Source organism: Stenotrophomonas sp. LM091, assembly GCF_001806305.1.
Lineage (GTDB): Bacteria > Pseudomonadota > Gammaproteobacteria > Xanthomonadales > Xanthomonadaceae > Stenotrophomonas > Stenotrophomonas bentonitica_A.
Map to the genome: position 1 here is coordinate 286788 of NZ_CP017483.1, position 460295 is coordinate 747082.

At 65.6% G+C, this 460295-nt stretch carries 399 protein-coding genes, 12 tRNA genes, 9 pseudogenes and 1 riboswitch (2 of these 421 cut by a window edge); of the genes and pseudogenes, 208 read left to right on the top strand and 212 right to left on the bottom strand.

Features of this window, described 5'->3' with window-relative positions; translation table 11 throughout:
• Positions 1-151, bottom strand: the 5' portion of a protein-coding gene (locus tag BIZ42_RS01220) for a VOC family protein (RefSeq protein WP_019185079.1). It extends 284 nt beyond the left edge of the window; the window shows 151 of its 435 coding nt (coding positions 1-151); the start codon lies at positions 149-151; its stop codon lies beyond the left edge, outside the window.
• Complete coding sequence (locus BIZ42_RS01225; RefSeq protein WP_019185078.1) at positions 148-606, bottom strand: MgtC/SapB family protein; 459 nt, start codon at positions 604-606, stop codon at positions 148-150. The genes BIZ42_RS01220 and BIZ42_RS01225 overlap by 4 nt, the downstream gene beginning before the upstream one ends.
• A gap of 387 nt (positions 607-993) precedes the next feature.
• Here BIZ42_RS01225 and BIZ42_RS01230 point away from each other — a divergent pair, with 387 nt between their 5' ends.
• Positions 994-1293: a hypothetical protein gene (locus BIZ42_RS01230; RefSeq protein ID WP_070425302.1), complete on the top strand. Its 300-nt coding sequence runs from the start codon at positions 994-996 to the stop codon at positions 1291-1293.
• Positions 1294-1343: 50 nt separating this feature from the next.
• On the opposite strand, the gene BIZ42_RS01235 is transcribed toward BIZ42_RS01230, so the two are convergent.
• Positions 1344-2102 carry an SDR family NAD(P)-dependent oxidoreductase gene (locus BIZ42_RS01235; protein ID WP_070425303.1) on the bottom strand — a complete coding sequence of 253 codons (759 nt, stop codon included), beginning with the start codon at positions 2100-2102 and terminating at the stop codon, positions 1344-1346.
• Positions 2103-2310: 208 nt separating this feature from the next.
• Between BIZ42_RS01235 and BIZ42_RS01240 the strand changes: the two genes are divergently transcribed.
• Both BIZ42_RS01240 and BIZ42_RS01245 read left to right on the top strand, forming a co-directional pair.
• Complete coding sequence (locus BIZ42_RS01240) at positions 2311-3405, top strand: alkene reductase (protein WP_070425304.1); 1095 nt, start codon at positions 2311-2313, stop codon at positions 3403-3405.
• 811 nt (positions 3406-4216) lie between these two features.
• Positions 4217-4666: an SMI1/KNR4 family protein gene (locus BIZ42_RS01245; RefSeq protein ID WP_237393546.1), complete on the top strand. Its 450-nt coding sequence runs from the start codon at positions 4217-4219 to the stop codon at positions 4664-4666.
• Between the two features lie 226 nt (positions 4667-4892).
• Here BIZ42_RS01245 and BIZ42_RS01250 read toward each other — a convergent pair whose 3' ends face one another.
• From BIZ42_RS01250 to BIZ42_RS01260, 3 genes are all read right to left on the bottom strand, one after another.
• On the bottom strand, positions 4893-6788 hold the full coding sequence (locus tag BIZ42_RS01250; protein ID WP_070425306.1) for a CocE/NonD family hydrolase: 1896 nt from the start codon (positions 6786-6788) through the stop codon (positions 4893-4895).
• 99 nt (positions 6789-6887) lie between these two features.
• Positions 6888-7283 carry a DUF4440 domain-containing protein gene (locus BIZ42_RS01255; RefSeq protein ID WP_070425307.1) on the bottom strand — a complete coding sequence of 132 codons (396 nt, stop codon included), beginning with the start codon at positions 7281-7283 and terminating at the stop codon, positions 6888-6890.
• Positions 7280-8635 (bottom strand): MFS transporter, encoded by a 1356-nt coding sequence (locus BIZ42_RS01260; protein WP_070425308.1) that lies wholly within the window; start codon positions 8633-8635, stop codon positions 7280-7282. Before BIZ42_RS01260 ends, BIZ42_RS01255 begins: the two co-directional genes overlap by 4 nt.
• A gap of 106 nt (positions 8636-8741) precedes the next feature.
• Between BIZ42_RS01260 and BIZ42_RS01265 the strand changes: the two genes are divergently transcribed.
• The gene (locus BIZ42_RS01265) at positions 8742-9638 is read left to right on the top strand and encodes a LysR family transcriptional regulator (protein WP_070425309.1); all 897 of its coding nucleotides are present in this window, start codon (positions 8742-8744) and stop codon (positions 9636-9638) included.
• Between the two features lie 38 nt (positions 9639-9676).
• Here the strand turns inward: BIZ42_RS01265 and BIZ42_RS01270 are convergent, their stop codons facing one another.
• Both BIZ42_RS01270 and BIZ42_RS01275 read right to left on the bottom strand, forming a co-directional pair.
• Positions 9677-12496: a glycoside hydrolase family 3 C-terminal domain-containing protein gene (locus BIZ42_RS01270; protein ID WP_083279757.1), complete on the bottom strand. Its 2820-nt coding sequence runs from the start codon at positions 12494-12496 to the stop codon at positions 9677-9679.
• 268 nt (positions 12497-12764) lie between these two features.
• A complete protein-coding gene (locus BIZ42_RS01275) occupies positions 12765-13208 on the bottom strand; it encodes a helix-turn-helix domain-containing protein (protein ID WP_070425310.1) in 444 nt (147 codons plus the stop codon).
• A 75-nt stretch (positions 13209-13283) separates the two neighbouring features.
• Between BIZ42_RS01275 and BIZ42_RS01280 the strand changes: the two genes are divergently transcribed.
• From BIZ42_RS01280 to BIZ42_RS01305, 6 genes are all read left to right on the top strand, one after another.
• A complete protein-coding gene (locus tag BIZ42_RS01280) occupies positions 13284-14624 on the top strand; it encodes an MFS transporter (protein ID WP_172838022.1) in 1341 nt (446 codons plus the stop codon).
• Positions 14546-14980, top strand: a complete 435-nt coding sequence (locus tag BIZ42_RS01285; RefSeq protein ID WP_070425312.1) for a glyoxalase — start codon at positions 14546-14548, stop codon at positions 14978-14980. The genes BIZ42_RS01280 and BIZ42_RS01285 overlap by 79 nt, the downstream gene beginning before the upstream one ends.
• Before the next feature lie 256 nt (positions 14981-15236).
• Positions 15237-15854 (top strand): translesion DNA synthesis-associated protein ImuA, encoded by a 618-nt coding sequence (gene imuA, locus BIZ42_RS01290; RefSeq protein WP_070425313.1) that lies wholly within the window; start codon positions 15237-15239, stop codon positions 15852-15854.
• 9 nt (positions 15855-15863) lie between these two features.
• Positions 15864-17279: a DNA polymerase Y family protein gene (locus BIZ42_RS01295; RefSeq protein WP_070425314.1), complete on the top strand. Its 1416-nt coding sequence runs from the start codon at positions 15864-15866 to the stop codon at positions 17277-17279.
• Positions 17276-20377: an error-prone DNA polymerase gene (locus BIZ42_RS01300; RefSeq protein WP_070425315.1), complete on the top strand. Its 3102-nt coding sequence runs from the start codon at positions 17276-17278 to the stop codon at positions 20375-20377. The genes BIZ42_RS01295 and BIZ42_RS01300 overlap by 4 nt, the downstream gene beginning before the upstream one ends.
• Positions 20378-20487: 110 nt before the next feature.
• Positions 20488-20994: a hypothetical protein gene (locus BIZ42_RS01305; protein WP_019185064.1), complete on the top strand. Its 507-nt coding sequence runs from the start codon at positions 20488-20490 to the stop codon at positions 20992-20994.
• Here BIZ42_RS01305 and ptsJ read toward each other — a convergent pair.
• Positions 20961-22289 carry a transcriptional regulator PtsJ gene (gene ptsJ / locus BIZ42_RS01310; RefSeq protein ID WP_070425316.1) on the bottom strand — a complete coding sequence of 443 codons (1329 nt, stop codon included), beginning with the start codon at positions 22287-22289 and terminating at the stop codon, positions 20961-20963. The genes BIZ42_RS01305 and ptsJ overlap by 34 nt on opposite strands.
• Positions 22290-22377: 88 nt before the next feature.
• Here ptsJ and BIZ42_RS01315 point away from each other — a divergent pair, with 88 nt between their 5' ends.
• Both BIZ42_RS01315 and BIZ42_RS01320 read left to right on the top strand, forming a co-directional pair.
• The gene (locus tag BIZ42_RS01315; protein ID WP_070425317.1) at positions 22378-23145 is read left to right on the top strand and encodes a YggS family pyridoxal phosphate-dependent enzyme; all 768 of its coding nucleotides are present in this window, start codon (positions 22378-22380) and stop codon (positions 23143-23145) included.
• Complete coding sequence (locus BIZ42_RS01320; protein ID WP_070425318.1) at positions 23142-23378, top strand: hypothetical protein; 237 nt, start codon at positions 23142-23144, stop codon at positions 23376-23378. Before BIZ42_RS01315 ends, BIZ42_RS01320 begins: the two co-directional genes overlap by 4 nt.
• Before the next feature lie 271 nt (positions 23379-23649).
• Here the strand turns inward: BIZ42_RS01320 and BIZ42_RS01325 are convergent.
• Positions 23650-23970: pseudogene (locus tag BIZ42_RS01325) on the bottom strand (AraC family transcriptional regulator); the annotation flags it as partial.
• Position 23971: 1 nt separating this feature from the next.
• On the opposite strand from BIZ42_RS01325, the pseudogene BIZ42_RS01330 reads away from it, so the two are divergent.
• Positions 23972-24415, top strand: a pseudogene (locus BIZ42_RS01330) (aldo/keto reductase); the annotation flags it as partial.
• A 199-nt stretch (positions 24416-24614) separates the two neighbouring features.
• Here BIZ42_RS01330 and BIZ42_RS01335 read toward each other — a convergent pair.
• The 4 genes from BIZ42_RS01335 to BIZ42_RS01350 form a co-directional block, all read right to left on the bottom strand.
• Positions 24615-25601 (bottom strand): MDR family oxidoreductase, encoded by a 987-nt coding sequence (locus BIZ42_RS01335; RefSeq protein WP_070425319.1) that lies wholly within the window; start codon positions 25599-25601, stop codon positions 24615-24617.
• 407 nt (positions 25602-26008) lie between these two features.
• A complete protein-coding gene (locus BIZ42_RS01340; protein ID WP_070425320.1) occupies positions 26009-26596 on the bottom strand; it encodes a hypothetical protein in 588 nt (195 codons plus the stop codon).
• A 113-nt stretch (positions 26597-26709) separates the two neighbouring features.
• Positions 26710-27525, bottom strand: a complete 816-nt coding sequence (locus BIZ42_RS01345; RefSeq protein ID WP_070425321.1) for a trypsin-like serine protease — start codon at positions 27523-27525, stop codon at positions 26710-26712.
• Positions 27526-27595: 70 nt separating this feature from the next.
• A complete protein-coding gene (locus BIZ42_RS01350; protein WP_216636704.1) occupies positions 27596-28015 on the bottom strand; it encodes a MarR family winged helix-turn-helix transcriptional regulator in 420 nt (139 codons plus the stop codon).
• A 114-nt stretch (positions 28016-28129) separates the two neighbouring features.
• Here BIZ42_RS01350 and BIZ42_RS01355 point away from each other — a divergent pair, with 114 nt between their 5' ends.
• Complete coding sequence (locus tag BIZ42_RS01355) at positions 28130-29614, top strand: FAD-dependent oxidoreductase (RefSeq protein ID WP_070425323.1); 1485 nt, start codon at positions 28130-28132, stop codon at positions 29612-29614.
• A 7-nt stretch (positions 29615-29621) separates the two neighbouring features.
• Here BIZ42_RS01355 and BIZ42_RS01360 read toward each other — a convergent pair whose 3' ends face one another.
• From BIZ42_RS01360 to BIZ42_RS01375, 4 genes are all read right to left on the bottom strand, one after another.
• A complete protein-coding gene (locus BIZ42_RS01360) occupies positions 29622-30302 on the bottom strand; it encodes a L,D-transpeptidase (protein WP_070427411.1) in 681 nt (226 codons plus the stop codon).
• Between the two features lie 156 nt (positions 30303-30458).
• Positions 30459-30728, bottom strand: a complete 270-nt coding sequence (locus BIZ42_RS01365) for a membrane protein (RefSeq protein WP_019185050.1) — start codon at positions 30726-30728, stop codon at positions 30459-30461.
• Between the two features lie 346 nt (positions 30729-31074).
• On the bottom strand, positions 31075-32349 hold the full coding sequence (locus tag BIZ42_RS01370; protein ID WP_070425324.1) for a hypothetical protein: 1275 nt from the start codon (positions 32347-32349) through the stop codon (positions 31075-31077).
• Between the two features lie 301 nt (positions 32350-32650).
• Positions 32651-33028 carry a glycine zipper 2TM domain-containing protein gene (locus BIZ42_RS01375; protein ID WP_070425325.1) on the bottom strand — a complete coding sequence of 126 codons (378 nt, stop codon included), beginning with the start codon at positions 33026-33028 and terminating at the stop codon, positions 32651-32653.
• Positions 33029-33253: 225 nt separating this feature from the next.
• On the opposite strand from BIZ42_RS01375, the gene BIZ42_RS01380 reads away from it, so the two are divergent.
• The 4 genes from BIZ42_RS01380 (at position 33254) to BIZ42_RS01395 (ending at position 37219) form a co-directional block, all read left to right on the top strand.
• Positions 33254-33631: an H-NS family nucleoid-associated regulatory protein gene (locus BIZ42_RS01380; protein WP_070425326.1), complete on the top strand. Its 378-nt coding sequence runs from the start codon at positions 33254-33256 to the stop codon at positions 33629-33631.
• A 10-nt stretch (positions 33632-33641) separates the two neighbouring features.
• Positions 33642-33998: a VOC family protein gene (locus tag BIZ42_RS01385; protein ID WP_070425327.1), complete on the top strand. Its 357-nt coding sequence runs from the start codon at positions 33642-33644 to the stop codon at positions 33996-33998.
• Positions 33999-34044: 46 nt separating this feature from the next.
• A complete protein-coding gene (locus BIZ42_RS01390; protein ID WP_070425328.1) occupies positions 34045-34974 on the top strand; it encodes a hypothetical protein in 930 nt (309 codons plus the stop codon).
• A 190-nt stretch (positions 34975-35164) separates the two neighbouring features.
• Entirely contained in the window at positions 35165-37219 is a 2055-nt protein-coding gene (locus BIZ42_RS01395) for a TonB-dependent receptor (protein WP_083279758.1), read from the top strand.
• A gap of 48 nt (positions 37220-37267) precedes the next feature.
• On the opposite strand, the gene pnuC is transcribed toward BIZ42_RS01395, so the two are convergent.
• The 5 genes from pnuC to BIZ42_RS01420 all read right to left on the bottom strand — a co-directional run bounded on the left by pnuC (position 37268) and on the right by BIZ42_RS01420 (position 44130).
• Positions 37268-37864, bottom strand: coding sequence for a nicotinamide riboside transporter PnuC (gene pnuC / locus BIZ42_RS01400; protein WP_083279759.1), 597 nt, complete (start codon positions 37862-37864; stop codon positions 37268-37270).
• Positions 37861-40026 carry a TonB-dependent siderophore receptor gene (locus tag BIZ42_RS01405; RefSeq protein ID WP_070425329.1) on the bottom strand — a complete coding sequence of 722 codons (2166 nt, stop codon included), beginning with the start codon at positions 40024-40026 and terminating at the stop codon, positions 37861-37863. Before BIZ42_RS01405 ends, pnuC begins: the two co-directional genes overlap by 4 nt.
• A gap of 67 nt (positions 40027-40093) precedes the next feature.
• A riboswitch (TPP riboswitch) is annotated at positions 40094-40189 on the bottom strand.
• Between the two features lie 40 nt (positions 40190-40229).
• Positions 40230-41366 (bottom strand): phosphotransferase, encoded by a 1137-nt coding sequence (locus BIZ42_RS01410; RefSeq protein WP_070425330.1) that lies wholly within the window; start codon positions 41364-41366, stop codon positions 40230-40232.
• Between the two features lie 103 nt (positions 41367-41469).
• Complete coding sequence (locus tag BIZ42_RS01415) at positions 41470-43668, bottom strand: hypothetical protein (protein ID WP_070425331.1); 2199 nt, start codon at positions 43666-43668, stop codon at positions 41470-41472.
• 72 nt (positions 43669-43740) lie between these two features.
• Positions 43741-44130 (bottom strand): RidA family protein, encoded by a 390-nt coding sequence (locus tag BIZ42_RS01420; protein ID WP_019185037.1) that lies wholly within the window; start codon positions 44128-44130, stop codon positions 43741-43743.
• Positions 44131-44270: 140 nt separating this feature from the next.
• On the opposite strand from BIZ42_RS01420, the gene BIZ42_RS01425 reads away from it, so the two are divergent.
• Positions 44271-45188 (top strand): LysR family transcriptional regulator, encoded by a 918-nt coding sequence (locus tag BIZ42_RS01425; RefSeq protein WP_070425332.1) that lies wholly within the window; start codon positions 44271-44273, stop codon positions 45186-45188.
• A gap of 35 nt (positions 45189-45223) precedes the next feature.
• On the opposite strand, the gene BIZ42_RS01430 is transcribed toward BIZ42_RS01425, so the two are convergent.
• Positions 45224-45601 (bottom strand): hypothetical protein, encoded by a 378-nt coding sequence (locus tag BIZ42_RS01430; RefSeq protein WP_070425333.1) that lies wholly within the window; start codon positions 45599-45601, stop codon positions 45224-45226.
• Between the two features lie 184 nt (positions 45602-45785).
• Here BIZ42_RS01430 and BIZ42_RS01435 point away from each other — a divergent pair, with 184 nt between their 5' ends.
• The gene (locus tag BIZ42_RS01435; RefSeq protein ID WP_070425334.1) at positions 45786-46910 is read left to right on the top strand and encodes a histidine kinase; all 1125 of its coding nucleotides are present in this window, start codon (positions 45786-45788) and stop codon (positions 46908-46910) included.
• Positions 46907-47683 carry a response regulator gene (locus tag BIZ42_RS01440; protein WP_070425335.1) on the top strand — a complete coding sequence of 259 codons (777 nt, stop codon included), beginning with the start codon at positions 46907-46909 and terminating at the stop codon, positions 47681-47683. The genes BIZ42_RS01435 and BIZ42_RS01440 overlap by 4 nt, the downstream gene beginning before the upstream one ends.
• A 29-nt stretch (positions 47684-47712) precedes the next feature.
• Here BIZ42_RS01440 and map read toward each other — a convergent pair.
• From map to BIZ42_RS01485, 9 genes and pseudogenes are all read right to left on the bottom strand, one after another.
• Positions 47713-48479 (bottom strand): annotated as a pseudogene (map, locus tag BIZ42_RS01445) (type I methionyl aminopeptidase).
• Positions 48476-48688, bottom strand: a complete 213-nt coding sequence (locus tag BIZ42_RS01450) for a ParD-like family protein (RefSeq protein ID WP_019185031.1) — start codon at positions 48686-48688, stop codon at positions 48476-48478. The pseudogene map and the gene BIZ42_RS01450 overlap by 4 nt, the downstream one beginning before the upstream one ends.
• Positions 48689-48825: 137 nt before the next feature.
• Complete coding sequence (locus tag BIZ42_RS01455; RefSeq protein WP_070425336.1) at positions 48826-49728, bottom strand: cation diffusion facilitator family transporter; 903 nt, start codon at positions 49726-49728, stop codon at positions 48826-48828.
• A 28-nt stretch (positions 49729-49756) separates the two neighbouring features.
• On the bottom strand, positions 49757-52045 hold the full coding sequence (locus BIZ42_RS01460) for an Orn/Lys/Arg decarboxylase N-terminal domain-containing protein (RefSeq protein ID WP_046272549.1): 2289 nt from the start codon (positions 52043-52045) through the stop codon (positions 49757-49759).
• A gap of 21 nt (positions 52046-52066) precedes the next feature.
• Positions 52067-53416: an arginine/agmatine antiporter gene (gene adiC / locus BIZ42_RS01465; protein WP_019185028.1), complete on the bottom strand. Its 1350-nt coding sequence runs from the start codon at positions 53414-53416 to the stop codon at positions 52067-52069.
• Positions 53417-53467: 51 nt separating this feature from the next.
• A complete protein-coding gene (locus BIZ42_RS01470; RefSeq protein WP_070425337.1) occupies positions 53468-54901 on the bottom strand; it encodes a DcaP family trimeric outer membrane transporter in 1434 nt (477 codons plus the stop codon).
• 473 nt (positions 54902-55374) lie between these two features.
• Positions 55375-56196 carry a thiol:disulfide interchange protein DsbG gene (gene dsbG, locus BIZ42_RS01475; RefSeq protein ID WP_019185026.1) on the bottom strand — a complete coding sequence of 274 codons (822 nt, stop codon included), beginning with the start codon at positions 56194-56196 and terminating at the stop codon, positions 55375-55377.
• Positions 56197-56237: 41 nt separating this feature from the next.
• Positions 56238-57038, bottom strand: a complete 801-nt coding sequence (locus tag BIZ42_RS01480; protein ID WP_083279760.1) for a TlpA disulfide reductase family protein — start codon at positions 57036-57038, stop codon at positions 56238-56240.
• Between the two features lie 114 nt (positions 57039-57152).
• Complete coding sequence (locus BIZ42_RS01485) at positions 57153-58217, bottom strand: helix-turn-helix domain-containing protein (protein WP_083279761.1); 1065 nt, start codon at positions 58215-58217, stop codon at positions 57153-57155.
• A gap of 211 nt (positions 58218-58428) precedes the next feature.
• Between BIZ42_RS01485 and BIZ42_RS01490 the strand changes: the two genes are divergently transcribed.
• The 10 genes from BIZ42_RS01490 (at position 58429) to BIZ42_RS01535 (ending at position 62437) form a co-directional block, all read left to right on the top strand.
• On the top strand, positions 58429-58827 hold the full coding sequence (locus tag BIZ42_RS01490; RefSeq protein WP_070425338.1) for a heavy metal-responsive transcriptional regulator: 399 nt from the start codon (positions 58429-58431) through the stop codon (positions 58825-58827).
• Complete coding sequence (locus BIZ42_RS01495; protein WP_083279762.1) at positions 58824-61157, top strand: heavy metal translocating P-type ATPase; 2334 nt, start codon at positions 58824-58826, stop codon at positions 61155-61157. The genes BIZ42_RS01490 and BIZ42_RS01495 overlap by 4 nt, the downstream gene beginning before the upstream one ends.
• Before the next feature lie 82 nt (positions 61158-61239).
• Positions 61240-61315 (top strand) — tRNA-Ala (locus tag BIZ42_RS01500).
• A gap of 53 nt (positions 61316-61368) precedes the next feature.
• Positions 61369-61444 (top strand) — tRNA-Glu (locus BIZ42_RS01505).
• A 144-nt stretch (positions 61445-61588) separates the two neighbouring features.
• Positions 61589-61664: transfer RNA gene (locus tag BIZ42_RS01510), tRNA-Ala, on the top strand.
• A gap of 52 nt (positions 61665-61716) precedes the next feature.
• Positions 61717-61792: transfer RNA gene (locus BIZ42_RS01515), tRNA-Glu, on the top strand.
• 139 nt (positions 61793-61931) lie between these two features.
• A tRNA-Ala gene (locus tag BIZ42_RS01520) sits at positions 61932-62007 on the top strand.
• Positions 62008-62056: 49 nt separating this feature from the next.
• Positions 62057-62132, top strand: a tRNA-Glu gene (locus BIZ42_RS01525).
• 104 nt (positions 62133-62236) lie between these two features.
• Positions 62237-62312: transfer RNA gene (locus BIZ42_RS01530), tRNA-Ala, on the top strand.
• A gap of 49 nt (positions 62313-62361) precedes the next feature.
• Positions 62362-62437 (top strand) — tRNA-Glu (locus BIZ42_RS01535).
• Between the two features lie 50 nt (positions 62438-62487).
• Here BIZ42_RS01535 and BIZ42_RS01540 read toward each other — a convergent pair.
• Positions 62488-62904: a GNAT family N-acetyltransferase gene (locus BIZ42_RS01540; protein ID WP_019185021.1), complete on the bottom strand. Its 417-nt coding sequence runs from the start codon at positions 62902-62904 to the stop codon at positions 62488-62490.
• Positions 62905-63018: 114 nt separating this feature from the next.
• Here BIZ42_RS01540 and BIZ42_RS01545 point away from each other — a divergent pair, with 114 nt between their 5' ends.
• Positions 63019-63975: an SOS response-associated peptidase family protein gene (locus tag BIZ42_RS01545; protein WP_070425339.1), complete on the top strand. Its 957-nt coding sequence runs from the start codon at positions 63019-63021 to the stop codon at positions 63973-63975.
• 7 nt (positions 63976-63982) lie between these two features.
• On the opposite strand, the gene BIZ42_RS01550 is transcribed toward BIZ42_RS01545, so the two are convergent.
• Complete coding sequence (locus BIZ42_RS01550) at positions 63983-64363, bottom strand: response regulator (protein ID WP_070425340.1); 381 nt, start codon at positions 64361-64363, stop codon at positions 63983-63985.
• Between the two features lie 124 nt (positions 64364-64487).
• Here BIZ42_RS01550 and BIZ42_RS01555 point away from each other — a divergent pair.
• A tRNA-Leu gene (locus tag BIZ42_RS01555) sits at positions 64488-64574 on the top strand.
• Positions 64575-64721: 147 nt separating this feature from the next.
• On the opposite strand, the gene BIZ42_RS01560 is transcribed toward BIZ42_RS01555, so the two are convergent.
• The 7 genes from BIZ42_RS01560 to BIZ42_RS01590 form a co-directional block, all read right to left on the bottom strand.
• Entirely contained in the window at positions 64722-66578 is a 1857-nt protein-coding gene (locus tag BIZ42_RS01560) for a methyl-accepting chemotaxis protein (RefSeq protein WP_269466042.1), read from the bottom strand.
• Between the two features lie 279 nt (positions 66579-66857).
• Complete coding sequence (locus BIZ42_RS01565; protein ID WP_070425342.1) at positions 66858-69065, bottom strand: PAS domain S-box protein; 2208 nt, start codon at positions 69063-69065, stop codon at positions 66858-66860.
• A gap of 251 nt (positions 69066-69316) precedes the next feature.
• Positions 69317-71692, bottom strand: coding sequence for a Tex family protein (locus BIZ42_RS01570; protein ID WP_070425343.1), 2376 nt, complete (start codon positions 71690-71692; stop codon positions 69317-69319).
• A gap of 206 nt (positions 71693-71898) precedes the next feature.
• Complete coding sequence (locus BIZ42_RS01575; protein WP_019184137.1) at positions 71899-72114, bottom strand: hypothetical protein; 216 nt, start codon at positions 72112-72114, stop codon at positions 71899-71901.
• Positions 72115-72246: 132 nt separating this feature from the next.
• Entirely contained in the window at positions 72247-72681 is a 435-nt protein-coding gene (locus tag BIZ42_RS01580) for a hypothetical protein (protein WP_051010514.1), read from the bottom strand.
• Between the two features lie 32 nt (positions 72682-72713).
• Complete coding sequence (locus tag BIZ42_RS01585; RefSeq protein WP_070425344.1) at positions 72714-72917, bottom strand: PspC domain-containing protein; 204 nt, start codon at positions 72915-72917, stop codon at positions 72714-72716.
• A 47-nt stretch (positions 72918-72964) separates the two neighbouring features.
• On the bottom strand, positions 72965-73360 hold the full coding sequence (locus BIZ42_RS01590) for a YfeK family protein (protein ID WP_046273405.1): 396 nt from the start codon (positions 73358-73360) through the stop codon (positions 72965-72967).
• A 61-nt stretch (positions 73361-73421) separates the two neighbouring features.
• On the opposite strand from BIZ42_RS01590, the gene BIZ42_RS01595 reads away from it, so the two are divergent.
• Positions 73422-73916 (top strand): DUF4822 domain-containing protein, encoded by a 495-nt coding sequence (locus BIZ42_RS01595; RefSeq protein ID WP_070425345.1) that lies wholly within the window; start codon positions 73422-73424, stop codon positions 73914-73916.
• Positions 73917-73919: 3 nt separating this feature from the next.
• Here BIZ42_RS01595 and phaC read toward each other — a convergent pair whose 3' ends face one another.
• The 3 genes from phaC to BIZ42_RS01610 are packed head-to-tail and all read right to left on the bottom strand — an operon-like array spanning position 73920 to position 76802.
• Positions 73920-74987: a class III poly(R)-hydroxyalkanoic acid synthase subunit PhaC gene (gene phaC / locus BIZ42_RS01600; protein ID WP_070425346.1), complete on the bottom strand. Its 1068-nt coding sequence runs from the start codon at positions 74985-74987 to the stop codon at positions 73920-73922.
• Positions 74984-76135 carry a class III poly(R)-hydroxyalkanoic acid synthase subunit PhaE gene (gene phaE / locus BIZ42_RS01605; RefSeq protein WP_070425347.1) on the bottom strand — a complete coding sequence of 384 codons (1152 nt, stop codon included), beginning with the start codon at positions 76133-76135 and terminating at the stop codon, positions 74984-74986. Before phaE ends, phaC begins: the two co-directional genes overlap by 4 nt.
• 52 nt (positions 76136-76187) lie before the next feature.
• Positions 76188-76802 carry a CDP-alcohol phosphatidyltransferase family protein gene (locus tag BIZ42_RS01610; protein WP_019184144.1) on the bottom strand — a complete coding sequence of 205 codons (615 nt, stop codon included), beginning with the start codon at positions 76800-76802 and terminating at the stop codon, positions 76188-76190.
• Positions 76803-77179: 377 nt separating this feature from the next.
• On the opposite strand from BIZ42_RS01610, the gene BIZ42_RS01615 reads away from it, so the two are divergent.
• Positions 77180-77833: a methyltransferase domain-containing protein gene (locus BIZ42_RS01615; protein WP_070425348.1), complete on the top strand. Its 654-nt coding sequence runs from the start codon at positions 77180-77182 to the stop codon at positions 77831-77833.
• 25 nt (positions 77834-77858) lie between these two features.
• Here the strand turns inward: BIZ42_RS01615 and BIZ42_RS01620 are convergent, their stop codons facing one another.
• The 3 genes from BIZ42_RS01620 to BIZ42_RS01630 form a co-directional block, all read right to left on the bottom strand.
• The gene (locus BIZ42_RS01620; protein ID WP_026069931.1) at positions 77859-78347 is read right to left on the bottom strand and encodes an 8-oxo-dGTP diphosphatase; all 489 of its coding nucleotides are present in this window, start codon (positions 78345-78347) and stop codon (positions 77859-77861) included.
• 57 nt (positions 78348-78404) lie between these two features.
• Positions 78405-78914, bottom strand: a complete 510-nt coding sequence (locus tag BIZ42_RS01625) for a DUF1249 domain-containing protein (RefSeq protein WP_019184147.1) — start codon at positions 78912-78914, stop codon at positions 78405-78407.
• Positions 78915-79058: 144 nt separating this feature from the next.
• Positions 79059-79880, bottom strand: coding sequence for a pyruvate, water dikinase regulatory protein (locus BIZ42_RS01630; protein WP_019184148.1), 822 nt, complete (start codon positions 79878-79880; stop codon positions 79059-79061).
• 143 nt (positions 79881-80023) lie between these two features.
• Between BIZ42_RS01630 and ppsA the strand changes: the two genes are divergently transcribed.
• Together ppsA and BIZ42_RS01640 are read left to right on the top strand one after the other, a co-directional pair.
• Entirely contained in the window at positions 80024-82402 is a 2379-nt protein-coding gene (gene ppsA / locus BIZ42_RS01635) for a phosphoenolpyruvate synthase (RefSeq protein ID WP_070425349.1), read from the top strand.
• A 192-nt stretch (positions 82403-82594) separates the two neighbouring features.
• Entirely contained in the window at positions 82595-83098 is a 504-nt protein-coding gene (locus BIZ42_RS01640; RefSeq protein ID WP_083279763.1) for a transposase, read from the top strand.
• Positions 83099-83473: 375 nt separating this feature from the next.
• On the opposite strand, the gene BIZ42_RS01645 is transcribed toward BIZ42_RS01640, so the two are convergent.
• The 5 genes from BIZ42_RS01645 to mntR form a co-directional block, all read right to left on the bottom strand.
• The gene (locus BIZ42_RS01645) at positions 83474-84586 is read right to left on the bottom strand and encodes an alkene reductase (RefSeq protein ID WP_070425350.1); all 1113 of its coding nucleotides are present in this window, start codon (positions 84584-84586) and stop codon (positions 83474-83476) included.
• A gap of 117 nt (positions 84587-84703) precedes the next feature.
• Positions 84704-85573, bottom strand: a complete 870-nt coding sequence (locus BIZ42_RS01650; protein WP_046273417.1) for an EcsC family protein — start codon at positions 85571-85573, stop codon at positions 84704-84706.
• Positions 85574-85678: 105 nt separating this feature from the next.
• The gene (orn, locus tag BIZ42_RS01655) at positions 85679-86248 is read right to left on the bottom strand and encodes an oligoribonuclease (protein ID WP_019184153.1); all 570 of its coding nucleotides are present in this window, start codon (positions 86246-86248) and stop codon (positions 85679-85681) included.
• Positions 86249-86347: 99 nt separating this feature from the next.
• Positions 86348-86872: a tRNA adenosine(34) deaminase TadA gene (gene tadA, locus BIZ42_RS01660; protein WP_070425351.1), complete on the bottom strand. Its 525-nt coding sequence runs from the start codon at positions 86870-86872 to the stop codon at positions 86348-86350.
• Positions 86865-87323, bottom strand: a complete 459-nt coding sequence (gene mntR / locus BIZ42_RS01665) for a manganese-binding transcriptional regulator MntR (protein ID WP_019184155.1) — start codon at positions 87321-87323, stop codon at positions 86865-86867. The genes tadA and mntR overlap by 8 nt, the downstream gene beginning before the upstream one ends.
• 240 nt (positions 87324-87563) lie before the next feature.
• On the opposite strand from mntR, the gene BIZ42_RS01670 reads away from it, so the two are divergent.
• From BIZ42_RS01670 to BIZ42_RS01680, 3 genes are all read left to right on the top strand, one after another.
• Complete coding sequence (locus tag BIZ42_RS01670; RefSeq protein ID WP_070425352.1) at positions 87564-88178, top strand: TlpA disulfide reductase family protein; 615 nt, start codon at positions 87564-87566, stop codon at positions 88176-88178.
• Positions 88179-88300: 122 nt separating this feature from the next.
• The gene (locus BIZ42_RS01675; RefSeq protein WP_019184157.1) at positions 88301-88480 is read left to right on the top strand and encodes a hypothetical protein; all 180 of its coding nucleotides are present in this window, start codon (positions 88301-88303) and stop codon (positions 88478-88480) included.
• Between the two features lie 60 nt (positions 88481-88540).
• Positions 88541-88723, top strand: coding sequence for a hypothetical protein (locus tag BIZ42_RS01680; protein WP_019184158.1), 183 nt, complete (start codon positions 88541-88543; stop codon positions 88721-88723).
• Positions 88724-88769: 46 nt separating this feature from the next.
• Here BIZ42_RS01680 and BIZ42_RS01685 read toward each other — a convergent pair whose 3' ends face one another.
• Genes BIZ42_RS01685 through BIZ42_RS01700 form a run of 4 tightly spaced genes read right to left on the bottom strand, consistent with a single transcriptional unit; the run spans position 88770 to position 94403 of the window.
• Positions 88770-89888: a hybrid sensor histidine kinase/response regulator gene (locus tag BIZ42_RS01685; RefSeq protein ID WP_070425353.1), complete on the bottom strand. Its 1119-nt coding sequence runs from the start codon at positions 89886-89888 to the stop codon at positions 88770-88772.
• A complete protein-coding gene (locus tag BIZ42_RS01690) occupies positions 89885-90469 on the bottom strand; it encodes a chemotaxis protein CheB (protein ID WP_070425354.1) in 585 nt (194 codons plus the stop codon). The genes BIZ42_RS01685 and BIZ42_RS01690 overlap by 4 nt, the downstream gene beginning before the upstream one ends.
• Positions 90469-91317, bottom strand: coding sequence for a CheR family methyltransferase (locus BIZ42_RS01695; RefSeq protein ID WP_172838023.1), 849 nt, complete (start codon positions 91315-91317; stop codon positions 90469-90471). Before BIZ42_RS01695 ends, BIZ42_RS01690 begins: the two co-directional genes overlap by 1 nt.
• Complete coding sequence (locus tag BIZ42_RS01700; protein WP_070425355.1) at positions 91290-94403, bottom strand: response regulator; 3114 nt, start codon at positions 94401-94403, stop codon at positions 91290-91292. Before BIZ42_RS01700 ends, BIZ42_RS01695 begins: the two co-directional genes overlap by 28 nt.
• Positions 94404-94556: 153 nt before the next feature.
• On the opposite strand from BIZ42_RS01700, the gene BIZ42_RS01705 reads away from it, so the two are divergent.
• The 4 genes from BIZ42_RS01705 to BIZ42_RS01720 all read left to right on the top strand — a co-directional run bounded on the left by BIZ42_RS01705 (position 94557) and on the right by BIZ42_RS01720 (position 98281).
• Positions 94557-95714: an ATP-binding protein gene (locus tag BIZ42_RS01705; RefSeq protein ID WP_070425356.1), complete on the top strand. Its 1158-nt coding sequence runs from the start codon at positions 94557-94559 to the stop codon at positions 95712-95714.
• Positions 95707-96075 (top strand): response regulator, encoded by a 369-nt coding sequence (locus BIZ42_RS01710; protein WP_019184164.1) that lies wholly within the window; start codon positions 95707-95709, stop codon positions 96073-96075. Before BIZ42_RS01705 ends, BIZ42_RS01710 begins: the two co-directional genes overlap by 8 nt.
• 112 nt (positions 96076-96187) lie before the next feature.
• On the top strand, positions 96188-97972 hold the full coding sequence (locus BIZ42_RS01715; protein ID WP_070425357.1) for an EAL domain-containing protein: 1785 nt from the start codon (positions 96188-96190) through the stop codon (positions 97970-97972).
• A gap of 69 nt (positions 97973-98041) precedes the next feature.
• A complete protein-coding gene (locus tag BIZ42_RS01720) occupies positions 98042-98281 on the top strand; it encodes a DUF1653 domain-containing protein (protein ID WP_070425358.1) in 240 nt (79 codons plus the stop codon).
• A 28-nt stretch (positions 98282-98309) separates the two neighbouring features.
• Here BIZ42_RS01720 and BIZ42_RS01725 read toward each other — a convergent pair whose 3' ends face one another.
• Positions 98310-99305, bottom strand: a complete 996-nt coding sequence (locus tag BIZ42_RS01725) for a GAF domain-containing protein (protein WP_237393547.1) — start codon at positions 99303-99305, stop codon at positions 98310-98312.
• A gap of 211 nt (positions 99306-99516) precedes the next feature.
• On the opposite strand from BIZ42_RS01725, the gene BIZ42_RS01730 reads away from it, so the two are divergent.
• The 3 genes from BIZ42_RS01730 (at position 99517) to BIZ42_RS01740 (ending at position 104014) form a co-directional block, all read left to right on the top strand.
• Positions 99517-99744: a hypothetical protein gene (locus tag BIZ42_RS01730; RefSeq protein ID WP_046273396.1), complete on the top strand. Its 228-nt coding sequence runs from the start codon at positions 99517-99519 to the stop codon at positions 99742-99744.
• Positions 99745-99907: 163 nt separating this feature from the next.
• Positions 99908-101122 carry an MFS transporter gene (locus BIZ42_RS01735; protein WP_070425360.1) on the top strand — a complete coding sequence of 405 codons (1215 nt, stop codon included), beginning with the start codon at positions 99908-99910 and terminating at the stop codon, positions 101120-101122.
• Between the two features lie 144 nt (positions 101123-101266).
• Positions 101267-104014, top strand: coding sequence for a UvrD-helicase domain-containing protein (locus BIZ42_RS01740; protein ID WP_070425361.1), 2748 nt, complete (start codon positions 101267-101269; stop codon positions 104012-104014).
• Positions 104015-104030: 16 nt separating this feature from the next.
• On the opposite strand, the gene BIZ42_RS01745 is transcribed toward BIZ42_RS01740, so the two are convergent.
• From BIZ42_RS01745 to BIZ42_RS01785, 9 genes are all read right to left on the bottom strand, one after another.
• On the bottom strand, positions 104031-104819 hold the full coding sequence (locus BIZ42_RS01745; RefSeq protein ID WP_070425362.1) for a CHAD domain-containing protein: 789 nt from the start codon (positions 104817-104819) through the stop codon (positions 104031-104033).
• Positions 104820-104874: 55 nt separating this feature from the next.
• Positions 104875-106815: a response regulator gene (locus BIZ42_RS01750; RefSeq protein ID WP_070425363.1), complete on the bottom strand. Its 1941-nt coding sequence runs from the start codon at positions 106813-106815 to the stop codon at positions 104875-104877.
• On the bottom strand, positions 106802-107662 hold the full coding sequence (locus BIZ42_RS01755) for an ATP-binding protein (protein ID WP_019184172.1): 861 nt from the start codon (positions 107660-107662) through the stop codon (positions 106802-106804). Before BIZ42_RS01755 ends, BIZ42_RS01750 begins: the two co-directional genes overlap by 14 nt.
• Positions 107659-108675: an ATP-binding protein gene (locus tag BIZ42_RS01760; RefSeq protein WP_070425364.1), complete on the bottom strand. Its 1017-nt coding sequence runs from the start codon at positions 108673-108675 to the stop codon at positions 107659-107661. The genes BIZ42_RS01755 and BIZ42_RS01760 overlap by 4 nt, the downstream gene beginning before the upstream one ends.
• Complete coding sequence (locus BIZ42_RS01765) at positions 108666-109067, bottom strand: anti-sigma regulatory factor (RefSeq protein ID WP_019184174.1); 402 nt, start codon at positions 109065-109067, stop codon at positions 108666-108668. The genes BIZ42_RS01760 and BIZ42_RS01765 overlap by 10 nt, the downstream gene beginning before the upstream one ends.
• Positions 109064-109435: an STAS domain-containing protein gene (locus tag BIZ42_RS01770; RefSeq protein WP_019184175.1), complete on the bottom strand. Its 372-nt coding sequence runs from the start codon at positions 109433-109435 to the stop codon at positions 109064-109066. Before BIZ42_RS01770 ends, BIZ42_RS01765 begins: the two co-directional genes overlap by 4 nt.
• A 1-nt stretch (position 109436) precedes the next feature.
• Complete coding sequence (locus BIZ42_RS01775; RefSeq protein ID WP_070425365.1) at positions 109437-110297, bottom strand: STAS domain-containing protein; 861 nt, start codon at positions 110295-110297, stop codon at positions 109437-109439.
• A gap of 355 nt (positions 110298-110652) precedes the next feature.
• Positions 110653-111693 (bottom strand): hypothetical protein, encoded by a 1041-nt coding sequence (locus tag BIZ42_RS01780; RefSeq protein ID WP_019184177.1) that lies wholly within the window; start codon positions 111691-111693, stop codon positions 110653-110655.
• 117 nt (positions 111694-111810) lie between these two features.
• Positions 111811-112419, bottom strand: a complete 609-nt coding sequence (locus tag BIZ42_RS01785; protein ID WP_070425366.1) for a hypothetical protein — start codon at positions 112417-112419, stop codon at positions 111811-111813.
• A 311-nt stretch (positions 112420-112730) separates the two neighbouring features.
• On the opposite strand from BIZ42_RS01785, the gene BIZ42_RS01790 reads away from it, so the two are divergent.
• The 11 genes and pseudogenes from BIZ42_RS01790 (at position 112731) to BIZ42_RS01840 (ending at position 125286) form a co-directional block, all read left to right on the top strand.
• Complete coding sequence (locus BIZ42_RS01790) at positions 112731-114071, top strand: TlpA disulfide reductase family protein (protein ID WP_070425367.1); 1341 nt, start codon at positions 112731-112733, stop codon at positions 114069-114071.
• Positions 114072-114188: 117 nt separating this feature from the next.
• Positions 114189-114770, top strand: a complete 582-nt coding sequence (locus BIZ42_RS01795) for a YceI family protein (protein WP_019184180.1) — start codon at positions 114189-114191, stop codon at positions 114768-114770.
• Positions 114767-115216 (top strand): protein-disulfide reductase DsbD domain-containing protein, encoded by a 450-nt coding sequence (locus BIZ42_RS01800; RefSeq protein ID WP_172838024.1) that lies wholly within the window; start codon positions 114767-114769, stop codon positions 115214-115216. The genes BIZ42_RS01795 and BIZ42_RS01800 overlap by 4 nt, the downstream gene beginning before the upstream one ends.
• 14 nt (positions 115217-115230) lie before the next feature.
• Positions 115231-116232 (top strand): cytochrome c peroxidase, encoded by a 1002-nt coding sequence (locus tag BIZ42_RS01805; protein ID WP_070425368.1) that lies wholly within the window; start codon positions 115231-115233, stop codon positions 116230-116232.
• Positions 116229-116765 (top strand): TlpA disulfide reductase family protein, encoded by a 537-nt coding sequence (locus tag BIZ42_RS01810; protein ID WP_070425369.1) that lies wholly within the window; start codon positions 116229-116231, stop codon positions 116763-116765. Before BIZ42_RS01805 ends, BIZ42_RS01810 begins: the two co-directional genes overlap by 4 nt.
• A 137-nt stretch (positions 116766-116902) precedes the next feature.
• Positions 116903-118021 (top strand): TonB-dependent receptor plug domain-containing protein, encoded by a 1119-nt coding sequence (locus tag BIZ42_RS19845; protein WP_070425370.1) that lies wholly within the window; start codon positions 116903-116905, stop codon positions 118019-118021.
• Positions 117982-119460, top strand: a pseudogene (locus BIZ42_RS19850) (TonB-dependent receptor); the annotation flags it as partial. The gene BIZ42_RS19845 and the pseudogene BIZ42_RS19850, both read left to right, overlap by 40 nt.
• A 176-nt stretch (positions 119461-119636) precedes the next feature.
• Positions 119637-121874, top strand: coding sequence for an ATP-binding protein (locus BIZ42_RS01825; RefSeq protein WP_070425372.1), 2238 nt, complete (start codon positions 119637-119639; stop codon positions 121872-121874).
• Positions 121871-122344 (top strand): response regulator, encoded by a 474-nt coding sequence (locus BIZ42_RS01830; protein ID WP_019184186.1) that lies wholly within the window; start codon positions 121871-121873, stop codon positions 122342-122344. The genes BIZ42_RS01825 and BIZ42_RS01830 overlap by 4 nt, the downstream gene beginning before the upstream one ends.
• Complete coding sequence (locus tag BIZ42_RS01835) at positions 122337-124766, top strand: hybrid sensor histidine kinase/response regulator (RefSeq protein WP_070425373.1); 2430 nt, start codon at positions 122337-122339, stop codon at positions 124764-124766. Before BIZ42_RS01830 ends, BIZ42_RS01835 begins: the two co-directional genes overlap by 8 nt.
• Before the next feature lie 139 nt (positions 124767-124905).
• Complete coding sequence (locus tag BIZ42_RS01840; protein ID WP_070427419.1) at positions 124906-125286, top strand: response regulator; 381 nt, start codon at positions 124906-124908, stop codon at positions 125284-125286.
• Between the two features lie 15 nt (positions 125287-125301).
• Here the strand turns inward: BIZ42_RS01840 and BIZ42_RS01845 are convergent, their stop codons facing one another.
• Positions 125302-128184 (bottom strand): PAS domain-containing protein, encoded by a 2883-nt coding sequence (locus BIZ42_RS01845; protein ID WP_070425374.1) that lies wholly within the window; start codon positions 128182-128184, stop codon positions 125302-125304.
• A 370-nt stretch (positions 128185-128554) separates the two neighbouring features.
• On the opposite strand from BIZ42_RS01845, the gene BIZ42_RS01850 reads away from it, so the two are divergent.
• The 3 genes from BIZ42_RS01850 to BIZ42_RS01860 all read left to right on the top strand — a co-directional run bounded on the left by BIZ42_RS01850 (position 128555) and on the right by BIZ42_RS01860 (position 130659).
• Positions 128555-129514, top strand: a complete 960-nt coding sequence (locus tag BIZ42_RS01850) for a cation diffusion facilitator family transporter (RefSeq protein ID WP_046273381.1) — start codon at positions 128555-128557, stop codon at positions 129512-129514.
• An 85-nt stretch (positions 129515-129599) separates the two neighbouring features.
• Positions 129600-130340 (top strand): SOS response-associated peptidase, encoded by a 741-nt coding sequence (locus BIZ42_RS01855; protein ID WP_070425375.1) that lies wholly within the window; start codon positions 129600-129602, stop codon positions 130338-130340.
• A gap of 148 nt (positions 130341-130488) precedes the next feature.
• Positions 130489-130659 carry a CsbD family protein gene (locus BIZ42_RS01860; RefSeq protein WP_019184192.1) on the top strand — a complete coding sequence of 57 codons (171 nt, stop codon included), beginning with the start codon at positions 130489-130491 and terminating at the stop codon, positions 130657-130659.
• Between the two features lie 214 nt (positions 130660-130873).
• On the opposite strand, the gene BIZ42_RS01865 is transcribed toward BIZ42_RS01860, so the two are convergent.
• A complete protein-coding gene (locus tag BIZ42_RS01865) occupies positions 130874-131797 on the bottom strand; it encodes an NAD(P)/FAD-dependent oxidoreductase (protein WP_070425376.1) in 924 nt (307 codons plus the stop codon).
• A 130-nt stretch (positions 131798-131927) separates the two neighbouring features.
• Between BIZ42_RS01865 and BIZ42_RS01870 the strand changes: the two genes are divergently transcribed.
• Positions 131928-132974, top strand: a complete 1047-nt coding sequence (locus BIZ42_RS01870; protein ID WP_237393548.1) for a DUF6624 domain-containing protein — start codon at positions 131928-131930, stop codon at positions 132972-132974.
• Between the two features lie 137 nt (positions 132975-133111).
• A complete protein-coding gene (locus tag BIZ42_RS01875) occupies positions 133112-135466 on the top strand; it encodes an arylsulfatase (protein ID WP_070425378.1) in 2355 nt (784 codons plus the stop codon).
• 323 nt (positions 135467-135789) lie between these two features.
• On the opposite strand, the gene BIZ42_RS01880 is transcribed toward BIZ42_RS01875, so the two are convergent.
• The 6 genes from BIZ42_RS01880 to BIZ42_RS01905 form a co-directional block, all read right to left on the bottom strand.
• On the bottom strand, positions 135790-136206 hold the full coding sequence (locus BIZ42_RS01880; protein ID WP_070425379.1) for a hypothetical protein: 417 nt from the start codon (positions 136204-136206) through the stop codon (positions 135790-135792).
• A gap of 162 nt (positions 136207-136368) precedes the next feature.
• Positions 136369-137646 carry a beta-ketoacyl-ACP synthase II gene (gene fabF / locus BIZ42_RS01885; protein ID WP_070425380.1) on the bottom strand — a complete coding sequence of 426 codons (1278 nt, stop codon included), beginning with the start codon at positions 137644-137646 and terminating at the stop codon, positions 136369-136371.
• A gap of 36 nt (positions 137647-137682) precedes the next feature.
• Positions 137683-140748: an efflux RND transporter permease subunit gene (locus BIZ42_RS01890; protein WP_070425381.1), complete on the bottom strand. Its 3066-nt coding sequence runs from the start codon at positions 140746-140748 to the stop codon at positions 137683-137685.
• A complete protein-coding gene (locus BIZ42_RS01895; protein ID WP_070425382.1) occupies positions 140745-141857 on the bottom strand; it encodes an efflux RND transporter periplasmic adaptor subunit in 1113 nt (370 codons plus the stop codon). The genes BIZ42_RS01890 and BIZ42_RS01895 overlap by 4 nt, the downstream gene beginning before the upstream one ends.
• Before the next feature lie 65 nt (positions 141858-141922).
• Positions 141923-142492: a TetR/AcrR family transcriptional regulator gene (locus BIZ42_RS01900; RefSeq protein ID WP_237393549.1), complete on the bottom strand. Its 570-nt coding sequence runs from the start codon at positions 142490-142492 to the stop codon at positions 141923-141925.
• Between the two features lie 146 nt (positions 142493-142638).
• A complete protein-coding gene (locus BIZ42_RS01905) occupies positions 142639-143220 on the bottom strand; it encodes a TetR family transcriptional regulator (protein ID WP_070425384.1) in 582 nt (193 codons plus the stop codon).
• A 233-nt stretch (positions 143221-143453) separates the two neighbouring features.
• Here BIZ42_RS01905 and BIZ42_RS01910 point away from each other — a divergent pair, with 233 nt between their 5' ends.
• The 4 genes from BIZ42_RS01910 (at position 143454) to BIZ42_RS01925 (ending at position 148083) form a co-directional block, all read left to right on the top strand.
• Positions 143454-144236, top strand: a complete 783-nt coding sequence (locus BIZ42_RS01910; RefSeq protein WP_070425385.1) for an SDR family oxidoreductase — start codon at positions 143454-143456, stop codon at positions 144234-144236.
• On the top strand, positions 144233-145231 hold the full coding sequence (locus BIZ42_RS01915; RefSeq protein WP_070425386.1) for an NADP-dependent oxidoreductase: 999 nt from the start codon (positions 144233-144235) through the stop codon (positions 145229-145231). Before BIZ42_RS01910 ends, BIZ42_RS01915 begins: the two co-directional genes overlap by 4 nt.
• Positions 145232-145398: 167 nt before the next feature.
• Positions 145399-147537, top strand: a complete 2139-nt coding sequence (locus BIZ42_RS01920; RefSeq protein WP_070425387.1) for a TonB-dependent siderophore receptor — start codon at positions 145399-145401, stop codon at positions 147535-147537.
• Between the two features lie 183 nt (positions 147538-147720).
• Entirely contained in the window at positions 147721-148083 is a 363-nt protein-coding gene (locus tag BIZ42_RS01925; RefSeq protein ID WP_070425388.1) for a hypothetical protein, read from the top strand.
• 5 nt (positions 148084-148088) lie between these two features.
• Here the strand turns inward: BIZ42_RS01925 and BIZ42_RS01930 are convergent, their stop codons facing one another.
• Both BIZ42_RS01930 and BIZ42_RS01935 read right to left on the bottom strand, forming a co-directional pair.
• Entirely contained in the window at positions 148089-148772 is a 684-nt protein-coding gene (locus BIZ42_RS01930; protein WP_070427420.1) for a thermonuclease family protein, read from the bottom strand.
• Positions 148773-148911: 139 nt separating this feature from the next.
• On the bottom strand, positions 148912-150156 hold the full coding sequence (locus BIZ42_RS01935) for an MFS transporter (RefSeq protein ID WP_070425389.1): 1245 nt from the start codon (positions 150154-150156) through the stop codon (positions 148912-148914).
• Positions 150157-150260: 104 nt separating this feature from the next.
• Between BIZ42_RS01935 and BIZ42_RS01940 the strand changes: the two genes are divergently transcribed.
• Together BIZ42_RS01940 and BIZ42_RS19490 are read left to right on the top strand one after the other, a co-directional pair.
• Positions 150261-151226, top strand: coding sequence for an AraC family transcriptional regulator (locus BIZ42_RS01940; RefSeq protein WP_070425390.1), 966 nt, complete (start codon positions 150261-150263; stop codon positions 151224-151226).
• Between the two features lie 448 nt (positions 151227-151674).
• Positions 151675-152124, top strand: coding sequence for a hypothetical protein (locus tag BIZ42_RS19490; protein ID WP_156785664.1), 450 nt, complete (start codon positions 151675-151677; stop codon positions 152122-152124).
• Between the two features lie 777 nt (positions 152125-152901).
• Here BIZ42_RS19490 and BIZ42_RS01945 read toward each other — a convergent pair.
• Positions 152902-153303 carry a tautomerase family protein gene (locus tag BIZ42_RS01945; RefSeq protein WP_070425391.1) on the bottom strand — a complete coding sequence of 134 codons (402 nt, stop codon included), beginning with the start codon at positions 153301-153303 and terminating at the stop codon, positions 152902-152904.
• A gap of 246 nt (positions 153304-153549) precedes the next feature.
• On the opposite strand from BIZ42_RS01945, the gene BIZ42_RS01950 reads away from it, so the two are divergent.
• Positions 153550-153945: an H-NS family nucleoid-associated regulatory protein gene (locus BIZ42_RS01950; protein ID WP_019184213.1), complete on the top strand. Its 396-nt coding sequence runs from the start codon at positions 153550-153552 to the stop codon at positions 153943-153945.
• Between the two features lie 58 nt (positions 153946-154003).
• On the opposite strand, the gene BIZ42_RS01955 is transcribed toward BIZ42_RS01950, so the two are convergent.
• Complete coding sequence (locus BIZ42_RS01955) at positions 154004-155629, bottom strand: MobA/MobL family protein (RefSeq protein WP_172838025.1); 1626 nt, start codon at positions 155627-155629, stop codon at positions 154004-154006.
• A gap of 468 nt (positions 155630-156097) precedes the next feature.
• On the opposite strand from BIZ42_RS01955, the gene BIZ42_RS01960 reads away from it, so the two are divergent.
• The 5 genes from BIZ42_RS01960 (at position 156098) to BIZ42_RS19495 (ending at position 165507) form a co-directional block, all read left to right on the top strand.
• Complete coding sequence (locus tag BIZ42_RS01960; RefSeq protein WP_070425393.1) at positions 156098-158311, top strand: AAA family ATPase; 2214 nt, start codon at positions 156098-156100, stop codon at positions 158309-158311.
• Positions 158312-159315: 1004 nt separating this feature from the next.
• Positions 159316-161448 carry a TerB N-terminal domain-containing protein gene (locus BIZ42_RS01965; protein ID WP_083279766.1) on the top strand — a complete coding sequence of 711 codons (2133 nt, stop codon included), beginning with the start codon at positions 159316-159318 and terminating at the stop codon, positions 161446-161448.
• The gene (locus BIZ42_RS01970) at positions 161445-162743 is read left to right on the top strand and encodes an ATP-binding protein (RefSeq protein ID WP_019184217.1); all 1299 of its coding nucleotides are present in this window, start codon (positions 161445-161447) and stop codon (positions 162741-162743) included. The genes BIZ42_RS01965 and BIZ42_RS01970 overlap by 4 nt, the downstream gene beginning before the upstream one ends.
• Positions 162744-162747: 4 nt before the next feature.
• Positions 162748-164925, top strand: a complete 2178-nt coding sequence (locus tag BIZ42_RS01975; protein ID WP_070425395.1) for a DEAD/DEAH box helicase — start codon at positions 162748-162750, stop codon at positions 164923-164925.
• 240 nt (positions 164926-165165) lie between these two features.
• Entirely contained in the window at positions 165166-165507 is a 342-nt protein-coding gene (locus tag BIZ42_RS19495) for a hypothetical protein (RefSeq protein WP_156785665.1), read from the top strand.
• Positions 165508-165713: 206 nt separating this feature from the next.
• Here the strand turns inward: BIZ42_RS19495 and BIZ42_RS01980 are convergent, their stop codons facing one another.
• Positions 165714-166049 carry a helix-turn-helix transcriptional regulator gene (locus BIZ42_RS01980; protein ID WP_070425396.1) on the bottom strand — a complete coding sequence of 112 codons (336 nt, stop codon included), beginning with the start codon at positions 166047-166049 and terminating at the stop codon, positions 165714-165716.
• A 127-nt stretch (positions 166050-166176) separates the two neighbouring features.
• Between BIZ42_RS01980 and BIZ42_RS01985 the strand changes: the two genes are divergently transcribed.
• Positions 166177-166488: a hypothetical protein gene (locus BIZ42_RS01985; RefSeq protein WP_070425397.1), complete on the top strand. Its 312-nt coding sequence runs from the start codon at positions 166177-166179 to the stop codon at positions 166486-166488.
• Between the two features lie 43 nt (positions 166489-166531).
• A complete protein-coding gene (locus BIZ42_RS01990) occupies positions 166532-166924 on the top strand; it encodes a hypothetical protein (protein ID WP_070425398.1) in 393 nt (130 codons plus the stop codon).
• Positions 166925-167145: 221 nt separating this feature from the next.
• Here the strand turns inward: BIZ42_RS01990 and BIZ42_RS01995 are convergent, their stop codons facing one another.
• The 3 genes from BIZ42_RS01995 to BIZ42_RS02005 form a co-directional block, all read right to left on the bottom strand.
• Positions 167146-168039, bottom strand: coding sequence for a MobA/MobL family protein (locus tag BIZ42_RS01995; RefSeq protein WP_083279768.1), 894 nt, complete (start codon positions 168037-168039; stop codon positions 167146-167148).
• A gap of 331 nt (positions 168040-168370) precedes the next feature.
• Positions 168371-169240 carry an ImmA/IrrE family metallo-endopeptidase gene (locus BIZ42_RS02000; protein ID WP_070425399.1) on the bottom strand — a complete coding sequence of 290 codons (870 nt, stop codon included), beginning with the start codon at positions 169238-169240 and terminating at the stop codon, positions 168371-168373.
• 2 nt (positions 169241-169242) lie between these two features.
• A complete protein-coding gene (locus BIZ42_RS02005; RefSeq protein WP_070425400.1) occupies positions 169243-169635 on the bottom strand; it encodes a helix-turn-helix transcriptional regulator in 393 nt (130 codons plus the stop codon).
• Positions 169636-169893: 258 nt separating this feature from the next.
• On the opposite strand from BIZ42_RS02005, the gene BIZ42_RS02010 reads away from it, so the two are divergent.
• Genes BIZ42_RS02010 through BIZ42_RS19190 form a run of 5 tightly spaced genes read left to right on the top strand, consistent with a single transcriptional unit; the run spans position 169894 to position 174349 of the window.
• Positions 169894-170118 (top strand): DUF2188 domain-containing protein, encoded by a 225-nt coding sequence (locus tag BIZ42_RS02010; protein WP_070425401.1) that lies wholly within the window; start codon positions 169894-169896, stop codon positions 170116-170118.
• Between the two features lie 5 nt (positions 170119-170123).
• Entirely contained in the window at positions 170124-171131 is a 1008-nt protein-coding gene (locus tag BIZ42_RS02015) for a CBASS cGAMP-activated phospholipase (protein ID WP_070425402.1), read from the top strand.
• Positions 171125-172291, top strand: coding sequence for a cyclic GMP-AMP synthase DncV-like nucleotidyltransferase (locus BIZ42_RS02020; protein ID WP_237393550.1), 1167 nt, complete (start codon positions 171125-171127; stop codon positions 172289-172291). Before BIZ42_RS02015 ends, BIZ42_RS02020 begins: the two co-directional genes overlap by 7 nt.
• Entirely contained in the window at positions 172260-173885 is a 1626-nt protein-coding gene (locus BIZ42_RS02025; protein ID WP_070425403.1) for a ThiF family adenylyltransferase, read from the top strand. The genes BIZ42_RS02020 and BIZ42_RS02025 overlap by 32 nt, the downstream gene beginning before the upstream one ends.
• Positions 173873-174349, top strand: a complete 477-nt coding sequence (locus tag BIZ42_RS19190) for a Mov34/MPN/PAD-1 family protein (RefSeq protein WP_083279769.1) — start codon at positions 173873-173875, stop codon at positions 174347-174349. Before BIZ42_RS02025 ends, BIZ42_RS19190 begins: the two co-directional genes overlap by 13 nt.
• A 125-nt stretch (positions 174350-174474) precedes the next feature.
• Here BIZ42_RS19190 and BIZ42_RS02030 read toward each other — a convergent pair whose 3' ends face one another.
• Entirely contained in the window at positions 174475-175338 is an 864-nt protein-coding gene (locus BIZ42_RS02030) for an OST-HTH/LOTUS domain-containing protein (RefSeq protein WP_156785666.1), read from the bottom strand.
• 273 nt (positions 175339-175611) lie between these two features.
• Positions 175612-176523: a PDZ domain-containing protein gene (locus BIZ42_RS02035; RefSeq protein ID WP_070425404.1), complete on the bottom strand. Its 912-nt coding sequence runs from the start codon at positions 176521-176523 to the stop codon at positions 175612-175614.
• Between the two features lie 297 nt (positions 176524-176820).
• On the opposite strand from BIZ42_RS02035, the gene BIZ42_RS19500 reads away from it, so the two are divergent.
• The 3 genes from BIZ42_RS19500 to BIZ42_RS02055 all read left to right on the top strand — a co-directional run bounded on the left by BIZ42_RS19500 (position 176821) and on the right by BIZ42_RS02055 (position 181045).
• Entirely contained in the window at positions 176821-177477 is a 657-nt protein-coding gene (locus tag BIZ42_RS19500) for a hypothetical protein (protein ID WP_156785667.1), read from the top strand.
• A 333-nt stretch (positions 177478-177810) separates the two neighbouring features.
• Positions 177811-178287 (top strand): hypothetical protein, encoded by a 477-nt coding sequence (locus BIZ42_RS02045; protein WP_019184237.1) that lies wholly within the window; start codon positions 177811-177813, stop codon positions 178285-178287.
• A 1366-nt stretch (positions 178288-179653) separates the two neighbouring features.
• Positions 179654-181045, top strand: coding sequence for a site-specific integrase (locus BIZ42_RS02055; protein ID WP_237393551.1), 1392 nt, complete (start codon positions 179654-179656; stop codon positions 181043-181045).
• 392 nt (positions 181046-181437) lie between these two features.
• Here BIZ42_RS02055 and BIZ42_RS19505 read toward each other — a convergent pair whose 3' ends face one another.
• Complete coding sequence (locus tag BIZ42_RS19505) at positions 181438-181665, bottom strand: hypothetical protein (RefSeq protein WP_156785668.1); 228 nt, start codon at positions 181663-181665, stop codon at positions 181438-181440.
• 25 nt (positions 181666-181690) lie between these two features.
• Between BIZ42_RS19505 and BIZ42_RS02065 the strand changes: the two genes are divergently transcribed.
• The gene (locus BIZ42_RS02065) at positions 181691-182452 is read left to right on the top strand and encodes a hypothetical protein (RefSeq protein WP_070425405.1); all 762 of its coding nucleotides are present in this window, start codon (positions 181691-181693) and stop codon (positions 182450-182452) included.
• A gap of 257 nt (positions 182453-182709) precedes the next feature.
• Here the strand turns inward: BIZ42_RS02065 and BIZ42_RS02070 are convergent, their stop codons facing one another.
• Both BIZ42_RS02070 and BIZ42_RS19195 read right to left on the bottom strand, forming a co-directional pair.
• Complete coding sequence (locus BIZ42_RS02070; RefSeq protein WP_019184244.1) at positions 182710-183213, bottom strand: LysR substrate-binding domain-containing protein; 504 nt, start codon at positions 183211-183213, stop codon at positions 182710-182712.
• A gap of 31 nt (positions 183214-183244) precedes the next feature.
• Complete coding sequence (locus tag BIZ42_RS19195; RefSeq protein WP_083279770.1) at positions 183245-183946, bottom strand: glycosyltransferase; 702 nt, start codon at positions 183944-183946, stop codon at positions 183245-183247.
• 181 nt (positions 183947-184127) lie between these two features.
• Between BIZ42_RS19195 and BIZ42_RS19665 the strand changes: the two genes are divergently transcribed.
• The 11 genes and pseudogenes from BIZ42_RS19665 (at position 184128) to BIZ42_RS02120 (ending at position 192692) form a co-directional block, all read left to right on the top strand.
• Complete coding sequence (locus BIZ42_RS19665; RefSeq protein WP_019184245.1) at positions 184128-184292, top strand: hypothetical protein; 165 nt, start codon at positions 184128-184130, stop codon at positions 184290-184292.
• 40 nt (positions 184293-184332) lie between these two features.
• Positions 184333-184818: a hypothetical protein gene (locus tag BIZ42_RS02075; protein ID WP_019184246.1), complete on the top strand. Its 486-nt coding sequence runs from the start codon at positions 184333-184335 to the stop codon at positions 184816-184818.
• Positions 184815-185200 (top strand): annotated as a pseudogene (locus BIZ42_RS02080) (sensory rhodopsin transducer). The gene BIZ42_RS02075 and the pseudogene BIZ42_RS02080 overlap by 4 nt, the downstream one beginning before the upstream one ends.
• Before the next feature lie 107 nt (positions 185201-185307).
• The gene (locus BIZ42_RS02085) at positions 185308-186174 is read left to right on the top strand and encodes an SDR family oxidoreductase (RefSeq protein ID WP_019184247.1); all 867 of its coding nucleotides are present in this window, start codon (positions 185308-185310) and stop codon (positions 186172-186174) included.
• A 32-nt stretch (positions 186175-186206) separates the two neighbouring features.
• Positions 186207-187106 (top strand): SDR family oxidoreductase, encoded by a 900-nt coding sequence (locus tag BIZ42_RS02090; RefSeq protein WP_026069950.1) that lies wholly within the window; start codon positions 186207-186209, stop codon positions 187104-187106.
• Positions 187103-188926, top strand: a complete 1824-nt coding sequence (locus BIZ42_RS02095; RefSeq protein WP_019184249.1) for a glycoside hydrolase family 15 protein — start codon at positions 187103-187105, stop codon at positions 188924-188926. Before BIZ42_RS02090 ends, BIZ42_RS02095 begins: the two co-directional genes overlap by 4 nt.
• 1101 nt (positions 188927-190027) lie before the next feature.
• Entirely contained in the window at positions 190028-190450 is a 423-nt protein-coding gene (locus BIZ42_RS02105) for a low affinity iron permease family protein (protein WP_019184251.1), read from the top strand.
• An 83-nt stretch (positions 190451-190533) separates the two neighbouring features.
• Complete coding sequence (locus tag BIZ42_RS02110) at positions 190534-191031, top strand: ferritin-like domain-containing protein (RefSeq protein ID WP_019184252.1); 498 nt, start codon at positions 190534-190536, stop codon at positions 191029-191031.
• Between the two features lie 9 nt (positions 191032-191040).
• A complete protein-coding gene (locus BIZ42_RS19200; protein WP_080114867.1) occupies positions 191041-191382 on the top strand; it encodes a hypothetical protein in 342 nt (113 codons plus the stop codon).
• 107 nt (positions 191383-191489) lie between these two features.
• Positions 191490-192128 (top strand): DUF6766 family protein, encoded by a 639-nt coding sequence (locus tag BIZ42_RS02115; protein ID WP_026069952.1) that lies wholly within the window; start codon positions 191490-191492, stop codon positions 192126-192128.
• Positions 192129-192143: 15 nt separating this feature from the next.
• Positions 192144-192692 carry an isochorismatase family cysteine hydrolase gene (locus BIZ42_RS02120; RefSeq protein ID WP_070425406.1) on the top strand — a complete coding sequence of 183 codons (549 nt, stop codon included), beginning with the start codon at positions 192144-192146 and terminating at the stop codon, positions 192690-192692.
• Positions 192693-192790: 98 nt separating this feature from the next.
• Here the strand turns inward: BIZ42_RS02120 and BIZ42_RS02125 are convergent, their stop codons facing one another.
• The 7 genes from BIZ42_RS02125 to BIZ42_RS02160 all read right to left on the bottom strand — a co-directional run bounded on the left by BIZ42_RS02125 (position 192791) and on the right by BIZ42_RS02160 (position 199989).
• Positions 192791-193693: a manganese catalase family protein gene (locus BIZ42_RS02125; RefSeq protein WP_019184255.1), complete on the bottom strand. Its 903-nt coding sequence runs from the start codon at positions 193691-193693 to the stop codon at positions 192791-192793.
• A 486-nt stretch (positions 193694-194179) separates the two neighbouring features.
• Positions 194180-194989 carry an OBAP family protein gene (locus tag BIZ42_RS02130; RefSeq protein WP_237393552.1) on the bottom strand — a complete coding sequence of 270 codons (810 nt, stop codon included), beginning with the start codon at positions 194987-194989 and terminating at the stop codon, positions 194180-194182.
• 40 nt (positions 194990-195029) lie between these two features.
• Positions 195030-197603, bottom strand: a complete 2574-nt coding sequence (gene ligD / locus BIZ42_RS02135) for a DNA ligase D (RefSeq protein ID WP_019184257.1) — start codon at positions 197601-197603, stop codon at positions 195030-195032.
• A gap of 13 nt (positions 197604-197616) precedes the next feature.
• Entirely contained in the window at positions 197617-197793 is a 177-nt protein-coding gene (locus BIZ42_RS02140; protein WP_070427424.1) for a DUF3606 domain-containing protein, read from the bottom strand.
• A 57-nt stretch (positions 197794-197850) separates the two neighbouring features.
• On the bottom strand, positions 197851-198141 hold the full coding sequence (locus BIZ42_RS02145; RefSeq protein ID WP_019184259.1) for a hypothetical protein: 291 nt from the start codon (positions 198139-198141) through the stop codon (positions 197851-197853).
• 884 nt (positions 198142-199025) lie between these two features.
• On the bottom strand, positions 199026-199535 hold the full coding sequence (locus tag BIZ42_RS02155; protein WP_070425409.1) for a ferritin-like domain-containing protein: 510 nt from the start codon (positions 199533-199535) through the stop codon (positions 199026-199028).
• Positions 199536-199635: 100 nt separating this feature from the next.
• On the bottom strand, positions 199636-199989 hold the full coding sequence (locus tag BIZ42_RS02160) for a response regulator (RefSeq protein WP_019184262.1): 354 nt from the start codon (positions 199987-199989) through the stop codon (positions 199636-199638).
• 184 nt (positions 199990-200173) lie between these two features.
• Here BIZ42_RS02160 and BIZ42_RS02165 point away from each other — a divergent pair, with 184 nt between their 5' ends.
• The 3 genes from BIZ42_RS02165 to BIZ42_RS02185 all read left to right on the top strand — a co-directional run bounded on the left by BIZ42_RS02165 (position 200174) and on the right by BIZ42_RS02185 (position 203448).
• On the top strand, positions 200174-201316 hold the full coding sequence (locus BIZ42_RS02165; RefSeq protein ID WP_070425410.1) for a PAS domain-containing sensor histidine kinase: 1143 nt from the start codon (positions 200174-200176) through the stop codon (positions 201314-201316).
• A gap of 1 nt (position 201317) precedes the next feature.
• Positions 201318-201674 carry a response regulator gene (locus BIZ42_RS02170; protein WP_070425411.1) on the top strand — a complete coding sequence of 119 codons (357 nt, stop codon included), beginning with the start codon at positions 201318-201320 and terminating at the stop codon, positions 201672-201674.
• A gap of 1126 nt (positions 201675-202800) precedes the next feature.
• Positions 202801-203448: a hypothetical protein gene (locus tag BIZ42_RS02185; RefSeq protein WP_156785669.1), complete on the top strand. Its 648-nt coding sequence runs from the start codon at positions 202801-202803 to the stop codon at positions 203446-203448.
• 541 nt (positions 203449-203989) lie between these two features.
• On the opposite strand, the gene BIZ42_RS02195 is transcribed toward BIZ42_RS02185, so the two are convergent.
• Complete coding sequence (locus tag BIZ42_RS02195) at positions 203990-204604, bottom strand: hypothetical protein (RefSeq protein ID WP_019184269.1); 615 nt, start codon at positions 204602-204604, stop codon at positions 203990-203992.
• A gap of 363 nt (positions 204605-204967) precedes the next feature.
• Between BIZ42_RS02195 and BIZ42_RS02200 the strand changes: the two genes are divergently transcribed.
• Positions 204968-205918 carry a DUF6216 family protein gene (locus tag BIZ42_RS02200; RefSeq protein ID WP_156785670.1) on the top strand — a complete coding sequence of 317 codons (951 nt, stop codon included), beginning with the start codon at positions 204968-204970 and terminating at the stop codon, positions 205916-205918.
• 187 nt (positions 205919-206105) lie between these two features.
• Here BIZ42_RS02200 and BIZ42_RS02205 read toward each other — a convergent pair whose 3' ends face one another.
• From BIZ42_RS02205 to BIZ42_RS02220, 4 genes are all read right to left on the bottom strand, one after another.
• On the bottom strand, positions 206106-206768 hold the full coding sequence (locus BIZ42_RS02205; protein WP_156785671.1) for a hypothetical protein: 663 nt from the start codon (positions 206766-206768) through the stop codon (positions 206106-206108).
• A 159-nt stretch (positions 206769-206927) separates the two neighbouring features.
• Complete coding sequence (locus BIZ42_RS02210; protein ID WP_019184273.1) at positions 206928-207161, bottom strand: hypothetical protein; 234 nt, start codon at positions 207159-207161, stop codon at positions 206928-206930.
• Positions 207162-207249: 88 nt separating this feature from the next.
• The gene (locus BIZ42_RS02215; RefSeq protein ID WP_026069955.1) at positions 207250-207918 is read right to left on the bottom strand and encodes a hypothetical protein; all 669 of its coding nucleotides are present in this window, start codon (positions 207916-207918) and stop codon (positions 207250-207252) included.
• Between the two features lie 336 nt (positions 207919-208254).
• Positions 208255-208557 (bottom strand): metalloregulator ArsR/SmtB family transcription factor, encoded by a 303-nt coding sequence (locus tag BIZ42_RS02220; RefSeq protein WP_019184275.1) that lies wholly within the window; start codon positions 208555-208557, stop codon positions 208255-208257.
• A gap of 322 nt (positions 208558-208879) precedes the next feature.
• Here BIZ42_RS02220 and BIZ42_RS19205 point away from each other — a divergent pair, with 322 nt between their 5' ends.
• Positions 208880-209320 (top strand): YeeE/YedE thiosulfate transporter family protein, encoded by a 441-nt coding sequence (locus BIZ42_RS19205; RefSeq protein WP_026069956.1) that lies wholly within the window; start codon positions 208880-208882, stop codon positions 209318-209320.
• Positions 209317-209742, top strand: coding sequence for a YeeE/YedE family protein (locus BIZ42_RS02225; protein ID WP_026069957.1), 426 nt, complete (start codon positions 209317-209319; stop codon positions 209740-209742). The genes BIZ42_RS19205 and BIZ42_RS02225 overlap by 4 nt, the downstream gene beginning before the upstream one ends.
• A gap of 140 nt (positions 209743-209882) precedes the next feature.
• Here BIZ42_RS02225 and BIZ42_RS02230 read toward each other — a convergent pair whose 3' ends face one another.
• Positions 209883-210866 (bottom strand): helix-turn-helix domain-containing protein, encoded by a 984-nt coding sequence (locus BIZ42_RS02230; protein ID WP_070425415.1) that lies wholly within the window; start codon positions 210864-210866, stop codon positions 209883-209885.
• A 95-nt stretch (positions 210867-210961) separates the two neighbouring features.
• On the opposite strand from BIZ42_RS02230, the gene BIZ42_RS02235 reads away from it, so the two are divergent.
• Together BIZ42_RS02235 and BIZ42_RS02240 are read left to right on the top strand one after the other, a co-directional pair.
• Positions 210962-211831 carry an MBL fold metallo-hydrolase gene (locus tag BIZ42_RS02235; protein ID WP_197576223.1) on the top strand — a complete coding sequence of 290 codons (870 nt, stop codon included), beginning with the start codon at positions 210962-210964 and terminating at the stop codon, positions 211829-211831.
• A gap of 11 nt (positions 211832-211842) precedes the next feature.
• Positions 211843-212331 carry a cysteine hydrolase family protein gene (locus tag BIZ42_RS02240; RefSeq protein WP_019184279.1) on the top strand — a complete coding sequence of 163 codons (489 nt, stop codon included), beginning with the start codon at positions 211843-211845 and terminating at the stop codon, positions 212329-212331.
• Between the two features lie 76 nt (positions 212332-212407).
• Here the strand turns inward: BIZ42_RS02240 and BIZ42_RS02245 are convergent, their stop codons facing one another.
• Positions 212408-213283, bottom strand: a complete 876-nt coding sequence (locus tag BIZ42_RS02245; RefSeq protein WP_172838026.1) for an AraC family transcriptional regulator — start codon at positions 213281-213283, stop codon at positions 212408-212410.
• Positions 213284-213487: 204 nt separating this feature from the next.
• On the opposite strand from BIZ42_RS02245, the gene BIZ42_RS02250 reads away from it, so the two are divergent.
• Complete coding sequence (locus BIZ42_RS02250; protein ID WP_070425417.1) at positions 213488-214345, top strand: NmrA family NAD(P)-binding protein; 858 nt, start codon at positions 213488-213490, stop codon at positions 214343-214345.
• Between the two features lie 345 nt (positions 214346-214690).
• Here the strand turns inward: BIZ42_RS02250 and BIZ42_RS02255 are convergent, their stop codons facing one another.
• From BIZ42_RS02255 to BIZ42_RS02285, 7 genes are all read right to left on the bottom strand, one after another.
• A complete protein-coding gene (locus BIZ42_RS02255) occupies positions 214691-216133 on the bottom strand; it encodes a dihydrolipoyl dehydrogenase (RefSeq protein WP_070425418.1) in 1443 nt (480 codons plus the stop codon).
• Positions 216134-216248: 115 nt separating this feature from the next.
• Entirely contained in the window at positions 216249-216614 is a 366-nt protein-coding gene (locus BIZ42_RS19210; RefSeq protein ID WP_083279772.1) for a thioredoxin family protein, read from the bottom strand.
• Between the two features lie 57 nt (positions 216615-216671).
• Positions 216672-217001, bottom strand: coding sequence for a thioredoxin (gene trxA / locus BIZ42_RS02265; RefSeq protein ID WP_070425419.1), 330 nt, complete (start codon positions 216999-217001; stop codon positions 216672-216674).
• A gap of 40 nt (positions 217002-217041) precedes the next feature.
• Positions 217042-218163, bottom strand: coding sequence for an alkene reductase (locus BIZ42_RS02270; protein ID WP_070425420.1), 1122 nt, complete (start codon positions 218161-218163; stop codon positions 217042-217044).
• Between the two features lie 83 nt (positions 218164-218246).
• Positions 218247-218801: an OsmC family protein gene (locus BIZ42_RS02275; RefSeq protein WP_070425421.1), complete on the bottom strand. Its 555-nt coding sequence runs from the start codon at positions 218799-218801 to the stop codon at positions 218247-218249.
• A 117-nt stretch (positions 218802-218918) separates the two neighbouring features.
• The gene (locus tag BIZ42_RS02280) at positions 218919-219602 is read right to left on the bottom strand and encodes a DsbA family oxidoreductase (RefSeq protein WP_070425422.1); all 684 of its coding nucleotides are present in this window, start codon (positions 219600-219602) and stop codon (positions 218919-218921) included.
• Between the two features lie 105 nt (positions 219603-219707).
• Positions 219708-220271, bottom strand: coding sequence for a TetR/AcrR family transcriptional regulator (locus tag BIZ42_RS02285; RefSeq protein WP_019184288.1), 564 nt, complete (start codon positions 220269-220271; stop codon positions 219708-219710).
• Positions 220272-220518: 247 nt separating this feature from the next.
• Between BIZ42_RS02285 and BIZ42_RS02290 the strand changes: the two genes are divergently transcribed.
• The 4 genes from BIZ42_RS02290 (at position 220519) to BIZ42_RS02305 (ending at position 225451) form a co-directional block, all read left to right on the top strand.
• On the top strand, positions 220519-221007 hold the full coding sequence (locus BIZ42_RS02290) for a DUF2946 family protein (RefSeq protein ID WP_335743729.1): 489 nt from the start codon (positions 220519-220521) through the stop codon (positions 221005-221007).
• Between the two features lie 186 nt (positions 221008-221193).
• Positions 221194-223233, top strand: a complete 2040-nt coding sequence (locus tag BIZ42_RS02295; RefSeq protein WP_237393553.1) for a TonB-dependent receptor — start codon at positions 221194-221196, stop codon at positions 223231-223233.
• Position 223234: 1 nt separating this feature from the next.
• Positions 223235-224665, top strand: a complete 1431-nt coding sequence (locus BIZ42_RS02300; RefSeq protein ID WP_070425423.1) for a PepSY domain-containing protein — start codon at positions 223235-223237, stop codon at positions 224663-224665.
• A 78-nt stretch (positions 224666-224743) separates the two neighbouring features.
• Positions 224744-225451, top strand: a complete 708-nt coding sequence (locus BIZ42_RS02305; protein ID WP_070425424.1) for a superoxide dismutase — start codon at positions 224744-224746, stop codon at positions 225449-225451.
• A gap of 480 nt (positions 225452-225931) precedes the next feature.
• Here the strand turns inward: BIZ42_RS02305 and BIZ42_RS02310 are convergent, their stop codons facing one another.
• The 6 genes from BIZ42_RS02310 to BIZ42_RS02335 all read right to left on the bottom strand — a co-directional run bounded on the left by BIZ42_RS02310 (position 225932) and on the right by BIZ42_RS02335 (position 231038).
• Positions 225932-227014 (bottom strand): ankyrin repeat domain-containing protein, encoded by a 1083-nt coding sequence (locus BIZ42_RS02310; protein WP_070425425.1) that lies wholly within the window; start codon positions 227012-227014, stop codon positions 225932-225934.
• Between the two features lie 360 nt (positions 227015-227374).
• Entirely contained in the window at positions 227375-227914 is a 540-nt protein-coding gene (locus tag BIZ42_RS02315; protein WP_019184295.1) for a hypothetical protein, read from the bottom strand.
• 30 nt (positions 227915-227944) lie between these two features.
• A complete protein-coding gene (locus BIZ42_RS02320; protein WP_019184296.1) occupies positions 227945-228193 on the bottom strand; it encodes a tyrosine-type recombinase/integrase in 249 nt (82 codons plus the stop codon).
• Positions 228194-228254: 61 nt separating this feature from the next.
• Positions 228255-229715 carry a site-specific integrase gene (locus BIZ42_RS02325; RefSeq protein ID WP_019184297.1) on the bottom strand — a complete coding sequence of 487 codons (1461 nt, stop codon included), beginning with the start codon at positions 229713-229715 and terminating at the stop codon, positions 228255-228257.
• 87 nt (positions 229716-229802) lie between these two features.
• Positions 229803-229892: transfer RNA gene (locus tag BIZ42_RS02330), tRNA-Ser, on the bottom strand.
• A gap of 153 nt (positions 229893-230045) precedes the next feature.
• Positions 230046-231038, bottom strand: a complete 993-nt coding sequence (locus BIZ42_RS02335) for a LysR family transcriptional regulator (RefSeq protein WP_070425426.1) — start codon at positions 231036-231038, stop codon at positions 230046-230048.
• Positions 231039-231164: 126 nt separating this feature from the next.
• On the opposite strand from BIZ42_RS02335, the gene BIZ42_RS02340 reads away from it, so the two are divergent.
• A complete protein-coding gene (locus BIZ42_RS02340; RefSeq protein WP_070425427.1) occupies positions 231165-231746 on the top strand; it encodes an NAD(P)H-dependent oxidoreductase in 582 nt (193 codons plus the stop codon).
• 101 nt (positions 231747-231847) lie between these two features.
• Here BIZ42_RS02340 and BIZ42_RS19215 read toward each other — a convergent pair whose 3' ends face one another.
• Positions 231848-232441: a hypothetical protein gene (locus BIZ42_RS19215; protein ID WP_172838027.1), complete on the bottom strand. Its 594-nt coding sequence runs from the start codon at positions 232439-232441 to the stop codon at positions 231848-231850.
• Positions 232442-232821: 380 nt separating this feature from the next.
• On the opposite strand from BIZ42_RS19215, the gene BIZ42_RS02350 reads away from it, so the two are divergent.
• Positions 232822-233181, top strand: a complete 360-nt coding sequence (locus BIZ42_RS02350; RefSeq protein ID WP_070425428.1) for an SH3 domain-containing protein — start codon at positions 232822-232824, stop codon at positions 233179-233181.
• A 127-nt stretch (positions 233182-233308) separates the two neighbouring features.
• Here BIZ42_RS02350 and serS read toward each other — a convergent pair whose 3' ends face one another.
• Positions 233309-234589, bottom strand: a complete 1281-nt coding sequence (gene serS, locus BIZ42_RS02355; protein WP_046273366.1) for a serine--tRNA ligase — start codon at positions 234587-234589, stop codon at positions 233309-233311.
• Positions 234590-234701: 112 nt separating this feature from the next.
• Between serS and BIZ42_RS02360 the strand changes: the two genes are divergently transcribed.
• Entirely contained in the window at positions 234702-235334 is a 633-nt protein-coding gene (locus tag BIZ42_RS02360) for an energy transducer TonB (protein WP_070425429.1), read from the top strand.
• 148 nt (positions 235335-235482) lie between these two features.
• Positions 235483-236061, top strand: a complete 579-nt coding sequence (locus BIZ42_RS02365; protein WP_070425430.1) for an energy transducer TonB — start codon at positions 235483-235485, stop codon at positions 236059-236061.
• Between the two features lie 160 nt (positions 236062-236221).
• Here the strand turns inward: BIZ42_RS02365 and aroA are convergent, their stop codons facing one another.
• From aroA to BIZ42_RS02385, 4 genes are all read right to left on the bottom strand, one after another.
• Positions 236222-237535 carry a 3-phosphoshikimate 1-carboxyvinyltransferase gene (gene aroA, locus BIZ42_RS02370; RefSeq protein ID WP_070425431.1) on the bottom strand — a complete coding sequence of 438 codons (1314 nt, stop codon included), beginning with the start codon at positions 237533-237535 and terminating at the stop codon, positions 236222-236224.
• Between the two features lie 117 nt (positions 237536-237652).
• Positions 237653-238861, bottom strand: coding sequence for a prephenate dehydratase (pheA, locus tag BIZ42_RS02375; RefSeq protein WP_156785672.1), 1209 nt, complete (start codon positions 238859-238861; stop codon positions 237653-237655).
• 39 nt (positions 238862-238900) lie between these two features.
• On the bottom strand, positions 238901-239986 hold the full coding sequence (serC, locus tag BIZ42_RS02380; RefSeq protein ID WP_019184307.1) for a 3-phosphoserine/phosphohydroxythreonine transaminase: 1086 nt from the start codon (positions 239984-239986) through the stop codon (positions 238901-238903).
• Between the two features lie 136 nt (positions 239987-240122).
• Positions 240123-240923 (bottom strand): FHA domain-containing protein, encoded by an 801-nt coding sequence (locus BIZ42_RS02385; RefSeq protein WP_070425432.1) that lies wholly within the window; start codon positions 240921-240923, stop codon positions 240123-240125.
• Positions 240924-241044: 121 nt separating this feature from the next.
• Here BIZ42_RS02385 and BIZ42_RS02390 point away from each other — a divergent pair, with 121 nt between their 5' ends.
• The 3 genes from BIZ42_RS02390 to BIZ42_RS02400 all read left to right on the top strand — a co-directional run bounded on the left by BIZ42_RS02390 (position 241045) and on the right by BIZ42_RS02400 (position 243220).
• The gene (locus BIZ42_RS02390; RefSeq protein WP_019184309.1) at positions 241045-241320 is read left to right on the top strand and encodes a polyhydroxyalkanoic acid system family protein; all 276 of its coding nucleotides are present in this window, start codon (positions 241045-241047) and stop codon (positions 241318-241320) included.
• A gap of 99 nt (positions 241321-241419) precedes the next feature.
• Positions 241420-241914: a phasin family protein gene (locus BIZ42_RS02395; RefSeq protein ID WP_070425433.1), complete on the top strand. Its 495-nt coding sequence runs from the start codon at positions 241420-241422 to the stop codon at positions 241912-241914.
• A gap of 274 nt (positions 241915-242188) precedes the next feature.
• Complete coding sequence (locus BIZ42_RS02400; RefSeq protein WP_070425434.1) at positions 242189-243220, top strand: restriction endonuclease; 1032 nt, start codon at positions 242189-242191, stop codon at positions 243218-243220.
• Between the two features lie 3 nt (positions 243221-243223).
• Here BIZ42_RS02400 and hutC read toward each other — a convergent pair whose 3' ends face one another.
• Entirely contained in the window at positions 243224-243952 is a 729-nt protein-coding gene (gene hutC / locus BIZ42_RS02405; protein ID WP_070425435.1) for a histidine utilization repressor, read from the bottom strand.
• A gap of 27 nt (positions 243953-243979) precedes the next feature.
• Complete coding sequence (locus BIZ42_RS02410) at positions 243980-245356, bottom strand: formimidoylglutamate deiminase (RefSeq protein WP_070425436.1); 1377 nt, start codon at positions 245354-245356, stop codon at positions 243980-243982.
• Positions 245357-245419: 63 nt separating this feature from the next.
• On the opposite strand from BIZ42_RS02410, the gene hutI reads away from it, so the two are divergent.
• From hutI to BIZ42_RS02435, 5 genes are all read left to right on the top strand, one after another.
• Positions 245420-246619 (top strand): imidazolonepropionase, encoded by a 1200-nt coding sequence (gene hutI, locus BIZ42_RS02415; protein ID WP_070425437.1) that lies wholly within the window; start codon positions 245420-245422, stop codon positions 246617-246619.
• A 23-nt stretch (positions 246620-246642) separates the two neighbouring features.
• Positions 246643-248184 carry a histidine ammonia-lyase gene (gene hutH / locus BIZ42_RS02420; protein WP_070425438.1) on the top strand — a complete coding sequence of 514 codons (1542 nt, stop codon included), beginning with the start codon at positions 246643-246645 and terminating at the stop codon, positions 248182-248184.
• Positions 248181-249014 (top strand): N-formylglutamate deformylase, encoded by an 834-nt coding sequence (gene hutG, locus BIZ42_RS02425; RefSeq protein ID WP_070425439.1) that lies wholly within the window; start codon positions 248181-248183, stop codon positions 249012-249014. The genes hutH and hutG overlap by 4 nt, the downstream gene beginning before the upstream one ends.
• On the top strand, positions 249011-250678 hold the full coding sequence (gene hutU / locus BIZ42_RS02430; protein WP_070425440.1) for a urocanate hydratase: 1668 nt from the start codon (positions 249011-249013) through the stop codon (positions 250676-250678). The genes hutG and hutU overlap by 4 nt, the downstream gene beginning before the upstream one ends.
• Positions 250679-250962: 284 nt before the next feature.
• Positions 250963-253080: a TonB-dependent receptor gene (locus BIZ42_RS02435; protein ID WP_070425441.1), complete on the top strand. Its 2118-nt coding sequence runs from the start codon at positions 250963-250965 to the stop codon at positions 253078-253080.
• Positions 253081-253122: 42 nt separating this feature from the next.
• Here BIZ42_RS02435 and BIZ42_RS02440 read toward each other — a convergent pair whose 3' ends face one another.
• Positions 253123-253863, bottom strand: coding sequence for an SGNH/GDSL hydrolase family protein (locus BIZ42_RS02440; protein ID WP_083279920.1), 741 nt, complete (start codon positions 253861-253863; stop codon positions 253123-253125).
• 79 nt (positions 253864-253942) lie between these two features.
• A complete protein-coding gene (locus BIZ42_RS02445) occupies positions 253943-254518 on the bottom strand; it encodes a TetR/AcrR family transcriptional regulator (protein ID WP_070425443.1) in 576 nt (191 codons plus the stop codon).
• A gap of 81 nt (positions 254519-254599) precedes the next feature.
• On the opposite strand from BIZ42_RS02445, the gene BIZ42_RS02450 reads away from it, so the two are divergent.
• Positions 254600-255139 (top strand): thioesterase family protein, encoded by a 540-nt coding sequence (locus BIZ42_RS02450; RefSeq protein ID WP_070425444.1) that lies wholly within the window; start codon positions 254600-254602, stop codon positions 255137-255139.
• Positions 255140-255172: 33 nt separating this feature from the next.
• On the opposite strand, the gene BIZ42_RS02455 is transcribed toward BIZ42_RS02450, so the two are convergent.
• The 5 genes from BIZ42_RS02455 to BIZ42_RS02475 all read right to left on the bottom strand — a co-directional run bounded on the left by BIZ42_RS02455 (position 255173) and on the right by BIZ42_RS02475 (position 261688).
• Positions 255173-255844, bottom strand: coding sequence for an HAD family hydrolase (locus BIZ42_RS02455; protein ID WP_070425445.1), 672 nt, complete (start codon positions 255842-255844; stop codon positions 255173-255175).
• Positions 255845-255859: 15 nt separating this feature from the next.
• Complete coding sequence (locus tag BIZ42_RS02460) at positions 255860-256192, bottom strand: hypothetical protein (RefSeq protein ID WP_156785673.1); 333 nt, start codon at positions 256190-256192, stop codon at positions 255860-255862.
• Positions 256193-256240: 48 nt separating this feature from the next.
• Positions 256241-258538: a patatin-like phospholipase family protein gene (locus BIZ42_RS02465; protein ID WP_172838028.1), complete on the bottom strand. Its 2298-nt coding sequence runs from the start codon at positions 258536-258538 to the stop codon at positions 256241-256243.
• A gap of 95 nt (positions 258539-258633) precedes the next feature.
• Positions 258634-259080, bottom strand: coding sequence for a hypothetical protein (locus BIZ42_RS19670; protein ID WP_070425448.1), 447 nt, complete (start codon positions 259078-259080; stop codon positions 258634-258636).
• Positions 259081-259216: 136 nt separating this feature from the next.
• The gene (locus BIZ42_RS02475) at positions 259217-261688 is read right to left on the bottom strand and encodes a prolyl oligopeptidase family serine peptidase (protein ID WP_070425449.1); all 2472 of its coding nucleotides are present in this window, start codon (positions 261686-261688) and stop codon (positions 259217-259219) included.
• Between the two features lie 185 nt (positions 261689-261873).
• On the opposite strand from BIZ42_RS02475, the gene BIZ42_RS02480 reads away from it, so the two are divergent.
• Together BIZ42_RS02480 and BIZ42_RS02485 are read left to right on the top strand one after the other, a co-directional pair.
• Positions 261874-262650, top strand: a complete 777-nt coding sequence (locus BIZ42_RS02480; RefSeq protein ID WP_070425450.1) for a HipA family kinase — start codon at positions 261874-261876, stop codon at positions 262648-262650.
• A complete protein-coding gene (locus BIZ42_RS02485; RefSeq protein ID WP_070425451.1) occupies positions 262628-263020 on the top strand; it encodes a DUF3037 domain-containing protein in 393 nt (130 codons plus the stop codon). Before BIZ42_RS02480 ends, BIZ42_RS02485 begins: the two co-directional genes overlap by 23 nt.
• A 29-nt stretch (positions 263021-263049) precedes the next feature.
• On the opposite strand, the gene BIZ42_RS19220 is transcribed toward BIZ42_RS02485, so the two are convergent.
• From BIZ42_RS19220 to ligA, 8 genes are all read right to left on the bottom strand, one after another.
• Positions 263050-263499: a transposase gene (locus BIZ42_RS19220; protein WP_083279776.1), complete on the bottom strand. Its 450-nt coding sequence runs from the start codon at positions 263497-263499 to the stop codon at positions 263050-263052.
• Positions 263500-263656: 157 nt separating this feature from the next.
• Entirely contained in the window at positions 263657-266149 is a 2493-nt protein-coding gene (locus tag BIZ42_RS02495; protein ID WP_070425453.1) for a membrane-bound PQQ-dependent dehydrogenase, glucose/quinate/shikimate family, read from the bottom strand.
• A 200-nt stretch (positions 266150-266349) separates the two neighbouring features.
• Positions 266350-269049 carry a DNA gyrase subunit A gene (gene gyrA / locus BIZ42_RS02500; protein ID WP_070425454.1) on the bottom strand — a complete coding sequence of 900 codons (2700 nt, stop codon included), beginning with the start codon at positions 269047-269049 and terminating at the stop codon, positions 266350-266352.
• Between the two features lie 217 nt (positions 269050-269266).
• On the bottom strand, positions 269267-270328 hold the full coding sequence (mtnA, locus tag BIZ42_RS02505; RefSeq protein ID WP_019184338.1) for an S-methyl-5-thioribose-1-phosphate isomerase: 1062 nt from the start codon (positions 270326-270328) through the stop codon (positions 269267-269269).
• A 43-nt stretch (positions 270329-270371) separates the two neighbouring features.
• Positions 270372-271094 carry a DUF3011 domain-containing protein gene (locus BIZ42_RS02510; protein ID WP_019184339.1) on the bottom strand — a complete coding sequence of 241 codons (723 nt, stop codon included), beginning with the start codon at positions 271092-271094 and terminating at the stop codon, positions 270372-270374.
• Between the two features lie 110 nt (positions 271095-271204).
• On the bottom strand, positions 271205-272149 hold the full coding sequence (gene epmA, locus BIZ42_RS02515) for an EF-P lysine aminoacylase EpmA (protein WP_070425455.1): 945 nt from the start codon (positions 272147-272149) through the stop codon (positions 271205-271207).
• Positions 272146-272631 (bottom strand): GNAT family N-acetyltransferase, encoded by a 486-nt coding sequence (locus BIZ42_RS02520; protein WP_070425456.1) that lies wholly within the window; start codon positions 272629-272631, stop codon positions 272146-272148. The genes epmA and BIZ42_RS02520 overlap by 4 nt, the downstream gene beginning before the upstream one ends.
• Positions 272632-272645: 14 nt before the next feature.
• The gene (ligA, locus tag BIZ42_RS02525; protein WP_070425457.1) at positions 272646-275108 is read right to left on the bottom strand and encodes an NAD-dependent DNA ligase LigA; all 2463 of its coding nucleotides are present in this window, start codon (positions 275106-275108) and stop codon (positions 272646-272648) included.
• 126 nt (positions 275109-275234) lie between these two features.
• Here ligA and BIZ42_RS02530 point away from each other — a divergent pair, with 126 nt between their 5' ends.
• Positions 275235-276356 (top strand): pyridoxal phosphate-dependent aminotransferase, encoded by a 1122-nt coding sequence (locus tag BIZ42_RS02530; RefSeq protein WP_070425458.1) that lies wholly within the window; start codon positions 275235-275237, stop codon positions 276354-276356.
• A 28-nt stretch (positions 276357-276384) separates the two neighbouring features.
• Here the strand turns inward: BIZ42_RS02530 and zipA are convergent, their stop codons facing one another.
• The 6 genes from zipA to BIZ42_RS02560 form a co-directional block, all read right to left on the bottom strand.
• Entirely contained in the window at positions 276385-277122 is a 738-nt protein-coding gene (gene zipA, locus BIZ42_RS02535; protein ID WP_019184344.1) for a cell division protein ZipA, read from the bottom strand.
• Between the two features lie 47 nt (positions 277123-277169).
• Positions 277170-280673, bottom strand: coding sequence for a chromosome segregation protein SMC (gene smc, locus BIZ42_RS02540; protein WP_070425459.1), 3504 nt, complete (start codon positions 280671-280673; stop codon positions 277170-277172).
• Positions 280674-280978: 305 nt separating this feature from the next.
• A complete protein-coding gene (gene rplI / locus BIZ42_RS02545) occupies positions 280979-281431 on the bottom strand; it encodes a 50S ribosomal protein L9 (protein ID WP_019184347.1) in 453 nt (150 codons plus the stop codon).
• Between the two features lie 155 nt (positions 281432-281586).
• The gene (rpsR, locus tag BIZ42_RS02550) at positions 281587-281817 is read right to left on the bottom strand and encodes a 30S ribosomal protein S18 (protein WP_002804494.1); all 231 of its coding nucleotides are present in this window, start codon (positions 281815-281817) and stop codon (positions 281587-281589) included.
• An 11-nt stretch (positions 281818-281828) separates the two neighbouring features.
• Positions 281829-282269, bottom strand: a complete 441-nt coding sequence (rpsF, locus tag BIZ42_RS02555; RefSeq protein ID WP_019184348.1) for a 30S ribosomal protein S6 — start codon at positions 282267-282269, stop codon at positions 281829-281831.
• Positions 282270-282436: 167 nt separating this feature from the next.
• Positions 282437-282775 carry an iron-sulfur cluster assembly accessory protein gene (locus BIZ42_RS02560; RefSeq protein WP_019184349.1) on the bottom strand — a complete coding sequence of 113 codons (339 nt, stop codon included), beginning with the start codon at positions 282773-282775 and terminating at the stop codon, positions 282437-282439.
• Between the two features lie 129 nt (positions 282776-282904).
• On the opposite strand from BIZ42_RS02560, the gene asnS reads away from it, so the two are divergent.
• The 11 genes from asnS to BIZ42_RS02615 all read left to right on the top strand — a co-directional run bounded on the left by asnS (position 282905) and on the right by BIZ42_RS02615 (position 292586).
• A complete protein-coding gene (asnS, locus tag BIZ42_RS02565; protein WP_070425460.1) occupies positions 282905-284299 on the top strand; it encodes an asparagine--tRNA ligase in 1395 nt (464 codons plus the stop codon).
• A gap of 23 nt (positions 284300-284322) precedes the next feature.
• Positions 284323-284628, top strand: a complete 306-nt coding sequence (locus BIZ42_RS02570; protein ID WP_019184351.1) for a hypothetical protein — start codon at positions 284323-284325, stop codon at positions 284626-284628.
• Positions 284625-284939, top strand: a complete 315-nt coding sequence (locus BIZ42_RS02575; protein WP_070425461.1) for a hypothetical protein — start codon at positions 284625-284627, stop codon at positions 284937-284939. The genes BIZ42_RS02570 and BIZ42_RS02575 overlap by 4 nt, the downstream gene beginning before the upstream one ends.
• Before the next feature lie 6 nt (positions 284940-284945).
• Positions 284946-285584 (top strand): FMN-binding negative transcriptional regulator, encoded by a 639-nt coding sequence (locus BIZ42_RS02580; RefSeq protein WP_070425462.1) that lies wholly within the window; start codon positions 284946-284948, stop codon positions 285582-285584.
• Between the two features lie 74 nt (positions 285585-285658).
• Positions 285659-286321 carry a carbonate dehydratase gene (gene can, locus BIZ42_RS02585; protein WP_019184354.1) on the top strand — a complete coding sequence of 221 codons (663 nt, stop codon included), beginning with the start codon at positions 285659-285661 and terminating at the stop codon, positions 286319-286321.
• 24 nt (positions 286322-286345) lie between these two features.
• Positions 286346-286873, top strand: coding sequence for a 3-hydroxyanthranilate 3,4-dioxygenase (locus tag BIZ42_RS02590; RefSeq protein ID WP_070425463.1), 528 nt, complete (start codon positions 286346-286348; stop codon positions 286871-286873).
• Between the two features lie 272 nt (positions 286874-287145).
• Positions 287146-288423 carry a kynureninase gene (gene kynU, locus BIZ42_RS02595; protein WP_070425464.1) on the top strand — a complete coding sequence of 426 codons (1278 nt, stop codon included), beginning with the start codon at positions 287146-287148 and terminating at the stop codon, positions 288421-288423.
• 30 nt (positions 288424-288453) lie between these two features.
• A complete protein-coding gene (locus tag BIZ42_RS02600; protein ID WP_070425465.1) occupies positions 288454-289821 on the top strand; it encodes an NAD(P)/FAD-dependent oxidoreductase in 1368 nt (455 codons plus the stop codon).
• Positions 289821-291260 carry an exodeoxyribonuclease I gene (gene sbcB / locus BIZ42_RS02605; RefSeq protein WP_070425466.1) on the top strand — a complete coding sequence of 480 codons (1440 nt, stop codon included), beginning with the start codon at positions 289821-289823 and terminating at the stop codon, positions 291258-291260. The genes BIZ42_RS02600 and sbcB overlap by 1 nt, the downstream gene beginning before the upstream one ends.
• Positions 291257-291943, top strand: a complete 687-nt coding sequence (locus tag BIZ42_RS02610) for a DUF2461 domain-containing protein (RefSeq protein ID WP_019184359.1) — start codon at positions 291257-291259, stop codon at positions 291941-291943. The genes sbcB and BIZ42_RS02610 overlap by 4 nt, the downstream gene beginning before the upstream one ends.
• 61 nt (positions 291944-292004) lie before the next feature.
• Positions 292005-292586, top strand: a complete 582-nt coding sequence (locus tag BIZ42_RS02615; RefSeq protein WP_070425467.1) for a DUF2939 domain-containing protein — start codon at positions 292005-292007, stop codon at positions 292584-292586.
• Between the two features lie 74 nt (positions 292587-292660).
• Here BIZ42_RS02615 and BIZ42_RS02620 read toward each other — a convergent pair whose 3' ends face one another.
• The 3 genes and pseudogenes from BIZ42_RS02620 to BIZ42_RS02630 form a co-directional block, all read right to left on the bottom strand.
• On the bottom strand, positions 292661-293608 hold the full coding sequence (locus BIZ42_RS02620) for a 5'-nucleotidase (RefSeq protein WP_026069966.1): 948 nt from the start codon (positions 293606-293608) through the stop codon (positions 292661-292663).
• Positions 293609-293687: 79 nt separating this feature from the next.
• On the bottom strand, positions 293688-294458 hold the full coding sequence (locus tag BIZ42_RS02625; RefSeq protein WP_019184362.1) for an NAD kinase: 771 nt from the start codon (positions 294456-294458) through the stop codon (positions 293688-293690).
• 262 nt (positions 294459-294720) lie between these two features.
• Positions 294721-299613, bottom strand: a pseudogene (locus tag BIZ42_RS02630) (NAD-glutamate dehydrogenase domain-containing protein); the annotation flags it as partial.
• A gap of 377 nt (positions 299614-299990) precedes the next feature.
• Here BIZ42_RS02630 and BIZ42_RS02635 point away from each other — a divergent pair.
• From BIZ42_RS02635 to BIZ42_RS02645, 3 genes are read left to right on the top strand one after another with little or no spacing between them, the layout of a single operon-like run.
• A complete protein-coding gene (locus tag BIZ42_RS02635) occupies positions 299991-300620 on the top strand; it encodes a TetR/AcrR family transcriptional regulator (RefSeq protein ID WP_019184364.1) in 630 nt (209 codons plus the stop codon).
• Positions 300620-301897 carry an efflux RND transporter periplasmic adaptor subunit gene (locus BIZ42_RS02640; RefSeq protein WP_070425469.1) on the top strand — a complete coding sequence of 426 codons (1278 nt, stop codon included), beginning with the start codon at positions 300620-300622 and terminating at the stop codon, positions 301895-301897. Before BIZ42_RS02635 ends, BIZ42_RS02640 begins: the two co-directional genes overlap by 1 nt.
• A 15-nt stretch (positions 301898-301912) precedes the next feature.
• Positions 301913-305086 carry a multidrug efflux RND transporter permease subunit gene (locus BIZ42_RS02645; RefSeq protein ID WP_046274306.1) on the top strand — a complete coding sequence of 1058 codons (3174 nt, stop codon included), beginning with the start codon at positions 301913-301915 and terminating at the stop codon, positions 305084-305086.
• A gap of 232 nt (positions 305087-305318) precedes the next feature.
• On the opposite strand, the gene BIZ42_RS02650 is transcribed toward BIZ42_RS02645, so the two are convergent.
• The gene (locus tag BIZ42_RS02650) at positions 305319-305612 is read right to left on the bottom strand and encodes a hypothetical protein (protein ID WP_070425470.1); all 294 of its coding nucleotides are present in this window, start codon (positions 305610-305612) and stop codon (positions 305319-305321) included.
• Positions 305613-305749: 137 nt separating this feature from the next.
• Positions 305750-306898, bottom strand: a complete 1149-nt coding sequence (locus BIZ42_RS02655; RefSeq protein WP_070425471.1) for an acyl-CoA dehydrogenase family protein — start codon at positions 306896-306898, stop codon at positions 305750-305752.
• A gap of 148 nt (positions 306899-307046) precedes the next feature.
• Here BIZ42_RS02655 and BIZ42_RS02660 point away from each other — a divergent pair, with 148 nt between their 5' ends.
• The 5 genes from BIZ42_RS02660 to BIZ42_RS02680 all read left to right on the top strand — a co-directional run bounded on the left by BIZ42_RS02660 (position 307047) and on the right by BIZ42_RS02680 (position 314579).
• Positions 307047-307976, top strand: a complete 930-nt coding sequence (locus tag BIZ42_RS02660) for a metalloregulator ArsR/SmtB family transcription factor (protein WP_046274305.1) — start codon at positions 307047-307049, stop codon at positions 307974-307976.
• 9 nt (positions 307977-307985) lie between these two features.
• A complete protein-coding gene (locus BIZ42_RS02665; RefSeq protein ID WP_070425472.1) occupies positions 307986-309092 on the top strand; it encodes a homocysteine S-methyltransferase family protein in 1107 nt (368 codons plus the stop codon).
• 6 nt (positions 309093-309098) lie between these two features.
• The gene (gene metH / locus BIZ42_RS02670; protein WP_257785243.1) at positions 309099-311840 is read left to right on the top strand and encodes a methionine synthase; all 2742 of its coding nucleotides are present in this window, start codon (positions 309099-309101) and stop codon (positions 311838-311840) included.
• A 90-nt stretch (positions 311841-311930) separates the two neighbouring features.
• Positions 311931-313136 (top strand): MFS transporter, encoded by a 1206-nt coding sequence (locus tag BIZ42_RS02675; protein WP_070425474.1) that lies wholly within the window; start codon positions 311931-311933, stop codon positions 313134-313136.
• Between the two features lie 72 nt (positions 313137-313208).
• On the top strand, positions 313209-314579 hold the full coding sequence (locus BIZ42_RS02680; RefSeq protein ID WP_070425475.1) for an amidohydrolase family protein: 1371 nt from the start codon (positions 313209-313211) through the stop codon (positions 314577-314579).
• 16 nt (positions 314580-314595) lie between these two features.
• On the opposite strand, the gene BIZ42_RS02685 is transcribed toward BIZ42_RS02680, so the two are convergent.
• The 6 genes and pseudogenes from BIZ42_RS02685 to BIZ42_RS02710 all read right to left on the bottom strand — a co-directional run bounded on the left by BIZ42_RS02685 (position 314596) and on the right by BIZ42_RS02710 (position 320726).
• Positions 314596-316680, bottom strand: a complete 2085-nt coding sequence (locus BIZ42_RS02685; RefSeq protein WP_070425476.1) for an acyltransferase family protein — start codon at positions 316678-316680, stop codon at positions 314596-314598.
• Between the two features lie 67 nt (positions 316681-316747).
• Positions 316748-317439: pseudogene (locus BIZ42_RS02690) on the bottom strand (DUF2058 family protein).
• Between the two features lie 9 nt (positions 317440-317448).
• Positions 317449-317688 carry a SlyX family protein gene (locus tag BIZ42_RS02695; RefSeq protein ID WP_019185948.1) on the bottom strand — a complete coding sequence of 80 codons (240 nt, stop codon included), beginning with the start codon at positions 317686-317688 and terminating at the stop codon, positions 317449-317451.
• Entirely contained in the window at positions 317681-319030 is a 1350-nt protein-coding gene (locus tag BIZ42_RS02700) for a UDP-glucose/GDP-mannose dehydrogenase family protein (RefSeq protein WP_070425477.1), read from the bottom strand. The genes BIZ42_RS02695 and BIZ42_RS02700 overlap by 8 nt, the downstream gene beginning before the upstream one ends.
• A gap of 22 nt (positions 319031-319052) precedes the next feature.
• Entirely contained in the window at positions 319053-320033 is a 981-nt protein-coding gene (locus tag BIZ42_RS02705; protein WP_019185946.1) for an FKBP-type peptidyl-prolyl cis-trans isomerase, read from the bottom strand.
• An 84-nt stretch (positions 320034-320117) separates the two neighbouring features.
• Positions 320118-320726, bottom strand: coding sequence for a glutathione peroxidase (locus BIZ42_RS02710; RefSeq protein WP_070425478.1), 609 nt, complete (start codon positions 320724-320726; stop codon positions 320118-320120).
• 465 nt (positions 320727-321191) lie between these two features.
• On the opposite strand from BIZ42_RS02710, the gene BIZ42_RS02715 reads away from it, so the two are divergent.
• The 7 genes from BIZ42_RS02715 (at position 321192) to BIZ42_RS02745 (ending at position 325776) form a co-directional block, all read left to right on the top strand.
• Positions 321192-321446, top strand: a complete 255-nt coding sequence (locus BIZ42_RS02715; protein WP_026070209.1) for a hypothetical protein — start codon at positions 321192-321194, stop codon at positions 321444-321446.
• 2 nt (positions 321447-321448) lie between these two features.
• Positions 321449-321811, top strand: coding sequence for a GntR family transcriptional regulator (locus BIZ42_RS02720; protein ID WP_019185943.1), 363 nt, complete (start codon positions 321449-321451; stop codon positions 321809-321811).
• Complete coding sequence (locus BIZ42_RS02725; RefSeq protein WP_070425479.1) at positions 321808-322683, top strand: ABC transporter ATP-binding protein; 876 nt, start codon at positions 321808-321810, stop codon at positions 322681-322683. Before BIZ42_RS02720 ends, BIZ42_RS02725 begins: the two co-directional genes overlap by 4 nt.
• Entirely contained in the window at positions 322680-323708 is a 1029-nt protein-coding gene (locus tag BIZ42_RS02730) for a hypothetical protein (protein WP_019185941.1), read from the top strand. The genes BIZ42_RS02725 and BIZ42_RS02730 overlap by 4 nt, the downstream gene beginning before the upstream one ends.
• A 28-nt stretch (positions 323709-323736) precedes the next feature.
• Positions 323737-324618 carry a DUF4097 family beta strand repeat-containing protein gene (locus BIZ42_RS02735; RefSeq protein WP_070425480.1) on the top strand — a complete coding sequence of 294 codons (882 nt, stop codon included), beginning with the start codon at positions 323737-323739 and terminating at the stop codon, positions 324616-324618.
• A gap of 28 nt (positions 324619-324646) precedes the next feature.
• Positions 324647-325255, top strand: a complete 609-nt coding sequence (locus tag BIZ42_RS02740; RefSeq protein WP_019185939.1) for a DUF2884 family protein — start codon at positions 324647-324649, stop codon at positions 325253-325255.
• A 95-nt stretch (positions 325256-325350) separates the two neighbouring features.
• Positions 325351-325776 (top strand): hypothetical protein, encoded by a 426-nt coding sequence (locus BIZ42_RS02745; RefSeq protein ID WP_046273903.1) that lies wholly within the window; start codon positions 325351-325353, stop codon positions 325774-325776.
• Between the two features lie 167 nt (positions 325777-325943).
• Here the strand turns inward: BIZ42_RS02745 and BIZ42_RS02750 are convergent, their stop codons facing one another.
• A complete protein-coding gene (locus tag BIZ42_RS02750) occupies positions 325944-327356 on the bottom strand; it encodes a class II fumarate hydratase (protein ID WP_046273902.1) in 1413 nt (470 codons plus the stop codon).
• Between the two features lie 295 nt (positions 327357-327651).
• On the opposite strand from BIZ42_RS02750, the gene BIZ42_RS02755 reads away from it, so the two are divergent.
• The 7 genes from BIZ42_RS02755 to lpdA all read left to right on the top strand — a co-directional run bounded on the left by BIZ42_RS02755 (position 327652) and on the right by lpdA (position 338606).
• Positions 327652-328974: a hemolysin family protein gene (locus BIZ42_RS02755; RefSeq protein WP_070425481.1), complete on the top strand. Its 1323-nt coding sequence runs from the start codon at positions 327652-327654 to the stop codon at positions 328972-328974.
• Between the two features lie 37 nt (positions 328975-329011).
• The gene (gene purB / locus BIZ42_RS02760) at positions 329012-330379 is read left to right on the top strand and encodes an adenylosuccinate lyase (RefSeq protein ID WP_026070207.1); all 1368 of its coding nucleotides are present in this window, start codon (positions 329012-329014) and stop codon (positions 330377-330379) included.
• 63 nt (positions 330380-330442) lie between these two features.
• Entirely contained in the window at positions 330443-331846 is a 1404-nt protein-coding gene (locus BIZ42_RS02765) for a cupin domain-containing protein (RefSeq protein WP_070425482.1), read from the top strand.
• An 11-nt stretch (positions 331847-331857) separates the two neighbouring features.
• Positions 331858-332766 (top strand): GNAT family N-acetyltransferase, encoded by a 909-nt coding sequence (locus tag BIZ42_RS02770; RefSeq protein WP_070425483.1) that lies wholly within the window; start codon positions 331858-331860, stop codon positions 332764-332766.
• Between the two features lie 184 nt (positions 332767-332950).
• Entirely contained in the window at positions 332951-335782 is a 2832-nt protein-coding gene (locus tag BIZ42_RS02775) for a 2-oxoglutarate dehydrogenase E1 component (protein ID WP_070425484.1), read from the top strand.
• A gap of 43 nt (positions 335783-335825) precedes the next feature.
• Positions 335826-337034: a dihydrolipoyllysine-residue succinyltransferase gene (sucB, locus tag BIZ42_RS02780; RefSeq protein WP_070425485.1), complete on the top strand. Its 1209-nt coding sequence runs from the start codon at positions 335826-335828 to the stop codon at positions 337032-337034.
• Between the two features lie 135 nt (positions 337035-337169).
• Positions 337170-338606 (top strand): dihydrolipoyl dehydrogenase, encoded by a 1437-nt coding sequence (gene lpdA / locus BIZ42_RS02785; RefSeq protein WP_070425486.1) that lies wholly within the window; start codon positions 337170-337172, stop codon positions 338604-338606.
• A 248-nt stretch (positions 338607-338854) separates the two neighbouring features.
• Here the strand turns inward: lpdA and BIZ42_RS02790 are convergent, their stop codons facing one another.
• The 8 genes from BIZ42_RS02790 to BIZ42_RS02825 all read right to left on the bottom strand — a co-directional run bounded on the left by BIZ42_RS02790 (position 338855) and on the right by BIZ42_RS02825 (position 353327).
• Complete coding sequence (locus BIZ42_RS02790) at positions 338855-339070, bottom strand: hypothetical protein (protein WP_019185929.1); 216 nt, start codon at positions 339068-339070, stop codon at positions 338855-338857.
• Between the two features lie 162 nt (positions 339071-339232).
• Positions 339233-344881, bottom strand: a complete 5649-nt coding sequence (locus BIZ42_RS02795) for an autotransporter domain-containing protein (protein WP_156785675.1) — start codon at positions 344879-344881, stop codon at positions 339233-339235.
• Positions 344882-345112: 231 nt separating this feature from the next.
• Positions 345113-346537, bottom strand: coding sequence for a replicative DNA helicase (locus BIZ42_RS02800; RefSeq protein WP_019185928.1), 1425 nt, complete (start codon positions 346535-346537; stop codon positions 345113-345115).
• 214 nt (positions 346538-346751) lie between these two features.
• On the bottom strand, positions 346752-347312 hold the full coding sequence (locus BIZ42_RS02805) for an NADPH-dependent FMN reductase (RefSeq protein WP_070425488.1): 561 nt from the start codon (positions 347310-347312) through the stop codon (positions 346752-346754).
• A 165-nt stretch (positions 347313-347477) separates the two neighbouring features.
• On the bottom strand, positions 347478-349421 hold the full coding sequence (gene asnB, locus BIZ42_RS02810) for an asparagine synthase (glutamine-hydrolyzing) (RefSeq protein ID WP_070425489.1): 1944 nt from the start codon (positions 349419-349421) through the stop codon (positions 347478-347480).
• A gap of 3 nt (positions 349422-349424) precedes the next feature.
• Positions 349425-351704: a thiamine pyrophosphate-dependent enzyme gene (locus BIZ42_RS02815; RefSeq protein WP_070425490.1), complete on the bottom strand. Its 2280-nt coding sequence runs from the start codon at positions 351702-351704 to the stop codon at positions 349425-349427.
• A gap of 109 nt (positions 351705-351813) precedes the next feature.
• The gene (locus BIZ42_RS02820; RefSeq protein ID WP_046274182.1) at positions 351814-352365 is read right to left on the bottom strand and encodes a GNAT family N-acetyltransferase; all 552 of its coding nucleotides are present in this window, start codon (positions 352363-352365) and stop codon (positions 351814-351816) included.
• Between the two features lie 131 nt (positions 352366-352496).
• Positions 352497-353327, bottom strand: a complete 831-nt coding sequence (locus BIZ42_RS02825) for a glycine zipper 2TM domain-containing protein (protein ID WP_019185923.1) — start codon at positions 353325-353327, stop codon at positions 352497-352499.
• A 159-nt stretch (positions 353328-353486) separates the two neighbouring features.
• Here BIZ42_RS02825 and BIZ42_RS02830 point away from each other — a divergent pair, with 159 nt between their 5' ends.
• Both BIZ42_RS02830 and BIZ42_RS02835 read left to right on the top strand, forming a co-directional pair.
• On the top strand, positions 353487-353711 hold the full coding sequence (locus BIZ42_RS02830; RefSeq protein WP_046274184.1) for a DUF6116 family protein: 225 nt from the start codon (positions 353487-353489) through the stop codon (positions 353709-353711).
• Positions 353708-354469, top strand: coding sequence for a TatD family hydrolase (locus BIZ42_RS02835; protein ID WP_070425491.1), 762 nt, complete (start codon positions 353708-353710; stop codon positions 354467-354469). The genes BIZ42_RS02830 and BIZ42_RS02835 overlap by 4 nt, the downstream gene beginning before the upstream one ends.
• A gap of 19 nt (positions 354470-354488) precedes the next feature.
• Here the strand turns inward: BIZ42_RS02835 and BIZ42_RS02840 are convergent, their stop codons facing one another.
• Positions 354489-355301: a tRNA threonylcarbamoyladenosine dehydratase gene (locus BIZ42_RS02840; protein WP_070425492.1), complete on the bottom strand. Its 813-nt coding sequence runs from the start codon at positions 355299-355301 to the stop codon at positions 354489-354491.
• 96 nt (positions 355302-355397) lie between these two features.
• Between BIZ42_RS02840 and BIZ42_RS02845 the strand changes: the two genes are divergently transcribed.
• Both BIZ42_RS02845 and BIZ42_RS02850 read left to right on the top strand, forming a co-directional pair.
• A complete protein-coding gene (locus tag BIZ42_RS02845) occupies positions 355398-355838 on the top strand; it encodes a cytochrome c (protein ID WP_019185919.1) in 441 nt (146 codons plus the stop codon).
• A 118-nt stretch (positions 355839-355956) separates the two neighbouring features.
• The gene (locus BIZ42_RS02850) at positions 355957-356442 is read left to right on the top strand and encodes a glycine zipper 2TM domain-containing protein (protein WP_019185918.1); all 486 of its coding nucleotides are present in this window, start codon (positions 355957-355959) and stop codon (positions 356440-356442) included.
• 85 nt (positions 356443-356527) lie between these two features.
• Here the strand turns inward: BIZ42_RS02850 and BIZ42_RS02855 are convergent, their stop codons facing one another.
• Positions 356528-356731, bottom strand: a complete 204-nt coding sequence (locus BIZ42_RS02855) for a cold-shock protein (RefSeq protein WP_019185917.1) — start codon at positions 356729-356731, stop codon at positions 356528-356530.
• Positions 356732-356963: 232 nt separating this feature from the next.
• On the opposite strand from BIZ42_RS02855, the gene BIZ42_RS02860 reads away from it, so the two are divergent.
• From BIZ42_RS02860 to arsC, 3 genes are all read left to right on the top strand, one after another.
• The gene (locus BIZ42_RS02860; RefSeq protein WP_070425493.1) at positions 356964-357449 is read left to right on the top strand and encodes a DUF456 domain-containing protein; all 486 of its coding nucleotides are present in this window, start codon (positions 356964-356966) and stop codon (positions 357447-357449) included.
• Between the two features lie 153 nt (positions 357450-357602).
• Positions 357603-358769 (top strand): phospholipase A, encoded by a 1167-nt coding sequence (locus BIZ42_RS02865; protein ID WP_070425494.1) that lies wholly within the window; start codon positions 357603-357605, stop codon positions 358767-358769.
• Positions 358769-359122, top strand: coding sequence for an arsenate reductase (glutaredoxin) (arsC, locus tag BIZ42_RS02870; RefSeq protein WP_070425495.1), 354 nt, complete (start codon positions 358769-358771; stop codon positions 359120-359122). The genes BIZ42_RS02865 and arsC overlap by 1 nt, the downstream gene beginning before the upstream one ends.
• 9 nt (positions 359123-359131) lie before the next feature.
• Here the strand turns inward: arsC and BIZ42_RS02875 are convergent, their stop codons facing one another.
• Complete coding sequence (locus BIZ42_RS02875; RefSeq protein ID WP_156785677.1) at positions 359132-359485, bottom strand: hypothetical protein; 354 nt, start codon at positions 359483-359485, stop codon at positions 359132-359134.
• 177 nt (positions 359486-359662) lie between these two features.
• Between BIZ42_RS02875 and BIZ42_RS02880 the strand changes: the two genes are divergently transcribed.
• The gene (locus BIZ42_RS02880) at positions 359663-360772 is read left to right on the top strand and encodes a sterol desaturase family protein (RefSeq protein WP_070425497.1); all 1110 of its coding nucleotides are present in this window, start codon (positions 359663-359665) and stop codon (positions 360770-360772) included.
• Positions 360773-360778: 6 nt separating this feature from the next.
• Here BIZ42_RS02880 and BIZ42_RS02885 read toward each other — a convergent pair whose 3' ends face one another.
• Positions 360779-361414, bottom strand: coding sequence for a glutathione S-transferase family protein (locus BIZ42_RS02885; protein WP_070425498.1), 636 nt, complete (start codon positions 361412-361414; stop codon positions 360779-360781).
• Positions 361415-361563: 149 nt separating this feature from the next.
• The gene (locus BIZ42_RS02890) at positions 361564-363081 is read right to left on the bottom strand and encodes a fumarate hydratase (RefSeq protein ID WP_070425499.1); all 1518 of its coding nucleotides are present in this window, start codon (positions 363079-363081) and stop codon (positions 361564-361566) included.
• Positions 363082-363235: 154 nt separating this feature from the next.
• Between BIZ42_RS02890 and BIZ42_RS02895 the strand changes: the two genes are divergently transcribed.
• The 5 genes from BIZ42_RS02895 to BIZ42_RS02915 all read left to right on the top strand — a co-directional run bounded on the left by BIZ42_RS02895 (position 363236) and on the right by BIZ42_RS02915 (position 368297).
• Entirely contained in the window at positions 363236-364132 is an 897-nt protein-coding gene (locus tag BIZ42_RS02895; RefSeq protein ID WP_070425500.1) for an RNA polymerase sigma-70 factor, read from the top strand.
• A 35-nt stretch (positions 364133-364167) separates the two neighbouring features.
• A complete protein-coding gene (locus BIZ42_RS02900; RefSeq protein ID WP_026070203.1) occupies positions 364168-364611 on the top strand; it encodes a carboxymuconolactone decarboxylase family protein in 444 nt (147 codons plus the stop codon).
• Positions 364612-364801: 190 nt separating this feature from the next.
• The gene (locus tag BIZ42_RS02905; RefSeq protein ID WP_070425501.1) at positions 364802-366673 is read left to right on the top strand and encodes an ABC transporter ATP-binding protein; all 1872 of its coding nucleotides are present in this window, start codon (positions 364802-364804) and stop codon (positions 366671-366673) included.
• A gap of 95 nt (positions 366674-366768) precedes the next feature.
• Positions 366769-367548 (top strand): ferredoxin--NADP reductase, encoded by a 780-nt coding sequence (locus BIZ42_RS02910; RefSeq protein WP_046274192.1) that lies wholly within the window; start codon positions 366769-366771, stop codon positions 367546-367548.
• Positions 367549-367751: 203 nt separating this feature from the next.
• Positions 367752-368297 (top strand): TlpA disulfide reductase family protein, encoded by a 546-nt coding sequence (locus BIZ42_RS02915; protein WP_070425502.1) that lies wholly within the window; start codon positions 367752-367754, stop codon positions 368295-368297.
• 120 nt (positions 368298-368417) lie between these two features.
• On the opposite strand, the gene BIZ42_RS02920 is transcribed toward BIZ42_RS02915, so the two are convergent.
• Positions 368418-368900, bottom strand: coding sequence for a glutathione peroxidase (locus BIZ42_RS02920; RefSeq protein ID WP_070425503.1), 483 nt, complete (start codon positions 368898-368900; stop codon positions 368418-368420).
• Between the two features lie 258 nt (positions 368901-369158).
• On the opposite strand from BIZ42_RS02920, the gene BIZ42_RS02925 reads away from it, so the two are divergent.
• Entirely contained in the window at positions 369159-371330 is a 2172-nt protein-coding gene (locus BIZ42_RS02925; protein WP_070425504.1) for a M3 family metallopeptidase, read from the top strand.
• Between the two features lie 75 nt (positions 371331-371405).
• Here the strand turns inward: BIZ42_RS02925 and cfa are convergent, their stop codons facing one another.
• The 3 genes from cfa to BIZ42_RS02940 form a co-directional block, all read right to left on the bottom strand.
• On the bottom strand, positions 371406-372524 hold the full coding sequence (cfa, locus tag BIZ42_RS02930; protein ID WP_070425505.1) for a cyclopropane fatty acyl phospholipid synthase: 1119 nt from the start codon (positions 372522-372524) through the stop codon (positions 371406-371408).
• A 14-nt stretch (positions 372525-372538) separates the two neighbouring features.
• Positions 372539-373393, bottom strand: a complete 855-nt coding sequence (locus BIZ42_RS02935) for a DUF3298 and DUF4163 domain-containing protein (RefSeq protein ID WP_019182901.1) — start codon at positions 373391-373393, stop codon at positions 372539-372541.
• A gap of 65 nt (positions 373394-373458) precedes the next feature.
• On the bottom strand, positions 373459-373761 hold the full coding sequence (locus BIZ42_RS02940) for a GNAT family N-acetyltransferase (protein WP_019182900.1): 303 nt from the start codon (positions 373759-373761) through the stop codon (positions 373459-373461).
• A gap of 213 nt (positions 373762-373974) precedes the next feature.
• On the opposite strand from BIZ42_RS02940, the gene BIZ42_RS02945 reads away from it, so the two are divergent.
• Positions 373975-374154 (top strand): hypothetical protein, encoded by a 180-nt coding sequence (locus BIZ42_RS02945; RefSeq protein ID WP_019182899.1) that lies wholly within the window; start codon positions 373975-373977, stop codon positions 374152-374154.
• Positions 374155-374303: 149 nt separating this feature from the next.
• On the opposite strand, the gene BIZ42_RS02950 is transcribed toward BIZ42_RS02945, so the two are convergent.
• Together BIZ42_RS02950 and BIZ42_RS02955 are read right to left on the bottom strand one after the other, a co-directional pair.
• Positions 374304-374927: a rhomboid family intramembrane serine protease gene (locus tag BIZ42_RS02950; RefSeq protein WP_019182898.1), complete on the bottom strand. Its 624-nt coding sequence runs from the start codon at positions 374925-374927 to the stop codon at positions 374304-374306.
• Positions 374928-374934: 7 nt separating this feature from the next.
• Positions 374935-376497, bottom strand: coding sequence for an oligopeptide:H+ symporter (locus BIZ42_RS02955; RefSeq protein ID WP_070425506.1), 1563 nt, complete (start codon positions 376495-376497; stop codon positions 374935-374937).
• 177 nt (positions 376498-376674) lie between these two features.
• Between BIZ42_RS02955 and BIZ42_RS02960 the strand changes: the two genes are divergently transcribed.
• Positions 376675-377523: an endonuclease/exonuclease/phosphatase family protein gene (locus BIZ42_RS02960; protein WP_019182896.1), complete on the top strand. Its 849-nt coding sequence runs from the start codon at positions 376675-376677 to the stop codon at positions 377521-377523.
• A gap of 80 nt (positions 377524-377603) precedes the next feature.
• Here the strand turns inward: BIZ42_RS02960 and BIZ42_RS02965 are convergent, their stop codons facing one another.
• On the bottom strand, positions 377604-378215 hold the full coding sequence (locus tag BIZ42_RS02965; RefSeq protein WP_070425507.1) for a superoxide dismutase: 612 nt from the start codon (positions 378213-378215) through the stop codon (positions 377604-377606).
• A gap of 266 nt (positions 378216-378481) precedes the next feature.
• Between BIZ42_RS02965 and BIZ42_RS02970 the strand changes: the two genes are divergently transcribed.
• Both BIZ42_RS02970 and BIZ42_RS02975 read left to right on the top strand, forming a co-directional pair.
• The gene (locus BIZ42_RS02970) at positions 378482-378946 is read left to right on the top strand and encodes a ribonuclease domain-containing protein (RefSeq protein WP_019182894.1); all 465 of its coding nucleotides are present in this window, start codon (positions 378482-378484) and stop codon (positions 378944-378946) included.
• A complete protein-coding gene (locus BIZ42_RS02975; protein WP_070425508.1) occupies positions 378943-379389 on the top strand; it encodes a barstar family protein in 447 nt (148 codons plus the stop codon). The genes BIZ42_RS02970 and BIZ42_RS02975 overlap by 4 nt, the downstream gene beginning before the upstream one ends.
• Before the next feature lie 108 nt (positions 379390-379497).
• Here BIZ42_RS02975 and BIZ42_RS02980 read toward each other — a convergent pair whose 3' ends face one another.
• Together BIZ42_RS02980 and BIZ42_RS02985 are read right to left on the bottom strand one after the other, a co-directional pair.
• Positions 379498-381240: a hypothetical protein gene (locus BIZ42_RS02980; protein ID WP_070425509.1), complete on the bottom strand. Its 1743-nt coding sequence runs from the start codon at positions 381238-381240 to the stop codon at positions 379498-379500.
• A gap of 9 nt (positions 381241-381249) precedes the next feature.
• A complete protein-coding gene (locus BIZ42_RS02985; RefSeq protein WP_019182890.1) occupies positions 381250-381849 on the bottom strand; it encodes an NfuA family Fe-S biogenesis protein in 600 nt (199 codons plus the stop codon).
• A 90-nt stretch (positions 381850-381939) separates the two neighbouring features.
• On the opposite strand from BIZ42_RS02985, the gene BIZ42_RS02990 reads away from it, so the two are divergent.
• From BIZ42_RS02990 to zupT, 3 genes are all read left to right on the top strand, one after another.
• A complete protein-coding gene (locus BIZ42_RS02990) occupies positions 381940-382281 on the top strand; it encodes a 4a-hydroxytetrahydrobiopterin dehydratase (protein ID WP_019182889.1) in 342 nt (113 codons plus the stop codon).
• A gap of 4 nt (positions 382282-382285) precedes the next feature.
• On the top strand, positions 382286-382705 hold the full coding sequence (locus tag BIZ42_RS02995) for an energy transducer TonB (protein WP_019182888.1): 420 nt from the start codon (positions 382286-382288) through the stop codon (positions 382703-382705).
• A gap of 185 nt (positions 382706-382890) precedes the next feature.
• Complete coding sequence (zupT, locus tag BIZ42_RS03000; RefSeq protein WP_070425510.1) at positions 382891-383700, top strand: zinc transporter ZupT; 810 nt, start codon at positions 382891-382893, stop codon at positions 383698-383700.
• A gap of 218 nt (positions 383701-383918) precedes the next feature.
• On the opposite strand, the gene BIZ42_RS03005 is transcribed toward zupT, so the two are convergent.
• Positions 383919-384857 (bottom strand): RluA family pseudouridine synthase, encoded by a 939-nt coding sequence (locus BIZ42_RS03005; protein WP_019182886.1) that lies wholly within the window; start codon positions 384855-384857, stop codon positions 383919-383921.
• Positions 384858-385299: 442 nt separating this feature from the next.
• On the opposite strand from BIZ42_RS03005, the gene BIZ42_RS03010 reads away from it, so the two are divergent.
• On the top strand, positions 385300-388758 hold the full coding sequence (locus tag BIZ42_RS03010; protein ID WP_070425511.1) for an Rne/Rng family ribonuclease: 3459 nt from the start codon (positions 385300-385302) through the stop codon (positions 388756-388758).
• A 277-nt stretch (positions 388759-389035) separates the two neighbouring features.
• Here the strand turns inward: BIZ42_RS03010 and BIZ42_RS03015 are convergent, their stop codons facing one another.
• The 10 genes from BIZ42_RS03015 to BIZ42_RS03060 all read right to left on the bottom strand — a co-directional run bounded on the left by BIZ42_RS03015 (position 389036) and on the right by BIZ42_RS03060 (position 402895).
• On the bottom strand, positions 389036-389845 hold the full coding sequence (locus BIZ42_RS03015) for an endonuclease/exonuclease/phosphatase family protein (protein ID WP_237393581.1): 810 nt from the start codon (positions 389843-389845) through the stop codon (positions 389036-389038).
• Between the two features lie 68 nt (positions 389846-389913).
• Positions 389914-393096, bottom strand: a complete 3183-nt coding sequence (locus BIZ42_RS03020) for a discoidin domain-containing protein (protein ID WP_070425513.1) — start codon at positions 393094-393096, stop codon at positions 389914-389916.
• Complete coding sequence (locus BIZ42_RS03025) at positions 393093-393929, bottom strand: carbohydrate ABC transporter permease (protein ID WP_019182882.1); 837 nt, start codon at positions 393927-393929, stop codon at positions 393093-393095. The genes BIZ42_RS03020 and BIZ42_RS03025 overlap by 4 nt, the downstream gene beginning before the upstream one ends.
• The gene (locus BIZ42_RS03030; RefSeq protein WP_019182881.1) at positions 393926-394807 is read right to left on the bottom strand and encodes a sugar ABC transporter permease; all 882 of its coding nucleotides are present in this window, start codon (positions 394805-394807) and stop codon (positions 393926-393928) included. Before BIZ42_RS03030 ends, BIZ42_RS03025 begins: the two co-directional genes overlap by 4 nt.
• Positions 394804-396120: a sugar ABC transporter substrate-binding protein gene (locus BIZ42_RS03035; protein ID WP_046274201.1), complete on the bottom strand. Its 1317-nt coding sequence runs from the start codon at positions 396118-396120 to the stop codon at positions 394804-394806. The genes BIZ42_RS03030 and BIZ42_RS03035 overlap by 4 nt, the downstream gene beginning before the upstream one ends.
• A 33-nt stretch (positions 396121-396153) precedes the next feature.
• Positions 396154-397767 carry a glucoamylase family protein gene (locus BIZ42_RS03040; RefSeq protein WP_019182879.1) on the bottom strand — a complete coding sequence of 538 codons (1614 nt, stop codon included), beginning with the start codon at positions 397765-397767 and terminating at the stop codon, positions 396154-396156.
• Between the two features lie 226 nt (positions 397768-397993).
• The gene (locus BIZ42_RS03045) at positions 397994-401053 is read right to left on the bottom strand and encodes a TonB-dependent receptor (protein WP_019182878.1); all 3060 of its coding nucleotides are present in this window, start codon (positions 401051-401053) and stop codon (positions 397994-397996) included.
• Positions 401054-401143: 90 nt separating this feature from the next.
• On the bottom strand, positions 401144-402181 hold the full coding sequence (locus tag BIZ42_RS03050; protein ID WP_019182877.1) for a LacI family DNA-binding transcriptional regulator: 1038 nt from the start codon (positions 402179-402181) through the stop codon (positions 401144-401146).
• Positions 402182-402329: 148 nt separating this feature from the next.
• Complete coding sequence (locus BIZ42_RS03055) at positions 402330-402599, bottom strand: BolA family protein (RefSeq protein WP_019182876.1); 270 nt, start codon at positions 402597-402599, stop codon at positions 402330-402332.
• A complete protein-coding gene (locus BIZ42_RS03060) occupies positions 402596-402895 on the bottom strand; it encodes a YciI family protein (RefSeq protein WP_070425514.1) in 300 nt (99 codons plus the stop codon). The genes BIZ42_RS03055 and BIZ42_RS03060 overlap by 4 nt, the downstream gene beginning before the upstream one ends.
• Positions 402896-403115: 220 nt before the next feature.
• Between BIZ42_RS03060 and BIZ42_RS03065 the strand changes: the two genes are divergently transcribed.
• The 3 genes from BIZ42_RS03065 (at position 403116) to BIZ42_RS03075 (ending at position 406970) form a co-directional block, all read left to right on the top strand.
• Positions 403116-404147: a ScpA family protein gene (locus BIZ42_RS03065; RefSeq protein WP_026069732.1), complete on the top strand. Its 1032-nt coding sequence runs from the start codon at positions 403116-403118 to the stop codon at positions 404145-404147.
• 15 nt (positions 404148-404162) lie between these two features.
• On the top strand, positions 404163-405209 hold the full coding sequence (gene scpB, locus BIZ42_RS03070) for an SMC-Scp complex subunit ScpB (RefSeq protein ID WP_070425515.1): 1047 nt from the start codon (positions 404163-404165) through the stop codon (positions 405207-405209).
• Between the two features lie 78 nt (positions 405210-405287).
• On the top strand, positions 405288-406970 hold the full coding sequence (locus BIZ42_RS03075; RefSeq protein ID WP_237393582.1) for a pseudouridine synthase: 1683 nt from the start codon (positions 405288-405290) through the stop codon (positions 406968-406970).
• A gap of 151 nt (positions 406971-407121) precedes the next feature.
• Here BIZ42_RS03075 and BIZ42_RS03080 read toward each other — a convergent pair whose 3' ends face one another.
• From BIZ42_RS03080 to BIZ42_RS03090, 3 genes are all read right to left on the bottom strand, one after another.
• Positions 407122-407556 (bottom strand): hypothetical protein, encoded by a 435-nt coding sequence (locus BIZ42_RS03080; RefSeq protein WP_019182871.1) that lies wholly within the window; start codon positions 407554-407556, stop codon positions 407122-407124.
• Between the two features lie 230 nt (positions 407557-407786).
• Positions 407787-408593 (bottom strand): amidohydrolase, encoded by an 807-nt coding sequence (locus tag BIZ42_RS03085; protein WP_070427427.1) that lies wholly within the window; start codon positions 408591-408593, stop codon positions 407787-407789.
• 17 nt (positions 408594-408610) lie between these two features.
• The gene (locus BIZ42_RS03090) at positions 408611-409759 is read right to left on the bottom strand and encodes a pyridoxal phosphate-dependent aminotransferase (protein ID WP_070425517.1); all 1149 of its coding nucleotides are present in this window, start codon (positions 409757-409759) and stop codon (positions 408611-408613) included.
• 102 nt (positions 409760-409861) lie between these two features.
• On the opposite strand from BIZ42_RS03090, the gene ccmA reads away from it, so the two are divergent.
• The 11 genes from ccmA (at position 409862) to BIZ42_RS03145 (ending at position 418516) form a co-directional block, all read left to right on the top strand.
• Positions 409862-410491 carry a heme ABC exporter ATP-binding protein CcmA gene (gene ccmA, locus BIZ42_RS03095; protein WP_070425518.1) on the top strand — a complete coding sequence of 210 codons (630 nt, stop codon included), beginning with the start codon at positions 409862-409864 and terminating at the stop codon, positions 410489-410491.
• Positions 410488-411183 (top strand): heme exporter protein CcmB, encoded by a 696-nt coding sequence (gene ccmB / locus BIZ42_RS03100; RefSeq protein WP_019182867.1) that lies wholly within the window; start codon positions 410488-410490, stop codon positions 411181-411183. Before ccmA ends, ccmB begins: the two co-directional genes overlap by 4 nt.
• A gap of 123 nt (positions 411184-411306) precedes the next feature.
• Positions 411307-412071 carry a heme ABC transporter permease CcmC gene (gene ccmC / locus BIZ42_RS03105; RefSeq protein ID WP_070425519.1) on the top strand — a complete coding sequence of 255 codons (765 nt, stop codon included), beginning with the start codon at positions 411307-411309 and terminating at the stop codon, positions 412069-412071.
• Positions 412068-412253 (top strand): heme exporter protein CcmD, encoded by a 186-nt coding sequence (gene ccmD / locus BIZ42_RS03110; protein ID WP_070425520.1) that lies wholly within the window; start codon positions 412068-412070, stop codon positions 412251-412253. Before ccmC ends, ccmD begins: the two co-directional genes overlap by 4 nt.
• On the top strand, positions 412250-412711 hold the full coding sequence (gene ccmE, locus BIZ42_RS03115) for a cytochrome c maturation protein CcmE (RefSeq protein WP_019182864.1): 462 nt from the start codon (positions 412250-412252) through the stop codon (positions 412709-412711). Before ccmD ends, ccmE begins: the two co-directional genes overlap by 4 nt.
• Positions 412712-414625 carry a heme lyase CcmF/NrfE family subunit gene (locus BIZ42_RS03120; protein WP_070425521.1) on the top strand — a complete coding sequence of 638 codons (1914 nt, stop codon included), beginning with the start codon at positions 412712-412714 and terminating at the stop codon, positions 414623-414625.
• Between the two features lie 9 nt (positions 414626-414634).
• Positions 414635-415246, top strand: coding sequence for a DsbE family thiol:disulfide interchange protein (locus tag BIZ42_RS03125; RefSeq protein ID WP_070425522.1), 612 nt, complete (start codon positions 414635-414637; stop codon positions 415244-415246).
• A 64-nt stretch (positions 415247-415310) separates the two neighbouring features.
• Positions 415311-415697, top strand: coding sequence for a cytochrome c-type biogenesis protein (locus tag BIZ42_RS03130; RefSeq protein ID WP_070427428.1), 387 nt, complete (start codon positions 415311-415313; stop codon positions 415695-415697).
• Positions 415691-416707 carry a tetratricopeptide repeat protein gene (locus BIZ42_RS03135; RefSeq protein ID WP_070427429.1) on the top strand — a complete coding sequence of 339 codons (1017 nt, stop codon included), beginning with the start codon at positions 415691-415693 and terminating at the stop codon, positions 416705-416707. The genes BIZ42_RS03130 and BIZ42_RS03135 overlap by 7 nt, the downstream gene beginning before the upstream one ends.
• Positions 416708-416780: 73 nt before the next feature.
• Positions 416781-417893, top strand: a complete 1113-nt coding sequence (locus tag BIZ42_RS03140; protein ID WP_070425523.1) for a homoserine O-acetyltransferase — start codon at positions 416781-416783, stop codon at positions 417891-417893.
• Between the two features lie 8 nt (positions 417894-417901).
• On the top strand, positions 417902-418516 hold the full coding sequence (locus tag BIZ42_RS03145) for a cold shock and DUF1294 domain-containing protein (protein WP_070425524.1): 615 nt from the start codon (positions 417902-417904) through the stop codon (positions 418514-418516).
• A gap of 53 nt (positions 418517-418569) precedes the next feature.
• Here BIZ42_RS03145 and cydC read toward each other — a convergent pair.
• Together cydC and cydD are read right to left on the bottom strand one after the other, a co-directional pair.
• Positions 418570-420242: pseudogene (gene cydC, locus BIZ42_RS03150) on the bottom strand (thiol reductant ABC exporter subunit CydC).
• Positions 420239-421969, bottom strand: a complete 1731-nt coding sequence (gene cydD, locus BIZ42_RS03155; RefSeq protein WP_070425525.1) for a thiol reductant ABC exporter subunit CydD — start codon at positions 421967-421969, stop codon at positions 420239-420241. Before cydD ends, cydC begins: the two are co-directional and overlap by 4 nt.
• Before the next feature lie 226 nt (positions 421970-422195).
• Here cydD and BIZ42_RS03160 point away from each other — a divergent pair, with 226 nt between their 5' ends.
• The 5 genes from BIZ42_RS03160 to BIZ42_RS03180 all read left to right on the top strand — a co-directional run bounded on the left by BIZ42_RS03160 (position 422196) and on the right by BIZ42_RS03180 (position 425440).
• Entirely contained in the window at positions 422196-423785 is a 1590-nt protein-coding gene (locus BIZ42_RS03160) for a cytochrome ubiquinol oxidase subunit I (protein WP_019182854.1), read from the top strand.
• Positions 423786-423800: 15 nt separating this feature from the next.
• Positions 423801-424955: a cytochrome d ubiquinol oxidase subunit II gene (cydB, locus tag BIZ42_RS03165; RefSeq protein WP_070425526.1), complete on the top strand. Its 1155-nt coding sequence runs from the start codon at positions 423801-423803 to the stop codon at positions 424953-424955.
• Between the two features lie 30 nt (positions 424956-424985).
• Positions 424986-425099 (top strand): cytochrome bd-I oxidase subunit CydX, encoded by a 114-nt coding sequence (gene cydX, locus BIZ42_RS03170; protein ID WP_019182852.1) that lies wholly within the window; start codon positions 424986-424988, stop codon positions 425097-425099.
• Positions 425100-425147: 48 nt separating this feature from the next.
• Positions 425148-425224 (top strand) — tRNA-Pro (locus tag BIZ42_RS03175).
• Positions 425225-425363: 139 nt separating this feature from the next.
• Positions 425364-425440, top strand: a tRNA-Pro gene (locus tag BIZ42_RS03180).
• 30 nt (positions 425441-425470) lie between these two features.
• Here the strand turns inward: BIZ42_RS03180 and BIZ42_RS03185 are convergent.
• The 7 genes from BIZ42_RS03185 to BIZ42_RS03215 form a co-directional block, all read right to left on the bottom strand.
• Positions 425471-425791, bottom strand: coding sequence for a hypothetical protein (locus BIZ42_RS03185; protein WP_172838029.1), 321 nt, complete (start codon positions 425789-425791; stop codon positions 425471-425473).
• Between the two features lie 67 nt (positions 425792-425858).
• Positions 425859-426380 (bottom strand): hypothetical protein, encoded by a 522-nt coding sequence (locus BIZ42_RS03190; protein ID WP_156785679.1) that lies wholly within the window; start codon positions 426378-426380, stop codon positions 425859-425861.
• Between the two features lie 61 nt (positions 426381-426441).
• Positions 426442-426846 carry a hypothetical protein gene (locus tag BIZ42_RS03195; protein ID WP_156785680.1) on the bottom strand — a complete coding sequence of 135 codons (405 nt, stop codon included), beginning with the start codon at positions 426844-426846 and terminating at the stop codon, positions 426442-426444.
• Positions 426847-426860: 14 nt separating this feature from the next.
• Complete coding sequence (locus BIZ42_RS03200) at positions 426861-427262, bottom strand: hypothetical protein (RefSeq protein ID WP_216636705.1); 402 nt, start codon at positions 427260-427262, stop codon at positions 426861-426863.
• 16 nt (positions 427263-427278) lie between these two features.
• Complete coding sequence (locus BIZ42_RS03205; protein WP_156785681.1) at positions 427279-434118, bottom strand: hemagglutinin repeat-containing protein; 6840 nt, start codon at positions 434116-434118, stop codon at positions 427279-427281.
• Positions 434070-436259 carry a filamentous hemagglutinin N-terminal domain-containing protein gene (locus BIZ42_RS03210; protein WP_070425532.1) on the bottom strand — a complete coding sequence of 730 codons (2190 nt, stop codon included), beginning with the start codon at positions 436257-436259 and terminating at the stop codon, positions 434070-434072. Before BIZ42_RS03210 ends, BIZ42_RS03205 begins: the two co-directional genes overlap by 49 nt.
• A 55-nt stretch (positions 436260-436314) precedes the next feature.
• Positions 436315-438033, bottom strand: coding sequence for a ShlB/FhaC/HecB family hemolysin secretion/activation protein (locus BIZ42_RS03215; protein ID WP_070425533.1), 1719 nt, complete (start codon positions 438031-438033; stop codon positions 436315-436317).
• Between the two features lie 513 nt (positions 438034-438546).
• Here BIZ42_RS03215 and BIZ42_RS03220 point away from each other — a divergent pair.
• The 5 genes from BIZ42_RS03220 (at position 438547) to pgaD (ending at position 445784) form a co-directional block, all read left to right on the top strand.
• On the top strand, positions 438547-439758 hold the full coding sequence (locus BIZ42_RS03220; protein ID WP_070427430.1) for an MFS transporter: 1212 nt from the start codon (positions 438547-438549) through the stop codon (positions 439756-439758).
• 346 nt (positions 439759-440104) lie between these two features.
• Entirely contained in the window at positions 440105-442141 is a 2037-nt protein-coding gene (gene pgaA, locus BIZ42_RS03225; RefSeq protein ID WP_070425534.1) for a poly-beta-1,6 N-acetyl-D-glucosamine export porin PgaA, read from the top strand.
• A 10-nt stretch (positions 442142-442151) separates the two neighbouring features.
• Complete coding sequence (gene pgaB / locus BIZ42_RS03230; RefSeq protein ID WP_070425535.1) at positions 442152-444047, top strand: poly-beta-1,6-N-acetyl-D-glucosamine N-deacetylase PgaB; 1896 nt, start codon at positions 442152-442154, stop codon at positions 444045-444047.
• A gap of 7 nt (positions 444048-444054) precedes the next feature.
• Positions 444055-445302, top strand: coding sequence for a poly-beta-1,6-N-acetyl-D-glucosamine synthase (gene pgaC, locus BIZ42_RS03235; protein WP_046273191.1), 1248 nt, complete (start codon positions 444055-444057; stop codon positions 445300-445302).
• Positions 445299-445784 carry a poly-beta-1,6-N-acetyl-D-glucosamine biosynthesis protein PgaD gene (pgaD, locus tag BIZ42_RS03240; RefSeq protein WP_019182843.1) on the top strand — a complete coding sequence of 162 codons (486 nt, stop codon included), beginning with the start codon at positions 445299-445301 and terminating at the stop codon, positions 445782-445784. Before pgaC ends, pgaD begins: the two co-directional genes overlap by 4 nt.
• A 96-nt stretch (positions 445785-445880) precedes the next feature.
• Here the strand turns inward: pgaD and BIZ42_RS03245 are convergent, their stop codons facing one another.
• The 11 genes from BIZ42_RS03245 to BIZ42_RS03295 form a co-directional block, all read right to left on the bottom strand.
• On the bottom strand, positions 445881-447143 hold the full coding sequence (locus BIZ42_RS03245) for a glutamate-5-semialdehyde dehydrogenase (protein WP_070425536.1): 1263 nt from the start codon (positions 447141-447143) through the stop codon (positions 445881-445883).
• Between the two features lie 115 nt (positions 447144-447258).
• Positions 447259-448407 carry a glutamate 5-kinase gene (gene proB, locus BIZ42_RS03250; RefSeq protein ID WP_070425537.1) on the bottom strand — a complete coding sequence of 383 codons (1149 nt, stop codon included), beginning with the start codon at positions 448405-448407 and terminating at the stop codon, positions 447259-447261.
• A 13-nt stretch (positions 448408-448420) separates the two neighbouring features.
• Positions 448421-448681: a YciI family protein gene (locus BIZ42_RS03255; RefSeq protein ID WP_046273195.1), complete on the bottom strand. Its 261-nt coding sequence runs from the start codon at positions 448679-448681 to the stop codon at positions 448421-448423.
• A 70-nt stretch (positions 448682-448751) separates the two neighbouring features.
• Complete coding sequence (gene argH / locus BIZ42_RS03260) at positions 448752-450047, bottom strand: argininosuccinate lyase (protein WP_070425538.1); 1296 nt, start codon at positions 450045-450047, stop codon at positions 448752-448754.
• A 73-nt stretch (positions 450048-450120) separates the two neighbouring features.
• Complete coding sequence (argC, locus tag BIZ42_RS03265) at positions 450121-451074, bottom strand: N-acetyl-gamma-glutamyl-phosphate reductase (RefSeq protein WP_070425539.1); 954 nt, start codon at positions 451072-451074, stop codon at positions 450121-450123.
• The gene (locus BIZ42_RS03270) at positions 451071-451670 is read right to left on the bottom strand and encodes a GNAT family protein (RefSeq protein WP_019182837.1); all 600 of its coding nucleotides are present in this window, start codon (positions 451668-451670) and stop codon (positions 451071-451073) included. The genes argC and BIZ42_RS03270 overlap by 4 nt, the downstream gene beginning before the upstream one ends.
• Before the next feature lie 5 nt (positions 451671-451675).
• Positions 451676-453001 carry an acetylglutamate kinase gene (locus BIZ42_RS03275; protein ID WP_046273198.1) on the bottom strand — a complete coding sequence of 442 codons (1326 nt, stop codon included), beginning with the start codon at positions 452999-453001 and terminating at the stop codon, positions 451676-451678.
• A gap of 73 nt (positions 453002-453074) precedes the next feature.
• On the bottom strand, positions 453075-454163 hold the full coding sequence (locus BIZ42_RS03280) for an acetylornithine deacetylase (protein ID WP_070425540.1): 1089 nt from the start codon (positions 454161-454163) through the stop codon (positions 453075-453077).
• Positions 454164-454317: 154 nt separating this feature from the next.
• Entirely contained in the window at positions 454318-455511 is a 1194-nt protein-coding gene (locus tag BIZ42_RS03285; RefSeq protein WP_070425541.1) for an argininosuccinate synthase, read from the bottom strand.
• A gap of 131 nt (positions 455512-455642) precedes the next feature.
• The gene (locus BIZ42_RS03290; protein ID WP_019182833.1) at positions 455643-456653 is read right to left on the bottom strand and encodes an N-acetylornithine carbamoyltransferase; all 1011 of its coding nucleotides are present in this window, start codon (positions 456651-456653) and stop codon (positions 455643-455645) included.
• Positions 456654-457013: 360 nt separating this feature from the next.
• The gene (locus tag BIZ42_RS03295) at positions 457014-457586 is read right to left on the bottom strand and encodes a hypothetical protein (RefSeq protein WP_070425542.1); all 573 of its coding nucleotides are present in this window, start codon (positions 457584-457586) and stop codon (positions 457014-457016) included.
• 255 nt (positions 457587-457841) lie between these two features.
• Here BIZ42_RS03295 and cysS point away from each other — a divergent pair, with 255 nt between their 5' ends.
• The 3 genes and pseudogenes from cysS to BIZ42_RS03310 all read left to right on the top strand — a co-directional run.
• A complete protein-coding gene (cysS, locus tag BIZ42_RS03300) occupies positions 457842-459209 on the top strand; it encodes a cysteine--tRNA ligase (protein ID WP_070425543.1) in 1368 nt (455 codons plus the stop codon).
• Between the two features lie 149 nt (positions 459210-459358).
• Complete coding sequence (locus tag BIZ42_RS03305) at positions 459359-459799, top strand: SufE family protein (protein ID WP_019182830.1); 441 nt, start codon at positions 459359-459361, stop codon at positions 459797-459799.
• Positions 459796-460295: pseudogene (locus BIZ42_RS03310) on the top strand (MFS transporter) (it continues 753 nt past the right edge of the window). The gene BIZ42_RS03305 and the pseudogene BIZ42_RS03310 overlap by 4 nt, the downstream one beginning before the upstream one ends.

Here is a 460295-nt window from a genome sequence, read left to right on the forward strand (position 1 = left end):
CATGCAGATGCACCATGCCCAGCGACGGCCGTTCGCGGGCGACGGTGCAGCCCAGAACGTCACAGTAGAAGCGCACCGCGCGGGGCAGATCCTGCACACGCAGCACCACATGGTCGATGCGCTGGATCTCGAAGGGACGTTCGCTGCTCATGACGACTCCAGTTTTCTGGCGATACGGCTGAATACCACCAGCACGATCAGGCACAACACACTCACCCCGACAGCGATCACATACTCGCCGATGCCAACCGCGATACCGATCGCGGCGGACATGATGAGTGAACTGGCGGTGGTAAGGCCGCTGACCTGGTCATCGCGCGAGCCCCGCAGGATCGTGCCGGCGGCAACGAAGCCGACACAGGCCACCACCGCCTCGATCAGACGCACCGGATCGACCTGCAGCAGGTCACGGTAGCGTTCCTCCTGGAAGTGTTCGGCAATGCTGTCGCCCAAGCCGACAATCAGTGCGGCTGCACCGGCGATCAGCATGTGCGTGCGCAGTCCGGCGGCGTGCTTGCCCATCTCGCGTTCGATGCCGAGCGTGGCGCCCAGCAGCATGGCCACGGCAATCCGCAGCAGGATCGATAGATCTTGTTCCAGTCCCATTCAACGCGCCCTCAACTGTTCGCACCAGATTTGCGCTGTTGACGTAGCAATGTCGTGAAGAGCGATGTGACGCGCATGTGTACGCAGCGCGCTCCAGTTGAGCACGTGACAGGAAACCGCTATGAGGCAAGGAAAATGAAGATACTACCGACAAAGGTCCTTTCTCTTGCGGACACCAGCCCTTGCGCTCGTGCAAGGTCTGGTTGAACCTTGCCGCATGCCTCCCACTCGCCCCTCTCGCCTTATTACCAACCCGGGTCCTCCATCAGTGCGCTTCGAGGTTCTTCGGCTGGAAGAAGGCCCCTGCACCCTTTCGAATTGGGTGATTTCCGGCTGACGGTCAACGGTCGTTCAATCGACTCATCTGCATCGCCCCGCTTGGCTCACATGATCCATCTCTCTCTTTGCGACTTGATCGAAGGGCTGTTGCGCATGGCTGACGGCATCGACGCGTTCGTCCTGAATGGTGTGGATTCCTCGTTCCGATTGGATATTCGGCGCCGTCGATACGGGGTGTCGGTCTTCGACGAAAAGACCCGACTCGACGACACGCCCCTGGCCAGTTTGATTGAAGCCGTGCGTCGAGGATTGGAGGCGCATTTTCGCGATGCGCCGATCGAAGACCCCGAGGCGCCTGTAATCGATGAACTACTTCGCTTGCGGCAGGCACTGAACAGACTTGACTAGATATGGCCATGCCCGGGGTTTCTTTCCCAGGCATGGGCCTACAGGTGGGCTTACTGGGCCAGGTATCCGCCATCGATCGCGTAGTAAGTGCCGGTTGCAAAACCGGCATCCGCGCTGGCCAGCCAGGCCACCAGTGCGGCGACTTCTTCCGGCTTGCCGAGGCGTCCCAGCGCATGCTTGCTTTCCAGCGCCTGCTTCACCTTCGGGTCCATCTTGTCCAGCAACGGGGTGGCGATGAAGCCCGGGCCCACCGCATTGATGCGGATCTTGTCCGCCGCGTGTTCCCACGCCGCCGTCTGGGTCAGGCCGACCACGCCATGCTTGGCCGCAACATAGGCCGCCGAATTGTTGAAACCGACCTGGCCCAGGATGGAGGCCATGTTGATGATGCTGCCGCCCTTGCCCGCGCTGCGCATCGCCTGGATCTGCGCCCGCTGGCACACGAATACGCTGTTGAGATTGACGTCGATGACGTTCCTCCAGCCATCCACGGGGTAATCGCCACTGGCCGCCGACGGCCCGCCGATACCCGCGTTGTTCACTGCGATGTCCAGCCCACCGAGTTCCTGCACGGTCTGCTTCACGGCTGCTTCCACCGCGTGCTCGTCGGTGACGTTCAAGGCGATGCCGATCGATTTCACCCCTTTGCTGCGCAGCGCCTCGGCGGTCTTCTCGACGGCGTCGGCCTTGAGATCCCACACCGCCACCGCCGCGCCGGAATCGGCCAGCAGTTCGGCCACGGCCAGGCCGATACCGGAGACGCCGCCGGTGACGATGGCGACCTTTCCCTTGAGCTGATAATCAATCATCGCGTTGTTCCTCGGGTTGGAATAAGGCTGCGGGCACTGCCTGCCCATGCCTCGACCATACGCCGCGAAAACGTTACAGAACGTGCACAGCGTGCTCCGCAACAATCCTTCCCATCGCTGCAACGCACCTGCCCCTATGCTCGGGGTCGTACGCCCACATCCTTTCTTTCATCCGCCGCTGGCGGTCGCCCTCCCCCAAGGTAAGCCCATGACAGATTCCACTGACGGCCAATTGTTCTCCCCCACCCGTCTGGGGGCCATCGACGTCGCCAACCGCGTCGCGATGGCACCGCTGACCCGCAACCGCGCCATCAAGGACCGCATTCCCAATCCTCTGGCCATCCAGTACTACGAACAGCGCGCCAGCGCCGGGCTGATCATCGCCGAGGCCACCCAGATCAGCCCGTTGGGCCAGGGCTATCTGGATACGCCCGGCATCTACAGCCAGGACCAGATCGATGCCTGGAAAAAGGTCACCGACGCCGTGCACGCGCGCGGTGGCAAGATCGTGCTGCAGCTGTGGCACGTCGGCCGCATCTCGCACACCAGCCTGCTGCCCGAGGGCGAGGTACCGGTGGCGCCGAGTGCCCTGCGCGCCGATGCGAAGACCTTCACCGCCAAGGGCTTTGAGGATGTCTCCGAGCCGCGCGCCCTGCGCCTGGACGAGATTCCCGGCCTGATCCAGGACTATCGCCAGGCTGCACGCAACGCCATCACGGCCGGCTTCGATGGTGTGGAAGTGCATGCTGCCAACGGCTATCTGATCGACCAGTTCCTGCGTGATGGCAGCAACCAGCGCACCGACGAATACGGTGGCAGCATCGAAAACCGCACCCGCCTGCTGGATGAAGTGGTCAGCGCGATCGTTTCGGAAATCGGTGCAGAACGCACCGGCGTACGTCTCTCGCCGGTGACGCCAGCCAACGACGCTGCCGACTCCAACCCGCAGCCGTTGTTCGAACGCGCCGTGGAGCGTCTGGATGCCATCGGCCCGCTCGCTTTCATCCATGTGATCGAAGGCGCGACCGGCGGCCCGCGCGACAACATCGCCTTCGACTACGCCGCGCTGCGCGCCAAGTTCAAGGGCGCATGGATCGCCAACAACGGTTACGACCAGGCGCGTGCCGAAGCGGCGGTCGCCTCCGGCTATGCCGACATGGTCGCCTTCGGTCGTCCCTTCATCGCCAATCCCGATCTGGTCGAGCGCTTCCGTCTGGGCGTGGCGTTGTCCGAGCTGGACAAGGACACGCTGTACGGCGGTGGCGCGCATGGCTACACCGATTATCCAAGCGTTTCAGGCTGATCGGCTCGCTGATTGGTGGAAAGATGTCCATGCGCCTCCGGCCATTACCGGCGGCGCATCGCATTTTCACCTGCGCGCCACCTTCCAACGACAACGGCTCAGCTACCACCAGCATCCTTTTCATCGAGTGCATCGGACAAGGCGAAACCGCACGCTGTCGCCTGTCCATGAACGATGCAATGCAGACAGCACGCTACGCCCGGCACGCGCTGCATCTGGAGCCAGGGCCAGACCGTGATCGGTGCGTACATACGCGTCACCGGAAGATCGTGCTTCACTGAACCTATGGCATGTCGGCTGCGCCCTACATACAAGCCGACTGCCCGATGGGAAAGCCTCGTTCGCGCCGAGTGCGAAGCGTGCCAACGCGAAGGCCTTCACCGCCGAGGGTTCTGTGAACGTCTGCGAGCCGCGCTCAACGCGGTGCAGGTGTCGTGGTCGCCACTTACATCGGGTCGCACTCGACGTCAGACTTGTACTAAACCCGATTGAAATTCGATGGCTCTAAGCAGCATTCACCTTCCATTTCTCGATGGAAGGTTGCCCTGAATAGATCTTGTGAATCTGATCAGGCACTCGACTCACGCTAGGCGCCCGGTATGTACTTGGAAACAGCTCGGATCGAGGCACGGCCAGTGTCTATCGAATCGCTCGCACTCATCAAAACCAAGAAATTGTTTTTGGCCCCATGGATCATGTGTCGCAACTTACCGTCATAGCTCAGCCCCCAAAATATGCCACCAGTCCTCCGCCTGCCCAACGGCACCGCCGGATATGAAGCTCGCCTTTCAACATGTGCAGACTCACACCCATGCCGCAGTGTGTCGATGACCTAATCTACGTTATTCGGCCATATTGGCACCCCTCGCACAACCGCCCGTCCCAAGGGTTGGGGCCACTTGAAGAGGCATTGGGGCGGGCATTGCCGACTGACCTCAAGGCGTTCCTGCTGTGGTCTGGCGGCGGCCAAGGGTGCTTTCCTGAGGGGTACATGCAGTTGTGGGAGCCTGCCGCGATCGTCCCACTCAATCAGGGCTACCAGGTGCAAAGATACCTGGGGCCGGACGTGGTTGGATTTGGCACCGACGGGGGCCCGACCCTACTGGCCCTCGACTACCGAACCGGGCTCAGCCCTACGATCGCAGCCGTGGATCTCGGCGACTTGGATACTTCATGCATGAAGGAGGTCGCGCCGGATTTTTCAACATTACTGCGCAAATATCTTTCTGGCGACATCACGAACCGGAATCTATTCCCTTGATCCGGTCGCTGCCTGCCGTCTGGACCGACGCAATGATGACCATGGCATTGCGTGTTCTCCTACTCTCTTGATGTCTTTTTGAGTGATGCACTGGCTGCCCGCTAGTACGTCATGGTGCCTTTACCTCTTGTCAACTTTTGCTTGTTGCCTGCATTTGCTGCTGCGGGTTGGAGACCCCACACTGTAGAGCCTCGCCGTTCTGGAGGTGGGTAATGCCGGTCAGGACTCAGTACACCGGCAACGAGATGAAGCTGGCCTGCTGCGGCGAATGCCAGACCTGCTGCGTTGCCTTCTGGTAATCGCCCGGCTTGGCCAGGTAGATGTTCGGCACGAACGTCTGCGGGTTGCGGTCGTACAGCGGGAACAGACTCGACTGCACCTGCACCATCACCCGGTGGCCCGGCTGGAATACATGGTTCGCGGTCGGCAGGCCGAATTTGTAATCCAGCACCTGGTTGCTCGCGATCGCCTTCGGGTCGCTGAAGCTTTCGCGATACCGGCCACGGAAGATCGCCATCGAGACCGACAGCTCGTAGCCGCCCATCTCCGGCGTCGACGGGGTCTGGTCGGGATACACATCGATCAGTTTCACCACCCAGTCGCTGTCGCTGCCACTCGTGGCTGCCTGCAGATTGACCTGCGGTGCGCCACCGATCCGCAGCGGCTCGGTCAGCGGCTCGCTGACAAAGGTGAGCACGTCCGGGCGACCATCCACGAAACGCTGGTCCTTCACCAGCCAACTCGTCCACATATCGCGGTCAGCAAACCGCACCGGGCGCGGTACGAACGGCACCGGCTTGGCCGGATCGGATACATATGCCTCGAACGTGGCCTCCCCCGCCTGTGGTGCTTCAAAGGACAGCCTGCCGCCCGCGCGCAGGTACAGCGGCCGGGACTGCGCCGCGCTGCGCGGCCACTGCTGCAGCTTGTCCCAGTGGTTCTCCCCGGTGTTGTAGATCAACACCGGCGGTGTCTGCGCCTTGGGCGCGCCATCGACCAGGTACTGATCGAAGAACGGCTTGAGTACATCGCGGCGGAACTGCAGCGCGGTGTCGCCCTCGAACTTCAATGCGCCCAGGCTGCTGCCGTCATAGTTGACCTGGCTGTGCCGCCACGGCCCCATCACCAGATAGTTCAGCGTGTTGCCGGTGTCACGCGGCTCCATCGCCGCATAGCTGTGCACCGCGCCCCACATGTCTTCCTGGTCCCACAGGCCCTGCAGCCACATCGTGGGGACCTTCAGTTCGGTTCTGGCCATGCGCGCGTCCAGCGCCTGTTCCTGCCAGAACGCATCGTAGCTGGGGTGCTCGATCAGCTTGTGCCACCACGGCAACTGGTCCAGCCCGTTGGCCCTGGCGTAGTCACCGGCCGAGCCGGCGCGCAGGAAGGTGGTGTAATCGTCGTAGCCCACGCTGGGAATCGCCGGGCCCTTGCCGCGCTTGGCCAACTGGCCGGTGAAGTAGCCGAAATTGACCAGCCGGAACGCGCCGTAGTTGAGCCAGTCGTCGCCCATCCAGCCATCGATCATCGGGCTCTGCGGCGCGGCCACCTTCAACGCCGGGTGCGGGTTGGTCAGTGCCATCACCACGGTGAAGCCCTCGTAGGACGAGCCCAGCATGCCCACCTTGCCGTTGCTTTCTGGCACGTGCTTGACCAGCCAATCGATGGTGTCCCAGGCATCGGTGGCGTGGTCGACCTTGGTGTTGTTGAGCGGCCCGCGTAGCGGCCGGGTCATCACGTAATCGCCCTCGGAGCCGTACTTGCCGCGGATGTCCTGGAACACGCGGATGTAGCCGCCATCCACGAACACTTCATCGCCCTGCGGCAGGATGTCACGCATGTTCGGCGAATCCATGCGCTTGGCACGATTGGCCGCATCGTAGGGCGTGCGGGTCAGCAGGATCGGCGCATTCCTGGCGCCCTTGGGTACCACGATCACCGTATAGAGCTTCGTGCCATCACGCATCGGCACCATCACCACGCGCTTGTCGTAGTTGTCCTGCGCCGTGGGGGTCACGAAGCCCTTGGCCGGAATGTCCGGGGTCATCGGCGAGGTCTGCGCCGACACACTGGCGGCGACCATCAGACTCAACAGCGCAACTGGCAATACACGCACACGCATGGGCTCTCTCCCGGCAGTGAAGGCAACGTCCGGAGCCTAGCGCTGCCCGGCCCGCACCGGTAGATGCCGATTGGCCTGGCGCAGGGCCTTCGTCCCCATTCAGCCGCCAACCACCGTTTCGTGCAAAGCCTGCCAGCGCAGCATGCCGTCGGTGCCGCCAACAAGAATGGCCAAGGACTCGCGCCGATTGCCGGTGCCCTGTGCGTCGCTCTGGCCTTCCCGATAGCGCACCGCGCATGCGCCCGTGCCCAGCGGCAGGTACGTCATTGCATCGATGGTGATGCGCAATCCCGGCCGGCTGCCATGCGCGGCAGCGAAGAAGCCGGCCAGCGTGGATTTGTCCAGGCGGACACCACGGATGCCGACCATGCTGAAGTCCTCGCTGAAACGGGCCAGCAGGGTATCGAGCGCCGCCACCGGCGAGCGGCCGGTGAACCAGTCTTCGATCAGCACATGCAGGTCGTGGATCTCATTGAAGGCAAAGGTGTCATTCATGGGGAGGTTCTCAAGGAAAGGGCGGACGCCGGCAGGCGCCACAAGGGAAGGAGCGGCAGCAGGCTCATGGCCGCCGCCAGCACCAGGGTGAGTGCAAAGGCGTGATCCCACGTCACCGAAGAGAGCACCGCCAGCACACAGGCCAGCACCGCGGCGGCCAGGCAGAAGCTGAGTTGGCGGTTGAGATTCCACAGCGCGCTGCCCGGCAGCAGCTCCGCATCGGCCAGCCTCTGGAAGGCGAGCGTCTGGGCGCTGCTGCTGCACAGGCTGCCACCCAGGCCCATCAGCGCGAAGGCCAGCACGGGAAGCCAGGGCTGCTGGGCCTGCACGGCGATCAGCAGCACGATACCGACGGCCTGGCATCCCATCCCGGCACTCAGCAGTGGGCGCGCCCCGATGCGCGGCAGCCAGTGCCGTGCCGTGGCGATCGCACAGGCCGAGGCGATCGCCCACGGCAGCATGAAGCCACCGATGGCGGCGGCGCCGTAGCCTTGCCCATGCAGCAGCAACGTCGCCACCAGCTGGGTGCCGATGAAGGTCCCGGGCACCAGCAGGTAGACCGTCATCGCCAGCCGCAGCGACGCATGCCGCAGCAACGACCACTGCAGGACCGGATGATCCGTCCGGCGCGCACTGCGGGCATACAGCGCCAGCACCAGGGTGGCGACCACCAACAGGCACGCGCCCAGCATCCGTTGCCCCGGCGCTGCGAGCAGGCCCAGCGCGACCAGCAACGCGCTCAGGCCCACGGAGCCCAGCAGCAGCCCACGCCGGTCCAATGCCGGCACGGCCACCGGTGCACCCGGGCGCACCCACGCGGCCGCCAGCGCGAAGGCCAGCACGGCCAGCGGCACACTGACCAGCAGCACGCCGCGCCACGAGCCCCACTCCACCAGCAGGCCGCCCAGCGTCGGTGACAGCGCCGGCACCAGCAGTGCGACCGCCATGATGCGGGCGGTCAGTCGCGTACGATCGGCCGGCGGGCATTCGCGGTAGGCCATCGCCTGCCCCACCGGAATCAACAGCCCACCGCCCAGCCCCTGCAGCAGGCGCCACGCGATCAGCCACTCGATGCTCGGCGCGGTGCCTGCCAGCACGGCGCCCACGGTAAACAGGGCCAGCGAGAGGCACAGCACCCGGCGTTCGCCCAGGCGCGCGGCCAGCCAACCGCCCAGTGGAATCACCAGCGTCAGGCCCAGCATGTAGCCATTGCCGATCCACGCCAGCTGCGGTACGGAGGCCTGCAGCTCCGCGGCGATGGCCGGATAGGCCACGGTGCCGATGAACATGTTCACCAGATCCAGCGAGAATCCCAGCAGGTACAGCGTTTCCACTCTGGCCCGGTATGTCATGGCGCGCTCCGATGTCGAGGCGGCAGCATGCGCGTTGGCGGCGGCTGGATAAACGGGCAACCGGATGCAAGACTGTCAAACCATTTTTGACAGTCAGAGCGCCCCCATGGTCAGCCTGGACCGCTTCGAGACCTTCAAGGCGATTGTCGATGCCGGCAGTCTGACCGCTGCCGCACAGCGCCTCGGCCAGAGCCGCGCCGTGGTGAGCTTCAACCTCAAGCGGCTGGAACAGGAACTGGGCGTGACCCTGCTGGTACGCAATACCCGCAGCCTGGCCCTGACCGAGGCCGGTGAACGCTTCTACCAGCACTGCACGGCGCTGTTGGCCACTGCCGAGCTCGCCATCGAGGAAGCACGCAGCGAACAGCTGCAGCTGCGCGGCACGCTGCGGCTGACCACTACGCCGGAATATGCGATCGCGAGGGTCGTGCCGGTGCTGGAGTCGTTCCGCGCCCTGCATCCCGAGCTGCGCCTGCACCTGTCCACCTCACCGGCGCCGGCGGACCTGATTCCCGAGCGGTTCGATCTGGCCATCCGCTTGGGGCGCCTGCAGGATTCGCAGCTGCGCGCGACCCTGCTGGACGAACACGCACTGTGCGCGGTCGTCTCGCCATCGTTGTTGGCCACGCTGCCCGATGAGGCCGCGCGTGATGATCCGGACTGGGTCCGCACGCTGCCAAGGCTGGGCTATCCGCGCCTGGCGGATCTCCCACTGGTGGCGCCCGATGGCAGCGACCAGCTGTTTGCCTGCAACCCCGCCCATGCGGTGGTCACGGTTGACAACGCCTCCACCCTGCGGGCGTTCGCGCTGGCCGGGGCCGGCGCGACCGTGTTGCCGCACTGGTTGATCGATGACGATCTGGCGCAGGGCCGGCTGCTGCCGATCCTGCGCCGTCATCGCTTCCCGCGCCAGGGAGTGTATGCGGTGTTTCCCAACACCGCCCAGCCCTCGCGCCGGGTCCGGCTGCTGCTGTCGCACCTGCGCGAGCACCTGCCGGGGTGACCGGAGGCACGACCCACGGTCGTGCCCTGCCCGTCAGCTCAGCGGACCACCTGCCCGGCCAGCTCCAGCGGCACGCGCTGCACCGGTGCATTGGCCGCGCGCGAGAGCTGCACTTCGTACTGCCCACCGGCGATCTTCCACTGCTTGTCGGCGGTGTCGAAGCTGGCCAGCGTCTTCGGCTCGGCCTCGATGCGGATCCGGCGGCTTTCGCCCGGCTGCAGCGTCACCTTCTGGAAGCCGATCAGGCGGATCGGGGTGGTGCTGCCCTGCGGCAGCTGCAGGTACAGCTGCGGCACATCCGCACCGGCGACCTTGCCGGTGTTGCGCACGTCCACGCTGGCGACCACGCGCTGGCCTTCCACCACCACCGTCAGGTTGTCGTAGCCGAAGCTGGTGTAGGACAGGCCATGGCCGAACGCGTACTGCGGGGTCAGGCCCTTGGCGGCAAACCACTTGTAACCGACGTTGGCGCCTTCGATGTCGTAGTCGATGGTGTCATCCGGCTTGTTCTTCGGGTTGAAGCCCAGGCCGTTGACGTGCGGGCGCGGCAGCTGGCTGACATCCACCGGCCAGGTCACCGGCAGGCGGCCGGACGGATTGACCTTGCCGGTCAGCAGCGCGGCGATGCCTTCACCACCGCGGATACCCGGATACCAGGCCTGCAGGATGGCCGGCACCTGCTGCAGCCACGGCAGCTCGACCGGGCCATTGGTTTCCAGCACCACCACCGTCTTCGGGTTGGCCTTGGCCACCCCGGCGATCAGCGCGTCCTGGTTGTCCGGCAACTGCATGTGCGGCAGATCGACCGACTCGGCCGACCACTGCGTGGCGAACACGATGGCGACATCGGCCGCAGCAGCAGCGCGCGCGGCGGCCGCGACATCGCGGCCATCCACGTAATCGATGCGGGCATCCGGACGCTCGGCGCGCAGCGCTTCCAGCGGCGAGGACGGGTGGAAGATCACCGGGCCCGGCCAGGTGGTCGGCATCACGCCCGGCACCGCATTGGTGCCGCGGGCCGTCCAGCCCACCATCGAGGAACCACCACCGCCGATCACGCCCTTGTCGGCATGCCCACCGATGATGACGATGCGCTGCACATCCTTGCCCAGCGGCAGCAGGTCATCGGCATTGCGCAGCAGCACGCTGCCTTCTTCAACGGTGCGCTGTGCGGCCAGGAAGCCGGCCTCGTCATCGATCGGCTCGTGCACCGGCGGCAGGTCGAAGTTGCCGTGCGCGAACATGGTGCGCAGGATGCGGCCGACCATGTCGTCCAGGCGCGCCTGCGGCACGACGCCACCGGCCACGGCCAGGCGCAGCGGCTCATCGAAGTAGACCGCCTTGTCGAACACTTCACCGGCCGACTGCTGGTCCAGGCCGGCCAGCGCCGCCTTCGAGCCGCTGTGCACGCCGCCCCAGTCGGACATCACGAAACCGGGGAACTTCCATTCCTGCTTGAGCACCTCGTTCATGAGGTAATCGTGTTCGCAGCCGTAGGTGCCGTTGATGCGGTTGTACGAGCACATCGCCGAACCCGGCTTGCCGATGTCCATGGCGATTTCAAACGCCAGCAGGTCCGATTCGCGCATCGCCTGCTCGCCGATCTCGGCGCTGTGGAAATTGCGCGAGGTCTCCATGTCGTTCAGCGCGAAGTGCTTCATCGTGGAGATCACGTGCTGGCTCTGCACGCCGCGGATCGACTCACCGACCAGCACGCCGGCCAGCAGCGGATCTTCACCGGCGTATTCGAAGTTGCGGCCGTTGCGCGGGTCGCGCTGCAGGTTGACGCTGCCGGCCAGCAGGATGTTGAAGCGCTGCTGCCAGGCTTCGCGACCCATGGTGGCACCGCCGGCGAAGGCGATGTCCGGGTTCCAGCTCGATGCGGTGGACGGGCCCGACGGCATCGCCGTGGCATGGTCACCCTTGCGCAGGCCACCCGGGTTGGTCACGCCGACGCCGGCATCGGCCGACTGCTGCGCCGGAATGCCCAGGCGCGGCACGCCCGGCACGAAGCCGGCCGAACCGACCGCACCTTCGGGCAGCGGGCCGCCGTCCTTGCCCAGCCCGAAGTAGCTGTGCAGCATCTGGAACTTCTCGTCCACGGTCATCTGCGCGACCAGTGCCTTGGCACGGGCATCGGCGTTCAGGCCGGTGTCCATCCATGGCGTATCGCCACCGACCGGCGCGGTGTAGCCCAGGGTCAGCAGCGTGGCCGCGGTGGTGCCCTTCTTTCCGTCATGGGTGCGCAGCTTGATGGCGGCCGAGGTCGCCGACTGGAAGCCGTCGCTGAAGTAGCTTTCGTTGGCTTCCAGCGCGACACGCGACGGATCGAAGCCGGCGGTGGTGGCCGCATCGGCACTCACCGCGCCCAGCAGCACGGCCGGTGCGCCCAGGCGTGAGCCGGTGACCAGCGGCGGCAGCGCGGCGGCATCGGCGGCACTGGTGTACAGCGCGACCACATGGCGGCCATCGTTGAGGCGCAGGTAATTCAGCGACGGCTGTTCGGTGCCCGACTCGGCCTCGATCGGCAGGCGGGTCAGCACGACACTGCCGGTCTGCTGCGCGGCGGCCGGATCGGCGGTCACGAAACGATAGTGATAGCCCAGCGCATCGGCCAGACCCTGCAGCGGATCCACGCGGTCGGCGCGGCGCTCCACGTTGCGCACCGTCACGGCATCGACCTGCAGCTGTTCCAGCTGTGCGGCGACCACGGCCGCATCCAGCTCACCCGGGGTCTGTTCCAAGGTCAATACGGTGAACGCGTCGGTGGCGGCGGCCGGGGCAGCGGCCCAGGCGGAAGCGCTCAGCGAGAGCGCGATGGCGGCCGTCAGGGCCAGGGGCTTTGAAATCGTTTTCATGAGCGGACGAAACACCTTTGCTTGCGCAATAAATCCAGGGAGTCTTGCCGCAGAAGGGTGCAGCGCCATATCGGCGGGAACCACGCGCAGGGGCGCGGAACCGTTTACAACGCAAGGCGATGACGGCTACGTCCAGGCCCCTCCGCCCGTCGTGACAGCCGCACCACCCGGGAGGCCCTTGCCGGCACCTCACCCCGGAAGAGTGTCCGAGCGTGTTCATGCCTGTCAACAGGATGCTTACATTTGAGACAGCGAAACCCGGCCCGAATCAGGGCGACGGCGGCTTGATCACGTGGGTGTCGGCAGCCGCCACCACCTGCCCGTGCTGGTCACGCGGCTGCATCAGCGCCAAGGGCAGGCCATCGCTGTCGGCCTGCAGCACCGAGCGCGGCTCGCCCGGCGCGAACAGGAAGGCCTCGCCCCACTGCCGCAGCGCCACCACCAGCGGGAACAGCGCGCGGCCGCGTTCGGTGAGCACGTATTGCTGGTAGCTGCGCCCCTCCTCCAGCGGCTGCTGCGCCAGCACATCGGCCTCCAGCAAGGCCTGCAGGCGCTGGCTGAGCATGCTGCGCGACATCCCGAGGCGGCGCTGGAAATCACTGAAGCGCCCGACCCCATCGAACGCCTCGCGCACGATCAGCAGCGACCAGCGGTCGCCGACCAGGTCCAGCGCGCGCCCGACCGGGCAGGGTGTCATCGACTCGGTGGCCATCAGGATTCTCCGCTCACAGTTTCATTTTAGAACCACATCCTGCAGAATCAACTGGTTCTATTTTGAGACTTACTGATGGCGACCAGCGCATCCGGCACTGCCCCCTCCCCGCTCCCCTCGTCCCTGCTGATGCTGTTCGCCTGCGCGGCCGGCCTGAGCGTGGCCAATGTCTATTACGCCCAGCCCCTGCTGGACGCCCTGGCTGCCGACCTGCAGATCAGCACCGGCCACATCGGCACGGTGATCGCGGCGACCCAACTCGGTTCGGTCGCCGCCTTGTTATGGATCGTGCCGCTGGGCGACCGCATGGACCGCCGCCGCCTGATGGCGGTCCAGACCGGCGGCCTGGTGCTGGCGCTGCTGGCCGTCGCGCTGGCCACGCAGGCCTGGAGCCTGCTGCTGGGGATGCTGGCGGTGGGCCTGCTCGGCACCGCGATGACCCAGGGGCTGATTGCCTACGCCGCCGCCGCGGCGGGCGAGCACGAGCGTGGCCGGGTGGTCGGCGCCGCACAGGCAGGCGTGGTGGTCGGGTTGCTGCTGGCACGGGTGGTGGCCGGGGCGGTGGCCGATCTGGGCGGTTGGCGCGCGGTGTACCTGCTCTCGGCAGTGCTGATGATCGTGACCGGCACCCTGTTGTGGGCACGGCTGCCGCGATTGCCTGTGTCGGCCGCACACAGCGCGCGGACCGGCGTGTTCGCGCTGCTGCGGCAGCAGCCGGTGCTGCGCCAGCGCGGCGTGCTGGGCCTGCTGCTGTTCACCGTGTTCGGGGTGTTCTGGAGCAGCATGAGCCTGCCACTCAGCGCGCCACCCTATGCCCTCAGCCACACCGCCATCGGCGCTTTCGCGTTGGTCGGCCTGCTCGGTGCGTTGGCCGCGGCCCGCAGCGGGCACTGGAGTGACCGGGGCCATGCCGGGCGGGTCACCACCGGGGCCCTGTGGCTGATGCTGCTGAGCTGGGCGCCGATCGCGGCGATGTCCCATCACCTGGGCTGGCTGGTGCTGGGCGTGCTGCTGCTCGATCTGGCCGTGCAGGCGCTGCACGTCACCAACCAGAGCCGGATCCTGGCCGCCGCACCGCACGCGCAGGCACAGGGGATCGCCGCTTACATGCTGTTCTACGCGGCAGGCAGCGGGCTGGGCGCGTTGGCCGGCAGTGCGCTGTATGCCGCCTTCGGCTGGCCCGGGGTGTGCATGGCCGGCGCTGCCGTCTCGCTGCTGGCACTGCTGGCGTGGTGGGCGATGCGGGGTTATCACACCATCACCGGTGGTCATGAGCCCAGCCCGGTTCCCGGTGGATCGCGGATCGATAATGACCGCTCACGTCCCGGAGCGACCGCATGCCCCCACACCGCCACTTCGATCAACTCTGGCGCGACCGCAACGACACCTCCCGGCAACGCAGCCCGCGGGTGCTGATCCGGGTGTTCGTCGGCCCGGGCGAACTGGAAGCGCGGGTGGCGTTCTACGAGCAGTTGCAGGGCGTGGTGGCCGATGCGGGTTTCCCGTTCCCCGAGGCCGGCCTGCGCCTGGCGATGGTCGGGGCGTTCCTGCTGATCGAAGGCGCGCCGGACAAGCTGGCCCCGTTCACTTCCACCACCGGCACGCTGCTGGTGGATGACGTGCAGCCGTACTACGACCGGCTGGTGGCGGCCGGGGCGCAGATCATCTTCCCGCTGCAGGTCGTACCGACCGGCGCGGCCTTCAACGCCGTGCATCCGGACGGTACCGTGGTCGAGTACGTGCACCACCGGCCTGATCCGCAGGGGCGCTAAGACCCCGCTCGGTGTACATCGACAGGGCGCCCAGCCCCCCTCCCGTGTAGATCCACGCCATGCGTGGATGCTCTCGCTGAAGCATTCAGCACCCTCAACCGGTTCGGAATCCGGCTGTCGAATTCGTTAGCATTTTTACTAATTGCGGGTAGGATTGTCGGTCTCAGCCTTTGACACGCGTGCTGCCGATACTCGCCGCCATGCCCTTGTTTCCCGCCCGTTTCCGCCTGCTCCAGCCCTGCCGGGAGGCCCGCTGATGGGCGCCGTGCTGGCCCTGGACCGGCTGCTGGAAACCCGCCGGGTCTGGCGGGGGCAGCCGCGTACGGCGGTCCCCGAGCTAGCGCCGCACCCGACCGGCCACCCGGCACTGGATGCCCGCCTGCCCGGTGGTGGCTGGCCGCCCTCGGCCCTGTCGGAAGTGCTGCTGGCCTCGCCCGGGGTCGGTGAGCTGGCGCTGGTCTGGCCGACCCTGGCGCGGTTGAGCCAGCAACAGCAGACCGTGGTGCTGATCGCCCCGCCGCACCTGCCGCATGCCCCGGCCTGGGCACGCGCCGGGTTGGCACTGAGCCAGGTGCAGGTGGTCCAGGCCAGCCCGCGCGATGCGTTGTGGGCGGCCGAACAATGCCTGCGCTCGGCAGCCTGCGCGGCAGTGCTGTGCTGGCCGCAGCAGGCCGATGACCGCGCGCTGCGCCGGCTGCAGGTGGCCGCTGAAACCGGCCAGTGCCTGGGCTTTTCCTTCCGCGATGCCCGGCATGCGCGCAATCCCTCCCCGGCCGCGCTGCGCCTGCAGCTCGACGATGGCCAGGTGCGGGTGCTCAAGTGCCGTGGCGGGCTGGCACCGGCGCAGCCGCTGCCGCTGGCCGTGGCCCATTGAGCCGCCGCCGTGGATTGGGCCTGCCTGCTGCTGCCGCACCTGGCGCTGGATGCCGCCCTGCGCCAGCAACCCGATCCGGACGCGCCACTGGTGCTGGTCACCGGCCCGGCGCAGCGGCGCGTGCTGCACGCGGTCAGCCCCTCGGCCCGGCAGCGCGGGCTGCGCCGCGGCATGCTGCTCTCGGCCGCGCAGGTGCTGACCCGCGACATGCTCATCGTGGAGTACGACCCACGCGCCGAGCAGGCCACCCGCCACCTGCTGGCCAGCTGGCTGTACGGCATCAGCTCACAGGTCAGCCTGGATTTCCCGCATGCGATGGCGCTGGAAATCCGGGCCAGCCGCGCGCTGTTCGGTGATTGGCCGAAGGTCGAGCAGCGGCTCACCCGTGGCCTGACCGAACTGGGTTTCCGGCATCGGCTGGTGGCCGCACCGAATCCGCATGCCGCCAGCGTGCTGGCTCGCGTGCATGGGCGGCTCGGCGTGGCTGCACCCCAGCTGGACGCGGCCCTGGCCCAGGTGCCGATCGAACGCAGCGGGTTGCCGGCCGAGGCGGTCACGGTGCTCGCGCGCTCGGGCCTGCGCACGCTGGGCGCCGCGTTCGGCCTGCCGCGCGAGAGCCTGGCCCGGCGCTTTCCAGCGCAGGTCCTTGCGCATCTGGATGCACTGCGCGGTATCAGCACGCCACCGCTGCGCTATTTCCAGCCACCGGACCGCTTCGATGCGCGCATCGAGTTCGAGTACGAGGTCGAGTCCACCCAGGCGATGCTGTTCCCGCTGCGGCGCCTGACCGCCGACCTGGCCGCGTTCCTGTGCTCGCGCGATGGCGGCGTGCTGCAGTTCGATCTGTGGTTCGAACACGAAAACCACCCCGACACACGGCTCTCGATCGGCCTGCTCGCCCCCGAACGCGAACCGGCAATGCTGTTCGAACTGGCCCGCAACCGCGTCGATCATCTGCAGTTGCCCGCCGGCAGCCGTGGCCTGCGCCTGCAGGCCGAGCAGCTGCCGCCGTTCGTCCCGGCCGCACGCGATCTGTTCGACCCGCGCCCGCAGCAGGCGATGCCATGGGAGCAGTTGCGCGAACGCCTGCGTGCCCGGCTCGGCGATGATGCCGTGCAGGGGCTGGGGCTGCGCGCCGACCATCGGCCCGAACGCGCGACCGGCGATGCCAAGGGCGCCCCCAAAGCACCGCCGCCGCCGCTGCCAATGCGCCCGGGCTGGTTGCTGGCCCAGCCGCAGGCGCTGCAGGATCCACACCTGCGCATCCTGTCCGGACCGGAACGGATCGAATCGGGGTGGTGGGATGCCGGGGACATCCGCCGCGACTATTACGTGGTGGAAACCACGCAGGGCCAACGCGGGTGGGCGTATACCGCCGCCGATGCACGCAGCGGGCCGTTCATGCTGCACGGCTGGTTCGCATGAGCGCGCCCCTGCCCGACTACGCCGAGCTGCATTGCCTGTCGGCCTTCAGTTTCCAGCGTGGCGCGTCCATCGCCGAGGAGTTGTTCGCGCGTGCCAAGGGCCAGGGCTACCGCGCGCTGGCGATCACCGATGAGTGCTCGCTGGCCGGCATCGTGCGCGCCTGGCAGGCCGCGCAGAAGCACGCGCTGCCCCTGATCACCGGCGCCGAATTCCAACTGGAAGACGGCCCGAAACTGGTGCTGCTGTGCACCGACCAGGGCAGCTACGCCGCGCTGTGCCAGCTGATCACCACCTGCCGCCGGCGTGCACCCAAGGGCGAGTACCGCTGCCTGCGCAGCGACATCGAGCAGTTGCACGCCGGCCTGCTGTGCCTGTGGCCGGCGCCTGCCCCGGCCATCGAGGATGCGCAGTGGCTGCAGGCCTGCTTCCCGCAGCGGCTGTGGCTGGCGGTTGAACTACACCGCGAGGCCGACGACCGCGCGCGCCTGCAGCGCCTGCGTCGTTTCGGCCGTGACCAGGGCATTCCATTGGTGGCCAGCGGCGATGTGCACATGCATGTGCGCCGCCGCCGCGCGCTGCAGGACACCCTCACCGCGATCGGCCACCACTGCACGCTAGGCGAAGCCGGCTGGCGGTTGTTCCCCAACGGCGAGCGCCACCTGCGCACCCGCCAGGCCCTGGCCACGCTCTACCCACCCGAACTGCTGGCCGAAACCCTGCGCATCGCCGAGCGCTGCCACTTCGATCTCAAGCAACTGCAGTACACCTACCCACGCGAACTGGTGCCGGCCGGCCACGACCCGGCCAGCTGGCTGCGGGTGCTGGTGGAAGAAGGCATGCAATGGCGATGGCCAGCGGGCGAGACGCCCCGGCAGCGCCACCAGATCGAACACGAGCTGGCGCTGATCCATACCAAGCAGTACGAGTCCTATTTCCTGACCGTGCACGACATCGTGCGCTTCGCGCGCGGCCAGCAGATCCTGTGCCAGGGCCGCGGCTCGGCCGCCAATTCCTCGGTGTGCTACGTGCTGGGCGTGACCGAGATCGATCCCAGTGAGATGGAGCTGCTGTTCGAACGGTTCATCTCCGCCGAGCGCGACGAGCCGCCGGACATCGACATCGACTTCGAACACGAACGCCGCGAGGAAGTGCTGCAGTACGTGTTCAACCGCTACGGCCGCGAGCGTGCGGCACTGACCGCCGTGGCGATCAGCTACCGTGGCCGCAGCGCGGTGCGCGATGTGGCGCGGGTGCTGGGCCTGCCGCCGGACCAGGTCAACGAACTGGCCGCCTGCCTAGACCGCTGGAGCAGCCACGAGCCGCTGCCCGAGGCATTGCGCGAACGCGGCTTCGATCCGGAGACGCCGTTGATGCGGCGCGTGGTGGCGCTGACCAGTGAACTGGTCGACTTCCCGCGCCACCTGTCCCAGCACCCGGGCGGTTTCGTGATCTCCGAACATCCGCTGTCCACGATGGTGCCTGTGGAGAACGCGGCCATGGCCGACCGCACCGTGATCCAGTGGGACAAGGACGACCTGGACGTCACCGGCCTGATGAAGGTCGACTGCCTGGCGCTGGGCATGCTCACCGCGGTGCGCAAATGCCTGGCGATGCTGGAAACGCATGGCGGACCGCCGATGACCATGGCGAAGATTCCGCAGGGCGATGCGCCCACCTACGACATGATCTGCCGCGCCGATACCCTGGGCGTGTTCCAGATCGAGTCGCGCGCGCAGATGGCGATGCTGCCGCGCATGCAGCCACGCTGTTTCTACGATCTGGTGATCGAAGTGGCGATCGTGCGCCCGGGCCCGATCCAGGGCGACATGGTCCACCCGTATCTGAATCGACGGAAGCGGCTGAAGGAAGAAGGCATCGAAGAGATCGACTACCCGCCCGCCCTGGAGAAGGTATTCAAGCGCACCCTCGGCGTGCCGCTGTTCCAGGAACAGGTGATGCAGCTGGCCGTCGCCGCCGCCGGCTTCAGCCCCGGGCAGGCCGACGCACTGCGCCGCTCGATGGCGGCGTGGAAACGCCACGGTGGGCTTGAGCCCCACCGCGACAAGCTGCTTGCCGGCATGGCCGCCAATGGCTACAGCCGCGACTATGGCGAGCGCCTGTTCGACCAGATCAAGGGCTTCGGCAGTTATGGCTTTCCGGAAAGCCACGCGGCCAGTTTCGCGCTGATCACCTATGTCAGCTGCTGGCTCAAGTGCCACCACCCTTCCGCGTTTGCCGCCAGCCTGATCAACAGCCAGCCCTTGGGCTTCTACACCCCGGACCAGATCCTGCAGGACGCGCGCCGCCATGGCGTGCCGGTGCTGCCGGTGGATGTGCGCTACAGCGCATGGGACTGCACGCTGGTGCCTCCCGCCTCGCCGGGCCGGCCGTTCGGCATCCGGCTGGGGCTGCGCCTGATCGATGGCTTCAGCGAAGATGTCGCCACCGGCGTGGTGCAGGCACGCACCCGCGCGCCCTTCGACAGCGTCGCCGACCTGAGCCAGCGCGCCCGGCTGGACCGTCGCCATCAAGGCCTGCTGGCCGATGCCGGCGCACTCAAGGGCTTGAGCGGCCATCGCCATCGCGCGCGCTGGGAAGTCTCCGGCGTGGAGAAGCCGCTGCCGCTGTTCGAGACCGCCCGTGCCACCACCGAAGCCGCCGTGCCACTGCCGCTGCCCAGCGCCTTCCAGGACATGCAGGCCGACTACAACACCACCGGCACCACGCTGGGCCGGCACATGGTCTCCTTCATCCGCAGCCAGCTGCGTCAGCGCCGTTGCCACCGTTCCGACGAACTGGCCGCATTGCCACATGGGCGCAGCGTGCGCTTTGCCGGGCTGGTACGCATGCGCCAGCGCCCGCAGACCGCCAGCGGGGTCACCTTCCTCACCCTGGAAGACGAATGCGGCATGGTCAACGCGGTGGTCTGGCGCAAGATCGCCGACCGGCAGCACCGCGTGCTGGTCGAAGCCCGGATGATGCAGATCGATGGCCGCCTGGAACGCGTGGACGGCGTGCAGCACCTGATCGTGCGCCAGATGCACAACATCGATACGCTGATCGATGGGGTGCGTACCCACAGCCGCGATTTCCGCTGAGCCATCCCGTGACCGGGTTCACGGTCTGGTGGTAATTCCAGAATTTTCCGACTGGTGCCGTCAACGGCCTATCCGCTATGGTCGCAACCTTCCAAGGATCCGGAGAACCCATGTCGCGCGCCCTGACGCTTACCACGCTGGTCGTCTCCAGCCTTGCCCTGGCCGTCTCCGGCTGGACCGCGCTGCGCCTGCACCAGAGCCAGTCCGATGAGCGCGTCATCACCGCACGCGGCCTGGTGATCCGCGATGCCAGCGGCCAGGCGCGGGTGATCCTCGGCGCACCGGTGCCCGATCCACTCACCAAAGGGGTCACCCAGGGGCCGCGCGCCTCACCGCTGTCGGGCCTGATCCTGCTGGGTGCCGACGGTTCCGAGCGTGGCGGCTACGGCACCGCCGATGTCGGTGACGAGGCCATCCTCACCCTGGACGATGCCAGCGGCACCACCGAAGTGTTCAAGGTCACCGCCAATCCGGACCGCGGCGCGACCCTGGTGGTCAAACACCAGAACAGCACCGGCGCGATGCTGACCTCCTGGCAGGGCAAGCCGGAACTGATCTTCCTCAACGAGGACGAACAGTCGCACTACGTCAGCCCCAACGCTGCCGCTGCCCCCTGAACCCCGGCGGCCAGCGCCTCGCGCAGATCCCGGGCGAAGCGCCTTGCGTCGGTCGCGGTCAGCGTGGCGGTGGTGATTCGCACCCCGTGCACCGGCGTGTGGACCGAGAACACTTCGCCGCCGCGCACCTGCCAGCCCCGCTGGGCCAGGGCCATCACCAGCGGCTGGCTGTCACACTGCAGCGGCAGCCACAGGTTCAACCCATCCATCTGCGCGCCCACCGCGATGCCTTCGGCCCGCAGCGCCTGCCGCAGCACCTCCCGGCGCGCCACGTAATCATCCCCGGCCCGTTTCATCCGCGCTGCCACCCGGCCAGACCCCAGCGCCGCGGCCGCCGCGTCCTGCAGAAGATGGCTGACCCAACCGGTACCCGGTGCCATCCGCAGGCGTAACCGGGCTGCGGTTTCGGCATCACAGCCAATCAACGCCAGGCGCAGGTCCGGCCCCAATGACTTGGACAGCGAGCGCAGCAACGCCCAACGCCGGGTCGTTGGCGGAATCACCGCGTGATACGGCTGCCGGGACAACAATGCGAAATGGTCATCGACCAGCACCAGCACCTGTGGGTAGCGCTCCAGCACCTGGCGCAGCGCGCGCGCACGTCGCCGGCTGAGGCTGGCGCCGGTGGGATTGTGCGCACGCGGGGTCAGCAGCACCGCCCGCGCGCCGGCGGCCAGCGCCTGTTCCAGCGCCTGGGCCTGCATGCCCTCGTCGTCGATCGCCACCGCCACCGCGTCGTAGCCGGCCGCACGCATCGTATTGAGGCTGCCGAGGAAACACGGGTTCTCGACCGCCACGGGATCACCGGCCAGCAACCAGCAGGCCAGCACACGTTCGATCGCATCGACCGCGCCGTGCGCCAGCTCCAGCGCATAGCCGGCCGGACAATCCGCGGCCAGCTGCTGATGCGCCAGTTCAGCCAGCACCGGATCGATCGTCGCTGCGCCATACAGGCGTGGCGGCCGCGCCGGCAACAACGCACGCAGGTCCGGCAGGCAGCGCGGATCCGGATTGCCACTGGCCAGATCGTGCAGTGCCGAGCCCGCCTGCGTGCCCTCCTGCGCCCCAGGGCTGGGCCGTGCACTGACCAGGGTGCCGCGCCGGCCCTGGGTCTGGGCCAGACCGGCCGCGTCCAGTCGCTTGTAGGCCGACGCGACCGTGTTGCGGTTGATCCCCAGTGCGAGCGCCAGATCGCGGACCGGGGGCAGCAGTTGCCCGGGCACCAGCGCGCCACTGAGGATCTGCTGGCGGATGCTCTCGAACACCGCACTGGCGGTCTGGCCGGTGATTTTCATTTTGTCCTATGCCAATATGCTCATCGTCACGGGACAGTGTTGCACGTGCGCTGCCGCCTTGCAGCCGTCCCCGCTTCCGGAGCTCCCCATGCCCATCGCTGCCCCCACCTGGCCCCAGGCCACCACTGTCGACGAGATCCGCCACAATTTGCAGGCGGTCCGCGAACGCATCGCCCGCGCCTGCGCGCTGGCCGGCCGCGATCCGGCCAGCGTACGGCTGCTGCCGGTCAGCAAGACCGTCGATGAAGCCCGCCTGCGCATGGCGTGGGACGCCGGCTGCCATGAGCTCGGCGAGAACAAGGTGCAGGAAGCCCAGCGCAAGGCCGCGGCCATGGCCGACCTGCCCGGCCTGCGCTGGTCGGTGATCGGCCACCTGCAGACCAACAAGGCGCGCGACGTGGCGCGCTTCGCCAGTGAGTTCCAGGCGCTGGACAGCCTGCGCGTGGCACAGGCACTGGATCAGCGGCTGGAACTGGAGCAGCGCACGCTGGACGTGTTCGTGCAGGTCAACACCTCCGGCGAGGACAGCAAGTACGGCCTGGACCCGATCGAGGTCGCCGATTTCGTGCAGCAGCTGCCGGCGTTCTCCAACCTGCGCGTACGCGGGTTGATGACGCTGGCAGTGTTCTCGCCCGATCCGGAACAGGTACGGCCATGCTTCGCGAGACTGCGCGACCTGCGCGAGCGGCTGCGCCCCACGCTGCCGGCGGGCATCAGCCTGGAGGAACTCTCCATGGGCATGTCAGGCGACGTCGAGATCGCCATCGAAGAAGGGGCTACCGTCGTGCGCGTCGGCCAGGCCATCTTCGGTGCGCGCTCCACCCCGGACAGACTCTACTGGCCGAGCCCGGCATGAGCCACTATCGCTTGATCATCCATTGCCACGATCTACGCTGGGGCCAGTTCGACAGCGAGGGCCCGCAGGCCCGCGAGCACCTCATCGCGCTGGCCGCCCGACTTCCCGATTCGGACGGTTTCCGTCTGCATTGGCAACAGGCGATCGGGGAGCAACGGCTGCTGCACAGTGGGCCGGACGGACTGAAGGTGCTCAGCAGCGAGCCGGTGTACCGGGACATGCCTGCGCCCTGAACGGCCGCCCCCCGGGTTCACTCCAGGGCACCCATCGCACGCCGATGCGCCGGCCGACACCGGATGTGCCATGCTCGCCCCGTTGCAACCCACCTGGAGAGCGTCATCATGGCCAAAGGCCTGAACCAACAGAAAGAGCAGAAAAAGAAACCTGCCAAGACCGCCAAGGAAAAGAAGGCGGAAAAGAACGAAAAGAAGACCACCCGCGGTTTCGCACCGGTCTGACGGCGGCCGCCCGCAGTTGCGCGGGCATCATGGGAGTGCGGCCACACTACGGTGTCCCGCATCTCCTCCCCTCCGCCAACCGCAGCCGCTGGGCATCGGTCGCCGGGGGCAGGCCGAACAGCCGTGAGTAGTCCCGGCTGAACTGCGAAGGGCTTTCATAGCCCACGTTGAAGCCGGCCCCGGCCGCATCCAGGCCATCACTGACCATCAGTCGCCGCGCCTCCTGCATCCGCAGCTGCGTCCTGAAATCCAGCGGACTCATCGCCGTGACCGCCTTGAAGTGCGCATGGAAACTGGAACGGCTCATGCCCGCGATCCCGGCGATCTCTTCGATCCGGCAGGCCTCCCGGAAGTGCGTGCGGATCCACGTGCTGCCCTGGTCCCCGCTCGGCGGTGGCATCCTGACCGGCAAGTACAGCCACGCCGATCTCTCCGACGAGAACAGTGCGGACGTGGCGAGCAGTCGCAAGGGCGTGATCGCATCAATCGGCCATCTCAACGAACGCTCGCTGGCGATTGCCACGGTAGTGGGCGAGGTGGCCGAGGAGCTGGGCGTGACGCGCTCGCAGGTGGCCATTGCCTGGACGCTGGTCAATCCGGCCGTGGTCTCGCCGATCATCGGCGCCCGTACCGTCGCGCAGGCCGAAGACAACCTCGGCGCGCTGGAGATCGTCCTCAGCGAGGCGCATCTGGCCCGGTTGGATGAGGCCAGTGCACCGGCACCGATCTTCCCCGCCCGCTTCATCGGCCGGCCGATGGCCCAGCAGTTGATCTTCGGCACCGCCACGCTCCGCGGGGAGATCCGCCGATGACCCGGCTGCCGCTACGCTGATCGCCCTGGACGGCAAGCCGTATCACAACGACTACGTCTGGATCTTCCGCATGCGCGATGACACGGCGGTCGAGGGGAAGATGTCCTCCGCCGGATCCCCGCCAAGAAGGCACCCTGACGCCGCCGCACTTTCGCCGGTATGCCGGTTACCCGCGGTGGCTACCGTGGGCATTCACGCCTCAGGCGTTGACGTCGACCACGGTGCGGCCCTGCACCCGCCCCTGCAGCACCTGGCCGGCCAGCGCCGGCACCTCGGCAAGACTGATCATCTGCGTGGTGCGGGCGAGCTTGCCCAGATCCAGATCCGCCGCCAGGCGCGTCCACGCCTGTTCGCGTGCGGAATACGGCGCGTTCACCGAATCGATACCGGCCAGGGTCACATTGCGCAGAATGAAGGGCAGCACGGAGCCCGGCAGATCGGCCCCCTGGGCCAATCCGAAGGCGGCGACCACGCCGCGATAGCGGGTCTGCGCCAGCACGTTGGCCAGCGTATGGCTGCCCACCGCGTCGATCGCACCGGCCCAGCGTTCCTTGGCGATCGGCGCGCCCGGCTCGGACAGCGTCGCGCGGTCAAGAATCTCGGCGGCGCCCAGTTCCTTGAGGTAGGCGGACTCCTCCAGCCGGCCGGTCGATGCCACCACTCGATAGCCAAGTGTGGACAGCAGCGCGATGGCGATGGAGCCGGCACCGCCGTTGGCACCGGTCACCAGGATGTCCCCCTGGTCCGGTGATACACCGCCATGCTCCAGCGCCAGCACCGACAGCATCGCGGTGTAGCCGGCCGTACCGATCGCCATCGCATCGCGGCTGGTGAACGCCTCGGGGATCTTCACCAGCCACTCGCCGGGCACGCGTGCCTTCTGCGCATAGCCGCCGTGGTGGGTCTGGCTCAACCCCCAGCCGTTGACCAGCACACGGTCACCAGCGGCGTAACCGGGATGGCTGGAGGTCTCGACCACACCGGCCAGATCGATACCGGGGATCAGCGGGAAGGTACGGATCACGGGTGAGCGACCGCTCAGCGCGAGGGCATCCTTGTAGTTCACCGTGGAGTACTCCACGGACACGGTGACGTCGCCGGGCATCAGGTCCTGCTCGGTCAGCTGGACGACACCGGCGCTGATGGCATCGCCGGTCTTGGTGGCAAGGAGGGCGTTGAAGGACATGGGATCTCCGTTTGCGGTGCATGAGGGACAGTGCAGACCAGACCAGTGTGCGCACCTGGCCGTACCGTGGCGTTAAATCGCTGGGATCACTCCACAGTACAGAGCAGGGGCTCCACCCGGAGATCGGCAGGAAGATGGCCGGCATGTCGGGCACCACACCGGAGAACATGGAGCTGTTCCTGATGACCTGCATCAGCAGTACGGCGGTGCCGAAGGCCTACCTGAAGTCCATCGGCGTCAACTAGGCGGAGATCGATCAGCTGAAGGTACGGTTGGATCAGGTGGGCTGACCGCAAAGCATGACGCAGGCGCCGGGGGACGCCCGGCGCCTGCTCGATCCGAGGTGAGCCAGCAGCTCTCGATCCCGGTCGAGCACGCGGCGCTGCGTGAGCATGAGCGATGACGGCCTATTGCGCCAGCGGCTCACCCAACGGGCGCTGCTGCCGCTCGTCCTGATCGAACGTGATGTAACGGCGGTGGATGCGCTTGGCATCCATGTCCCAGCGATACGTCTCCACCCCGCCGTTGCCTGTACCGTCGGACAGAAGACCGACAATGCCGCGGGTCAGGTTGTCCGTGAGCAGTACCTGGGAAGCACCGTCGGCATTCACGCGCAGGCTCAGGCGATCACGCAGGTGATCCTCGCCCTTCCCCACCGGGGCATCGAAGGCAAGAGCTACCAGGCCATCTTCGTGGGTTGCCATCCCACCGCGTTCATCGCCTTTGGCGTCGTACAGCCACACACCGGCCGTGCGCGATCGCCTTCCGGCATCAACTGCATCCTGGCCCACCTCAACACGCATTACGCCTTGGTCATCCAGCACAACGACGCGATGGGCACGGAGTTCATCAACGGTGAGTGTTCCGCGCGGCGGCATCGACAATGCGATGACTGCCACCGCCAGGGCTGCAACAAGCAGTCCAAGGGCGATAGTCAACAGAGTGAGGCGGCGTACGGACGTGCGAAGCACCTCCAGCGGTTCTACAACGTCCATGTGCGTGGTGCTCCTTTGCTGATGTCCTTCCTTGGATCATAGCCCTGGCATCGCCGCTGACCTTGCGCCACGCGGTGATACCTGGTCGGCCAGGTACCCTCTTCCAACGCCATCTAAGGCTGCCCGGCCATCACACGTTGAATCCAGTCCCGATAGTGACTCACGCGCACATTGCAGGTCACCTGCCCATAGCGCCCGGGTCGGGCCGTCAGCACATTGCCCTGGACGACTTTCCACGACCCCTGCCCGGCCAGCAGCCACTGGCCATCGTGCTCGACGAGCACGGGGCCACCGCTGTCACCGTTGCCCAGCGCGCCCTCGAGCGGCAGCGCTTCTGGTGGTGCATCGAAGACATAGCAGAGCCAGCGGTCGTAGGCACTGGTGATCCGGTTGATTGCACGCCGGAGCTCAGTGCGATTGGGGCCGTTGGGAGAGTGCCCGGTAGCACCGGTACCCGTCGCGCCCTTCCCCAGGATCTTTGCCACCTGACCGGCCTCGTCGCTGCCGCTGTAAAGCACAACAGGCGCGACGTCGGTGACGGGCGTCTTCAACTTGATCAGGGCAACATCATCGCCCGAGGCCAGAAACACCACGATCAGCATCGCCTCGCCACTGGCCATGGCCTGGTCGATCAACGTCTGCGGCAGCGTGCGATAGCCGGGATGGGTGACGACGCGCTCGACGTCCCGGGCACTTCCATTGATCACCACCTGCTTGAGGTCGGCATGCATCGGCAGCGTGTGCGCGGCGGTGAGCACCCACTGCGGTGCGATCAGCGCACCGTGGCCTTCGCCGGGCATGTCCACGAGGGCGGGAAATTCGGTGGCGGGAACGCGGTACCGCGCATCGTCCACGTCGTCGCGGATGACGATGGCATGGGCGGTCGAGGACGCGACCGTGAGCAGGGCAAGAAGCAGGAATCCTTTCACGTGTGATGCCTTGAGGGTCTGACAGGGGCGTCCAAGCGACGGGCGGTGGCCTGAAGTCTGCGCTGCGTCGTTACGGCTCCCGCTCACGGGCTTCCAGCGCGCTGGCGAACTTTGCCATCAAACGCACCAGCTCCGATACCTCCTGCGCGGGCCACGACGCGAAGATCTCACGACCGATCCGCTCGCGTGCGGCGTCCAGCCGATCGGTCATCTCCTTGCCCTTCGGGGCGATGGTCGCCTCCCGGATACGACGGTCCTGGGGGTTGCCGCGACGCGTGACCAGCTCCATCGCCGCGAGCTTGGCGACCTGCCGGCTGATGGTGGTGTAGTCGCGGCCCAGCCGATCGGCCAGGTCCACCACGCCGATGGGGCCGACCCGCTCGATCACCACCAGCAGGCGGAACAGGGCCTGGTCCAGCGTCACCCCGGCCTCCTGGATGAGCCGCTCATCGTTGCGCGGCCGGTTCATCACGCTGGCGAGGCTGACCATGGAGAGGTGAAGCGACCTTAGCTCGGCCGAATTATGTGTATCTTGCACCTTCTTTTTCGCAGGCATAGCATCCTCTCCAAGTAAGTGCATATTACACACATATGGAGCGGCGACATGGGGACGACCCCTGAAGTAGTGATCTGCGGTGCCGGCGCTGCCGGCCTCAGCCTGGCCATCGAACTGGCCCGCCGCGGCGTGACATTCCGCCTGGTGGAGCAGCGGGAACAGCCCTTCCATGGCTCACGTGGCAAGGGCATCCAGCCGCGTAGCCAGGAAATCTTCGAGGACATGGGCATCATTGACAGACTGTTCGCCGCCGGCGGCCTCTATCCAGTCTCGCGGTCGCACCATGCCGATGGCACCGGCACGGACGCCGCGGTCATCGAGGCCGCCCCGGCAACACCGGCCGAACCCTATCGGCGGCCGCTGATGGTGCCGCAGTTCCTGACCGAGGCCGTGATGCGCGATCGCCTCGCCGAGCTGGGCCACCGGGTCCAGTTCGGGCACGCAGTGATCGGGTTGGAACTGGACGCCAACGGCGTAAGCGTCCGCCTTGCCACGTCAACGGGCGAGCAGACCGTGCGCACGCGCTACCTGGTCGGCGCGGACGGCGGTCGGAGTTTCGTACGCCAGGCACTGGACATCGGCTTCCCGGGCAAAACACTGGGCGTGCGAGCGGTGGTGGCCGACATCGTGCTGCACGGTCTGCCGCGCGATGCCTGGCACAACTTCAACGAAGACGACCCGCAGCGGCGGATCTCGCTGTGCCCGCTGATGGGAACGGCGCTGTTCCAGCTGCAGGCCCCCGTACCGCTCGACGGTGACGTGGACCTTTCCGTCGACGGGCTGGCGGACATGGTGCGCGTGCGTACCGGCCGCAATGATCTCGCGGTGCTCGATGTCTGTTGGGCCTCGGCGTACCGGATGAACGCGCGATTGGCCGACCGGTACCGCGACGGCCGCGTGTTCCTCATCGGCGACGCCGCCCACACGCATCCGCCCACGGGCGGCCAGGGCCTGAACACCAGCGCGCAGGACGCCTACAACCTCGGTTGGAAACTGGCGACGGTGTTGAAGGGTGCGCCGCAGGCCCTGCTGGATACCTACGAGCAAGAGCGCCGCCCCATTGCAGCCTCGATGCTCGGGCTTGCCACGACGCTGCTCGCCCAGGCCCGGCGCGGCGACAACCGCCGCGGGCGCGAGGTCCAGCAGCTCGATCTCGCCTATGCTGAATCGTCACTCACGCTGCCTGCCGAGGCCCGCAGCGGACGCATTGCGCCGGGCAACCGGGCGCCGGATGCGCCGCTGCAGGGCGCGGGTGGACAGCGCGTGCGCCTGTTCGAGGTGCTGCGCGGAACGCATTGGACATTGCTGGGTCACGAAGCGGACCGCGGCGCAGCACCGTCGAGAAAGGGGTTGCATGTCCATATCATCGGCCACCGCGGCGACCTGCGCGATGCGGAGGGGCACTTCGTCGAAACCTATGGCGTGCAACCGGGCGACTGGCTGCTGATCCGGCCCGACGGCTACGTCGCCGCTGTCGTCGACACGCCGCACCTGGCGGCGCTGCTGGCGCATTTTGAACGCCATGCGCCGTGACGACGCATTACTTGCCGGCAGAACCCGCGCGGGCTCCCTCATCGCCCTGGGTCGCCTCGCGACTCTTCGCGAACTCCGGGAAGGTTTCGGCTATCGAGGCCTTGTCGGGCAGCACGTAGAACACCCCGCCCCGCTGGAACGTGGATTCAATGATCTGCGCGTAGAACGCCGGCGAGACATTGATGCAGCCATGGGTGACGCGATTGTCGTCCGGTGACGCCGATGCCAGGCGCTCGGCCCGTCGCTCTTTCGGGACACCTGTCGCTGTGGGGTGGATGGAGACGGCGGAATCGTAGTCGACCCACAGGACGCGGCCCGCGTCGATGGACGGCCCAAAGCCCCCCACGAAGCGCCCGGCGGGCGTCGTGCGATCCCGGCCTGGAATTTCGCGAAGGGCGAGTCCGGCGATGCCGGGCGCGATATGGTCGCCGGTGGCCGAGCCGAACAGCCCGGGGGCGGCGCCGCGAAGTTTGCCTTCGCCGTCGAAGACCAGGATCTGCGCAGCGGCCTTGTCCATGATGGCGAACGGATAGCCCTGGCTGTCCTTGGTGGCGACAACCCAGCCGGCCAGGTCAATGACGGTGTTGGAGACTTCCTGGCCCGGCGGAAGTTCATCGACGGCGGCGGCCGGTTTCGCGACAGCCTCGTCGGCATTGGCCACGCCAATGCTCGCGAACGCCAGCGCCAGGGTCAGCGCCCCGCGAAGGGCCAGGACGGCAGGAGATGAGTGCTTACGGATGGGACACTTCCTTGCAAAAGACATTGCACGACCAACGGGGACCAGTGGCCTGCACAGGCCACCGGTCGCCGATTCAGACGTTGCACACAAACGGTGCAGAAGCGATCAACCGCGCGGCTTGCGGCGGGGCGCCTGTTCGAGCTGCTGGACGCGACCTTCGATCTGATCCAGACGCTGGTTGGCCTGCTGCGCCGACTGGTTGGCCGACTCGGCACTCTGGGCGGCGCCCTGCACCTTCGTATCGAGTTGATCCAGGCGGGAGTTGATGGTGGCGAACTCGTCTTTATACGTAGCGCAGGCACTCAGGCCCACAGTCGCGATCAACGCCACTGTCAGCGTACGCGCCGTTGTCAGTTGCTGTTTTGTCAGGAACATTGCACTGCCTCCTTCGTATGGGGTGTTCGGACGATAGCGGCCTCATCGCCAGAGCCATGACCGGGGTTCAGTTGAAGCCGAAAGACGTAGAGGGAACGTGAAGAAACTGAACGCTTCCGATCAGGGTTCGCCGCTGAGCTGCACGTCCATCGCAACGCGTTTCAGGTGCGACAACATGGCAAAGGCAAGGCCACGCCACTGCTCCGCACGCATCGCCTGCCGCCCGTTCCAGCAGAGCCGCCAACGCCGCGTGGTCGTCGTGACTGTCACGCAATCCGGCGTTGCCAACGGCATGTGCACGCCCTACCTCGCCGGCAGGGTCGTACGAATTTGACTGTCCGATACGTCACTCACCCGCGTCGCCCGGATCGCCCACGCCCGATCCCCACCCCTTCGTCAAACCCCACCCGTCGCCGCCCCGCTCCAGGCGCCATCCTTCGCCGAGTACGAGCGTCCAGCCTGGTCCCGTCCATCTGGAACCCGCGCCGTCCACTACGCCGCCGCTCACGCTGAGCAACGCCCAATCCCTGGACAGAAGCCCCCCGGATACTGCCGTCAACTCGCCCCACTCATCCCGCACCGTCAGCGGCGTATAGACCGTCCCGGCATCATCGAGCGGGAACAGCGAGCGGGGATCGAAGGAGATCGACGGGTTGCGCAGGGGCAGACGAACCGCATCGTTGCCGAGGAAACGCTCGCGATAGCCGGCACTGCGTCGCTCCCGCTCTTTTGCTCGCTCGCGTTCCTCTGCGCGCACCTCATCGGCGCCATAGCCGGCATCGTTCTGTGCGATGCCGGCCCCACGCCATGCGACGCCCAGCGCATCCGCCAGCAGCGCAGGCAACGTCGTGCCCGCAGACACCGCGCGGCGCCACGCTGGCGACCATCGGTCGAGCAGCAGTCCGTACGCGGGCCCGGTCACGTACGCCGTCGAACGCACGAAACTCTGCGACGCATCCGCCTTGGCGAGTGCACCTACGGCGGCAGCTGTCGCATCGCCACCGTGGGTGGCCGCAGCGATCGCGCGTCCCGTGTACTCGGCCAGGCCTTCATTGCGCTCCACCTTCGCTTCTTCCTCCAGCGCGCGCGTCGGCGGTGCCGCGGAATCCGCACGCAGAGCCCTGTAGCCCAGCGCTGCTGCCGCATGCTGGCGCGCTTGGTGCTCGTCGCGCGTGGAAAGTGCCTGCGCCAGCGCGCGCATCTCCAGCCGCAACGCCGTGCGACCGGCCTCCCCATCCAGGTGTGCCGTGTCGCCCTCGGCGGCAGGCAGACCGAGGGCCGCCTGCACGCAGTGCCACTGCTCGTGCCAGAACAGCGTCGCCAATCCGTCCCGGTCGCCGGGAAGCGGCAGAAGCAGCAGGACGGCAGGGGCGCCATCGATCGTGATGCAGGTGTTGGCGGGCGGCTGGTCATTCCGCAGTACGACAGGCAGCGCGGCCCCTGTGGCGGAGTCTCTGCGCCAACTGCTCCCGGAGGCACGGTCATGCACGATCACCGGCGCGTCCAGCGGCATGCGCCACAGCGCCTGTGCGGCCTGCGTGGAGGCGGGTGCGTCCGCCACGGTGGCGATGCGGGCCAGCGCCTCCTCCACGCCCGCCGGCGGACGCTGGGTCGCAGCCATGCATGGCATCAGCCAGAGACCGGCGACGCTGGCTGCAACGGCGGCAGCAGCGCTGTATCGCCGTGCAAGGCGCCGCTGCTGCCGCGCCCGTTCCGCTGTGGACTTCCCTGCCCTCATCTCCGGCCTCTCCCTGACAGCACCCGCGCTGCGTCAGATCCGGACGGTAACCCACGCCAGCCCGCGATGTCATGACGTGCCGCTGGCGCGCTATCTCATGGCGCGCGCCGCGCAGCCACCCAGCGGGCGCCCAGGCGCCGGATACGCAGGCTTGGCGCGCCGGGCCCGGGCGACACCGCGGGGATCAGCGCCAGCCGCGATTGTGGTTGCGGCGGTCCTGGTTCCAGCGACGCTGGTCATGGCGGCGATCGTGATGGCTGGTGCGCCCGTAGCGGTGGCCACGGTCATAGCGACGATCACGGTCGTAGCGATGATTGCGGTTGTCGCGACGGTCCTTGGTGGTCACGTTGCCGATGGCGCCACCGGCCACTGCTCCGCCGGCGGTCATCAGCGGATCACCGTTGGACAGCACGTGCCCGGCTACGCCGCCCACGACGGCGCCGACCAGCGTGTTCTTGTCCTTGCGCGACATCGCATCCGCATTGCCTGCCGCGGTCACGCCAGCGGTCAACGCCACTGCCAGGGCCAGGCCGCGGAAGCTGAAAAGGGTCGAGGTGATCATGGTGGGTTGCTCCTGGGAAACGGTGTTGAATCGAATCTGGTCGCCGAAGGTTGCCGGAACATTGCGTACCCACGGATGAACCAACCCCCTGTTCAGGTTTCGTGGGCAGGGCGTGTTACGCCATCGGCCGCTTCACGTACGCATTTGTTATGGTGCCCTCCGTCAGCCCCTCCTCCCTGGAATCCCATGCCCCGTACGCCTTCCACCGCCCCCTCCGCAGCAACGATGAATATCCGCCTGGCAGCGGCGGTCGCGCGGTCGGGACTGGACGAGCAGGCGCTGCTCAAGGCGGCGACCAAAGAGGCCTATGAGCGGGTGACTGTACTGCTGACCACCAGCTATGCCGATTTCAGCCCCGAGCAGCAGCGCCGGATCCGGGCGCTGCTGGACACCGCGCCTGCGGCCAGGCGCGGGAAAGCCCCCAAGGCCGCCAAGGCCCCGAAGGAAGATCTGCCGCCCCGTTTCTGGTTGCCGCACAGCGGCGCCACCTGGTCGGGCCGCGGGCGCGTGCCGAATGCTTTCCTGTCCTGGGAAGGCACGGTCGCGCATACCGAATGGAAGAAGACCCACCCCGATCAGCGCTTCCCGTCCTATCCAGGCTGAGGCCGCACGCATGCCCCAGACCGTCATTCCGCAACTGCGCATGACCGATGCCGCGATCAGCGTGCCGTTCTACCAGCGGCTCGGGTTCGCGATCGACTGGGAACATCGCTTCGCACCGGACATGCCGCTGTTCGTGCAGATCAGCCGTGAGGGCCAGCAGATGTTCCTCAGCGAACACACCGGCGACTGCGAGCCGGGAGGCGCCGTGTATTTTCATGTGCCTGACGTGGACGCATTGCATGCCGCGTTCGTTGCGGCCGGCGCGCCAGTCTTCCGACCGCCGGCCGATGTGCCGTGGGGCGGGCGCGAAATGATAGTGATCGACCCGGACCACAACCGGCTGCGCTTCGCCACGCAGGGTGACTGATCGAAGCGACTATGATGGTCGCCATTGAACGAAGCAGTGGTTGCAGATGAGTCGCGGAATCAAGATGCGCAAGGCGGTGGGCACGCACGGCACCCTGCACCGGGTGGGCGACCTGCAGAAGCGTCATGACGCGCAACAGACCCTGCCAACCCTGCTGTGCGATGGGTGCAACGTGCCGGTGAGATTCGTTCCCGAGCATAGCAGGCCCGGCGTGGACCGCGCCCCGCCCCTCCATTTGCCCGCCTACCTCGCCTTGAACAAAGGCACCGGGCATCTGCCCGGGTGTCGCTACAACGCGCCCGCCCATCTGCAGGCCCTGTTTGCCGCCGGAGCCGATCCCGAGTTTCTGACGACCCTGGATGATGGGACGCACGAGCTTCGCCTGCTCATCCTCCAACACGCCCTGAAACGCGGCAGTGCGGGCCCGGCGCTGCTGCCGGCAGACGCACCGCTGGACGGTTACCTGCGCACCCTCACCGACCTGCTCACGCTGCAGGCGATGTGCGAGGACGACACGCTGCTGGCCGCGCAGCTGACCCTGCGCCTGGGCAAGAAGCGGGTGGACTGGACGAATTTCCTCTACCGGCAGGAGCGCTACGACGCGGCATGGGAGCGGCTTGGCGCCGCCTCCAGCGAGCTGCCGATGGCACTGCTCGGGACCGTGCGGTCACATCGCACGCCGCAGCCCGGTGACCCCCATGGCGTCACCTTCCTCAACTGTGCTCCGAAGTATCAGCACACCGGTGTGACCGACCGCCGGGATTTCTACGAAGTCAGCGTCGGGCACCCCGATGCCACGTGGCTGAAGTCCTTCCCGGTAGGGGCGGAGATCGTGATGTTCGGGTTGTGGCGCCAAGGCAGGAGCAGCACCGCCTCCCGGCCGCATCCGACCGATCCGCGCCGCACGATCACCAGCGTCACTCATAAGCTGGCCTTGCGGCCGAGCGTTGCCCGGCAATTGACCCTGGTGGAGTGATTCGCTCGGTGGGCATGGTTTTCCTGTGATAGACAGCGCGCAACGCTAACGACATCCGATGTTGAGGAGATGTATCACTACATTTCAAATGCGAATGGTTCGTGATACGATTGTTAAGATTTCTTGAAACCCCACACGGACGTCCCCAGCCATCGCCAGCGGGCTCCCATAGCCACGGAGTATTTTCGCGATGTCGCACCCCTCCCCCTCTCCCCGTCGTTCCGCCGCCACCCTGGCCATTGCCATTGGCCTGGTGCTGACCGCCCAGGCGCATGCCGATGCTTCGGCGGACGCCGCCGCCTCGCCCCGCCAGATGGATACGGTCGTGGTCACCGCCACCGGCGCCCAGCAGTGGATCAAGGACGCCCCGGCCAGCATCAGCGTGATCACCCGCGAGGAGATCGAACGCAAGCCGGTCAGCAGCATCGGCCAGCTGCTGAGCACCGTCCCCGGCGTGACCGGTGGCTATGCGCTGTCCGGCGCGCAGTCCAAGATCCGCCTGCGCGGCCTGCCCGAGCAGTACACGTTGATCCTCATTGACGGCCGCCGCCAAGGCAATTCCTCCGGCGTGAACTACCGCGATGACCTGGGTCCGCAGGATCTGAACTGGCTCTCGCCGGACATGATCGAGCGCATCGAGGTGGTGCGCGGGCCGATGTCCTCGCTGTACGGCTCGGACGCGATGGGCGGCGTGATCAACATCATCACCCGCAAGATCGCCAACGAATGGGGTGGCTCGGTCACCTTCAACTACAGCAAGCCGGATTCCCCGACCCGCGGTGACACCACCCAGATGGGCGCGCTGTTCAGTGGCCCGCTGACCGAGAATCTGGGCCTGCGCGTCGGTGCCAACGTGACCAATCGGGAATCGGACACCGGGCGGCGGCAAACGCCGGGCAACAAGGCCGAGAACGCCAATGCCCTGCTCAACTGGCGCATCAACGATGACCACACCGTTGGCTTCGAAGCCTCGCGCGGCGAGCAGCGAAACAGCGGCGCTGGGGACGTCGGCGCCTGGGGCCTGTCCAAGCTGGTGCAGACCGGCTATGTGGTCATGCACGATGGTCGCTACGGCGATGCCGCCACGTCCAAGACGACGCTGGTGCAGAACGATTACGAAGACAAGGGCAGCGCTGTCGGCAACCACTCCAAGGAGACGGTGTTCGATACCGCGTTCACCCGCAGCTTCCATTGGGGGTTCGAGCAGAGCTTGAACGTGGGCGGCCAGTGGAAGCGCGAGGAGCTCAAGAACGGCGATACCATCGGGACGGTGCCGGTGACCTGGACCGGCACGGGCCGGATCAGCCCGGTCAGTGAAGCCGATTCCTGGGCGCTGTTCGCCGAAGACCACATCACCCTGCACGAGCGTTTCATCCTGACCGTGGGCCTGCGCTGGGACAACACCGACAACTACGACGACAACCTCAGCCCACGCGTTTACGGCGTCTGGCACCCGTCCGATGACTGGACCGTGCGTGGTGGTGTCTCGCAGGGCTTCCGTGCACCGACGTTGAAGCAGGGCACGGCCGGCGCGGCGACGCAGTCCGGTGGCAACGGCTGCACCGCCCTGACCGCCGAAGGCTGGACCAACCGCTCGGTCAGCGCCGATGGCACCACCGGCTGCTACATGGCCGGCAATCCGAACCTGGAACCGGAAACCAGCACCAACTACGAGCTGGGCGTCGGCTTCGACAAGAACGGCTGGTCGGCCTCGGCCACCTACTTCCTCACCGATTTCGACGACAAGATCCAGCAGGTTCCGCTGCGCGAGATTCCGGGCCAGACCACCAGCTTCGTCAACGGATTCTGGTGGACGGTCGCGCAGAACATCCAGAAGGCCCGCACCCGCGGCGTCGAAGCCAGCGTCACGGTGCCCCTGCATGAGCGACTGAACTGGATCACCAATGCCACCCGCATGCTGGAGTCGAAGAACCGCACCACCGGTGCGAGCCTGCTGGTGGTGCCCAAGCTGACCGCCAACACCTCGCTGGACTGGCAGGTGTCCGATGCGTGGTCGCTGAACCTGAGCGCGCAGCACATCGGCGAGCAGCTGGTGTCCTCCACCAGCGCCACCTTCGCCAAGGCGTACACCACCTGGGATCTGGTCACGGGCTACGACGTCAATGAGCACCTGACCGTGCGTGCCGGCGTGCTCAACCTCGGCGATGTCTCCACCATCGAGGAAGGCAACAACTACGACGGCGGTGCACGCACCTTCTTCGTGGGTGCCACGGCGCGGTTCTGACCGCGCCGGGTCGAGTGCAGACCTGAAGCAACGAAGGGCGGCGCGGACTTAACCGCGCCGCCCTTCTGCGTTGTGGAGCACCGCCTCGTTGCGCGCTGCCGTCCACGCGCGCAGCCCCATCACCGCCAACCCGACAAAGACCAGATACAGCACGGCGGTCACGTGCAGTGACTTGACCATGTACATCCCGACGTAGACGACATCGACCAGGATCCACAGCCACCACGCCGCCGTGTGCCGGCGCGCCTGCCACCACTGGGCGACCAGGCTCAGCGCGGCCAGCATCGCATCCAGCCACGGCAGCGCTGCGTTGGTGTAGACATGCATCGCCGCGCCGAGGGCGAGGCCGAACACCACGCCGATGGCCAGATCACGCCACACGGCGACCCGCGCCAACGGCACGATCGCGACCCGCCCATCGTCCTCGACCTGGCCACGCCAGCGCACCCAGCCGTAGACCAGGAAACCACCGAACACGATCTGCAGCAGCGTGTCCGAGTACAGCCTGGCTTCGACAAAGACCAGTGCATACAGCGCGACCGAGATCAGCCCCACCGGCCAGGCAAGGGGGACCCGTCGCGTCATCAGCCACACGCCCAGCATGCTGACGATGGCGGCCGACCATTCCAGGATGGCCGGGTTCATAGCGCGAAGGTGACCGACAGCCGGGCCTGACGCGGCGCGCCCGGGAACAGGTAGTAGTCGCCCGAGCTGCTGCCGGTGTCACGCCAGTAGAAGCGGTTGAACAGATTGTCCACCGAGAGGTTCCAGGTCACCGGATGCTCACCCACGCGGTGTTTGAAGCGCAGCCCGGCGTCGAACACGCTGTAGGCCGGTGCGCTGATGCGGCCGTCGGCGGTGGCCACGTTGGAGGAGGCATAGCGCCAGCCGCCGGTCAGCCCCAGGCCGGTCACGAACGGCAGCTGGTACTCCGCATGCACGGTCGCGCGCGTCTTCGGCACGTTGATCAGCTGATGCCCCTCGTAATCCGGCGTGCCCGCATCGCGCGCGCGGGCCCGCAGGACGCTCGCACTGGCGGCCAGCGACAGGCGCGCGGTCAGCTGCCCCTGTGCGGTGAGTTCCAGCCCGGTATGGGTCTGCTGCCCTTCTTCGACGAAGGTGTAGCCCGCGTCGCTGTCGTCCGGCCTGGCGTACTGGAACGGCTGCGAGGTGCGGAACAGTGCCGCACCCAGCGTCAGCGCATCGCTGGGCACGTACTTGATGCCCACTTCGGTCTGGCGCGACAGCACGGACGGCAGGAACGCACCGTCGTTGGAGGTCCAGAACGGCGCTTCCTGGCCAAGCGAGATGCCCCGCACGTAGCTGACGTACGCATTGACCTCATCGGTCGCCTTCCAGACCAGCGCGGTCTGCGGCAGGAACCGCGACAGGCGGCTCTGCCGCTCGGGATTGCCACGCTTGTCGTAGGCCCGCTCGTCCAGCCGGACGAAGCGGCCACCGGCCAACCACTGCCAATCGCCGAAGCTCATCCGGTCCAGCGCGAACACCGCCGTCTGCGCACTGTCCAGGCGCCGCGCGGACGGACCCGGCATCAGCGGCGACGGGTCGAACTGCGGCACCTGTGCATCATGGATGTTGGCCGTGCCGACGTACTCGTTGACGTTGCGGCGCTTGTCCACGGTGCGCTCGAATCGATCCGCGCCAATACTCAGTTCGTGCCGGATCTCGCCGGTGGCGAAACTGCCACGCAGCTCGCCACGGAATTCCAGGTTGCGGCGGGTGTCGTCCGGGCTGCGGTAATCGTAGATGTCGTAATCGCCGTTGGGCGCAAAGTAGTTGCCCGGCACACTGCCATCCGCACAGCCGGCAGCGTAGTAGCAGCCGTAGGCGAAGGCGACGTTGTCGTCGATCACCGAACGGCTGTAGCTGGCGGACATGCGCGACTGCCAGTTCGGACTGAAATCGAAGGTATGCAGCGCGGTCAGGTTGGTGCTGTCGATGCCGACCGGCCGCTGCCAAGCCTGATAGCCCAGCAGGTGCTTGCGGTCCACGCCTCGCGGCAGTTCGGTGGCCCCCAGCAGCTGATAGCCCGAGGCCGAGCGCTGCGCGCTGGTCTGGTAGTTGGCATCCACCTCCAGTTTGCCGCGCTCGCCGATCAGCCAGTCGGTGGCCAGCGAATAGAAGTTGCGGCGACCGTCGGCATGATCGATGTAGGAATCGCTGTCTTCCCAGGCGGCATTGAAGCGGACCCCGAAACGGGGCGAGAGCCAGTGGCCCAGATCCACGGCGGTGTAGCGCGAGCCTTCCGAGTCGCTGCCGAGGGTGACAGTGCGGACCTCGGCCGGGCGCTTGCCCACGTAGTTGATGATGCCACCCGGGGCCATCACACCGGCGGCGAGGCCGGCCTCGCCCTTGAGGATTTCCACCGCCTGGATGTTCTCCAGCGCCAGCCGCTGCTCACCGGTGATGGCCAGCCCGTTGAAGCGATAGCCGGTGCCGGTATCCAGCGGGAAGCCGCGGATCGCGATGTTCTGGTAGTAACCAACCGGCGCGTAGCTGTCGCCCAGCGACGCATCATTGCTGGCCAGCTCGGACAGCGTCCGGACCTGGCGGCTGTCCAGCAGGTCGCGATCGAGCACGTTCACCGAGGCCGGCGTGCTTTTCCAGTCGCCGGCGCCGAAGCTGCCGGTCTGCGTGGCGGTGGCTGCCGGCTGATGCGCCTGCACGCGCACGGCGGCCAGTTCCGTCGGCGAGCGCTCGGGCGCCTCGGCGAGTTCATTGGCATGAAGGGGCAGCGCGGCGCAGAGGGCGGCGGACAACAACGTAGGGCGGAAGCAGCGGTTCATTCGATTCGTCATCAGCTGGAGGAGACGAAGCGAAGGCGCGCACGCGCACCGACCCATCACGGCGGTATGCCTGCTGCTCAAAGCTCCCTACGCCGGTGCAAACCGAATCAGGTTCCAAGGGACTCTCTCAGCCTGGTTTCGCCAGGCACCCCCGCTTCTGTGACTATTTCACTACAAATGGTACGGATTTGCGAGCCCGCCCCTCAGGCGGCCGCGTGCAGCGCCTTCAACAGGCCCTGCCCGGCCGCGCTGCTGAACCAGTCAGCGTGGCCCAGCAGGAAGGTGTGGTAGGCCACGTCGGCATTGGCAGGTGAGTGCGTCACGCCCTGGAAGTACTCCACTTCCGACAGCGCGAAATCGAGCTGCACGATGGGCAGCAGATCCGCCAGCAGATGCACGCGCTCGGCCGACAGCGGCACGATCTCGCGGTAGCCGGCCAGCAGCGCCAGCGCGATATCCACGCGCACGGCCGCCTCGCCGCTTTCCAGCGCCAGCCAGGCAATGGCGTTGCGTTCGATGGCGGTCGCAAGGTCGAACAAGGCACTGGTCGGTGAGGCAAGACCCAGATCAAGCACGGTATCGACCACGGTGGCACCTCCTTGCTGGCGCCAGAGCAGATTGGAAACATGCCAGTCGTTGTGCGCCCACAGGCGCGGCTCGGCCTGCAGGCGCGCGGCCAGGCCGGCGTGCCACGGCGCAACGGCCCGCCGCAGATCACCCTGCCAGTCCTGCCGCGCGAGATAGGCAGCCAACCCGGGACGACCCGGAAGATCGGCCTGGATGGCGGCGATGGGGTCGGCGGCACGGATCAGATCATCGCGTGCGACCAGCAGATGGGTGCTGCGCTGGGGCGCGTGATAGCGGGCCGACGCGCTGTGCAGCTTGGCCAGCATCCGCCCGGCTTGGCACGCCTGCGCGGTATCGGTCAGCGGCGTCCAGGAAGGTGCGTCGCGGTACAGATCCTGGCCCTGGCCCACGCTATGCAGCTCGTAGGTCCAACCCTCGTGCTCCACCGCCGTGGCGCCATCGCGGTCACGCAACACCTCGACCACCGGCACGCCGTGATCGGCCAGATGCTGGATGAAGCGATGCTCCTCGGCCAGGCTGGCTGCCGTGCGGACGCTGCCATGGTGGCGCTTGACGAACACCCGCTCCCCGTCGGTCTCGACGATGGCGGCGGCGGACATCGGCCGCGGGCTGTGCCACAGCAACCGGCCAGCGCCGGCCAGCGGTGCGAAGCGCTCGCGCAGCCAGCTGACCTCGCGTTCGGTGATGGCGGGCCAGTCGGCGGCCACCTCATCGTTGTTGAGGCCTTGGACGCGGTGGGTGCTGTTGCTCATGGAATGACGGATCGATGACGGGCAAAGTGCGCGCTGTCACCAGACAGTGGGCGCGGCGAGGATAGCAAGCCGGGCCCGGCAAGGGGGAAGCAGATGCCTGCCCTCAGCGCTTGCTGTCGCTCGCCTTTGCTGCGGCCGGCGTGGCCGGCAGCAGGCGAGGCTGCTCGGCATACCAGTCACGCGCACCGGCGAGGTGCCACTTGCGCTGCTCGCCCTGCAGCTCGATGCCGGCGCCCAGCACACCCCAGCGCAGATACAGGTCACCCCGGCGCTTGCCATGACTCAGATCCAGCCGCGCCTGCAGGGACAGCCGCTCATTCTCGGCCTGCAGGTCCTCCACGATCAGCTCGCCACTGCGCCAGCGCAGCTGGCCACTGGCCTGCACCTCGCCGGAATCCAGCATCCCCAGCACCCAGCGCGGGTACTCGCTGCGCTGGGCGAATACCCCGAGCAACGGCCCGGCATCGCGCAGGCGCAGGTCGGCCAGCCCATCCACCTGGAATGGCGCCGCCGCATCGATGTGGCCGCTGCGGATCGCCACCTTGCCCCACCAGCGGCCGTCACTCTTTTCATCGCCTACATGGATGTTGCGCAGCTCCACGGTGGTGCCGCCCAGATCGAACTGGCGGCTGTCGAAATCAGCACGCTGCAGGCGCGCCTGCAGCTGCGCGTCACCGCGCATTGCAATACCGGCGACGCTCAGCCGGGCACCGGTGCCGCGCAGATCGGCACTGCCCTTGCCGACCCGCCCGGAGGCATCCAGTGAGACATCCCCACTGAGCAGGCCGGTCCCGCCGAGCAGGCGCACGTTGTCATTGCCGAGGTAACGGTTGTAGGCGGTCAGGTCCGGTACCCGCGCATCGGTGAAGCGGAGCTGCGCGCGCATGCCGTCGCTCAGCTGCTTCAGGCGCGCATCACCGCGCAGGCTCAACGCAAGCTGCCGCCCATCGAACAACAGCGCCTTGGGTGCATTGGTCGGCGCGGCCTGGAAGCGCGGGATCTGCACCTTCAGTTCGGCCTGCGCAGGCGTGCCCTCGACAATCCGGCCCTGTGCCTGGGCATCGCCCCGCATGCGGACGCCGGCGACTTCGGCCACCGCCGCCACCTGCGGAATATCCACTGTGCTGCCCGGTGCGAGCTCGCCGTCGGCAAGGATGACGTCTGCCTTGAGCAGACCGCCACCGTCGAGATGGAACCACGGCTTTTTCACGAACAGATCGCTGATCCAGTTCAGCGACTGGAACTGCCATGCGCCCTGGACCTTGCCGGACAACCGCGGCAGCAGCTCGGCAGGCGCCTGGAACGGAATCTTCCGGCCGGTCACGCGGAGATCGGCGTTGAGCTCACTGCCCGTCTCCGGGTCACGCGGCAGCCGCGCCTGCACCCGCATGTCCTGCGCCACGTCCAGCTGCAGCGACAGCAGGCCGCGGTCATCTGCGTGTACGCCGGCGTGCAATGGCAGCCGCCAGACCAGACGGCTACCGGGACGCAGCGCCCCCTGCTCCAACGTCACATCGGCAGTGAGGCGCGCATTGGAGACCGCGCTGCCGACCTTGACGTGCGGGCCGCCGGTGTCGATGCGCAGCCCCTGGCTGCGCGCGTCGATCTGCAGCTGCGCCCAGGTGATCCCGAGCTTCTGCAGGCCCGGCGCGTCGTCACGGTAATGCCGCGGGAAGTGGAACCGTGCCGCGATATGGGCATCGTCCAGCACGTTCACGCCATCGAAGCTGACCTGGGCGTCATCGAAGCCGGCGGTGGAGTCGAACAGCTCCGAAGGCCCGCCTTTGAGCTGCTTGAGGAACCCGACATTCCCGTGCCCCTGGCCGACGATCAGCAGCTTGCCGAAGCGCCCACTACGGATCGTGTCACTGTGGATCGCATCGAAACGCAGGGTCCAGCCACGGTCGCCGCGCGGCGGCGGTGGAATGGCGTTCTCGACCCGCTCGACCTCCGCTTCCACGCCCGTCGCGTCGATCCGCGGAATACGCACTTCCTTGCGCAACAGCGCCGGCAGGTCGATCCACGCACTGGCCCGATCGGCACGGAACACGTACTGGGTACGATTGGCCTGGCCGCGCATGCGGATGTTCCAGACCACGGCCTGCCCCGGCATCAAGGTCACCGCCGGGCCGGTCTGCATCGTGAATTTTTCAGGTTTGCGGTTGGTCACCGCATCGAACAGCGGCGTGTTGAGGAATACGTTGCCCGCCAGCAGGTACAGCGCATACAGCGCCAGCAGAGAGAGCAACGCCACGCGCCACGGCCGGGGCCAGCGCTGGACGCGCTCGGGAATCAGGGGCATGTGGATCCGCGACAGGAAGCAGGATGACGGCCCACTATCGGCAACGCGCAGCCGTCACCGCGTGAAGGCGTGCTAAGGCAGCTTTGCGATCACCTTGATCTCCACGTCGAATCCGTACAACCAGGTCACCCCGATGCCGGTCAGCGTCGGGTACGGCGCCTCGCCCCAGTAATCGGGCACGATCGCCCAGACCCGTTCGAAGATCTTTTCGGGATTGACCAGGAACACGGTGACGTCCACCACATCCTCGAACGTGCAACCTGCGGCGCCGAGCACGGCGTTGAGGTTCTCGAACGCGCGCCGCACCTGGGCCTCGAGGTCGGGTTCGGGCGAGCCATCCTCGCGGCTGCCGACCTGGCCGGACACGAACAGGAAGCCATTGGAGCGTACGGCCGGCGAATAGCGGTTGCGCTCGTACAGCGCCTGGCGGCCCGGCGGGAAAACGACGTCACGTGTTGCCATGAACCACCTCTGCCTTGGGCCGATACCGGCCCATCAAGAATGAAAGGCCACGGTAGACCGGCAGGGGCACCGGATAAACGCGGTCTGCTGCCCAACATTATTTGTAGAATCCAAACAATCATCCTCCCCGTGGAAAGCAGATGGACCGGTTCGATGCGATGCAGGCCTTTGCCCGGGTCGTGGAAACGGGCAGCTTCACCAAGGCGGCCGAGACACTGCACATGAGCCGCACCACGGTCACGCAACTGGTGCAGCAACTGGAAGCGCGGCTGCGGGTGCGCCTGCTGAACCGCACCACCCGGCAGGTGAATGTCACCGCCGATGGCGCGGCCTATTACGCGCGGGTGATCCGCCTGCTGGCCGACATCGACGACGCTGAAACCAGCCTGTCGACCGCGGCGGCGGCGCCTCGCGGGCGCCTGCGGGTGGACGTGCCCGCCCCATTCGCGCGGCTGGTGCTGGTGCCGGCCCTGCCCGACTTCCTTGCCCGTTATCCGGAGATCCAGCTCGATCTGGGCGTCAGCGATCGCCACGTCGACCTGATCGATGAAAACGTGGACTGCGTGATCCGGGGTGGACGGATCACGGATCAATCGCTGGTCGCGCGCCATATCGGCGATCTGCCAGCCGGCATCCACGCCTCGCCCGCCTACCTGCAGCAAGCGGGCATCCCCGCGCATCCGCGGGACCTGGAGCGGACCCCGCATCGCGTGGTCGGCTACCTGCGCTCGCGCAGTGGCACGGTTCTGCCTTACACCCTCCAGCGCGGCGAAGAACAGGTCATCGTGAAGGGACACCACCTGCTCGCGCTCGATGATGGCAATGCGTATCTCGCTGCGGGCGTGGCGGGCCTGGGCGCGCTGTGGCTCCCCGACTACATGGCCGCCCCCCATGTGGCCGCGGGCGAGCTGGTACGGCTGTTCCCGGAGTGGCGCATCGAGGTGATGCCGCTGCACCTGGCGTTCCCCCCGAACCGGCATGTCAGTGCCAAGCTGCGGGTGTTCATCGACTGGGTCGCGACGCTGGTGGAGCAGCACATGCCGCCCATGCGTCCGTAAGCGCGGGCGGCTGATGGCACTCGCCGCGCCCCCTGCTATCGGCCACGCGGTGGCGTCCGTGGTTCCTGCGCGACCGCACGATCACCCGGTGTCTTCTTCAGCGGTGCGATGACCAGTGTGTCGCCCCTGCAGACATCCACATCGCGGTAGACCACCCGTCGACCGTTGCGGAACGCGACACGAAGATCGAACCGGCAGCCTTCGTCGGCGAGGCGGACCGTAGTGCCGGCGCCCCCACCCGGCAGGGCGTCGATCGACCGCGGAACGAAGGCCTCGGTCCCGGCAGGCGCGACGTCCAGGGCCACGACACTGTCATGGGCCCGGTTGAGCAGGCCGAGGTAGCGTACCTCCGCGCCGTGCGCGGTACCGGCGAGCATCAGCGAAACGGTCAGGAAGGGGCGGATCAACGTCATGGCAGCGTCTCCAGGCGGGTGATGGACCCTTGCATCACACGCTCGCGCGCTCTGGCCGCCAACCGATCCGGGACGAATCGTCGCCACGACCAGGCCAATCGTAATGGGCCGTCATGGCGCTTCCCGCGCTCCCGCCGCCTGCCTAAGATGAGCGTCGCCAGAAACGCCTGGCCCGGAATCGACCATGTACATTCGCCTCGGCAGCACCCGGATCCGCTTGTCCCGCTACCTCGCCCTGTGGACGGTGGTGGCCGTGGTGTTCGCCCTGCAGACCTCGATCAACGCCGGCCTGCCGAACAGCCAACAACCTCTCTGGGATCTCCTGCGCTGGTCGCTGATCCAGTGGTACACCTGGGCTGCCCTGTCGCCCACGGTCTTCCGCCTCGCCGAGCGCTTTCCGGTACGCGGCAGCGGGCGCCTGCACGGGCTCGGCGCACAGGGGGTGGCCAGCGTCGGCATGACGTTCATCGCAATGATCGTGGGCGCGCTGGTCTCTACCTTGTTCGAGCCCAGCGGTTTCTTCGAGCAGCTTGGCTACTTCCTGGAGCAGCACTTCGCCATCGGGCTGCTGACCTACTGGACCCTGTTCGCGATCCAGCAGGCCCTTCACTTCCACGCCGAGAAAGCGCGCCGTGAACTGGAAGCCAGCCAGTTGGCCACCGAACTGGCGCAGTCGCGGTTGCGCTCGCTGAAATCGCAGCTGCAGCCGCACTTCCTGTTCAACACGCTGCACGCGATCATTACCCTGCTGGACGAGGACAAGGTTTCGGCCGAGGACATGCTGCTGCGCCTGAGCGAGCTGCTGCGCGCGTTCCTGGAGGACTACGACGGCCAGGAAATCAGCCTGCGCCAGGAGCTGGACCTGATCGAGCTGTACCTGGGCATCCAGCGCACCCGATTCAAGGACCGGCTGACCACCCGCACCTACATCGGCCCGGAGACGCTGGACTGCGCGGTGCCCAGCCTGATCCTGCAGCCGTTGGTGGAGAATGCCCTGCGCCATGGCATCGGCCAGCGCGTGGGTAACGACACCATCGAGATCGAGGCCCGGCGCGACGGCGATGCGCTGTGCATCGAGGTGCGCAACCGCAACAGCACTCTGTCGGTCGAGCCGGCCGCATCGGCCGGACATGGCATCGGCATGTCCAACACACGCCTGCGTCTGATGGAACTGTACGGCGATGCCGCCGAGGTGAGGCTGGACATGATGTGGCCGGGAGGTGTGGTGTGCCGCATCCGCGTTCCGTTCCGGGAACTGGAGAGCGCCGACGATGCACCGGAATTCTTCCCGGGCACTGCGCCGGCATGAGCCTCACCGTTCTCGTGGTCGATGATGAGCCGATCGCGCGGCATGCGGTCATCCGGTTGCTGCGCGATGATCCTGAGCTTGAGATCGTCGGTGAATGCGGCGATGGCGTATCGGCGGTCAACGCCATCCGCAACCAATCCCCGGACCTGGTCTTCCTGGACATCCAGATGCCCGCGATCACCGGCCTGGACGTGGTTGCCACCATCGGTGCCGAGCGGATGCCGGCCACCGTGTTCGTCACCGCCTACGAGCAGTACGCCGTGAAGGCCTTCGAAGCCAATGCCGTGGACTATCTGATCAAACCGTTCAGCCGGGAGCGCTTCGCCGCCACCCTGCAGCGGGCCAAGGCGCGGCTGTCGGCGGTCCGCGGGGTGGGCGCGCAGGCCTCGACGCAGATCCTGCAGGCGCTGGACGCATTGCGGCAACGTGACGCGTACCTGCAGCGCATCCCGGTGCGCGTGGAGGAGCATGTGGTACTGGTGGCAGTGGATGACATCGTCTGGATCAAGGCCGCGCGCAACACGGTCGAGATCCACCTGGTCGACCGCGTGCATGAGCTGCGCGAGACCATGGCCACCCTCGCTGCCCGGCTGGACCCGCGGCACTTCGCCCGCGTGCACCGCTCGGCGATCGTCAATGTGCGCCGGGTCAAGGCGATCCATCCGTGGTTCAACGGCCACCACGTCGTGACCATGGACACCGGCCAGCAGCTGCGCATGAGCCGCTATCAGAACGAGGCGTTTCTCAAGCTGGTGTCCACACGCAGCGAATGAAGCTGCCGGGCATGGCCCGGCGGCCCGCCTCAGTCGGGCATCCGCTCGCCCGTGCGCAGGGTCAGCACCTCCACCCCGTCGGCGGTCACCAGCACGGTGTGCTCGGCCTGCGCCGAGAGCTTGCCGTCACGGGTGGTCACGGTCCAGCCGTCGTCGCTCATGTCGATGGCGGCACGGCCCTGGTTGATCATCGGCTCGATGGTGAAGGTCATGCCCTCTTCCAGCTCCAGCCCGTCGCCGCGGCGCCCGTAATGCAGCACCTGCGGCTCTTCGTGCATCTGCTGGCCGATGCCATGGCCGCAGAATTCGCGCACCACGCTGTAGCCGTGCGCCTTGGCATGCTGCTGGATCGCGAAACCGATGTCGCCCAGCGTCGCACCCGGGCGCACCACCCCGATCCCCTTCCACATCGCCTCGCGGGTCACCCGCACCAGCCGCTTGGCCGCGTAATCGACCTCACCGATCAGATAGGTCTTGCTGGAATCGGCGATGTACCCCCCTTTTCCAGCGTGATGTCGAGATTGACGATGCTCCCGCTGCGCAGGATGGCATCGGCCGAGGGCACTCCATGGCAGACCACGTTGTCGATGGACGAATTGAGCACGTAGGCGAAGCCATACTGGCCCTTGCTCGCCGGGCGCGCCTGCAGCTCATCGACGATGAAGCGCTCGACCCAGTCGTTCACCTGCAGCGTGCTCATGCCTTCCAGCGGCAGCGTGTCCAGCGCTTCGAACACCTGGGCCAGCAGGCGCCCGGAGGTGCGCATCAAGGCCTGTTCTTCAGCGGTCTTGATCATGCTTCGGCCACCCGCAGTGCGCCGGGTTCAACCCCTGCAGCACGCAGTTCACGGTTGACGATCTCCTGGTAGGTCGAGCCGGGATTCATTTCGCACAGCATGCCGATCTTGATCCAGAAACCGGCCTGGGCATTGATCGAGCGGCCCGAGACGCCGCTGGCGCGGCGCAGGTTGTCGTGCAGTTCGTCGTCGATGTTCACGATGCCCATTGGCAACCCCTCTCATACGGTATATACACATCATATACGTTTCGTATAGTGCTGTGCAGGCCCGCCCAGGGGTCGTCACCGGCCGTCTTCGCGCCACTGCGATGCTGGGCGGTCGTGTGTGCGCGGTCAGGGATCGATCAGGTCCAGGCCGGATCGGCGGTGAAATCGATGGTCAACCAGAACTCACTGCCGCGCGCATCCAGGCGCTCGGCGATCTCATCACGCAGCCGGTCCACATTGCCGATGTTGCCGATCACCGTCTCCGGGTGGGTGAGGATGTGGATCTCCACGAATCGCATGCGGCCCATCTTGGCCACGTGGCTGGTGAAATCCAGATAGCCGTGCTCGGCGACGAAGTCCTTCATCACCGCCTGCACGCGCGCATGCAGCGTATCAGGCGCCACCTGCAGCACTTCGCGCATGGCCTTCCATGCACTGCGCAACGGTACGGGTAGTACCGCCACGCTGATCGCGGCCAGCACCAGCGGATCCAGATAGGGTATCCAGTGCGCATGCTCGCCATCGCGCAGCAACAGCGCGATCGCAAACGCCAGCACCACCGCCAGGCTCATCATGCCGCTGAGCAGCCAGGCCCGCACGTCCAGCCACAGCAGCGCCGAGTGCAGCTGCATCGCGCGGGTGCGCACGAAGGCCGCCATCGCCAGGTTGCTCACGCACAGCAGGGCCGCCCACAGCAGCGCAGGCCCGGCCTTGACCTCATGCCCGCCCGTGGTCAGCCCGATCACCGAGTTGGCCAGCGCATAGATGCAGGCCAGCGACAGGATCGCCCCGCCAAGCGCCTCCACCATCGGCTCCAGGTGCCAGTAGCCATACTGGAAGCGCGGGCTCTCTTCCCGCGCCACCAGCCGCAGTACCGACAGCGCCACCAGGGTCAGTGCCACGTCCACCAGGCTGTAGACGCCATCGAACAGGATGGCCTGCGATCCCACCAGCAGGCCACCGATGAAGCCGATGGCGCTGACCGCCATCGTCACCCCGATGGAGAATTTGAGGACCCGCTGCTCGCGTGCTGTATCCATCGCTGGCCGAGGGTCCTGCGCGCAGGCGTCAGACCTTCAGCACCTCCACCTTGTAGCTCGGCGCATCGCCGTCGGTGTCGATGATAAGCCCGTGCACATCCGACTCGAAGCCCGGGAAGCGCGCGTTCTGCTCACGGGCGATCCGCAGCGACTGGATGATCGGCTCATCGCTGGCGCCGAATCGCTCGCCCGGCATGATGGTCGGGATGCCCGGCGGATACGGCACCAGCATGGTGCCGGCGATGCGGCCGCTGATCTGTTCGATGTCGACCCGTTCGATCTGGCCGCGGACCAGATGGTCATAGGCTTCGGCGGGCGTCATCACCGGCTCGGGCAGATCCACGTACATGGCGCGCATCACTTCGGCCACGCCGAACTCGCCGTTGAAGGCATGCAGCGCATCGCAGAGGTCACGCAGGCCCCACCCGGCGTAGGCGATCGGGAACTCGGCCGCCAGCTGCGGCAGTGCGCGGGTCAGCGGCGCATTGCTGTCGTAGAGCTCCTTGAAGGCCATCAGCTCGGTGACCAGGGTGCTCCATTTACCCTTGGTGATGCCCATCGAGAACAGGAACAGCACCGAGTACAGGTTGGTCTTCTCCACCGTGATGCCGCGGGTCCACAGGAACTTGCTCAGCACTGCGGCCGGAATGCCGCGCTGGCCCATCTCGCCATCCATCGAGAGCCCCGGCGTGAGCAGGGTCACCTTGATCGGGTCGATCAGCACGTAGTCGTCCACCAGGCCATCGAAGCCATGCCAGTGCGCGTCCGGCTGCAGGTACCACTCGCTGCGCTTGGCCACCATCGGGGCCGGCGCATCGCCCTTGGCCAGCGAACGCTCCAGCTTGTCCGGCTGCCACACGCTGAACCACCAGTCGTCGCGGCCCAGATCCTCGCGCACATGCAGCATCGCGCGGCGGAAGGCAATCGCCTCGTCGTGCATCTCCTGCACCAGCGACTCGCCCGCGGCGCCCTCCATCATCTTGGAGGCCACATCGCACGCGGCGATCACGCCGTAATGCGGGCTGGTGGTGGTGTGCATCATGAAGGCTTCGTTGAAGCGTTCGGCATCCAGCGCCTGGGTCGCGGCGTTGCGCACGTGGATCATCGAGGCCTGCGAGAAGGCGGCCAGCAGCTTGTGCGTGGAGTGCGTGGTGAAGATGATCGCATCCTGCTCGCGCGGCTTGCCCTTGGCCATGCCGTAATGGTTCTCATAGAACGGATGGAACGCGGCATAGGCATACCAGGCCTCGTCGAAATGTAGGAAATCGACCGCGCTGCCGATTTCCTCGGCGATCTTTTCGGCGTTGTAGCACAGCCCGTCATAGGTTGAATTGGTGACCACCGCGATGCGCGGCTTGGAGCCGGCCTTGTAGGCCTTGCTGGCCAGCGGGTTGGCGGCGATGGCCTGCTGCAGCGACTCGGGCGTGAACTGGTCCAGGCTGATCGGGCCGATGATGCCGTGCGCGTTGCGGCTGGGGGTGAAGTACACCGGGACGCCGCCGGTCATGATCAGCGCGTGCAGCAGCGACTTGTGGCAGTTGCGGTCGACAAAGACCACGTCGCCCCGCCCCACGGTCCCGTGCCAGACGATCTTGTTGGCGGTCGAGGTGCCATTGGTGACGAAGAAGGTGTGGTCGGCGCCGAAGTTGCGCGCCGCCTCGTTCTCGGCCTCCTTGATCGGGCCGGTGTGGTCGAGCAGCGAGCCCAGCTCCGGCACCGAGATCGACAGGTCGCTGCGCAGCGTGTTCTCGCCGTAGAACTGGTGGAACGCACGGCCGACCGGTGATTTGGTGAACGCCACGCCGCCGGCATGGCCAGGCGTGTGCCAGGAGTAATTGGACTCGGCGGTGTGGTGGATCAGCGCCTTGAAGAACGGCGGCAGCAGATTGGCCATGTAGTCTTCGGCCGCCCGCATCACCTGCCGCGAGATGAAGCTCTTGGTGTCTTCGAACAGGAAGATGTAGCCGTGCACGAACTTGAGCAGTTTGCTCGGCACCTTCTCGATGGTGCGGCGCTCGCCGTACAGGAACACCGGCAGGTTGGCGCGGCGTGCGGTCTGCTCGCGCAGGAAGCCCAGCAGGCGCTGGAACTGCTCCGGGTTCTCCTCGGTGCCGTCGATGGAGATCAGCACCGCCGAGGCGGCCACGTAGGTGCGCGCGCCGGCCTGGGCATCGGCCAGGGTCAGGCCGCACAGCACGCGCTGGTCATTCTTGCGCAGCTCGTCCACCAGCGCACGGATCAGGATGCCGCCGATGCGCGGGGATTCGTAGTCGTCGTCGATGACGATGATCGGGTAATCAAGGGACTTGAAGTACACAGGGATTCTCCTGGGGCAATATCACGAAAGCGTCGTGCGGACGGCGGCGTCGAGCGCGGGCAGCTGGCCGCGCTGGCGGCGGCGCTCCTCGCTGAAGAACGGGTAGAACACCGTGATGAACAGCACGAACAGGAAGGCGTACTGCACGATGTTGCCGGCCGACCCGAAGATCGCCCACAGGCAGTACACGACGGTAACGCTGGTCAGCAGCCAGAACGCGCCGGTGTGCACCAGCGTGTGCGAGCGCTCGACCACGAAGTAGCAGGCCACGCAGGAGTAGATGTACGGCAGCAGGGTCAGCACCACCGCCGCCGAGGTGATCACATCGAACTGGGCCGAGGCGGTCTTGGAGGTGGAGGTGACCAGCACCGCCAGGGTCATCAGCACCGCCACGATCAGCACGCCCTTGACCGGCACGTCGTCCTTGTTGGTCTTGCTGAAGATGCTCGGGAACAGGCCGTCATCGGAGGCCGCCTTGGCACTCTGCGCGGTCAGCAGGATCCAGCCACCGAGCGAGCCGGCCGCGCCCACGAAGGCGCACAGGCTCACCAGCGCCCCGCCCCAGCCACCCACCGCATTGGCCGCGGCCAGCGCAAACGGCGCATCGGAAACCTGCAGGTCGCCATTGGGCACCATGCCCATGATCACCGAGGAGCTGGCGATGTAGGCGATCGCAGCCAGGAACACGCCACCCAGCGTCGCGCGGGCCACGTTCTTCTCCGGGTTTTCGACCACGCCGGCGGTCACCGAGGCCGATTCCACGCCGATGAAGGCCCACAGGGTCAACGCGGCGGCACTGGAGATCGCGCCGAAGTTGGACTCCCCGGAAACGTTGTAGGCGCCCTTGAAGATGGTCGGGTCGAAGAAGAACCAGCCGAAGATCGCGATGCCCAGGATCGGCACCAGCGCAAAGCTGGTGGTCACCGTCTGCAGCTTGCTCACGAACGAGGGGCCGATCACGTTGGCGAAGCTCAACGCCCAGACCAGCGCCAGCACCGCGATGCAGCGCGGCAACGGCTCGGACAGGATCGGGAAGAAGTAGCTGAAGTAGCCGACTGCCGCGATCGGGATGGCAACGTTGCCGATCCAGTTGGCGAACCAGTAGATGGTGTTGGTCTGGAAACCCATGTAAGGGCCGAACCAGTCCCTGGCGTAGGCATAGGGACCACCGGCCTTGGGCGCCAGCTTGCCGAGCTTGGCAAACACGAAGGCCAGCAGCAGCGCGCCGGCGGTGGTGATCAGCCAACCCCAGATCGAGGCCGTGCCGATCTTGGCCAGGCTGGAGGGCAACAGGAACACCCCCGACCCCATCATGTTGCCGGCCACCAGGAAGGTGGCACCGACCACCCCGATTTTCTTCGCTTTTGCCATGACGCTTGCTCCTTTGCCAGGCAGGGACCCGGTCATGCCGGGCGTTGGGAGTTACTTGATGAAGTTGTATTGCAGGCTGCCCTGCAGCCGCATCGTGTCGCCGCGTTGTCCACTCTGCTGTTCCAGCTGCCCGTAGAGCAGCTCCATGCCCATCGTCCAGGACGGGGCCGGGCTCCAGAGCAGGTTGAAGACGCCGTAGCGGCTCTGGCGGAACGCATCGGCGGCCAGCGCATCGTTGCGTCCACTGGTGAGCTGGCCGTAGATCAGGTTCGAGCGCCACAGCGGCGACCAGTAATGGGTGTAACCAACGAAGCCGCCATACAGCGACAACGCCTGCAGCCGCCCGTCTGCGCTCACCACCGCGTCCATGCCCGAACCGGTCAGGTCGGCCGTATAACGGGCCAGGCCCTTGCCGCCGAGCATGCCGAACAACAGCAGGTCCTGTTCGCCCACCGCGGCCGAGCCGCTGAGCTGCAGGCCACCCGCAAAGCGCCGGCCATCGCCGGCATCACCGTCGTACCCGAGGCTGCGTGCGACCGCACCCAGCTGCAGATGGCCCCAGTCACGCTCCATGCGCGCGGTTACGGTGACGTCCGGCAGCTGGTCCACCGGCATGATCCCCTCGGCGGGGTTGCTCAACTGGGTATCCGGATCCTCGGCCGCCACGGTTAGAGTGTTCCCCTTGCCCATTGCGAAGCTGTGGTGGATGCCGGCCACGAGCAGGTACCCCGCCCCACCCGGCCCGGCGAAATCCAGGGTGTCGGGCAGGCTGTCGGCATCCATGAACGTGGAATAGCCATAACCGGCGTAGGTATTGCCCAGTTGCCCGTAGGCGTGGCGCAGGCGGAACTGATAACTGTCGCTGCTGCCGAAGAAGTCGTTTTCCAGATAGAAGCGCAGGTTGCCATGCGTGGTCGGGCGCCGCGCTTCGAAGCTGAAGCGGGTCTGCTTGGCATGCAGCGTGAAATTGGATACATCCCGGTGCGCACTGCCGACCGGAATCGACGAGGTGACGAACTGTTCCTGGTCACCGGCTGCGCGCGAATCGGCGATCGCGTCGAGCTTGGCGTAGCCGCCGATGCGGATCAGGGTATCGGTATTGGGGATCGCGAAGAAGCCTTTCAGCTCGGGATCGGTCGGCCCGGCGGCGCTGTCCGGGCGGGAGGCGGCGCTGGAGGGATCGGCAACGGAATCGCGTTGCGGCAGAATCGCCTGGCCCATGCCCGGCACCTGGGCCTGGGCCGTCAGGGGCGCTGGCAAGGGGGCGGGCGTGACGCCCGTACCGGAGGCAGTCGCCGCCGCGATGGCCGGCGAGGCAGGTGGAGGCTGCCCGGATTCGATCGCCTGCAGTCGTTTCTCCATCTGCTCCAGCGTCTGCCGCAGCGTCTGGATATCCTGCCGCAACGCGGCGGCCGAATCCTGCGCGTACACCGGCGCCGCAGCGAGTGCTGCCGCGCATGCGACCGTCAATACAGACAAACGCATCACGTCCTCCTTGAACCGTACACAGTTCCACGTGTCGATTCCGGCAGGCGTCCATGACGCTGCAGGCAACCGGCACGCAGCCCGGCACTGCAATGCGCGCGACCTCCGCCTGCGCGTGGTCCGGTGGCGGTCAAGCCGGCGGACGCATCGCGTGCGTGGGTACGCTCGCACGGGATCCCCTCATCCCTGATGACAGCCACGCATGTGCGTGTCAGCCAGCGCCCTGAGTAACAATCGCAAAGTGAGAACGCCGTGAATGTTGTCAGGCAGTTTTCTGACTGGGCAGTCGCGCGTCCGGTGCGTGTGGGGCAATCCATGAAATAGCGCATCGGGGCAGCTTAGCGACCGCCCCGTTTTCAGCCTTGATCCAAATCAAGCCGAATGCGTCAACGCATCCGGGCCAGGCCGCACGACGCCCAAACCAAGCGCGCCGGGCAGAGCCCGGCGCGGTGTGCAGTGATACCCGGTTCGGCTCAGCGCGGGCCGAGCACCACGGTCATGTCATCGCCCTGGGGCATGCCGGAACGGCGCTGCACCATGCCTTGGGCATCCTTGAACAGAATACCCGGCGTACCCTGGAAGCCCAGCTCGATCATCAGTACCTGATTGGCATCGAGCTTGTTGGCGACCTCGGCGGTCAGCGAAGCCGCCGGCTTGATCCCGCCGCGATCGAACAGCCGTTCGTTCTCCAGCAGCGCGGCGCTGGGGTTGGGCGCGGTGAGGATCGCGGCCGCCTTGGCCGGACTGTCCTCACGGATCACGCCGACCATCACGTGGCGCAGCTGCACCTTGCCGGCGTCAACCCACGGCCGCGCCGCTTCCCAGAAACGATGGCAATACGGGCAGTTCGCATCGCTGAAGGTGTAGACCACGCGCGGCGCATCGGCGCGGCCGTCACGGACCCACGCGCTTTCATCCAGCTTCTTCCAGCTGCGCTCGGACATCGGCTTGGCCACCAGCTTTTCCAATGGTGCCGCCCCCACATCCTCGCCGTTGGCATCGAACAGGCTGCCGACCACGACGTGTTTTCCGTCCGCGGTGACGTAGGCCGCCGCGGGCTGCTGCCCACCGACCACGCCGGCAAAGCCGCGCAGGCCACCGGGCGCGTCGAACTCGCCGATCACCTCGAAGCCGTGCTTCTCGATGCCTTTCAGCACCGCCGGGCGATCGGCACCGCCCTTGGCCGGCGCGGCATCAGCGGCGCTGGGCGTCTGCGCCTGGCTGCACCCGGCCAGGGCCATCAACAGCGAGACCGCCAGCACGGTGCCCAATGGGCGCGAGGACTTCAACTTCATGGTGACTCCTGGATTCAAGGAACATGACAACGCGACCACCCTTACAGGCTGTCGAGCTTGGATTGCAGGCCGGCGGCACTGAGTTCGCCCAGATGGATCTGCTGCAGCCGACCCTGGCCATCGAAGAACAGGGTAGTCGGATAGGCGTGCACCTGCAGCCGCTCGGCGGTGAGCGCAGCCTCGTCAAGCAGCACGTTGTCCAGCGTCAGCTGCTCGGCGGCGATGAAACCCTCGACCTCTTCGCGGGTTTCACCCTGGTTGACGAACAGGAAGCGGATGTCCGGGTGGCGCTGCTGCGCGCGAGCCAGCACCGGCATCTCGCGCCGGCAGGGGCCACACCAGCTCGCCCAGAGATTGACCACCACCGGGGTGCCCTGCGTATCGGCCAATGCGATCGACTCACCCTGCAGCGAAGTCAGGCTGATCGCCGGCAGCGTTACCCGCGATTGCTGCAGCCAGCCAGCACCCGCCGACAGTACCGCCCAGCTCAGCACGCCGGCCAGGGCGGCGGCCACGACCGGCCGCCGCAGCGACGGCCAGCGGCGCAGGCGCCAGGCGCCCCATCCCAGCCCCGCCACCATCGCCGGCCACACCAGGAAGCCGCCATCGCCAATGCGCAGTACGCCCCAGGGATCCTGCGCATAGTCGCCCAGGTGCCAGATCACGAACGCCGCACGTCCGGCCAACAGCCCCAGCAGCAGCATGTCTACCACCAGCGACCGCGGACGCGGCACGCCTTCGATGGCGGGAGCACGCACCACACTGGCCACCAGCATCGCGATGGCCAGACCCACCAACACCCATACGACCGCAAGCGGTACCGGGCCTACACTGCTGATCATTGCTTTTCTCCGCCGCCGCCCGTGATCTTCCACGCGGCGACGGCTGTTGCATCGGGCCCGCCGGCATGGTCCCAGCAAGCCGACAGGGGATCAAGCACGCGACAGTCGTGCGATTCAGGCAGCCGGACGAATCGATTCAAGCACCCGGGCGACCGGGCGTGAGTGCGCCCGCTCACGCTGCTGGGCAGCGAGCTGGCGGCGATAACGTGCCGGAGTCAGCCCGACAATACGCAGGAACAGCCGGCGGAACGCGCTCTGGTCCGAGTACCCCACTGCCCATGCAACCTGGTCCACGACGCCGCCGGCCTGCAGCAGCAGCTGCGCCTTGGCGATGCGCAGGCGCTGGCAATACTCGATCGGGCGCATCCCGGTGGCTTTCAGGAACCGACGCTGCAGCGTGCGCGGTTCCAGCCCGGCCTGCACGCAGATGTCGTCGAGCCCCACACCCCGGGCAGCGATGCCATGCAGCCAGCGCTGTGCTTTGAGGATGCTGCGATCGCCGTGGGCGAAGTTGGGGCTGAAGCGTTCCAGATCATCCAGTTCCGTGCGTGGAATCATCAGCTGCAACTGCTGGATGACGGTATTCATCACACTCTGCCCATAGACCCGTGCGATCAGGCGCAGGCTCAGATACTTCCATGCGTCCGGTCCGGCGGCGGTCAGCAGATCGCCATCGTCGACCAAGGTCCGTTCACACGGCTGCCAGCTGGGCACCATCGTGCGCAGCGCCTGGCAACGGGCCGGATCGGGCACGCTGACCGGGCGGCCGGCCAGGATGCCCGCCGCGGCCAGCAGCAGGCCACCCTCGTCGCAGGCCGCGAGCAGGCTGCAGCCATCGTGGCATTCGCGCAGCCACGCCAGCAGGCGTTCATCCGGCGGTGCCATGGACCAGCTCGATTCGCTGCCGGGGATGACGATGATCGCCGGCAGTGCATCGCCGAACAGTTCGGCGCCAGCAACGCGCTGCATGCCCCGGCTGGACATCGTCCATCGCGTCACCAGCATCCGTGCGCCGGTGCGGCGCCCCGCGGCCACTGTGCGGTTGCAGCGCTGGGCAAGTTCGGACAGCACCGGTGCGGCGGCGCGCAGGCTGCCGGGGAATTCAACGACCGCCACTTCCATCAGGGTCGGCGCGTCCGGCCGGCGGTCCGGCTGCAGCGTATTGCGGGGTGCGTCCATGGCCATTCTCCTTGAACAATGCCTGCCGACACGGGGCCGGGCAGAACAGGTCTGTACATAAGATGGCCTGAGGCTACGGGCGTCCCGCGAGGACGACCATGCAACTAATTGCAAATTTCACGCGCGATGAATCTTCATTTGGGTTCCAGCAAGGCTTGACCCTTGACCAGACTCCAGGGTCCACAATGACCGGGTCATCCACGAGGTGCTCATGAACATTGGACAGCTCGCGCGCCAGGCAGGCGTGCCCATCGATACGGTGCGCTACTACGAGCGGCAGCAGCTGCTGCCCACCGCTCGCCGCAGCGCCGGCGGCTACCGCGTCTTCAGCGAGGCCGACCTGACCCGGCTGCAGTTCATCCGCCGCGCCAAGGCGTTGGGTTTCAGCCTGGATGAAGTCGCCGACCTGCTCGGCTTCAGCGATCAGCGCGGCCAGGACATGGCACAGATCCGCGACAGTGCAGTGAACAAACTCGCCGGTATCGAACAGCGCATCAACGAGCTGCAGCGTATGCACCGGGCGCTCAAGCACCTGGTCGAGGCCTGCCCCGGGCACGGCGACAACGCGCAGTGCCCGATCCTGTCGGCGTTGACGGACATCCGCAAATGACGCACGCCCACGATCACCCCGGCGCCACGGCGACCGATGCCGGCACCGTCACGGATCCTGTCTGCGGGATGATGGTCGACCCGGCCACCACGCCCCACCATGCCCGCCATGACGGCAACGACTACGCGTTCTGCAGCGATGGCTGCCGACGCAGGTTCATTGCCGACCCGCAACGCTATCTGGCCGCACCTGCCGGCGTCGTCAAACCAGCCCCCGCCGGCACGCGGTACACCTGCCCGATGCACCCGGAGATCGTGCAGGACGGTCCCGGCAACTGTCCTCTGTGCGGCATGGCGCTGGAACCGGCGATGCCCAGCCTTGAGGATGAGGAAAACCCCGAGCTGACCGATTTCCGGCGGCGCTTCTGGTGGAGCCTGCCGCTGAGCGTGGCAACGATGGCCCTGGCGATGCTGGCGATGACGCCGGTACTGCACGGGCTCTCACCGGATCTGCGGGTGTGGATCGAGCTGGCACTGGCCACGCCGGTCGTGCTGTGGGCCGGCTGGCCCTTCCTGCAGCGCTGGGCGCAGTCGATCCGCAACCGCAGCCCGAACATGTGGACCCTGATCGGCACCGGCGTGCTGGCCGCCTTTGGCTACAGCGTGGTGGCCACCGTTGCGCCCGGGCTGTTCCCGCCGTCGTTCCAGCAGCACGGACATGTCGGCGTCTATTTCGAAGCGGCTGCGATGATCATCTCGCTCACGCTGCTCGGCCAGTTGATGGAGTTGCGTGCACGGGCGAAGACGTCGGCCGCGATCAAGTCCCTGCTCGGCCTGGCGCCGAAAACCGCGCGCGTGCTGCGCGAGGATGGCCACGAAGAGGACGTGGAGATCGCAGCGCTCCAGCCCGGCGACCGCGTGCGCGTGCGCCCGGGTGAGAAAGTGCCCGTGGATGGCACCGTGATGGAGGGCCGCTCCTCGATCGACGAATCGATGCTCACCGGCGAACCCGTTCCGGTGGGCAAGACCGTCGGCGACAGCGTGATCGGCGCGACGCTCAACGGCACCGGCAGCCTGGTGGTGCGCGCCGACCGGCTCGGCGATGACAGCATGCTGGCGCAGATCGTGCAGCTGGTCGCGCAGGCACAGCGCTCGCGGGCACCGATGCAACGCATGGCCGACACCGTGGCGTACTGGTTCGTGCTGGCGGTGTTGTCGGTCGCGGTACTGACATTCTTCGGCTGGGGCCTGTTCGGCCCGGCGCCATCATGGACGCACGCGGTGCTGAGCGCGGTGGCGGTGCTGATCATCGCCTGCCCGTGTGCGCTGGGCCTGGCCACACCGATGACGATCATGGTCGCCACCGGCCGTGCCGCGCAGCATGGTGTCCTGTTCCGTGATGCCGAAGCGATCGAAGCCCTGCGCCAGGTCGATACGCTGGTGGTGGACAAGACCGGCACGCTGACCGAAGGCCGTCCCGCATTCCGCGATGTGCAGGCCGTGCCCCCCTTCCATGCGGACCAGATCCTGCAGTGGGCCGCCAGCCTGGACCAGGGCAGCGAGCATCCGCTTGCCGCCGCGATCGTTGCCGAAGCGAAGGCGCGCAGGATGACGTTGACCGCCGTGGCGGACTTCGACTCACTGACCGGCATGGGTGTGCAGGGCGTGGTCGCTGGCAAGGCGCTGCTGCTTGGCAATACCGCACTGATGGACGAACACGGCATCGCCCTGGATGCGTTGCGCGAAGGTGCAGCGCAGCTGCGCAGTACCGCGGCAAGCGTGATGTACCTGGCCGTGGATGGACAGCTCGGTGGACTGCTCGCCGTCGCCGATCCAATCAAGGCCTCCACCGCCGAAGCGATCACGCACCTGCACCGCGATGGGCTGCGCATCGTGATGGCCACCGGCGATGGCACCGACACCGCTGAAGCGGTCGCGCGGGAACTCGGCCTGGATGAGGTGCATGGCGAAATGCGCCCCGCCGACAAAGCCGCGCTGATCCGCACGCTGCAGGCGCAGGGTCGCACGGTCGCGATGGCCGGTGACGGCATCAACGATGCGCCTGCGCTGGCAAGCGCCGATGTCGGGATCGCGATGGGCAATGGCACCGACGTGGCGATGTCCAGTGCGCAGGTCACCCTCGTCAAAGGCGACCTGCGCGGCATCCTGCGTGCGCGCCAGCTCTCCACCGCCAGCGTGCGCAACATGCGGCAGAACCTGGGGTTTGCGTTTCTCTACAACGCACTTGGCATTCCGGTTGCGGCCGGTGTGCTGTATCCCTTGGGCATCGTGATGTCGCCCATGTTGGCGGCGCTGGCGATGAGTCTGAGTTCGGTGTCGGTGATCAGCAACGCGTTGCGCCTGCGCCATCAGCGGCTGCCAGGCGGATGAGTCGCAACGAATGACGAAATTTTCTTCACTTTTTTCTTGCCAATCCAAAACGTCGTCGCTATGATTTCGCTCCTCACGACGTGGGGCCATAGCTCAGCTGGGAGAGCGCCTGCATGGCATGCAGGAGGTCGGCGGTTCGATCCCGCCTGGCTCCACCAATCCGATCATTAGGCCGATCAGATTGCAGTGACAAAATTTGAAGTTTTCGTGCGTCCCCATCGTCTAGAGGCCTAGGACATCACCCTTTCACGGTGGCGACCGGGGTTCGAATCCCCGTGGGGACGCCAGTTTCAAACAGACAGCCCTGACTTCGGTCGGGGCTTTTTGTTTTCAGTGGTGGGTTTTTTCCGCATGCATTCTTTCTTCGGTATTTCAGAAAAAAGACTTGGCGAACGCTTCACGGCCGCGTAGAATTCCGCCTCCAGCATCGTGGGGCCATAGCTCAGCTGGGAGAGCGCCTGCATGGCATGCAGGAGGTCGGCGGTTCGATCCCGCCTGGCTCCACCACTCCGGACATTAGGCCGTTCGGGTGTGCTGAACAATTTGATGAGTTTCATGCGTCCCCATCGTCTAGAGGCCTAGGACATCACCCTTTCACGGTGGCGACCGGGGTTCGAATCCCCGTGGGGACGCCACTCATCAGAAGAACACCGAGGCCCGGCATGCCGGGTCTTTTTGTTCACCGCCATCTGCGGTTGCGTTGTCCGGAAGTGCTCAAAAAGACTTCCACAAACGTGAACAGGCAGATATACTAAGCGGCTTGCGGTACAACGTGGGGCCATAGCTCAGCTGGGAGAGCGCCTGCATGGCATGCAGGAGGTCGGCGGTTCGATCCCGCCTGGCTCCACCACTTCTCCGGACACAGGCCGTCCGATAGAAGCCAAAATTCGGTTTAACGCGTCCCCATCGTCTAGAGGCCTAGGACATCACCCTTTCACGGTGGCGACCGGGGTTCGAATCCCCGTGGGGACGCCAGCTTCAAACAGACAGCCCTGACTTCGGTCGGGGCTTTTTGTTTCATGAGCCTCTTCCCATCCGGCACATCCGCCGCTATGATAGGCGGCTCGCAGCACAACTGTGGGGCCATAGCTCAGCTGGGAGAGCGCCTGCATGGCATGCAGGAGGTCGGCGGTTCGATCCCGCCTGGCTCCACCACTTCTCCGGACACAGGCCGTCCGATGGAAGCCAAAATTCGGTTTAACGCGTCCCCATCGTCTAGAGGCCTAGGACATCACCCTTTCACGGTGGCGACCGGGGTTCGAATCCCCGTGGGGACGCCAGCTTCAAGCAAACAGCCCTGACTTCGGTCGGGGCTGTTTGTTTATGGGCCCTACGCTACGACCTTCGCCATCCCCACCGAGCGCGGCGCGGTCAAGGTAAAACCGAACTGCGCATACAGCCGATGCGCCTGCCCATCGGCGATCAGGCTCACATAGGCGCCGATGGCATTCGTGCGCAGCCAGGCATCGAGCTGGGCCATCACGGCCTTGCCCAGGCCCTGCCCCTGGCGATCCGGGACCACGGCGATATCCACCACCTGCAGGAAGCAGCCGCCATCACCGATGATCCGGCCCATCGCCAACAGGCGGTCTCCTTCGCGCAGGCTCACACCGAAGACGGTATTGGGCAGGCCACGCGCCGCCGCCTCGGCGGTTTTCGGGCTCAGCCCGGCCAGCACGCGCAGGGCACGGTATTCCTCCACGCTGGGTGGCAGGGGGATGCAATGAACACCAGCAGGCAGCGACATGACGCGGATCCGGCAATGAATGGACACTCAGCATGCCCGAACGGATTCGCAGTATCTGCGACCCATCGGCCTATCCTGTCCCCTCCGCCCTCCCTGCGCGCTGCCGTCCCCGCCATGTGCTATTCCGCCCAGATCCGCGCCGACTACACCAAGCTGGTCCGTGAGTACGGCGCCATGATGTCGCTGGACGAGTTCGCCCAGCTTTACGCGCACGACGCCGGCAAGCAGCGCCCCAAAACGCCCAAGGCAATGGACGATGGCTTTGCCGGCGCCCGCACCGCGCAGGGCCAGGAGATCGTGGCCCGGATCCAGCAATGGCATGCCGAGGAAATGCAGGCACTGGATGAGGAGGTGCGCGTGCAGGGCGCACGCCTGCGCGTGGCCGAGGAGCAGTTGGCCGCACGCCCCACGCAGAAGGCACGCAACGAGGTGCGCGTGGCCGGCAACCGGATCGAACGCGCGCAGACGCGCCTGGCCGATCTGCAGCGCGCCGGCCTGGTGCCGCGCGACAGCCGCATTTTTCCGGGGGTCTACGCCCCGGTGATCGTGTCCGAACAGGGCCAGCGCGTGATCAAACCGATGCGCTACCAGTGCCGGCTGCCGGACAAACCCGCGCGCAACGACGTGCTCTATCCCGGCACCTACAACGCTCGCCGTGACAGCCTGGAGGCCTACTGGAAATCCGCGTTCGGCCACCAGCATGGCGTGGTGGTGGTGCAGTCGTTCTACGAACACGTGCCGCGTCACGCACTGGAGCAGCGCCCGCTGTCGCCGGGCGAGAAAGCCGAGAACGTCGTGCTCCAATTCAGCCCACAGCCGCCGCGCGATCTGCTGATCGCCTGCCTGTGGTCGGAATGGGAAGGCCCGGAAGGCCGGCTGTTGTCGTTCGCCGCGATCACCGACGAGCCGCCCACGGAGGTGGCGCGTACCGGCCATGACCGCTGTATCGTGCCGATCCGGCGCGAACATCTCGATGCCTGGTTGAACCCCGACCCGGCAGACCTGGCCGCGCTGTACCGGATCCTGGACGACCGCGAACCGGTATCACTGGCGCACGCCGAAGCGGCGTGACGCCCACTCAGCCGGTAACCGAGTCCCCTGCCCGTGCGCGCCCCAGCGCGGCGTTCAATTCGGCCGTCAGGTAAGGCTTGGTCAGGATGATGCCCGAGCGGAAGGCCTCGGGCAGATGCTCGGTGGCCATGCCGGTGGCCAGCACGAAGGGGATCTGGCGGGCCGCCAGGGCCGCAGCCACCGCCTCACTGGTCTCGTTGTTGGCCAGGCGGTAATCCAGCAGCACCACCTGGGGCCGGGTCTCGCCGAGCAGGCGCAGCGCCTCCGGCACCGACGCGGCCAACCCCACCACCACGGCGCCGGACTGTGCCAGCTGCATCTGCAGCAGCGCCGCACTCATTTCGTCGTTCTCGACCACCAGCACCCGAAGATCCTGCAGCGCGCTCATGACGACTCCCTGTATGGTTCAGCGCGATGAGTATAGCGTCCTGTGTAGGTGAAACCCTGACGCCGACTTAAGCATTCAGGTCTGCACAAACCTCCACATCTTGTATACACTACGCGGCCAGCCAGCCGAAGTGGCGGAATCGGTAGACGCAGCGGACTCAAAATCCGCCGCCCTTAAAAGCGTGTGGGTTCGAGTCCCACCTTCGGCACCATGGAAAACCAGAACGCCCCGGATCGACGGATCCGGGGCGTTTTTCGTTGTGCGGCGGCTCGACAGCGCCGCGGCCACTACTCCGCCGGCGCAATCGGCGGCAGGGTCTGTTTGCCGCGGCGCGCGGTCGGCGGTTCCCGCACGGCAGTCAGACCAGACGCAGTGCGGGCTGGCCAGCAGTGGGATTGAGGTGTGCCGCGCGAGGCGCACCTGTCCCCGCCACCCGGAACGCCGCCACCGTCTGCAGCAGCCGGGTGGACTGCTCTTCCATGCTGCGGGCAGCCGCCGACGCCTCCTCCACCAGCGCGGCGTTCTGCTGCGTGCTCTCGTCGATGTGCTCGACCACCTGGTTGATCTGCTCGATGCCCTCGCTCTGCTGCTGGGCGGCGGTGCTGATATCGGCCATCAGATCGCTCACGCGCTTCACGCTGACCACGATCTCGTCCATGGTGCGCCCCGCGCTCTCGACCTGACGCGTGCCCGCCCCGACTTTCTCGACCGAGTCGCCGATCAGCTGCTTGATCTCCTTGGCGGCCTCGGCCGAACGCTGCGACAGCGAGCGGATTTCCGAGGCGACCACGGCAAACCCGCGGCCATGTTCACCCGCGCGCGCCGCCTCCACTGCCGCATTGAGCGCCAGGATGTTGGTCTGGAACGCGATGCCGTCGATCACCCCGATGATGTCGACGATACGGCGCGAGGAGTCGTTGATCAGCGACATGGTCGAAACCACCTCGTGCACCACCTGCCCACCCTGCGCCGCCACCTCGACCGCGCCACCGGCCAGCTGATTGGCCTGGCGGGCATTGTCGGCGGTGCGGCGCACGGTGGTGGTCAGTCCCTTCATCGACACGGCGGTTTCCTCCAGCGAGGCCGCCTGTTGTTCAGTGCGCACGGACAGGTCGCTGTTGCCTTCGGCGATCTCGCTGGCGCCCACCGCGATGGTGTCCGCGGCCAGTTTGATCTGGGCGATGATGCCGGCCATCGTCTCGACCAGCGCATTGATGCCCTCGCACAGTTCGGCGATCGGGCCGGTCTTGTCCTGGGTGGCGATATGGCCGGTCAGATCGCCGGCCTGCGCTGCGGCCACCACTTCGCGTGTCTGCGCCACGGCCTGCTGCAGCGCCAGGGTGTCACGCACCTGCGCGGTGATATCGGTGGCGTACTTGACCACTTTGAACGGGCGTCCGTTCATGTCATAGATCGGGTTGTACGAGGCCTGGATCCAGACCTCGCGCCCGCCTTTGCCCAGGCGCCTGTACTGGCCGGCATCGTACTCGCCACGGCCCAGTTTCGCCCAGAACGCGCGGTACTCCGCGCTCTGACGATGCTCGGGGTCGGCGAACATCGAATGATGCTGCCCGCGGACCTCCTCCAATGCGTAGCCCATGGCAGCGAGGAAGTTCTCGTTGGCGGCCAGAATGCGACCTTCAAGATCGAACTCGATCACCGCCTGTGATTTGTTGATGGCCGCCAGTTGCCCGGCGAAGTCGGCCGCCTGGAATTTCTGCGCGGTGATGTCGGTCGCGAACTTGACCACCTTGTACGGCCGCCCGTTGCTGTCGAACACCGGGTTGTAGGACGCCTGGATCCAGATCTCGCGGCCACCCTTGCCGATCCGCCGGTACTGGCCCGCATCGAACTCACCGCGGCCCAGGTTGGCCCAGAAGTCGCGGTACTCCCGGCTCTGCGCGTACTCGGCATCGACGAACATCGCGTGATGCTTGCCCTGGATCTCCTCCAGGGTGTAGCCCAGCGTCTGCAGGAAGTTGTCGTTGGCATGGACAATGGTGCCATCGAGATGGAACTCGATCACCGCCTGGACCCGATGCAGGGCCTTGACCTGGTGCTCCAGCTCGGCCTGCCGCTGCAGGGCGGCCGATGCCGCAGCGCCTTGGGCGGCGCGTCGGGAAATGAACAATGCCGTGAGCGAACGCCACAACGAGCCGGCGTCGGCGTCGTTGCCACGACCTGGCACATGCGTGTGCAAGCCTGAAGTAATCATCTCTAGACCTCGGTGTCCTGTTAGCGAATAGGTCAGCGCCGGGCGGTGGCCCGGTGGCGGTATTCCGTTGGCTGGGACTCACGAAGACCGCCAGTGGGGATGACGTTGCTTCGATGGACTTCAAACACCGGGCAAGCCGGTGAACATGAACCATGAACAAGGTGTACGGCCAGATATCCACGTGAGCAGACAGGCAGCAACTGCGAGTCATATAACGGCGCGTGTTCTGAAAGCTTTAGGGCCAGCGTCCCCGCCCTGTGATGCAGACTGGCCCGGCGCCTACTCGCCGCTTTCGCTGGCATCGAGGGCGTCCAGCGGGTCGACCGCACCCAGCGCCTGGGCTTCGACCTGCACGTTGTCGCGCCCCATCGCCTTGGCCCGGTAGCACTGGGCGTCGGCGGCGGCCACGGCATCATCCACGCTCATGCCCCCGAACAGGGGGGCGATGCCGATGCTGGCCCCCACGCTCAACCGGCGCTGATCCCAGGGGATGGACAACCCGCGCATCGCCTCGAGCAGGTCGCTGGCGATGCGGCGGGCACGCTTGAGCGAACAGCCGGCCAGGATCACCGCGAACTCGTCGCCGCCCAGCCGCGCCACGATGTCCGAATCGCGCACGCCGTGCCGCAGCACGCTGGCCACCGCCCACAGCACGGCATCGCCGGCCAGATGGCCGTGGGTATCGTTGACCGGCTTGAAATGGTCCAGGTCGATGTACATCAACGAGGCCGACTGCCCGGTCCGCGCGACCCGGGTGATGGCCTGTTGCAGGTGCGCCTCGAAACCGCGCCGGTTGCTCAGTTCGGTCAGCGGGTCGATCTCGGCCAGATGCCGGGCTTCGCGCTGGCGGGCGCGCTGCTGGGTGACATCACGGATCACCCAGACCGCGCCGCTGACCTGCCCCTGCTCATCGCGCAGCCAGGCACGGGTAAGGTCGACCGGCAGCAGGTGGGCACCGACCGACAGCAACAGGTCCGAATGCAGATCGACCGCGTTGCTGTCCGGGTCGAGCAGCACGGCCACATCCAGCGGTGAGCGCGGCGCGTACTCGGTGGTGAGTTCCATCACCTCCTGCAGCTGGCTGCCGGCCAGGGCCTCGGCGCCCTCCCCGGCCAGCGCGCGCGTGGCCGCGGCATTGGCGTACTGGATGCCCCCATGTAGATCCAGGGTGAGCACCATGTCGGCCACCGCATCCAGGGTGACGCGGGTGCGCTGCTCGGATTCGCGCAGCTGCTGGCCGCTGAGCCGCTGCGCGGTCACGTCCTGGATCTGCGAAACGAAATGCAGCGGCTCGCCATTCTCGGTGCGCACCAGCGAGACCGACAGCCGCCCCCAGACCAGGTTGCCGGCCTTGCCCAGATAGCGCTTCTCCATGTGGTAGTGCTCGCGACGGCCGGCCAGCAGGTCACCGAGCAGGGCCAGGTCGGTGTGCAGGTCATCCGGATGCGTCAGTGTCTGGAAGTCGATCTGCAGCAGTTCGGCACGGGTGTAACCGAGGATGCCGCACAGCGAATCGTTGACGTCCAGCCAACGCCCTTCCAGCGAGACCAGGGCCATGCCCAGCGCCGCCGAAGAGAACGCCCCGGCAAACTTCTCGGCCGCGACGAAGGCCTGCTCGCGCACCTGCAGCAGCGGGGTGAGATCGACCGCCATGCCGACATAGCCGATCCGGCTGCCCCCCGCGCCGTCCAGTGGGCTGATCGACAACCGCACCTGGCGCCGCTCGCCGTCCTTGCGCAGGAAGGTCCATTGGTGCGACCACGTGCCTTGGGCAGCGTGCACGGTCAGTGCCTCGAAAATGGTCGGCATCCGCCCCTCCGCATCCATCTGGGGCTGCAGGTAGGCACGCATCTCGTCCGGATCATGGAACAGACCGGGGTTGACCCGCCCGATCACCTCCTCGGGCCGGTAACCCAGCAGCTTCTGGGCGCCGGTATTGAACAGGTTGACCACTCCATCGACATCGGTGGCGATCACCGCAACCTCATCGGATGCATCCACCACCGCCTGCAGGCGCTGGCGCATGTTGGCCGCGTCCTGCCGGGCCTGCTGCAGATCGGTGACGTCGGCATGGGCACCGGCCATCCACAGCGGGTGGCCCTGCGCATCGCGTTCGTAGACGCGGCCACGGTCCTGCACCCAGATCCAGTGGCCCTGCTTGTGGCGCATCCGGCACAGGCTGTCGTAGTGCGGCGAGCGGCCCTCCAGATGCGCGCTGAGCAGCGCGTTGGATTGGGCCAGATCGTCGGGATGCACCAGCCGGAAGAAGGTCTCGGGCGTGATCGGGGCGAGTTCCTCGCGGGTGTAGCCCACGATCTCTGCCCAGCGCTCGTTGACCCGCATCTGCCCGCCCGGGATGTTCCATTCCCAGGTGCCGGCCGCGGTGCCTTCGATGATCATTTCCAGCCGATGGCGCTGCTCGGCCATCTCACGCAGCGCTTCGGCCGCTTCGGCAGCGTCGGAGGTGCCGGTCGATGACTGGCTCATGGGCGCCCTCCGCGCCGGCAGGCCGCGCACAGCCCTGCCGCAGCGCGGTGATCGGCGCTGCGGCCCGCCCGGTTGCCCGGTCCTGCCTGGTCGTCTGTCATCTGGGCTCCCCGCCGTCCACCCACCCTACGGGCATTCAACGGGAAGTGTGCGTAAACATGCGTCAAACCAGAAGTGCCCACGGCCACCCAGACCCCCGAAAACGCCAAAGGCCGCCCGAAGGCGGCCCCTGGCAGGCAACGGCAGCAGGCTCAGCCGCCGCGCTTGGCCCGGGCGAAGGCATCGGCCAGCGCATTGTTGGCCGGCGGTGCCGCGCTGCCCGGACGGGGGCCGGACGGGCCGCTGCGGTTGCCGTTGCGCGGGCCATTGCCCGCCCCACCGTCGCGGCGGCCGCCACCGGCCGGGCGCGCGTCGCGCTCGCCCGGGGCCTTGGCCGGGGCCGGGGTGTCATCCAGGCGGCGGGTCAGCGCGATGCGCTTGCGCGCCACGTCGACCTCCAGCACCTTCACCTTGACGATGTCACCGGCCTTGACCACGTCACGCGGGTCCTTGACGTAGGTATCCGACAGGGCGGAGATGTGGATCAGCCCATCCTGGTGCACGCCGATGTCCACGAAGGCACCGAACGCAGCCACGTTGCTGACCACGCCTTCCAGGACCATGCCGACCTTGAGGTCCTTCAGTTCCTCGACACCGTCGGCGAAGCGGGCCGCCTTGAACTCCGGACGTGGATCGCGGCCGGGCTTCTCCAGCTCTTTCAGGATGTCGCGCACGGTCGGCACACCGAAGGTCTCGTCGGTGAACTGCTCGGCCTTGAGCCCGCGCAGGAAGCTGCCGTCGCCGATCAGTGCCTTGATCGGGCGTGCGGTGGCCGCCACGATGCGCTCCACCACCGGGTAGGCTTCCGGGTGCACCGAAGACGCATCCAGTGGCTGGTCGCCATCGGCGATGCGCAGGAAGCCGGCACACTGCTCGAAGGTCTTCTCGCCCAGGCGCGGCACGTTCAGCAGGTCCTTGCGGCGCTTGAAAGGACCGTTGTCGTCGCGATGCCGCACGATGTTCTCGGCCACGGTGGATGACAGCCCGGACACGCGCGAGAGCAGCGCGGCCGAGGCGGTATTGACGTGCACGCCGACCGCGTTGACGCAGTCCTCCACGCGCGCATCCAGCGCGCGCGCCAGGCGATACTGGTCCACGTCGTGCTGGTACTGGCCCACGCCGATCGCCTTGGGTTCGATCTTCACCAGCTCGGCCAGCGGATCCTGCAGGCGACGGGCGATCGACACCGCGCCGCGGATGGACACGTCCAGGTTCGGAAATTCCCTGGCCGCGAACTCCGAGGCCGAGTACACCGAGGCACCGGCCTCGCTGACCACGATCTTCTGCAGTTTGGTATCGCCCAGCGCCTTGATCACCTCACCGGCCAGCTTGTCGGTCTCACGGCTGGCCGTGCCGTTGCCGATCGCGATCAGTTCCACGTTGTGCTGCACGCACAGCTGCTTGATCGTGTGCAGCGACTGGTCCCACTGGCGGCGCGGCTCGTGCGGGTAGATGGTGTCGGTGGCGACCAGCTTGCCGGTGGCATCGACCACGGCGATCTTGCAGCCAGTGCGGATGCCCGGGTCGAGGCCGAGCACGGCCTTCGGGCCGGCCGGGGCGGACAGCAGCAGGTCCTTGAGGTTGTCACCGAACACCGAGATCGCCTCGGCCTCGGCTTTTTCGCGGGCCTGGTTGAACAGGTCCAGCAGCAGGTGCATGTGCAGCTTGGCGCGCCAGGTCAGGCGGCAGGCGTCCAGCAGCCAACGGTCGCCCGGGCGGCCGGCATCGCGGATGCCCGCGTTGTGCGCGACGCGGCCCTCGGCGTACAGATTGCCGGCCTCGGCATCGCTGCCCGGGTCCAGCTCCAGGAACAGGATTTCCTCGCGGCGTGCGCGGAACAGCGCCAGCAGGCGGTGCGACGGGATCTTCGCCAGCGATTCGGAATGTTCGAAGTAGTCGCGGTACTTGGCGCCCTGCTCTTCCTTGCCCTCGGCGACACGCGCGCGGATCACGCCGTTCTCGCCCAGCCAGGTGCGCAGCTCGCCGACGAGTGCGGCATCCTCGCCCCAGCGCTCCATCAGGATCGCGCGGGCGCCTTCCAGCGCTGCCTTGACGTCGGCCACGCCCTTGTCGGTATCGACGAAGGTCGCGCCGAAGACCTGCGGATCCAGACCCGGATCCGCCAGCAGGCCGTCGGCCAAGGGCTCCAGGCCGGCCTCACGCGCGATCTGGGCACGGGTGCGGCGCTTGGGCTTGTACGGCAGATAGAGATCTTCCAGGCGCGACTTGGTGTCCGCGCCGAGGATCTCGTTGCGCAGCTCATCGGTGAGCTTGCCCTGTTCGTCGATGCTGGACAGCACCGCGGCGCGGCGGTCTTCCAGTTCACGCAGGTAGGTCAGGCGCGTTTCGAGATTGCGCAGCTGGGTGTCGTCCAGGCCGCCAGTGACTTCCTTTCGGTAGCGGGCGATGAACGGAACGCTGGCGCCTTCGTCCAACAGGGCGATGGCGGCCAGGGCCTGGGCGGTCTGGGCACCGATCTCATCGGCGATGGTCTGGGCGATCTGCTGCGCGAGCTTGATGTCAGGCATTGCTTCCGGCCGGAGCCGCTTTGCGGAAAGAACCCATTCTGGCGATGCCGGGCGGCCGGGGAAAGCCGTTGACAGTCCGGTGCGAACCTGTCGCCCCGTGGCGGTGACCACACGTGGGGTCCTGCGTTCACGCCGGCATCCTTGCGTGGGGCCGGGATGCCGGCGCGGGCGCCCTTGATCAACGGGCGCCTTGGCGGTGCTGCGGGTTACCGGTAATGCACGGCAGCGCGTTGATGGACGATCTCATCGCGCATCGACTCCAGCGCCATCACCCGCACCTTGCCTACGCCCTGCAGTTCCATGAACCGCTCGGTGTAGATCTCAGGGCCCTGCTCGGTATCGGCCTGGGATTTGCTGAAGCCATGCGGCACCAGGCCCTTGTCGCCATCCTTGCTACCACCGACATAAAGAACGATTGCCATGTGATGTGTTCCTCCAGAAAAACGGTTGCTCATACAACGCTGCAAGCTTACCCCGTCAAACCTGACTGATTCGTCATGCAGGCTAATAACGTTTTTTTGCATGCAGATGACGTCGCGTTGCCGACGTTTTTATTACACGGATTTAACGCGGAAATAACGCCACCGTGGCCACCACCCGCGGCCCTGCAGCGCGTACACATCGGCCGCGCGCTCGAACGGGTTGCGTGCACTGACCCCACCGCACAGCAGGTACACCGGCAGATACAGCGGCCCCAGCACCAGGTACTGGTAGACGTGCGCGCGCTCGTGGTCGTGCAGGCCGATCACAGGCTCGGTGGCGTGACCGGCCTGGTGCGCGTAGGTCCGGCACGGCACGTCGAGCACCGGCCCGGTATGCAGTATCACGTTGCCCAGCGTGATCGCCCCGCCCGGCCCCCAGGGAAATTCACGGAACACGACCGCGCAGTCGCGCCCGTTCCAGGACGGCCGTGCGCCAGCCAGCATCGCCGTGGTGCCCGCGGCGAGACCGATCAGGGTATTGGGCGAGGTCCACACCGCGCCCAGCATCTGTAGTGCCCGCAGCAGCACCGGCGACAGGCTCAATCGGCCTCGTTGGGGATCAGCAGCCACAGGATCAGATAGACCAGGATGCCCGGAAACGCGGCCGAACCGATCGAGATCAGCACGAACAGCACCCGGACCAGGGTGACGTTCCAGCCGAAACGATGTGCAATGCCGCCCATGACGCCGGCGATCATGCGGTCGTTGAGCGAGCGGGACAGCGGGCGCGGCGATGTGTTCATGCACGGGGTCTCGAGCCGGTAGATGCCGACTCTAGCGCGAACCATGTCTACGGGGTGCGTTGGCGCAGGGCCGCCAACCGCGCGGTGAACCAGACCGCCGCGGTCTGCTCCGGCTGGCCCGGGCAGGCGATCCGGTACGGCTTGCCGCTCATGCTGCTCTGGCTGGCGGCGCGCTCGATGAACTGCTCGGCGGTGTCCACCTTGTCCTTCCTGAGCAGGTAGTCGTACTTGCGCTGCAGATGGGCGCGTGCCTCGGCGGCGTCGTGCCAGCTGCCGTTGCGCTGGAAGCGGCAGCTGGAGCCATCCAGTGCGCCGATCAGACCGGCGATCTCGCGGCGGGCGGCCTCGCCCGGCGCCGCCTGGGCTGTGCCGCCCAGCAGCAAGGCGACCAGCCCGATCAGGATGCCGGGGACCACGGACGTGCGTTTTCGCGATTGTTGCATGGTGCCTCCTGAGTGCAGGCCACTAATGTAGCGTCCTCGCCTTCGTGCACGGGAACCTTTCATGCCATACCCGATCCTGCCCAGCCTGCTGCTCCTGTTTGCACAGGCGTCCACCGTGCCGGCCTGTCCGGGCGCCTCCGAGCAGGCGAGGCAGTTGGCCGAGCGCACCTGGATCACCACTGCCGTGTATGAAGGCGATGATCGCAGCCGCAACCAGGTCGCACGCTACCCCGGCGTGGTCGGCATTTCGCTCTGGGACGCGTGCACTAATCGCTTCGAGTACTTCGATCCGGCCACCGGCCGCTCGCGCGCCGAACACGGCGGTGCAGGATGGTTTTTCTTCACCGGCGACCGTCGCCATCAGCACACCGTGCCGGATGCCGGCACGCCGCTACGCCGTCGTGTGGAGGTTCTGACCGCGTCGGAATTCACCTATTCCCGACAGGTGCCGCACGGCATGCGTGAGGGCGCGCCCTTGGTCACGGTACATGTCGTGCACACACCTTACGCAGGCCCGTGGCAGGTCCAGGCCACTGCATCAGCCGCCTCACCATGAAGTTCAGCTGCGCTGCTGCAACCAGTCTGTAATCGTGCCGGGCACCTCGCGCTGGGCGCGGCCGGACACGTAGATGCCGATATGGCCGCCACGGAAACTGCTTTCGGTGTAGTCGGGGCTGCCGATCCGGCCGCGCAGCGCGCGTGATGCGTCCGGTGGCACCAGGTGGTCCTGTTCGGCGTAGATGTTCAGTACCGGCAACGTCACCTGCTGGAGGTCGACATGTTCCTCGCCGATGCGTACGCCATCGTGCATGAGCCCGTTGCCCTGGTAGAACTGCTTGATGAAATCGCGGAACGCTTCGCCCGCAAGATCCGGCGAATCGAAGATCCACTTTTCCATGCGCAGGAAATCCTCCAGCGCGTCCTTGTCATCGAGGATGTCGAGCAGGCCGACGTACTTCTGCACGTTGAGCCGGAACGGCTTGAGCATCAGGTAACTGGCGTTCATCAGATCGGCCGGGATGTTGCCCAGCGTGTCCACCAGCAGATCCACGTCCACTTGCCGTGCCCAGTGCGAGAGCATGTTGTCCGGGGTGTGGAAATCGACCGGGGTGACCATCGTGATCAGGTTGGCCAGCTTGGCCTGGCGCAGCGCGGCGTAGCACAGCGCGAACACGCCCCCCTGGCAGATGCCGAGCATGTTGATCGGCTCACCGCCATTGTGCGCCTGCAGGTGGTCCACCGCGCCATCGACGAACCGCAGCAGGTAATCCTCCAGCGTCTGGTAGCGCTCGGAGCGGTCCGGATAGCCCCAATCCAGTACATACACATCGTGGCCGAGCGCCAGCAGTTTCTGCACCAGCGAGCGGTCTGTCTGCAGGTCGACCATGTATGGCCGGTTGACCAGCGCATAGACGATCAGCAGCGGCGTCCGCCGTACCGGCGCCTGGCCGCCGACAAACCGGTACAGGGCGACCTTGCCATCGCGCCACACTTCCTCGCGGGAGGTGACGCCGTACTCGACATCCTCCACCGAGGGCAGCAGCGTCAGGCCATCCATCAGCTTGCGCTGCATGGCCAGGGTTTCCTGCAGCAGGTCTTCGGCGTTGAAGCCCAGGGGACCTTTCATGCGCTGCGTTTCCGGGGTTTGGCGGTGGCCTTCACCGGTTGGGTGGCCGTAGCGGTTTTCGCGGTTTTCGCGGCTTTAGCCGTCTTGGGTGCCTTGCTCTGTTCTGGTGCCGCCTTCTTCGGGGCTGCCTGCTTCGCGGCTGCCTGCTTCGGAGCGGACTTCTTCGGAGCGGACTTCTCCGGCGCTGCTTTCTTCGGAGCTGACGTCGTCGGAGCTGCCTTCTTCGAGGCGGCCGGCCGGGTGGCGGGCCTGCCATCGCCTGCGCCGCCGGCCATGCGCCGCACCACACGCTCCAACTCGGCGATGCGGCGGTGTGCCGCATCCATTTCCGTGCGTGTCGGCAGACCGAAGCCCTCGGTCAGCCGTTCGATTTCCTGCTGGGTTGCCGCGCGCAGCCGCATCTGGGCGTTACCGAGCGCGGCGTAGACCGCCTGGAACGGTTCGGACAGCGCGACCTTCGCGTAGGCCTCTTCGGCCGCGTCGATCCACAGATCGAACATCGCGCGTGCACTGGTCAACTGATTGCCCGGCTGTTCGTGTTCGGCCAGGCGCTGCTCGAACAGGGTGAACGCATCGTCCAGCGCCTGCTTGATCTGCTCCACGTAATCGCGCGAGTGCGCCTGGTAGTCCTGCTGCGCCCGCAGCAGTGCCTGCCAGCGGGCCTGATGCTCGCGGCCGGGGCCGAACGCCGGGCTCTGCAGCCACGGGCCGAGCTGGCGCTGCAGGGTTTCCAGCAGCTGCAGCAGGTCCGGGCCTTCGGCCTGGGTATGACCACGGGCGCCCTGCAGCATCCACTGCAGCAGCCCGTCGCCCTGCCCCAGCACCGCCGTGCGCCACGCCTGCGCGACTTCGGCGCTGGTGGTGTCGCGGCCGGCGAACTGGGCCGCCACCTGCTGCATGGTGCCGTACCAGCCACCGGCCTGTTCACGGAAACGGTGCACGGCTTCGTCGGCCGGCCCACTGGCGGCGTTGGGCATCATCTGCGCCCACCAGTCGATCGCCTGCTGCCAGTTTCCCTGGCCTTCGGGGCCGGCCGCCTGGCCCGGCGGCGCTGCGGCGTGCCGCAGGGCATCGCCCCACGCACTGAAATACTGCCGCGCAAGGGCCTCTACGTCGCCTGCGCTGCTGCCGCTGCCCGCCGTGGTCATGACCGTCCTCCCGTCTCGGGAAACGATGATAGCAATGCCGCGTCGTCGCGCCTCACGGCTTGGGAATGCGCAGGGTCTTGCTGATCATCAGCGAACCGGACAGCGCGAACAGCAGCACCAGCGGGTGCAGTTGCCACGGCCCGAGCTGCCACTGGCCCAGCCACAAGTCAGGCCCGGTCGCACCGACGCTGGCCGCCACCGCCAGCACCACCACCAGCGCCAGGCTGGTCGGAATCGGGGTGCCCTCGAAGTACGGCACCTTGTCGCCTTCGCCGGCCAGCGCCTCGGCGGTCACGTTGTAGCGTGCCAGGCGGCTGACACCGCAGCAGACGAAGTAGCTCAGCACCAGCCAGTCCCAGCCGCCCTGCATGCCACAGGCGTAGGCCAGCGCGGCCGGCGCCACGCCGAAGGAAATGATGTCCGACAGTGAATCCAGCTCGCGGCCCAGCGTGGAGCTGGACTTGCGCCAGCGGGCGATGCGCCCGTCCAGGGCATCGAAAATGAAGGCCAGCGGGATCAGGGCCATCCCGAACAGCAGATAGCTGCGCTCGCCGTCCTGCAGGTAGCGCATGGCGGCGAAGACCGCCCCGGTGCCGCAGAACGCGTTGGCCAGGGTGAACCAGTCGGCCAGGTGGAACTCGCGCAACATCGAGAAGTGACGTTTCATGAAAGATCGGGTGGCGGCAATCGGAAGAGAGTACCGCGAGCGGCCCGCGCCCGGACAGCCCACCCTACGCTGCCGTACCCCGGCCTTGCCGCGCCGTTCACGCCAGCACGACCTGCGGTGAATTTTTGGCCACCCATCTTGACAGCGAGCACCGGCGGGGGCCGACGCGGCTTATCCACAAACTTGCCCACGAGTCATCCACACCCCCTGTGGACAACTCAGTCTCATTGGCCGCGACGCTGGTGATTTGTTGGTCACCGTTCCTCATCGCCAGATGGAAATCGGCCTTCACGCGGCCGCCCATCGAGCGTCCCGGTCGGCTAAGCTGGCCGATGGACTCCGCCGCCGCCAGGTCCTGCCGCCCACCGACAGGAGTCTTGCGCGTGCTTTCCCCCGATGATCTGGCGACCCAGTTGCGCCACCCGCATGGGATCCACGCGCTTGCGGTGGCCCAGTCGATGAACCGCAGCAACGGTGATCTCAACCGCGCCGCCCTGGCGCTGCTGTCGGTCACTGCCGGCGAGCAGGTGCTGGAGATCGGCCCCGGCAATGCCGCCTTTGCGCCCGCGCTGCTGCGGGCGCCGCACAGTCGTTACCTGGGCGTGGATGTCTCCGCGGCGATGGTGGCCGCCGGCAATGCACTGCTGGCCGGGCACGGTCTACAGGATCGGGCCGAGCTCCACCTCGGCGACGCCCATGCCCTGCCGCTGGATGAAGCCTGCATCGATGCGGCACTGGCGGTGAACACCCTGTATTTCTGGGAGGAACTGAAACTCCCGTTCGCCGAGTTGGCGCGCGTGCTGCGCCCCGGTGGCCGGCTCTGCCTGGCCTTCGGCGATGCGGCGTTCATGCGCACCCTGCCGTTTGCCGCACATGGCTTCCACCTGCACGAACTGGCCGAGGTCGAGCAGGCCCTGCGCAGCGCCGGGCTGACCGTGCAGGCCTGGCGTGCCCATCACGAAACCGGGCGCAGCAACGACGGGCGCGAAGTGAACAAACACTTCCATCTGCTGCTCGTACGGCGGTTGTAGTGCCGGCCGCTGGCCGGCAACCACGCTACAGCCGGGTGTAACTCCACGACTGCATGGCGCCGTCGCGGTACGGCATCACGCCGTGGAAGGCGCGCGGCTCGTCGTCGAAGACCAGCGGCAGGAAGCTGCGGTCGCCCTCCCACAGCGGCAGGCTGTCGATCTTGTCCACGTCCACCCACTCCAGCGTGCCTTCCGGATTGGAGGTCAGCGGCGTGCCGGTGAAGTCGTCGATGACGAACACGAAGCCGAACCAGTCCTCACCGTTCCTGCCGAAACCCGGCCAGCTGATCGTGCCGCGCAGGCGCATGGTCCCGCACTCGATGCCGGCCTCCTCGCGGATTTCGCGGCGCATGCAGGCGGCAGCGTCTTCATCGCGCTCCATCTTGCCGCCCAGCCCGTTGTACTTGCCCAGGTGCAGGTCACCGGGGCGGGCATTGCGGTGGATCATCAGCACTTGCTTGCCGTCGGCGGACAGCACGTAGCCCAAGGTGGCCACGATGGGGGTATAGGGCATTGCGCACACGCTCGGGAACACAGACCCCCGATTATGCGTGATCCGCCAGGCCGCGGCTCACGGCACCAGGCTGGTGCGGCGCGCGTCGGCCGGTGCGGCCACCTCGCCATCGCGGCGCAGCGTGGCCACGCCGTGGCCGCGTTCGGCCAGGTATTCCAGCCATTTGCCGAGGAAGGTGTTCATCCGCATGCGGTGGCTGATCAGCTCGGCCGGCGGCGGGTACATCCCCACCACGTCCTGCCAGCGGCGGCCGACGTAGCAATGGGTGGTCTCGGCCTGCCGGGCATCACGGTACAGGCGCACATAGGCCGACGGGTCCGGCTGCCCGGTGACCGGGTCGGCGAAGTCGTAGGTCAGGCGCAGCTCGACCGTATAGCGGTGGCACTCGATGACATCCAGGCGCACATCCAGCCCATCGCCGATCGAGGAGACGTAGCTGCCGGGCACCAGTTCGGAGGGTGCGAACAGGCGCACCAGGTGCTGGTAGTTTTCCGCATACAGGCCCATCAGCCAGCTCAGGCGGCTGAGCCGGGGAATGCGTTCGATACGGGGCGATGCCTGGGCCATGGGTCGATCCTACACGTTGATCTCCCAACGTGGGGGCGGCACCACGCCGGCCAAAGGGGCGGCCCGCAACCGGTTCACGGACGCAGGGCAGCCCCGGCCCGGGACGAAGCAAGCGCGTCCCTGCTGTTCGAGGGGGCGCGCCGATCAATACATCTCGCGCTGCAGCCCCAGCGTGCCCAGCACCTTGCTCGAGATCTCCTCGATCGAGGTATGGGTGGTGCTCAGGGTCGGGATGCGCTCCATCCGGAACATGGTCTCGGCGGCGGCGACCTCGCGGCGGCAGGTCTCCAGGTTGGCGTAGCGCGAGTTCGGGCGACGCTCCTGGCGGATCTGCTGCAGGCGGTCCGGGTCGATGGTCAGCCCAAACAGCTTTTTCCGGTACGGGCGCAGGCGTGGCGGCAGGCGATCCTGCTCCAGGTCCTCGTCGGTCAGCGGGTAATTGGCCGCGCGAACCCCGTAATGCAGGGCCAGGTAGATGCAGGTCGGGGTCTTGCCGGCCCGGGAGACGGCCACCAGGATCACGTCGGCATCGTCGTAGTTGATGGCGATGCCGTCGTCATGGGTCAGCGCGAAATTCATCGCGTTGATGCGGCGGTGGTAGGTCTCGAAGTCCACCATGCCGTGCGCCTGGCCGACCCGGGAATGCCGGTTGACGGCCAGTTCCCGCTCCAGCGGCTCGATGAAGGGCGCGAACACATCCAGCATCAATCCGCCGCTTTCGGCCAGGATGATGCTCAGCCCGCTGTCCACGCAGGAACTGACCACGATGGGCCGGACCTGGTACCGCTCGCCCGCTGCACGGATCCTTTCACAGGCTTCGCGCGCTTTTTCCGGATCATCGATGAACGACATCCGGTCGGTGATGAAGCTGAACCCGGAGAACTGGGTCAGGAGGCTATGCCCAATGGTTTCAGCGGTGATACCGGTTCCATCGGACACGTAGAACACCGGTCTGATCGTCGACATACGGCTTTTACCCCCTCCGAAGCTTAAAAAGGCTGTCGATACAAGCTTGTGCCGACAGCGGTCTGCCCGGCATCATATCGGCTTCTTCCTACGGACGTGGCCATCCAGCCCGCCTCGGGCGATGGCCAAACGGAGCATCGCGCTTGAACGAGAACATCCTGTGGTTGCACGAACTGCGCCTGGCCGACCTGGCCCGCGTAGGCGGCAAGAATTCGTCGCTTGGCGAAATGATCGGCAACCTGGCCGGTCTGGGGGTGTCTGTCCCCGGCGGTTATGCAACCACCTCTGAAGCCTTCAAGGACTTCATCGCCCATAACGATCTGTCCAAGCGCATCTTCGACAAGCTGGCCACGCTGGACGTGGAAGATGTCGGTGCCCTGACCCTGGCCGGCAAGGAAATCCGCGGCTGGGTGATCGATGCCCCGCTCCACCCGGAACTGGACCAGGACATCCGCAGCGCCTACGCCAAGCTGTGCAGTGAAAACGGCGGCGGCGATGTCGCCGTCGCGGTGCGCTCCTCGGCCACCGCCGAAGATCTGCCCGATGCCTCCTTCGCCGGCCAGCAGGAGACCTTCCTCAACGTGACCGGCGCCGACGATGTCGTGCACAAGGTCAAGGAAGTGTTCGCCTCGCTGTACAACGACCGCGCGATCGCCTACCGCGTCCACCACGGCTTCAAGCACGAGGATGTGTTCCTGTCCGCCGGCGTGCAGCTGATGGTGCGCTCGGGCGTGGGTTCCTCCGGCGTGCTGTTCACCCTGGACACCGAGTCCGGCTTCCGCGACGTGGTGTTCGTCACCTCTTCGTTCGGCCTCGGCGAAATGGTCGTGCAGGGCGCGGTCAACCCCGACGAGTTCTACGTCTACAAGCCCACGCTGAGCGCCGGCAAGCCGGCGATCCTGCGCCGCTCGCTCGGCAGCAAGGCGATCCGCATGGTGTATTCGGATGTCCCCGGTGAGCGCGTGCGCATCGAAGACACCCCGTCCGAACTGCGCAGCACGTTCTCCATCAGCGACGAGGACGTGCAGGAACTGTCCAAGCAGGCGCTGGTCATCGAAAAGCATTACGGCCGCCCGATGGATATCGAGTGGGCCAAGGACGGTGTCAGCGGCAAGCTGTTCATCGTGCAGGCGCGCCCGGAGACGGTGAAGTCGCGTGGCCATGCCACCCAGATCGAACGCTTCGCGCTGAACCAGAAGGACGGCAAGGTGCTGGCCGAAGGCCGCGCCGTGGGCGCCAAGATCGGTGCCGGTACCGCCCGCGTGGTGCGCACCCTGGACGACATGGCCCGCGTGCAGCCGGGCGACGTGCTGATCGCCGACATGACCGATCCCGATTGGGAGCCGGTGATGAAGCGCGCCTCGGCCATCGTGACTAACCGTGGTGGCCGCACCTGCCACGCGGCGATCATCGCCCGCGAGCTGGGCGTGCCGGCCGTGGTCGGCTCGGGCAACGCCACCCAGGTGATCCAGGACGGCCAGGAAGTGACCGTCAGCTGCGCCGAGGGCGACACCGGCTTCATCTATGAGGGCAAGCTCGAGTTCGAGCGCACCACCACGGACCTGGGCAACATGCCGCCGGCGCCGCTGAAGATCATGATGAACGTGGCCAACCCGGAACGCGCCTTCGACTTCGGCCAGCTGCCGAACGCCGGCATCGGCCTGGCCCGTCTGGAAATGATCATCGCCAGCCACATCGGCATCCACCCCAACGCCCTGCTGGAGTACGACCGCCAGGACGCGGCGACCAAGAAGAAGATCGACGAGAAGATCGCTGGTTACGCGGATCCGGTCAGCTTCTACGTCGGCCGCCTGGCCGAAGGCATCGCCACCCTGACCGCTTCAGTGGCCCCGAACCCGGTGATCGTGCGCCTGTCGGACTTCAAGTCCAACGAGTACGCCAACCTGATCGGCGGCAGCAACTACGAGCCGCACGAAGAGAACCCGATGATCGGCTTCCGCGGCGCCAGCCGTTACGTCGATCCGAGCTTCTCGGCCGCGTTCGCACTGGAGTGCAAGGCCGTGCTGCGCGTGCGCAACGAGATGGGCCTGGACAACCTGTGGGTCATGATCCCGTTCGTGCGCACCCTGGAAGAAGGTCGCAAGGTCGTCGAGGTGCTGGAACAGAACGGCCTCAAGCAGGGCGAGAACGGCCTGAAGATCATCATGATGTGCGAAGTGCCGTCCAACGCGCTGCTCGCCGATGAGTTCCTGGAGATCTTCGACGGCTTCTCGATCGGCTCCAACGACCTGACCCAGCTGACCCTGGGCCTGGATCGCGACTCCTCGATCGTGGCGCACCTGTTCGACGAGCGGAACCCGGCGGTGAAGAAGCTGCTGTCGATGGCGATCAAGTCCGCACGGGCCAAGGGCAAGTATGTGGGCATCTGCGGGCAGGGCCCGTCCGATCATCCGGACCTGGCCGAATGGCTGATGCAGGAAGGCATCGAGTCGGTGTCGCTGAACCCGGACACCGTGGTCGACACCTGGCTGCGCCTGGCCAAGCTCAAGGCCAAGGGCTGATCCTCCCCGCCTTGAGATGACGAACAAAACCCCGCGCAAGCGGGGTTTTGTTTTGTGCAACATCGGTAGAGCCGACCGTTGGTCGGCTGCTCCGTTGGTCGGCTGCTCCGTTGGTCGGCCGCTCCATCGGCCGGCTACACCATCGGTCGGCTGTACCCGCCCATCCCCCACACTCCAACGGCACATCGCCTGATGGGCGCCCCGCGCACCGATGGGCATCCTGACGGCATGCCCAGCCCACGCCTTCGTCACGGCCGCCACTCCTGCATCGGCACCGTGTACGCGCTGACGACCATCACGCATGCGCGTGTACCCCATTTCCACCAGCCCGACCTGGCCAGGCATGTCATGCAGGTGCTGCATGCCATGGAAGACGAGCATCGGGTCTGCAACCTTGCGTGGGTGGTCATGCCAGACCACGTGCATTGGCTGATGCAGCTCCGGCAGGGCTCCCTGGGCGCATGCCTGCAGCGCTTCAAATCGCGCAGCAGCCTGCTCATCAATCGCCAATCCGCCCGCAACGGCCCTGTCTGGCAAGCCGGTTATTACGACCACGCACTACGCAAGGACGAAGACCTGCGACGCCAAGCCACCTACATCCTCGCCAACCCGGTCCGTGCCGGCCTGGCGGAGGTGATCGGTGCGTATCCCTTCTCGTGGTGCAGATGGCCCACCGAAGACCATCCGCCCGGGTAGAGCCGACCGTTGGTCGGCTGCCGCGCATCGCGTGGCGGATCACGTGTGCATGGCGCCGGATGGGTGGGCAGCTGACCAACGGTCAGCTCTACCGACCATGGATCGTGGGCCTAAGCGCCGGTAGAGCCGACTGTTAGTCGGCTGGTAGAGCCGACCGTTGGTCGGCTGCCGCGCACCGCGCGGCGGATCACGTGTGCGCGGCGCCGGAGGGGAGAGCAGCTGACCAACGGTCAGCTCTACCGACCATGGATCGTGGGCCTAAGCGCCGGTAGTGCCGACCGTTGATCGGCTGCCACGCATCGCGCGGCGGATCACGTATGCATGGCGTCGGATGGGAGGGCAGCCGACCAACGGTCGGCTCTACGCATTGCGCGTTCAGGCCTCTGCGGTTTCCGCCACCGGGTAGTCGGTGAACCCTTCCGCGCCGCCGCCGAAGAACGTGGCCTTGTCCGGGGGATTCAGCGGCAGGCCCTGCTGCAGACGCTCCGGCAGGTCCGGGTTGGCGATGAACGGCCGGCCGAAGGCGATCAGGTCGGCCCACCCCCTGGCCAGCGCCTCCTCGGCGCGTTCCACGGTGTACTTGCCGGCGTAGATCAGCGTGCCGCGATAGATCATGCGCAGTGCCTCCTTGAAGGCTACCGGCATGACCGGGGCGTCTTCCCAGTCGGCTTCGGCGATGTGCAGGTAGCCCACGCCGATCTCGTCCAGCAGATGCGCCGCGGCCAGGTAGGTCGCCTGCGGGGTGTCGTCCACCGCGCCCTGCAGCGTGGTCAGCGGCGCCAGGCGCACACCGACGCGCTCGGCCCCGATCTCCGCGGCCACCGCCGCGGTCACCTCGCGCAGGAAGCGCAGGCGGTTCTGCAGCGAGCCGCCGTAGCCGTCGGTACGCTGGTTGGCCTGCGAGTCGATGAACTGGTTGATCAGATAGCCGTTGGCACCGTGCAGTTCGATGCCATCAAAACCTGCGGCGATCGCATTGCGCGCGGCCGTCGCGTAATCGCGCACGATGCCGGCGATCTCTTCGGTGGACAGGGCCCGCGGCATCGAGTGCTGGACCATCTCCCCGACGCCGCTCTGCGGGCCCCGGCCCTCCGGATCGACGAACACCTTGACCCCTTCGGCCAACAGCGCCGACGAGGACACCGGCGCGGCGCCGCCTGGCTGCAGGGCCACGTGCGAGACGCGGCCAACGTGCCAGAGCTGGGCGACGATGCGGCCGCCGGCGGCATGTACCGCCTCCGTCACGCCGCGCCAGCCGGCAACCTGGGCCTCATCGTGGATGCCCGGGGTCCAGGCATAGCCCTGCCCCTGCTGGCTGATCTGGGTCCCCTCGCTGACGATCAGGCCGGCCGAGGCACGCTGGGCGTAGTAAGTGGCCATCAGCGGCGTGGCGACATTGCCCTCACCGGCCCGCGAACGGGTCATCGGCGGCATCACGATACGGTTGGGCAGCGTCAGCGCGCCGCGGGTATAGGGAGAGAACAGCATGGCAATCCTTGATCGGGGGAGCCGCCGACGCGGTGATGCCGGCAAGGATGGGGACAGGGCCGCCGGCCCAACAGGCCTGCGGCGGCAAAACAGTTGTGCCGCCGATGCAACGATCGCTCAGTTGCGCTCGGCGGCCAGCAGGGAATAGGCGGCCCGCACGGTCTCGTAACCGTAGCTGCGCTCCAGCCGGCGCACGATGAAGTGCCCGCGCGCCACGTCCTGGTAGTAGTCGGTGAACATGGTATTGAGCGTGGCGCCAGCCACCGCCCCGACGATCGGGACCGCCTGCGCGGCAAACTTCTCGGTGACCACCACGCCGAAGCGCGCCGCCACTTTCTCCACGATCTTGGCCAGCCATTTGCCGGCTTCTTTCGGGGTCAGGCCGATCATCACCGGGCTGCCGCCGACCGCGCGCCCGGCCAGCTCGGCCGACAAGTGGCGCATCACCTCGGCAGTGAAGCCACGCGTGATGTAGTAGCCCGTCTCGCTGGCATCATCCTTGCCGGAGTTGCCACCCAGCGCGAACACCTCCAGGCAGGCATGCCGCGTGCTCATCTCGCGCAGGTCGAAGCCCTCGCTGCGGGCGACATCGGCCACCGAGCGCATCATGATCGTGGTGGACACGGGCAGTTCGATGAACAGCGTGGTGAAGCCGAACGCACCACCTACCGCGCCCGATGTCGCCGCCGCCAGCTTGTGCCAACGCGTGGAGGCGGCCTTGCCGGGCGTGTTGTCCATGCTCCACAACGCGGCCTGGGCGGATTTGAACAGGGCCGCCTCGACCGCGCCGTGGATGCGGCGCGATACCGAATCAGGCAACCGCTTGACCGCGAACTCCAGTGGCGAGCCGATCAGGTTGGCCATCTTGGCCGTCAGCGTGGGCGATTCCAGCAGCTCCACCGCACGTTGCAGGTCACGCCAATCCTGCGAGGTCGGCAGGATCGAGGACGGCAGCGGCGGCGGTTGCGGCGAGGTGATGGCATTCATGGCCGCGATCATAGCGCCGCCGATGTTCATCGCTCGTCGCCTCGCCTGCCGTCAGCTGAACGATCCGGCACAGGCCGGCGTGCCGTGCCGACCCTGCTCGCTGGATCAGGCCGGCAGGCCCGACAGCGCCCCCATGAACTGGCGGTAATGGCGCAGTTCTTCAATGGAATCGTGGACGTCGCTCAGCGCGGTATGGCTGGCGGTCTTGCCGACGCCCGCCGCGACGCTCGGGGCCCAGCGCTTGGCCAGTTCCTTGATCGTGGACACGTCCAGATTGCGGTAATGGAAGTACTTCTCCAGGCGCGGCATTTCACGGTGCAGGAAGCGACGGTCCTGGCAGATCGAGTTGCCGCACATCGGCGAGGCACCGGCCTTGATCCACTGCTGCAGGAACGCGATGGTCTGCGCTTCGGCCTGGCCCAGGGTCACCGTGCTGTCGACCACGCGCTGCCACAGGCCCGAGCGGCGGTGCTGGTTGCGGTTCCATTCGTCCATCGCCTCCAGCCGCTCCACCGGGTGATGGATGGCGAACTCCGGACCTTCGGCCAGCACCTTCAACTGCGCATCGGTCACCACCGTGGCGATCTCGATGATCGCATCGTTATCGGTGTCCAGACCGGTCATTTCCAGATCGATCCAGATCAGTCGCTCGCCTTCTGCGCCGTTGTCGGCCATGTGTTCGCCTTGTGCTGGGCCGCCGCTTGCGCCGCGACCGGGATGGAGGAGGCGCCCATGATACCGCCAACGCGTCACGGCCCTGTCGCTGCAGCGGCGTTATTCCAGCAGCAGCGGCGGCTTGCCGCGCTTGGCGCGGAAGTAGTTGGTCAACCGGGTGCTGGCATCCTTGGCCAGCACGCCCCCGTGGATTTCCACGCGATGGTTGTGGCGCGGGTCGCCGATCAGGTCGAACACGCTGCCGCAGGCGCCAGTCTTGGGATCGGTGGCCGCGTACACCAGCCGCGCCACGCGTGCGTGCACGATCGCCATCGCACACATCGCGCATGGCTCCAGCGTGACGTAGAGCGTGCTGCCGATCAGCCGGTGGTTGGTGATCGCCCTGCCCGCTTGCCGCATCGCGACGATCTCCGCATGTGCGCTGGGGTCGTGGTCGGCGATGTTGAGGTTCCAGCCTTCTCCGAGCACGCTGCCATCGGCACCGACCAGCACCGCGCCGACCGGGATCTCGTTGAACTCACGCTCGGCCCGCTCGGCCAGCCCCAGCGCGTGGCGCATCCAGTATTCGTCCTGGTCGTGCACCGGCACGCCCAGCGGCGGTGGCGGCGCGAGGCGCTCAACCATGGCCGTTGGCCTTGCGTACGAACGCGTCGAACGCGGCCAGGGTGGCCTCGCTCACGTGATGTTCGATCCCTTCGGCATCGCGGCGCGCCGAATCGGCATCCACGCCCAGCGCCAGCAGGAACTGCTCCACGGTCTGGTGGCGGGCGCGCATCTCCACCGCCAGCTGCTCGCCGGCCGGGGTCAGGAACACGCCGCGGTACGGGCGCTGGATCGCCCAGCCCTCCTTGACCAGGCGTTTGAGCGCCTTGGCCACCGTCGGCTGCGCAACCCCCAGCCGCGTCGCGATATCCACCTGCCGGGCCTCACGGCCATCGGCGATCAGGTCCGCGATCAGCTCCACGTAATCCTCGACCAGCTCGGACCGGCGCGCTTCACGCACCTGCACGAAGCCCTCGACATGCACCTGGGCGTCGATCAGGGGCGAGACGGCTTTACGGGTCGAGGACGGCATGGTGGCTCCAGCAATGGCCGCTGGCGAAGGGCTTCGGCGCCCGGACAGTTTACCTCACGGGGGTTTGCGACTGATCCGGGCGGCCCGGCGGGCGCCGCGCGCGCCGATCTTTCGATAGGCAACGACCAGAATGAAACCTATGTCTCATTCACAGGATCTTGTATTTGACAAATGATTTTTGTTGCCGGATACATACACCACCTACTCAGCCATGGACCCGGCCGAAGGCCAAGGAGCAGCATGGACGCATCCGCATTCCGGAAGTACGGCAGCCTCGCTCTCATCGTTGTCCTGGCCGTGCTGATGACCGCGTTGGCGGTGCAGAACCGGCAGCTCCGCCAGGAGCAGGCGCTGCTGGTGAGCAAGGTCGAACAGATCTCCAAGGCCGCCCACGGCCTTCCCGAGGGCGCCCAGCCCGAGGCCCTCACCACCACGGCACTCGACGGCCAGGCGGTTACCCTTGCCGGCCCGGCCAGCGGTCGCCAGGTCCTGTACTTCTTCTCCCCTGCCTGCAGGTTCTGCCTGGCCTCGGTGCCGCAGATCCAGGCGCTGGACGCGGCCGGTCGCAACAACGGCAACCGCGCCTTCGAGATGGTCGGCATCAGCCTGCCGCCCCACGAAACCGCTGCCGATTACGCGCGCCAGCATGGTTTCGCGTTTCCGGTGGTGAACGATACCGATGACCGGCTCCGGCAGCGCTACACCGCGACCATGGTGCCGATGGTGGTCGTCATCCAGGACGGCAAGGTGATCTACCGCCATGTCGGCCAGCTCAAGGAGCGCTCGGTGGATGCCATCACCGGCGCATTCGTGATCAACGCCGCCCGCAACCAGGCGCCCGCGCCGGCAGGCTGAAGCCATCCCACGTCGCCGCCAAGGCGACATGACCAGGTCCCTCCGCACCCGCTCGCCGGGGCGGATCGACAGTTCCGTCCGTGTTCCCGTTGCATCCGCGTCACCACAACAGGAGAAGCACCATGAAGTCCAGGAAGTTCCTTTCGGTCTTTGGCGGTATCGCTGTTGTCTGCGCCCTGGCGTTCGCATCGAGCCAGGCAGTGGCGACGTCCAGCCAGCCCAAGCAGCTGGATGGCTGTCCCTACAAGCCCGGCTGCACCTATGGCGGGCACAGCGAGATCCGGTGCTGCCAGCCGGTGTAACGCGTGACTGCGTGGCAACACGCGCCCCGTCCGCCTCATCCACAGAAGGAAAGACAGACCATGAAGTCGAAAACGCGGTTGTTGTCAGCCCTCAGCGGCGTCACCCTGATCTGCGCGTTGGCCTTCGCATCCAGCCAGGCGCTGGCCACCTCCAGCCAGCCCAAGCCGCTGGCCGGCTGTGAAGACCAGCCGGGCTGCACCTATGGTGGGCACGGGCTGTATCTGTGCTGCGAGCCGCTGTAAGCACGTCCACCATCCCGGCCCTGCGCCGGGATGGTTCTATCCGGCCTCAGCGCGCCCGACGCTGCAGCGCGGTCTCGAAGATCACCGCGCCCTCGATGTTGTGGGCCACCAGCGTGCCGCCATGCGCACGGGCGAACTCGCTGGCGATGAACAGCCCCAGCCCCAGCCCGCGACTGTCGTGGAAACTGGCCTTGAACGGCTCGAACAACCGCGGCAGCAATGCCTCCGGAATCTGACCGGCATTGCGCACCTGCAGCCGCAGTGGCGCGCTGCGCTCGCCTTCCAGCCGCACCACCACCGGCGCATCACCCCCATGCAGCACCGCGTTGCCGATCAGGTTGGACAGCAACTGCGCGAGGCGATCGGGATCGCCCTGCAGCTGGGCATCGCCCTGTACCTGCAGCTCGATGGTCGCCTGCGGGTGCGCACGGCTGATCTCGGCCACCACCGCCGAGGCCAGTTCAGCCAGGTCGCACTCGGTGCTGTGCAGGCGCAGGCCGCCGGTACGGATCCTGGAGAAATCCAGCAGCTGCTCGACCATCCGCACCATGCGCTGTGCGCTGTTTTCCAGATGGACCAGGGTCCGCTGGACCTGGCTGTCATCGGGCAGATCCAGCGACAGCTTGTCGGCACACAGCAGGATCGCCGCCAACGGCGTACGCAGGTCGTGCGTCAACACCGCCATCATCGTTTCATTGAGCTTGAGCGCGTGCTCCAGCGCCTCGTTGCGCGCCTTGAGCAGCTGCTTCTGCTGGTAAAGCTCGATGAACACATTGACCTTGCTCATGATCACCTGCGGCTCGATCGGCTTGTGCAGGAAATCCACGGCGCCGGATTCGTAGCCCTTGAAGGCCCGCACCGGATCATTCGGCGAAGCGGTGAGGAAGATGATCGGCACATCGCGGCTGCGTTGCGAGCCGCGCATCAGCTCGGCCAGCGAGAAGCCGTCGATCTCGGGCATGTGCACATCCAGCAGGGCCAGCGCGACTTCATGCTCCAGCAGCAGCTCGAGTGCTTCAGCACCGGACAGCGCACACAGGATCTCCAGACCCGGGCGACGCAACAGCGCTTCCATCGCGACCAGGTTCTGCGGGATGTCATCGACAATCAGCAGCTTCACGCAATCGGTGGTGGCAGTCGACCCGGCGGGCTCGATCAGGTTCATCGGGTAAGGCCTTTCATACGCGTGCAGATGGAGGTGAGCGGGAGCACCGCGTCGGCGCCGGCGTGTGCCAGGGCCGATGCGGGCATCATCGAGGAATAGGCCTCCTCAGGGCATTGGATCCAGGCTTCGCCACCGGCCTGGCGGACCGCGGCGACACCGTCGCTGCCGTCACTGCTGGCGCCGGTCAGCAGGATCGCCAACACGCCGCCGCCGAACACATCGGCGGCGCTTTCAAACAGGGGATCGATCGCCGGGCGCGAGAACAGCACCGGTGGATCGACCGACAGTGCCAGCGTGTCACGGTCCTCCACCAGCAGGTGGTAATCCGGCGGCGCGAACGTCACCGTACCGGCCCGCAGCGGTTGTTTGTCCTCGGCCTCGCGCACCGGCAGCGGGCAACCGGCATCGAGCAGGTCGGCAATGCGGCTGGGGCGGTCGCGCGGCAGGTGCAGCACCACCAGCACCGGCAGCGCCAGCGTGGCCGGCAGCGCCGACAGCAACGCCTGCAGCGCACTGACGCCACCGGCCGAAGCGCCGATGACCACCAGGTCGAACCGGCTGCGCTGGGAGGCCGTGCTCATCAGGCCAGCTTCCGGTACAGGCGCTGGTCGCGCGCGCAGGCTTCGAACAGATCCGCGTGCGCGCCGAACTGCAGCGACTCCTTGCTGCCCAGGCCCAGGAAGCCGCGATGGACCAGGGCCTCATGGAACAGGCCGATGGCGCGATCCTGCAGTGGCCGCTGGAAATAGATCAGCACGTTGCGGCAGGACACCAGGTGGACTTCGGAGAACACCGTATCGGTGGCCAGGCTGTGGTCGGCGAACACGATGTTGCGCTTGAGGCGGCGATCGAACACCACGCTGCCGTAGCCGCTGCTGTAGTAATCCGAGAGCGAGCCGGTGCCGCCGGCCGCCAGGTAATTGCGGCTGAACTGCGCCAGCCGGTCCAGCGCGAAGGCCCCGGATTCGGCCGCCTGCAACGCTTCGGGATTGATGTCGGTGGCGTAGATGATCGCCCGGTCCAGCAGGCCTTCCTCGTGCAGCAGGATCGCCAGCGACCACACTTCTTCGCCGGTGCTGCACCCGGCGATCCACAGTTTGATCGAGGGATAGGTGCGCAGCACCGGCACGGCATGCTCGCGCAGCACCCGGAAGTACGGCGGGTCACGGAACATCTCCGAGACCTGCACGGTGAAGTACTGCATCGCCTGGGCGAAGGTGTCCGGCTCGTGCAGCAGGCGGTGCTGCAGCGCGCCCATGGTCGGGCAGTCGAACCGGGCCATGGCATGGCGCATGCGCCGCCGCAGCGATGCCAGCGCATAGTCACGGAAGTCGTAGTGGTAGCGCTGGTACACCGCCTCCAGCAACACCTTCAGCTCCAGATCGAACAGCTCCGCTTCATTCATCGGCGCGAGCACCACACGCGGCACAGCGACACCAGCTTGTCCACGTCGATCGGCTTGGCGATGTAATCGTTGGCACCGGCCTGCAGGCAATGCTCGCGGTCATCGGGCATCGCCTTGGCGGTCAGCGCGATGATCGGCAGGTCGCGCCAGCGGTTGTCGGCGCGGATCTCGCGCATGGCGGTCAGCCCGTCCATCTCCGGCATCATGATGTCCATCAGCACCAGGTCGATTTCCGGGCGCAGCTTCTCCAGCGCCTCGCGGCCGTTGCGGGCGATATCCAGGGTGACGCCGAGCGGCTCCAGCACGCTGGACAGCGCGAAGATGTTGCGCACATCGTCCTCGGCCAGCAGCACGGTACGGCCATCGAGCACCGCATCGCGGCGACGCGCTTCGCGCAGCAGGCGCTGCTGGTCGGTCGGCAGCGAGGCCTCCACGCTGTGCAGGAACAGGGTCACCTCATCGAGCAGGCGCTCGGGCGAGCGCGCGCCCTTGATGATGATGCTCTTGGAATAGCGGCGCAGGCGCTGTTCTTCATCGCGGGTCAGTGCGCGGCCGGTGTAGACGATCACCGGCGGGAACGCGACCGCATCATTGCCGGCCATGCGCTCGAGCAGGTCATAGCCGGTGCCGTCCGGCAGCGCGAGGTCGGTGACCATGCAATCGAAGGTGGACCCGGCCAGTTCGGCCATCGCCTCGGTGATGGTGCCCACCGCGGTGATTTCCAGCTGGTCACGGCCAAGCAGCAGCTGCAGGTTCGAACGCAGCTCGCTGTCGTCCTCCACGATCAGCAGGCGGCGCATGTCGCGCTGGCTGGTGGCTTCCAGCTGCTGGATCGCTCCGACCAGGCGCTCGCGCGTGGCCGGCTTGATCACATACCCGATCGCGCCCAGCTCCATCGCCACCTGCGAGCGCTCCAGCCCGGAGACCACGTGGACCGGGATATGGCGCGTGGCCGGGTCGCGCTTGAGGCGCTCGAGCACGCTCAGGCCGGAGACGTCGGGCAGGCCGATATCCAGCAGGATGCCGTTCGGGCGCAGCTCGGCAGCCAGGCTCAACGCCTCTTCGGCGGTACCGGCCACTACGCAGTCGAAGTCCAGTTCGTGCGCCATCGAGACCAGGGCGCTGGCGAATGCAGTGTCATCCTCGACCACCAGGATCATCCGGCCGGCGCGGCTGCGGCGGCCGCGGTCATCGACCACCTTGTCCTGGGCCGGCGCCGGCGCGGCGGTGGGTTCGCCATGCGCCCGCCCCAGCGGTGCGGAAGCCGGCCGGGACGGCGCCGCTACGGCGGCCGGGCGCACGTCATGCACCACGTGCTGGGTGTTGCCCGTGCCGCCACCGGCCAACAGCGGCAGTTCGAGCGTGAAGCAGCTGCCGCGGCCCGGCTCGCTGGAGACGGTGATGCTGCCGCCCATGCGTGCAGCCAGGTCGCGCGAGATCGACAGCCCCAGCCCGGTGCCACCGTAACGGCGGCGGGTGCTGCCGTCGGCCTGGCGGAACGCCTCGAAGATGACCGCGGTCTGCTCTTCGGGAATGCCGATGCCGGTATCGGAGACGGCGAACTGGATCCGCCCTGCCCCCGCACTGCGCACCTTCAGCGAGACGCTGCCGTGCTCGGTGAACTTGACCGCATTGGCCAGCAGGTTCTTGAGGATCTGCTGCAGGCGCTGGCTGTCGGCCAGCAGCTGGGTCGGCGCCTCCGGGGCAGCGCTGATCTCCAGGGCCAGGCCCTTCTGCAAGGCCATCGGCTCGAACGTTTCCTTCAGGCGCTGCAGCACGCTGGACACGGCCAGGTTCTCTTCAACCAGCTCCACGTGGCCGGCCTCGATCCGAGACAGGTCGAGGATGTCGTTGATCAACGCCAGCAGATCGTTGTTGGACGAGTGGATCGCCTGGGCGTACTTGACCTGCTCGGCGGTCAGCGTGCCGTCCTTGTTGTCGGCCAGCAGCTTGGCCAGGATCAGTGCGCTGTTGAGCGGCGTGCGCAGCTCGTGGGACATGTTGGCCAGGAACTCGGATTTGTAGCGTGAACTGGCTTCCAGCTCGTTGCTGTTCTGGACCAGCTGCGCCTGGGCCAGCAGCAGCGCCTGCTGGCGCGACTCCAGCTCGTGGGTGCGCTCTTCGAGCTGCACGTTGGTCTGCTCCAGCTCGGCCTGCTGCTGCTCCAGGTTGGCCTGGGAATGCAGCAGGCTGCGGCTCTGCTCTTCCAGCTCTTCGTTGGCCACCCGCAGCTCTTCCTGCTGGGTCTGCAGCTCCTCGCTCTGGCGCTGGGTCTCTTCCAGCAGCTCCACCAGCTGCGCATTGAGCAGCGACGCCCGCAGGGCGATGCCGATCGGCTCGGCGCACTGCAGCAGCAGCGCCATTTCCAGGCTGCGCGCAGGCGACACACCGGCACGGCCCAGCTCGATCACGCCGATCACCACGCCATCGGCCGTGATCGGCCCCAACAGGCGCTGGTGAACGGTGGTGCGGCCCAGTGGGGTATCGATATCCAGCGGGCTGTCACTGTCCTCCAGGCGACGCGCGCGGCCTTCGCGGATGATCTCGCCCCATTGCCCGGCATGTGCCGGCAGAGTCTCGGGCAGCTGCGACGGCAGCGCGGAACCGCCGACCAGCACCAACCGCTCGCCCTGCAGGCGGTACATCGCGCCGACATCGGCATTGAGCTGCGCGCACAGGGCGCGCATGGCCTGGTCAGCCAGCTCGCGCGGGGTGGGATCGCCCTGCAGGCTGGTGCCGACCACGTTCTCTCCGGCCTGCAGCCACAGCGCATCGGCCGCTTCACGGCGCGCACCGATGGCCTTCATCACGGTCAGCGCCATCATCAGGAACGCGACGCCACCGATGCTGCGATTGACGAAGGAAAACGCCGAATTGCTGCTCGCCGGCGCCACGTTGTAGCCCACCGCAAGCAAGATGCACGAGCCGATCGCCACCAGCAGCGGCACTTCCATGCGACGCTGGAACAGCGTGATTCCGACTGCCATGAAGTAGGTCAGCCAGACCGCATAGCCCAGCGGCACCACCATCTCCGTGCCCAGCGTGGCGGCCATCAAGGCGGCCGACGCAAGCCAGATCCAACGGTCACGGGAGGTAGGCGCAGAATTCATGCCGTGTTCCAGCTCAAAAGGGGCCTGATGGTACCCGAAGCGGTAAACGGGTGTTAAGCGCCAGAAGTCAGCGTGACTGCGGCACGTTCTTGACATTTTCTTCACATCATGGCCCCTACGGTTCGGTCCCTTATCGGGGAGTCGATAACCGTCGTGGTCCAGGCCGTATCCAGCGTTGCACCGCTTGCCGACGAAAGCCGGCAGCTCAAGCTGTTGATCGACAACGTGAGCGATCACGCGATCTATCTGCTCGATACGCAGGGCAACATCTGCAGCTGGAACCGTGGCTGCGAGCGGGTCAAGGGCTACACCGCCGAGGCCGTGATCGGCAAGCATGTCGGCCTGTTCTATACCCCCGAGGATCAACAGCTGGGCGTGCCCCAGCAGGCGCTGGCGTATGCGCGTGACCATGGCCGCTTCGTCGGCGAGGGCTGGCGGGTGCGCTGCACTGGCGAGCGGTTCCGTGCCGGCGAAGTGGTCGAGCCGGTCCGCGAAGACGGCTGCCTGCTCGGGTTCGTCAAGGTTACCCAGGATGTCACCGAGCGCTACCAGGCCCAGCGCCTGCTGCAGGATGCGCAGCGCGCGCATGTCCAGCAACGGCAGCTGGACAACGTGGGCCGGCTGACCCGCGGCCTGGCCCATGAATTCAACAACCTGCTGACCACCATCGGCAACGCACTGGACCTGATCGCCCTGCGCCCCGGCGCCGACGACCGCACCCAGGAGCTGGTGGACCTGGCCCAGGCCGCCGCCGACCGGGGCTCGCTGCTGACCCGCCAGCTGCTGGCGTTCTCGGCCGATCAGACCTTGGTGCGCGAGCCGGTGGTCGTGCAGGAGTTCCTGCTCGATGCCCTGCCCGTCCTGCGCCGCGCCTGCCCGGCTGGCATCGAGGTGCAGCTGGAATTGACGGCGGACCTGCCACCGATCGTCACCGATGGCGTACAGTTGCACAGCGCCGTGTTGAATCTGGTGCTCAATAGTGCCGAAGCGATGCCCCAGGGCGGCACGGTCACGATCACGGCCGAGGTCGAACAGCGACTGGCACCGGATCTGTCCCAGCCCATGCGCCGCCACTATGTCGCCATCGCGGTGACCGATGAGGGCGACGGTATGCCCCCGGACATCGCCGAGCGCGCCAGCGAGCCGTTTTTCACCACCAAGGAAGTCGGCAAGGGCAGCGGTCTGGGCCTGAGCCAGGTGTTTGGCTTCGTCTCGCAGTGCGACGGCTTCGTCGACGTACAAACCGCCCCCGGAAGGGGCACCACCGTCCGCCTGTTGTTACCTGTCATTGAGGAAGTCGAGCATGTCTGAGCCCCTACGCGTATTGATGGTCGAAGACCAGCAGGACCTGCGTGAACTGATCGGCCAGGCGTTGCAGGACTTCGGTATCGAAATCCACACGGCCGACGACGGTCCGACCGCCCTGCGCCTGATGCAGGACCCGGGCGGGTTCGATGTGGTGTTCAGCGATATCAGCATGCCCAACGGCATGAGCGGCGTGGAGCTCAGCGAGCACGTGGCCGACGTGCTGCCCAATGCGCGCATGATCCTGGCGTCTGGCTATGCGCGCTCGCAGCTGCCGCCACTGCCGGACCATGTCGAATTCCTGCCCAAGCCCTATCGCCTGCGCCAGTTGGTCACCTTGCTGCAGTCACCGGACGCACCGCTCTGAGCCAGGGTTCCGCCCAGCCTGCGTGAACGCTTCATCCGCCTCGCCCCTGCTTCACACTGGTTCTGCATTGCCATCGTGATAGTAGCGATGAAGTCGGAACAGGGCGCGGTACATGCTGGACAGACGCAACGATGTTGACCGGATCGCGTTGATCGAAGCACTCAACGTGATGGACCCTGCGCTGGGCACGGCGCTGGACCCGATCACCGAACTGGCGGCCTTCACCTTCGGCGTGCCGATCGCGTTGGTGTCGATCTTCGATGCCGACCACCAGCACCTCATCTCGCGCGTGGGGCTGGCGCTGACCCGCAACGAACGGCATGCCTCGATCTGCGCGCACGCGCTGGGTTCCAGCCAGGTGCTGCAGATAGAGGATCTTCGCCAGGACCCGCGCTTTGCCGGCAATGCGCTGGTCGCCGGCCCCGAGCAGCTGCGCTTCCATGCCGGTACGCCGCTGATCACCAAGGGCGGCGTCGCGCTGGGTACCCTGTGCATCATGGGGCGTGAGCCGCGGCGGCTCTCTGCCGAAGAGCAGGTGCAGTTGCAGACGCTCTCACGCGTGGTGGTTGCGCAGATGGAACTGAAGATGTCGCTCGGCCGCCGTGATCAGGTCAGCGGCCTGCCCAACCGGCAGCAGTTCCAGGCCGACCTCACCTCCCTGTCCCGCCGCGGTGAAGGCCGGAGGTTCACGGCGGTGCTGCTGGATGTGTTCGACCTGCAGAGCGCCAACGACGCCGGCCAGGCCCTGGGCATGAAACCCGTGGAAACCCTGCTGCGCCAGGCGGCGCTGCGCGTGCAGGACGTGCTGCGTGATGTTACGCAGGTCTATCACGTGGGAGTGACCCGTTTCGCCTTCCTGCTGGCGGACCACTCGCATCACCAGACCGAGGGCCTGCTCGACCGCCTGCGCGTGCGCATGCGCCGGCCGCTGATGGCCGGCAGCATCCCGATGTCACCGCAGTTCCATGCCGGCGTCTGCGACTTCCGCGCGGTAAGCGAGGAGACCGCGGATCTGGTCCGCAAATGCCTGGTCGCCATGCATCATGCCCTGCAGACCGATGCCTGCCTGTGCTGGTATTCGCAGGAACGCGACGATGCCCTGCGCCGCCGTTACCGGTTGGCCTCCGATGCCGGACGCGGCCTGGCCCAGCACCAGTTCAGCCTGGTGTACCAGCCGCGCTTCGATCTGATCGATGGGCAGCCGGTGTCGGCCGAAGCCCTGCTGCGCTGGACCCATCCGATGCTGGGCCCGATCAGCCCGGGCGAATTCATCCCGGTGCTGGAGCGCACGGCGCTGATGCCGGCGCTCAGCCGCTGGGTCATCGACCACGCCCTGGCCCAGGCCGCGCACTGGCAGAAGACCGTGCCCGGCTTCAGCCTGTCCATCAATCTCTCCCCGCGCGACTTCGATGACCAGTGCGTGTGGAGCGTGCTGTCCGAGCGGCTGCATGCCTACGGCCTCGCCCCGGGCCTGATCGAAATCGAAATCACGGAAGGCCAGTGGCTCAACCACCATCCGGCGGCGCTGCCGCAGTTGCGTGAGATGGCGGCGGCCGGCGTGCGCATCGCGATCGACGACTTCGGCAGCGGCTACAGCAACTTCGGCTATCTCAGCGAGGTGCCGATCAGCCATATCAAGATCGACCAGACGCTGGTCACCGGGCTGGCGCGCTCACGCACCGCCCGGCTGAAGGTGGAAGCCATCATCAAGCTGGCCCGGCAGCTGGGCTACCGCACCGTGGCCGAAGGCGTGGAAAACGACGCCGAGCTTTCGCTGCTGCGGCTGTGGGGCTGCGATGAAGCGCAGGGCTACCAGCTGGCCCGGCCGATGCACCCCGACGCGGTGCTGCACCTGGTCAACGCCTGCCGCGCCGGCCCGTTGCCGGATGCCGGCTGACCCGACGGAACATCACCGCCAACCGGTGCGCGGGGCGATAATGGGCCGCCCGTCTTTGCTACCGCCGCCATGTCCGATCTTTCCCCGCTGCCCACCCTGCCGCTCGGCCACTACCGCCATTTCAAGGGCGGCAACTACGAGGTGATCGGAGTTGTACGCCACAGTGAAACGCTGGCGCCGATGGTGCTGTACCGGCCGCTGGATTCGGATGTCGGCCTGTGGGTGCGTCCGTACGAGATGTTCGTCGCACGGGTGGAGGTGGAGGGGCACTGGCGGGCGCGCTTTGCGCCGGTGGAGGCGGGCGGCTGAGACGCCCCACGCCCTCCCTGAAGGGCCTTCAGCCCGCCACAGCCCGCGCCCCGTCCACCAGCGCACGCAACTGCGTGCTCACCGCGCGGAACTGCTCCGGCAGCGCGGCCGCGTCGAGCGCGTCCACCTGACGCGAAAGCACCGACAGCGCCTCGGCCATGCTGACCACTGGCTGCCCTTCCCCGGCTGGCGCATCCTGCACATCCAGCTGCGCGCCGATCAGCCCCGCCAGCACCTCGAAGCCTTTCACCGTCGCGGCGTCGAGTCTGGAAGGATTGGGATCCAACGCGCACAGCGTGCCGTGGAAGCCACCATCGCGGCGGAACATCGGGACCGAGATGTAGCTCTCGAACCCATACAGCGCGGGCGTGGGATGGCTGGAGAACACCGGATGGGTGCTGGCCTGATCGAACTGGACCAGATGGCGATGCTCGCGTATCTCATCGCAGATGGTGGTCTCCAGCACCAGGTCATCGCCCGGGCGCAGACCGAAATCCAGACGATCATGCACGGCGCAGGCGGTCCACCGATCGGCGGTGACACGGGCCACTGCAACGAACCGCATGCCGGTCATCGCACTCGCCAGCTCCAGCATGCCCGGCACGGCCGGCATCGCAAGCAGTGCGGCCACGTCGTCCAGGCGCGGATCCGTGGCATGGGCCAACGACGCCGCAGGCGCGCTGCCCGGACCATCGTCATCCAGCGGGTTCTCCATCGCGGCGAGGCGGCGGTCCAGCGCTTTCGCGTTGACCTCGTTGAACAGGCCACGCACCGAGGCCGACAACGCCCTGGCATCGGTGATCGCACCCACGAAATGGAGGCCCTGCCCGACCAGGCGGATCTGCTCGACGCCGTGATCCAGCCGCAATGATGGCCACGCCAAGCGGTGCAGGATGCGCAGCCAGTCAGCGCGCGGGGTGTCATCCAGCAACGCGGTGACAATCACCCGCTGCGAACGGGTCCCCGCCTGTGGGCCGGGCAGATCGAAACCGATAAGGGCAGGAAAGCCTGGACTGGAAGACATCGCAACCTCTCTGGCGGCATCGCGCAGCCATCGACGGGTGGCCTTGAAGCCAAATTGTCGCATGAATGGGCGAGACTGGCCGTGATCGACTAGTGATATTTCGTCGCCGCACACCGGGCAATGCTCCTGGGCGCGCAATGCGGCCCGGGTACAAAAGGCTACGGCTATCATTGAGGTGATCTAGCACCTCTCAACGAAAAGGAAGTAAGACATGGGTCCTGCGGGTTCAGGGTTTTCGCTGTTGGTCGCGCTCATTGGCGCGCTGCTCGGGTTGTTGTGGCTGTTCGTTCCGTTTGCCATCTTCGGCATCAAGGGGCTGCTGCAACAGATCGTGGCCGAACAACGGCGCACCAATGAGATCCTCAGCCGCGTGCACGGCGAGCGCCTTCCGCCGGCGGCGCCCGAGCCGCAGCCGTTCAGGGCGCGGCCGTATCCGTGAAAAGGCGGCGATAGCCAAGCGCGGCGGGCCTGTCCGCACGCTGCGGTAGGCCGCTCACGGGGCAGCGCGCACCAGGCAGATCCAGCGTTCCATGGGCCCGGCTGATTAATGCTGCGTCGCAGCAGTACAATGCCGCGCTTCCCCGTTCGACGCCGCCGCCTGCATGAGCTCCTCCTCCGTCCCTCTGGCCGCCCGGCTCTCGCCGCGCGAGCGCACCCTGATCCTGCTGGCCTTGTCGCTGGGCGGCTTTGCCATCGGCACCAGTGAGTTCGCCAGCATGGGCCTGATGCTGGAGATCAGCCGCGGGCTGTCGATCAGCGAAACGCAGGTCGGCCACCTGATCAGCGCCTATGCCATCGGCGTGGTGGTCGGCGCCCCGGTCCTGGCCTTTGCCGGCGCCGGCTTCGCGCGCCGCAACCTGCTGCTGGCGCTGATGGGCTTCTACGCCATCGGCAATCTGGCCAGTGCGCTGGCGCCCAACTACGGCACGATGCTGCTGGCGCGCTTCGTCGCCGGGCTGCCGCATGGCGCCTACTTCGGCGTGGCGATGCTGGTGGCGGCGGCGATCAGCCCGCCAGCGCAGCGTGGCGCGGCGGTGTCCAAAGTGCTGCTCGGCCTCTCCGTGGCGATCCTGGTCGGCAATCCGCTCACCACCTGGCTCGGCCAGCAGGTCAGCTGGCGCACCGCGTTCGCCCTGGTGAGCGTGCTGGCGATGGCCACCGTGGCGATGATTGCGCGCTTCCTGCTGCCCGATCCGGATGAGGTGCGTACCTCGCCGATGCGCGAACTGCGTGCCTTCAATCGTCCCCAGGTGTGGCTGGCACTGGCGATCGGTTCGGTCGGCTTCGCCGGCATGTTCTGCGTGTTCACCTATCTCGCCCCGACGCTGGTGCAGGTCACCGGGCTGGCCGAATCGTGGATGCCGCTGGCCGTGGGCATCTTCGGCATCGGCGCGATCATCGGCAACGTCGCCGGTGGCTGGCTGGTGGACCGCTTCCAGTTCCGCGCCGCCGCCGTCGTGCTGGTCTGGTCGATCCTGGTGCTGCTGGCCTTCCCGCTGGCCGCGCAATCGGTGTGGAGCGTGTTCCCGATGATCATTGCGGTCGGCACCATGGGCGCACTGGCGGCCGTGCTGCAGACCCGCCTGATGGACGTGGCCGGCGAAGCGCAGACGCTCGCCGCCGCCTCCAACCATGCCGCATTCAATACCGCCAACGCACTGGGCCCGTGGTTCGGTGGCATGGCCATCGGCGCCGGCTTCAGCCCCGCGGTGACCGGGTACGTTGGCGCTGCCACCGCGCTGGGCGGGCTGCTGCTGTGGTGCGTGGCGATGCTGGTGGACCGCCGCGCGCGCAGCGTGCCGGTGCTGCAGCAGTAAGCGCGCGCCCCGAACCACCGCTCGATCCCAATCCCCGCCCAGGCGGGGATTTTTTTTATTTCCCCTATCATGGGCATCCGATCAAACCGCGCCACCCATGCTGTTCCGGCCACGGCCGCAACGCGGGCCGCACCTGGAACACCGATGACGTACGAATGGGCCCCGAGCGACTGGGGCCAACGCCTCACGCGATCGCCGCACTGGCGCCTGCGCCTGGAAGACGACCAGCTGCTACTGATCATTGACGGTCATCGGTACCACGCGCCGCTGGATGCACTGCAGGTGTACCCGCGCCTGCCCTGGGCACGGCTGAGCCTCCATCGTGAAGGGCACCCACCGTTGATCCTCGGCGGCCTGCCCGCTGCGGCCGCGCGCTTGCTGGTGTCGGCACTGGAGGAGCGAAGCGGCAAGCAACGCCAGCGCGACCATGTGGCCTTGTTCCAGCAGTCCCACACCGCCATCCAGCACTGGCTCGCCCAGGTGCAGGCGGCTACCGATCTGGCCGACGAGGAATCGCTGTGGCTGACCTGCGAGCAGCAGCAGGCACTGCTGCAGGCACGCCCCACCCTGCCCCTGGATGAGGACGCGCTGTGGACGGTGTTCGATGATGCCGACCTGCGCAGCCAGCTCGATGGCGACCCGGCCGCGATCGAAGAAGCGCTGATGCTGTGGCTGGCCGACTGGCCAACGATGTGGGCGCGCCGCAATGAGGTCCATCAGGCGCGCGAACGGGTCGCCAGCCGTGCGTTGCTGGACCGCGTCGAAAGCCGGCCACTCACCGATGAGCAGGCCCGCGCAGTGATCTGCTTCGACAACCGCGTCCAGGTGGTGGCCGCAGCAGGTTCGGGCAAAACCTCCACGATGGTCGCCAAGGCGGCGTACGCCATCGAACGCGGGCTGGTCGCGCCCGAGCGCATCGTCATGCTCGCCTTCAACAAGGAAGCCGCCACCGAGCTGCAGGCCCGTGCGGACCGCGCGTTCCAGCGCCTCGGCCTGGATCAGGTGCGGGTGGAAGCGCGCACCTTCCATGCGCTGGGCCGGCACATCATCGCCCAGGCCACCGGCCGGATGCCGCAGGTGCCGGACTGGGCGGTCGATGCCACCCAGGGTTTCCATCGGTTGGCCGAGATCATCGACCAGCTCAAGGACCGTTCGCTCGCCTTCCGTACCCAGTGGGACATGTTCAGGCTGGTCTTCGGCCGTGACCTGCCGGTCACCGGCGGGTCGCTGGACGCCGAGGAGTGGGACAAGGATGGCCAGGGGTATGTGCGCACCCTGCAGGGCGAGCGCGTGCATAGCATCGAAGCGTGCGTGATCGCCGACTGGCTGTTCTACAACGGCGTGGCGTACACCTATGCACGCCGCGATGCATTCGATGCCGGGACCGATGCGTACCGCCAGTACCGCCCGGATTTCCATTACCCCGGCATTGCGCTGTATCACGACCACCTCGCCCCGGCGGGACACGACCGCGCGCCCGCGCCTCGCGCTGGCGAGCCGGGCGCCCGCGAGGGCATCGAGCGGATCGAGACCACCCCGCTGCAGTTGCGCACCGGCGAACTGTTCGTGCGGTTGGGCGAGGCCTTGTCGCAGCGCGGTATCGAACTGGACCCGAATCCCGACCGCGACCTGCCCGAGGGCGGTGCGACGCCGATGCCGGACAGCGACCTGATCGGCCTGGTCCGTACCTTCATCAGCCACGCCAAGAGCAACGCGCTGCACGTGGAGGACATGGTCGAGCGCCTGCGCCGCCTGCCCGACGATCACTTCAAGCACCGCTACCGCCTCTTCCTCACGCTGATCGTCCCGATCCTGGAAGGCTGGGACGATGCGCTGGTGGCCGAGGGCGGGATCGATTTCGAAGACATGCTCAACCAGGCCGCCGAGCACCTCGAACAGGGGCGCTACGTCGCTCCCTTCGACCTGGTGATGGCCGATGAATTCCAGGATGCCTCGCGCGCCCGTGCGCGGCTGTGCCGGGCACTGGTGCAGGCACCGGGAAAACACCTGTTCGCGGTCGGTGACGACTGGCAGTCGATCAATCGCTTTGCCGGCGCGGACGTGTCGGTGATGACCGGCTTCGTGGACTGGTTCGGTCAGGGCCAGGTGCTCAAGCTGCAGCAGACGTTCCGCTGCCCGCAGGCGCTGTGCGATGTGTCCAGTGCCTTCGTATCCCGTAACCCTGCGCAGATCCCGAAGGACGTCCAGTCGGTCACGCCGGCGTACGGCGCGGTGCTGCAGGCCTACCAGGTCGCCTCGCGCGACCGGCTGGCCGGAGCGGTCGAGCAGTATCTGGAGCGACTGCACCAGCAGCTGCTGTCCGGCCAGGTGCCGCCCGGCCGCGATGGCAAGGTCACGGTGTTCGTACTCGGCCGCTACAACGCAGACCGCGCGATGCTGCCGGCCACGTGGCGGGCACGGCACGGGCAGCACATGGAGGTCAGCTTCCTCACCGTGCACGGCTCCAAAGGCACGGAGGCGGACTATGTGATCCTGCCCGGCATGCTGGACCGGCGCTTTCCCAATACCCGCGCCGATGATCCCGTGCTCGCGCTGGCGATGCCGGACAGCGATGCGTATCCGCTGGGCGAAGAACGCCGCCTGTTCTACGTAGCGCTGACGCGCGCGCGCCGCTCGGTGGCGATGTTCACCGTGCAGGGTCGGCGCTCGGCCTTCCTGACCGAGCTGGTCAATGACGGTGCGGTGCGCGTCACCTCGATGGCGGGTGAGACCATCCACGAGCAGGCCTGCCCGGCCTGCAGGGTGGGCGTGATCGTGCCGCGCACCGGGCCGTATGGCGCGTTCCAGTCGTGCTCGGGGTATCCGCGGTGCGAGTACAAGCCGCCGAAGGTGGGGGGACACCCGGGCGTGCATACCTTCGCGGGGGCCTGAGCGGCGCGCACATGGCTCAGCCCAGCGGAGCCACCCCCTCCGCATCCATCTGCGCAAGCAGTGCACGGCGGCCCTCCACACCCGGCATCACCCGCACCAGGTTGCGCAGCATCCGTAGATCCTGCTGCCAGCCCAGCTGATCGCCCAGCGTGTGCAGTGCCCGCGCCTGTTGGCCCGGGCTACTGCGCTTGATCGAGGCAGCCAGCGCGCTGTCCAGCGTTGGCAGTGCTTCCAGCTGCATGCGCAGGCGGCGTACCCGCCGGCGCCAGCGGTGCAGATCCTCGGTATCGCGGCTGCGTGCGGCGCGCTTCTCCGCCTTGGCGGTACGCCGCTCACTGCGCGCCAGTCCCTTGCGCAGGTCACGCCTTGCAAGGGACTCCCATGGCTGGCCCTGGAGATCCCGCACGATACGTCCCAGTGCCGCGTGGCGGCGTGCAAACGCCGGGTCGCGTGCGAGCGCCTGGGCCAGGCGTGTGTCGCGGCGCACCGTCAGCCGTCTGCCGACCTCCGCCCATGGCAGGGCGGGCTGCTGCGCGGCCAGGCGCTGGCAGGTGTCCACCACCACGTGCGCATCGCGCAATGCCGACAGCCCTTGCCCGAGGCGCCGCAGGGCCGCATCGGCCTGGCCTGTCTCAAAATGGCTGTTCTCCAGCAGTGCGAGCAGCGCGCGAAGGCGGCGGATGGTCTTGCGCGCGCGATGCACGGCATCGTGGACATCGGGTTGGGGCGAAAGCGCCTCGGCGATGGCCGTGCACTCACGCGCCGCCAGTGCGCGGGCGGCCGGGCCGATTGCGGGTGGCGACATGGTGGTTTCCCCCGGAGGCGTCGGGGGATTGTACCCAGGCTGCGGGCGAAGCCTGTCAGCCCGGGTTGAACATCTGCCGCACGCCCCGCAGCAGTTCGTTGACACTGAACGGCTTGGGCAGCAGGGACATCCCCTGCCCGAGGAATTCATTGCGGACAGCGGCGCTTTCCGTATAGCCGGTGACGAACAGCACCGGCAGGTGCGGCCGCAGGGCCCGGGCCGCATCGGCAAGCTCGCGGCCGTTCATGCCGGGCAGGCCGACGTCGGACAGCAGCAGGTCCAGCTCACGGTCCGAATGCAGTTCCAGCAGCGCCTGCTGCGCGTTGATGGCCTCGACCACCTGGTATCCGGCTTCGACCAGCATCTCCCGGACCATCATCCGCACCGAATCGGTATCGTCCACCAGCAGGATGCGTTCGGCGCTGCCACGGGGCAGCTGTGCCGGTACCGATGCCTGGGCGACCGGCTGGAGCTGGCCCTCCGGCAGCAGCAGCTCGATTTCCGTCCCCTCGCCACGCTCGCTGGCGATGCGTGCGCTGCCACCGGACTGACGCGCGAACCCGTAGGTCATCGACAACCCCAACCCGGTGCCCTCGCCCTGCGGCTTGGTCGTGAAGAACGGCTCGAACACCTTGGTCAGCAGCTCGGTGGGAATGCCCACGCCATTGTCCAGGACGGTCACGGTGATGTAGTGGCCCGGGGCCAGTTCGTGGTCACGTTCGATCTGCGCACGCCCGGCGCGGATGCGGATCAGGCCTTGGCCGGCCAGCGCATCGCGGGCGTTGATGACCAGGTTGAGGATCACGTTCTCGAACTGGTTCGGGTCGGCCACCGCGATCAACGGCTCCGGGCCCAGCTCCAGTTCAAGCTCGATGTTCTCCCCGATCGAGCGCTGCAGCATGTCTTCCAGCGAGCGCACCCGCGCAACGACGTCGAAGGTCTGCGGGTCCAGCGGTTGTTTGCGCGCGAAGGCCAGCATGCGCTGGGTCAGCGCCGCGGCACGGTGTGCCGAACCGGTGGCGATCTCGACGTAGCGCGAGGCCTTGTCCCATTTACCGCTGGAGGCGGCGATCTCGATCATGTCCAACCCGGAGATGATCGTGGTCAGCAGGTTGTTGAAATCATGCGCGATGCCGCCGGTGAGCTGGCCGAGCGCATCCATCTTCTGCGCCTGCATCAGCTCGATCTCGGTGCGCTCGCGCTCGGCGATCTGGAAGGCCAGTTCGGACGTGGCGCTTTCCAGCTCCTGGCGCTGCTCGTTGGCACGCGCATGGTGCTCGGTCGTGTCTTCGATCAGCACCAGCCCCTGGCCAGCGGCCTGATAGGGGGTCACCCGCCACTCGGTCATGCGGATCGCACCGCCGACGCGAAGGCTGAAGGTTCCCTGCCAGCGCTCGCCCTCGGCGAGGGCGACCTTCAACGCACTCAGCGGCGCGGCCTGATCCTGAAGCAGCTGATCGAGTTGGCCCGGACCGATCTGCTGGCCCAGCAGACGGGTGAACGCGTCGTTGGCGTCGTGCGCGTTGAGGTCGGCATCGAGCACCGCGATGGGCGCATTGATATGGCGGAAGATTTCGCGGAAGCGCGCTTCAGTCTCGCGCAGCGCTTCCTCCGCGCGGCGGGCGCGCAGCAGGCTGCGCAACGTAGCCAGCAGCACATCCGGGTCCACCGGATGGATCAGATAGGCATCGGCGCCCGCGTTGAGGCCGGTGATCATGTCGCCGGTCGCGATCGAAGCCGCCGAGACGTGCACCACCGGCAGCAGCTGCAGGCGTGCGTTCTCGCGCAGCTGGCGGACCACATCGAAGCCACTCATGTCCGGCAGGTTCACATCCAGCACCAGCGCATCGAAATCATGCTCGGCCAGGCGCTCCAGCCCCTCCCCGCCGGTACCGGCTTCCTCGACATGGAACCCGTGATGCTCGAGCACCCGGCGCACCGCATAGCGGGTCGCCACGTTGTCGTCCACCACCAGGATGCGATCAGGGTTCGCCATTCGCGGCCTCCGTGGCCAAGGTCAGCGGCAACACCACATAGAAGTCCGAGCCTGCGCCGATTTCACTTTCGACCCCGACGTGCCCACCCAGCAGCTCGGCAAAGCGCTTGCACAGTGACAACCCCAGCCCGGTGCCGCGCAGCCGTTTCTGCAGCGGTGTATCCACCTGCACGAAATCCTCGAACAGGGTGGACTGCAGTTCGGCGGGGATGCCGATGCCGGTATCGCGCACGCTGAAGCGCACGGCGCTCTCCCCTTCCAACCGGGTCGACACCACCACCTGCCCATTGGGCGTGAACTTCAGTGCGTTGGAAATGAAGTTGCGCAGGATCTGCGCCAGCTTCTTGTCGTCGGTGTACAGCAACGGCATCACCGGCGGATCTTCGAACACCAGGTCCACCTGGTTGCCTTCCACCAGCGGGCGGAACATGCCACGCAGGGCCGAGAACAGGTCCATCAGGTCGAACCAGGCCGGTGAAATGGTGATCCGCCCGGCCTCGATCTTGGCCAGGTCCAACAGGTCGTCCACCATCTCGCGCAGCTCGCTGGTGGAGGCGCTGATGAAGCGCACCTGGCGGCGCTGCTCGTCGGTCAGCGGGCCGTCCATGCCGTCTTCCAGCAGCCGCGTCATGCTCAGGATCGAGCCCAGCGGCGTGCGGAACTCATGACTCATGTATGACAGGAACCGGCTCTTCAGCTCGGAGACCTCGCGCAGCTGCTCGGCCTGCTGGTCCAGCTCGGCATACAGCGCGAGCACGCCCTGGTTGGTTTCATCCAACTCGGCACGCAGCGCATCGGCTTCCAGGCGCAGCCGCTGCAGTTCCTCATCATTGGGGGTGACGCTCAATGCAGATCTCCAAGACGCAGGGCAACAATGCCGGCGTCATCCCGGCCACGATCAAAATCACGCTGCAGCACCGCCACGATCACTGCTGGATGACGGTGGAACAGGCCGGGGTAATCACGCAGGCTCCAACGCGCCTGTAGTCCATCGCTGTGCATGACCAGCAGCGTGCCTGTGGCCGCGTGAAAATGGAATGGTTGTGACTTGCGGTACTGCACGCCGACGATCCCCGGGTGCGAGGCCAGCCCACGCGAACTGGTGGGCTCGCACAGGCTGGCGGCGATGTTGCCGATGCCGGCGAACTCCACCTGGCCCGTCGCCACATCCACGCAGGCCACCGCTGCCGCGCCACCCCGGGTGCCGGACATACCGGCATGCAGCACGCCGATCAACGCCGGTGCACCGCCCGCGGCAGAATGCGCGACCGCATCCACACCGGCCCACGCAGCATCGGCCGCAGGAAGCCCGTGGCCGAGGCCATCGATCACCGTGAGCGACACGGTCCGTGCGTCTGCGCGGATATGCCATGCATCGCCGCAGGCCAGCTCGTGGCGCATCGGCAGGCGCAGGGCGCCGTAAGCCACGTCGATGTCGCGCGGGGTGCGGCTGGCGTAGATCCGCGCCACGACCACCGCCCCCTTGGCATCGGACCAGGCATCGAGCACGCTGGCCTGGCGCTGGATCGCCCCCAGCCCGAGGCCCTGGGTGCCGCCGGTCGAATACCCGTCCGGAAGGCACTCGGCCAGGGAAAAGCCCGGGCCGGCGTCCACGGTGCACAGCTCCACCCCGTTGCCGCCGCGGCCGCAGACCACGGACAGGTACATGCGGCCACCGCGCCCATGTTTGAGCACGTTGGTCGCCATTTCGGTCGCCACCAGCGCCGCGCGGCCGGCGTCCATTTCATCCAGGCCGACATGATCGGCCAGTGCCAGCGCTTCGCGTCGCGCCTGTCCGACCTGTGAGGTTTCTTCGACCACCACGACCCGCGTTACCTGGCCTGCGAAGTTCAGCTCCATTTGGTGATCGTGATGCGGGTGCCCTGCCCCGGCGCACTCTCCAGCTCGAATTCATCCACCAGCCGGCGTGAGCCGGACAGCCCCAGGCCCATGCCCGAGCCGGACGACCAGCCATCGGTCAGCGCCTGCGCGACATCCGGGATGCCCGGCCCGTTGTCGGCGAAGACCAGCCGCACGCCCTTGCGCAGCCCCTTCTCGACCACGTCCCAGTCCATCGTCCCGCCGCCACCGTAGATCACGGCGTTTCGGGCCAGCTCACTGGCGGCAGTAACCAGCTTGGTCTGGTCGATCAGGCGCAGCTTGCAGGCCACGCACACCTGGCGCGCGGCCTGGCGGGCCAGCACCACATCCTGCTCGATGCGGATCGGCAGCGAACCACTGTTGGCACTCATGAGGCCGCTTCGTCTTCGTCGGTGCGCTGCAGCAGCTTCATGCCGCGCTCCACGTTGAGTGCGGTGCGCACGCCGCTGAGGGTGAGGCCGAGCTCCACCAGCGTGATCGCTACGGCCGGCTGCATGCCCACGACCACCGTGGTGGCATCCATGATCCGGGCCAGCGACGAAATGGTCGCGATCATGCGGCCGATGAACGAATCGACGATATCCAGCGCGGAAATATCGATCAGCACGCCGCGCGCGGAGGTGCTGCGGATCTTCTCGGTGAGGTCATCCTGCAGGGTCAGCGCGAGCTGATCGTGCATGTCCACCTGGATGGTCACCAGCAGCAGATCGCCCATCTGCAGGATCGGGATGCGTTCCATCTCAGCGGGCGGTCCGGGTCACGGTCTGGCCGGTGCGCTTGAGCGCCAGCGCCAGTGCGTCGGCGAGGTTGGCCTTGGTGACGATGCCCTGCAGGTCCAGCCCGAGGTGCACGATGGTCTGGGCGATCTGCGGCCGCACGCCACTGATGATCGCATCGGCACCCATCAGGCGGATGGCGGTCACGGTCTTCAGCAGATGCTGTGCGACCAGCGTGTCCACGGTGGGCACGCCGGTGATATCGATGATCGCGATTTCAGAACCGGTATCCACAATGCGCTGCAGCAGCGATTCCATCACCACCTGGGTGCGCTGCGAATCCAGCGTGCCGATCATCGGCAGCGCGAGGACGCCTTCCCACAGCTTCACCACCGGCGTGGACAGCTCCAGCATCTCTTCCTGCTGGCGCTGGATCACGTCCTCGCGCGTCTTCTGGAACACGCTGACCGTGTGCAGTCCCAACTGGTCGATCAGCTCGGAGACCGCCCACAACTGGTCGCCCAGCTGCGCCGGATCATTCGCGTAGCCCTGCTGGATCACCTCGAACAGCGGTCGCTTCAGCGAAAAAATGAAGCTGGCGGTCTCCGACGAGTTGAAGCCCTTCAGCACGCGCTCGCGGGAAAGTTCCTCCAGGAAGCGGCGGATGTCCTGCCACTCGACCCGTGCGATGGAACTGACCTCCGTAGCCGACAGCGCCTCCAGGAACAGACGCCAGAACTCGCGGACCTGCTGGTCCAGCTCGCGGGAGGACAGGCGGCCGTCCTGGGCCTGGCTGGAACCGGCCAGATTGCCGGCCCATGCGGCCAGCAGGGGCTCTTGATGGCTGCGAATGAGATCGATCGTGCGCTGCTGCAAAGCCGCCATGGAAAAGGTCCTGAAAGAAGGGAAACACAGGGTGGACGGGCGACCCATCAGTGATATGAATGGGGGTCGCAATCGTCCAAGCTTAAATGAATTCAGGAAGATTGGGCATGACGGCAGATGCTGATGGCGTGAAGGTTGTTTGCACCTCCCTGACTCATTCAGAAAGACCGGACCTGGGCTGTTCGCCTGGCCCGTTTCCAGGCCGGGCCGCCACAACGCATCAGGCCGCCCGAAGGCGGCCTGATGGTGGAACGGTCAGCGCAGCAGCGCGAACAGCAGCAGCAGCGGAATCGGAATGCCGAGCATCCACAGCAGAATGTACTTCATGGTGTTTCCTCCCTTGGGATGGTCAGGTTCACAGGTCGCGGCGACGGCCGCCCCAGGTGGCACTCAGGCTGGCGATGAAGGCACCGATCAGCAGCGTGATGAACAGCCACAGCGCGGCATAGGCGGTCGCCTTGCGGGCATCGTCGGCCGCCTGCTTGGCCTGCTGCTTGGCGTTGTCCAGCGCAGCGCGCAGGCGGGTCTGGACATCGGTCACGCGGGCCTGTGCTTCGGCCTGGCTCATCCCGGTCTGTGCCGCCACCAGCTGGCCCAGGTACTGGGTATCGGCCGGGTCCATGGTGTCGGACTTGAGGCTGTTGACGATGATGCGATTGACCTCGGTACGCACCTCACGGCTGTCCGCACGACGGTCGGCACCCGGCATCGGGCGCGGCGGCGGCGGTGCGCCGTTGACCGGCGGTGCCGGGGGTGCGGCTGCATCGGCCGGACCGACCGGCGGCGCGGGCTGCGCTGCGGTCGGGTTGGCACGGAACAGCGAATCCACCCAGTACTGCACGTCACCCTCTTCGTTGCCCATCGCGGCCGAGCCTGCGCCCGCTGCGGCAATACCGCCGGCAGTGGACGCCGCCGCACCTGCGGTGGCACCGGCCACCTTGGCGCCAGCGCCGAGAATGCCGCCGATCGCGGAGGTCAGCAGTGCGGCGGTCAGCAGGGTAGCCACCGCCCACGACACGAAACCATGTGCGGTGTCGCGGAAGTAGGTCTCATCGCCGTGCAGGTTGCTCCACTTCGTGCGCAGGCGACCGGCCAGATAGCCACCCAGGCCGGAGGCTGCGATGGCGGTGAAGGTCAACCAGGCAATGCTGGACCAGCCGAAGGTCTCGGCAGTCACGCCTTCAAATGACCACGGCGAGACCGATGACAGGCCCAGGCCCACGCCGAGAATCACCAGGATCAACGAAAGCGCGGCTGCGGCGATGGCACCGGCCAGGATCGCGCCCCATGACACGGCGCTCTCGCGCGGAAGATCCACCACCGGCGGTGGGGTGACCACGGCCACGGTCGCGGCAGCGACGGGCTCGGGGTGGGCGTAATCGCCTCGGGTATTCATAGCGGATGGCACTCCTTTTCATGCGCTGCGGATGCAGCTCGCATCGGCAGGCTGCGCTTCAGGTCGTGAAATACGCGAGACGCTGAAAACAAGACCGTGTGGACGGCCGCACCAGACTCACACCCGCCGGCCAAGCAGCATGATCACGCCGACCAGCCCACCCAGCGCGCCGACAACCGCCAGCTCGATGGACGGCTCACGCAACCGCAATGCCATGACGATGCACAGCGCGCCCAGCCCGATGATCACCGCGCCGATGGACGCCGCACGCGCCGAGCCATAGAAGTGAGTACGCCGGATCGGCTCGCTGAGCGCAGGCTGCCTGCGTTGCCAAGCCTCCACGGCGCGTTCGAATTCGCGCAGCAGGCGGTCACGGCTCTGCAGATCGGCTGCACTCACCATCAGTGTCGCCCGGCCCGGCCGCACCAGTTTCAGATAGTCATCGGTGCCCCAGCTGGACAACTGATCGAAGGGCACTGCGTCGCGTCGCGAAAACATCAGGCCATCGGCCATGACCATCACTTCATTGCGCGTCGGGAAGCCCTGGAAGGCCAACAACGGCGGCAGCACCAGGCACAGCAGTGCCACCACGATGGCGATACCCACCGGACCGCGATTGAGCACGATGAACATGAAACTGCCCGCAGCCAACAGAAATGCGAGTGGGACGGCCAGCTGGTGCCAGCGGGTATAAACCGAGACCTGGATACCTTCCCTTGGCTTCACGATGGGTTCCCTCCTCAGTATCGGCGCGGGGCCGGGCGCCTCGGGCCACCATGGTCTTCGATGCCGGCCACGGCGGCAAATGCGCTGATGTCAAAACGGTTATCAGCCTGCCATCGTCGCGCCGGTGAATATGCTGATGAACATGCGTTCCAAGCCACGATGAACTTTTACGACATTCACGTGGCAATAATCCAGTCACGCCACGGATGGCACGTGACCGGCCAGGGATGGCCTTTCAGCGGATGCAGTGGAACGGGGGCTGCATCGCCGGCGACTTGGCGCGTCCAAGGGGATTATCTGGAAGCACTCTCATGACACTGGCATTATCCGGTCGCGTCGTCGCGGCCCTGTTCCTCGCCTCAAGCCTGTCCTTGGGCCTGCCTGCAGCGGCCGCAGCCACCGCCCCATTTCCTGCCGAAGGGGTGTGGCGCGGCGAATTCAATATCGATGGCGATCCCATTCCGTTCAACTTCGAAGTAAAGGGAAAGCGTGCGCAGGACGCGACCTTCACCCTGCTCAACGGCAGCCGCACCGACAGATTCAAGGTCACCCCGCGCGATGACGGGACCTTCTCGGTGCGGATGAACACCTACGATGCGGTGCTCGAAGGCAAGGTCTCCGAGGATGGCAAGCACCTGGTCGGCCAGTACAAGGACCTGGTGCCCAGCCGCAACGGGGCGCGCAACCTTGCCTTCACCGCCGAACAGGGCGCGGCATGGCGCTTCGTCAAGCCCGGCCAGGACGAGGCACCGGCGGCGGACCTCAGCGGCAAGTGGGCCGTGCAGACCATCGACAAGGCCGCCCGCCAGGACAAGCGCAACCAGGTCGCCCTGCTCAAACAGGAAGGGAATCGCCTCTCCGGCGTGTTCATGACCGTGGTGGGTGATACCCGCGAGCTGGAAGGCACCGTGCAGGGCAACCGTTTCTACCTGTCCGGCTTCAGTGGGCCCAGCCCGCTGCTGATCCGCGGCACGATCGATGAAGACGGCAACATCCAGGGCGCGTTCGGCAGCGGCATCTACAACGTGGTGAAGTTCGAGGCCGAGAAGAGCGACAAGGTGGAGCTGCCGGATCCGTACAAGCTCACCTTCCTCAAGGATGGCCAGGAACGCATCGATTTCAGCTTCCCCGACCTGCAGGGCAAGCAGGTCTCGCTGCGCGACGACAAATACCGCGGCAAGGTGGTCATCGTTGAAGTGATCGGCACCTGGTGCCCGAACTGCACCGACCAGACCTATTTCCTGGCCCCGTGGTTCAAGCAGAACCAGCACCGTGGCGTGGAGGCGGTGGCGGTCGCCTTCGAGCAGGAAGACAACTTCGATTACTTCAAGAAGACCCTGACCACGTTCAAGGATTACTTCGACATCCGCTACGACATCGTGTTCGGCGGCATCGCCGACAAGAAAGTCGCTACCGAGAAACTCAAGGGCCTCAATTACATGGCCGCCTTCCCGACCACGATCATCATCGGCCGTGACGGCAAGGTCCGCGAGATCTACACCGGCTACACCGGCACCGTGACCGGGGAGTATCACCAGGATTATGTGGCCCGCTTCAACAGCCTGCTCGATGGGCTGATTGCCGAGCCCGATCCGTATGCGGCAAGCGCCGCGACCGCGACCACGACGCCGGCACTGGCCGTCGCCCCGTAACCCTCCGCGGCGGCCGGCCTGCCCGCCCGCCGCGGCCCTCCCTCCTGCGCTGCACGCCCGCACGGCCTCCCCGCGATGCCGCGGGCGGCTGCGCGCCACGACAAAGAGACCTGCCCCATGCGCACCACCGTGCTGTTGACCCTGCTCACCGCTGCCACCGCACCTGCCGTGGCAATCGCCGCGCCGGTGACCTACCAGCTCGACCCGACCCATACCGATGTGCTGTTCACCTGGAACCACAACGGCTTTTCGTTCCCGACCGGCCGCGCCGCGATCAGCAGCGGCACGCTGGTCTACGACGCCGCCAGGCCCGCCGCCTCGCAGGTACAGGTCGAGCTGCCGTTGGCCGAGCTGGCCACCCACGTGCCGAAACTCGACGAGATCGTGAAGAGCGACAAACTCTTCGATGTCGCCAGGTTCCCGCAGGCTGCCTTCCGCAGCACCTCGGTCGTGTCCCAGGGCGCCGGCCGCCTGAAGATCACCGGCGAGCTGACCCTGCATGGCGTCACCCGCCCGGTCGTGCTCGACGCCACCCTCAACAAGGTGGGCGAGCATCCCAGCCGCAAGGTGCCGACCATCGGCTTCAACGCTACGGGCGTGATCCGCCGCAGCGAATTCGGGCTGGATGCGTTCCTGCCCAACATCGCCGACGAGGTGCAACTGCGCATCACCACCGAGGCGCAAGGGGGCAAGGAGTGAGGTACGGCATCCTTCCGCTGGGCATTGCGTTGCTGCTGAGCGGTGGCAACGCGATCGCCGCCGATACGCCGAAGGTCGCCCTCCAGCCGCGGCTGGAGGCCGCGCCCGACGGGTCCCGTGAGCTGGTCATCGATGCCCGCATCGAACCGGGCTGGATCCTGTACGCCTCGGACTTCGAGCAACCGCAGATCGGCCCGCGCGCGGCACGGGTGGTCCTGGCGGACGGGGCGCAGACGCAGGGCCCGCTGCGCTCGGTCGATGCCCGCGAAGGCCACGGCCGCAGTTTCGCCGGTGACTACCGCTACACCTATTTCAGCGAACAAGGGCAGCTGCGCCTGCCCGTGGCGGCGGGCGGCACGCCGGTAAACGGCACCCTGCGCGCGCAGGTCTGCTTCGAAGAGAGCGGCCTGTGCGAGCTGGTCCAGCAGGAGATCGTCGCGCGTTGAGCGCGGCGCCCGCCATGCCACGCCCTGCCCTGTCCCTCTCCCTGCTTGCGGCACTGGCCGGCGGCGCGTTCCTGGCGCCGGTGCTGTCCGCCGATGCGCCGACCTACGACGGCAATCTGTCCGACAACCCGCGCGCCCAGCTGGGCCGACAGCTCTTTTTCGATCCCATCCTGTCGCGTGACCGCACGGTGTCGTGCGCCAGCTGCCATCAGCCGGCCCGCGCCTTCGCCGATGACCGCGCGCTCAGCCTGGGCGTGGAAGGTCGCCTGGGCACCCGCAACACGCCCAGCGTGATGAACAGTGCCGGGCGCACCCGGTTCTTCTGGGATGGCCGCAGCGAGACCCTGGAGGAACAGGCGCTCGCGCCGATCGCCAACCCGCTGGAAATGGACCTGCCGGTGGATGACGCGGTGGCGCGGCTGCGTGCCGATCCTGCGTGGGTGGCACGCTTCCAGGATGCCTACAGCGCCGCTCCCAGCGCGCGCACGCTGGGCCGCGCCCTGGCCGCCTACCAGAAGACCCTCAACACCGTGGACAGCCCGTACGACCGCTACGCGCTGGGCCAGGAGGATGCGATCAGCGACGCGGCCAAGCGCGGCCGCCTGCTGTTCATCACCAAGGCCCAGTGCGTGAGCTGCCACGCCGGGGAGGACTTCACCTCGGACCGCTTCAAGAACATCGGCATCTACAACGGCCGCGAGTTCAACGACGAAGGCCGCGGCGGGATCACCGGCGATCCGGCGCAGAAAGGCGAATTCAAAGTGCCGGGCCTGCGTAATGTCGCGCTGACCGCGCCCTACATGCACAACGGGATGTTCAAGAGCCTGCGCGAAGTGATCGTGTATTACGACGACCCCGGCAAGGTCATCCCCGATTCGATCGGCCGGGACGCGCAGCTGCGCGATCCGCTGCACCTGACCGAGGCGGAGATCGACGACATCGAGCAGTTCCTGCACACCCTCACCGACGACCGCTTCGCGTCGCGCGCGACCTCTTCGACGGCCTCACCTCCATGACCTCTTCCGCGTTGCGCCGCCTGGCGCTGCTGGCTACCGTGCTGATGATCGCGCTGCCCATGGCATCGTTCGCCGCCCCGCCCACCACGGCCGCGCCTGCCGGCCAGGCGGCACCGGTCCTGCACTGGACCGATCTCGACGGCGCCCCGGCGTCGCTGGCGCAATGGCGCGGCCGCCCGGTGCTGCTCAACTACTGGGCCAGCTGGTGCGGCCCGTGCCTGAAGGAACTGCCCGACCTGCAGGATTTCTCGCAGGCGCAGACCTCGCGGCCGAACGGCGTGCACGTGGTTGGTGTCGCGCTCGATGATGTGGAATCGGCCAAGGCCCTGCGCGACCAGCTGCGCCTCACCTACCCGCAACTGGTGGAGGGCGACGGGCCGCCCGGCACCGCCGCCGCGTTCGGCAACCGCATCGGCACACTGCCGTTTTCGGTGCTGATCGATGCGCACGGCACCGTGCTGCAGGTCCACAACGGCCCGCTGCATCCTGCCGACCTCGCCCGCTGGGCTGCCGCCGCCGGCGGTGCGCCATGACCGGCACCGGGCGTGCCGCCGCCGCTGCCGAGTGCTGTTGCACGGGTACGCCAGCCACCGGCTGATCCGGTCCATCCGCCCTCGCCTGCCCGCCGCATGCCGCTGTGCATCGGCCCTCCTTCTCCTGGGGATCTTCCATGCTGTCCACGCACCATCGCCTGCCGTTGGTTCTCGCCGTCCTGTCCGCGTTGTCCCTGCCCCTCGCCGCATACGGCGCAGCCGAGGTGGAGGTCGCCACCAGCGTGAGCACCGCCACCCTGGATACGGTCACCGTGACCGGCACCCGTGCACAGGGCCGCACCGTGCGCGAAAGCGCGGCGCCGATCGATGTCCTGTCCGCCGAGGACATCCGCGCCGCCAACGCAACCAGCCTGCTGGATGTGCTCAACACCACCGTGCCCAGCTTCAACCTGCCGCTGGAGACCGGGGATCTGAACAGCATGGTGCGTGCCGGGCAGCTGCGCGGCCTCAATGCCAGCCACGTGCTGGTACTGGTGGACGGCAAGCGCCGCCACGCCACCGCGTTGCTGGGCGCGGGTGGCTTCGGTGGCGCCGCGCCCGCCGATCTCGCCCTGATCCCCACCGGTGCGATCGAACGCATCGAAGTGCTGCGCGATGGCGCCTCGGCGATCTACGGTTCGGACGCCATCGCCGGGGTCATCAACATCGTCACCCAAAAGGCTGCCCGCGGCGGCAACGTCTCCTACCGCGATGGCACCTACTTCGCCGGCGATGGCCGCGCGCGCGTGGTGCAGGCCGATGCCGGGTTCGGCCTGGGCGACGGCGGCTATCTGCACCTGGCGGCGCAGCTGGACGACCAGGAAGCCACCAACTACACCAGCCCCGCACGCGATACATTCCTGTACTACTTTCCGCGCAACGCGGCCGGCAATGCGATCCGCCCCGGCGGCAACCAGGCCAGCAACCCGACGCTGCCACCCGGCGCGACGCCGGATCCGCGCGAGGCCACGCGCGACAACAATGCCTGGCGCAACCGGGGCATCCGCGCGTTCCGCACGAAGACCGCCACGGCCAATGCCAGCATCCCACTGGCTGCCACGGTAGAGGCCTACGGGCTGCTGACCCTGGCCCAGCGTGATGCCTGGGCACCGCAGAACTTCCGCCAACCGCTGCGCAATGAGGTAGTACGCGCGATCGATCCGGATGGCTTCGCACCGACCGAGCACATCGACGAGAACGACGGCGCGCTCACGCTGGGGTACGCGGCCAGTTCGGCGAGTGGGACTGGGACCTGAGCAGCGGCTACGGGCGCGATGCGATGGATATCAACCTGCACAACAGCATCAACCCCACCTACGGCCTGGATAGCCAGACCGATTTCTACATCGGCGACCTGCGCTACAGCGCCTGGACCCATAACCTGGATCTGCGCCGCCAGCTGCAGACGGCGTGGCTGGCCGCGCCACTGGAACTCAGTGCAGGGGCGGAGTATCGCGACGAGCGCTACCGGATCGGCGCGGGCGACGTGCAGTCCTACACCCATGGCGGGCAGCGGGTGCTCGACGGCCCCTACGCGGGCACGGTGCTGGGGATCGGCCTGGGCGGCTCGCAGGCGCTGCCCGGCTACCGGCCCGAGGACGCAGTCGATGTCAGCCGCAACAGCGGTGCGCTGTACCTCGGCGTCGCGGCCGACCTGGGCGCGCGCTGGCGCGTGGACCTGGCCGGCCGGCATGAGCGTTACTCGGATTTCGGCAGCGAAACCACCGGCCGCCTGTCCACCCGTTTCGCGCTGCATCCCCGGCTCGCCCTGCGCGGCACGATCAGCAACGGTTTCCAGGCGCCGTCACTGGCCGCGCAGGCCTATCGCAACACCTCCAACGGCAATTTCTACACCGACCACATCCTGCAGGCCGGTTCGCCGCAGGCCATTGCACTGGGCGCGCAGCCGCTGCGCCCGGAAACCTCGCGAAGCCTCAGCCTGGGCATCGTGGCCGAGCCATGGCAGGGCGCATCGCTGACGGTGGATGCCTACCGCATCGATGTGGATGACCGGATCGCCCTGTCCACCACCTTCCGCGAGGGGCTGTATCCCGGCTCCGGTGTGCTGGTCACCTCGGTGGGACTCGGCGCACAGGATGGGGTGCGCTACTTCATCAATGCCGCCGATACCCGCACCGATGGCGTGGAGGCCACGCTCGAAGGTCGCGTCGATCTGGGCCGCGGCGGCACCCTGCGCTGGACGCTGGCCAGCAGCCATAACCGCGCCAGGATCACCGGCCTGGCCCCCACCCCCGCCGTGCTCGCCGCCTTCAATGTGCCGGTGTTCAGCACCGGATCGCAGAACGAGCTGCTCTACAAGGCGCCCAAGTCCCGGCAGGTGCTGGGCCTGGACTGGAGCCTGGGCCGCTACCGGGTCGGCCTGCGCCAGAGCCGCTATGGCGACATCCAACGCTATGGTTCGCCAACCACGGTCGCCAGCAGTGGGCCGTATGCCGGCCAGGCCGAGATCGCCTATGACATCGGCGGGCTCTGGATCACCGATCTGCAGCTGGGGGCCACCCTGCCCGGCGGCTGGGACGTGGCGCTGAACGCCAACAACGTGTTCGACCGCAAAGTCACCAGACTGCCCGAGCCGCTGCTTGCCGCGAACGAATACTACCGGTATGCCAACGGCGGACCGGTCGATGGCTCGGGGGGGCTGTGGTCAGCCACCCTCCGTTACCGCTGGGACTGATCCGCGCGCAGCGCAAGGAACACCGTCGCATCCTCACAGATCCGGGCGCCCGCCTATGCAAAAATAAGGGAACTGTGGCACGCCGCGTCGCAGGTGACGGTGTGTGCTCCTGACAACCAGGCGCAGCCGTGCCATTCGTGCGGTGGCCAGTACTGGTAAAGATCAGGAGTCAATGAATGTCCTCGAGGAATTCCGGCGCAAGCGCCTTGGATCTGTCCAGCTGCGCGCGTGAGCCGATCCGTACCCCCGGTGCCATCCAGCCGTACGGATTGATCCTGGTCCTCGATCACACGACATTGACGGTCAACGCCCGCGCGGTGGCCGAGCCGGGCCTGCTGGAGGCGCTTGGCGATCCGCTGGGCCAGCCGCTGGAGCAGGTGCTGGCCGGCACTCTGGCGCCATGCAGGCCGGTGCTGGAGGCATTGCAGGAGGGTGCCTCGCATTTCCTGGGCGCGCACCCGGTGGGCACGGCGGGCAACCACCACACCGTGGCCCACCGGATCGGTGATGACGTCATCATCGAGCTGGAGGCCCCGGTGCCGGGCGAACCGGGCTCGCTGGAGGACCTGTATCCCTCGATCCGCCGCTTCATGGCCGCCATCGAGCACGCGCCGACGACCCAGGCATTGTGCGAACTCGCTGCCACGCATATCCGCGAGCTGACCGGCTTCGACCGCACGATGATCTACCAGTTCGACAAGGACTGGAACGGCGCGGTGGTGGCCGAGGACCGCAACGACGTGCTGCCCTCCTACCTCGACCTGCGCTTCCCGGAATCGGACATCCCCGCCCAGGCGCGCGATCTGTACCGGCAGAACCGCGTCCGCCTGATCGCCGACAGCCATTACACCCCCGTGCCGCTGGTGCGCGTACCGGCCCTCGCCGATGCGGCGCCCATCGATCTGGGCCCGGCCATGCTGCGCAGCGTCTCCCCGGTGCACCTGCAGTACATGCGCAACATGGGCACGGGCGCCTCGATGTCGGTCTCGGTGCTGTCCGAGGGCGAGCTGTGGGGCCTGATTTCCTGTCACAACCAGGTCGCCCGCCGGGTGCCCTACCACGTACGTACGGCCTGCGAGTTCATCGGTCAGATCCTGTCGCTGCAGATCGCGGTGAAACAGCGCGCGGTCCTGGTCGAAGAGCGCATCGCACGCCGCGCGATCCAGGTCCGGCTGCTCGGGCGGATGGCCGGTGACACCGACTTCATGGCCGCACTCGGCCGCGACCAGCAGAGCCTGCTCGCGCTCACCCAGTCCACCGGCGCGGCGATCGTGCACCGTGGCGAGTGCATCCTGCATGGCCAGTGCCCCGGCCAGCGCCACGTGATGCAGCTGGTGCAATGGCTGACCGCGCAACAGATCGAGGGCGACATCTTCTGCACCGATACCCTGCCGCTGGACTGGAAGGAGGCCGAAGCCTTCGCCGGCGTGGCCAGCGGCGTGCTGGCCATCTCGATCTCGCAGATCCACGACAGCTTCGTGATCTGGTTCCGTCCCGAAGTGGTCCGCACCGTGCGCTGGGGCGGCGACCCGCGCAAGGAAGAGACCGGACAGCCCCTGTCGCCGCGCACCTCCTTCGAGGGCTGGAAGCAGACCGTGCGCCAGCAGTCGCTGCCCTGGAACGACGTGGACCGCGATGCTGCGCTGGAACTGCGCACGGCCATCGTGGATATCGTGCTGCGCAAGGCCGAAGAGATGGCGGCATTGAACGAGCAGCTGTTGCGCAGCAACAAGGAACTCGAAGCGTTCTCCTACTCGGTGAGCCATGACCTGCGCGCCCCGTTCCGTCATATCGTCGGTTACTCGGAACTGCTGTGGTCCTCGGCCGGCGAAAGATTGAACGATTCAGAAAAGAGATTTCTCGACACCATCGTGGAGTCGGCAAAATCGGCTGGGACCCTGGTCGATGACCTGCTCAGCTTCTCGCAGATGGGCCGCTCGACGATGGGCCAGATCGCGATGGACATGACCGCCCTGGTGGAAGACGTGCGCCACAAACTCGACATGGAGTACGCCGGGCGCGCCATCGACTGGCAGATCGCGGGGCTGCCCAAGGTGCAGGCCGACCCCGGCATGCTGCGGCTGGTCTGGCAGAACCTGCTGGCCAATGCGATCAAGTTCACCCGCGACACGCCCGAGCCACGCATCGAGGTCGGGCATGAACGCAACGACACGGAGGACATCTTCTTCGTGAAGGACAACGGCTGTGGTTTCGACATGCGCTACGTGGACAAGCTGTTCGGCGTGTTCCAGCGGCTGCATCACGTCGATGAGTACGAAGGCACCGGTATCGGCCTGGCCAACGTGCACCGCATCATCACCCGCCATGGCGGCCGGACCTGGGCGAGAGGCCAGGTCGGCGCCGGCGCGACATTCTATTTCACCATTCCCTTTGTTACTGGAGACCACCTATGAGAGATCTGCGACCGATCCTGCTCGTAGAAGACAACCCGAAAGACGCTGAATTGACCATGGCCGCGCTCGCCCGCTGCCAGTTGCTCAATGACGTGACCCATGTGCGCGACGGCGTGGAAGCGCTGGAGTATCTCCGCTGCCAGGGGCGTTATGAAGGGGCCATGCATGGCGGCCCGGTGGTCGTGCTGCTGGACCTGAAACTGCCCAAGCTCAACGGGCTGGAAGTGCTCAAGGAAATCCGTACCGACCGTGCCCTCAGCAGCACCCCGGTGGTGATGCTGACCTCCTCGCGCGAAGAGCAGGACCTGATCCGCAGCTACGAGCTGGGCGTCAACGCGTTCGTGGTCAAGCCGGTGGACTTCAAGGAATTCCTTGAAGCGATCCAGGGCCTGGGCATGTTCTGGGGCATCACCAACCAGCCGCCACCGCACGGCACGCTGTTCGGCGGGAAGAGTAGACACGATGGCTGAGGCCGCCACAGCAAAGACCATCAGGATCCTGATGGTCGAAGACAGTGCACTTGATGCAGAACTGATCACCGCGCAGCTCAAGCGCGCCGGGGTGCCGTTCACCGCCGAGCGCACCTGGTCGCACCAGGGCATGCTCGATGCCCTGACCACGACGCCGTTCGATGTGATCCTGGCCGACCACGTCCTGCCGGGCTTCGATGGTGACGCCGCGCTCGCCCTGGCCAGCGAGATCGCCCCCCAGATTCCCTTCATCTTCGTCTCCGGCACGCTCACCGAAGAACTCGCAGTGCAGGCGCTCAAGCGCGGTGCGCGCGATTACGTGGTCAAGTCACGCCTGCAGCGCCTACCCGATGCCGTGCTCCGGGCCATCGGCGAAGCGCAGGAGCGCCGCCGGCTGCAGCGCGTGGAGGCCGAGCTGCATGAGAGCCACCAGCGGCTGAGGCTGATCACCGATTCGCTGCCGGCGCTGATCGCCTACTTCGGTCACGACCATCGCTACCGCTTCGCCAACAACGCCTATGTCGAGTGGCACGGCCGTACGCCGGAGAGCCTGATCGGCCGGCACACCCGCGAGGTGATCGGCGAGGACACCTTCAACAGCATCCAGCAGCACCTGGACCGGGTCCTGCTCGGTGAGAAGGTGAGCTTCGACCTGCTCTCGCTGCGCAGCGATGGCACGCCCCGCCACGCGCAGGTGGACTGCGTACCCGAGCTGGCGCCGGACGGCGCGGTGCTCGGCTATTACGCGATGGCGCGCGACATCAGCGAGCTCAAGCACGCGCAGGCGCTGCTCAGGGCCAACAACGAATCCCTGGAACGCCAGGTCGACGAGCGGACCTCGGCGCTGCACCGCAGTGAAAGCCGACTGCAGGCGCTGTTCGAATCCAGCTTCCAGCACCAGAACCTGCTGACCCTGGATGGCCACATCATCGACACCAATTCGGCGTCGCTGGCAGCCATCCTCGCCAACAAGGAAGACGTCCGCGGCAGCCTCTACTGCGAGTCTGCGTGGTTCGCCGATACCCCCGGGGTACCTGGCGTGGTCTGCACGGCCATTCTCGAGGCGGCGGCCGGCACCGCCTCTCGTCATGAGCTGGAGCTGCGCCTGCCCACCGGCAAGCGGACCTTCGATTTCTCCTTCCGCCCCTTGTTCGACCATCAGGCGCGGATCACCGCGGTCGTCTCCGAAGCGGTGGAAACCACCGCGCGCCGGCAGGCCGAAGAGGCGCTGCGGCACAGCCAGAAGATCGAGGCCGTCGGCCAGCTGACCGGTGGCATCGCGCACGACTTCAACAACATCCTGACCGTGATCGCCGGCAACATCGAATACGCCAAGATGCTGACCGACCGCCTGGGTGACGCTGCGGGCAATTCCTCGCGCTCGCTGGACAACGCGATGAAGGGCGTGATGCGCGCGGCCAACGTCACCCAGCGGCTGCTGGCGTTCTCGCGCCGGCAGCCGCTGAAGAACATGCCGGTGGACCTGAACGAAGAAATGCGCGGCATGCAGGACATGCTCAAGCGTTCACTGGGCGAGCTGGTGCAGATCGACATGCTGCACAGCCCGGATATCTGGTGCGTGGAGATCGACCCGAACCAGCTGGAGGCCTCCATCCTCAACCTGGCGGTCAATGCCCGCGATGCCATGCCCGGGGGCGGGCGCCTGACGATCGAGATCGACAACATCCATCTGGACAAGGACTACGCAGCGCAGCACCCGGATGTGCCGCCCGGCCAATACGCCATGATCCGGGTGCGCGACAGCGGCCAGGGCATGTCCGCCGAGGTGATGGGCCGGGTGTTCGAACCGTTCTTCACCACCAAGGAGGTCGGCCGCGGCACCGGGCTGGGCCTGTCGATGGTGTACGGCTTCGCCAAGCAGTCCGGTGGCCATGTGCTGCTCGACTCCATCGAAGGCAGCGGCACCACGATCACCCTGCTGTTCCCGCGCTCGGCCTCGGCCCTGCCCGGCACCCGCCAGGCCGAGGCGCAGGAAGCCAACGCCTACGAGGTGGAGGAGGAAACCACGGTGCTGGTGGCCGAGGACAATGACGATGTCCGTGCCTACACCGTGGATACCCTGCGCCAGCTGGGCTACCGCGTGCTCGAAGCGCATGACGGACCCTCCGCCCTGCGCCTGCTGGAGCGGCCGGACGTGAGCGTGGACCTGCTGTTCTCGGACATCGTGATGCCGGGCATGTCCGGCTGGGCACTGGCCAAGCAGGCGATCGGCCGGAAACCGGGGCTGCGGGTCCTGTTCACCTCGGGCTATCCGCGCGATATCGACGCAAGCGGCACGGTCGGCCGGACCATCGCGCTGCTCGCCAAACCGTTCACCCGCACCGATCTGGCCCGCTCGATCCGGGCCTCCCTGCAGGACGAGAGCCCCGCCCAGGGCGGTAAGACCTTGGACCGAGGGTAATGAAGGAGGCTGCCGTCATCGGCGCCTCCCGGGGATCATGACGCCGGGCTGGCGCGCGATGCACGGCCGGCTAACGCGCGCGGGCGCTAAGGTGGAGCTCCGCACAGGTGGCAGCATGCCACGAGGATCCGCGCCCGCAATGACTGCTGCCCGTTCCCACCCACGATGCCGCGTGCTTCTCGTCGAAGACGATGCGCCCATCCGGGAGATGACCAAGGACATCCTCAACGACGATGGCTTCGAGGTCCTCGACGTTGCCGACGCCGAGGCCGCTCTGGGGTGCCTCAGGCATGACGGCCCGTTCGACCTGCTGGTGTCCGATGTCGGGCTTCCCGGAATGGACGGCCGCGACCTGGCCACGATCGCCACCACGCTGCACCCGGCCATGCCCATCCTGCTGGTCACCGGCTATGCCGGGGCGGCCGGGGCCCGGCCGGACTTTCTCGGCGAGGACATCAAACTGCTGCGCAAACCCTTCACGCTCAAACAGCTGGTGAGCTCGGTCAGGTCCCTGCTCTGAGCGCAGCCAACACCGTCACTGGCTGCTGCCTGCAGTCGCCAACAGCGCGCGCGCACGCCGCTCCAGTTCGGCAGTGGTGAAGGGTTTGGTCAGCACTTCCATCCCCTCCTCCAGCTGCCCGGCGCCCACCGCCGCCGACGCCGCATAGCCGGTGATGAACAACACCGGCAGCCCGGGCCGCACCTGGCGCCCTGCATCGGCGACCTGCCGGCCATTGAGCCCGCCAGTGAGGCCAACATCGGTGATCAGCAGGTCGATGGGCTGCCCGGAGTGGAGCAGCTCGACCGCCTGGCCGCCCTCCGGCGCCTCCAGCACCCGATAGCCGGCGCCGCCCAGCACCTCGCTGAGCAGCGCGCGGATCGCCCCCTCGTCTTCAACCACCAGGATCGTCCCGACGCTGGGCGTGGATGTGGCGGGCGCATCCTGCTCGGTCTCCTGCACCGCATTGGCCGCGGTTTCGCCGATGAAGCGTGGCAGGTACAGCTCCACCGTCGTGCCCTGGCCGACCTGCGAATCAATCCGCACCTGGCCGCCGGACTGGCGGGTGAAGCCATAGATCATCGACAGGCCCAGGCCGGTGCCCTGCCCGATCGGCTTGGTGGTGAAGAACGGCTCGAAGACCTTCTCGATCACCGCCGCCTCCATGCCGGTTCCGGCGTCCTTGACGGCCAGCCGCACGTAATCGCCCGGGGGCGTATCCAGCGCTGCCGCAGCCTCGCCCTGCAACGTCACGTTCGCCGCACTGATGATCAGCGGGCCGCCCTCGGGCATGGCATCGCGGGCATTGATGCACAGATTCAACAGCGCATTCTCCATCTGCGGCACATCCACCAGCACCGACCATGGATCCGAATCGAGCTGCGTGGCGATCGCGATCGACGGCCCCAGCGTGCGCGAGATGATGTCCAGCATCCCGCGCACCAGGGCATCGGCCACCACCGGCGTCGGCGCCAGCGTCTGCCTGCGGGAGAAGGCCAGCAGCCGCTGGGTCAGCGCGGTGGCGCGCGACGCGCTGGACTGCGCCATCTCCAGGTACCGGCCCACATCATCGTAGCGACGCTGATCGATGCGCAGCTCCAGCAGCTCCAGGCCGACCGAGATGGCGGTCAGCAGGTTGTTGAAGTCATGCGCCAGGCCGCCGGTCAACTGGCCCACGGCCTCCATCTTCTGGCTTTGCCGCAACCGCTCTTCAGCCACCTGCAGCTCGGCGCTGCGCGCCTGCACCCGCTCTTCCAGGGTCAAGGTCAGCTCGCGCAGCTGGTCTTCGGCCAGGCGCCGCTCGGTCACGTCCGAGGCAGTGCCGAACCATTCGGTGATCTCGCCGTTGCCGTCCAGCAGCGGCACCGCGCGCATCTGCACCCAGCGCACGCTGCCATCGGCGAGCAGGCTGCGGTGTTCCAGCGCCAGCGGCTCCCGCTGCGCCAGCGCGCGGGCGATGGCCTGCTCCAGCAGGCCCAGATCCTCCGGATGTACGTAGCGCTCCTTCCAGTCGCTGAGCGCGGGCAGGCTGTCGTCCTGCGCGACCGGTCCAGTGGCCAGAATCTGGCGCATCTCGCGCCAGTCGGCGGTGACCGCATAGAGCGACTGCGAGGAGGCGCTCACCAGCGCGCCGAGGCGTCGCTCGCTATGGGCCAGTGCATCGCTGGCGCGGCGCTCTTCTGTCCGGTCGCCCAGCACCTTGACGAAGCCCAGCGCGGCGCCATCTTCATCGCGCAGCACGGTCATGGCGCCGCTGGCCCAGAACCGCCCGCCGGATTTGCGCGCCAGCCAGCGCTCACCGCTGACCCCGCCCGATGCGATCGAGACGCTCTGGTTGTGGCGCAGGCGGTCGGCCAGGATGTCCTCCTGGGTATAGATCCGCTCCACCTTCTGGCCCAGCATCTCGGCCTCCGTCCAGCCGAAGATGTGCTCGGCGCCGGCATTCCACAGGGTCACGTTGCCCTGCAGGTCCGAGGCGACGATCGCGTAGTCGCTGGCACTGTCGATGATCTGGCGATTGCGCGCCTCCACCTGCCGCATCGTGCGCTGCAGCTCGATGTGGGAGGTGACATCCAGGCCCTGCACGAACACGCCGGCAGTGCTGCCGTCTTCGCCGGCCACCGGCTGGAAGACGAGATCCAGCAGGCGCCGGGCCGATGAGGGATCGGACGGGAACGGCGCGTCGTAGACCATCTCGCTGCCGATGTACGGCTTGCCGGTGCGGTAAACCTCGTCCAGCAACGGCATGAAACCCTGGTCGACGATTTCCGGCAGCGCCTCCCGGATCGACTTCCCGAGCACGTGGCGGTTGCCGACCAGGCGTTGGTAGCCCGGGTTGGCCAGCTCGACGCGATGCTCGGGCCCGCTGAGGAAGGCCATGAACATCGGCGACTTGTCGAACAGCGCGATCAGGCGCTCGTTCTCCTTGGCCAGGCGCTGCTGCGCCACGATGATGCTGGTCACCTCGTTGGTCACGCAGAACGCGCCGCCGACACTGCCATCGTCCAGGAAGATCGGCGAGAAGGAGAATGTCCACCAGGTCTCTTCAGGCACGCCCTGGCGGCTCATCGAGACCGGCAGGTTCTCGTAGCGGGAGGACCCGCCTGCGAAGGCAGCCTCGATCGGTGCGCGCACGGCGTCCCACGCATCCGCCCACAGCTGCCTCAGCGGCGCCCCCAGCGCCCCCTGCAGGCGCGGGCCCAGGATCGGGCTGTAGGCATCGTTGAAGAAGAACGTCAGGTCATCGCCCCAGACCACGTACATGCTCTCGGGCGAGGCCAGGATCAGGTTGACCGCATTGCGCAGCGCACTGGGCCACTGGTCGATCGGGCCCACCGGCGTCGCCCGCCAGTTCCATCCACGCACCTGCTCGGCCATCGGGCCGGTGCTGCCGGGAAAACGCCCCACCCCTGCACTCATGCGCGCTGCTCCAACACGGCCGGGGCACGCGCGCCGCGCAGCCGCGCGACAGACCAGGGAAGGACAGACATCATCGGGTCACCGAACCTTGAACTGAAAGGCATCGCAGCAGCAGGGGAACGGCAGGCAGCGGTCGGCCGGCCGGTAGGGGGAGAGCAATTTAATCCACGCGGGGCCAACTCCATGTCAACGCCCGCAGCCGCAACGGACCGCTGCCCACGGCCACGGATTGTCCCGCGCCACGGGCGGCGGGTACAGCCCCGGCCGCTCAGCGCCGCACTGCCGCCCGGCCTGCCAGGCCCGGACGTGCACGCGCCCGGGACGCGCCGTTGGCGATGATGCGGCACCCTCCCCACCCCCCGCCTCCGCCATGGCCAAGCCGACTGGCTCCCGTCTCGTGATCTATGCCGCGCTCGCCGGCAACCTGGCCATCGCCATCGCCAAGTTCGTCGCCGCCGGCATCTCCGGCAGTTCGGCCATGCTCAGCGAGGGCGTCCACTCGCTGGTGGATACCATCAACGAGCTGCTGCTGTTGTATGGCCTGCGCCGGGCCGAGCAGAAGCCGGACACCCTGCATCCCTTCGGCCATGGGCGGGAACTGTACTTCTGGAGCTTCATCGTGGCACTGCTGGTGTTCGCCGCCGGTGCGGGCGTCTCGGCGTATGAAGGCATCCAGCACATCCGCAACCCGGAGCCGGCCACCAACCACCTGATCAGCTACATCGTGCTGGGCATCTCGCTCGTGTTCGAAGGCACCTCGTGGTGGATCGCGCTGCGCGAATTCCGCGCCACCAAGGGTTCATTGGGCTACTTCGAGGCATTCCGCCGCAGCAAGGATCCCTCCACGTTCACGGTGCTGCTGGAAGACAGCGCCGCCCTGCTCGGCCTGGGCTTCGCGCTGGTCGGCCTGCTCGCCGCGCAGCTGCTGGACATGCCCATCCTTGATGGCGTCGCTTCGCTGTGCATCGCCGGTGTGCTGGCGGTCACTGCCTTCCTGCTTGCACGCGAAACCAAGGGGCTGCTGGTGGGCGAACCGGCGCACCCAAGCGTTGCCAAGCGCATTCTCGCCGTGGCCAACACCGATGCCGACCTGCGCCGTGCCAATGGCGTGACCACCATGCAGATGGGACCCGAACAGGTCGTGGCGATGCTGAGTGCCGAGTTCGAAGATGATCGCACCACGCCGCAGATCGAGGCGTGCATCACCCGGATCGAGAAAGCCGTGAAGGCCGAGTATCCCGAGCTGGTCGCCCTGTTCGTCAAGCCGCAGACGCCAGAAGTGTTCCAGGCGCGGCGGGCCGCGTTGGCCGAGCCGCATCCGGATACATGAAGGCCGTGCACATCAGGCAGCGCCCGGGTGAGCAACGCCGGCGCTGCCTACGAGGCCGTCACGGATATCGTCGGATGCTCGGCCCATGCGCCGTTTCGCACAAGCCATCGCCGACACCGAGTCACTCCCCGCCGGACTGCCTGCCGCGCTGGCGCGGACGCTGGCCGCCGGCCCGGACCACTACAACATCGCCAAGGGCGGCGTGGCCACGGTGCTGGCGCGCGACCACGACGGCTCCATTGCCGTGGCCGACATGGTGTGGGGGCTGGTGCCGCGCTGGTCCAAGGAACCGGCCACGCCCTATACAACGGTGACCGCACGGCTGGAGCGCGCGCCACGCAGCCGCATCTACGCGCAGGCCTGGGTACAGCGCCCGTGCGTGCTGCCCATGACCGGGTATTACAAATGGGACCGCGCGCGCCGGCCGCCATGGCCGCTGTTCGTGCAGCGCAAGGACGGGCGTGTCCTGCTCGCCGCCGGCCTATGGGAACACTGGGAAAGCGAGGATGGCCAGCAGCTGGACAGCTTCACGGTCCTGACCGGGCCGAACCACGCGATCCCTGCCCCGCTCACGCCAGATGGACCGATCTTCATTGCACCGGCCGCCGCACTGGACTGGTTGGGCGGCGCCTTCAAAACGCCCGCGGCACTGAACGCCCGCGCCACTACGCCCGCACTGGAGGCCTATCCGGTCAGCCGCGCGTTTCGTGATCCCGCGCGCGACGATTACACGCTGTTGGAACCTGTCGATCCGGATGCCGCAGCCACCGCCGAACCACCGCAATGGGATGGCGATGCGTGGGATGAGCGCGATGCGGATGAATGACGTGCAGCGCGCGTGAGCGTCAACCTTTCCGGCGCTTGAACGGATTCCGCGTCACCAGCGAATTTCACCTTCGCGCCACTGCCGCCCCGTCAGGGTGGAGATGCCCAGCAACACGGGCCCTCTCTCTAACTACATTATGGAGTCAACCATGGACAAGAATCGCACTGAAGGCGCCAAGAACCAGGTCAAGGGCACCGTCAAGGAAGTCGTGGGCAAGGTCACCGGCGACAAGACGAAGGAAGTGGAAGGCAAGATCCAGAAGGGTGTGGGTGAAGTGCAGAGCGACGTGGGCAAGGCCCGCGACGACGCGCGCCGCTGAGTCTCATCCCACGGCTCTCTGACCGCATCAGCGGCAGAGGGCAGTGGGAGGTCAGCTGAGCGCCGTATCAGGGTGTTCTTCATCTGCCACGCCTTCCATCCGCCGTGTTCTCCACCGGCGTAGGCGATTCGGCCTCTGAGCAACAGCGCGGCATGGAACAAGCCTGGCTGCTCCAATTGCGTTTCTTCCAACGATTCGGCATCTCCCTCGGGCGCTATTCCAGCAGCCCCATCAGGGAGTGGTGCACCGCCACGCCCGCCAGCGCCCCCTCGCCCACTGCCAGCGCGATGCTGCCTGCCATCCGGGCCGCGTCGCCGCAGGCAAACACGCCCGGTACCGTGGTCTGCTTGGCCGAATCGGTGGTGATGCACCCACCATCCTTGAGCTCGCAGCCCAATTGCTCGGCCAGATCACTGGACAACCGCGAATGCGGTGAAATGAACAGCGCATCCACCTCCACCCGGCGCCCGTCGGCGAGCACCACGGTAGCGCTGTCTTCCACCGCGCGTACGCGGGTCGATTCGACCACGACGCCGCACGCGTCCAGCCGTGCACGCTGTGCGGGATCGATCCTCGCGGAGGCTTCGCTGCAGAACAGCGTGATGTTGCCCCAGTCGCACAGCAGCAGCGCCTGGGCCGCGCCACCATCCTTCGCGCAGCCGATCACCCCGATGCGCCCTTCGAACACCTCGTAGCCGTGGCAGTACGGGCAATGAAAAACGCTCCGGCCCCAACGTTCGCCGATGCCCCGGATGTCGGGCAGATCATCGGTTACGCCGTACGCCAGGATCACCCGATCCGCCAGAAACGCCTGGCCGGCGTCCACCTCGACCCGGAAGGTTCGGCCCTCTTTCGATGCAGGTACCGTTGCCGTAGCAGAACGGGCAATACCGGCGAGCCAGGTCAACGTGGGATAGCGCAACAACTCTTCGCGGGCCTGGGAAGCGATATCCGCCGGCGGCAGCCCCTCCCGCCCAAGGAAACCATGCGCGACGCGCGCATTCCGGTTGCGCGGCGTCCCCCCGTCGATGATCAGCACCTTGCGGCGGGCGCGCACCAGCTGCAGCGCGGCGGACATGCCCGCGTAGCTGCCACCGATGATGATGACGTCGTAACGATGGGGAGGCAGATCGGCCATGGCGCTGTCCCGGGCGTTGGGAGAGTGACGAATGCGCCAGAGTGCGGGAGCCTGGATCAACGCCGTGCGTGCTGCGCGTGAGCCTGGGCATCACACCGCCCGCACGATCCGGCAGCCTGGAGGGACCGGCATGTTCTTCGACTGCTACTGCCCACGCCGTGATCGCACCGCTTCGGCTCACGCACGCCAGGTTGAATTCCGGGGGCTGAAGCCGCTACGTTGTCGGTGCGTTCACCAAGGAAGATCACCCATGCACGGAAGGCCAATACGACCCATAGCAACCCGGGCGGCAACGCTGACGGTCGCCCTGTTCGCCGCTGCCGCGGCTGCCGCCGCCGAGCCGGCCAGCTTCTTCACCGCGCTGGATGCCTACGGCAACAACGACTACGCCGCCTGCGGCGCCACCTTGAGTGACCTGTACACGCACGGCATCCCCTTCCCCGACGGAGGCGAGCTGCTGCTGATCGAATGCACGGCGGCAGCCGGCGATCATGCCGCAGCGTTTGCGTACGTCGATGCGCTGCTCGCCAGTGGTCGCCTGCCACTGGAGGACCTGCGGACCAAACAGCGTCCCGGGCTGAATGCGCTGCGCGCCGATCCCGCATGGCCAGCGGTGCTGCAGCGGGTCATCGCCGAAGAAAAGAAGCACGAGGCGCTGCGCGATGCGCCGTTGAGGCAGGCCTTGCTCGCACGCGAGGCAAAGGACCAGACCGCGCAACATGCCGCCATCGCCGCTGGTGGCGGCGATGCGTGGCGGCAGACGGCGCCGGTGAGCGAAGCCAATGCAACCTGGTTGAAAGCCGTGATCGCCGAAAAGGGGTGGCCAGGCACCACGCGGGTCGGCCGCGACGGGGCCAAAGCCGCATGGCTGATCGTGCAGCACGCCGACCATGACCCCGCGTTCCAGGCGCAGGCGTTGGCGTTGATGCAGACCGCCGCCGAGACCGGCGATGCCGACGCCGCGGATGTAGCGCTGCTGACCGACCGGGTGCTCATCGCGCAGGGCAAGCCGCAGCGTTACGGCACGCAGTTCAAGAGCGCCGCCGACGGCGTGATGGAGCTTCAGCCCACCGAAGACATGCAGACCCTCGACGCCCGGCGGCGCGCGGTGGGACTCCAGCCTCTGGAGGCCTACAAGGCAATGCTCTCGGACAGCTACGGAAAACCGGTGAGATAGCTTGGCCGGCCACCGGCGGTAAATCGATCCGGCGCGCCGCCGCCAGTACTTCTACCTAGGCCGTGGCCCGTCTATTTTCGGGTGCCAACACAGACCCCGCTGGCCACACTGGGGCCTCAGTCCATCGAGGCGTGACCATGAGCCAGGAACTCCCCGGCAGCATCCTTCCGATCCCCGACCAGGCCTACCAGGGCCCCCTGTCGTTCGACGCGAAAAAGCTTGGGGTCAAGCTTCCTCCCATCACGGCCAAGCGCCCGCCGGACGGCGCACCCAATGTCCTGCTGATCATGTTCGACGATGTTGGCTTCGGCGCCGCCAGCGCGTTCGGCGGACCCGTGCATACGCCCACTGCCGATCGGCTGGCCAATAGCGGCCTGCGCTACACCCGCTTCCACACCACCGCCCTGTGCTCGCCCACGCGCGCCGCGCTGCTCTCCGGCCGCAACCACCACGCGGTGGCCATGGGCCACATCACCGAGACCGCCACCCCCGCGCCGGGCTATCGTTCAACACGGCCCAACTCGGTCACGCCGCTGCCGGAAATCCTGCGCCAGAACGGCTACAACACCGCCCAGTTCGGCAAGTGCCACGAAGTGCCGGTGTGGGAGTCCGGACCAACCGGCCCGTTCGACCATTGGCCGGCCTTCAGTGGCTTCGAGCGTTTCTACGGCTTCATCGGCGGTGAAACCAACCAGTGGACGCCCGCACTGGTCGATGGCGTCTCTGCCGTGGAGGCGCCTTTGGATCCGGACTACCACCTGATGCCGGACCTGGCCGACAAGGCCATCGACTATGTCCGCCTGCAGAAGAGCCTGACGCCGGACAAACCTTTCTTCGTGTACTTCGCACCCGGAGCGACGCACGCCCCGCACCATGTCCCGAAGGACTGGATCGCCAAGTACAAAGGCGCGTTCGATCAGGGCTGGGATGCCATGCGCACCGCTACCTTCGCGCGCCAGCGCGAGCTGGGTGTCATCCCCGCCGATGCCGTGCTCACCCCGCGGCCGGAGGGCATTCCGGCGTGGGAGGACATGCCGGCCGAACTCAAGCCGATCCTCGCGCATCAGATGGAAGTCTATGCCGCCTTCCTCGAGTACGCCGACCACCATACGGGCCGCGTGATCGACGCGCTGGAGGAACTTGGCGTGCTCGACGACACGCTGGTGTACTTCATCATCGGCGACAACGGCGCCTCCGCCGAGGGCGGCATCAACGGCGCCTTCATGCTCACCACCGCATCCAACGGCGGCGCCGAGTACGAGACCGCAGCATTCTGGCAGCAGCACCTGGACGAGGTGGGCGGACCCACGGCCTACAACCACTACGCCGTCGGTTGGGCGCATGCGCTGTGCACGCCCTACCAGTGGACCAAGCAGGTGGCCTCGCACTACGGCGGCACGCGCAACGGCACCATCGTGCATTGGCCGGCCCGGATAACCGGCAGTGGCGAACTGCGAAGCCAGTGGCATCACGTGATCGACGTGGCGCCGACCATCCTGGACCTCGCCGGGCTGGCACAGCCGCATACGGTCAACGGTGTCACCCAGGTACCGATGCACGGCGTTTCCATGGCCTACACCTTCAACGACGCCGATGCCGAGGAGCGCCACCTCACCCAGTACTTCGAGATCATGGGCAACCGCGGCATCTACCACAACGGGTGGACCGCGCAGACCAAGCACCGCACCCCCTGGGATGTGGTGGCCAAGGGCGTGGATTTTTCGCAGGACGTCTGGGAACTGTATGACACCACCCAGGACTGGACCCAGGCCGACAACCTGGCCGCCGCGCAGCCGGACAAGCTGGCCGAGCTGCAGCAGCTGTTCCTGATCGAGGCGGTTCGCCACAACGTCCTGCCGATCGACGATCGCGCCGCCGAACGCATGAATCCCGAACTTGCCGGGCGTCCCACGCTGACCACCGGCGACAGCCTGCGGCTGTACCCCGGCATGACCCGCCTGGGCGAGAACGTGGCGATCAACGTCAAGAACCGTTCCTACGCGGTAACCGCCGAGATCGAAGCGCCCGCCAGTGGCACGCTCAACGGCGTGATCGTGGCCCAGGGCGGACGCACCGGTGGCTGGTCGTTCTTTGCCGAAAACGGCAAGCTGGGCTACCACTACAACCATTGCGGACTGCTGCGGAAGACGGTGCTGTCCGAGGCCGACATCGGCACCGGCCGCCATCAGGTGCGGGTGGAATTCGCCTACGCGGGCGGCGGCATCGGGCGCGGTGGCACGGTCACCCTGTACATCGACGGGAAAGCTTCAGGCACCGGCGAGGTGGAGCGTACCCATCCGCTGTACTACTCCTTCGATGAGGGCCTGGACGTGGGCATCGACACCGGCATGCCGGTGTATGAGGGCTATGTGACCGAGCGCGGCAGGTTCAACGGGGTCATCCACTGGGCGGAGATCCAGCTGGACCAGGATGACCACTCGCACATGATCGATCCGGAGGCGCATCTTGAGGCGGTGATGCGGCACCAGTAGCGGCCGAGCTGACAGGGCCGTCAGGGACCGCCCGGCGCCGGGCGGGAGGCCGGGCGTGGGTGTGGGAGCGCCCTGATCTACCCGGCACGCCTTCAAGCGGCGGGCGAATACAGAGCGGATGGAGGTAGGTGTGCGGGTCATGGCAACAAGCATGACCCGGACCTACGCTGAACGTAAATCACGTTCAACGTACTCCGGGTACAAGGCCCGAAACGTCATCGGCGCCACTGCCCTTCCATAGCGCGTTTCGGACATCGACCTTCCGGTCGACCATGGTCGACGTGTCGACACTTCCCGTGAGGAAGCCCTTCCCAGGACACGGGTCAGAGCCTGATGTTCATCTCCCCGGATGCTTCGTTCCGACCCATCGGTGAACGCGGTATGTGCAGGGACACAGGTGGATGGGACCCGCCGTCAACAGCCATCGTCGACATCTCTGGAGAAACCGTGCTGCTCTGTTGAAGACCTTCCTGCACCGCTGCAAGCAATCGGCTGGCACAGCGCACAGCGCTTCCCAGGGCCGGATCCAGCCCGACGAGGTAAACGAAGCAGCCGTCGAACTTCGCCGACGCGGTCTCCAAGCCCTCTGAATACGCCATCTCCCGTTTGAGCGCCTTGAACCAGCGCTTGGGTGGCTCGGCGGCCAGCTCGATCACGACGGCGGCTTCGCCGAAGCCCAGCGGCATCGCTTCGATCTTCAGCACCTGGGGGTTTGACGGGGTCTTTTGTCTGGCGGCCATTGCCCTTCTCCTCTGGAACAATGACGGAAAAGTATCCTCAGCAGGCGCCAAGAGCGCGTCAAAATCTGCTGACCGCCGGCGCTGTTTCTCTGCAACTGCAGTGGCGCTGCGTAGCCGCGCAGGAAAAGCGCGACGGCGGCATCGCCTCTGGACTGACGGTGCTCACAGGCGCCGGAACAGCGCACTGGCATTCACTCCGCCAAATCCGAACCCGTTGGTCAGGGCGTATGCGATGTCCGCTTCTCGCGGCACACCGCCTACGATCGAGAGCCCCTCTGCCAGCGGATCCGGTTGGACCAGGTTGAGCGTCGCGGGGGCGACCTGATCACGCAGGGCAAGCACGGTAAAGATGGCCTCGATGCCGCCTGCCGCCCCGAGCAGATGGCCGGTGCTCGACTTGGTGGCGGAAATCAGAAGGTCGCCACGGGTGCCGAACAAGGCACGCATGGCGGCAAGCTCCGCCCGATCCCCGACCTGGGTCGAGGTTGCGTGGGCGTTGATGTGGTCGACCTGCCCAGCGGAAATGCCCGCCTGCGCCAACGCGATCTCCATCGCGCGGCGTGCACCGCTGCCGTCGTCAGGGCCGGCGGTCAGGTGGTACGCATCCGCGGTCGTACCGTAGCCGACCAGTTCGGCCAGCGGCCTGGCGCCCCGCGACAGGGCGTGATCCAGGCGCTCGATCACCAGCAACCCGGCGCCTTCGGACATGACGAACCCGTCCCGCTGCGTGTCAAACGGGCGGGACGCGGCTGTGGGTGTGTCGTTGAATGCGGTGCTGAGCGCCTTGGCAGCGGCGAAGCCGCCCAGGCTGACGCGGTGCATCGCCGCTTCCGCACCGCCGCACAATGCGATATCCGCTTCGCCGGACCGGATCAGGCGCGCCGCATCACCGATGGCCTGCACGCCCGCCGCGCAGGCCGTAACCGGCGCGCCCTGTGGGCCCTTGAACCCGTACCGGATCGACGCCTGCCCCGCCGCCATGTTGGCCAGGAAGGTGGGTGCAGTGAAGGGCGACAACCGGCCAGGCCCACGGCTTTCGGTGGTGTGGACCGCATTGACGATGGAACCAAACCCACCGATGCCCGTCGCAATCACGGTCGCGGTTCGCAGCAGGCCACGCTCATCGGCCGCGTTCCACTCTGCCTGCGCGAGCGCTTCGTGGGCGGCCACCAACGCGAACTCGACAAACCGGTCCATCTTCTTCAGATCTTTCGGCGCGATGATGCCGCCGGAATCGAAGCCCGCCTCAGGATCCTGTTCCCGGTCGGGCACGCGGCCGCCTACGTTGCAGTCCGTTCCGGCCGACAGCGCCTCGCCCAGCGGGCCAATCCCGGAGCGTCCCGCCAGCAGGCGGGACCACACTGTTTCCACTCCGCACCCGAGGGGGCTCACCACGCCCATCCCGGTCACCACGATGCGATCTTTCTCGGCAATGCGCATAACTCACTTCCCATATAAAAGAGGTCCCGGTCGCACTCAGGCAACAGAGGGCGTTTCCGCTCGGACCTTGAACCAGATGGCATACATCGCCGGCAGGAACACCAGCGTCATCACGGTGCCGGCGATGGTGCCGCCAATCAACGTGTAGGCAAGCGTTCCCCAGAACACCGAATGGGTCAGCGGAATGAACGCAAGCACCGCCGCCAGGGAGGTCAGAATCACCGGGCGTGCGCGCTGGACGGTCGCCTCGATGATCGCGTGGAAGGTCGCCATCCCTGCCATTTCGTTCTCGTGGATCTGGCCGATCAGAATGAGCGTGTTGCGCATCAGGATGCCCGACAGTGCAATGAGTCCCACCAATGCGTTGATGCCAAACGGCTGCTGGAACAGCAGCAGGGTCGGCACCACGCCGATCAGGCCCAAGGGGCTGGTCATGAAGACCATGATCATGGCGGAGATGGAGCGCACCTGCAGGATGATGACCAGCAAGGTGACCGCCAGCATGATCGGGAACAGCGGCAGCATGGCGCTCATCGCCTTACCGGATTCTTCAATGGAACCGGCCTGGGCAATGGCGTAGCCGTCAGGCAGCGACGCGATGAGCGGCGCAAGCTGCCTGCTGATGGCCGCTGATACGTCCGGTGGCTGCAACGCATCGTCGATGTCACCCCGCACGGTGATGGTCGGCACACGGTCGCGCCGACGCAGCACCGGCTCTTCCATGCGAACCTCAACGGCACCGATCTGCGACAGCGGCACGCGCTGGCCAGCGGCGCCAACCAAGGTGAAATCCGCAATGCGCGCGGGATCCAGGCGCGTGTCCCCGCCCGATCGAGCGACCACCTCCACGGTCCGGATGTCCTCACGAACGGCGGTGACCGGCACCCCGCTCAGGAAGAACTGCAACTGCTGCGATACCGACGCCGAGGTCATGCCCATCGCCTGCAGGCGGTCCTGGTCCAGCGTGAAGTGCAGCGTGGGCGTGCGCACACCCCAGTCGGTGTTCACGGTCCGCATCATCGGGCTGGCGTGCATGATCTGCTCCACCTTGGCGGCAATGCCACGGATGACATCCGGATCCGGACCGCTGACCCGATACGCCACCGGATACGGCGAGTAAGGCCCGAACACCAGCTGCGTCACGCGCACGCGGGCTTCGGGCGCCAGGCCCTCTGCCACGGCCTGGCGAAGCCTCGCCTTCAGCGCATCGCGCTGTTCCTGGCTGTCGGTGCGGACCACGATCTTGGCAAACGCAGGGTCCGGCAGCTCCGGCGAAATGGCGAGGTAGAAGCGCGGCGCACCCTGGCCGATGTAGGCCGTGACGATCTTCGATTCCGCCTGCGCCGACAGCCACGTTTCGACCTTCCTGGCCGCCAGGCTGGTCTGTTCGATGGCGGTGCCATAGGGCATCTGCACCTCGACCAGTACCTCCGGGCGATCGGAAATGGGGAAGAACTGCTTCTTCACCGCCCCCATGCCAGCCACCGAAAGCACGAACAGGCCGATCACCGACCCTGCGGCGAGCCACTTGCGCGCAATCACACGCGCCAGGATCGACCGGAAGCGGTTGTAGCGCGGCGTGTCATAAAGGCTGCTGTGACCGCCCTCCACTGCCTTCAGATCAGGCAGAAGCTTCACGCCCAGGTACGGCGTGAAGAACACCGCGACTACCCACGACACGATCAGCGCAATGCCGACGATCCAGAACATGTTGCTGGTGTATTCACCGGCGGTGGACCGGGCAAAGCCATTGGGCATGAAGCCCACGGCCGTCACCAGGGTGCCGGCCAGCATGGGCGCTGCCGTATGACTCCACGCGTAGGCCGATGCCTTGACCCGGCTGTAGCCCTCCTCCATCTTCACCACCATCATTTCGATGGCAATGATCGCGTCGTCGACCAGCAACCCCAGGGCCAGGATCAGCGAGCCCAGCGTGATGCGGTCAAAATTCTTTCCGGTGGCCGCCATCACCAGGAACACAGTGGCCAGCGTCAGCGGTACGGCAGCTGCCACCACGATGCCTACCCGCCAGCCCATGCTGACGAAGCACACCACCATCACCACCAGCAGCGCGACGAAGAACTTCATCATGAACTCGTCCACCGACGCGCTGATGTTCACCGCCTGGTCGGTGACCTTCTCCAAGGCCATCCCCACCGGGAGGCCGTCGTTGATCTTCTTGACCTCGGTGTCAAGCGAGGCGCCCAGATCCAGGCCGTTCCAGCCGTCACGCATGACGATCCCCAGCAGCATGGCCGGCTCGCCCCCGTTGCGGATCATGAAGGTCGACGGATCTTCATAGCCACGCTTCACGGTGGCGATGTCCTGCAACTTCAGTGTTCTGCCCTGCGCAACGATGGGGGTATCGCGGATCTTCTGCAGCTGATCCAGCGCGCCGTCGAGGCGGATGAAGATCTGCGGGCCCTTGGCCTCCACGGAGCCGGCGGGCGTCAACGCGTTCTGGCCGTTCAGCGCCGCGAACACCGCCTGCGGCGTGATCCCCAGGTTTGCCAGGCGTTCGTGGGAAAGTTCCACATAGATCCGCTCGGACTGCTCGCCAATGATGTTGACCTTCTTGACGCCGGGAACATGCAGCAGGCGCTGACGAAGGGTTTCAGCGTCGCGTGCAAGCACGCGGAATGGTTCGCCCTTGGCCTTCAATGCGAACAGCGCAAACGTGACATCGGCATATTCGTCATTGACCATCGGGCCGATCACGCCTGCGGGCAGGTTCGCGGCTTCGTCGGCCATCTTCTTGCGCGCCTGGTAGAACTCCTCCTGCACCGCGGACGGGGGCGTGCCGTCCTGCAGGGTCAGCGTGGTGAACGACAAGCCGGGACGCGTATACGTTTCACTGCGGTCATACCAGCGCAGCTCCTGCAGGCGCTTTTCCAGCTTCTCGGCCACCTGGTCCTGCATCTCCGTGGGCGTGGCCCCCGGCCAGGCCGTCACCACGGTCATCACCTTCACGGTGAATGCCGGGTCTTCTGCGCGGCCCAACTGGAAGAACGACACGATGCCGGCAACCGAGACCAGGAAGATCAGAAAAACCGTGATGGCGCGCTCGCGCACCGCAAGCGCCGACAGGTTGAACCCACTCACGGGTGGGCTCCCTTGCCCGCTGTGGCGGTGGCCGTGGCGGTATCGGCCAGACGAACCACCTGCCCTTCGTGGAGCAGGTGCGCGCCCAGCGCGGCCACGCGGTCGGATGCTTTCAACGCGCCCTCAACCAGGGCCAGGTCGTCCCCCAGCCGCTTGACCACTACCGGCGTCCAACGGGCGCTGGGTGGCTCGCCCCCGATGACCCAGACGCCGGTTCCGGTGCCAGGATCAAACACCGCGCCCAACGGGACCTCAACGCCCCCCGCCTCACCTGCGGTGCCTTCAACCGCTACCGTCACGGTAGACCCCAGCGGCAATGCGGTGTTGCCGTCCTCCAGGGTGTAGCGGGCTTCAAAGGTGCGGGTTGCAGGGTCTGCCGATTCGGAGAGCACGCGCAACCGTGCCGGCATCGAAACGCGCGCACTAAACAACGACGCCGATGCGGCCGAGCCGATCTGCGGGCGAAGCGTCTCGGGCAGTTGGACCACGGCTTCCCGACTGCCCGCACGGGCAAGCCGGGCGACGATCTGCCCCGCCGCCACTACCTGGCCGGGCTCGGCCAGAACGGCCATGACCACCCCATCGGCATCGGCAACAAGCGAGGTGTACTGACTGGCGTTGCGTGCCACCCGGGCCTGGGCGTCGGCCGCCCTGAGCTGCGCAGCCGCCGCGTCTGCCGCCGCCTTCATCTGATCGTAGGCCGAGCGCGACACCACGCCCTTGGCTGCCAGGTCGCGATAGCGCGCCTCGTCGGCCGTGGCCTGCACGCTCTGCGCACGGGCCGCGATGACGGCCTGCTGCTGGGAAGCGGCAGCCAGGTTCAGGTCGAGCGGATCCATCCGATAGAGCACGTCGCCGCGCTTGACCGTCTGCCCCGTCTCAACGCGGCGCTCAGTGACCTTGCCTCCCACCCGGAAGGCCAGATCGCTCTGCACCCGTGCGGCGATGGTGCCGGTAAAGGTGCGCGCGTTTCCCGCGCCCGGCTGCACCTGCGCCACCCGGACGATCGGCGGCGCGGTCCGGGGGTCGCTTTCACCCGGCTTGCTGCAGGCCACAAGGAACAACGGAACAACACAGGAAATGGCTGTGAGTACAGAACGGCGCCGCATACGGTCTTCCGGAGTGGGGTATCCGGGTGCATTCTGTTCCTAGTGACTAATCCAGTCAATAGTCACTAGGATGGAATCACAAGGCTCCGCAGGACCAGTTGGTGCAGCGCCTCAGGCGCTTCCGCATGCAGGGCCGATACGTGGGGCAGCGTCACCGGGTTCAGGTAAGGCACCAGAACCTGGTAGACGGCGCGGCTGGTGTCGCCCAACGGTGTCGTGCTCTCGAACACCCCGGCAGCGCGACCTTCCTGGACGATGTCCTCCACCCGCTGGCGGATGCGGTGCTTGTACGCCTGGACGGAGGGCCAATCGCCCGTCGCGGCCGCGACCGCGATTTCATACAGTCGCCGGTCCTGGAGGAACAGGCGAAGACTGGACGCCACAATCACGGTGAACAGCGCGCGGAGCCTCTCCGGCGGCGCCTGGATCCCTTCCAACGCGTCATCTACATCGCGTTCGATCTGGCTGAGGCAGTTGGCGCAGATCACCTCACCGATCGCCTGCTTGGAGGTAAAGAACTTGTAGATGTACGCCTTGGAAAAGCCGATGGCTTTGGCCAGGTCGGACACCGTGGTCTTGTCGTAGCCGTAATGGCTGAAGTGCGCGGTGGCCGCCTCGATGATCTGGGTGCGCACATCGTGCTCGGCGGGGCCACGCCCGGCATCGGGCACTGCGGAGGTTGAAATAGACATACCGCAAGGGTAGCGCTGCCAGATAGAGCGGGCAAATAGTGACCAATCGGGTATGGGTTCACCATCGCATGGTGCTCGCCCGACACGCGTCAGGGCGCAGACGCCCCTGACATCCGCGCCAGCACATCCGCCCGGCAGACATCCAGAAGCTCGTCGGCCAGCGCCGAATCGTCCGGGCAGGACCGGGACAGCACCATCGCCCCGACAGCCTGGGCCATCAAGGCGATCCGCCGCGCGCGCGCCTGTTCGGCGGTGGCGGCGTCGGACTGCTCTTCCGGCGTGGAAGCAACCGCCAGCTGCGCCTCGATGCCTGCCGCAAAGGCCGCCTTGACCCCCGCCGGCTGACGCGCCGCGTCGGTGCACAGCGCTGCCATGGTGCAGCCCTGGCCTGGCGCGTCCCGGTGCTCGCGGGAAAGGTAGTAGCGCACGAAGCTCTCCCGGTCCGTGCAGGTCGCGGCCTCGGCCGATTTGGCCAGGCCGCAGCTCGCCGCCTCGGCCATCAGGTCGGCCTTCGACCCGAAGTGCTTGTAGAAGCCGCCGTGGGTGAAGCCGGCGGCCGCCATCAGATCGGCCACGCCCACGCCGTCGTAGCCCCGCTCACGGAACAGCGTGGAGGCGGTGTCGACGATGTGCGCCCGGTTGGCCTGCGCCTGTGCCTTGGTGACCTTCATGACCCGGTCTCTCTTCACGCTCTGCCTTGGTGAAGCGCACTTTACCACGATAGATGACCACCATCATCAAACCGTTGACATCTAAGATTACGGTCATCATCATTGCTGCACGCTATCAGCCGTCGCCACCGCCGGGGCGGGACTACCCCGCGTTGACCGATACAACGCCCCGGTAAGCCGTCGACAACGCCCTGCCGCCCCCCGGCCGCCCGCCCCCTTCCACGAGACACACCATGAGCCAGCTTCCCACCGTCCTCATCACCGGCGCCTCCAGCGGTATCGGCACCATCTACGCCGAACGCTTCGCCCGCCGCGGCCACGACCTGGTGCTGGTCGCGCGCGACACGGCCCGCCTGGAGTCGCTGGCCGCCCGCCTGCGCCAGGACACCGGGGTCGACGTAGACGTCCTGCCGGCCGACCTCACCGTGCGCACCGATCTGGCCACCGTGGAAACCCGCCTGCACGACGATGCCCGCATCGGCATCCTCATCAACAACGCCGGCATGGCGCAGTCCGGCGGCTTCACCGACCAGTCGGCCGACAGCATCGATCAACTGGTCACCCTCAACACCGTCGCCCTGACCCGCCTGGCCGCGGCCATCGCCCCGCGGCTGGCCAACGCCGGCGAAGGCGCGATCGTCAACATCGGCTCGGTGGTCGGCTTGGCGCCCGAGTTCGGCATGTCCGTCTACGGTGCGAGCAAGGCCTTCGTCCTGTTCCTGTCGCAGGGGCTCAGCCTGGAGCTGTCGCCCAAGGGCGTTTACGTGCAGGCCGTGCTGCCCGCAGCCACCCGCACCGAGATCTGGGAGCGTGCCGGTATCGACATCAACACGTTGCCCGAAGTGATGGACGTCGGCGAGCTGGTCGATGCCGCCCTGGTCGGCTTCGATCGCCGCGAAACCGTGACCATTCCACCATTGCATGTGGCCGCCCGCTGGGACACGCTGGAGGCATCGCGCCAGGGCCTGCTCTCGGACATCCGCCAGGCGCAGGCAGCGGAGCGCTATCGCCCATGAAAGCCTTCCTCATCGACCGCTATGGCAAGAACGAAACGGGCCACACCGATGACGTGCCAACGCCAGCGCTGCGCGATGGCGATGTGCTCATCCGCGTGCACGCGGCCAGCGTCAACGCGCTGGACCCCAGGATCCGGCGTGGCGAATTCAAGGTGATCCTGCCGTATCGCCTGCCGCTGATTCTGGGCAACGACCTGGCCGGAACGGTGGAGCGCGTGGGCGCCGGCGTTTCCCAGTTCAAACCGGGCGATGAGGTGTATGCACGTCCCGACGATGACCGCATCGGCGCGTTCGCCGAGTTCATCGCCGTCAACGCCGCCTCCGTGGCCTTCAAGCCCGCCAACCTCACCATGGTGGAGGCCGCTTCGCTGCCGCTGGTCGCGCTGACCGCGTGGCAGGCTCTGGTCGAAACCGCCCAGCTCAAAGCTGGGCAGAAGGTCTTCATCCAGGCCGGCTCCGGCGGCGTCGGCACCGTGGCGATCCAGCTGGCCAAACACCTTGGCGCGTTCGTTGCCACCACCACCAGCACGCCCAACGTGGGATGGGTAAAAGCGCTGGGCGCGGATGTGGTCATCGACTACCGGCGGCAGGATTTCGCCGCGGACCTGCGCGACTACGACGTGGTGCTCAACAGCCTGGGCAAGGAGGAACTGGAGCGCTCGCTGCAGATCCTCAAGCCGGGTGGGCATCTGATTTCCATCTCGGGCCCGCCCACGCCCACCTTTGCCACATCGCGCGGGCTGGCCTGGCCGCTCAAACAGGTGATGCGCCTGCTCAGCCACGGCATCCGCAGCAAGGCCAGGAAGAAGGGAGTCACGTATACCTTCGTCTTCATGCGAGCCGATGGGGCGCAATTGAGCACCATCACCTCGCTTGTGGAATCCGGCGCGATCGCACCGGTCATTGATCGGGTGTTTCCGTTCCAGGACACCCAGGGCGCGCTGGCTTACGTGGAGAGCGGGCGGGCGAAGGGCAAAGTGGTGGTGGAACTGTAACGCCGGAGCGGCTCAAGCGCGCGCTATCCCGTGGCCTTGCCGCACGTCCAGGAGCAACGCGACTTGCATTATCGGGCGCTGCACCGCCTTGGGGTGATGCAGCCGATTGAGTGATTGAGGCTGCATGTTAATATTTCTCATTCGCGACTACGCCCCCCCTGCCTCCGATGACCCGCCCGTCGCTTCGTCTCTCTGCCCTGGGCTTGCCCCTGACCTTCGCCTGCCTTTCGGCACATGCCGCTCCGCCCTCCTCCCCCGATGTGCAACAGCTCGACGCAGTCCAGGTCCTCGGCCGCGCCCAGACCCTCTACCGGGTCGACGACGCCACGGTGGGCACGCGGACGGATACGCCGCTGGCGCTGGTGCCGCAGTCCATCCAGGTGGTGCCGCGTGAGCTGATCGAAGACCAGGCGGCCCGCCAGATCACCGACCTGTACCGCAGCATCAGCGGCATCAGCTTCTTCAGCTACGCCGGCGTGACCCTGCGCGGCTTCCGCCAGGAAAACGTGCTGTATGACGGCCTGCGCGGCGACCCCTATGCCGGTTTTTCGGTCCCGCAGCTGTTCAACATCGAGCGCGTGGAGGTCCTGAAGGGACCGGCCGGCGCCCTGTACGGCGGCGGTGATGCCGGCGGCGTCATCAACTACGTGACGCGCAAGCCGAAAGCCACGCCCGAGCGCCGCATCGAACTGCAGGCCGGCAACAACGATTTCCGGGCTGCATCGATCGAGGCCACCGGGCCGATGAACGCCGCTGGCAGCGTGCGCTACCGCGCCGGGCTGTATGGCGACACCGAGCAGGGCGTGCGTTGGAACGCAGACAGCGAAAGCGTGATCGGTGATGCGTCGCTCGCCTTCGACGTAGGCGACACCGGCGAGTTGACCCTGCAGTTCACCGACATCACCCAGAACCTGGGCGGCAACCGCCTGCGCGGCGTGCCGGTGGACGACAACGGCAGCTTTCTCACCGACCGGCGCTGGAACCACAACGAAGCCACCGACTTCCTCGACATGCGCGCCAAGGTGGCGCTGGCGCAGTACCGCTTCTCGCCCAGCACCAACCTGGACGTGGATGTGGGTGCGCGCTGGTTCGAGAACAACGAGCACCAGATCTACCACGAGCCGATGGGGCTGATCGACCGCAACCGCGACGGCGTGCCTGAATGGATGACCCGCCAGCTGCGCAACCAGATCCGCGACAACGATGCCTTCACCGCCAACGCCAACGCAGTGTGGCGTGTCAGCACCGGCCGCATCGAGCACAAGGTGCTGTTTGGCGCCGATGTGTACCAGCAGGATGCCGACTTCACCGCGCAGACGGCCAACAGCGCGGACCTGGCGCGGGGTGCCGGCCCGGTGCCGGGCATCGACCTGTTCAACCCGGTGTATGGCGCAAGTTCGTGGCGCGACTACAACCTGGCCGCCCTGCCCTGGCGGAGCACCAGCACGCGCAGCAAGCGCTATGGCGGCTACCTCCAGGACGAACTGACGCTGACCCCGCGCTGGCATGTGCTGGCCGGACTGCGCTGGGACGGGTTCAAGGACGATGACCGCATTGCCGGCACCGCGGTGGATGGCAACGACATCAGCTGGCGGCTGGGCAGCACGTACACCGTGCGGGAAGGCGTCAATTTCTACGCCAACATCGCCAGCGGCTTCATGCCCCAGAGCGCGGCCAACCAGAGCGCCGAGGCGGGCGGCCCGTTCGATGCCGAGCGCAGCAGACAATGGGAAGTCGGGTTGAAATCCCTGCTGGCCGAGCGCATCACCTTGAACCTGGCCGCGTACCGGATCGACCGCAGCAATATCGTGCAGGCCACCGGTGAGATCGTGGACGGCGTCAACCAACTGGCCGCCCTGGGCCTGGTGCGCAGTACGGGCATGGAGCTGGACCTGCTGGCCGATGTCACCGACCGCTGGGTGCTCAACCTCACCTACGCCTACAACGATGCGCGGGTGAAAGATGCCGGCAGCAACGGCATCACCAATGCGTCCGGCGATCGCTTCGCCAATGCGCCGCAGAACAAGCTCGGCCTGTGGACACGCTACGACCTGCCGGCAATCCATTCGGCCATCGGTTTCGGCGCCGATTACGTGGATGAGCGCGTCAGCCTGGATGGCCAACGGGTGAAGCCGTACACCGTGTTCGACATGAGCTGGAAGACCCAATGGCAGCAGTGGCAGTTCCAGGCCAACGTCAAAAACCTGTTCGACAAGGTGTACGCCGCCAGCGGCTTCAGCGAGCGCACCGGCCACTTCCCGGGTGAGCCGCGCCGTGTGTACGTGCAAGCTGCGTACGCCTTCTGAGCCCGCCCATGCGCCAGCCAGTGCCAGCGCCCCCGAACCGCCCGGCAAGCGCTGCCAGTGGGGCGCTGGCTGTGGCTGGCCCTGCTGCTGGTGTGGGCGTCACTGGTGCCGTTTGAGACCATGAAGTAGACGCACTCACCCGTCGAACGATGGCATCCTGCCCGTTCGCGCAGGAGCACAACGATGCGGACGACGGGAAATCTTCTTGCAGCAGCAGCTGTCACGCTGAAGGTCGGCGTGGTGTTCTGGGTGCTGGTGGCCTGGCGGACACCCGGCGGCGAGCCTTGGGATGCGCCGGCGTTCTGGACCGTCGTCTATCCCATCGCACTGGCTATCGCCGCGGTTCTAGGCGCCTGCTTCCCCCGCAAGGCGTGGCTGTGGGGACTGTTGCTCATGGCGCTGCAGGTGCCGGTGGTGGCCGTGGTCTCGGGCGTTGGCCCGTTGTTGCTGGCCGGACTGGTGTATGCACTGGTGCTGGCGTTGCCTGCGATGGCCATCGCGGCAGCGGCGGGCGCGCTACGTCGCCGCCTGCATGAGAGGGTTTGAGACGCTCAGCGCTTGGCCGCCTGCCACCCTGCCCGCACTGCGTCGGCAGGGCTGCAGAACATGCGCTCGCCGCGACTCGTGTCGATACTCGTGCGCGCGTAGTCCCGCTGGCCCGGCACGTGGTAGATCTTCTTGCCTTGGCGGGAGATGTTGCCCTTGATTTGGCATCCGCCCGGCGCCGGCTGCGTGGCCACCGGGGCGTGTCGCGCGGCCTGGTCACGCTTGCTGCGACGATAGTCGGCTGGCATCTGGAACGGCCCCTGCCAGAGGTTCCGCTGATGCTGGCGCGCGTCGGCTTCGTCTGCGATGAATGCCGTGGCGTACTGGCGGTACGCCACCGCCCAACCGGAGCGCACCATCCACCGATTGACCGACGCCCCCTGGACAAAGCACTCCGCCACCACCCTGCCGTAGCGGTCCGTGTCCTTGGGCTGGCAACGAACGGTTTTTTCCAGCAGATAGCCGTCCAGCGCGGCGGCTGACCGACGCCCACAGGGCCAAGTGCGCCCATCTTTACCGGTGCATTGCTGCGCGCTTTCCGGCGCATCGATGCCCCATAGGCGGATGCGCTGCTTGGCCACGGTGAGGGTGTCCCCGTCCGTGACCGTCGCGCGGCCGACCAGCTCTGCTGCCACACCAGGAACCGACGCAGAAACCAAAAACAACACCACCAGACCTTTCAACACCATCAACAACAACGTCCTTCAAGTGCACGCTCGGGAGCGAGCGCCAGTTAAAACAGGGCCGAGCACTTTAGCGGAAGCGGATACAGGACGCCGACTACATCGACAGTCCTTCACTCCCGACGTGCATTCCTGGTGTGGTCGCCTAGATATGAAACGCCGGACCTGCCGACAACGGCGCCGAGCTCACCCTGACCCGGAACGCGATGAGCAGGCTGGCGAGGAGCATCACCGCCGCGGCAACGACAAGGACTGCAACGATGCCGCCCAGCCCGAACACCACGCCACCCAACGCGGCGCCCGCTGCGATGGACGACTGCACCGCAGCGACCACCATCCCGCCGGCACTCTCGGCCTGGTCAGGCACCGCACGCGCGACCCAGCTCGACCACGCAACCGGCACGCCACCGAAGGCCAGACCCCACAGTGCTACCAGGATCGACAGCCCACCGACGCTCACCGGCAACAGGAGCATGCCCAGCGCGGCTACGCCAACCAAGGCAGGCATGAGCACCAGCGTGACTTTCAGACTGCGCTCCATGAGCCAGCCGGCCAGGAGAGTGCCAACGAAATTCGCCACACCGAACCCGAGCAGGATCAGCGCCAGGCCATCGGCGCTCATCTGCCCCAGGCTCTCCAACGTGGGGCGGATGTAAGTAAAGAGCGAGTACTGACCGGTGTGCGCCAGGACGCAGCCCAGCATGCCGACCGCAACGCCCGGACGGCGCAGCAGGGCCACCACCGACTCGGGAACTGCCGCCTTGCGGGGGGCCATCCGGGGCAGCGTGAACCACTGGAACGCAAACGTGAGTCCACCTACCGCCGTCGCCGCCCAGAACGCGCTGCGCCAGCCCAGCATCCCGCCGAGGTAGCTCCCCAACGGAACCGACACCACCGTGCCGACCGCAATCCCGCTGAAGATGATGGACAGCGCGCGAGGCACGCGCTGGGGCGGCACCAGCCGCATGGCCACGGCCGCTGCCATGCTCCAGAAACCGCCCAGCGCGATGCCCAGAAGGACCCGCATCACCAGCAGCACGCCCATGCTGGACGACAACGCCACCAAGGCGTTGGAGAGGATCATCAGGGCCGTGAAACTCAACAGCACCAGGCGCCTGTCTATCGAACGGGTCAACCGCGGCACCAGCAGGCCAGCGAACAGGGCCACAACCGCAGTGACCGTCACCGCTTGCCCGGCCAGCGCCTCCGACACCCCCAGGTCCGCCGCCATCGGCGTCAACAGGCTGGCAGGCAGATATTCCGCGGTGAGCAGCCCGAAGACCCCCATGGCCAGCGAAAACACCGCCACCCATGCCGATGAAGAAGGCTCCCCGCTCCCCCTGTCCACAGAATCAGGCGTGTTCGCGACATCAACTACGTTATTGCTCATCACAGATCCCAGTGCATTCGTGCAGCCGAGAGTCTAGGGAGCCAGGTCAGGATGATCTATGATTGTCCGACCTGTATTTTTGATCGAAACCCCGAACCGTCTCCATGAGCCACACGCCACTCCAGCCCACCGACCTGATCAGCGAACTGCTGACCGGCATGCGGCTGCATGGCGTTCAATACCGGCGCATTCAGACCGGACCGACCTTCGGGCTTGGATTTCCCTCAAAGCCAGGCCATGCCTACTTCCATTACCTGGCAGTGGGCACGGCGATTCTTCGTGGCGCAGACGGCAGCCAACACCGTCTATCCGCCGGGGATGTCGTACTTCTTCCCCGCGGAGACGAACACGCGTTGCTGTCGGGCGAGGACCATCCCGTCCAGTGCCTGGAAACGATCGACGCAGCCCCGCTGGGCGACGCAGTGAGCGGGATAGACACGTGCCCAAGCACACATGCCGTGCCCAGCGCGGTGCTCTTCCACGGCTGCATGGTGTTCGATCTGGGCGGCATGCAAGGGTTGAGCAAGGTGATGCCGGCGGTGATGTTGTGCGATGGCAACGCCACGCAGTTCCCTGGGCTGTTGCCGATGGTCGACGCGATGAAGCGCGAGGTGTGTTCCGGACGCATTGGCTATGCAGGAATCCTCGCCCGGCTGGCGGATGCAGTGGCCGCCATGATTGTCCGTGACTGGGTCGAGCGCGGTTGCGACGGCGCCTCCGGCCTGGTCATGGCCCTGCGCGACCCGCGTCTGTCACTGTCGTTGCTTGCCCTGCACAGAGACCCTGGGCGGGACTGGACGGTCGAAGCGCTGGCTGCGGAATCCAACATCTCACGGTCTGTCTTTGCGGAACGGTTCCAGACTGTCATGGGAACCGCGCCGCTGCGATATGTGACCGAGCTGCGTATGCACTTGGCCAGTCAATGGCTGAGCCAGCAGAACCTCTCCATCGAGGTGGTGGCAGAGCGTCTTGGGTACGCGTCGCAGGCGGCTTTCAGTCGGGCTTACAAGCGTGTTATGGGGTACTCGCCTGGTGCGACTCGGCGGGGGCGTGGGTTGGCCTCTGTGTAGGAGCGCCGCTAGCGCCGTTTTTGAACGGCCGCTGGGATCTGATCACCACCGATGTGTGACTTGGAGCGAAAAATGGTAACGAAAAACATGATCGCGACCACACTCCCTCCAAATCAGCATTGAAAGCACGCGCGGAAAATCTAGAATGGAAAAATACCATCAAAGCTGAAACCCAGGCTAGAGCGCACCAGGGCAAATCCATAACAGTTCCGCGACACGCATAGGTATAAATCAGCTCAACCTGCGGCAAATTCCTGCAAATGTTGCAGCAGGACTCGCTGCGTCTGCGCGTGGAGACGTCGAAGCAATGCCAGAAAGCATTGATGAGTGCGACGTCGATGAAGGATTCAAGAAAATCCTGAGCAGGCAACCAAAAGGGCATCCAAAGACACTAAATTGCCTTACAAAAGGCCTGATTACATGATCGCCCGCGGACTACGAGACCAACATGGAACACTTTGAATGCCTTGGATATTATCACGGCGAAACCAAACTTGACGCTTTACTGGCTGCACTGGATGTCAATGAGCGACCCATCCTTCCACGGGGAGATACAGATACCTACCTGTCGAACGAGGCCGCTGGAATCGAACTGACATTCTCGGACTCAGCATCACTCAGCGCCCCACAACGCGACTATCCGGCCGGAGCGCTCGTGTTGGTGAACATCCGTTATTACGGGATGAGGCTGGAAGAATTTTCGATCTACCAAGGCAACTTGCCTTACGGACTAACATTTGGCCTGAAAAAATCTGAACTCATTGCATTACTTGGCGAACCAGAATGGAGGAATCCAGAAGGACTTCGCTTGCGCTGGATACGCGGACACCACCGAATTCACGTGACTGTCAGCAAGAGCGAAGGAGCGATCATCGTCTCCTTGGGGCTTCCGCTTTAGGAACGAAGTCATTACCGAGACCTTAAAAATCGAAAGTGGAAAGGCAGAAAAATTAAAGAGTCACCCGCGACGTCCATCCACATCACACTTCGAACTTCCGCCCAAACAACCAAGAAAGCCCATTGCTGCTATCCCCCGTCTCCCGATGGATGTGTACTGCAAAGGTGCTGCGTTGCGAAACTTGAGCGAAACCTGATTTACACCACCAGCCCTTGAGGGTTGATGCATATGTGGTTGTCGAAATAGACAGGCAAAGACCTGCGGGGTGGCGGAGAGAGTGGGACTAAACGTCCCCTCTCCTAAACCCTTGATCTTCCTACAGAACTCAAACCGGACCGTGTCCTGGTGAGTGTCCTTGAAGTCTAGAGGTCAACCCGAACTTGAGCAACTCCAACGCGGCTGAAAATCATGCGTGGCGATTTGCACGGCGGCAAGTCAGAGGCTGCCAACGACGCAAGCCATTCGGCGGCCGACCGTCGCCTGTTCAAAGCGCTCGGAGCCGGAACTGCTGCCAGCATGCTGATCTAGCACAGGTAAGGCGCGAACAGTCTTTACTTCTCGCGGCAGTGCTACACCCCTGTCGAACTGGCGGCACATGATCTGTCAAAGTCTGCCTATGAATGTCCGAAACGGAATAAACCGCCCACAACACCGGCGCCCGCGTCAGCCCCCATCCCGCCATCTACGCTCGCCTTCTCTTCTAATACTGCCCCTGCGTAAAGCTAGATGGGCCAAAGCCGGAAATTGGCTCCGGCTTAGGCAGATGACTCTTCGCCACTAAAGTGAGACGCCAGAGATGTAACGATATTCTTGGGTTCTCCCCTCGTAGCCCCACGCGTCTGCATGAACTTCATGGATAACAACGTAACTCGCTGGGGCAAGCGGCCCAAATATCTCAGTGACAGCCTCAAAGACCTGGCGAACGTACTGACTTTTCTCATTCTTGGTGTTGGTGCCCTCGGTGACCTTGATGTCCAAATAGAACGTCACCAACTCTTGACCAGCAAGGCTCATTCCGCCGATGTACCAACCTTTAGGCGAAGTAGCATTGATCTCTACGGCAGTGAGCTCGCGCTTCTTGCCGAGCACGGTCGCTGTCAGTTCCGTCAGGACACTTGCGACTTGGTCTGATTGCTTTTGCGATGTGTCCGCCGAGACGTGAAAACTGAGATACGGCATACCGAGACTCTCCTGAGGTGTTTAACGCGCGAAAGACAGTGTATCGGGCCTAGCTGCCCGACACTGCTTTTGGCATGCAATAATCCGCCTGAGCGTAGAGCACCTGATCGGCGGCCAAAGCCTTCTACAGCTATGTCCAGAACGCTTCCAGCTTAGCGTCATCAGACCCCACTATAAAGCGGTACCTCTCGGACTCTACTCCGACAGCGCCGCACCCTATCTGCATCCGTTTTAAAGGACCAATGAATGACCAAACTGACCCTTGACTCTATCCTCACCGCCAAGCAAAAGCTTCAAGATGAGATCCAAGCTCTCGAGGCCCAAGAGGCTCAACTGCGGCAAGAGCAGACGTCTGATGCCCACGCGGAGATCTTGAACCTCATTGCTCAGTACGCTAAGAACTTCAACGCCAAGCAGAGATCTGAGATTTCTTCGTCACTCGCTGCGAGCGCCGGTCAGCCCCGCAAGAGTGCCGGCCCGAAGAAAGCCGTTGCCGCCAAGTATTGGCTGCCCCACACTCAAGAGACTTGGTCAGGCCGGGGGCGTACGCCGAGGTCATTTGCTGCATGGGAAGGCACGGCTGCATACAAAGAGTGGAAGTCCAAGCACCCTGACGAGAAATTCCCCGCTTATCCGGGCTAATAGTCAGCAAAGATCCCCATTGCCGGGGATCTTTTTTGCCAGTGCTTTTCCAAGCCACTTAGAACGTCGGTCGCCGCCCCTTCATCTTATGCTCCCAGCTCCCCGCTTCATCAGTGCGAGCTGGTGGTGGATCGATATCCGGGTATGGACTACTTGAGACGGCTGCGGCCGTGGAATCCATGAAGTGCTTGTCCAAGACTCCCCTTGCCTCAGTCATGCGCTTTCTGGCCTGGTCAATTCGCCAACGCTGGATTGCCGCAATCCTCGGTGACACATGGGTCTTCGCGCGGTAGACACGCTGACGGGCGCGCGTCGCTGCTTGCGTCTTCGGTGCATCAGCGTGCTCCGATAGCTTCGCCTGAGCATCAAGGAGCGCCATCCGCGCCCGATGCGGCCGCGCCATCATGTGCGCATACTTGGCCAAGGAGCGAGCAAGCACCTCAGTGTCTTCAAAGGTGAACGCTTTGCCAGCGTAGTCATCCACTCGCCGACACAAGATGCTGGCATGAGCGAGCTGGAACTCCGGCTCAATTTGGATTCCGGGGACGCTTCGAAGGAGCTCCAATGAATCTTGGGCGACTTCTCGCTGCGCTTCCAGCCAGTCCTCGATCAGCTTGGCCTCTGCATTGAGAACCTCCGCATCGCGTCCTGATGCTCTCGTGATCCGCTGCACGCGACTGAGATGCAGGGTTTGCCGGCTGTACTGATCGAAGCTCCGCGCGGCGATGGGGCGGCGATCCAACAGATGCTCCCGCACTCTATCCACGACATCGCGGGGATGACCTGCCCTGCCCTCCTGCGATGTGAGCCTATCTTCCGCCTTCGCCCGATCCCGCAAGGCAGCGGCGTGGCTATGACCCTCCGGCACCCCCGGATCGTTTATCAATGCTGCTTGGTGTGCCGAGATGGTGGCAACAAGCTTCATCGCCGCATCTTTGCCGCCAAGGCCCTGGACAGACCAAGTCAGGCGGCTCTTTCGCTCTAGGGCTGTCTTGACCTTCCCATTGTGCCTGCCTGGCGTGCGGGTCAGCTCCCGAGCACGTTCAAAGTTGCCGTTTAATGCCGCTTCTCGCGCTTGGGTCTTCAATTTTCGAGGATCAACCCGCTTTTGGATGCCGGCAATGTCGAGATGCCTGTTGATGGTGGCTGCAATCGCTAAGCGCAGCTCCTTGACGGCATTGCTGCCCTGCCCTTGCCTCCCATCGAACTCAGCAGCTGCGCGCTTGCCAAAGCCTTCTGGACCCACTTGCCTGGCGGACATCAGAAGATGCACATGATGGTTGCGCTGGTCCCCGTTTCGGCTAGGCGTGTGGATCGCCACCAAGACGGCGACTTGATAGCGATCCACCAAGAGCTGCCCCAGGTCCAGAGCCAAGGCCTTCCGTTGTGCTTGATCTAAGCTCTGTGGCAGAGCCACCTCTACTTCCCGGGCGACTAAGGCGTTCTTGCGTGTCTCGGCGGCCTCGTTGGCGTTCCAGAACTTTTGCGTGTCCAAGCACCAGGCCGGAGCACCCTTGGGGGCGAGCATCTGGGCGTGATCAACGCCGTGCCGGCGCGAGTATTGGTGCGACAGCCCGGTCGCCTCGTCGACGAGATCAAATCCAGCGCGATACGCTGCTGCTGCCACTGAACTATCGCCTTTGCCTCGGCCAAACGACTTCATGTGTGAGTGATAAATTGCCACGACTTCTCCTATTCATTTTTGGAGAAGCCAACAAAAGGCCATTTGCGTTATTCGTCTAGGCCTTCACAGCACGCGCGATTTCGTGCGCGAAATCACAGGGTTTTGCCTTGCTTTGTGGACCGCGGAGCGGGACACGAGGAGGCCAACGGCCTCCGCACTGCCGACAGGCAGCGCACGGAATTTCGAGAATCGAAAATTCCATCAGTGCGCTCTTGCATTGCCCCGATACCCATATGTGATATCGACAGAATCAGGCGTCTAACCTTGCTCGCCGAGCATCGACTGCAACACTCTGTGCTGCCCCACGCCTACATGAACGGTTCATTAACACGTATCGATTGCCTGTAATCTGGATCTGTCAGCGAGCCACTCAAACGCAAGGTCCCGCGGCGGTATGATGCGGATGCGGTGGCCGTCGGTGGTCACAGCCTAGGCCTAGGGAACGGCCGACCTCTTTGAGAGAGAGCAATGATCAGAAAGATCGCCATCCAGAATTTTAGAAGCTTTGATCCAGGTGCCGTCACAGCGATCGATTTCGCATCGGACAAACGCGTTGCATTCTTCTATGGCCTCAATGGTGCCGGCAAGTCGGCCATTGGGCAGGTTGTCCAAAGTTGCTCGTCAGGCCAGGAGCCCATCTCCGGCTGTTCGGTGACCACTTACCCTGCCGACGCTAGATATGAGTATTTGGTCTACAACGAGCGCTTTATTGAGACCCATTTCCGCAACCGCAGTGATGTTCCAGGCATCTTCACCATAGGCGACCCTGAGTCGTCAGCATTGGAAGCCGCCGAAGGCCTCGAGCAAGAGCTTGAGAGTTGGCGCGCGCAGCGCGATGGCCTCATTGAGCAGAGCCAGTTGCGCGAAAAAGAGAGAGCCGCAGCCCACGAAACAGCGCTTGGCGCGGCCTGGAAGACCTATGCTGCGCTGAAAGATGGCCCCTTCAAGCCTTGGTTGCCTTACGGAAACTCCAAGCAGAAGTTCTTCGACGCGCTCCAAGCCAAAGCTGCCACTCCCTACGACGGCGATCTGCCTACTTTCGATGAGCTCGCTCAGTCGCTTAATGAGCTCGGGGACAGTCACACCGCTCACAAGCCTCGGATTGAGATTGAACTGCCGAACTTTGGCAGAACCGAGCAAGATGAGATTTGGGAAGAGCCAATCGTGGGGTCCAGCGACAGTGCCCTTGCGGCTCTCATTAGGGACATTGGCAACCTCGACTGGGTCAACCAGGGCCGTTCCTATCTCGATCATAGCCAAGATCAGTGCCCCTTCTGCCAGCAAAGTCTTCCCCACGACTTCCCCGAGGAACTTGCCAAGCTCTTTGATGCGAGCTTCGACAGGCGTGTCGCCAGAGCGATGCTGCTTGCTGAGAGCTACGCCGCAAGTGTTGCCAGCCTTGATCAAGCCATTGCGCACCTTATCGAAACGGAACCCTTCGCTTCGGAGAACCAAACGTTAGAACTTGCCTGGTCCAATGCAAGTCGCCTGCTCAATGACAACGCGCAGAGAATGGCGAGTAAGGTCTTGTCCCCCCAAAGCGCTTTCGAGATGGAACCTAGCCAATCGTTCCTGACAGCTGTGCGCGAGGCAATCGATGTAGTTTCGAACCGTGTTGACGAGTACAACCGACGCCTGAGCCATCGCGATCGCGAGTTGAAGCGGATCGAGCACACCTTTTGGCATCGCCTGTGTACTGAGAACGACGGCACTCTGTCGCTTTATAAGACCACCTCCAAGGGTGCCCAGGATGCTCTGCAAGCAATCCAGTCTGCAATGGCCCTACTCCGCACTCAGATTTCCGAAGCTGAGGCACGCCTCGTTGAGCTGCGCGCTACAAGCAGCGGCACGGAGGAAGCAGTCTTGGCGATCAATACTCGCCTGCAATCCCTAGGGGTTGATTCCTTCCGAATTAGCAGAGGTGAGGACGATCTCTACCAGTTGGTGCGCCCAGGCAAGGGGCCAGATGTCTACGGCTCCCTTAGTGAGGGCGAGAAGACCCTCATCACCTTCCTCTACTTCGTCGAGCTCATCACCGGCTCTTCGGTATCGAACCAGTCTTCACCACTGGAACGCAAGATCGTCGTTATCGACGACCCAATATCCAGCTTGTCGCACAACTTCGTCTACGACATCGCCGCGACCATCTCTCGCGACATCATCGCGTTGGAGGACACGCGTGGCAAGAGTGTCAAGCAAGTGGTGGTCCTCACCCACAGCCTTTTCTTTCTCAACGAGCTCATCAAAGTCAGCAAAGGATCAAAGAACTTTGAACTAAAGCGCGTCCTGAAGAAAACCTACACCACTATCGTTCCTATGAAGATTGACGATCTGAAGAACGACTACGAAGCATGGTGGCAAGTCGTCCGCGATGCCTACCAAGATCAGGTCACATCCGCAACGGCGGCCAATGCAATGCGCTGCATTCTGGAGCGGTTCTTCTACTTCACCACGTCACAAGGCAAATTCAAGGAGGTGATGGATAAGCTCGCTGAGCAGGACCGAAGCTTCCATGCGTTGGGCCGCTATTTGTCTCACCACTCTCACGGCGATGCCAACACGCTCACGGACTTTGGCGAATACGATGTGAATTATTGCCTCATCAAGTTCAAGGCCGTGTTTGATGAGCTTGGCTTCACGGAGCACCATCGGGTGATGGCTGGGCTTTCCGAGGCGGCTTAGCCATGGAGCCCAGGAGGGCGCGGCCCGAGCCCCGGTCCCCGGTCCCCGATACCCGTTACCCGATACCCGCCATGGTTGCCTCCTATGCCCCCGCTGGGGCAGGCAGCCCGGCCCCTGGTCAACTGCGAGCTCCCCCCGCCATTCAGCCTGCCGGGGCGCGCTGATGACCTCCCCAGCAGCCCATTTCTGAGGGGGTACAATGTCCTCAGGAAAAGCCAGAGGCAGGGGGCCACATGGCGTCAAGGAAGCAATCGGGCGGGGCTTTGATCGTTGGCATCTTGGTCCTGATCGCACTCGTCCCGAAAGAAGTTTGGATCACGCTCGGCGTCGTCACCTTGGTCGGGGGCGTGTTTTACGCCTACTCTCGCTGGCAATCAAATAAGGTGCCCGCCCCGGCGGCAGGCACAGAACACCAGCCGACATTAGCGGAACTGACCCAAACTCCTCCGCGTCGAAAACCTCTGCCCTCAACAGTCACCACGCCACCGGGCCCGGATGGCGGGGACATGGGGCCACGCCCCATTGAGCGTGGAACAAAGGCCAGCGGGCGTACGACGGAAGGGAGTACTGTCGGCGATGTCGCCTCATCGACTCGGCAGCCGGCCCAGCCGGACGTGGCGCCGGACGCAACGACCCCGCCCAAAATCGACTTGGGGAACCTCGCGGCCGCGATGAATGCGGTCACTGAAAGACAATCTCAATCGGCAAGGGCCTATCGCGAGGCGATGCCTAGCGTTGCTCCGGCCAAGGACACCTTGGGGAATCTCACCGTGGCGATGAAGGCTGTCGCCGAACGTCAGGCTCTGCCCGCCGTCGCTGGCTCTGGATCCTCCGGCAATGCGGATCCCTTGATCATCGTGCCCTCTTTCAATCGGCCTCGTCCCAAAGAAGACCATCAGACGCCCACAGCGTCTGAGACTACAAAAAGCCAATCTCTGCCGGTGGCGGTGGCTTCGGCTGTGCCAATGCCCCCACCGCTCCCAGCAGCGCCACCTCAGGCCGTAATGGTCAGTGCGGCACCGGGGCAAGGCGCAAGCCACGGCGAACTCCACCGGATAGCGACGCCCAGCGAGGAGCAGCGCAAATTCACCGTGCCCCGTCCGCCCGAGGGTTGGGCAACCACCCGATGGCTCGGTCCTGAGGACAGCATCGAAATTGCCGGCCTGACCATCCGGGGTGGCTTGTTCTATACAGGGGTAAAGCTCCCCACCAAATACGCGGGCAATGACCCAAGCTTGGTGAACGCCGTCTTGGCCGTCGCTCCCACGGGGAACTTCCGTGTTCAAACTGTCGGGCACCGGCTGAGCTATGCCGAGTTCTCGCCGATGGAACGACGAGCTTACCTCAGCTGGCTGGCATCCGATCGCACTGACCCTGAGTGCTCGTACGGTTGTGTACACCTCTTCTTCTACGGCATCGAACGTCGCGTTTTGCTGGATGGGGTAACGGATGTCGGCAGCAAGAAAGACTGGCCAGCAATCAAATCGGCACTTCGACAGCTTGATGCGATCTACGGCACAGCCTACGGGTCTTTGCGTGTTTCCATCAACAGCTTGCTTGACTGGATGGAGCTCGACGCCGCAACAGAAAAGCTCTACTTGCAGCCGCTGCCTTCCTTTGAGCGCAGCATCGATGTGCCTTTCACTATCCGTCTAGCACTCGGTCAGTGTTCGGTAGATCGCGCCCCCATCCCGGGGCCCCTCGCACTTGCATGGGCAAGGCTCAATCCAGCCATCTCCATCCGCACAGCTGCAACGCGCTGTGAGACCGAATTCGACCGACTCTTTTTAGAACGCTACCGCGAACTCTTTGGCCCAGGGCTCGTCCTTACCAAGAACAAGACCAAGCTGAAATTTGCCAGGCAAGCCACCTCGCCCGGGCTCTATGGCACGACTCCTGTCACCAAAGCCTTTGGCGACATCCCCGATGTCACGGCACTGCGCGCACCACTGAACACCCTTACGTCGATTGTGAATCAGTGCGCCCAGGAGCTCGGAGCGTTTAGCCGACTGATTGGCAAGATGCCCGAGGCAAGAGACACCTTAGATGGATTGCTCTTGCTTCCGCCAAGTATCTGGCCGGATGCACCTCGGATAGCCCTAGCGAAGCTCTACGCTGACACGGGCGAGGCGACGATCACACTCCCCTTGTCCGACGTGCTTGACCGTCTCGGGGGCTTTTCAGGCGCGCTCGGACGAGAAAAGGTTCGAGATCTGGCGCGGGCTCTGGAATCGGCGCACATTGGCATCGAGCCCAATGTCCTTGAAGGCGCCCGCACACCGGGCACCGAAGACGACGTGGTGCTTTTTGCCATGTTGCCCGACCAAACGCACCAGGCCGACACTGACGCCTACCAGACGGCGCTCCTGACGCTACAACTGGCATCAACGGTTGCGCAATCGGATGGCGCGTTCAGCACCGAAGAGGTCGCCCACCTGACCGGGGAGATTGACGCTTGGAGCCACCTTAGTGCCGCGGACCATCGCAGGCTCCGGGCGCATCTTCTCCTCCTGTCGGTCGCCCCCATTAACCTTGCCTCTTTGAAGAAGAAGCTTGATCCGTTAGGTCAAAACACCAAGGAAGCGATCGCTGCAGCCATGGCCAACTTGGCGCAAGTAGACGGCATGGTTTCACCGGAGGAAGTTCGGTTCTTAGAAAAGGTCTACAAGACCTTAGGCGTTGAGCCCAAGCGCGTATTTAGCGATGTGCATGCACCTACTGCGCGCCGAGCAAGTGACGCACCAGATGCAACAGGATTTCGTCTTGACCCAGAGAGGATTGCAACACTCCAACGCGACACTGCGAAAGTCTCCGCCCTCTTGGCCAACATCTTTGCCGAAGAGCTCCCTGATCCAGGGGCTCCTCCACCTGGCCTCACGGTCGTCGAGGAAGAGCCAGCGGAAACCGGCTTGATTGGCCTGGACGACGCTCACAGTGCGTTGCTTCGTCTGATGTTGTCCCGCCCCACTTGGACCCGGGCAGAGCTCCAAGATACCGCTTCGGACTTGGAGTTGATGCTTGATGGCGCGTTGGAGCAAATCAACGACGCCTCTTTCGACGCCTATGACCTTCCCTTCTCCGAAGGCGATGACCCTTTGGAGATCAACCCTGAATTCATCGAGAAGATTGAGCAATGAGTAGCCCCATTCGCAGTAAGGACCGGGATGCCGTGGTCCAGTCGCTTCGCGCCGGCGTTGTCCCTCGAGCTGGACAACACCTCATCCAAGTCGGGCGCGCGCGAGAAGTGGAAACCCTTGTGAGCGACATTGATCGCCTCGCCGATGGCGGGTCCTCATTTCGATTGGTCATTGGCGAATATGGCGCTGGTAAAACCTTCTTCCTCAACTTGGTTCGCGCCATTGCGATGGAACGCAAGCTGGTGGTGGCCAGCGCTGACCTCAACCCCGACCGGCGCCTCCACGCTTCCGGCGGACAGGCCCGTTCGCTTTACGCCGAGCTGATGCGCAATCTCGCGACGCGAACGAAGCCTGAGGGAGGTGCACTGGCCGGTGTGGTGGAGAAATTCATCTCCACCGCAAAGGCCGATGCCAAGGCGCAAGGAGTGCCGACCGAACAAGTCCTCAGAGCCAAGCTCGAACAATTGACCGAGCTTGTGAACGGCTATGACTTTGCCGATGTCATTGCCGCCTACTGCCGAGGCTTTGATGAAGGCAACGAGCAACTTAAATCCGATGCGATACGTTGGCTTCGAGGCGAGTTCGCCACCCGCACAGATGCCAGAGCCGCGCTTGGGGTTCGCACTATCGTTGACGATGCCTCTGTCTATGATCAGCTCAAACTGATGGGACGTTTCGTGCGCTTGGCGGGCTTTAGTGGACTTCTGGTTTGTCTGGATGAGCTCGTCAACCTCTACAAGCTCGCGAACGCACAGGCGCGCAATTCGAACTACGAGCAACTGCTCCGCATGCTCAATGACTCTCTCCAAGGAACGGCGGTTGGCCTTGGCTTTGTCCTGGGTGGGACGCCGGAGTTCCTCATGGACACCAGGCGCGGCGTCTATAGCTATCAGGCCCTGCAAAGCCGCCTGGCGCAAAACACGTTCGCCGGCAACGGGCTTGTCGATTTCAGCGGGCCGGTTGTGCGCCTCTCCAGCCTCACGGCGGAAGACTTCTACGTGCTGCTGACCAAGATCCGTCATGTCTACGCCAGTGGCGATGAAGCGAAGTATTTGCTGCCCGACGAAGCCATCGAACAGTTTATGGCGCACTGCTCCAAGCGCCTTGGCGAGAGCTTCTTCCGCACTCCACGAACCACCATCACCGCCTTCATCAACCTCCTCGCAGTTCTTGAACAAAACCCAGGGGTGACTTGGCAGTCCCTGATCGGCTCGGTGGAAGTTGAGGAAGACCACGGTGGGGACACTGACCTGGCTGTGCAGACCGATGACGAGCTAAGCTCGTTTAAGCTCTGATCCCATGAGCCAATCCAGCGCCTTCCACCTCCTTCACCCAGAGATCCAGCGCTACTTGTGGGCGGAGCAATGGGAGGCGCTGCGTGATGTCCAGGAAATGGCCATACCGCTCATCCTTCCAGGTGATCGAGATGTCATCGTGGCGGCGAGCACCGCGTCCGGCAAGACGGAGGCCGCGTTCCTCCCGGCACTGACGCATTTCTTGGAGCGCCCAGCGCCGGGCCTGATCATCTATATCAGCCCCCTGAAAGCGCTCATCAATGACCAGTTCGGCCGCTTGGAACGACTCTGCGAGAACTTGGACATCCCGGTATGGCCATGGCACGGCGATATCGGCGCAACGAGCAAGCAACGATTTTTCAAGAAGCCGCTTGGCGTTCTATTGATCACACCCGAGTCGCTCGAGGCGATGTTCTGCAACCGTGGCACCGCTGTTGCAGGCATCTTCAAGTCTCTTTCATTCCTCGTGATTGATGAGCTCCATGCCTTCATCGGCACCGAACGCGGCAAGCAGCTTCAATCGTTGATGCATCGCATCGAGCTTGTGGTTGGCCGCATAGTGCCGCGCATTGGGCTTTCGGCGACGTTAGGGGATCTAAGCTCTGCCGCCTGCTTCTTGCGACCCAACGGCCAAGCAGCCATCGTTGATGCACCCGGTACTGGCTCTGAGCTTCAACTTGTTGTCAAAGGCTTCGAGGAGCCGATCCCGCAAGCTGGAAAACAGAGCGGAGACAGCTCCTCCAAGACAATCGCAGCACACCTCTATGCGAACTTGGCCGGCAGCAGCAACCTCGTTTTTCCCAATAGTCGGCGCGAAGTTGAGCGCTACACTTACCTGCTCAATGAGCTGAGCGAAGGTGCCAAGCGGCCGCGTGAGTTCTGGCCTCATCATGGCAGTCTCTCGAAGGAGATCCGGACAGACACAGAGGCCGCGCTCAAACAAAAAGAGCGGCCCGCCACAGCCATTTGCACCAACACTTTGGAGTTGGGAATCGACATTGGCGCCGTGAAGAGCGTCGCCCAGATCGGGGTTCCGCCTTCAGTCGCCAGCTTGCGTCAGAGGATGGGGCGTTCCGGGCGCCGTGAAGGCGAGCCAGCCATTTTGCGTGCATATGTGGTCGAGAACGCGATCGACGCCGAGTCAGATCTCCCAACCCGACTCCGGCTCGATACCGTTCACGCCATTGCGGTCGTGCACTTGCTCATCGAGAAATGGTTTGAGCCACCGATCGTCAACGGGGCGCATATGTCGACGTTGATTCAACAGCTCTTGTCGGCCATTGCCCAGTATGGTGGGCTCCAAGCAGCGCAGGCTTACAGCATGCTCTGCGCCAAGGGTGCTCCCTTCGACGGGATCTCATCGGCCGCGTTCATTGAGCTTCTTCGGCACCTAGGCCAACAAGACGTGCTGATCCAAGACGGATCGGGACTCTTGCTTCACGGCCCTGTGGGCGACAAGATCGTCAACCACTACTCTTTCTACGCCGCTTTTACCGTCGATGAGGAGTTCCGGATCATCGCTGGGGGCAAGTCGCTTGGGACACTGCCCATCTCGCAGATGCTCACAGTCGGCCAACGCATCTTGTTTGGCGGGCGCACCTGGCTCGTCGAGGAGATCGATGAGGCCCATAAGACCATCTATGTCGCCCCTTCCAAGGGTGGAACACCACCTTTGTTCAACGGCAGCGGCGGGCGCGTCCATACCAAAATCCGCCAAACGATGCGTGCGCTCTACCGAGGGCAGGTCGAACCGCGCTTTCTCGACGCCACTGCGCAACGCTTCTTAAATGAGGGGCGCGCGACCTACGCGCAGCATGCGTTGGACTCCGCGCTTTTGGTCAATCAGGGCAGCGAGTGGCTGCTGTTGACCTGGCTCGGTGACGATGCAAACGAAGCCATCGCTTGCCTTCTGAACGCCAAAGGCCTCAGGGCACAGTCAGGAAAACTTGGGGTCGAGATCAAGCGTGGGTCGGAGACCACGGACGAGATCGCGAAGCTCTTGGCAGAGATCGCCTCCCAACCGCCCCCCGCCATTGACACGCTGCTGGCTGAGGCCAAGAACATGGCAAGTCAAAAATGGGACGGACTCCTGTCCCCGACCCTGCTCAGGAAGTCCTACGCGAGCCTGCACTTGAACTTGGACGAAGCAACGGAATGGCTCGGAGCGTCCATCAAATCCTGATTCCGAGCCCGGTAAGCAAGAGGCCGGGCAGCCTGAGAGCTTCGTGTCAGTAACTGCATTCATTCAATCGAATGATTGATGCCCGATCCCGAGCTCTGAGGGACCTCGCTTGGGGGAATTGAGGGCTCTATGGGCTCAAGATCGGTGGGCAGGCCGTGCATCGATCCGTTGCTAAGGGAGACAAGCCTCACGAGACGACGCACTATCCTAAGCCGCCGCCGCCCAAGGGGGACCACAACCATGATTGACTTTGATCAAATCCAAGATCGGCATTTGCGCCTTTCCGAGGATGTCTACGTCGGTTCCGAGGAAAATCCAGATGAATATCTCAAGGATCTGACTAGTGAAATCACCTCAAATCGACGGGAGCCATTTCCGCTCACAGCGATCGTGATGGCTCCTGGGCTTCCTGGATTTGAGCTGGGCACTACGATTTCAGGCTTCTGCCTTGCGGACCTGAACGGGAAGTGGCTGGTTTACCGCCCCGAGAATGATCAATTTTACGCGTTCTGGGGTACCGACAAAGAGGCGCTGGGTGCCCACGGGGTTTGGGGAAGCCCACTCTCCTGTTGGTCTGCATAACAGACGACCAGCACGGTTCTTGGCACACCTGATCGAGGTGCCGCTTCTGCGAAGACCCGCTCACTCGGGCGTAGCCACCCAGCACGGTGCGTAATGCCCAGCGTCAAGGGTGCCGATTGGCACTATCGGAGACGAGTGCGCCGCCACAGGGCCCAAGTCGTTGATAACCAGAGTCTTGGGACTGGCGCCCAGCGCCTGCTGCCGCACTAGCGCTTGGCAGAACGCTTCTTAAGCTCCTGTACGATCGCCCGCTGCTCCGACGCGGGCAGGCGCGTGAACTCTTGAATCAACTCGGCGAGTTCATCGGTCTCAGCGTAGAGATAGGCCACAGACACCCCAAGCGCCTGCGCAAGCTTCTGGGCGGTCTCGCTGTCGCAATCGTGCACCGCGCGTTCGTACCTGTTGATCCGAACCCCGGCCACATCTTCTGGCAGTCCCATCGCCACTCCTAAGGCCTTTTGGCTGAGCCCGTTAGCTTGCCGCTGCTCCTTCAAGCGAGCGGCGAATACGACACGGACACTGCGGGCGTTGGGGGCACTCATGCCCCAAGCATGAACGTAAGCTACGTTCGCCGTAAATTACGTTGCCCGTATACTACGTTTATCGTATTCTTGGCCTGGCCGCAACCCCGGGCTCTGGCACAGCCCCATCGCACTGAAAGGACCCGTCATGTTGAAGCTCCGTGTGGCCGTCGTTGGCGTGTTGACCGCCTGCCTTGCCGCTTGCTCTGGAAGCGGCCCATCTCATGACGAACGGCAAAACGCCTTCTTGCAGTACGTTAAAGACAACAGCAACGAAAAAGCGAAGATTCGGGAGTTCCAGAGCGCGGAATGCGCCAAATCTGAGGGCACGCCGAGCTACAACTGCGCGGTGTCGAGCCAGGTGATGGCGATGGATCGCGACTTTGGGAACCAGATGGATGGCGTCTACACCTTCACCGAGGTCGGTGACACCTGGAAGATCACTGGCCGAGTCCAGTAGTCCGCTAATCGCTTAATCGCCCCCTTGCATCCGAGGAGCTCAAATGACTGTCGGCACATTCTTCCTTTTGCTCGTCGTAGGCGCCGGCGCGCTTTTCGCCGTAGGCGTGGGCAGGACTCTCAGGTCACGCGGTGACCAAGCAGCATTCGCGGCGGAGTTCGACCATTCCTATTTCCACAGCAACAGCGCCCTGGCGCTGTCTGTGGCGCGTTCCCGAATCAAGCTCCGCACGACTCAGGCAACGAAGATCTATCCGCTGAACGATGTCCGTGCGTGGGAAAAGCACTGGCACAACTCCAAGCGCCAAGGCTCGCTGACGCTTAGCGTTCGGGATGCTGATCACCCCGTGTGGACGATCAAGTTCTACCGGGAGAGTGACATGAATCGCTGGTATGAGCTGTTGAACCAAGCAATCAATGATGGACCGACGCTGTAACAAGTTCGCCGTAGCCACTAGCAGGACTTGACGGCAGAGCGCTTTGTGCTAGGAATCAGAGCAAGCCACAACTCGGATTCTTAGCATGAAACAAGACTTGACCCACTCACAGACACTCCTGGACGAACGGGAAGCTCAGCTGCGCCATGCTCACGTGGAAAGCTGGCTTGCTGATCAGCAAGCCGCCGGCTTCGGCCTGGACGAGCATATGGCTAATACCCTCAGTGCCTATCTTGAGGGCACGGTGGCTCTGCCGGAGCTCTTGACTGAACTTCGCCGCCCTTACCTTCATTGATGTCCAAACCGACCGGTAGAGCGGCAGGGCTGTACGGGATCGCGTCAGCAGCAGTGCCGGCAACCATGGGGAGCGCCCTGGACTGTTCGCCACGCGCCCGCTCAGCCGTGTGGCCCGCTGGGACTGGAAGAAGCTTGCCCTCCTTTCGGTAGCGGCCCAAGAGTTGCTCAAAGCTCGCTTGATCGTCGCCAACGACTCCCTCCCCCCGACGCGTGGCAAGGCGCTCCGCTAGATCCTGGGTCTTACGCTCAACCTGGAGTTCACCTAGACCGAGATGCGCATTGATGCGCTCAGAGATCATCGCTCGAATCCAGAGCACCTCACCGTACCCGTTGATACGCCCGTCCAGCGCTCTCGTCTTAGCAGTGAGGCCAGCGGCCTCCATACGCCTGGTCGTCGCTAAGAGGTGGGCGTAGAAGTAGCGAGGATCGTCCTTGGTTGGCTGGTGGTGGCTGGCTTGTAATGCAAAGCCATACCGGTCGATCAGCGCATGCGAGATGTCGAGAATAAGACTCCACCGTTCGCGATCATCGAGCTCGTGCGGCAAGGCGATGGTGAAGTCGCGGCAGACGGTGCTGTTCCGGCGACGCTCTGCCGCTTCAGCCGCCGCCCATAGGCGCTGCGGGTCATTGGTCCAAGCAGGCGACCCAGCGGGAGCCAAGCAGCACGCCTGAATGATCCCAGCCCGACCTCGGTAGTCATGCTTCGCGCCGGATTTTGGGTCAATAAGCAAAAACCCCCCTCGATAGGCAGCGGCTGCGATCGCCGAATGGCCCTTGGCCCGGCTGTATGTTTTGATACGTGTGTGTTCGATGGTCATGAAGCTTCCAGTGTCTTAGTCCATTGGTTATGGCTCAAGATTCAGGAAGCGCAATAGCTTGAAATGCACTATTTTTGAACGGTTTTCGTTGCCTAAGAGGGATCCACTCAAGTGGCGCATCCGCTTCGAAAGTATGCCCAAGACTAACGAAAGGCCGAGAAGAATGCCCCTTCCCTGCTGTCTGCTTTACATGGAGATTTGCAGCAGCTCGCGGGCTTTACTCAAACGCGTTCAATGGACGCTAGGAGCCAAGCTGCACCTTCACCTCGCTGGATGCATGAGGGCCTATCCCTGCATCATGGCCATTTGCAATCGCCCTGTTGCAGCCCGATCAACGGCGCCGATCCAGCTTGGACCAAGACAGCTCACCGGTGAGCTCAGAGAGCGCCTCTTCCTCATCGACGCGTGCACCAAAACGATCAACCTCTCTAGTGGGAAGTTCTTCAGCGTCGAACCATAGGAGTGAGGTCGTGGTGTCCGAGCCCGCGAAATGGCGACTGATCTCCGTCAGTTGCAGCCCTCTCTCCCAGTTGTCGAACCAGATGTCCTGAGCGACATCGTCCGACTCTGCCCCGCTCTTTCCCGCTGCTCGAAGCCGATAGGCTACCGAACCCGACGGAATGGTCGATCTGGGCGAAATCCACGCTCCAACCTGCCTCAGCAACGTCGATCGCGCGGCGTATCTGAGACCTCCGCGCTCCATCGTCACAAATGCGCAGGGCCGCTCGCTGAGGCTCGCGTAGCGAGATGCTGCGGCTGGGAATGACGTGCCAAAGTGCTCAGCCATCTCTTGAACAACTTCAATCGATGGCTCTTCTTTGGGAACGCGGGGAAGCCAGAGCTGATATGGCATCAAGAGCTCGGATGCGAACGTGTCACATGCAATCTCGTTAATGTGTCGCTTGGCATAAGACCAAGCGGGCACCTCTTCATGCGATGAAGGCAATCCAAGCACGATGTGAGCAATCTCGTGGCAGATCGTGAAGCGTTGCCGCTCCCTTGTCTCCTGGCCGTTCACCGTTACGATGCTTCGACCGCTAGCCTTTGTGATCGTAAAGCCGGACTCGCCAACGCCAAGCTCTTCCGTTCGCAGCTTGGCGTTGGCTGCCGCTAGGTAAGGAGACAGATCATCGCGAATCGTCGTCAGATCGATTCGAGCAATGAAGGATCTCGCTTTCTGCCTAACAGCAACCTCGTCCATGGCTACTCGTCCTCGTCGTCATCCTGAAACGCTTTTTGAACTCTGGATATGAGCAGAGCCGGATCTGGCCTTGCTGTGCCCCGGTGCCTCATGCCTGCTGCTGCTGAGAACACTTCGACACTGATTGTCGGGTCTTGTAACACAAACTCAACAAGCTTTGGATCCGCTTCAGGATGATCAACGAGCCACGACACCATTTCCTCATCCCTTTCCCCTGGCTTGAGCACATGCAACAGCTTGTCGACAAGATCGGGGGACGGGCTGGTCTTCTCGCCTGTCTCCAAGCGATAGACATACGCGTGATCGATTGACGAAAGCTGGCCCAATTCGCGCAAAGACATGGTCGCTCGCTCGCGTAGCGTTTTTAAGGCAAGGCCTAAGCCTGTTTGCGGCATTACTTACTCCTGGTCAGCAAGGGGCGCTTTCCACCGTCCCCGCGCCCCGCGGGGAAATTCACAAATGAGACTTGCATCCCGGTTTTGACCCTGCTAGGGTGTTGCCCATCCAGACAACACTTTCGCCTTTCCGGCTTGAGTGATTCACGCTCAGGGTGTTGTCTGGAGGAGCAACAGATTGTGCGCCATCGCTTTTCCCGAGGCAACTGCAATTAGATACACCAACAGTGCTGTTTAACCTGATCAAGGAGCTGTGAAATGGCAGGCAAGAACCAACATGTTGTTCCCCACCAGGACGGTTGGGCGGTCAGGGGCGCTGGCAATCAGCGCGCCACCTCACTGCACGACACTCAGCAGCAGGCCATCGACGCCGCGCGGGAGATTGCACGCAACCAAGAGTCAGAGCTGGTAATCCACCGCCCGAACGGCCAGATCCGGGACAAGGATAGCCACGGCCCCGACTCCTACCCGCCGGAGGGCTGACGTCAATGGTTAGCACCCCTCCTCCTACTTACCATGTGCTCGCCCTCTCGGGGGGCGGGTATCGCGGCCTCTACACCGCCACGGTACTGGCAGAGCTCGAAAAGGTGATGGGCAGGCCGATTGCCTCGCACTTTGACCTGATCTGCGGCACGTCAGCAGGAGGGATGCTGGCCCTGGGCTTGGCGGCGGATATTCCCGCTGCCGAGCTTAAAGGGCTCTTTGAGGATCACGGCAGCAAGATCTTTGGCTGCCGCAGCCTGGGTCGCCGGCTGCTCGGGTTCTGGTTGAAGGCAAAGCACGATTCGGCCGGGCTCAAGGGCGTGCTTCAAGACCGATTTGGCGACACTTTGGTCGGCGACCTTAAACATCGGGTCCTCATTCCTGCGGTGAACTACTCCACCGGCCGCGGTCAGTTCTTCAAGACGCCCCACCACCCCTCCTTTGAGCTCGACCACCACATGTCGGTGGTGGACGTAGCCCTAGCGACCGCAGCTGCACCTGTCTACTTCCCACTCTCGCGCAACAGTCGAGGCGTCTATGCAGACGGTGGGCTTGTTGGTAATGCACCTGGTCTGTTTGGGCTTCATGAGATCAGAACGTTCTTGGCGCCTGACCCACAAGCAATCATCCGCGTGCTGTCCATTGGCACCATGACCATTGGCGCCACCGTTCGCGGCGGGGCGGACCTGGATCGAGGCTTTGGCCGATGGGGTGGAGGATTGTTCGACCTTGTGATCTCTGCCCAAGAATCATCCGTCGACTACATGCTCAAGCAATCACTGGGCAAGCAGTATTACCAGATCGATGACCAGGCTACGCCCGACCAAAGCCGGGACGTTAAGGCCCTTGATCGCGTGTCTATCGGCGCAACCAACACGCTGCGCGATCGCGGCGTCCATGCGGCCCAGAGGGCATTGGGAGATGCAGATTTCCTGCCCTTCCGGAACCATCATGCTCCGAGCCCCATCTTCTATCACGGCCCCAACAAGAATACGCCGGAGACGTCATGCTAGACCTGAGCTCACTGTTCCACACCACTGTTGATGGCAACTCGTGCCTGCGCGAAGCGCTTGATCTCACTCCCGCTCAGCGCTCTGTGATTTCCGACGCTCGTGTTGAGGTTCGGAACTGTCTCCGCGCCGGCATTCCTCGGGTGCTTCGCGAACGCGGCTACACCAAAGATGTCCCGGAACCGCGCTTCTTTACCCAAGGCTCCTGGGCCTACAAGACGATCAATGCCCCGGCGCAGCCGCCCCAACAGGCGGACTTGGATGACGGCTGCTACCTTCCGCTGAGCTTTGTATCTGAGACCAAAAGGCCAAGCATTGCGGCCCGCGTGTTCTTCAATGCCGCGAAGGAAGCCCTTGCACCACTCGCCGATCGTATGGGTTGGGAGCTCACGGAAAAGCCTACGTGCATTCGCATGGTGATCGCCGAGCACGCCCATATCGATGTTCCGCTCTACGCCATTCCTGACGAAGAGTTCACCTCCCTCGCCAAAGCAACGATGGAGCATCACGCCCTTGATTCCATTGCTGAGGCTGCTATCAAGGCCGAGCGTGACGCCTGGTCAGCACTGCCCAAAGACAAGGTTCTCCTTGCGCATGGTGTCGATGATTGGGTTGCCTCTGATCCGCGGCCTATCAAGGCTTGGTTTCTGAACGAGGTCGAGGAAAAGGGTGAGCAATTCCAGCGCGTGGTTCGCTACTTGAAAGCGTTCCGAGACTGGCACTGGCCGACCAAAGGCCCCTCCTCCATTCTGCTCATGGCAGCGGCGGCGCCGTTGTTTGAGAAGCGGGAGCGTCGAGATGACCTTGCACTTCTAGATGTGGTCTCTGCCCTGCCGGATCGACTACGCGACGGCGTTAGCAACCCAGTTGAGTCGTCCGAGTCTTTCACCGCCCGCCTTGGTAAGGACGGGGTTGAAGAGGCCGCCAAGGCGTTTGAAGCCTTGGAGGTTGCCCTGCGCGGCTCGATCGACGCGTCTAACGCCGCGCAAGCATGCTCGTGGCTGCGCAAGGAATTCGGATCGCGCTTCCCCGACGAGCCTGACCGCGTGAAGGTCAGCAGCGTTAAGGCGACCATTTTAGCTACCGCCCCTCGGCAGGCCCGAGTGAGCTTGTTGGCAGGACGAAGGCTGGATGAAGCGGGCGCGGGCCAGCGAAGTGATTGAAGCCCTCAAAGAAAGGGGCTTCCATTACTCAGGGAAGGATGCTGACGGGTGGTTCACCTTGACCGGTGAGCTCGCCCGGAACGCATCCGAACAAGGTATCCGCTGCGAAGTTGCGCTGGATCCTGACTTCTTTGCACTTCCTCGTGTTCGCTTGCTGGACATTCCGAAACACTTCCCGGCTGCGGTGCCTCACATTGGCGCCTACGGGGATCTTTGCTACCTCGCCCCAGGCTCCATCGTCCTCAACATTTTCGACCCAGTGGGCCAAACGATTGCGTGCTTGGACCAGGCCGACCGTGTGCTTTGCCAAATCACAAAAGGCGAGCTGGTCGAGGATCTTGTGGAGGAATTTTTCGCCTATTGGAATGGACCTAACTGCTTGTTCGACGTCCTCGGAGATATCCCCGGGCGCCAGCACTGCTTGATCGCAGAAGGCGACGACGGCTTGCATTGGTTCATCACCGATAGCGTTGAGCGCACCACAAAGAAGATCGACCTTCTTGGTTTGAAGGTGACTAGAAGCCCACCACCTACGTATCGAATCAAGACGACCGCAATGCCACGCCCCAACCCCCGATCGTGGCCCCCTAAGACCGTCAATGACATCTTGGAGTGGCAAAGTCAGCTTGATCGGAGTTGCCGTCGCAAGATCCATGAACGCATCCAGCTGGGCGAACGAGAGAAGCGGATTTGCATCCTCATCTTCATCGACTCACCGCTCATGACCTACGGATTTGCTGTCATCTATGACCGCAGCAAAGCGAAGGTTAAGCTCGCGGACAGACGAGACACCACCTTTGGCCTCAAAGTGCTGCTCCTGACGGCAATGCGCATCGATGATCAGTACCTGGCTCAGCGCAACATTCCAGGCATGAGGACCCTCGCTGGAAAACGCGTCGGACTGATTGGATGCGGCACAATCGGCGGCTATCTCGCGGAGATGCTCTGCAAGGCGGGCGCTGGCACAGTTGGCGGCAAGTTGACGCTGGTCGACTTTGACAAGTTGCTCCCTCAGAATTTGGGCCGACATCGCCTGGGTTTTTCACATCTGCTGAAAAACAAGGCTGTTGCCATGGTCGATGAACTTCAACGCCTCTCTCCTGGGATTGAAGTTGAGGCCATCCAAAGGGATGCTCGGCAGCTTGCGCTCGATGATTTTGACCTGTTGATCGACGCAACTGGCGAGGAGTCACTGGGCCACTGGCTCTGCGATACGACACCTCGCACCGTTCCCATGATCTCTGCTTGGATTGAGGGCCCGGGGACTGCCGTCCGAGCAATGATCCGGACGGAAGACGTCAGCGCAGGCTGCTATCGATGCCTGTGGCACGGCAACCGGCGGGGTGAACTTCGTTCAGTGGTCGGGGACGTGCCCTTGCTTCTGGCAGGACATGGCTGCGAGGGGCTCTATGTGCCCTTCCCCGCCTCTGTTTCCGTGCAGGCGGCCAGCCTGGCCATGGACTTGGTGCTCGACTGGGTCAATGGCAAATCGTCGCCCACGCTGCGCACCAGAGTTCTGGATACGACCCAAACTGCAGCCGCCGCAGATTGTGACCTTCAACCGGATGCAGAGTGTCCAATATGCCGTTCATGAGTTCCTGGGGCAGCCCCGATCGCAAGATGCTGCTGAGCTTCTCTGCATCCACACTTGACGTGTTCAACAACCACATCCAGCACCGTGACACAGACTGCGAAGCAGGTGGACTGCTGCTGGGGACTGTCCATGGCGTCCACTTGCTGATCGATGAAGCAACGGCACCGACGAAATGGGACAGGCGCTTTCGATATCTGTTCGAACGAACGCCTCTTGGACATGCAGGCATTGCTCTGGCCCGATGGAAGGCAAGTCAAGGCACGGTTCGCTATCTTGGGGAGTGGCATACGCATCCCGAAGATCACCCTACGCCCTCCTCACTGGATCGTTCTGAGTGGCGACGTTTAGCGAACGATCGCAAAGACAATCGCCCCTTGCTAGCGGTGATCGTCGGCCGGAAGAGCCTACGAGTAGAGCTCGTTACGACGCTTGGGCCGGGCTTGGTGCTCCGATCCATCGAGTGAACGACCCCATAAAGCCCCGTCTCATGCTCGACGGGCCCAATGCCCGGCAGTTGAAGCTCAAAAATAATTGACAACCGTGGCCTATTCGCCAGTCGATGAACGCCAATGCGATTCGACGGACCTGATCAAGACGATCTGCGTGCACGATCTTTAAAGCAGGCCTCACGCCTGCCATATCGCTCCTGGTATTGAAGCTCGAAGAGCCGAGATTGATGCACGACCTGCTTCAAGGTGCGGCATCCGTACTTCACTGGCAACTGTTCGGGATCTCGCGCCTGAATAAAGCGCTCAGCGTTGGCGATGGATGTCCAACCATCCACGGACAACTCAGACATCGCCTCTCTAAGCAGTCGAACGATGCCTGAACTGGGCCAGTCAACTGAGCCATCGGGGGCAATACCGTTGATCACCAGGTCGCGGAAGACCTCAGACTGGACGAACTCGGCAGCAAGCTGGCGCGCTTGCTCCATGTTCTCAGCCCAGCTACGCAACTGTTCGAAATGATGATCAATACGAGAGTAGGCGGTGAGCAACGCTTGCTCGGCGCGCGCACAGCCCGGCACAGTCCAAATGTCGTGCTGATCAATGAAGTGATGGACCAAGTCGTTTCGGAGCCTTACCAGATCTTTGAGATCCGCTTGGGTCCGCTCAAAGTCCTCAGCGCCCATTTCAAGCCGGAGCTGCATTCGAACCGTTGCGACCTCACCAGAACCAGGGTCGGGCAGGTCGGTGTCGCGCCCAGAACCATGGACCAGATAGGACCCCACAAGTTTTCCGACCAAGAGCCCCAGGCTCTTTGTTGACGCGTCAGCGATACGAGCGGACCGGATTGCATCCAGGGACGATATGGGTCCACAGACCTCATGATGCGCCACGATGGCTTTGATTAAACGTTCGTACTGTTGAATGCGCAGAAGGCACCGGCCCAAGAGGCGCTGCACCTCCCGTTGGGTGAGCTGCAACGGGGCAATATCGGAGAAGTCATTCATCCAAGCGGGTTCCACGGGATCGCAAGCCCACCGAGATAGATTTCTCGGTCCATACACCATTCACTCGAAACAGCCAGTGCCAGTTAACGACGCTGTAGAGCTTGGCGGCCCGCTCTTGATATTCACTGCCAAGGGCGCGCACACCAGGAACGCCCACTGGCGCCGGGCCAGTGGAACGGGCTTAGCGACCGAAGCGGACCGCACTTTCTCGTCGGCCGAACCCCGCGGCAAAGAGGCTCCCCACCTAACCGTCAAGCCAGCCACGCCGCATGCTCATTGGCTCAACAGCTTGCTCTTTTGAGCATCGAACTCGGCTTGGGTCAAGACGCCTTGCTCCTTCAGCTTCAGAAGCTTCGCCAGTTCATCAGCGACCGATAGGGGTGTTGCGATAGGGACCGTTGCATTTGCGGACTCCTCTACCGCCTTGACGACCTGAGTGGTTGTGGGGCGGTAGTCACGCTCGACGGTGAACGTAAGTGCAGAGTCGCTGCGCGTCACGTCGAGCTGATAGGTCGGTGCCTTGGTCGCTTTTTCCAAGCCGTCCAAGAAGTCACCTTCGGCCTTGAACTTCTTTCCCGCCACTGAAGTAATAACGTCTCCTGCCTTGACGCCCGCTCGGTCCGCAGCTGCACCCGGCGTCACCTCACTCACCACGTAGCCGGCGTGCCTGCCGCGCGGAGCGACTTGTCCTAAGACTCCTAGCACGGCGTGGTTAGGGAACGTCGTTCCTGCGGGAAACGAGCCTCCAGCGCTGATTAGGAAGTTCATGATGCTGTTATGAAAATCCGCCCCGGAGAAAGGAGCACGCTGCATCTGGCCGAATGCCATCTGGGTCTCCAGCCAACCTGACACCTGGACGCGCGATACTCCGGAAATCTCACTGACGTTAAAGCGGAAGAAACGCCGTGGCGGTGTGGAGTAGCTGTTCCCGAGCAGCATCTGCCCCATGATGGACTGGCCGGTGCTCAATGGCGACTCGCAAACAACTTCTGTATCGCCGCTGCTTACGACCGTCCACTGGACGTCCATGCATTTGCTCGACAAGCGCGAAACCGCCACCGAGGCCTTGCTTGGGAAGACCGCCTCCGGCATACCGCTGGGAGTTACAGCGAACAGCTGGGAACCAGCCGCAGTGAACGGCAGGATGATGGAACCGAGCAGAAATATAAGCCTGTGAATGGTCATGCGCTCCCCCTAGAGCATTCGACGTCAAGGACTCCCGCAATAGTAGCCGTTTTGACGAAAACTACACAGGTCGGGGCGACCCGCCGACACGCTCTTGCTAGACCGAAGCAAACAGCCCGTCCCGAGGAACTGAACGGCGGGGAGCCAGATAACGTCGAGCAGATGCGTCGGCGAGCTGGCCGGATTGAAGCACAACCCGGCAACCCGGGGAATACTGCAATACTGGATCGCGAGGACGCAGAGCTTGACGTCCGGGGCGCGGTGACTTCCCCTTCCGATAAGAGCTTAGGCGGTGAAATGAACAATCCAGGTAATCCCCCTACTTCCATCCAAGACTACGCCAAGAGAACTGCGGGAACCTTGAATGCCGCAGGCGTGCTCGCCAACCGCCTTAGCCTGCCAGCTGGCCTGCCAGACAAATATATGGTGGCATGGACGCTGCTCAGGGTCTCATTCGATCATGCTGCGAGCATCAATTCGCTCCTCTACCACCATGGCATCGAACTGTCCGGATCAGCATTTGCACTACTCCGGCCAATGAATGAGGCACTCAAACGAGGCGCCTGGATTGCACTCTGCGCGACGGACGACCAAGTCCAAACGTTCATCACCAAAGACAAGCTCCCCAAAGTCAATCTCGCCGAACAGATCGAACAGGTCCCGCCCTTTGATGAGTTCCCTTTGTTTAGCAAACAGCACGCAAATGCCTGGGACAAGTTCCATAGCTTTACGCACGCAGGAAGCCAGATGGTTGGTGCCTATACGCAGGGGGAGAGCGTCGGCCCCGCGTTCCCGCCGGAGCTCATCATCGAGGTGCTAAATCACGCTGAAGCCATTGCGATGATGGTGGTCCAAATTATGGTAATGATTGCTGGAGATTTTGACCCGGACCTCGGGCATGCTGTTCTCGGCGAGCTTAACGAGATCGTCCCGGTTGCGAAAAGGCCGCAGTAAAACTGATGCTAGCCCTTGTGAGCGGGAACAGCTCCCAGCTGCAAACGCTCACTGACGGCGCCCTTCCAAGCCAAGACAGCATGGGCTCGCCGTGTAACAAGAGCCGATTTATACCTCCTGGCATCCGGAATGGAAGCGCCCCTGCCGCTTCCTAGCGTGAAAGCCAACGTCCTGCCGCGAAGCCACGCACTCGCCATCTCAAGGCAACGCCGCTCTGAGGCGCACCCAATCCCCAATCAATCGCACCATTCCCTTCTGGTCTGTGCGCCTGAGCAGCCAACGCGTGGCCACTGTATGCTCGGGGTTCTGGATTAGCCTAGAAAGGATGCAAGCATGTTCACTCCGGAGCAAACCGAGCGCATCGATGAAGTGCAATCTATCCTGCACTTTCCGCTGGATCGGCCCTATCAGCTTCTTTCAACAAAAATGCTGGTCTGGAACTACACAGCGTTCCAGACCGCGCTCACGATCTCCTGGCTTATCACGGGGCGTAGCGGAGAAGGCACGGCGGAAGTGGCGGAAACCTTGACCTTCATTTCAGGCCAACTGAGCCTTGGCAAATCCGACGAGGAAGCCCCATTACTCGCTGAGGGGGACTTGGCATCCTTGGGGTTACGTGATTACGAGACCTTGATAGCTTCGGCCGATTGGCTACCCTTGGAGAGCGCACGCCAGATGAATCCTAGCTTGATTTCCGAGGCATTCTCCCAATTTGCGACTGTGCTGCATCGTTCATGGCTTGATGACGAGTTGGCAAGAAAATATGCATCTTCTGCAACTGCCCAGCGAAAGCCTAAATTCGGCGGATAGATGGCATTGCCAGGTCAGCGTGAGCTTGGCTTTGTGCGAGCACTAAGTGCTCGTGCCAAGCTTGCATCTGGGCCAACTGCCGCTCGTAGTATCGCTCGGTGTCTGCTTTACCCTTTTCGTTGAGATAGTTCCAGGTTACGAGGGCGCACTCCCACTGACCGTTCAAGAGCGCTGCTCGCATCGCGTATTCCGCATCGGGGATCAGTGCCCTCTCAAGGATCGCTTGGCTTAGGTGAGCATCGCCCGTCCTGTTCGTTATGGAAAGCAGACTCATAAAGGCGCGATGATCATCCGACTGTGTGGACAGAGCAACGCGCACCAGAGCTCTTGCCGTCGTGCGATGGCCCCACGGAAATGCCAGTGCAGCTCCTCTGGAGCAAAATCGAGCGACATCTGACAGTCCTTGACGGAGTAGAAACAAAGCCACGCGCGTGTGACCTCTCTCGGCGGCCAAGAGAAACCCGTGCTCCATCCTCCAAGACGTGCTCGCTCGGCCTATAAGCACTCGCACACCTCCCAGGAAACCTCTCTCGCAGGCCTCGGTGAGCGCCCGATCACAGCGGGCAGCCTCATGCAATTGGCCAATCATCTTAATGAGCGCTGCGACGTCACGCCGTCTGACGGCCCGTACAGGCGTATCGAACTGTTCGTTGGCTATACAGCGGGCCGCGGGCGAGATTAGAGTCCTGACATGCACCCTAGAGCTCCGCGAGAGCAATCGCATATCGACCGTATGACCCCTGACGAGGGGCAGAAGATCAGGCGTCCAATGGCATTGTTCAAAGACAGCGTAGGTCATGGTGTGCTCCCCTACCTAACCTAGCGTCTGATCAATGCCTGTCAACATGCCCTCTCCGCAACTTGAGGGGGTGGTGCACGGGTCAGACGTTTACGCCTTGGGCCAAAGCCAAGCTACCCAGGAAACACCGCAGGCCGCCGGATTTTTTCGCTTGTTATGTCTCAAGATAGCACGGCCAGCGCCGCGACTCTCGCCCGCCTTGAGGCGCACTAATTTCAGATTGCCTAACTGCCTTCTTAAGTATATTTACTTTAGGCAAATGACCCGCCATTTACCCTGAGTTCATTTTCACGCCGAGACATAAGTCTCATTTATCTGGCTTTTGTTACTTTTAAACACTACACGCGCATTTATGGTTTGAGTTAGAAATCAATCACCGAGAGCACTGCGACGTATAGCCCCTGATTAAAATTGACGACATAAGCAAACCCAAGAATGGCGCACATTTTTGGCCATTGAACTTGCTTACATTAGGCAATCAACCGGCCAATATTTCTGTCTTGTTTTTGCATTGACAGATAACAGCCACACCTTATCAACAATCTACCTTCTTATTCCGGACTGTAGATGCAATTCCAACAACCAAAACTTCACCACTACTTGCAGCACCCTAAAGGCCAGCTCGCCATTAAGAGCATTCGAATTGGCAAAGTCGAATTTCACGACATCTTCGTCCAGGACAGAGCTGGCGCGCTTCATCTCCAAGATCTGGTTCAGGCAACCTACGATCACAGCGAAAAGCTCCGGAGACTTCGGCGCAACGGCACGCGCTATCCAGAGCCGCTTCCGCTGGCGACCCCTGCCCGTCTTCTCTCTGAAGAGGTCGATGATTTCCTTAAAGACAAAGAGCGACAGAACCTTCGCACCACCACAATCGATGCCTATCGCCGCACCCTGGCCATCTTGCAACGCGTCACAGGCAATACGTCTGTTTCGCGCATCGATCACGCCTCGATCTACGCAATGTGGGACTTGCTGCGCTGGGCTCCTGAAGACTTCATGACAAGCCCGAAGCTCCAAGGGCTCGCCGTCCAGGCACTCATCACTTGGGGCCAGCGCCAAGGACGCCCACAGCCGGCCAACGCAACGCTCGAACTGCATCGGCGCTTCCTGGCCTCTTTCTTCAACACCTTAGTCAAAGCGCGCGCCATTCCGCACTCGCCTATGGACGCGTTCAAGCCGGCTCGCGAGGATCTTCTGACTGATCAGGATGCACCTGAGCGACTGCTCTCAGAAGAGGAGGTGCAGAAGATCTTCAACCCCGACAACTTCGTGCCTTGGGCTAAGAAATACCCCCATCGGTGGTGGTGCCCGCTCATTGCGCTTTACACCGGGGCCCGCATTAACGAGATCGCGCAGCTCAAGGTGTGCGACATCGTCCAAGATCAGGGTGTTTGGTGCTTCTCAGTCCAGAAGACTGTTGACGAAGACCTGGCCCAAAGCACTGGCAAGCGCACGCGGCAGAGCCTCAAAGGCAAGAGCGCCATTCGCAAAGTTCCCATCCACGAGAGCTTGATCCAAGCCGGATTCCTAGACTTCCTGACTGACATGAAGGCTTGCGGCCACCCTCGCCTGTTCCCACATCTCTCAGCAGGAACGTGCCGCAAGACCGGCGAAGTCAACGGGCGCTATAGCCAAGCCTTCGTCAACCAATTCGCGGCCTACTTGAGAGGACTGGGCTTTGGCAAAGGGATCGGCTCACACGCCTTCCGCCATACCCTTGCAACCGAACTAGACGCCAAGGGTGTGAGAGTTGAGCACATTGCGCTGATCACCGGCCACGCCCTCAACAAGAAGGCGCCCGTGCTCCAGGACAATTACGTGCACAAGTCAGCCAGCAATGTCAGGAAGATCCAGATTGAAGCCATGGCTCACTACCAGCCCTCTGTGTCACTGCCTGTCTACGTGCGCGGACAGTTCAGAGAACGACTGGGCAAGGAGACTAGGATGTACCCGTGAGCAGATCATTTAAGGCAAAGCTTCGCCCAAAAGGCCCGTCCGAGATCGGTATTTCGACCCCTCGCAAGAGAGCGCTCTCAAGTCGCTTGGTCGAGCACTTCTGGGAACGTGGGTGGCTGCTATGGACACACCAAGACAACGATCAGCGCCAATGGTCACTCCGCTTCGTCGACGAGCGTACCGAGACCCATACGTTCGAAACACTTATCGAACTTTGGCGATGGTGGGCGCAGCGTGTGACATGGGCATTCGTGGCAGAGGCAAGCGTGGAGGATGCCCTGGCGCTTTATCTCAGTCCTGACGATGCACTCTCTTCGGCAATTCGCCATTGGTCGATGACGTCTGGAGATTCATGCCTGATGAGAGATGGGGACATTGTGGACGCGTACAAGTCATTCTTCTTGCATATCCAAGGCGATCTTAAACTGGACTGGAGGGCGCATGAATCCCGACTTGCCGCTTCTTGCTCCGCGCACCACGACACTCTCTTCTTTGATCTCTTGCGGCGGCGCATCATCAACCACGAGCGGACCGCCCTCGATCAGGCAACCGCCACTCTCCAAGGGGCTACCCGGACACCAAGCCGGTTGTAGTGAAGCGACAAACCGTGCCAAGGTCATGGCCCCTCATCCCTGACCTGACAGCATGGCATTTACAGCCCTTGGAACGATCACAAGTGAGACATACCTTGCATCGCAGATCTTTGACGATTCGGCTTATCAGGTGATGCTGAACGAACCTCTGGTAGACGCCGCTGGAGATATGCTCGTGCCTGTGCGGAATGCGAACTCGCCGCATTTCCGTCGCTTGGGATCGGGCACGGCGGTCAAGGACGCGCCACGGCACCCGCGTAGCGCACGCCACGATGCGCTCATCACTGAACTCCTGGTGGACCTGCGCGCGGCCGGGGACAAGGTCAGTTTCTTCACCAACTACTTCGATGGTGGTGTCAAAACGGAGAAGACGCTCGTCGCATTTCCACAAGGCTTAGGCAGAAATTGGTTCTCGGAAGCGTCCATCATCTTCCCTGATCGATTGCGAATCAGACCAGACCTTGCAGGTAGCAGCAACACGGTCTTCGCGCCGAATGGGTTGCAACCATCAGTGATCATAGAAATCGTTGACACTCACCTCCCTAGCAAGGCTACGTTCGAACGTCTCTTGGACCTGTCCAAGTGTTGTCATATTGTCTTCTTCTACATCCTCGGTGACGGAAAAAACAACAGAAAGCAGAAGTTTAGCGGGACGGAGATCGACGAAGGCGGCTCACTACGCATCCGTATTACCCATGCTTTGATCGGCGGTGAGCTTGTAATCAATGGGGTCGCGGAAACTTTCCACGGTGTTATCGAACAAAATCTTAAAGGCGCTATGCTGACGCGTTTAAAAAGCAAATGCGGTAAATAGCAGAAATTTTCGTCGTTGGCTCAAGTAGTCGACCCCTAGTGCTCGAGTCGAATACGGCAGTACGGCTGCGTGCCGGGGTGATGTAGACGCCAAACGACGGGGCGGCGTTTCGCTTCTGGTGAGCTTTCAAGGTTAGTTCAGAGAACGGCTAGACGAGGAACCTAAGATGTATTCGAACACAGCGGCGCATGTCCCTGCTATTTCCGCCTGTGCGCGGCGACATGCATAAAGCCCTCCATATCGCGCAATTCCTGCAATCAAAGCGGAAACAAGTTCTGCACGATGAAGTCTACGAACACCCTGAGCTTGGGCGACAGGTAGCGACCTGAAGGCCACAGTATCCGGAACGCGGTGTGGTCCTGGTTATAGTCGTCCAGCACAGTGATCAGTTGGCCTTCGTCGAGTTGACGACGCACGGCGATGTCAGGGATGCAGGCAATACCGAGACCTTGTTCGGCAAAGCAAATCTGCGGGTCCAAGGAGTTGATCACCATGCTGCCTGACAGATCCATGGTGAGCGGCCGCCCGTCCCTGCTCAACGGCCATACGTCGGTTTTGCCGGTGCTGGGATACCGGTACAGCAGGCAGGCGCGGTCGGCCAGGTCTTCCGGTCGCTGCGGCACTCCCGTGCGCTGGAAATAGTCAGGGGCGCCGACGATGACTCTCCGGTAAGAGCCAAGTCCCCGCGCCATCAACCGGGAGTCACCGGGTTCACCGGTACGGATCACCGCATACGGCGACCGGACAGCAGAGCCATCCACGAGTGGTCTGGACCTGCCTCCGGCCTCGGCGTCATCGCACCAGTTCCCGCGATGGCAACACCCCCGCGCTCGCTTCGAGCACTTCGCGCTCCAAGGCACGCAGGAAGCCACTGAACCCGTGGGGTGCCCTGGCTGACCGGCGGGCACTTGTGGTAACCCCTGGTCGAGCTCGCCAAGCGATCGTTGCTCCCGAGCGCTGAAGTGCCTGAACCAGCGCCACATCCTCGCCCGTGACCAGCGGTGGGAAGCCGCCCGCCTTTTGATAAGCGGCAGCGCTGACGCCTAAGTTGGCGCCGTGGATATGGCGATGGCCGTCGCGCGCATGCTCGCGCCCTGCGAATGCTTGGCGCACGGCAGCCGGGTAATCAAGCCAGTCACGCACCTCCACTACCCCGCAAAACGCATCGGCCCCAAAGTTCGCTTGTTTCCAGAGCCAGTCAGACGGGACATGCGTATCGGCGTCAGTGCTGGCTATCCAGCGCGCGCCCAAGCCCAGGGCATGGTTGGCAGCCGCCGCACGTGCCACGCCCACGCACCGTGCTTCAATCGAGATGGACAAGGCACCGTGGTGCAAACACACGTCGGGCGTTTTGTCGGTACAGCAATCCAGCGCCACGACTGCAACTACGGGCTCGCCTCGAAGTCCAGGATGCCTGGCAGCCACGGTGATTGATTCCAGGCAGCGGCCGATGTCTGCTGCCTCGTTGTGGGCCGGCACTATCACTGCGATCACCGCAGGCCCTCCCTGGTCGGTCCGTGCATCGTAAGGTCCTCCGCCCGTAACGACGAACAGATACCCGCGGCGACGTAGCCAGACGGTGACCGCAGCGTGGTGAAAATGTGGAGCCCGCCCAAACGCCGTTCTCATGGCGGCGGGAGCAGCATAGAGGGCGATACCAAACACGGAGCGACCCATGAGCAAACTGCCCCTCAATCCCGGCGCCGAAGTGGATGACCAGGACAAAGCGCACACCCCGGACAAGCTCCGAAACGATGACGCCACGTGGAAAGACAAGGACATGCCTGAGGCGGAGCACACCGCCAAACCGGAAGATTACGAGCGTCCGGCAAAGCCCTGAGGGCCGGGTCCGGCGATTCCACCCTATTCAGGAGAGCCAGATGGCCTTGATCCATTCGATTTTGATGGGAGCCGTCGCGGGAATGCGCGCGATGACCCCTTTGGCCGCAGTGACCAATGCCGCGCGGAGCGGTAACTTGCCCGCCGACAACGGTGCCCCTCGCCTTCTGGCCAACAAGCTCGCCTCAGCAGGGATGCTCGCATTGGCAGGCGGAGAGCTCGTTGGTGACAAGATGAAAACGGCCCCCGACCGCATCGTTCCGGCAGGCATGGTTGCCCGCGTCGCTACCGGGCTCATTGCAGGCGCTGCGCTCGCTCCCCATCGGCAGCGAAAGCTTGGCGCGCTTCTGGGTGCTGGTGCCGCCGTTGGTATGGCCTACGTGACCTTCAACCTGCGCATGCGGGCGATCGCCCGCTACGGTCAAAGCAGCACCGGAGCCGTGGAAGACGCCATTGCCGTCGGCAGTGCTGCCCTCATCTCACAATGGGCTGCCGGGGGCGCCAAGCCAAGAGGACCTCGCGGATGAACCTCAAGGAGCCCACGTCCCTCGGTCGGCGGTGCTGGGCTATCGCCGAGGGCTACATCCCTGCGTGGAGCAACGGGCCGGAACCAGAGCTGCAAAGCCACGAGACCTGCTGCATCCTCAACACCGGCTCCACCGATGCGGCGATCACCCTGACCCTGTATTTCGAGGATCGCGACCCGCAGGGCCCTTACCGCTTCACCGTCCCCGCCCGGCGCACGTGTCACAAGCGCTTCAACGATCTTGAGGTGCCTGCCCCGGTGCCCGTGGCGTGGGTTTTTCGTGCGTCATCGAATCCGATGTTCCAGTCGTCGTCCAGCACACGCGGCTCGATTCACGCCAAGCCGAGAACAGCATCATGACGACCATCGCCTACCCGCTCTGACACTCCGGTCGATCCGGCCCCTGCACATCGCATCGACACCACTGGGCCGCGACGTTTACCAAGGCGTCCGCACACTGACCTTTCCTCAACCCCAAGAGGCTCAGCCGATGCCCGTGCCCAACTACCCGAAGCCGCCGTTCAAGGCGCAGCAGCAGTCGTTTCCCGGCAAAACCGACAAGCTCGACCCTCGGCCGGATCACGGTGAGGACAGCTACGTTGGTCACGGCTTACTGAAAGGAAAGAAAGCCCTGATTACCGGCGGGGACAGTGGCATTGGCGCGGCAGTAGCCATTGCCTACGCTCGGGAAGGCGCCGATGTGGCTATCGCGTTCCTTGAAGGCGAGGAGAATGATGCCGCCAGCATTGGGGCCCTCATAGAAGAGGCGGGCCAGAAGGCCGTCCTTTGCCCCTGCGACATCAGTGACGACGCCCAGGCTGAAGCGCTCATCAAGCAGGTCACCCGCGAACTTGGGGGCCTGGACATCCTGGTCAACAACGCCGCGTATCAGCGCTACTACGAATCCTTCGATGACATCACGTTGGACGACTGGCGAAAGACATTCGATACCAATGTGCATGCCGTCTTCAACCTGACCCGTCTGTGCGTGCCGCACCTGCAGGACGGCGGCTCGGTCATCAATACCGCCTCCGTGAACTCCAAGAAGCCCACGCCCAACATCCTGCCCTACTCGGCCACCAAGGGCGCGGTGGCCAACCTCACCATCGGCCTGGCCGGTCTTCTCGCCGAGAAGGGCATCCGTGTCAACGCGGTATTGCCCGGCCCGATCTGGACGCCCTTCATTCCCGCCGGCATGGCCGCGGAGGAAGTTGAGCAGTTCGGCAGCCAGACCCCGTTTGGTCGTCCCGGCCAGCCGGCCGAGCTCGCCTCGGCCTACGTGATGCTCGCTGCCGACAGCGCGAGCTACACCTCCGGCGCACTGCTTACCGTCTCCGGCGGCGCGGTCACCCTGTAAGGCCTGTTCTCCCTCCTCCCCCAAGGATTCCAATGACTTCCCGCAACCAATACGACATGCAGAACCCGCTGACCCAGTTCCCACAGCCGACCTACCCGGCCCAGGTTCAAACCCCGCCCGGCACTGTTCATGAGCTCAAGCCGGCGGCTGATCATGGCGAGAAAAGCTACGTGGGCCTGGGGCGCATGAAGGGTCGCAAGGCGCTGGTGACCGGCGCCGATTCCGGCATCGGCCGCGCAGTGGCCATTGCCTTCGCGCGCGAGGGCGCCGACGTGGCGCTGAACTACCTACCCGAAGAAGAAGACGACGCCGCCGAAGTGGTTGCGCTGATTGAAGCCGAAGGCCGCAAGGCGATCGCCATCCCGGGTGACCTCCAAGAGGAGCAGTTCTGCGGCGACTTGGTGGCACAGGCGGTCAAGGCGCTGGGCGGGCTGGACGTGGTCGCCAACATCGCCGGCAAACAATTGGCCGTGGAAAAGATCGAAGACCTCACCACCGAGCAATTCGACGCCACCTTCCGCACCAACGTGCATGCGCTGTTCTGGGTGTGCAAGGCTGCCCTACCGCATTTGCCCGCCGGCGCGACCATCATCAACACCGCGTCCATCCAGGCCTATCAGCCATCGCCCAACCTGCTGGACTACGCCCCCACCAAGGCGGCCATCGTGAACTTCACCAAGGCCCTGGCCCAGCAGGTGGCCGAGCGCGGCATCCGCGTGAACGCGGTGGCTCCGGGTCCGATCTGGACGCCTTTGCAGCCTGCCGGCGGCCAACCGCCTGAGGCCATTCCGGAGTTCGGCTCGCAGACGCCGCTGAAGCGGGCGGGCCAGCCGGTGGAAATGGCGTCGGCCTACGTGCTGCTGGCCACCCAGGAGTCGAGCTACATCACCGGTGAGGTGATCGGCGCCACCGGCGGCATGCTGCTGCCGTGACCGCTGGCTCCAGCGATGCCGATAGCGTGCCTGCCGAGCGCGACGCGGACGGGTATGCGCCCATCCACTCCTACGCCGCCATTGGCGATGGGCGCTCCAGTGCGCTCATCGCGCCGGATGGCAGCATCGACTGGTGGTGCGCCCCGTGCATGGACGCACCGCCCTTGCTCGACCGCTTGCTCGATGCCCCGGCCGGCGGTCGTTTTGTGGTCCACGCCCGCGACGTTCAGCAGGTGCAGCGGCGCTACCGCGACAACAGCAACGTGTTGGAAACGCACGTCCGCACCGCCACCGGCCTCGCCCGGGTGACCGAATCGCTCAACAGCGGCCCGGCCGGGCGGCTGCCTTGGTCCGAGCTGGCCCGCCGGTTGGAAGGCTTGGAGGGAGAGGTCACCTTCGATCTGCTCTACCAGCCGGGCACCCGGGCTGGGGCCTGCACGCCCTGGATGAGCGATACCCCAAACGGATGCGTCCATCACGCCGGCCCCGTGATGACGATGCTGCGCTATTCCGAAAGCGTGCAGATCGGCAATTGCAATGACCGGGAACTCCGCGGCACCGTGACCCTTCGGCCCGGCGACCGGGAGATCATCGCGCTGCTCGCCTCTCAGGACGAAGTGCTCCCGGTTCCGCCTTTAGTGGATATCGATACCCGCATCGACCGCTCCGATCGGGAGTGGCGCCAGTGGGTGGACGACCTGCACTGCGACGCAAGCCGCCGCGCTGAAGTCATCCGATCGGCGCTGGCGCTCAAATTCCTTTGGTTCGCGCCCACCGGGGCCATCGCCGCGGCGGTGAGCGCTTCGCTGCCCGAGCGCATCGGCGGCGACAAGAACTGGGACTACCGCTACGCTTGGGTTCGCGATGCCGCATACGTCATCAAGACCTTCCTGCGCGTGGGTGCGCTGCCCGACGCCAAGGCCGGCTTCAGCTGGCTGATGACCACCATCGGTCGCCACCGTCCCGGGCTTGCGCCGTGCTACACCCTTCGCGGCGAGCGGGTCGAAAAGGAACGCTGCATCGACGTGCCGGGCTACCGCAACAGTCAACCGGTGCGCGTGGGTAATGCGGCCTCTGAGCAGTTGCAGACCTGCGCCTATGGTGACGTTTTGGAGATGGCGAGCCGGATGATCGAAGCCGGCCACATCCTCGACCCCACCACCGCCCGGCTCTTATTCGAACTGGCTGACGAATGCGCCGACAACTGGATGCGCAAGGACAGCGGCTTCTGGGAACTGGGCGACGCGCAGCACTACACGATGTCGAAGCTGGAATGCTGGATGGCGCTCCGCCGAGCCTGCGAACTGGCCGAAGCTGGCCACATCACCACTGCCCGTTTGCCGCGCTGGCAGCGCGAGAAAGAGCGCATCCTGGACTGGATCGACGAGCACTGCTGGGATGAGGCAAAGCAGAGCTACGTGATGCATGCCGGCAGCGACCGGCTGGACGCGAGCCTGATGCTGGCGTCGCGCTTCGGCTTGGGCGAAGTGCGCCGGGAGCGTTTCATCGCTACTCGGGAGGCCATGCGGCGCGAACTGTCAGATGAGAGCGGCGATCTGCTGTGGCGCTACAGCGGCATGCAGGACTGCGAAGGCACGTTCATCAGTTGCGCGTTTTGGATGGTGGAAGCCTACGGCCTGCTGGGGGAGGCGGAAGAAGCGGATCGCTTGTTCGGATCGTTGCTGGCCCGCGTCCAGAACGACGTGGGCCTTATGCCAGAGATGTGGGATCCCCAAGCCGATGAAGGGCTGGGCAATACGCCGCAGGGCCTGAGTCACTTGGCTTTGGTGCACGCCGCTTATGCGATAGATGGTGAATGAGCCCGACGCCTCTTGGATTGCACGCCCTTGCTCGCCCCCGCAATGCGTCATCCGCTGCGTTCCTGACGTTGAGACCTCACGCCATCCCTGAGCATCGACCCGCGGCAGAGGAACCGTGACCGTTCATTGGCTGACTGGCTCCGGCCGTCCCGGGACGCCTATGATGACATTCAGATTCAGGCCCCGTCTTCAACGCAAGGGCCCTCAATGTGACCTTTTTAACATGCCAAATACTGGGCTGTTCTATCTGTTTGAAGTCAACGTGCAGCCAAGTCGGCCGGGCTCGGACGAGGAACCCATGGTGCTTAACGTCCAGGCTGAATGCCTTTCCTGCCACCGCGTCACCAATGCTACTGCCCCGCCGAGCCTCGTGAACATACCGGATGGCGGGGCGGTGCTGGAGTGCCCTGCGTGCGGGAGCCGCCAGGCGATTTCGGCCGCTCGTTTCATGGAGTTTTCGCAAAGATCAGCCGGTGGCCCTGCGTCCTCAGGTCCACCGCAGCAGTGATCTAAGCCTCAACCGCTGCCTCGGGCTCGCGAGCCTGGAGCAATGCGGATCCCTTGCGGTCCTGTGACTTCCGCCCCGCCATTGGACCGGTCACCGCGAACAAGCCGGCCGCATTGCGCGAGATGCCCCATTCGGGACCGCCGAGCAGTTCCCTCGCGCGATGGGGTCGCCGTCCTGCCCTGTGGATAGCGTCCGCGACTGCCTCTACCTCCTCTGCAAACCACCGGCACCCATTTACACAAATCTCCACCGGTTGATCGAAAGGACCAGGGTAGCTGGGAGCAAGTTCTTGCAGGTGCAGGGCAGCCTCCCGCACGGTCAACTCTCGGAACGCAGGCTGGGCAGTCCAGTCACTCAAACGCCTCAATGCGCCGGCCATCATCCTCAGATCCTCCTCTGGCATGAAGCCGCAATTTTCGTTTGAAATACGTGAAAGCAACGAGAGAATTCTGTCGACGATATGCGGACAGACCCTCCTCGTCCTACCCCTCTCAAGCTCGTTCACTTTTCGTATTCCTACGCTTCGGAGAAGTCACCTGGCCTAGACATTCACGGTCGTACGGTCTGTTCCACTCAATACGCATGAGTGGACCATGTCAAAACCGTTTTTCAGCAAAATTGCCTCCGCTGCATCCCGCGCTTCGGGCTCGCTGGGCGCCTTCGTGGCTGCCTTAGGCGTGGTTGTTGTGTGGGCGAGCAGCGGGCCGTTCTTCGGGTTAAACGACACCTGGCAGCTGGTCATCAACACTGGAACGACAATCGTGACGTTCTTGATGGTGTTTCTGATTCAGCACACTCAGAACGCGGACACCGCCGCCATCCACATCAAGCTGGATGAGCTGATCCGAGTGACCAGCAACGCCAACAACGAGTTGCTGAACCTGGAGGAGATGGACCAAGAGCGCTTAGAAGAAATCCGGCTTCGATATGAGCAATTGGCCAAGACGGCTGCTCACCTCAAAGCCAAGAAGGATCTGTGCATGCCATGCGCTGAAAAAGACGTGGCGAGCGTGTAGCACGCCTTCACAGATTTGCGCACCAACCTAACGAGAGAGCGTCTAATTTCAACGCTCACCTACCACCAGCCCGGAGAACCATTATGGCGATCAAAACCGCTGAAGACCTGTTCATCCACGAACTGTCGGACATTTACAGCGCGGAGAAGCAGCTGACCAAGGCGCTGCCGCGCCTCGCGCGCGCCGCCTCGAATCCGGACCTCGCCGCCGCCTTCGAAACCCACCTGGAAGAGACCCAAGGCCAGATCGAACGCATCGACCAGGTTGTGGAGGTGCTGGGCATCCGTCTCAAGCGCATCAAGTGCGCCGCCATGGAGGGGTTGGTCGAGGAGGGCAAGGAAGCCATCGACAGCATTGAGGAAGGCCCCGTGCGGGATGCCGCTCTTATCGGCGGCGCCCAGAAGGTCGAACACTACGAAATCGCGTCCTACGGCACCATCGCAGCCCTCGCCAAGCAGCTTGGTTACAAGGACGCGCTCCCGCTCCTGCTGGAAACCTTGGAAGAGGAGAAGGCAACCGACGAGAAGCTGACGCTCCTGGCCAAGTCCGGTGGGAACGCCAAGGCAGCCCAAGCGGCGTGAGGTAGAACCATGGAACGCGACCAGAAAGATCTGCCAATGCCGGGCGAGAGCAAGCGCGAAGAGACGCCTGCACAACAACAGCACAGAAAGGCACGCGCGGAACGCAACCATGAGGAGGCGCTGGAGGAGACTTTCCCAGCGAGTGACCCCATCTCTCCATTTGTCCCAGCCAAGCCTCCAGTGGATGAAAACTCCAACAGCGAACGTGCTGACGAGAACGCTGGTTACAACCAACACGGGCATGGGACGGGCGGCAAACCTGGCGAAGGCGAGCCTGAGGGCACTTCACAACGGGATGGGGCGACCCAGCCCAACTTTGGTCAAGCTGGAACGTCGGGCAAAGCGCCTTAACTCAGTGGCCCATCCCAGGAGCGGCACGGGCTGCCGCTCCTTCACTGAATTTCCTCACCGACAGGACTAACGTCGGAGTCGCTTGATTACCTCAAGGCCGCATGGGCATGTGGAAACGAAACGGTTTATCGATCGTGCTGCTTTTTTTGCTTCTCTGCTTTCTGGGAGGGCAGGTATGGACCGGGTTCTTGGCCCACAATCAAGAACTCGCTGAGGCACACCGTGCGCCATCGGACCTATGGAACTACCTCCACAGCGGACACTTCGTCAGCGCCACGTTTGAGAACTGGGAAAGCGAGTTCCTTCAGATGGGCATGTATGTCCTGCTGACCGTCAGCCTCCGACAGAAGGGCTCGGCTGAATCCCGCCCTCTCGACGAAGCGCAGGAAGAGGAGCGCGTTGAGCCCGGTCGTACGCCTTGGGCCGTCCGCAAAGGGGGGCTCTGGAAGACCTTGTATGGTCACTCTCTGGCAATCGCCTTCGGGGTCCTGTTCCTACTGAGCTTTTCGCTGCATCTTGCGGGCAGCTGGCGCGCGGAGGTCGATGAGCAGCTGGCGAAGGGATTGCCTGCCCCCACGTGGTGGGAACACCTGGGGAGCAGCAGCTTCTGGTTCGAATCGTTCCAGAACTGGCAAAGTGAATTCTTGGCTGTACTCGCTCTCGTGATCTTGACCATATTCCTCCGCCAGAAGGACTCACCCCAGTCCAAGCCGCTAGCGGCGCCTCACAGCCAAACGGGCGATTGAAGTGCAGGAGCAGCCATGAATACGCCCAGTCCCGCGCTCCTGATCATCGATATGTTCACGTTGTTCGACTTCCCAGAAGCCGGCCCCGTGAAGCCCAAGGCTCTCGAAGCCGCTCGGCACATTGCAAGGCTCGCCCAGCATTTCCGAAAGCGCGGCCATCCGGTCATCTACGCCAATGATAACTTCGCCAACTGGCAGATGGACTTCAAGGAGCTAGTAAGGCTCTGCTTGACGACGGAGGGCGAGTCATCCGCGATTGCCAAGTTGCTGCAGCCGGAACACGATGACTACTTCGTGCTCAAACCCAAGCACTCTGCCTTTCTTGCCACATCACTGACCGTGCTGCTTGCCAAGCTTGGCGCGAGGGAACTCGTCATTGCTGGGATGACTGCGGAGTCGTGTATCACGGCCACGTGTTTCGATGCCAACGCCAGGGAATACGATACCATCGTGGTGCAGGAAGCCGTCGCCGGCATCGGTTCCCGAAAGACCACGGCACTGCGATTGCTTGAAGAGTCGAAGGCAGCGACCGTGCTCAAAATTGCGAGCTACTTACGCCGCTAAGAAGTGTAAGCGCAATCCCATTGCGCAGCGCTTAGTAAAGGGCGTGTCTGTCGGCCAGAAGTAAGGCCCGGCGTGTCGGCGGGCCTTATCGGCGCCGGTCAAGGCTCCCGAGGATTGACATCGACAGCCCCCGCGCCCGGACCTGCCCCCAGCTCTGCTCCGGTCGCCGGGCGGGCCTCGGGGTCAGAGAGGGTTCGAGCGGCCATGGCATCCAGGGCCACCTGCTCCTTCTCGCTGAGACCCACCTCGCAACCCCCGTCCCCTCCGTCCAATGCTGCTTGGGCATCACGGTCGGTGACACGCTCCCAAAGCTCACCGCCGTTCCAGCTGCCTTCGACATCGCCGTCGCCTTGCGACATGTCCATGTAGAGGTCAGTAAACGCTGGATCGCCGGGGAGCTTGCCGGGCGGGAAGTTTGGCTGAATGCTGTAAAGCGCTTTTTCAAAGGACTTCTGATGGGCAATCTCGCGGGTCATGAGGAAGCGGAGCGCGTCTTTGATACCTGGGTCGTCCGTGACGTTGATGAGCCGTTCGTAGACGATCTTCGCGCGTGCTTCCGCAGCAATATTCGATCGGAGATCGGCCGTTGGCTCACCGATGCTATCCACGTATGCAGCCGTCCAAGGCACACCGCTCGAATTGACCAGCGCAGGCCCACCGCCATACAAGATCTGTTCGGTGTGGCTCGTGCTGTTTTGGCCCATTGAGCGCATGTCTTCGGCCTCCATCATGCCCTCGGACTGGATGGCCTTGGGGCCGCGGTTGAGCATGGCGATGATGGTGCCGATGATCTCAAGATGGCTAATTTCCTCGGTCGCGATGTCCATCAGTAGATCCTTGCGACCCGGATCCGCTTCGCCCAGTCCCTGCGTGAAATACCGCATGGCTGCGGCCAATTCCCCTTGCGGGCCTCCGAACTGCTCAAGCATCAACGCCGCCAAAGCCGGGTTGGACTTGCTGACACGAACGGTATACATCAGTTTTTTATGGTGCACGAACATCTTGGCATCTCCTGGACTGGCTGTGGCTTGCCTTGCTGGAACACGGGAGAGTTGACCTCTCATCCGTGGTAGATGCATGTTGCTGGGTAGGGCATCGATGTCTTGTAGAAAGCCGTGACGAAGAACTCGCCCTAACGCACACGCGCTCCTGATGCCTACCTAACGTTCTATGCAAGCTGTGGGCTTGCCGGCGACCAGAGCGATTGCGGCGGACTGCTCCACCTCCTCAAGTCACCGGTCGAGGCTCTGACACAATCGTCTTCCTCCCTTAGTAGCCCAAGGCGGTGCCAAGGAAATTACCCCGACGGCGGATGAGCTGCTTATAGGGTTCCGACAGACCTGCCCTTACCAATCTCGTGGTCCTGGGCGGCTTGGAGCACCGCATCGCAGGTTGCCGCCGACTGAACATCCAAACGGGCGTCTAGCGCCAACACTTGAAATGTTAGTGATGGGGCGGATCAGCCCGAGACTAAGCACCTCCCCCAGCTATTCCTCGGTCGGGCCCTTGGAGGTCGCGTTCTCGCTGCGGGGGGAAGGCTCCTTAGCCCCGCTGCCGTCTCCGTGCGTGTGCACACCTGTGGGGTCTTGGACTTGGACCACCGCCCCCTTTTGCCACGCGTCCGCCCCCGGGTCTATGCCGGGCACTGGAATATCGGCGCGGCGCTTTCGCTTGTCTTCGCTGCTGACGCCCAGCCGAGCATCGCGAGCCGCCACCATCGAGGGGTCCGCTTGCCCATCCGCCGTGAACCCCATCATCAACTGCGGCATCCCTCGGGGCAAATCCTTGTCCAGATCTGTGTGCCAGGTGTGCCACGTCTTTCCATAGGTGTGGATGAGCTTCTCCATGAGTTCATGCTCAGCCACCTCCGGAATCCCTGGTGCAATCAGCTGTCCCGATTTCACTTCGTGGACGTGGCTGTGCCAAAGCGCCCTCTCTTGCTCGGGGAGGCTAATGAATAGCTTCTCGCTGATGATGTATTCCACGCCCATCAGCTTGGCGTCTTTCAGATTGCCGTCGTAGATGGTGCACTGGATGACATCCTCGTTGAGGATGGAGCAGTGGTGGTGAGCCTCCATTTGGACCTTCATCTGGCCGTTGTAGAAATGGAACCCGTCCAGATAGGCGTTGATGGCGTCGACCGGAGGGCGGTCCTGCAGCACGGCGGCGCCAGCCTCCAGCGCTTTGGTCTTTGCGGTTTCTTCGGCCCCCGGTGCTTGGACGCTGGACTCTGTGTTCCCGCCTCCGCAGGCGGTCAAGGCAAGGGCTGCTGTGGCAGATAGGATGGGTCGACGCATCGTGCTTTACTCCCAAATCGGCTTCGAGGCAGGGGCCAGATCAATCGTCTTGCGCCCACCGGGCCAAGTTTTGTTGGATCGTGTTGATGTCCGCCCAAGGATCCTTGCGGCGCCGCTTCATCTTTTCAGGCACGTCCTTCATGGTGAAAGCATCCGCACGGGTCAACTTAGCCAGATCGCTCCAGGCGATGGGCATGGCCACGGGCGCGCCGGGCCGACCGCGTAAGGAATACGATGCCACCGCCGTGGCACCGCGGCCGTTTCGCAGGTAGTCCACAAAAATGCGCTTGTTCCGAAGGCTCTTGGTCGAGGTCGCTAGGAAGCGGGTCGGCTCCGACTGCGACAATGCCTCGGCGAACCCCTTGGCAAACCGCTTGGTCAGATCCCAATCGCACCCCGGGTTTAAGGGCACGACCACGTGTAGCCCCTTCCCTCCTGACACCCGCAAGAAGGATTCCAGCTCCAACTGTTCGAGCAGCCTGCAAATGTCCACGGCTGCCTTTTTGACCTCGGAAAACGGCACCTCTGGGCCGGGATCCAAGTCGAAGACCACGCGATCGGCCCGATCAGGGGACTCCGCGTGGCTGCCCCATGGGTGGAACTCCAAAGCGTTGAACTGCACCAGCTCCAGCAGGCTGGCCGCGTCGCGGACCACCAGGTAGTGCGCATTGATGCCGCTGTCTTCTTTCAGGCGGACCGAGTCCACCAGCTCCAAGCCAGCGGTGTGGTGCTTCTGGAAGAAACAGGGCTTGCCTGTCCCGCTGGGACACCGAATGACCGATAAGGGGCGATCAATCACCTCCGGCAGCAAATGGTCCATCACAGCCGTGTAGTAATCCCACACGTCCTGCTTGGTGGCCTTGATGTCAGGAAAGATCACCTTGGTAGGGCTGGACAGCTTGGGCGGCGTGCGCGCTTCACCTGCTGACTTGGCCGCCTCGCCCGCTGAAGATTTTTTGGACGCCTTCCGGGACGGCTTGAGCTGGGCAGCGTCCGTAGGCTTTTCCGCTGGAGGCGCGCTGTCTGAGTCGGCCAGGTCAGCCACGCCCTTGTCACGCCGGACGGCCTTGAGCGAGGGTTGGCGCAGCAGTTGCTGCCCGCCGATGCCTCGGTAAAACACCTCCACGACGAAGCGTGGCTTAAACCACATCGCCGACCGTAGATCGGTGTCCTTGGTGGGCACGTGGGCCGTTGGGGTCTTTCCACCGGCCCTGCCGATGAGCTGACTCAGCTCGTTGATGAGTTCATCTGAGAAACCCGAGCCCACCCGGCCGACGTAGAGCCAGCCGTGCTTTTGGTCAGGCTTGGCGAGAAGAAGCGATCCAAACCCGGCGCGGTTGCCCTTCGGGGAAGTGTAGCCAACCACCGCAAACTCATCGCTGGCCAACTGCTTGGTCTTCTTCCAGTCCTCGCTCCGGCCTCCGTGATAGGCCCGGTCAGCCCGCTTGGAAATAATGCCCTCGAAGTGGCGTTCACCTGCCAATTGGTAGGCCGATTCCCCGTCGCCCTCGATGTGTGAGCTGTAGGCCAAGTGGTCAGGGCTTTCCTTCAAGAGTTCCTGCAGGAGTTGCTTGCGCTCCGACAGGGGAGCGTTGGCAATGTCAATTCCATCGATGTGGAGGAGATCGAACAAGGCGTAGGCCAATGCCCCTTGGCGCTCTCCGGACAACGTCGCTTGGAGGAGGTTGAAGTCCTCCTTGGTGCCGCTGCCTGCAATGAGCTCCCCGTCCAATGCCCCCGACGTGAGTCCTAAGGTGGCCACAGCGTCCCGAATTTCAGGGATCTTTGATGTCCATTCCAACGCATTACGGGACCAAAGCCGCACCTCGCCCTCGGTGATCGTCGCCAGAATGCGGTAACCGTCCCACTTGATTTCGTGGACCCATTGGTCGCCCTTGGGTGGGGCATCGCCAAGCTTGGCCAGCTGCGGTTCGAAGGGGCCCTCGGGCGGTTTGGCTTTCTTTGCCTTGGTCAGCGCCAAGGCCTTCTTCGCCCAGTCAATTCGCCGCGGTTTCTTCAGCAATGCCACTGCGGTGAGCTTTTTCTTGTCGGCCTTACCAGCGCCTGCCCGCTTCAGGTCTTCCGCCGGAGGCGCGGTGACATCGCCGAGCAAATCGTCCGCTTCCACGTCACTGGCGAAGGCATCGTCGTCTTTGAACAACAACCACTGCGGCTGCTTGGCTGGCTTTCCCGACCGGACGAGGTGCCACCCACCCTTCAGCTTTGTGCCGAACAGCTCAAACCGAAGGTGACCCTTGGCAAGCTGCGCTTCGGGGTCGCCCGATGTCGCCCAGACACCGTGATCAAACTGGGCGACGTGCCCGCCTCCATATTGCCCTTTCGGGATGTCGCCCTCGAAGCCGGCATAGTCCACGGGATGGTCTTCCACCTCCACGGCCATGCGCTTGACCTTGGGGTCGTAACTGGGCCCTTTAGGAACGGCCCAGCTCTTGAGGGCGTCTCCTACCTGAAGCCGAAAATCGTAGTGGCGCCGGCTGGCGTGATGCAGCTGGACCACGAAGATCGCCCGTTGACCCTGCGGCAACCCTTTGCCGGGCTCTGGTTCCTTGGTTTTGTCAAAGCTACGCTTGCGTCGGTATTCGGTGAGGGACATGCCCTACTCCGTTTCACTTGCCCAAGTGCTTGCGAACCGCCACAGCAGTCGGACCCACTGCCTTCACCGCCGCCCGAAGTTCCTCAGCACTGACGCCCAGCGTCTTAGTCCAATATTGCAGCTCATAGTCCTCGTTGACGTTGATGCGGTCGCGATCCCGACTACCTGCGTTCTTCTTGTCATCAGTCATGGTGATCTCCTCCACTTTCCTGAAGCATTTGGGCGGTCAGCATTTACTGGCGCCGAGTCATTGGACCGCTACGTCCGCAGTCGAGACAAAGACTGACGGCCGAACGGTGTTGGGGGCGTAGGCCATCTCGCCTGCCGCCGAGATGACTTCCAAGAGGCGGGGCGCAACAGGGCCGACAGCCTTCCGCACTCCGATGAAGTGGACCCACGAACCCTCCACCTCCACCTTTGCTCCGGCGAGCTCTGGGCACTGACTCACCAATGCTCGAAGGTTCTGGATCCAGGTCTCGCAGGGGAGCGCATCCAGCTGGACCACGGTGGTGCCATCGCCCGCGTACAGATCAGCCATCTCCATCCGAGTTACACGCGGCGTTGCTGCCCTAAATTGTGGATAAGCGCTCATACGTTTCTCCTAACAAGGTTGGAGACGAATATCCGCTGCACAGAGGGCACGGGGTGTCAGCGTGGCGTCAAGGGTCCGTCAAACCGTTGAAGCCCCTGGTCCGCCAAGCGCAACGGGTAAGCGGCCCAGACCGAAAACACATTGTCGTGCGGGCAGCTTTTCTAGAATTTCCTGACCAGCCATGGTTGACCTGTCAGGAGGAATCGCTATGAGCTGTAGACGCAGCCGGACCTTCAACATCGAAAACCCGATCCCGCCATGGACGTAACGGCCTGGCATGTCCTGTATGTGCTCTGGTTGGCTGCGGGCGCCATGGATTTCTGGCTGCACGGGACCAGCAGTATCGAGTCCACCTCGGGCATTCCAGAGTCAAGGCTGCACTTGGCTCAGATAGCGATCCTCGGGTTGGCGACGGTTCTCTGGCTGGGATTCCAAGCCTCGCATGGGCTTTTCGCCATCCTCTTGGCACTGGTGTGCCTGCACGCAATAACAGGCTATTGGGACACGCGGGTGGCCTACCCCACGCGCGCGATTCGCCCGTTGGAGCAGCACGTTCACAACGTTCTGGACTTAGCGCCGTGGGTCGCGACAGGTGCCGTTTACTTGTCACTGCCTAGCGACCATGTCGGACCAGCCTTGGCATTTGACCCGGCCCCAGCTGCTCTATGGGCCTTTGCGCTTGTGCCCGCAATGCTTCTGGTGGTCTTGCCGGCCCTGGGTGAACTCCGTCGATGCTTAAGCTACCGGCAGACAAGATAAACCGGGAGTCCTCGTCGCCCCGTCGGAGAGTGGACCGCTCCGACGGGGCGTCGGCAGTGATGAGCGGGACTTTACTTCTTCGCCTCAACACCAGGGGTGGCATCGCGCACCAGGAACTCCTCGGTAACTTCCGGCAAGTGCGTTGCAAGCCAGTCCGCCATCGCCTCTTCCTGGACCAAAATTTCCTCACACACGCGTGCGGTTTCCGGGTCACCGGCGGTCTTGGCCGCTGCAATTAAAGCGGTGTAAGAGGCAATTTCAAAGTGCTCGAACACGTAGCCGGCCATCGCGCCTTTCACGATCTCGTCGGATGCGGTCATCCCACCCAGCGCCTGGCCGAATGCGGCCATCTTTCCCATCACGTCTTTGATGGTGGATGGAGAGCCGCCGAGGCGCTTGATGCAGCCCTCGAGCAGCTCTCGTTGTCCGATCGTCTCCTGGATGTGCTCTTCGATCCGCGCCTTCAGCACGGGGTAGTGCTCAATACGGGACGCCTGCCCCTTCAACATCGTCTCCGCCTGCCGCTCCATTGCATGGGCGTCGCGCAGCCAGTCAAGCAGGTTCTCTTTGGGTTCGGCCATGGAAATCTCCTGGTTGGACAAGGGAGAACGCACCCTATCCAGCGAGGCATCGCCGCGAGGCGATGTTTGGGTGAAGACCAGGCGAAGTCGTAAGACCCGGTCAGGCCGATAGCTCCCCTTGAAGCTCAGTGATCGCGCGATGGATGTCTTTGAGACGAAACGGCTTCTCCATCACGGGGGCGCGCTTAAAGCGCTCAGGCAAAGTGGTTTTACCAAACCCCGTTGTAAAGACAAACGGAATTCCGCGCTCCATCAGAACGTCTGCAACGGGGAAGGACTCTTGCCCATGCAAATTGACGTCAAGCATTGCCACATCGAACGCGACGCTTTTCGCACGCTCTAGCGCGTCTGGCAGATACTCCGCCTTCTCAACGACTGCGTAGCCAAGGGTCTTGATCGATTCCTCGAGCACATACATCAAGCTCGGCTCATCCTCAACCAAGAACACACTCACTTCTCCAATTCCGTCTGCCATACGGCCACCCTCCCGCGCTTCGCGTTTATCCGTGCAAGAACAGTGTGAGGGCGACGTGGCATCATTGTGTAAAGCCCACATCAAAGCGAGCACAGGAGCACACATTTTTACGGTTTCTTTACAAACCATCCCTTAGGGTGATGCGATCCTGGGGAGGATAGACGTGACACAGTTGGAACACCCCAAAGACGCGTTAAATGACGAGTCCCGACAGTTCGCCCTCTTGGTCAACGCCGTCACTGACTATGCAATTTACATGCTTGACGAGCATGGCGTAATTCGGACTTGGAACCCTGGTGGGCAGCGGATCAAGGGCTACACCGCCAAAGATGTCATCGGAACGAATTTCTCCCGGTTTTACCTCCCCGAGGATGCAGCTGCGGGCGTGCCGCAGCGCAACCTGAGGACAGCAGCCGCGGAGGGACGGTGTATCGAGGAGGGGTGGCGGATCCGGCAAGACGGTTCACGCTTCTTGGCAAGCGTAGTGATAGACCCCATCTGGGTCGACGGCGTGTTGGTGGGATACGCCAAAGTGACCAGAGACATCACTGAGCGTCATGATGCTCAAGAGCGACTAGAGAAGGTCCAGCACAGCCTGCTGCAAGCACAGAAAATGGAAGCCATCGGCAAGCTGACCCTTGGGTTGGCCCATGACTTCAATAACCTCCTGGCCATCATTGTCAACTGCCTTGACCTCATCAGCTTGAGGGTTAAAGACGGCCCTGCGTCGAAGCTGATAGAGACGGCCCTCCGGGCGGCGGAGCGTGGGGCGCTGTTCTCGCGACAACTACTCACGTTTGGCCGAGGCCAGAAGCTGTCTCCTGAGCCCTTGAATGTCGCCGCGGCGCTGCGTGAATGCCAAGAACTCTTGCAGCGTTCGGCGGGAGACGCGGTCGTGGTGACCTTCGACCTCGACCAGCATCTCCCCTTGGTATTCGTCGACAAGGCACAACTTGAGGCAGCGGTCCTAAACCTGGTGTGTAACAGCCGCGATGCGATGCCCGATGGCGGCACTATCACCATCTCGGCCTGCGCCAAAGAAACCCACGATCCCGCCTCAGAGAATCACGTCCCTAAGCCTCACGTCTGCGTGACCGTTGCGGATGATGGCGAGGGCATTCCAATCGCCCAACAGGCACGCGTGTTCGAACCATTCTTCACCACAAAGCCCTTGGGACGGGGCAGCGGTCTAGGGCTTAGCCAAGTCTTTGGTTTCACGAAACAATCAGGCGGCTTTCCCCAACTGAGCAGCGTTCCGGGAGAAGGCACCCGCATCGTGCTCTGCTTTCCTATCCACGAGCCTTGATATGACCATTAATTTGCTGTTCGTTGAAGACGAAGACGATTTGCGCACGGTGGTGGCCCAAGCGTTGTCCGAACAAGGATTCGCGGTCACCCCTGCATCCGATGGAATGGAAGCGATCGCCCAGTTGAGGGGGGGAACGCAATACGCCGTAGTCGTCACAGACGTGAGCATGCCAGGCGGCATTTCAGGCCTGGATGTGGCTGCGCAGGTTGCCGAGACACAGCCCGGCGCCCGTGTTTTGGTGGTATCGGGCCTTCAACGATCCCAACTCCCCCCCATCCCGGCATCCGTGCGTTTTTTGCCCAAACCCTATCGCTTTAAACAGCTGGTCACGGCGATCCACGAGCAGCTGGAGTAAGCCGCAAGGCCATGCGCCGACGCCGCGACCGCCCTGGCTATGCTGCCCAACACCAGAGCGCTCGCTGACGGCCTACCCTGCTAGTCGGTCAAGACGCATTGTCGGAGGTGCTCCACCTTGCTCTGTCTGGTCACGAGCATGGACGCGAAAAAGCCCCTGCTGCCGTTGGAGGGTTCAAAGGCCACGACAACTTCTATCCAGAAGCCCGACGTTATGCCGCTCGCCACCTCGAACTCGGCCTTGGATTGCCGCTGACTGCGCACTATCCCGTGCTTCGCTAAAAAGTTCTCGAGGTGCGCGCGAGACCGCAAGCTATCCAACTCCTCACATACTGATATCAGGTGCTCTTTGCTTGAGTCGATTCCGTGCATGGGGGGCGGCGTCTCCGGCCGGCGGCAGTTGCTAGAAGCCTATCTCGACTTGCGGGATTTCCCAACCCGGACCACGAACAAGTCACGCCGGGGACCAGCGCCTTCAAGCACCGTTGCCTACGGAGATCGCAACTCCTGCGCTGGGAGGGTGCGGCAGCCGGGTTGTGGCCCCCTCTGTCGCTGACGAGTCACCACTGTCGGGCTCCAGTCTTTCTTGAACTGCGGCAAGCAGGCGGCTGACTCTCCGGGCAGCGCCCCCGACACTCGGCTCCAGTCCCAAGACGTAGACAAAGCAACCGTCGAACTTCGCGGAGGCAGACTCCAGCCCTTCCGTGTCAGACATTTCGCGCTTGAGGGCCTTGAGCCAACGCTTGGGCGGCTCAGACTCCAACTCAACCACGACCGCAGCTTCGCCGAAGTCCAGCGGCATCACCTCGAGCCTCAGCACCTTCGGGACTAAGGAAATTCTTGACGGGTTGGTCATTGCCGTTCTCCTCTGGAGCAATGGAGGAAAAGTATGCGCACCCAGTGCAAAGGTCACGTCAAAATTAGGCGGCTGCTCGCGCCCTGCGAGGCGGCAAGGGGATCTCTACGCACGCCCTTAGAAGTTGTGGCTGCGCCAGACAGTCCACCTGTTCATAGATTGTTGGAGCCAAGCCCGCTGGAACCAAGCGCTTCACGGGATGAAAGCGGTTTAAGGGCGAATATGGCCAACAGCGTGCTTACATGCGTCGACCGATGGGATCAACCTCAACGTGCTTCAGAGCCTGCTCCACTTCGCGCCACTGATAACCGCAGCTATGACCTGCGTGACAGCCTTGATCTGGGTCGTCTACCTGAGCTTCTTCCTACGCAGCTACCGCCGGCAGCAGCGACCCTCCATCCTGATCACGTCGGGCGCGGGTAAGGACTTGGATGCGCACTGCTTCGTGACCAACTTGGGGCTGGAACCGGTCTACTTGCTCGATGTGGTCATTGACATGATTGAGCCAAATGGCAAGGTCGTGCGCGCGGTCATTCCCGAACGCACAGAGCGCTGGAGCCAAGCTGTTCCCGGTGACGATGGTGATGTCCGACGTGCGACTAACGTCGGGGCGCTCAGCAGTGGTGGCGAACGAGACCTGGGGCGATTCCGGACCCTAATCGAGCGCGCCAGCACCGAGAACCCGGACATCGTCGCCGAGACCGCCTTCACCAGTCTGGAAGTGACCGTGGTGACGGTCACCGCGAGCCAAGCAGAGCTGTGTGGGGCTTCGCGCTGCTATTGCATTAAGCACCGCGAAGGTGGTCAGGCTCGACTGAGAGCAAGAACCATCAAAGCCCGACAATTGCAGGGTTACTTTGCGCGCCGCAACCTGACTCGCTTGTTGACCGACCAGCTTGAATCCACGGCTACAGGCTGACTGCTATCGCAGTCACTGGCGCGCTTTTACCGCCTCGGAGGACGTCGCAAGCACTGTGCGCATTGATCTGCACCGGGTCATTGCTATCGCGGCTTGGTTGTACCCAGACGCCCCTTACGCCATTCGCGCAGGCGAGCAAGACGCCCGTCTTAGACTTGCGCCGAACTTTTTGCACCGCCATTCCTGTGCCGACTGGCGGCGATGGTACCCGTGTGGTTGAAGACCGCCCCATCGGCGAGGAAGACGTCGGTGCCCGTTGAGCCGCCTGCTGAGACGCGCAACGGCGAACTCGCGGTGCCAGCGAACTTGCTTGCATCCGAGTGGATAGCCGTCGCCGCATCTTGTCCGACGCTTACCCGCAGCGAGCTCCCGGACTGAAGGTCGAAAGTGCCAGCGGCTAGGCTGTTCAAGCCGAGGTCACCGCCCGTGACGCCCGGAGTGCCGTGGGCCAAACACGACGGTTCCGGAGTCGTTGTGAATGCCAACAGACCCCGCGCCGGTCGCACTGATGGCATTGGTTAGATGGGAGGCGCACTCCCGGTCAGAGCGCAGCCACGTCCGTGATTGACGTCTGCCCCTTCTGCAAGACGGCGACCAGCAGGCGTCCGCCGGCAACAGTCCGACCCACGCTGCTATTGAGATAGGTCGCCTGCAGCCGGCCAGCTTCCAGGACCGCCTCAAGTTCGAAGCTGTCCTTACGCCCACGCAACGGCTCCCCAGGCGATGCCACGCCGCCATCCAATGGCTGCACCCGTGCAGCACCACCGCCCGCATCCTTGGCATAGGCCGTGGCCACCATCCGGCCATTCTTCGGTGACCAGCCGCCCAGAACAAGCTCGCTGTGAAGGATATGGCGCGTCAGGCCCGCCTCCGCGGCCGCCTGAAGGTAGTTCGGCCAAAGGTGATCCATGGCCGGCCCCAGCTCAGCCATGAGCTGCTCCATGGTGAAATCGGCGCGGAAGCTCGCCTGAAGGCAAAGTTCGTAGATCTTCAAAAAAAACTGAGCGGAGCCGCGACTGGCCAGCACCAGGTTGTGCTGAGGGATGAGCAGCAGCTTGGCGCCCACCGATGACTTATGCGTCAGCGCGTCCTCGGCCCACGTATCGACCGCAACAAGGAGTTGGTCGGGGCGCAGCAATACATTGAGAATGCTCATAGGATCGCCACTGATCAAAAGACGGAGACTATCGCCCAGCTAACTTAGCTGTCCACCCGGATCCGCCTCCGTCCTCTTACTAGCTGGTATCAGCGCGGTTGGCGACCAACTGAAACCCGTGGAAGAGCACGTTGAGAAAGCACTCATCTGGGGGAGCCAAAGTGAAAAGGCCAAAGGCGGACATAGGCCTATGGCAAGCTCTTTCTCATGCACAAAACGCTAGCCAAGACGATCGCCTTCTCCGGACCACCGCGGTCCACGCCCCCAGTCGCCTCCCCGAAAACGATCTAAAGTTCCGCCTGGCCTGTGCCGATAGCGGGAGGAGCTAAAGCCTTCCAATCGCAGAACAAACAGGGCGTTAGGATGAATTGGGATAGTATTTACTCTGGAGCACCAGAGTGGTTTTCGGTGCTTGGGTTAGTCGCGGCAGCGCTACATATTTGCTGGCGAGCCGGTTCGCTGCACCCATTGAACAATCGCTTGCTGAGGTTGTTCATTAGCCGGGACGACATCCAGGACCCTTTCGTTAAGAAAAATCTCTCGGACTACTCTGCTCTTGCGGTTTTTCGGCTCACTTACGGAATCCCTGCCCGAACGCTGGTGGATGCTAAGAAGATCATCGGGAAGGCACAAGCGCGTAACGTGCCGCTTGACCTAGTTGGCTTGGCAGGCAGTGCGTTCGATCTTGATAGCTTTACGGTCATCGAAAAGAAACGCCCGCGCGGAATGGGTCTTGCCCTTTGCGGCCTGATGCTCTTTGCGTGCTTCTGGCTCACGTGGATCCTCGCGTACGGTGCAACCGAGCAGAGGCTACTCGTCTCACTCAATACCACCGGAACTTGGCTTTGGCTCGGGAAGGACCAAGCACAGATTGCCAAGCCTGCCCTATCAGGAGAGCGCCCGATCCTCTCCGTGGCGTCCTGCGCGGATACCTCGAAAGTAAATTACGAAGACCAAGGCGCGGGTGGATTTCGCCCAGCCGACCCAGATATCCTCTGTGACATCTGGGCAGATCCGAGAACGTCCGCGGAACTGATGAAGTCAGTTCGCGAACAACGCCTGACCTTCTTATTTGCCTCAGCGTTTCTGGCGTGGACCTGTCTCATGCTTTTCGACGCACTCAGGCGCGCTTTTGCAATCCGTGCTCTTGCTCGTTCCCTGCCACAGCCCTCAATACAGACTGACGCCCCGTCCGGCAGAAGCCGCTATAGGCTCGTCATGCTGCTGAAGTGCGGAGCATGGCTGGATTGGCGAGTTGGCATAAAAACGGACACCCTTAAGCCTCCCGCCGGAGGCGCTCGTCGCGGACACTGACTCAAGGCAACCCAGGTGGCTGTTGGGCGGTCGTCACGGTACCGATGGGAGTGTGTGACCTCAACTGCAGCGCTCGAGGGAAGCGCTGTCAGCGATCCGCATAGTCAACCAGAGCGGAGCCAGCGCGGCCTCGGCTCCTTGTAATAGGAGTGCTGGCAGCCCCTCTCACGCGTCTTTTGGGACCCGTTCAAATTCTCCGCTGTGGCAGCTTGTGCCCTATTACTAGAGGCTTGGTGCAATGATCCAACTCTTCCCGAACAGCATCGGACTGCCGAAGTGCTCGGTACGCATCCATGCAACTCCGATCGGTCTCCGTTATCCACCGATCAAATAGCCTCGTATCGCCCCCATCGAAGATATGCACGGCAGCCGGCCACCCCTTCTCGAGCAGCGCGACACGAAACGCGGAGACAAGCGACTTGTTGGGCGGACGATACGCCAACATGATATCATCGATGAAATCCACAGCCCCGACACTTCCAGCGGCATAAAGTGATTTCACCAACGCAGGTCGCTCAGCGAACCGGGATGCCTCGAAAAGCAATTGGCGTCCGGTCGCGATCTGACTCTCCTTGATCGCTGCCGCCAACGCCCCGTCCAGGGCATCGGCCGCATCGGGAAGAGCACTTTGAATGATCATCGAGGCAATATTGGCATGGCCCAGACCTGCGGCCACTCTCAACGCATGCTGCGCGCTCCTCCCATCCGACAGAGATGCCAGCGCCAGCCTCACAGCAGAACAGTCGCCCCTCACCACTGCAATCAACAGACGGCGGCGTTGTTCCTCGTCTTGGCCTTGCTCAAGATCAGACGGAGTCGCCGATCTGTCGGAATTCGAAGCTTGATCCATTCATCCACGTTAACTTAACGTCCCTAACTGTCAACGTGTGCTCCAGCGCCCCCCTGAAAGCTGCGACCTGCCGGAAAAAGAGAGCCGCAACGCGAGGACATGCACGGCAAAGGCTTTCAATTCAACCCTTGGGACCGATGCGGGTAAGAGCCCTCTCCGTCATTCGTAATCTTCCACGTTCGCGATGTCCAACTCGTAGTTGCTTGCGATGAGCATGCCTTCTTCGCTCAAGCTCTCGATCGTGGGCTCATTCACCCACTCCTCGATGGCAAATGACGCATCCGACAGGACCGCCACCTTGGCCATCCTCAAGGCGTCTTCCGGACTTTCAGCTTCGACTTCCAAATAGTGCGCGCACTGCGCCAGACCATTGAACTCGACTTCGTACTTCATGGGACTTCTCCTTACCGAGCACCCTGCTCGGCTTCGGAAACAAAGTTACAGTGAGTTGCTTGGACCATCGAGTACGAGCCCGTACCGACTAGCTGACGATCGATTCAGGTGATATGACCGTTGCTTCATCGAGCTCCTGCCTATCCAAGAGCGCCACTGTTTCTGCATGAGCTCGGTCGATATGGATTCGGTAGGCCTGTCGCCATAACCGCTTCTCGCGAAGGTTAGCCCAAGGCAGAGTCAATGCTTGATCAACGCCAAGCGCGGCGATCTTGGCGCCACGGGCGAAGGCCTCTTCTATCGCGTCTAGATCAAGGGTTGTGATGCCGGCATGCGAGATGATGCGATTGATCTTCTTATGCTTGTCGCGCATCACGATGAAGGGCGTCCCGTTTGCCGTTCTGCCAAGACGCCCTTCCAATTTTTCAGGCACGGCATGCACAGACTTGTTGACCAGCCCGAACCAGGTCAGGAGGTTGCCCTTGCTGATCATCTTGGGCCGGCCAACACTCTTGGCGAACGGGTTGGAATGTGCGCGTTTTAGAGCCTCGAACTGTCGCCGTGGGATGGCCAAATAGAACTCGGCCATTGACTGCGTGAAGAGTGTGGCCCTTGGCGCCTGATCCAAGAGCTGGCGGACCGTTTGATGATCTGATCGCGCTACAACGGACGATCTTTTGCCAGGGTTGGCAATGATCTCTAGGGCCGACCGAATGAACCCCTCTTCCAAACTGTCTTGATTGCTAATCAGTGTCATGAACATGAGCCTCCCGTCACCCAACGCCAGTCCCGGCTCTGTGCGAAGTATGGCCCAGCAACGTGCCCTGGCTCCATGCCTCTTATTGCGAGAAGCCCGACAGGGCAGATGACGACGCCGAAGAAGCGTTCTCCTCAGAGCAAACTCTCGCATCAGGTCGTGGAAGCCCCTGCGTCTGTTGGCCTTAGAGGCGCGGACACCAAGTTCGGTTTCCCTTGACTTGCCGGACACGGCGCCTGGCCAGAGTTGATTGACAAGATACCCATAGCGCAACGCACATGATCGCCTCGCTCTTCAAGGCCAACTGCAACCGGTTGCCGGAACAGTCCAATGCGACTACCGGCTCTCAGGCACCGAGGTATCGGTGCAGAAGATCTCATGCATGGCGGTCAACAGGGCGGCCACACGTGGGTCCGCCAACCGGTAGAAGATCGACCGGGACTCACGCCGGGTGGTGACTAGGTCCCGCTGCCGTAGCTCCGCCAGTTGTTGGGAAAGCGCCGGCTGCCGGATACCAGTTGCCTCCTCCAAACCACCCACAGTCGACTCCCCTTGAGAGAGCTGGCAGAGCAACAGCAGGCGCGACGGCGTGGCCATGAAGCGAAGCAGCTCGGCAACCTCTGGGACCCGTTCCTTCATGTCAGCGAGGTCAGCGGCGGTAAGGGAGGAGTTTTTCACAAGTAGAGACCATAGGAAGCCGTAGAGCCTAGCCCGAACGCCGCATGGCGGTCTGACCAAGGGAAGAGATGTGCCGATAGTTGCATAGTTTCCGCAATTATGAAACCTTAAGCTCTCCCCTTCCTCGTTAAGAGCTAACCGTGAACACCCCTGTCGCTTTGGATTCTGCTTTAAATAGGGCTCTTGGCAGCGGGCGCGAGGCACCCGCCGACCGACTTGCGGGTCATCGGTTCGTACGGGACGACACCAGAGTTTGCTTTCTAAAGCTACCGGTAGACTCGCCATGATGCTGACCCCTTTAGCGTGGTACTGGCCGCTCATCGGCGGCCTGATGATTGGCACAGCCGCAGGCGCATACCTGGTGTTCACCGGCCGAATTGCCGGCATCTCCGGCCTGATTGCTAATACCCTCGGCCTTCCGGCAGGTGGAGATCGCTCATTAGCTGCCCTGTTCCTGGCGGGACTGTTTGTGACATCGGGTGTAGCACTGGCGGTCAAACCCATTTCGCTGCCCTCGCTTTCAAGCTCGACTACACCGCTACTGATTCTGGGCGGACTGCTGGTTGGGTATGGAACGCGCCTGGGCTCGGGGTGCACGAGCGGCCATGGCGTCTGCGGCTTGGCTAGACTTTCGCCGCGCTCCATGGTTGCGACCGTCGCCTTCATGCTTATGGGAATGGCCACTGTGGCGCTTGTGCGCTTCATCGTCGGAGCTGGGACATGATCCGACTGATGGCCTTTCTGTGCGGCTCGTTGTTTGGCCTCGGCCTTATCGTCTCAGACATGGCGAACCCCGCGCGCGTGATCGCCTTTCTTGACGTCACGGGCGCGTGGGATCCTTCGCTGGCGCTTGTCATGATCGGCGCACTGATCCCCTCTGTCATCGCATATCGTTGGGCGCGTGCGCGCAATGCCCCACTGTTTGCTGCTGCGCTACATGTCCCGCAGCGCCGAGACATCGATCGCAACCTGGTGCTCGGTGCGGCAGTGTTCGGCATTGGTTGGGGATTGGCGGGCGTATGTCCTGGCCCGGCCGTCGCCCTGTTGGCGACGGGTCAACCGTTCGCACTCGTGTTCGCAGCTGCGATGGTTGCCGGCATGCTTATCCATGGGACTCTGCACCACCCCCGCTCAGCGAAGCAATGACCACGGCAACAGGACTGTGACCGCAGGGCCCACTGAAGGCTGAAGCGCCTCGGCCAGCGAATGTCCATACATCGAGGCCTCCCTCCCCTCTTTTCAAGCCATCGCGCGGTTTAGGCAATCTGCGCCCGGAATCAGAACCTTTAATTCTCCAGTGAGAACGTCCGCCTCCACCCGCGCGGGCTGATATGAAATGCCCGGTTGAAGCTCTGGCGAAACGCCACAGCCGTGCGATACCCAGATTGTTCTGCCACCTTTTCAACCGAAAGATCGGTAGATTCAAGCAACTCTTTCGCACGTCGCAAGCGCTCGACATCCAGCCAAGCGCCCACTGTCATGCCAGTGGCCTTGTGGAATCTCCGGGTGAACGACCGCCTGCTCATGGCTACCCGGCTGGCCAGTTCATCGAGCGAATGATCCGCTTGCAGATTCTCACGCATGTGGTCGAGCAACGCGCTCAACAGAGCATCCTGCGGCGAGGCGGGAACCGGCTGCTCAATGTATTGGGACTGACCTCCCTCACGATGGGGTGGCAGGACCATCAGGCGCGCGATTTTGTTGGCCTCCCGCGCACCGCAGAGTTTCCTGACCAGATACATGCAGCAATCCAGCGCCGCACCGGTCCCAGCAGAGGTCACCACGCGCTCTTCGTCAACATAAAGCGCGTTCATGTCGAGCTTCACGCGGGGAAAGCGTCTATGAAAGTCGTCCTCGGCAAGCCAGTGGGTCGAAGCTAGGCGTCCATCCAGTAGCCCGGCATAGGCCAATGCGTAGGCGCCGTAGCAGAGCCCCACCACATGCGCCCCACGACGATTCGCCGCGATGAGCTTGCTTTTCAACTCGTTGCTGGGCGCATTTCCCAGATCCGCCCACCCTGGAATGATGACCACCTCTGCTTCGTCCAGCAGTTCCAAGCCCCCGCTGGCGCTCACTCCCACCTGCCCCCCGCTCAGGGTTACCAAGGGCTCCTCAGCAGCAATGCGGACATTGAACAAGGCGCGCTCCTCCGAGTGGATGTCGAAGATCATCAGCGGCACGGACAGGTGAAAGGCGCTGATCCCCCGAGGGGCAACGACTACCACCTCAATAGGGCGGTGAACTGGTTCTGTTGCGCAACGGTTGATCATGGCCTGATCTAATCGATGTTAGTCCCGCGGGCCAGTATTGCAATCACCACGGAACTGTCAAGCTCTGTCTTACACATTCACACAGAGATTGCGCCATGAAAATGATGTCACTCGCCGTCGCAACCCTGCTGGCCCTGGGCCTCCAGACCAATGCACACGCCGCAGGCAACCCGCCGAGCACCACGTCTATCCAACAGATCCGAAACGCCACGGCAAAGATCGCCTATGGCGACACGGTGCTCTTGGTTGATCCGATGCTGGCCACCAAAGGGGCCTACCCCGGCTTCCCGGACACCTATCGCAGCGAACTGCGCAACCCGACTGTCGAGCTCCCGTTCGATGTGGCTCAGGTGCTCAAGGACGTGGATGCAGTGCTGTTGACGCACACCCACTTGGATCACTGGGACCCGGCCGCAGAGACGCTGATACCGCGTCAGATGACCATGTTCGTTCAGAACGAGGCCGACGCTGCCCAGCTTCGCGGTAAGGGGTTTGAAGATGTCCGGATTCTTCCAGCCCACGAAATGTTTGGTGGCGTGAAGATCTCGCGTGTTGCTGCCCAACATGGCTCGGATGCAATGTTCAAGGTGGAGCCGCTTGCGACGCTGCTGGGCAGTGTGACCGGCTTTGTCTTTGAGAAAGCCGGTGAACCGACCATTTATCTGGCTGGTGACACCGTCTGGACCGGCGACGTGCAGGATGCGATCAAGCGCTATACCCCGGATGTCATCGTGTTGAACACGGGCGACGCGCGGGTCAAAGGTTTCGACACCGGCATCATCATGGGCGTTGATGACACCTCTCGTGTCCATGCATTGGCCCCCAAGGCAAAGATCGTCGCCGTGCATATGGATGCGGTGAATCACATGACCGTTTCCCGCGCTGATCTTCGCCGTTACACCGTCGAGAAGTCCATCCAGGACAGCGTGCTGATCCCGGAAGACGGCGAAACCATCACTTTTTAAAGGAACACACCATGAAGACTGCACTGATTGTCGTGGATATCCAGAACGACTACTTCCCCGGCGGCCGCCTCACGCTTGAGAACAGCGAGCAGGCTTTGTCGGCAGCGTTGGACGCCATCGCGCAAGCCAAGCAGGCCGGTGAGGTGGTGATAGGTATCCAGCACTTCACGCCCAGCGACGGTCCTTTTTTGGCTAAAGGCACGGTGGGTGCCGAGTTGCACCCGGCCATCGCTGAGGCACTGAACGGCTGCGTAGTGATCGAGAAACAGCAAGCCGACAGCTTTCTTGGCACACCGCTGGGCCAAACCCTGGCCGCCCAGAATGTCTCCGACATTCGTCTAGTCGGCATGATGACCCAACACTGCATCACGCACACGGCGCTGTCGCCCGAGGCAGCTGGGCTTGATGTGACAATCCTCGGCGCAGGCTGCGCTGCGCCAACGGCGCTGATCAGCGATATCGCGTTGTCTGGCCTGGCGGGACGCTGCAAAGTCGTCTAAGCCGCACCGGAGCGCCTGCAATATGCAGGCGCCTCCTTACGGCGAGTGGACCTACTGCATCTGCCAATGGATACGTCTACGCGGCCTGCGTCTGACGTTGACGGAACGTTGCAGGTGTACAGCCCACCTCGCGCTGGAAGAACTTGATGAAATTGGGGGTGTCGCTGAAACACAGTTGTTCAGCGACTTCAAGCACCTTCAACTCCGTATGCGTCAGCAAGCGCTTGGCTTCGAGTGCCAGCCGCGCGGCGATGAAAGCCTTGGGGTTCATGCCTGCAGCGTCAAGCGTCGCTCTCGTCAGCGTCCTTTCAGCACATCCCATGGCCTTTGCGTAGCTGGAGACCTGATGCCAATCCCTGTGCTTCTCTTCAACCAGTCGCTCGAATTCTCTGAATCTACTTCCAGCTGGACGAGGGAGCTTCACCCGCCCATCGCCGCGCTCATCTGCCATGCGGATCCGCGTCAGTGCAGTATGGAGTTGATGGCGTAGCAACGCATGCACGCTTTGGGGTGAGTCATCGAGGCCTGCGTCGTCCTGCATCTGCATGATGCATCCGGTGACGACCCGCATCTCTTTCGCCGTCAGTCGTATCACGCTCCCCAGTCCTTCAAGTATGCGGCAACTCTTTTCCGCACCTGGGCAGGCCGTGGGCCAGGCAAACTCTGGACGAAACGCAACAATCCAGCCCTCCCAATCGGTTGGCGGGCCAAAGCTGTGCGCCATCCCCGGCGTCAACGCGAGCACCGTATTGGGTGCACATTGCACAAATTCGAAATCAATACGGTGAGTACAGGCCCCTTCGGTGACACCGACGAGGGTGTAGAACTCATAACGGTGCGCCAACTCGAGCATTTCAGCGCCCGCACGACGACGTAGCTCGGAGAAGGCAAGGATCTCCAAGTCCAGCCCATAGCCGGCTTGGGGATGATAAGGCAGCTGCCCGATATCCATGCCGCGCTGCTCCCTCCTTTTAGCCATCGGCATCCCGCCTTTCGTGTCCAATAATGACAATAGAAATGGACATATTGACCGTGAAACCCTGCGCTCTTTGGCCGAGAATAGCATCTTCACCGCGCGTTCCCATAGCATTCTTCACCCGCGCTCGATTCGATGCTTGCCCACCCGCCTCCTCAAGGCCTGACGAAGAAGAAGACGATGACCTATATCATTCATGGTGCCTCCGGCGCTCAAGGCGGACCGCTACTCAAGCGCCTCTCGGCGGCCGGAAAAAACGCCGTCGGTGCAGTGCGCGCATCCGAGGCACTGGCTGCAACACAGACCGTTCGCATTGACAATGCATCCGTGGAATCTCTGGTTGAGGCTTACCGTGGTGCGGATGGGGTGTTCATTCACCTGCCTCAGACAGACGAGGGCAGCCGTGTAACCTACGCACGCAACATTGCCCGAGCGGTTGACCTGGCCAAGCCCGGGCGGGTGGTAATCTCCACCAGCGGTATCATTGTCGATGAGCCTGACTCGCCATTGCAGGCCCCGGCTGATTCGGCGATGGCAATCTTGATTGAGGGTGTTCGCAGCACCGGCGTTTCGTATGCCGTCGTCGCACCGCGCCTTTACTTGGAAAACCTACTGCTGCCGATGGTCTTCGGGCCAACACAGACTGAGGGGGTGCTGCGGTACCCGCTCCGGTCGGACCAACCGGTATCCTGGAGCTCACACTTGGACGTAGCCGAGGTTGCTGAGCGTCTCTTCGAGCAGACGTCGGTCAGTGGCGTTGTGGGAGTTGGCCAGCTGCCAGGGCTGATCGGGAAAGATGTCGCAACAGGCTTCCAGCGCCACCTGGGGCGCGATGTCGCCTTTGAGAGCATCACGCCCCAAGCATTCGGGGCGATGATTGAACCCCTGATCGGTCCTGCGTCCGCTGCCATTGCCGCCTTCTACGGCGCGCTGCAAAGCAGTCCGACCAATACGATCCCTCACGACACCAGTGCGCAGACGTTGTTTGGTATCGCGCCGAGGAGCGTGGAACAGTGGCTTGGTGAAACTCTCGGCTGATCTTCGTTGACGCCCACGAGCATCGATCGACTGATCGGTCTCGTGGGCGTTTGGCCAACTATGGCTGATCCGAACTGCCTTACCCTAGCACGGAAGGGAGATGGGTCACTGCCGGAGCATTAGTTGAGAAACTCTCGGGTTAGCCACCGAGTCCGGCACGAACATCCTCAATATTCATATTCAAAATGTGTGCCGAACGTTGGGAACCGAAGCCATCAGCACAGCCAGGGGATGGATACCGCCTTCGGTGGGCGCTGGACAGCGATCCTCGCCCAATCATGTCTAACAGCACGTATAGGTCCCATAACGATCTGCTTGCGCCCCTACTGTGACCGCGACTCCAACCTACGCGCCTGGAAGGCAGTCCAAGCAGCTTTCCGGCGCCGGCGGCGGGATGACCAGCTTGCGCTGTATTTGACGCAACGCCGTCCGCACTCCCTCCTCGACGACTGGGTGATAGAACGGGCTGTCGATCATCTGCTGGACGGTATCTCGCCGCTGAACGCTCCACGACAGCAGGTGGCCAATGTGTTCGGCCGATGGGCCGACCATCTCTGCACCCAAGAAGGTTCCTGTGGCGCTGTCGGCGTAGACACGGATTACTCCGTGGTTCTCCAGCATGACCCGGCTGCGCCCCTGATCAACGAACGATGCCTCTCCAACCTCAAACGTGGCGCCACTCTCGGTCAACTGCCGGAAGGTAGCGCCTGCCATCGTGATCTGGGGGTTGGAAAATACGATCCCCAGAGGCGCCCTGCGCGGGCGTGGGCGCTCGTTTGGATAGCGGCCCGCGTTGTCGCCTGCGATGCGGCCGTCGTCTGCGGCCTCATGAAGGATATCGGCCATCCCATTGGCATCCCCGGCAACGAAGATGTGCGGGCAGGTGCTCTGACCGGTAGCGCGGTCGACGATGGGCAGCCCGTAGCTGTCCAAACCGATACCGGCTTTGTCCAAGCCGATTCCGAGCATGTTGGGCTTACGACCTGTCGCGGCAATCAAGAAGTCGAATGTCTCGGTGCTGCGAACACCCTCAGAATTCTCGGAGACCACTAATACGCGACCATCCTCCGTGAGCGAGGGTGTGACCTTTGCGCCCAGGCTCACAGGAACTTCTTCAGAGAAGATGCGCGTGGCCTCCGCCGCAACCACTGGGTCGCTCAGCGGTCCGATGAAGCGACTGCGACCGTAAAGGCGAACCGTCACTCCAAGGCGATGCAGGGCCTGTGCCAACTCAAGGCCGATGACCCCGCTGCCAACAACGGCCACTGAGCTGGGCAGATCAGTCCACTCAAAAACGTCATCGTTCACAAGAAGCCTGTCGCCCAGCGCCTCACGCCATCCCTCCGGAACGAAGGGGCTGGACCCTGTCGCTACAACGATGCGATCAGCTTCGACGATGGTAGATGATCCGACCAGAAGCTCATGAGCGGAGAGGAACGTCGCCTTGCCGCGCAGCCGGTGTTCCTCCGGCCACGCTTCTACCGACTCCACAACGAAGCCGACGAAGCGATCGCGCTCGCGGCGCACCCGAGCCATTACTTCCCGTCCGTCGACCTTGATTGCTCCAGGCATGACGCCAAAGCTCGGCGCCAACGTCAGCGTATGAGCAGCATCTGCGGCACTGATGAGCAGCTTGCTTGGCATGCAGCCAACCCTGGCACAGGTGGTGCCATAGACGCCACCTTCAATCACCACAAGGCTGTCGGTATGCGCTTTGGCCGCGCGGTAGGCCGTCATGCCAGCACTGCCGGCGCCAATGATTGCAACATCAACCTTGATACGAGTCATCTGATACCTCTTTTCGCCAGTGCATTGCAGTGGATTGCAGCACGATCGGCGGAGAATGAATCGACCTCAACTTGTGAACGGCTGATTCAAACATTTGGGAGTATTCGGTTGTCGACTATTGGCGTGCGCTATCGAGTCGCTTCTGAGCCCACTGCGCGATACGCGGTGCGGACAACGAGCCCAGGAGCCGGCCTACTTCTTGACCTTGCTCGTCATACATCAGGAGCATCGGCACAGCAGCGACCTTCAACGAGTCCAACAGCTGCGGATCCGTCGCTGCATTCACCTTGAGGAACCGGGCCTTTGTGCCCATTGCCTCGGCGGCGGTAGCGAAAGCAGGCTCCATCGTCTTGCAGGGAGGACACCATGGTGCCCCTATGTAGAGCAGAAGAGGATCGGCTGTGGAGCGCGCAATGCGGTTGAATCCCATGGCGTTCACTTCTTCCACCTTCCCAGCCCATGAAGGCACGGACGTGTTCATCGCTTCACCTTCTTTGCTAGGCGGGCGCCCCACAGAGGGCGCCCGCTTGGTCATGGCTTACTCGCCCTTTACGAACGGAGCGATCTGCTCGTGCAAAGCCTGCTTAGGCATCGCGCCGACGATCTCCTTGGCGACCTTGCCATCCACGAACACTTTCAAGGTGGGGATGGACCGCACCCCATATCGCTGAGCCAATTCCGGGTTCTGATCGATATCGACCTTGACCACCTGGAGCTTGCCTTCAAGCTCATCGGATATCTCTTCCAAGAAAGGCGCGATGGCTCGGCAAGGTGGGCACCACGGGGCCCAGAAGTCCACCAGCACCGGCGTCTTGCTTTCAAGGACGTCGGACTCGAAGTCGAAAGTCGTTGTGCTACGGGTTGCCATGTCACACCTCATCTGTGGCCCGCACGCGCGGGGTGGTTGATCAGACGACTGCTGCGTCGGCGCGAGCGCCATCGTAGGTCGGATAGTCGGTGTAGCCCTTTGCCCCGATCACGCCGTAGAAGGTCGACGGATCAGGCTTTGCCAGCGGCCAGCCGTTCTTCATCCGCTCCACCAGGTCGGGGTTGGAGATAAAGTTGGTGCCGAACGCAATCAGGTCGAGCTCGCCCTTGGCCAGTTCCGCCTCGGCCAGCTCCTGGGTGAACCCGCCTGCACCGATCAGCGTGCCCTGGTAAGCCTTCCGGAACGCCGCGCCAAAGCCGGCAGGCGTGCCCGCTGCCGAGATCGTGGTCTGGTAGTTCAGGTGCACGAACGCCAGGGTCCGCTCGTTCAGCGCCGAGGCCATGCTTGCCCAAGCTTCGACTTCACCTTCGAAGGCCTCCATGTCGTAGATGCGACCAAACGGGGAGACGCGAACGCCCACCTTCTCGCCGCCAATTTCAGCCGCGACCGCGTCGATGGTCTCCAGCAGCAGGCGCTGACGGTTCTCGATCGATCCACCATACTGGTCGGTGCGGGTATTGAGCTTGCTGCTTAGGAACTGGTCGAACAAGAACGCGTTGGCGGCCATAAGTTCGACGCCATCGAAGCCAGCATCCATGGCACGACGCGCAGAAGAGGCGAAGTCCTGAATGACACGCTTGACCTCATCGGTAGTGAGGGCGCGCGGCTTGCTCGGCAGCACCGGCCCTTCCTTGCCAGGTTCGACCCACGCATAGACCATCGTGGTGGTCGCCGGCACGTCACCCGACGAGACCGGCGCGACGTTGCCCGGCTGCAGCGAGACGTGCGACAGCCTACCGACGTGCCAGAGCTGGGCAAAGATCTTGCCGCCATTGGCATGCACCGCATCTGTGACTTTACGCCAGCCTTCGGTCTGCTCATCGGTGTAGAGACCGGGGGTATACAGATATCCACGGCCCTCGTCGGAGACGGGAAGGCCCTCAGTGATGATCAGGCCGGCCGAGGCGCGCTGACCGTAGTAGAGCGCAGTCAGCTCGCTGGGGATGTTCTCCGGCGTGCGGGTGCGGGTCATCGGGGCCATGACGACGCGGTTGGTCAACTGAAGGCCTGATAGGTCGAAGGGGGTAAACAGCTTGCGCATGATGGGCCTCTAGATTGGGAGCACAGCCTCGATTTGGGGCTGCTGTTGCAAATGTGGGGGTGGGAAAAGGCTCTCCGGAGGGCTTAGTCCTCCAGAACTTCCAGTGTGGAAACCATGCGAATGGCCTTGGAGAAGTTGGCGCGGTTCACCGAGGTCTTCGTCACAACCTGGTGCAGCTCTTCCAGACGCTCGCGCGAGGCATCCGCGTGCAGGCGAACCACGTAGCTGACTTCGTCGTAGCCGGGGTTCACGCTGTCATCCAGACCGAGGAACCCGCGCAGGTCCAGCTCGCCGTCGGTCTCGATTTCCAAGCTGTGCACCGTGATGCCCATGGCTGCGGCGTTGACGACGTAGCCCACGGTCAAGCAGGCATTGAGGGCTGCCATGAGCAGCTCCTGCGGATTGGGAGCCGAATTCTGACCGAGCAGTTCGGTCGGCTCATCCGCTGCAATCTCGAAGTGGCGCTCGTGCTTCACGCCAGCCATGGAGTAGTGGTTGACCGTCGCAACCGAGCGGGTCTGTCCATGCCACTTTGTCTTCACGTTGAAGCGGGCATTGCGCTTGGATGCATCTTCAGAGACACCTTTCGCAAAATGCTGGAGAGCGGCGACGTCGATGCCATTGGGCTTGTTGGACATTTTATAGTTCCTTTCTAAATTCTAAATGCGCGCTACGCGCGAGGGATCTGCCGAGCGCCCGAGGGCGCGGCTTGATTGGGATACATGGGTGGATAGGCTGCCGAAGCACCCGGTTGATCAGCGCGTGCAGCCGTCGATGCCGCAGCTCTCGCCTTCGCTTGCGCCGCTAATCGCTTCGGGCATCTCTCGTGCCGCATCCAGAATTGCCCGCTCGAACACGTTTGCTTCCTGCGCGCCGGAGACAAAGACCTTGCCGTTGAATAGGAACAAAGGAACACCGTTGGCGATGCGGCTCGCTTCCAGCTCATCGCGGTCGATCTCGGTGGAGACGCGTGCCGAATCGAACTCAAAGAGGGTATCGGTCACACCCACCTCTTTGGCCAACGACGCCAGCACGTCCTGGTCGAAAATGTTGAGCCCGTCTGTGGTCGCAGCCTTGTAGATACGCTCGGCCATCAGTTCGGCTACCTCGGGCGAGCTAATGCTCTTGATCAATGCGTGAGCAGCGCTCGTGTCTCCGAAAAGCATGGTGTCGAAGTTGTAGACCAAGCCTTCAAGGAGCCCGTTGGTGCTGACCGCGGCCATCATCCGATTAGCGCCGGCTGCACCGCCCAACTTCTGATGCAGTGCGGTCTTGTAGTCCATCGGCCTCATTCCCTTGGCGAGTCGATAGGCTTTGTTGGTTACTACGACCTGAACCTGGCCGGCCAACGAATTGACTGCCTTCTCGAACCGCTTCTTTGCAACCCAGCACCATGGGCAAACGAAGTCCGACCAGACTTCCACCATCACTGTTTTCATTGCCATCTCCATTGATATGTTGACACCTACTTACCTTGTAGTAGGTAGGTTTCTTTAACAAAAAGAAACCTGCTCCCCTCTACGAGAGAAGAGCAGTAGGCGTTTTCAGGCGTTCTCTACGATGAGCCGTACAACGCTAGGGCTCAACGGATCTTCGTCCTTGGTCGCCCAGTTGATAAAGCAAGACCCCTCCAGGATGCTCAACAGCAGGAACGCTTTGTGCTTGGCTCCGCTGCCTTCGGGAATCTCGTTTCGCTCGATGCCTTGCTCTAGCGCTCTGGAGAGCCAGCTCAACTGCATGCCGAAGAAGCGTTGCGTTAGCTGCTGCAAACTCAGCGGTAATGCCGACATTTCGGCAGCTAGGGCGCCGCAAAGCGGGAGGAGACCGCCGTCGGCGCTCGACCTGAAGATGTGGAGGAAGGCTTCGAGGCGGCCGATGACATGCCCGTGCTGCATCTCAATCCGCCCCAGTTCGACTCGAACGCGCTCGATGTACTCCTCCACGAGTGCCTTGCCTAGATCCTCCTTCGTCGGAAAGTGATGATGGATGCTTGCCTTTCGGATGCCCACCGACTCTGACAGATCCGCGTAGCTAAACGCGGAGTAGCCGCGTGTACGCATCAGCTGCTCAGCAGTCCGAATCAGTGCTTCGCGTGTGCCAAGGGCCATTAGTTCTCCTCAGGTTCCAATCTCTAAACCACACTTTACCTACCTCCTGGTAGGTAGTCAACAGTTGCATGCGTGTCCCATACTCGGCACCACGACGCGCCGCTTTTGTGTGCCCTGGTGCGACCCACAGACAGCCGTGCAGCGTGGAATTGTGAGAGAGGGAAGCAAGTGCGACAAATGGTCGCGGAGGATCAATTTGGCGACAGCTAGCGCCTGCCTCCTCTTCGCATCCCTTAATATCGGGGCTGTGCGCCCCCTTGCCCTCCACCGCTGGACCCACACCTTGGCATGCCTATCGATGCTGCTATTGGTTGTCGCTCCATTGATTAGCCGGGCGATTGCGCACCCGGCGCTCGGTGCGACACACGCACCCGATACACATGCAAGGCATCATTCGTACGTAGAACCAATGGCACCCAAGGCGGCTGATTCGCATCACATGGGGCATGGCATTCACCACGCCATGCCAATGGTGTCGGAGTCTTCGGATACAGCAGCTTTTGACACAACACCATCTCAGAAGTCAGCTGACCCACATGCCGAGCACGAGATGGGCGTGGACTGCGAATACTGTCTGATCGCTGCGCGGATGATCAGCCTGCTCGTGGCGCTGCTCTTGGCGATGGCCATCTGGTCGGCGGTCTTCCGTGCCCTGTTCGGCTTGGTCGATAGACGGCGCATCCGTGCTCCGGGCACGCTTGGGGCCCGCGGCCCACCGTCTGCCCTCACCTGCTGATCCAGCCCGCGACCTGAGGCGCAATGCGCCTTTTAGGTAGTGCACGTCTTTCTCGCTCCCCAATAGACCTGGGGCAAATAGACGCGGACCTGGAAGCTGCCCTCCCCTACTGACACCCGGCTCAAACGCCGGCTCTTCTGCTTGTCTCGGCCCTCCTCTGGCCGCGGCATATTGATGTTGTGGAAAATGAAAAAACTTCTCTCTACACGCCTGCTTACCGAAGCCATCGTGGCCGCAATCGCCTGCACCGCGCTAGCTCCATCACTGGCAGCTGCTCAGGACGGAACCGTGCTAACCCTGGGCACCGTGCAGGCGCGCTCCGCTGCCGAACGCGAGCTCTCAGCGCGTTCCGTATTCACCTCTGTGGACATCATTGGTGGCGATCTTCTGCAACAGCAGAAGGTCGACCATAGCTGGGAGCTGCTAATGAACGCACCGGGTGTGCAGGTCACCCAATTCAAGATGGGCTCCGATGCCGGCCGCTTTTCTTTCCGCGGTTTCAATGGCGAAGGTCGCATCAATGCGGTCAAGCTGCTGATTGATGGCATCCCAAGCAACGACAACGCAGGCGGCATGCCTTACCTGGATGCAGTTTTCCCACTGGATATCAGCGCGATGGAGATCGTGCGCGGGACCAACGACGCGCGGTACGGCCTGCACGCTATCGCCGGTGACGTTAACGTACTCACCCGCCGAGGCGGCAACGATGGCCAGCTTAGCGTGACCGTAGGCAGCTTCGGCACCGAAGATATTCAACTGGCGAAGGGATTTGAGACTGGTGCCTGGTCGCAGAACTACTTCGTTGGTTGGCGTGGCACGGACGGTGAGCGCGACCACGCGAATGGCACGCAGCGCAGCTTCGCCGGCAAGTGGTTCTATGCCGACCCAAACGGCCAATGGCGCGCTGGCCTCACCAGCCGGTATTACAAGAACACCGCACTGGAAGCCGGCTACCTCAGCTACTTGGAAGCGCGGGACAATCCAAAGCAGTCGCCCGATTACGCCCGCGATGACCGCAGCGAACGTGAGACAGTCCAGACCGCGCTGCATCTCGACGGCAAGCTAGGCACTGACTGGAGCTGGAACGCAAAGGCCTACCAGAATGACTACCGCAATCAGCGCTGGGTAACCTTTACCGCTGGCGGCGCGCAGCAGGAGCGCTTCAACGACGAAACCCACCGTGGGCTTATCCTCAACACCACTTGGCGCCCTACCACGACCCTTGCCGAGTTCGTGCTGGACGCAGGCGTAGATGGACAATGGCAGGATAATAAGGCTCGTCGCTATCGCACCGTGGTGCGCGAACGCCAAGCTACGCTACGCGATTGGGATTTTGACCTCGACACCCGCGGCGCTTACGTGCAGGCCGTGATCAGGCCGATCGACGCACTAAAGATCGTGCCAGCCTACCGCGTGGACCGAATCTACGGCGACTTCCTCAACGTGGCTGCCGCCACACGTGCGCCGGTCTATGGCTACGGACTGATCAAACAGCCTAAGTTGAGCGCGTCCTATGACCTAGGAGCGACCACGATCGCGTATGCCAACTGGGGCCGCACATTCCAGATCGGCAGTGGCAATGGCGCCTACCGCGCTCAGAGCAGCAACCTGTCCCCCTCGATTAACGAAGGGTGGGAAACCGGCCTCAAGTGGACTCCCGTACAAGGCCTACAGACCCGCTTGGCCTACTGGGAACAGCGCGCATCGGACGAAGTGGCAACCGTCCTTGGCGTCAACGGGGCAGTGGGCAGCAATGAAGTTAGCAACGTGGGTGAAACCCTTCGCCGTGGCTGGGATGCCCAGGTGACATGGCAGGCAAATGAGCAGTGGCGCGCTTGGGCTTCCTACTCGCGGCAGAAGGCTGTGATTGAGGCACCGGACCCGAGTGCGCCGCAGACCCGTGGTCGACAGATCGAGAACGTGCCGAATTGGCTGGCCAGCGCAGGCTTGGAATATGCGCCCAACGCCGACTGGGCTTTCAGTGCTTGGGGCAATGGCCAAGGTGACTACTTCGTTGAGCGCACCAATACACTAGGCCGCTATGGCGGCTACGCCCTGTTGAACCTGAGCGCGACTTACCGTCTGGATGAGCGAAACAGCCTTGCCTTGCAGCTGAAAAATGCCACGGACCGATTTTATGTATATGCCTGGTACGACAGCGGCTCTTCCGGATACTCACCAGGCGATGGCCGCGCGGTTTACCTGAGCTGGACTCGGGAACTCTGACATGGACGCCACCCCAACTGCACGCCAGCCGGAACGACGGCGTTTCTATCCCGCGGTGTGGCGGTGGCACTTCTATGCTGGGCTGTTCGTGCTGCCTTTCATCGTCTGGCTGGCACTGACGGGCGCCGTCTATCTCTACCAAAAGCCCATCGACCGCTGGGTGCACCGCGACTTGAAGGTGGCAGGGACGTCTCAGGGTGCGCCTGCACTCCCCAGCGCCCATATCGCCGCGGTAACCGCTGCCACCGCGGGGACAGCGTTCCGATATACCATGCCAGAGCGAAGCGATGGTAGCGTCGAGATCGGCACGCTGGGACCTGACGGGCGGCGCGAGGTCTATTACGTCGATCCCAGTTCGGCACGCGTGCTTGGGCACTTGCCGGAGAAGGGCACGTTCTCGGGCATCGTGCGGCGGTTGCACAGCCTCGATCTCCTAGGCGACTACGCCAGCGCATTGATCGAGATCGCCGCTGGCTGGTCCATCCTGCTTGTTCTTACTGGCGTCTACCTGTGGTGGCCACGGGGGCAAAAGAGTGGGATTACTACCGTGCGTGGCCGGCCGGCCCAGCGACTGTTCTGGCGCGACCTGCACGCGGTGACAGGCATCTGGGTCGGACTAGTGCTGCTGTTTCTTGCGATGACCGGCATGCCGTGGTCGGTGATATGGGGCAAGCAGGTCAACGCATGGGCCAACGGGCAGGACTATGGCTACCCTGCCGGCGTGCGGGTGCAGGTGCCAATGTCCCAGCAACGCCTAGCCGATACCACCGCACCCACCTGGTCAATGGAACAGGCGCAGCTGCCGGTGTCGGCCCCGCCACATGGTCGGCACGGCCCTGCCGACAAACATACCGGGCACGAAGCACACGGGGCTGGTGCACTCGGCGACCTGTCACCCCAGCTGGGCGCCATCGGCATCGACGCAGCCGTGCAGCGGTTCACTGCGCTTGCGCTCGCACCTGGCTATAGCGTGTCGCTGCCGCGTGGCCCGATGGGCGTGTACACCGCCTCGGTGTACCCAGAAGAACTGTCCGACCAGCGGGTGGTGCACCTGGACCAGTACAGCGGCCAAGTGCTGCTGGACATGGGCTATGCCGATTACGGCGCGTTGGGGCGCGGGCTCGAATGGGGCATCAACGTGCACTTAGGTCAGGAGTACGGCACGTTCAATCGACTGTTGTTGATCCTTGCCTGCGTTGGCATCGCGCTTCTGTGCATCAGCGGCGCAGTGATGTGGTGGAAGCGCCGGCCGCTTGGCGGAATTGGAGTGCCGCCACTACCGAAGGAACGGCGGACCGTGACCATCGTGTTCGCGCTGCTGTGCGTGGGCGGCTTTCTGTTCCCGTTGGTAGGACTTTCGCTGCTGCTAGTCGGGGTCGTTGATTTCGTTGTTAACCACGGCTGGCGCGTCTCAACTAGACCCCTGAATTGATGCGGACTGCGGCCCTTCCTATCACCCGGATTACGGGTATTCCGGGAGCACAGCTCCTAATGCTTGGAGGAATGATTGATGAGACGAATCGCCCTCACCTCGCTGTTCGCGACGACCCTGTTGCTCACTGCCAACCTGGCTTCGGCTAATGGGTCGAAGAATGCTCCATTCTCGTTGCCCGAGCTGCCTTACGCCAACAACGCCTTGGAACCGGCGATCGACGCGCGGACGATGGACATCCACCACGATCGGCATCACCGGGCCTACGTGAACAACCTCAACGCCAAGGTAAAGGACTACCCCGCCTTGGCCACGACTTCGTTGGAAGATATCCAAGCCAGCGTCTCGCGCTATGACGCTGCGGTCCGCAACAACGCCGGCGGCCATTACAACCACAGCCTGTTCTGGACGCTGATGTCGCCCGCGGGCAAAGGGGGCAGTCCCTCACCTGCGCTGAAGGCGAAACTCGTGCAGACCTTCGGTTCCCAGGAAGCGTTCCAGACCAAGTTCACCGAGGCCGCCACCAAAGTGTTCGGCTCAGGCTGGGCTTGGCTGATCCTCAGGCCGGATGGCTCGCTTGCTATCACCACCACGCCCAACCAAGACAATCCACTGATGGACGCGGTAGCAGAACGTGGCACGCCGCTGCTGGCGTTGGACGTCTGGGAGCACGCCTACTACCTGCACTACCAGAACAAGCGCGCTGATTACATCAAGGCCTGGTGGCCAGTGGTCAACTGGACCCAGGTCAACACGCGCTTTGACGCAGCCACGGACAAGCGCTGAAGGGGTGAAGTCACAGTTCTGCCAAATCAGTGACGGTTGCTTGCCCTTTCGTAGGCCGGGCATCGCTGGGATTGGGCGGAGCAATCAACCAGTGGCGCCAAGAGTCAGCCCTTTCCTGCTCGAGTTAGATAGAACGCAGGCGGATGGCCACCAAATATAGGTGCATGAGAAGGGCCGCCTAAGGTCGGCCCGCAACTTGCCGAAGGTGGCTACGATCTTGCTGCGCCCAGATAGAGCTAGTGACATAGCATCTCGGCTAAGCGTTGCAGGCTGCTTCCAGTCGCGCCTACAAGCGCTTCACAACACACTTTGCTGGCCCTACGCGCCGGGCCACCCTCGGTCTAACAAGGATAAAAATCGACGGATGGCCTTGAGGCGAGTCAACAATGGCACGTTCTATGAGGTAATCAGATACACGCGACTTCTAAGGCTAAGCCCGATCCTGTAATCCTGGTCGTCGGCTGATCAGCGGAGGCTGCATCACAGCCGGCGCGCAGGATGCGGCTTTGGGGGCAGACCTCTCGCCGCACTTTCACATCCCCTCTCCCGAACCTTCTCGTTCAACCGAAGCTCCTTGTTCTGCATAGCAGCGCCAACCCTCGCCATTGATCGATCAAGAGTCGCCTCAACGGCCTCGTCTGAGATCAGTTCACGCACGTGATCGAGATTGACCCGGCGAACCAATAAATCGGCCACCGCATCGTGAGCTCCGAGCAATGCAGCGCATAGCGCCGCTTCGGGATACGCAGACTTGTGGGCAAATTCCAACACTGACTTCACCACCTCCGCATGACCGTTCTTCGCTGCAACGAACAAGGCCTCTTGGCCGAACTTGCGCGGGGCAAAGCCGGTTCGGACAATGGCCCAAAGCAGAGTTCGGACCAACGGGGCATACCCCTTAGCAGCTGCAATGTTCAACCCTAAACTGTACGTATCCTCTGGATCGGGAAGCCCGGACCCGATCAGGAACTTGATAACGGCCTCATGGTTATGCTCTGCCGCAGCTTCAAATCCCCGCTGAGCGCATTGGATCTTGGACGAAAACGGTAGAAGGTGCTTGACCACTTCCAGATGACCTGACCTACAAGCCGCGATCAGTGCTCGACTTCCCCTAGCCTTAGCATCCGAGAACAAGACCAATTGGAAAACGACATCGGCATGGCCATGAAGCGAGGCCTCATATAGCGCTTGCGAGTCGCCCTCTAAAGGGCTGCAAGAGCGCATAAGCAGCTTGACGGTATCAACATGCCCATGTCTCGCTGCGAGGATAAGCGCATCTCCACTTTCGACGTTGCAGAACGGCATCAGCCTCGCCACGCACTCTGTCCTGCCAGACTTAGCGGCTTCGTTCAGTGGCTCGCTCTGCCAGGAGGCCGTCAGCAGCGGCAGGAGCTGCTCAATAACATTGTCACGATCCAGTCTGATCGCCAAGACAATGGCATTTCGAGCCGCCTCGTCTACATCCTTCTGCTTCTCGCAGAGAGATACGATCGCGCCCAAATCGCCCGCATGGATCGCTCTCTTAAGTCCTCGATAGAACTGTTCTTTGTTCTTGCTGCTCATCCTTCCAACGTATCGCCAAAATTGACTTCGTCAAGGCTCAAAGAGGAGTAGACCTGCCAAGCGTTCAATAGTTGACAGATGCGCGCTTTGCCTTAGAAACGGTGAATATCAACTTTTCAACTACTTATGAACGTCGAAGAATTCTGGAACAGTGCATACATCGCCGCACTCACTCGCTTGCCGGCAAGAGACGCCCGCCGAGAGGCAGATCTTGCGACCGAACTCTGCATCGAGCATTGGCGCTCGCATCGGCGTCATTGGGAGCCGGCCTACGTGACGATGTGGAAAGACCAAGATGTCACCGAAGCCGTGCCAAACCGTCATCCTGGCAAAGCTCCTCCGGACAATTTGTAGCGCGCGTTACAGCTTGAATTGAGAACCCTTGTAGGCGAGCTTGACTTGCTGCTCTCGGTCCAGTCTCTTGGCCACTCCAACAGCATCTCCGAGGCCGGAATAGGCGCCAAGAATGGAGGTCCCGAAGCTGGGTATAACAACAAACTTGCAGCTTGGCAAATGCCACGTCGTACCGATCAATAGACTGATCCGCCTGACCAAAAAACCCGAAGTTTCCGATACGAATTCGGTTTTAGCGACCTCAACTGGATGGGGATCAAACTTTTCGGAGAAAGCGTCCCAGCTACTGACTAAAGTGGAATTACTACCCGCTGGCGAGGACTTTGCTTGGTCCAGGCCTTGGAGGGTATCGCCAACCTTTTCTCGTGAATCCGCGTCAATACGATTTCCGTTGACGTCAAGGAAAGCGAAGCCAACATCATCTCGCCCCGGAACCGTGGTCGTGGCCGTTAAGCGCATTACTGAGTATTTTGGCGGGAGAGAGGTGCTCGCCTCCCCCTGCGCGCCCAGCCTATCCAACTTTACGATCACAAGCTCGCTGCTCATTACATCCTCCTTGACACGCTCGTTTTGGTTCTAGGTCAACACTGCCACAAGCAGTGGGTCTGCACCTAACATCACCCTCTCAATACGCGCCATCTCTTCCAGCAACCGCGCATCGTCCACCTTTGTATAACGGCCGGTGACGTCCCGACTGTTGCGATGATTGAGAAGCCGCTTCACCACCGCATACGAAGCCACTTCCTCGGCCACTGTAGCAAAGGTTCGGCGTAGGTCGTGGATCCGAAGCGCTTCGATCTCGCCAGCCTTTTTCAGGTCCTGCAAGATTGCCTCCGTTCAAGTAGGCCTCGCCCTGCTCCGAGCGCAGAACGCCCAAAGTTCGGCACTAACCCTTGACTGGCGTTCGCAGACGCAACTCGTAGTTCAACGACGCTAGTCCCGGCGAGTGTTTTCCCATGCCGTTGAGCTTCTCCTTTGCGTTGAAGGCGCGGCTGTAAGTGGCGTGATGCTCGTCATCGAGCTCATGCCCCACGATCTGAGCGCGCAGCTCAGATGCCACACCGAGTGTTTGAAGTTCTTGGATGAAGGTCTTCCGCAAAGAGTGAAAACCCCGCTTTGCCTTAGGCCAGTCCTTGCCGATTATCGCCAGGTGCCGGCTAAACGCCTTCGTGATCCAATTTCCCTGACCATTGAGCGCGTCCCCTTTGGCCTGCGGAAACAAGCGCTTGTGCCCTGCCGATTTGCGCGTTGCAACCCAGTCCATGAAGCCTAGCGCCAACAGGTCCGGATGCAGAGGAACGGTCCGAAGGCTGACCTCCGTTTTGACTTTTTGGTTCTCGCCCTCGTCAGATATTCGAATGCAAGGGAGCTTCCCTTCCAACACGATGTCTGCAATCAAGAGCTGCCCCACTTCCGACGCTCGTGCGCCTGTGTAGAGCCCAAGAAGCGACGCCCATCGAGCATTCTCAGAGAGCTTCTCGAAGTTTCTAGGCGAGAAGATCGTTTGGATCTGATGACGGTCATACGCCTTGAAACCGAGCTTGCGCCGAGCGCGCTTCTCACGGAGCGAATAACTCACATGACCTGTCGCGGGATTGTCGTTTTTGGGGAAGTAACCGGACGCGATGGCCCAGTCGAAGAAGCCGCCCTTTCCTCCCACATAGCTTTGCTTGTTCGTCAGCGTCGGCGTCGATGCCCCACTGTCACGAAGATGTTGATACCAGCGCGCAAGATCGGGCCTTGTGACAGTGTGGAGCTTTGACTTAGGCCCCAGGAATGCGACGAGCGACTCCACTGCGGCTGTCTTGATCGTGTAAGTTTTAGGCAACGTGCGCGGCTTGATGCTTGCAAGCCACGCGTCGCGCGCCTTTTCCAACGAAATTGTCTCGCTGACCTGAGGACGCGGTTCGCGAACAGGCCTAGGCTCGGGGTCGAGCATGCCGATGGCCGCCACCTCTGCCGCGGTCGCGAAGCTCTGCGCTTGGCGGAACAGACGGACATCATCTTCGCTGTCGATCTGCCAGCGTTCCGTGATCGTGCCATCCGCCGCTTGCGTCCGATGAAGCGTCAGATCGCGCCGATCTCCGCCGCCGCTCAATCGCTCGACGAGCGCTTCCAGATCCTTCTTACTAAACCGATCCACCCGTTGATCCCTCAACACGTCATAGGCGTGAGCATAGCCTGATGCCAAGACGATCGCGCGAAGTCTGGCTGACGCCAAGTTTGCGGTCCGAAGCGATTGCTTGATGAGCTTGCGGCCGATGACGACTTGCAAGTCGCTCGGGACACGCTGACGAAAGGCGTAGGTGCCGGAGGGAGTACGGATGAGGTGGTGGGGAATGCGCATTTCGGGAGATGTGTCCCGATTTGTGTCCCGTTGGAAGACCCAAATATCAAAAATAAGTCCAATAAAATCAATGGCTTATATAGATATTGGCGGAGAGAGTGGGATTCGAACCCACGGAAGGAATGACCCTTCGCCGGTTTTCAAGACCGGTGCCTTAAACCGCTCGGCCATCTCTCCGTATCGGCAGCGCTTCCGCGCCCCGCGTGCCCCGGTCATTGCAACCCGGGCAACCGGTTCGGGATCGCCCCGTCCGGCATGGCTCCCCGGCTTGGGCCGGGGGTCGCATTCTCGCATTTCAGGTGGGATTTGCCCACCCGCCGGCTGTCGGGCTCAGCCCGCATCCACCGCCAAGGCACCCAGCGCACTCGCCTTGATCTTCTCCTTGGCCCGCTCGCACGCGCCACCGCAATCCAGGCGCGAGGCCTCCAGCTGCGGCGGCAGGTGTTCGGCCAGGAAGTCGATGAACACGCGCACCGCCGGCAGCAGGCCGCGACGGGAGGCGAAGACGGCATGGCAGATACCCTGCGGCAGCGACCAGTCCGGCAGTACCACTTCCAGTTCGCCGTTGCGCACGGCGTCGGCGCAGACGGTTTCCGGCAGCATGGTGATGCCAAAACCGTCCTTGACCATGCTCTGCAGCAGCGGGAAATCGAAACCCGCCACGCGCGGCTGCAGGTCCACGCGGCGGACCGCGCCTTCCGGGCCGTGCAGTTCCCAGCGCTGACGGGCTTCGTCTTCGCTGATGCTCAGGGTGACGTGGTTGGTCAGTTCGTCCGGGTCTTTCGGGCGGCCGGCGCGATCCAGGTACTTGGGGCTGGCCACCAGCAGTTCCTGCACCTGGCCAAAGCTGCGCATCACCAGGCTGCCATCGTCATCCAGGCGCGAGCGCACGCGCAGGGCGACGTCGTAGCCTTCGTTGATGATGTCCACGCGGCGGTTGCTGATGTTCAGCTGCAGCCGCACCTTGGGGTACTGCGCCAGGAAGATCGGCAGCAGCTTGGGCAGCTGCATCTGCGCGAGCGAGACCGGCACGCTGGCGCGCACCAGACCGCGCGGCTCGGCGCTGAGGCGATCCACCACCTCACGCGCGGCTTGAGCCTCGGCGAGCATGGTCTGCGCGTGGCGATGCACGCTGGTGCCGACGTCGGTCACCGCGAAGCGGCGCGTGGAGCGCTGCAGCAGGCGGGCGCCCAGGTCGGTTTCCAGCTGGCTGATACGGCGGCTCAGGCGGGATTTGGGGATGCCCAGCGCGCGTTCTGCTGCGGCGAAGCCACCATGATCCACCACCATGGCGAAGTAGTAGAGGTCGTTGAGGTCTTGCATACCGAAGTTCCAGATATAGAACAATACGTGGTATTCAACCACCTTTATTCCAAACAGGCAACAACCTAACCTGATCTCCGTCGGCGGCGCCTTGCCCCGCCCCTCCCCAGATAACAGGTGATTGCCATGAAGCTTCTTCACATCGACGCCAGCGTGCTTGGCGACAACTCGGTTTCCCGCCAGCTCTCCGCCGCCGTGGTCCAGCAGTGGCGCGACCAGGTGCCGGGTCTGGAAGTGAGCTACCGCGACCTCGATGCCCAGCCGGTCCCGCACCTGCGCAGCTCGTCCCTGGCCCAGTCCGATCCGGCCGAAGTGGCTGACGCCGAGCAGGTGCTGGCGCAGTTCCTGGCCGCCGACGTGGTGGTCATCGGCTCCCCAATGTACAACTTCAGCGTCGCCTCCACCCTCAAGGCGTGGATCGACCGCCTGGCCGTGGCTGGGCGCACCTTCAAGTACACCGAGAATGGCCCGGTGGGCCTGGCCGGCGGCAAGCGCGTGATCGTGGCCAGCAGCCGCGGCGGCCTGCACACCGGCGCCCCGACCGACTTCCAGGACCCCTATCTGCGCCAGGTCTTCGCCTTCTTCGGCATCGACAACGTTGAGTTCGTGCGGGCCGAGGGCATCGCCTACTCGCCGCAGCACCGCACCGATGCGATTGCCCAGGCCCTGGCCGCGCTGCCGCAGCCGGAAGAACTCGCCGCAGCCTGAGCCGCGCAGGACCCACACCGTTCCCTCCCCCTCGTCGTGACGGTGTGGGTGTGGCAGAGATGGCCCCTCCCGGGGCCATCTTTTTTGGATGCGGTTCGGCCTTACTGCAGTTCGCAGTCGCGTGTCATCGGTGATCCCAGGATCATGCCGTTGCCCGTGCAGGCCGCGAGCACAGTGTCGCCTTTGCCGAGCGCGCCGGCCTCTTCCCTGGAGAGGCCGGAGATCATCACCTGGTCGACGCTTCCGGCCTTCAGCTGCACCTGCGGCTTATCCATCAGATCCGTCTGGATGCTGGCAACTTCGCCGGTGATCAGCAGCCGCTTGCCTTTGTAGAGGACGTCGGCGGCGACCTCATTGGCCTCGTAGTCCCGATGGAGCTGGCGCGCCGTGATTTCGACAGGCACGACAGGCGCGATGGTGATGTCCTGCTGGCGGCCCTTGTCCGCGTTGGCCTGGGCATCGAGGGCCGGCTGACCGATCGCGCTGACGGTGCCGGCGAACACCACGACGCCCACGAGGTAGACCAGTGGGGAGGCGACGAGGGACAGCAGGAGCTGGGCGATGCCTTTGCCGGCGCCGCCCTTGGCCATCGCCACGACCGCCAGGATGAAGGCCACCAGATTGAGCGGCCAGCCGAGGATGAGCCCGAGCCCCGGAAACGGGATCAGGAAGCACAGCCAGGCGATGCCCAGCATCAGCCATGCGGCGATGCCGGCGGGATTGGAGGATGGGAGGGGTGCAGCCGCTGTAGTCACCGTGCGTCCTGTGGAAGTAGATGTCGGTGCCCAGCCTGTCCGCTGTGTGCTGCAGGAAATGGGCATCGATCACACCACCACGTGCGGGCCGTATGGGTCGCCCACCGGATGCTCATCCGCGAAGCCCCGTGCCTGCCGTCTCTGCGGCCTTCCACGCCGAGTGCCGCCCACTCGGCTACCAACCTCTCCTACATTTCATCGCGGCGTTTTCTGACCTGCCTCTCTTCCTCACTGGAAGCCGCATCGCTGACGCAATCAACGCTGCAGCGGCGCGGCAATGGCCGCTAAGCTGAAGGCTCTTTACACATGGCTGATTCCGCATGGATTACCGCGTCATCCAGACCCACCGCAGCGAGTTCCCCCACCCGATCACCCTGCAGCCCGGCGATCCGCTGCAGGTCGGCGAGCGCTACCAGGGGCCCGAAGGCTGGGACAACTGGTATCTGTGCCAGACGCCGGGCCAGGCCGCCGGCTGGGTACCGGCGCAGGTGATCGGCCGCAACGCGCAGGGCGATGCGATGGCGGCCGAGGCTTACTGCGCGCGCGAACTGGACGTGGATGTGGGTCAACACGTGCGCGGTGAGCGCGAGCTCAACAGCTGGGTGTGGTGCGAGCTGGTTGGCGGCACCACGTCCGGCTGGGTGCCGTTGGGCGTGTTGGCGCCGATGACGAACGGGTAGAGCCACCCCATGGGTGGCTGCAGGTGATGCATGACCGGTACGGAAGCCACCCATGGGGTGGCTCTACCGAAGCACCAACAAAAAACCCGCCTTCCGGCGGGTTTTTTACACGCGTCACAGCACCGGATCAGCCGATGACATCCAGCCCGCCCATGTAGGGCTTGAGCACGTCCGGCACGGTGATGCTGCCGTCGGCGTTCTGGTAGTTCTCCATCACCGCGATCATCGCGCGGCCGACCGCCACGCCCGAACCGTTGAGCGTGTGCAGCAGTTCGGGCTTGCTGGTTTCCGGGTTGCGCCAGCGGGCCTGCATGCGGCGCGCCTGGAAATCACCACAGTTGGAGCACGAAGAGATTTCGCGGTAGGTGTCCTGCGAGGGCAGCCACACTTCCAGGTCGTAGGTCTTGATGGCGGCAAAGCCCATGTCGCCGGTGCACAGCAGCACCTTGCGGTAAGGCAGGCCCAGCTTTTCCAGCACGACTTCGGCACAGCGGGTCATGCGCTGGTGCTCTTCATCGCTCTGCGCAGGGGTACAGGCGGCGACCAGTTCCACCTTCTCGAACTGGTGCTGGCGGATCATGCCGCGCACGTCGCGGCCGCCGCTGCCGGCTTCGGCGCGGAAGCAAAGCGAATGAGCGGTCATGCGCAGCGGCAGCTGCTCGGCGTCGATGATTTCATCGCGCACGATGTTGGTCAGCGGCACTTCCGAGGTCGGGATCAGGTAGCGGGTGGACTCGCCCACGGCGGTCTTGAACAGGTCGTCCTCGAACTTCGGCAGCTGGCTGGTCCCACGCAGCGACTCGGCATTGACCAGGGTCGGGACGTTGGTCTCTTCATAGCCGTGCTCACCGGTATGCAGGTCGAGCATGAACTGCGCCAGGGCGCGGTGCAGGCGCGCGATCGGGCCACGCAGCACGGTGAAGCGCGAGCCGGACAGCTTGGCCGCGGTCTCGCCATCCAGCCATCGGTTGCGGGCGCCCAGCTCGACATGATCAAGCACCGGGAAATCGAACGCGCGCGGGGTGCCCCAGCGCTTCTGCTCGACATTCTCCGATTCATCCTTGCCCGCCGGCACATCCTCGGCCGGCAGGTTCGGGATGCCCAGCGCGATCGCTTCGATTTTCTCGCGCAGCACATCCAGGGCCAGTTCCGAGGCTTTCAGTTCATCGGCGAACGCGGCCACCTCGGCCATGATCGCCGAGACGTCTTCGCCCTTGGCCTTGGCCTGGCCGATGGCCTTGGAACGGCTGTTGCGCAGGCTCTGCAGCTCTTGAGTACGCACCTGGATCCGCTTGCGATCGGCTTCCAGCGACTCCAGCCCGGAGACATCCAGCTCGAAACCGCGCGAGGAGCGCAGGCGTTCGGCAAGGTCGGCGGGCTGTTGGCGGAGCAGGGCTGGATCGAGCATGGCGGCAGAGGGGTCTACGGATTCGGAGGGGGATTATCGCCTGTTATGCGTTTTTCTGCCGCCGGTTCATCCCCGGCGTGGCAGAATCGCGGTGATCCATACGGTATGCCCCATGTCTGCTTCCCGCTCGACTTCTGGCAAGAACATCACTTTCCAGCTGCCCCGCCGCAGCCTCAAGATCGCCGCGATCGCCTTCGGTGCGGGCGTGCTGCTGTTCCTGGTGGTGTGGCTGAGCAGCCGCAAGGACGGCTTCTACAAGGCCGACCCCGCCGCGCAGACCCCTGCCCAGGTGGCCGAGGTCGAGCCCCTGCCCGAGCCACTGGCGGCTGCGGCCGGCTCCAGCGACATGCCCGACGCCAAGGCGCCGCCGGCCAATGAAGAAAAGCCGCAGCTGGTGGAGACCGCCCCGCCGCCGCCGGCTGCGCCCGCCGCACCTGCCGCGCCCGCTGCGCCTGTGGCGATGGCACCGAGCGACCGCCCGCAGCCGATTGCCGACCAGTCGCCGCCGCCCAGCTACCCGCCCGCCGCACTGCGCCGGGGGGATCGCGGCACGGTCGTGGTCCGTGTGGATGTGGATGCCACCGGCTATCCCTCGGCCGTGACCTTGATCCAGCGGAGCGGTTCACGCGACCTTGATCGTGCCGCGTCCGATGCAGTGCGCCGCTGGCGCTTCCAGCCGGCGCAGAGCAATGGGGTGCCGGTGCCTGGCAGCCTGGAAGTACCGTTCGACTTCACTCCGCAGTGATTCATCACCGCATCACGCGGTGATTTTGCAACGGCTCAGCAAACTGAACCTTGATGGCAATGCAGTCGCGGCGTTGACGGTGCGCTGACACATCCGCAACCGGGTACGCGCAAGACTGCGGGTGTCACATCGACACCAGGAGTCAGCCATGAGTGTTACCCATGCCCCGGACATGCCCCGCTCGCCGCAGCATCAGCGCGACGTGATCGATGAACCCCACAATCGCCGTACGTCACCCTGGTTGTGGGTGGCGTTGATCGTGGCGATGTTCGCCGCTGCGCTGGTGTGGCTGCGATATGCCACCCCGGGCGATACCAACGACGCGCCGGTCGGCCAGCGCATGTTGCCCGCCACCGAGACCGCACCGGTAGCGACGACGCCGGCCCCGGCGGCGCGCCAGGCGGCTCCGGCCGCCGAGCAGCGCAAGGCGACCCCGGCCGTGCGCAATCGTGAGGCCCGCCCGCTGGCGAGCAATGCCAAGCCGGCCTACCCGCGTACCGCGCTGCGCAGCGGCGTGCAGGGCAGCGTGGTGGCCAGCCTCAACGTGGATACCCGCGGCCAGGTGACCGATGCCAACATCGTGCAGCGCAGTGGTACACGTGATCGCGATCTGGACCGTGCGGTGCTGACCACCGTGCGCGATTGGAAGTTCGAGCCGGCCATGCATAACGGCCGCGCCGTCGCCAGCGTGGTGCGCGTTCCGGTGGATTTCCGCACCGAGCGCTAACCTGATGCACTGAGGCAGAAACGAAAAGGGAGGCCAATGGCCTCCCTTTTTTGTTCCGTGAAGTACTGCGACGACGCAAGGTCAAGGTAGTGCCGCGCGCTGCCCGGCAACCACGCATACCCGACATCTGGACGCAGCAGCGGCAGAACCCGGCATTATCTCAGCCGGCGCGAAGCCCGAAACCTGCGCCGGTCGCCAGACCATCGAAATCCGGGAACGAGGTCGCTACGTTGGCGATGTCATTGACCCGCACCTCGCCCGTGCTGAGCTGGCCGGCAATGGCGAAGGCCATCGCGATGCGGTGATCGCCATGGCTTTCGATGGTGCCGCTGCCCAGCGCCGCGCCGCCATGGATCGTCGCGCCGTCCTCGGTCTCGTCCACCTGCACGCCCAGCGTGCGCAGGCCGGTCGCCATCGCGGCCAGGCGGTCCGATTCCTTGACCCGCAGCTCGGCCGCGCCACGCACCACGGTGTTGCCCTGCGCGGCGGCCGCGGCGACGAACAACGCCGGGAACTCATCGATCATGTCCGGCACCAGCGCTTCGGGAATCTCGGCGCCGTGCAGGGGCGCGTAACGCACCACCAGATCGGCCACCGCTTCCCCACCCTGCTCGGCATGGTTCTCTTCGGTGATGTCCGCGCCCATCAGTCGCAGCGCGGCCAGCAGACCGGTGCGGCGCGGGTTGAGGCCGACCGCGCGCAGGCGCAGTTCGGAGCCCGGGATGACGCTGGCGGCCACGAGGAAGAACGCCGCCGAGGAGAAATCGGCCGGCACCACGATATCGGTCGGGCGCAGGCGCTGGCCACCGCGCAGGCGGGCCTTGCCAGGCGAGAAGTCGATATCCACGCCGAACGCGCGCAGCATGCGCTCGCTGTAGTCGCGGGTCGGGTGCGGCTCGATGACCGAGGTTTCGCCCTCGGCATACAGCCCGGCCAGCAGCACGGCGGATTTGACCTGCGCACTGGCGACCGGCGAGGCGAACGCGATGCCGCGCAGCGTCTGCCCGCCCTGCACGCGCAGTGGCGGCGTGCCATCGGCCTCGGTCTCGATCTTCGCGCCCATCTCGCCCAGCGGGCCGGTCACGCGGCGCATCGGACGGCGCGACAGCGATTCATCGCCGACCATCACCGAATCGAACGGCTGCGCGGCCAGCAGCCCGGCCAGCAGACGCATGCCGGTGCCGGCGTTGCCGCAATCCAGCGGTGCGCTCGGCGCCTGCAGGCCATCCACCCCCACGCCGTGCACGATGCGCTGCGACGGCGACGGGGTGTCGATGCGCACGCCCATCTGCGAAAAGATCGCGGCGGTGGCGCGGGTGTCTTCGCCTTCCAGGAAGCCATCGATGCGCGACACGCCATCGGCCAGCGCGGCGAACATCACCGAACGGTGCGAGACGGACTTGTCGCCGGGGATGGTCAGGCTGCCCTGCAGGGGCTGGCCCTTGTGGGCGATCCAGTACGGAGATGCAGTCATCGGAAATCCTATGGGGCGGGGCCGCCGCAGCGGCGATGCAACGGTGTGCGGAAGGGCCGCAGTGCCCATGCGGGCACCGGGCCGGGCGTAGTGCTCAGCGCGGCTACGCCGTTCGGATCAGGGCACGGCGACTGGATAGGAGCCGAGGATCTTGATCTGCGCCGAGTGGGCTTTCAGTTCGGCCAGGGCCGCCTGCATCGCCTCGTCGTCAACGTGGCCAGCCAGGTCGATGAAGAAGCCGTACTCCCACTTGGCGTTGTGCGAGGGACGCGACTCGATCCGGTTCATGCTGATGCCATGCCGCGCGAACGGGCTGAGCACATCGAACAGCGCGCCAGGCTTGTCGTGGATGAACACCAGCACCGAGGTGCGGTCGTGGCCGGAGGTCGGGAAGATGTTGCGGCCGATCACCAGGAAGCGCGTGGTGTTGTCCGCATCGTTCTGGATCGGCTTGGTCACCACCTTCTTCAGGCCGTACACATGCCCGGCACTCTCGCCGCCGATCGCCGCGGCGTCATCGGCATTGCGGGCGCGGCGCGCACCTTCGGCATTGCTGGACACCGGGATCTTCTCGGCCTTGGGCAGGTTGGCGCGCAGCCACGAGGAGGTCTGCATGAACGACTGCGGGTGGCCGTAGACGCGCTCAACATCTTCCAGCCGGCCGCTGCGCGACATCAGGTACTGCTGCACGCGCAGTTCCACTTCGCCACAGATCTTCAGGTTGGAGGTCAGGAACATGTCCAAGGTGATCTGGATGGTGCCCTGCCCCGAGTTTTCCACCGGCACCACGCCGAAATCGGCGTTGCCCGCTTCCACTTCCTGGAAGACTTCCTCGATGCTGGCCAGCGGCAGGCCCAGCGCCGAGCGGCCGAAGTGCTTGAGCACGGCCTGCTGGCTGAAGGTGCCTTCCGGACCGAGATAGCCGATCTTCAGCGGCTCCTGCTGGGCCAGGCAGGCGGACATGATTTCGCGGTAGACGTGGACCAGCACTTCATCGCTGAGCGGGCCTTCGTTGCGGTCCACCACCATGCGCAGCACCTGGGCTTCGCGCTCGGGGCGGTAGTAATCCACGGCGGCGGCGAGCTTGCCCTTGGCCTTGCCGACCTGGTGGGCGAAGTTGGCGCGCTCGGCGATCAGTGCCTGGATGCTGCGGTCGATATGGTCGATCTTGGCGCGCACGTCCGACAGCACGGGCGCGGCAACGGCCGGCGCGGTATCGCGCTTGGCGGCCTTGGCCTTCTTCGCGGGGGCAGCAGCCTTGGGCGTGGTCGGCGCCGGCGTGGCGGCCTTGGGCTTGGCGGGTTTGGTGGCCATCTTGGTTCCAATTGCTGTGGGGCGGCAGGCGCCCCGGGGAAAACGAACGCGTCAGCCGTTGCGCTGCTGGAAATCGCGCATGAAGGCGGCCAGCGCCTGCGCGCCCTCCACCGGCATGGCGTTGTACAGCGAGGCACGGATGCCGCCGACCGCCTTGTGACCCTTCAGCGCCAGCAGGCCGGCGGCTTTGGATTCACTGACGAAACGGGCATTGAGCGTGTCGTCGGGCAGGAAAAACGGGATGTTCATGCGCGAGCGCGCGGCTGGCACCACGTTGTTACGGTAGAAGCCGCCGGACTGGTCGATCGCCTCGTACACCAGGCCCGACTTGACCGCGTTACGACGCGCGAATTCTTCCACGCCGCCTTCGGCCAGCATCCACTGGAACACCAGGCCGGCCAGGTACCAGTTCCAGGTCGGCGGGGTGTTGAGCATGGAATCGCGGGCGACATGCGAGCGGTAATCGAAGATGTCCGCGCGCGGCTGGCCGCTGCGCTCGAGCAGGTCGCGGCGCACGATCACGACCGATACGCCGACCGGGCCGAGATTCTTCTGCGCCCCGGCGTAGATCAGGCCGTACCGGCTGACATCCAGCGGTTCGCTGGCGATCGACGAGCTGAAATCGGCGAACAGCGGCACCGTGCCCACGTCGGGGGTGTCACGGAACTCGACGCCGTGGATGGTTTCGTTGGCGGTGATGTGCACGTACGCGGCATCGTCGGAGAGCTGCCAGCTGGCGCGTGCCGGGATGTCGTGGAAGCCGTTGGCCTCGCTGCTGGCAGCCACGTTGACCGAAACATACGGGCTGACCTGCTTGATCGCGGTCTTGCCCCAGTGCCCGGTGAGCACGTAATCCACGGTCTGGCCGGGCTGGGCGAAGTTGAGCGCGAGCAGGGCCTGCTGGGTGGTCGCGCCGCCGGCCAGGAACATCACCGCGTAGTCGTCCGGAATGCCGATCAGGCGGCGCAGATCGGCCTCGGCCTGGGCGGCGACGGCCATGAACTCCGGGCCGCGGTGACTCATTTCGACAATGGAGGCGCCCGCGCCGTTCCACTCCAACATCTCTTCCTGCGCCTGGCGCAGGACCGATTCCGGCAGGGTTGCAGGGCCGGCACTGAAATTGAACGCGCGCGTCATGTCACACCTATGGGGCAAGACCCCTAGTATGCCGCAGCGCACCAGCCTTTAGGCCTTGCAGGACAAGGCGAATTTGGTTGCAAACGAATCTAATGGCCCACGCCAGGTGTGCCTGATTGCCGGCCAGGGGCCGGCACTACCTCGCCCCGAACCAGAGCAGGCCGCTGATCGCTGCCGCGAGCAGCAGCGCACTGACCAGCAGCCACGGCCAGCGGCTCACCCGCTTGGGCACGGCCACCGGTTCCGGGCGCTGGCGCGCTTCGAAGCCGTCGTCTTCTTCCTCGACCACGATGCGCTTGCGGCCGTCATGCGGCACCTCGAGCACGAAGCGGTGCTGGGCATCGAAGACCAGCTGGTCACCGGGCTGCAGCCAGCAGTGGCGAACGGTGACGCCATTGACCCGGGTCGACTCGCCGGCGCCCAGGTCGCGCAGCAGCAGGCGCTCGCCGTGCTGCTCAAGGCGGGCGTGCTGCTCGGCGAAGGCCGGGTCGTCGATGACGATGTCCGCCTCCGGCCCGCGCCCGATCACGCGCGGGCGATCCAGGGTGAAGCTGCGCCCGTGGTGCTGGCCGCCGACGCCACGCAACAGACGCTGGTCATCGCCACCGTCATCGCTGCGCGGCGGTGCGTGCGCAACGGCCTCGCAGTCGCCCTGCACCACCATCTCCACGCCATCGGCGTAGACGGCGTCGCCCGCGCGCAGCAGCGCCATCCGCCGCACCGGGCGGCCATTGACGTGGATGCCGCGGATGCCGCTGGCGACCTGCAGCCACAAGCCGCGGTCGTCCAGGCAGAACTGGGCCAGCAACAAGGTGCCGGGAGTGTCATCGCCAAGCCGGACAGTGCCCGAAGCATGACGCACGATGCGCTGCACCCCGGGCCGCAGGGGCTGGTCGGGGTGTTGGCGTTGAGTAAAGTGGACTAGCAGGTTCTGCACGCGGCGCAGCCTAGCAGGTTGAATGTCAGGGAAGAAGAAGTGTGACGCAGACCTTGGAGTTGTGCCTGAGGATGCGCACAATGCACGCCCGAATCCGCGCCGTTGTCCGCCAGGAGACTGTATGTCCACCATCGATATCCGTCACGCCCACTCCCTGCCCGCCGAAAACGCGCGCAAGGCCATCGAAGAAGTCGCCGCCAAACTATCCGAGCGTTTCGGCCTGCAGTCCAGCTGGGTGGGCGACGTGCTGAACTTCAGCGGCTCCGGCGTGGATGGCGCGATCGCGCTGCAGCCCGGCCAAGTGCAGGTCACCGCCAAGCTCGGCTTCCTGCTCTCGGCCATGAAAAGCATGGTGGAAAGCGAGATCCAGCGCGTGCTGCAGGAAAAGCTCGGCTGAACCGACACCCGGCCCGGCGCTGCACAGGCGCCGGCCATCACATCGCTTGAAGCCGGCGATGCATACGATCCAAGGGTGTCCACCCACAGGGATCGCCCCATGAATTCACCCAACGACTTCGACGATCGCATCCCCGGCGAGAAGCCCTCGCTGCAGGATCAGGCCGAGCGCTTCTCGCGCAAGCTGACCGATTCGGCCCAGCAGATCTGGCTGGCGGGGCTTGGCGCCTTCGGGCGCGCACAGGCCGAAGGCAGCCGGGTCTTCGACAACCTGGTCAAGGAAGGCGAGAACATCGAGGCCCGCAACCGTGAGCAGGCCGGCGATACGCCGCGCTGGCGCGACAATGTCGAGGAACACCTCGGCGAGGCCCGTGAAAAGGCCAGCGGCACCTGGGACAAGGTCGAGAAGGCCTTCGATGACCGGGTCCAGGGCGTGCTCAAGCGCCTGCACATCCCGACCGCCGAGGACGTGGCCGCCCTCAATGCCCGGATCGACGCCCTCACTACCCGGGTCAACCGCGCCGAGGCCCGCAATGCCTCCCCGTCGGCCGATCCGTCGCCGGGGACGCACCAGTCGCCGACCTCCGACGCCTGACTGAACTGATCCGACCTCGTTTGTTGCAAAGCAGCACGACTTTGTTGACAATCGAAATCGACCCGCCAATCGCTTCCACCGCCGTTTGTTCCCTCCCCTCACGGCTTTGGATTGGCGGGTTTTTTGTGGGCGCTCGATCGCCGCACCGCCACAAAGTGAGACGGCCGTCACCGACGTGATCGACGGATGCCCATGCGTGCGACAACGACGCGCCGCTGACGTGCAAAGGCGCATATAAACTGTCTATCGCACTTCCCTGTTCATATCCCCCTGCATGCTCTCCTGGATTCTGGCCCTGCTGTTGGCCCTCATCGCCTGGTTCCTGGCCACGGCCTACTTCTGGCTGATCAAACGGAAGCGCAAGGAGACCCAGCTTGGCCTGAATGCCCTGGCCGGCATGCACTGGCGGGAATTTTCCCTGATCGTCCGGCGTGCGATGCACGAGCAGCGTGGCCTGCAGGACGTGCCCGATGAGGCCGTGGACAGCCGCCAACCCCGCAGCGATTTCCTCATGCACGACGGCCCGCAGCGCTGGCTGCTCTCCTGCAAGCACGGGCGCGCTTACCGGATCGGCACGGCGGCGGTGAATGAGCTGGGCGCCGCCGCGCGCCTGGCTGGTGCCCGCGGCGGGATCCTGATCACCGAAGGCAGGGTCGAGCGCGATGGCCGCATCGCCGCTGAAAAGCAGAATGTCGAGGTTCTGGACGGCCCGCTGCTGTGGCCGCTGCTGCAGCCGTATCTGCCCGGCGACATGGAGTCCCGCGTACAGGCCGGTGCCCGTCGCGAGGCGATCCGCCGGATTTCGATCGCGGCGCTGGGCGCGGCGACTCTGGGCTTGATGGTCGGGCTGGGCTCGCTGACCGCGGGACTGGAAAGGCAATGGGCCGACGACGAGTCCACGACGACCGCGCCTGCCGCCATGACTCCCGCCACAGCGGCCCCGGCGCCGGCCGATACCGCCCCCACCGCCGCACCGGCACCACCCGCGGCAGCGCACGAGGGCCGTCCAGGCCCGGCGACTGACGCGGCCCCCGCTGCGATGGACGCCAACCCCGACAACGCCACGCTGGACCGCTATCAGCACGAACTGTCACGCAACGTGGCCACCCGCCCCGGCGTGGCCAGCGGCATCTGGCTGACGCGGCAGACGCTGGCGATCAACCGCACCGGCGAGATCGATGCCATCTGGCCGCTGATCTGCGAGGAAGTGACCCGCTACCCGGCACTGCGCACCGTGCGCATCCAGCTCAACCCGCGCCCCGGCGTGGATGAGCCGGTCCGCTGGCGGCAATGCACCACGCTGTAACGGTCAGCGCGCGCCCGGCGAGAATCGGGCGACCAGGTCGTAGGCATCGCCCAGGAACATCTGCCGCACGCAGGTGATCGGCTGCTCGCCGCGCCAGGTGAGGCGGTCGATGACCAGGCATGCCGTGCCGGGTTTGACCTGCAACAGCGTAGCGGCCGCGTCATCGGCGCCCCACGCGCTGATCCGGTGCTGGGCGCGCGTCCACGACACGTTCTGCAGCAGCCAGCTGCCGGGCGCCGTCGTCTCGAAATCCACCGCCAGCACCTCCGGCACGCCGACCGGACTGATCAGGCGATGCTCCAGTGCCAGCGGCCGGCCATCGGCCAGGTGCAGGCAGCGGATCGCCAGCAGTTTTTCGCCGCCGGCCAGGGCGGTTTCCTCCGCGACCTGCTCGCGTGGGCGACGGTAGGCGCGCTCCAGCAGCTGGTAGCCATACACATGCCCGCGCGCTTCCACCGCCATCGCGATATCGGGGATTTCCAGCGCCACCTGTTCCAGGTGCGGCGGCTGCCGGGCGACGAACGAGCCCGCACGGCGGCGGCGCTCGATCATGCCGCTCTCGGCCAGCGCGGTCAGCACCTTGTTCACGGTCATCCGCGAGCAGCCGTACTGCTCCATCAGCTCGTGTTCGTAGGGGATGCGGAAGCCAGGCTCCCACTGTCCACTGAGGATGCGGCTTTCCAGATCGGCGCGGATGCGCTGATTGAGGGTTGCTGCTTTCTTGCCCGTCACTCTGGATTCCTGCATGGGAGGGTCGGATCAGACCCTCAACAACGGTCGAAGTGCCGCGGCGAACCGTGCGGCCACCGCCTCGCGTTGCGGGTGGCGACCGTCACGGACCAACTGGCGCCCCTGGCGCCATACCGATCGCACGGCGCCATTACGTGCGGCGAACACCCAGCTGTCAAGCAAGGCATCGCCGTCGCGGGCGATCAGCGCCGGGTGATCGGGATCGAGCTCGACCAGGTCGGCAGGTGCGCCGACCTGCAGCCCGCTGGTCACGCCCAGCGCCTGCGCAGCACCGTTCAACGACTGTTCGTACAGCCAGCGGCCGGTGGACTGGCCATCGCCCGGGGCCAGCACGTTGCGCCCACGCAGGTGCAGGCGCTGGCCGTACTCGAGCAGGCGCAGTTCTTCGGCGGCGTCGATCAGGACGTTGGAGTCGGAACCGACACCGAACCGGCCACCGGCGCGCGCGAACGCCTGCATCGGGAACAGGCCGTCGCCCAGGTTCGCCTCGGTGATCGGGCACAGCCCGGCCACCGCGCGACTGGCCACGATCTGCTGCAGCTCCGCCCCGGTGATGTGGGTGGCGTGCACCAGGCACCAGCGTGCGTCCACCGGCGCGTGTTCGTACAGCCACTGCACAGGGCGCATCCCGCTCCAGGCCACGCAGGCATCGACCTCGCGGGTCTGTTCGGCGATGTGGATGTGGACCGGGCCGGTGTTGAGGGGCAGCAGCGCCGACAGTTCCTCGCCGGTCACCGCGCGCAGGCTGTGCGGGGCGAAACCGAGCACCGCATCGTCCTGGCCCTGCAGCGCGCGCGTGCAGCCCTGCAGCAGCTCGGCAAAACCATCGACATCGTGGATCAGCCGGCGCTGGGCCGGGTTCGGCGCGGCGCCACCGAAATCGGCATGCGCATAGAACACCGGCAGCAGGGTCAGGCCGATCCCGCTGGACCGGGCGGCAGCGGCGATGCGCTCGGCCATTTCGGCACGGTTGGCGTAAGGCGCACCGTCCGGCCCGTGATGCAGATAGTGGAACTCGCCAACCCGGGTGAACCCGGATTCCAGCATCTCCACATAGGCCTGCTCGGCGATCGCCTGCATGGCATCGGGCTGCAGATGCGCCAGGAAGCGGTACATCAGCTCCCGCCAGCTCCAGAAGCTGTCCCCGCTGTTGCCACCGATCTCGGTCAGCCCGGCCATGCCGCGCTGGAAGGCGTGGCTGTGCAGGTTGCCCAGGCCCGGCAGGGCGATGGCCAACGCGGCATCACCCGCCTCGGCCGGCATCCCCGGGGTCACCTCGACCAGCATGCCGCCCTGGCTGGCGATGCGCACATCGCGCGCCCAGCCCTGCGGCAGCAGCGCGCGGGCGGCGTGGAAACGAAGGATCGGTGCGGGGTTGGCTGGCATCACTGGACATCCCGGAAGAGGCGCCTATATTGTATAGACATATACACCGATGTGGTTGCTGCCATGCACTGTGACACCCTCTGGTACCACGCCAACCTGATCACCGTCGATGGCCCGGGGCTGGGCGTGATCGAGGATGGCGTCATCGCCGCGACCGATGGGCGCATCGTGCATGTCGGCGCGGCCGGCTCGGCCGATCATCTGCAGCCGGCCCAGCGCATCGACGTTGGCGGGCGCTGGATCAGCCCCGGCCTGATCGACTGCCACACCCACCTGGTCTATGCCGGCAACCGCGCCGGTGAGTTCGAGCAGCGCCTGCAGGGCGTGAGCTATGCCGATATCGCCCGCGCCGGCGGCGGCATCGTCTCCACCGTGCGCGCCACCCGCGCCGCCAGCGAAGCCGACCTGCTCGCCGCCAGCCTGCCCCGCCTGGACGCCATGTTGGCCGAAGGCATCACCACGCTGGAGATCAAATCCGGGTACGGGCTGACCCTGGCCGACGAGACCAAGCAGCTGCAGGTCGCGCGCGAACTGGGCCGCCAGCGCGCGGTCGAGATCGTGCCGACCTTCCTCGGCGCGCATGCGATCCCGCCGGGCCGCGAGGCGCAGGAGTACATCGATGAGGTCTGCAACGTCATGATTCCGGCCGTTGCCGCCGCCGGGCTGGCCGAAGCGGTGGACGTGTTCTGCGAGAACATCGCCTTCAGTGCTGCGCAGGCCGAGCAGGTGTTCGTCGCCGCGCAGCAGCACGGCCTGGCGATCAAGATCCACGCCGAGCAGCTGAGCAACCAGCACGGTGCGGCCCTGGCGGCGCGTCACGGTGCGCTGTCGGCCGACCATATCGAACACCTCGACGCCGACGGCATCGCCGCGATGCGCCGCGCTGGCACCGTGGCGGTGCTGCTGCCGGGCGCGTTCTATTTCACCCGCGATACCACCCTGCCCCCGATCGCCGAACTGCGCGCGGCGGGTGTGCCACTGGCGCTGGCCACCGATTCCAACCCCGGCACCTCGCCCCTGACCAGCCCGCTGCTTGCGATGAACATGGCCGCCACCCTGTTCCGCATGACCGTGGAGGAATGCATCGCCGGCTTCACCCGTGAAGCCGCACGCGCACTCGGTCGCCAGGACCGGATCGGCCGGCTCGCCGTCGGCCTGGACTGCAATCTGGCCGTGTGGGACATCGAGGCGCCTGCCGACCTCGTCTACCGCATGGGCTTCAACCCCCTGCACGCCCGCGTGATGCGCGGCCAACCCGTCTGAACCTAGTGATGTCTGGAGATTTCATGAGCACTACCCTGACCCTGCACCCCGGCGCCGTCACGCTGGCGCAATGGCGCGCGATCCATGACGGCGCGCGGGTGCGGCTGGACCCGGCTTCGGCCGCCGCCGTGCTGCGCAGTGCGCAGACCGTGGCCGACATCGTCGCCAAGGGCGCTCCGGTGTATGGCATCAACACCGGCTTCGGCAAGCTGGCCAGCGTGCGCATCGAGCGCGAGGATCTGGAAACCCTGCAGCGCAATATCGTGCTCTCGCACGCGGCCGGCGTGGGTGAGCCGATGCCGGCGCCGGTAGTGCGCCTGATGATGGCGCTGAAGCTGGCCAGCCTCGCCCAGGGCGCCTCGGGCATCCGCCCGCAGACACTGGCCCTGCTGGAAGCGTTTCTGCAGCACGATTTCATTCCGGTGATTCCGTGCCAGGGCTCGGTTGGCGCCTCGGGCGACCTGGCCCCGCTTTCGCACCTGGCCAGCGTGATGATCGGTGTCGGCGAAGCCTTCGTCGATGGTCAGCGCCTGCCTGCTGCCGAGGCACTGGCGAAGGTCGGCCTGGCCCCGCTGGTGCTGGGTGCGAAGGAAGGCCTGGCCCTGCTCAACGGCACGCAATACTCCACCGCCTATGCACTGGCCGGGCTGTTCGCGATCGATACCGTGTTCCGTGCGGCGCTGGTCACCGGCGCGCTGTCGGTGGAAGCGGCCAAGGGCTCGGACACGCCCTTCGATCCCCGCATCCACAGCATCCGCGGCCAGCGCGGGCAGATCGCCACCGCCGCCGCGCTGCGCACCCTGATGCAGGGCTCGGCGATCCGCGAATCGCACCGCGACAACGACGTGCGCGTGCAGGACCCCTACTGCCTGCGCTGCCAGCCGCAGGTGATGGGCGCCGCGTTCGACGTGATGCGCCAGGCCGCGACCACGCTGGCGATCGAAGCCAACGGCGTGTCCGACAATCCGCTGGTGTTCACCGATACCAACGAGGCGCTGAGCGGCGGCAACTTCCATGCCGAGCCGGTCGCCTTCGCGGCCGACATGCTGGCGATGGCCGTGTGCGAGATCGGCTCGATCAGTGAGCGCCGCACCGCGATGCTGGTCGACCCGGCGCTGTCCGGCCTGCCCGCGTTCCTCACCCCGAAGCCCGGCTTGAACTCCGGCTTCATGATTCCGCAGGTCACCGCCGCCGCGCTGGTCTCGGAAAACAAGCAGCGCGCCTACCCGGCCAGCGTCGATTCGATCCCGACCTCGGCCAACCAGGAAGACCATGTCTCGATGGCCGCCCACGGTGCGCGCCGCCTGATGGCGATGGCCGAGAACGCGGCCAACGTGATCGGCATCGAGCTGCTCGCCGCCGCGCAGGGCTGCGATTTCCACGCCCCGCTGCGCTCCAGTGATGCGCTGGAAGCGGTGCGCCAGCGCCTGCGCGCACAGGTGCCCACGCTGGAAGACGACCGCTATTTCCATCCGGACATGGTGGCCGCGACCGATCTGGTCCGCAGCGGCGTGCTGGCCGACGGCCTGGGCGACATCCTCCCGCCGCTGGAGCCCCTGTCATGACCGCGCACCCGGACTGGCTGCAGATCCATCGCGGCGATGCACCGTTGATCGTCAGCTTCCCGCATACCGGCACCGAGCTGCCCGATGCACTGGCCGCGCAGTTCATCTCCCCGTGGCTGGCCCGCCGCGATGCCGACTGGTGGGTGCACGATCTGTATGCCTTCGCGCAGCAGATGGGCGCCACCACGATCCGCTCGGCGGTGTCGCGCTCGGTCATCGATCTCAATCGCGACCCCAGCGGCAGCTCGCTGTACCCGGGCCAGAACACCACCGGCCTGTGCCCGCTGACCACCTTCGACAACCAGCCGCTGTACCGCGATGGCCACGGCCCGGACGAAGCCGAGATCGCGCGGCGCCGCGCTACCTGGTTCATGCCCTACCACGACGCCCTTGCCGCGGAGATCGCGCGCCTGCGTGCGCAGCACGGCACCGTGGTGGTGTACGACGCGCACTCGATCCGCTCGCATATTCCGCACCTGTTCGATGGCCAGCTGCCGCAGTTCAACCTGGGCACCAATGGCGACACCACCTGCGACAACGCGCTGACCGATGTGGTCGACAACCTGTGCGCGATGAGCGGCATGAGCCATGTCCGCAACGGCCGTTTCAAGGGCGGCTACATCACCCGCCATTACAGCGACATCCCTGGCGGCGTGCACACGCTGCAGATGGAGCTGGCCTGCCGCGGCTACATGCACGAGCCCGAGGCCGTGGATGAGCACAGCTGGCCCACGCCGCTGGATCCCGATCACGCCGCCCCGCTGCGCGCCACGCTGCAGCAGGTGCTCGATGCCTGTCTCGACTTCGCTACGTCCCGGAGTGCCGCATGACCCGTCTCGATTCCACCCGCACCATCCTAGCCCCGACCGGCACCACGCTCACCTGCAAGAGCTGGCTGACCGAAGCCCCGCTGCGCATGCTGATGAACAACCTGCACCCGGACGTGGCCGAGCGCCCGCAGGAGCTGGTGGTCTATGGCGGCATCGGCCGCGCCGCGCGCGACTGGGAGAGCTACGACAAGATCGTCGAGACGCTGCAGCGGCTGGAGGATGACCAGACCCTGCTGGTGCAGTCCGGCAAGCCGGTCGGTGTGTTCCGTACCCACGTGGACGCCCCGCGCGTGCTGATCGCCAACTCCAACCTGGTGCCGCGTTGGGCCACCTGGGACCACTTCAACGAGCTCGATAAGAAGGGCCTGGCCATGTACGGCCAGATGACCGCCGGCAGCTGGATCTACATCGGCGCACAGGGCATCGTGCAGGGCACCTACGAAACGTTCGTGGAGATGGGCCGCCAGCATTACAACGGCAGCCTGGCCGGCAAATGGCTGTTCACCGGAGGCCTGGGCGGCATGGGCGGCGCACAGCCGCTGGCCGCGGTGATGGCCGGCGCCTCGTGCCTGGCGGTGGAATGCCGCAAGAGCAGCATCGAGATGCGTCTGCGCACCGGGTATCTGGATACCTGGACGGATGACCTCGACGAAGCGCTGCGCCTGATCGAGGAATCCTGCACCGCGAAGAAGCCGCTCTCGGTTGGCCTGCTCGGCAACGTCGCCGACGTGCTGGACGAGCTGCTGGTGCGCGGCGTCAAGCCGGACCTGCTGACCGACCAGACCTCCGCGCACGACCCGGTCAACGGCTACCTGCCGCAGGACTGGACCGTGGAAGAGTGGGATGAAAAACGCGTCTCCGCGCCGAAGGACGTCGAAGCCGCCGCGCGCGCCTCCATGGCCAACCACATCCGCGCCATGCTCGCCTTCCACGCCCTCGGCGTGCCGACCGTGGATTACGGCAACAACCTGCGCCAGATGGCACTGGAAGAAGGCGTGGACGATGCGTTCGACTTCCCCGGCTTCGTGCCCGCCTACATCCGCCCGCTGTTTTGCCGCGGCATCGGCCCGTTCCGCTGGGCGGCGCTGAGCGGCGATCCGGAGGACATCGCCAAGACCGACGCGAAGGTCAAGGAGCTGATCCCGGACAACCCGCACCTGCACCGCTGGCTCGACATGGCCGCCGAGAAGATCAAGTTCCAGGGCCTGCCCGCGCGCATCTGCTGGGTCGGCCTGGGCGATCGTGACCGACTCGGCCTGGCCTTCAACGAGATGGTCGCCAATGGCGAGCTGAAGGCGCCGGTGGTCATCGGCCGCGATCACCTGGATTCGGGCAGCGTCGCCTCGCCGAACCGTGAAACCGAAGCCATGCAGGACGGCTCCGATGCCGTCTCCGACTGGCCGCTGCTCAATGCGCTGCTCAACACCGCCAGTGGCGCCACCTGGGTCTCGCTGCACCACGGCGGCGGCGTCGGCATGGGCTTCTCGCAGCATGCGGGCATGGTCATCGTCTGCGACGGCACCGAGGCCGCGGCCAAGCGCATCGCGCGCGTGCTGTGGAACGACCCGGCCACGGGCGTGATGCGGCATGCCGACGCGGGGTATGAGATCGCAGTGGAGTGCGCGAAGGAGAAGGGGCTGGATCTGCCTGGGATTCTTGGCTGATGGGTGGGCCCCGGCCGCGTGCCGGGGTCTGCAGCTCAAGGTAGTGCCGGCCCATGGCCGGCAACCACGCGATCCTGATTCTCACGCAATGCAATCGCATCGTTCCTGGCGAGCCGGCCAGCGGCCGGCACTACCGATATCGGGTTTTTTCCGGCGGCCGTCGCCACCCCATACGCCCCACAAGGGTGACGAACCCGCAACATCCTGTTAACTTGCGCGCCCCACATGAAGTTGACAGGGTGCTGCGGCGACGCGCGTCTTGTCCGCACTGATACCGCGCACGAATGACTGCCCACCCGAATCGCTCCACCGCCCCTACCCTGTCCCTGCTCGCCGCCGCCCTGCTGGCCGCCCAGCCGCGCCGCCGGCCCGCTGGCCAGGCCATCACGCTGGACGCGGTGAACGTCACCGCCGCCGATGCCACCGAGGCTGCGCGCCGCGCGCTCGACCGGGTGCCCGGGGCAGGCAATGTCGTCGATATGACGCAGGTCGGCCAGGGCCGCGTCGCCGGGACCGCCGATGTGCTGGCCTACCAGCCCGGCATCAGCGCGCAGAGCGCTGGCAATGAAGGCGTCAAGGTCTCCATCCGCGGTTCGGGCCTCAACCGGGCGCCCGGTGCGCATGCCTCCGGCCTGTCGGTCTCGCTGGATGGCCTGCCGCTCACCGGTCCGGGCGGCACGCCGTACGAGCTGCTGGAGCCGCTGTGGCTGAGCCGCGTGGAGGTGCTGCGCGGTGCCAACGGGTTCGAGCGCGGCGCGCTGGCGCTGGGCGGTGCGGTCAACTACATCACCCGCAGCGGCCGCGACACGCCCGGGCTGGAGCTGCACTACGAAGCGGGCGCACGCGGTTACCAGAAGCGCGGGATCAGCCTGGGCGGAGTGCGGGACGCGGTTGATTACTTCCTGGCCTACACCGATACCGAGTACGACGGCTATCAGCAGCACGCCGCCGGCAAGGGCAAGGGCGCCGTGGCCAACGTCGGCTGGCAGCTCACGCCGGATCTGGAGACACGCTTCTTCCTGCGCTACCGCGAGACCGATCACGAAACCCCGGGGCGCCTGACCCGCGCGCAGATCCGCAACGATCCACGCGCGGCGAATCCAGCCAACCTGGCGATCGACGCGCGCCGCCCGCAGCCGGGCAGCACCTGGATCGGCAACACCACGACCTACACCATCGATGACGATTCGTCGCTGCAGGCCGGCCTCGTCTATCACAAGTACCCGATGGACTTGAACGAGAGCCTGTACCGCCAGCAGCTGGACTACGCCAACCTCAACGGCACGCTGGACTACCGCCGCCGGCACGCGCTGTTCGGGCATGACAGCGTGACCACGATCGGCCTGCGCGTGACCCATGATCTGGACGCGAACGTGCGCGAGACGCTGCGCTTTGCCAGCAACGGTTACGCCGCCGGCACGCACACCCGCGACTTCCAGCATTACGGAACCGACAGCGTGCTGCACCTCGGCAACGACCTGGCGCTGAGCGAGACGCTGCGCCTGCAGACCGGGCTGGCGTTGATCCACACCCGCCGCGATGCGCAGGTCACCTGGCCGGCCACGCCGGAACGGCTCTCCGAACGGCAATGGGATTACGCGCCGCGGCTCGGCTTCACCTGGCAGCAGACGCCGCAGACACAGTGGTTCGGCAACCTGAGCCGTTCGGTGGAGCCGGCGCATCCCTGGTCGATGATCTGGGGCTCGAACCAGTATTTCGCCGCCGGTAACGGCGCCTCCACCGGCCGCCAGCGCGCGCCAGTGGAACTGGACAACCAGACCGCAACCACGCTGGAACTCGGTGCACGCGGCGACAGTGTGCTCGGCCGCTGGGAGCTGACCGGCTATTACGCCCGTCTCAACCACGAGCTGCTGACCGTCGAGGTGCAGCCGGTGCCGAACCTGTTCATCGCCGAATCCAACGCCAGCCCGACCGTGCACCGCGGCATCGAAGCCGGCCTGGACAGCGCACTGTGGCAGGGCATCGGCGGTCGGCTGTCACTGCGCCAGGCCTACACCTTCAGCGACTTCCGCTACCGCGATGATGCGCGCTTCGGCAGCAACCGCCTGCCCGGCCTGCCGCGCCACTACTACCAGGCCGAACTGCGCTACGACCACCCGGCCGGCGTCTACGCCGGGCTCAACACCGAGTACGCCTCGAAGATGTTCGTCGACTACGCCAACAGCATGGCCGCCGACAGCCACGTGATCTTCGGCACCCGCATCGGCTACGACGCCCCCGGTGGCCGCTGGCAGGCCTGGGCGGAGCTGCGCAACCTGGCCGATCGCCACTACGCGGCCACGGTCACGCCGGGCTACGACGATGCCGGCAAGGATGTCGCCCGTTCCACGCCCGGTGAGGGGCGCGGGGTGTATGCCGGGGTGCGTTGGCGATTCGACTGACGTTATGGCGCCACCTTTTGGCCAGCCGGCTGCCAACGGGGATCAGCGCGCCAGTGCCTTGGTGACGGCCGCTTCGGCCAACGGCACCATCCGCGCATAGCCGGCCGGCGTGGGATGCACGCCATCGGTGGCCAGTTCCGGGTCCAGGCCGCCGTCCTTGTTGGTCATGGCCGTGTGGTAATCCAGATAGACCAGGCCCTGCTGCTCCGCATAGGCGCGCAATGCCCGGTTGAGCGCGGTGACCTTGCCGGCGGGCTGCACGCCGCGTTGCCACGGGTAGTCGCTGACCGGCAGTACCGAGGCCAGCACGACGCGGATGTTGTGCGCCTGCGCCAGTTCCACCATCGCGTGCAGGTTGTCTTCGATCATCGCCTGCGTGGTCGGCCCGGTGTTGCCGGCGATATCGTTGGTGCCGGCGAGGATCACCACCAGCGCCGGTTTCAGCGGGATGACATCCTGCTGGAAGCGCACCAGCATCTGCGCCGTGGTCTGCCCGGAGATGCCGCGGTTGACGTACGGCTTGCCCGGGAAGAAGCGCTCGCTGCCGGTTGGGCCCCAGCCTTCGGTGATCGAGTCGCCGTAGAACACCACGCGCTTCGTCCCCGGCGCGACCGGCATCAGTGCGGCGTTCTCGGCGCGGTAGCGCTGCAGCTGCGGCCAGTCCAGCAGGCGCTGCTGCATCTCCGTGATCTGTGCGGGCGTCGCCTTGTCGGCAGGCACCAGATACAGCGGATTGACCGCAGGGCCATCCTGCGCCTGGGCCAGTGGGTGAAGCGCGCACAGCACCAGGCCGGCGGCAAGGGCTAAGGGACGGGTCAAGGCTGGCACGGTGCGGCGCTCCGGTAAGGGCAAGCCAGCAGTCTCAGCGATCCGCCACCAGCGATTCAAGCTGCAGCGCGACGCGATCGAACGGGCCGATGTCACGCATCGCGCGGCACATCGCCACCGCGCCTTCCACGCTGGCGATGATCATGGTCGCCAGCGCGTGCGCCTGGCCGGGCGTACGGGCGTCGGTGCACAGCGCCTCGCTCAGCCGGGCTTCCCAGCAGGCAAACACGGCGGCGGCCGCCCGCTGCGCATCGTCGGGCGCCGCATCGATCGGCTCTTCAACCGCAGCCGCCAGCACCGGGCAGCCCGCATGGAAGTCCGAACGGATCAACCGCTCGCGCCACATCGCCAGAAACAGCGAAAGCCCCTCGGCACCACCGGCCTGCAGGCAAGTGGCCAGCACGCTGTCGACTTTGGCGCCGGCCAACGTGGTCGCCTCGGCCAGCACCTGTTGCTTGCCGCCCGGGAAATGGTGATAGGTGGACCCGAATGGCGCCTGCGCGCGCTTGGCGACCTCGCGGACACTAGAGGCATTGAGCCCGTACGTGGCCAGCATTTCCGCTGCCGCAGCCACCACACGTTGCGGGGCATCGGAATGGCGTGCGCTCATGGCCGGATTCCTTGCTAAGACAGGTGTCATAGACTAGCGTATTTGCATTATGACAACTGTAATAGAAATGACGGCCCGCTCATGAATCTCTGGTTCCGCCTGCTGCTCCTGCTGCTGTCCACCCCATTCAAGCCGAAACTGGCCGCGCCGTTTGCGGTGTCGCGACTGAACTTCCGGGTGCTGCCCAACGACATCGACAGCAACCTGCACATGACCAACGGGCGCTACTGGACGATCTTCGACCTGGGTCGCCTGGACCTGGTGTTCCGGATGGGCCTGGGCCGCGTGGCCTGGCGCTCGAAGTGGGCGCCCATCGTGAGTGGCGGCACCATCCAGTTCCGGCGCGAGCTGAAGCCGTTCCAGCGTTTCGTACTGGAGACCCGCATGGTCGGCTGGGCCGGCACGCGCATCATCATGGAACAGCGCGTGTTGATCGGCGAGGAAGAGAAAGTCGCCACACGCGCGCTGCTGATCACCGGCGTCTACGACCGTCGGCACCGCCGCTTCGTCTCCACCGATCAGATGATGGAGGCCATTGGCGCGCCGATCGTGCCCTCGCCCGAACTGGGCAAGGCGGCCCAGGCGTTGCTTGCCGCCGAGATGGCGATGAAAGAAGACTGACCTCGCATTGCGTCACACCGATGACGGCGCGGCTCACGTAGCGCGCCAGGACAGAATCTCTGCTTTGGCCGCCATCGCGTGTTCAATCACGCGCAGGCACTTCACGTCAGGACTGATCAGATACCACTGCTCGCTGTTGCGCAGCAGTGGCAAATCCGCCCGATGATCGGTGTAGGCGATGCGCCACGGCGGCGGATAGCCGCGCTCGGTCAGCATGGGAATCTTGTTCTCACCGATGCAGTGGTTTTCGCTGACCCAACCGCCGACACACGGCCGCAGGGTCGAGGCGACCAGCGGTACGTCCTTCAAACCTTCGCGTTCCAGCAACGCGCGCGCCAACGGCTCCCAGCAGCCGGTGGCGATGACAACCTCGTCGCCCTGGGCAAGATGGTGGCGCAGTCGTTCGACGCCCTCAGGCAGGAACACAGGCTCCGGGCCGGCGAATACCTCGTCGGCATGCACCACGGCAAGCCTTGCCAGCGCCTCGCGGCTGCGTCCGAACGTCGCCATCCACACGGCGAAGCGTACCGGTCTCCGTCGCGTGCGCGGTAATGCCCAGAGCGGCGCCAGCACCGGCAGCGCGAGCATGACACCGGCGATCCGCCACGGTTGGCGGCGCAGCAGACCTTTGAAGAACCGGCTTGCCGTTTCCCAGCGGGTCAGCGTCAAGTCGAAATCAAATACCACCACACTGCGGTCTGACATCCGTATCAGCTCCTTTCAGAAGACGCCCTGCACCAGCAGTTTGTCGTCATCGGTCGGTGTGAGCACCAATCCGTAAGCCTCGTTTCCGCGATGGAAGCCTGCCGAGCAGATCGCGTCCCAGCCTTGCCCGCAATCCACCTCGGGATGCGCGGCGAAGCTGGGTTCGCCCGCGTTGTCGGGCGCGGATGCGAGCCATCCGGCCTTGATGAGCAGCGCCTTGGCCTGCGCGTACGGCATGCCGACAGTAATGCCGATCTGCGTCCACGCTGCGGGCAGCGACGGTGCATCAGCGGCATGCACGTGGCCGGCAGACAGCAGGAGCACCACAGCAAGGAACATCGATTTCATCGGCATCACATCAACACCATGGCTGCACAGGATAAAGCGCAGAACCCATCAGAACCCATCCAGTGTCCGCAGCAGTGAGCCAAAGGTCAGATAGAACGAAGTGTGCCCACCCTGCGCGCGCCCATACCCCAGGAACACCGGCCCCAGGAACGTATCGGCGCCGACGAACAGGCTGCCTGCGGTCTGCATGCCATCCAGGCTGACATCCTCGCGGCGCTGCCAGAATCCGCCCCACTCCACACTGCCGCCGACATACAGCGGGATGGTCAGCAGCGAATCGGCGTGCGCGACGCGACGGTAATACACCACCCGGGCCAGCGCGGTCTGCGGCGCGAAGATGGATTCTTCCGGATAGCCGGACAGATTGCCCAACCCACCCAGGAAGCCGTAGGTAGCCAGCAGGTCATCGCCACCGTGTGCGGAGGAGGCGCGCAGGCCCCCCAGCCAGCGGTTGTGACCGTGCGCCCATGCCCCATCCCACTGCACCCGCGTGACTGCGGCCGAGTTATCGGTGCCCAGCGCATCCAGGTAATGCTGGCGGGTCAGCGACAGGCGTTGGCCGCGGCTCGGGAAGGCGGAGCTGTCGATCGAATCGTGGCGCAGCTGCCAGCCGATGCTGCCCATATCGGCACGGTAGTTGCCCAGTTCGCTGGGATTGCCGACATCCAGCCGCAACCGCTCGCGTCCCCGCTCACCGAACAGCGCCAGTTCCCAGTCGGGGTGCGGCGAGTAGGCCCAGCGCAGTCCACCTAGCCACTGGCTGTAGCGGAACTCGGCCAGTGCGCCGCCGCGCATCAGCGCCAGGTCCAGATCGGTGGCACGGTACTTGGCATAGGTGGACAGCGCATGCCGGCCGCTGCCGCCGAATGGCCGGTAATACTCGGCGAAAGCCTCCTCGACTTCGCCCAGCCCGACGCGCAGTTTGAGCTCGGCGCCCTGCTCGCTGAGCCCAGTACGGGTCAGCTCGGTGATGAGCTGGTAGTTGCTGCTGCCATCGAAATCATCGGACAGGCGCAGCGCGAAGTGCAGGAAGTCCGGCCCCCAGCGTTTGTCCTGCGGCGCGAGGATCAGGCCCTGCTGCCCGTCGCGCTCATCCAGCCGCCATTGCACCTGTTCGTAGCGGCCTTCGCCGTAAGCGGTGGCGACCTTCTGCTCCACGCGATCCGGTTCCAGTGGCTGGCCCACTTCCGGCTGCAGGCGCTGCTCGATGTAGCGCGCGGTGCGCGTTCGGTCGTGCAGCACATCAATGAAGGCCACGATCGGCGTCTCGTAGGCCGGCGGGCGATGCTGTCGCTGGAAGGCAGCGTAGCGGCCGTCGTCCACCTGGAAGCGCCGGACGGAGACCACCTCGGCCTGTGCGGCCTGCTCTCCCACTCCCACCGCCTGCGGTGAACGGTTGAAATCCTGGCTGCCCATGTCGCCCAGCGGCGGCGTGATCAGCAGATCCTGCGGCCCCAGGGTGGCCAGCTGCGCGAGTACTTCGCGCTGCATCAGCACGCTGGCCATCTGGTGGCTGATCGCCAGCGGCGAATCCAGTTGCGCCTCGGTCATCAGCGGCGAGCCGACCCGCGACACGATCAGTCGCTGCGCCCCCAGGCGGCGCGCCTCATCGATGGGCACGTTGTCGACCACCCCGCCGTCGACGAGCAGATGGTCCTCATAGCGGACCGGCGCGAACACCCCCGGCACCGACATGCTCGCGCGGATGGCCAAGGCCAGGTCGCCCTGCCCGAACACTACCTTCTCGCCGCTGACGATGTCCGTGGCAATCGCCCGGAACGGAATCGGCAACGCGTCGAAGTCACGCACCTGCCAGGTCGGCAGCAGCAGGCGGCGCAGCAGCATCTCCAGCTTCTGACCCTGGATCAGCCCCTGCGGGAACGCGATCTTGCCGTTGCTCAGGCCGACTTCGACGCCGCCCAGCAGGCGCAGGTCATCTTCCTTGCGGCGCATGCTGCGCTCATCGCGTGGCGGTTTGTCGCGCAGCACCTCAGCCCAGTCGATCCGGTCCAGCACTGCTTCGATCTCGTCGGCCGTGTAGCCGGAGGCATACAAGCCGCCGACCACCGCGCCCATCGAGGTGCCGACGATGCAGTCGATCGGCACGCGCTCGCGCTCGAGCACCTTGAGCACGCCGATATGGGCCGCGCCGCGGGCACCGCCACCGCCAAGGACCAGGCAGGTGCGGGGGCGGTCGAGAACCTGCGTTGCGGAATCAACGGGCGCGGGAGCGGTCTGCGCCACCGCCATGAGCGGGGCGAACGCCAGCGCTGCCAGGACGAACAGCCAGCGGCTGCACCGACGCCGCGTGGCGGGACCGGTGGGTTGTAATGGTGTCTGCTGCATTCGATCCCTCGCTCCCCGGTACCCGGCATCCCCTTGAAGCGCACTTTGCCTGCCGGGCCGGGCGAGGTCCACCCGTCGCGCGTCGGCCCGACATCTCAACGGCCGATGGGAAGAAAGCCCACCAGTGCCACAACCAGACAGACCAGGCCGCCAGCCAGCGGCAGATAGGTGGCCCATACCGGCGCCCCTTGGCCGATCGCGAAGGCGACGAACGCTTCCCGTATGCTTCGGCCGGTCAGGAACGGAATGACGACCAGTGCCAGCAGGGGCAACAGCGAGGCGAGCCCGAAGCCGAGGAATGCCGGCCGGTGATCGTTGCTGGCAAATCCGCCCAGCGGGTACAGGGCCAATGCCACTAGTAATCCCACGAAGAACAGGGCGTTGGCGACCCGGATCGTGGTGCGATGACGGCGCCGCAACGCGGCCCGGGACCAGCCACGGTAGTGCGTCTGCAATCCCCTCGCCCAGTACGCGACGAGCCATGTTGCGATGATGCCGCCAACGATCCCGCTGCCCGCCGGTCCCCAAGACTGGATATCCATGCCTGCGTCCTTGTGGTCTGAGCCGAGTGTAATTCCATCCCCCGCCCAGGAATGCAGAACGGCCGCCCATTGAGGGCGGCCGTGGGTCTGATGCGAAGCGCAGCCGAGGGACCAGCGGCGTTACCGATGCCTCGGCTCAGCGTTTGGCCGGCGGCGCATTCTTCACATAGGTATCGAACCAGTTCAGCATTTCCGATACCAGCTGCTCGTTGGATTCCAGTGCGGTGTACCAATGCGGTTCGTGCGGCAGCATCACCAGGCGGGTGGTGCCGCCATTGCCGCGGATCGCCTGGAACAGCTTGCGCGACTGGAACGGTTCGGTGCCCGGGTTCGCATCGTCCTCGCCGTGAACCAGCAGCAGCGGCAACTTGATCTTGTCGGCATAGAAGAACGGCGAGGCCTTCAGGTACACGTCCTGCGCCTGCCACACCGAGCGGCGTTCATTCTGGAAGCCGAACGGGGTGAAGGTCTTGTTGTACGAGCCGCTGGTGGCGACGCCTGCCTTGAACAGATCGGTATGCGCGATCAGGTTGGCGGTCATCAGGCCGCCATGGCTGTGGCCGGTGACGCCGATCCGGTTGCGGTCGACCACGCCCAGGTCCACCGCCTTGTCCACCGCGGCTTTGGCATCGGCCTCCAGCTGTTCCAGATACGTGTTGTAGGCGGTTTTGGGGTCGCCGACGATGGGGAACGAGGCGTTGTCGATGATCGCGTAGCCGGCCAGCAGCATCAGCCGGTACGGCGCCAGGCGGGTGAAGGTCTGCTGCGAACCGGAGACCTGCCCCGCCTGTGCCGCGTTGGCGAAATCGGCCGGGTAGGCATACAGGATCGCCGGCACGCGCTGGCCTTCCTTGTAGCCCGGCGGGGTGTACAGGGTGAACGACAGATCCACGCCGTCAGCACGCTTGTAGGTGACCAGGCGCTTCTGGATCTGGCGCACTTCCGGCGTCGGATCCACCAGGTGGGTCAACGCGGCCGGCTTGGACACGACCTGCGCTTCGCCCGGCTTGGCGTCGGCGACGTCCTCGCCAAGCAGGCGCACGAACGCATTCGGCGCATCGGTCACCGACTGGTGCCACGTGAGCAGGTGGCCCGGGATGGCGCTGAAGCCGATGAACTGCTCGTAGGCATCGGCATCGCTGCGGAAAAGACGCTCCGTCTTCAGGCTGCGGAGGCTGAGCGCATCCAGGAAGGGACGATCGCCCTGCGGCGAAGCACCCTGCCCGCGCAGGAAGACCGTGTTGCCTTCCTGACGCACCACGTAGGCGCCGTTGGGCAGGCGCTGGTACACGAAACTGCCCGGGTCCTCGTACAGCTCATCGCTGGAGAGATCCCACAACAGCCGGCCTTCCTGCCTGGGGTTGTCGACGTTGACGATGCGGGTCTGGCGCCAGTGGCGGTTCTCGTCGTTCTCGTCGAGGAAGGCAACGTCCGGCTGCGCGGTCCAGGCCAGGCCTTCGAAACGCTGCGCGGTGCGGGCGATCTCGGTGGGCTTGGCGGTGAACGGGGCTTTGAGCATCAGCACGCGATCACGATGCGGGACGGTGACTTTCCAGTCGCCCTTGTCCAGGGCTTCGGCATAGACCAGCGTGGCCGGATCGGTGGCGCGCCAATCGAAATCGCGCGGGCCTTCCGGCACGCCGTGCACCGGCACGCGGTCGGCCAGCGGCAGGCTGGCGATCGGCGTGCTGCGGCCGCTGGCGATATCCAGCACGGCCACGTCATTGGCGAAACGCTGGTAGGTGACCGCATGCGAGAACGGTGCCTTGAGTGTTCTCGTCAGCACATGCACGCCATCCGGGGCGGCTCCGATGCTGTCCAGCAGCGCCGGGGCGCCGACGGTGCGCACGGTGTTGGAAGCGGTATCCACCACTGCCAGCTGCGACTGGCCGTAATAGGCGAACAGCGCTTCATCGTAGGCACTGGTCAGCGTATCGCGGGCTTCGTAGGTGCTGCTTTCGCCAGCCGTGCCCAGCGACTCCTGGATGTCCGGGCCGATCGCACCTTCGGCGCTCGGCGCCTGTCCCTGCTTGGCAGGCACCAGCTTGACCAGCAGCTGCTGGCTGCCGCCGAGCCACTGTACGGTGCTGCCGAAGATCGGGTTCAGCGCGACGTTGGGCACCTGGCGGACCTGGCCGGTCGCTGCATCGCCGATCCACAGCTGCACGCTGTCATCGACCACGTTCTGGAAGGCGAAGCGTTGCCCGTCGGCCGACCACTGCGCCATGCCGGCGCACCCGCTGGGCAAGGACACCTTGGTGGAGCGGCCACTGGCGGTATCGACCACGGTGAAGTCGCCCACGCACGGTGGAATGCCATAACCACCCGGGGTGTCGTGGCGGCTGCGGTTCTTCGGCTCCAGGCGCACGCCGGCCAGCTTCAGATACGGCTGGGCGACGCGGGTGATCGACGGATAGGTCTGCGTGGTGGTCAGCAGCAGGCGCTGGCCGGTCGGGTCGACGCTGGGCGTCGGCGGCGGCGGTGCCTTGAGCACCTTGAGCAGGCTCTCCGGCGGCGTGGCGTAACCGGCAAAGGCCGGTGCAGCGAGCAGCAGCCCGAAGGTGGCAACGGCAACGGCCGCAGCCAGCGAAGTACGACGGATCAGCATCCTTATCCCCTTGCAGTGTCAACGAGTGCCCGCAACAGGGGCATGACCCGAATCTAGCACCGCCGGGACCGGTGTGAATGGGCCGGAAGGGCCAACCGCCCGACACTGCAAAGCGAATCCTTCCACCGTGCCGGGTAGCGCCCCCTTACGCGTCACGCCCGGCCTTGGCCCGGCTAGAATGCCCCATGCGAACCGTGCACGCCCTCCGATATGTCACCCCGCTGCGCGAAGGCGGCTCCCTGCCCGCCGTGGTCGAGACCGACGACGACGGCATGGTGGTGCTCAAATTCCGCGGCGCCGGCCAAGGACCGAAGGCCCTGATCGCCGAACTGATCGCCGGCGAGATCGCCCGCACGCTCGGCCTGCCGATCCCGGAGATGGTGTTCGTGGAGCTCGACCGCGAGTTTGCCCGGACCGAACCGGACCCGGAAATCCAGGATCTGATCCGTGCCAGCGAGGGCCTGAACCTGGGCAGTGATTACCTGCCCGGGGCAATCAACTACGACCCGGCGGCCATGCAGCCCGATGCCGAGCTGGCCTCGAAGATCGTGTGGTTCGATGCCTTCACCAGCAACGTGGACCGCACCGCGCGCAATCCCAACCTGATGGTCTGGCATCGCAGGCTGTATCTGATCGACCATGGCGCAGCGATGTATTTCCATCACGACTGGGCCAGTGCCGGGGAGGCCTGCAGGAAGCCGTTCGTGCTGATCCGCGATCATGTACTGCTGCCGTTCGCCACGCGGATTGCCGAAGTGGATTCTGCGCTCGCGGTGATGCTGCCCGATGCCGAAATCGAGCGGATCGTCGGCCTGGTGCCGGACAGCTGGCTGGTGGACGAACCCGCCTTCGACAGCCCGGCGGCTTACCGCCAGGCGTATATCGATTATCTGCAACACCGCCTTCGCGTACGCGCGGCTTTTGTACAGGAGGCCGTCCGTGCCCACACTGCACACCTATGACTATGCGGTGATCCGCGTAGTGCCCCGCGTGGAGCGCGAGGAATTCATCAACGTCGGGGTGATCGTGTCCTGCCCGGGCGCAAAGCACCTGGAAGCAGCGATCGAGGTGGATGTGGAGCGGCTGCGTGCCTTCGCGCCGACGCTGGATATCGAGGGCCTGCAGCCGTGGCTGGATGCGATCGTGGCGATCTGCCGCGGTGACGCGAACGCCGGGCCGATCGCTCAGCTGCCTGCGCGTGCACGTTTCCATTTCCTCACCGCCAAGCGCAGCTCGGTGGTGCAGATGTCAAGCACGCACGTCGGCCGTACTGCAGAGCCGACAGGCGTGGTCGAGCATCTGATGCGGAAGATGGTGCGGGTCCCGGCGTAGCGCCGTCGGGGCGGCGGGACCGTCACCATTCAGACCGGCCAGCGGCACCACGAAAACGGATAGCCATGCAGACCGCTGGCCAGCCCCGCCCGCATCGGGAGGGACAGGATGTCGGTGGCGCGCGCAAGCAGGTCGCGCTCATCGCACCGGGAATGATCGTGGCAGCCCGGTTGCCAGATCCTGCCCTGGTTCGCATTGCGTTGAGTGAGCGCGTGCGCCGATCGCGATTTCAGCCAGCGGACCACACTCGTCATCGGGTGCCTGCGAAGCCGGAACAGCCAATGCACGCGGTCGGGCATGATGGCCCAGGCGAAAGATTCCGTGCGTCTTTCCGCATCGGAAGCACGCAGCCAGCGCGCGACATCCTGCGCATTGCCGTGATGATGGAACAGCGGGAATTGATGGGTGGTGACAGTGGTGACGACGTAGCAGGCATTTGACAGCGGACATCGCGCAGATCGAACAGAGGAACTCGGCATCCGGCCAGCATGGCAGCGCGTGCCCTCCAGGCTCACCGGGAGAGAACGCGGTCCGTTGTCAGATTTTTGCGCGAAGCGCTGTAGTCTCGCAACGAGCGGCCGGGCGCTGCCCGGCCTTGCGTCAATGGAACGCCGGCCACATCCGACGCGGCGTCCCTCACCCCTTCGGCAACGCGTAGGCGATCACGTAATCGCCGGCCGGGGTTTCCATGAAGTGATGACCACCGGCCATGATGACCACGTACTGGCGGCCACCGAACTCGTAGATCATCGGGTTGGCCTGGCCGCCGGCCGGCAGCTTGGCATGCCAGAGTTCCTTGCCGGTTTTGAGGTCGATCGCGCGCAGCAGATCATCGGTCGCCGCGGCGATGAAGATCAGGCCGCTGGCCGTGACCACCGAACCACCGTTGTTGGGCGTACCGATCTCGATCGGCAGGCCGGAGCGGATGCCGAACGGCCCATTGCCGCGGGCGCTGCCGAACGGGCGGTCCCACAGGGTCTTGCCGGTACGCAGGTCGACCGCGCGGATGCCACCGTAGGGCGGCTGCTTGCACAGCAGCTTGGTGAACGGCAGGCGCCAGCCGGCGTTGACGTCGATGGCGTACGGCGTGCCCACCTGCGGATCGCCCGCGCCTTCGGCGCCGCCCTTGTCGGCGGTCACATCCTCGCGCGGCAGCCACCCCAGTTTGTCCGCCTTCTCGCGCGGCACCAGCCGGTTGTAGTTGGGCATGTCGTTGTAGTTGGCAACGATCACGCCTCGGCGCGGATCCACGGCCACGCTGCCCCAGTCCGAGCCCCCGTTGTAGCCGGGATACTCGATGGAATGACGGTCCGCGGTCGGCGGCGTGTAGAAACCTTCGTAACTGGCCTTGCGGAACTGGATGCGGCAGACCAGCTGGTCGATCGGGGTCATGCCCCACATGTCGCGCTCGGTGAGGTCCGGCTTGCGCAGCGTGTGATACAGCGAGAACAGCTGGGTGGGCGAGCGCTGTTCGGGCTCGACGCCGCCCGTGGGCACCTTGCGCTCTTCGGCGGCGGTCAGCAGCTTGCCGGTGCGACGGTCGAGAATGTACATGTCGCCCTGCTTGGTCGGCAGCAGCAGGGCCGGGACTTTGCCGGCGGCGGTCGGGTAGTCGATCAGGGTCGCCTGCGACCCCATGTCGTAATCCCAGACGTCCTTGCGCACCGCCTGGAAGTGCCAGGCCGGCTTGCCGGTGTTGACGTCGATCGCCACCAGCGAGGTGGCGTACCGGTTTTCGTTTTCGGTGCGCGAGCCACTCCAGTAATCGCCGGCCGAGTTGCCCATCGGCAGGTAGACCAGCCCAAGTTCGTCGTCGCCGGTCGCGGTGGTCCACATGTTGGGGGTGCCGCGGGTATAGGTCTCACCCGGCGGCGGTGCGCCGTTGCGCTCCGGGCGGACCATGTCCCAGGCCCAGCGCAGTTTGCCGGTGACGGCATCGTAGGCCTGGATCACGCCGGACGGCGCGTCGCGGCGCTGTCCATCCAGCACCTGGTGGCCGGTCACGATCACGCCCTGCACGATCGCCGGCGGCGAGGTGATGGAGACATAGCCGGCCGGGCTGTCGCCCATGCCCACGGTGATGTCGACCTGGCCGTTGTTGCCGAAACCGGCGCACGGCTTGCCGGTGGCGGCATCGACCGCGATCAGGCGGCCATCCAGGGTGCCTTCGATGATGCGGGCGGCACAGGCGCCACGCGGCACCTGGGTCAGCACGGGCACGCCGCTGGGAACGGCCAGGTCCGCGGCCACATCGTTCAACGCGGTGTCCTGCGCGGTGGCGGGCACTTCGTAGTAGGACACCCCGCGGCAGGCGGCGGTGTACGGGATCGACTTGTCCTTGATCTTCGGGTCGTAACGCCAGCGCTCGGTGCCATCGGCGGCGTTGAGCGCGACCAGCTGATTGCGCGCGGTGCACAGGTAGAGGCTGTCGCCGACCTTCAGCGGCGTGGTTTCCGCACCCCAGCGCTTCTCCGGCAGGTCGCCAGTGCGGAACAGCCAGGCCTGCTCAAGCTTGGCCACGTTGTCCGGGGTGATCTGCTGCAGCGGCGAGAAACGCGTTGCCGCGTTGTTGCGACCATAGGCGGCCCAGTCGCCGTCCACCGGGCGGTCGGCCGGTTGCAGGGGCGCGTCGGCCGTGGGTGCCAGGCCGGTGCTGGTCATCGGCTCGGGGAAGGCGCCCTGTGCCTCGGTAACACCATGTGGCACGAAGGCCAGGGTGAAGGCCGCCACGAACACCAGCGCCAGCACGCCGGCGATGCCGCGCGAGACCTTGCGCGACACCGGGCGATCCAACGTCGGCAGCAGCAGCGACAGCACGAAGCCGATCGCCACGATCAGGCCCAGGCGCGGCACCCAGCGCCAATAGTTGCTGCCCGACTCCCACCACGTCCACAGCAGCGTGCCGACGAACACCAGCGCGAACCACAGCGCGCCGCTGTAGCGGCCCCGCCACAGCTGCACGCCGGAGATCAGCAGGCCGACGCCGGCCAGCACGTAATACCAGGAACCACCGAGGCTGGCGAGCCAGGCGCCACCTGCGGTGAATACAACGCCCAGCAACAGAATGACAATTGCCAGCACGGCCACCAGCCAATGGCGGGGGCGGCGGGTCTGCGTCGTGGTGGACATCGGTTTCTCCTGAAGCGCGAAGATCGCCGACGTTGCCGCCGGCCCCGCGGCTCTTATCCCACCGGGGTCGTGAACGTTGCGCGTTCTTTGCTGCAGCCGCCAGCGTCGGCACAGCCGACGATGAAAGCGTGCAATCTCCCTGCCCCACAACGAAAAACGCCGGCATCTGCCGGCGTTTTCCGTGTCACTGCCGCAGGGGCTTACGCCTCCGGCGGTGCCACCACCGGGCTGGCCTCGACGGCCGCCTGTGCATCTTCTTCCACACCCTCATCCAGCGAGGCATCCATGCGTTCAACCGCCTGGAGCTTCTCTTCCTTGGACAGACGGATCAGGGTCACGCCCTGGGTGTTGCGGCCGACGCGCGAGATTTCCGATCCGCGGGTACGCACCAGGGTGCCACCATCGGAAATCAGCAACACTTCGTCGCGCGGGCCCATCAGCACCGCACGCACCAGCTTGCCGTTGCGCTCGGTGGTCTGGATGCCGATCACACCCTGCGTGCCACGGCCCTTGCGCGGGTAATCCGGCAGCGGGGTGCGCTTGCCGTAGCCGTTCTCGGTCGCGGTCAGGATGTAGAGCGCGTTGTCATCGTCGGCGCCGTTCTCGATCACGGCATCGCCGCTATCGATCACGGTCTCGTCGACCTGGCTCTCATCCTCGTTCTCGTCTTCGCTGCCGCCGGCACTCTCGGCCACGATCAGGCTGACCACTTCCTCACCCTTGGGCATCTTGATGCCGCGCACGCCGGTGGCGGTACGGCCCATCGAGCGCACCTTGTCCTCACCGAAGCGCACGGTCTTGCCGTTGGAGGCGAACAGCAGGATGTCGCGCTCGCCATCGGTCAGGCCGACGCCGACCAGCGCATCGCCCTCATCGAGGTTGATCGCGATCTTGCCGCGCGCCAGACGGAAGGCGAACTCGCTGAGCGGGGTCTTCTTGACCGTGCCGTTGCGGGTGGCGAAGAACACGAACTGGCCTTCGGCGTACTCGCGTACCGGCAGCACGGCCTGGACCCGCTCACCGGCTTCCAGCGGAATCCAGTTGATGATCGGGCGGCCACGGGCGTTGGAGCCGGCCTCCGGCAACTGGTGGACCGGCAGCCAGAACACCTTGCCCGCACTGGTGAAGGTCAGCAGCGTGTCATGCGTGTTGACCAGCCACAGCTGTTCGATGAAATCCTCTTCCTTGGTCGAGGCAGCGCTGCGGCCACGGCCACCGCGGCGCTGGGCCCGGTAGGCACTGACCGGCTGGCGCTTGGCATAGCCGGCGTGCGACAGGGTGACCACCACGTCTTCCGGGGCGATCAGGTCGAGGATGTCCAGGTCTTCTTCGCTGTGGCGGATCTCGGTGCGGCGCTCGTCGCCGAACTCCGTACGCACGTTGATCAGCTCTTCGCGGATGACCTGCAGCAGACGGTCCGGATCTTCCAGGATATGGATCAGCCCGGCGATCGTTTCCAGCAGCAGCTTGTACTCGTCGGTCAGGCGGTCCTGCTCCAGCCCGGTCAGGCGATGCAGGCGCATTTCCAGGATCTGGGTCGCCTGGATCTCGGTCAGCTGGTAGCCGCCCGCGAGCAGGCCCACACCCTTGGGCAGATCATCCGGACGCGAGGCTTCGGCACCGGCGGCGCCCAGCATCGAGCCGACCAGGCCCGGCTCCCACAGGCGGGCGAGCATGCGTTCGCGCGCCTCGGTGGGGTTCGGCGAGGTCTTGATCAGTTCGATCATCTCGTCGATGTTGGCCAGCGCGACGGTCAGGCCTTCCAGCACGTGCGCACGCGCACGCGCCTTGCGCAGTTCGAACACGGTGCGGCGGGTGACCACTTCGCGGCGGTGGCGCACGAAGGCCTCGAGCATCTGCTTGAGGTTCATCAACTGCGGGCGGCCATCGACCAGCGCCACCATGTTGATGCCGAACACCGACTCCATCTGGGTCTGCTGGTAGAGGTTGTTCAACACAACTTCCGCCGACTCGCCGCGCTTGATCTCGATGAAGATGCGCATGCCGTCCTTGTCGGACTCATCGCGCAGTTCGCTGATGCCTTCGAGCTTCTTTTCCTTGACCAGCTCGGCGATCTTCTCGATCAACCGGGCCTTGTTCACCTGGTACGGGATCTCGGTGACGATGATCGATTCGCGGCCGTTGTCAGCCACTTCGACCTCGGCCTTGGCGCGGATGCGCACACGGCCACGACCGGTCCGGTACCCGGCGACGATGCCGGCGGTGCCGTTGATGATGCCCGCGGTCGGGAAGTCGGGGCCCGGGATGAACTCCATCAGGCCGTCGACGTCGATCTCGGGGTTGTCGATCAGCGCGATGCAGGCGTTGATCGATTCGGTCAGGTTGTGCGGCGGGATGTTGGTCGCCATGCCCACCGCGATACCGGCCGAACCGTTGACCAGCAGGTTCGGGAACCGGGTCGGCATGACCGTCGGCTCCAGTTCCTTTTCGTCGTAGTTGGGCTGGAAATCGACCGTTTCCTTGTCGATGTCGGCCATCAGCTCATGGGTGAGCCTGGACATTCGGGCTTCGGTGTATCGCATCGCCGCGGCGGAGTCGCCGTCGACCGAACCGAAGTTACCCTGGCCATCGACCAGCATGTAGCGCAGCGAGAACGGCTGTGCCAGACGCACCAGCGTGTCGTACACCGACTGATCGCCATGCGGGTGGTACTTACCGATGACGTCACCGACGATACGCGCCGACTTGAAGTAAGGCTTGTTGGCGTGCGCGTTGAGTTCACTCATCGCGAACAGCACGCGGCGATGCACCGGCTTGAGGCCATCGCGCGCATCCGGGAGTGCGCGCCCCACGATCACGCTCATCGCGTAATCGAGGTAACTCTTGCGCATCTCGTCTTCCAGGTTGACCTGGATGATTTCCTTGGCGGTTTCTGCCATTCGGGTTCCGTTGTCTGGTAGCGGTCCAGTCCGTCACGACCGCCCTTTCGGGGCGGTTGCGCCGGAATCTCGATTAACCGTTGGATTCTACCACAGCGGGCCATTTTCCGCCCGCTTTTACGGGGGTTTTACCGGCAAGAATCAGGAACTTACGGGGGCGTTGGCGGGCGCTTGGGCAGGCCGCGACCGTCGGTCGTGGCACGCGCCGCAGCCGGCCTCAGCCGAACGCGGCCTGCATGTTGGCTACCGTCGGGTTCAGGATCACCCCGCGCTCGGTCACGATGGCGTCGATCAGGCTGCCCGGGGTGACGTCGAAGACCGGGTTCCAGGCGGCGATGCCCTCGGCCACGGTACGGGTGCCGCCCACGCCGTAGAGCTCGCCGGGATCGCGCTGTTCGATCTCGATCTGCTCGCCGTCGGCAGTGTCCATGTCCACCGTGGAGGACGGCGCCACCACCATGAACTTCACGCCGTGGTGGCGGGCAGCGATGGCCAGCTGGTAGGTGCCGATCTTGTTGGCGGTGTCACCGTTGGCGCAGATGCGGTCCGCGCCCACGACCACCCACTGCACCGCACCGGTCTTCATCAGGTGCGAGGCGGCCGAATCGGCGATCAGGGTGGCATCGATGCCATCCTGCTGCAGCTCCCATACGGTCAGGCGCGCGCCCTGCAGCCACGGCCGGGTCTCGCCGGCGAACACGCGGGCGATGCGGTGCTGGGCCATGCCGGCGCGGATCACGCCCAGCGCGGTGCCGAAGCCGGCGGTGGCCAGCGAGCCGGTATTGCAGTGGGTGAGCACACCGCTGCCGGCCTCGATCAGGCCGGCGCCCAGCGCGCCCATGTGGCGGTTGGCGGCCAGATCCTCCTCGGCGATGGCCTGGGCTTCGGCGGCCAGCACCTGCTGCCAGTCGGCACCGGCCGGGGCCAGCGCGCGGCGCATGCGGGCCAGCGCCCAGGCCAGGTTCACGGCGGTCGGGCGCGAGGCGTTGAGGCGTTGCAGGGCCGGCTCCAGCTTCAACAGCGCTTGGGCGCCATCGTCGGCCTGGACCTCATTGGCCGCCAGTACCACGCCCCAGGCGGCGGCAATGCCGATCGCCGGTGCGCCACGCACGGTCAGCGCATGGATGGCCTCGGCAACCGCGTCGCTGTCGCGGCACTCCACGTGCTCGACGATGAACGGCAGTTTGCGCTGATCGAGCAGCTGCAGGCTCTCGCCGGTCCACAGGATCGGGCGGATATGGTCGTAACGGGCGTAGTCGATGTCGGTGGATGCGTTCATCGGGCCATTGTAGCGGCGTGCCGATGCAGGCGGAATCGCGCGCTCAGTTGACCGCGAACTCGGCGCGGCAGCCCTTGTCGACCCAGACCCCACGGCTGTCCCAGCCCCAGCTGCTGCCCTGCTCGCAGGGGGTGCCGGAGAGCTGCTTGTTGAGCGTGACACCGTGAGTGATCCCGGCGCCACAGAAGCGGCGCTGGCGCGACTTGGACTCGCATACCAGGATGCGTGGCACGTTGAGGAACCCGCTGCCATCGGCGGCACCGACCTCGAACTCGCCCTGGCAACCGCGGGTCACCCAGATCTCATTGCGGCGATAGCCCCAGCTGTGGCCTTCGCGGCACGGCAGCGAGGTGAGCTGGCGCAGCAGACGCACCGGCGCGCCCTGCAGCACGACCGGGCAGCTTTGCGGGCGCCCGTTGGATTCGCAGCGCACCACCCGCCGCGTGCGGCGTTCACCGTCGGCACGCGGCGCGGCAGCCGCGGTACGCGCGCGGAACTCGGCGCGACAGCCCAGGGTCACCCAGACGCCGGAACGGTCGGTGCCCCATTCCGAGCCTCGCACGCAGCTGTTGTCGGAGAGCTGGCGGATCAGATCGACACCGCCTTCGGTGGGGACATCGCAATGCACCCACCCCATGTCGCGCGATTCGCAACGCACCACCTGGCCGGCATAGCCGCCGGCCTGCGCGAGCGCCGTTTCAGGCATCAGCGCAGTCCACAGCAACACCGGCCACAAGGGCATGCCCGCGCCTACCAACAGCTTCATCAACACGATCCCCGCCACGCCTGAACAATCACATGACCCACCTTCGGACATCCGGTGTGATCAGAGCATCATCATGCAGCCCGTGCAAGACGCGAATGCGTCAAAACGCCTCAGGCGTGGGCGAAATCGAAGGCCAGCACATCGGCAATGCGGCCGGTGCGGTTCATCGCCATCAGCAGCCGGTCCACGCCCACCGCCACCCCCGCGCAATCGGGCAGCGCCGGCAGGGCCGCCAACAGGTGTTCATCCAGCGGGGGCAGCACGTCGCCGCGCGCGGTACGGATGGCATGGTCGCGCTCGAAACGCGCGCGCTGTTCAGCCGCGTCGTTCAGCTCGTGATAGCCGTTGGCCAGCTCCACGCTGCCCAGGTACAGCTCGAACCGTTCGGCCAGCGGCGGCGTGCCCGGCCGAATTCTCGCCAGTGCCGCCTGGGTGGCAGGCCAGTCATGCACCACCGTCATGGTGTCGTCACGGAAGTGCGGTTGGATGCAGTGGGTCATCAGCAGATCGAGCCAGTCATCCCGGGTCAATCCGTCCGCATCGATGCGGACCTCGGCCAGCGGTGCCTGCAGGTCTTCCAGGCTGGCCTGGAACGGGTCCAGCCCGACGTGCTGCTGGTAGAGACCACGGTAATCGATGACCTCCAGCGTCGCCTCGCGCTGGACCAGCTGCAGCGCATCGCGCACGAGGGCGGCGGTCTCGTCGATCAGGCGACGGTGGTCCCAGCCGACCCGGTACCACTCCAGCATGGTGAACTCGGGATTGTGGCGGCCGCCGGCTTCGCCGTTGCGGAACACACGACCCAGTTCGTAGCAGTCCCCCACCCCTGCCGCGAGCAATCGCTTCAGCGGGAACTCCGGCGAGGTGCGCAGCCAGCGTTGCGCGGTGCCCGCATCCACGTGCCCGCTGAAGCGGGTATGGAAGCTGTCGATGTTCGGCTCGGTATTGCCCGCTGCGGACAGGATCGGCGTTTCGACCTCGAGCACGTCGCGTGCGGCGAAGAAGCGGCGGATCAGTGCATTGAGCGTGGCACGCTGGCGCAGCGCGGCGATCACGCGCGCGCGTCCTTCAAGCGCTGGGCCAGCGGCAGGGTCAGCAGATCGCGGGTGTCATCCACGTAGCCGGTGGCCAGGTACAGGCGTCGCGCCAGTTCGTTGTGATGGTTCACTTCCAGGCGCATGCGCTCCACGCCACGTGCGTTGGCGCGCTGCTCGAGGATGGCCAACGCCTGCTTGCCGCGGCCCCGCCCACGCGCGGCATGGCTCAGGTACAGCTCATCGAGCAACGCGAAGTGGCCGCCCTGCTCCAGGCTGAAGCCCATCGCCAGTGCTCCATAGCCCACCACCGCGCCGGCCTCGTCCAGCCACAGCAGCACTTCACCGTTGCGGGGATCTTCCAGCAACGCGGCCAGCGCGTTCCGCACACGGGTGTCTTCGAAGTCGAGTTTGTCTTCGGCGTAGAAATCACGCATCAGCCCGATCAGCAACTCGGTGTCGGCGACGGTGGCCAGGCGGAAATCGAGGGGAACGGTCTGCATGCGGTTTCTCTTGTTCAGTGCTGCGCGAGGAAGGCGATCAGCTGGTCTTCGTCCCAGACCGGCACGCCCAGCTCCTGCGCCTTGGTCAGCTTGGAACCGGCTTCCGCACCGGCGACCACGAAGGAGGTTTTTTTCGACACACTGCCAGCCACCTTGGCGCCCAGCGCTTCCAGCCGGGCCTTGGCCTCGTCGCGGTTCATCTGCGTCAGCGTGCCGGTCAGCACGGCGGTCTGGCCGTCCAACGGGCCGGCGACCTGGTCGGCCTGCTCCGGCGCCAGTGCCAGCAGCTTCTGGCGGTAGTCCTCGGCCTTGAGCAGCATCGGGCCGTGACCTTCGCTGTCGAGCCAGTCGGCCAGCCCGAGGGCTACCTCGTTCGGCAGGCCGGCGGCCACGAACCGCACCGGCTCGGCGTCCAGCAACGAGGCCGCATCCGGCAACATGGCCACCAGCTTCTCCGCGCGCAGCCGGGTGATGCCCGGAATCTCCGCTTCGACCAGCAGCTGAGCGAAATCCAGCCCCTCGCGCAACTTGGCGATCGGCGGGTGCACATCGCTGATGCGCACCTGCCCGACCTGCAGCAGCGCGTCGATCGCCTCCTGGTTGCCGGCCTGTTCGAAGAAGTGGCCGAGCGATCGCGCCACTTCGCCGCCGATGTCGGGCACGCGCTTGAACAGCGGCCACGGCAGATGACGGATCAGTTCGAGATCGCCGAACCAGGTCGCCAGCGCCTTGGCGGTGCTCTCGCCGACATGCTCGATGCCCAGCGCGAACAATAGCCGCTCCAGCGTGGTGGTGCGGCTGGCGTCGATCGCGGCGATCAGGTTGTCGGCCCACTTGGTCGCGATCTTCTTCGTGTTCCAGGCGAACGTGGCCGGCATCGCCAGCGCCTGCGCGCGCCATGCCTCGTCGCTGCCATCGAGCTTGAGGATGGCCCTCAGGTACTCGCCGCTGCCTTCCGGCGGCAGGTGCAGGCCGATCTGGCTGGCCAGCGCCTCGGGCGATTCGGCATCCAGCACCAGCTTGAGCTGCAGCAGTTGATCGCGCTGCAGGCGGTACAGATCGGCTACGCCGCGCACGATACCGGCGTCGACCAGGGTCTCGATGTACTTGCCGCCCAGGCCGTCGATATCCATGGCGCGGCGCGACGCGAAGTGCGCGATGGCTTCCTTGCGCTGCGCCGGGCAGCTCAGCTCACCCGAGCAGCGCCAGGCGGCCTCGCCCTCTTCGCGGACGATCTCCGAGCCGCACACCGGGCACTGCGAGGGCATCTGCCACGGCGTGGTGCCGGCGGGACGACGGTCGGCGATCACGCTGACCACTTCCGGAATCACATCACCGGCGCGGCGCACGATCACCGTATCGCCCACGCGCACATCCAGGCGCGCGATCTGGTCGGCATTGTGCAGCGTCGCGTTGGAGACGATCACGCCGGCCACGGCGACCGGCGCCAGACGCGCGACCGGGGTCGCCGCACCCGTGCGGCCGATCTGGATCTCGATCGCCTCCACCGTGGTGGTCTGTTCCTGCGCCGGGAACTTGTGCGCGATCGCCCAGCGCGGTGCGCGCGCGACGAAGCCCATCTGTTCCTGGCCGGCGCGATCGTCGAGCTTGTAGACCACACCGTCGATATCGAAAGCCAGGCCATCGCGGCGTTCGCCGATGTCGCGGTAATAGGCGAGCAGCCCGTCGGCGCCCTCCACCACCTGGCACAGGTCACTCACCGGCAGCCCCCACGCGCGCAGCTGCGCCAGCGTGGCCGAATGGGTGGGCGGCAGCTCGCCGCCTTCAACCTGGCCGGTGCCGTAAGCGTAGAAGCTCAGCTTGCGCCTTGCGCTCATCTTCGGATCGAGCTGGCGCAGCGAACCGGCGGCGGCGTTGCGCGGATTGGCCAGCACTTTGCCGTCATGCAGGCGCGCATCGGCGTTGTAGGCCTCGAAGTCGGCACGGGCCATGTAGACCTCGCCGCGCACTTCCAGCACCGCTGGCCAGCCCTCACCCTTGAGCACCTGCGGGATCACACTGATCTGGCGGAGGTTCGCGCTGACATCCTCGCCGGTGGCGCCATCGCCACGGGTCGCCCCCTGCACGAAGCGGCCCTCCTCGTAGCGCAGGCTGATTGCCAGGCCGTCGAGTTTGGGTTCGGCGGAAAAATACAGCGTGCTGCGACGCAGGCGCTCGCTGATGCGGCGCACGAAATCCTGGACTTCCTCATCACTGAAGGCATTGCCCAGCGACAGCATCGGCACCGCATGGCGGACCTCGGCGAAACGCGAGGACGCCTTGCCACCGACCTGCCGGGTCGGCGAATCGGCCGCGGCCAGCTCCGGGTGTGCCTGCTCGATCGCCTCCAGCTCGCGCACCAGCAGGTCGTACTCGACGTCGGGGATCAGCTGCTCGTCGCGCTCGTGGTATGCCTTGCCGGCATCCTCGATCTGGCGGCGCAGGACGTCGGCACGTGCGGCGGGGCTGGGGGTCATGCGGGAGGCGATCCTGGTGGGGCATTCAATTTTACCCCTCCCCCCGCTCCTGCGCGCAGTGAAGAACGCTTGCCGCCGATCCGCCGTGGCGCTAGCGTGCGCCGAACCCCTTGTTTCCGGTGCCCCGTGACGCCTGCCCCCACCACTTCCCGTCGCTCGTTCCTGCAGTTGGCCGGTGCCGGCCTGGCGTTATCCGGCCTGGGCGTGCTGCCTGCATCCGCCGCGCCGTCGCGTGCGCTCCCCGCCAGCACAGGACCGGTGCTGCTGAACTTCAACGAATGCCCGTATGGGCCATCACCGGCTGCGCAGGCGGCGGCGCGCGACATCATCGCCAGCAGCGGGCGGTATCTGTTTGGTCTGGCCGGCGAGCTGCGCGATCTGTTCGCCCAGCAGGAAGGCATCGACAAGGATCACGTGCGGCTGTATCCGGGCTCGAGCGAGCCACTGAACCGGGCGGCCGTGCTCTGGACCTCGCCTGGTGCGGGGCTGGTGGTCGCCGATCCCACCTTCGAGGCGCTGGGCGATCTTGCCGCGGCGCGTGGGGCCACGGTGGCCAGGGTGCCGCTGCGCGCCGACGGGGCACACGACGTGCATGCGATGGCGGCGGCTGCCGCGACGGTCAATGCCGGCCTGCTGTATCTGTGCAACCCCAACAATCCCACCGGTTCGATCACCCCGGCGGCCGACATTGCCTGGCTGCTGGCCAACAAGCCGGCCCAGACCCGCGTGCTGGTGGACGAGGCCTACCTGCAGTACAGCGAGCAGCGCTCGGTGATCGGCCAGGTGATGCAACGCGACGATGTGATCGTGCTGCGCACCTTCTCCAAGCTCTACGGCATGGCCGGCCTGCGCCTGGGGCTGGCGGCCGCGCATCCGGACCGGCTGAAGGAACTGGCCAGCCTGGGCGACAACCCGCTGCCGGTCACCGCGATGGCGGCGGGACTGGCGAGCCTGCGTGATCCGGGATTGATCGCGCAGCGCAAGGCGGAGAATGCCCTGGTACGGCAGGAGACCATCGGCTGGCTCGGTAAGCGCGGCTTTAGCTGTGTGCCGTCGGAAGCAAACTGTTTCGTGGTCGATGTGCAGCGCGACGGCGCGGCGTTCTCTGCGGCGATGGCCGAACAGGGCGTGGTCATCGGGCGCAGCTGGCCGATCTGGCCGCAGCGGGTGCGCGTGACGGTGGGCACCGCGGCCGAAATGGCGCGGTTCCGTGCGGCCTTCGACACGGTGGTCAGCCAGAACAGGTAGAGCCGACCGTTGGTCGGCTCTACGGCAATCACCAGCGCGGGGCCTTGGTCAGCGGCGGGGCCTGGTGCTGGCGGTCGTAGGCGCGCAGCTCATCACGGATGTGCGCGATGCGCTGGCGACCCAGGGCATTGCGGCTGTCATCGAGCACGACGCCATCGAGCAGCTCGCCCATGCGCTGCACGGTCGGCAGCATCTTTTCCCAGGCGTCCAGCGCGGTCAGCGGCGCCGGCAGGGTCAGGAAGAAGGCGATCGCCGGCGTTTCCATCTCGCGGATGTTGGCCATATCGAAACTGCCCGGCTTCATGATGCTGGCCATCGAGAAGATCGGGCCGCGCTCGGGGTGGCCTTCGACCAGGCGGTGGAAGACATTCATGTGGCCGAACACCAGGCCGGTCTTTTCCGCAGCGACGACGATGTCTTCGCCACGCAGCTGCTCGCCCGCGCGCGCAGCGACGAACAGCGAGACGATCTTGTCGAAATCCTGCGTCGCACGCTTGCCCAGGTCACTGGCCGGCGCGGCGTCCACGTCCGGCAGGCCCAGCTCGGGCTGGGTAACGCCGTCTTCGCCGACAACGGGGGCAGCGCCCTCGGCCGGGCTCTCGCCCTCGCCCAACACGGGCTCACGGCGCTGGCCGCTGGTGCTCTCCGCACCTTCGACGCGACGGCCCTGCACTTTCTTTTTCGGACGGCCAAACAGGAAGATCGCAGCGATCAACAGCAGGCCGGCGGCCAGGATGCCGATGCGGAGCAGTGCCATGTCGGACATTCGGGGGGGTCTCCGGCTAAATCATTCAGGTACTTAAGGATGGCACGTCAGGCCGCGCCCGCCAATCGTGCGGCTTCCTCCAGGTCGACACTGACCAGTCGGCTGACGCCCGGCTCGCGCATGGTCACGCCGGAGAGCTGGTGGGCAGCTTCCATCGTGGCCTTGTTGTGGCTCACAAACAGGAACTGAACCTTCTCGCTCATTTCCTTGACCATGTTGGCCAGGCGACCGACGTTGGCTTCGTCCAACGGCGCGTCCACCTCGTCCAGCAGGCAGAACGGGGCTGGGTTGAGCTGGAAGATCGCAAACACCAGCGCCACCGCGGTCATCGCCTTCTCGCCACCGGACAGCAGCGAGATGCTCGACACCCGCTTGCCCGGCGGCCGCGCCATGATCGCAACACCGGTGTCGAGCAGGTCTTCACCTGTCAGCTCGAGGTAGGCGTGGCCACCACCGAACAGGCGCGGATACAGCTGCTGCACACCGGCGTTGACGCGGTCGAAGGTGTCCTTGAAGCGGCCGCGGGTCTCGCGGTCGATCTTGCGGATCGCGTCCTCCAGGGTTTCCAGCGCGGTGGTGAGGTCGGTGTTCTGCGCATCCAGGTACTCCGAACGCTGCGACGCCTCGCCGTATTCCTGGATGGCGGCCAGGTTGACCGGCTCCAGCCGGCGCATGCGGCCATCGATCTGGTGCACGGCCTGCTCCCAGTCGGTGACCCGCGCATCCTCAGGCAGGCTGTTGATCACGTCCTGCAGCACGAAGCCGGCCTTCTCCACCGAGGCCGACAGCTGGTCGGCACTGAGCACCAGCGCCTGCTGGTCGAGCTTGCGCTGGGAAATGCGCTCGCGCTGCGCCAGCGCCTGTTCGTCGCGCTGGTGGCGGGTCTGCTCGAACGTGCGCAGTTCGGCATCGATGCCATCGAGCAACGTACGGGCTTCGCCCAGCACGCGGTCGGCACGCACACGCTCGCCCAAGGCGTTCTGGTGTTCGGCTTCGAGCGCCTTGACCGGCGAATCACCTTCGTCCAGCTGCGAATGCAGTTCACCCAATCGCGTATCCAGCTGCCCACGCTGGGTACTCATGCGCTCCAGCGCCTGGCTCAGCGAGGCGATCTGCGCGCGTTGCGATTCCAGCGTCAAGGCGAGCGAATGCGCCGCCTCGCGCACGTTGCGGGCCTGGTCGCGGGCCTGGTCGCGGGCATCGGTAAGCTGGCGACGCTCGCCTTCCAGCGCGGCGCGGACCGATTCCAGGTCGCCCATGCTGGTGACCGCATCGTCCAGCCGCGAACGTGCTTCGCGCACCTGCTCGCGACCGGCATCCAGCGTCTCCAGCAATTGCACCAGCTCGCCTTCGATGCGGTCGATGCGGGTGCGTGCGGCCTCCACCTTGCCCTGCTGGCTCTGCAGCTGGCCACCGAGCTCGGAAACGCTGCGATGGGCCAGGTACAGCTGGCGCTGCGCGTCTTCGCGTTGCTGCTCACCGGCCAGCAACTGGTCACGGAAGCCGGCCAGCTGCTCTTCCAGGGCCGCTTCGCGGTCCTGCAGTGTTTCAATCTGCTCGCGCAGGGTAACAATCTCGCGTTCGCGCAGCAGCGCGCCCTGCTTGGCCGCGCCGGAGCGCGACACGCGCACCCAGCCCTCGCCCAGCCGCTCGCCACCGCGGGTGATGACCGAGTCGCCCTCGCCCAGTGTCGCCTGCAGCGCACGGGCGGACGCGAGATCCTCGGCGGCATGCAGGCGTGCCAGCAGCCGACGGATCGCAGTGGGGCCCTGCACTTTTGCGGCCAGCGAGGTTGGCGCGACATCCAGCGCGTCCTGCTCAGCCGAGACCAGCGCGATACGGCCTTCGCCGAGTTCGCCCAGCGCGTCCACCAGCGATGCCGGGGAATCGACCAGCACGCCCTCGATCAGCTGGCCGAGCGCGGTTTCCACGGCGTTTTCCCAGCCGCTCTCCACGGTCAGGCGTTCGCCGACACGCGCGCCCGAATCCAGCCCGCGTGCCTTCAGCCAGGCCACCGCGGCGCCCTGCTCCTGGCCCAGTGCGGCCTGCTGCAGGGTCTCCAGTGACGACAACCGGCCGCGGGCGGCCTGGGCCTGCTTGCGGATCTCGGCCAGCTCGGTCTGCCCGGCGCGCTGGCGGTCCTGCAGCCCGGCCACGGCCTGCTTGCGTTCTTCCACCTGCTCGTTGAGCGTGTCCAGCGAGGCCTTCTGGGTCTCGTGCTGGAGGTGCAGTTCTTCGAACACCTCGGCCAGGGCGTCCAGATCCAGCCCGGCGCGCTCGGCCTGCAGCGACTCGCGGCGGCGATCGGCTTCCAGCACCTGGCGGTCCAGATAATCCACGCGGGTGCGCTCGACTTCGCCTGCGCGTGAGGCTTCGGAGGTGCTGCGGGTATGGCTCTCCCAGCGCTGCTGCCAATCGGCCAGCCGGGCCTCGGCATCACGCAGGGCTTCCTGCTTTATCTCATTCTCTTCCTGCAACTGCTCCAGGCGCGGCTCGGCATCGTCCACCGCCTCGCGCAGCACCATCAGCTTGGCCTCATCGCCACTGATGTGCTGGCCCAGATCGGCCAGTGCCTGCTGCGCTTCATCGCGCGCCTTGTTCAGTCGCTGCGACATCTCGCGCTGATGCTGGATCTGCTGCTCCAGGCGGGCCAGCGTGCTGCCGACCTGGTAGACCTCGGCCTGCGCGGTGTTGAGCGCATCGGAGGCCTCTTCGCGGCGCAGGCGGCTGGTTTCGATGCGGGCTTCGGCATCGCGCTGCTCGGCGATCAGCTGCTGCAGGCGGGTCTCCTCGCGCGAGAGTGCTTCGCGCAGGCCGCCCAAGCGGCCATCCAGCCCACGGTATTCCAGCGCCTTCCACTCGGCGTCCTTGACCTTGCGCTCTTCCTGCAGCGCCTGGTACTGCTCGGCCTGGCGCGCCTGGCGCTTGAGGTGCTCGAGCTGTTTGCCGATCTCCTCGCGCAGGTCGTTGAGGCGGTCAAGGTTCTCGCGGGTATGCCGGATGCGGGTCTCGGTTTCCTTGCGGCGCTCCTTGTACTTGGAGATGCCGGCAGCTTCTTCCAGGTAGACCCGCAGATCTTCAGGCCGCGCCTCGATGATCTTGCTGATCATGCCCTGCTCGATGATCGAGTAGCTGCGCGGCCCCAGGCCGGTGCCGAGGAACAGGTCGGTGATGTCACGGCGGCGGCACTTGGTGCCGTTGAGGTAGTAGTTGCTGCTGCCATCACGGCTGACGGTGCGCTTGACCGAGATCTCGTTGAACGAGGCGTACTCGCCGGTGATGGTGTGGTCGGTGTTGTCGAAGATCAGCTCGACGGCGGCCTGCGAGACGGGCTTGCGGGCCGAGGAGCCGGAGAAGATGACGTCGGTCAGCGAGTCGCCACGCAGGCGGCTGGCGGAGCTTTCGCCCATGACCCAGCGCACGGCGTCGATGATGTTCGATTTGCCACAGCCATTGGGGCCCACCACGCCGGTCATGTTGGTCGGCAGGTGCAGCGTGGTCGGATCGACGAAGGATTTGAATCCGGACAGCTTGATCGTGGACAGACGCATGGCGTGATGGTTTTCCGGGCGAAGGCCTGAAGCGACCCCCACCATGATGGATTACGGAGCGGATTTACCCCTCAAGCCATTGATATTGCAGGACTTCAATGACCCCGGGGGCGACGCGATAGCCTGAGTATAACGGGGCCGGTGTTCAGCGCGCTGCGGGGGCGGCTCCAGCCCGCATTTCCAGCGTGGGGCCAGGCACCCTCCCGTCTGTATCGTCACGGCGCCAAGCCGTTGCCGTTGCCACAAACAAAAAACGGGCACCCTCGCGGGTACCCGTTTCAGTGACGCCCGCCTTTCGGCAGGAATCAGGCCTTTTCGGCTTCCACAACCACCTTGACGGTGGTTTCCACGTCGGCGTGCAGGTGAACAGTCACCTCGTACTCGCCCACGTTGCGGAAGGCGCCTTCGCCCAGGATCACTTCGCTCTTTTCCAGCGGCAGACCGGCAGCGGTGAAGGCTTCGGCGATATCGCGCGGGCCGACCGAACCGTACAGCTTGCCTTCCGTCGAAGCGTTGGCAGCGATGGTCACGCTCTTGCCTTCCAGCTGCGCCTTGCGAGCTTCGGCATCAGCGTGGATCGACTGGGCCTTGGCTTCGTAATCAGCGCGCTTGGCTTCGAACTCGGCCACGTTGGTCGCGGTGGCCGGAACGGCCTTGCCGGTCGGGACGAGGAAGTTGCGGCCGTAGCCCGGCTTCACGTCGACCAGATCGCCCAGACCGCCGAGGTTGGTGACCTTCTGAAGAAGAATCAGCTTCATGGTGTAGCTCCAAATGTGTATTCGTTAGCGAGGCCCAGGCCCCGCAGCGATGGCTGTCCGAATATCCGAACGGCAGATCCTTCACACCGCCCGACGCTTCACAGCGCGGGCGGCGGGATCTGCGAAAGCGGCGACCCGCAGGCCGCCCGCCTTCATCAGACGTCGTGGTTGTCGGTGTACGGAATCAGGGCCAGGAAACGGGCGCGCTTGACGGCCGTTGCCAGCTGGCGCTGGTACTTCGACTTGGTACCGGTCACGCGGCTCGGCACGATCTTGCCGTTCTCGGTGAGGTACTGGCGCAGGGTGTTGAGATCCTTGTAATCGATCTCCTTCACACCTTCGGCCGTGAACTTGCAGAACTTACGACGACGGAAGAACTTGGACATGTCAGTGCTCCTTAAGCGGCCGAAGCGGCGTCTTCGCCGGCATCGGTGTCAGCGGCGGCGGGGGTGGTTTCACCTTCTTCGTCATCACGACGACGACGCTCGCCACGCTCGGGCTTGTCACCCTTCTCGTCCTTGCTCTTCATGATCAGCGACTGCTCGGTGTCAGCTTCGTCACGCTTGATGACGAGGTTGCGCAGCACGGCGTCGTTGAAGCGGAAGCTTTCCACCAGCTCGCTCAGCACAGCCTGGTCGCACTCGATGTTGAGCATGACGTAGTGGGCCTTCACCAGGTTCTGGATCGGGTAAGCCAGCTGACGACGGCCCCAATCTTCCAGACGGTGGATGGTGCCGTTGCCGTTCTCGACCAGCGCCTTGTAGCGCTCGATCATGGCCGGGACCTGTTCGCTCTGGTCCGGATGGACCAGGAACACGACTTCGTAATGACGACTCATGTGTTTTTACCTTTCGGATGTGGCCCTTTGAGGGCCGGACAGCCCCCCGCAGGTGAACGCGGTGGGGCAAGGGTCCTGCCCGGAATCAGGCAGGAAGCCGCGCATTGTGGCAGCAGAAGGGATGGCAGGCAAGCCGGGCGGGCTGAACAGGCCCGGCGCGCGGGCGATCAGGCCTTGTCGGCCTCGGTCGTGAAGCTCTCGCCGCAGCCGCATTCAGCGGTGGCGTTCGGGTTCCTGAACGTGAAGGTCTCACTCAGCCCGTGCTTGCCGAAGTCGATTTCGGTGCCGTCGACCAGCTCGAGGCTGGTGGCATCCACATAGATGCGGACCCCATCCTGCTCGAAGACGGTGTCGCCCTCGCGCTCATCGCGGGCCAGATCGGTGATGTGGCCCCAGCCGGAACAACCGGTGCGGGTCACGCCGAAACGCAGGCCCAGCGCGCCGGGCGTCTGCTCGACGAACTTCTGCACACGGGCAAAGGCAACAGGGGTAAGGCTTACGGCCATGACAGGCAACTCCAGCGGATCGTGATCATTATAGGCGCCCCGGACCGCAAGAAATGCCTCGCAAGCCGAACACCGCACCCGTTAAACTCCGTGTTCAGAGATCGAGTCGATCAACAGAGGATTCAAGTCATGACGGTGGTCAGCGTTGAACATGCGCTTGCCGGGAAGATCCCGGAAGGCGGCGAGGCAACAGTACGCGGATGGGTCCGCACGGTGCGCGGCTCTGCGGCGCTTGCCTTCGTCAATGTCACCGATGGCTCCTGCTTCGCCCCCATCCAGGTGGTGGCCAATGACACCCTGGCCAATTTCGACGACATCAAGAGCCTGACGCCGGGCTGCTCGGTGATCGCCCGCGGCACCCTGGTCAAATCCCAGGGCAAGGGCCAATCCTTCGAGATCCAGGCCAGCGACATCGAGATCGTCGGCCTGGTCGAAGACCCGCTGACCTACCCGATCCAGCCCAAGCCGATGAGCCCGGAGTTCCTGCGCGAAGTGGCGCACCTGCGCCCGCGCACGAACCTGTTCGGTGCGGTCACCCGCATCCGCAACTGCCTGGCCCAGGCCGTGCACCGGTTCTTCCACCAGAACGGCTTCAACTGGATCAGCACCCCGATCGTGACCACGTCCGATGCCGAGGGCGCCGGCCAGATGTTCCGGGTCTCGACGCTGGACATGGCCAACCTGCCGCGCAACGAAAAGGGCGAGGTGGATTTCAGCCGCGATTTCTTCGGCAAGGAAACCTTCCTGACCGTGTCCGGCCAGCTGAACGTCGAGGCGTACTGCCTGGCGCTGAGCAAGGTCTACACCTTCGGCCCGACCTTCCGCGCCGAGAACTCCAACACCACCCGCCATCTGGCGGAGTTCTGGATGATCGAGCCGGAAATCGCCTTCGCCGATCTGGCCGAAGATGCGCGCCTGGCCGAGCAGTTCCTGAAGTACCTGTTCCGCGCGGTGCTCGATGAGCGTGGCGACGACCTGGCCTTCCTGGCCGAGCGCGTGGACAAGAACACGATCACCAAGCTGGAAGGCTTCATCAACGCCCCGTTCGAGCAGATCGACTACACCGAAGCGGTGAAGCTGCTGCAGAACTCGGGCAAGAAGTTCGACTTCCCGGTCGAATGGGGCCTGGACCTGCAGACCGAGCACGAGCGCTGGCTGACCGAAGAACATATCGGCCGCCCGGTGGTGGTGACCAACTATCCCGAGCACATCAAGGCGTTCTACATGCGCCTGAACGACGACGGCAAGACCGTCGCGGCCATGGATGTGCTGGCCCCGGGCATCGGCGAGATCATCGGCGGCAGCCAGCGCGAAGAGCGCCTGGATGTGCTCGATGCACGCATGGCGCAGTTCGGCCTGGACCCGGCGCACTACGGCTGGTACCGCGACTTCCGCCGCTACGGTTCGGTGCCGCATGCCGGCTTCGGCCTCGGCTTCGAGCGCCTGGTGGTATACGTCTGCGGCCTGAGCAACATCCGCGACGCGATCCCCTACCCGCGCGCACCGGGCAGCGCCGAATTCTGATCGACCTACGGAGGCACTGAACCATGACCCTGTTCTTCGCGCTGTGTTTCGTCGGCGTGGCGATCGCCGGGTTCAGTGCCTTCGTGATCTTCTGGCCGCTGACCCTGGTCCACATCCGCGACCGCCACCCGGCGCTGGCCAATCGCTTCGGCGCGGGTGCCTTCCTGCGCCCGGACGCGCTGCGCTGGCTGCTCGGCCGCGACTATCGGCAGAGCAGCGACCGCTCGCTGACCGGCCTGGCCACGCCGGCCTGGCTCTCGCTGCTCACCCTTCTTGCCGGACTGGGCATGGCTGCCCTGCTCTGGCTGCTTTCGATGGTACTGACATGAACGACGCTACTTCCCACCACGACGAGTGGTTCCTGGCCAGCCTGGGCAACACCCTGATCTGGGCGCGCCTGCGCGTGCGCCCGGCCGGTACCGCCGAGGTGCTGGACAGCGACGGCAACACGCTGAGCTACGACAGCGAAGACACGGCTCGCTCGCAGCTGTTCGACGCCGAGTTCGTCGCCTACGACGGCCTGGATGAAGAGGACGCGCTGGTGCGCGGCTTCTCGCTGCATGAAGTGCAGCCGCCGCAGGCCGACAGCGACGATGCCCTGCACGGCCGCATGATCCAGAGCCTGGGCGCCCGCGCGTAACCGACGATGTTCATCCCGTCCGCCTTCGTCGAGACCGACCTGATCTGGCTGGACCGGCTGCTGGCGCGCGATGCGTTCGTCACCCTGGTGACCAACGGCGCCGACGGCTACCCGCAGGCCACGCGCCTGCCGGTGGTGTACACGCGTGATGCCGGCGGCATCCTGATCGAAGGCCACTGGGCCAAGCCGAATCCGCAGGCGGGCCATGCCGGCCCCGCGTTGATGCTGGTGCACGGCCCGCATGCGTATGTGTCGCCGGGCTGGTATCCGGACAAAGATGCGCAGGCGCGCGTCCCCACCTGGAACTACGCCGCGGCCGAACTGCGCGGCGTGCTGGAACCGGTCACCGACCCGGACGCACTGGTAGCGATGCTGGACGCACTGAGCACGCATTACGAAGGCACCGTGGGCGGCGATTGGGACCTGCTGCCGATCGAGCCGCGCCAACAGCGCATGCTTGGCGGCATCGTCGGCTTCCGTTTCCGCCCGGCGCAGGTGCAGATCAAACTCAAGCTCAGCCAGAACCATCCCGAGGCCAACCAGACCAGCGTGATCGACGCGCTGTCGGCACTGGACGCCCCGGCATCACGCGAGCTGGCGCAGTGGATGCGCTGGCGCCGCGAGGGCGGCCCCGCCGCCGACTGACCCTACCCACTCCTGCGACGACGCGGCCACCCTGGCCGCGCCTTGCCCCCACCCGACGTCAGGGACCCCGCACGATGAAAGACATCCACAAGCTGCTGCAGAACAACCGCGAATGGGCGGACCGGATCGAGAAAGAGGATCCGGAGTTCTTCCATCAACTGGCCAAGCAGCAGCACCCGGAATACCTGTGGATCGGCTGTTCCGATTCGCGCGTGCCCGCCAACCAGATCATCGGCATGGCGCCGGGCGAAGTGTTCGTGCACCGCAACGTGGCCAACGTGGTGGTGCACACCGACCTGAACTGCCTGAGCGTGATCCAGTACGCCGTGGATCAGCTGAAGGTGAAGCACATCCTGATCGTGGGCCATTACGGCTGCGGTGGCGTGCATGCCAGCTTGAACAACACGCGCGTGGGCCTGGCCGACAACTGGCTGCGGCACGTGGGCGATGTGGCGCAGAAGCATGCAGCGATCATGGATGCGATCGAAGAGCCCGAACTGAAGCATGCACGCCTGTGCGAGTTGAACGTGATCGAGCAGGTGGTCAACGCCTGCCGCTCGACGATCGTGCAGGACGCCTGGGCGCGTGGCCAGAAGCTGATGGTGCACGGCTGGGTGTACAGCCTGAAGGACGGCCGGGTGCGCGAGATGGGCATCGACGTGGGCGCACCGGAAGAGCTGCAGGCCGCATACGAAAAGGCCCTGTCCTATGTTCCGCGCCACGGTCGGCGCGACTGATTCTTTCTCTTTCGGACAGCGCCCATGCTTGCCTCCCCCATCAATCTGCTCGCCTGGATCGAAGAGCACCGGCATCTGCTGAAGCCGCCGGTTGGCAACAAGATGATCGAGAACGGCGACTTCATCGTGATGGTGGTCGGTGGCCCGAACAGCCGCACGGATTTCCATTACGACGAAGGCCCGGAGTGGTTCTATCAGCTCGAGGGCGAGATGACGCTGAAGGTGCAGGAGGATGGCGCGGTACGCGACATTCCGATCCGCGCGGGCGAGATTTTCCTGTTGCCGGGCGGCGTGCCGCATTCGCCGCGCCGCCCGCCGGGCGGTGTGGGCCTGGTGGTGGAGCGCAAGCGGTTGGCGCATGAGCGCGATGGGTTGATGTGGTTCTGCGAGCAGTGCAATCACAAGCTGTACGAGGAGTTTTTCGCGCTGGAGAACATCGAGACGGATCTGCCGAAGGTGTTCGATCGCTATCACTCTTCGCTGGAGCTGCGCACGTGCGATGCGTGCGGACATGTGGATCCGTTGCCTGCGAAGGTGGCTGTTGAGGGGTGATGGCTTTAGAGCTTTAGAGCTCTAAAGCCGGCCGTTAAGTGGGCTGAGAGTGGGCCGGTGGGGGCGGGTTTCCTGGACCCGCCCACATCGGCCCGTCCACTGGAACGTCACTGCATACGCTTTGGCTTTGGCTTTGGCTTTGGCCCCGGCCTCCACCTTGAGCGCCAGCTGCCAGCCACCAGTGCACGCCAGATCAGCGCCGCAAGCCAGATTCAGCCCACGCCCCCACCACCCGGATAAACTGTCGGCTCACTGACACCGCCGGTTGCACCATGTCCGAGATCCTCAGCCGCACCCATGCCGTTGCCCTGGACGCCGCCGATCCGCTGCGCAGCCTGCGCAACGAATTCGTCTTTCCCCAGCACAACCACCGCGACCAGACCTACTTCGTCGGCAACTCGCTGGGCCTGCAGCCGCGCGGGGCACGTGCCGCCGTCCAGGAAGTCATGGACAAATGGGCCTCGCTGGCCGTCGAAGGCCACTTCACCGGCGAGACCCAGTGGCTGCACTACCACCGCCTGGTGAGCGACCAGCTTGCCCGCGTCGTGGGCGCCCTGCCCAGCGAAGTCGTGGCGATGAACACCCTCAGCGTCAACCTGCACCTGATGATGGTCAGCTTCTACCGGCCCACCGCCGAGCGCCCCGTCATCCTCATGGAGGCCGGCGCCTTCCCGACCGACCGGCATGCGGTGGAATCGCAGCTCCGCTTCCATGGCTTCAACCCGGAGACCGACCTGGTCGAAGTGCAGCCCGATGAGCCGAATGGCACCATCTCGCTGCAAGCCATCGAACGCGCCATCACCGAGCATGGTCCCCGCCTGGCGCTGGTGCTGTGGCCCGGCGTGCAATACCGCAGCGGCCAGGTCTTCGATCTGGAGGCCATCACGCGCATGGCGCGCCTGCAGGGTGCCCGGGTCGGCTTCGATCTGGCCCACTCGGTCGGCAACGTGCCGTTGCAGCTGCACGACATCGCACCGGATTTCGCCGTGTGGTGCCATTACAAGTATCTCAACGCGGGCCCGGGCGCCGTCGCCGGCTGCTTCGTGCACGAGCGCCACCACCGCGACGCCACCCTGCCGCGTTTCGCGGGCTGGTGGGGCCATGAAGAGGCCACGCGCTTCAAGATGGCCCCGCAGTTCGTGCCCGCCGTGGGCGCCGAAGGCTGGCAGCTCAGCAACCCGCCCGTGCTCGGCCTGGCCCCGCTGCGCGCTGCGCTGGAGGTGGTCGACAAGGCCGGCGGCATCGACGCGCTGCGGGTCAAATCGTTGCGCCTGACCGGCATGCTGGATGCACTCGTTCGCGCGCGCCTGTCCGGCGTGCTCGAGGTGCTGACCCCGTCCGAACCGGAACGCCGTGGCTGCCAGCTCTCGCTGCGCGTGGCCGGTGGCCGCGAGCGCGGCCGCAGCCTGTTCGAGTACCTGCAGACCGTGGGCGTGCTCGGCGACTGGCGCGAGCCCGATGTGATCCGCATTTCGCCGACCCCGCTCTACAACCGCTACCTCGACCTGCACCACTTCGTCGAGGAAGTGGAAGCCTGGGCTGGCCTCTAAGCCGCCCTCCCCGCCCCCACGGACATTGACTTGATCGCTACCCCCTCCCGCTCGCTGAGCATCATCGGCGCAGGTCTGGCCGGTTCGCTGCTTGCCATCCTGCTGTCCCGCCAGGGCTGGCAGATCACCTTGTATGAGCGCCGCGGCGACCCACGCGTGAGCGATTACGAGTCCGGTCGCTCGATCAACCTGGCGCTCGCCGAGCGTGGCCGCCATGCGCTGCGCCAGGCCGGTGTCGAAGACGCGGTCATGGCCAAGGCAGTGATGATGCGCGGGCGCATGATCCACCCGCGCGAGGGCGAACCGCAGCTGCAGCGCTACGGCCGCGATGACAGCGAAGTGATCTGGTCGATCCACCGCAAGGACCTCAACACCACGCTGCTGCAGCTGGCCGAGGATGCGGGCGCCACCGTGCATTTCCACCGCCGCCTGCACACCGTGGATTTCGATGCCGGCTACGCGCGCTTCATCGATGACCGCGACGACCAGCCGCACGATATCCGCTTCGATACCCTGATCGGCGCCGACGGTGCCGGCTCGGCGCTGCGCGCGGCGATGAACCGCAAGCAGCCGCTGGACGAGCGCATCGCCTTCCTGGATCACTCCTACAAGGAACTGGAGATCCCGCCGACGGCTGAAGGTGGTTTCCGGATCGAAGCCAATGCGCTGCACATCTGGCCGCGCGGGCACTACATGTGCATTGCGCTGCCCAACGACGAAGGCACCTTCACGGTCACGCTGTTCCTGCCCAACGAGGGCGACCCGAGCTTTGCCACCACCAACAGCGGGGCCGAGGCCGAGGCGCTGTTCGCGCGCGACTTCCCCGATGCACTGGCGCTGATTCCGAACCTGCGCCGCGACTGGGAGCAGCACCCGCCGGGCCTGCTCGGCACGCTGCACCTCAAGCACTGGCATATGAAGGGCCGCGCGGTGCTGATCGGCGATGCCGCGCACGCGATGGTCCCGTTCCACGGCCAGGGCATGAACTGCGCCTTCGAAGACTGCATCGCACTGGCCGGGCATCTGCTGGAGCAGGATTCGCTGGCCGAGGCCTTCGCTGCCTTCGAAACCGACCGCAAACCGAACGCCGAAGCGATCCAGCAGATGGCGCTGGAGAATTACCTGGAAATGCGCGACCGCGTGGCCGATCCGCAGTTCCTGCTGCAGCGCGAACTCGAACAGGCGCTGCAGGCGCGGTGGCCGACCCGCTTCGTGCCGCATTACACGATGGTCACCTTCCTGCGCACCCCGTATGCCGTAGCGCTGGCCCGCACCGAGCTGCAGCGGCGCATGCTGGAGGATGCCACCGCCGGGCACGACAGCCTGGCACATATCGACTGGGCCGCCCTGGAGCGCCTGGTCCACGAACAACTGCCAGTCCTGGAGGGCGCGCACTGATGGCCGACAGCTTCCTGTTCTATGACCTGGAAACCTTCGGCCAGGACCCGCGCCGCACGCGCATCGCGCAGTTTGCCGGTATCCGCACCGATGCCGATCTGAACATCATCGACGAGCCGGTCAGCTTCTACGTCAAACCGGCCGACGACCTGTTGCCCTCGCCGGTCGCCACGCTGATCACCGGCATCACCCCGCAGCATGCCCTCAGCGCCGGGGTCACCGAGGCCGAGGCATTCGCGCGCATCAACGACCTGATGTCGCGGCCGGGGACCTGCACGCTGGGCTACAACACCCTGCGCTTCGACGATGAGTTCGTCCGCCACGGTCTGTTCCGCAACTTCTACGACCCCTACGAACGCGAATGGCGCAACGGCAATTCGCGCTGGGACCTGCTGGACATGATGCGGCTGCTGCACGCGCTGCGCCCGGACGGCATTGTCTGGCCGCAACGCGAGGATGGCGCGACCTCCTTCAAGCTGGAACATCTGGCCGTGGCCAACAACGTCCGCCAGGGCGATGCGCACGAAGCATTGTCCGATGTGTACGCGACGATCGGGCTGGCGAAGCTGTTCAAGCAGGCGCAGCCACGGCTGTGGGACTACGCGCTGAAGCTGCGTGACAAGCGTTTCGTCGGCGGCCTGCTGGATGTGGACGCGATGCAGCCGGTGCTGCACATCTCGATGCGCTATCCGGCCCAGCGCATGTGCGCCGCGCCGGTGCTGCCACTGGCGCGCCATCCCTTCATCAACAACCGCATCATCGCGCTCGATCTGGAGGGCGACATCGAACCGTTGCTCGAGCTGCCGCCGGAAACCATCGCCGCGCGCCTGTACACCCGCGCGGCCGACATGGCCGAGGGCGAGCAGCGCGTGCCGCTCAAGGAAGTGCACCTCAACAAGGTGCCGGCGCTGGTCGCATGGAACCATCTGCGCCCGGCCGACCATGCACGCCTGGGGATCGACCCGGCCGCGATCGAGGCCAAGGCCGAGCGGCTGCGCCAGATCGGACCGGCGCTGGCCGAGAAGGTCCGCCAGGTGTATGCGGGCGAGCGCAGCCTGGCGCCCAGCGATGTCGATGCCTCGCTGTACGACGGCTTCCTGGCCGACGGCGACAAATCCCTGATGTCGCGGATCCGCACCAGCCCGCCGGCCGAGCTGGCCAGCTTCGCCGAGCGCCTGCGTGACCCGCGCATGCCCGAACTGCTGTTCCGGTACCGCGCCCGCAACCATCTGGACACCCTGGACACCACCGAGCGCTCACGGTGGAACGATTATCGTCGCCAGCGCCTGCTCGGCGATGCGTCGCTGGGCGAACAGACCCTGCCGCAGTTCACCGCGCAGCTGGATGCACTGGCCGCAGAGCACGCCGACGATGCCGGCAAGCTCGCCCTGCTGCAGCAGCTGCGCGACTGGGGCACCCACCTGCAGAGCAGCCTATGAGCACGTATTTCAGCCCGGCCACGTTCACGTTCCTGCGTGGCCTGGCCCGCAACAACGACAAGACCTGGTTCAACGAACACAAGCCGAAGTACGAAGAACATGTCCGCCAGCCGTTCCTGCGGTTGATCACCGATCTGCAGCCGGACCTGGCCGCGGTCAGCGAGCACTTCCGCGCCGACCCGCGCACCGTGGGTGGCTCGTTGTTCCGCATCTACCGCGATGCGCGCTTCTCCAACGATAAATCGCCCTACAAAAGCTGGCAGGGCGCGCGCCTGTTCCATGAGCGGCGCAAGCAGGTGCCGGCCCCGTCGTTCTACATCCACCTGCAGCCAGGCGAGAGCTTCGTCGGCGCGGGGCTGTGGCATCCCGAGCCGGCCACCCAGCGCAAGGTGCGCCACTTCATCGTAGACAATCCCGGCAGCTGGAAGGCGGCCGCGCATTCCCCGGTGCTGCGCAAAAAGTTCGATTTCGAGGAAAGCGAAAAGCTGGTCCGTGCCCCGCGGGGTTTCGAGCCGGATTTCGAGTTCATCGACGATCTGAAGCACCGCAACTGGGTGTTCTGGCGCTCGCTGGACGATGCCACGATGACCGGCCCGCGGCTGCGCCAGACCATCGCGGCCGACCTGGTCACGCTGGCGCCATTCGTGGACTACCTGTGCGCGGCGCTGGACCTGGAATTCTGAGCTTCACGTGCGCTGACGTCCGCTGCGGCAAGCTGGGCACCATGACGACAAGGCAGACCCGATGAAGAAACTGCTCTGGTTGCTGGTCACCATGCTGCTGGTGCTGGCCGGCATTGTGTTCAGCGGGCCCTACGTGACCGTGCACGGCCTCAGCCGCGCGATCGAACAGCGTGATACCGCCAGGCTCGACCGTTACGTGGATTTCCCGATGCTGCGCGCCAACCTGCGCGCCCAGCTCAGCGACTACGTGGTCCGTCGCGCCGGTCCGGACATGCAGTCCAGCCTGTTTGGCGCGTTGCTGCTCTCGGCCGGCGACCGGCTCAGCGCGACCGCCGTGGATGCGCTGGTGACGCCGACCGGCATCGGCGCGCTGCTGGAGGGCCATACCCTGTGGAAGCGGGCCAGCAATGACCTGGACAGCCCGAGCAACGATGCCTACGCGGCGCCACGGCCGGCGCGCCCGCTGAAGGGGGCGACCCACCATTTCGACTCGCTGTCGCGCTTTACCGCCACCACCTACACGCCGCAGGGCGCACCGGTGGTGTTCATCCTGCAGCGTTCGGGCCTGCGCTGGCGGCTGGTGGACATCCGCCTGCCGCTGAATCCTGACACCACCGCCCCGTCGGTCCTGCCGATCCGGTAGGTACCCACCGTTGGTGGGTACATTGGCGCCACCGTTGGTGGATAGCCGGGCCCAACGTGCATCCGGGCGCTGCATCAACCGCCGTTGGCGACCCCGTGCGGCACATGCCCGGCCGCCACGCTCTGGTGCTGCAGCGCGCTGTCGATGTTGTGCTGGGAATCATCGAAGAAGATGTCCGCGCCGAACGCTTCCAGGAACGGCCCCTTGTGGCGGCCGCCAAGGAACAGCGCTTCGTCCAGACGCACGCCCCACTCGCGCAGGGTGCGGATCACGCGCTCGTGCGCCGGCGCCGAGCGCGCCGTCACCAGGGCGGTGCGGATCGGCGCATCCTCGCCTGAGGGAAACACGGCCTGCAGCGTATGCAGGGCCGAGAGGAAATTGCGGAACGGGCCACCACTGAGCGGCTCGCGGGCGTTTTCCCGCTCGTGGCGACCGAACGCTTCCACGCCCTGCTCGCGCGAAATGCGCTCGCTTTCATCGCCGAAGATCACCGCATCGCCATCGAAGGCGATGCGCAGCTGGCCCAGCGGACGGCCCAGATCGACCTGCTCGGCCGCGGCAATCGTCTCGCCCGGCGGCTTGGGCAGGATGGTGGCCGCGGCGATCCCGTGCAGCAATGCGCGGCGCACCGATTCCGGGTTGGCCGACAGGAACAGATCGGTGCCGAACGGCTTCACGTACGGCCAGGTCGGCTCACCTGCGGTGAAGGTCGCGCGGATGATGCCCAGGTCGTAGTGCTGGATCGAATTGAAGATGCGCAGGCCGGTGTCGGCGGAGTTGCGCGAGAGCAGGATCACTTCCACCCGCGGCTGTTCCGGCGACTGGCCCTGGTTGAGCGCCAGCAGCTTGCGCACCACCGGGAAGGCCACGCCGGGGCGCAGCACATCGTCTTCGTGCTTGCGCTGGTACTCGGCATAGGCGTCGACGCCTTCGGCCTCGAACAGCGCATGGCCCTCTTCCAGATCGAACAGGGCCCGCGAGGTCACGGCAACGGTCAGCAAACGGGGGGTGTTGTCGCCCATGGCAATCAGCAATCCAATGCGGCCGCAGCGGCCGGCCATCCATTCTCCCACAGAGCATGGCCGCCACGGCCAAGCGCCCTCAGAACATGAACTGCTCGCTCAGGATCCGGTCTTCCAGATTGTGCTCCGGGTCGAACAGCATGGTGACGCGGCGCTCGCGCGATTCGCGGATGGTGACTTCCACCACATCGCGGGTTTCGTGCGAATCGGCGGTGACGCTGACCGGGCGCTTGTATGGGTCGAGCACGCGGAAACGCACTTCCGTGTCGGCCTTGAGGATCGCACCGCGCCAGCGGCGTGGGCGGTACGGGGCCAGCGGGGTCAGTGCGATGGTGTGCGAGCCCAGCGGCAGGATCGGGCCGTGCGCGGAATAGTTGTAGGCGGTGCTGCCGGCCGGGGTGGCCACCAGCACGCCGTCGCCGATCAGCTCGGCCACGCGTTCCTGGCCATTGAGGTCGATGCCGATGTGCGCGGCCTGGCGGGTCTGGCGCAGCAGCGAGACGTCGTTGTAGGCCAGCGAGCCGGTGGTGGTGCCCGACTCGGTCAGCGCCAGCATCTCCAGCGGGCGCAGGTTGGCCGGCTCGGCCGCAGCCAAGCGTGCCGGCAGGTCGTCATCACGGAACTGGTTCATCAGGAACCCGACCGTGCCCAGCTTCATGCCGAACACCGGTTTGCCCAGCGCGCCATAGCGATGCAGGGTCTGCAGCAGGAAACCATCACCGCCCAGCGGGCACAGCACCTCGGCCTGCTCGGGCGCGAAGTCGCCATAACGCGCCCGCATCTGTGCCAGCGCAAGCTGCGCCGCTTCGGTGGAGCTGGCCAGGAAGGCGATACGGGGGGTGTCGCTCATCGGTGAATCCGGGTGGGGTATGCCGGCAAGAGCATAACCGTTCGTGCCGGTCGCGGGCCTGCACGAACGGAAACGAAAACGGCCCCGCCGAAGCGGAGCCGTGTGTTTCTCATGCAATGCAGTTACCAGACCCCGCCCATCCCTCTGGAGCAGAGCCCCCCTGAGTCAGGGGGGCGCGCCGAAGGCGCGGGGGTCTGGACGCAGGGTTTGCATGGGGCCCACGGTCTGCAGAGCAAACCGTGGGGCGTCAGCGCGAATGCGCTTACGCACCATGCGAAGCCAGCTGGCCCAGGCGCTGCACCGCGACCGAAACGGTCGGGTAGTCCAGGGTCTTCTGCTCGGCCAGTTCGGCCAGCATCGCCAGGGTGAAGCGCAGGCTGCTGTCATCGCGGCCCATCCAGGCGGCGACCTTGGCTTCGGCGCTGCTGCCCTTCATCGACAGGACCTGGGCAGCCAGGTTGCGATGGTGGGCGGCCAGCTCGTCGCGCAGTACGCCACGGGCCACGGCGTGCCAGCGGCCATTGACCTCCAGCGCGTCGATCTGCTCGAACAGCCACGGCAGCTGCAGGGCATCGCCCAGGCGGAAGTGGACCTTGGAGACGTCCACCGGCTTGAGCTTGCGGGTGCGGGCCAGCTCGATGATGTCGAACGCCGGCTCCAGGAACTGCAGTTCCGAGAGCTGCTGCGACAACGCCGGCGGCAGACCCTTGTCCTTCCACTCCTGCACGCTCGCCTCGTAGGCCGGGCGCTGCGAATCCGGCAGCACGCCCGAGGCATCGCGGATGTCGTTGAACGCGGCCTGGTAGCGGTTGACGGCTTCGGTGATGCCCGGCATGGCGCCCGGACGCGACAGCAGCCAACGCACGAACGAGCGCTGCAGCTTCCAGATCACTTCCAGTGCGTCGATCTGCACCGACTCCGGCAGCGTGCCGTCGAGGGCGTCGATCTGTGCCCACAGGGCGCGCGCGTCCAGCGTTTCACGGCTGATCGTGTACGCCTTGGCGACCTCGGCCACGGTGCGGCCGGTGTCTTCCTGCATACGCATCAGGAAGGTGGCGCCCATGCGGTTGATGGTCTGGTTGGTCACGGCCGTGGCGATGATTTCGCGCTTCAGGCGGTGACGCTCCATCGCGTCGGCGTACTTCTTCTGCAGGGGCGTGGGGAAGTAACGCTGCAGTTCCTTGGACAGGTACGGGTCTTCCGGGATGTCCGACTCGAGCAGCTGCTGGAAGGCCACCAGCTTGGAGTAGGACAACAGCACCGACAGCTCCGGACGGGTCAGGCCCTGGCCACGCGCCTTGCGCGCGGACAGCTCCGCATCCGAGGGCAGGTACTCGATCTGGCGATCCAGCAGCCCCTGCTGTTCCAGCGTGCGGATGAAGTGCTGCTTGGAGCCCAGGCGCTTGACCGCCATGCGTTCCATCAGGCTCAGCGCCTGGTTCTGACGGTAGTTGTCCATCAGCACCAGCGCGGCCACTTCGTCGGTCATCGAGGCCAGCAGCTTGTTGCGCTGCTCGACGGTCAACTTCTTGGCCCGCACCACATCATTGAGCAGGATCTTGATGTTGACTTCGTGGTCGGAGGTGTCCACACCGGCCGAGTTGTCGATGAAGTCGGTGTTGAGCAGCACGCCGGCCTGGGCAGCTTCGATACGGCCCAGCTGGGTCATGCCCAGGTTGCCGCCCTCGCCCACCACCTTGCAGCGCAGCTCGCCGCCATTGACGCGCAGCGCGTTGTTGGCGCGGTCGCCGACATCGCTGTGCTGCTCGCTGGCCGCCTTGACGTAGGTACCGATGCCGCCGTTCCACAGCAGATCGACCGGTGCCTTCAGGATCGCGCTCATCAGATCGTTCGGGGCCATCGACTTGATGCCCTCGTCCAGGCCCAGCACGTCACGGACCTGCGGGGTGATCTCGATCGACTTCAGCGTACGCGGGTACACGCCGCCGCCCTTGCTGATCAGCTTGGCATCGTAATCGGCCCAGCTGGAACGCGGCACGGTGAACAGACGCTCGCGCTCGACGAAGGTCGTGGCCGCATCCGGGTTCGGGTCCAGGAAGATGTGGCGGTGATCGAACGCGGCGACCAGGCGGATGTGGCGCGACAGCAGCATGCCGTTGCCGAACACGTCGCCGGACATGTCGCCCACGCCGACCGCGGTGAAGTCCTGGCTCTGGCTGTCACGGCCCAGCGCACGGAAGTGGCGCTTGACCGACTCCCACGCACCGCGCGCGGTGATGCCCATGCCCTTGTGGTCGTAACCGACCGAGCCACCGGAGGCGAAGGCATCGCCCATCCAGAAGCCGTGCGCCACGGCCAGGCCGTTGGCGATGTCGGAGAAGGTCGCAGTGCCCTTGTCGGCGGCCACCACCAGGTACGGGTCGTCCATGTCATGGCGCACGACATCCACCGGCGGCACGATCTTGTTGTTGACGATGTTGTCGGTGATGTCCAGCAGGCCCTGGATGAACAGCTTGTAGCAGGCCACGCCGTTGGCGAAGATCGCATCGCGGTCGCCGTTCACCGGCGGGGTCTTGGCGAAGAAGCCACCCTTCGCACCGACCGGCACGATCACGGTGTTCTTGACCATCTGCGCCTTGACCAGGCCCAGCACCTCGGTACGGAAGTCTTCGCGACGGTCCGACCAGCGCAGGCCACCACGGGCCACCGCGCCGAAGCGCAGGTGGGTACCTTCCACGCGCGGGCCGTACACGAAGATTTCGCGGTACGGGCGCGGCTTGGGCAGGTCCGGCACCAGCGCCGAATCGAACTTGAAGCTGATGACGTGGCCCGGGCGGCCCTCGGCATCGGTCTGGTAGTAGCTGGTGCGCAGGGTCGCATCGATCACGCCCATGAAGCTGCGCAGGATGCGGTCTTCATCCAGGCTGGAGACGCGGTCCATCAGCTTCAGCAGCGCATCGCGCGCGGCATCCATCTGCACGGTGCGGTCGCCCTTGCGTGCATCGACCACGGTCTTGAGCACTTTCAGGGTGGCTTCGTCACCACCGGCAAGCACGGTCAGGTGTGCGCGCAGCTGGGCCTGGCCCTCGGCGATCGCATCCTTGCTCTCGTTGCCGGTGGCCGGGTCGAAGCGGGCTTCGAACAGCTCCACCAGCAGGCGGGCCAGCAGCGGGTAACGGGTGAAGGTGCCTTCCACGTAGGCCTGCGAGAACGGCACGCCGGTCTGCAGCAGGTACTTGCAGTAGCCGCGCAGCATCGCCACCTGGCGCCAGTGCAGGCCGGCAGCGAGCACGAGGCGGTTGAAGCCGTCGTTCTCGGCATCGCCATGCCACACGCGGGCGAAGGTCTCGCCGAAGGCTTCATCGACGCTCGGTGCATCGATCGCACCGGCCACCGATTCGACTTCGAAGTCCTGCACGTACACCGGCGCGTTGTCGACCGTCAGGCGGTACGGACGCTCGGCAATCACGCGCAGGCCCATGTTTTCCATCATCGGCAGCGCGTCGGACAGCGGGATGTCATCCAGCTGGCGATACAGCTTCAGGCGCAGGCCTTCACCGCCTTCGCGCTGCACGGCCTGCAGGCTCAGGCGCAGATCGTCCGGGCCGGTCAGCGCATCCAGCTGGCTGACGTCGTTGGCGGCGATCTCGGTGCTGGAGTCTTCGATGTAACCGGCCGGCAGCGCCTTGCCGATACGCGCGGCGATGCGCAGGCCTTCGCTTTCACCATGACGGGCGACCAGCGCTTCGCGCAGATCGTCCTGCCAGTTGCGCAGCACCTGGGCAAGCTTCTGCTCCAGTTCGCTGGTGTCCACTTCCAGGGTCTGGCCAGCCTTCGGGCGCACGATCAGATGCACCTGGGCCAGCGGCGATTCGCCGAGCACCACGGAGCTGTCCACATACTCACCCTGCAGGGCGTCCTTGAGCATGGCTTCGATGCGCAGGCGCACATCGGTGTTGAAGCGTTCGCGCGGCAGGTACACCAGCGCGGAGATGAAACGGCTGTACTTGTCACGGCGCAGGAACAGGCGGCTGCGCACGCGCTCCTGCAGGCCCAGCACGCCCATGGCGGTGCGGAACAGTTCGTCCTCGCTGGACTGGAACAGTTCTTCGCGCGGCAGGGTTTCCAGGATGTGGCGCAGGGCCTTGCCGCTGTGGCTGCTCGGCGCCAGGCCGGACTTGCTCATCACGTATTCGTGGCGCTGGCGCACCAGCGGGATTTCCCACGGGCGGCGGTTGTACGCGCTGGAGGTGAACAGGCCCAGGAAGCGCTGCTCGCCGATGATCTTGCCCTTGGCGTCGAACTCCAGCACGCCGATGTAATCCATGTAACCGGAGCGATGCACGCGCGAACGGGCATTGGTCTTGGTCAGGATCAGTGCGTCCTTCAAACCGGAGGTGGCATTGAGGCCCTGCGCGGCCAGGGTCTTGACCGGGCGCGCGGCGGACTTGTCCTGCCCGCGCATCAGGCCCAGGCCGGTGTCGTTCAATGGCGCCAGCACATCTTCCTTGCCCTGCTTCTCGACGCGGTACTCGCGGTAACCGAAGAAGGTGAAGTGATTGTCGGCGGCCCAGCGCAGGAATTCCTGTGCTTCGGCGCGCGAGGCGGCATCGACCGGCAGCTGGCGGCTGCCGAGATCGTCGGCCAGGCTCTGCGCCTTGGCACGCATCGCGTCCCAATCGCGGACGATGGCACGCACCTCGTCCAGCGCCTTGATGATCGCCTTCTCGACGTCGGCCATGGCTTCGGCCGGCTGACGGTCGATTTCCAGCAGCATCACCGATTCGGCGGTGCCGTCGCTGACCGTGGTCAGCTTGCCGGCCTTGTCACGCGCGAAGCGGATCACCGGGTGACCCAGCACGTGCACGCCAACGCCGTGTTCGGCCAGCGACATCGTGACGGTGTCGACCAGGAACGGCATGTCGTCATTGACGATCTGCAGCACCGTATGCGGCGACTCCCACCCGTTGCCCTTCAGCGTCGGGTTGAACACGCGGACGTTGGCCTTGCCGGGCTTGCGCACACGCGCGAATTCCAGCGTGTCCGCTGCCAGTGCGGCCCACTCCTCGGCGCTGTGGTGCGGGAACTCGTCCGCCTCCATGCGCTTGTAGAAGTCGGCGGCAAAAGCCACTGCCTCGGCCTGCCCGGCCGACGGGTAGCGCTTGCGCAAGGCCGTGTACACCGGCTCCAGCGAGAAGCCCACTGGCGAAACAGTCTGCGTATCGGCTGGTTTGGATTTGTTTTTCACGGTCTTGGCTGCTGGTTTTTGCGGTTTCATGACGGAGCGGTGCGTGTTGCTCAGTTGGGAAAATGAAATTGTAGGCCTACCGCACAGAAATACCTTGCTGCAGGACGGAATAAGGTGATTCGGGTTGGGTCCCGTTTACATCGGCGATGTCAATTCGGCGACGTACGGATCAGCGCATCGGCGCTTCCTCCGTCGCAGCATCGGCCGCTTCGGTTGCAACTTGACGTTGGTCATCAAAACGCACCGAAAGACAAGGCTTCTACAATTCTGAACTGGACGGTATAGTCCACCGCGTGACTCCCCCACACCCCGCCGCCAGCACGATGGACGCGCGCGATCATCGCGTGTTCGATGCCGTGCGCGAGTTGCTGGCCAGCCAGGGGATGCAGCTGAGCATGGACGCGGTGGCCCAGCACGCCGGCTGCTCCAAGCAGACCCTCTACAGCCGCTATGGAAGCAAGCAGGAACTCCTGCGCCGGGTGATGCAGCGGCATGTGTGCCGCGCGACCGCCGGGCTGCGCTCACTGGATGGTGATGACCTGCGTGGCAGCCTGCTGCAGTTCGCCAACGATTACCTGGATCACTTCAATCAGCCCCACGTGGTCCAGGCCCGGAGGCTGATCGCAACAGAATCCAGCCAGTTCCCCCAGGAAGCCCGCACCCTTTACCAGGACGGCGCCGGGGCACTGGCACTTCATGTTTCTGAATGGATGGCAACCCGGTCCGCGCAAGGCCAATTGAGGCATGACGACCCGCACTTCATGGCTGAACTGCTATTGAGCATGATCGCCGGCTTGGATTTCGAAAAACAGCGCTTCCACATCCCCCATCGCGCTGACGCCACCGTGCGGCGCCGCTGGGCAGAATTCTCCGTCGACAGCTTCCTGCGCGCGTTCGCTGCGCCCGAAGCCGCCACGGCTTCGCATTCAAACCAACACCGGAGCTTCTCCTGATGATCGCCCCACTCCGCACCCTTGCCCTGACGTGCGCAGTCGCCCTTGCGTTGACCGCCTGCAAGAAGGAAGAGCAGCAGGCCCCGCCGCCGCCGGAAGTGGGCGTGATCGAGGCCAAGCCCCAGACCCTGCCCCTGCAGCGTGAGCTGGTCGGCCGTCTGTCGCCGTACCGCAGTGCCGATGTCCGGGCCCGTGTGCCGGGCGTGCTGCTCAAGCGCGTCTACCAGGAAGGCTCGGATGTGAAGGAAGGCCAGGTGCTGTTCCTGATCGATCCGGCACCGCTGCGCGCTGCGCTCAACGCCGCGCAGGCCGAGCTGACCTCGGCCCAGGCCACCGCCGCGAACGCCAAGGCCGCGGCCAACCGCGCCCGCTCGCTGGCCCCGCAGGCCTATGTCTCCAAGTCCGATCTGGACGCGGCCGAAGCGACCGAGCGTACCGCCGCCGCGGCGGTGCAGCAGGCCCAGGCCTCGCTGGCCAGCGCGAAGATCAACCTCGGCTATGCCGAAGTGCGTTCGCCGATCAGCGGCCGCGCCGGCAAGCAGCAGGTCACCGAAGGCGCACTGGTCGGCCAGGGCGATGTCACCCTGCTGACCACCGTGGACCAGCTCGACCCGCTGTACGTGAACTTCTCCATGAGCGTGGATGAGCTGACCCAGATGCGCGCGGCCCAGGCCAAGGGCGCATTGGCCCTGAGCGGGGACGGCAAGTCCACCGTGCAGGTGAAGCTGGCCGACGGCACTGTCTACGACCAGCCGGGCACGCTGGACTTCTCCTCGACCACGGTCGACCCGGCCACCGGCGCGGTCTCGCTGCGCGCGGTGCTGCCCAACCCGCAGCAGATCCTGCTGCCGGGCGCCTTCGTCAGCTTCCAGGCGACCCTGGGTGAGCGCAACAACGCCTACCTGGTGCCGCTGCAGGCGCTGCAGCGCGACACCACCGGCGGCTACGTGCTGGTGGTCGGCAAGGATGGCAAGGTCATCCGCAAGAACGTGAAGAGCGAAGGCCAGCAGGGCAGCAACTGGCTGGTCAGCGGTGGCCTGGATGCCGGCGACCAGGTGATCGTGGCCGGCGTGCAGAAGGTCAAGGAAGGCGCCCCGGCCAAGGCCGCCCCGTGGAACCCGGCCGCCGGCAACGGCAGTGGCCAGGCTCCGGCGGGTGCTGCTCCGGCAGGCGCCGCTCCGGCCGATGCCGCCCAGCCTGACGCCGCTGCCGCCCCGGCCGATGCCGCCGCCACGAAGTCCGACGCCGCTCCGGCTGCCGAACCGAACAAGCAATAACGGGAATCCTCCGTCATGCCTAAATTTTTCATTGAACACCCGGTATTCGCCTGGGTGGTCGCGATCCTGATCTCGCTTGCGGGCGTGATCTCGATCCTGGGTCTGGGCGTGGAGTCCTACCCGAGCATCGCACCGCCCCAGGTGACGGTGAGCGCCACCTACCCCGGCGCCAGCGCCGACACCGCCGAAAAATCGGTCACCCAGGTGATCGAGCAGCAGCTGACCGGCATCGATCACCTGCTGTACTTCAGCTCCTCCTCGGCCTCCAACGGCCGCGTCACCATCACCTTGACCTTCGAGACCGGCACCGATGCCGATATCGCCCAGGTCCAGGTGCAGAACAAGGTCTCGCTGGCGACCCCTCGCCTGCCGACCGAGGTGACCCAGCAGGGCGTGGTGGTGGCCAAGGCCAACGCCGGCTTCCTGATGGTGGTGGCCCTGCAGTCCGACAGCGCCTCGATCGACCGCGATGCCTTGAACGACATCGTCGGCTCGCGCGTGCTCGACCAGATCTCGCGTATTCCCGGCGTGGGCAGCACCCAGCAGTTCGGTTCCGAGTACGCCATGAACATCTGGCTCAACCCGGAAAAGATGCAGGGTTACGGCCTGTCGGCCACCCAGGTGCTGGCCGCGATCAAGGACCAGAACGTGCAGTTCGCAGCCGGCTCGCTGGGCTCGGATCCCTCGCCTGAAGGCCACTACTTCACCGCGACGGTCTCGGCCGAAGGCCGCTTCAGCTCGCCGGAAGAGTTCGAGAACATCATCCTGCGCGCCAACACCGATGGCTCGCGCGTGCTGCTCAAGGACATCGCCCGGATCGCCTTCGGTGCGAACAACTACGGCTTTGATACCCAGTACAACGGCAAGCCGACCGGTGCCTTCGCGATCCAGCTGCTGCCGGGCGCCAACGCACTGAACGTGGCCAACGCGGTCACCGCCAAGATGGACGAACTGGCCCCGAGCTTCCCGGCCGGTGTGAGCTGGTTCTCGCCGTACGACAGCACCACCTTCGTGAAGATCTCGATCGAGGAAGTGGTCAAGACCCTGATCGAAGCGGTCGCGCTGGTCTTCCTGGTGATGCTGATCTTCCTGCAGAACTTCCGCGCCACGCTGATCCCGACCCTGGTCATCCCGGTCGCGCTGCTGGGCACGTTCCTGGGCATGAGCATCATCGGCTTCACCATCAACCAGCTGACGCTGTTTGCGATGGTGCTGGCGATCGGCATCGTGGTCGATGACGCGATCGTGGTGATCGAGAACGTCGAACGCATCATGACCGAGGAGAAGCTGCCGCCCAAGGCCGCCACCCAGAAGGCCATGACCCAGATCACCGGTGCGGTGGTCGCCATTACCGTGGTGCTGGCGGCGGTGTTCATTCCGTCAGCCCTGCAGGGCGGCGCCGCCGGTGAGATCTACAAGCAGTTCGCGCTGACGATCGCCATCGCGATGGCCTTCTCGGCGTTCCTGGCGCTGGGCTTCACCCCGGCGCTGTGCGCGACGTTCCTCAAGCCGACGCACAACGACAACCCGAACATCGTCTACCGCACCTTCAACAAGTACTACGACAAGGTCAGCAACACCTACGTGGGCCACATCACCTCGGCGGTGAAGCATGCCCCGCGCTGGATGATTCTGTTCGTGGTGTTGACCGTGCTGTGCGGCTTCCTGTTCACGCGCATGCCGGGCAGCTTCCTGCCCGAAGAAGACCAGGGCTATGCGCTGGCGATCGTGCAGCTGCCGCCGGGCTCGACCAAGTCGCAGACCAACCACGCCTTCGCCCAGATGCGCGGCATCCTGGAAAAGCAGGATGGCTTCGAAGGCATGCTGCAGGTGGCCGGTTTCAGCTTCGTCGGTTCCGGTGAAAACGTGGGCATGGGCTTCATCCGCCTCAAGCCCTGGGCGGACCGCGACATCACCGTGCCCGAGTTCATCAACAACATGAACGGCGCGTTCTTCGGCATCAAGGAAGCGCAGATCTTCGTGGTCAACCTGCCGACCGTGCAGGGCCTGGGCCAGTTCGGCGGCTTCGACATGTGGCTGCAGGACCGTGGCGGCGTGGGTTATGAGCAGTTGACGCAGGCCCGCAACATCCTGCTCGGCAAGGCGGCGCAGGAAAGCGACCTGCTGACCGGCGTGCGCCCGAACGGCCTGGAAAACGCCCCGCAGCTGCAGTTGCACGTGGACCGCGTGCAGGCGCAGACCATGGGGCTGTCGGTGTCGGACGTGTACAGCACCATCCAGCTGATGCTCGCCCCGGTGTACGTCAACGACTTCTTCTATGAAGGCCGCATCAAGCGCGTGACCCTGCAGGCCGATGGTCCGTACCGCACCGGTGCGGAGTCGTTGAACAGCTTCTACACGCCCAGCACGCTGCAGACCAACGCCGACGGTACGCAAGCGATGATTCCGCTGAGCACCGTGGTGAAGTCCGAGTGGGTGTCCGCCCCGCCGTCGCTGAGCCGCTACAACGGTTACTCGGCGGTCAACATCGTCGGTTCGCAGGCGGAAGGCCGCAGCTCGGGCGAGGCGATGCAGGCGATGGAACGGATCGTCAACGACGACCTGCCGGCCGGCTTCGGTTACGACTGGTCGGGCATGTCCTACCAGGAAATCCTGGCCGGCAACGCCGCGACGCTGCTGCTGGTGCTGTCCATCGTGGTGGTGTTCCTCTGCCTGGCCGCGCTGTATGAAAGCTGGTCGATCCCGGTGGCGGTGCTGCTGGTGGTGCCGCTGGGTGTCCTGGGCGCGCTGGCCTTCTCGCTCGCGCGTGGCCTGCCGAATGATCTGTACTTCAAGATCGGCCTGATCACCGTGATCGGCCTGGCCGCGAAGAACGCGATCCTGATCGTGGAGTTCGCGGTGGAACAGCGGGCCGCAGGCAAGAACCTGCGCGAGGCGACCATCGAAGCCTCCCGCCTGCGTTTCCGCCCGATCCTGATGACCTCCTTCGCCTTCATCATGGGCGTGGTGCCGATGGCCATCTCCACCGGTGCCGGCGCCAACGCACGTCACGCGATCGGTACCGGCGTGATCGGCGGCATGGTGTTCGCCACCTTCCTGGGTCTGCTGATGATCCCGGTGTTCTTCGTGGTGGTCCGCCGCATGCTGGGCGACAAGCTGGACGAACCGTCCAAGGAGTTCCTGGAACGCCAGGGCGAAGCCAATACGGCGCACCGTCCGGATCGTTAAGGGACAGGGGCAGCCACGGTTGCCCCACCGCAGGTGACCACCGTGGGTGGTCACGCTGACACGAAAAAGCCCCGGCGCGAGCCGGGGCTTTTTCGTGTGTGATGCATGACCGGTCACACCATGTGTGGCTGACCGGAAGCGACCCCGGTAGTGCCGGCCGCTGGCCGGCTCCTCCGGTTGCCCGGGAAGGGCCGCCTGGTTGCCGGCCAGCGGCCGGCACTACCTGGCGCTCTCAGCGCAGCAGCGCCACCGCCGCGCAGACGATCACGATGGCCAACGACGGCCATTGCATCGGCAGGTAGAAGAAATGATGGCGGGCATGCTCGCCCGCCGCGCGCGGGCCGCGATTGAGCACCAGGCCCAGCACCACATTGATTGCCGCGCCGATCCCGAATCCGATCAACAGCTGCGCCAGCGAGGTGTTGCCTTTGGCAACGCTCGGATCCGGCCACAGCCACATCAACAGCAGCAGGGCCGCGATGGGCGTGAGCAGCGTCAGGAACCCTGCGCCTCGATAGATCACCATGGAATCTCCTGCAGAACGGAACCGCATATTCTGCACTACCGCGCGTGCCGACCAACGGTCGGCACCTGCCCGGCTGGCGGCCGCGAGGCCACGGCCGCCGCCAGCGGGCCACGACCGTGGGTCGTGGCCGTCGAACCTCAGCGCAATCCCGTCTCGTTGCGCGCGATCACCAACCGCTGGATCTCCGAGGTGCCCTCGTAGATCTCGGTGATCTTGGCATCACGGAAGTAACGCTCCAGCGGCATTTCCTTGGAGTAGCCCATGCCGCCGTGGATCTGCACCGCCTGGTGGGTGATCCACATGGCCGCTTCGGAGGCGGTCAGCTTGGCGATCGCCGCTTCATTGCTGAAACGCTTGCCCTGGCCCTTCACCCATGCCGCGCGCAGGGTCAGCAGCAGGGCTGCGTCCAGCTTGCATTTCATGTCGGCGATCTTGGCCTGGGTCATCTGGAAGGTGCCGATCGCCGCGCCGAAGGCCTTGCGGTCCTTCACGTATTCGATCGTCGCTTCATACGCGGCGCGCGCAATGCCGATCGCCTGCGAGGCGATGCCGATACGGCCGGCGTCGAGCACCCCCATTGCGATCTTGAAGCCCTCGCCTTCCTTGCCGACGACATCCTCGGCGGCCGCCACGTAATCCTGGAACTCGATTTCGCAGGTGGCCGAGGCACGGATGCCCAGCTTCGGCTCGGTCTTGCCGCGGTGGAAGCCGGCCTTGTCGGTGTCGATCATGAACGCGGTGATGCCGCGCGCGCCCTGGTCCGGATCGGTCATCGCAAACAGCACGATGTACTTGGCGACCGGGCCGGAGGTGATCCAGCTTTTCTTGCCGTTGATCACGTAAGTGCCGTCGGCCTGCTTGACCGCCCGGCAGCGCATCGCCGTCGCATCCGACCCGGACTGCGGCTCGGTCAGCGCGAACGCGCCGATGGCCTCGCCCTCGGCGATGGCGCGCACGTACTTCTGCTTCTGCGCTTCACTGCCATGGGTCAGGATGCCGTTGCAGAACAGCGAATTGTTGACCGACATGATCGTCGAATGCGCAGCGTCTCCGGCGGCGACCTCCACCATCGCCAGGACGTAGGCGATCGGGTCCATGCCCGCACCGCCGTATTCTTCAGGCACTTCGATGCCCATCAGACCGTTCTCGCCCAGCAGGCGGATGTTCTCCAGCGGGAACTCGCCGGTACGATCGTGGTGTTCGGCGCTGGGCGCGATTTTTTCCTGCGCGATACGGCGCGCAACGTCCTGCAGCATCAACTGCTCTTCGGTAAAGCTGAAATCCACAACACCCTCCCGGGTACAGAGTGAAAGGGGCCGCAGTGCGCGCGGCCCGGTCGGGCGATTGTACCGGGGGGCGGGGAGAGGACGCCTGACTTGACCGCACCGCCGCCAAAGGACGAAAATATCTCTATATCGCGATAGGTAGATATTTATGGATCTCGAGGACTGGTCCGTCCGGCTGAAAGTGTTCGCCGACGCCACCCGGGTGCGCCTGCTGGCGCTGCTGGAACAGGAAGAACTCACCGTGGCCGAGCTGTCGGCCATCACCACGCTGGCCCAGCCGCGGGTGTCCACCCATCTGGCCCGGCTCAAGGAAGCCGGCCTGGTCCGCGACCGTCGCTCGGGCGTCTCGGCGTATTACCGCTTCGATGACGCCGCGCTGGATCCGGCGCAGCGCGCATTGTGGCATGCCCTGAGCACCGGCAGCGACGATCCGCTGCTGCGCCAGGATGCTGAACGCGTGGCCGCGGTGATGGCCAGCCGCGCCGCCGACCAGAACTGGGCCGACAGCGTCGCCGGCGACATGGAACGCCATTACTCCCCCGGCCGCACCTGGGAGGCACTGGCGCGCACCGCGCTGCCGCTGCTGGAAACCGGTGACGTGCTTGATATCGCCTCCGGTGACGGCGTATTGGCCGAACTGGTCGCCCCGCATGCCAAGCGCTATGTCTGCATCGATACCAGCGCGCGCGTGGTCGCCGCCGCCAGCGAGCGCCTGCGCCGGCTGGCCAACGTGGAAGTGCGCGAAGGCGACATGCACGCCCTGCCCTTCCCCGACCAGAGCTTCGATCTGGTGGTGCTGATGCACGCACTGACCTACGCGGCCAAGCCGGCCCAGGCCGTCGCCGAGGGCGCGCGCGTGCTGCGCCCAGGCGGTCGCCTGCTGCTGTGCAGCCTGGCCCGTCACGAACACCGTGCGGCCGTGGACGCGTATGGCCACGTCAACCTTGGTTTCAGCGACAAGGAACTGCGCAAGTTCGTGGAGAAGGCCGGCCTGGTCGTCTCCAGCCTGGAAACCGTGACCCGCGAGAAGCGCCCGCCGCATTTCGAAGTCATTTCGCTGATTGCCAGCAAGCCCTGAGGTCTGCCCATGCCATCCCTGCCCTGGCTCCACCCCGACCGCGTGCATGCGCTGGAAACGGCGCTGGCCCAGCGCATCCTGATCATCGATGGCGCCATGGGCACGATGATCCAGCGGCACGGACTGGAGGAGGACGACTACCGCGGCGAACGTTTTGCCGGGGGGTACGACCATCATCACGGCCCCGGCTGCGACCATGCCGCACCCGGCGAGCCCCCACAGGGCCATGACCTCAAGGGCAACAACGACCTGCTGTTGTTGACCCGCCCGGAGGTGATCGGCGACATCCACACCGCATACCTCGAGGCCGGCGCCGATCTGGTGGAGACCAACACGTTCAACGCGACCTCGGTCAGCCAGGCCGACTACCACCTTGAGCATCTGGTCTACGAGCTCAACAAAGCCGGTGCCGCGGTAGCGCGTGCCTGCTGCGATGCGGTAGCGGCGACCACGCCGGGCAAACCGCGCTTCGTGATCGGCGTGCTCGGCCCGACCAGCCGCACCGCCTCGATCAGCCCGGACGTGAACGATCCGGGTTTCCGCAATACCAGCTTCGATGCGCTGCGCGAGACCTACCGCGAGGCCATCGATGGGCTGATCGACGGCGGTGCCGACACCCTGATGGTGGAAACCATCTTCGACACGCTCAACGCCAAAGCCGCGCTGTTCGCCATCGAAGAGGTCTTCGATGCCCGCGGCGGGCGGCTGCCGGTGATGATCTCCGGCACCATCACCGATGCGTCCGGGCGCACCTTGTCCGGGCAGACGGCAGAGGCGTTCTACGCCTCGGTCGCGCACGGCCGGCCACTGTCGATCGGGCTGAACTGCGCGCTCGGTGCCAGCGACATGCGCCCCCACGTGGAAACCCTGTCCACCGTGGCCGAGTGCCTGGTCAGTGCACACCCGAATGCGGGCCTGCCCAATGCCTTCGGCGAGTACGACGAAACCCCGGAAGAAATGGCGACCACGCTGCGCGAATTCGCCAGCGCCGGCCTGCTCAACCTGGTGGGCGGCTGCTGCGGCACTACTCCGGCGCACATCCGCGCGATCGCCGAGGCGGTGGCCGATCTGCCGCCGCGCCGCCTGCCGGCGCCGCCGCTGGAAGACGCGGCATGACCGCACCTGCTCCCCGTTCCCGTTGTCGTTGACCTTCCTCCGCCAGCCCGTGCCAGCCTGCCCATGACGTCTTCCCGCCACACCCGCCTGTCCGGTCTCGAGCCGCTGGTCATCACCCCGGACCTGCTGTTCGTCAACATCGGCGAGCGCACCAACGTCACCGGCAGTGCGCAGTTCCGCAAGCTGGTGAAGGAAGAGCGTTACGAGGAGGCGGTGGAAGTAGCGCGCCAGCAGGTCGCCAATGGCGCGCAGATCCTCGATGTGAACATGGACGAGGGCCTGATCGATTCCGAAAAGGCGATGACGCGCTATCTGAATCTGATCATGTCCGAGCCGGACATCGCGCGCATTCCGGTGATGGTCGATTCGTCCAAGTGGAGCGTGATCGAGGCCGGGCTGAAGTGCCTGCAGGGCAAGAGCGTGGTCAACTCGATCTCGCTCAAGGAAGGCGAAGCGCAGTTCATCGAACAGGCCCGCAAGGTGCTGCGTTACGGCGCGGCCGCGGTGGTGATGGCCTTCGATGAGGACGGCCAGGCCGATACCTGCGCACGCAAGGTCGAGATCTGCACCCGCGCCTACCGGATCCTGACCGAACAGGTCGGCTTCCCGCCGCAGGACATCATCTTCGACCCGAACATCTTCGCCGTCGCCACGGGTATCGAGGAACACGACAACTACGCGGTCGACTTCATCGAAGCCACCCGCATCATCAAGCGCACCCTGCCGCACTGCCATGTCTCCGGCGGTGTCTCCAATGTGTCCTTCTCCTTCCGCGGCAATGAAACCGTCCGCCAGGCGATCCACTCCGTGTTCCTGTTCCATGCCATTGGCGCGGGCATGGACATGGGCATCGTCAATGCCGGCGCGATGCCGATCTACGATGACCTGGACCCGGAACTGCGCGAGCGCGTGGAGGATGTGATCCTCAACCGCCGCCGCGACGGCACCGAGCGCTTGCTGGAGATCGCCGAGCGCTACAAAGGCAAGAAAGGCGAAGTGCGCGGCGAAGATCTGGCCTGGCGCGAGAAGCCGGTCAACGACCGCCTTGCGCATGCGCTCGTACACGGCATGGACGCCTGGGTCGAGCAGGATACCGAAGAAGCGCGTGCGCGCTCGACGCGGCCGCTGGATGTGATCGAGGGGCCGCTGATGGACGGCATGAACATCGTCGGCGACCTGTTCGGCGCCGGCAAGATGTTCCTGCCGCAGGTGGTCAAGTCCGCACGCGTGATGAAAAAGGCGGTGGCCTACCTGCTGCCCTACATCGAGGCCGAGAAGGCGCGCAGTGGCGACACCGCCAAGAGCAACGGCAAGATCATCATGGCCACGGTCAAGGGCGACGTGCACGACATCGGCAAGAACATCGTCGGCGTGGTCCTGGCCTGCAACAACTTCGATGTGGTCGATCTGGGCGTGATGGTGCCGGCGCAGAAGATCCTCGACGCCGCGCGTGCTGAAAACGCGGACATCATCGGGCTGTCCGGGCTGATTACCCCCTCGCTGGAAGAAATGAGCCACGTCGCCCGCGAGATGGAGCGGCAGGGCTTCACGATGCCGCTGATGATCGGCGGCGCCACCACCTCGCGTGCGCACACGGCGCTGAAGATCGACCCGCATTACAAGGCGCCCACGGTGTGGGTGAAGGATGCTTCGCGCGCGGTCGGCGTCGCGCAGTCGCTGATCTCGCGCGAGCTGCGCGATGCCTTCGTGGCCGCCAACGAGGCCGACTACGCCGACATCCGCCAGCGCCACCGCAACCGTGGCGATGCCAAGCGCCTGGTGCCCCTGGCCAAGGCACGCGCCCAGCGCTTCATGGGCGACTGGGCGAACTACACCCCGCCGACGCCGCGCAGGCCGGGCCTGCATGTGCTCGACGATTACCCGTTGGCCGACCTGGTCGAGGTGATCGACTGGACCCCGTTCTTCCAGGCCTGGGAACTGGCCGGCAAGTTCCCGGCGATCCTGACCGACGAGATCGTCGGGCCCCAGGCGACGGATCTGTACCAGGATGCCCGCGCGATGCTCACCCGCATCGTCGAGGAGAAGTGGCTGACCGCCAAGGCGGTGTTCGGGCTGTGGCCGGCCAACAGCGTCGGCGATGACGTGCACCTGCGCACCGACAACGGCCCGGCCGTGCTGCACTTCCTGCGCCAGCAGGTCGACAAGCCGGTCGAGCGCCCGGACTTCTGCCTGGCCGATTTCATTGCCCCGGCCGACACGGGCAAGCAGGACTGGATCGGCGCGTTCGCCGTGACCGCCGGCATCGGCATCGACCCGCACGTGGCCCGTTTCGAGGCCGACCATGACGACTACAACGCGATCCTGCTCAAGGCACTGGCCGACCGCCTGGCCGAAGCCCTGGCCGAGCGCCTGCACCAGCACGTACGCATGGATTACTGGGGCTACCAGCCCGATGAGCAGCTGGACAATGAGTCGCTGATCGCCGAGAAGTACACCGGCATCCGCCCTGCCCCGGGCTATCCGGCCTGCCCGGAGCACAGCGAGAAGGCCACGCTGTTCCACTTGCTCGATGCCGAGCGCACTGCGGACATGCAGCTGACCGAGAGCTTTGCGATGCTGCCCACCGCGGCGGTATCGGGCTATTACTTCAGCCACCCGCAGAGCCAGTATTTCGTGGTCGGCCGGGTCTCGCGCGAGCAGGTGGTGGACTATGCCAAGCGCAAGGGCGTGGATCGCGTGCAGGCCGAACGCTGGCTGGCCTCGAACCTGGATTACGATCCGGAATGACCGCGTCACCCGAGCCACGGTCGGGTGCTACCGGCATAATGCACGGGTAGGCACCCACTGTTGGCGGGTGCGCGCCCTCCGAGACCCTGCATGACCGCCCCCACCCGCGACGCCGTCCCGGCCGTCCGTCTGTCGTCGTTCTACCTGTTCTACTACGCCGCCCTCGGCGCGTTCACGCCCTACTGGTCGCTGTTCCTGACCTCGCGCGGCATGAGCGTCACCGCGATCAGCGTGATGATGGGGCTGTGGTATGCCACCCGTATCGTCGCGCCGACCACGTGGACCTCCATTGCCGCCGCGTCGCCGCGCCCGATCTTCTGGCTGCGGCTGGGCTGCGTGCTCACCCTGCTGACGTTCTGCGCCTTCCTGCTGCCGTTGCCGCAGCCCTGGCTGTACCCGGCGATGATCGCGTTCTGTTTCTTCTACAACGCAGTGATGCCGCAATTCGAATCGATTACGCTGACCCACCTGGGCAGCGACAGCCATCGCTACGGACTGATCCGGGTGTGGGGCTCGCTGGGTTTCATCGTGGTGGTGATGCTGTTTGGCTGGATCATCGAAGGTGACGGCGGCGCCGGCAATGCACACCTGCTGCCGTGGCTGATGCTGCCGCTGTTCGGCCTGCTCACGGCCTCGGGCTTCGCCAACCGCTATGCGCGCAACCTGCAGCGCAGCGACGGCGATGCCACTGGTTTCTGGCAGATCGTGCGCAAGCCGCAGGTACTGGCATTCTTCCTGGCCGCCTTCATGGAGCAGCTGTCGTTCGGCCCGTATTACACGTTCTTCTCGGTCTACATGGACCACCACGGCTACGCGACTTCCACGCTGGGCGTGTTGTGGACGGTCGGGGTGGTGTTCGAAGTCGGCGTGTTCTTCACCATCGGCCGCTTCTTCCGCCGCTATGACGCTAGCTGGATGCTGCTGATCGCCCTGCTCAGCTCCACCGTGCGCTGGGCGATCACCGCACTGTTCCCGCAGAACCTGCCGGTGATGCTGGTCGCCCAGACCGCGCATGCACTGGGCTTTGCGGCCTTCTTCGCCGCTGCGATGCAGATGCTGGCCACCTACTTCCCCGGCCGCCTCAATGGGCACGGCCAGGGCGTGTTGTATGGCTTCTCCTCGGGCGTGGGCGGTGTGCTCGGTGCGTTGATCGCGGGCCAGCTGTGGCCGATCGATCAGGGTCGCACCGCATTCCTGGCGGCCAGCGGATTCGCGCTGGCCGGCGCCCTGCTGTGCTTCTTTGCGATCAGCCTGCCGCTGTTGCGGGCCGCCCGCCGAAAGCCCGGGCCCGTGTAGCGCCACGCCGTGCGTGGCCCTGCCGTCACGTTGGTGCCGGTACGCTCGGGACTCCCCAACCCCGGAGTCCCCATGCGACGTTCCCTTCGCCTGCCGACCCTGTTCACCGCCCTCGTGGCGGCCTGTGCCACCGCGAACGCAGCTCCCCCGATCATTCTCGACAACGCCCGCGTGTTCGACGGCGAACGCGACCTGGGCATCACTACGCTGACCCTGCGCGACGAGCGCATCGCGCACATCGGCCCACCACCGCCCGCACTGGCCAAGGGTGCCAAGCGCATCGACTACCAGGGCAAGGTGATCCTGCCCGGCCTGGTCAGCAACCACATCCACGTCGGCAATACCGACGGCCTGGAGCATGGCGACCGCTTCTACACCCGTGATCACGTGCTCCGCGACCTGCAGCAGTTCCAGCGCTACGGCATCACCACGGTGACCGCGCTGGGCATGAACGGCGCTGCGTTCACCACGATCCGCGCCGAAGTCCGTGACCAACCCACGCTCGGTGCGCAGCTGTACGGCGCCGGTGGCGGCATCGGCGCGGCCGCAGGCGCCCCGCCGGCCAAAACGATGGGGCTCGAGCACGACCCCGTGGCACGCCCGACCACGCCCGACCAGGCCCGCGCCGCGGTCCGCGCGCAGCAGCAGGCCGGGGTGGACGTGATCAAGCTGTGGGTGGACGACCTCGGTGGCCGCTTCCCGATGATGGCGCCGCCGATCTACCGCGCGGCGATCGATGAGGCGCACCGGCACCAGCTCAAGGTGGCCGCGCACATCCACGACCAGGCGCCGGCAGCGGATCTGGTCGAGGCCGGCGTGGACATCATCGCGCACGGCATCCGCGATACGCCGGTCGCCCCGGCGCTGGTCAGCGCGATGCGCGACAAGGGCGTGTGGTACATCCCGACGGTCAACATCGACGAGGCGAATTATCTGTACGCAGAGAACCCGCAGTGGCTGCAGCAGCCGTTCGTGGCCAACGCCCTGCCGGCAGCCGTGCGTGAGCGCTGGCAGCAACCACAGTGGCAGAAGGCGCAGCTGGCGGGCGATGGCATCCCCAAGGCACGCGCAGCGGTGGCCATGAATCTGCGTAACCTGAGAACGCTGCACGAGGCCGGCGTGAACATCGGCTTCGGTACCGATGCCGGCGCGATGCCGCAGCGCGTGATCGGCGTCGCCGAGCATCGCGAGCTGGAGCTGATGACCCAGGCCGGTTTCACCCCGGCGCAGGCGTTGCAGGTAGCCACCGCCGACGCCGCACGCCTGCTTGGCCTGGACGATCGCGGGCGGATCGCGGTCGGACGCCGTGCGGATCTGCTGGTTCTGGGGGCCAACCCGCTTGAGGACATCCGCAACAGCCGCCGGATCGATGCGGTCTGGCAGGCGGGCCAGCAGGTCGCCGGCCCGATCGAGGCCGAAGCAGGAACGGCTGCCCGCGACTGATCGCGGGCGATGGGATTCAGGGGGCGGCGGCCGGCGCCGTCGCCTCCAGGCGCTTCAGCTGGGCCTGGAAATCAGGCAGCAGCAGACGATTGCCATAGCCGCTGAGATGATCGCCATCGAAGAACAGCGGCTTGCCCTCGCGGGTCGGCAGGCACTGCTCGCCGGGGCACAGCAGCGGCATCGGATCCCAGATCGACGCCCCCGGCAGCGCATCCGCCACCTGCTGCAGGCCGGCCAGCACCGGCGCACGCAGCTGCTCGATCTCGCTGCGCGGCACAGTCATGCCATTGACGCAGATCGGGTTGTGCCGGTTGAACACATCCGAACAGCGGTACGGCGGCGCGGGCAGTACCGGCTTGGGCGCTTCCAGCACGATGTGCACGCCGCGCCCAGCCATCGGGGTGAGCTGAGCAATCCAGGACGCGACCTCGGCCCTGCGACCGGCATCGGCCGCCGCGCTCAGATGTTCGGCACGCACCTGCGCGATATCGAACACGGTGTACTGCTCGGACAGACGCGGCAGCCTCAACCCGGCCAGCAATACCACATCGCCCGGCTGCGCACGGGCCTGGATATCCTCCAGCACGTTGCGCACATACGCATCACACGCCGGATTGGGGCCCTGCCAGGCACGCAACCCGACCAGCGCGCAGCCCCCGCTGCCGTACAGCCGGATCGTTGCGCCATCCAGCACGGCCAGGCGCTGCAACATCTCGTGGTAGGCCAGCGCATGCGAATCACCGGCCACGAACAGCTGGCGCGTGGAGGCGGCGCGTCCAGGGCACTGGCCGCGCTCGTACAGGCGTGCCTGCCCGCCCTGCACCGGCACGTTGCTGACCCGCACGCGGCAGTCCGGGATTTCCTTCTTGAGCCCCTTGGCATAGGGATACCAGTCCAGCGGGGCGCGGCTGACCACGCTGAGCGAGGTGTACTGCTGGGTCTTGACCAACGCCGTCTGCAGCCCGGCGCCAAGCACCAGGACGGCCACCCCGACCGCGACCCAGCGTGCGTTGCTGATGCGCCAGCGTCCGCCATGCCGCAGGGGCTGTTCCACCCAGCGCCAGGACAGCCAGGACAGCAGCGCCACGCACAGCAGTGCGGCCGCGCCGGTGGCCACCTTCTCAAGGCCCACCGTCCAGCGGAACAGCACGAAAACCGGCCAGTGCCACAGGTACAGCGAATAGGACAGGCGGCCGATCGTCACCATCGGCGTGGTCGCCAGCGCGCGGCCGATCCAGCCCCCTGGCGCGCGCTGCAGCAGACCAAGCAGGCCCAGCGTGCCCAGCACCGGCCAAAGCCCGTCGATCCAGGGCGAATGGCCCGGACGCGCGGACCACAGCCCATAGCCCAGTGCGCCAACGCTGAGCAGCAGCAGCGGCGAGCGCCAGCTGATGCCGCGCGGCGATGCCGTCAGCGGCGTGAACCGGCCGCTGAGCGACAACACCTGGAACAGCAGCACGCCAGCGCCCAGCTGCCAGAACCGCGTGGTGGTCAGATAGAACGCATCGATCTCATGGCCGCCCTGGCGCGCACGGAACACCGCATACCCCAGCGATGCCGCGACCGCCACGCCGAACAGCCCCAGCGATACCCAGCGCCCGCGCGGGCCTTTGGCCCAGGCCAGGAACAACAGCGGGAACAGCAGGTAGAACTGCTCTTCCACGCCCAACGACCAGGTGTGCGTGTACGGGTTGAATTCGGTGCGCGGTGAGAAGTAATCGTTGCCGGTACTGGCCAGCACCCAGTTACTCAGCCCGACGAAGGCCATGCGCCCGGTCTTGTCGCTGGTTTCGCTGAGCCACGATTCGGGAATCAGCAGCGCACTGAGCATTGCCGTGAACAGCAGGCAGACCACCAGCGCCGGGGCGATGCGGCGCATGCGGCGCGCATAGAAACGGGCCAGCCCGGCCCAGCCGCCCACCGCCGGCAGGCGATCCACCGAGGCACTGACCACGAAGCCGGAGATGACGAAAAACACGTCCACGCCGGTGAAGCCGCCGGGCAACCAGCTGGCCTTGAGGTGGTAGAGGATGACCGCCAGCACTGCGATCGCACGCAGGCCATCGATGTGTGGGAAATACCCGGGACTGCGTTCCTGCATGGCCCTGCTCCTGACATGCAACGGGCGCCTGCCGGCGCCCAGTGCATTCAACAATGGTGGCGTCGGCTTACCAGACCAGGTCGTCCGGCACCTGGTACTGCGGATCGGCGTACGGATCTTCGCCAGCCGGTGCATCCGGATCGACCTTCAGCGCCACCGACGGTGCGAACACCGCTTCGGCCTCGGCCAGTACGGCGGCAGTGACCAGCACGTACCGGCCGTTCTGCTGCAGCACACCGAGCTCGCCGGCATTGAGGGCCTTGAGCTGGTCGGCCGTCACATAGATGCGCTTGATCTTGCCGCCATAGGGGAAATGGCGCGCGATGTCGGCTGCTTCGGCGTTGAGGGACTTGCCTTCCAGCAGGACCTCCAGCTTGGCCTTGGCCTCGCGGCGGATACGCGCCTCTTCCTGCTTCAGGCGCTCGGCCTCGATGCGGTCGTCCTTTTCCTTCTGCGCACGGATCGCATACGCCTTGGCGAGATCGATATCCTCGCGCGAGCGCGGCTTGCCAGGCGCGCCCTGAGGGGGCGGGCGCCGGCAGGACGGCCCTTGCCCGGTGGACGGCGATCACCGTCACGCGCGGGCCGCTGGCCCTCGCCGGGCTTGCCGGCCGGGCGTGCGCCCTGCGGCTTGCCGGCCGGTCGGCCATCGCGGCGCGCATCGGGCCGACGGTCCGGCTTGCGGTCGTTGGTTCGTTCGGGTTTGGGCGCGGCTTTGAAGCCAAGGCCCAGCAGCTGGTCGCGGAGAGTATCGCTCATGACGTCAGATCAGTAATGCGGAGGCGGCGGCTCTTCGGCCGAATCGGAATACAGCGCGGTGCGGACCTTGCCGAGGTCTTCAAGCAGGATGCGGGTCAGGTCGGCATTGCGATTGCCTTCCATGCGCGCATCGGCCAGGGCCTCGCTCAGTTCGGCCAGCGCCTGCTCCTGGAAGGAGACGCGCATTTCCAGCTCGATCAGGCGTGCTTCCAGTGCCTGTTCGCGCTCGGAGGGTGTGGACTCATGCATTCAACGAACGTCCCCGGCCAATGCCGTAGTAAGCCAGGCCCGCGGCTTCGATTTCCTGCGGGTCGTACAGATTGCGGCCGTCGAACACGACCGCATCGCTGAGCATCTCACGCAGGCGGATGAAATCCGGACTGCGGAACTGCTTCCATTCGGTGACCACGACCAGCGCATCGGCGCCGTCGAGGGCGTCATAGGCATCGTCGCAGAACACCAGGTCATCGCGCTCACCGAAGATGCGGCGCGCTTCGTCGGTCGCTTCCGGATCATAGGCGCGCACCCGTGCACCGGCTTCCCACAGCTGCGCCAGCAGGCGGCGGCTGGAGGCTTCGCGCATGTCATCGGTGTTCGGCTTGAAAGCCAGGCCCCACACCGCGAAGGTCTTGCCGCGCACGCCTTCATCCTCGCCACGGTCGTAGTGGCGCTGGATCAGCGCGTACAGATGGCCCTTCTGATGTTCGTTGACGGCTTCCACCGCGTTCAACAGCTTGGGCTCATGGCCGTACTGCTGGGCGGTCCGGGCCAGGGCCTGCACATCCTTGGGGAAGCACGAGCCACCGTAACCGGCGCCGGGATAGATGAAGTGCCAGCCGATGCGCGGATCCGAGCCGATGCCCTGTCGGACCTGCTCGATGTCGGCACCGACCTTCTCGGCGATGTTGGCGATTTCGTTCATGAACGAAATCTTGGTCGCCAGCATCGCATTGGCCGCGTACTTGGTGAGCTCGGCCGAGCGCACGTCCATCTCCACCACGCGGTCGTGGTTGCGGTTGAACGGCGCATACAGGCGGCGCATCAGCGCCACCGAGTCGGGATTGGACGCGCCCACCACGATGCGGTCCGGCCGCATGCAGTCGGCGACCGCGTCACCTTCCTTGAGGAATTCGGGATTGGAGACCACGTCGAACGCGATCTCCACGCCGCGCTCGGCCAGCGCCTGGGCGATGGCCTCACGGACGTTGTCGGCCGTGCCTACCGGCACGGTCGATTTGTTCACCACCACCACCGGCGCGGTAATGTGCCGGCCGATGGTGCGGGCCACGGCCAGCACGTACTGCAGGTCGGCACTGCCGTCCTCGTCCGGTGGCGTGCCCACGGCAATGAAGATCACCTGGCCATGCGCGATCGCGGTGGCGGCGTCGGAGGTGAAGACCAACCGCGACGCAGCGTGGTTGGCCTTGACCATCGGCTCCAGGCCGGGCTCATAGATCGGGATGATCCCGTTGTTGAGCCCGTCGACCTTGGCCTGGTCGATGTCGACACAGATCACCTGATGGCCAACCTCGGCCAGGCAGGTACCCGTGACAAGACCGACATAGCCGGTACCGAATATCGCAACGCGCATGGGCGGTGGGGCTCCAGATCCGTTACGGCAGAACGTTCAGCAGCTCGACGTCAAACGTCAGCGTCGCGTTCGGACCGATCGGACCACCCGGGGTGCCCTGCTCGCCATAGGCCAGCTCGCCCGGAATCCAGAAGCGGTACTTGGAGCCGGTCGGCATCAGCGACACGCCTTCGGACCAGCCCTTGATCACCTGGTCGAGGCCGAACTCGATCGGCTGGCCGCGCTGGTAGCTGCTGTCGAACACGGTGCCGTCGAGCAGCTTGCCTTCGTAGTTCACGCGCACCTTGCTGGTCGGCATCGGACGCTCGCCCGAACCCGGACGCAGCACCTGGTACTGCAGGCCCGAGGCGGTGGTCACCACGCCCGGCACGGTCTTGTTCTTGGCCAGGAAGTTGTTGCCTTCCACGCGGTTGGTACCGGCCTGGGCGGCGGACTTGGCGTCCATCTCAGCCTGCTTGCCCTTCATGAAGCCTTCCAGCGTGGCCTTGGCCTGCTCGGCGGTCATCTTCGGGGTGCCGTTGTTGAAGGTGGTGCTGACCGCATCGAACAGCGCGTCCAGGTCCAGATCGTCCTTCAGCGGCGCCAGCGACGGGCCCACGGCGAAGCTGCCCAGCATCAGGCCGACCTTCTCCCGGTCCACCTTCGGCGGCGCGGTGCCCGGGGCAACGCCCGGAACCGGCTGGCCGCTCTTGGCCATCACGGCCTGGCGCAGGGCGGCGTCGGTCTTCTGGGCCTCTTCCTGGCTGATCAGCGGCTGCTTGCCTTCAAAGGCATTCGTCACGCCGCGGCGCAGGGCGGCCAGGTCGATCTCGCTGGAGATCGGACCGAACGAATTGGCGACATCGATACCGATGGCGTAGCCCAGCTTTTCGCGTTGGGTATTCAAAGTGGAAGTCTCCTTGACAGCCGCGCGGGCGGCTGGTTGTTGCGACATCGCGGTACCGGTGGCACCCATCGCCAGAATCAGAACCGACGCCGCGGCGCCGCGCATTCCCATCTTCATTCGCTGCATTCCTGGAAGTGACTGGACGCCGACGTCGGCGCGAAAGCAACCATTGTCGCACGCGCGTCCGAGATGTCGATATCGTCAGTGCTTGTTGGCCGTGACAGACAGTTCACGTTCGATCGCCGCGACCAGTTTCGGGTCGTCCGGCGTGACCTTGCTCGGGAACTGCGCCACCACCCGGCCATCGCGGCTGATCAGATACTTGTGGAAGTTCCAGCCGGGCGACACGCCCGTGGCCGTGGCCAGGCTGCGATACAACGGCGTCGCCTCCGGCCCGGTGACGACCACCTTCTGGAACATCGGGAACTTGACGCCATAGGTCAGCGTGCAGAACTCCTGGATCTGGGCTTCGTCACCCGGCTCCTGGCCCTTGAAGTCATTGGACGGGAAGCCCAGCACCGAGAAACCACGCGCGGCGTACTTTCGCTGCAGCGCTTCCAGGCCTTCGTACTGCGGGGTGAATCCGCACTTGCTGGCGGTGTTGACCACCAGCAGCACCTTGCCGCCGTACTGCTTGGCCAGATTGACCTCGCCCTTGCCGGCCAGCGGGCGATAGCTCACATCCAGCAGATCGGCCGCCTGGGCCGAGGCGCCCACCAGCAGGCCGGCCGCCAGCAACAACACGGACCACCGCGCCCGGCGCGGAATGCGGCCGCAGCGGATGGGCGACAACAAAGACACGTGATGCATCGCGACACTCCAGAGTGGGGAAGAACGAAGGCCTGAATGCGCCCGGCGAGGGCGGCCAGGACGGCGGCGGGCACTATATCACCGGTGTTTTTGCCGCCGGACGCCGTTGGTCCGCCGGCAGGACGCCTCGCCGCAATGCGCCGTGGCCGGGCACGGCCCCGTCGATGCTGCCCGCCGCATTCAGCGCCGTTTTACAGCGTCTGGCGGTGTGGACCGACAGGCCAACCTCACCGATTCGATCACCTGAATACGGCGCCCACTTGCCATACCATTGACATCAATGAATGTGCGCTGGCCCGCATCGGCAGCTCACGTGCCGATATATATCTTTATATTCAATAACTTGGGAAACCATGGAGGCTGTCATACGCCCCCTGCCATCAGTTGGGTTGCTCGCCCTGTTGATCTTCGGCGTGCCGGTGTTATAGTTGCATACAACACCAGTCACCTAGACAGGGGAAGCCCATGAACCGCATGCGCCACCACCACGCCGCCAAAGCCGTCACCGCCGCCTCGGCGTTGCTGCTGCTTGGCTGGTTCGGCATCCCCTCCGGTGACGCTGGCAGCCCTGCCAGCGCCAATGTGTTTGAAGGCCCGCAGGACGCAGGCGTCATCGAGGCAGGGACCGCCGACGGCGCCCCCACGCCCCCCCGCCGGCTGCACAGCTCCCTGTCCATGCCTTACTTCTCATTCGCGCAGTCGCTGAACCCACGGAGCTGACCATGAGCGATATTCAATGGAGCGATGGTGCTCCGATCTACCGCCAGCTGAAAGAGCGCGTGATCGCCATGATGCTTGACGGCATCATCAAGCCGGGCGACGCCCTGCCTTCGGTCCGGCAGGTTGCCGCCGAGTACCAGCTCAATCCCATCACCGTTTCGCGCGCCTACCAGGAGCTGGCTGATGAAGGCCTGGTCGAGAAGCGCCGCGGCCTGGGCATGTTCATGACCGAAGAAGCGGCCACGCAGCTGCGCAGCAGCGAGCGCGACCGGTTCCTCAATGAAGAATGGCCGCTGGTCCTGGAACGCATCCAGCGCCTGGGCCTGAACCTCGACGAATTGCTGCCCCAGGGGAAATCCTCATGAATGCCGTTGCAAGTGATGTCGTCATTTCCGCTCGAGGCCTGCGCAAGGCCTATAAACAGACCGTGGCACTGGACAACACCAGTTTCACGATCGCGCCCGGCCGCATCACCGGCCTGATCGGCCCCAACGGCGCCGGCAAGACCACCCTGCTCAAGGCGCTGCTGGGCCTGACTGCGGTGGAAGGCGAGCTGCGCGTGCTCGGGCTGGACCCGACCGTACAGCGCAACGCCCTGATGAACGATGTGTGCTTCATCGCTGACGTGGCGGTGCTGCCGCGCTGGATGAAGGTGCGCGAGGCCATCGATTTCGTCGCCGGCACCCACCCGCGTTTCGACCGGGCGCGCTGCGAACGCTTCCTGGCCTCCACCAAACTGCATCCCAAGCAGCGCGTGCGCGAACTGTCCAAGGGCATGATCGTGCAGCTGCACCTGGCGCTGGTGATGGCCATCGATGCCAAGGTCCTGGTGCTGGACGAACCGACCCTGGGCCTGGACATCCTGTACCGCAAGGAGTTCTACCAGCGCCTGCTGGAGGACTACTTCGACGAGCAGAAAACCATCATCGTCACCACCCACCAGGTGGAAGAGATCGAGCACATCCTCACCGATGTGATGTTCATCCGCGATGGCCGCATCGTGTTGACCACCGACATGGAAGACATCGGCGAACGCTATACCGAAGTGCTGGTGTCGGCCGATGCGGTGGAGGCCGCACGCGCGCTCAAGCCGATCGACGAACGTGCCCTGCCCTTCGGCAAGACCGTGCTGCTGTTCGACGGGGTGCCACGCGCCCAGCTCACGCCCCTGGGCGAAATCCGCAGCCCGGGGCTGGCGGATCTGTTCGTGGCCATCATGAAGGGAACCTACGCATGAACACCGTCAACCATCCCATCAGCAAGGCCAGTGCGTTCAAGTGGCTGCTCAAGCGTGAGTACTGGGAAAACCGCGGCGGCTTCCTGTATGCGCCGGTGATCGCCGGCGGCATCTCGCTGGTGATGAGCCTGCTCGGCATCGTGTTCGGCCTGGTCGCCATGCACCGTGCGGTCAAGAGCGGCGGCATCCACATCGACAACGAAAGCGTCAACATCAACGGCCTGGACCTGAGCCTGCTGACCAGCAAGCTCGATGCCAAGGACCTGCACGACCTGGCCAATGGCCTGGACCTGACCCTGATCCTGAGCTCGGGCTGGCCGCTGATCGTGCTCGCCTTCGTGGTGTTCTTCTACTGCCTGGGCGCCCTGTACGACGACCGCCGCGACCGCAGCATCCTGTTCTGGAAATCGCTGCCGCTGTCGGATACCGCCACGGTGCTGTCCAAGGCCGTGAGTGCGCTGCTGATCGCCCCGATCATCGCGGTGATCGCCTCGGCCCTGACCATGCTCGGTTTCCTGGTGATGATCTCGATCGTGGTGATCGCCCACGGCGGTGATCCGATGATGCTGATCTGGGGCCCTGCCAGCCCGCTGACCATCATCGCCGGCCACCTGTCCTGGATTCCGGTCTACCTGCTCTGGGCGCTGCCGACCGTTGGCTGGTTGCTGCTGTGCTCGGCCTGGGCCAAGACCAAGCCGTTCCTGTGGGCGGTGATGCTGCCGCTGTTCGCCGGCATCATCGTCAGCACCACCAAGGTGATGACCCTGTTCGACCTGACCGGCGGCTGGTTCTGGAAGCATATCGTTGGCCGCCTGCTGCTCAGCGCGGTCCCGGCGAGCGACCAGTTCTACCGCGGTGAGTCCATGTTCAGTGGCAACGGCAACATGGACAACCTGGTCAACGAACTGGGCCCAAGCCACCAGCTGGCCGCCCTGGCCATGCCGGAACTGTGGATCGGGGCTGCCGCCGGCGTGGTGTTCCTGTTCCTGGCCATCCGCCTGCGCCGCCGCGCTGGCGAAATCTGATCCCCCGCCCTTCTTCGAGGAGCCACCCATGATCCGCACGCTCGCTGTTGCTTCCCTGTTGCTGCTGCCGCTGACCGCGCTCGCCAATGAACCGCAGTGCAGGTTCAACGAACCGCGCGACCTCAAGCTCGACCTGGCCGGTGCCAAGGCCGTGGTGTTCGAAGTGAACCAGCATGACCTGGTGCTGCAGGCCGGCCCCGGTGCGGCCCAGCTCGGCGGGCGCGCCTGCGCCTCCAACGCGGACTGGTTGCGCCAACTCACGGTCACCCAGCAGAAGGTCGGCGACAAGCTCGTCGTCCGCCTGCAGCGCGAAGGGCGCAGCCTCACCATGAGCGGCAGCAGCTATGCCTACCTGGACCTGCGCGGCACGGTGCCGGACACGCTCCTGGTCCAGATGAAGGTCGGCTCCGGCGATGCCAGCGTCAGCGGTGCGCATTCGCTCAGCGCCGATGTCGGCTCCGGGGATATCAAGCTGGAGAACATCAAAGGGCTGGTGACCGCGGCAGTCGGCTCGGGCGATGTCATCCTCGATGGCGCCGGTGCACTGAACCTGCTCTCGGTCGGCTCGGGTGATTTCAAGGCCCGCAACGTACGCGGCGACGCCAAGGTCGGCACCATCGGCTCGGGCGACTTCGAGCTGGATACCGTCGGCGGCAATGTCGAGATCGGCGTGGTCGGCTCCGGCGACACCGACGTGCGCCAGGCCAAGGGCAACGTGCGGATCGGCACCGTCGGCTCCGGCGATACCGAGCTGCGCGACATCGGCGGCAGCGTCACGGTGGAACGCCATGGCTCCGGCGATGTGACGGCCCGTGATGTCGGTGGCGACCTGCGCGTGGCCAACAGTGGCAGCGGCGATATCCGCCACAGCAATGTACGCGGCCGGGTTGAACTGCCGCGCGGCAAGTAAGCCTCTTTACCCTCAACGGATACGGACCATGACAACTCGACTGCTGCTGCCTGCCCTGCTGTTGTGCCTGCCCATCGCCGCCTGTACCGCCCCGGACAGCGGAAAGGGCAAAGCCCCCGCCGACCAGAGCGCCGCCGCCCCGGCCACCAGCGCGCTGGATACCGACAGCATCGGCAAGACCGTGCAGGAAGCCACTGACAAGGCCCGCCGGGAAATCGCCCAGGGCAACATCTCCATCTCCAATGGCAAATCACCCAAGGCCGAGATCAGCCCCCAGGGCGACCTGCTGATCGATGGCAAGGCGGTGCCGGTGGATGCCCACCAGCGTGCGCTGCTGCAGGACTACCGCAAGCAGGTCGAGTCGCTGGCCAGTGCGGGCATGGAGATCGGCGTGGCCGGCGCCAATCTCGGCGTGAAGGCGGCCGGTGAGGCGATCAAGGGCATGTTCTCCGGTGACACCCAGGGCATCGAAGCGCGGGTGAACGAGGAAGCCAGGAAGATCGAAGGCCAGGCCCAGAAGCTGTGCGGCCTGCTGCCCGGGATGATGGCCCGGCAGCAGGCGCTGGCGGCCGCGCTGCCGGCCTTCCAGCCTTACGCGACCATGGACCAGAAAGACATCGACGACTGCGGCAAGTAACCGGGCCCTGCCTGCGACGATGCGTCGCAGGCAGGCCCTTCCCGGCGCCAGGGGACTACAATCTGCGTTCCCGCCGCACGCGTTGTTGCCTGCTCATGAAGAAGCTGAGTCTGTTGCTGTTCGCCCTGTTCTGCCTCGTCGCCACTGGTTGCGACCAGGAGTACCGCAATCACCGCGCCGAGCGCAGCAAGCCGAAGATCACCGTCAGCGACGGCATGGTCACCGTGCGCCGCGCACCTGCGCCGAACATCATCATCCTGCCCAACGGGCACATGAAGATCGACGAGATCGAGATCCCGCTCAACGAAGAGCAGCAGGCGATGCTGCAGGGCATGTTCGGCCAGCTGCAGGTGCTGCGCCAGAACACCTTGACCGATGCTCCGCCGGACCCGGCCAAGCGCTCGGTGAAGATCCAGGTGCCCGATGGCATGCAGCCGATCCCGCCGGACCTGACCACGAAGATCCCCGAATTCAAGGACTACACCGAGACCTTCGGCAATCTGCAGGCCGACCGCCACTGACTGAGCCCCGCAGCGGCCGGCAGGCCCCTGGGCAAATGTCCCCCGTCCGCCGCCTGGCAGCGACGGCCTCCGCCTTGATTTTGCCCTGGGGCCCGCCGGCCGCTACGGGGCTCACGCACAAAAAACGGGCCATTCGGCCCGTTTTTCGTTTCAGGTAGTACGCGCGCTCAACCGCCGCCGCCACCACCGGCGTGGATGCCGCCGGCGGTCAGCGCGGCCGGATCGAGCAGCTTGCGCAGCTCGGCCTCGGACAGACCGCTGTCTTCCTTGGCCACCTCCAGCACCGGGCGCTGTTCCTTGTAGGCACGCTTGGCGATCGCGGCGGCCTTCTCATAGCCGATGATCGGGTTCAACGCGGTCACCAGGATCGGATTGCGATCCAGTGCCTCGCGGACGCGATCCTCCCGCACCTTCAACCCGGCGATCGCGGTATCGGCCAGCAGGCGGGTGATGTTGGCCAGCAGATTGATGCCATCGAGCAGGTTCGCGGCGATCAACGGCAGCGTCACGTTCAACTGGAAGTTGCCGGTCTGGCCGGCCACGGTGATCGCGGTGTGGTGGCCGATCACCTGGGCGCACACCATCACGGTGGCTTCGGGAATCACCGGGTTGACCTTGCCCGGCATGATCGAGCTGCCCGGCTGCAGCGCCGGCAGTTCGATCTCGCCCAGACCGGCCAGCGGACCGGCATTCATCCAGCGCAGGTCGTTGGCGATCTTGATCAGTGCCACCGCCAACGCGTTGAGCTGGCCGGACAGTTCAACCGCATCGTCCTGCGCGGCCAGGCCTTCAAACTTGTTCTCGGCGCTGTCGAACTTGATGCCGGTCTGCTGCTTGAGCTGCCTGGCCACCTGCGCGCCGAAACGCGGGTCGGCATTGATGCCGGTGCCGATGGCGGTGCCGCCCAGCGGCAGCCGACGCAGGCGCTTGAGGCTGTCTTCGATACGCTCCTGGGCAGAGGACAACTGCGCCGACCACGCACCGAATTCCTGTTCGAAGGTCAGCGGCATCGCATCCATCAGATGGGTGCGGCCGGTCTTGACCACCTTGCGCAGCGCGCGGCCACGCTTGTCGATGGTCTTGCGCAGGTGCACCAGCGAAGGCAGCAGCTGCTCATGCACGCCCAGCAGCGCCGAAACGCGCAGCGCGGTCGGGATCACGTCGTTGGAGCTCTGCCCCTGGTTGACGTGATCGTTGGGATGCACCGCGGTCTTGCCCGCCTTGCCGGCACGATTGGCCAGCGTGGCGATGACCTCGTTGGCATTCATGTTCGAGGAGGTGCCCGAACCGGTCTGGTACACGTCGATCGGGAAGTGCGCGTCATGGCGCCCATCGGCGACTTCGGCAGCGGCCGCCTCGATGGCCTTGCCGATGTTGCGCGGCAGATGGCCCAGCTCGACGTTGACGTTGGCCGCAGCCCCCTTGACCAGGCCGAGCGCGCGGATGAAACCGCGCGGCATGCGCTGGCCCGACACCGGGAAATTATCGACGGCGCGCTGGGTCTGCGCGCCCCACAACGCATCGGCGGGCACCTGCAGCTCGCCCATGCTGTCGTGTTCAATCCTGAAACCCTTGCTCATTGCTTCAACTCCGCACATCTTTCGTGGATGAAAGGGAACCTGCGGCTGGCAACGGGCCTGATTCCCTGGCTGGCGGCTCTGATCACGATACTCCCAAGCACCGTTGAAACCCAACCACGCGGTGGATCGGCTAGACTCGGGATTCGTTTTCATTCAGACAGACTGCCGCCCCCATGGGTGACGATCCCGACAGTAGTACCGGGCGTGCGAGCGCGCACGCACCGATGACCGGCCTCGCCGCCCTGGCGACCGCGGGTGCCATTCCGCTCCATGCAGCAGCGCTGCGGGGCCGCGGATGATCGGCAATCTCCTGCTTCTGCTGCTGGCCCTGCTGCTGGTGGTACTCAACGGCTTCTTCGTGGCCGCCGAGTTCGCCCTGGTGAAGCTGCGCCATACCCAGGCCGTCGGCCTGGCCGAGAACCATGGCTGGCGGGGACGGCTGCTGCTCAACGTGCACTCGCACCTGGATGCGTACCTGTCGGCCTGCCAGCTGGGCATCACGCTGTCCTCGCTGGGCCTGGGCTGGGTCGGTGAGCCGGCCTTCGCACACCTGCTGCAGCCGTTGTTCGACACCTTGGGGCTGACCCCGGAAGCCTCGCGCCTGACGTCCTTCATCATCGCCTTCAGCCTGATCTCGTTCCTGCACATCGTGCTGGGCGAACTGGCGCCGAAATCGATGGCGATCCGTCGCCCCGAGGCGATGTCGCTGTGGACGGCCGCGCCGCTGTACCTGTTCTATTGGGCCATGTACCCGGCCATCTGGCTGCTCAACAACAGCGCCAATGCGCTGCTGCGCCTGGCCGGCTGGGGCGATGTGGAGCACACCTCGCACCGCTATTCGCGCGAGGAGCTCAAGCTGATCGTGGGTCGCCAGCAACCGGTCGGCACCGCGCCGGACCAGGACCTCACCTTGATGAGTCACGCGCTGGAACTGCCCGAGCTGGTGGCCGGCGACCTGATGCGCTCCCGCGACCACATGCGTTCTTTCCGCGAAGGCATGCGCCTGGCCGACGTCATGGCCGAGTTCGCCGAAAGCCGCTACAGCCGCTACCCGTGGTTCGACCGCGATGGCGAGGAAGTGCTGGGCATCCTGCACATGAAGGACCTGCTGGTCGAGATCGCTCGAGGCAATCCCACCGACGACCTGCGCCCGCTGCTGCGCCCGGCCAACCTGATCGCGCTGGAAACCCCGGTACCGCTGGTGCTGGAGCGCTTCCGCACCGGCACCACCCACCTGGCGCTGTGCGTGGAAGAGCACGGCCGCATCCTGGGCTACTTCACCCTGGAAGACCTGCTGGAAGTGGTGGTCGGGGATATCGAGGACGAACACCCGCATATCGTCAAGGATGCCCCCACCCGTGGCGCCGACGGCACCCTGCTGGTGGCCGGCTCGACCTCGATCTTCCGGCTTGAGCGGCTGCTGGGACACGACCTGAGCGCGCCGGACCACCTCAATTCGGTCGGCGGGCTGATCGTGCACCAGCTCCAGCGGCTGCCCGAGGAAGGCGAGCAGCTGGAGATCGACGGGCACCAGTTCACGATCAAGCGCATGGCCGGGCACCGGATCCAGGCGGTGACGGTGCGCATGGCACAGGCCGAGGACGCCGGGGCAGCGTAGAATGGCGGCCCCCGCTGCCACCGATCTGCGCCCTGCCATGTCCGAATTCGCCCTGCTCGCCCTGTCCCCGCTCGATGGCCGCTACGCCGGCAAGGTCGACGCCCTGCGCCCGATCTTCTCCGAATACGGCCTGATCAAGGCCCGCGTGAAGGTGGAAGTGGAATGGCTGCTGGCACTGGCCAATGAGCCGGGCATCGTCGAACTGGCGCCGTTCTCGGCTGCCGCCACCGCACGCCTGCGTGCCCTGGCCGACGACTTTGCCCCGGCCCACGCCGCGCGTGTGAAGGAGATCGAGCGCACCACCAACCACGACGTCAAGGCCGTGGAGTACTTCATCAAGGAGCAGCTCACCGCCGATGCGGAGCTGGGCCCGGCGCTGGAGTTCGTGCATTTCGCCTGCACCAGCGAGGACATCAACAACCTCAGCTACGGGCTGATGCTCGAGCAGGCCCGCCGCGAGGTGCTGCTGCCCTCGCTGGACAACATCGCCGGCGTGCTGCGTGCCCTCGCCCATGCCCAGGCCGCCCAGCCGATGCTCTCGCGCACCCATGGCCAGACCGCCTCGCCGACCACCCTGGGCAAGGAAGTGGCCAACGTCGTGGCCCGCCTGGAGCGCCAGCGCCGCCAGATCGCCGCCGTCGAACTGACCGGCAAGATCAATGGCGCGGTGGGCAACTACAACGCGCACGTCATCGCCTACCCGGACGTGGACTGGCCGGCCTTCGCCCAGCGCTTCGTGGAAAGCCTCGGCCTGGTCTTCAACCCGTACACCACCCAGATCGAGCCGCACGACAACGTCGCCGAGATCGGCGATGCCGCGCGCCGCGCCAACATCATCCTGATCGACCTGGCGCGCGACGTCTGGGGCTATATCTCGCTGGGCTACTTCAAGCAGAAGCTCAAGGAAGGCGAAGTCGGCTCCTCGACCATGCCGCACAAGGTCAACCCGATCGACTTCGAAAACGCCGAAGGCAACTTCGGCATCGCCAACGCCCTGTTCGAGCATTTCAGCGCCAAGCTGCCGATCAGCCGCTGGCAGCGCGACCTGACCGACTCCACCGTGCTGCGCGCGGTCGGCACCGCCTTCGGCCATACCCAGGTCGCCCTGGACTCGCTGGCCAAGGGCCTGGGCAAGCTGACCGTCAATCCGGAACGCCTGGATGCCGACCTGGACGCCGCATGGGAAGTGCTGGCCGAAGCGGTGCAGACCGTCATGCGCCGCCATGGCCTGCCCAACCCGTACGAACAGCTCAAGGCGCTCACCCGCGGCCAGGGCATCACCACCGAATCGATGCAGGCCTTCGTTGAATCGCTGGACCTGCCCGCCGACGCCAAGCAGAGCCTGCGCGCGCTGACCCCGGGCGGCTACATCGGCCTGGCAGCGGACCTGGCCAAGGCGATCTGAAGGCATGGGCGCCGCCCCGCTGCGCCCCCGAACTACCGTCTACACGCTCCAAGGATCTCCCCCATGGCCGCACGCAAGATCAAAACCCCCGTCATCGAAATCCAGGCCCGTCCCGGCCTGCCGCTGGGCATGCCCGCCGCTACCTTCCTGCGCGATTACTGGCAGAAGCGCCCGCTGCTCATCCGCGGCGCCTTCCCCGATTTCGAGACCCCGGTGCAGCCCGAAGACCTCGCCGGTCTGGCCTGTGAAGAAAGCGCGCTGTCGCGGCTGATCACCCACGACCGCGCCACCGATGGCTGGACCGTGCGCACCGGCCCGTTCCAGGAAGAAGAATTCCCCGGCATGCCGGACCACGACTGGACCCTGCTGGTCCAGGACGTGGACAAGTGGGACGCCGACGTGCGCGCCCTGATCAGCCACTTCGATTTCCTGCCGCGCTGGCGCATGGACGATGTGATGATCAGCTTCGCCGCCACCGGCGGCTCGGTCGGCGCCCACGTGGACCAGTACGACGTCTTCCTGCTGCAGGCTTACGGCCACCGCCGCTGGCAGATCGACGCCAGCGAATCGATCAAGGGCAAGCGCCCGCCGCTGGACTTCCGCGACGACGTCGAACTCAAGCTGCTGCGCCGCTTCAAGCCGACCCACGACTGGGTGCTGGCCCCGGGCGACATGCTCTACCTGCCGCCGAACGTGCCGCACAACGGCGTTGCCGAAGACCCCTGCCTGACGTTCTCGTTCGGCATGCGCGCCCCGGCCTCGGCCGAACTGATCAGCGACTACCTCGATACCCTGATCGAGGGCGCCGACGAGTCCATCCGTTACCAGGATCCGGACCTGAAGGTGCCGGAGGATCCGAACGAAATCGACGTGGTCTCGATGAACCGCGTGGTCGAAGCGCTCAACGCCATCCGGATGAACGATCCGGACAAGCTCGGCGACTGGTTCGGCCGCTTCATCACCACCTACCGCGCCGCCGGGGAAGTGATGGCGCAGGGCGAACCGCTGCCGCGCGAAGAGATCGAAGCCGCCCTGGGTGCCGGCGTGGAACTGCATCGCCACCCCTGGGCGCGCCTGGCCTGGCGCCGTGCCAAGCGTGGCGCCAGCCTGTACTGCAGCGGCCTGGACTTCGCCCTGCCGGTCAAGGATGCCCAGGCGCTGGCCGGCGCCGAACAGATCGGTGCGGCGCTGTACCAGAAACTCTCGGCCAAGGGCCGTGATGCCGTGCAGGCACTGGTCGCCGGCGGCTTCTACCAGCTGGTGGAAGACACGGGGCTGGAGGACGAAGACGACTACGTCGCCGAGTACGACATCGTCGACGGCACCGAGGCAGTCGACGTGGTCGACGACGAGGCCATCGAGGCCGACGTGCACGAGGTGACCATCCATGACGACGGCATCGAGGTGATCGTCGATTTCGACGACAGCGACGAGACCGACGGCAAGGACGAGCCCCAGCGCGGCTGACCGCCCCCGCCATGACCGGCCCCGGCTTCCAGGTTGATGTGGTCGACTACCCGGTGCAGCACGCCGCGCTGCACCGGGTCCGGTTCACCGTGTTCGTCGACGAGCAGCAGGTCCCCGCCGAACTGGAGATCGACGCGCTCGACCCCCTGAGCGTGCATGTCCTGGCCTGCGACACCGCCGGCACCCCGATCGGAGCCGGACGGCTCACCCCGGACGGCCGGATCGGCCGCATGGCGGTACTGGCCGCCTGGCGTGGCAAAGGCGTCGGCGAAGCCCTGCTGCTGGCCCTGGTCGACCAGGCCCGGGCCCGGGGCTGGCGCGAGGTCGGGCTGCATGCGCAGCTGCCGGCCCGCGTGTTCTATACCCGGCAGGGCTTTCTGCCGGAAGGCGCGATCTTCGAAGAGGCCGGCATCGCCCACCAGCACATGCGGCTGGCCCTGTCCGGTGCAGTCGCGATCGAGCGCGCCGAAGAGGCCGTGGCGATCACCACCGCCTTGATCCACCGCGCCCGCCGCCAGCTGTGGATCCACAGCCGCCAGCTCGACCCCGGCCTGCTCGATGCACCGCCGGTGCTGGAAGCGTTACGCCGCTACGCCACCGCCCGCCACGACAAACAGGCCTGGCTGATCGTCCACGACAGCACCGCCATCCGTCAGGCCGGCTCACCCGTGCTGAGCCTGCTCCAGCGGCTGCCGAGCGTCTTCCGGGTGCGCGAGGTGAGCGATCCGATCGACCGCGCGACGCCATCTGCCTGTCTGCTCAACGACACGGGCGACTACTACTTTCGTCTGAGCGGCCACCGCTTCGATGGCGAGGCCGGGCTGGCCCAACCGGCACGTTCACGACCGTTGCAGGAAGGTTTGCAGCGCTTATGGGAACGTTCGCGTGATTGCAGCGAACTGCGGGCACTCGGCCTGTAGCCCACCGCGCGGCCCCGAACCTGTCTGGGAATGACACCGCGGTTCCCGCACTGGACCGTACGGTGCCCCTTCCTGTCGCGTTGGGGGTACAATTTGGGGCGTTAGATACCGCCCGCGCAGGCTATTCACTTTTCCCTGCCGGATCATCGAAGCCTTACCCCACAAGCGAATCCGACTCTCCATCGTGGACAATCAACTGAAGCAGTTTGCGCAATCTTCGCAGCTCGCCGGCGGCAACGCCTCCTATATCGAGGATCTGTACGAGCAGTACCTCGTTTCTCCGGACAGTGTCGATCCCAAATGGAAGACCTACTTCGACGGCTTCCAGGGCCGCGAAGCCGGTGATATTCCGCATTCGGCCGTCATCGCCCACATTGCCGACGCCGCCAAAAACGCCATCAAGAGCGGCACCGCCGATGGTGCCGGCGACGAGCGCGAGCGCAATGTCGGCCGCCTGATCACCGCTTACCGGTCGCGTGGCCACCTCGGTGCCCGCCTGGACCCGCTGAGCCTGACCGCGCCGACCAATCCGCCGGATCTGGGCCTGCCGTTCCACAGCCTGTCGGAAAGCGACCTGGGCAGTGAGTTCAGCACCGGCGGCGTCGCCGGCCAGCCGCGCATGAAACTGCGTGACCTGCTGGAGCGCCTGAAGAAGACCTACACCGGCTCGATCGGTGCGGAATTCATGCACATCTCCGAGGTCGAGCAGCGCCAGTGGCTGTACCAGCGCCTGGAAATGGCCGGTGGCAACTACAACCTGGACGCAGACACCCAGCGCCGTACCCTGGAGCGCCTGACGGCTGCCGAGGGTCTGGAGCGCTACCTGCACACCAAGTACGTGGGCCAGAAGCGCTTCTCGCTGGAAGGCGGCGATTCGCTGATCCCGATGATGGACACCATCATCCGTGACGCCGGCAAGGATGGCGTCAAGGACGTGGTGATCGGCATGGCCCACCGCGGCCGCCTGAACGTGCTGGTCAACACCCTCGGCAAGAGCCCGCGCAAGCTGTTCGACGAGTTCGAAGGCAAGTTCGAGCACGACGACCACGCCTCCGCCGGCGATGTGAAGTACCACATGGGCTTCTCGGCCGACGTCGCCACCGCCGGCGGCGCGGTCCACCTGGCGCTGGCGTTCAACCCGTCGCACCTGGAAATCGCCGATCCGGTCGTGGCCGGCAGCGTCCGTTCGCGCCAGGAACGCCGTGGCGATACCGCCCGCAAGCAGGTGATGCCGATCCTGATCCACGGTGATGCGGCCTTCGCCGGTCAGGGCGTGGTGATGGAGCTGTTCCAGATGTCCCAGGCCCGCGGCTTCGCCGTTGGTGGCACGGTGCACATCGTGGTCAACAACCAGGTCGGCTTCACCACCTCCAATCCGGAAGATTCGCGCTCCACGCTGTACTGCACGGACGTGGCCAAGATGATCGCCGCGCCCGTGCTGCACGTGAACGGCGACGATCCCGAAGCGGTCGTGTTCGCCGCCAAGCTGGCCTTCGAGTTCCGCCAGAAGTTCAGCAAGGACGTGGTCATCGACCTGATGTGCTACCGCCGCTGGGGCCACAACGAAGCCGATGAACCGGCGATCACCCAGCCGCTGATGTACCAGGTCATCCGCAAGCACCAGACCACCCGCGAGCTGTACGCCGCGACGCTGGAAGCGGCCGGCGTGATCGAAGCCGGTGGCGGCAAGGCCCTGGTCGATGCGTACCGCAACAAGCTCGATGCCGGCGAAGTCACCACCGAGCTGGCCCAGGTCGAGAAGACGCCGGCCACCAGCAAGATGTACGTGGACTGGCCCAAGCTGCTCAACGGCAAGCTGTCCGACGCCGTCTCCACTGCCGTGGGCATGGAGAAGGTCAAGCAGCTGGCGCAGATGATCAACACCGTGCCCGAAGGCGTGGAACTGCACTCGCGCGTGGCCAAAGTCTATGACGACCGCCGCAAGATGGCCGCAGGCGAGATCCCGGGCGACTGGGGCTTCGCCGAGAACCTGGCCTACGCCACCATCCTCGACGAAGGCAACAACCTGCGCCTGGTCGGCCAGGACGTCGGCCGCGGTACGTTCACGCACCGCCACGCGATCCTGCACGACCAGAAGACCGACAACTACTACCTGCCGCTGCGCCAGCTGGTCGAGTCGCCGGAACAGGCCACCATCATCGATTCGCTGCTCAGCGAAGAAGCGGTGATGGCCTATGAGTACGGCTTCTCCACCACCGATCCGAACACCCTGTGCATCTGGGAAGGCCAGTTCGGCGACTTCGCCAACGGCGCCCAGGTCGTGATCGATCAGTTCATCGCCGCCGGCGAAGCCAAGTGGGGCCGCATCACCGGCCTGACCCTGCTGCTGCCGCACGGTTATGAAGGCCAGGGCCCGGAGCACAGCTCCGCACGCCTGGAGCGTTTCCTGCAGCTGTGCGCGCTGGAGAACATGCTGGTGTGCGTGCCGTCGACCCCGGCACAGGCGTACCACATGCTGCGTCGCCAGATGCGCATGACCACCCGCAAGCCGCTGATCGTGATGTCGCCCAAGTCGCTGCTGCGCCACAAGCTGGCCGTGTCGACCCTGGACGAACTGGCCAACGGCGAGTTCCAGCACCTGATCGGCGATGCCAACGCAGACGCCAGGAAGGTCAAGCGCGTGGTGCTGTGCTCGGGCAAGGTCTACTACGACCTGCTGGAAGACCAGACCAAGCGTGGCCAGGACGATGTCGCCATCATCCGCGTGGAGCAGCTGTATCCGTTCCCGCGCGTGGCACTGGCAGCAGAGCTGAAGAAGTACGGCAAGGCGGCCGATGTGGTGTGGTGTCAGGAAGAACCGCAGAACCAGGGTGCCTGGTACCAGATCCGTCACCACCTGCAGGCGTGCCTGGCCGATGGCCAGAGCATCCATTACGCAGGTCGCGCCCGTTCGGCATCGCCGGCCGCTGGACACATGGCTGACCACATCATCGAGCAGCAGAAGCTGATCGCCGATGCCCTGGTCAACCCGTTCAACGACTCGGTCGCTGAATAACTCTCCCCCTCATTCTAGAAAAGACAAACCAGGAAGCTCCCGCATGGCCACCGAAGTCAAAGCCCCGGTACTGCCCGAATCCGTCGCCGACGGCACCATCGCCACTTGGCACAAGAAGGTCGGCGATGCCGTCAAGCGCGATGAAAACCTGCTTGATCTGGAAACCGACAAGGTCGTCCTGGAAGTGCCGTCGCCGGTCGATGGCGTGCTGAAGGAGATCAAGTTCGAGGTGGGCGCCACCGTGACCTCCAGCCAGGTCGTGGCCATCATCGAAGAAGGTGCGACCGCTGCTGCTGCGCCGGCCGAAGAGAAGAAGGCCGACGCCCCGGCCGCTGCTCCGGCACCGGCCGCTGCCGCTCCGGCCGCTGCTGCAGCGCCGGCCCCGGCCACCAAGTCCGCTGCCGATTCGCTGCCCCCGGGCGCCCGCTTCACCGCCATCACCGAAGGCGTGAACCCGGCCGACGTGGACGGCACCGGCCGCCGCGGCGCGGTGACCAAGGAAGACATCGTCAACTTCGCCCGCAACGGCGGCGCCGGCAAGTCCGGTGGCGCACGTCCGGAAGAACGCGTGCCGATGACCCGCATCCGCAAGCGCATCGCCGAGCGCCTGATGCAGTCCAAGAACGGCACCGCGATGCTGACCACCTTCAACGAGGTCGACCTGTCCAAGGTCTCGGCCGCGCGCAAGGATCTGCAGGACGAGTTCGTCAAGGCGCACGGCATCAAGCTGGGCTTCATGAGCTTCTTCGTGAAGGCCGCCGCCAACGCACTGCAGCGCTTCCCGCTGGTCAATGCCTCGATCGACGGTGACGACATCATCTATCACGGCTACTCGGACATCTCGATCGCCGTGTCGACCGAGAAGGGTCTGGTGACCCCGGTGCTGCGCAACGTCGAGCGCATGTCCTTCGCCGATATCGAAAAGACCATCGCCGACTACGCCAAGAAGGCCCGTGACGGCAAGCTGAGCCTGGAAGAACTGCAGGGCGGCACCTTCACCGTGACCAACGGCGGCACCTTCGGTTCGCTGCTGTCGACCCCGATCATCAACCCGCCGCAGAGCGCCATCCTGGGCATGCACGCCATCAAGGAGCGTCCGATCGCGCAGAACGGCCAGGTCGTGATCGCGCCGATGATGTACCTGGCGCTGTCCTACGATCACCGCATCATCGACGGCAAGGACTCGGTCCAGTTCCTGGTGGACATCAAGAACCAGCTGGAAAACCCGGGCCGCATGCTGTTCGGCCTGTAAGACCTCCCACCCCTCCGCGCCCGCGCGGAGGGGTTCTGGTTTTACGGCACTGCACCGCACTGCCCTGCTCTCTCCCCCGGCGCCTGCGCGCCACCGGCTTCAAGCGAAGCTCGGGAATGCAACAAGGAACTATCAATGGCTGAACAATTCGACGTCGTCGTCATCGGTGCCGGTCCGGCCGGCTACCATGCCGCCATCCGCGCCGCGCAGCTGGGTCTGAAGACCGCCTGCATCGACGCTGCGCTGGGCAAGGACGGCAAGCCGGCCCTGGGTGGCACCTGCCTGCGCGTGGGCTGCATCCCGTCCAAGGCGCTGCTCGATTCCTCGCGCCAGTTCTGGAACATGGGCCACATCTTTGGCGACCACGGCATCAGCTTCAAGGATGCCAAGATGGACGTCGAGGCGATGGTTGGCCGCAAGGACAAGATCGTCAAGCAGTTCACCGGCGGCATCGCCATGCTGTTCAAGGCGAACAAGGTCACCGCGTACTACGGTTTCGGTGAGCTGCAGCCGGGCAACATCGTCAAGGTCAAGCAGCACGACGGTTCGGAAGTCGAGCTGAAGGGCACCAACGTCATCATCGCCGCCGGTTCGGATTCGATCGAACTGCCGTTCGCCAAGTTCGATGGCGAAACCATCGTCGACAACGTCGGCGGCCTGGATTTCACCGAAGTGCCGGCTCGCCTGGCCGTGATCGGTGCCGGCGTGATCGGCCTGGAACTGGGCAGCGTCTGGAAGCGCCTGGGTTCGGAAGTGACCATCCTGGAAGCGCTGCCGGACTTCCTGGCCGCGGCTGATGCCGAAGTGGCCAAGACCGCCCTGAAGGAATTCAAGAAGCAGGGCCTGGACATCCGCCTGGGCGCCAAGGTCTCCAAGGCCGAGGTGACCGGCAAGGGCAAGAAGAAGGAAGTCGCCCTGACCTACGCCGATGCTGAAGGCGAAAAGAGCCTGGTCGTGGACAAGCTGCTGGTGGCCGTCGGCCGTCGCGCCGCCACCAAGGGCCTGCTGGCCGAAGGCACCGGCGTCAAGATCAACGAGCGTGGCCAGATCGAAGTGGACGCACACTGCCACACCGGCGTCGATGGCGTCTGGGCGGTCGGTGACTGCGTGCGCGGCCCGATGCTGGCGCACAAGGGCTTCGAGGAAGGCATTGCCGTGGCCGAGCTGATCGCGGGCCTGCCGGGCCACGTCAACTTCGACACGATCCCGTGGGTGATCTACACCGAGCCGGAGCTGGCCTGGGTCGGCAAGACCGAGCAGCAGCTGAAGGCCGAGGGCATTCCGTACAAGGCCGGCAGCTTCCCGTTCGCCGCCAACGGCCGTGCCGTGGCGATGATCGAGCCGTCGGGCTTCGTGAAGGTCCTGGCACACGCCGAGACCGACCGCATCCTGGGCATGCACCTGGTCGGTGCGAACGTCTCCGAGCTGGTGCACGAAGGCGTGCTGACCATGGAGTTCAGCGGTTCGGCCGACGACCTGGCGCGCATCTGCCACGCCCACCCGTCGCTGTCGGAAGTGGTGCATGACGCCGCGATGGCCGTGAGCAAGCGCGCGATCCACAAGGCCAACTGAGCCTTGTTGATGGCGTAACGAAAAACCCCGCTTCGGCGGGGTTTTTTGTGGGCGACAGGCAGCGCCGGCCGCTGCACGGGCCCCTTCGCAATTGGTAGTGCCGGCCGCTGGCCGGCTCCTCGCCATTGGTAGTGCCGGCCGCTGGCCGGCTCCCCGCCATTGGTAGTGCCGGCCGCTGGGCGGCTCCTCGCCATCCCGACAGCAAGAGCCGCCGGCCAGCGGCCGGCACTACCCGATCCCATTCCTGTTCAGGCCGTTGCGACGCGCCCGCCACCCAGCAGCCGCGCCGGAAGCATCAACAGCGCACGCAGGAAGGCAAACAGCGCCGAGAACGTGATGCCGACCAGGCGGAACGGCAGGCTGACCAGCCACACCAACGGCCACGCCACCAGGGCCAGCAGCGCCAGCGGCCAGCACAGCACGAACAGCAGGCACCACACGCCCAGCACGAACAGGGTCTTCATCGTCGGTCTCCTTCGACTCGGGGCAACGTCGCCCACCGGGCCACGTTGCCCCGCGCCGGGGAACGCGACAAGCGCGCTGCGACGAAGCACGCCCCAGCGCGGATGAAGCTGCCGCTGCGGCGATGAAACCGGCGTGCCGACCGTGGCCGGCGCGCCGCCCACTCACGGTACCGGCGGTGACTCCACCGCGCCGCCCTGCCCGCCCGAGGTCAGGCGCAGGCCGATGCTGCTGGCACGATCCGCGCCGCGCGCCTGTTCATGCCCCAGCAGCAACGACAGGCTCCAGCCACGCTGGATCGCCAGATCCACGCCGGCCTGCAACGACAACACATCATCGTTGTAGCTGCGGAGTGCTACCTGGTAGTCCTGCGGCCGTGACCACGTCGCGTAGTTCAGCGAAGCCATCCCGCGGTCCTGCAGCGCCCGCCGGTACTCGATGCTCCAGAACGGACGCAACCGGCTCTCGGCCGATACCTGCGCACTGCCTTCCATCCCGATGGCCAGCGCGCGGTTTTCCACGGTCTGGCGGCCATAGGCGAGATCCAGCACGCCCAGGCCGTGCTCGCGGTAGGCATCCAGGGTGGTACGGCTGGCATCCCAGCGGGCGTACCCGGTCAGCCGGGTTGCCGCCAGCATCTGCTCGTAGCCCAGGCCGAGCGAACCGAACCACTGCGTGCCATCGCGCCGCGCCTGCGCCTGCGCATCGGCATCGGTGCTCCAGCGCTGCAGATCGAACTGCAGGTTGCCGGTGGCGATCATCGCGTCCACGTACAGGTGCGCGTTGCCACGCCACAGGCCGTACAGCGCCAGCGAGCGCTGGTCGGCGCGCAGGCGGGTGCGATCGTCGTCCTGGTCGCTGTCGCTGCGGCCCACGCTGCCCGCCACGCCGAGCAGCGTGCGTTCGCCGAAACGGCGGTCCACACCGACGCTCAGCCCGTCGCTGCGCAGGTCATAGCGGCCGCCTGCGGTGGCCCCGCCGCGGCCGTAGCTCGCGCTACCCGCGGCCCAGGTTCCCCAGCCGGCCGGCAACCACGCCGCGCCGGTACCGAGCGCGCTGCCCAGCGGCAGCGATGCGGCGTTGGGGCCGCCACCGCCACTGGACACCGACAGCGTGTTGCTGGCGGGGTTGCCGCCGTCGCGTACCTGGCGCAGGCGATCGCGGATGTTGCCCTGTTGCGCGGCGGCGAAACGGACGCTCGCTTCCACCTGCGCCTGCAGCAGTCCGGTGACGCCCGGGTCACGGGTCGGGTCAGGGCGCACATTGACCATCAACCGCAGTTCCACGCGGGCGGCGGCGTAACCACCACTGGCGGCCTGCTGTGCGGTGATCACGGCGCTGCCTTCAGCGTGTACCTGGACTGTGCGGCCCTCAATGCTGGCCACCGCCGGCGCGCTGCTGTGGAAGGTGAACGCACCGGGGCTGACACTGGTCGGCAGCGGCAGCTCGAAGCTACCCTGCTCCAGCAGACGCGACATGTCTGCCGCCCAGGCCAGCACCGGCACCGCGGCGGCGATGTCCACGTCCAGGCGCTGCTGTGCGGCGGCCTGGTGATTGGCGTCGCCGGCCTGGTCGGCGGTCAGGCTGCACCGCCCGGACGCCAGCATGACCACGCGCGGGCCGTCCACGCTGCACACCGCCGGGGTGGTGCTGGCGAAGATGATCGGCTGCCCCGAGGCGCCGCCCTGGGCGCTCAACAGGAAGCTGCCTCCCGCGCTGAACACCGGGGCGCCGGGATCGGCGACGAAGGCGCTGATGGCCTGCGCGGCCTGCGCGACCACGAAGCGGTAGCCGAGCGCGGCGGTGAAGCCATGCGCATCGCGGACCTCGACCTGCACCTCGAACGTGCCGGCCTGGATGGCGGTGCCCTCAAGCAGCCCATCCGCAGTCAACCGCACGCCCGGCGGCAGCTCGCCGGACAGCAGCCGGAACGCATACGGGGCGACGCCGCCACGCACTGGCAGGCGCGTGCTCACTGCCTGCCCCAGGGCGACCTCCGGCGGTGCAGTGTCGCCGGGGATGATCTGCGGCGCGTCCACCAGCAGCACCATGCTGCGGCGGGCCTGGAACGGGCCGTCGCCGGTGCTGCTGTCGGTAACCTCGACATCGACCGCAAAACGGCCGGCAACCACCGGCGTGCCGATCAGCTGCCCGCCCGGCGTCAGCGCCATCCCGGCCGGCACTGCGCCCCCCACCAGCGCATAGCGGTAGGGTGCGCTGCCGCCGCGGCTGAGCAGCTGCAGCGTGTAGGGGCTGCCGGCGGTGGCCGCGTCGGGCACGATGTCATCGATCGCTACACTCGGCGCGGCCACGGTGATCGTCACGGTCGCCGGTGCGGAGGTGCTGAAGGCATCGCTGGCGGTGTAGTCCACGCTGTCGGCGCCGGCGTAACCGGCGTGCGGCGTGTAGCGCAGCGTGGTGCCCTGCACCTCCAGCGTGCCATGCTGCGGCGCGCGGACAACATCGAGGCGGGTGGCGGCACCCTGCAGCGTCAACGGCAGCACGATGCCCGCTGCGCCGTAAGCGATGCCGATGCGGCTGTCCGCCGCGCCCAGGACCGGCAACGGAGTGACCGCCGCCGAAGGCGCCGAGGCCGCGCCTTGGCCGTGTTCGCTGCGTGCGACCACGATGAAACGATACGCGGTGCCGTTGGCCAGCCCGGTCACGGCAATCGGCGAGCCGCTGCCGGTGGCGCTGATGCCGCCCGGTTGCGCGCTCACGGTGTAGTCGAGGATCGCGCCGCTGCCGGCGCGGGCCGGCGCAACGAAATGCACCAGCACCTGGCCATCGGCGGCCACGCCACGCACATCGGCCGGCGCGCCCGGCAGCTCGACGCCGACCAGCACCGCCACCGTGCTGCCGACACCGTGCAATGCCGTCGCCGCGTCGGTGCCTTGCGCATTGCGCAGGCTGCCTGCAGCGGCCTGCAGCGCCTCCACGGCGATCCCATCCTCATCGAGGTCATCGGCCTGCACGGTGTAGCCAAAGCGCAGCACGGTGCCCTGCGCATCGGCCGCCTGCGCGAGCAGCACGGCCTCGCGCTGCTGTGCGCCGATACGCAACTGCAGTACCGGTGGCACGCCGACCTGCAGCGGCTGGTCGAAGCCGACCTGGAACGCCAGCGTCTGCCCCGCCAGATAGCGGCCCGCTGCAGGCGGAGTCACCCGCAGCACGCGCGGCGCATCGAGCACGGTGAGCGCGTCCGATGGCGCCGAGGCCGCGCCGCTGCCCACGCGGTTGATGGCGGTAACGGTAAAGCGCTGCGCGACGCCGGCAGGCAGGCCACCGATGCGCAGCGGGCTGCCCGCGCCGCGCACGCTCTGCCCGCCTGGCAGCGCCTGCACGAGGTAGCCGGTGATCGGGCTGCCACCGTCGAACGCGGGGGCCACGAAACGGATCTCGGCAGTCTGGCTGGACGCCAGCACGACCTGCACGATCGCGGGCGCACCCGGTGCAACCGCCCGCACGTCGAAGCGATGCGAGACGCGTACGGCGGCGCGGGTGGCGGCATCGCCGGGCTGGTCGGCATCGATGCCGCAGGTGCCGGCCGCCAGCAGGGTCAGCGTGCCGTCGGGGCCCACGCTGCACACCGCCGGTGTGGCGGCCGTCCACTGCACCGGCAACTGGCTGCTGGCGGTGGCGGTCAGCCGCGGTGACGTGCCGAGATCCTGCGGGCCCGGATCGGCGAACTGGATCTGCTGGTCGGCCATCGGTACCACCGGTGCCGATGGCGCCGAGGCCGCGCCCGTGCCGGCCGCGTTGCGCGCGGCGACGGTGAAGCGGTACGCCGTACCGTTGCGCAGGTTGGTCAGCACCGCCGGCGATTGTGCCATCGGTACCTGCAGGCCACCGGGCTGCACGGTGACGATGTAATCCAACACCGTGCCGCCGCCGTTCTGCAGCGGCGGATCGAAGGTCACCGTCGCCGTACCGTCGTCCGCACGGACGGCGGTGATGGTCGGCGCATCAGGCGCCACGGCGCCCACGGTGATGCCAGCAGTGGAACCGACACCGGCCAGGACCAGCACCGCATCGACGCCGTCGGCGTTGCGCAGGGTGCCCCCGTTCAATCCGAGCGATTCGATCGCGATCCCCTCCAGATCCCGCTGGCCGGGCAGTACGGTGTAACGGAAATCAAGCGTGGTGCCGCCCGAGCCGGCGTCGTACTGCGCCGCCACGCGCTCGCTGCCGATCACCAGCATCAGCTGCGGCGTACCCGTCACCTGCACCGGCTGGTCGAAGACAAGCTGGAAGTCGAGCGACTGGCCGGCAACATAGCGACCCGCGGCCGGTACCTGCACCGCGCTGATCCGCGGCACGGTCGGCAGGGTGACCGGGTTGGAGGCCACCGACATCGTCCCGGGACCGCTGGCCGTGCGTGCGCGCACATGGAACGTGTAACGTCCCCCTGCCTGCAGGCGCTCCACCCGTACCGGGCTGGCGGCACCGGAAACCACCGATGCACCTGGCAGGGTGATCACCTCGTAGGCCGTGATCGCGCTGCCGCCATCACTGCCAGGCGGGTCGAAGAATACGTCCACGCTGGTGGCGCCCGCGCGTTCGGCGCGCAACAGGGTGGGGGCCGACGCGGTGCCGGGCACCACCATGAAACTGCGCGCCACCGGCGTGGCTGCGGTGATGCCGGCCGTGCCGGGCTGCTCGGCGAGCACGGTACAGGTGCCGGTGCTGAGCAGGCGCACGCTGGCAGGCGCTTCGGCCTGGCACACCAACGGCGTCTGGCTGCTGTACTGCACCGGCAGCCCGCTGCTGGCCGTGGCGGTGAGCGACAACAGGGTGCCGACCGGCTGTGGGGCCGGCAACGGGAAGGTGATGGCCTGGCTGGCCTGCGGGGTGACCGTGTTGCTCGGGTCCGAGTCGACACTCACCTCGGTGCCGTTGTCGGCACGCACGCGGAACTGTACCGGCACGCCATTGGCCAGCCCGGTGACGGGGATCGGCGAGGCGCTGCCTGTGGCCTGCGCGCCGCCGCTGGAGATCACGACGTAGTGCGCGATCGGCGCCCCGCCGTTGCGGGCCGGCGCCTGGAAGCTGATGCTGGCTTCGCCGTCTGCGGCGGAGGCGACCACCCGGGTCGGCGCGTCCGGTACACCCGCCGCGACGCTGCCCGCGTAGCCCGAACTGGCGCTGGCCCTGGTCGCATCGGCCACGGTGATGGTGGCACTGAAGCCACCGGCCTGTTCGGGCACGCCATGCACGCGGCCATCGGGCTCCAGCACCAGGCCGGCAGGCAGTTGCCCTGCCGTGATGGTGAAGGCGTAGGGCGCGGTGCCGCCGCGAACCCCCAGGGTCTGGTCGACGTTGCGGCCCACGGTCATCACTGGCGGCGTGGTGGCGTCCAGCGTGAGCGGCGCGGCCGAGGCGTTCTCACAGTGTACGACCGCGTTCATGAGGTAGCCGCCGCGGGTACTCACGGAAAGGTACAGGCCGTTGGCCACCAGGTATCCGGCCGGCGTACTGCCCGTATGAGGGCCTGGCGTCCCGGTGAAACTGCGGTAGTCGTATGCCACCGAGGAAAAGTTCGCCGCACGCAGGATGACGCTGTCCGACTGGGCCAGGTTGATACGGGGGTCCAGCCCGCTGTCGAGGAAGGTGACGGAGACGATGTCACCCGGGAGGAATTTCGTGGGCTGCTGACTGGTCGTCATCGTGACGCCACCGCTCAACGCGTTGACCGCCGCACACCCCGGTGATTCGGCCATGGCCATGCCGCTGCCCAGCACCAGCTGCAGCACACCGGCGCCCATCCAGATGGCGGCCCGCGCCAGCCTGCCCTTCCCTGCCCCTGACAGCATCCGCACTTCCCCTTGCCCGTCCGTTCAGCGCGCGCCGCCGTGGTCCGGTCGGCAACGCCGTCGCTGTGGTGATCGTCGAGATGGGGAAACGCACACGGCCGCACACCGCGTGGCGGTGGCGACATGGCTGGATTCCCCTGGTACCGGGTGCGGTAACGGCCCGGCGCAGGGGATCTTTAGCGGTTTGTGGGCGCCATCACGGTGCAGGCCAATGCGCGATGCCCCGGCCGCTTACTCGAACGAACCCACCGAATCGTGCGACAGATTGTCGAAGCGGGTGTATTCACCGAAGAACTTGAGCTTGCACGAGCCGGTCGGGCCGCCTCGGTGCTTGCCGATGATGATCTCGGCCAGGCCCTTGTCCGGGGAGTTTTCCTTGTTGTAGTAATCGTCGCGGTAGATGAAGACGATCATGTCCGCATCCTGCTCGATAGCGCCGGATTCGCGAAGATCGGCCATCACCGGGCGCTTGTCGGTACGCGTTTCCAGCGAGCGGTTGAGCTGGGACAGGGCGATCACCGGCACGTTGAGCTCCTTGGCCAGGCCCTTCAACGAACGCGAGATTTCCGAGATTTCGGTCGCGCGGTTTTCGCTGTTGCCCGGCACGCTCATCAGCTGCAGGTAGTCGATCACGATCAGGCCCAGGTCGTGCTCGCGCTTGAGGCGGCGGCACTTGGAGCGCAGGATTTCCGGCGACACGCCTGGCGTATCGTCGATGAAGATCTTGGTTTCCTTCAGCATCCGGATCGCGCCGGTGACGCGGCTCCAGTCCTCGTCTTCCAGCTGGCCGGTACGCAGGCGCTGGGCGTTGATGCGGCCATTGGAGGAAATCAGGCGCATCGCCAGCTGCGAGGCCGACATTTCCATCGAGAACACCGCCACGCCCTTCTTGGATTTGATCGCGGCGTACTCGGCGATGTTCAGCGCGAAGGTGGTCTTGCCCATGGCCGGACGCGCGGCCAGGATGATCAGGTCGGTCGGCTGCAGGCCGGCGGTCATCGCATCGAAGTCGGCATAGCCGGTCGGCAGGCCGGTGATGTTGCCGCCGTTTTCGAAGCGGATGCGCAGCTCTTCGAAGGCATCCTTCAGCGCGCCGGGCATCGCCACGAAATCGGTGCGGCCGCGCGCGCCCTGCTCGGCGATCGCGAACACGGATTTTTCCGCGGCCGAGAGCAGCTCGCTGCTCTCGCGCCCTTCAGGCTGGAAGCCATCGTTGACGATGTCGGTGCCGACCTGGATCAGCTGGCGCAGCACCGCCTTGTCGCGCACGATCTCCGCATAGGCGGCGATGTTGGCGGCCGACGGCGTGGTGCTGGCCAGTTCGATCAAGTAGGCGCCATCGCCGACCAGCTCCATCTTGCCCTGCGATTCGAACCACTCGCCCAGGGTCACCGCATCGAACGGGCGGTCGCGCTCGGACAGCTCGCGGATCGCGCGGTAGATCATCTGGTGATCGCGGCGGTAGAAGTCGGTTTCGGTCAGCTGGTCGTTGACCCGGTCATAGCTTTCCGGGGCCAGCATCAGCCCGCCCAGCACCGCCTGCTCGGCCTCGATCGAATGCGGCGGCACGCGCAGGGCGTCGATGCGCATCTCATCGCGATCAAAGCGGTCACCGCGGTCTTTGCGGTCGGAACGGAAACCAGAACGGGCGGACATGGGGGGCGTACTTCCTGCAGTGTGAGGCGTGGGACATGGTAGGCACGCGGGGAGCCCCGCAGCCATGCACAAACCTGTGGATAAGCAGTGGATGGGCTGGGGATACCGGCGCCTGCCGGAACGATCGGCCGGGGCCGTCGCAGTGCGTGCGACGGACGCCCTTGCGACGCCCGTCCACGCCATTATCGCAGAAGCGCCACCCGCCCGCGGTGGATCAGTGCGTGCCGCCGTGGGTGCCGACCCAGGCGATGAACCTGTCCACGAAGCCCTGCAGGAAGTCCTTGGTGCCCTCGTTGCTGATCGTGCCCTGCTCGTCGATCAGCCCTTCCTTGAAGTGCAGGAAGGCCTCGGGCTGGCCCAGCACCGGCATGTCCAGGTAGGCCAGGATGTTGCGCAGGTGCTGCTGGGCCAGGGCGGTGCCGATCACGCCGATCGAGGCACCGATCACCGCCGCCGGCTTGCCGGCGAAGGCACTGTCGCCATACGGGCGCGAGCCGAGGTCGATGGCGTTCTTGAGCACGCCCGGCACCGAGCGGTTGTATTCGGGGGTGACGAACAGCACCGCATCGGCGTCACGGATCTGCTGTTTGAGGCGGACGCCCTGGCTGGGGTAGTCCTTGTCGAAATCCTGGTTGTACAGCGGCAGGTCGCCGATCTCCACGTAGGAGAACGCCGCCTTGCCGGCGGCCAGCTTCTCCAGCGCGCGCGCCAGCGCCTGATTGTGCGAGCCCTTGCGCAGACTACCGACGAGTACGGCGATCTTGTATTCGGCCATCACGTTTGCTCCGTTGGGGGGAAAGGCCCAGCCTAGGCGGACCTACCTTCGGCAACGGTGAAGGCGACGTCAGCCACGCATGGCGCGGCGCTACGGCCGGCACCACATACGCTAGAGCCACCCCATGGGTGGCTGCCTTCCGTGACCGGACCCGCACGCGTGGCGCTATGCGCGCGTCACGTCGGCGCGTGCGTTGCGCCAATGTGCCTGCCAGGCCTGGAACATCAGCACGTTCCACAGGTGCGTGTGCCATTTGCGCTCGCCCTGCTTGAACTGCTGCCACAGCGGGGCGACCGCCTCGACATTGAACACGCCCTCCTCGGCCAGCCGCGCCGGATCCAGCAGATCATCGGCCCAGCCGCGCAGGTCACCCTTGAGCCACGCGCTGACCGGGGCACCAAAGCCACGTTTGGGGCGGTGCACCATGTCCTGCGGCACGTAGCGGCCCAGCACGCGCTTGAGCAGGTACTTGCTCACGCCATCGCGCTCCTTCATCGCCATCGGCAGCGACCAGGCAAACTCGGCCACGCGCCAGTCCAGCAGCGGTGCACGGGCTTCCAGGCTGACCGCCATGCTGGTGCGGTCCACTTTGCACAGCAGGTCATCGGGCAGGTAGGTGCTGAAATCAGCCAGCATCATCGCGTCGGCCGGCGAACCTGCCCCGTGCAGCGGATCGGCCAGGTCGTAGAAACTGCCGGCCGCCTGCGCGCCACGTACCGCAGCGACCGGGTCGCGCCAGCGGGAAATCCGGTTGCGGTAGACATCGCCGATGCCGCGCGCGCCCGACTCGGCCAGCAGCGCGGCCAGCCCACCGGTGCGCGAGGCCTCGCCCTGCGTGTGTGAATGGCTGGCCATCCAGCGCCGCAGCGGCGCCGGCACCTTGCCCAGCAGCCGCCAGTTGCGCATCGCCCGCTGGTAGCGGGTGTAACCGAAGAACAGTTCATCGCCGCCGTCACCGGACAGCGCCACCGTCACGCCCTGCCGCGCCAGCCTGGCGACCAGCGCCGTGGGCACCTGCGAGGCATCGGCGAAGGGTTCATCGAACATCGCCGGCAGGCTGGGCACCACCGCCAGCGCATCGGCGCCGCTGACATACAGCTCGGTGTGATCACAGCCCAGGTGCTGGGCCAGCGCCTTGGCCAGCGGCGCCTCGTCATGGTCCGAACCGGTAAAGCCGATGCTGAAACTGTGGACCGGCTGGCTCGATTGCGCCTGCATCAAGGCGGCCACCACCGACGAATCGGTACCGCCGGAGAGGAACACGCCGACCGGCACATCGGCCACCATGCGCAGCGCCACGGCGTCGCGCAGCACCGCATCCAGGCGTTCTTCGGCCTCGGCATCGTTGCCCGTGAACGGCGCGGCCAGCGCCTGCTGCATGCGCTCGCGCGCATTCCAGAATGGCTGCTGCAGCTGATCCGGGCGATGCGCGGCAGCACCGGCGGCCACCGCCTCGGCATCCAGCCGCAGCACGCGGCCGGGCATCAGCTTGAAGCAGCGCTCGTGGATGCAGTGCGGCGCGGGAATGTAATCCAACCGCAGCAGCAGCGTCAGCGCATCGCGGTCGACCTCGTTGTCGAAGGCCGGGTGCTGCCACAGAGCCTTGAGCTCGGAGCCGAACACCAGCGTCTCACCGGCCCAGCCGTAGTACAGCGGCTTCTTGCCGACCCGGTCGCGGGCCAGCCACAGACAGCGCTCGGCGCGATCCCACAGCGCGATGGCGAACATGCCGTTGCTGCGCTGCAGGGTTTCCTCGAAGCCCCACTGGGTGATCGCGGCGAGCAGCACTTCGGTATCCGAATGGCCGCGGAAGCCATGCCCCAGCGCTTCCAGCTCGGCGCGCAGCTCGGCGAAGTTGTAGACCTCGCCGTTGTAGGCCAGCACGTAACGCCCATCCACCGAGGTCATCGGCTGATGGCCCAGCGGCGACAGGTCCAGGATGCTCAGCCGGCGATGCGCCAGCGCGATGCCGGCCGAGGCATCGGCCCATACCCCGCTGTCATCCGGGCCACGGTGCACCAATGCGTCGCCCATGCGCCGCGCCTGTTCTTCCAGTGCTGCCTGCTCCCTTGCCGGAGCGGGCAGCAGCATGCCTGCCAATCCACACATGTATCAATGGTCCTGCGCCAGCGCGAGGGCGGCGTTCAATACCGCATTGTCGCTTGGAAGCACGCACAATGCTGCCCCCGCCAGTGGCGTGTAGGTATCGGCCCCGCACACCCGCTGGATCGGCAGGTGCCCCAGCCCGGCCTCGACCAGCGCGGTGATCACGCCCTCCCCCACCCCGGCGCTGTGCCGGCCCTCATCGACCACCAGCACGCGCTGGGCATCGGCGGCCTGGCCGCTGATGAACCCGGCGTTGAGCGGCACCAGCCAGCGCAGGTCGACCACCCGCACCTGCCAGCCCAGCTGCTGCTCGATCGCCCGCGCCGCACGCAGGCTCATCGGCACGCCGTTGCCATAGGTGAAGATGACCAGGTCACTGGCCTCCGGCGCGTAGACCCGGCCCTCGCCGAGCACCAGTGCCTGGTCCGGTGCCGGATACGGGAACAGCCACTGGCCATCGCCCGGCGCGTGCAGGTCCTTGCTCATGTACAGCGCGATCGGCTCGAGGAACACCGCGACCCGGCCATCGACCGTCGCCAGCGCCGCCAAGGTGCGCAGCATCATCGCCGCATCGTCGCCGCGCGAAGGACAGCCGACCACCAGGCCGGGGATGTCGCGCAGCGCGGCGATCGAGTTGTCGTTGTGGAAATGTCCGCCGAAGCCCTTCTGGTAGCCCAACCCCGCGATCCGCACCAGCATCGGGTTGCGGTACTGGTCATTGGAGAAGAACTGCAGCGAGCACGCCTCGCCCCGCAGCTGGTCGGCCGCGTTGTGGAGATAGGCCAGGTACTGGATCTCGGGAATCGGCAGCATGCCCAGGTTGGCCAGGCCCTGCGCCATGCCCAGGATCATGGTTTCATCCAGCAGGGTGTTGAACACCCGGCGCGGGCCGAACGCCTTGAGCAGGCCCTTGCTGACCGTATACACCCCGCCCTTCTGCGCGACGTCCTCACCGAACAGCAGCGTGGCCGGGTACTTGGCCATCAGATCGTGCAGGGCCTGGTTGATCTGGATCGCCAGGTGGCGCGGCGGTTGTGTTTCGGGCAGCTGCGCCGCACCGCCAAACGCAGCGACGCGCGCCTCATCAGCGGCCGTGCGCGTGGCTTCTGCCTGGACGGCCGCCGGCGAGTAGGGGGCCAGCGGCGCCACGACCTCGGCCAGATCGGTCAGCTTCGGCCGTCGATCCGCTTCGGCGGCCGCGGCGAAACAGCGTGCGCGCACGCGGTCGTAGAGATCGAGCACCTGCGCGGCGGTCATCCAGCCGGACTGCATCGCAATCGCCGCCGAGCGCAGCAGTGGATCGCTCGCTTCTGCCGCGCACAGCTCCGGCAACGGCCGCCATTCGATTTCGAAATCGGTCCCCGCATGGCCCATCAAACGCGTGGTGCGCAGGTGCAGGAAGGTCGGCCGCCGGGTCTGCCGGCAATGGGCCAGCGCGCGCTCCACCTGTGCATGCCCCTCCACCAGATCCAGGCCATCAGCGTAGAAATAATCCAGGCCCGGGCGGTGCGCGAAACTCTGCGCGATCCAGCCATCCGGGGTCTTCACCGAGATGCCGATGCCGTTGTCCTCGCAGACAAACAGGATCGGTGCCGGCAGCCGCTGGTACGCCGCCCACGCCGCGGTGTTGAACGCAGTTTGCGCGGTGGCGTGGTTGGCCGAGGCATCGCCGAAGGAGCAGATCACCACGCTGTCGCCGGGAATCGGCAGCGTGTGGCCGATGCGTCGCCCACTTTCGATGGCCAGCGCCGTGCCCAGGGCCTTGGGCAGGTGCGAGGCGATGGTGGAGGTCTGCGGCAGCACCCACAGTGGTTTGCTGCCCCACACCTTGTGGCGCCCACCGCTGGCCGGGTCGTCCCGGCTGGCCGCGAACGAGAGGGCCGCGTCCATCACCGGGTCCATGCCCGGCAGCTTGCGGAAGCGCTCGGCCATGAAACCGCCGGAGCGGTAATGCAGGAACGCCGGATCGGTATGCCGCGCCAACCGTGCCACCAGCGCATTGCCCTCATGGCCGGACGAGCCGATCGTATAGAAGACCTTGTTCTGCACGCGCAGCACGCGCGCCATCAGGTCCAGATGGCGGCTGACCAGCTGTGATTCGAACAGTTCGGCGAAACCTTGAGCATCCAGGGTGCTGCCGGGCAGGATCGGCGCGTCGGGTGCCGGCGTCGGCGCGGGATCGCCGCGCCACTGCTGCACGAAATCAATGAAGTTGGCGTCGCAGATCTCGGCCCGGTTGAGGCCCTTCATGCGCGCGGGAATCGGCTCGGGAACCACGGCAAACATGCATCACCCTCCGTGACGTGCTGCTTAGGCGGACAACCGGATGGGGCGGCCTGCCCACGATGCCGAGTCTGGCCTCACCCCATCGCATTTGCCAAGCGCGGGTGCAGCATCACCGCTGCGTGGCGCGACGCTGCTGCCACTGCTGCCGTGACTGGCCCCAGATCTCGATCGGCTTGCCGGCGTGCGGCGGCGGCAGCTCGCCCATGCGCAGCAGCGAGCTGCCGAGCTTGCGCGCGACCACCTTGGAGTTTTCGTTGGCCGCATCGATGGTGTGGATGATCTCTTCCCAGCCGAGCGTGTCGAACGCCCAGTCCATGCTGGCCACCGCCGCTTCGGGCGCATAGCCCTTGCCCCAGCTCTCGCGGCGGATGCTCCAGCCGACCTCGGTGCCCGGCCAGTCCAGCGGTTGCCACGGGCCCATGCGGCCAACCCACTCGCCGCTGCTTTTTTCGATCACCGAGAACATCGAAAACCCATACAGGTGCCAGCTGCCCACCAGGCAGCTGAAACTGCGCCATGCCTGGGAGGGGGCCTGCACGCCACCCAAGTGCTGCATCACCTCAGGGTCCGAGCAGAAACGCAGGAAATCATCGAAATCCTCGGCGCGCGGCGGGCGCAGGATCAGGCGCTCGGTCTCCAGCTGGAGGTCGAAAATGCTCATGGCGTCCTCGTCTGTTGCGTGTGTACCGCCATGATCGCAGACGCAGCCACCGGCATGCCGTGCCCCGTTCCCTACAACGCAACACGCCGGCAGTTGCCGGCGTGTTGGTGGTGCGTTGGAACGGCTGCGCTTTACTGGTTGTTCGCGCCCAGCGCGGCGGTCTGGGTGACCAGCTGACCGTCGATCACCGGCAGGCGATCGCTGCTCGGCTTGTTGTCCATCTTCACGGTCTTTTCGGCGCCGTCGTAACGGTAGGTCACGTTATAGCCGGTGACCGCATTGGTGGTGCCCATCGGGATGCGGTTGCCCGGCTTGCTGGCCATGCGCATGGTGCCGGTGGTGCCATCCTCATTGCGGTAGGTGACGTTGTAGCCGGTCACCCGGGTCGACTCGGAGGTCGCGGTCTCGGTGTGGCACTGGCGCTCGGTGCGGTTGACCACGCGGCCACCCACATGGCGCTTGTCCACCTGGTTGCCGATCATGCCGCCGGCAACGGCACCGGCGGCCGTGGCGGCCTTGCGGCCATTGCCACCGCCGACCTGGTTGCCCAGCAGGCCGCCGATCACGGCACCGGCAACGGTGCCGCCGACATTGCCATCGCGCTCGGGCAGGCGTTCCTGGACCACCACGTCCTGGCAGACTTCATGCGGGGTCTGCGTGCTGGACGTCTCGCGCACCGGCTCGGTGCCGATCACGGTGGCGTAGGCCTTTTCCTTCCTGGTCAGCGGATCGACCTTGACGATGTCGGCGTACTCGAGCTTGCCGGCCTTGTCTTCAATGGCCAGCTGGTCGGTGCGCGCGCCATCGTCGGCGAGTGGCGTGGTGTCCAGGGTGGGCCGGGTCTGAGCAGCGGTCACCGCGTCGGGCGAGGCACTGCCGCCCTTCATGAAGGCAGCAGTGGCGATCCCGCCGACCAGCAGCGCACCTGCAGCGACCAAAGCAGTAGTAGTTGTACTTTTCATAACCGGCTCCTTGCGGACGATCCGCAACGTTCTTGAGTGAATTCCAGCACGGCCAGCCTGAACGGAATCTCGACGGATCGTGAACATCCCCCCGCCCATTCAGGTTCGGTGAGCCCCAGGCTCGTGATAGCGTTTACAGCATCTGCCCAGGAGTGCCCCATGTCCAATCCCATACTGTTGCCGGTGCTGGAATGGGCGCGTCGGCTGCGCTACCCCACCCTGTTCAAGATCACGGCCGCGCTGTTCGCGGTGACCCTGGTGATCCCCGACCCGCTGCCGTTCGTGGATGAAATCCTGTTCGGCCTGGGCACGCTGCTGCTGGCCAACTGGAAACGACGCGGCGACTCGACGCCACCACCATTGCCGAGCAAGCGCCGCGCGTGAGGTTGGTCGACAGTCATTGCCACCTGGATGCGGGTGAGTTCGATGCGGATCGGCCTGGGGTGATCGCGCGCGCCCGCACGGCGGGTGTTTTCGCGCAGGTGGTGCCGGCCGTCACCGCCGCCAGCTGGCCCGGGCTGCGGGAGGCCTGCAGGCTGGCCGACGGATTGCACCCGGCATACGGACTGCACCCGATGTTCCTGGATCAGCACCGCCCCGAGCACCTGGACGAACTACGCGCGTGGCTGGAGCGCGAGCGCCCCTGCGCGGTTGGCGAGTGCGGGCTGGATTTCTTCGTCGAAGGGCTGGACCCGGGCACCCAGCAGCATTGCTTTCTCGGCCAATTGAGGCTCGCGCGCGAATTCGATCTGCCGGTGATCGTACATGCGCGCCGCGCGGTGGATGCGGTGATCGCGGCGATCAAGCAGGTCGGGGGCCTGCGCGGCGTGGTGCACAGCTTTTCCGGCAGCCCCGAGCAGGCGCGGCAACTGCACCAGCTCGGCTTCCTGATCGGGCTGGGCGGCCCGTTGACCTATGACCGCGCCCAGCGCCTGCACCGTCTAGTCGCCAACATGCCCCTGGAGCAGCTGCTGCTGGAGACCGACGCACCGGACCAGCCGGATGCAGGCATCCGCGGCGAGCGCAATGAGCCGGCGCGGTTGCCGGTGATTCTGGAAACGGTGGCGCGGCTGCGCGGGGAGCCGGCGGCGGTGATTGCCGCGCAGACCACGGCCAATGCCGAGGCATTGTTCGGCCTGTGAGTGGACCGGTCCGCCCGGATCAAGCCTCGGCGGCCGCTGCACCCTTCTTCGGCTTCATCAACATCTCCAACGCCTTGCCCACCGCCGCAAACGCGAACGCACCGGTGATGTGGGTGGCCGCGCCCAGGCCCGCGCCGCAGTCCAGCTTCAGCGCCGCATCCGCGCCAAGGTTCGGACGGATGCCACACACGCTGCCGTCAGCCTGCGGGTACTTCACGTTCTCCAGCGAGTACACCGCCGGCACGCCGAAGTAGCGCGAGGCGTTCTTGGGGAAGTTGAAGTCGCTGCGCAGTTTCTTGCGGATCAGCGCCATCATCGCGTCGTGCTCGGTGCGCGACACATCCCGGATCCGCACCAGGGTGGGATCGGTACGGCCGCCGGCAGCGCCCACGGTCAGGATCGGCAGCTTGCGGCGGCGGCACCAGGCAATGGTCTCGACCTTGACCCGGAAGCTGTCGCACGCATCGATCACCAGATCGAAATCGCGGTCCAGCAGCTCGACCATGTTGGACACGGTCAGGAACGAGGCGATCGCATCGACGCTGATGTCCGGGTTGATCGCGCGGCAGCGCTCGGCCATCGCCTCGGCCTTGTTGCGGCCGTACTGGCCGGCCAGCGCGGGCAGCTGGCGGTTGGTGTTGGAGACACAGATGTCGTCGGCATCGATCAGGGTCAGATGCCCGACCGCCGTGCGCGCCAGCGCTTCCACCACCCACGAGCCAACCCCGCCCATGCCCACCACCGCCACCCGGCGGGTGGCGAGCAGATCCACGGTGCCTACCCCATACAACCGGTCGATGCCGGCAAATCGTTCGCGCAGTACGTCGTTCATGCGGACATTTTAATGCGCGCAGGCCAGCGCCGGTACGCGCCGTGGACAGGACGCGTCGTACCATCGCCGCAGCCACCCCTCAAGGAAGCCTTCACCATGAACGATCCCGTGACGCCGTCCCGCCGCCCCTCCGCCGCCTATCGCTACCTGTTCGTCGGCCTGCTCGGGCTGGTGATCGGCCTGATCGCCACGGTGATGGTCTCGCGCGCCATCCAGGCCCGCCAGGACCCCTTCCCGGATGCGCTGATGCACGTGATGAACCGCCAGGTGGAGCTGCTGCAGGCGGCGCAGGCGCAGAACCGCTGCAGCCTGGCCGATACCGTGCCGCGGCTGCAGACCCTGCGCTCGCTGTCCAATGATCTGGACCTGGCCTTTCCCGGCCTGAAGGACAGCCAGGGCTTCCAGCAGCACGCCAGCGCCCTGCGCGCCACGCTCAACGAGGCATTGGCCGCGCCGCCGACCGACTGCCCGGGCATGGCCACGCTGGTGGAAAAGATCCAGACCGATTGCAAGGCCTGCCACCAGGATTTCCGCTGATTCATCTTCCAGCCACGCTGGCAGCCCGGGATTGGCACGCTGTTCACGCAGCACAGGACACGATCTGCCCCATGCGCACCAGACGCATTCGACCACCCCTCTGGCCAGGAGATACACCATGAAGATTCAACTGATCGCCGCCGCTGCTGTTGCCACCGTCGCCCTGGCTGGCTGTGCCACCACCTCGCCGGGCTACGGCAGCAGTGGCTACAACAACGGTTACGGCAATTCCGGCGGCAACTACAACACCAACCGCTGCGCTGACTGCGGCATCGTGACCCGCATCAACCAGGTCGCTTCGGGCCGCAGCGCGCCGAGCGCGACCGGCGCGGTCCTGGGTGGCATCGTCGGCGCGGTCGCCGGCCATGAAATCTCCGACCACACCGGTGGCAGCCGTGGCAACAAGAACATCGCCGCCGCCGCAGGCGCGGTGGGTGGTGCACTGGCCGGCAACCAGATCCAGAAGAACGTGACCAGCGATACCTTCGACATCACGGTACGCATGGATGACGGTCGCACGGTCGTGGTCAACCAGCGCGATCTGGGCGGGATCCGCGAGAACACCTATGTCCGCGTGGTCAACGGCAAGGTGATCCTGCGCTGATCTGCCCCGCACACGGCGTGCAATGAAAAGGGCCCGCTTGCGCGGGCCCTTTTCATGTCTCAACCAGGCAGGACCCGGCGTGCGCTCAGAGCGGCTTGACCTTGTCGGCCTGCAGGCCCTTCTGGCCAGTCACCACTTCGAACTCGACCGCTTGACCTTCCTTCAGGCTCTTGAAGCCCTGGGATTCGATCGCACGGAAGTGCACGAATACATCTTCGCCGCTCTCACGGCTGATGAACCCGAAACCCTTCGCGTCGTTGAACCACTTGACGGTGCCCTTCTCAGCCATCTCAGCTACTCCCTAACTGTCTTGTTGTTGGATACACCCGTACAGGCGGCTGACAGCAAGGGGGAAGCGAGGTGCAACGATGCAGCGGATCCGGAAGATCTACCATCATCAGGCCACGATCCACGGTGACCTTGCCAAGCTCAGCGCCTGCAACTTAACCCGAGCAAAACGAAAAAGCAACTAGCCAAAAGCTTGCGATGTCAACCCCATTTCAGGAACCATACTGGACAGCATGGACCCTTCATTCATCTTGTATCTGCTAGCCGTCCTCTTGGTGCTGGTCGGCATCGCCGGCATCATCCTCCCCGCCCTGCCCGGCATTCCCCTGGTGTTCGCCGGCCTGCTGCTGGCCGCATGGGCCGATGGCTTCGTGCATGTGGGATGGCTGCCGCTGACGCTGCTCGGCCTGTTGACGCTGGTTTCCTTCGCCGTGGACATCCTGGCCACCGTGGTCGGCGCGCAACGCGTAGGTGCCAGCCGCAAGGGCCTGTGGGGTACGTTCCTGGGCAGCATCGCCGGCGTGTTCTTCATGCCGATCGGTCTGTTCGTCGGGCCGTTGGCCGGCGCCCTGCTGGGCGAGTACTGGCACACACGCGAGCTCGGGCGGTCCACCAAGGTGGGCCTGGCGACATGGCTGGGCATCCTGCTCGGATTCGCCCTGAAGCTGGCGCTGGTGATCGCGATGCTGGGCCTGTTCGCCTTTGCCTGGATCTTCTGACCGCCCACGACACGCGGACTTTCACACCCCGAGCACACCACTGACCGGCATAAACCCGGTCAGATCGATGGCATCGCGTGCTGGCAGGAATGCCGGGCAGCGGCGACACTGTGCGATCAGACCCATTCATTTTTGTCACGCGGCCCTGCTCCCATGACCCTGCCCTATTCCCGCTCCGCCCTGTTCACTGCCCTGGCCCTGGCCGGCACCGCCCTGCCCGCTGCAGCACAGGAGGCGGCACCGAAGCCGGCGTCACCGGAGGCCTGCGCACTGGTGGACACCGACGCGGCGCGTCTGGCGTGCTACGACACGCTGTTTGGTCGTACGCCGGACGTGACCCTGGCCGCCGATGCGGCGGCCACCGCCGCAAAGCAGGAACGCCGCGAAGAGCGCCAGGCCGCACGCGGGGCCGATGCCGATGCGCCTGCGGCACAGCGGGTGAAGCAGCGTCTTGGCGAAGTGTTCAAGAACGACGGCCACCAGGACGCCCTGGCCAACGCCGGCAAGGGCTCGCTGCTGGACAGCCGCTGGGAACTGGCCCAGGACTCCAAGCTGGGCGCCTTCCAGCTGCGCGCCTACAAGCCGGTCTACCTGCTGCCCGCCTTCTGGACCAGCGACAAGAACCAGATGCCGCAGTCGCCCAACCCGGTCAATACGGTCACCACCTCGCAGCAGCTGGACAGCGCGGAACTGAAGTTCCAGCTCAGCTTCAAGACCAAGGTCGTGGAGAACCTGTTCGGCGACAACGGCGACATCTGGGCCGGCTACACGCAGAGCTCGCGCTGGCAGGCCTACAACGCCGACAACTCGCGTCCGTTCCGTGAGACCAATTACGAGCCGGAAGTGATGCTGATGTTCCGCAATGGCTACTCGCTCGGCGGCTGGCGCGGGCGCATGAGCGGGATCAGTGTCAACCACATGTCCAACGGCCGCGCCGATCCCCTGTCGCGCAGCTGGAACCGGGTGATCGCCACCGTCGGCCTGGACCGCGAGAACTGGGCGCTGGTCCTGCGCCCGTGGTATCGCATCCCGGAAGACCGCAAGGACGACAACAACCCGGACATCTCCGATTACATGGGCCGCGGCGACGCCACCCTGACCTGGAACAAGAACGGTCACGAGGTCTCGCTGATGGCGCGGCACTCGCTGCGTGGCGGTGATCGCTCGCACGGTGCGCTGCAGCTTGATTACGGCTTCCCGATCAGCAACCTGCTGCGCGGTCACGTGCAGATCTTCGATGGCTACGGCGAGAGCATGATCGACTACAACCACAAGGCCACGTATGTGGGCTTGGGTGTGTCGCTGCTGGAGTGGTATTGATGGCGGTGACGATCTGGCACAACCCGCGCTGCAGCAATTCACGCGGGGCGCTGGAACTGCTGCGTGAGCACGGCATTGAGCCGGTGGTGATCGAATATCTGAAGACGCCGCCCAGCCGTGCCACGCTGGCCACCCTGATCACGCGCATGGGCATCGCCCCGCGCGCGTTGCTGCGCAGCAAGGAGCCGGCCTATGGTTCGCTCGGGCTGGACGACGCCGCGCTATCCGATGCCGCGCTGATCGAGGCGATGGTCGCCCATCCCGAACTGATCAACCGGCCGATCGTGGAGACCCCGCGCGGGACACGCCTGTGCCGGCCGCCGGAGACGGTGCTGGAGATCCTGCCGGCGTAAGGCTGCGCCTCAGCTGCCTCCGCAGCGGCTGGTACACCGGTTGTTATCCTCGCCGCAGGTCAGTGCGGGCAGCCGGTTGCGGCAGTAGTCGCTGCTGGCCTGACATGATTTACGCAGGTCCGGGTTGTCGATCTTGTCGCACTTCGCGTCGCGCTGGGTCGCCACCCCGGCGCCACAGCTGTCGCCGCTGCCAAACCCGGTACGGCTGGTCATGCAACTATCGTACTGACGCTGGCACTGCTGCATGCACTGATTGGCAGCGGTGACCTCGCGCAGGCTGGGCGGGGCGGCGTGGAAATCGCCATCACTGCTGCAGGCGCTGACCAGCAGGATCAACAGCAGGGCGAAAAGCATCCGTGGCATCGTCGTGCTCCGTGTGGAAGGCATCCGGCCGTGGCCGGCATGTGTGCATGCCCGGACTGTAGCACTGCTTGTTTTCCGAATTAATAGCCGGGCTGCCACCGCAGCCGCAAATGCCCCTTCCGTTACGTCGGCTCAGGCGCTCACAATAGCGCCGCCCTTCTAACTGGATGCCAGCGGATGACCCGACCACGTCGCTCGTTCTTCGCCTACGGCTCGGCTCTGTTGGGACTGCTCAGCCTGATGGGCGTGGCCTGCTTTCATTTTCCGGATCTGCTGACCAGCCGCGAGTTCCGCGCGGTCTACAACGAACAGTTCGCCCGCCACCTGCTGCTGGTCGGGCTGGCCGCCTCCTTCATCATGGGCACCCTGGCGATCCTGCGCGACCGCAACAAGCGGATCGCCACGATCGGCGTCGGCAGCGCCACCCTCGCGGTGCTGCTGGGCGGTACCAACGTGCAGTTCGATGCGATCGGGCAGACCCCCTACTCGCTGGGTCTGGACTGGTTCGTGCTGTCGCTGTTCTTCTCGGCGCTGGTGTTCGTGCCGCTGGAGCGCTACCTCGGCCAACGTACGCTGTCGCCGCTACGGCCGGGCTGGCGTACCGATGTCGGCTATTTCTTCATGAGCCACGTGCTGGTGCAGTTCATCCTGATCCTGGTGACCGCCTCGACCTCGACCATTGCCGGGCTGGCCGCGTTTCCTGCGCTCAAGACGTTGATCCAGTCGATGCCGGTGTGGCTGCAGTTCCTGATCGCGGTATTCGTCGCGGACATGGCCCAGGCACTTCTGCACCGCGCGTATCACAACACCCCATGGCTCTGGCGCTTCCACGCCGTGCACCACTCCAGCCGGCACATGGACTGGCTGGCCGGCTCGCGCATCCATTTCGTCGAAATCGTCATGACCCGCAGCTGCGTGCTGCTGCCCCTGCTGGTGCTCGGCTTCTCGACCCCGGCGATCAACGCCTACGTGATTCTGGTGGGTCTGCAGGCGGTGCTGGCCCACGCCAACCTGGGCATCCGGTTCGGCTGGCTGGAGTACCTGCTGGTGCTGCCGCGCTACCACCACTGGCATCACGCGCGGCAGCAGGAGTACGTCGACGTCAACTACGCCATCCACCTGCCGTTGGTAGACATGCTGATGGGCACCTTCAAACTGCCACGGGATCAGCGCGAATGGCCGCGGGAATACGGTGTCATGAAACTGGAGACCGTGCCCAAGGGGCTGCTCAACCAGCACCTGATGCCATTCCGCGCGCGCCGCACCTTCGACGAGTACGTCGACTGAATCCAGTCAGCGCCAGTCGTTGATGCCCTCGCGCCGGTAGACCTCGGCGAACGCCGGCCGTGCTTTCAGGCGATCGGCGTAGGCCTTCAACGCCGGCCAGGTGTCACTCGGCGTGGGCATGTTGCGCGACCAGCGCATCAGCATCACCAGCATGAAATCGACGACGCTCAACGCGTCGCCCAGCACATACGGCCCGCGCGTGGACAGATGCTCGGCCAGGTGCTGCCACGCGCCTTCCAGCCGCTCGCGCGCCCGCTGGCGGGTCGCCTCCACATGCTCGGGGCCGGCCATTTCCTGCGGGTAGAACCACGCCCGGTACGCCGGCTGCACGGTGTTGGCACACCAAAACATCCAGCGGTAGGCCTCGGCGCGATCGGCAGTCCCCGGGGCCGGCAGCAGAGCCGCGTCCGGATGGCGGTCGGCCAGGTGCAGCGCGATCGCTGCCGCTTCGGTCAATACCTGCCCGTCCAGCACCAGCGTCGGCACCAGGCCTGCGGGATTCAACGCGAGATACGCGGCATCCTTGTGCTCGCGCTTGTCGAAATCCAACAGCACCAGATCGTGCTCGATCTGCAGTTCCAGCAACAGCCAATGGACGACCAGGGCGGCGGTACTCGGCGATCCATACAACGTGGTGCGCATGCGTGGGTGCCTCTCAGGGGAAGGCCCGCATTATGCGCGCGCCACGCGCAGGGGTGGACAACGAAAAACGGCGCCCTCGGGCGCCGTTTTCGTTTCAGCAGCGTATCAACCCGTGGCCGATACCTGCCGTATTGCCGCGACCGGAAGCCTCAGGCAACCACGACCGGAATCTTGCCAATGCGGGCCTGCCATTCGCGCGGGCCGGTCTGGTGCACGGACTCGCCGGTGGAATCCACCGCCACGGTGACCGGCATGTCCTGCACGGTGAACTCGTAGATCGCTTCCATGCCCAGATCGGCGAAGCCGACGACCTTGGCTGCCTTGATCGCCTTGGACACCAGGTACGCCGAGCCGCCGACCGCCATCAGGTAGGCCGACTTGTTGTCACGGATCGCCTCGATCGCCGCCGGGCCGCGCTCGGCCTTGCCGACCATGCCCAACAGACCGGTCTGCTCCAGCACCTGGCGGGTGAACTTGTCCATGCGGGTCGCCGTGGTCGGGCCGGCCGGGCCCACCACTTCGTCGCGCACCGGATCGACCGGGCCGACGTAGTAGATGAAGCGGCCCTTGAGGTCGACCGGCAGCGGCTCGCCCTTGTCCAGCATTTCCACCATGCGCTTGTGCGCGGCGTCGCGGCCGGTCAGCAGCTTGCCGTTGAGCAGCAGGGTCTGGCCCGGCTTCCAGCTGGCGACGTCTTCCGGAGTGATCGTGTCCAGATTGACACGGGTGCCCTTGGAGGCGTCGTAGGTGATCTGCGGCCAGTCTTCCAGCGAGGGCGGGTCGAGCATCACCGGGCCACTGCCATCCAGGGTGAAGTGCGCATGGCGGGTGGCCGCGCAGTTCGGGATCATCGCCACCGGCAGATTGGCGGCGTGGGTCGGGAAGTCCTTGACCTTGATGTCCAGCACGGTGGTCAGGCCGCCCAGGCCCTGCGCACCGATGCCCAGCGCGTTGACCTTGTCGAACAGCTCCAGGCGCAGCTCTTCGGCGCGGTTGGAGGCGCCACGGGCCTTGAGCTCGTTGATGTCGATCGGCTCCATCAGCGATTCCTTGGCCAGCAGCATCGCCTTCTCGGCGGTGCCGCCGATGCCGATGCCGAGCATGCCCGGCGGGCACCAGCCCGCGCCCATGGTCGGCACGGTCTTGAGTACCCAGTCCACGATCGAGTCGGACGGGTTGAGCATGGCGAACTTGCTCTTGGCTTCCGAACCGCCGCCCTTGGCCGCCACGATCACCTCCACGGTGTCACCCGGGACGACCTTGACGTTGACCACGCCGGGGGTGTTGTCCTTGGTGTTGACGCGCTTGCCTGCCGGATCGGCCAGCACCGAGGCGCGCAGCTTGTTGTCCGGGTAGTTGTAGGCGCGGCGCACGCCTTCGTTGGCCATGTCCTCCACGCCCATGGTGGCGTCGTCCCAGCGCACGTTCATGCCGATTTCCAGGAACACGGTGACGATGCCGGTGTCCTGGCAGATCGGCCGGTGGCCTTCGGCGCACATGCGCGAATTGATCAGGATCTGGGCCATCGCCTCCTTCGCGGCCGGCGACTCTTCGCGCTCGTAGGCAGCGTTGAGGCTCTTGATGTAATCGACCGGGTGGTAGTACGAGATGTACTGCAGCGCGTCGGCGATGGACTGGATGAGGTCTTCCTGCTTGATCGATGTCACGACTTGCTCGCTTGCTGGAGGCTGGCGGGGGTTGGACCGCCGATTTTAACAACTACCGCCCGGCGGCGTTGAGAATCGCTCGCGGTGGCGGGGTTTGGTGCAAAGTGGGCGCCCCGCCTTGTCACAGCGGCCTGCCCGGCCGCGTCCTCCTGGCATGACCCCGACCGATACCTTCCAGACCCACCGCCCCCGCCTGTTCGCCTTGGCCTACCGCCTGCTGGGCAGCCGCAGCGACGCCGAGGACATCGTCCAGGACGCCTGGCTGCGCTGGCAGGGCGCCGACACCGGCGTGATCCGCGACCCGGAGGGCTGGCTGGTCACGGCCACCACCCGGCTCGGCCTGGACCGGCTGCGCGCCCTGCGCAGCGCGCGCGTGGAGTACGTCGGGCCGTGGCTGCCCGAGCCGCTGGAGATCGCCCTGGACCCGGACCCGCTGCAGGACCCGGCCCAGCGCCATGCCCTCGCCGACGAGGTCTCGGTGGCTTTCCTGGCACTGCTGGAGCAGCTCAAGCCGGATGAGCGCGCCGCCTTCCTGCTCAAGGATGTGTTCGACTACGACTACCCGGACATCGCGCCCCTGCTGGAGCACTCCCCGGCCAACTGCCGGCAACTGGTGCACCGGGCGCGGCAGCGACTGCAGACCGGCGCCCCACGCTTCACGGTCTCGCCCGCCCAGCACCGCGACCTGCTGGCGCGCTTCATGGCCGCCTCGCAGCAGGGTGATCTGGACGCGATCCGCGCCCTGCTCGATGCCAATGCCGAGATGATCTCCGACGGCGGTGGACGCGTGACCGCAGCGATCCGCCCCCTGCTCGGCGCCGAGCGCATCGCGCAGCTGTACTGGGCGATCGCGCGCCGCAACGGCCAGCATCCGGCGCAGCTCGGCCAGGTCAATGGCGAGCCGGCGATCCTGCGTTTCGCGGGCGACCAGCTGCACTCGGTGACGATGATCACGGTCGATGCCGGACGGATCGTGCGCGTGCTCAGCGTGCTCAATCCGGAAAAACTCACCGGCCTTGTCACAGCGCGCGATGCTGGCGCGTCCTCCTGATGAAGACGGCCATTGCGGCCGTCATGGAGTCCCCGATGTCCACCTCACCGCGCGTTCCATACACCCGCCTCGCCGCCGAGGCCTTCAAGGGCCTGCTCGCCACCAGCAAGGCCGTGCACGACAGTTCGATCGACCCCGTATTGATGGAACTGGTGTTCCTGCGTGTCTCGCAGATCAATGGCTGCGGTTACTGCATGGACATGCATGCCACCACCCTGCGCAAGGGCGGCATCGAACCGCGCAAGCTCGATACGCTGCCAGCCTGGCACGAGAGCCGCTTCTTCGATGCGCGCGAGCGCGCCGCGCTGGGCTGGGCCGAGGCGCTGACGCGCTTGAGCAGCGCCGCCCCGTCCGATGCCGCCTACGACGCCCTGGCACCGCATTTCGATGAGAAGGGCATCAGCGACCTGAGCATGGGCATCGCGGTGATCAACGCCTGGAACCGCCTCGGCGCCGGCCTGCTGCCGCCGCTGCCATAAGCAACGGGTAATGCCGGCCGCTGGCCGGCTCCGCACGATGCTGGGTGCCACCTGGAGCCGGCCAGCGGCCGGCACTACCACCGGGTAGCGGTGCACCGGCTGCACCGTTCTGCGGGGCGTACGCGTCTGCAATCTGCGCAGGCACTGACTTCATGCATCAACCACGGTCACGGCGCGCACAATACCGCCCATGCCCGCCTCCCCCGCTGCCGGTGCACCCGGCCAGAAGAATCCCAGCCTGCGTGAGCGCGTCAATGCGATGCGCAACCTGCCCCCGTTCCTGCGCCAGGTCTGGCAGACCAGCCCGGGGCTGACCCTGGCCAGCCTCGGCCTGCGCGTGATCCGCGCGTTGCTGCCGGTGGCGATGCTGTACGTCGGCAAGTTGATCATCGATGCCGCCGTGCAGCTCAGCCAGCATGATGCCGGCTTCCCGCCGTTCGGCGAGGCGCTGTCCACTGGCCTGCTCAATCCCCTGCTGGGCCTGCTCGCGCTCGAGTTCGGCCTGGCGATGGCCTCGGACCTGCTTGGCCGCATGGTCAGCTACGCCGATACCCTGCTGTCGGAGCTGTTCACCAACGTCACCAGCGTGCGCTTGATGGAACACGCCGCCGAGTTGGACCTGGAGGATTTCGAAGACCCCGACCTGCAGGACAAACTGGACCGGGCACGGCGCCAGACCATGGGCCGGATGAACCTGATGAGCCAGCTGTTCGGCCAGGTGCAGGACAGCATCACGGTGGCCAGCCTCGCGGTCGGCCTGATCGTGTACGCGCCGTGGTTGATCCTGCTGCTGGCGGTGGCACTGATACCGGCCTTCATCGGCGAATCGCACTTCAACGCAGCCGGTTACAGCCTCAACTTCCAGTGGACGCCCGAGCGCCGACAGCTGGAGTACCTGCGCCAGATCGGGGCCAGCGTGGAGACTGCCAAGGAGGTGAAGATCTTCAACCTCCATCGCTTCCTGATCGATCGCTACAAGCTACTGGCCGAGAAGTTCTATCTCGCCAACCGTGCGCTGGCCCGCAAGCGTGCGATCTGGGGCACGCTGCTGGCAGCACTCGGTACGCTGGGCTATTACGCCGCCTACGCCTACATCGCCTGGCGCACCGTGCGCGGCGATTTCTCGATCGGCGACCTCACCTTCCTGGCCGGCAGCTTCCTGCGCCTGCGCCAGCTGCTGGAAGGCCTGCTGATCGGCTTTTCACAGGTTGCCGGCCAGGCGCTGTACCTGGACGATCTGTTCTCGTTCTTCCAGATCGAACCGGAAATCCACTCGCGCCCGGATGCCATCGCCATCCCGCAGCCGATCACCCAGGGCTTCGTGTTCGAGAACGTCGGTTTCCGCTATCCCGACGCCGAAAGCTGGGCGGTGCGGCATCTGGATTTCGACCTGCGTGCCGGTGAAGTTCTGGCGCTGGTGGGTGAGAACGGTGCCGGCAAAACCACCCTGGTCAAGCTGCTGGCCCGCCTGTACGACCCCGATGAAGGCCGCATCCTGCTCGATGGCCGCGACCTGCGCGACTACGACCTGGATGACCTGCGCGCCAACATGGGCGTGATCTTCCAGGATTTCGTGCGCTACAACCTCAGCGCCGGCGAGAACATCGGCGTCGGCCTGGTCGAGGCGATGGGCGACGACGCCCGCATCCGCGACGCCGCCCGGCGCGGCATGGCCGACGAGGTGATCGCCGGCCTGCCCGGTGGCTACGACCAGCTGATCGGCCGCCGCTTCAAGATGGGCGTGGACCTGTCCGGTGGCCAGTGGCAGAAGATTGCGATCGCGCGGGCCTACATGCGCGATGCGCAGGTCATGATCCTGGATGAACCGACCGCGGCGCTGGATGCGCGCAGCGAGTTCGAGGTGTTCCAGCGCTTCAAGGAACTGTCCGACAATCGCACTGCGGTGCTGATCTCGCACCGCTTTTCCTCGGTGCGCATGGCCGACCGCATCCTGGTGCTGGCCGGCGGCCGGATCGAGGCCAGCGGCACCCATGCCGAGCTGATGACCCAGGGCGGCCGGTATGCCGAACTGTTCGAACTGCAGGCGGCCGGTTACCGCTGAAACCCAGACACGACAGGCCTGTCCGGCCAGTCAATGAGAATTTATCTCATTTGAGATAAACTAGACCCGACGAAACCGACCAGAACCCCACCCCCATGTCTTCCGCTTTTGGCGCCGAAACGGTGCTTGAGGTCCGTCACTGGACCGACGCCTACTTCAGCTTCACCACGACCCGCGACAGCGGCTTCCGCTTCGAGAACGGCCAGTTCGTGATGATCGGCCTGGAAACCGAAGCGCGCCCATTGCTGCGCGCGTACTCCATCGCCAGTGCCAACTGGGAAGAAAACCTGGAGTTCTTCAGCATCAAGGTGCAGGACGGCCCGCTGACCTCGCGCCTGCAGCACATCAAGCCGGGCGACAAGGTGCTGGTCGGCAAGAAGCCTACCGGCACCCTGCTGATCAGCGACCTGCACCCGGGCAAGCACCTGTACCTGCTCGGCACCGGCACCGGCCTGGCGCCGTGGCTGTCGGTGATCAAGGACCCGGAAACCTACGAGCGCTTCGACAAGGTGATCCTCACCCACGGCGTGCGTTACGAAAAGGACCTGGCCTACCGCGAGCTGTTCGAGAAGGAACTGCGCGAGCACGAATTCCTCGGCGAGATGATCGGCGACAAGCTGCTCTACTATCCGGCCGTCACGCGCGAAGCCTTCCCCAACCAGGGCCGCCTGACCTCGCTGATGGAAAGCGGCGAGATGCAGAAGACCCTCGGCCTGCCGCCGCTGGATCCGGAAAACGACCGCGCCATGATCTGCGGCAGCCCGCAGATGCTGGCCGACCTGCGCACCGTGCTGGACAGCCGCGGCTTCCAGACCTCGCCGCGCATCGGCACCCCGGGCCACTACGTCTTCGAACGCGCCTTCGTCGAAAAGTAATCGCGGCGCCTGGCTCCGCGCGGCTGATCGACCAGCCTGCGCGCCAGCCGGACAGAGCCCGGCTCTACGGAGCTGATTCGCCGACCGCGGCCCTGCCGGGCAGAGCCGACCCTTGGTCGGCTCTCGCGGCAACGATCGCATGCACGTTGGGCTATATTCCGCGTCAGCCCGGCAACGGCCGGGCCTGACCTGGAGCCGTACCGATGATCAGGAAGATCCGCCCCGCCCTCGCCTGCCTGCTGCTCGCCATGAGCCTGGCTGCCAGCGCCGCCGTGCCCGCGACGCCCTCACCGAGAGCCGGCGATATCCCGCCGCAGATCCTGGGCAAGGACCGCCAGGGCAATGTGGTGGACCTGGCCAGCCAGCGCGGCAAGGTCGTCATCGTCACGTTCTGGGCCTCGTGGTGCGGCCCGTGCCGCAAGGAACTGCCGATCCTGGGCCAGCTGCAGAAGGTCATCGGGCATGACGCGCTGCAGGTCTACGCGGTGAACCTGAAGGAACCGCGCGCCGATTTCGCCGCCATCGCCCGCAGCCGCAAGGCCCCGCCACTGGACTACATCCACGACGCCAAGGGCGAGGTCAGCGACCAGTACGGCATCCAGACCATCCCGCACATGTTCATCATCGGCCACGACGGCAGCATCGCCGGCGTGCATCGCGGCTACTCCGAGCAGAGCCTGCCAAAGATCGTCGACGACATTCTCGCCCTCCTGCCCGAAGACGTGCGCAACCGGAAAGCAGGCAGCTGATTCCACCGCTGTGGTGTAGAGCCACGCCATGCGTGGCTGGAACGTTGGGCGAACCGGTAATGCGAGGAGCCGGCCAGCGGCCGGCACTACCGGGATCACGGAGCCGGGCAGAGCCCGGCGTTACGCCAGCGCCGCTTCGATGTCGCCGCGTAGCGACTCGGGCTTGTCGGTCGGCGCATAGCGGCCCAGCACCTGCCCATCGCGGCCGACCAAAAACTTGCTGAAGTTCCACTTGATCCCCCGCGTGCCCAGCACCCCGGCCTTCTCGGCCTTGAGCCACTGCCACAGCGGATCAGCGCCGTCGCCGTTGACCTCGACCTTGTCCGACATCGGGAAACTGACCCCATAGGTCAGCGAACAGAACTCCCCGATCTGCGCCGCATCGCCCGGCTCCTGATGCCCGAACTGATCGCAGGGAAACCCGATCACCACCAGCCCGCGCGGCCCGAATTCCCGCCACAACGCCTCCAGCCCCTCGTACTGCGGCGTGAAGCCACACTTGCTGGCCACATTGACCAGCAACAACACCTTGCCCCGGTACTGCGCCAACGCCTGTGGCTGGCCCGACAGGTCCACGAACGGGAAATCGAAGGCAGTGGTCATGGCAGGGGCTCCGGTGGAAAGGCCTCTCATCTTAGCTCGCCCAGCGTATTCGGCCTGGTGGGCTGAGGAGCCGGCCGGTGGGCCGAGGAGCCGGCCAGCGGCCGGCACTACGCCTCGGGACGGCAACGACCAGGCTGGCTCTTGCAGTGGCTGCAGCCTTCTCTATGCCCTGGCCTGGCCAAAACATGCCTTTCGACACAAGCCGCTCCCCAATGGCCCGGGTTACCCTCAAAGACTTGTCTGACCGGAGAATTCCCCTTGACCACCCGTCTTGCCCTCGCCGTCGCCGTGACCCTCGGCCTGGCCCTGCCCGCCTATTCCGCCACCGCCGCCACCCCGGCCGCGACCACCGCCCAGCAGGCCAACCCGTTCTTCGCCGACAGCCCGCTGCCGCTGCACTTCCCGCAGTTCGACAAGATCAAGGACAGCGACTTCGCCCCCGCCTTCGACGCCGGCATGGCCCAGCAGCTGAAGGAAGTGGAGGCGATCGCCAACAACAAGGCCAAGCCGACCTTCGACAACACCCTCATCGCCCTGGAAAAGAGCGGTGAAACCCTGGACCGCGCCACCACCGTGTTCTTCAGCCTGGTCGGTGCCGATACCAACGACGCACGCAAGAAGCTGCAGGCCGACTACTCCGCCCGCTTCGCCGCGCACAGCGACGCCATCGCGCTCAACGGCAAGCTGTTTGCCCGCATCCAGACCCTGTATGACACCCGCAGCCAGCTCGGCCTGGACGCCGAAGGCGTGCGCCTGGTCGAGAAGTACTACGAGAGCTACGTCCGCGCCGGCGCCAAGCTGTCCGAAGCCGACAAGACCAAGCTCAAGGAAATGAACGCCGAGCTGGCCAACCTGGGCACCAAGTTCAGCCAGAACGTGCTGGCCGAAGTGAATGCCTCGGCGATCACCGTCGATGACGTCAAGGACCTGGACGGCCTCTCGCAGGAGCAGATCTCCGCCGCTGCCGAAGCCGCCAAGGCCCGTGGCCAGGACGGCAAGTACGTCATCACCCTGCTCAACACCACCGGCCAGCCGCCGCTGACCAACCTGGCCAACCGCGCCCTGCGCCAGAAAATCTACGAAGCCTCCATCACCCGCGGCAGCCGCGGCGGTGAGTACGACAACACCGCCCTGGTCTCGCGCATCATGCAGCTGCGTGCCGACAAGGCCAAGCTGATGGGCTTTGCGAACTTCGCCGCCTACAACCTGACCAACCAGACCGCCAAGACCCCCGAAGCGGTCAACGCCATGCTCGGCCAGCTCGCCCCGGCCGCCGTCGCCAACGCCAAGCGTGAAGCCGCCGACCTGCAGGCGATGATCGACAAGGAACAGAAGGCCGCCGGCAAGCCCACCTTCAAGCTGGAAGCATGGGACTGGGCGTTCTACAGCGAGAAGGTCCGCCAGGCCAAGTACAACTTCGACGAATCCCAGCTCAAGCCGTACTTCGAAATGAAGAACGTGCTCGAAAACGGCGTCTTCCACGCCGCCCAGCTCGAGTTCGGCCTGACCTTCAAGCAGCGCACCGACCTGCCGGTCTACCACGACGACGTCACCGTCTATGACGTGTTCGATGCCGACGGCAGCCAGCTGGCGATCTTCATCTTCGACCCGTACGCACGCGCCTCCAAGCGCGGCGGTGCGTGGATGAACTCGTACGTCTCGCAGTCCGAGCTGACCGGCTTCAAGCCGGTGGTCGCCAACCACCTCAACATCCCCAAGCCGCCGGCCGGCAAGCCGACCCTGCTGACCTGGGATGAAGTGACCACCACCTTCCACGAATTCGGCCACGCCCTGCACGGCATGTTCTCGAACGTGAAGTACCCCTACTTCTCGGGCACCTCGGTGCCGCGCGACTTCGTCGAGTTCCCCTCGCAGGTCAACGAGATGTGGGCCGATGACCCGGTCATCCTGAAGAACTACGCCAAGCACTACCAGAACGGCACGGCCATGCCGCAGGCCCTGCTCGACAAGGTCGTCGCCGCCGCCAAGTTCAACCAGGGCTTCGCCACCACCGAATACCTCGGTGCGGCCATGCTCGACCAGCGCTGGCACCAGATCGGTCCGGACCAGGTCCCGGCCGCCAAGGACGTGATGAAGTTCGAAGCCGAGGCCCTGGCCAAGGACGGCATCTTCTACGCGCCGGTCCCGCCGCGCTACAAGACCCCGTACTTCAGCCACATCATGGGCGGCTACTCGGCCGGCTACTACGCCTACATCTGGTCTGAAGTGCTCGACGCCAATACCCAGAAGTGGTTCCGCGAAAACGGCGGCCTGAGCCGCAAGAACGGCGATCACTTCCGCCAGACCCTGCTTTCCAAGGGCGGCAGCGTGGATGCAATGGAACTGTTCCAGAACTTCGCCGGCCATGCCCCGCAGATCGAGCCGCTGCTCGAAAAGCGCGGCCTGACCTCGGGTGACGGCAAGAAGTAAGCGTCCGCCTCAACGACGTGCACAACGAAAAACGCCCGGCACCGCCGGGCGTTTTTTTTGTGCCGCCAGCTCATCTCACCGTGGCGCTACGTAGCCTCCAGGCACGCCATTGGGCGACAACACCAGCTGCCACAACTGTGCATGCCGGCAGCGGAAACTCGCCATCGAACCGGCCAGATAGAACCGCCACATCCGGCGGAACCGTTCGTCATACCGCTGCGCATCCAGGCGCGGCCACGCCGCCTCGATGTTGGCCCGCCACGCCTGCAGGGTCCGGTCGTAATCGGTGCCGAAGTTGTGCCAGTCCTCCAGCACGAACACCCCTTCGAACGCGTCGGTCACCTGCGCCGCCGAGGGCAGCATCGAGTTCGGGAAGATGTACTTTGCGATCCACGGGTCGGTGCGATGCCGCGACAGATTGCTCCCGATCGAATGCAGCAGGAACAATCCTTCCGGCCGCAGGCAGCGCCGCGCCAGCTCGAAGTACCCGCGATAGTTCTTGTCGCCCACGTGCTCGAACATCCCCACCGACAGGATCGCGTCGAAGGACTCCTCCACGTCGTGGTAGTCCTGCAACCGTATCTCCACCGGCAACCCCGCGCACAACTGCCGCGCATAGTCCGCCTGCTCCTGCGAGATCGTCACGCCGACGCCGGAGACGCCATAGCGCTCGGCCGCGAACTTCAGCGCCTCGCCCCACCCGCAGCCGATATCCAGAATGCGCTGGCCGGGGCGCAGGCCCAGCTTGCGGCAGATCAGATCGAGCTTGGCCTCCTGCGCCGTGTCCAGGTCCGCAGCTTCGCGCCAGTAACCGCAGCTGTAGACCAGCCGCTGGCCGAGCATCGCCTCGTACAGATCATTGCCCAGGTCGTAATGGCGACGGCCGACCTCGAAACTGCCGGCGCCGGCCTGCAGATTGAACACCCGCGCCTTGATCGCATCGGCCAGATCGCGCCAGCCGTGCACGCGTTCGTCCAGATGCGCCTGCATCAGATGAAAGAGGAAGTCGTCCAGCGCGCGGGCATCCCACTGCCCCTCCATGTAACTCTCGCCCAGGCCCAGCGAGCCCTGGGCCATGACCCGTGCATAGAAGCGCGGGTCGTGCACCGTGATGTCCTGCGGCTGGTCACCGTCAACGGTGACCCCCGCTTCGTGCAGCAACCCCGTGACCCGTCGTTGCAGCCCAGCGTCCACATCGCCTCCGTCGATCAGCCCCGGGCGAACAACCCCGCGACATCCTGACCCACGTGCGGCACCAGCACGGCGGCCGGGACGTCCACGGTCTGCGTGCCGTCCGAGTACGGCCCTACCTGGTAGGGCGGGAACACGAAGCGTATCGCAGAGATGCGTCCGTCGGAACCGGTCAGCGGCTGGAACTGGCTGAAGTTGTCCGCGCTGGGCCCGGTGCCATCGGCGATCATCCGGCTGGCGTTGCGCAGGGATTCCTGCATCTGCGCAGGCTCCATCTCATCGCCGCTCAGGCGCGTGGCCACGCGTTCGCGCAGCTGGTCGGCCACGTAGTCGCTGATCGCCTTCCAGCCCTTGGCATCGGCCACCAGCTTGTCGGCGGTCAGCATCTGCTGCTGCTCCGGCAGCCATACGAAGCGTGCCACCAGCGGCTCACCGTGGGCGCCACCGGTGTAACGGCTGCCATCGGCGGTCACCACCACCAGCTGCGGCGTCTCCAGCACCTTCTCGAAGGTCAGCGAGAGCTCGTAGGGCATGGTCGGCTTGTCGTTGCCCAGCCCGTCCAGCGCCTGCTGCAGCTCGGCCCGGGCGCTGTCGGCATAGCTGCCCAGCGTCTTGGCCAGGCCCGGATACCGCGCGATGTCCGGCGGATAGGTAATCCCGACCACCGCCTGCGGCGAGGTCTCGATCACGTCGCGCAGCTCGACCGGCGCATCCGGCGTCGCCGTCGGTGCAGCCGGTTCGGCGGCGGTATCGGCCGCTGCCACCGGCGCCTGTGCGTCACCGTCGCGCTTGCAGCCTGCCACCACCACCAAGCCCATAGCCAAGGCCAACGCGCTGGTGCGCAGCGCGCAACGGTTTCCTGCGATGTTCATCCTGAAATCCCCTTGTTGTAACCCACCATCATGATCAGCCATCCCTGAGGCATGACCCGCTGCCCTCATCGGACCAGCAGGTCGTCGTACTCCTCGTGCCGCTGCAGGAACGCTTCAGCGTACGCGCAGGCAGGCACTACCTTGAATCTGTGTTCGCGCGCGTAGCGCAGCGCCACCTTGGTCAACTCACCGGCCACGCCGCGGCCGGCGATCGGCTCGGGCACCTCGGTGTGGGTGATGATCATCCGCTTGCGCTTGATCTGGTAATCCAGCAGCGCCAGATGCCCTTTGACCCGGGCCTGGAACCGGTGATGGGCCAGATCGTGCTCCACCTCGTAAGCCAGTCCGGGCGGCGTGACCGAAGCCATGAGCGGTGTCTCCTGCGGCGACTGCAGCGATAGTGCGCAGCCGGCCGCCATGATCGCGTGAAGCCTGAACAGGGGCAAGCAGCGACGTGGCGCGTCACATCCGGCCCTAAAGGCTGGAGCCGCCACGCCGATATCGGATCCGGACAGGGCGTAAAAGCTGGCATGGCTTTTGCGAAGACCTGCCTGCACGCACCCGCTCTTCCGGAGGTCCGCATGGACAACACCGCACCTGCCCCCGCCGCCCACGGCGATGCCGACAGCTCCCTGCTCGAGGGCCTGTTCCAGCTGGCCGTGAACGGCCAGACCCAGGGCTGGGAATTCGACCAGATCAACCACGAGGTCTACGCCCGGCTGCTCAGCACCTATGGCGTGGACGGCAAGAAAGCCGCCTGACGGTTGCCGGGCTCACGACCAACGGTCGTGAGCTCCCCCCCGACGCGACGACGCATCGACCCACCGTCGGTAGGTACCGACCGTGGGTCGGTACACCCGCCCCCCAGCGCGACGACGTAGGTACCGACCGTTGGTCGGTACGCGCCGAATCAACCGCCGAGGCGGAAGGTCGGGTTGCTCAGCTCACGCAGGAAGTGGCTGAAGATGCTCGGCTGCATGGCCAGCATGAACAGCACGCCGAAGGCCGCACCGGCCAGGTGCGCGCTGTGGTTGATGCGGTCGCCGCCACGGCGGTCCATCCAGATGCTGTAGCCCACGTAGAACACCGCATAGATGATCGCCGGGGCCGGAATGAACAGCACCAGGATGATCGACCACGGCTTGATCAGGATGAAGGCGAACAGCACTGCCGAGACCGCGCCCGATGCCCCCAGGCTGAGGTAGTTCGGATTCTTCTGGTTCTTCAGGTAGCTGGGCAGGATCGAGACCAGCAACGCACCCAGGTAGAACGCCGGATAGGTCAGGTAGCTGCCGCTCAACTGCAGCATCACCTGTTCGATGAAGCCGCCGAAGAAGAACAGCGTGATCATGTTGAACGCCAGGTGGGACAGATCGGCGTGGATGAACCCGTAGGTGATCAGGCGATCGTACTGACGGTTGCGGTCCACTGCCGGCGGCCACAGGATCAGGCGGTCGGCCAGCGCGCGGTTCTTGAACGCCATCCACGACACGATGACGGTGATGGCGATCAGCAGCAGGTTGACTGGGGTCATGTCAGGCTCAGGCGGTGCGGTAGTTGTCGACCATACGATAGCGCTTGGCATACCAACCGAAGGCCAACGCCGCCAGGAACGCAAAGCCGGCGAAGAAGAACATCAGGAACGCCGCCTCGCTCAAGCCGGTACTGGCGATCTGGTGGGTCACCGTGTCGTTGCGCACCGCCGCGTTGGACAGCAGCACCCACAGGTTGCCGATGGTGGTGGTCAGGTTCCAGAAGCTCATCACCACGCCCTTCATCGCCTGCGGCGCCTGGCTGTAGGCGAACTCCAGGCCGGTGGCCGAGACCAGCACTTCACCGAAGGTCAGCAGCGCGTACGGCAGCATTTGCCAGAAGATGGACATGACGTTGCCACCATCCATCATCACCTGGATACCGCCGACCACGATCCAGGCCAGGCCGCTGAAGGCGATGCCGGCGGTCATCCGGCGCAGCGCGGTCGGCTCGAAGCCGAAGCGGCGCAGCATCGGGTACAGCACCAGGTTGTTGAACGGGATCAGGATCATCACCAGCAGCGGGTTCAGCGCCTGCATCTGCGAGGCGGTGAACCAGCTCGGCATCGCCATCTGCTGGCCCTGCAGGACCCAGGTCGAGGCCTTCTGGTCGAACAGCGAGAAGAACGGGGTGGTCAGCGCGAAGATCACCAGCACGCGCAGTACCGAACGCACGCCCTCCACGGCCTCGGCCGGGTGCACCGCCCGGGCGCGGTCCAGCTGCATCCAGGTGCCACCGCCGATACCGGCCAGCAGCAGGACCAGCGCGATGCACAGGCAGATCACGATGCCCAGGCTGCCCACCAGCCCCATCGAGGCCACGGCCAGCACCGCGCCCAGAATGGCCAGGGTACGGCCCGGCCGCCCCTTGCCCGGCGCGTGCGCCGAGAGCGCCGTGCGCACCACGTTGCCGAACGAATGCGGGTCCTTCGGCGGCAGCGGCACCAGCACGTAGCGCTTGCGGCCCATCCAGAACACGAAGGTGGCCACGAACATCAGGATGCCCGGGATGCCGAAGGCCCACGACGGACCCAGGTTCTTCAGCGCCAGCGGAATCAGCAGCGAGGCGAACAGCGAGCCGAAGTTGATGATCCAGTAGAAGGCGTCGAACACGACCTTGGCCAGGTGTTTGTTGCTCTGGTCGAACTGGTCGCCCATGAACGAGGCCACCAGCGGCTTGATGCCGCCGGCACCCAGCGCGATCAGGCCCAGGCCGACGAAGAAACCCTGGCGGCTGTCTTCGAAGATGGCCAGGCAGGCGTGGCCGGCGCAGTAGATCAGGCTGAACCACAGGATGGTGTGGTACTTGCCGAAGAATTTGTCGGCCAGCCAGCCACCGAGCAGCGGGAAGAAATACACGCCGATCATGAAGCTGTGCATGATGTCCTTGGCCTCGCCGGCCCGGCCATCGGCCGTGATCTCCTGCAACAGCAGCGAGGTGATCAGGAACTGCACCAGGATGTTGCGCATCCCATAGAAGCTGAAGCGTTCGCAGGCCTCATTGCCGATGATGTAGGGAATCTGGCGCGGCATCTTTCCTTTGCCGGCGCTGGCGGCTGCGATATTGCTCATCCTGTGGGGCTGTCCTGCGAACACGAAAGGACCAAGATTACCGGAAGCCCCTACCCCAGCGCACGCTGCACAGCTGCATGACAGGGGCCACCGGACATGGCAGGCGGGCGGGAATCCCATCCGCGCGATGGCACCCGTGTCACGGATCCTCGACGGCGAAAGCGTAAACTTATCGTTATGCGCACGCACATCACCGGTGGGACCCGAGGTTGGACAGGCTGGATCCTGCTGCTGTTGCTGGCCGCGCCCGCCGCCGGCGCGCACGCGCGCCAGGCCGAGGACGCCCTGCCCTCGCTGAAGATCGCTACGCTGGAACTGCCGACCCAGGACGATGCCCAATGGCAACAGCGGCGTGACCAGGTGCTGCAGCTGCTGGAGTCGATGCAGCCGGACGTGATCGCGGTGCAGCGGGTGCTGCAGACCCAGGGCCGCAACCCCGCCTGCTGGCTGGCCAGCCGGCTGCGCTACAGCTGCGATTTCGTCACTGCCGATCCGCCCAGCCAGCCGCTGCGCCACGGCAGCGCCATGCTGACCCGGCTGCCGGTGACCGATGACGCCGTCACCCTGCTGCACCCGCCGGGGCAGTTCAGCGCGGCCGGGATGCTGCGGGTCAAGCTGCGCGAGGAACTGATCAACATCTACGTGGCCCGGCTGCGCCCGGAACCGGACGACGCGCAGATCCGCCGGCACCAGACCACCGATCTGATGACCTGGATCGGCGCGACCGCCGACGGCCTGCCTTCGCTGATCGCCGGCGACTTCTCGGCCGAGATCACCGAGCTGGTGGGAAGTACCCCGGGCTTCCAGCCGGCCCGCAAGAACCCCGGCGAACGCGTGGATCCGCCGTCGCTGGCCGGCGCGGCACGGGGCCACGGCCTGGACGTGCTGTTCCAGGTGAAGCACTTCGGCGGCATCCGCCAGGACAGCATCAAGCTGCCGGCCAGCGAGGGCGACGCTGCGGCGATGCGGCTGGGCACCATGGCTACCCTGCGCCTGCAGACGCCGGAAAGCACCAGCGCGCCCTGACCGGCACCGTTTGCGGGGGCGCAACGAAAAACGGCCAGGCATCACTGCCTGGCCGTTGGTGTTTCAGGTGACCGTGCCGATCAGGCGATGGCTTCCTGGTAACGACGCTCGACTTCGTTCCAGTCGACGACGTTGAAGAACGCGCCGATGTATTCCGGGCGACGGTTCTGGTACTTCAGGTAGTACGCGTGTTCCCACACGTCCAGGGCCAGGATCGGCGTGTTGCCGTCCATCAGCGGGCTGTCCTGGTTGGCGCTGCTTTCCACCACGACCTTCTTGTCCGGGGTGACGCTCAGCCAGGCCCAGCCGCTGCCGAAGCGGGTCAGCGCGGCCTTGGTGAAGCCCTCTTTGAACTTCTCGACACCGCCCAGCTGCGAATCGATCGCCTTGGCGACGTCACCGACCGGAGCGCCGCCGCCGTTGGGCGACATCACGGTCCAGAACAGAGTGTGGTTGGCATGGCCGCCGCCGTTGTTGCGCACGACGCCCTGCAGGTTTTCCGGCAGCGACTTGGTCTTCTTGACCAGCTCTTCCACCGGCAGGTCGGCATATTCGGTGCCTTCCAGCGCAGCGTTGACGTTGTTGATGTACGTCTGGTGATGCTTGGTGTGGTGGATTTCCATCGTCGCTGCGTCGATATGCGGCTCGAGCGCGTCGTAGGCGTAGGACAGCTTGGGGAGGGTATAGGCCATGTGGTTCTCCTGGTAGCTCACTCACCCGGCAAAGACCGGGCGTTGCGGAGTCGATGATGGGGATGGCCGACAAGCTTACCAAGGGCGATGTAAAGGAAACTTCGTCCTGCGTGGTCGATGGCGTGTCGGGCGCGTTACGCGACAGTGACGGTGTACGCCGCTGCGGCGCAGGCCCCGCGGTGCAGCATGCCTGTTCGGCTGGGCCTCACCGTGCCGGGCGACGATCGCAGTAGAGTAGTGGCCTCGCCCCTCTTCGCTGGCCCCTCATGCGCAAGCCGCTGTTGTTGTTGATCGCCATCGTGCTGCTGGTGGGAGGCCTGGCCGCCATCAAGCTGGCCCAGCGCCCGCCCGCGCCGCAGTTCGCGCCATCGCTGACCCAGCCCGACAGCGCGCCGGCCGCCCCTGCACCGACGTCATCGAGCCGGACGACGCGCGATCCCCTGCCCCCGTTCCTGCCGGCCGAAGCGCGCGACACCATCGCGCTGATCCAGCGTGGCGGCCCGTTCCCGCACCGGCAGGACGGCAGCATCTTCAGCAACCGCGAACAGCGGCTGCCGCAGCGGCCGCGCGGCTATTACCACGAATACACGGTGGACACGCCCGGCGCAGGCAATCGCGGCGCACGGCGCATTGTCACCGGCGGCACACCCCCTACTGGCTGGTTCTATACCGATGATCACTATGAAACGTTCCGCAGTTTCGACGTTCCACCTGCCGGGAGCTGGCAATGACGCATGACGGATTCGAGTTGGGCCTGCACGACATCAACAACGCCGGCATCTATGCGATCGGCAACGATGATGTCGCCCCGTTGTCGGCGGCGATGCGCGATGCCGGCCTGCGTGTGATCCAGATCGACCTGGCCGGCTGCGAGGACAAGCGCACTTTGCTGATGCGGCTGGCCGCCCGCCTGGACTTCCCGACCGGCTTTGGCGGCAACTGGGATGCACTGACCGACAACCTGCGTGACCTGGCGTGGCTGCCGGCCAATGGCTATGCCCTGTTCTTCAACGACGCCGATGCGCTGCGCAGCGAGGCGGGCGCGGAGTTCGACACGCTGCTGGATGTGCTGGACGAAGCCAGCCGCTACTGGGGCGAGAGCAACGTGCCGTTCTGGGCGTTCGTCGCGCTGCAGGACGCGGACGTGGAACCGGACGCGGACCCCGCACCGTAACGCCCAGCATCCGGTAGAGTCACGCCATGCGTGGCTGCGAGGCGCCGTGACACCCGGCCGAAACCCAGCCACGCATGGCGTGGCTCTAGCCGCCGCCGAGGCCGCGCCTCATCGGCTGCCTTTGTCTTCCTGCAGTTCCTTCTTGAACGGGATGTCCGGCGGCGGACGCGCGATGGCTGGCTGGTCCTGCATGTTCGGATCGCTCAAGCCACAGCCGCCGCCGAACTGCAGCACGGAGATCACGCAGGAAATCGACGAGCTCGTGCCAGGTATCGGAATCTCCACCGCCTTGATGCCCTTGCGGACCCATTCGGCCAGCAACGATTCGTTGGGCGCCCAGTATTTGTCGAACGAGGTCGGGGTGTAGTCGTACGGCGGGCGCTTGAGCCAGGTGCCGGACTGCGCGATGCGCTCTTTGCTCCAGCCATCTTTCTCGCCGCCCGGTGCGCCCCGCTCGCTGTTGCCGTGACCCTCCTGGCCGGGAACGCGCACACTGCCATCGGCCTTGAACAGACTGCTGCCATTGCCCTGGGTCGCACTGACGGCACGGCCATTGAGATCGGCGTCCTGCGGATGATTGGCCGCGCCCCAGTCATCGGACCGGTTGGGCGTGGTCCAGCTGCCGGGCGGTGCCTTGGATGGGCTCGCCGGGGCGCGGGTCGCGGCCGGCGCCGTGGACGTGCTGGCCGCCGTGCTGGCATTGGCGGCCGCCGGCGCCGTCGCCGTACTGCTCGCCGCGGCCGGTGATGGCGGTGCCGGACGCGGTGCGGCGTTGGGCACCGCGCGTTCGCGCACGGCGACCTCAGGCGATCGGCCCGGTACGGCCACCTCGCGCGTGGGCAGCGTGGCCACGTTCACCGCCGGCGCGGTCACCGGCCGGATCTCGCGTTCGCGCACCTGCACCTCACGTTGCGGCACGGTGGCCTCCACCCGGGGCCCGGCAATGGCCACGGTGGGGGTCGGGGCTTGGACCACCGTGACCTGCCGCTCCTGCACGGTCAGCTCGGGCGTGCGCAATTGCGGTTCGGCCGTGCGCGGGGCCGGCACGGTGGTACGCGGCGTCGGCGCTTCCACCGTGACCACGGTGCGCTCACGCACCGCGATGTCCTGCGGCTCGCGCGTCATCACCCGTACTTCGGTGCGCGGCACGCTGGTCGGCGGCACCACGAAATCGGTCGTGGCCTGGGCCACCTCGGTCGCCTGGACGGGCTGCTCCACCGCCGGCGTCGCGGGCGCCGGTGGCGCCGGTTGTGGCTCGCTTGGCGGTGCCGGCGCCGCGGTCGGCTGCGGGGCCGATGCTGTGCGCGCATCCGCCTCGGCCTGCGCCATCGCCTGCGCATTGGCCATCGCCGCAGCGATCGCCGCGTCCGCCGTGGCCGGCTCGGCAGCGGCCGGTGACGCCCCTTGCTCCTGCTGCGGGGTGCCGCGGCCGACGAACTCCACCTGCACGCGCCCGCTCTCGCCGCCCTGTTCGGGCTCGCTTGGCGGGCGGATCAAGGCCACCCACAGCAACAACAGCGCGAACATCAGATGCAGCAGCGCGCTGATCAGCGCCGAGGTCCAGCGCATCCAACGCTGATCGCGCGGGGCCGGGTCCCAGCCCTGCCAGAGCAGCCGGCGCATCGCCTGGATGAAACTCAGTTCGGGCAGGCGCCCACCCGCGGGCATCGGCTCACGCTGGGCCAGTTCGGCAAGTACTTCGCTGGGCCGGAACGGCCGCGGCAATGGCGACAACGCGCGCAGCCACAGGCCCCACCCATAGGGGAGGCCCGTGGTTTTTTCGAGAATGCGCTTGTCCGGCTGGCGAGCCAGCAGCCAATCGAGGATGTCGTCAGCCCGGCGCAGTGGCACGCAGCGCGATCAGGCAGCCGTGCCGCGGGGAATGTACGGCGCGTCGCCACTCTCGTGGTCGGTCGCGTCGCGCACCGCGGTGATGCCGGGCACACGTCCCATCAAGGTCTTTTCGATGCCCTGCTTGAGCGTGACGTCGGCCATGCCGCAGCCCTGGCAGCCGCCGCCGAAGCGCAGCAGCACCACGCCCTCGGCCGAGACTTCCTGCACTGCGACCTTGCCGCCATGCGAGGCCAGCTGCGGATTGACTTCGTTCTCCACCACCCAGCGCACCCGCTCGACCAGGGAAGAACCTTCCGTCGGCGCCTCGCCTTTGATCTTCGGCGCCTTGATGGTCAGCTGCTGGCTGCCGGTGGCGTTGGTGACGAAATCGATCTCGGCGCCATCAAGCCAGGCCACGCTGGTGGCGGCCACGTAGAGGGTGAAGCCATCGCAGTCCACCGCCCACTCATCACCGAGCAGCTCGCCGGGATCGGCGAACTCCAGGCGGGCATCGGCGCGCGGGGTACCCGCATCGACGGCGGTAAGGCGCACACCCATGCCGGGCACGGCCTCACGCTCGATCAGCTTGCGGAAATAGGATTGGGCAGTGTCGGATATCTGGATCATCGGGCTATTCTAGCCAATCCCTTGTTATGCGCTCATTCGGTTTATACACCCGACCGCGCATTGTTCAGTCATCCAGATGTGGAGGAACCCATGGCCGACCTGATTCCGCTGGCGCAGGCCCATTGCGTGCCGCGCAAAGGCAGCGACCACAAGCTCGGCACCGCCCGGGTCACCGAGCTGCTGGCCCAGATTCCCGGATGGGAGCTGGCCGAGGCCGGCCAGGCGCTGACCCGCACCTTCCGCTTCGACAACTACCACGGCACCATGGCCTTCGTGAACGCCCTGGCCTGGGTTGCCCATCGCGAAGACCACCACCCGGACCTGGGCGTGCATTACGACCGCGCCGTGGTGCGATTCTCCACCCATGATGTGGGTGGCCTGAGCGAAAACGACTTCATCTGCGCGGCGAAAGCCTCGGCCCTGACGGAGTAAGCCCATGAAACTGCAGTACATCGTGCTGTCCAGCCTTGCCGTGGCAGCCCTGGCCGGCTGCAACAAGACGCCCGAACAACCGGCCGCCCCGGTCGCTGCGCCCACCGAGGTCGCCGCGGTCAAGACGCCACCGCCGGAGTACCCCATCGAACTGGCCTGCCAGGGGATCGGCGGCACCAGTACCTTCAAGGTCACCATCGCCGCCGACGGCCAGCCCAGTCAGGTCCAGCTCGCCAGTGGCAGCGGCAACGCCCAGCTCGACGAGCAGGCGCAGAAGGCGGTCCAGGCCTGGCAGTTCAAGGCGGGCACCCGTGCCGGGCAGACGGTCTCGACCACGATCCAGGTACCGGTCAGCTTCAATCCGCCGCAACCCAAGCCGGACGAGTGCTTCGCGATCGAAGAACGGCTGCGTCGCGGCGGCTGATCGCCGCAGGGTGTTGAGGTCAGCCGCCGCAAACCGCGCATCATGGATCGTCAAGGCGCCCGTCGGATCGACGCGTCGCCACGCGCCCGGTGAACACCGCCCTCACGGAGCACCGCATTTCAGCGGCCCGGTTGGGAGGTGGGGACCGCACGGCGCACTTTTCTCGTACAAGGACGCGTTGGCGGATGCCTGATATTTCCACTGAAAACGTATGGATCGCCCTGGCGGTCACCCTGGCCGCCGGCCTGGCCACCGCGCTGGGCAGCCTGATGGTGCTGTTCTCGCGCCGCCCCAACCCGCGCCTGCTGGCGTTCGGGCTGGCGTTTGCCGGTGGCGCGATGGTCTTCGTCTCGCTGACGGAGATCCTCAACAAGGCCATCGATTCATTCACCCAGGCCTATGACGCCCGACTGGGCTTCGCCTACGGCACCGCGGCCTTCCTGGTCGGCGTGCTGCTGATCGTGGTGATCGACCACCTGATCCCGAACCCGCACGAGAGCCTGGACAAGCAGGACCCGCTGTTCCGCGACAACAACAAGGCCTACATCAAGCGGGTCGGCCTGCTGACCGCCGTGGCGATCACCGCGCACAACTTCCCCGAGGGGCTGGCGACGTTCTTCGCCACCCTGGAGAGCCCCTCGGTCGGCATGCCGCTGGCCTTCGCCATCGCCATCCACAACATCCCCGAGGGCATCGCGATCGCGGTGCCGGTGTATTTCGCCACCCAGAACAAGTTCTATGCGTTCGGCGCCAGCCTGCTGTCCGGGCTGGCCGAGCCGATCGGTGCGGCGATCGGCTATGTCGCCCTGTCCGGGGTGCTCAACCATGCCACCTTCGGCTGGGTATTCGGGATCATCTCGGGCGTGATGGTGTTCCTGGCCCTGGACGAACTGCTGCCGGCGGCCAAGCGCTACGCCAAGGGCCACGAGACCGTGTACGGCCTGGTGGCCGGCATGGGCAGCCTGGCGATCAGCCTGGTGCTGTTCAAGTGGTGATGCGAGGCGCTCTATCCCGGCAACTCCGGGTCCTTTCAACCGGGTAACGTCGGCGCAGGGCCCCACCGCCGGGTAGTGCCGGCCGCTGGCCGGCGCTTCCCTTGTCGGTCGTGATTGTGCAGAGCCGGCCAGCGGCCGGCACTACCCTTGTCGGTCGAGATCGTGCAGAGCCGGCCAGCGGCCGGCACTACCCTCCGTTCGGCGCGGCTTTGACCGCCTTATTTGAGCCGGTTCAACACCTCGACCAGCTCCTCGGCCAGCGGCGCATTGATCAGATAAGGGGTCTTGCCCGCATCCAGCGCGAACTCCAGCGAGGCCGCGTGCAGGAACAGGCGTTTCAGGCCGATCTGCTCACGAAGCCGCTTGTTGACGTCCGGATCGCCGTATTTGTCGTCACCGGCCACCGGATGACCCAGATGCTGGGCATGCACGCGGATCTGGTGGGTCCGGCCGGTTTCGATCCGCACTTCGCAGTACGAATGGCCGCCCTTGCGCTCCAGCACCTTGAAGTGGCTGATCGACTCCTTGCCGATCGGATTGACCTGCACGTGGCGCTCGCCACCTTGGCGCAGGCCCACGTGCAGCGGGGCGTCCACGGTCATGGTGCCATCGGGCATGCGGCCGGCCAGCAGCGTCAGGTAGCGCTTGCGGATGCCGGCGCCGTGGTCTTCACGCAGCAGCGCCTGCAGCTCGCTCAGGGCCGAGCGCTTCTTGGCCACGATCAGCAGGCCGGAGGTATCCCGGTCCAGACGATGGACCAGCTCCAGGGTCTTGCCCGGCCGCAGTGCGCGCAGGGTTTCGATGGCGCCGAAACTGATGCCGCTGCCGCCGTGACTGGCCACGCCCGACGGCTTGTTCAGCGCCAGCAGCCGATCGTCTTCGAACACGATGGCATCTTCCAGCCGCTTCATGAACGCGGCCGGCGGCCCCGCCTTGTCGCCCTCTTCGTTGAGACGGACGGGCGGCACCCGGACTTCGTCGCCGCCCTCCAGCTTGCGCTCGGCCTTGGCGCGGCCGCCATTGACGCGGACCTGACCACTTCGCACGAGCTTGTAGATCAGGCTGCGCGGTGCACCCTTGAGCTGGCCGAGCAGGAAGTTGTCCAGGCGTTGCCCGGCACGGTCGGCCGGAACAGTGATGATACGTACGCTGGTCATGGCTTCAGCGGCTTTGGGGGTGGGCTCGGTAACGGTCATTGGCCTTTTATTCTGTTACACTCGGCGGGCGAGATAAGGGATTGATTTCGTTGGAAGTTGCTCTGGGCCAGAAGCCCGACTTCCCGCGATTCCGGCACAGTGCGCAGCCACCGCCCCCGGGGCGGCCATGTTAGCGGCTCACCGGCGGTCCCGGCCATCGCCGGATGTCTGACACACATTCGCGCTGAACATGTCCCTGTGGCGCTCCAGCCTGGCTGAAAGCTGCCTCCGGCCCAGTTACACCCAAACCAAAACAAATGAAGCGCTCCCGCGGCCTGCCGTGGTGTCGTAGCGCTGGAAACCCAAACCGCCCTCCCCGCGCATGCGCGATGGGCGGTGAAGCGTGACCAGAAGCGAAACCCCATGGCGTTCCGCGCGGTAGCAGCGCGCGAGGAACGCAAGAATGAAGCGAATGCTGATCAATGCCACGCAGGCTGAAGAGCTGCGGGTAGCCATCGTGGATGGCCAGACGCTGTACGACATCGACATCGAACAGCCGTCCAAGGAACAGAAGAAGTCGAACATCTACAAAGGCCGCATCACGCGCCTTGAGCCTTCACTGGAAGCGGCCTTCGTCGAGTACGGCGGTGAGCGCCATGGCTTCCTGCCGCTGAAGGAAATCTCCCGCGATTACTTCCAGGCTGGCGTCGACCACAACAAGGCCGGCATCCGCGAGCTGCTGCGTGAAGGCCAGGAAGTCGTGGTCCAGGTGGACAAGGAAGAGCGCGGCAACAAGGGCGCTGCCCTGACCACGTTCATCTCGCTGGCTGGCCGCTACATGGTCCTGATGCCGAACTCGCCGAGCGCCGGTGGCGTCTCGCGTCGCATCGAGGGCGAAGACCGTGCCGCGCTGAAAGACGCGCTGGACAAGCTGAACATCCCCGACGACATGGGCGTGATCATCCGCACCGCCGGCGTCGGCCGCGATGCCGAAGAACTGCAGTGGGATCTGGATTACCTGCTGCAGGTCTGGAAGTCGATCGCCGAAGCGGCACTGACCAAGCCGGCATCGTTCCTGATCTACCAGGAATCGCGCCTGATCGTGCGCGCCCTGCGTGACTACCTGCGCGCTGATGTCGGCGAGATCCTGGTGGACACCGAGGAGCTGTACGAGACCGCCCAGGAGTTCATGCAGCAGGTGATGCCGCAGACCCTGCGCAAGCTCAAGCATTACAAGGACGACATCCCGCTGTTCAACCGCTTCCAGATCGAATCGCAGATCGAAGGCGCGTATGAGCGCAATGTCCGCCTGCCGTCCGGCGGCTCGATCGTGGTCGACCAGACCGAAGCGCTGACCGCCATCGACGTGAACTCCTCGCGCGCCACCAAGGGCAGCGACATCGAGGACACCGCCTTCCAGACCAACCTGGAAGCGGCTGAAGAAGTGGCCCGCCAGCTGCGCCTGCGCGACCTGGGCGGCCTGGTGGTCATCGATTTCATCGACATGGCCTCCAACAAGCACCAGCGCGAAGTCGAGAACCGCCTGCAGAACGCGCTCAAGTACGACCGTGCGCGCGTGCAGCTGGGCCGCATTTCGCGCTTCGGCCTGATGGAAATGAGCCGCCAGCGCCTGCGCCCGAGCCTGGGCGAATCCAGCCAGATCGTCTGCCCGCGTTGCGATGGCCATGGCCGCATGCGCAGCGTCGAGTCGCTGTCGCTGTCCATCATCCGCGTGGCTGAAGAGCATGCGATGAAGGAGAACACCGGGCAGGTGCTGGTCCAGGCCCCGGTCGAGATCGCCAACTACCTGCTCAACGAAAAGCGCAGCGCGCTGCGTGAGATCGAGCAGCGCCATGACGCGCCGATCGTGATCGTGGCCGATGAGCAGCTGCACACCCCGCATTACGAAGTGACCCGCCTGCGCGAGAACGAGCTGGGCGAAGAGAGCGGCAAGCCGAGCTACCAGCGCGGCACCCCGCGCAAGCTGCCGGTGCATGCACTGACCAAGGCCCAGCTGAACATCCCGGTCGCCCCGGTGGTGACCCAGGTCAAGCACAGCCAGCCGGCCCCGGTGCGTGAAGCCCCGGAACCGGTGGCCGCACCGGCCCCGGTCGCCGCCCCCGTGGCCGCCCCGGCCGCCACCGGCGTGGTGGGTTGGCTCAAGCGCATCTTCGGTGGCGAACCGGCCCCGGCCGCCGCACCGCAGCCGAGCAGCCGCCCGGGCCAGGACGGCAACCGCAACGGTCGCAACAAGGACCGCAACGGCAAGGACCGCAACGGCCGCCGCGATGAGCGTGGTGAGCGCGGCGGTAACGGCAATGCGCAGGCGCAGGGCCGTGGCAAAGACCGTGGTGAGCGTGGCGAGCGCGGCCCGAAGGGCGAGCGTCGTGACGAGCGCCGCCAGGACACCGCCGCACCGGCCAATGGCAACGCAGCACAGGTGCAGGCGCCCAGCCAGGGCAAGCCGCGCAACGAGCAGCAGCCGGCCAAGCCGCGCAATGAAGCGCGCAATGACCAGCAGCAGCCGAAGCTGAAGCAGAAGCAGGGCCAGAACGGCCAGGCCAAGCCCCAGCAGAATGACGGCGACAAGCCGGCCGTGAGCGAAAAGCCCGCGCGCCAGCCGCAGGCCGATGCACCCAAGCCGACCACCGCTGCCCCGGTCGCCGCCGATGCCGCGGTGATCGCCGCCGCTGCCGTGGTCGCCACCGATGCTGCTGCATCGGCTGCCCACGCGCAGGACGCGACCAAGGCCGTTGTGGCCGAGGACGCGCAGGCTGCAGTGAGCGAGGCCACCGAACAGGGTGACGCCCCGGCCAACGCCGAAGACGGTACCGGCGAAGGCGCTTCGCGTCGTCGTCGCGGTCGTCGCGGTGGCCGTCGTCGTCGTCGTGGCAACGGTGAGCAGGCCGCCGGCAGCGATGGCCTCAATGGTGACGAGAACGGTCTGGATGACGAGGGCGACGATCAGGATGGCGATCAGGACGGCGACACCGCCGCCCCGGCCGAGCGCCAGGTCGCCAACCATGGTCAGCCGCAGCCGGAGTTCGAGTTCGACGACGAATCCGGCAACGCGCCGGCCGCTGCCCCTGCCCAGGTCCAGGCCCCGCGCCCGGCGCCGGCAGCCGCTGTCGCCGCTGCCGCTCCGGCGGCGGTGGTCAGCAGCCCGGTCGTGACGGCGGGCCACACCGAGCCGACCCCGGCGCCGGTGGCAGCACCGGTCGCCGAAAAGGCACCGACCCCGGTCGTTGAAAAGGCCACTGCCCCGGCAGCCGAACCGGTCGCCGAGAAGGCCCCGGCCTCCTACAACGACCCGGTGCCGTTCGTGGAAAGCCCGAAGCCGACCCCGGCCGCTGCGCAGCCGGCTGCACCGGTGGAAGCACCGCGTGTGGTTGAACCGGTGGCTGCTCCGGTGGCTCCGGCTCCGGTGGCTGCTCCGGCGGCTCCGGTTCCGGCGGCTCCGGCTCCGGTGGCTGCTCCGGCGGCTCCGGTTCCGGCAGCTCCGGCCCCGGTCGCTGCTCCGGTGGCTCCGGCCCCGGTGGTTGCTCCGGCGGCTCCGGCTCCGGTGGCTGCTCCGGCAGCTCCGGCTCCGGTCGCTGCTCCGTCGGCCCCGGTCGTCGAGACCGCCCCGGAAGAAGTGAAGGAGCCGACCGCCGCACCGGTGCAGACCAGCATGCTGGATGCCGTCGATGCGACCCAGGCCCCGGCACAGCCGGCAGCGCCGCCGGCACGCACCGAATCGGCCCCGGCCGGCCCGGTCGTGCATAACGGCCAGCTGTTCGGTGCGACCGCCAGCGAAACCCCGGCCACCACCAATGCCGCCGAACAGGCCGCCCAGGCCGAGGCCCGCGAGGACATCCCCACCGATGCCCCGCAGGCCGACGAAGGCGACAAGGCCGACCAGGAAAAGAAAGACACGCTCTGATCCTGGGTGAGTGACGCAACAAACAGACAGCGGCCTTCGGGCCGCTGTCTGCGTTTGGGCGGTTGGATGGCGGAGCCAGCGGCGCGGGTCAGGCAGTCATGATGGCGGCGTTGAGCGTATCCACGCACGGCGTGGATCTACACAGGCCGCGGGATGCAGCAAGGGTAGATCCACGCCATGCGTGGATCCCGGATCGGTCGCATCAAGGGCAGATCCACGTCATCCGTGGAGGCAACCGGTAGCGCACTACACCATCACCGGCGACGCGGCGCGCGCCTCAGGGCGTCGTCGCGCCAGCGTTGCCGGTACCCGGCGCGAACTGCAGCCGGGTCCACACGCCGTAGTGATCCGAGGCCCAGCGGCCATCGGCGTACGGCTGATCGAACAGGAGCTTCGCTTCGCGGGCAAGCAGGCGATCCTGCTGGAAGAAGATATGGTCGATGCGCGATGGTGCATCGTAGTAATGGCGGTTGAGCGTGCTGACCTGGGCCAGCTCGTTGTTGACGTGCACGCTGCCGTAGCTGTCGCCGTAGTGATTGCGCAGCTCGCTCAGATCGCCTGCATCCACCAGCGCATTGAAGTCCCCGGCCACGACCACCGGCGCATCACCTGCGGTCTGCGCGATGAACGTCAGCAGATCGGCCACCTGCTCGCCGCGGATGCGGCTGCCCACCTCGTCCGAGCGCTCGTTCAAGTGCGTGGCATAGACGTTGACCGGCCGACCGTCCACATCGATGCGCAGATGCGCCACGGTGCGGTAGTCGTTGATCGGTGCCAGCAGGTGGTCGTTGCGCGTCAGCACCGGGCGCCGGGTCAGCAGTGCATTGCCATAGCGCTTGAAACGCCCCGGCGGATCGGTGGAAACGAACTGGTACTCATAGCCCAGCTTGCGCGCCAGCCACGCGGCCTGGTTGCGCACATGGGGCTTCTGGATCACCTCCTGCAACGCGATCGCATCGGGCTGCAGGGCCTGCAGCTCCCGCAGGATCACCTGGCGGCGGGCCGGCCAGTTTTCCCGGTCGTGGTGCAGGTTGAAGGTGACCATGGTCATCTCCTGCCCGGCCCCTGCCCCTGCGGCCTGCGCCATCGCGACCACCGGCGCGAACGCCAGCACGGCGGCCAGCAGGCCGCGCCTCATCCTCATCATCTGCCGCATTACGGTGCCTTGCGTTCCGCCCGGCGTACCGATGCCGGAATCTCGATCTCGACCTTGGCCGGCACCTGCATCACCCGCAGCTCGCCGCCCACCCATTGCGCTGGCTCACCGTTGATGGTGGTGGCGCCCGGCTCGCCGCTGTACGGCCATGGCAACACCACGCCACCGGCGGGCGGAATCAGGCCGGCCGACACGGTCAGGGTGAGCTGCTTGTCATTGCGGACCAGTGCGTAGTTGAGCTGACCGTTCGGCGTGCGCAGGCCCTGCACGCCGACGCCCTTGCCTTCCAGCCAACGCGACGGCACCCCGGCGGCCAGCACCAGGCTGTCGTCGATGTCGCGGCTGTAGGCGAACATGTCCAGCGCGGAGCGCACGAAGTCCGAGGCCACCCAGGCGTGGGGCAGGTCGCCCAGGAAGAACGGCTTGCGCGGCGTGCGCGAGACCACTTCGGCCCACTGGTTCCAGGGCTGCGGCGCGCGGTCCTTGAAGAAGAACTCGGTCGCCTGCCAGGCGCGGTCGCGCCAGCCCAGGCGCACGAACGCAGCCACGTTGCGCCACTCGTACGGGGTGTAGTCCTTCCACTCGCGCTTGCCATCACGACGCGCTTCGAACTCGCTCCAGTAGCGCTCGAAGGTGTTGTTCAAGTACGGCTGCGGCAGGCGCCCCTGCTCACCGGCCGGGGCCAGTGCGATGGTGGTCGAGGTCGCGTCGAAATCGCCCAGCTCGGCCGAACCGGGCAGGTAGTCGATGCTGTGCTGCGCGGTCGCTGCCAGCAACGAGGCCTGCAGGTCGTCACGGAACTGATCGCGCGACTCGCTGATCTGCATTGCCTCGGCCTTGCCCAGGGTGCTGGCGATGATCGCGGCGTCCTTGTAGCCACGCAGCGCCCAGAAGTTGTCCCAGTAGGAATGCATCGGCTTGGCCGAATAGCCTTCGTGGCTGATCGAGACCGGCATCATTCCGTAGAAGGCCGGGGTGCGGGCGCGGTTTTCCTCGGTGCGCTCGCTCAGGCGCAGCTGCTCCATGTACTGGTAGGCGCCCTGCACGTGCGGCCACATCACTTCCAGGAAGGTGGTGTCGCCGGTGTAGCGCCAGTATTCGGCGATGTTGAAGATCAACTCGCCGTGGCTGTCGTTCTCCGGCACCGGATCGCTGCCGCGCGAGTCCACGCAGCACGGCACCTTGCCGTTGTCGAACTGGTACGGCGCGTACCAGTTCACGTACTGGCGCACCGCATCACTACGGCCCATGCGCAGCAGGCCCTCGGAAATCATCGCGCCGTCGCGGATCCAGCTGCGCGAGTACGAGCGCGTGCCCGGCTGGATGCTCGGCCCGATCCGCGAGATCAGCATGTGCGCCAGCGCGGTGCGCAGGGTATCGGCCAGCGGCTTGCCGGCGGCCGGCACCTGCAGCGTCACCTGGTCCAGCTTGGTCCGCCACATCGAGGCGACCTGCTGTTGCGCCTTGGCGGCATCAAAGACCTTGGGCATCGTCCAGTTGCCGGTCTGCGGCAGCACGATGGCGACCTCCCGGCTCTGGCCGGGCTCCAGCTTCCAGCGATACAGCAGCGCGCCCGAGGCCAGGCCGGTGCCGTCCTTCACTTCGGTGGTGCCCGGCAGCTTGCCGCTGGCCAGGTGGACCACGTCCAGCTTGCTGTCGAAGGCGGTGGCGAAGGCCGCATCCGGCGCCTGCGCCGGATACAGGCGCGGCTTGCCGTTGACGTCCACATGGGTCGGGTCGACCGACAGGTTGTCGATCCGGCTCACACCGCCAACGGTGTTGAGGAACTGGGTCGGCGGGTTGACCTGCCACGGGCGCACCGCCAGGGCCAGGGTGTACTCGTGGGCGACCTTGTCCGGGTTGCGCAGGGTGTAACGCCCGACCAGCTGCGCATTGTCCGGGGTGCCCTGCACGAAGCCGGTGACCTGCAGGCCGGCCTTGTCGTGGGTCCAGCCGACATTGGCGATCGGCAGGTAATCATCCTGCAGCGACTGGCTCGTCTTGACGTCGGCCCAGCTCAGCAGCTTGTTGTCCACCAGCACGAACGGCTCCACGCTGAAGCTGGACTTGGCCACTTCCAGCGCACCGTCTTCGCCGATCAGGGCCTGTTCGCGACCGCCATCCAAGCCCAGCAGCGTCCAGTACGGCTGTTCACCGGTGAAGCCACGCGGCACCGAACCGCGCGGCAGGTCGGCGCCCACCGAGCGGACGAAATCATTCGGGGTATCGGCGAACTCGAGCGGCTTGAGCGTGATGTCACGGATGCCGTAGCGCCAGCTCGGGCCGCCCTTGAGGTCGAAGCGCAGATAGCGCGCCTCGGTATCCGGCAGCGCCAGCCAGTCGCGGCCACCGCCGCCGGCGGTCACCTCGCGGCGCGTGTCCCAGCTGCGCCCGTCGGCCGAGGAGCGCACTTCATACCGCGTGGCCTCCAGCCCGGGCAGCCACTCGATCACCGCCCCGCCGAACTCACGCACCTTGTGCAGGTCCAGGGTGATGGTCTGCTCGGCCACGCCGCCGCTGATCCAGACCGTGTCCGGCTTGCCATCGACGATGCGGTTCTGCAGCGCGGTGGCGGTATCGGCGATCACCGATGGGCTCAGCGAAGAGGTATCGGCCGCCGGCAGTCCCTGCAGCGTGAGCCGGTCGAAACAGACCGTGCCCTTGCCGCCGACCTTGCTGTAGATGGTGAACTCGATCGCGGCGCTGCGCTTGAGCGTCGGGTCCGTTTCCGGCCCCCAGGCCTTGTCGATCTGGCGCTTGCGGTACTGCACCGGTGCCCAGGCCTTGGGGAAGGCATAGCCGGGGCGGTTGACCCACCAGACGTTGTCGCCGCTGGCGTCGATCAGCTTGAACTGCAGATCGTTGGCCGGGGAATCACCGCGCAGCTGGAAGCCGAACTGGTAATTCTCCGGGTACTGGATGCCCAGCTCGCGGCGGATGCCGACGTAGCCGGACACGTTGTGGAAGTCGTAGTCCAGGCAGAGCGCGCGCCCGCCGCCGTTGCCGGCGACGCTGCGCAGCGAGCCGCTGACCTGGTCGGAGACGACCAGCTTCCAGGGCGTCATGTCGTCGAAGCTGTCCAGCACCTTGGGTGCGGGCAGCACCGGCGTCGCCGGCGGTGCGGCCGAGGCCGCCAGTGACCAGACCAGACCCAGACCCACCGCGACGACGGCATGCTTCACCCTTTGACACTCCCCAGCAACAGACCTTGGATGTAATAACGCTGCAATGCCAGGAACAGCAGCAGCACCGGAACCACCGTGACCACCGCGCCGGCCATCATCATCTCAACGTCCATGATGTGCTCGCGCGAGAGCGTGGCCAGGGCCACCGGGAGAGTGTAGTGCTCTTGGTCGGTCAACACGATCAAGGGCCACATGAAATCGTTCCACGCGGCCATGAAGGTGAAGATCGACAGCGTCACCAGCACCGGCTTGAGCATCGGCAGCACGATCTGGAAGAAGATCCGCAGCTCCCCTGCCCCGTCGATCCGGGCCGCTTCGAGCAGCTCGTCCGGGATCGAACGGGCGTACTGGCGGACTAGGAAGATGCCGAACACGGTCGCCAGCGCCGGCACGATCACGCCACCGAAGTTGTTGACCAGGCCCAGCTGCTTCATCAGCAGGAACAGCGGCAGCATCGCCACCTGCGCCGGGATCACCAGCGCGGCCAGCAGCAGCTGGAAGATGCGCTCGCGGCCGGCGAAGCGCAGCTTGGCGAAGGCATAGCCGGCCATGGTGTTGAGCAGCAGCGAGCCGAAGGTGATCGCCAGCGACACCATCAGGCTGTTGACGAAGTTGTTGGCCATGCCGGTACGCGCGAACAACTCATGGTAGTTCGCGGTCGTCAGCGACGAGGGCAGCAGCGGCGGCGGGAAATGCGCCGCCTCGCCGGTCGGCATGAACGACACCGACAGCATCCACAACAGCGGCGCCAGGCTCAGCGCGGCCAGCACCAGCAGGCCACCATTGACCCACCAGGCGTGCCAGCGCGATTGACCGATTTCACGACTCATACCAACTGCCTCTTGCGGCCGAAACGCAGCATGATGCTGGTCACGCCCAGGATGATCAGGAACAGCAGGAACGCCACCGCGGAGGCGCGGCCCAGGTTCCACCACTTGAAGCCTTCTTCAAACATGAAGTACAGCACGCTGACGGTGCTCTGCAGTGGGTCGCCACGGGTCATCACGTAGGGCTCGGCGAACAGCTGGAAATAGCCGGACACGGTGATCACGCCGACCACCAGCAGCACCGGGCCGAGCATCGGCAGGGTGATGTGCAGGAACTGCTTCCAGCGCGAGGCGCCGTCGATCCGGGCCGCCTCGTACAGGTCATGCGGGATCGCCTGCAGGCCGGCCAGGAAGATCACCATGTTGTAGCCGAAGTTCTTCCACACCGCGAACAGCATGATGGTCGGCATCGCCCAGTTCGGGTCGCCCAGCCAGTCGATCGGGCTGATGCCCAGGTGGCCCAGGCCGTAGTTCACCAGGCCGTAGCTGGTGTGGAACAGGTAGCGCCAGATCACCGCCACCGCCACCAGGGTGGTCACCACCGGGGCGAACAGTGCGGTGCGGAACAGCGCCTTGAAGCGCGCGGCCGGGGCGTTGAGCAGGATCGCCGCGCCCAGCGACACCGCGATCGACATCGGCACACCGACGATCACGAAGTAGGTGGTGTTCCACAGCGACTTCCAGAACATCGGGGTCTGCAGCAGGTCGATGTAGTTGCCCAGGCCGACGAAGCGCAGGTTCTCGCCGTCGGCCAGCGCGTACAGATCGAAATCGGTGATGCTCAGGGCCAGTGCCGAGAACACCGGCAGGCCGAAGAACACCGCGATGACCAGGATGGCCGGGCCGGCGAACATCCAGCCGGCAAGCGAACGCTGCTTCATGGCGCCGCCTCCGTGGCGACCGCGCTGGAGTGCTGCTTGTCGCTCACCCCGGAGGCGTCGCGCCGGTGCTGCTCATGCATCCAACGGCGTTTGGCGAGGACCTTGTCCACGCGTTTGTCCAGTTCTTTCACTGCCACGTCCTGATCCATGCCACCACGCACCACCTGTTCGGTGATGATCCGCATTTCCTGCACGATGCGCTCCCACTCCAGCACCTTCGGCGTGGGCTTGACCCGCTCGAGCTGGTCGCGGAAGGGCTGCGCCAACGGGTCGTTGGCCAGCGAGGGGTAATCCCAGGTGCTGCGCCGGGGCGGCAGGTCACCGATGATGGAATGGAAGCGTTCCTGGATCGCCGGGCGCGACAGGAACTCGATCAGCTTCCACGACGCTTCCTTCTGCTGCGAGGAGCGGAAGATCACCAGGCTGGTTCCACCGGCGATGCCGGCGCCGGGGCCGTCCGGGCCCGGCAGCGCAGCGGTGCCCCACTGCCCTTCCAGCGCCTTGGGCTGCAGCTTCTTGAACTCGCGGATGTTCCAGGGGCCGGACACGTAGAACACGTTGAAGCCACGGAAGAATTCATCCCAGACGTTGGAGATCTGCGTCTCGGACATGCGCGGGGCCCAGCCCTGCGCGAACATGTTTTCGTAGAAGCCCAGCGTCCTGCGGAAGCCGGGGCTGCTGAAGTTGCCGCGGGTATCGTCATCGCGCAGCAGCGGGTCCGGCTGCTGCAGGGCGAAGGACAGCTGCTGCTCGAACTCGTTGATCGGCATCAACACGGCATAGCGGTTCGCGCCCTGCATCTTCTTGATCGCCGCCATCATCGCGTTCCACTCCTCCCAGGTGCGCGGCGGATGGTCATAGCCGGCCTTGGCGAGCATGTCCTTGCGGTAATACAGCAGGCGGGTATCGACGTACCACGGCACGCCGACCAGCTCGTCATGGATGACGTTGGTATCCCAGATGCCCTGGAAGTAATCGGCCGGGTCCACCACCTTGGACTGCGCCACGTAGGGCTGCAGCGGGGTCAGGGTATTGAGCTCGGCGAATTCGGGAATCCAGGTATTGCCCAGCTGGCACACATCCGGCAGGCCGTCGGCCGCGAACGCGGTCAACAGCTTTTCATGCGCGGCCGTCCACGGGATGTTCTGCACGTCCACATGGATACCCGGGTTTTCCGCCTCGAACTCACGGATCAGGCCGGTGACGACTTCGGCCTCGCGGCCCATCGCCCAGAAACGCACGGTCACGCCTTCCGGTTCTTTCCGGCAGGCACTCAACAACAGGCTGCCGACCAGCAGCAGCAACAGACTCAACCCCAGCTTCGGGCGCGACGACGATGGCACTGCTTACTTCCCCTGCTGCTGGTTGCGGTTCGAATTGGAATTGTTCTTCTGTTCCTGGGCGGCTGCCGCACGCGATTCGGCGATGCCGACCGAGCGGGCCGAGGCCGCCTTTTCATCTTTCTGCAGTTCCATCGGCTGGTCCTCGCCTTCCGGCGTCAGCCAGCCACCGCTGAAGCCGGCGCGCTCCAGACCCTTGCGGATATGCGCGTTCTTCTTCATCACGTTCCAGACGAAATCGTTCCGGTAGTTGGCGATCATGGTCAGGATCGGCCCCTGGTCGATGCCGATGTAATCGCTGGCCACCCAGCCGCGATCCGGGACCAGGCGACCGGTCTTGATCGGGATGTCGTAGTTGAAGCTCGGGTTGAACGAATCCAGGAACCCGTAGCTGGAGTAGATGTAATCGCCGTAGCGCTTGTGCATCTCCACCGCGGCCGGGATCACTTCTTCCGGGGCGAACACGATCGAGGAGATCGCGGCGGTCGGTGCGATGGTGCCGTCATCGAAATTCTCGCGCAGGCCCGCGCCGCGCGAGGAGTAATGGCGGAACTGGCGCTGCTCGCCGCGGTATTCCTGGGTGGTGTTCTGCGGGCCGTCGCTGGCGGTCAGGCCCCACACGTTCTGGCCGTAATCCTTCCAGTTCATCGGGTTGGCGATCGCGTATTCGCGCTGCGCCAGGGCGGCCGAGCGGCTGTTGAGGAAGTAGGTGCTGCCCCGCTCGCGCATGTAGGCATCCTGGATGTCGCGGAAGTCCACCCACACGTGCGTGTACTGGTGGCCGAACAGCGGGCCGAAGGACAGGTATTCCTGGCCCTGGTAGACGCCCCAGTCGTTGTCGTAGGTGCGCGTCCAGACCGTCCAGGCGTCCGGGCTGACCGGGTGGGTCGGCGAGCCGAGCGCGAGGATGTAGACCATCATCGCCTCGTTGTAGCCCATCCAGTCGTGATCGATGAAGCCGCTCTCCGGGAACCAGCCCATCGAGATCAGCGGTGCGCGCTGCTGCAGCCAGGGCCAGTCCACGCGCTTGTAGAGCGTGTCGGCGATCTCGCGGATCTCTTTCTCGCGCGCGTCGTCACCGTCGTAATAGGACTGTGCGAACAGCACGCCCATCATCAGCAGCGCGGTATCCACGCTGGAGAGCTCCACCCAGCTGTCGTAGCGGCGGCCTTCCTGCATGTCCAGGAAGTGGTAGTAGAAGCCCTTGTAACCGGCCTTGCCGGTGCGCTGCGGGCCCATCGGCAGGTCGCGGAAATACTTCAGCGTCAGCAGGGTGCGGTCGATCGCCTGGGTGCGGCTGACCCAGCCGTTCTCGATGCCGATCGGATAGGCGGTCAGCGCATAGCCCACCGAGGCGATGCTCGCGAACGGGCGCGACGGGTAACGGTCAGGGCTGAGCCCGTTGACCTCGTTGGTGGTATCCCAGAAGAACTGGAAGGTGCGGCGCTCGATATCGTCGAACAGCGGCGGCAGTTCCGGCTTCATCGGCCGCGGCGGCACATCCGCCTCGACCAGGATCACGGGCGGCTTGGGCTTGGCCGGCTCCTGCTGGGCCTGCGGCTGACAGGCAACGGCGGCGACGCTGATCGCCGCAGCGGTCAACAGGTGGCGTGCCTGCATGGGCCAACTCCTTCTACGGTGTTCGTGACTGGGAAGCATAACGTCCAATGACCTGAAATCGTTTACAGAACGCCGCTTAAAAAAACCACGCGTGCGTGGTCCGAACAAGCGGGTCATTGCCCAGGCCGCTGCCACCCTCCGTGGCAGCGGCCTGGACAATGGACTGGCCCGAAGGCCAGCCATTGCCATGAAACCGGCCCCGTCCAAAGACGGGGCCGTTGTTGCATCAGAAGCGGAAGCCGACTTCTGCCTTGACCTGACGCGGCGTACCGATGATGTCGCCGGTCTCGTTGTAGCTGGCCTGCAGCTTGCCGTTGGTCTTGACGTAGTTGTAGGTCGAGAAGTTGTCGAAGTTGAACACGTTGATGATGTCGATACGAGCGTACAGCTCGGTCTCGCCCGGCATCTTGAACGTCTTCGTCGCCTGCAGATCGACCGAACGGTAGCCGAAGATCTTGCCACCCAGCAGGAACTTGCCATTGGCATTGGGCACGGCTGCCTGCGGGGTCGGCAGGTTGTAGCCACTGGCCTGCGGCACCGGGTACCAGTCGTTGACGGCGGTCGGGGTAGCCAGGGTGACCTTGCCACCGAAGGTGATGCCCCAGAAGCCCGCGTACGAACCGGTGACCACCAGGCGGTGGCGCGGCGCGCCGTTGGAACGGATGGTCGGATAATCTTCGATCAGGCCGCGGTCGAAGGCGTACTTCTCGTTGATGTCACGGTTGTGGCGCGCGGTGGTCCAGGTGTAGGCCACCGAGGTGCCCCAGCCGCTTTCCTGGGTGAACGGCTTCTGCGCCGACAGCAGGACCTGCGTCGCGCGGGTCTTGATGCCCTGCTGGCCGATGATCAGGCTGCCGAAGCCCGGCACGTTGCAGCTCCAGGCCTGGCTCAGGCCCGGGTCGGTGCCGCCGCACAGGCGCGGGTCATCGAAGAACTGGCCGGTCGGGTAACGGTTGCCCAAGGTGAAGGCGAAGCCGTCGTAGCTCAGGGTGCGGGAAATGGTGGCATCGGTCAGCCACTCACCGACCTGGTTGCTCATGCCGAAGCTGAACTGGTCCGAGTACGGCACCTTGAGGTTGTTGTTCAGCAGATCGACTTCCAGGCCGGCGTTGCTGGTCGAACCGACCAGGGCCTGCAGGTTGCCGATGCCGTTGAGCAGGTTCGGGTTCCAGTCATAGCAGGCGGCCTGGCCGTCGATGCAGGTGCCGGTGGCCGGGTTGCGGAAGTAGATGGTCGGCTGCGGCAGGGCCAGCTTGGTGGTTTCCAGCTGCAGGTTGTCGAACAGATCGCGGTCATACGAACGACCGGCACCACCGTGGAACACGTGCTGCTCGTCGGCATTGACGTCATACGAGAAGCCCAGGCGCGGCTGCCAGGCATCCTTGAACGCCTTGCGGTTGTGGCCGTTGCTGATGTAGTCGCCGATGTTCAGGCCGCCCAGCGCCAGCGAATCGGCGTAGGTCTGGCCCGCGGCGGCGCGCGGATCCTGCGAGTAGATCGCGTCGACCACCTGCTGCGGGGTCACGAAGTCCAGGTAGGACGGGGTCTTCTCGTAGTCCCAACGCAGGCCGAGGTTCAGCTGCAGATGGTCGTTGACCTGCCAGTCGTCCTGGATGAACAGGCCGATCTGCTTGGACTTCGAACGCACTTCGCCCGACACGCCCGACACGCCGGTCACCGGCTTGACGAACTGCGCCTTGTACGGAATGGAAGACGGGAAGTCCGGATCACCCAGGCTGTAGGTGAAGGTCGGATTGATCTGCGCGGCATCGGATGCGTACAGATCGATCTGCTTGTACTTGGCGCCCATCTTGATGGTGTGGTCACCCTGCCACTCGATGCCGTCCAGGGTCAGGTTGTCTTCGATCGACCAGCCCTTCTGGCCCTTCACCTGCGAATCCAGCGCCGATGCGCCACCGATCTTCACCACGGTGCGGTCTTCGGTGCCGTCCGGTGCGGTGTAGGTGATGCCGTTGGCCAGGGTCAGCGGGGTCGGGTTGTTGAACGAATCTTCGTGGGTGACCATCAATTCGTTGTAGTAACGCTCGCCGCTGTGGTTCCAGCGCAGGGCGTAACGACGGTCGGTGTTGACCACTTCGCGGCCGGCTTCCGGCGAGGTCTGGCCGCTGAACTGCGACTGGGTTTCATCGCGGTCCTGGAAGGTCAGCTCGATGCGATCGTTGTCGGTCGGCTCGAAGTCGATCTTGCCAAAGATCAGATCCTGCTGGAACGGCTGGCTGGCCGGGCCGAGGCCGGCGGCGCCTTCCGGGGGCAGCAGGGCGGCAGCGCGGCCGACCGCGCCGTCCGGCGCGATGGTGACCGGCAGGTCGAAGCGCTTTGCTTCGTAGGTCACGAAGAAGTGCGCCTTGTCCTGGATGATCGGGCCACCCAATGCAAAACCGTATTCCTTCTCGGCCGATGCCTCTTTGCTCTGGCCAGCCTGGCGCTCGGCCGGGGTCTTGGCGCGCATGTCTTCGTTGGTGTAACGGTAGAAGGTTTCACCCTTGAACTCGTTGGTACCGGACTTGGTGGCCGCGGTCACGGCCGCGCTCGACACCTGGCCGTATTCGGCCTTGTAGTTGCCGCTGATGACCTTGTATTCACCGATCGCCAGCTGCGGGAACGGGTTGCCGGCACTGCCGGACTGGCCGGCCACGCCGCCGCCCTTGACGTAGCTCTTCTGGCCCACGCCGTCGATGTAGACGTTGGTGCCGTCGGAGTTGGTGGCACCGCCGCGCAGCGAGGTGTTGCCCTTGGCATCACGGGTGAAGATCAGGCCCGGGACCGCGTCGGCGAATTCCAGGAAGTTGCGCGACACCTGCGGGGTGGTCTGGATCTGCTGCAGGCTGACGGTCTTGCCCACTTCGGAGGTACGCACTTCCTGCAGCAGGGTCGGTGCAATGACGTTGACCGTGTCCAGGTTGGTTGCGTTGGCGGTGCCGCCGTTGGCCGGTGCGCCGCTGAAGTTCAGGGTCGCGGTGGAGGCCACGGTGACCGTCACCTTCTGCGTCTGGCCATTGGCCACGACGTTGTAGGTGCCAGGGTCCAGGCCCATCAGCGAGTAGCTGCCATCGGCACGGGTGGTGGCGCGGCGCACGGTGCCGCTGGCCACGTTGGTGGCGGTGACTTCGGTGCCGGCGGCAGCCTCGGCGACCTGGCCGCGCAGCGACGAGGTGGCCGACTGCGCCATCACGCTCGGGGCGGCGCCCAGCATCAGGCAGGTGACCAGCGCGCTGGACAACAGACTGCGTGCGGGCGCGCGGTTGCGGTGATTGGAATACGTCATGTAACTCTCCGGGTGGTGGTGGCCGTCTTTGCGGCCCCTGTCGTTTTATGTGGTGCGTTTTTTTAGGGCGTCACGACCAACGGTCGTGACCTACTGCTCGGTTCTGGCTCTGCTCGAATCACGCACGATCAGGGTCGGTACAAGCGTCTGCTTGTCGCCGGCCCCTTCTGTGTTGTTGCCATCCATCAACTGCAGCAGGCGCGTCGCGGCCTTATCGCCGAGGTCGGCGATACTCACCTGCATCGTTGTCAACGATGGGTGAACGAAACGTGCCAGCGGAATGTCATCGAACCCCGCCAATGCGACATCGAACGGGACACGGACGCCTGCCTGCGCGAACGCATACAGACACCCCAGCGCCATCATGTCGTTGGCGGCGAACACCGCGTCGGGCAGCGTGCCGGCTGCCAGCAACTCCTGTCCGGCGCGATGGCCGGAAGCTTCGTCAAAGTCACCGGGCAACTCGATCCCTTCGGCAGCATCGCCGAAGGCCGCCAGCGCATCGCGGAAACCGCGCAGGCGCTCACGGGCGTCGTAGTTGAGGTCCGGACCGGAAATGAAGGCGATGCGCCGATGCCCGACGTCCAGCAGGTGGCGGGTCATGGCCATCGCGCCGGCATGGTCATCGATGCTCAGCACCGGATGATCCTGCTCGGGCAGATACGTGTTGATCAGCACCGTGGGCAACGACTGCGGCAGGTTGTCGGTCAGGAAGCCCGGGCTCTCGGCATACGGCGAGAGCACCAGCAACCCGTCGACACGGCCGCGCATGGCCCGCAGGGCCGCGCCCTGCTGCTCCTGGTCACCGTGGTAACTGGACACGAGCAGATGCTGGCGACGCTCGCGGGCCACCCCATCGATGCCGCGCATCAGTTCGGAGAAGAATTCGCCATAGAGATCGGGCAACACCACGCCAATGGTATTGGTCCGTCGGCTGCTCAGGCTCCGGGCCGCTGCATGCGGGGTGTAGCGCAGTCGCGCCGCCACCTCCAGCACCAGCTTGCGCACGGGCTCGGCAACATTTTCATGGCCATTGAGTGCGCGCGAGACCGTGGCAACAGAGACACGGGCTTCACGGGCGACATCTTTGATAGTGATCGCTGCCTTGTTCACTTCGCCGCCCTCCACGGCTTAGAGATCTGGGCTTGGCGCGGAATGTAAGCGTTTTCAAACCCGGATGTAAACACTACGTTAGCCTCATGTCGTACGGCGGTAACCAAAAGCTGTCCATGGCGACCCTGTCCGGGACCGACCAGGACAAGGCGGGACAAGGGTTTCAGCGGTTTTTGACCGGTGTCTCGGCGCGAATGGACAACGCGTGGATATCGGTCTCCATCATCGTCCCCAGGGCCGCATAGACGGCCCGATGGCGCGCCAGTGGGAGCTTTCCTTCGAAGGCTGCGCTGACCACGTGCACCTTGAAGTGCCCCCGGCCATCACGCGCGCCCTCGTGGCCGGCATGGCGATGACTGTCGTCCTTGACCTCCAGCAGCTCCGGATCCAGCGCCTGCTGCAGCGCCTCGCGGATGCGGTCGACCCGGTTCAAGGCAGGACCTTGCGGAACGGACGCACCTGGACGCGCACGTAGACGCCCGACTCCACATAGGGATCGGCGGCGGCCCAGTCCTGGGCGTGGGTCAGCGAATCGAACGCGGCGATCACCACGCTGCCGCTGAAGCCGGCCGGACCGGGATCTTCGCTGTCGATGGCCGGGCACGGGCCGGCCAGCAGCAGCCGGCCTTCATCCTGCAGGGCCTGCAGCCGGGCCAGATGGGCCGGGCGCGACGCCAGACGGGCGGCCAGCACATCGGTGCCGTCATAGCCTTCAATCACATACCACACGGGCAACTCCGAGGTCTTGTTGAATCGATCCCGCGCATTCTAGCGGGGCTGGCTGGACACTGGCGCCCCAACCCCGTAGTCTTAGCTCCATTGCACGTGGCTGGACGCAGCGCCCCGTCGGCCCCCGGCTCCACCGCCAGCCGACGACCGATCCACTGCCCCACACCAGCACACGTAGACGACCTCCCCGTAGTTCTGTCGCTGCCCATCGCGGCGCGCCTTGCTGTTTGAAGTGTGGAACCGCGCCGACCCAGGCGTGTCATGGCTTGCCATCCTGCCGCCCGGGACCGTTCCGGACGCTGGCATGGTGCGGCGACCGGTCCGTTGCAATACTGACGTCTATTTGATGACTGCCGAACTCGCGCCCGACGCGAACCCGCCAACCCGAGTGCCCGCCCCACAGCAGCAGGAAATGCCGCTGGCCGTGGTGCATGGACAGCCGGTCCTGCAGATCCCGCAGGACCTGTACATCCCACCGGACGCGCTGGAAGTCATCCTGGATGCCTTCGAAGGTCCACTGGACCTGCTGCTGTACCTGATCCGCCGGCAGAACCTGGACATCCTGGACATCCCGGTGGCCGAGATCACCCGCCAGTACGTCGAGTACATCAACGTCATGCAGGAGCTGCGCTTCGAACTGGCGGCCGAATACCTGGTGATGGCGGCGATCCTGGCCGAAGTGAAGTCGCGGATGCTGCTGCCGCGGCCGCCCAGCATCGAGGGCGAGGAAGCCGATCCACGCGCCGAGCTGGTGCGCCGGCTGCAGGAGTACGAACGTTTCAAGCAGGCCGCCGAAGATATCGACAGCCTGCCCCGCCAGGACCGCGACACCACCGTGGCCCACGCCTTCGTCCCCGACCGCGCGGCCGTCAAGCTGCCGCCGCCGGTGGATCTGAAGGAAATGCTGATGGCGCTGCACGACGTGCTCAAGCGCGCCGAGCTGTTCACCGGCCACGCGATCAAACGCGAGGCACTGAGCGTGCGCCAGCGGATGGGCGACGTGCTGGGTCGTCTGGAAGACGGCAGGTTCTACCGGTTTGAAACGCTGTTCACCGCCGAAGAAGGCAAGCTGGGGGTGCTGGTCACCTTCCTGGCCCTGCTCGAACTGGCCAAGGAACAGCTGCTGGACATCGTCCAGGAAGCTCCGCTGGCGCCGATCTACGTCAAGTCCCTGGCCGCCGGCAACACCAACGAACCGCTGCAGTTCAACAGTGAGTTCGACGACAACGACGCCGCCAACGAATCCGACTGAGCACCCGACCCACGTATGGATCAACCGCTGATCAACCGTATTGTCGAAGGCGCCCTGCTGGCCGCCAGCGAGCCGTTGACGCTGGCGCAGCTGCAGGGTCTGTTCCCGGAAGAGGAACCGGCACCGCCGGGCAGCATCGAACGCGCGCTGGAACTGCTGCGCGAGGGCTGCCAGGACCGCGGCGTGGAACTGGTCGAGGTGGCCTCCGGCTTCCGCTTCCAGGTCACCAGCGAGGTGCACGGTTACATCACCCGGCTGTGGACCGAACGCAAGACCCGCTACACCCGCGCCACCCTGGAAACGCTGGCCCTGATCGCCTACCGCCAGCCGATCACCCGCGGCGAGATCGAACAGGTCCGCGGCGTGGCGGTCAGCAGCAACATCATCCAGGCCCTGGAAGAGCGCGAATGGATCCGCGTGATCGGCCACCGCGACGTGCCCGGCAAGCCGGCGCTGTTCGGCACCACCAAGGGCTTCCTGGATTATTTCGGCCTCAAGCGCCTGGACGAACTGCCGCCGCTGTCCGAGCTGCGCGACCTGGGTGAGCTGGAACCGCAACTGCCGCTGGACAGCGAAGGCCAGCCGGCCGGCCGCCAGCCCGCTGGCGCGGCGACACCGGATGCGGCGCTGGACAGCGACGCGGCCAACGACGACGACGCCCCGGCGCCGACGGACCCGGCGGACCCGGCGGAGCCGCTGGATCCTGCAGCGCCGGTGGATCCTGCAGACCCGGTGGACCCGGCCGCCGCCCGCCTGGCCGCCCGCGTGGCGCTGGCCTCGGCCCGGCTGGCGGAGCAGCCGGCAGATCCGGACAATAGCGAAGCTTCCGCCGATGCGGACGCTTCGGACACCCCATCCCATGCGCCGTTGTCGCCTGCCGACGACGACGCGGATACGACCGCCAGCGATGGCGAACCCGATACCGCGCCGGGAGAGCGCGCGGCGCCCCAGAACGAAACCGAAAACAACGCCGTCGCGAAGACGACCGTGGCTGTTGACGAAGCCGATCCCGAACCAGAGGCCGACGCATCCGTTGCCGGCCGGAGCCAAGTAAATGAGTGACACCCCCGCAAGCCGTCGTTGAACAAGCTTTCGCTCAAGCGCGAAACCGCCTCCGAACAGCCCAAGCTCGAAGAGCGCCTGCACAAAGTGCTGGCGCAGGCGGGCCTGGGTTCGCGCCGCGCGCTGGAACAGCGCATCGCCGATGGCCTGGTCAAGGTCAATGGCGAGGTCGCGCAGACCGGCCAGTCGATCAAGAGCGGCGACAAAGTCGAACTGGACGGCCGTGGCTTCGTGGCCACCGCGCTGACCGAAACATCGCGCGTGCTGGCCTACAACAAGCCGGAAGGCGAAGTGACCACGCGCGAAGATCCCGAAGGTCGCCCGACCGTGTTCGAAGCGCTGCCTGCCCTGAAGGGCGCGCGCTGGATCGCGATCGGCCGCCTGGACATCAACACCACCGGCCTGCTGCTGGCGACCACCGACGGTGAGCTGGCCAACGCGATGATGCACCCCTCCTACGAGGTCGAGCGCGAATACGTGGTGCGCGTGCGTGCCCCGGAAGGCGAAGAGAAGGTGCCGGACAGCATCGTCGACCGCCTCGCCCGTGGCGTCGCGCTGGAAGACGGCCCGGCCAAGTTCGACGAGATCGAACGCATCGGCGGCACCGACTCGCACGACTGGTTCCGCGTGGTCGTCAAGGAAGGCCGCAACCGCGAAGTGCGCCGCCTGTGGGAATCGCAGGGCTGCCAGGTCAGCCGCCTGAAGCGCACCCGCTACGGCAAGGTGAGCCTGCCGCGCGAACTGCTGCGTGGCCAGTCGGTCGAACTGCCGGCCAAGCAGGTCGAAGCACTGCGCGCCGAACTGAAGCTGGAAGAAGGCGCGCCGTCGGCGCTGACCCTGCAGCCGGTGATCGGCCAGCGCCGCGCCGCCAAGACCACCGTGCGCGTCTCGCGCGAGGGTGGCCGTGGCAACGCCTACGTCAACGGCCACAACTCGGCCGATGAAGGCCGCGAACTGCGTCGTTTCGACAACGTGCGCGAAGAGCGCGGCCGTGGTCGCGGCGGCAAGGGCGGCGGCTTCAAGGGTGGCCTGACGGTCAGCGGCGAAGCAGCAGCCAAGCAGTCGCAGCGCCCGTTCAAGGCGCGCCCGGACAAGGGCAACCGTGCGCTGCCGGAAGGCAACCCGGCCGCGTTCCGCAGCTGGTATGTGCCCGACGGTGTCAGCACCGGCCCGAGCGGCCACCGCAATGCCGGCCCGGGCGCTGCCCGTGGCCCGGGTGCACGTGGTCCGGGTGCCGGCGCAGGCGCCGGCGGCCAGGGCCGTCCGTACGGCAAGCCGAAGGGTCCGGGTGGCGCAGGCGGCCCGGGTCGCGGCAGCTACGGTGGCGGCGCTGAAGGCCGCGGCGGTTATGCCGGCGGTGGCGAAAGCCGTGGCGGTTATGGCGGCCAGGGCCGTCCGGCCGGTCCGGGCGGCGGTGGCAACCGCGGCGCCCAGGGTGGCCAGGGTCCGTCCCGCCATCCGTATGGCCATCCGGGCAATGCGCCGAGCTTCCCGTCCGACCACGCCAATCCGGGCGCCAGCCCGTACGGCAGCGCGCGCCCGGCGGGCAACCGCGGTCCGGGTGGTCCGGGCGGCAACCGTGGTCCGGGCGGCGCCAATGCGCGCGGTCCGGGCGGCAATCGCGGCCCCGGTGGTCCCGGCGGCAACCGGGGCCCGGGTGGCCCGGGTGGTCGCGGTCCGGGCGGCCCGGGCGGTCGTCCCGGCGGCAACCGTGGCCCGGGCGGCGGCGGTCACCGTGGTGGCGGCCCGCGCGGCGGCTGATCAGTGACACAAAAAAACCCCGGCTTCGGCCGGGGTTTTTTGTTGGGTCCGCGCGGGCGGCGATCAACCCGGTCGTGGAGAGCCACCCCATGGGTGGCTGCGCGTCATGCCCAAGATGGTGGTGCAGCCACGCGTGGCGTGGCTCTACCCCTCAACGTCGCTCGATGGTGAAGCGGCCTACACCCACGCCCAGGTCCCAGCCCTTGCCGGTGCCCGCCAGAGCGAGTGAGATATCGCCCTTGGTCATGACCTGGGCATTGCTGGATTTGTCGGCACCTGCGTGCGCTTCAACGGCGGCATAGGAGCCGATCAGGTCGTTGACCGAGTAGGCGCCGGAGAACTTGCCCTTGCCATCGACGATCTTGGACTTGCCCACGGTGAGGCCGCCGCCCTTGGCGGTGATCTTGACCGGAATGCGCGCGCCGTTGTCGCACTGGATGGTGCCCGTGCCGGAAGCGGTCTTGTACAGCACCGACCACCCGGCCAGGTTGTAGTGCAGCTCGCAATCAATGTTGCCGGCGGCCTGCGCAGCCGGGACGGCCGAGATACCGGCCAATGCGATCAATGCCAGGGAGAACTTCTTCATGCGGGTCCGCTCGTACTGAAGGGGTAACGCGCCGAATCTAGCAGCGTGCGCGTGTGGCGCGGATGATGCACACCGCCCGCATCCGGCGTCTGTTCAGCCCGAGCGGCCCCGGTAGTGCCGGCCGCTGGCCGGCTCCAGGCAATCCTGCAATGCCCATGAGAACCGGTCGCTGGCCGGCGATGCGCACCGCCTGCAACGTGCAGAGCCGGCCAGCGGCCGGCACTACCGTTTCAGCTGCGTTCCTGAAGGCTGAAGCTGTCCGCATCAAGCATCGCCGGGAAGCGCGCGCGGTGCGCGGCCAGGGCCGCTGCCGAGATGGCGGTGGTGACCACCTGCTCGCGTTCGCGCACTTCCACCTGTGGCTGGCCCAGGAAATCGATCACGGCACTGTCGCCGGCGTAATGCAGCTCGTTGCCGTCCACGCCGATCCGGTTGACCGCCGCCACGTAGCAGAGATTCTCGATCGCGCGCGCGCGCAGCAGCGTCTTCCAGGCGTAGGCGCGTGCCGAGGGCCAATTGGCCACGAAGATCTGCAGATCGAAATCCAGCTGGTCGGCGCGCTCCACGTTGTAACGGTTGCGGCAGAACACCGGGAAACGCAGGTCATAGCAGACCTGCGGATTGATCCGCCAGCCCTTCCACTCCACGCTCAGGCGCTGCCTGCCGGCGGCATAGCGCTCATGCTCGCCGCCGTAACGGAACAGATGGCGCTTGTCGTAGTACTGCAGCTCGCCATCCGGCGTGGCCCACAGCAGACGGTTGTAGACGCCCTCGCCTACCCGCAGCTGCACGCTGCCGGTCACCGCCGCGCCCAGCCGCACGGCCTGCTCGCGGATCCACGCCACGGTCGGGCCGTCCATGCCTTCGGCCTTGTCGATGGCGTCGTTGGAGAAGCCACTGGTGAAGGTTTCCGGCAGGATCACCAGGTCGGTCTGCCCGGCCAGCGGTGCCAGCAGCGCACCGTAGTAGGCACGGTTGCCGGCCGGATCGTGCCAGCGGGTGTCGCCTTGGACCAGGGAAATACGCAGATCCTGCAGTTCGGCCACGGTGCCCATCACAGTGCCCGCAGGCGTTCGATCGCCGCGTCCATCGTGGCGTCGTTCTTGGCAAAGCACAGGCGAACCAGGCGCTGGCCGGCGGGCGCGGTTTCATAGAACGGCGACAGCGGGATCGCCGCCACGCCCTTCTCGATCGTCAGCCACTTCACGAATTCGTGGTCGGGCAGATCGCTGATCGCCGAATAATCCACCAGCTGGAAATAACCGCCCGGCACCGGCAGCGCCTTGAGCCGGGTACCGGCCAGCTGCTCGCGGAAGCGGTCGCGCTTGGCCTGGTAGAACGCGCCCAGTTCCAGATGATGCTGCGGCTCGTCGCGGATCATCGCGGCGAAGCCGTACTGGGCCGGCCCGAAACTGGTGAAGGTGTTGTACTGGTGCACCTTGCGGAATTCGGCGGTCATCGCCGGCGGCGCGATCGCATAGCCGATCTTCCAGCCGGTGCAGTGGTAGGTCTTGCCGAAGCTGGAAATCACGAACGCGCGCTCGCGCAGTTCCGGATGACGCAGCGAGGATTCGTGGCGGCGACCGTCGTAGATGATGTGCTCGTACACCTCATCGGAGATCAGGTAGATGTCGGTGCCGCGCAGCACATCGGCCAGGGCCTGCATGTCATCGGCCGTCAGCATCGCGCCGGACGGGTTGTGCGGGGTGTTGACCATCAGCAGACGGGTGCGCGGGCTGATCGCCGCACGCACGCGGTCCCAGTCCACCGCGAAGGTCTGCGGGTCCAGCGGTACGTGCACGGCGCGCGCACCGGCCAGGTCGATCGCCGGTTCGTAGCAGTCGTAGGCCGGGTCGAGCACGATCACTTCCTCGCCCGGGCGGACCACGGCGTGGATGGCATTGAAGATCGCCTCGGTGGCGCCGCTGGTGACGGTGATCTCGGTGTCCGGATCAACCTGCGCGCCGTACAGATCCAGCGACTTCTGCGCGATGGCCTGGCGCAGCGGCGCCACGCCGGTCATCGGCGGGTACTGGTTGAGCCCGCCCTGCATCGCGGCGATGGTTTCATCGATCAGCCGCTGCGGTGCGGAGAAATCCGGAAAGCCCTGACCAAGGTTGACCGCGCCGTGTTCGGCGGCGAGCTGGGACATCACGGTGAAGATGGTGGTGCCCACCTTGGGCAGCTTGGTTTGCGGTTGCATCGGCAGCAGGGAAAGAACCGGGGGAACTCCCAGTGTACGCAAATCATCCGACCCGTTCCCCCGATACAATGGCGGCCCATTCCGGTGCAAAGATCCCGCCCCTTGAACGCCCCTCCGTTGCTGGCCGCGCATGGCCTTGGCTTCAGTCGCAACGACGAACCCGTCTTCGGCCCGCTGGACCTGCACGTGGATGCCGGGGAAGCCCTGCTGGTGCAGGGCGACAACGGTGCCGGCAAGACCACCCTGCTGCGGGTGCTGGCCGGGCTGCTGCGCGCCGGCAGCGGCCAGGTGGAGATCGATGGCAAGCGCGCCGGGCACAAGGAGCGCGCCCACTATGTGGCCTATCTCAGCCACCTGCCCGCACTCAAGCCGGACCTGGACACGCTGGAGAACCTGCATTTCCTGTGCGGACTGCACGGCCGCCGCGCCCGCCAGATGCCCGGCAACGCGTTGGCGATCGTCGGCCTGGCCGGCTATGAAGACACCCTGGTGCGACAGCTCTCGGCCGGGCAGAAGCGCCGCCTGGCGCTGGCCCGCATCTGGCTCTCGCCCGCGCCGCTGTGGCTGCTCGATGAGCCCTACGCCAATCTCGACCTGGACGGCATCAACCTGGTGAACCGCATGATTTCCGCGCACCTGCGCAGTGGCGGCGCCGCCCTGGTCACCACCCACGGCGCCTACGCGGCCCCGCCGGTGCGCACGCGCCTGCTGACCCTGGGAGCGGCGGCATGATCGCGCCAGGCACCGAACCGGGTCTGTGGCAGACCGCACGGGCCCTGATTGCCCGCGACATGCGCCTGCTCTGGCGGCGCCGCGGCGATGCGCTGCAGCCCTTGCTGTTCGCACTGCTGGTGGTGGTGCTGTTCGCACTGGCGCTGGGCCGCGACCCGGAGGCGATGGCGCGCGTGGCCGCGGCGGTGATGTGGCTGGCGGTGCTGCTGGCCGGCCAGCTGGCGCTGGACTCGCTGTTCCGCAGCGATGCCGAAGATGGCTCGCTGGAGCAATGGCTGCTGGCCCCGGTTCCGCTGGCCTGGCTGGTCCTGGTGCGGGTGCTGGTGCACTGGGTCACCACCGCCCTGCCGTTGATCGTGATGTCGCCGCTGCTGGCGGAAATGCTGCATCTGCCGCATGACCAGCTGCCGATGTTGCTGGCATCGTTGCTGCTGGGAACGCCGTTGTTGAGCCTGATCGGCGGGGTGGTCGCCGCGCTGACGGTCGGCATCCGGCGCTCTGGTATTCTCGTGGCGCTGCTGGCCCTGCCGCTGTATGTGCCGGTGCTGGTGTTCGGCGCGGGCAGCGTGGCCGCGGTCGCCCGCGGCCAGGACCCGATCGGCGCCCTGCTGATGCTGGGCGCCGGGCTGGTGGTGGCGCTGGTGCTGGCCCCGCTGGCGACAGCCGCGGCGATCCGCATCTCGCTGAGTTGAGCGGTATGGCGTACTGTCGGTGGCGTGTGCTGTGTTGTGAGCGTCACCTGCCTCCGCGTCATCCGTTGCCGAGCCACTCCACGTCCGTTTCATCGCCGCCTTTCGTTGGATAGCCACTGCCGCATGCACCCGATCGTCCGCTGGTTCCACCAACTCGGTTCCCCGCCCACCTTCGACCGCTTTGCCGCGCGCTGGTCGCGGGTGTTCTACCTGGCGGCGGTACCGGTGCTGCTGGTCGGTATCTGGCAGGCGCTGGCCGTCGTGCCGGCCGATTCCAAGCAGCTGGACAGTTTCCGCATTCTTTACATCCACGTCCCCAGCGCGTGGATGAGCCTGTTCGTGTTCGCGCTGATGGCGCTGTACGCGGCGATCGCGCTGATCTGGCGGATCAAGACCTGCGAGGTACTGGCGATGGCCTGCGCCCCGCTCGGCGCCGGCTTCACCGTGATCACCCTGCTGACCGGCAGCATCTGGGGTAAGCCGACCTGGGGCACCTGGTGGGACTGGGACCCGCGCATGACCACCGAGCTGATCCTGCTGTTCCTGTACCTGGGCGTGATCGGCCTCTACCACGCCATCGAGGACCGTCGCAGCGCCGCGCGCGCGGCGGGCCTGCTGTCCATCGTCGGGGTGAGCCTGTTGCCGGTAATCCGCTATTCCGTGGAATGGTGGGGCAGCCTGCACCAGGGCCAGACCATCCGCCTGTTCGGCGAGTCCACGCTGGATGCCAGCATGGCGCTGCCACTGTGGCTGATGGTGATCGGCACCAAGCTGTGGTTCGCCGGCTCGCTGCTGGCCAAGGCCCGCGCCGACAACCTGCTGCGCGAGGCCGGCAAGGCCTGGGTCACCGCCGGCACCCGTGCACCGCTGGAGGACACCCGCCCATGACCCACCTGCCCTATGTGATCGCCGCCTATGCGGTGTTCGTGCTGGTACTGGGCAGCGATGCCATCGGTTCCTGGCTGCGCCTGCGCTGGGCGCGCCGCCTGGCCGCGCGCCGCCAGCAGCGCCAGCAGGCCCGCACGGCCGCCGGCAACGCACCGCCGCTCGCGCCGGAGCTGACCCGATGAATCCGGTCCGGCGTCGCCGCCTGCTCTGGGTGATGCTGCTGGTGCTGGCCTCCGGTCTGGCGACCGCGCTGGTGGCGATGGCCCTGCAACGCAATATCGCCTACCTCTACACACCCTCCGAAGTACTGCGCGGTGATGCCGGCGACCATGCCCGGTTCCGCCTGGGCGGCATGGTGGTCAAAGGCTCGCTGCAGCGCGCGCCCGGCTCGCTGGATGCGCACTTCGTGGTGACCGATGGCGATGCCACCCTGCCGGTGGTCACCTCGCGGATCCTGCCGGACCTGTTCGCCGAAGGCACCGCGGTGGTCGCCACCGGGCGCCTGCAGGACGGCCGCTTCGTCGCCGAAGAAGTGCTGGCCAAGCACGACGAAACCTACATGCCCAAGGAAGTAGCCGACAAAATGGGCCAGGCGCACACCAAGCACGATGTGCCCGTGCCGGCACCGGAGACGTACTGAGTGCTGCCGGAACTGGGGCAGATCCTGCTGGTCACCGCGCTGTTGATGGCCGTGCTGCAGACCGTGCTGCCGTTGTGGGGCGCCCATCGTGGCCGCGCCACGTGGATGGCGGTGGCGCGACCGGCGGCGTACGCCCAGCTGGCGCTGCTGCTGGGCGCGTTCGGCGTGCTGACAGCGGCCTTCGTCACCCAGGATTTCTCGGTGCGCTATGTGGCCGAGAATTCCAACTCGCTGCTGCCGCTGGCCTACCGTTACTCGGCGGTCTGGGGCGCGCATGAAGGCTCGCTGCTGCTGTGGGCGCTGGTGCTGGCGCTGTGGTGCGGCGCAGTTGCGCTGTGGTCCAAGCGGCTGCCGGCCGAGGTCTGCGCGCGCGTGCTCGGGGTGCTCGGCATCATCAGCATCGGCTTCCTCGCGTTCTTGATCTTCACCTCCAATCCCTTCGCGCGGCTCATTCCGGCGCCGCTGGAAGGACGTGACCTCAACCCGCTGCTGCAGGATCCCGGGCTGATCATCCACCCGCCGATGCTGTACATCGGCTACGTGGGTTTCTCGGTGCCGTTCGCATTCGCGATCGCCGCGCTGCTGGAAGGCCGCGTGGACGCGCGCTGGCTGCGCTGGACGCGGCCGTGGACCAACGTGGCCTGGGGCTTCCTGACCATCGGCATCGCACTTGGCAGCTGGTGGGCGTATTACGAACTGGGCTGGGGCGGCTGGTGGTTCTGGGATCCGGTCGAGAACGCCAGCTTCATGCCCTGGCTGGCCGGTGCGGCGCTGATCCACTCGCAGGCCGTCACTGAAAAGCGCGGCAGTTTCGCCAGCTGGACGCTGCTGCTGGCGATCGCTGCCTTCGCACTGTCGCTGCTCGGCACCTTCCTGGTGCGCTCGGGCGTGCTGACCAGCGTGCACTCGTTCGCCGCCGATCCCTCGCGCGGCACCTTCATCCTGATCTTCCTGGCGCTGGTGATCGGCGGCGCGCTGCTGCTGTACGCACTGCGTGCCGGTGCGCTGACCAGTGACGACCCGCGCCGCGGCTTCCTGCCGACCTCGCGCGAGACCCTGCTGCTGGCCAACAACCTGCTACTCGCCGCGGCCTGCGGCATGGTCCTGCTCGGCACGCTGTACCCGTTGCTGGCCGATGCCCTGGGTCTGGGCAAGGTGTCGGTGGGGCCGCCCTACTTCGGCACGCTGTTCGTGGTGTTGATGGCGCCGCTGGTGGCGCTGCTGCCGTTCGGGCCGCTGGTCAACTGGCAGCGCGACCAGGCCTCGCGCCGGTTGGCGATGCTCGCCCCGTGGGCCGGGCTGGCCGTGCTGCTCGGCGTGGTCGCCTACTTCATGGCGCCGCAGGGCGCGTTGAAGACCGCCGCTGGCGTGACCGGTGCGGCCTGGGTGGCGTTGGGTACCGGGCGCTTCGTCTGGACCCGCCTGCGCGGCAACGGGAAGTTCACCGCCGAAATGGTCGGCATGCTGCTTGCCCACGGTGGCGTGGCCGTGTTCCTGGCCGGCGCGCTGCTGGTGGAGGCCTTGAACGTGCAGCGCGAAGTCGCGCTGGCCCCGGGCCAGTCGCTCGTGGTGGGCACGTACGAGGTGCGTTTTGAAGGCGTGGACCACCAGCAGGGACCAAACTACGTGGCCGATCGCGGCCACCTGCGCGTGTTCCAGCATGACCGCCAGCTGGCCCTGCTGCATCCGGAAAAACGCCTGTACGCCAGTGGCGGGCAGGTGATGACCGAGGCCGGCATCCACGCCCGTCTCAACGGCGATGTTTACGTGGCACTCGGCGAGTCGCTGGGCAACAATGCATGGGCCGTGCGCGTGCACATCAAACCGTTCGTCCGCTGGATCTGGCTGGGCGCGCTGCTGATGGCGCTGGGTGGTTTCGTCACCGCTGCCGATCGTCGTTTCCGTCGTCCCTAGGAGTTTCCCGTGTCCGATCCCCGCCCCGCCTCCCGTCCGCTGCCGCCCGTGGCCATCGTCATCGGGGTGCTGTTCTTCTTCGGGCTGCTGGGGCTGATGATCTACGGGGTGATGAAATCCGGCGCACCGGATCGCGACGTGCTGCCCTCGGCGCTGATCGGCAAGCCGGCCCCGGCCTTCGAACTGCCGGTGTTGCACGATCCACAGATCAAGGTCAGCAGCACCGAGCTGCGCGGCGCCCCGTATGTGCTCAATGTCTGGGGCAGCTGGTGCGCGGCCTGCCGTGACGAACATCCGATCCTGACCCGATTCGCCGAAACCAAGCGCGTGCGCGTGATCGGCTACAACTGGAAGGACGAGCCGGCCGATGCGCTGCGCTGGCTGGAACAGCTGGGCAATCCGTTCGTGCTGGTGCTGAGCGACATCGAAGGCCGCACTGCGATCGACTGGGGCGTCACCGCCGCGCCCGAGACCTTCCTGGTCGACGCCAGCGGCGTGGTGCGCTGGAAGTACAGCGGCGCGCTCAGCCAGCGCGTGATCGATACCCAGCTGATCCCGGAACTGGAAAAGGTGGAGCGTGCCCATGCCGATGCCCAGCCGCAGCTGCCCGCTTCGCCGTAACCGCCTTGTCCGGCTGGCCAGCGTCGTGCTGATCGCGCTGACGCTGGCCGTGGCGTTGCCGGTGATGGCGCAGGCCGTCTCCGACCCGACCCCGTTGCAGTACCGCGATGCCGCCGAGGAAGCCCGTTTCCACGCGCTGGCTGCCGAGCTGCGCTGCGTGCAGTGCCAGAACCAGTCGCTGGCCGATTCCAATGCGCAGATCGCGCACGACCTGCGCCGGGAAGTGCTGATGCTGATGCAGCAGGGCAACAGCGATGCACAGATCAAGCAGTTCCTGGTCGACCGCTATGGCGAGTTCGTGCTGTACCGGCCGCCGATGGAGGCCCGCAATGCGCTGCTCTGGTTCGGCCCGCTGGCGGCATTGCTGATCGGTGCCGGCGTATTGATCTGGGTGGTGCGCCGTCGCAGCCGTGGAATCGAACCGATGGACAAGAGCGAGGAGCGCTGGTGAGTCTCTGGATGGCCCTGAGCGCTGCGGTCGTTGCCGCTGCCGTCGCTGCACTCGTGTTGCGGCCGCTGCGTGCAGGCGGCCAACGCGGCCCCTTCGTGATCGCGATGCTGGCCCTTGGGTTGGCCGGTGGCGCGCTGTACCTGCTGGTCGGCACGCCGGATGCCGCCGAGCGAACCGCGGCCAACGACGAGCCCGCCACGCTGGAAGATGGCGTCCAGGCGTTGGAGCAGGCGCTGGCGAAAGATCCGCAACGCGCCGATGGCTGGGCACTGCTCGGCCGCTCGCAGCTGGCGCTGGGCAAGCTGGACGAGGCCACGGCGGCGTTCGACCGGGCCGTGCGGCTCGCGCCGGACGACCCTGGCGTGCTGGTCGAAGCGGCCCAGGCACGGGCCCAGGCAGCGCCGGGCAAACAATTCGATGACCAGGCCCTGCAGTGGCTGCGCCACGCCAACGCGCTCGCGCCGGAGAGCGAACGCGCTGGCTGGCTGATCGGCATCGCCCTGCGCCAGCGCGGGCAGGACGCCGAGGCAGCGGCCGCCTGGGAAGCGCTGCTGCCACGGCTGGAGCCGGGCGCGGCGCGCGCGTTGCGCGAGCAGATCGCCATCGCGCGCGGCAATGCCGGTCTCCCGCCCCTGCCGGAGACGCCGGCCCCTGCGGCGGCCGGGAATCACGCACTCGCGGTACAGGTGCGGTTCGCGTCGGAAACCGCTCCGGATCCGGCGCTGGCCAACGCCACAGTGTTCGTGATCGCGCGCGCGCCCGACGGCCCGCCGATGCCGATCGCCGTGCAGAAACACCCGGCCAGCCGGTTGCCGCTGCTGGTTACGCTCGGCGATGGCGACAGCCCGATGCCGACCAGCACCCTATCGCAGGTGCAGGAGGTGGAGGTCTTCGCGCGGCTGTCGCGTTCGGGCCAGGCCAACCGCCAGCCGGACGATGTGGAAACCGCCCCGGTACGGGTGCGCCTGCCGCATGCCGGGCCGGTGCCACTGGTGTTTGATCGCCCTTGATCGCTGCGCGGCCGCGACGCAGCGTGCCGCCCACCACCACGGCGCCATCGCGGCGCCCGGCTAAACTGCGCGCATGACTGAATTCATTCCCCCCGGCACCCGCTACCACGCCCTGCCCTCGCCGTTCGCGTTCAAGCGCGGCGGTGAGCTGCGCGATGCCCACGTGGCTTACGAAACCTGGGGCACGCTTGACGCGGACGCCGGCAATGCGGTGTTGATCGTCACCGGGCTCTCCCCCGATGCGCATGCGGCGGCCAACGCCGACAACCCGGCCGCCGGCTGGTGGGAGGCGATGGTCGGCCCTGGCAAGCCGATCGATACGGATCGCTGGTTCGTGATCTGCGTGAACTCACTGGGCAGCTGCAAGGGATCGACCGGCCCGGCCAGCATCGACCCGGCCACCGGTGAGCTGTATGGCCTGCGTTTTCCCGAGCTGTCGATCGAAGATGGGGCGCGTGCGGCGGTAGAGGTGGTGCGCGCATTGGGCGTGACCGAACTGGCCTGCGTGATCGGCAACTCGATGGGCGGGATGACCGCGCTGGCGCTGCTGTTGCTGCATCCGGGCATCGCACGCAGCCATATCAACATTTCCGGCAGTGCCCAGGCACTGCCGTTCTCGATCGCGATCCGCTCGCTGCAGCGCGAAGCGATCCGGCTCGATCCGCAGTGGAATGGCGGTCGTTATACGGATCAGGCCTATCCGGAATCAGGCATGCGCATGGCGCGCAAGCTCGGCGTGATCACGTACCGGTCCGCCCTGGAATGGGACGGCCGCTTCGGCCGCGTGCGCCTGGATTCGGATCAGGCCGATGACGATCCGTTCGGCCTGGAGTTCCAGGTCGAAAGCTATCTGGAGGGACACGCACGCCGTTTCGTGCGCTTCTTCGATCCCAACTGCTATCTGTACCTGAGCCGCTCGATGGACTGGTTCGACCTGGCCGAATACGCCGACGGCGACGTGATGGCCGGGCTGGCGAAGATCCAGGTGGACAAGGCGCTGGCGATCGGCGCCAACACCGACATCCTGTTTCCGGTACAGCAGCAACAGCAGATCGCCGATGGCCTGCGCGCCGGTGGTGCCGACGCACAGTTCATCGGGCTGGATTCGCCGCAGGGCCACGATGCGTTCCTGGTGGACTTCGCACGGTTCGGGCCGGCGGTCAGCGGGTTCCTGTCCTCACTCTGAGTTGGACCATGCGCCTTCAAGGAAAGATCAGCGAGTGGAACGACGCGCGCGGCTTCGGCTTCGTGCAGCCCAATGGCGGCGGCGAGCGGTGCTTCGTGCATATCCGCGCGTTCGCCGCACGTGATCGACGCCCGGTGTTGGGCGATGTGATCACCTATGACGTGCAGACCGATGCACAGGGGCGCCGTAATGCCGCCGCGATACGGTTTGCGCTGGGCCGCGATGGTCGCCGCCCTGCTGCACGCGCAGCGGCGCGGGGTGCGGGGCCGGATCGATTGCCACGTACGGCCATTGCGCTGGTGTTCCTCGCAGGCCTCGTTGCTGTGGCGCTGTGGAAGCACTGGCCGATGTGGGTGCCGGGCATCTACCTTGTCCTGAGCGTGGTCACGTTTGCGTGGTACTGGCATGACAAATCCGCCGCCCAGAATGATCGCCAGCGCACACCGGAAAGCACGCTGCAGGGGCTGGCCCTCCTGGGCGGCTGGCCGGGGGCATTGATGGCGCAGGCCCTGCTGCGCCACAAGAACCGCAAAGCGTCCTTCCAGCGGGTGTTCTGGGTAGCGATGGTGATCAACGTCGCAGGCTTGGGATGGCTGATCCGCGACGGCAGGTTCCTCGGGTAGATCCACCTCAAGCGTGGATGACGTTCCACGCTGTGTGCAGATCGCCTTCGCTGCTACCCTTCCAACCGCCCGTCCCGCAAACGATAACTACGATGCACGATGCCGTCCGGCAGTTCGTCGTGGGTGATCATCAACAGGCTACGGTTGCCCAGCGCCGCGACCATGTCGTGCAACAACGCATGCGCGGTATCCACGTCCAGGCCTTCGGTCGGTTCGTCCAGCAGCAGGATCGGCGCGTCGCGCAGCAGCGCACGTGCCAGCGCCAGGCGCCGCGCCTGCCCGGCCGACATGGTCGCGCCGTTCTCGCCCACCCAGGCCGAGAGCCCGCCGATCTGTTCGGCCCACCTCTGCAGTCTTACCTCTGCCAACACCTGCCACAGGCGCGCGTCGCTGGCCGCTGCATCGCCCAGCCGCAGGTTGTCCGCCACCGTGCCGGCGAACACCGGCGCATTCTGCGGCAGCCAGGCGATCTGGCGGTGCCACTCGGCCTGCGCGAATCCGCGGATATCGGCATCGCCGTAACGCACGCTGCCCGCCTCGGGATCCCATAGCCGCAGCAACAACGAGGACAGCGTGGTCTTGCCACTACCGCTGTCACCGCGGATCGCGATCCGTTCGCCGGGCGCGAGCTGCAGCTGCACCTGGTCCAGCAGCACCCTCGCCTGGCCGGGCCAGCGGAACACCACCTGATCAAACCGCAGCGTGGCCGGCACCGCGGGCACGGCCACCGGCGCCTGCGCCTCGACCACGCCCGGCGCCTGATCCACGATGGCCTCCAGCCGCACCGCGGCGACGCGGCCGGACAACCACGATTGCCAGGCCAGACCGATGCCGGCCCACAGCTCCAGCAGTGCGACGGTGAGGAACACCAGTGCGGCCGCCAACGCGGCATCCACACTGCCGCGCTCGAAGGCCTGCAGGGCCAGCCACAGCATCGCCACCAGCCCCCCGCGCCGCACAGGCCATGCAGCGCGTTGCCGCTGATCAGGCGCCAGCGACGGCGCTTGTCACGTGACTTCAGCTGCTTGGACGCGACCAGCACGCGCTGATTCCAATGCTCGCGCGCCTGCAGCGCGGCGAGGTCGGCCGCGCCTTCCAGGCCTTCGAACGACTGCGTGCGCAGCTGCGCGCGGTGCAGCGCGCGGTCACGCTCCTGGTCCGCGGCGCCCCGCACGGTCAACCACGGCACGCCGACGCCGATCAGCAAGGCGAGCAGCGCCAGCAGGCCGGCCGCCGGCGGATAGATGATGCCGGCCGAGACCACCGCGACCAGCGAGATGCCACCGAGCGCCAGCAGCGGGCCGATCGCGCGCACCAGCAGGCCGTCGACCTCGCCGATATCGGACATCAGCCGCGCCAGCAGTTCACCGGTGCGCACCCCTGCCAGGCGGGCCGGCGCCAGCGGCAGCGCGCGACGGAAGAACCACACGCGCAGGTCGCGGGCGATGCGCAAGGTGACATCGTGGCCCACCAGCTTTTCGAAGTAGCGCGACACGATCCGCGCCATGGTCAGCCCGCGGATGCCCGCCGAGGGCGAGAAGAAGTTGAAGCCATTGCCGAGCCCGGCGGCCCCGGCCAAGGCGGCGGCGGTCAGGAACCCGCCGGACAGCCCGAGCAACGCGGTACCGGCCAGCATCGTGGTCCACAGCAGCAGCACGGTCAGCAGCAGCCGGCCGCGGTGCCGGGAGAACACCCCCTTCAGCGAATCGATCCGGACAGCCTTCATGGCGACACCTCCGAGGCCAGGCGTGCACCGCCGGCGGTCAATGTCAGGCGGGTGTCGGCCCACCGCATGGCGGTTTCGCTGTGGGTGGCGATCACCACGCTGCGCCCACGCGCGAAGGCAGCCAGGGTGCGCAGCAGATCGGCTTCGGTCTCCGGATCGAGGAAGGCGGTCGGCTCGTCAAGCAGCAGCAGGTGTGGGTCGCGCAGCAACAGCCGCGCCAGGCCGATCCGGCGCGCCTCGCCGCCGGACAAGCCGAAGCCGCGTTCGCCGATCACCGTGTCCAGCCCCAGCGGCAACGCGGCGGCGAAGCGCATCACCTGTGCCGCCTCGGCCACGGCGCGCAGGTGCGCATCGGTCGCGCCCGGTGCGGCCAGGCGCAGATTGTCGGCGATCGTGCCGTGGAACAGATAGGGGCGCTGCCCGGCATAGCCCACTTCCAGCCCGGGGCGCAGCACGATGCTGCCCTCGCGCGGTGGCAGCCACCCGGCCAGCGCTTCCAGCAGCGTGCTCTTGCCGCTGCCACTGGGCCCGACCAGCGCCACGCGTTGCCCCGGTTCGATCTGGAACGAAAGGTGCTGCACCACATCGTGGTGCGCACCGAGCGGGCGCAGGCTCACGTCGCGTACGACCACCGGGGGCGCGTGCTGTTCCAACAGCTCCGGCGCGCGCGCGGTGGCGGGCGGTGCGTCATCGACAACGGCTGCGGCAGGCAGCTCGCCAAGCAGGCGCTCCACTTCCGCCGCGGCGGCGAGCGCATTGGCGCGGTCGTGATAGTGCGCGGCCAATCGCCGCAGCGGTGCGTAGAACTCCGGTGCCAGCAGCAGGCAGAACATGCCCACGCCCAGGGTCGGCACCTGCGCATGCAGCGACATCAGGCCCAGGTAGCTCAGGCCAAGGTAAAGCGCGACCATCGCGACGCTCACCGAGGCGAAGAACTCCAGCACCGTCGAAGAGAGGAAAGCGATCCGCAGCACTTTCAGGGTGCGCTCGCGCACCCCTTCGGCCGCGCTGGCCACACCGTCCAGCTCGGCCTCGCCGCGCCCGTACAGGCGCAGCAGGCCGAGGCCCTTGATGCGATCGGCGAAGTGGCCGCTCATCCGCGCCAGTTCGCCCAACTGCGCGCGCCCGGCCGCTTCAGCGCCCCAGCCGACCAGCATCATGAAGAACGGCACCAGCGGCGCGGTGAACAGCAGGATCAGCGCGATCACCCAATCGGTCCAGGCCACCGCGATGGCGATCAGCAGCGGCACCACCACCACTTCGATGCGGACCGGCTGATAGCCCGCGTAATAATTCTCGATCGCATCGGCATGGGCCAGCATCAGTTCGCCGAGCTCACCGGTGCGCTGCTGGCGCAGCCACAGCGGACCGTGGCCGAGCAGCCGCTGGTAGACCCGTTCACGCAGGGCCAGCCGCGCGGCATCGGCGACGTCCCCGGCGGCCGCCTGGGTCACGCTGCCCAGCAGGGTGCGGATGCCAAGCACCGCCAGCAGCCCCAGCAGGACCGGGGTGGCCTCGGCCAGCGGGCGGTGATCGACCAGCACGGCCTGGATCAGCCACGCAATGGCGGCCGCCTGGCCGATCAGCAGCGCGCCGGACAGGCAGATGCAGATCGCCGCCAGGCGTTGCTTGCCGCGCGCGGCGGCGGCCAGCCCGCCCAGCCAGTGCAGGCGCTGCCGGCGCAGGGCGGTTGTCTCAACAATCGACGCGTCGGGGGGTATGCTCAAAACAAGTCACTGGCGGCCACAGGGAGGTTCCGTCGATTGTAGTAGGTGCTGGCCCCGCCCCCGTGCGGCCAGCGGTCGCAGGGGCGGGATGGCATACGATCCCCGTGCGAGTGCGTTTGTACATTGATCTGAATCAAGGCTGTTTGAAGTTGCTGGTCACAGAATTCACCCCGTAGACCCCCTTCCCGCCACCTGAAACGGCAAAACCCAACGAGGTAGCCAGGCCATGATTGATCAGACAGTCGTAGAACTGTCGCGGCTGCAATTCGCTCTGACCGCGATGTACCACTTCCTTTTCGTTCCCCTCACGCTTGGCCTGTCGTTCATGGTGGCCATCATGGAGAGCGTCTACGTCATGACCCGCAAACAGGTCTGGCGCCAGATGACGCTGTTCTGGGGCACGTTGTTCGGCATCAACTTCGCCATCGGCGTCGCCACCGGCATCGTGATGGAGTTCCAGTTCGGCATGAACTGGTCGTACTACAGCCATTACGTCGGCGACATCTTCGGCGCACCGCTGGCGATCGAAGGCCTGATGGCATTCTTCCTGGAAGCGACCTTCATCGGTCTGTTCTTCTTCGGCTGGAAGCGCCTGAGCCCGGTCAAGCACCTCACCGTGACCTGGCTGATGGCCTTGGGCACCAACCTCTCGGCGGTGTGGATCCTGATCGCCAACGGCTGGATGCAGAACCCGACCGGCGCGATCTTCAATCCGGAAACGATGCGCATGGAGGTGGTCGACTTCGCCGCCGTGCTGTTCAACCCGGTGGCACAGGCCAAGTTCGTGCATACGGTCAGCGCCGGCTACGTGACCGGCGCGGTGTTCGTGATGTCGATCAGCGCCCTGTTCCTGCTGCGCAACAAGCACAAGGACATGGCCCGTCGCTCCTTCGCGGTGGCGGCGGCCTTCGGCCTGCTCTCCTCGCTGTCGGTGGTGGTGCTGGGTGATGAAAGCGGCTATGCCGCCAGCGAACACCAGAAGATGAAGCTGGCCGCGATCGAAGCGATGTGGGAAACCGAGCGTGCCCCGGCCGACTTCACCGCCTTCGGCATTCCGAACCAGACTACCCAGCAGAACGATTACGCGATCAAGATCCCCTACCTGATGGGCCTGATCGCCACCCGTTCGCTGAACCAGCCGATCCCGGGCATCCTGGAGCTGGTGGAACGTGCCGAGCACCGCGTGCGGGGTGGCCAGCTGGCCTACGGCGCGCTGGAACGCGTGCGCAAGGACAAGAACGACGCCGAAGCGCGTGAGATGTTCGACCGTCATTGGCAGGATCTGGGCCACGGCCTGCTGCTCAAGCGCTACCGCGAGGACATCCTCAACGCCACCCCGGAAGAAATCTCCAAGGCCGCGATGGACACCGTGCCGCGGGTCGCCCCGCTGTTCTGGACCTTCCGCATCATGGCCGGGCTGGGCTTCTATCTGATCGCCTTCTTCGCGCTGGCCTTCTACTACTCGTGCCGCCACAACTTCCAGGACAAGCGCTGGTTCCTCAAGCTCGCGCTGTGGTCGCTGCCGGCACCGTGGATCGCGATCGAATGCGGTTGGTTCGTGGCCGAGTACGGCCGCCAGCCGTGGGCGGTGGACGGCGTGCTGCCGACCTTCTACGCCGCCTCGGGCCTGGCCCTGCATGAAATCCTGACCACGTTGGCGGTGTTCACCGGGCTGTACACGGTGCTGCTGGTCATCGAAGTCAAGCTGATGCTCAAGGCGATCCGCAAGGGCCCGGACGACATCCTGCCGTCGCTGCAGGCTGCAGCCACGTCCCTTTCCCCCAATGCCGCTGCGCCGACCCACGGTCGGGCGTAAGGCAGGAGAACCCAGATGGAATTCATTGGACTCGATTACACCACGCTCCGCGTGATCTGGTGGCTGCTGCTCGGCATCCTGCTGATCGCCTGGGCGGTGATGGACGGTTTCGACCTCGGCGTGGGCACATTGCTGCCGTTCGTGGCCCGGACCGATGACGAACGCCGGCTGGTGATCAACACCGTCGGCCCGGTGTGGGAAGGCAACCAGGTGTGGCTGGTGCTCGGTGGCGGTGCGATCTTCGCCGCCTGGCCGCCGCTGTACGCGGTCAGTTTCTCCGGCTTCTACCTGGCGGTGTTCCTGATGCTGTTCGGGCTGATCCTGCGCCCGGTCGCCTTCAAGTACCGCAGCAAGATGCCCAGCAAGCGCTGGCGTGAGAACTGGGACCGTGCGCTGTTCGTCGGCGGGCTACTGCCGGCACTGATCGCCGGCGTGGCGGTGGGCAATGTGCTGGTCGGCGTGCCGTTCCACTTCGATGACAGCATGCGCATCTTCTACACCGGCACCCTGATCGGCCTGCTCAACCCGTTCGCCCTGGTGGCCGGCCTGGTCAGCGTGGCCATGGTGGTCTCACACGGTGCGGCGATGCTGGTGCTCAAGACCGACGGCCCGGTGGCCGAGCGCTCGGCCCGCTATGGCAGCGTCGCGGCGGTGCTGACCTTCGTGCTGTTCGCCCTGGCCGGCGTCTGGGTGGCCTTCGGCCTGCCGGGCTACCAGATCACCTCGCAGGTGGTCACCGATGGCCCGACCAACCCGCTGCTCAAGACCGCTGCCGTCGGCGCAGTGGCCGGTGGCTGGCTGCGCAACTACCAGAGCATGCCGCTGACCCTGCTGGCCCCGATCCTCGGGCTGGTGGGTGCGCTGGCCAGCGCGGTGCTGCTGCGGGCCCGCCGTGGCGGCCTGGCCTTCCTGGCCTCGGGGGCCTCGATCACCGGCATCATCCTGACCGTCGGCTTTGCGATCTTCCCGTTCCTGCTGCCCTCCTCCAGCCAGCCGGGCTCCAGCCTGACCGTCTGGGACAGCTCCTCCAGCCACCTGACCCTGGGGATCATGCTCATCGCCACGGCCATCTTCCTGCCGATCATCATCGCCTACACCTCCTGGGTCTACCGCGTGATGAAGGGCAAGACCACGGCCGAAGACATGAGCGACAACCCCAACGCTTACTGATGCGCCCCACGGCGCCATAGGAGACTTACCATGTGGTACTTCGCTTGGATTCTGGGTGCAGGGCTGGCCTCGGTCGTGGCCATTCTCAACGGCATGTGGTTCGAAGCCCGCGAGCAGAGCCGTACGGATCACGAAGAAGGCTAAAAAAAGGTTGCCGATCGGGTCTTCACACCGTATCCTTGTCGGCTCCTTCGGGGTGTAGCTCAGTCTGGTAGAGCGCTACGTTCGGGACGTAGAGGTCGCAGGTTCGAATCCTGTCTCCCCGACCACTTCGGTGGTCGTATTGAAGCCTGGGAACACGTTTCCAGGCTTCTTTATCAAGGGCCGTGGCAACACGGCACCGAAGGTGAAAAACGCGATCCCCCCTTGCCGCCGACCGGCGGGATCGATACAATAGGCGGCTCCTTACGGGGTGTAGCTCAGTCTGGTAGAGCGCTACGTTCGGGACGTAGAGGTCGCAGGTTCGAATCCTGTCTCCCCGACCATCTGATGGTCACAATCAAGCCTGGAAGACATCACTGTCCTCCGGGTTTTTTTGTGTCTGGGGATTGGCACGCCGGGTAGCGGCTGCGGATTTCCCCTTCGCAGCTGCCGGTGTAGCGGTAGCCTTGCCCGAGCATGCAGCGCTGCAGGTCATCGAACGTGCGGCCCAGGGCCTGCTGGATCGCCGCCGCGTTCGAACCCTCCGGCGTGGAGACGTGGTAACCGCCATTGGCGGCGCCGCCGCACCCCAGCCAATCGGCATTGCGGGTCGCGCCGTCATTCCCAACCTTCTCCCAGGTGTCCCGTGGCGGCACGAGGGCGCGGCCGACCGATGGATCGCCATTCATCCACATGCCGCCCATGCCGCAGGCGCTGAGGCTGAAGGCCAGGCACAGGGCAGCGACGCCGCGTGGGTGCCGCTCAATCACACACACCCCGCAGATACGCTTCCGCCCGCGATGCGGGTGACGCGGCCGAGGGTTCGGGCGGCACCGCGCGGAACGTGATGCCCGACTGCTCGGCCGCACTCTGCAGCCCCTGCATCTTCGGCGACTTGCCTACGACTGTCAGGGTCAGGTGCGAAAGGCGCTGCTGTTTGAAGGTATCAAGTGCCGACTGCACTGCCTTGCGCGTGACATCTTCGCTCTCACCGGCGACAACCAGGCGGGTCATCGGTGGTTCGGCGCCGCGGGCCATGAGGGCCTTCAGTTGATCCATCCAAGCGGCCTTGCCCACCACCGATCCCATCATCAGGTTGGCCACGCGGTTGCCCGCCGAGGGAACATCGATGTAGAACGCCGCACATTGCTCTGATGGCACTGACTGCGGCGATTGAGGTACCTCCGCCGGGTCGGCGAACGCTGCGCCCGCGATGCCGAGAAGGCCCAGATACAGCGCAACGCGGGCATACGTTCCAGGCAGTGGAAGAAAGGGTGACGGCATGTTCTCTGGCTCCCAAGCAGGGTGGTGATCATTGCATCGACATCACGGACGCCCGTGCGGCTCAGCGCGCCGGCAACGCATCGTCCGCGCGCTGGCACGCGGGGAACCTGCTGGGAATCTCTCCCTGGCAGGTACCGGTGTAGTGATACTCCTTACCCATCATGCAGCGTTGAATCTGGTCGAATTTCTCACCGGAGCGCGCCGCCGTTTCGGTACCTGTAGTGCCTGAGACCACGGCGTAGCTCCCCTTTTCCGTGCCGCCGCAGGACACCCAGTCGAGCTGACGCGCTTGAGGTGCTCTCGACGGGTGCTGCCAGTTCTCCATCAAGGAGGGCGGGTTGGCCAACCGCTGATACGCCGCTTTGTTGCAGTAGACCATCGGTGTCTGCGGGCCACAGATATGACCGTTGCCGATCATGCAACCGGAGAGAAGCGCCACGGCCAGCGCCGCAGCAGCGATTCTCATCGGCCTCATCGCGTTCAACGCGGCGAGGACTGGCAGGCCGGATAGCGGCTCGGGATGTCACCTTCGCAGGTGCCGGTGTAACGGTAGCCTTTGCCCAGCATGCAGCGTTGTGCCGCATAGAGCTTGTCACGGGAAAGATCCGCCGTTTCCTTGCCCGTAGCACCTTGCCGGTCTGGCGAGATGTTCCCACTGCGCTGGCCACCGCAGGCCTGCCAGTCCGTGTCACGCGCCGAGGCGCCGGCGCCCGGCTTGCTCCAGTCATGGCCCGGCGGAACCAGGTGCGAGGTCGCATTGGGATTGCCATTCATCCACATGCCGCCGATACCACAGGCGGTCAGACCCGTGGCCAGGCACACCCCGAACACGACGCGAAAAACATGCTTGCCTTTCATTACCACCTCCTGAGAATCGTCCATGAACAGCCTGCCATCCTCACCGCGACGCGCGTGCAAGGATGGAGATCGCTTCCCATACCTGCGGTGGAAGTGCCTTGGCCATCGCGAACGGCGCAGCTACGGGAATGGCCACCACACTCCATCCTTCATGCACCATCTTCAGCGGCGACGGGCGACCGCGGGTTGCATTGCCCTGCTCATCGTACAGGCCACCCCATTGGCCGCCGATCATGTCGTGCGGGCCGGCGAAGTACTCGATAAGCCTGTCCTGCCACGCGCCAGACGCGTACGGCGTGCCCTTCAAGGTGCCCTCGATGCCCTGGATGCCACCGGTCAGCCCGCCCATGCCCTTGCCTGCCGGGCTCTGCAGAAACTCCGACAGCGTCATCTTCGCCTTGGCCGAATCCCATTGCACACGCCCCTTGTCGTCCAAGGCGAGTGCTTTGCTCCCCGGCAGGGTCATGCAGCGCTCGTTGCTCTCCCCGCACAGCTGATCCAGGTCGACGCGCGTACCGCCCAGCTTGATCCCATCGCCGTCAACACCAACGCTGATCCCATTGATGTTGTTGAGCACCGTGGGATCCTTCGAGGTCGGGTCGACTTCGGGATTGGCAGGGTCCACCACGCCGGTAAAGATGCTGGAATTCTTGATCATCTCCTGCCGCATCCAGTCCGCCGCACTGGCCAGCGCCTCCTTGGACACCGCGCTGGTCGCCGAGCCGGTCACCGCGCCGATCAGGATGTTGAGCATCTTCTCCTGCGTGCGCAGTTCATCGGCTTCAGCCTGCAGCGCAGCCTTCTGCTCCGGCGTGGAGGCTTCCTCGTAACGCTCCCTGATGCTGGCACCGCGACTGGCGACATAGCTGCCCACGGCACTATGGGCCTGCTGGGTGAAGGCCGCACTGATCTGCGCTTCGGCCTGCACCTTCTGCGCGAGCTCCACCGGATCCCAGTTACGGATCAGCCCGTTGGCATCGTCGCCACTGAGCACACCGCGATTGAGGCTGGCCAGGGTGTCGTCGATGCTCTTGCCGGTCTTGGCCAGCTGCGCGTTGCCATCGGTGATGGTCAGCCCGCCTGCGCTGATGCCGCTGCGGGTGGTGCTGGCATCGCTGCCCGTGTCGCTGGCATAGCCGGGTGCGGCAGCGCTGGCATCGTTGCCGAAGTTCTGCCAGGACCAGCTGCTGCCCTGCCCGGCCGCACCGGTGGACCCTGGCGTACCGTCGTTGCCACGGCCGCTGTTGCCGCCACTGGACGGGGCGCCGGTGCCGCTCTTGCTGAAGCCGCCGGACAGACTGAGGCTGCTGGCCTTGTAATCGCTGCGGTTGTCCAGATCGCGCACGCTCAAGGTGCTGGTGATCAGCTGGTTGCGGCCGTCGGCGATGGCCTGTTCGCTGGAGGCGATCACGCCACCGATCAGATCGGTGTTGCCGCCCACGCGTACCTGGTAGCCGCCGTCGCCCGCCTTGATCCCGCTCTGCTCGACCACGCTGGCGTAGTCGCCATCGACCTTGGTGTTGCCATAGCTGGCGCTGCCGGAGAAGCCCAACCCGACCGTGACACTGCCGCCGACACTGGTGTCCTTGCTGTGGAAGGTGGAGGTGTCCTGCAGGCTCTCGATGTTGAGGTCACCGCCGATGTCGCCGATCACCTGGCGGCCACTGGCCACCGCGCCACGCAGGGTGGTGTCGCCGCCGGATTGCAGCACCAGCGTGTTGCCCGCATTGACGTGGCTGTTGGTCCAGTTCACGTCGGTGCCCTCACCCTTGCCCTTGGAGCCGCTGGCATTGGCGGTGATGCCGGCGCTGGCGCCACCGGAGCCGATGCTGATGGCCACGCCGACACCGCCGCTGGCCGCGCTGCTCTTGCGATCGGTCTCCAGCGTGTTCTTCGCCGCCAGCAGGGCGATATCGCCATCTGCCCGGAGGTACGCGTTGTTGCCGGCGGTGATGTTGCTGCCGACCACGGTCAGGTCCGAGTCCTTGCCCGCGCCGGTGGCGCTGATGCGCACGTCTCCGCCTGCGGTGATGCTGGAACCGGCGGCGTTGTCGTGCGTAGTGGTGGTCTTGCTGTCGCTGCGTGCGCCGCCCACGGTGATGGAGATGTTGATGCCGCCCGCCGCACCCGGATCGGCCTGCACTGCACCCACCGCTGCCGCCGTGTTGAGCACGGTGGTCGCTGCCGCCAAGGTCTTCATGCGGCTGTCGTCGGTCTGGCTGGCCGCCTTCTTCATCTGCTCGGCGCTCTGGATCGCCGAAATCACCGGCGCGGTCAACGCCACCGTCAGACCAGCCTGGCGGAATTTGTCCTCCTGGGTGGCGACGCCCGTCTCGCGGGCTTCCACGATGTCGACCTTGCGCGCATGGATGTCGATGTCGCCCTCGGGCGCGACGACGTGGCTGCCGACCTGCCGGTAGTTGTTGCCCGCCACCATCACCACGTTGCCCGCGGTGGAGCCGATGGTGGACGCCGCGGCACTGGTGCTCACGTCCTTGGCATCGCGGCTCTGCATCTGCGTGCCGACCGTGAACGCGACGCCGCCGTTATAGAGGAACCCGCTTTCGTCCTTGCGCTTGTAGTGGCTCTCGCCGCGCGTGTTGGTCGCCGCCTGCACGGTCAGATCGTTGTCGGCCAGCAGCACGGTGCCCGCATCGGAGACCACGTTGCTGCCGGTCACGGTGATGTTGCTGCCGCGCACCGCCACCTGGTGCCCGCTGAGCGTGCTGGCGATGGCCTGGGTTTCCTCCAGGCTGTCGCGCGTGGTGTTGGTGGTGGACTTCAACAGCCCGCGATGGGTGTGCTTGCGGCCCTCGCTCCAGTTGTTGCTCTGCTCGCCGCTGGCGATGGTGACGTCGTTGTCGGCCATCACCGAAATCGCGCCATCGCTGCTGTAGACCTGCGCGGCGCGCAGGTCCACGTCGTGGCCGGCCTGCAGCTGCACCGCGCCAGCTGCGTCGATGGTAGTGCCGACCTCGCGCTCGTAGCCTTGGCGCAGGTAATTGTCGTTGTTGCGGACATTGTTTTCCTGGCGTGCCTCGGTGACCGTGCCCAGGGAGAGATCGCGGCCCGCCGCGAGCAGGGTCTGGCCCTGTGCGCCGGCATTGACCACCTGGGCGCCGTCCATGCGCAGGTCGCGACCGGCCTTGGCCAGCAACGTGGCGCCCTGGTCGCTCACGAACAACCCGGCCACGCGGTCGATGTTGGTCCGGCTGAAGTCGCTCAACCCCGCGGTGTTCTGACCGCTGCGGGTGGTGGTGACCAGGTTCAGATCACGGCCGGCGCTGGCGACCAGCACGCTGCGCGCATCGATCAGGCCGCCGAGGTTGTCCAGATCGGTACGCGCGTTGGCACTGACCGTGTCACCGCTGATGCGGCCGTCGAGGTTGCGCAGGTTCTGCGCGTCGATCTTCACCGCGGTGCGGCCGGCGATGGTGCCGCTGTTGACCAGGTCGCCGCGCAGGTTCAGCTCCACCGAGCGGCCGGCCAGTAGCGTGCCGGTGCCGTCGATATCGCCGGGTCGCACGCGAACATACACCTGCGGAACCAGGGCGGTGGTGGTGCTGCCATCGGCCAGGGTGACGCGCTGCTCGACCAGCCAGACGATGTCGCTGGTGAGCTGGGCCATCTGTGCCGGGGTCAGCGCCACGCCGGGGCGCAGGCCCCATGCGTCGGCGATGGTGGCCGCGTTGTCCAGCAGCGCGCGGTACTGCGCTTCATCGTCGGCGTAGCCGTCCAGAAAGCGGCGGCCGGTGAGCTGGGCGACCTGATCGCGGACCAGCTTCTGTTCGTAGAACCCATCGCCCAACCGCTTCTGCACGTTGGCCGGGTCCACCCCCATCTTCTGCAGCAGGTAGTCCGAACCGAGCCAGTTGCGGTAATCGGCAAAACGCGGATCGGTTTCGACCAGGTACTGGCCGGCATTCGGCCCGCTCTGGAACAGGCTGCTCTGCGGCAGTTCGGCCTCCACGCCGATGGTGCGGATCACGGTCGGCTGGTTGCCCGCCGCGCCCTGCGCACCGGTGCCCGCCGTGCTGCCGGGACCGGCCAGCGAGGCCACGCTGGCGCTGACTTCGGTCACCTGGCGCTGCCCACCCACGGCACCGGCATCGGCCGCACCCCCGACCTGCCCACCGACGGAACCGGTGCTGACCCCGCCCACCTGGTAGCCGCTGCCACCGTCGCGGGTGTGCTCGGCCGTCCGGGTCACGCCCAGATTGATGGTGCGCACTTCATCGGCCGGGCGATAGGCGATCTTCCGGTCCCACTTGCGCTCGTGATAGCGCTTGAAACCACCGCGCCAGCGACTGTAGGTGTAGTGGCTGGTGCCTTCCTCGTGCACCCGGTACTCGCCGAATGCGTCGATGTTGCGCAGGTTGCCGAGATCGCCCAGCAACGCGCCGCCGGCCAGGATCTGGCTCTTGTCGTTGATCAGCTCATCGCCACGCAGCGTCATGTTGCCGCCGGAAATGATGCGACCCGGCGCGCTGGAGGTGACCTGGGTTTCGTACTCGGTGTGGGTGACGTCGTACTGGGTCCAGTCCTTGACGTCGCCGTTGCCGTTCTTCCACCAGTACTTGCCGGCACGGCTCCAGCTGGACCAGGTGAACTCGCTGGCATCGTGCATGCCGGGCGTGCCCTTGGGCTGGATGTACAGCTTCTTGGTCGGGCCCACCACCATCACTTCAGTGGTGGCGAAATGCTCGTTGCTGTTGAGCAGGCGCGTGGCATCGATACTCAAGCCACCCAGCGACTCGATGGTCGCGCTGGCGTTGTGCACCGAGCCGGCGCGACCGACTGCATGGCCCTGCGCATCCAGCGCACCGCCGATGTTGAGTGCGCTCTCGCCACCGCCGGCACTGAAGATCAGCGCCTGCTCGCGGTTGACCACGGTGCCGGCGCCGATGTCCAGGCGCTCACGCGCAGCAATGGTGGCTGCGCGGGTGACGCCCTCCAGCGTTTCATCACTGTTGACCAGGGTGGTGGCACCGATCGACAGGCGGTCGCCGTAGATGCGGCCGGTGCCTACGTTGAGGATCACATCGGCATCGACGCGGGTATCCACGCCGTCGATCAGCCCGCGGTTGCCGAGCACGCCATCGGCGCGCACCTGGGTGCGGATGCCGCTGATCTCGCCAGTGGCCAGGTTGTCGATCTGGCCGGCGTGCAGGTCCAGATCACCGGCCTGCACCTTGCCCGCGTTGGTCCACAGCCCCTGCGTGGAGACCGTGGCCTTGCCGTTGGCGGTGATCTGGCCATCGTTGCGGTAATCCTGCTGCAAGGCCAGCACCAGATCGCCCTGCGACAACACCCGGCCCGTGCCATTGAGTGCGTTGGCATGCAGCGTCTGGTTGCCCGCCGACAGCAGCGTGCCATCGGCGTTGCCGACCTGACCGGCGCGCACGTCCAGACTGCCCGCCGAGGACACCAGGCCTTGCTGGTTGAACAGTGCATCACCGGCCTGCAGCGCGATGCGCTGGTCGGCGGCAATCATGCCGGTGCTGTTGTCGATCTGCGCGGCGGCGAGGTCCACGCTGCCGCCCTGCAGGCCGAGTGCAGTGCTGCCGCCAGCGGTGGCGCGGTTGTCGATGCGCGCGGCATGGGCGACCAGATCGCCACCGGCCACGGCCAGGCCGGCCTGGTTGACCAGCTCACCGCTCAGATCCAGGGTCAGATTCTGGGCAGCCTGCAGGCGGCCGCCGCTGTTGTCCACGCGCTGCGCCTGCAGCAGCAACGAGGCCCCGCTGCCGACCTGCCCTCCGCTGCGGTTGTCCAGCGTGGCCAGCCTCGCGTCCAGCGCCGTCTGCGCCTGGACAAGGCCGGCACGATTGTCCAGCTCACCGGCACGCAGTGTCAGCCCGGCACCGCTGACGATGCCACCGCGCGCGCCCGCGTCGGTATTGCCCAGCCGCTGGCCGTGGGTATCGATGCGCATCGCCGCACTGGACTGCAGCAGGCCAGCGCGGTTCTCCAGCGCACCACTGCGGACATCCAGCGTGCCGGCGGTGGCGGCGATGATGCCCTCGCTGTTGTCCACGCTGCCAAGGCCGGTGTCCAGTGCAAGGGATGCACCGGCCAGGGTGCCGCGCACGTTGGCCAGTCCCTGGCTGGCGACCGAGAGCGCACGTTCGGCCTGGATCACACCGGCGGTGTTGTCGATATCGCTCGCGCTGTCGAGCGTGACATCGCCCTCGATGGACGCCAGCGTGCCGGCGTCACGGTTGACGATGCGGCCGGCCTGCACCTGCAGCGTGCCGTTGGCAGCGACGGTGCCGGCGCTGTTGTCCAGCGCCTGCGTCACCGCCACGTCCAGCGTATCGCCCGCGTTGACGGTGCCGCCGCGGTTGTCGAGGCTGCCGGCGCGCAGCTGCTGCGCACCGCCGGAGGCGACCAGGCCGCCCTGGCGATTGTCGAGCAGGCCGTCCACGCCCAGCTGCAATGCACTGTCGCCGGCCGCCTGGACCGTGCCGGCCTGGTTGTCCAGCTGGCCGGCCCGAAGGCTCAGATCACCGGCGCTGGCCAGTGTGCCGCGCTGGTTGTCGATCGCGCCGCTCACCTGCAGCGTGGAGGCCGCCTCACCTGCCGCCAGCAGTTTGCCGTCGCGGTTGGCCAGGCTCCCAGCCTGTACGGCGAGCGCACCATTACCGATGATCTGGCCGTTCTCGTTGAGCAGCGCGTTGGTCACCCGCAGGGCCAGCGCGTCGGTGCCGGTGGCGATCAGTTCGCCATGACGGTTGTCCAGCTGCCCGGCGTCGATCGCCATGCGCGCCGCCGAGGTGATGCCGCCGGAGACGTCAATCGCCTGGCCCTGCAGTTGCAGCGCGCCATTGCTCAGCAGTTTGCCGCCCGCCCCGGCCAGCGTTGTGGCGTTGATATCCAAACGGCCGCTGCCGGCCTGCTGCACCTGGCCGCCCGCGTTGCGCAGCAGGGGGTGTCGATGGCCAGATCGCCGTTGCTGGCGAGCGTGCCGCCGTCGTTGTCCAGTGCAGTGGTTGCCCCGATACGGTTGCCCTCGCTGCCGGTGGCCAACAGCTGGCCGCCACGGTTGTCGAGCGTATCGACCTGGACATCGAGCGTGCCGGCCTGCAGTTCCGCCTGGCGGTGATCGACCGTCCCTGCGCGCAGGGTAAGTGTGCCGGCCGTGGCGATCTCGCCGCGCTGGCCGTCCAGCATGCCGCTGGTGAGCTGCAGGCCGTCGCTGCCGGCGTGCATCAGCTTGCCATCGGTGTTGACCAGCACCGCGCTGGTCAGTGCCAGCGAGGCAGCGTTGCTGGCGAGACTGCCGCCGGTGTTGTCGAACGTGCCCGCCACCTGCAGCTGCGCAGGTGCGCTGCCGCTGTGGGCGATCGTGCCGCTGCGGTTGGACAGCTGCACGGTGCGCGCATCAAGCGCGCCGCCGACGTTCATGACGCCGGCGTCGTTGTTCAGCGCCTGGCCCTGCACGCGCAGGTCACGCCCCGTGGTCAGCTCGCCCTGCCGGTTGGACAGGCCGCCCCCCTCCACCGCCAGATCGCGCACCCCGAGGCGACCGCCGTCGTTGTCCACGTGGCCCGCGCGCAGATCGATATCACCTCCGGCAAGGACCGCGCCGGCATCGTTGTCGAGCACGCCGGCAATCACCACGCGGCCCTGTGCGAGCGGCGCGGTGGCCGGCGGCGTCGAGCCCGGGGTGCTGCCACCGGTGCCACCGTTGCCGCTTCCGGTTCCCGTGCCCGGGCTGCCCGTGCCGTCGCCATCGCCCGGTGAGGTCGGCGCCGTACCGTCCTGCCGGGCCAGTGCGCCGATGCTGCCCTTGTCACGGTTCTCCAGGCGCCCGCTCTGCACCGCCAGGACCTGCACGCCAGCCTGTTCGATGCTGCCGCCGCGGTTGACCAGCGAGGCCGCCTCCAGGTCCAGACGGGTGCCATTGAGCTGGCCACCCGTGTTGTCCAGATCCTGACCGGTGCGCAGGTTCAGTTCACGCCCGGCACTGACCAGCCCTTCGTTGCGCACACCGCCGCTGGCAGCGATACGCGTATCGTCGCGCGCCTGCAGTTTGCCGGTGTTTTCCAGCCGGCCATCGACAGTCACGACCAGTTCGCCGGTCTGCGCCCCGAGGTTGCCCGCGTTGCGCACGCCCACGCCGTGCTCGGTGCCCATCAGCAGGATCTTGTTGGCGTACATGCCGCCCAGCTGGGCCACATCGAGCGCGTACTGCGGCGCATTGCCTTCGGCGGCCTGCGCCTGCACGCGGCCCAGATCGGCGCTCACCGTGTTCGCGCCGGTGGTGACCTGCAGCTGCTGCGCCCACAGGCCCGCATTGAGCTGCACCGAGCGTGCGATCAGATCGGTGTAGTCGACCCGGCTGGCATCCATGCCGGCACCGAAGATGTGGATCGCTCCGCCCTGCACGCGGTATCCCTCCAGCGCACCGCCATTGAACATCGGGGTGCCGGTGGTCAGGGTGATGCGGTTGGCGTTGATGAAGCCGCAGCCATCGCAATCGATGCCGGCCGGGTTGGCGATCACCACCTGCGCGCGGTCGCCGGCCACTTCCACATAGCCGCGCAGCTGGCTCGGGTTGGCGCCATTGACCTCGTTGAGGATCACCCGTGCGGTGCCGCCGGCCAACCACGGATTGCCCTGCACCCAGCCACCGAGCTGCGACTGCGTATTGCCGCGTGAGTTGTTGAGGATGGCGCCCTGCTGGTCAACGTCGAAGCGCTGGTAGGTATTGCGCGAAACACCGGCAGCACTCGGCGTCTGGATATTGATCTGCGGCGTGCCGTTGGCGGTTTCCAGCACGGTCGGGCGCTGGTTCCCGGGGGCATTCGGGTCCGCGACCACCTGCGCCGCCGCCAGGCCGGTTACGCCTACCCAGCCCAGCATCACCCACAGCGCGAACGCCATCGGGCGCAGTGCCGCCGTGCGATCGCCATCCTGCCCGGTACCGGCGCCGCCGGGGCGCGGGGTGATCTCCGCGGCGACCTGCCAGAGCATGAGGGCGTGGTTGAACACGAGGCGGTACAGATGCTTGTTCATGACAATTCCTTTGTATGCGTGCGGTCGGTGCGGCGCGAACGCGCCCGCACTGAAATCAGAACGACCAGCTCAGGGTGAATCCGGTGACGGTGTAGGCGTTCTGGAAACCAGAGGGCTTCTTCAGCGGGGCGCCGACGAAGCCGTCCCAGTACAGGCCGCGATACGACCCACGCAGGCCGATCACGCTGCCCGCCAGGTCGTTGCCTACCTGCCATTGCGTGGCGCTGCCGCCGACATGGCCGTAATCGGCGCCGACGTAGAATTCCTGCCCGCCGCCCAGGGCCAGGCCGATATCGTTGCGGATCAACCAGCCGCGCTCGCCCATCAGCGACATCTCGCCATCGAAGCCGCGCACGGTGTAGCGGCCACCGATCGCGAAGCGGTCCTGCGGCACCAGCCCGCCACGGTTCCATTGCGCTCGCCAGCTGCCGGTGTAGCGCAGGCGCTGCTGGCCGAGCTGGAACGGGAGGCTGAGCTGTGCGTCGGCGAAGTAGATCTTCGGGTGCGAGGTGGCTTCACCGAACAGCTCCTCGGGCGCTGCGATCGAGCCGAAGGCCCCAGTGCCACGGCGGAAGCCGACAGTGCCATCGAGCGTGGCCTGGCCGATGAAATGACGGTGGTTCAGGCCGAGCTCCCAGCCGCCCATGCGCCGGCGCTGGACCAGGATTTCGGTGTCGTCGATGAAGTTGCGCGAGTCGCGCTCCCAGGCACGCAGATACATGCTGGTCTTGCTGCTCGCGTTGCGGAACAGCAGGCGCGTAGCCCGTACTTCGGCGTTGTAGCTCTCGCCGCTGTAGAGATACGACTGCTGGTTGCCGGCCACGGTCTGCTCGTACTCGTAGCCGCTGCGCGTGGCGCCGAACAGCCAGTAGCCGACGGGCACGGAGTAGTGGAAGGTGAAGCCCTTGGTGCCGCGCTTGCCGCCGCTGAACACGTCATGGTTGAGGTTGACGTAGAACAGGTCGTTCTGGCGCAGCGCGTGGTCCAGCGACATCGTCGCACCGGCCTGGGTCTTGCCGGTGGCCTTGCTGCCGGAATCGTCCAGGCTGAGGTTGAAGCGGACCAGCCGTTGCTGCGACCACTGCACCACCAGGTCGCTCTGGCCAGGTGCGGCGTCGGCGCCTTCGGCCGGGCTGATCTGGATGTCGGCCTCGGCGGTCGGCACGCGCTTGAAATTCTCCAGCCCCTGTTCGATATCCCGCAGGTTGAGCAGGTCGCCACTGCGTGCCGGGATCGCGTTCCACAGGGTGGCGTCGCGATGGGTGCCCTCGGCGAAACGGATCTGGCGGAGCGTGCCGGGCACCACGGTCAGTGCCAGCGTGCCGGTGGTGAGGTCCTGCGGCTGGGCCAACACGCGCGTGGTGACGTAGCCGCGCTCGACGATCGCGTTCTGTACCCGCGACATCACCACGTTGATGCCGGCGGTGCCCAGGCAGCGGCCGAGCGCCGGATCGCCTTTGACGTTGGCTGCGGGCAACGCCCACTGGAAACGGTCGGCCTGCTCGCCTTCCAGGGTGATCCGGTTGATCACGAAGCAGGGTGCTTCGTCCTGGGGCAGCCGCTCCGGTGCGGCCACCGGTGCGTCCTGAAGACGTGCATCGGGCCGGGTTTCAAGCTGCTCGCGCAGGGCGCGTTCGCGCTCCTGCTGGCGAAGCAGCTCCTGATCGGGGGCGGGCAGCTGCTGGGCATGCACCGGCGTGCAGATCAATGCGACGGCGGCGGCCAGCGGGGCCAGCGGGGCCAGGAGCAGGGTGCGCCGGGAAGCGCGGTGCATACCGGCGCGAGCCGGGGTGGGTAGTGCGTTGTTTGGCATGCAGGATCTCGAACGTGGGCTGGCACGAACCATCGTTCGCTATAGACCGCCCCTATGGAGGCCCGCCAATTTAAGAGCTATTCGCGACATGAGAACCGTCAAAAACCCCACCCACCCCGTAAGAGAACTACCCGCTCGCTTGTAGGGATTTTCCTAAATAGTCATTTTTTTGACGCAGCGCACATGGAAGGGGACCGCGTGGCCCTTGTTGTGAAGGCGTTTTCACACGTAGCGCCCCGGGCTGCGCGCGGGGCGGCATCGTGCCCGCGGCCGGGCCTGTCGCGTCCGCGCCGCATCACCTCGCCCCACCCTGCGCGACCTGTCGGGATCGAACCCGTACAATGCCCGGTCCTGGCCCTGCTTACGGCAGCGGCCCAGTCCCCTACCCCGCAGCTGCCGGCCACTGGCCGGTCTCTGCCGTTGCACCCGCGCGCCGGCATGGCCGCGGTGCGCCACCTGTCAGGAAACATGCTGATGACTCACCCCACCCCACCGTCCCAGTCCCTGCTGCACGGGCGCCTTCTTGCATTCGCCGCGATCCTGCTGGCCGCGTTGAACCTGCGCACCGCGGTCACCTCGCTGACCCCGCTGCTGGATGTGCTCGGCCAGACCTTCGGCTTCGGCACCACCATGACCGGCGTGCTTGGCATGCTGCCGACCGCAGCGTTCGCCCTGTTCGGCGTGACCACCCCGGCAGTGGCGCGTCGCCTGGGCCTGGAACGGACCGCCCTGCTGGCCATGAGCCTGGCCACCGCAGGGCTGCTGCTGCGGTCGATGGCCGGCGGCGTGGGCAGCCTGCTGTTCGGCTCGGTGGTGGCGCTGGCCGGCATGGGCATCGGCAACGTGGTGGTACCGCCGCTGGTGAAGCGCTACTTCGCCAACCGCGTGGGCACCATGAGCACGCTCTACATCACCGTGTTGCAGATCGGCACGATGATGCCGGCCCTGTTGGCGGTCCCGGTCGCGCAGCAGGCGGGCTGGCGTGTGTCGCTCGGCATCTGGGCGCTGATGTCGCTGGCCGCGGCGCTGCCGTGGCTGATGCTCTCGCGTGCACGGCCGCACCCGGACACGATCAGCGCGGCCAACGATCCGTCCAGCGCGCCGCACGGCAAGGTCTGGAAAACCCCGCTGGCCTGGGGCATGACGCTGATGTTCGGCATGACCTCGCTGATGACGTACTCGATGTTCACCTGGCTGCCGCGGATCGTGGTCGAAGCCGGTGCGACGCCGGCCTTCGGCGGCATCATGGTGGCCATCTTCGCGGCCTGCGGCCTGCTGCCGTCGCTGACCATGCCGGCCCTGGCCGTGCGCCTGCGCAACCCGTTCGGGCTGGTGCTGATCGGCTTCAGCGCGTTCCTGATCGCCTTCGCCGGCCTGTTGTTCGCGCCGATGAAGGCCCCGTGGCTGTGGGCGGTGCTGCTCGGCATCGGGCCGTCCACCTTCCCGCTGGCGCTGACCCTGATCAACCTGCGTACCCGCACGCCCGCCGGCTCTGCCGCGTTGTCCGGCTTCATGCAGGGCGTGGGCTATGCCTTCAGCTGCCTGGGCCCGTTCCTGTTCGGCTGGCTGCATGCCGTCAGCGACGGCTGGCACCTGCCGTTTGCTTTCCTGGTGCTGTGCGCGGTGGTGCTGTTGTGCGCCTCGTGGGTCGCCTGCAAACCGCAGAAGCTCGAAGACCAGTGGTAAGCGCCGCTGGCGCGTCCATCTACACGCGTTGTGCGCAACTGCTGACGTAGCGTGTCGCTAACTGACCCGGTGTGCTGCACCGGGCAGTGTTCGGAGCCGCTGGCGCCGCCAGCCGGCTGAACAGCTTCATCGCGATGGAGTGCGCTTTCCATGCTGGCGACATGGGTTGAACGTGTAGCAATTCAATGACTTGCCTCTCCCCTCCGGGTTCCACCCGGGGGCTGATCGGTCGTACCCGCGTCTTGACGATTTGGCAACAACTGCGCAGTCAGGCACGATTGGCATGTGATGTGCGTCACACTTTTGACGCTACGCACTTTTGAAAGGACGCTCCAAGGGGGGTTCCATGTACGACCATCGGCCGCTGGCGCTCAGCGTCGGCCTGGCATGCGCCGCACTCGCTTTCTCCGCTCCGGCTCCGGCATCCGCCGACCCGCGGGCGGATGCGTTGGCCGAGATCGGCCACTACCGTGACCAGGCCCATTGGCTGGATGCGCTGGCCGTGATCGAGCGGGCCCGGGTGCAATCGCCCGACGACGAACTGCTGTATCGGCTGCAGGTGCTGACCCTGTCCGACATCGGCAACGCGCACCGCGCCTGGCAGCTGTACCTGGCACGACCGGACCTGTTCGACGCCGCCCAGAAAGAACGGCTGGAAGGCAATTACCTGGCCAAACTCGTGGGCTGGAGCCTGGCCTACGGCCCCAGCGAGGACACCCGCCTGGATGAAGCCGATGCGGCCCTGGTGCAGATGCAGCAGTACCTCGAGCGCGACGGCACCACCGTGCAGCAGGCCCCGCTGAGAATCCGCTACGACCGCCTGATCCTGCTCAACCGGCTGGGCCGCCATGCACAGGTACGCGATGAGTACCGCAGCCTGCTCGCCGAGGGGCACCCCGTTCCCAATTACCTGCTGGCCGCCGTCGGCGATTCGCTGATGGCCACCCAGCATCCCGCCGAGGCGATCCCGGTACTGGAAGCGGCGCTCAAGGCCGATCCGTCGCTGCCGCAGGCGCGGTCGGAACTGGCCTACGCCTATCTGGAAGACGAGCAGGCTGATACCGCCATCGCCCTGCTGAAGAAGTGGCAGGCCGATGAGCCGGCCTGGCGCTGGGCAAACGGTGCCAAAGCGCCGTATGCGAACTGGCCGCGCTACGAGGCCGATCTCAACCTGGCCATGGTGCGCGCTTACAGCGGCGATCTGCCCACCGCCCAGCATGACCTGGAGAAGATGGTCGAGATCGGGCCGGGCAACACCGGCACGCAGTCTTCGCTGGGCAACATCTACCTGATGCGCGGCTGGCCACGCCGGGCGCTGGAGCGCTACAGCATGGCCAACACGCTGGACCCGCGTGACGTCCCGGCGCGGCTGGGCCAGTACGACGCCTACGTGCAGATCCAGCGCGATGACCTGGCGCGCCCCCTCCACGACACCCTGCTTGCCGCCTACCCCAACCAGCCTTCCGTGCAGCGCATGGACCGCAGCTGGCGTGCGCACCGCGGCTGGCAATGGCATGCCTACGCCGAAGGCGGCCGCAGCTCGGGCGGTAGCGGAGCCTCACCGCTGGGCAACGACGACGGTCGTTACGGCGTGGAAGTGCAGTCGCCGGTCCTGGACGACCGCTGGCGGCTGGTCGCCTTCGCCGACCGGCGCAGCGTGGATTTCCAGGACCAGACCATCGACCCGCTGCGGGTCGGCGTGGGCACGCGCTACCGCTACGGGCGCGCCGATGCCGAAGCCTTCGTCAACCGCGCCAATGACCACATCGGCGATACCGGCCTCAGCGCCGGGTTCGGCTGGCAGTTCAGCGATCAATGGCATGCCGGCATCACGGCCGCACGCAACGATCCGGATGCCTCGATGCAGGCACGTGTCTCGGGCCTCACCGCCGACAGCATCGCCCTGGCGGCGGACTATCGTCGCGATGAACGTACCCACTGGAGCCTGGGCGCCAGCCAGTTCCGTTACGACGACGGCAACCGCCGCGATACCGTCAGCACCGCCATCGAGCAGCGCCTGATGACGCGGCCCACCGTGTTCCTGGACGGCCTTGGCAGCCTGTACGCCAGCCGCGGCAGCCGCGACGACGTGCCCTACTTCAATCCGTCCGAGGATCACTCGGTGGAAATCGGCCTGCGCGTGGACCAGCAGCTGTGGCGCCACTACGAACGCCACTTCCGGCATCGCCTGACGGTCTCGGTGGGCCAGTACTGGCAGCAGGGGTATGGCAGCGCGATCGTGCCCTCGGCGGAGTACCGCCACGAATGGCAGCTCGGCGAAGGACGCATTTTCGAGTACGGCATCAGCTGGTCGCGACCGGTCTATGACGGGCAGCGTGAACGACACATCGGCCTGGATGCCGGCCTGCGGTGGGGAGAATGACATGCGGCACATGGACTTGAAACGCTGGACCCACTGGCTGTTGCTGGCCCTGCTCACCGTCGTGCTGCCGGCCCAGGCCCAGCAACGACCGGCCATGCTTGATGCGGCCGATAACGGGTTGCTGGTGCTCAGCTACCACGACGTCCGCGATGAGGTGGCCGAACGCGGCGACCCGGATGCGTATGCCGTCAGCACGCAGAACTTCGCCGCGCACCTGGACTGGCTGTCCGCGCACGGGTATCACCCGGTCTCGCTGTCGCAGCTGATCACCGCCTCGCAGGGCGGCACGCCGCTGCCGCCCAAGCCGGTGCTGCTGACCTTCGATGACGGCCTGCGCAGTGTGTACAGCAAGGTCTTCCCGTTGCTGCGCGCCTACAACTATCCGGCGCTGGTCGCCGTGATCACCGATTACGTGGACATGCCGGCCGGGCGCCAGATCGATTACGGCTACCGCCCGTTCACCCGCGATGATTTCCTGACCTGGGCGCAGCTGCGCGAGATGCAGAAGAGCGGGCTGATCGAACTGGCCAGCCACACCGACAACCTGCACCATGGCGTGCAGTCCAACCCGCAGGGCAACTCCACGCCGGCGGTGATCACGCGCATCTACGACCCGACCCGCAAGACCTATGAAACCGCGGCCGAGTACGAAGCCCGCCTGCGCGCCGACCTGGGCCGCAGCGTGGAGCGCATCCAGCGCAATGTCGGGGTCACCCCGAAGGCGATCGTATGGCCGTACGCCGCCTACAACGCACTGAGCAACGATATCGCCGAGCAGTTGGGCATGCCGGTGTCGTTCGACCTGGAAGGGCGCAGCACGCCGGTCAAACGTGATCTGCATGGCCTGGCGCGCTTGCTGGTGACCAACAACCCGACCGTGGTGCAGCTGGCCTACGAACTGCGCCGGGATGTGGAACGCGATGGCATGCGTGCGCTGCAGATCGACCTGGATGCCGTCTACGATACCGACCCGGTGCAACAGGGCAAGAACCTGGATGCGCTGATCGACCGGGTCAAGAAGATCGGCCCGACCCACGTGTTCCTGCAGGCCTTCGCCGATCCGGACGGCAATGGCTCGGCCGATGCGCTGTACTTCCCCAACCGGCATCTGCCGATGCGTGCGGACTTGTTCAACCGCGTGGCATGGCAGCTCAAGACGCGCGCCGGGGTGAAGGTGTTCGCGTGGCTGCCGGTGCTGGGTTACGAGCTCAAAGACCCGGCCATCCGCAAGGCCCTGGCCATCGAGAGCCCGGAAAGCGATGGCATCTTCCGGCTGGATTTCACCCGGCCGCAGGTGCGCCGGATCATCAATGACATCTACGAAGACCTGGCGATCAACTCCTACTTCGAGGGCCTGCTCTTCCACGATGACGCCTACCTGCGCGACACCGAGCTGACCCAGTTGCCGCCCGAAGGCGATGACGGTGCACGCACCCAGGCACTCATCGATTTCACCCTGGAGCTGCGCAACGCCGCGCAGCGCTGGCGGCCCAAGCTGGGCACGGTGCGCAACCTGTATGCCCAGCCGGTGCTGGAACCGCAGAGCGCCAGCTGGTTCGCCCAGCGCCTGGACCTGTTCAACAAGGCCTACGACCACACCGCCCTGATGGCGATGCCGTGGATGGAAGGCAGCCGCAGCCCGGAACGCTGGCTGGACCGGCTGGTGGTGGCGGTGAAGCAGCACGATCCGCAGTTGTCGCAGACGATGTTCGAGCTGCAGACGCTGGACTGGCGCACCGGCAAGCCGATCCCCGGCGACCGCCTGCGCGCGCAGATCCGTCGTCTACAGGCGCAGGGCGTGCGTCATTTCGCCTGGTATCCGGATGACTTCATCGCCGGACGTCCCTCCACGTATGACGCCCGCGCGGCCATGTCGGCCCGCAGCTTCCCGTACGAGGAAAAGTGAGGTCGCCATGCATCCTCTTCTCTACGCGCTGTTCCAGTTCGCCTTCTTCTACCCGATGGTGATGGCGTTCTTCTGGATGTCCGGCGGCCTGTATTACTTCTTCCGGCGCGAGCGAAAGGCCCGTGACCGTGATGACCCGCCGCCGATGGATGTCTATCCGTTCGCCTCGATCCTGATCCCCTGCCACAACGAAGCGGAGAATCTGGACGACACGCTGGGCTCGGCGCTCAAGCAGAATTACCCGGATTTCGAAGTCATCGCCATCAACGATGGCAGCAGCGACGATACCGGCGCGCGGCTGGATGCGCTGGCCGCCCTGCACCCGCGGCTGCGGGTGGTGCACCTGGACCGCAACCTGGGCAAGGCCAATGCGCTGCGCATGGGCGCGCTGGCGGCACGTTCGGAGTTCCTGGTGTGCATCGATGGCGATGCGATGCTGGAGGAGTACGCCACGCACTGGATGGTGTGGCACCTGACCTCGGGCCCGCGCGTGGGCGCGGTCACCGGCAACCCGCGCATCCGCAACCGCTCCACCCTGCTGGGCCGGCTGCAGGTGGCCGAGTTCTCCTCGATCATCGGCATGATCAAGCGGGCGCAGCGGGTGTACGGGCGCATCTTCACCATCTCCGGGGTGATTGCCGCGTTCCGTCGCACGGCCCTGCACCGGATCGGTTACTGGTCCGATGACATGGTGACCGAGGACATCGACATCAGCTGGCGCCTGCAGCTGGACCATTGGGACATCCGTTACGAGCCCAATGCGCTGTGCTTCATCCTGATGCCGGAAACCTTGAAAGGGCTGTGGCGGCAGCGCCTGCGCTGGGCCCAGGGCGGTGTGGAAGTGCTGCTGCGGCATGGCGGCTCGCTGTTCCACTGGCGCAAGCGCCGCATGTGGGGCGTGCTGCTGGAGTACATCCTCAGCGTGCTGTGGGCCTACACGATGCTGGCGATCATCGTGTTGTGGGCGGTGGGCAAGTTCATGGTGCTGCCGCCGGAGCTGTACATCGCCACGCTGCTGCCGCAGTGGCATGGCGTGATCCTGGCCCTGGTCTGCCTGATGCAGTTCGCCAGCAGCCTGATCATCGACCGCCGTTACGAAACGCATATTGGACGTAACTACTTCTGGGTGATCTGGTACCCGATGGCGTACTGGCTCATCAGTCTGTTCACGACCCTGGTGGCGTTCCCCAAGACGTTGTTCAAACGTCGTGGCAAGCGCGCGGTCTGGGTCAGTCCTGACCGGGGTATCCGATGAACACCGTCAAATCCACCCGCCGCTTCGATTCGCGGCTGATCCAGAAACCGCGCCAGCAACCGCGCCTGCAGCGCACCGCCTGGGGCTTTGTGACCATCGCCTTCTGGGCGTTCTACTTCTACCTGTGGGCACCGCTGGTCACGCTGATCTCGTGGCTGCTCGGCGGGCGGATGGCGTGGGCGCAGCTGTACGAACAGAAGCAGACGGTCGATCCGTTCGTGGTGATCGCGCTGCCGGTGATGCTGGTGTGCTGCGCGGCGCTGCTGATCGCCTGGGCCGAGTACAACCGCATGCGGTTCACCGGCAAGGAGCGCCGGCTGCCGCATGACGATGTGACCCGCGAGGAGATGGCGCACGACCTCGGCGCGAGCGTGGCGGTGGCCGCGTCGCTCGCCGATGGCAAGTCGGTGACGCTGCACATGGACGAGCACGCGCGGCCGGTACGGGTCACCGCGGGGGCATTGGCGGTCGCATACCGGTAATCGCGCGGGTGTTGGCCGACCGGTCGTGCCGGCCGCTGGCCGGCGCCACGGATTGCCAGGATGCGAAGGAGCCGGCCAGCGGCCGGCTCTACCGGGTCACGCGCGCGTCTGGCCTTCGCCGCGGACGACGAAGCGTTCGACGGTGAGCGCCTCCAGCCCCATCGGGCCATAGGCGTGCAGGCGGGTGGTGGAGATGCCGATCTCCGCACCCAGGCCCAGCTCGCCCCCGTCGGAGAAGCGCGAGGAGGCGTTGACCATCACCACCGCCGAGCGCAGCGCATGCACGAAGTGCTCGGCTGCCGCGGCGTCTTCCGTGGCGATCACTTCGGTATGGTCCGAGCTGTACTGCTGGATATGCGTCAGTGCCTGTTCCAGGTCATCGACCACGCGCACGGCGATGATCAGATCCAGATACTCGGCGGCGTAATCCTCCTCGCTGGCCGGCTCGGCATCGGGCAGCCACTGCCGCGCCACCGTGTCGGCGCGCACCCGCACGCCGCGCTCGGCCAGTGCCTGCGCGGCCAGCGGCAGGAAGTGCGGCGCAAGGTCGGCATGGACCAGAAGCGTCTCCAGCGAGTTGCAGGCCGAGGGTCGGCTGCATTTGCCGTCCACCAGCAGGCGCAGCGCAAGCGCGGGGTCGGCGGCGCGGTCCACGTACAGATGGCAGACACCCTTGTAGTGCTTGATCACCGGCACACGGGCATGCTCGGCCACGAAGCGGATCAGGCCTTCCCCACCGCGCGGAATCGCCAGATCGATCAGATCGTTGAGCTGCAGCAGGGCAAGCATGGTCTCGCGGCGCAGATCCTCCACCAGGGTCAGTGCGGCATCGGCGACGCCCGCCTCGCGCAGCGCGCGCTTGAGCGAGGCGGCAATGGCAGTGTTGGAGTGGATCGCCTCCGAGCCACCGCGCAGGATCACGCCGTTGCCGGCCTTGATACACAGCGCGGCGGCGTCGGCGGTCACGTTCGGGCGCGCTTCGTAGATCATCGCGATGACGCCCAGCGGCACGCGCACTTTCTGCACCCGGATGCCATTGGGACGCACGTCATCGCGGGTCACCTGCCCGACGGGATCGGGCAACGCAGCAACCTCGCGCAGCGCGGCGGCGATACCGGCCAGACGCTGTGGGTTCAGTGCCAGGCGGTCCAGCATCGCGGTGCCGATGCCCTTTTCCGTCGCCGCCGCAAGATCGCGTGCGTTGGCCGCGAGAATCGCATCGGTATCGGCTTCCAGCGCGGCGGCCATCGCGTCGAGCAGATCGGCCTTGGCCGACGCAGACAACTGCGCCAGCTGCCGGGCAGCGTCCCGGCAGGCCAGCGCCTGGCTGCGGATGTCGGTGGTGGAGCTGGCGACCATCTCAATATCCTCGGAAAAAACGGTAGAGCCACGCCATGCGTGGCCGGGGGATGTCGAACGGACCCAGGTTGCGCAGCCACGCATGGCGTGGCTCTACCGTGGATGTTCTTACGCTTTACAGCAACACCAGATCGTCGCGGTGGATGACATTGCCACCGTAGTTGTAGCCCAGCACGCTCTCGATGTCGCGCGAGTGGCGCCCGGCGACGCGGCGGATGTCGCTGGCCGAATACTGGCTGACGCCGCGCGCCAGGCAGACCTCCCCACTATCAAGGCGCTGCCGGATCTCGACCATGTCCCCGCGGCGGAAGTCGCCCTCGGCGCCCAGCACCCCGCCAGGCAGCAGCGAAGCGCCCTTGCCGCGCAGCGCATCGGCTGCGCCGGCATCGACCAGGATCGCGCCCGGCTCCAGCGGCGCGTGCCGCAGCCAGTACTTGCGCGCGGCCACCCGGGTCTGGGCGGCATGGATGCGGGTGCCGAACAACCGCCCCTGGCTGAGCGCACGCACCACCTCGGCACTGCGCCCGTTGAACAGGCAGGTCTCGATGCCCACCCGCCCGGCCTTGGCTGCGGCTTCCAGCTTGGTGTGCATGCCACCGGTGCCGGCGCCACTGCCGGCGCCGCCGGCCATCGCCAGGACCTCCACGGTCAACTCGGGCACGTCATGGATCGGCCGTGCCTGCGGATCGCGACGCGGGTCGGCGCTGTACAGGCCGTCGATATCGGTGGCGATGAACAGCACATCGGCGTCGATCAACGCGGCTACGGTCGCAGCGAGGTTGTCGTTGTCGCCGAGCTTGAGCTCATCCACCGAGACGGTGTCGTTCTCGTTGACCACCGGCAGCGCGCCCAACCGCAACAGCTCGTTGAGCGTGGCGCGGGCGTTGAGGTAACGGCGGCGGTTGCGCAGGTCATCATGGGTCAGCAGCACCTGCGCCACCGGGCGTTCGAAAAAGCGCTGCCAGAGCCCGATCAGCTGTGCCTGGCCCAGCGCCGCGAGCGCCTGCCGCGCTGCCATCGCCGCGCCGGCTTCCAGCGCGCGCGGCACGATCGCCCTTCCGGCCGCAACCGCGCCGGAGGATACGATCACCACCTCGCGCCCAGCCAACACGTTGGCCGAGACGAACTGGGCCAGGCCCAGTGCGTGGCGTGGCGAGAGGCCGCCGCCGTCAGCGGCCAGCAGGCTGCTGCCCACTTTGAGTACGGCGCGTTTCCACTGCGGGACGGCTTGTTCGGTAAACGGCGAAGGCACGGGCTGGTTCATGTGGTCGGCGCGCTCAGCGCGTGCTCCATTCGTGGATACGGGCGGTGGCGCTGCCGTGCAACAGCAGCGGATCACTGTCGACCAGCGCCTGCGCAGCGGCCAGGTCGGCGATGTCCTGCAGCACGTAGGCGCCGCCGCTCTTGTCGGTGAAGCCACCGGTCAACAGCAGCTGGCCGCGGGCACGCACCTCATCGAGAAAACGCGCGTGTTCGGCACCGACCTCATCGCGGAAGTCCGGCGTACGGGTGACCATCACCAGGTAACAGGTTTTCATGGCGCTCCTTTCTCCAGGCAAGGCCCGGCGAGACGTTGCAAAAACGGCGGCCTCGCGGCCGCCGTCGTGATCACACCAGCGCCGCCCAGCGGGCGCGCAGTTCATCCAGCCGCAGGTCGGCCGCCGCGCCGGGCGACACGCGCGCGGCCAGGCTGCCTTCGGGGGTTCGCCCCTGCCCTGCCGTGTCCGCCGCCGCGGCGGCGGCCTTGTAGGCCTCGCGGAACGGCACACCGGCCACGGCTGCCTCCACCGCGACATCGGTGGCGTACATGCCCGAGTCGATCGCCGCGCGCAGCTTGTCGTCGCGCCATTCCAGGTTGGCCAGCAGCGCCGGCAGCAGTTCCAGCGCGGCCAGGCCGCGGCCGAAGCCGTGGAAGATCGCACCCTTGCTGCTCTGCAGATCGCGGTGGTAGCCCGAGGGCAGCGACAGCAGCTGCTCGATCTCGGTGCGGGCCGCGGCCACGCTGGCATGGGTGGCGCGCATCAGTTCGATCACGTCCGGGTTGCGCTTGTTCGGCATGATCGAGCTGCCGGTGGTGTACTGCGCCGGCAACGCCACGAAGCCGAACTCGCCGCTGGTGAACAGCGACAGGTCCCATGCGATGCGGCGCAGGTCCAGGGTGGCGCCGCCGAGTGCTTCCAGCGCCGCCAGTTCGAACTTGCCGCGCGAGAGCTGCGCGTAGATCGGCGAGATCTGCATGCGTGCAAAGCCGAGCGCTTCAGTAGTGTGCGCGCGGTCCAGCGGCAGGTTCACGCCGTAGCCGGCGGCCGTGCCGAGCGGATTGGCATCGACCAGGTTGAACGTGTCGTGCGCGCGGATCGCGTTGTCGATGAAGGCCTCGGCCCAGCCGGCCCACCACATCCCCGCCGAAGACACCACGGCGCGCTGGATGTGGGTGTAGCCCGGCACGGGGAGGTCCTTCTCGGCCTCGGCACGATCCAGCGCGACCTTGGCGATCTCACGGCTCAGTTCGGCCACGCGCAGCAGCTTGTCCTTCAGCCACAGCCGGGTCGCGACCAGGATCTGGTCGTTGCGGCTGCGCCCGGTGTGGATCTTGCGGCCGGCATCGCCGAGGCGCTCGGTCAGGCGCGCTTCGATCGCCGAGTGGCAATCCTCGAAGCGCTCATCCAGCACGAACGCGCCACTGCGGAAATCCTCGGCCAGCACGTCCAGCTCGCGCTGCAGGCCGATGCGCTCGTCATTGCCGAGGATGCCGATGTTCTCCAGGCCCTGCGCGTGCGCCTTACTGGCCGCCACGTCGTAGAGGAAGAACTCGCGGTCCAGGATCACATCATCGCCGGCCAGGAAGGTCTGGATCTTGGCGTCTACCGCCACGCCGGGCTTCTGCCACAGAAGGTCTGCCATGTCTTGCTCCATAGGCGGAATCGCTCCGCCGGGTTGTCAGGGCGCGCGCAGGGGGCGCGCAGCGCCGTGGGAATCAGTGCGGGATGGAGGCCAGTTCGTCCAGACCCAGCGCCAGGTTGAGGTTCTGCATCGCCTGTGTCGCCGCGCCCTTGAGCAGGTTGTCCAGGGTCGCCACCACCACCACGCGCTTGCCGCCCGGGGCCACGTCGAAGCCCCCGATCTGAACGCCATGCCGGCCGGCGATCTGGCTGACCCACGGCGCTTCGTCGAGCACCTCGATCAGCGCCTCGTCGGCGTAATACTTCTGGTAGAGCGCGATCACATCCTCGCGCTTGACCACCGTGTTGAGCCACAGGTTCACCGTCATGGTGATGCCGCGGAAATGCGGCGCCACGTGCGGCATGAACTCGACCGGCACGCGCAGGTGCGCGGTCACTTCGCGCTCATGCACATGGTTGGTCAGCGCATACGGCATCAGGTTGTCGCGCAGCAGCTCGGGGTTGTTCTTGTCCGAGGGCGTGGTGCCGGCACCGGAGTAACCGGAGACCCCGAAACACTGCGGCGGGCCGGCCAGCTGCTTCAGCAGCGGGCTGATCGCCAGCTGCATCGCGGTGGCATAGCAGCCCGGGTTGCTGATGTGCTTCTGGCCCAGGTAATCGCCGCGGGTCAGCTCCGGCAGGCCGTAATACCAGCTCGGCTCGAAGCGGTGATCGGCCGACAGGTCGACGATCACGGTCTCCGGCCGGGCCGCATCCAGCGCGGCGACGAACGGTGCGGCCAGGCCATTGGGCAGCGCCAGGATCACCGCGTCCATGCCCTTTGCAGCGACGGCATCGGCATCCAGGTTTTCGAACTGCAGCTCACCCTGCCAGTCGCCGTGGTGATCGCTCACGCGCTGGCCGGCCAGCTCGCGCGAGGAGACGAAGCCCAGCTGCAGGCTCGGGTGGGCGGCGATCAGCTTGATCAGCTCGGCGCCGGTGTGGCCACGTGCGCCGACGATGCCGACGGTGAAGATCTTGGTACTCATGCGTGTGCGTCCAGGCGGTGCTGCAGGTGGCGTTTCACCCCCTGCCATTCCGCATCGATGATGGAGAAGATGACGGTGTCGCGCGGGGTGCCGTCCGGGTGGCGCTTGTGGTTGCGCAGCACGCCGTCCTGCTTGGCGCCCAGCCGCGCGATCGCGGTGCGCGAGGTGACGTTGAACCAGCTGGTCTCGAACACCACGCTCAGGCATTCCAGCCGCTCGAAGGCATGGGTGAGCAGCATCAGTTTGGTTTCGGTGTTGATGCCGGTGCGCTGGGCGGCTTCGCCATACCAGGTGTAGCCGATGCTCAGGCGCGGCACCTCGGCGTCCAGATCGTAGTAGCGGGTGGTGCCGACCACTTCATCGGCATCGTTGAGGACCACGAACGGCAGCACCTTGCCCTCGGCCTGCGCCTGCAGCGCGGCCTGGACATAGGCGGTCATGGTCTTCGCACTCGGCACCTGGGTGTACCAGAGCTTGGACAAGGTGCCATCCCCCAGTGCGCCGCGCAGGCCATCGATATGCGCCATCTGCAGCGGCTCCAGCCGCGCATGGGTGCCGGCCAGCGTGGGGACCTTGGTCCAATCGGCAAGATTCATCGGGTTCAGCCCTCCAGGCTGGGGGTGCGTGCGGCGCAATGCTCGACGTACGCTTTGATGCGGTCGAAGCCGTCGGCGCCGAACCAGAACACCTTCCAGTGGCCCTGCTTGTAGCAGCCATCGGATTCGGCGTAATAGAAGTGATTGATCGGGTTGCCGTTGCGCGAGCGCCAGAACAGCTGCGGAGTTTCATCCAGCATGACATTCCAGACCGCGCGGCCGAGGCCTTCGCCCTGCGCGTCATCGAGCACCGCGAACTTGTCCAGGTAGACCCCTTCCGCTTCATCGGTGAGGATCACCGCAGTGCGGTAGTTCTCGCTGACGTAGGCACGCAACAGCTTGGTCTTCTGGAAATAATCCGCCACCAGGGTGCGGCCGAAGCTGGATTCGATCAGCTGCTTGAGGCGCGGCAGATCGAGTTCGTCCCAGCGGGTGGCGCGCAGCACTTTCTCGCCCTTGCGCACCAGCGTGCCCGAGCCCTTGTGGGTGAACAGTTCCTTGGCCAGGTCCGCCGGGCGGGTGATGGAGACCGAGGATTCCAGCGGCAGCCGATCCAGCAGGTCCTTGATCTGTTCGATCTTGACCCGCATGCCGCCATGGATCCACGGCTGCTGCATCAGCTGGTCGTACTCGGTGGAGAGGTTGATCGAATCGATCACCTTGCCCTCTTCATCCAGCAGGCCGCCGGTGCCGGTCAGGAAGATGATCTTGTACGGCTGCAGTTCCTGCACCAGCTCGTTGGCGGCGAAATCAGCGTTGACGTTGAGGATCTGCCCGCAGCGGGTCTCGCCCAGGCTGGTGATCACCGGGATCGACCCGGCGCGCAGGCTGGCCTCGATCGGGGCCAGGTTGACCTTCTTGACCTCACCGACCAGGCCGTAGGTGGCCTGGTCCAGGTACTCGGCTTCGAACACGCCCCCGGTGATCGAGGTCGCGCGCGCGCCATTCTGCTGCAGCGCTTCAACCAGCTGCAGGTTGGAGGCCTGGAACACCCGGCGCACGATCGCCAGGCCTTCGGCCGAGGTCACGCGCAGGCCGTTCACGGTCTGCTTCTCGATGCCGGCCGCCGAGAGCTCGGCGTCCAGCTGCGGGCCGGCACCATGCAGCACGATCGGGGTCAGGCCGACTTCCTGCAGGAACGACAGCGAGGAGGTCAGCGCGTCCAGGTCATCGCGCAGCACCGCGCCGCCGACCTTGACCACGGCGAAGCGTTTGGCGTCCAGCTGCGAGAAACGCTTGAGGTACTGGCTGATCTCCTTCGCGCTGGCCATGCTCGAGAGCAGGCGCACGATGGTCTGGCGGGTCTGGCGGTGGGGCTGGGAAGAAGGCATTTCGATATCGTCGCAGGCGGCCGCAGCCGCGATGGGAGTTCCGTCAGTGGGGGACCACGACGGCGTCATTCGATCAGGCGCCGTGCGCGATGATGCGGTGCACGGACTCGGTGTAACGCTGCAGCTGCTCCAGCGTCACGAACTCATCGGCGGTGTGGGCCTGGGCGATGTCGCCCGGGCCGTACACCAGCGTGGTGTAACCGCCGGCCGAAAACAGCGAGGCCTCGGTCCAGAAATCCACCGCGTTGCCGATCGGGATATCCAAGGCATCGGCCACGTCGCGCGCAGCCAGACGGCGGTTTTCTGCTTCGGCGATATCGCCGGCCGGGAAGCTGGGCCCGCGGAAGGTCTCGGTGAACACCGCGGCCTCCGGTTCGGCGAAACCGGCAAAGGTGGCCAGCAACGCGTCGATATCCATCGACGGCAGCGGGCGGAAGCCGAAGCGCACCTCGGCGGCGGGCGCGATCATGTTGGCCTTGATGCCGCCTTCCACGCGCCCGATGTTGAAGCGCAGGCCGGTCAGCCCGCCAAAGCGTGCATGCGACAGCGACTCGACATGGTCCAGCGCGCGGTTGCCCCAGCGCATCGCCTGGTGCAAGGCGCTGGCGGCCGCATCCTGCTTGCCCGAGGCATGCCCGGCCCGGCCCTTGAACTGCATCAGCACCGAACTGATGCCACGGTGCGCGAGCACCGCTTCGCTCATCGTCGGCTCGGCGACCAGCACCGCTTCGTACGGAATGCCCCGGGCGAGGAAGGCGGCGATGCAACGCGGGTCGTTGGCCTCCTCGTCGCTGGAGAACAGGAACGCAGCATCGCCATCGCTGGCGTTGGCCGCGGCCACCAGGGCCGCCGCAGCGCCCTTGATGTCGCACACGCCCAGCCCGATCACGCGATCGTCCGCACGCCGCATCACGTGCGGGTCGGCCGTCCAATGCGGCGAGTCCGGCACGGTATCCAGGTGCACGTTGAACAGATACTTCGGCGTGCCACGCACCGCATACAGGCTGACCGCACCGTCGCCATGGTCGAGCACCTCCACGCTGAACCCGGGCAGGTTCGCACGCAGGTAATCGAAGATGCCGCCAGTGGTGATCGCACGCGGCGGGTTGCGCGTGTCGAAGGACACGAGCTGCTGCAGGTGATCGAGTGTCTGTTCAAGCATGTGTCTGAGTATCCGTAGGGTTCAACATCGGTAGTGCCGGCCGCTGGCCGGCTCTGCAATGATCCAGCCGTGCCACGCGCCGGCCAGCGGCCGGCACTACCATCGATCGGCGTTGCCAGGTGCCGGCCAGGGGCCGGCACCCCGGTGCATCGCCTTAGCGGTTCACCTGCGCGTACAGGGTGGAGCTCATGCCGAACAGCTTGATGAAGCCTTCCGCTTCTTCCACGCCCCAGTCGGCCGACTGCGCATACGTAGCACCCTTGGTGTTGAGCAGGTGCGGCGACTTCACCGCAACGGCGTCCACACGGCCACCGCGGGTTTCCAGCACCACTTCGCCGTTGACCTTGGCCTGCGAGGACTTCAGGAAGGCCTCGATGTCGGTCTTGAGCGGGTCGTGGTAGAAGCCTTCGTACACCAGCTCCACCCACTTGCGCGCCACGTCCGGCTTGAAGCGGTTCTGCTGCTTGGTCAGCACGGCGTCTTCCAGCGCGCGGTGCGCGGCCAGCAGCGAGACCAGGCCCGGCGCTTCGAACACGATGCGGCCCTTCAGGCCGATCACGGTGTCGCCGGTGTACACGCCACGGCCCACGCCGTACGGGGCGAACAGCTTGTTGAGCCTGGCCAGGATCTGCTCACCCGGCAGCGCCTTGCCGTCCAGCTCGACCGCTTCGCCTTCGACGAACTTCAGGGTGACCGTCAGGGCCTGTTCCGGCCATTCGCTGCGCGGTGCGCACCAGCCGCGGGCACCCTCGCCCGGGGCTTCCCAACGGTCGATCTCGCCGCCGGACATGGTCAGGCCGAGCAGGTTCTCGTTGATGGTGTAGGCCTGCTGCTTGGCCCGCACGCCGAACCCGCGCTCTTCCAGGTACTTCTGCTCGTAGGCGCGGGTCTGGGTGTGTTCTTTCTGGATCTCGCGGATCGGCGCGACGATCTGGTAGTCGCCCAGTGCCTTCACGGCCAGGTCGAAGCGGACCTGGTCGTTGCCCATGCCGGTGCAGCCGTGGGCGATGATGTTGGTGCCCAGTTCGGCGGCGCGCTTGAGCGCGGCGTCCACGATCAGGTAACGATCCGAGACCAGCAGCGGGTACTGACCCTGGTAGCCCTCACCGGCCCACACGAACGGCTTGACGAAGCCACTCCAGATGGCCGGGCCACCGTCGACGGTGACGTGGCTGGTGACGCCCAGTTCGGCGGCACGCTTTTCGATGAAATCGCGCTCTTCGTCATCCACGCCACCGGTATCGGCGAACACGGTGTGCACGTTGTAGCCGCGCTCCTGCAGGTAGGGCACGCAGAAGCTGGTGTCGAGTCCGCCGGAGAAGGCCAGGACGATGTCTTTCTTGCTCATGGGGGTCAGGTCCAAGTGGGAATGCAATGTGGAATGCGTTTTTCGAGGCGGTAGAGCCACGCCATGCGTGGCTGCTATTCGTTGGGCGTCGCGAAGCCACGCATGGCGTGGCTCTACGGCCGCCGTGCTGCTTATCGTCCTGCCAGCGCCGACATGATCGCCTTCTGCACATGCAGGCGGTTCTCGGCTTCGTTGATCGCGATGCACTGCGCCGAATCCATCACGCCGTCGGTCGCCTTCACGTTGCGGCGCAGCGGCAGGCAGTGGCTGAAGACACCGTTGTTGGTCAGCGCCATCTTGGCTTCGTCCACGATGAAGTGCTTGTACTGGTCGCGGATCGGCTTCTCCGGCTCCCAGTTGCCGAAGAACGGCAGCGCGCCCCAGCTCTTGGCGTAGACGACATCGGCGCCGGCGTAGGCGCTGGCGATGTCATGGCTCACCTGCAGCGAACCACCGCTCTCGGCCACGTTCTGCTCGGCCCAGCCCATGTAGCGCTCATCCAGGATGTAATCCGGGGTCGGGCACAGCAGGGTCACGTCCATGCCCATGCGGGTGGCGATGGTCAGCGCCGAGTTGGCCACGGCGGTGTTCAGCGGCTTGGGGTGGTAGGTCCAGGTCAGCACGTACTTCTTGCCGCGCAGGTCCTGGGTGCCGAAGTGTTCCTGCAGCGCCATCACATGGGCCAGTTCCTGGCACGGGTGGGTGATGGTTTCCATGTTGATCACCGGCACCGGCGAGTACTTGGCGAAGCTCTTGAGCACTTCGTCTTCGCGGTCCTTGGTCCAGTCGATGAACTTCGGGAACGCGCGCACGCCGATCAGGTCGACGTAGCGGCCCAGCACCCTGGCCACTTCGGCGATGTGCTCTTCGGTATCCCCGTCCATCACCGTGCCCAGGTTGAACTCGATCGGCCAGGCATCCTTGCCCGGCTGCAGCACGATCGCGTGGCCGCCCAGCTGGAACGCGCCCAGCTCGAAGCTGGTGCGGGTACGCATGGAGGGGTTGAAGAACACCAGGGCAATCGACTTGCCCTTGAGCTCGTCGCCCAGCTTGTTGCGCTTGAACAGCGCGGCCTGGGTCAGCAGGGCATCCAGGTCGGTGCGGCTCCAGTCCTGGGTGTTCAGGAAGTGCTTCAGGGACATCGATCGATCCTTTGCGGCTGGTTTTCCACCGTTTCCGGCGGAGGTTGGGGGCGCCGGGGCGCGGTCAGGGCTCAACAAAACACATACAGATGAAACTTTTCAGATCGCAGAAACGAAAAAACCCAGCGCGGGGGCTGGGTTTTCCGAACAGACAGCACGAAGCTCCGGTTACCCAGCGAAAATGTGGGGTTCCGGTCGGCGGGCACGCGACGTCATGCCCGTAGCCATACGGGCGGCGCTGGTGTCGTGCTGGAAGTCGGTGAGTTTCATGGCCGCCCATCTTTGCATGCACCCGGGGTGGGTGCAAGGCCTGAATGGAAATTCAGGTTGAAGGTGTCGCCGATGGGGCGACGGGAGGGGTCACGGATTGGCGCCGCCGGCCTGTTCATTGCCGACCCAGGGGGTGATCGAGACCCGGATCTTGAGCCGGTTGCCCGGGTCTTCGGGCAGGCGCGAGCGGTACTTGGTGCCCTTGTAGACGTAGTCCACGTCATAGGCGATCGGGCGGCGGAACTCACGGCCCACCGGAATGATCTTGCAGTCCCGGGTCAGCAGTGGACCGGTATTGGCCGGCGCGGCCTCCACCACGACGGTTTCCGAATAGCCACTCTCATCGGTGCTGCCATCTTCGCGGCGGAAGATCGAGCGCACCGAATCCATGAAACGTCCGAAACGACCCTTGTCTTCCTGCGGCTCTTCGCCGGTGACGTTGACCGGAGCCAGCGTGCGGGTGGAGACCGGCTCGCAGTGCTCCTCGGTACGCGTGGCGCGCAGGGTCTGGAAGACCGGCTCCACGTTGAGCACCTGGGCGTAGTCGAACTTGACGTTCTCCACGATCACCACCCGGTTGCGCACCTCACCGTCCTGGGCGCACGCCCCGAAGGCGGCACTTCCGAGCAGGCAGACCAGCGTCAACAACGAAGCGGATTTCATTGGCAACAAGGAAAAGGACAAGGGGGATAGTTTAGGCAGTGCCAGGCACAAGGGGCTGAACATTACCCTTCCGTGACGCGTATGCCCATAGGCCGGGCCCAGACGCGGCCCCGGGGCGCGCCTCCACGGGGCCGATCGGCTGAAGCCTTCAGCCGGCGGCCGTGGTGACGCGAACGCCTGCATGCCCTGCCCCGCATCCCCCCAAAGGCCCCGACACGTTCTAAAATCGACCGCTTACCCCCGCTCCCGACCCTCATGACCCTGCGCCTGCACAACAACCTGACACGCCAGCTCGAAACGTTCACCCCGCTCGATCCGACCTGTCCGACCCTGTATGTGTGCGGCCCCACGGTCTACAACTACGTCCATATCGGCAATGCCCGTGGCCCGGTGGTGTTCGGAGTGCTGGCCGACCTGCTGCGGCGCCGTTTCGGCGGCCTGCGCTATGCCCGCAACATCACCGACGTGGATGACAAGATCAACACGGCCGCGCGCGAGCAGCAGGTCCCGATCAGCACCATCACCGACCGCTTCGCCGCCGCCTACCGCGAGGACATGGCCGCGCTGGGTGTTGTCCCGCCGGACATCGAGCCGGAAGCCACCGCGCATATCCCGCAGATCGTGACGATGATCGAGCAACTGATCGCCAACGGCCACGCCTATGCGGCCGAAGGCCATGTGCTGTTCTCGGTGGGCTCCTACGCCGATTACGGCAAGCTCTCGCGCCGCGACCCGGACGAGATGCTGGCCGGCGCGCGCGTCGACGTGGCGCCGTACAAGCGCGACCCGGGCGACTTCGTGCTGTGGAAGCCCTCCAGCGACGAGCTGCCCGGCTGGGCATCGCCCTGGGGCCGTGGCCGCCCGGGCTGGCACATCGAGTGCTCGGCGATGGCCGCCGCGCATCTGGGGCCGACCATCGACATCCATGCCGGCGGCGTGGACCTGCAGTTCCCGCATCACGAGAACGAGATCGCGCAGAGCGAGTGCGCGCACGGCGGGCAGACGTTCGCCAGGTTCTGGCTGCACAACGGCATGCTCAACTTCGGCGGCGCCAAGATGAGCAAGTCGATCGGCAACATCGAGCGCGTGCACGACCTGGTCCGCCAGCATGCCCCCGAGGCGCTGCGCTATGCGCTGCTGTCGGCTCACTACCGCCAGCCGCTGGACTGGTCCGACGCGCTGATCGAGCAGTCGGTGCGTACGCTGGACCGCCTGTACGGCACCCTGCGCGACCTGGTCGACGTGGATGCCGCTGCGGTGATTCCGGCCGAGATCGAGGCCGCGCTGGATGACGACCTCAACACGCCGCAGGCACTGGCCGAGCTGGCCCGCATCGCCGGCGAGGCACGCAGGGCCGGCGACGCCGACAAGGCGCACTGGAAATCCGCCCTGCTTGGCGCCGGTCTGGCGCTGGGCCTGCTGCAGCAGGCGCCGGCCGCCTGGTTCGGTACTGCAGGCGGCACCGATGACGATGCGGCCATCCAGGCCCTGATCGACGAACGCGCCGCCGCCAAGCAGGCGCGTGATTTCACCCGTGCTGATGCGATCCGTGACCAGCTGGCCGCCGAAGGCATCGTGCTGGAAGACACCGCCCAGGGCGTGCGCTGGTCGCGCAGACGCTGAACGACCGCCCGGCTGACCGTCGGGCGCTGCCAGACACTGCCCGGTCCGCCGGGCGTCGCCACGACACAGGCCCGGCCACGGACGGCCAGGCTGCTTCCCCCGCAAACGCACGGTCACCCACGGACGGCGAACACCGACCCGGAGCCCCCATGACCCCCACCTCCCCGTTCCCGCTCGAACCCACCGCCGCCGAAGCCCAGGCTGCCATCGCCGAGGAATTCGCGTTCTTCGGTGACTGGTCCGAGCGCTACCAGTACCTGATCGACCTGGGCCGCAAGCTGCCCGCCTTCCCGGAAGAATGGAAAACCGAAGCGCACCGCCTGCTCGGTTGCCAGTCCATGGTCTGGATCGTGCCGGAGGGCAACGCCGAGGCCCTGCGTTTCCACGCGATCAGTGATTCGGCGATCGTCTCCGGGCTGATCTACCTGGCCCTGCGCGTGTATTCGGGCCGTTCCGCTGCCGAGATCCTGGCCACCGAGCCAAGCTACATCCAGGACATCGGGCTGTCGCGTCACCTCTCGCCGACCCGCAGCAACGGCGTGGCGGCGATGCTGGCCTTCATCCGCGACACCGCGCAAGCGCAGTCGTGACGCTCTCCGCCGATCCGCAGGAGCCCGACAGCGCCCTGCAACTGCTGGCCCGCCCGGGCTTTTCGCTGGTGCTGGCGTATCGCATCTTCGCGATGCTCTCCTACCAGATCGTCGCGGTGACGGTCGGGTGGCATATCTACGAAGTCACCCGCAATCCGTTCTCGCTGGGCCTGATCGGCCTGGCCGAGGTACTGCCATTCTTCTGCGTGGCGCCATTTGCCGGCTACCTGGTCGACCACCTGCCCCGCCGCCGGCTGGGCATGGTCGCCTGCAGCGGGCTGGTGATGACCGCGCTGGTGCTCACCGCGGTGGCCCAGGGTTGGCTGCCGTTCCACGGGGTGTGGCCGATCTACGCGGCGATCGCACTGACCGGCATGGTCCGCGCGTTCCTCTCGCCGATCTACAACGCGCTGTTCGCCCGTGTGCTGGAGCGCACCCAGTACGCGCGCGGCGCGGGCCTGGGCGCGGTGGTGTTCCAGGCGGGCATGGTGGCCGG

What these genes read in the sequence shown, in the direction of transcription:
- BIZ42_RS01225 (WP_019185078.1), bottom strand. Translation starts at nt 606, where the DNA reads ATGGGACTGGAACAAGATCTATCGATCCTGCTGCGGATTGCCGTGGCC.
- BIZ42_RS01230 (WP_070425302.1), top strand. Translation starts at nt 994, where the DNA reads ATGATCCATCTCTCTCTTTGCGACTTGATCGAAGGGCTGTTGCGCATG.
- BIZ42_RS01235 (WP_070425303.1), bottom strand. Translation starts at nt 2,102, where the DNA reads ATGATTGATTATCAGCTCAAGGGAAAGGTCGCCATCGTCACCGGCGGC.
- BIZ42_RS01240 (WP_070425304.1), top strand. Translation starts at nt 2,311, where the DNA reads ATGACAGATTCCACTGACGGCCAATTGTTCTCCCCCACCCGTCTGGGG.
- BIZ42_RS01245 (WP_237393546.1), top strand. Translation starts at nt 4,217, where the DNA reads ATGCCGCAGTGTGTCGATGACCTAATCTACGTTATTCGGCCATATTGG.
- BIZ42_RS01250 (WP_070425306.1), bottom strand. Translation starts at nt 6,788, where the DNA reads ATGCGTGTGCGTGTATTGCCAGTTGCGCTGTTGAGTCTGATGGTCGCC.
- BIZ42_RS01255 (WP_070425307.1), bottom strand. Translation starts at nt 7,283, where the DNA reads ATGAATGACACCTTTGCCTTCAATGAGATCCACGACCTGCATGTGCTG.
- BIZ42_RS01260 (WP_070425308.1), bottom strand. Translation starts at nt 8,635, where the DNA reads ATGACATACCGGGCCAGAGTGGAAACGCTGTACCTGCTGGGATTCTCG.
- BIZ42_RS01265 (WP_070425309.1), top strand. Translation starts at nt 8,742, where the DNA reads ATGGTCAGCCTGGACCGCTTCGAGACCTTCAAGGCGATTGTCGATGCC.
- BIZ42_RS01270 (WP_083279757.1), bottom strand. Translation starts at nt 12,496, where the DNA reads ATGAAAACGATTTCAAAGCCCCTGGCCCTGACGGCCGCCATCGCGCTC.
- BIZ42_RS01275 (WP_070425310.1), bottom strand. Translation starts at nt 13,208, where the DNA reads ATGGCCACCGAGTCGATGACACCCTGCCCGGTCGGGCGCGCGCTGGAC.
- BIZ42_RS01280 (WP_172838022.1), top strand. Translation starts at nt 13,284, where the DNA reads ATGGCGACCAGCGCATCCGGCACTGCCCCCTCCCCGCTCCCCTCGTCC.
- BIZ42_RS01285 (WP_070425312.1), top strand. Translation starts at nt 14,546, where the DNA reads ATGCCCCCACACCGCCACTTCGATCAACTCTGGCGCGACCGCAACGAC.
- imuA (WP_070425313.1), top strand. Translation starts at nt 15,237, where the DNA reads ATGGGCGCCGTGCTGGCCCTGGACCGGCTGCTGGAAACCCGCCGGGTC.
- BIZ42_RS01300 (WP_070425315.1), top strand. Translation starts at nt 17,276, where the DNA reads ATGAGCGCGCCCCTGCCCGACTACGCCGAGCTGCATTGCCTGTCGGCC.
- BIZ42_RS01305 (WP_019185064.1), top strand. Translation starts at nt 20,488, where the DNA reads ATGTCGCGCGCCCTGACGCTTACCACGCTGGTCGTCTCCAGCCTTGCC.
- ptsJ (WP_070425316.1), bottom strand. Translation starts at nt 22,289, where the DNA reads ATGAAAATCACCGGCCAGACCGCCAGTGCGGTGTTCGAGAGCATCCGC.
- BIZ42_RS01315 (WP_070425317.1), top strand. Translation starts at nt 22,378, where the DNA reads ATGCCCATCGCTGCCCCCACCTGGCCCCAGGCCACCACTGTCGACGAG.
- BIZ42_RS01320 (WP_070425318.1), top strand. Translation starts at nt 23,142, where the DNA reads ATGAGCCACTATCGCTTGATCATCCATTGCCACGATCTACGCTGGGGC.
- BIZ42_RS01335 (WP_070425319.1), bottom strand. Translation starts at nt 25,601, where the DNA reads ATGTCCTTCAACGCCCTCCTTGCCACCAAGACCGGCGATGCCATCAGC.
- BIZ42_RS01340 (WP_070425320.1), bottom strand. Translation starts at nt 26,596, where the DNA reads ATGGACGTTGTAGAACCGCTGGAGGTGCTTCGCACGTCCGTACGCCGC.
- BIZ42_RS01350 (WP_216636704.1), bottom strand. Translation starts at nt 28,015, where the DNA reads ATGGTCAGCCTCGCCAGCGTGATGAACCGGCCGCGCAACGATGAGCGG.
- BIZ42_RS01355 (WP_070425323.1), top strand. Translation starts at nt 28,130, where the DNA reads ATGGGGACGACCCCTGAAGTAGTGATCTGCGGTGCCGGCGCTGCCGGC.
- BIZ42_RS01365 (WP_019185050.1), bottom strand. Translation starts at nt 30,728, where the DNA reads ATGTTCCTGACAAAACAGCAACTGACAACGGCGCGTACGCTGACAGTG.
- BIZ42_RS01370 (WP_070425324.1), bottom strand. Translation starts at nt 32,349, where the DNA reads ATGGCTGCGACCCAGCGTCCGCCGGCGGGCGTGGAGGAGGCGCTGGCC.
- BIZ42_RS01375 (WP_070425325.1), bottom strand. Translation starts at nt 33,028, where the DNA reads ATGATCACCTCGACCCTTTTCAGCTTCCGCGGCCTGGCCCTGGCAGTG.
- BIZ42_RS01380 (WP_070425326.1), top strand. Translation starts at nt 33,254, where the DNA reads ATGAATATCCGCCTGGCAGCGGCGGTCGCGCGGTCGGGACTGGACGAG.
- BIZ42_RS01385 (WP_070425327.1), top strand. Translation starts at nt 33,642, where the DNA reads ATGCCCCAGACCGTCATTCCGCAACTGCGCATGACCGATGCCGCGATC.
- BIZ42_RS01390 (WP_070425328.1), top strand. Translation starts at nt 34,045, where the DNA reads ATGAGTCGCGGAATCAAGATGCGCAAGGCGGTGGGCACGCACGGCACC.
- BIZ42_RS01395 (WP_083279758.1), top strand. Translation starts at nt 35,165, where the DNA reads ATGTCGCACCCCTCCCCCTCTCCCCGTCGTTCCGCCGCCACCCTGGCC.
- pnuC (WP_083279759.1), bottom strand. Translation starts at nt 37,864, where the DNA reads ATGAACCCGGCCATCCTGGAATGGTCGGCCGCCATCGTCAGCATGCTG.
- BIZ42_RS01405 (WP_070425329.1), bottom strand. Translation starts at nt 40,026, where the DNA reads ATGAACCGCTGCTTCCGCCCTACGTTGTTGTCCGCCGCCCTCTGCGCC.
- BIZ42_RS01410 (WP_070425330.1), bottom strand. Translation starts at nt 41,366, where the DNA reads ATGAGCAACAGCACCCACCGCGTCCAAGGCCTCAACAACGATGAGGTG.
- BIZ42_RS01415 (WP_070425331.1), bottom strand. Translation starts at nt 43,668, where the DNA reads ATGCCCCTGATTCCCGAGCGCGTCCAGCGCTGGCCCCGGCCGTGGCGC.
- BIZ42_RS01420 (WP_019185037.1), bottom strand. Translation starts at nt 44,130, where the DNA reads ATGGCAACACGTGACGTCGTTTTCCCGCCGGGCCGCCAGGCGCTGTAC.
- BIZ42_RS01425 (WP_070425332.1), top strand. Translation starts at nt 44,271, where the DNA reads ATGGACCGGTTCGATGCGATGCAGGCCTTTGCCCGGGTCGTGGAAACG.
- BIZ42_RS01430 (WP_070425333.1), bottom strand. Translation starts at nt 45,601, where the DNA reads ATGACGTTGATCCGCCCCTTCCTGACCGTTTCGCTGATGCTCGCCGGT.
- BIZ42_RS01435 (WP_070425334.1), top strand. Translation starts at nt 45,786, where the DNA reads ATGTACATTCGCCTCGGCAGCACCCGGATCCGCTTGTCCCGCTACCTC.
- BIZ42_RS01440 (WP_070425335.1), top strand. Translation starts at nt 46,907, where the DNA reads ATGAGCCTCACCGTTCTCGTGGTCGATGATGAGCCGATCGCGCGGCAT.
- BIZ42_RS01450 (WP_019185031.1), bottom strand. Translation starts at nt 48,688, where the DNA reads ATGGGCATCGTGAACATCGACGACGAACTGCACGACAACCTGCGCCGC.
- BIZ42_RS01455 (WP_070425336.1), bottom strand. Translation starts at nt 49,728, where the DNA reads ATGGATACAGCACGCGAGCAGCGGGTCCTCAAATTCTCCATCGGGGTG.
- adiC (WP_019185028.1), bottom strand. Translation starts at nt 53,416, where the DNA reads ATGGCAAAAGCGAAGAAAATCGGGGTGGTCGGTGCCACCTTCCTGGTG.
- BIZ42_RS01470 (WP_070425337.1), bottom strand. Translation starts at nt 54,901, where the DNA reads ATGCGTTTGTCTGTATTGACGGTCGCATGCGCGGCAGCACTCGCTGCG.
- dsbG (WP_019185026.1), bottom strand. Translation starts at nt 56,196, where the DNA reads ATGAAGTTGAAGTCCTCGCGCCCATTGGGCACCGTGCTGGCGGTCTCG.
- BIZ42_RS01480 (WP_083279760.1), bottom strand. Translation starts at nt 57,038, where the DNA reads ATGATCAGCAGTGTAGGCCCGGTACCGCTTGCGGTCGTATGGGTGTTG.
- BIZ42_RS01485 (WP_083279761.1), bottom strand. Translation starts at nt 58,217, where the DNA reads ATGGACGCACCCCGCAATACGCTGCAGCCGGACCGCCGGCCGGACGCG.
- BIZ42_RS01490 (WP_070425338.1), top strand. Translation starts at nt 58,429, where the DNA reads ATGAACATTGGACAGCTCGCGCGCCAGGCAGGCGTGCCCATCGATACG.
- BIZ42_RS01495 (WP_083279762.1), top strand. Translation starts at nt 58,824, where the DNA reads ATGACGCACGCCCACGATCACCCCGGCGCCACGGCGACCGATGCCGGC.
- BIZ42_RS01540 (WP_019185021.1), bottom strand. Translation starts at nt 62,904, where the DNA reads ATGTCGCTGCCTGCTGGTGTTCATTGCATCCCCCTGCCACCCAGCGTG.
- BIZ42_RS01545 (WP_070425339.1), top strand. Translation starts at nt 63,019, where the DNA reads ATGTGCTATTCCGCCCAGATCCGCGCCGACTACACCAAGCTGGTCCGT.
- BIZ42_RS01550 (WP_070425340.1), bottom strand. Translation starts at nt 64,363, where the DNA reads ATGAGCGCGCTGCAGGATCTTCGGGTGCTGGTGGTCGAGAACGACGAA.
- BIZ42_RS01560 (WP_269466042.1), bottom strand. Translation starts at nt 66,578, where the DNA reads ATGATTACTTCAGGCTTGCACACGCATGTGCCAGGTCGTGGCAACGAC.
- BIZ42_RS01565 (WP_070425342.1), bottom strand. Translation starts at nt 69,065, where the DNA reads ATGAGCCAGTCATCGACCGGCACCTCCGACGCTGCCGAAGCGGCCGAA.
- BIZ42_RS01570 (WP_070425343.1), bottom strand. Translation starts at nt 71,692, where the DNA reads ATGCCTGACATCAAGCTCGCGCAGCAGATCGCCCAGACCATCGCCGAT.
- BIZ42_RS01575 (WP_019184137.1), bottom strand. Translation starts at nt 72,114, where the DNA reads ATGGCAATCGTTCTTTATGTCGGTGGTAGCAAGGATGGCGACAAGGGC.
- BIZ42_RS01580 (WP_051010514.1), bottom strand. Translation starts at nt 72,681, where the DNA reads ATGCTGGGCGCGGTGTGGACCTCGCCCAATACCCTGATCGGTCTCGCC.
- BIZ42_RS01585 (WP_070425344.1), bottom strand. Translation starts at nt 72,917, where the DNA reads ATGAACACATCGCCGCGCCCGCTGTCCCGCTCGCTCAACGACCGCATG.
- BIZ42_RS01590 (WP_046273405.1), bottom strand. Translation starts at nt 73,360, where the DNA reads ATGCAACAATCGCGAAAACGCACGTCCGTGGTCCCCGGCATCCTGATC.
- BIZ42_RS01595 (WP_070425345.1), top strand. Translation starts at nt 73,422, where the DNA reads ATGCCATACCCGATCCTGCCCAGCCTGCTGCTCCTGTTTGCACAGGCG.
- phaC (WP_070425346.1), bottom strand. Translation starts at nt 74,987, where the DNA reads ATGAAAGGTCCCCTGGGCTTCAACGCCGAAGACCTGCTGCAGGAAACC.
- phaE (WP_070425347.1), bottom strand. Translation starts at nt 76,135, where the DNA reads ATGACCACGGCGGGCAGCGGCAGCAGCGCAGGCGACGTAGAGGCCCTT.
- BIZ42_RS01610 (WP_019184144.1), bottom strand. Translation starts at nt 76,802, where the DNA reads ATGAAACGTCACTTCTCGATGTTGCGCGAGTTCCACCTGGCCGACTGG.
- BIZ42_RS01620 (WP_026069931.1), bottom strand. Translation starts at nt 78,347, where the DNA reads ATGCCCTATACCCCCATCGTGGCCACCTTGGGCTACGTGCTGTCCGCC.
- BIZ42_RS01625 (WP_019184147.1), bottom strand. Translation starts at nt 78,914, where the DNA reads ATGGCCCAGGCATCGCCCCGTATCGAACGCATTCCCCGGCTCAGCCGC.
- BIZ42_RS01630 (WP_019184148.1), bottom strand. Translation starts at nt 79,880, where the DNA reads ATGTCGACGATCAGACCGGTGTTCTACGTGTCCGATGGAACCGGTATC.
- BIZ42_RS01640 (WP_083279763.1), top strand. Translation starts at nt 82,595, where the DNA reads ATGGGCGCCCCGCGCACCGATGGGCATCCTGACGGCATGCCCAGCCCA.
- BIZ42_RS01645 (WP_070425350.1), bottom strand. Translation starts at nt 84,586, where the DNA reads ATGCTGTTCTCTCCCTATACCCGCGGCGCGCTGACGCTGCCCAACCGT.
- BIZ42_RS01650 (WP_046273417.1), bottom strand. Translation starts at nt 85,573, where the DNA reads ATGAATGCCATCACCTCGCCGCAACCGCCGCCGCTGCCGTCCTCGATC.
- orn (WP_019184153.1), bottom strand. Translation starts at nt 86,248, where the DNA reads ATGGCCGACAACGGCGCAGAAGGCGAGCGACTGATCTGGATCGATCTG.
- tadA (WP_070425351.1), bottom strand. Translation starts at nt 86,872, where the DNA reads ATGGTTGAGCGCCTCGCGCCGCCACCGCCGCTGGGCGTGCCGGTGCAC.
- mntR (WP_019184155.1), bottom strand. Translation starts at nt 87,323, where the DNA reads ATGCCGTCCTCGACCCGTAAAGCCGTCTCGCCCCTGATCGACGCCCAG.
- BIZ42_RS01670 (WP_070425352.1), top strand. Translation starts at nt 87,564, where the DNA reads ATGGACGCATCCGCATTCCGGAAGTACGGCAGCCTCGCTCTCATCGTT.
- BIZ42_RS01675 (WP_019184157.1), top strand. Translation starts at nt 88,301, where the DNA reads ATGAAGTCCAGGAAGTTCCTTTCGGTCTTTGGCGGTATCGCTGTTGTC.
- BIZ42_RS01680 (WP_019184158.1), top strand. Translation starts at nt 88,541, where the DNA reads ATGAAGTCGAAAACGCGGTTGTTGTCAGCCCTCAGCGGCGTCACCCTG.
- BIZ42_RS01685 (WP_070425353.1), bottom strand. Translation starts at nt 89,888, where the DNA reads ATGAACCTGATCGAGCCCGCCGGGTCGACTGCCACCACCGATTGCGTG.
- BIZ42_RS01690 (WP_070425354.1), bottom strand. Translation starts at nt 90,469, where the DNA reads ATGAGCACGGCCTCCCAGCGCAGCCGGTTCGACCTGGTGGTCATCGGC.
- BIZ42_RS01700 (WP_070425355.1), bottom strand. Translation starts at nt 94,403, where the DNA reads ATGAATTCTGCGCCTACCTCCCGTGACCGTTGGATCTGGCTTGCGTCG.
- BIZ42_RS01710 (WP_019184164.1), top strand. Translation starts at nt 95,707, where the DNA reads ATGTCTGAGCCCCTACGCGTATTGATGGTCGAAGACCAGCAGGACCTG.
- BIZ42_RS01715 (WP_070425357.1), top strand. Translation starts at nt 96,188, where the DNA reads ATGCTGGACAGACGCAACGATGTTGACCGGATCGCGTTGATCGAAGCA.
- BIZ42_RS01720 (WP_070425358.1), top strand. Translation starts at nt 98,042, where the DNA reads ATGTCCGATCTTTCCCCGCTGCCCACCCTGCCGCTCGGCCACTACCGC.
- BIZ42_RS01725 (WP_237393547.1), bottom strand. Translation starts at nt 99,305, where the DNA reads ATGTCTTCCAGTCCAGGCTTTCCTGCCCTTATCGGTTTCGATCTGCCC.
- BIZ42_RS01730 (WP_046273396.1), top strand. Translation starts at nt 99,517, where the DNA reads ATGGGTCCTGCGGGTTCAGGGTTTTCGCTGTTGGTCGCGCTCATTGGC.
- BIZ42_RS01735 (WP_070425360.1), top strand. Translation starts at nt 99,908, where the DNA reads ATGAGCTCCTCCTCCGTCCCTCTGGCCGCCCGGCTCTCGCCGCGCGAG.
- BIZ42_RS01740 (WP_070425361.1), top strand. Translation starts at nt 101,267, where the DNA reads ATGACGTACGAATGGGCCCCGAGCGACTGGGGCCAACGCCTCACGCGA.
- BIZ42_RS01745 (WP_070425362.1), bottom strand. Translation starts at nt 104,819, where the DNA reads ATGTCGCCACCCGCAATCGGCCCGGCCGCCCGCGCACTGGCGGCGCGT.
- BIZ42_RS01750 (WP_070425363.1), bottom strand. Translation starts at nt 106,815, where the DNA reads ATGGCGAACCCTGATCGCATCCTGGTGGTGGACGACAACGTGGCGACC.
- BIZ42_RS01760 (WP_070425364.1), bottom strand. Translation starts at nt 108,675, where the DNA reads ATGGAGCTGAACTTCGCAGGCCAGGTAACGCGGGTCGTGGTGGTCGAA.
- BIZ42_RS01765 (WP_019184174.1), bottom strand. Translation starts at nt 109,067, where the DNA reads ATGAGTGCCAACAGTGGTTCGCTGCCGATCCGCATCGAGCAGGATGTG.
- BIZ42_RS01770 (WP_019184175.1), bottom strand. Translation starts at nt 109,435, where the DNA reads ATGGAACGCATCCCGATCCTGCAGATGGGCGATCTGCTGCTGGTGACC.
- BIZ42_RS01775 (WP_070425365.1), bottom strand. Translation starts at nt 110,297, where the DNA reads ATGGCGGCTTTGCAGCAGCGCACGATCGATCTCATTCGCAGCCATCAA.
- BIZ42_RS01780 (WP_019184177.1), bottom strand. Translation starts at nt 111,693, where the DNA reads ATGAATACCCGAGGCGATTACGCCCACCCCGAGCCCGTCGCTGCCGCG.
- BIZ42_RS01790 (WP_070425367.1), top strand. Translation starts at nt 112,731, where the DNA reads ATGACACTGGCATTATCCGGTCGCGTCGTCGCGGCCCTGTTCCTCGCC.
- BIZ42_RS01795 (WP_019184180.1), top strand. Translation starts at nt 114,189, where the DNA reads ATGCGCACCACCGTGCTGTTGACCCTGCTCACCGCTGCCACCGCACCT.
- BIZ42_RS01805 (WP_070425368.1), top strand. Translation starts at nt 115,231, where the DNA reads ATGCCACGCCCTGCCCTGTCCCTCTCCCTGCTTGCGGCACTGGCCGGC.
- BIZ42_RS01810 (WP_070425369.1), top strand. Translation starts at nt 116,229, where the DNA reads ATGACCTCTTCCGCGTTGCGCCGCCTGGCGCTGCTGGCTACCGTGCTG.
- BIZ42_RS19845 (WP_070425370.1), top strand. Translation starts at nt 116,903, where the DNA reads ATGCTGTCCACGCACCATCGCCTGCCGTTGGTTCTCGCCGTCCTGTCC.
- BIZ42_RS01825 (WP_070425372.1), top strand. Translation starts at nt 119,637, where the DNA reads ATGTCCTCGAGGAATTCCGGCGCAAGCGCCTTGGATCTGTCCAGCTGC.
- BIZ42_RS01830 (WP_019184186.1), top strand. Translation starts at nt 121,871, where the DNA reads ATGAGAGATCTGCGACCGATCCTGCTCGTAGAAGACAACCCGAAAGAC.
- BIZ42_RS01835 (WP_070425373.1), top strand. Translation starts at nt 122,337, where the DNA reads ATGGCTGAGGCCGCCACAGCAAAGACCATCAGGATCCTGATGGTCGAA.
- BIZ42_RS01840 (WP_070427419.1), top strand. Translation starts at nt 124,906, where the DNA reads ATGACTGCTGCCCGTTCCCACCCACGATGCCGCGTGCTTCTCGTCGAA.
- BIZ42_RS01845 (WP_070425374.1), bottom strand. Translation starts at nt 128,184, where the DNA reads ATGAGTGCAGGGGTGGGGCGTTTTCCCGGCAGCACCGGCCCGATGGCC.
- BIZ42_RS01850 (WP_046273381.1), top strand. Translation starts at nt 128,555, where the DNA reads ATGGCCAAGCCGACTGGCTCCCGTCTCGTGATCTATGCCGCGCTCGCC.
- BIZ42_RS01855 (WP_070425375.1), top strand. Translation starts at nt 129,600, where the DNA reads ATGCGCCGTTTCGCACAAGCCATCGCCGACACCGAGTCACTCCCCGCC.
- BIZ42_RS01860 (WP_019184192.1), top strand. Translation starts at nt 130,489, where the DNA reads ATGGACAAGAATCGCACTGAAGGCGCCAAGAACCAGGTCAAGGGCACC.
- BIZ42_RS01865 (WP_070425376.1), bottom strand. Translation starts at nt 131,797, where the DNA reads ATGGCCGATCTGCCTCCCCATCGTTACGACGTCATCATCATCGGTGGC.
- BIZ42_RS01870 (WP_237393548.1), top strand. Translation starts at nt 131,928, where the DNA reads ATGTTCTTCGACTGCTACTGCCCACGCCGTGATCGCACCGCTTCGGCT.
- BIZ42_RS01875 (WP_070425378.1), top strand. Translation starts at nt 133,112, where the DNA reads ATGAGCCAGGAACTCCCCGGCAGCATCCTTCCGATCCCCGACCAGGCC.
- BIZ42_RS01880 (WP_070425379.1), bottom strand. Translation starts at nt 136,206, where the DNA reads ATGGCCGCCAGACAAAAGACCCCGTCAAACCCCCAGGTGCTGAAGATC.
- fabF (WP_070425380.1), bottom strand. Translation starts at nt 137,646, where the DNA reads ATGCGCATTGCCGAGAAAGATCGCATCGTGGTGACCGGGATGGGCGTG.
- BIZ42_RS01895 (WP_070425382.1), bottom strand. Translation starts at nt 141,857, where the DNA reads ATGCGGCGCCGTTCTGTACTCACAGCCATTTCCTGTGTTGTTCCGTTG.
- BIZ42_RS01905 (WP_070425384.1), bottom strand. Translation starts at nt 143,220, where the DNA reads ATGAAGGTCACCAAGGCACAGGCGCAGGCCAACCGGGCGCACATCGTC.
- BIZ42_RS01910 (WP_070425385.1), top strand. Translation starts at nt 143,454, where the DNA reads ATGAGCCAGCTTCCCACCGTCCTCATCACCGGCGCCTCCAGCGGTATC.
- BIZ42_RS01915 (WP_070425386.1), top strand. Translation starts at nt 144,233, where the DNA reads ATGAAAGCCTTCCTCATCGACCGCTATGGCAAGAACGAAACGGGCCAC.
- BIZ42_RS01920 (WP_070425387.1), top strand. Translation starts at nt 145,399, where the DNA reads ATGACCCGCCCGTCGCTTCGTCTCTCTGCCCTGGGCTTGCCCCTGACC.
- BIZ42_RS01925 (WP_070425388.1), top strand. Translation starts at nt 147,721, where the DNA reads ATGCGGACGACGGGAAATCTTCTTGCAGCAGCAGCTGTCACGCTGAAG.
- BIZ42_RS01930 (WP_070427420.1), bottom strand. Translation starts at nt 148,772, where the DNA reads ATGGTGTTGAAAGGTCTGGTGGTGTTGTTTTTGGTTTCTGCGTCGGTT.
- BIZ42_RS01935 (WP_070425389.1), bottom strand. Translation starts at nt 150,156, where the DNA reads ATGAGCAATAACGTAGTTGATGTCGCGAACACGCCTGATTCTGTGGAC.
- BIZ42_RS01940 (WP_070425390.1), top strand. Translation starts at nt 150,261, where the DNA reads ATGAGCCACACGCCACTCCAGCCCACCGACCTGATCAGCGAACTGCTG.
- BIZ42_RS19490 (WP_156785664.1), top strand. Translation starts at nt 151,675, where the DNA reads ATGGAACACTTTGAATGCCTTGGATATTATCACGGCGAAACCAAACTT.
- BIZ42_RS01945 (WP_070425391.1), bottom strand. Translation starts at nt 153,303, where the DNA reads ATGCCGTATCTCAGTTTTCACGTCTCGGCGGACACATCGCAAAAGCAA.
- BIZ42_RS01950 (WP_019184213.1), top strand. Translation starts at nt 153,550, where the DNA reads ATGACCAAACTGACCCTTGACTCTATCCTCACCGCCAAGCAAAAGCTT.
- BIZ42_RS01960 (WP_070425393.1), top strand. Translation starts at nt 156,098, where the DNA reads ATGATCAGAAAGATCGCCATCCAGAATTTTAGAAGCTTTGATCCAGGT.
- BIZ42_RS01965 (WP_083279766.1), top strand. Translation starts at nt 159,316, where the DNA reads ATGGTCAGTGCGGCACCGGGGCAAGGCGCAAGCCACGGCGAACTCCAC.
- BIZ42_RS01970 (WP_019184217.1), top strand. Translation starts at nt 161,445, where the DNA reads ATGAGTAGCCCCATTCGCAGTAAGGACCGGGATGCCGTGGTCCAGTCG.
- BIZ42_RS01975 (WP_070425395.1), top strand. Translation starts at nt 162,748, where the DNA reads ATGAGCCAATCCAGCGCCTTCCACCTCCTTCACCCAGAGATCCAGCGC.
- BIZ42_RS19495 (WP_156785665.1), top strand. Translation starts at nt 165,166, where the DNA reads ATGATTGACTTTGATCAAATCCAAGATCGGCATTTGCGCCTTTCCGAG.
- BIZ42_RS01980 (WP_070425396.1), bottom strand. Translation starts at nt 166,049, where the DNA reads ATGAGTGCCCCCAACGCCCGCAGTGTCCGTGTCGTATTCGCCGCTCGC.
- BIZ42_RS01985 (WP_070425397.1), top strand. Translation starts at nt 166,177, where the DNA reads ATGTTGAAGCTCCGTGTGGCCGTCGTTGGCGTGTTGACCGCCTGCCTT.
- BIZ42_RS01990 (WP_070425398.1), top strand. Translation starts at nt 166,532, where the DNA reads ATGACTGTCGGCACATTCTTCCTTTTGCTCGTCGTAGGCGCCGGCGCG.
- BIZ42_RS01995 (WP_083279768.1), bottom strand. Translation starts at nt 168,039, where the DNA reads ATGACCATCGAACACACACGTATCAAAACATACAGCCGGGCCAAGGGC.
- BIZ42_RS02000 (WP_070425399.1), bottom strand. Translation starts at nt 169,240, where the DNA reads ATGGACGAGGTTGCTGTTAGGCAGAAAGCGAGATCCTTCATTGCTCGA.
- BIZ42_RS02005 (WP_070425400.1), bottom strand. Translation starts at nt 169,635, where the DNA reads ATGCCGCAAACAGGCTTAGGCCTTGCCTTAAAAACGCTACGCGAGCGA.
- BIZ42_RS02010 (WP_070425401.1), top strand. Translation starts at nt 169,894, where the DNA reads ATGGCAGGCAAGAACCAACATGTTGTTCCCCACCAGGACGGTTGGGCG.
- BIZ42_RS02015 (WP_070425402.1), top strand. Translation starts at nt 170,124, where the DNA reads ATGGTTAGCACCCCTCCTCCTACTTACCATGTGCTCGCCCTCTCGGGG.
- BIZ42_RS02020 (WP_237393550.1), top strand. Translation starts at nt 171,125, where the DNA reads ATGCTAGACCTGAGCTCACTGTTCCACACCACTGTTGATGGCAACTCG.
- BIZ42_RS02025 (WP_070425403.1), top strand. Translation starts at nt 172,260, where the DNA reads ATGAAGCGGGCGCGGGCCAGCGAAGTGATTGAAGCCCTCAAAGAAAGG.
- BIZ42_RS19190 (WP_083279769.1), top strand. Translation starts at nt 173,873, where the DNA reads ATGCCGTTCATGAGTTCCTGGGGCAGCCCCGATCGCAAGATGCTGCTG.
- BIZ42_RS02030 (WP_156785666.1), bottom strand. Translation starts at nt 175,338, where the DNA reads ATGAATGACTTCTCCGATATTGCCCCGTTGCAGCTCACCCAACGGGAG.
- BIZ42_RS02035 (WP_070425404.1), bottom strand. Translation starts at nt 176,523, where the DNA reads ATGACCATTCACAGGCTTATATTTCTGCTCGGTTCCATCATCCTGCCG.
- BIZ42_RS19500 (WP_156785667.1), top strand. Translation starts at nt 176,821, where the DNA reads ATGAACAATCCAGGTAATCCCCCTACTTCCATCCAAGACTACGCCAAG.
- BIZ42_RS02045 (WP_019184237.1), top strand. Translation starts at nt 177,811, where the DNA reads ATGTTCACTCCGGAGCAAACCGAGCGCATCGATGAAGTGCAATCTATC.
- BIZ42_RS02055 (WP_237393551.1), top strand. Translation starts at nt 179,654, where the DNA reads ATGCAATTCCAACAACCAAAACTTCACCACTACTTGCAGCACCCTAAA.
- BIZ42_RS19505 (WP_156785668.1), bottom strand. Translation starts at nt 181,665, where the DNA reads ATGACCTTGGCACGGTTTGTCGCTTCACTACAACCGGCTTGGTGTCCG.
- BIZ42_RS02065 (WP_070425405.1), top strand. Translation starts at nt 181,691, where the DNA reads ATGGCATTTACAGCCCTTGGAACGATCACAAGTGAGACATACCTTGCA.
- BIZ42_RS19665 (WP_019184245.1), top strand. Translation starts at nt 184,128, where the DNA reads ATGAGCAAACTGCCCCTCAATCCCGGCGCCGAAGTGGATGACCAGGAC.
- BIZ42_RS02075 (WP_019184246.1), top strand. Translation starts at nt 184,333, where the DNA reads ATGGCCTTGATCCATTCGATTTTGATGGGAGCCGTCGCGGGAATGCGC.
- BIZ42_RS02085 (WP_019184247.1), top strand. Translation starts at nt 185,308, where the DNA reads ATGCCCGTGCCCAACTACCCGAAGCCGCCGTTCAAGGCGCAGCAGCAG.
- BIZ42_RS02090 (WP_026069950.1), top strand. Translation starts at nt 186,207, where the DNA reads ATGACTTCCCGCAACCAATACGACATGCAGAACCCGCTGACCCAGTTC.
- BIZ42_RS02105 (WP_019184251.1), top strand. Translation starts at nt 190,028, where the DNA reads ATGTCAAAACCGTTTTTCAGCAAAATTGCCTCCGCTGCATCCCGCGCT.
- BIZ42_RS02110 (WP_019184252.1), top strand. Translation starts at nt 190,534, where the DNA reads ATGGCGATCAAAACCGCTGAAGACCTGTTCATCCACGAACTGTCGGAC.
- BIZ42_RS19200 (WP_080114867.1), top strand. Translation starts at nt 191,041, where the DNA reads ATGGAACGCGACCAGAAAGATCTGCCAATGCCGGGCGAGAGCAAGCGC.
- BIZ42_RS02115 (WP_026069952.1), top strand. Translation starts at nt 191,490, where the DNA reads ATGTGGAAACGAAACGGTTTATCGATCGTGCTGCTTTTTTTGCTTCTC.
- BIZ42_RS02120 (WP_070425406.1), top strand. Translation starts at nt 192,144, where the DNA reads ATGAATACGCCCAGTCCCGCGCTCCTGATCATCGATATGTTCACGTTG.
- BIZ42_RS02125 (WP_019184255.1), bottom strand. Translation starts at nt 193,693, where the DNA reads ATGTTCGTGCACCATAAAAAACTGATGTATACCGTTCGTGTCAGCAAG.
- BIZ42_RS02130 (WP_237393552.1), bottom strand. Translation starts at nt 194,989, where the DNA reads ATGCGTCGACCCATCCTATCTGCCACAGCAGCCCTTGCCTTGACCGCC.
- ligD (WP_019184257.1), bottom strand. Translation starts at nt 197,603, where the DNA reads ATGTCCCTCACCGAATACCGACGCAAGCGTAGCTTTGACAAAACCAAG.
- BIZ42_RS02140 (WP_070427424.1), bottom strand. Translation starts at nt 197,793, where the DNA reads ATGACTGATGACAAGAAGAACGCAGGTAGTCGGGATCGCGACCGCATC.
- BIZ42_RS02145 (WP_019184259.1), bottom strand. Translation starts at nt 198,141, where the DNA reads ATGGCTGATCTGTACGCGGGCGATGGCACCACCGTGGTCCAGCTGGAT.
- BIZ42_RS02155 (WP_070425409.1), bottom strand. Translation starts at nt 199,535, where the DNA reads ATGGCCGAACCCAAAGAGAACCTGCTTGACTGGCTGCGCGACGCCCAT.
- BIZ42_RS02170 (WP_070425411.1), top strand. Translation starts at nt 201,318, where the DNA reads ATGACCATTAATTTGCTGTTCGTTGAAGACGAAGACGATTTGCGCACG.
- BIZ42_RS02195 (WP_019184269.1), bottom strand. Translation starts at nt 204,604, where the DNA reads ATGAGCATTCTCAATGTATTGCTGCGCCCCGACCAACTCCTTGTTGCG.
- BIZ42_RS02200 (WP_156785670.1), top strand. Translation starts at nt 204,968, where the DNA reads ATGAATTGGGATAGTATTTACTCTGGAGCACCAGAGTGGTTTTCGGTG.
- BIZ42_RS02205 (WP_156785671.1), bottom strand. Translation starts at nt 206,768, where the DNA reads ATGGATCAAGCTTCGAATTCCGACAGATCGGCGACTCCGTCTGATCTT.
- BIZ42_RS02210 (WP_019184273.1), bottom strand. Translation starts at nt 207,161, where the DNA reads ATGAAGTACGAAGTCGAGTTCAATGGTCTGGCGCAGTGCGCGCACTAT.
- BIZ42_RS02215 (WP_026069955.1), bottom strand. Translation starts at nt 207,918, where the DNA reads ATGACACTGATTAGCAATCAAGACAGTTTGGAAGAGGGGTTCATTCGG.
- BIZ42_RS02220 (WP_019184275.1), bottom strand. Translation starts at nt 208,557, where the DNA reads ATGAAGGAACGGGTCCCAGAGGTTGCCGAGCTGCTTCGCTTCATGGCC.
- BIZ42_RS19205 (WP_026069956.1), top strand. Translation starts at nt 208,880, where the DNA reads ATGATGCTGACCCCTTTAGCGTGGTACTGGCCGCTCATCGGCGGCCTG.
- BIZ42_RS02225 (WP_026069957.1), top strand. Translation starts at nt 209,317, where the DNA reads ATGATCCGACTGATGGCCTTTCTGTGCGGCTCGTTGTTTGGCCTCGGC.
- BIZ42_RS02230 (WP_070425415.1), bottom strand. Translation starts at nt 210,866, where the DNA reads ATGATCAACCGTTGCGCAACAGAACCAGTTCACCGCCCTATTGAGGTG.
- BIZ42_RS02235 (WP_197576223.1), top strand. Translation starts at nt 210,962, where the DNA reads ATGAAAATGATGTCACTCGCCGTCGCAACCCTGCTGGCCCTGGGCCTC.
- BIZ42_RS02240 (WP_019184279.1), top strand. Translation starts at nt 211,843, where the DNA reads ATGAAGACTGCACTGATTGTCGTGGATATCCAGAACGACTACTTCCCC.
- BIZ42_RS02245 (WP_172838026.1), bottom strand. Translation starts at nt 213,283, where the DNA reads ATGGATATCGGGCAGCTGCCTTATCATCCCCAAGCCGGCTATGGGCTG.
- BIZ42_RS02250 (WP_070425417.1), top strand. Translation starts at nt 213,488, where the DNA reads ATGACCTATATCATTCATGGTGCCTCCGGCGCTCAAGGCGGACCGCTA.
- BIZ42_RS02255 (WP_070425418.1), bottom strand. Translation starts at nt 216,133, where the DNA reads ATGACTCGTATCAAGGTTGATGTTGCAATCATTGGCGCCGGCAGTGCT.
- BIZ42_RS19210 (WP_083279772.1), bottom strand. Translation starts at nt 216,614, where the DNA reads ATGAACACGTCCGTGCCTTCATGGGCTGGGAAGGTGGAAGAAGTGAAC.
- trxA (WP_070425419.1), bottom strand. Translation starts at nt 217,001, where the DNA reads ATGGCAACCCGTAGCACAACGACTTTCGACTTCGAGTCCGACGTCCTT.
- BIZ42_RS02270 (WP_070425420.1), bottom strand. Translation starts at nt 218,163, where the DNA reads ATGCGCAAGCTGTTTACCCCCTTCGACCTATCAGGCCTTCAGTTGACC.
- BIZ42_RS02275 (WP_070425421.1), bottom strand. Translation starts at nt 218,801, where the DNA reads ATGTCCAACAAGCCCAATGGCATCGACGTCGCCGCTCTCCAGCATTTT.
- BIZ42_RS02280 (WP_070425422.1), bottom strand. Translation starts at nt 219,602, where the DNA reads ATGAAAACAGTGATGGTGGAAGTCTGGTCGGACTTCGTTTGCCCATGG.
- BIZ42_RS02285 (WP_019184288.1), bottom strand. Translation starts at nt 220,271, where the DNA reads ATGGCCCTTGGCACACGCGAAGCACTGATTCGGACTGCTGAGCAGCTG.
- BIZ42_RS02295 (WP_237393553.1), top strand. Translation starts at nt 221,194, where the DNA reads ATGAAAAAACTTCTCTCTACACGCCTGCTTACCGAAGCCATCGTGGCC.
- BIZ42_RS02300 (WP_070425423.1), top strand. Translation starts at nt 223,235, where the DNA reads ATGGACGCCACCCCAACTGCACGCCAGCCGGAACGACGGCGTTTCTAT.
- BIZ42_RS02305 (WP_070425424.1), top strand. Translation starts at nt 224,744, where the DNA reads ATGAGACGAATCGCCCTCACCTCGCTGTTCGCGACGACCCTGTTGCTC.
- BIZ42_RS02310 (WP_070425425.1), bottom strand. Translation starts at nt 227,014, where the DNA reads ATGAGCAGCAAGAACAAAGAACAGTTCTATCGAGGACTTAAGAGAGCG.
- BIZ42_RS02315 (WP_019184295.1), bottom strand. Translation starts at nt 227,914, where the DNA reads ATGAGCAGCGAGCTTGTGATCGTAAAGTTGGATAGGCTGGGCGCGCAG.
- BIZ42_RS02325 (WP_019184297.1), bottom strand. Translation starts at nt 229,715, where the DNA reads ATGCGCATTCCCCACCACCTCATCCGTACTCCCTCCGGCACCTACGCC.
- BIZ42_RS02335 (WP_070425426.1), bottom strand. Translation starts at nt 231,038, where the DNA reads ATGCAAGACCTCAACGACCTCTACTACTTCGCCATGGTGGTGGATCAT.
- BIZ42_RS02340 (WP_070425427.1), top strand. Translation starts at nt 231,165, where the DNA reads ATGAAGCTTCTTCACATCGACGCCAGCGTGCTTGGCGACAACTCGGTT.
- BIZ42_RS19215 (WP_172838027.1), bottom strand. Translation starts at nt 232,441, where the DNA reads ATGCTGGGCATCGCCTGGCTGTGCTTCCTGATCCCGTTTCCGGGGCTC.
- BIZ42_RS02350 (WP_070425428.1), top strand. Translation starts at nt 232,822, where the DNA reads ATGGATTACCGCGTCATCCAGACCCACCGCAGCGAGTTCCCCCACCCG.
- serS (WP_046273366.1), bottom strand. Translation starts at nt 234,589, where the DNA reads ATGCTCGATCCAGCCCTGCTCCGCCAACAGCCCGCCGACCTTGCCGAA.
- BIZ42_RS02360 (WP_070425429.1), top strand. Translation starts at nt 234,702, where the DNA reads ATGTCTGCTTCCCGCTCGACTTCTGGCAAGAACATCACTTTCCAGCTG.
- BIZ42_RS02365 (WP_070425430.1), top strand. Translation starts at nt 235,483, where the DNA reads ATGAGTGTTACCCATGCCCCGGACATGCCCCGCTCGCCGCAGCATCAG.
- aroA (WP_070425431.1), bottom strand. Translation starts at nt 237,535, where the DNA reads ATGACTGCATCTCCGTACTGGATCGCCCACAAGGGCCAGCCCCTGCAG.
- serC (WP_019184307.1), bottom strand. Translation starts at nt 239,986, where the DNA reads ATGACGCGCGCGTTCAATTTCAGTGCCGGCCCTGCAACCCTGCCGGAA.
- BIZ42_RS02390 (WP_019184309.1), top strand. Translation starts at nt 241,045, where the DNA reads ATGTCCACCATCGATATCCGTCACGCCCACTCCCTGCCCGCCGAAAAC.
- BIZ42_RS02395 (WP_070425433.1), top strand. Translation starts at nt 241,420, where the DNA reads ATGAATTCACCCAACGACTTCGACGATCGCATCCCCGGCGAGAAGCCC.
- BIZ42_RS02400 (WP_070425434.1), top strand. Translation starts at nt 242,189, where the DNA reads ATGCTCTCCTGGATTCTGGCCCTGCTGTTGGCCCTCATCGCCTGGTTC.
- BIZ42_RS02410 (WP_070425436.1), bottom strand. Translation starts at nt 245,356, where the DNA reads ATGCCAGCCAACCCCGCACCGATCCTTCGTTTCCACGCCGCCCGCGCG.
- hutI (WP_070425437.1), top strand. Translation starts at nt 245,420, where the DNA reads ATGCACTGTGACACCCTCTGGTACCACGCCAACCTGATCACCGTCGAT.
- hutH (WP_070425438.1), top strand. Translation starts at nt 246,643, where the DNA reads ATGAGCACTACCCTGACCCTGCACCCCGGCGCCGTCACGCTGGCGCAA.
- hutG (WP_070425439.1), top strand. Translation starts at nt 248,181, where the DNA reads ATGACCGCGCACCCGGACTGGCTGCAGATCCATCGCGGCGATGCACCG.
- hutU (WP_070425440.1), top strand. Translation starts at nt 249,011, where the DNA reads ATGACCCGTCTCGATTCCACCCGCACCATCCTAGCCCCGACCGGCACC.
- BIZ42_RS02435 (WP_070425441.1), top strand. Translation starts at nt 250,963, where the DNA reads ATGACTGCCCACCCGAATCGCTCCACCGCCCCTACCCTGTCCCTGCTC.
- BIZ42_RS02445 (WP_070425443.1), bottom strand. Translation starts at nt 254,518, where the DNA reads ATGAGCGCACGCCATTCCGATGCCCCGCAACGTGTGGTGGCTGCGGCA.
- BIZ42_RS02450 (WP_070425444.1), top strand. Translation starts at nt 254,600, where the DNA reads ATGAATCTCTGGTTCCGCCTGCTGCTCCTGCTGCTGTCCACCCCATTC.
- BIZ42_RS02455 (WP_070425445.1), bottom strand. Translation starts at nt 255,844, where the DNA reads ATGTCAGACCGCAGTGTGGTGGTATTTGATTTCGACTTGACGCTGACC.
- BIZ42_RS02460 (WP_156785673.1), bottom strand. Translation starts at nt 256,192, where the DNA reads ATGAAATCGATGTTCCTTGCTGTGGTGCTCCTGCTGTCTGCCGGCCAC.
- BIZ42_RS02465 (WP_172838028.1), bottom strand. Translation starts at nt 258,538, where the DNA reads ATGCAGCAGACACCATTACAACCCACCGGTCCCGCCACGCGGCGTCGG.
- BIZ42_RS19670 (WP_070425448.1), bottom strand. Translation starts at nt 259,080, where the DNA reads ATGGATATCCAGTCTTGGGGACCGGCGGGCAGCGGGATCGTTGGCGGC.
- BIZ42_RS02475 (WP_070425449.1), bottom strand. Translation starts at nt 261,688, where the DNA reads ATGCTGATCCGTCGTACTTCGCTGGCTGCGGCCGTTGCCGTTGCCACC.
- BIZ42_RS02480 (WP_070425450.1), top strand. Translation starts at nt 261,874, where the DNA reads ATGCGAACCGTGCACGCCCTCCGATATGTCACCCCGCTGCGCGAAGGC.
- BIZ42_RS19220 (WP_083279776.1), bottom strand. Translation starts at nt 263,499, where the DNA reads ATGCCGAGTTCCTCTGTTCGATCTGCGCGATGTCCGCTGTCAAATGCC.
- BIZ42_RS02495 (WP_070425453.1), bottom strand. Translation starts at nt 266,149, where the DNA reads ATGTCCACCACGACGCAGACCCGCCGCCCCCGCCATTGGCTGGTGGCC.
- gyrA (WP_070425454.1), bottom strand. Translation starts at nt 269,049, where the DNA reads ATGGCAGAAACCGCCAAGGAAATCATCCAGGTCAACCTGGAAGACGAG.
- mtnA (WP_019184338.1), bottom strand. Translation starts at nt 270,328, where the DNA reads ATGAACGCATCCACCGACATCGACTACGCCCGTTACGACCATATCCGC.
- BIZ42_RS02510 (WP_019184339.1), bottom strand. Translation starts at nt 271,094, where the DNA reads ATGAAGCTGTTGGTAGGCGCGGGCATGCCCTTGTGGCCGGTGTTGCTG.
- BIZ42_RS02520 (WP_070425456.1), bottom strand. Translation starts at nt 272,631, where the DNA reads ATGCAGACCGTTCCCCTCGATTTCCGCCTGGCCACCGTCGCCGACACC.
- ligA (WP_070425457.1), bottom strand. Translation starts at nt 275,108, where the DNA reads ATGACCCCCAGCCCCGCCGCACGTGCCGACGTCCTGCGCCGCCAGATC.
- zipA (WP_019184344.1), bottom strand. Translation starts at nt 277,122, where the DNA reads ATGTCCGACATGGCACTGCTCCGCATCGGCATCCTGGCCGCCGGCCTG.
- smc (WP_070425459.1), bottom strand. Translation starts at nt 280,673, where the DNA reads ATGCGTCTGTCCACGATCAAGCTGTCCGGATTCAAATCCTTCGTCGAT.
- rplI (WP_019184347.1), bottom strand. Translation starts at nt 281,431, where the DNA reads ATGAAGCTGATTCTTCTTCAGAAGGTCACCAACCTCGGCGGTCTGGGC.
- rpsR (WP_002804494.1), bottom strand. Translation starts at nt 281,817, where the DNA reads ATGTCCAAGTTCTTCCGTCGTCGTAAGTTCTGCAAGTTCACGGCCGAA.
- rpsF (WP_019184348.1), bottom strand. Translation starts at nt 282,269, where the DNA reads ATGAGTCGTCATTACGAAGTCGTGTTCCTGGTCCATCCGGACCAGAGC.
- BIZ42_RS02560 (WP_019184349.1), bottom strand. Translation starts at nt 282,775, where the DNA reads ATGGCCGTAAGCCTTACCCCTGTTGCCTTTGCCCGTGTGCAGAAGTTC.
- asnS (WP_070425460.1), top strand. Translation starts at nt 282,905, where the DNA reads ATGACGGTGGTCAGCGTTGAACATGCGCTTGCCGGGAAGATCCCGGAA.
- BIZ42_RS02570 (WP_019184351.1), top strand. Translation starts at nt 284,323, where the DNA reads ATGACCCTGTTCTTCGCGCTGTGTTTCGTCGGCGTGGCGATCGCCGGG.
- BIZ42_RS02575 (WP_070425461.1), top strand. Translation starts at nt 284,625, where the DNA reads ATGAACGACGCTACTTCCCACCACGACGAGTGGTTCCTGGCCAGCCTG.
- BIZ42_RS02580 (WP_070425462.1), top strand. Translation starts at nt 284,946, where the DNA reads ATGTTCATCCCGTCCGCCTTCGTCGAGACCGACCTGATCTGGCTGGAC.
- can (WP_019184354.1), top strand. Translation starts at nt 285,659, where the DNA reads ATGAAAGACATCCACAAGCTGCTGCAGAACAACCGCGAATGGGCGGAC.
- BIZ42_RS02590 (WP_070425463.1), top strand. Translation starts at nt 286,346, where the DNA reads ATGCTTGCCTCCCCCATCAATCTGCTCGCCTGGATCGAAGAGCACCGG.
- kynU (WP_070425464.1), top strand. Translation starts at nt 287,146, where the DNA reads ATGTCCGAGATCCTCAGCCGCACCCATGCCGTTGCCCTGGACGCCGCC.
- sbcB (WP_070425466.1), top strand. Translation starts at nt 289,821, where the DNA reads ATGGCCGACAGCTTCCTGTTCTATGACCTGGAAACCTTCGGCCAGGAC.
- BIZ42_RS02610 (WP_019184359.1), top strand. Translation starts at nt 291,257, where the DNA reads ATGAGCACGTATTTCAGCCCGGCCACGTTCACGTTCCTGCGTGGCCTG.
- BIZ42_RS02615 (WP_070425467.1), top strand. Translation starts at nt 292,005, where the DNA reads ATGAAGAAACTGCTCTGGTTGCTGGTCACCATGCTGCTGGTGCTGGCC.
- BIZ42_RS02620 (WP_026069966.1), bottom strand. Translation starts at nt 293,608, where the DNA reads ATGGGCGACAACACCCCCCGTTTGCTGACCGTTGCCGTGACCTCGCGG.
- BIZ42_RS02625 (WP_019184362.1), bottom strand. Translation starts at nt 294,458, where the DNA reads ATGAGCGACACCCCCCGTATCGCCTTCCTGGCCAGCTCCACCGAAGCG.
- BIZ42_RS02635 (WP_019184364.1), top strand. Translation starts at nt 299,991, where the DNA reads ATGGACGCGCGCGATCATCGCGTGTTCGATGCCGTGCGCGAGTTGCTG.
- BIZ42_RS02640 (WP_070425469.1), top strand. Translation starts at nt 300,620, where the DNA reads ATGATCGCCCCACTCCGCACCCTTGCCCTGACGTGCGCAGTCGCCCTT.
- BIZ42_RS02645 (WP_046274306.1), top strand. Translation starts at nt 301,913, where the DNA reads ATGCCTAAATTTTTCATTGAACACCCGGTATTCGCCTGGGTGGTCGCG.
- BIZ42_RS02650 (WP_070425470.1), bottom strand. Translation starts at nt 305,612, where the DNA reads ATGGTGATCTATCGAGGCGCAGGGTTCCTGACGCTGCTCACGCCCATC.
- BIZ42_RS02660 (WP_046274305.1), top strand. Translation starts at nt 307,047, where the DNA reads ATGGATCTCGAGGACTGGTCCGTCCGGCTGAAAGTGTTCGCCGACGCC.
- BIZ42_RS02665 (WP_070425472.1), top strand. Translation starts at nt 307,986, where the DNA reads ATGCCATCCCTGCCCTGGCTCCACCCCGACCGCGTGCATGCGCTGGAA.
- BIZ42_RS02675 (WP_070425474.1), top strand. Translation starts at nt 311,931, where the DNA reads ATGACCGCCCCCACCCGCGACGCCGTCCCGGCCGTCCGTCTGTCGTCG.
- BIZ42_RS02680 (WP_070425475.1), top strand. Translation starts at nt 313,209, where the DNA reads ATGCGACGTTCCCTTCGCCTGCCGACCCTGTTCACCGCCCTCGTGGCG.
- BIZ42_RS02685 (WP_070425476.1), bottom strand. Translation starts at nt 316,680, where the DNA reads ATGCAGGAACGCAGTCCCGGGTATTTCCCACACATCGATGGCCTGCGT.
- BIZ42_RS02695 (WP_019185948.1), bottom strand. Translation starts at nt 317,688, where the DNA reads ATGCATGAGTCCACACCCTCCGAGCGCGAACAGGCACTGGAAGCACGC.
- BIZ42_RS02700 (WP_070425477.1), bottom strand. Translation starts at nt 319,030, where the DNA reads ATGCGCGTTGCGATATTCGGTACCGGCTATGTCGGTCTTGTCACGGGT.
- BIZ42_RS02705 (WP_019185946.1), bottom strand. Translation starts at nt 320,033, where the DNA reads ATGAAGATGGGAATGCGCGGCGCCGCGGCGTCGGTTCTGATTCTGGCG.
- BIZ42_RS02710 (WP_070425478.1), bottom strand. Translation starts at nt 320,726, where the DNA reads ATGCATCACGTGTCTTTGTTGTCGCCCATCCGCTGCGGCCGCATTCCG.
- BIZ42_RS02715 (WP_026070209.1), top strand. Translation starts at nt 321,192, where the DNA reads ATGAACCGCATGCGCCACCACCACGCCGCCAAAGCCGTCACCGCCGCC.
- BIZ42_RS02720 (WP_019185943.1), top strand. Translation starts at nt 321,449, where the DNA reads ATGAGCGATATTCAATGGAGCGATGGTGCTCCGATCTACCGCCAGCTG.
- BIZ42_RS02725 (WP_070425479.1), top strand. Translation starts at nt 321,808, where the DNA reads ATGAATGCCGTTGCAAGTGATGTCGTCATTTCCGCTCGAGGCCTGCGC.
- BIZ42_RS02730 (WP_019185941.1), top strand. Translation starts at nt 322,680, where the DNA reads ATGAACACCGTCAACCATCCCATCAGCAAGGCCAGTGCGTTCAAGTGG.
- BIZ42_RS02735 (WP_070425480.1), top strand. Translation starts at nt 323,737, where the DNA reads ATGATCCGCACGCTCGCTGTTGCTTCCCTGTTGCTGCTGCCGCTGACC.
- BIZ42_RS02740 (WP_019185939.1), top strand. Translation starts at nt 324,647, where the DNA reads ATGACAACTCGACTGCTGCTGCCTGCCCTGCTGTTGTGCCTGCCCATC.
- BIZ42_RS02745 (WP_046273903.1), top strand. Translation starts at nt 325,351, where the DNA reads ATGAAGAAGCTGAGTCTGTTGCTGTTCGCCCTGTTCTGCCTCGTCGCC.
- BIZ42_RS02750 (WP_046273902.1), bottom strand. Translation starts at nt 327,356, where the DNA reads ATGAGCAAGGGTTTCAGGATTGAACACGACAGCATGGGCGAGCTGCAG.
- BIZ42_RS02755 (WP_070425481.1), top strand. Translation starts at nt 327,652, where the DNA reads ATGATCGGCAATCTCCTGCTTCTGCTGCTGGCCCTGCTGCTGGTGGTA.
- purB (WP_026070207.1), top strand. Translation starts at nt 329,012, where the DNA reads ATGTCCGAATTCGCCCTGCTCGCCCTGTCCCCGCTCGATGGCCGCTAC.
- BIZ42_RS02765 (WP_070425482.1), top strand. Translation starts at nt 330,443, where the DNA reads ATGGCCGCACGCAAGATCAAAACCCCCGTCATCGAAATCCAGGCCCGT.
- BIZ42_RS02770 (WP_070425483.1), top strand. Translation starts at nt 331,858, where the DNA reads ATGACCGGCCCCGGCTTCCAGGTTGATGTGGTCGACTACCCGGTGCAG.
- sucB (WP_070425485.1), top strand. Translation starts at nt 335,826, where the DNA reads ATGGCCACCGAAGTCAAAGCCCCGGTACTGCCCGAATCCGTCGCCGAC.
- lpdA (WP_070425486.1), top strand. Translation starts at nt 337,170, where the DNA reads ATGGCTGAACAATTCGACGTCGTCGTCATCGGTGCCGGTCCGGCCGGC.
- BIZ42_RS02790 (WP_019185929.1), bottom strand. Translation starts at nt 339,070, where the DNA reads ATGAAGACCCTGTTCGTGCTGGGCGTGTGGTGCCTGCTGTTCGTGCTG.
- BIZ42_RS02795 (WP_156785675.1), bottom strand. Translation starts at nt 344,881, where the DNA reads ATGCTGTCAGGGGCAGGGAAGGGCAGGCTGGCGCGGGCCGCCATCTGG.
- BIZ42_RS02800 (WP_019185928.1), bottom strand. Translation starts at nt 346,537, where the DNA reads ATGTCCGCCCGTTCTGGTTTCCGTTCCGACCGCAAAGACCGCGGTGAC.
- BIZ42_RS02805 (WP_070425488.1), bottom strand. Translation starts at nt 347,312, where the DNA reads ATGGCCGAATACAAGATCGCCGTACTCGTCGGTAGTCTGCGCAAGGGC.
- asnB (WP_070425489.1), bottom strand. Translation starts at nt 349,421, where the DNA reads ATGTGTGGATTGGCAGGCATGCTGCTGCCCGCTCCGGCAAGGGAGCAG.
- BIZ42_RS02815 (WP_070425490.1), bottom strand. Translation starts at nt 351,704, where the DNA reads ATGTTTGCCGTGGTTCCCGAGCCGATTCCCGCGCGCATGAAGGGCCTC.
- BIZ42_RS02820 (WP_046274182.1), bottom strand. Translation starts at nt 352,365, where the DNA reads ATGAGCATTTTCGACCTCCAGCTGGAGACCGAGCGCCTGATCCTGCGC.
- BIZ42_RS02825 (WP_019185923.1), bottom strand. Translation starts at nt 353,327, where the DNA reads ATGAAAAGTACAACTACTACTGCTTTGGTCGCTGCAGGTGCGCTGCTG.
- BIZ42_RS02830 (WP_046274184.1), top strand. Translation starts at nt 353,487, where the DNA reads ATGTCCAATCCCATACTGTTGCCGGTGCTGGAATGGGCGCGTCGGCTG.
- BIZ42_RS02840 (WP_070425492.1), bottom strand. Translation starts at nt 355,301, where the DNA reads ATGAACGACGTACTGCGCGAACGATTTGCCGGCATCGACCGGTTGTAT.
- BIZ42_RS02845 (WP_019185919.1), top strand. Translation starts at nt 355,398, where the DNA reads ATGAACGATCCCGTGACGCCGTCCCGCCGCCCCTCCGCCGCCTATCGC.
- BIZ42_RS02850 (WP_019185918.1), top strand. Translation starts at nt 355,957, where the DNA reads ATGAAGATTCAACTGATCGCCGCCGCTGCTGTTGCCACCGTCGCCCTG.
- BIZ42_RS02855 (WP_019185917.1), bottom strand. Translation starts at nt 356,731, where the DNA reads ATGGCTGAGAAGGGCACCGTCAAGTGGTTCAACGACGCGAAGGGTTTC.
- BIZ42_RS02860 (WP_070425493.1), top strand. Translation starts at nt 356,964, where the DNA reads ATGGACCCTTCATTCATCTTGTATCTGCTAGCCGTCCTCTTGGTGCTG.
- BIZ42_RS02865 (WP_070425494.1), top strand. Translation starts at nt 357,603, where the DNA reads ATGACCCTGCCCTATTCCCGCTCCGCCCTGTTCACTGCCCTGGCCCTG.
- arsC (WP_070425495.1), top strand. Translation starts at nt 358,769, where the DNA reads ATGGCGGTGACGATCTGGCACAACCCGCGCTGCAGCAATTCACGCGGG.
- BIZ42_RS02875 (WP_156785677.1), bottom strand. Translation starts at nt 359,485, where the DNA reads ATGCCACGGATGCTTTTCGCCCTGCTGTTGATCCTGCTGGTCAGCGCC.
- BIZ42_RS02880 (WP_070425497.1), top strand. Translation starts at nt 359,663, where the DNA reads ATGACCCGACCACGTCGCTCGTTCTTCGCCTACGGCTCGGCTCTGTTG.
- BIZ42_RS02885 (WP_070425498.1), bottom strand. Translation starts at nt 361,414, where the DNA reads ATGCGCACCACGTTGTATGGATCGCCGAGTACCGCCGCCCTGGTCGTC.
- BIZ42_RS02895 (WP_070425500.1), top strand. Translation starts at nt 363,236, where the DNA reads ATGACCCCGACCGATACCTTCCAGACCCACCGCCCCCGCCTGTTCGCC.
- BIZ42_RS02900 (WP_026070203.1), top strand. Translation starts at nt 364,168, where the DNA reads ATGTCCACCTCACCGCGCGTTCCATACACCCGCCTCGCCGCCGAGGCC.
- BIZ42_RS02905 (WP_070425501.1), top strand. Translation starts at nt 364,802, where the DNA reads ATGCCCGCCTCCCCCGCTGCCGGTGCACCCGGCCAGAAGAATCCCAGC.
- BIZ42_RS02910 (WP_046274192.1), top strand. Translation starts at nt 366,769, where the DNA reads ATGTCTTCCGCTTTTGGCGCCGAAACGGTGCTTGAGGTCCGTCACTGG.
- BIZ42_RS02915 (WP_070425502.1), top strand. Translation starts at nt 367,752, where the DNA reads ATGATCAGGAAGATCCGCCCCGCCCTCGCCTGCCTGCTGCTCGCCATG.
- BIZ42_RS02920 (WP_070425503.1), bottom strand. Translation starts at nt 368,900, where the DNA reads ATGACCACTGCCTTCGATTTCCCGTTCGTGGACCTGTCGGGCCAGCCA.
- BIZ42_RS02935 (WP_019182901.1), bottom strand. Translation starts at nt 373,393, where the DNA reads ATGAACATCGCAGGAAACCGTTGCGCGCTGCGCACCAGCGCGTTGGCC.
- BIZ42_RS02940 (WP_019182900.1), bottom strand. Translation starts at nt 373,761, where the DNA reads ATGGCTTCGGTCACGCCGCCCGGACTGGCTTACGAGGTGGAGCACGAT.
- BIZ42_RS02945 (WP_019182899.1), top strand. Translation starts at nt 373,975, where the DNA reads ATGGACAACACCGCACCTGCCCCCGCCGCCCACGGCGATGCCGACAGC.
- BIZ42_RS02950 (WP_019182898.1), bottom strand. Translation starts at nt 374,927, where the DNA reads ATGACCCCAGTCAACCTGCTGCTGATCGCCATCACCGTCATCGTGTCG.
- BIZ42_RS02955 (WP_070425506.1), bottom strand. Translation starts at nt 376,497, where the DNA reads ATGAGCAATATCGCAGCCGCCAGCGCCGGCAAAGGAAAGATGCCGCGC.
- BIZ42_RS02960 (WP_019182896.1), top strand. Translation starts at nt 376,675, where the DNA reads ATGCGCACGCACATCACCGGTGGGACCCGAGGTTGGACAGGCTGGATC.
- BIZ42_RS02965 (WP_070425507.1), bottom strand. Translation starts at nt 378,215, where the DNA reads ATGGCCTATACCCTCCCCAAGCTGTCCTACGCCTACGACGCGCTCGAG.
- BIZ42_RS02970 (WP_019182894.1), top strand. Translation starts at nt 378,482, where the DNA reads ATGCGCAAGCCGCTGTTGTTGTTGATCGCCATCGTGCTGCTGGTGGGA.
- BIZ42_RS02975 (WP_070425508.1), top strand. Translation starts at nt 378,943, where the DNA reads ATGACGCATGACGGATTCGAGTTGGGCCTGCACGACATCAACAACGCC.
- BIZ42_RS02985 (WP_019182890.1), bottom strand. Translation starts at nt 381,849, where the DNA reads ATGATCCAGATATCCGACACTGCCCAATCCTATTTCCGCAAGCTGATC.
- BIZ42_RS02990 (WP_019182889.1), top strand. Translation starts at nt 381,940, where the DNA reads ATGGCCGACCTGATTCCGCTGGCGCAGGCCCATTGCGTGCCGCGCAAA.
- BIZ42_RS02995 (WP_019182888.1), top strand. Translation starts at nt 382,286, where the DNA reads ATGAAACTGCAGTACATCGTGCTGTCCAGCCTTGCCGTGGCAGCCCTG.
- zupT (WP_070425510.1), top strand. Translation starts at nt 382,891, where the DNA reads ATGCCTGATATTTCCACTGAAAACGTATGGATCGCCCTGGCGGTCACC.
- BIZ42_RS03005 (WP_019182886.1), bottom strand. Translation starts at nt 384,857, where the DNA reads ATGACCAGCGTACGTATCATCACTGTTCCGGCCGACCGTGCCGGGCAA.
- BIZ42_RS03010 (WP_070425511.1), top strand. Translation starts at nt 385,300, where the DNA reads ATGAAGCGAATGCTGATCAATGCCACGCAGGCTGAAGAGCTGCGGGTA.
- BIZ42_RS03015 (WP_237393581.1), bottom strand. Translation starts at nt 389,845, where the DNA reads ATGGCGCAGGCCGCAGGGGCAGGGGCCGGGCAGGAGATGACCATGGTC.
- BIZ42_RS03025 (WP_019182882.1), bottom strand. Translation starts at nt 393,929, where the DNA reads ATGAGTCGTGAAATCGGTCAATCGCGCTGGCACGCCTGGTGGGTCAAT.
- BIZ42_RS03030 (WP_019182881.1), bottom strand. Translation starts at nt 394,807, where the DNA reads ATGAAGCAGCGTTCGCTTGCCGGCTGGATGTTCGCCGGCCCGGCCATC.
- BIZ42_RS03040 (WP_019182879.1), bottom strand. Translation starts at nt 397,767, where the DNA reads ATGCAGGCACGCCACCTGTTGACCGCTGCGGCGATCAGCGTCGCCGCC.
- BIZ42_RS03045 (WP_019182878.1), bottom strand. Translation starts at nt 401,053, where the DNA reads ATGACGTATTCCAATCACCGCAACCGCGCGCCCGCACGCAGTCTGTTG.
- scpB (WP_070425515.1), top strand. Translation starts at nt 404,163, where the DNA reads ATGGATCAACCGCTGATCAACCGTATTGTCGAAGGCGCCCTGCTGGCC.
- BIZ42_RS03080 (WP_019182871.1), bottom strand. Translation starts at nt 407,556, where the DNA reads ATGAAGAAGTTCTCCCTGGCATTGATCGCATTGGCCGGTATCTCGGCC.
- BIZ42_RS03090 (WP_070425517.1), bottom strand. Translation starts at nt 409,759, where the DNA reads ATGCAACCGCAAACCAAGCTGCCCAAGGTGGGCACCACCATCTTCACC.
- ccmB (WP_019182867.1), top strand. Translation starts at nt 410,488, where the DNA reads ATGATCGCGCCAGGCACCGAACCGGGTCTGTGGCAGACCGCACGGGCC.
- ccmC (WP_070425519.1), top strand. Translation starts at nt 411,307, where the DNA reads ATGCACCCGATCGTCCGCTGGTTCCACCAACTCGGTTCCCCGCCCACC.
- ccmD (WP_070425520.1), top strand. Translation starts at nt 412,068, where the DNA reads ATGACCCACCTGCCCTATGTGATCGCCGCCTATGCGGTGTTCGTGCTG.
- ccmE (WP_019182864.1), top strand. Translation starts at nt 412,250, where the DNA reads ATGAATCCGGTCCGGCGTCGCCGCCTGCTCTGGGTGATGCTGCTGGTG.
- BIZ42_RS03130 (WP_070427428.1), top strand. Translation starts at nt 415,311, where the DNA reads ATGGCGCAGGCCGTCTCCGACCCGACCCCGTTGCAGTACCGCGATGCC.
- BIZ42_RS03140 (WP_070425523.1), top strand. Translation starts at nt 416,781, where the DNA reads ATGACTGAATTCATTCCCCCCGGCACCCGCTACCACGCCCTGCCCTCG.
- BIZ42_RS03145 (WP_070425524.1), top strand. Translation starts at nt 417,902, where the DNA reads ATGCGCCTTCAAGGAAAGATCAGCGAGTGGAACGACGCGCGCGGCTTC.
- BIZ42_RS03160 (WP_019182854.1), top strand. Translation starts at nt 422,196, where the DNA reads ATGATTGATCAGACAGTCGTAGAACTGTCGCGGCTGCAATTCGCTCTG.
- cydB (WP_070425526.1), top strand. Translation starts at nt 423,801, where the DNA reads ATGGAATTCATTGGACTCGATTACACCACGCTCCGCGTGATCTGGTGG.
- cydX (WP_019182852.1), top strand. Translation starts at nt 424,986, where the DNA reads ATGTGGTACTTCGCTTGGATTCTGGGTGCAGGGCTGGCCTCGGTCGTG.
- BIZ42_RS03185 (WP_172838029.1), bottom strand. Translation starts at nt 425,791, where the DNA reads ATGTGGATGAATGGCGATCCATCGGTCGGCCGCGCCCTCGTGCCGCCA.
- BIZ42_RS03190 (WP_156785679.1), bottom strand. Translation starts at nt 426,380, where the DNA reads ATGCCGTCACCCTTTCTTCCACTGCCTGGAACGTATGCCCGCGTTGCG.
- BIZ42_RS03195 (WP_156785680.1), bottom strand. Translation starts at nt 426,846, where the DNA reads ATGAGAATCGCTGCTGCGGCGCTGGCCGTGGCGCTTCTCTCCGGTTGC.
- BIZ42_RS03200 (WP_216636705.1), bottom strand. Translation starts at nt 427,262, where the DNA reads ATGGACGATTCTCAGGAGGTGGTAATGAAAGGCAAGCATGTTTTTCGC.
- BIZ42_RS03210 (WP_070425532.1), bottom strand. Translation starts at nt 436,259, where the DNA reads ATGAACAAGCATCTGTACCGCCTCGTGTTCAACCACGCCCTCATGCTC.
- BIZ42_RS03215 (WP_070425533.1), bottom strand. Translation starts at nt 438,033, where the DNA reads ATGCACCGCGCTTCCCGGCGCACCCTGCTCCTGGCCCCGCTGGCCCCG.
- BIZ42_RS03220 (WP_070427430.1), top strand. Translation starts at nt 438,547, where the DNA reads ATGACTCACCCCACCCCACCGTCCCAGTCCCTGCTGCACGGGCGCCTT.
- pgaA (WP_070425534.1), top strand. Translation starts at nt 440,105, where the DNA reads ATGTACGACCATCGGCCGCTGGCGCTCAGCGTCGGCCTGGCATGCGCC.
- pgaB (WP_070425535.1), top strand. Translation starts at nt 442,152, where the DNA reads ATGGACTTGAAACGCTGGACCCACTGGCTGTTGCTGGCCCTGCTCACC.
- pgaC (WP_046273191.1), top strand. Translation starts at nt 444,055, where the DNA reads ATGCATCCTCTTCTCTACGCGCTGTTCCAGTTCGCCTTCTTCTACCCG.
- pgaD (WP_019182843.1), top strand. Translation starts at nt 445,299, where the DNA reads ATGAACACCGTCAAATCCACCCGCCGCTTCGATTCGCGGCTGATCCAG.
- BIZ42_RS03245 (WP_070425536.1), bottom strand. Translation starts at nt 447,143, where the DNA reads ATGGTCGCCAGCTCCACCACCGACATCCGCAGCCAGGCGCTGGCCTGC.
- proB (WP_070425537.1), bottom strand. Translation starts at nt 448,407, where the DNA reads ATGAACCAGCCCGTGCCTTCGCCGTTTACCGAACAAGCCGTCCCGCAG.
- BIZ42_RS03255 (WP_046273195.1), bottom strand. Translation starts at nt 448,681, where the DNA reads ATGAAAACCTGTTACCTGGTGATGGTCACCCGTACGCCGGACTTCCGC.
- argH (WP_070425538.1), bottom strand. Translation starts at nt 450,047, where the DNA reads ATGGCAGACCTTCTGTGGCAGAAGCCCGGCGTGGCGGTAGACGCCAAG.
- argC (WP_070425539.1), bottom strand. Translation starts at nt 451,074, where the DNA reads ATGAGTACCAAGATCTTCACCGTCGGCATCGTCGGCGCACGTGGCCAC.
- BIZ42_RS03270 (WP_019182837.1), bottom strand. Translation starts at nt 451,670, where the DNA reads ATGAATCTTGCCGATTGGACCAAGGTCCCCACGCTGGCCGGCACCCAT.
- BIZ42_RS03275 (WP_046273198.1), bottom strand. Translation starts at nt 453,001, where the DNA reads ATGCCTTCTTCCCAGCCCCACCGCCAGACCCGCCAGACCATCGTGCGC.
- BIZ42_RS03280 (WP_070425540.1), bottom strand. Translation starts at nt 454,163, where the DNA reads ATGCTTGAACAGACACTCGATCACCTGCAGCAGCTCGTGTCCTTCGAC.
- BIZ42_RS03285 (WP_070425541.1), bottom strand. Translation starts at nt 455,511, where the DNA reads ATGAGCAAGAAAGACATCGTCCTGGCCTTCTCCGGCGGACTCGACACC.
- BIZ42_RS03290 (WP_019182833.1), bottom strand. Translation starts at nt 456,653, where the DNA reads ATGTCCCTGAAGCACTTCCTGAACACCCAGGACTGGAGCCGCACCGAC.
- BIZ42_RS03295 (WP_070425542.1), bottom strand. Translation starts at nt 457,586, where the DNA reads ATGAAATCCGCTTCGTTGTTGACGCTGGTCTGCCTGCTCGGAAGTGCC.
- cysS (WP_070425543.1), top strand. Translation starts at nt 457,842, where the DNA reads ATGACCCTGCGCCTGCACAACAACCTGACACGCCAGCTCGAAACGTTC.
- BIZ42_RS03305 (WP_019182830.1), top strand. Translation starts at nt 459,359, where the DNA reads ATGACCCCCACCTCCCCGTTCCCGCTCGAACCCACCGCCGCCGAAGCC.